Raw genomic sequence first — 461,373 nt, 5'->3', positions numbered from 1 at the left:
CCGCTGCTGCTTCGGGATGGGCCGACGGCATACGGGGCGCGCGGAGGGGGAGAGCGTGCCGGGCCCGGTTCCGCGAGCGACAGCGGCCGCCCCTACGGGCGACTCACCGCCGAGTTCGACCGAGTGTCTGCATGAGAACCGAGTGTCTCCATGAGACGAGTGTCCCCATGAGAGAAGACCGGCGCCGCGCCCGTGGACGCGGTCCCGCCGAAGCCCTAGACCATGTAGACGGGTGCGAGGTCGATGAATATGCGGTAGTCCGAGATCAGACCGTCGTCGCGGGTGCGCCAGATCGATACGGCCACGACGCTGACATCTTTGCCGTCAAGCCGGTGGTAGGTCACCTCGGTCTCGGCGATGATGTCGGCATCCACCTGCCAGTTCCTGACGATCCGGTGCCGCAGGCCGCCGATGGTGGAGAAGAACGCCCGCAATCCGGCGGTGATGGCCTCACGTCCCGCCATCGGCTCGGCATTGCCGAACACCAACGTGGCGTCTTCGGCCAGCAACCGCACGAACTCGTCGGGGTCGAACGAGTCGACTGCCTGGAAAACGCGTCGCACCACATCGTCGGCCATGCCGATCCTTCCTCGCACGGTCATGATCACTGGTGGGAACGATACGGGACGAAGGATGACGCGCAACTATCGCAAAAGTGGGTGTCTCATCACCGCGCGCAGCGCCGTTTCGGACGCCTGCCCCCTCCAGCGCTCACGGAGCGAAAGGCCCCGGAACATCTGTCCAGGCCGGATCCCGGCCGATGACGCCGAGCAGGCGGTCGAACTGCGGGGCGTCGTCCGGCACCGCCACCGGTGGCCCGAAGACGCCGCGCTGCCTGCCCATTTCCACCATCCGGTCAGTGAAGTGCAGCGCCCGCGAGACGGCATCGGGGTCCGGCTCGTACTCCTGACCGGTGGCTCTGGCCAGATCCCAGCCGTGCACGAGCATGTCGACGAGATACATGTGGGCCAGCGCGGTCATCGGCAGGCCCATGGCGGGGCTGGTCCCCTCCCACGCCTCAGGCCGCGACCAGGCGGCCAGGATGCGCTCCGCCCGCTCGGGGAAGTCGCCCGCGTAAGGTCCCTGCTCGACGCTCGGCCCCTTGCGGGCCTGCGACTCGAACAGCTCCGCCACCCACTCGAGGTGGTTGATCAGGCCCTTGACGTCGAATTCCGCGCATGGCGTCGAGAACCCGAGCTGCTCCTGCCGCACCGCGCGCACCAATCCCGCGGTCTGTTCGGTGGCGTGCTTCATCAGCGGCATCATGTCTTCCATGGCGGCCATCGTGCCTCGTCTTCCTGAGACGCGGCTTGTAGAAACGCGACAGCGCGGTTGGGTCAACCCGTACGCGGGACTCAACGCCTTCGATTTCGCCCGTCAGGCGCCATCACCCGAAATTTCGGCGTATGTGGATCACTTCTGGGTCGTCTCGTGGACCGACCTCGCCGAGCCGTACGAACAGCGCATCGTCTCGCACCCCACCGTGAACATGACGATCACCCGGAACTTCCACCGGATCGCGGGAGTGATCAAGGGCGGGTTCTCCTACACGATGCGGGGCAGCGGCCGCGTGCTCGGCACGCGCTTTCGCCCCGGCGGCTTCCGGCCGTTCCTCGGCGGCCCGGTGTCCCAGCTGACCGGCCGCTTCGTGGGGATCGGCGAGATGTACGGCGCGGCGGGCACGACCCTGGTCGAGCAGGTCCTGGCCGAGCCCGACGCCCGGGCCGCCATCGCGCTCACCGAGAAGTTCCTGCTGAGTCTGGCGCCGGATCAGGATCCGCTGGCGGAAGAGGTCGCGACACTGGTGGCGATGGTGGAGCGCGACGTGTCCGTGACCAGGGTCGACGAGCTGGCCACCAGATCGGGGCGGTCGGTGCGCTCGCTGCAGCGGCTGTTTCGGGACTACGTCGGTATCAGCCCCAAGTGGGTGATCCGCCGCTTTCGGCTGCACGAGGCCGCGGAGCGGGTCCACCAGGGCCTCGACCTCGCCACACTGGCCGCCGAGCTTGGCTACACCGACCAGGCTCACCTGACCCGCGACTTCACCGCGGCGGTCGGCATGCCACCCGCGGCCTACGCCCGGCTCGCAAGCCAGGCCTGATCCCGGCGCCCACCCTGAGCGGGGAGCTCCCGGCGGCGTTTCGGCGGGTTTCGCAGCCGGCCGGTCGTGAGGAAGGCCCGGGAGCTAGAAGCACCAGTAGGCCCGCTGGGGCCTACCTGGAATCGAACCAGGTGAGAAGGAAGCCCTCGGATGGCCTCACGACCGGAATGCGAGGAGAGCGGGAAGACTAGAGTCAAGGAGTTTGAGAAGGAAGCCCTCCCATGGCCTCGCGGTCCCAACCGTATCAGGCAGGGATCAGTTCGTGCAGCGTCCCAGGTGTGTACACCCGAGATCCCGGCGGGAGGCCGGCCGGAGCCTCCAGCCCGATGTAGGTGGTGTGTCCGGCCGGGGAGCCCTTCGTACGCAGCAGGTCGGCCAGGTAGCGCACTCGTAGGTAGTCGCGTTCCACGATCGAGCGCACCAGCAGGGAGGCGGTGACTCGATTGCCCTCCACCTGGTTGAAGCGGGGGTGCCCCTTCAGGTAGAGATGCAGCCATTTCACCCGCCATGCGCCGTCGTCGCCGCGGAGGAAGACGAGTGGCAGGGCGGTCCGGTCGGAGCCGCGCAGGTCGGACTTCATACGTACGGTGCGCGGCTCGAACGGCCTGCCTTCCTGCTCGGCGTCCCTGGTCATGTACCCGAAGAACGCCTCGGCGGCCTCGTCGAACCGCTCCCCGTCGTAGACGTCGACCTGGGGAATGATGATCGGCCGGGTCGCGTCGGCGAGACGGATGTCGATGAACTCCGACGCGCCGTCGGGCGCCTCGGTGAGGTCGCCGGAGTACTGGGCGAACCCGTTGGCGTAGTTCGTCCACGAGACGTGCGTCGCATCGCCGTAGGAGGCGTCGAGCATGAGCGCCGACAGGTCGTAGTCGGTGCGCCGCTCGGCCTGGCGCCAGTGGACGAAGAACCTGAGCAGTTCGCCGTCCACCGCCGAAAGCGAGCCGCGGGGCAGCACGCCGAGCCCGGGAGAGACGGCCTTGCCCGACAGCGGCAGGGCGACGTCGAGCACGTCGGGATCGACGATCAGCTCGCCGGCGTCGGGGAGGCGGCGGGTGATCTCCTCGTCCAGGATGGCCACCGCCCGCCACAGGATCTTCTCCTCAAGCGGCGAGCGGGAGTCGGGTGTCGTCCACGCCCGGCCGTACCGGTTGGTGAAGACGCGCCCGGCGGCGGGGGCGAGCCGGTTCTGCAGGTGTTCGCGCAAGGACAGCAGGACGCGGCCGGAGGCGCCCGCCACGGCTTTTTCCGCGGCGTCCAGTACGGCCGACGCGGACAGGCCGGTCCGCAGCAGGTGGTCGAGGCGGCGCAGCAGTGCGCCGGGGGCGTTCTCCAGCAGTTCGACGGCGTCGGCGGTACGGTTCGCCGACAGGGCGGCCTCGACGCGGCTGTCGAGGCCGGCGGCCCCGCGCACGCCTCTGGCCACCTCGAAGACGCGGGCGGCATGGGGGAAGCGCGGGTACTCATGGGGATGCAGCCGCTCGCCGAGCCGCTTCCACTGCTCCCGGTGGCGCGGCACGTCGCCGAGCTTGGCCGGGGTGGCGACGGCGTTCAGGGCCTGTAGGAGGGCACGGCGCTCGGCGCGGCGGAACGAGCGGAACCTGGTGGAGGTGGCCAGCGTGACGTCGCCGCCGGAGCAGCCGCAGGCGAGCCGGAGCACGTCGGTCACCGTGTCGACGAGCAGTGGCCGGCCGGCGGCCAGCCGTACCTCGTTGACGACGGCGCGGTTCTCGCGAACGGGGATGCGCTCCGGCTGGTCGGCGCAGAACGAGGCCAGGGAACGCAGGGCCGCCAGATCCTCGGCGGCCGGCGGCGTCTCGGAGCCCGCCAGCGAGAAGTAGAGATCGCGCGCCTCGGACTCCAGGCTTCCGCCCAGCCCCAGCACGGTCACCCGGTCCCCGGCCAGCGAGATCAGCTCGGCGTGCGCGGCCAGCAGGTCGGTGTAGGTGTGCTGGTAGCGGCCGTAGCCCGGCAGGGTCAGCAGGTCGAGCGTCGGCGGCTGGACGCGCGCGGCGGCGACCGGGTCGAGCAGGGCCTCGCGCAGCAGGCCGGCCCAGAACTCCAGGGTGTCGGGCACGTTCTTGGGGAAGTCGATGAAGTAGGAGTTGTGCTGGACGTGATCGCCCACCAGGCTGCGGACGGCGGCCAGGACCCGTACGCCGAGATCCACCACGGTCTCACCGCGCAGCTCCGTCAGGCGTTCGAGCAGGGCCGTCGAGCACGTGAAACCGACACTCAGCAGCGCGGCGTCGAGCTGGCGGGCGGCGATCTCTCCCCGGCCCGACGCGGAGCCGGCGGGGGCGTCGACGGGAACTCGTAGCCGCCTGGCGATGATGAGGCTTTCAAGATTGTCCACGAGCGCACCTTATAGTCGAAACACGCCCGTACTCCGGGGGTTTTCCGGGCGTGTGATCATCAGCCGATGGGCCGGTCCGGGCGCGGGCGACGGTCCTTGAGGATGGGGAGTCCGGGATCGGGAACGAGACCGCGACCTGCGGGCGGCCCGCCGGACCGCCCGCGGGCGATCACCCGGTCACCACGGTGAGGTCCGCGGCGAAGTCACGGTCCAGCGGGAACACCGGCCGCAGGAGGCGCTCGTACGGCAGCCGCTGGAGGTCCTGGTCGACGCCGCCCGGCGTCAGCGCGAGCAGCCAGTCGCCCGCCGCCTCGAACAGCTCGGGTTCGAGGTAACCGATCTTCACGACGACGAGATCCATCGCCCCCACCTCGATGCCCAGCCGGGTGTAGGAGGCCAGCTCGCTGTACTGCATCCGGCGGGAGGTGACGAACACGCTGAGCCCGCCCACGCGCACGCTCACGCACCGCCCGCCGGCGGGGTCGGCGGCGACCGCCTCCAGGACGCCGTCGAGCTGGAGCGGGCCCGGGTCCCGTGCGTCGATCCGGCCTCCGACGCGCACGCTGACCGGCGAACCGAGTGGCCGGTCGGCGACCTGGGCCACGGCCTGCGGGTCGACCAGCGAGGCGTACACCGCCCGGAGCGAGCCGTCGCGGATCTCCTGGCGCGCCAGCATCCGCCCGAGGGCGAAGGTGACGTCGTCGGCGCCGCCGGCACCCGGGTTGTCGCCGGAGTCGCTGATGAAGAACGGGCGCCGGGCGGGGTCCGCGAACGCGGCCAGCGCCGCGTCGAGGCACTCGTCCATGGAGCCGGTGGGCGCGACGAACGAGAAGTCGTCGCGCGCCGCCCAGAAGTGCTCGCCGAGCTCGCGCGCCGCCTCGGCCGTGGCGGCGGCGTCGGTGCCCGTGGCGACGACCGCGCCGCGGCAGCGGGGCTGGTCGGCCCAGGCGAAACCGATCCAGATCGCGGCGTCGATGACCCCCTCGCGGGCTTCGACCTCGTCGATCCTGGCGTACAGCCCCCGAGCCGGATCGAGCCGGGTGCTGGTCATCTCACCGGGCAGCAGGATCGGCACGTGCACGAGGGCCTTGTGCGGGCGTTGCCCGCGGCGCAGCGCGTCGACCAGGTTGCGCGCCGCGCGCTCGCGGGTCTCCCACACGTCGACGTGCGGTGCGGTGCGATAGCAGGTGAGCAGATCGCAGCCGTCGAACAGGACGGGGGAGACGTTGCCGTGCAGGTCCATGGCAGCGGAGACGAACGGCTCGGGCCCGATCACCGATCGGATGGCGGTGATGAGATCGCCCTCGGCGTCGTCCCGCCCGGCGACGCTCATCGCGCCGTGGATGTCGAGCAGGACGCCGTCGACGGGGGCGGCCTGGGCCAGCCCGCCGAGGATCTCGGCGGACCAGGCGTCGTAGGCGGCGGGATCGACCGCGCCGCCGGGAAGGGCCCGGGCGTGCACGAGGGGCACCCACTCGACGTCGGCGGCCCACGGCTCGACGGGTGACAGCCAGCCGTAGCGTGCCAGGAGCGCGTCACCACGGGTGACCTCGAAGTCGTCGGCGGTGCTCAGGTGGGGCGAGAAGGTGCTGGACTCGATGTGCACGCCGCCGATGGCGATGCGAAGGGAACGGGGCATGGGCGGGAGCTCCTCACAAGGGACGGGCGAGGGAGAGAGGAAAAGGGAGCGGGCGGTGCCCGCACAGCGGGCGGTGCCTCACAAGGGTCGGGCGAGGGAACGGGGCACGGGCGACGCCCTCAGGAGGGGCGGACGTCGGCCGCCGCGCGTACCAGATGCCCGAGGCCGACCAGAGCCGCGTCCGGGCCCGCGATGCTGGCCTCGATGGACAGGGACTGGGTCATGGACGGCAGGCAACGCTCGTAGAGCAGCCCCCGGGCGGCCGCCACGTAAACGTCGAGGCTGGACAGCGCTCCACCGATGACGACGGCGTCGGGGTTGAGGAAGTTGACCAGGCCGGACAGGGCCACCCCGAGCAGTCCACCGGCGTGGCGCACCATCGTCACGACGGTCGGCTCGGCGTCGACGGCCGCCGCGATGACGTCGCGGGTCGTGGTCACCGGCAGGCCTCGCTCCTCCAGCTGGTGGGCCAGGGCGGCGCCGCTGGCGACGGTCTCCAGGCAGCCGCGGCTGCCGCAGGAGCAGTGGCGTTCGCCGCTGTCGGCCACGCGTACGTGGGTGACGTCCCCGCTGAGCCCGCGGCCTCCGCGGTAGACCTGGCCGCCGGTGACCAGGCAACCGCCTATGCCGGTGCCGGCCTTGACGTAGATCATGTCCCCGGTGTCCCGGCCACGAACGGTGTACTCACCGATCGCGGCCGCCTTGGCGTCGTTGTCGACGACCACGGGCACGTTGAAGCGTTCCGCCAGAGCGACCTGTGCGTCGACGCCGCTCCAGCCGGGCATCCGGGCAGGGCCGACCAGCCGGCCGCGCGGGAACTCGACCGGGCCCGGGAGGGCCATGCCGACCCCGAGCAGCGCCTGGCCGGGAGCGGTCGCCGTCCGGGCCCGCGCGAACGCCAGGGCGACCACGTCGAAGACCTCCCCGGAACCGGCGGCGATGTCGATGGCCACCTCCTCGGTGGCGAGCAGCCGTCCGTCGGGTGAGCACAGGCCGATGCGGGCGTGCTGAGCACCCAGCTCGGACACGGCGAAGACGCCCTCGACCTCGCGCAGGCGCAGGATCCGCGGCCGCCGCCCCCCGGTGGAACGGCCCACTCCCTCCTCCAGGACGGTGCCCTCCTCCAGCAGGCGGCGCACCACCGCGGAGACGGTCGAGGGCGCGACCTGCAACGTCTCGACGAGGTCGGCGCGGGAGACGGCCCCACCACTGGCCAGCAGCTTGAGGGTCTGGTCGCGCAAGTTGTCGGGAATCGATGGGTCCGACATACCTCTCCTCCTCGCGGCCGGTCTTCCGGCGCTGCCTCAACCTGCCGAGTGCGGTGCACAGGGATCCATCATGGACCACTACGAGATCATCGAAGGATGTCCCGCTACTTAGACTCTAATCCGAAAGAAGTGATCGAAACAAAGTGAAGTAACTTCGTTGACTTCCAACATCACCGTCTATACATTCTCCGCATTGAGCACACCCCCAGCCCTTGAGAGCGCAGGGCACGTGCACGTCAATCGAGGAGACCCATGCGGAGCAGATTCCACAGGCGCGCACTCCGCGGCACTACGGCCGTAACCGGCGCGATCGTCATCGGGCTGGGCCTGGCCGCCTGCAGCGGCGGCGGCAGTTCGCCGAAGGGCGCCCAGGGCGCCCAGGGCGGCGGCCAGGGCAAGGACACCGTGACCGTCGCCTTCCGGCCGCCCAACTGGATCCTGCCCATCTCGGCACCCGGCTTCACCCAGGGCGAGAACGCCATCTTCGGCACGGCGCAGTATCGCCACCTGTACGAATACCGGCTGGACGGCTCGGCGAAGTACAACATCGACGCCGAGCGCTCGATGGCCGAGCCACCCGAGGTGAGCAACGGCGGCAAGACCCTGACGATCACGCTGAAGGACAACACGTGGTCGGACGGCAAGCCCGTCACCACCCGCGACGTGCGGTTCTGGTACAACCTCGTCACCGCCAACAAGGACAAGTGGGCCTCCTACCGGGCCGGCGGCTTCCCCGACAACATCGCCGACTTCACGGTCAAGGACGGCAAGACCTTCTCGTTCACGACGACGAAGGTCTACAACACCGCGTGGTTCGTCGGTAACCAGCTCAACCGCGTCGTGCCTCTTCCGCAGCACGTCTGGGACAAGGACTCCGCGACGGGTCAGGTGAGCGACCTCGACACCACCCCCGCCGGCGCCAAGAAGGTCTTCGACTTCCTCCTCGCGGCGTCGAAGGACCCCAAAACCTATGCGACGAACGACCTGTGGCAGGTCAACAGCGGTGCGTGGAAGCTGGAGAAGTACGTGCCGAACGGAGAGGTCGTCCTCACCGCGCGCGAGAACTACTCCGGCAGCGACAAGCCGAAGCTGTCCAAGGTGGTACTGCGGCCGTTCACCGGTGACGACGCCGAGTTCAACGTGCTGCGCGCCGGTGACATCGACTACGGGTACGTCCCCGCGGCCAACCTGTCCCAGCAGAAGTACCTCGAGTCCAAGGGCTACACGGTCTCACCCTGGTACGGCTGGTCCATCACCTACCTGCAGCTGAACTACAACAACCCCGAGTCCGGGCCCCTGTTCAAGCAGCTGTACCTGCGCCAGGCGATGCAGATGCTCATCGACCAGCCGACGATCAGCAAGGTCATCTGGTCCGGTACGGCCTCGCCGACGTGCGGTCCCGTGCCTCTCAAGCCGGGCACCAACGGGTCGAGTGACGGGTGCGCCTACTCGTTCGACCCCGCCAAGGCCAAGGAACTGCTGGAGAGCCACGGGTGGAAGGTGACCCCGGACGGGCAGACCACCTGCCAGAAGCCGGGCACCGGTCAGGACCAGTGCGGCGAGGGCATCGCCGCCGGCGCGCCGCTGGCCTTCACGGTCACCAGCCAGACCGGTTTCGCCGCCACGACGAAGATGTTCGCCGAGATCAAGTCGCAGATGGCGAAGGTCGGCGTCGACCTGACCATCAAGGAGGTGCCCGACTCGGTCGCGGTCACCCCGGCCTGCAAGGCGTCGGAGGCGAGCTGCTCGTGGGACATGTCCTTCTTCGGCTCCCAGGGCAGCTGGTACTACCCGGCCTTCGCCAGCGGAGAGCGGCTCTTCGCCACCGACGCCCCGGTCAACCTGGGTAGCTACAGCAACGCCGAGGCAGACAAGCTCATCGAGGCGACGCAGTTCTCCGGCGACGACGCCGCGCTCAAGGCCTACAACGACCACCTGGCCAAGGACCTGCCGGTGTTGTGGATGCCCAACCCCGTGTACCAGATCTCGGCGTACAAGTCGGGCCTGCAGGGCGTGGATCCGCAGGACCCGATGAACAGCATGTTCTTCCAGGACTGGTCCTGGAAGAACTGAAGACACCGACCGTCCCGGACTCCGGTGGCGCCTGACCGGGCCACCGGAGCCCCCCGAACAAGGAGGGGCCCCAGTGGCCCGGTACCTCATCATGCGCCTGGGCCAGGCCCTCGTCATCGTCGTGCTCGTCACGATGATCACGTTCGTCATCCTGCACCTCCTGCCGGGAGGTGCGGCGCGGGCCACCCTGGGCAAGGAGGCGACATTGCAGCAACTGGCGGCCTTCGACCACGAAATGGGCTACGACCGCCCCTGGGTCCAGCAGTACGTGATGTATCTACAGCGCCTGCTGCACGGAGACCTCGGCTACTCCTTCCAGCTCAACCAGTCGGTCACCGAGGCCATCGGCCAGCGGCTGCCCAAGACCATGGTGTTGTCGCTGCTGTCGACACTGCTGGCCATCGTCGTGGCCATCCCGCTCGGGGTCGTCCAGGCGGTGCGGCGCAACCGGTGGCCCGACTACACCATCACCGCGCTGTCACTGCTGGCCTACGCCACGCCGATCTTCTTCATGGGCCTAATGATGATCATCCTTTTCTCGCAGGTCTGGCCGGTCCTGCCGCCTGAGGCGCCCCAGGGGTTCACCCTGGGGGAGGTGCTCGCCGACCCGGCCGGGCTCGTCCTGCCCACCGTCACGCTCGCCGTCGTGACCATCGCGGTCTACTCGCGCTACGTGCGCTCCTCGATGGTCGACAACCTCAACGAGAACTACGTGCGCACCGCACGCAGCAAGGGACTGTCGGAGCGGCGTGTGGTCGGCCTGCACACCCTGCGCAACGGGTTGTTCCCCGTCATCACGCTGCTCGGGATGTACCTGCCGGCGCTGTTCAGTGGTGCCCTGGTCGTGGAGTCGCTGTTCAACTTCCCGGGCATGGGGCAGCTGTTCTGGCAGGCGGCGCTGAAGCGTGACTTCCCGATCCTGTTCGGAGTCACCTTGATCGTCTCGGTCGCGACCGTGTTCGGCGCGCTGCTCGCCGATCTGCTCTACGCCGCCGTCGATCCCAGGGTCCGACTCCGGGCGAGCCGATCATGACCGCGTCGGACGAGGCGACCGGCGTGCCGGACGGGCCCTCGTGGCAGCCGGGTGAGGAGGACGACGCACCCGTCCGGAGCCTGTGGCGCCAGGGGGCGGAGGTCTTCGGCGAGAACCGTCTGGCCCTGGTGGGCCTGGTGCTGTTCATCCTGCTGGCCGGGGTCTGCTTCCTCGGGCCGCTGTTCCACCACACCGACCAGGTGCACACCGATCTCGCGGCGGTGTACCTGCCCCCCGGTACGGCCGGACACCCGCTGGGGACCGACGGGGTCGGCTACGACCAGCTGGGGCGGCTCATGCTCGGCGGGCAGACCTCCATCGTCGTCGGGCTCGCGGCGGGCGTCCTCGCGACCGTCGTGGGCACGGTGTGGGGAGCCGTCGCCGGATTCGCCGGCGGCTGGGTGGACGCCGCGATGATGAGGGTCGTCGACGCGATGATGTCGATCCCCTCGCTGTTCCTCTTCATGCTCATGGCCGCCATCGTCACCCCGAGCGTGCCGATGCTCATCTTCATCATCGGCGCCTTCGCCTGGCTGGGCCCGGCCCGCCTGGTGCGGGGCGAGGCGCTGACCCTGCGCTCTCGCGAGTACATCCAGGCCATGCGCTCGATGGGTGGCACCGGCGGACGCGCGGTGCGACGGCACATCGTGCCGAACGCCATCGGGACCGTGATCGTCAACGCGACCTTCCAGGTCGCCGACGCCATCCTCTACGTCGCCTACCTGTCGTTCCTCGGTCTCGGCGTCCCCCCGCCGGCGGCCAACTGGGGCGGGATGCTCTCCGACGGTCTCGCCGACACCTTCAGCGGCCACTGGTGGCTGCTCTACCCGCCCGGAATCGCCATCATTCTCATCGTCCTCGCCTTCAACTTCATGGGTGACGGGCTGAGGGACGTCTTCGAGGTCCGCCTCCGGCGGCGCTAGCAGGAGCAGGAACATGAGCGCACCGATCGACCCGGCCTCCCGGCACCACGAGGCGTCCGGTGACACCGGAAATCCCCAGCCCCTGTTGCGGCTGCGTCACCTCAGCACCGACATCGCGCTGCGCAGGGGCACCGTCCACGCTCTGGACGATGTCAACCTGGAGGTAGGGGCGGGGCAGACCCTCGGCATCGTGGGCGAGTCGGGCAGCGGCAAGACGATGACCGCGCTGTCGGTCATGGGCCTGCTCCCTTCTGGCGGCGGCGTCGTCGGTGGGCAGATCCTCTTCGAGGGCCGTGACCTGCGATCCCTGCCGCCCGAGGAGGTACGCCGGATCCGCGGCGTCCGGATGGGCATGGTGTTCCAGGACCCGCTCACCTCGCTCAACCCGACGATGCGCATCGGGGCGCAGGTCGCCGAGCCGCTGCGCGTCCACGAGGGGGTCGGTAAGGCGCAGGCGCGGGAGCGGGCCGTCGAGATCCTGCGCCGGGTCGGGATGCCGCGCGCGGAAAAGATCGTCGACGACTACCCGCATCAGCTCTCCGGGGGGATGCGCCAGCGGGTCGTCATCGCCATGGCACTCATCTGCTCCCCGCGCCTGCTCATCGCCGACGAGCCGACGACGGCGCTCGACGTGACCACGCAGCGTCAGATCCTCGAGCTCATCGACGATCTCCGCGAGGAGTTCGGGATGGCCGTCATCCTCGTCACCCACGACCTGGGGGTGATCGCCAGTCGCGCCGACCGGGTCGCGGTCATGTACGCCGGCAGGGTGGTGGAGTCGGCGACGACGGCGGAGCTGTTCCGGTCGCCTCGGCACCGTTACACGGAGGCTCTCATGGAGGCGCTTCCGGAGTCGGTGACGCGCGAGGCCGGCGCGCGCGGGCGGCTCTACAGCATCCCGGGCCTGCCGCCGGACCTGTCCCGGCCGTCGGCCGGATGCCGGTTCGCTCCCCGCTGCCGGTTCGCCTCGTCGCAGTGCCGTACCACCGAGCCGGCCCTGTCGGCCGGCGAGCACCGGCACGCGTGCCTGCACCCGGTCACCCTGACCGCCGCCCCGGTCATTCGGACGGTCGCCGCCCCGGACGGCCGGACGGCCCCGGCACCCCCGCCGACGATGGAAACGTCCAAGCCGGAGCCGGAGGCGATCCTGTCGGTCCGCGGGCTGGTCAAGAACTACGAGGCGACGGTCGGCGGGGGACTGCGGCGGGTGTCCGGGCAGGTGAGCGCCGTGGCCGGGGTGTCGTTCGACGTCCGTCCGGGCGAGACCTTCGGGCTTGTGGGCGAATCCGGATGCGGCAAGTCCACGGTGGGCCGGCTGGTCGTCGGGCTGGAGGAGCCGACCGGCGGGCAGATCGTCCTCGACGGCACCGACATCGCCACCCTGGGCCGGCGCGAACGCCGCCGGATGCACCGGCAGGTCCAGCTGATGTTCCAGGACAGCTACGCGGCGATGAACCCGCGGATGCGGATCGACGCCATCCTCGCCGAGCCGCTGGAGATCCAGCAGGTGGGTGATCCCTCCACGCACCGGGCCCGCATCGCGACACTGCTGGACCAGGTGGGCCTGTCGCGACGAGTTCTGGAGCGTTACCCCCACGAGTTCTCCGGCGGCCAGCTGCAGCGCATCGGGCTGGCCCGGTCGCTGGCCCTGCAGCCCCGCCTCATCGTCGGTGACGAGCCGGTGAGCGCACTCGACGTGTCGATCCAGGCGCAGGTGCTCAATCTCATGCGGGATCTGCAACGCGAGCTGGGACTGGCGTATGTGTTCATCAGCCACGACCTGTCCGTCGTCGACTACATGTCGGACCGGATCGGCGTCATGTACCTGGGCAAGCTCGTCGAGGTCGGCCCCGCCCACGACGTGGTCAGGGCCGCCCGGCACCCCTATACCCAGGCTCTGATCGACGCCGTCCCCTCCGCCGACCCCGACTTCGCGCCACGCGAGAGCATCACCATTCGTGGCGAACTGCCCAGCGCGCTGAACCCGCCCACGGGGTGCCGGTTCCGGACGCGGTGTCCTCTCGCCGAGCAGATCTGCGAGACCGAGCCGCCGCTGGCGGGTGATGTGCATCAGGTGGCCTGTCACTTCCCCCTGCGCCCGGAGTCGAGCGCGGCCGGACAGGTGAAGGCCTCCCGATGAGCCTGCCCTGACCAGGACGGCTCATGTCGATATGGCGGGCACTTACCCCAAAAGATGCGGTCGATTGGTTTTCCGATCGTTCGCCAGCGGAGATGAGCGGTTTGCGACATTGTGGTGAGTGAATTGCGGTGAACCGCCCCGATGCGCGATCGGCATTTCTTCGGCGGGCATGCGGATGCCATGGCCAGGTGAATCGGGGAGAAAATGGGCGATTCGTCGCTGGTTTACGACGGTGTGCTTTCTCACGAATACGACGAGGCGGAGGGGCTGGCCGACGACCCGTATTTCGATGAGATAGACCGGGCGCGACGTGACCACGAGGAGATGACCCTGCCGGGCGTACAACCGGAGGTGCTGCCCCGGGGCGAGGTCATCGAAGCCGAGAAGCGGCTGACGGAGGCCGTCGCGGGAAAGCTCGGCATCGACCGGGAGTACAAGGAGTGGCTGCACGCCCGCGGCGTGCAGGCGGAGAAGTTCTCCGCCGTACGCCCCGAGCGGGAGGAAAGGGTCAGCTACACCTTCGGGCCGCTGCAACCGCTGGGCCCGGCCGCCGCCGGCATCGGCGAGATGTGGTGGGGCAGGACCGACATCCGCTTTCCCGGTGGCATGGGCGCGGACTTCAGACCGGACGGCGCGCACCTGTTCGGGGAGCTCACCCGCAACGACGGCGACCTGTGGAAGGGAAGCCTGCAAGCCCTCGGGCTGTTCGTCCTGTCACCGAACCGCATGCCCCCGGTGGCCCCGGGCGTTTCACCTCCCAGCCGTCGTGCGAGCTGATCGGCCAGATCTCCGGATTCACGCGTAACCACTGGGGCGACAACTGGTCCAAATGCTGGCTGCGCACCTCACAGGTCGTGCGCGGCGGGCCGAACGGAGCCATCATCGGAGAAGGGCACGACCACCGGAACCTGTTCTTCCTTTCTCAGGATTTCGAGGAGACCATTCGCGACCTTCCGGGATTCCTGCCATTTCCGCGGGTCGATTTCAACCTGGACCCCGCCCACACCGTGACGAGCACCCTGGAGGTTCGTTTCGACTTCCAGCTGGAAGGCATCGCGGGCACCAAATTCGGCACCCACCTCGTGTCCCGGGACGCGCTTCTCCGACTGTCCCAGTGGACGATCGGGCGTTTGTGATCCGCCGGCCGATCGGCCGGTGAGGGAGTCCGCGCGGCCGCCGGCGCCGTGGTCGAGGCCGCCGCGGACGACCCGGGGGTGATGCCGGGCATCCCGCGCCACGGCGCGGGGGGAGCGCGGGACGGTCACGGCCTCGGCTCAGCCGCCCTGGGACCAGACGCCTTCCCACTGGGAGCACTTGCCGGTGATCCTGGCGGAGGTGCCCCGGCAGACCTTGGCCTGGGCGGACAACATGTGTCCGGCGTTCACCCGGAAGGCGAGGGTCCGCGACTGCGAGCAGTTCTTGAACGTCGCGGTGCGGTACCGGCCATGGTCGGTGAGCCACTTGACCTTCAGCCATGAGCAGGTGCGCGAGCCCCCGCCGTCGTACAGGTCACCCTGGATTCGCAGGCCGGAGCCGCCGGTGCGGACGGTGCCGCCGGCCCAGCCCTTCGTGTCCGAAGAGGCGGTCGGCCCCCAGTGCCAGGTTTCGGTCGCGGCCGTTCCGGCCGTGGCGGCGGAGGTCGCGGTCGCGGTGGACGCCGTCGCGGTGGACGGCAGGCCGACCGCCACGACGATGGCGGTGGTCAGTCCGAGGGAAAAGCGCAGGGCGCCACGCATGGGTTCGTCTCCTGAAGCCTGAGGGCGGTGGACTTCTCTACCCCTCAAGAGATACGGCAGCGGGCTTGCAGGTGACTTGACTCTTCTTGCAACGGCTCAGCCGCCGTGAGCGTCCCTCGCCGGGACGCCGTCCGGGAACCGGTCACTACACGGGCATGGCCGAGGATGACGCGTCGTCCGGGTCCGGGGGGTTGGCGTGTTCGCCGCCGACCTGCTCCGGCGGCGCCGCGAACGCCTGACGCAACGCGTCATCGCGGCTGGGGAAGACCTCGAAGGCCTTGCGGAGACCGGTGATGGTCAGCACACGTGCCAGGGGCCCGTGGACGCCGCTGAGCACGAACCGGATGCCCGCGTTCTCGCTGCGCTGCAGGGCGGTGACCAGCTCGCTCAGCCCCAGCGAATCGCAGAAGGTGACATCGGCCAGGTCCACGATGAGCAAGGGCCGATCGAGCCCCTCCTCGGCGCGGCGCAGCTGCTCCCGTAACAGCGGGGCCGAATGAAAGCCGAGCTCCCCGCCGACGCGGATGACGATCGCGTTCTCGTGCAGCTCGCACGAGACGCTGAATGCCGAACCATGTTCGGCCCCGAACAACATGATGAGCTCCTCACGCCTGCAGTTTTCAGGGCAGGCGTCTCTCTTCTTACCAGTGCTGGAGATCTCCCGTGCACGCCGGAGCGTCGGCGGGTGCTTCACCGGCCCGTTCCGCTGAACGGGGCAGACGGTCACCGATGAACGCGATGACCGGGGTCCGTCGCGCGTGACCGCTAAGATGAGCGTTACCCTACCGACAGTGATCATCCGCCTGCCGCGCGATCCGGTGAGCCAACCGTGAACGATGCGAGAAAGCGGGTGAGCGATGTGGACATCTCGCAGGTCACCATGCCCGGTGGCCGGCATCGGCTTGACGTTCCCGACACCCCGCCCACCCGATAGGAGAGGTATCCCGGTGACCGCCGCCGTCCGATTCACCCTTGGAGACGGCGCGCAGCAGGCTGTGGCGTCGGTGCCCGTAGTGGCCCTGTCCGGTGATCTCGATTTCACCAACGCCGAGCAGTTGCGCGACGACATCCACACCATCCTCGCTCCGGACCACCATGACCTGGTGCTGGACCTGACGGACCTGGACTTCTGCGACTCCACCGGAATCAGGATCTTCCTGGCCATCCGAAAACTCCTGCAGGAGCGCGGCGGCACCGTCGCCCTGACCGGCCTCAACTCCCGCCTCACCAGGATCTTCCGGCTGACCGGGCTCGTCCAGGCCTTCATCATCCAGCCCACCGTCGCCGACGCCCTCGCCCTCCTGCGTTCTCGTTCCTGACGGCCCGCGGCACCCCGGGCGAGCTCCGGGTCCGTCCGCGGTCAGCCGACCGCCAGCGACCGCAGCGCCTCGTCCAACGTGTCGAAGACCGGCAGGTTGGCGGCCAGGCCGGTGATACGCAGCAGCCGCGCGGGCTGCGGGGTGGGATCGGCGTAGACGACGACCGCGCCGTCATCGGCCAGCCGCCGGCGCATCGTCAGCAGCGCGGCCAAGCCGGGGGAATCGACGAAGGTGAGCCCGGACAGGTCCACCAGCGTCGTCCGCCGGGGACCCTCGGCGAGATAGCCGTCCAGCCATGCCTGTAACTGCACCGCGGTGTTCACGTCCAGCTCCCCCTCGGGCCGCAGAACCAGCGTCGTGTCCTCGGTCCTCACCGGCAGGCGCAGAGCATCGGTCATGACGGAGCCCCTTCTCTTTTCACCCTCCGCTTCCCCGCCGCGAGCGGGCCAATCGTCTTCGCCGGGAAAATCGGCCCTCGCGTCGGGAGAGGACCGCCCACTCTCGGGTCTCGGGCCTGCCCGGCTCGCCGGATTCCAGCCCGGCCGGCGTCTCGGGGCCGACGCCGTGCGAAACTCAGCCGATGTCCCAGGACAGGGCGAGCGTGGTGTGCCGTTTACGGATCACCGGGCCGTCGCCGGGCGCGGTGGTGAGATGGGCGTCGATGTGAAGCCCGGTCGTCATCGGACGTCCCGCCGCGTCCCACGTCTCGATGTGGGCGACGAGATCACCGGCGAGCCTCGCCCCGCCGGGCCCGAAGCCGCGCGCCACCAGGGTGTCGTACGCCTCCGACTCCAGCACGCAGAGGCTGCCGCCTTCGACGATGCCGACGACCGTCTTGAACCCGCGCGAGTCGAGCGGACCCGACGCCAGCCATCCCGGTTGTGCTTCGGACAGGGCGCACCAGCGGGACTCGTGCACCGCCAGCCACAGGCTCAGCCCGTCGACGAGCTGTGCGCGGCCCGTGCTCACCCCGGTGAACAGTTCGGTGACCGGCCCGCCGAGCGCCGCCAGAACGTCGCCGACCTCACCTCCCTCCGGGAGCGAGATCGTGAGGTCGGAGCCGCGATCCAGCACCCAGGTCCTCTCCGGCCCGGCGAAAGGTCCTCGCATTCGCATGAACCCACAGGGCAGCACCGACCGGCTCGTCCAGTGCCCGTCCGCCTGTTCCAGAGCGACCGAGCGCTGTACTCCGCGCAGATCCAGCGGGAGGACGATGCGCCCCGCCGGGCTGAGCTGATCCAGCCAGGCAGGGGCGAGATCCCACACCCCGACGGTGGCGATCACCCGGTCGTAGGGCGCCCGCGGCGCGAACCCCTGAGCACCGTCCCCGCACACCACGATCACCTCGGGATGCCCCGCCTCGCTCAGGTGGCCCCGGGCTCGTGTGGCCAGATCGGCGTCGATGTCGACACTCACCACCTGGCCTTCCGCCCCCACCAGGTGTGACAGCAGAGCGGCGTTGTAGCCCGTCCCCGTCCCGATCTCCAGCACCCGCTGCCCCGGCTCCACGCCGAGCTGGTCGAGCATCAAAGCCATGATCGCCGGCTGCGAGGAGGAGCTGATCGGCCGGCCCCACGCGTCGCGCTTGGTGACGATGGCCTCGTCCTGGTACACGGCGTGCACGGGGACCTGCGGCAGGAACACGTGTCGCGGCACCGTCAGCAGCGCGTCGGCCACGGCCCGGCTGATTCCGCGCTCGCGCACCTGCGCGACCAGGTCCTCGCGCAGTTCGTGCCATTCCGCCATCGCCCACCTCCGCGTCGGCCGCCCTTTTCGTGTCCCGCCGAACTCCGTGCCTGGCAAGGTCAGGAACTCTTATGCCCTGATAGGTCGAGGAGATTGGGAAATAAGGGGAAATCAGGTTAAGACGCCCGCTCTGACCACTCGGTCAGGATTCTGGTCTCCTTCTCCGGGTCGATGCCGTGCCTGCCGAAGGAGCGTTTCTCCACGGGGATATCGCGCAGCCACGCCCACGTGTCCCGGACGGTCTCGGCGACGGGACGGCAGCGCAGCCCGGCCGCGTGGGCCTTCGCGGACGACGGCAGCCAGACCCCGGCGAAGTCGGCGGTGTCCGGGGCCCAGATCGGCAGATCCAGCCACGGTTCGACCTTCCGGTCGAGCAGGAAACGGTCCTCCACCCAGACGAACTCCGCGTCCGAGCCCGTCACCGCGCGGCACTCGGCCAGCCAGTCGCCGTAGGTGGTGTTGCCCTGGATCTCGCTGGTGAGGAAGCGGTCGTTCACCCCCGCTTCGGCCCGGTCCAACGTGAAGGCGGCGATGTCCCGGGCGTCGATGACCTGCATCGCCACGTCGGGGTCGCCCGGGGCGAGCACCTGTCCGCCCCGGGCGATCCGGGTGAGCCACCAGGTCAGGCGGCCGACGTCCTCGTGCGGGCCGAGGATGAGACCGGGCTCGACGATCAGGGCGTTGCCGTCGAAGCCCTGCTCCACCGCGCGCTCGCACCCCGCCTTGAGGGTGCCGTAATCTCCGTCCTCGGGACCGGCGTCCGGGGCGCATTCGAATGGGGAGAGCTCTCGTCGACCGTCCCCGGCTCCGGCCACCCGCTTTCACCCTTGGCGCAAGCCATCTGCTCACAGCGGACTGGTCGTGAGCGGCGGTTGCTCCAGGAGGTGGACCCGGGCGGTGCCGATGTCGAAGTAGAGGCCCACCAGTTGCAGACGCCCCGCGCGGACGAGCCGGTCCACCTGCGGATAGGTCCGCAGGTTGTCCAGTTGCTGGATCACGTTGAGCCTGCACAGGCGATCTAGCGGTCCGTCGTCGGCGCCGTCGCTCTCGGTGGCGACGAACCGGGCCAGGCTGTGGTTGCCATGGCGTAGCCAGCGACCCAGCGTGGGCAGGCTCGACGTCTTCTCGCCGCCGCTCAGCAACGCGGCCATGGCTCCGCAGCCGGAGTGGCCGCAGACCGTGATGGTGCGGATGTTGAGCGCGCCCGTCGCGTACTCGATCGCCGCCGCCACCGAGTCGTCCGCCGGAGCCGAGCCCAGGCGCGGCACCAGGTTGCCGATGTTGCGGAGGGTGAACAGGTCGCCGGGGCCGCTCGCGGTGATCAGGTTCGGCACGACCCTGGAGTCCGCGCAGGTGATGAAGAGGTGGGAGGGCTCCTGCTTGCGGGCCATCGCGTGCAGGAACGGACGGACCAACGGAGCCGTACGGCGGTGGAACTCCCGCGCTCCGGCGAGCAGGTCCGGCACGGCGGGGCTGCTCTCGGCGGGCGTGTGCTGGGTCGGGACCAGAGGGGGCGTGGGCGCGGGCCGCCCCCGGCGCCGGTGTGCCCAGGGCAGCCACCAGCGCTCCGGGGCGCGCGGTGGGGTCTTGGCCGGAAACATCCGGTGGCCGCTGGCGGCCATCGAATACCACTCGTCGTGGATCTCGTCGATGTCCACGGTGCCGCCACCGCGTTCGTGATCGTGCCGCCAGGCGTGAATGGCCTCGAAGGCCGCGTTGTCCATGAAGTCGATGTTCAGGTCCAGCTCCACCGCGGCCCCGGCCGGGACGGCACGCAGCTCCGAGGTGAGCCTCGGCACGCCCAGGAAGGTCAGCGAGCCGCCGATCAGCACGTGCCAGCGGCCGTCAGGCTCGGGCCTGGCCCGTACGGTGACCCAGGTGAGACGGCGCAGCGCCGACAGGGCGGCGAGGCCGAGGCCGATCAGCACGCCCTCGGCGAGGCCGATCAGCACGACCCCCGCCATGGTGGTGAGATAGACCGGCACCTCGCCGTGGCCCCGCAGGTTGCGCAGATGCCCCATGTTGATCATCTGAACGCCGATGAAGACCAGCAGGGCGGCCAGCGCCTCCATCGGAACCAGCCTGACCGTCCAGCCCAGCAGGAGCGCGAGCACCAGGATCCACACGCCGTGCAGGACCGCCGACCAGCGGCTGCGCGCCCCGGCCCGGACGTTCGTGGTGCTGCGGACGATGACCCCGGCGACGGGCAGGCCGCCCAGCGCGCCGGTCACCATGTTGGCCACGCCCTGCGCGGTGAGCTCCCTGTCGAGGTCGGACCGCCTGCCGTCGTGGAGCTTGTCGGTGGCCACCGCGCACAGGAGCGACTCCACCCCGGCCAGCAGGGCCACCAGCATCACCGCCGCGGCGATCCCGTGCCAGTCACCTCGCGGCCAGACCGGCATCGCCCACTGGCCCAGGCTCTTGGAGAGGTCGACCCGGGTGATGTCCCAGCCGAGCACTCCGGCGGTCACCGAGGCGACGAGCAGGGCGGCCAGCGGCGCCGGTACGATCCGCAGACCCCGCAGACCTCGCGGCAGCCGGGTCCAGCTGACCAGGACCGCGATGGTGAGCAGGCCGACGAAGACCGCGTGACTGTGGTTGTCGGCGATCTGCTGGGGCAGTTCGATCAGGTTCTCGATCGCGGAGCCCTGCGGGCTGCCGCCGAGCACCACGTGCAACTGGGAGAGCGCGATCACCGCGCCGACCCCGGCGAGCATGCCGTGCACCACGGCGGGGGAGACCGCCAGCGCCGCGCGGGCGACTCGGAACAGTCCCAGGAGGAGCTGCAGGGCGCCCGCGAGAAAGACGATCATGCAGGTGGCCCGCCAGCCGTACGTCGCGACCAGCTCGGCGACCACCAGAGACAGGCCGGCGGCGGGGCCGCTCACCTGGACGGCCGAGCCGCCCAGGGAACCCGCCACCACACCGCCCACCACGGCGGAGATCAGCCCCGCCGCCAGCGGGGCTCCCGAGGCCACCGCGATGCCCAGTGAGAGGGGCACGGCGACCAGGAAGACCACCAAGGAGGCGGGCAGGTCGTGCCTCAGCACGGACGCGACGCGACTCCAGGTGGTCGTGACATCACTCAACGTGTCTGCCCTCATGAGGCAGACCTTATGCTGTGGCGCCCTCTTCGGTTAAGCGCTTATCGGAGCGCTTTGCAGAGCGCGGGAAAAATCAACGGTAATAGTCGGGATAGTCCGGCTCCTGTGCCCGATGGTTGCCCCGGGATCCGGGGCCGCCCTGCCGGTCGGGCGCGGCGGTGGCTCCAGTGGAACCGGTGCCGTAGAGGTCGTCGTAGCTCGGCCAGTTCGCACCGGAGCCGTCGGTGCCACCGGGAGTGGGCTCCGGCCAGGCGGCGGGCGACGCCGGGGTGGCGCGCGGGTGGGGCTCGTAGCCGTAGCCGCCGCCCTGCCCGGATCCCTGCCGCGGATCGACCGCGCGGTCGTCGTAGGAGGAGATGCTGCGGGAGGGGCCAGTCGGGGCCGAGGCCGCCGGGCTCGGGCCGGTGAGCGCGTCGTCGTCGATGGTGGCCCAGCCGGAGCTGACCTCGTAGGAGGCCGCGGGAGGGGCGCTGTAGACCGGCGTCTGATACGAGTTGTAGGACGGCGCCGGGTCATCGAGGATGTCGGCGGTGTCGGCGGCCGGCCAGCCTCCGGAGCCGGGGGCGGTGGCCTGGGCCCACGGATTGTCGGAGACGGGCTTGGGCGGTTCGGGCGCGGCGCCGTAGGGGGCGGCCGGCTGGCCGGCGTTGGGCGCGGCGGGGAAGCCGCCACTGGTCGTGGGGCCCATCGGAGGCATCGGGGGGAGCGGACCGGTGCCGTTGTCCGGGCCGAGCGGCCCGCCGGTCGCCCCGAGGACGGGCATCGAGCCGCTGGAGGTCGCCGCGCCCCTGCCGCGCGAGTAAGGGCCGCCCAGTGGATCGCTCAACGGGTCGGGCCGGGAAGGGCCGCTGTTTCCCGGAGTCGGACCGCCCGGCGCGCCACTGCCGGACGCGCCGCTTCCCGAGGTGGAGTTGCGGCTGCTCCTGCGGGAGCTGGAGCGCGGGGTACGGCTCTCGCCGAAGGCGCCGGGCGCGGGGGCCGCGAAGGTGACGGTCTTCTGCTCGGCGAGCGCGGCGCTCGTGGGAGCGGGGTTCGGCTGCACGGGCCCGACCAGGTCGGCGAGACCCGACGGCAGTGAGGCCGAAGCGGCCGGGGAGGCGGCGGTGGGGGAGGGCGCGGGCCGGGGCGCGGGAGTCCTGTTGGGCAGCGGCGCCTGCATGGTCACCGCGTCGGCGTCGACCCGAGGGGACGGAGCTCTGCCGGGCAGCGGCGCCTGCACGGTCATCGCGTCGGCGTCGACCCGGGGTGCGTCGTCGACGGGACGGCTGGCGCCCATCCGAGCTGCCAAGGACCCTCCGAAACCGCCCTCGTCAGCCTGGAGCCGCGTCCAGTAGTCATCGTCGTAGTCGTCGGCCTGGCCGAACTCGTTCACGCCCCGCTTGCCGCGCGAGCTCGCCGGGCGCGGCTGGCGCGGTGGCTTGGGCTCGTCGAACGGGGTGAGATCAGGGGAGAAATGGTTCATCTTCGGCTCGCGCGTGGCGAAGTCGTCGATGGACGTGGCAGGCGTCTGCGCCTCCTTCTCCGCCATCTCCCGCAGACGCTCCGCGGGGAGCGCGCTCTCCCTGCGGTTCATCGACCGCATTCCCAGTGCCACGACGACGAGCACGAGGAGCACGACGGCGACCAGGCTTACTACGACCGCGATCATTGCACCACCCTCAAGGCCATGGCCTTCCAGCGGCGCCGGTGAGGTCGCGCGGCCATCGACGCGACCTGCCCCCTTGCATCACCTGCGCTCGGACATTGGATCTGATTGTGTCGGACCACTATGAGCGTTGTCACACCCTAAGTGAAGAATCGGTAACCATTACTACCTCCGGTGTTTGACCTATCACTCGATGTGCGCCGTGGTGAGGCGTCCCCAGGCGATCGTCTTCTCCGCGATGCTCTTCAAGGTCTTGTCGAGGGAGGCGCCCTTTTTGAGATCGACCTTGCCGTTGAGTGCGTAGACGGTGAAACGATAGTTCTCCTGGGCGCGGCACGGAGGGGCGTAGCCCACCTTGCCGCCTGTCGCGCTCCCCTCAACGGCTCCCACCGGGACGCTGCTCTCGGCCACTTCGTTGGTGCGAGGGTCGATGTCGAACACGACCCAGTTCACCTCTCCACCGGTGCGCGCGTTGTTGTCGGCCACGATGGCAACGGATTTCGTGCTGTCCGGAACCCGTGACCAGCGCAACGGCGGGTTGCCGGCCGAACCGTTGCAGGAGTAGTCCGACGGCAGGGCGGCACCGTCCCTCAGCCGGGGGCTGGAGACGCTGATCTGCTCCAGTTGCAGTCTGTCGGCCGATGCGGAGCTGCCCACCATCCCGCAGCCGGAGGATACGACGACGAACGCCGCGGCGAGTGCCGTTCCGACGGCTTGCCGCGGGCGGCGCGTAGACGTGTGCGGCTGCCCCATGCCCGATGATGCTACGCGGGTCTAGAAGATGCGCAGACCGGATCGCGAGGTTCCATGGCGCGGAAATGCTCGGGAATCGGACAGAATCGAAGGATGGAGGGGGTGAGGTTGGACACGGAAATGACCTTCGCCATCCTCGGCCCTCTGGAGGTTCACCGCGGCGGTGAGCCGATGGAGATCGCCGGGCACCGCCTGCGGACCCTCCTCGGCCTGCTGCTTCTCGACGCGGGCCGGGTCGTGCCGGTCGACCGGTTGGTCGCGGGGGTGTGGGAGGACCGTCCGCCGAACGCGGTGGGAAACGCGTTGCAGGCCCTGATCTCCCGGCTGCGCGGCGCGCTGGCCGATCGTCGTGGATTGGTGGAGGCCGGCGCGGCCGGTTACCGGCTGGCCGTCGACCCGGACCTGGTGGACGCCCACCGGTTCGCCCGGCTGACCGCCGAAGGCCGCGCGGCCCTCGCGGCGGGCGCCCTGGGCGACGCCGCGGCCACGCTCCGCTCCGCGCTCGCCCTGTGGCGCGGGCCGGCCCTGGCCGACCTGGCGGGCAACGACGCCGTCGCCGCCGCGATCACCAGGTTCGACACCCTCCGCCTGGCGGCCGTCGAGGACCGCGTCGAGGCCGACCTGCTGCTCGGCCGGCGGGCCGAAGCACTCGCCGAGTTGCCCGCGCTGATCACCGCCCATCCGCTGCGCGAGCGGTTGCGCGGCCAGCTCATGCGGGCTCTGTACGCCTCGGGCCGCCAGGTCGAGGCCCTGGCCTGTTACGAGGAGGCCCGCCAGGTCTTCGCCGACGAGCTCGGCGCGAACCCCTCACCCGAGCTGGCCGGTCTCCACCTGTCCATGCTGCGCCGCGAATGGGTCGAGAACGGTCCGCTGATTCCGCCGCCCGCCGCCGGCGCCCCGCGGCGCCCCTGGCCGGCCGTAAGCCGTACAAAGCCCGTGGAGCCCGTGGAGCCCGTAGAGCCCGTGGGGTCCGCCGCGGACGGCACGGGGCTCCTGGGGTCCGCCGCGGACGGCACAGGGCCCCTGGGGCCCGGGCAGGCCTCGCCGCGGGGCAACCTGCCGGCCCGACTCACCAGCTTCGTCGGCAGGGAACACGATGTGGCGCGCACGGCCGAGCTCCTCGCCGGTCACCGGCTGGTCACCCTGCTCGGCCCCGGAGGCGCGGGTAAGACCAGGTTGTCGATCGAGTCGGCCGAGGCGGTCGCCGGCCGGATGCCCGACGGGGTGTGGCTGGTCGAGCTCGCCTCGGTCGCCGAGCCGTCCGAGGTGCCGCAGACCGTGTTCTCGGCCCTGGAGCTGCGCGACCCCTCCCCGTCCGTCCCGCCGGCCGCTCCCGGCGCGATCCCCGTGCTCGCCGCCCGTGACCCGCTGGACCGCCTCGTCTCGAGCCTGGCCGGCAAACGGCTCCTGATCATTCTGGACAACTGCGAGCACGTGGTCGAGGCGGCGGCGGCGCTCGCCGACCGGGTGCTGGCGGGCTGTCCCGGGGTGCGCATCCTGGCCACCAGCCGCGAACCGCTCGGCATCACCGGTGAGATGACCTGGCCGGTGCCGCCGCTGGATCTTCCGCCGAGAGGCGAAGACCCGGACGAGGCCCTCGGCTACCCGGCCGTACGCCTGTTCGCCGAGCGTGCCGCGGCCGTCCGCCCCGGCTACCGTCCCGGCGGCGAGGCCGCCGCGGTGGTGCGGATCTGCCGCGAGCTCGACGGCATGCCACTCGCCATCGAGCTCGCGGCCGCCCGGCTCCGCTCGCTGTCCGCCGAGCAGATCGCGCACCGGCTCGACGACCGCTTCCGCCTGCTGACCGGCGGCAGCCGTACGGCACTGCCGCGCCACCAGACGCTTCGCGCGGTGGTGGAGTGGAGCTGGGAGCTGCTGGATGAGCAGGAGCGGCTGCTGGCCCGGCGTCTGTCCGTCTTCGCCGGAGGCGCCGCCCTCGACTGCGCCGAGGTGGTCTGCTCGGGGCACGGCCTGGAGCGGGCCGACGTGCTCGACGTCCTGGCCCGGCTGGTGGACAAATCCCTGGTGGAGGCCCACACCCACGACACCGCCGTCCGCTACCGGATGCTGGAGACCATCCGTGCCTACGCCGCCGAGCGGCTGGCGGAGTCGGGCGAGCAGGGCCGCGTGCGGCTGGCCCACGCGGTGTTCTTCACCGAGCTGGCCGAGAGATCCGACCCCGGCCTCCGCGGCGCCGGGCAGCTCACCGTCGTCGCCGAGATGGCCGCCGAGCACGACAACCTGTCGGCCGCGCTGCGCTGGAGCGCCGAGACGGCCCGGTCCGACCTGGCGTTGCGACTGGCCGGCGCCCTGGGATGGTACTGGTGGTTGCGCGGCTACCGGGCCGAGGGCGCCCACCGCGCGCGCGAGGCGCTCAGGCTGGCGGGCGACGACGCCGACCCCGCCTTGCTCGTGCTGGCCCGAGCCTCCTACGGAACCAACGCGGTCAGCGCCGGGATCGAGCCCGACACGGCGCGGGCCGAGCTCGCCGCGGTGGTACGGCTGGCAGATGAGGAGCTGACCCGGCCCTGGCACCCCCTGGTCGTGATGGCGGGTCCGGTCATCGCGCTGTTCACGGGTCCGCCGTCCATGGACGACGAGCGGTATCTCGACGAGATGTTCGCCCACCCCGACCCGTGGGTGGTCGCCTCGGCGCGGCTGTTTCGGGGGTTCTGGCACCTGTTCGTGGGCCGTGTCCCCCAGGGCAGGGCCGAGATGTCGGCCGCCCTGCGTGATTTCCGGGAGGTCGGGGACCGCTGGGGCATCGCCACCGTGCTCGCCTCCCTCGCGGACCTGGACTTCCTCCACGGCGAGCCCGAACGAGCGCTGAAGAAGGTCCGCGAGGCCCTCGCCCTGATGGAGGAGCTCGGCGCGGTCGAGGAGGTCGCCTACGTGCGCAGCCGTCTGGCGTTGGGGCTCAACCTCGCGGGAGACCGGGCGGCGGCCGAGCGGATCCTGGAGGAGACCCTGCACGGTGTCATCCGGAGCGGGGACCGGGGCGCTGCGGCGAGCATGTTCAGCGCCCGGGGAGACTTCGCCCGCGAGGGCGGCAAGCTCGACGAGGCCAGGCACTACTACGCCGAGGCCATACGCGTGATCGACGAGATGCCCAGCGCCCCGCTGCAGATCCGGGCCTCCGTCAACGCGGCGCTGGGGCTGCTGGCGGAGCAGGAGGGCGATCTGGTCCGCTGCCGGCGGCTGCTCGGCACCGCGCTGGAGCAGGTGGCCGAGACTGCGGAGGTGGGCGTGCTCGGCCTCGTACTGATCGGTTCCGCCGGGCTGGTGCTGGCCGAGGGCGCCCCGGCCGCCGCGGCCATGCTCCTCGGCGGGGCCGCGACGGTCCGGGGCATCGAGGCGGTGGTCGACTTCGATCATGTGCGGATCACCGAGCGCACGATGGCCGCGCTCGGCGGGGAGGAATACTCCCGATGCTACGAGCGCGGCCGTCTGCTGTCCCGTGAGGAGGTCATCGCCCTCGCGGGTTAGGGAAGACCGGCCCTACTCGCCGTTCAGCTCCCGATAGGGCTTGCGCAGGACGTCGACGAGGGGGATGTGCCGCACCTTGACCGGCGGCGGCTCCAGGAGCCGCAGCAGCAGGTCCGCCGGGGCCACCGCGACGTCCGGCCGCGGCCGGAGCCGGTTGAGCGAGACGGCGGGGGAGTAGAAGGTGGCCGGACGCTCGCCGAACGGCACGTCCGCCGCGGCGCTCGCGGCCGTGTCCCCTCCACCGGGTGGCACGTCCGCCGGGTCTTCTGTCATGTGCTCTCCTTCACCGGCCGGCGAGGTCCTGTCGTCGTCGCGGGCCATGTCAGCTCACCGCCCCGGGGCCGAGCCGGAACAGCTCCCGTAGTCGCTCGGTGGACAGGTTCGCGATCCAGTCCTCGCCGGTGCCCACCACTCTCTCGGCGAGCGCCTTTTTCCGCTCGATCATCTCGTCGATCCGCTCCTCCAGGGTGTCCACGCAGATGAACTTCCTGACCTGGACGTTCTTCGTCTGGCCGATCCGAAAGGCCCGGTCGGTCGCCTGGTTCTCCACCGCGGGGTTCCACCACCGGTCCACATGGATCACGTGGTTGGCGGCGGTGAGGTTGAGACCGGTCCCGGCCGCCTTCAGCGACAGCAGGAACAGCATCGGCTCGTCATCGCCCTGGAACCGCTCCACCAGCTCCTCGCGCCTGTTCTTGGACAGCCCGCCGTGCAACCACAGCACCGGCCGGTCGAGATGGGCCGCCAGGTAGGGCTGGAGGATGGAGCCGAACTCGGCGTACTGGGTGAACACCAGGGCTTTGTCACCCTCTTCGACGATCTCCTCGGCCAGCTCCTCCAGACGGGCCAGCTTTCCCGAGCGGCCGGCCAGTTGCGAGCCGTCCTTGAGCAGGTGCGCGGGGTGGTTGCAGATCTGTTTCAGCCGGGTCATGGTGGCCAGCACGTTGCCCCGCCGCTCGATGCCCTCAGAACTGTCGATCTTGTCGAGCATGTCGTTCGCCACGGCCTTGTACAGCTCCGCCTGCTCCCGGGTGAGCGTGCACCAGACCTTCATCTCCAGCTTCTCCGGCAGGTCGGAGATGATCGACCGGTCGGTCTTGAGCCGCCGCAGCACGAACGGGCCGGTGGCCCGCTTCAGCGCTCCGGTGGCGTTCTCGTCGCCTCGTGCCTCGATCGGCTCCTGGTAGCGCTTGCGGAAACGCATGGCCGGGCCGAGCAGCCCGGGATTGCAGAACTCCATGATCGACCAGAGCTCGGCGAGGTGGTTCTCCACCGGGGTGCCGGTCAGCGCCAGCCGGGTGCGAGCCGGAATCGACCGCACCGCCCGGGACTGCTGCGCCGCGCTGTTCTTGATCGCCTGCGCCTCGTCGCAGACCACCCTGCCCCACTCCAGCGCCGCCAGCGCCCCCAGGTCCCGCAGCGCCGTGCCGTAGGTGGTCAGGACCAGGTCGGCCTCTCGCACGGCCGTGGCCAGATCCTCGTCCCGCCGGCGCGCACCGCCGTGGTGGACGTAGACCCGCAGCGAGGGGGCGAACTTGGCCGCCTCCTTCTGCCAGTTGCCGACCAGCGACATCGGGCACACCAGCAGCGTCGGCCGGCGCGTGCCGCTCTCGCGCTCCCGCAGCAGCAGGGAGAGGGTGGAGACGGTCTTGCCCAGCCCCATGTCGTCGGCGAGGATGCCGCCCAGACCCAGTTCCGACAGCAGGCTCAGCCAGGACAGGCCGCGTTCCTGGTAGGGGCGGAGCGTCCCCTGCAGAGCCCGCGGCGCGCCGACGGGGGCCAGCCGGTGCTCGGCCTCTCCGGAGAGAAGGTCGCCGAGGGGCCCGTCGGCGTCCACCGCGACCAGCGGCAGCTCCTCGTCGCCACCGTCGGCGACGAGGCGGATCACCTCGCCCACGGTCATCTCGCCGGCGCCCCGCTGCTCGACGACCTTCAGCGCGGCCTTGACCTGCTGGTCGTCCAGCTCGATCCACTGTCCCTTGACCTGGACCAGGGGGATCTTGAGCCCGGCCAGCCCGGCCAGCTCCTCCCCGCTGATCGCGTGGTCGCCGACGGCCACGTCCAGCCGGAAGCCCACCCGCCGGTCGAGGTCGAAGCCCTCGCCGCCGTCGGCCGTACGCGTCGTCAGCTTCAGGCCCAGTCCCTGGCGTCCCGCCCAGGCCGGCAGCCGCACGCCGTAACCTGCGGCCCTGAGCATGGGCGCGCCGTTGCGCAGGAAGGAGTAGGCCCAGGCCGTCTCCACCGTCATGCCGGACGGTTCGGGGTCGCGCAGCGCACTGTAGAGGTCGGGGTGGAGGCGGACGGCCCGGCCCAGGTCGGCGCGGAGAACCTCCAGCGGCCGTTCCGGCAGCCAGGGGGCCGTCGCCCCGGCCCTGATCCGGTCGGCGGACAGGTATCCGGCCGGGTCGCCGATCTCGGCGCCGGACGCGGCGGAGGAGCCCCCGGGGCCGTTCGAGGCATCACCGGGGGCGAGCCCGAACTCCACCTTCCAGGACGCGTCCTGCCCGGCGGGCTCGATGAGCCGAAAGCAGGCCCGGACCGGCCCGTCCAGCTCGTGCGCCGAGGCGAACCATCCGTCGAGGGCGCCGGACAGGGCCGCCACCTCGGCGGGCCTGGCACCGGGAATCCCGGCGTCCTGACCGGTCAGCGCGTACAGCCAGTGGTCCGGCAGGGGCGCCTTCGGGCCCGGTCGTGCGCCGAGGAGGAGGCGGTCGGGCAGCGACAGCCGTGCCGCGCCGTCCACCAGTCCGTTCAACGCCTCGCGCAGCACCTCCGCCGACGGGCGTTCTTCCGGTACGGCCCTGCAGACCGGAGGCATCGCGGCGGCGAGATCGTGGAGCGTCGCCGGGTCGGCACCGGTGAGCACGGGCCGCCATCGAGCCGCGTGGCCCGCCGGCGGCCCGGCCTCGACGACGAGCAGGGGCAGGATCCGGCCGCGCCGCACCAGGGCGCGCGCGTGCTCGGCGACCACGGCGAAATAGCGGAGGGAGAGGCCGGGACTCCACTCCCGCTCCGCCTCGCCCGCCCGCCCGTCCCCGCCGTCGAGGCCGGACAGGCCCGCCGCCGTGTCCGGTCCGGGCAGGCAGGCGAGCAGGCGGAGCGCGGCGGCCGGGGGGAGCAGCAGCGCGGGGACGCGCCAGGCGGAGATCTTCGGGCTCCGCGCCGAGCTCGTCAGCCCGGATTCGGGGGAGGGCAGCGGACCCCGGGCCGAACCGGGGAGCAGGATGGTCAGCTCGCGCTCCTCGGCTCCTGCCGGGGCTCCCGTCGCGGACGCCGCGAGGACGGTCCCGTCCGGGGTGCGGCCGTCGGCCCGGGCCTGCGCGGAGGTGGTCCCGTCCTGGGCGTCGCCCGACGCGAAGGCCCCCGGGGAAGCCATCCCGTTCGAGGCCTGGACCGAGGCCAGGGCCGCGCCCAGAACGGCCGCGGAGGCCGCGAACGGATGGGGACGGGACACGGCACGAGAGGCGGGGACGGGGGGCCGGGCGGTGTCCTCCGCCCAGACCCCCAGCCGCCCGTCCACCCATGCTCCATGGACCACCAGCACGCAACCACCTCACCTTTCGTCAGCACGTTCTCGCGACGGACCGGCCGCCGCCTTGGATCTTCGAGTCCCGGACCCGTCAGGTCCGGCCGCGGAAGGCGCGGATCGCCAGCGGGGCGAAGACCACCGCCAGCGCGACCGCCCAGAGCAACGAGGCGATCGTAGGTCCGGCGACCTCGCCGCCGATCAGCAGCCCCCGGACGGCGTCGGCCAGCTGCGTCACCGGGTTGACGTCCACCCACACCTGCAGCCAGCCGGGCATCGTGTCGGTCGGCACGAACGCGTTGCTGGTGAACGTCAGCGGCATCATCAGCGAGAACGCGAAGATCTGTACCTTCTCCGGATCCTTCGCCTTCAGCCCGATGAGCACCGACATCCAGGACATCGCCAGTGCGAAGGCCAGCAGCAGGGCCACCGCACCAAGCACGCCGGTCACCCCGGTCTGGATCCGGAAGCCCAGGATCGTACCGATCCCGAGGAACAGCAACAGCGCCCAGAGCTGCTTGACGGTGTCGGCGACGATCCGGCCCGCCAACGGCGCGGTGCGGGCGATCGGCAGGCTGCGCAGCCGGTCGAAGACACCCTTGGTGATGTCGGTGTTGAGGCCGATCGCCGTGGTCAGCGTGGCGAACAATGCGTTCTGCACGACCAGCCCGGGCAGCGCGAACTGCAGGTATTCCTCCGTGCTCCCGGCGATGGCGCCGCCGAACACGTAGGTGAACAGCAGCAGGAACATCACCGGCTGCACGCTCAGGTCGAGCAGCTCCATCGGATTGTGCTTGATCTGCACCAGGCTGCGCCAGGTGAGCGTCATCGTCTGGCGGAACCCGGCGGACAGGCCGGCCCGCCGGGCGGGAGCCGGGACGGTCATCGTGGTCACGCGAACACCTCTTCCTTGCTGTCGGTCGGCCGGTCTTCCGCCGGGTGGCCGGTCAGGGCCAGGAACACCTCGTCGAGGCTGGACTTGCGCAGGGAGAACTCGGAGGCGACGATCCCGAGGTCGTCCAGCCGCCGCACGATCGCCGGCACCACCGCGGGATCGTGCACGGCCGCCATGACCTTCCCGCCGGACACGTCGGGATCGCCGACGACGTCGGCGACCACCTGGGAGACCAGGGTGAGATGTTCCGGCCGCAGCGGCCGGACCTCCAGGACCTGCGCCCCCGTGGTCGCCTTCAGCTCGTCGGAGGTGCCCGAAGCGATCACCCTGCCGTGGTCGAACACCACGATGTCGTCGGCCAGCTGGTCGGCCTCCTCCAGGTACTGGGTGGTCAGCAGCACCGTCACCCCGTCGGCCATCAGGTCGCGCACCACGCTCCACAGTTCCGTACGGCTACGCGGGTCGAGACCGGTGGTCGGCTCGTCGAGGAACAGCACCTGCGGCCGCCCGACCAGGCTGGCCGCCAGGTCGAGACGGCGTCGCATGCCACCCGAGTAGGTCTTGGCCGCCCGGCTCCCGGCGTGGGTCAGCTCGAAGCGCTCCAGCAGCTCGGCGGCCCTGGACCTGGCGTCGGAGCGGGAGAGATCCAGCAGACGGCCGATCATCACCAGGTTCTCCACCCCGGTGAGGGTCTCGTCGACCCCGGCGTACTGCCCGGTGAGACCGATCAGCGAGCGCACCTGGTGGGCCTGCCCCACCACGTCGAACCCGCCGACCGAGGCCGTGCCGCCGTCGGGCCGCAGCAGTGTCGCCAGGATCCGCACCGCGGTGGTCTTGCCCGCGCCGTTGGGCCCCAGCACGCCGAGCAGGCGCCCCTGCGGCACGAGAAGGTCGACCCCGTCGAGCGCGCGGGTCTCCCCGTAACGCTTCACCAGGCCTTCCGCCTGAATGGCGTATCGCATGATGTGCACCTCTCCCTAGTGATCGCGATACCAAGGGTGCCGGGTCCCGCTGACATCCCCCTGAGCGCGGGCTGAGGCCACGGGAGGCGGGCTGACAGATCGCTGACACGGCGGACCGCCCGCCGGGACCGGACCCTTTAGGCTGGCAGCGTGAGCGACGGAGCCGATGAGCACGCCGATGAGCGCAGGGACGTCACGAGCGGTGTCACGGCGGTGGACCCGGCCGGTGGGCATGGTGGCCGGCACTTCGGGCGCGACCGTGTCCGGCTGCGCGCCCCCACCAACCCCGTGTCCCGCAAGGCCGTCACGCTGTGGCTGCTGGAGCAGGCGTTCTGGGCCGTCCTCCTGGTCGGGGGATCGTTCTTCCTGGCCCGGTGGATCGACGGCGACCGATGGTCCTGGCTACCCGGCTGGGTGGTGGACGGCATCTGGTGGCTGCCGGTCCTCGTGGCGATCCTCGTCGTGCCGGCCGCGATCGTGGAGCCGTTCTGGCGCTACGCCGTGCACCGGTGGGAGCTCAGCGGCGACGTGGTCTACGCCCGCTCCGGATGGATCAGCAGGGAGTGGGCGTTCGTCCCGGTCAGCCGGATCCAGACGGTGGACAAGACCCAGGGCACGCTGGAGCGGGCGCTGGGGCTGGCCACGGTCGAGATCCGCACCGCCTCCCACGCCGGGTCGTCCACGATCAAGGGTCTCGACTACGGGGTCGCCGCCGCCCTGGCCGAGGAGCTCGCCCGGCGGGCCGAAGAGCTGAGGGACGACGCGACGTGACCGAACCTTCCGACCACCGGCGATTCGGCGGGCCACCGGACCTTCACGGAGAGGCCTCCGCCGCGGCACCCGAGGTCGCAGGGCCGGAAGAGCAGGCCGTATCACCGGCTTCGCAGGTCGGGTCAGCGGCTCCGCAGGCCGCGCCGGGGGAGACGCGGGCGCCGGACGCCGCGCCCGGCGGTCAGGCGTACGGCCCGCCGCCGGCCGGCCCACCGCTGCGGCTCAGCCCCAAGGTGCTGCTGACGGATCCGATCCGGATGCTGCCCTCGCTTCTCCTGCCGCTGGCCGGCGTCCTGTTCATCGGCGGGTTCTCGCCGGGCTCGTTCGGGTGGGCGGCGTTCGGCGTCGTCGGCTCGGTCGTCTACGCCGCCGTCCGCTGGGCCACCTTCACCTACCAGGTCGTCGGCGACCGGCTGGAGCTCACCCGGGCGCTGGTCAGCAGGTCGGTTCGGACGATCCCGCTGGAGCGGATCCGCGGCGTCGACGTCAGCAACCCGCCGCTGCACCGCATGCTGGGCATCGCCGTGCTCAGGATCGACACCGGGGCGGGCGGCGACAAGCAGGAGGGCGAGCTCGACGGGGTGACCGTCGAGGAGGCGGAACGGCTCAAGGCCGTGCTGCTCTGGCACGCTCGCGCCCGGATGGCGCGGCGCGCCCAGCCACAGGCCGCCCAGGCGGCCGGGGATCCGGGTCCGGCGGCGCCGCCGGTGTCCGGCCCGTCCGCCGAGCCCGTCACGGGCTCTGGAGCGCCTCCGGTGGCCGAGGGGCACCCGGTGGCCCGTCACGAGATCGGTGAGACGACTCCGGAGCGGGTGTTCTTCGTGGTGCCGCGCAAGTGGCTCGCCTACGGCCCCCTCTCGGGGGCCTACCTGCTGACCCCGTTCGCGCTGGTGGCCGGTGCCGCGGGTCTGCTGTTCCAATGGGGTTCTGAGCTCAAGATCGACGGACGGGTCGTGGTGAGCGCGGGGGAGTGGGTCTGGGGGCACCCCGTTTTCCTCATCGCCGCCCTGGTGCTGCTGGTGCTCGCCATGCCGGTGGTCGGCACGGTGATGTACGCCGTGTTCAACTGGGACTTCACCGTGCGAGCCAGGGAGGGTTACCTCATCGCCGAACGAGGCCTGATCACCCGCCGGAGCGTGTCGCTGGAGCGGCGCAGGGTGCGCGGGTTCGAGTTGGTCGAGGGGCCGGCCGAGCGCTGGGCGGGGTTCGCCCGGGCCTGGGCGATCGTGACCGGTCTCGGTGACTCCGAGACCCGCGGGCAGCTGATGCCCGTGGCGCCGCGCGCCGCGGTGCTCGGCGTGGTGGGCGAGGCGATCGGCCCGATCACCACCGGGCTGCGGGCCCATCCGCCGGCGGCGCGCCGCCGGCGGCTGTTCCGGGCGATCTTCCCCTGGCTGGTGGTCGCCGCCTGCGCGGCGGTGGCCGCCGTGACGTGGTCCTCGCTGTGGTGGGGACTCGCGGTCCTCGCCGCGGTCCTCGCGGTGCTGGGCGTCCCGCTCGGCCTCGACCGCTACCGCTCCCTCGGTCACGCCTACGATGGGACCCGCCTGTCGGTCCGGTCGGGATCGCTGCGCCGTTCCCAGGCCGTGGTGGAGGAGCGGGCCGTGGTCGGCTGGACCCTGCGGCAGACGTGGTTCCAACGGCGCGCCGGGCTGCTGACCGTGATCGCCGGAGTGGGCGCGGGCAGCGGCGGATACGAGGCGGTCGACGTCGGCGAGGACGAAGGCGTGGCCTTCGCGGCGGAGGTCACGCCGAGATGGCTCGCCCCGTTCGTCTCGGCCGAGCCCGCCGAACGACGATGACCTCGTCATAGACCCGTACGGCGAAGCGGGGGTGACCGGTGCTCCGGTCACCCCCGCCTGTCGCGGTGCGGTCAGTCCTGGCGGCGGGCGCCGAACATGATCTCGTCCCAGGTCGGCACCGAGGCGCGCCGCCCTCGGGCCTTCTTGGCGGGCCGTGCCGGAGCCGGAGCCGGCTTCGGCGGCTCGGCGGCGGGCTTGTCCACCACGGGCTTGTCCGCCACGGGCTTGTCGGCCTGACCGTCTCGCGTCGCCCTGTCCGCCGGCTTGTCCGCCTGCCGAGCCGTCTCCTGGACCGGCTCTGCCGGTGCGGGCCGCTCGTCCGTGCTGACGCGTGCCGCGGGCACGGCTATCGAGGACTCCTGGGCCGCCTCCGGTCCGGCCGCGGGCTCGACGGCGGCGGGCTTCCTCACCTCGGGTGCGGCCGTCGCCGCCGCGGGCTCGGCCTGCTCGGCGGGCGGGGAGAACCGTTCCCGGACGGGCTCGGGGCCGGCCTTGTCGGGCGTGGCCTCGGCCGCCGGAACGGCCTCGGCTGCAGGCAGGGTCTCGGCGACCGTCACGACGACCGGTTCGAGCACCGGCTCAGATCCGGACACCGGTCCGGACATGATCTCCGCGGCCGTGGGTTCGAGGACGGACGGCTCGGGGGCGGGCGCGCTTTCCGGCTCCGCCTCCGGCCTCGGTGCCGCGACCGGCGCGACCGGTGCGGCGGGCTCGGCAGGCCAGACCGTCTCGCGCGCGGTGGCGGGCGCCGGCGCGAGGCCGGGCGCCCTGATCGGCTCCGGAGCCCTGATCGGCGCGTAGCCGGGCGCGTCCGGGGCGCGCAGCGGCGGCACCGTGGACCGCGGTGCTTCGTATCCGGCCGGGATCGGCGGCATCGGTGGCTGCTCGTAGGCGGCCGGAGGCTCGGGCCGGGCGGAGGCCGCCGGAACCTCGGGCTCGGCGTGGGAGGGCGGGGACGGCTTCGCCGGGGCCGGCGGCTCGTTGCGCACCACCGAGGGGAACGACACCGGCGGCTGGTTCAGCGGTTCGGGTGCCAACGGCGGCACGGGCGTGAGCTTGGCCACACGCGGCACGAACGGGGTGACGATGGAGTCCTCGGCCGGCTCGACGTACTCGCCGGCGGACAGGCGCATCGCCTCGTCGTCGTGTGGCGTGATGTGACGCCGCCGCGGATCGAAGATCCACTCCGCGTTGCGGTTGTGACCGTTCCAAACGAAACCGAGCTTGATCCGCCACAGGTTGTCGTCCCTTTTGGCGGAGTCCCAGTCGATCTCGTCGGCGGGCACGCCGCGACGGGTCAGCCGCTCGGCGACCAGGTCACCGAGGGTGGGACCGGGAGCGGAGTCGCCCGGCAGCCGCACGGCGCAGCGCTGCGCCTGCTGAGCCATGTACTCACGTTCCTGGAGCACGGGGCCCTCGAACCATCGCACGCGCTCGACCGGGATGCCCGCCGTGGCGGCGATCTCCTCCGCGGTCTCGCCGGCACGGATCCGGGCCTGGATCTCCTTGGGGCGCAACGGACTCTCCACTTCGATCTCGTACTGGCCGAGACGGGAGAAGTTGCCGCGGACGGCAGCACGGAGCCGGTCGTCGACGGGCAGCGTGAACCGGGTTCCCCGGCCGGCTGTCGCCAGCACGAGATAGGTCCCGTCCTCACTCACCGCGACGAGTCGGAGCTCCTGCATGCGAGTCCCTTCGTCGTCGTGCTCAATCTTCCCCCGGACCCTTGAGTCTCTCGCGTGTGCCGGTTGCCTGCCAGCACCGTACCCGGCATGTCCGAACATCGCCTTCCTGGATGGGGCTCGCAGCGATGTGACGCCGGTCACATTTGCTCCATTCATCTACTTAACGGGCACCGGTGTGGAGCAGCACGTTCGGAGTCCTCGACGGATTCTCCCGAATAACCACGGGTGCCGTCGCGGACTTGGAGCAAGAGCCGCCAGATGACGTCGGGGCCCGTCCGCCGGCCTCCGGGCGGCGTGCTCCGGCTGTGGGGAGGTGCGGCGGCGAGCCCATGCGGTCCGCGCAGGTGAAGACGCCGGTGCCGGCACAGGTGATTGCGGCGACCGGTGTGGCGTGCAGCGGCGGTCGGTCTGAACGGCGGGAGAATGTCATCTCCGGCGTACTCCCTCGGGGTTGGGCGGCGCGGGCGTCTGCGAATCTGCCTGTCGCACAGGTCACAGGAACAACAGGACACGCGGATGCGTCATTCTTCGAGGGAGCCTTTACGCACCCCTTTACCGAAAGCTCGTGAGAAGGGACTGATTCGGGGAATGGGCGGCCGGCAGAGGTTCGAGCTGAGCATGCCGCAGATCGTGGGGGGCGCCCTGGCCACGATGACGGCGGCGGTGGCCGCATCGTATCTGGGCGTCGCCGGCACGGTGATCGGCGCGGCCGTGATGAGCGTGGGCAGCACGGTCGGCGGGGCCGTCTACACCCACTACCTCAAACGCACCGGTGACCAGCTCACCCTCCTTGTGGGTCACGAGGCGGGAGGGCAGGCCGATGACGACCCGCCTAGGAAGGTGGAGGGCAAGGGCGAGCTCGCGACGGCCGTGCAGGCCACCATACGGGACGAGGCCCCGGCGAGAAGGGTCGCCGGGGGCGCTCCGGTGGATCCGGACGCCCCGACCTCGGTCTTCCCCGTCGTCGGCGCCGCCGGGCAGGGCCTCGACGGCCTGGACGACCTCGTCCTGGTGGACGTCGACCCGGCCACGGCCGAGCTGCCCCGGATCACCGGGGGGCCGCGGGTCAAGGTCTGGTCGCCGGCGGTGACGGCGGTGACGGCGGTGGTGACGTTCGCGCTCGGCATGGGGGTCATCCTGGGGTTCGAGGGGCTCACCGGACAGCCCGTGTCGAGCACGATCAAGGGCGAACAGGGCTCGGGCACCAGCCTCAACCCCGGTGCCGACAAACGGGACAGGAGGCCCGAGCGGGTCAAGCAGTCCAGGCCGGCCGCTCCGTCCTCCCCGGCGGCGACCCCTGACGAGACCGCCGGGCCGGCCGCGACCACCGATCCAGGGCGGACCGGATCGCCGTCGGCGGAGCCCACCGCGGAGCCCACCGGCTCTCCCACGCCCCCGGCCCGCACGCCGACCCCGGCTCCGACGGCCACTCTCGCCCCGGTCGACCCGGAGCCGGAGCCCACCGCGGATCCGACCGGCCCGCAGCCCCCGGGCGAGACGGACCTCCCCGCTCAGGAGGAGGTCCAGGGGGACGGCACGCCGGACCGGCAGAGCCCGTCCGAAGGTCAGTGAGAGGACGCCGGGCCGTGCGGCCGGTTCATCCCAGGACGGCGTTCAGATAGTCGTTGGCGAACACCCGCCCCGGGTCGAGCCGGTCCCGTAGCGTCCGGAAGTCGCCGAACCGGGGATAGACCGTCGCCAGGTAGGCCGCGTCGCGTGTGTGGAGCTTTCCCCAGTGCGGCCGGCCGCCCAACCCGGTCATGATCTCTTCGACACCCTCGAAGTAGGCCGGGTTCGGCGTCGGCCGGTAGATGTGGCAGGCGACATAGGCCGACTCCCTGCCATAGGCGGTGGACAGCCACGCGTCGCTGGCCGGGGTGACCCGCACCTCGATCGGAAAGGTGATCTTCCAGTTCCGCCGTTCCACCAGGTCGCGGGTCTCGCGCAGGGCCTGGCCGAGGTGCTCACGCGGGATCGCGTACTCCATCTCCAGGAACCGCACCTCCCGCACGCTCGTGAAGATCTTGTATGAGGTGTCGGTGTGGGTCGAGGCCGACAGTGCCGCCGCCGAGATCGCGTTGAGCCGGGGAATCGCGCCCGGGAAGCGCGCGCCGACCCCGCACAGCGCGCCGAACAGGGTGTTCTCCAGGAAGGTGTTGTCGAGCCAGTGCCGGAACGCGCCGGGCGGGTCGGCCGGCCCCGCGCTGCGGTTGTTCCGCTTGGTCAGGCAGGTGTCGGTGTGGGGCAGCCAGAAGAAGTCCAGGTGCTCGTTGCCCGAGGTGATCTCGTCGAGCGAGTCGAGGATCTCGGTCAGCCTCATCGGCTGCCGGGTGCTGCGCAGCAGGAACGACGGCTCCACCCGGAAGGTCACCGCGGTCACCACGCCCAGCGCGCCCAGACCGACCCGGGCGGCGTCGAACAGGTCACGCTCGCTCACTCCGTCGCGGATCTTGCCGGTGCCGTCGCGGGAGACCGTGACGACCTCGCCGTCGGCGAGCACCAGTTCCAGTCCGAGCACCTGGTCGGCCAGTCCGCCGACCGCCCTGCCGGTGCCGTGGGTGCCGGTCTGGATGGCTCCGGCCAGGGTCTGGGCCGTGATGTCGCCCATGTTCGCCAGGGCCAGGCCCATCCGGTCGAGCTCCTCGTTGAGCACGTTGAGCGGCGTGCCGGCCGCCGCCGTCACCCAGCCGTCACCCGTCTCGCGGATCCCCGTCAGCGCGTCCGGCCGCAGCAGCAGGCCGTCGGTCAGCGCGACCCCGGTGAAGGAGTGCCCGGTGCCGACCATGCGCACCCGGCGTCCGGCGCCGGCGGCGTCCCGTACGGCCCGCGCCACCTCCTCCGTCGAGGAGGGCGTGCGGACCTCGGCCGCGGTGGCGGACTGGTTGCCGGCCCAGTTGCGGAAGACCTCGCTCATGCATGCTCCTTGCCTGTCGGCGTCACGGAGCGCGCATGGTCGATCCCGTGGTCATCGGTTCACATCCGCTCCGCTCGCGAATGTGAACGATACTCATGATTGCTGCTGAGGAACAGGGGTTCGCAGCCAGGCGGAGCCCCCGACACCGATGACCATGGCGAGGATGGCGCAGGCGAAGGAGAAACCGTAGGCGTTGGAGGCGCCGAAGGCGTCGGTGAGGCGGCCGCCCGCCCAGGCGCCGAGCGCCACGCCGAAGCCGACCGCCGTGGAGACCCATGACATGCCCTCGGTGAGCAGGTGGGCCGGGACCAGCCGTTCGATCAGCGTGTAACCGGTGATGATCGTCGGGGAGATGGCCAGCCCGGCGAGGAACAGCGCCGGGATCATGATCTTGACGTCGCCGATCAGCGCGATCGGGGTCAGCCCGAGCGCGAACACCGCCAGGGCGCGGACGAACCGGCTGCGCAGCGAGATCTTCCACTGCCGCGCGCCGTACCAGAGCCCGGAGACCAGGCTCCCGCCCGCGACCGAGGCGAGCAGCAGCCCGGCGGCGGCCTTGGCCCCGTGCTCCTCGGCGAACGCCACCGTGATCAGGTCCACCGAACCGAAGACCGCCCCCATCGCCAGGAAGACGCACGACAGCAGGGCCACTCCGGGGATGGTGATCGGGGTGCCCGAATGCCGGTCGCCACGGCGGACCGGCGGCTCGGTGCCGCGCTGCATCGCGAAGGCCAGGGTGCCCGCGATCGTGCAGACCACCGCGACGATCAGGCCGGCATAGGGGCTGGCCATGGTGGCCAGCGCGGTGACCAGCGCGGGCCCGGCGACGAAGATGACCTCGTCGGCGACCGACTCGAAGGAGAACGCCGCGTGCAGCTTGGCCGACCCGGCCAGCAGGTGCGACCAGCGGGCCCGCACGAGCGAGCCGAGCGACACCGCGCTCGCGCCGGCCACGACGCCGGTGCCGAACAGGGTCCACGCGGGCGCCCCGAACTCCGCGCAGAGCATCAGGCCGGTCAGCGCGGTGCCGTGTGCCAGGGTGAGCGGGACGATTACCCTGGCCTGGCCGAACCTGTCCACCAGGCGTCCCGTCAGGGGTGCGGCGACGGCGTAGGAGACGTTGACGGTGGCCGCGACCGCGCCCGCCATGGCGTAGGAGTCGGTGAGGGCCTCGATGAGCAGGATGATGCCGATGCCGAGCATCGACATCGGCATCCGCCCGACGAATCCCGCGATGACGAAACCCTTGACGCCGGGCGTGCTGAACAGCCCCCGGTACGGCCCGACCACTGACACTTCCCCCTCGCGCGCCTCAGGCGTAGATCGTACCGACGATTTCGCATCAAACCGCTGCCCAGCAAACCATTTTCCGTGCAATGGCACACATCATGGCTTATCCGGGCTAACGTGAGCGCGGTGTCGCATCTTCCCCGGTTGCGGGCGTTCGTCACGATGCTGGTCGTCGTGACCGCGTTCGCGGTCGTCGGCGGCGCGGTGTTCATCGCCACCCGCCCCGCCGACTCCCTTACGGCCACCACCACCGAGTCAGAGGTTCGGGACCTGGCCGGGATCATCCCCCAGGCCGGTCCCTCGGCGACCGCGCCGACCCCGGTGCCCCGCGGCACCGGCGGTGGTCCCGCGATCACACTGACTCCGCCCAGGCTGCTGGTGATCGCCCAGTCGACGCTGTCGCAGCAGACCAAGGAAGACATCTCCCGGCTCAGGCACGTCCAGAAGATCGACTCTTTCGACGGCGGAGCGGTCAAGGTGTCCGGGACGGGGCTCAATCTGCTCGCGGTCGATCCGGCCAGGTTTCGCGCATGGGCGCCGAAGGCCATGGCCGGGCAGCCCGAGGTCTGGAACGCGCTGGAGCGAGGGGAGTTCGTCGCCGACAGCGCGGCCGTGCGCCGGCTAGGACTGGTGCTCGGCTCGCAGTACCAGGTGGACGGCGGTCCCCGGCTGCGGGTCGCGGCGTCCGCCGCGCTGGGCCTGCCCGGCGTGGACGGCCTGGTGGGCGCGGAGACCGGGCGGCGGCTCGGACTGCTACCGGGCGTGGCGCTGCTGGTACACGGCCCGGAGAAGGCGGCCGCCGCCCTGAACGCCGGGGTGCGCAAGCTGCTGAGCTCGGGCGCGCAGGTGGTCACGGTGGGGGCGAGCCGTACGGTGCGCACCGCCGTCAAGGCGACCGTCCCGGCCAAGGGCGCCGACACCGGCAAAGCCGTCTCGACGGCCGCCGCGAGGAAGCCCGGCACCGGCGAGAGCGCCGGGCGGTCCCGGGCGGTCCGGCAGGTGACGGTCGGGCGGCCCGGCAGCTACCTGGAGCTGTATCGCAGGGCGGCCGGTGTCTGCCCGGGCCTGTCCTGGACGGTGCTGGCGGCGATCGGCCAGGTGGAGAGCTCGCACGGGCGCAACAACGGGCCGTCCTCGGCGGGAGCCCAGGGGCCGATGCAGTTCATGCCGGCCACCTGGAAGGTCTACGGCGTGGACGGCGACGGCGACGGCGTCGCGGACATCTGGAGCCCCTACGACGCCGTCCCATCGACGGCCAACTACCTGTGCGCCAACGGCGCCGGGCAGGGCGGCAAGAAGCTGGAGAAGGCCGTCTGGTTCTATAACCACTCTTGGTCGTATGTCGGCAAGGTCCTGTCCATCGCCCAGGGCTACGCCCGCGCCTACCCGTGACGGCTCGCCCCGGCTACTGGTGGAGCGGGCGGCGCGGCGGGGCGGGGCAGCAGGTGGCCGCGCAGGCGATCGGCTCGGGCTCGGCCAGCAGCTCGCCGATCATCGAGACGAACCGGGGGTGGGTGCCCGCGGTGGCGGCCCTGGCCAGGGGGAGGCCGATCTCCCCGGCCAGCTCCGCGGCCTCCACGTCGAGGTCGTAGACGACCTCCATGTGGTCGGAGACGAACCCGATCGGCACCAGCACGACCGCCGGGGCGTCGATCTCCCGCAGGTGGTCGCAGACGTCGGGCTCCAGCCACGGGACGTGCGGGGCGCCGCTGCGGCTCTGCCAGACCAGATCCCACCGCCGGTCGCCGCCCAGCTCGGCGGCGACGAGCGAGGCCGCCCGGCGCAGCTGCGCCTCGTACGCCCCGCCGCGCGGCCCGGCCGTGTCGGCCATCGAGGTCGGGATGCTGTGCGCGGTGAAGACCAGGCGTGCGGCGTCCCGGTGCTCGGCCGGCAGCTCCTCCAGGGCCTCGCGGGTGTGGTCCACCATGGCCGCGATGAAGCCGGGATGGTCGAAGTAGTGCCTGAGCTTGACGACTTCCGGAGCGTTCTCGACCGCCGCCCTGGCCAGCGCGATGTCGTCGATGTACTGCCGGCAGGCGGAGTAGGAGCTGTAGGCGGCGGTGACGAGGGCCGCCGACCTGCGCACGCCGTCGGCGGCCATCTGCCGGAGCGTGTCCTCCAGATAGGGGTGCCAGTTGCGGTTTCCCCAGTACACCGGCAGGTCGATGGTCGGCTCGACCGCGGCGATGAGGTCACGGCACTGCTGGTTGATCGGGCTCGTCCCGCCGAAGCGCTGGTAGTGCGCCTCGACCTCCAGCAGACGCTCGCGCGGGATCCCCCGGCCCCGCACCACGTTCTCCAGAAACGGCATCACGTCGTCGGGCTTCTCCGGCCCCCCGAACGAGACGACGAGCAGCGCGTCGTAAGTCCCCATGGCATTCATCAAACCGCATGCCGGGGCGTCCTCTTGCATAGTCACCCCCGAATGTTCGCGACCGGTGTCCTTTTCGGGTGCGCGACCGGCGACGGGGTCCGGGGTAGGTTCGGATGGTGACCCCTTTCAACGACATTCGCGACTATGTCGGCCTACCGCGGGTGACGTCCCTGCGGCTCTCCCCTGACGGGACCCGCCTGGTCGGCGTGGTCCAGGCACTGAACCCCGACGGCAGGTCCTACGGGACGTCCCTGTGGGAGATCCCCCTCGACGGCCGCGCGCCGTACCGGCTGACCCGGTCCGTCAAGGGCGAGGCCGGGGCGGAGTTCACCGCCGCCGGAGATCTGCTGTTCGGTTCGCGCCGTCCCGACCCGACGGTCAAGGACGCCGACGAGGAGGTCCCGGCGCTCTGGTTGCTGCCCGCGGCCGGTGGCGAGGCCAGGCAGATCGCCTCCAGGCCCGGCGGCGTGGCCGGATTCGCGACCGGCGGCCGGAGCGTGATCTTCGGCTCCGACGTCCTGCCCGGCGACGAGGCGACCGAGGACGAGCGGCGCAAGAGCCGCAAGGAAGCCGGGATCGGCGCGATCCTGCACGAGAGCGCCCTGGTGCGTTACTGGGATCACGACCTCGGGCCGGGCGAGCCCAGGCTGTTCGCCGGCGTTCTCGGCGACGACCGGCTGACCGAGGTCAAGGACCTCACCCCGCAGCCGGGCAAGGCACTGGTCAACGCCTCCTACGACGTGACCCCTGACGGCGCGACGGTCGTGACGACCTGGACGGTGCCGCTGCCGCTGGGCGAGCAGCGCTCCCGGCTGGTGGCGATCGACGCGGCCGACGCCGGAGCCCAGCGGGTCCTGGCCGAGCAGGACGGTCATGACTTCGAAGGCCCGGTCCGGGTCTCGCCCGACGGGCGCCTGGTGGCGTGCGTGCGCGCCAACCACGCCGACACCGGCACGATCCCCGAGCCCACCCTGTGGATCGTCGATCTGGCCACCGGCGAGGGGCACGCCGTCGGCGCCGGGCTGTGGCCTGCGGACGTCGCCTGGGCGCCCGACTCCCGCGCCCTGTACGTGGCCGCCGACCACCAGGGCCGCCGTCCGATCTTCCGGGTCCCTGCCGACGGCGCCGAGCCCGTGCGGCTCACCGCCGACGACGCCGCCTACCTGTCGCTGGGCGTCGCGCCCGACGGCGCCGTCTACGCGCTGCGCAGCGCCGTGGACCACGCCCCGGGGCCGGTCCGCGTCGCGGCCGACGGCACGATCGAGGAACTGGCCTCGCCGGCGCCCGACCTGGAACTGCCCGGCACCCTGACCGAGGTCGCCACGACCGCCGACGACGGCACGACGGTGCGGGGCTGGCTGGTGCTGCCAGAGGGCGCCTCGGCGGAGAACCCGGCGCCGTTCCTGCTGTGGATCCACGGTGGCCCGCTGGGGAGCTGGAACGACTGGTCCTGGCGGTGGAACCCGTGGATCATGGCCCAGCACGGCTACGCCGTGCTCATGCCCGACCCGTGCCTGTCCACCGGCTACGGGCCCGAGATGATCCGGCGCGGCTGGGCCGACTGGGGCCCGCGCACCCACGCCGACCTGATGGCGATCACCGACGCCGCGCTGGAGCTGCCGGAGGTCGACGCCACCCGGACCGCCGCCATGGGCGGTTCGTTCGGCGGTTACATGGCCAACTGGGTCGCCGGGCACACCGACCGCTTCAAGGCGATCGTCACCCATGCCTCCCTTTGGCACCTGGACCAGTTCGCCGGAACCACCGACGCCCCCATGTACTGGCAGCGGGAGTTCGGCGCGGTCGGCGGCGAACTGTACGGCAAGCTCTCCCCGCACCGGTCGCTGGCACGGATCTCGACGCCGATGCTGGTCGTCCACGGCGACAAGGACTACCGGGTGCCCATCGGCGAGGGCCTGCGCCTGTGGTGGGATCTGCAGCGTTCGGGGGTGGAGTCGAAGTTCCTCTACTTCCCCGACGAGAACCACTGGGTGCTCAAGCCGGGCAACGCCGTGGTCTGGTACGAAACCGTCCTCGCCTTCCTCGCCCAGCATGTTCTCGGCCTGGAATGGAAGCGGCCGGAGTCGCTTTCATGAGTCCGCCGGGCAGCGGAGCCGACCGTGAAGTGACGAGGAGGGAGCGGCTGTGGAAACCGTAGGGACCTTCGCCCACCTGGCCGAGGAGATCGCCAGGGAGGCCGGGGAGATGCTGCTGGCCAAACGGCCGGCCCGGCCCGAGGTGCTGGCCACCAAGTCCAGCCCCACCGACGTGGTGACCGCGCTGGACAAGGCCTCCGAGGAGCTGATCCGCTCCAGGATCAGGGCGGTCAGGCCGGACGACGCGATCCTCGGCGAGGAGGGCGGCTCGACCGGCGGCGGCCGGGTCCGCTGGATCGTGGATCCGATCGACGGGACGGTCAACTTCCTGTACGGCCTGCCCGACTGGGCGGTCAGCATCGCCGTCGAGGTCGACGGCGAGGTCGTGGCGGGCGTGGTCAACGTCGTGCCCCGGGGCGAGGTCTTCACCGCGGCCAGAGGGGAGGGCGCGTGGCTGGCGGGGGAGCGGCTGCGCTGCAACACCGATGTGCCGCTGGAGCGGGCCCTGATCGCCACCGGGTTCGGCTACGAGGTCGGACGGCGCAAGGTCCAGGCGGAGGTGTTGGCCGAGGTGGTGCCGCGCGTGCGTGACATCCGCCGGGCCGGGTCGGCGGCGGCGGACCTGTGCTCGGTGGCGGCCGGTCGGGTGGACGGCTACTACGAGCGGGGCCCGCAGATCTGGGACTACTCGGCCGGGGGCCTGGTCGCCACCGAGGCCGGGGCCGTGATCGGCGGGTTGAACGGCCGGCCGGCCAACCCGGACCTCACGCTCTGCGCGGCGCCCGGCCTGTTCGAGGAGCTGCACGACCTGCTGGTGCCGCTGAACCCCGAGCGCGACGCCTGAGGCGGAGCGCGACGTCCGAGGCGCGCCCGGAACGCCTCGTGGGAACGCCTCGCGCCCGGAACGCCTCGCGCGTGAGGCGGAGGTCATGGGCGCGCGGTGAAACGTCCGCGCACGAGAGAGCCCCCCGGCGCGTCGCCGGGGGGCTCTCTCCACATCAGCGCTGAACGGGGACGCCGTTGTCCGTGGCCAGACGGCGGAGATCCTCGATCTCGGCGGTGAAGGTGTCGGCGAGGTAGTCGTCACCGGCGGATCTGGCCTCTTGCAGGTTCTTGTAGGCCTGGTCGAGGCGGTTTTCGATCGTGGTCGTGAACTCGCCCATCTCACCTTCTTTCTCAACGGGGGCTGAAGGGTAGGGCTGATTTGGGGGTTGGCTCCGGCTGTACCCACCATCAGGCATGGACTAAACCTGTATGTGTCACACATCACGGACAGTGCCGTCGTGGCCCCGGCTTACCGCCGACTTACGGGGGGTGTGGCGACAATGAGTAGCCGCTCCAGCGGCTTTTTTCCCTACTTCGCGGGAGGTACCAGAGGCCGTGCGGGTGCTTGTGGTTGAGGACGAGCGGGTGCTCGCCGATGCGATCGCGACCGGGCTGCGGCGCGAGGCCATGGCCGTGGACGTGGCCTACGACGGCGCCGGTGCGCTGGAACGGACCGGCTACATCGACTACGACGTGATCGTCCTGGATCGTGACCTGCCCAAGGTCCACGGGGACGAGGTCTGCCGTCGCCTGGTGGCCGAGCGGACCGCGTCGCGGATCCTGATGCTGACCGCGTCCGGTGACGTCGACGACAAGGTCGAGGGACTGGGGCTGGGCGCCGACGACTACCTGGCCAAGCCCTTCGTGTTCATCGAGCTCGTGGCGCGGGTGCGGGCACTGGGCCGCCGCTCGGCCCCGGCGCTGCCGCCGGTGCTGGAGCGCTCCGGGGTGCGCCTGGACCCGGGCAAGCGGCTGGTCACCAGGAACGGGGAGGAGATCGCGCTCACCAAGAAGGAGTTCGCGGTCCTTGAGGAGCTGATGCGCGCCGAGGGCGCCGTCGTCAGCCAGGAGGACCTGCTGGACAAGGCGTGGGACGAGAACATCGATCCGTTCACCAACGTGGTGCGCGTCACCATGATGACCCTGAGGAAGAAGCTGGGCGAGCCTCAGGTGATCGAGACGGTGCCCGGGGTCGGATACAAGTTGTGAGTTTTCCAGCAGGCGGGGGAGAGGAACGGCCGGCGGCCGGCGAGCCGCAGGGTTCCGTGCCCACTCACCCGATGATCAGCCCGCATTCCGGGAGGAGGGCCGGCAAGGGCGAGCGGCCGGTCCCCGCTCCCACGACGCCCGCGGTCGTCTCTTCGGCGCGGCTTCAGCCTCCGCCGCCGACCGGTCCGCCGGTGTGGGACGGCCCGCCTCCGGTGGACGCCTCCGCCGCGCGGCCGACGTTCCTCGACCGGGTGCGGGCGGTCGTCGACCGGGTCAGCATCCGGTGGCGGCTCACCATCACCTACGGCGTGCTGTTCTTCGTGGCCGGGATGCTGCTGCTGTTCGTGATCTACATGATGGTGGGCTGGGCCATCAACGAGGCCTGGCCGGGCGTCACGTTGCCGGACGCGCCGCTCGCCTACGAGCAGAAGTTCCAGCAGCAGTGGACCTGGTACCAGCACGCCGCGATCGACGAGGCGCGCAAGGCCCTGCTCAGCCGATCGCTGCTGGCCCTGGCCGGCGTGGGCATCCTGGCGATCATCATCGGCTACCTCGTCGCCGACCGGGCGCTCAAGCCGATCCAGCAGATGACCGCGACGGCCCGAAAGCTCTCCGGCACCACGCTCGCCCACGAGCGGATCGGCCTCAAGGGCCCGGACGACGAGCTCAAGGAGCTGGCCGACACCTTCGACGCCATGCTGACCAGGCTCAATGTGGCGTTCGACACACAGCGGAGGTTCGTGGCCAACGCCTCGCACGAGCTGCGCACCCCGTTGACGATCAATCGGACGGTCCTGGAGATCGCTCTGGGGGACCCCGAGGCCTCGGGCGACCTCAAGGCGCTGGGCCGTACCCTCCTGGAGGTCAACGCCCGCAACGAGCAGCTCATCGAGGGGTTGCTGCTGCTGGCCCGCAGCGAGCGCGAGCTGAGCGTGCGCAAGCCGGTGGACATGAAGGACGTCGCCGAGACCGTCGTCGACCAGCTGGCCTCGCGTGCCGAGGAGGCCGGGGTCACCATGACCGCCGAGCTGCAGAGCGCCGGGACCGAAGGCGATCCGGTCCTGCTGGAGCGTTGCATGGCCAACCTGGTGGAGAACGCGATAAAGCACAACCTCTCGGAATCCGGACGTCTTTGGGTGCGGACGGGAATGGTGGAGGGGGCCCTGGTTGTTCAGGTGGCCAACACGGGGCCGCATGTCCCCGCATACGAGGTGAACAGCCTGTTCGAGCCGTTTCGGCGGCTCAACGCCGACCGGGTCGAATCGGCGCGGGGGGCGGGTCTCGGGTTGTCCATCGTCCGTGCGGTCGTGCGGGCTCACGGGGGCAACGTGGCCGCCGTCCCCAGGGACGGAGGAGGCCTCGTGGTGACCGTGAGACTCCAATCACGTTGATCCGGCGGGGGGCGTCTCGTTCACGCCGTACATGTGGTTGGATGTGCCGTCGAACACGGTGGTTCATGCCGCCAATGATGTGGTTTACGCCATATTTGGCTAACCACGCCTATTGGCGGTGTGTCTCACGCGTGTAGGGAGGTTCAGTGACCATTCCGGCGGGGTACCGAAGCAGAATCTCTCTGTCGGATCGGGCACAAGTTGGGCCTCTCAGACGTTACACACGCGCGAGCCGGCGCAGACGGATCGACGAGCGCAAACAGGATAGATGAGGGGGATGGAGCAGACCGATGGCTACCGATTACGACAGCCCACGCAAGACTGACGACGACCTCAACGAGGACAGTCTTCAGGAACTGCAGGCACGCCGTACCGACAAGTCCTCGGGCAGCATCGACATCGACGAGACGGATCTCGCCGAGTCGCTCGAACTGCCAGGTGCGGATTTGTCCAACGAGGAGCTTTCGCTCCGGGTGATTCCTCGTCAGGCCGACGAGTTCACCTGTGCGCGCTGTTTCCTCGTGCACCACCGCAGCCAGCTCGCCGTTGAGAGGAACGGCCAGCAGATCTGCCGGGAGTGCGCGGCCTGACGATGATTCCGATGGCCTGTCCGATGTGTGCCCTCCAATGGAAGGGTAGGGCCCCAGGACAGCCTTGAGGAGGTTCCGAGACATGACGTCAGAGAACAAACAGACCGGTGCCGAGCCGGGCGACTCCACGGCCGCGGAGTCGGCCGGCACGCCGGAGCACGAAGCGGCCGAGCTCGTCGGCAGGCTCACGGAGCCTGGTGAGATGGATGGCGCCGAGCGGCGACGGCTGCTCGGCCGCCTGACGATGACGCTGGCCGACGGGGCGAAGAAGGCCAAGGCCTCCGGGACGGGCCGTGGCCGGTGGCTGGCCGAGGTGTTCATGGCCGTGGCCCCCCGCATCCCCATCCGCGACCTCGCCACCCTCTCCGAGCACCACCACGGGCTCACCGCCGAAGCCCTCGCCGACGATCTGTCGCGCACCGCGTCCAAGGCCACCATGACGGTCGGCGCGATCGGCGGAGCCCTCGCCGCGGCCGAGTTCGCCGCCCCGCCCCTCCTGCTGTCCGCCCCCGCCCAGCTTGTGGCCGAGACCCTCGTGGTCGCCGCGATCGAGGTCAAACTCATCGCCGAGTTGCACGAGGTCTACGGCATACCGGTGCCCGGCACGGGCTCCCAGCGGGCGGTGGCCTTCGTGACCGCCTGGTCCAAGCAGCGCGGGGTCGATCCCATGGCTCCCGGCTCGGTCACCATCGCCCTGGGCGCCGCCACCAAGACCGCGCTGCGCAACCGGCTGATGCGCACCCTCGGGCGCCACCTGACCACCCTTGGTCCCTTCCTCACCGGAGCCGTGGCCGGCGGAGTGCTCAACCGCGCGGCGACCAGGAAGCTGGCCGACGTCGTCCGGGCCGATCTGAGGACTCATCGGGCACTTCCACGTGGAAAGTCATAGAATCGCCCGAAATGGGTAGTCGTTATAGGTAAGACGACTATCTGGAGGAATCTGTGCAGGGCCGCAGCTCATTTCTGATCGTGGCTAACCGCCTTCCCGTCGACCGGGTGGGTGAGAGCATGTGGCGGCGCAGTCCCGGCGGCCTGGTCACCGCGATCGCCCCCGTCCTCCAGCGCCGGGAAGGCGCCTGGATCGGCTGGCACGGCGCTCCCGAAGAACATCTCGACCCCTTCGACCACGACGGCATGCACCTCATCCCCGTGCCGCTGTCGGAGTCGGAGGTCGAGCTCTACTACGAGGGTTTCTCCAACGCCACGCTCTGGCCGCTCTACCACGACGTGGTCGCCACCCCGATCTACTCGCGCGTCACCTGGGAGGCCTACCGGACGATCAACGAGCGTTTCGCCCGGGCCACCGCCGCGGAGGCCGCCGACAACGCCGTCGTGTGGATCCAGGACTACCAGCTCCAACTGGTCCCGGCCATGCTGCGCGAACTCCGCCCCGACCTGCGCATCGGCTTCTTCCTGCACATCCCCTTCCCGCCGGTCGAGCTGTTCTCGCAGCTACCGTGGCGGCGGGAGATCGTCGAGGGCCTCCTCGGTGCCGACCTCGTCGGATTCCAGCGCCCCGGCGGCGCGTCCAACTTCATCCGGCTCTGCCGCCGCCTGCTCGGGCTCCAGCACCAGAAGAACGAGATCCAGGTGGGGGACCGGGTCGTGCGGGCCGCGGCGTTCCCGATCTCGGTGGACTTCGGCGAGCTCGACACCCTGGTCCGCCAGCCCCACATCATCGAGCGGGCCAAGGAGATCCGCGCCGAACTGGGCGACCCCGAATGCATGCTGCTCGGCGTCGACCGGCTCGACTACACCAAGGGCATCGGTCAGCGCCTGAAGGCGTTCGAGGAGCTGTTGTGCGAGGGCTCGATCAAGCCCGGGGAGGCGGCGTTCGTGCAGATCGCGACGCCGAGCCGGGAGCGGGTCGAGGAGTACATGCGGCTGCGCGACTCGATCGAGCTACAGGTCGGCCGGATCAACGGAGAGCAGGGGGAGCTCGGCCTGCAGCCGGTGCAGTACATGCACCAGTCCTACGGCCGTGACGAGCTGGCCTCGCTCTACCTGGCCGCGGACGTGATGGTGGTGACGCCGCTGCGCGACGGGATGAACCTCGTCGCCAAGGAGTACATCGCCTGCCACAACGACCTGCGCGGCGCGCTGGTGCTCAGCGAGTTCGCCGGGGCGGCCGACGAACTGCGCCAGGCGTTCATGGTCAACCCCTACGACATCGACGGGCTCAAGCGGATGATGCTGACCGCGATGCGGGCCACGCCGCACGATCTGTCCCGCCGGATGCGCTCGCTGCGCAGACGGGTGGCGACCTACGACGTGGACCGCTGGGCGAAGGAGTTTCTGGCCGCCCTCGAATTCTGACCCTCGGGGTACGGCGGCGCGCCCCTTCCGTCAGGAAGCGACTTCCCTGGCCGTGTCCTTCAGGGACTTCCAGGCGTTGTAACGCCTCCTGGCGGTGCGGGCGACCACGATCTGGGCGACCTGCATGCCCACTCCCATCACCACGGCGTAGCCGATCGCCTCAGCGAGGCTGATGTCCAGCGACTCGTTGTCCGCCGGCGGCTTCCTGCCGGTCGTCTTCTCCCAGGCGAAACCGATGACCTTCCTGGCGCCCCAGGCCGTGGCCAGCCCCACCAGGCCGCCGATGGCCCGCCAGGCCATGTCCTGCTTCTCGGTCTTGTCGGCCATATGGGTTCCTCCCCTTATTCCACTCTGCACAAGAACACTAGTCTCCCCCAGCACGACATCGCGTGAAGCCATACCATAGGGAGGCATGACACAACAGCGACTGCGCCATGCGCCCATGCCCGAGAAACCTGCTCTCGACGGGCTGGAAGCGGTATGGGTAGCCCGCTGGGAGGCCGAAGGCACCTACCGCTTCGACAGGTCGCGCACGCGGGACGAGATCTACTCGATCGACACCCCGCCGCCGACCGTCTCCGGGTCCCTGCACGTCGGCCACGTCTTCTCCTACACCCACACCGACACCATCGCCCGTTTCCAGCGCATGCGCGGCCGTGCGGTCTTCTACCCCATGGGCTGGGACGACAACGGCCTGCCCACCGAACGCCGGGTGCAAAACCACTTCGGCGTGCGCTGCGACCCCTCCCTCCCCTACGATCCGCAATTCGAGCCGCCCGCGCAGGGTCCCCGCGGCCGCGGGGGTGATCCGCGGCAGATCCCCATCTCGCGCCGCAACTTCATCGAGCTGTGCGAGCGGCTCACCCTCAAGGACGAGAAGGCCTTCGAGGAGCTGTGGCGCCGCCTGGGCCTGTCGGTGGACTGGTCGCTGACCTACGCCACCATCGACGGCGGCGCGCGGGCCGCCTCCCAGCGGGCGTTCCTGCGCAACCTCGCCCGGGGCGAGGCCTACATGGCCGAGGCGCCCACCCTGTGGGACGTCACCTTCCGCACGGCCGTCGCCCAGGCGGAGCTGGAGGACCGGGAGTGGCCCGGAGCCTTCCACCGGGTCGGCTTCACGCTGCCGCGGGAGCGGCGGGCCGAGGGGTTCGGCGACCGGGTCTGGATCGAGACGACCCGTCCCGAGCTGATGCCCGCCTGCGTGGCGCTGGTCGCCCACCCGGACGACGAGCGCTACCGGCCGCTGTTCGGGACCACGGTGCGGACGCCGCTGTTCGGCGTCGAGGTGCCGGTGCTGGCCCGCCACCTGGCCGAGCCCGACAAGGGCTCCGGCATCGCGATGATCTGCACCTTCGGCGACGTCACCGACGTCACCTGGTGGCGCGAGCTGAACCTGCCCACCCGGGCGGTCGTCGGCTGGGACGGCCGGATGCTCCCGGAGGCGCCCGAGGGCGTCCCCGCCGAGCCGTACGCCGAGCTGGCGGGCAAGACCATGCACGGCGCCCGCGAGCGGATCGTGGAGCTGCTGCGCGAGTGCGGCGACATGGAGGGCGAGCCACGGCCGGTGAAGCGCGCGGTGAAGTTCTACGAGAAGGGGGACCGGCCCCTGGAGATCGTCACCACCCGCCAGTGGTACATCCGCAACGGCGGGCGCGACCGCGAGCTCAGGGACGCGCTCCTGGCGCGGGGAGAGGAGCTGGCCTGGCATCCGCCCCACATGAAGGTCCGCTACGACAACTGGGTGGAGGGCCTGGCGGGCGACTGGCTGATCTCCCGGCAACGGTTCTTCGGCGTCCCGATCCCGGTGTGGTATCCGCTGGACGGCGCGGGCGAGCCCGACCGCTCCTCGCCGATCCTGCCGCAGGAGTCCACGCTTCCCATGGACCCCTCCACCGACGTGCCGCCCGGCTACACCGAGGACCAGCGCGGCAAGCCGGGAGGTTTCGCCGGTGACCCCGACGTCATGGACACCTGGGCCACCTCCTCGCTGAGCCCGCAGATCGCCGGCGGCTGGGAGCGGGACGAGGATCTGTTCGAGCGGGTCTTCCCGATGGACCTGCGTCCGCAGGCCCACGAGATCATCCGCACCTGGCTGTTCTCGACCGTGGTCCGGGCGCACCTGGAGCGGGGCACCCTGCCCTGGCGCAACGCCGCCATCTCCGGCTGGATCCTCGACCCGGACCGCAAGAAGATGTCCAAGTCCGTGGGAAACGTGGTCACCCCGCTGGGCCTGCTGGAGCAGTACGGCTCCGACGCGGTCCGCTACTGGGCGGCCAACGGCCGGCCGGGCACCGACACCGCGTTCGACACCGGCCAGATCAAGATCGGTCGCCGCCTGGCGATCAAAATCCTGAACGCCTCCCGGTTCGTCCTGAGCCTGGGAGAGGACGGCGGCGAGGTCACCGAGCCCATCGACCTGTCGATGCTGGCCCGGCTGGCGCAGGTGGTCGCCGAGGCCACCGAGGCCTTCGAGGCCTACGACTACACCCGCGCGCTGGAGCGGACCGAGCGGTTCTTCTGGGAGTTCTGCGACGACTATCTGGAGCTGGTCAAGTCCAGAGCCTACGACACCGGCCCGGCCGCGCGCTCGGCCCACGCGGCGCTGCGCGAGGCGCTGGACGTCATGCTCCGGCTGTTCGCGCCGTTCCTGCCGTTCGTCACAGAGGAGGTCTGGTCCTGGTGGCGAGAGGGCTCGGTCCACCGGGCGCCCTGGCCCACGGCCTCCGGCCGGACCGGCGAGGCGGAGCTGCTCCCGGTGGTCGCCGCGGTCCTCGGCCGGGTGCGCAAGGCCAAGTCCGACGCCAGGCTCTCCATGCGCGGCGAGGTCTCCCGGCTGACCGTCACCGGCGCCCAGGCCGATCTCGTACGGCAGGCGCAGGACGACCTGTGCGGCGCGGGCGTCATCGAGGAGTTCGTGCTCCAGCCTGGAGAGGGGGACCTGCTGGTGGAGGTCGCCCTCGCCTGATCCCGCTGATCCCGCACACAAGTCTGTCCTTTCGGTCGGACGCTCCTGCCGTACGGTCGAGACACGACAGGTGAGGGGAGGACAGGGCATGACTCCAGGGTGTGGAAACTGCAGCTGCTACCTCGACGACAGGGTGATCTCCCGGCCGCCGCAGGAGCGCTGACCCGGACCGCACGCGAGATGAGACAGAAGGAGGGCCCGGCCGCCCGCCGGGCCCTCCTTTTTCGTGTCCGGGAGATAACCATGCGCATTCCAGGCCGCGGCGTGACAGTCTGGAATGCGTGATCGTCGATCGGGAACGCCTGACACAGTTGGTGCCGCGCACGTTGATTCGGCTGGCCGCGTGGAGTCTGTGCCTGATCATCATCGGCTGGGCCGTCTTCTACTTCGCGCAGTTCATCGCCACGCTGCACATCGTGGTCCTGCCGGTGGCCATCGCGCTGCTGCTGACCGCGCTGCTGTTCCCCATCACCCGCAGGCTCCGGGCGATGGGCATCCGGCCGATCTACGCCACGTGGATCACCATGCTGATCGCGCTCGCGGTGCTGGGCGGCACCGGCTGGATCATCGGGACGCGGGCCAACGCCGAGTTCCCCGGGCTGGTCAACCAGGTGAAGGCGACCTCCAAGACCGTGGAGGAGTGGCTCTACACCGGACCGCTGCACCTGCAGCCCAACCAGCTCAGCAAATGGATCGACGAGATCGCCACACAGGTCACCAGGCAGCAGGAGCGCATCACCCAGACCGTGCTCACCGGCGCCACGGTGGCGCTGGAGGTGCTGGCCTCCATCGTGCTGCTGCTGTTCGTCACCTTCTTCCTGCTCAAGGACGGCGACCGGATCTGGGCGTGGTTCCTGAGGGCGTTCGGTTCGGCCGCCCCCCGTGTCGACCGGGCCGGGCGGACCGCCTGGGTGACGCTCTCGCACTACGTGCAGGGCACGGTGGCGGTGGCCGCCGTGCACGGTGTGATCATGGGCATCGTGTTGGCCGGGATGGGCGTGCCGCTCTGGGCGCCGCTCGCCGTGCTGATCTTCCTGGCCAGCTTCATCCCCATCGTCGGCATCTTCTTCGCCGGCGCGGTCGCGACCCTGGTCACCCTCGGCGCCAAGGGGCCGATCTACGCCCTGATCTTCCTCGGCGTCCTGGTCGTGGAGCAGCAGCTGGAAAACCACGTGCTCCAGCCGCTGATCGTGGGCAGGGCCCTGAACTTCCACCCGCTGGCCATCATCCTGGTCCTGGCCGTGGGCGGCATCCTGGCGGGCATCGCGGGGGCCGCGGTGGCGGTGCCGGTGGCCGCCGTGATCTACCGGGCGCTGCCCGAGCTCAGAAGCGAGCAACCCGCGCTTCCACCGGTGCCCGAACCGGGGCCCGGACCAGGACCTGAGCCAGGGCCTGAAGCCGGACCTGGAGCAGGATCGGAGCCCGAGCCCGAGCCCGAACCGGGTTCAGAACCGGCCTGAGCCGGCGCCCTGGCCGGTCCGGGCGGGTGAGGCGGTCAGCACCGGTGAGTCCCGCGAGCCCGGCGAATCCGGGGAATGAGGAATCCCCGCAGTCCAGGGGGTAACGTTCTGCTCCGTGACTCGTTCCACCCTGACGACCCCCCCTCCGGGAGCGGCCCCGCCGCAGGCGTCTCCCGGCGCGCCCGCCCCCGGCACCCCGCTCGGCCCGCACTACAGCCGCTGCTTCGGCTGCGGAGGCCGGCATCCGACCGGCCTGCACCTGACCGCCACCACGCCTGACGGGATCACGGTGGTCGCCGAGTTCACCGTGGGAGAGGCGCACCAGGGGGCGCCCGGCCTGGCGCACGGCGGCGTGCTGGCCGCGGCGATGGACGAGGTCATCGGCATGTCCATCTGGCTCTTCCAGCGGCCTTACGTCACCGGCCGCCTGGAGACCGACTATCTGGCGCCGGTTCCGGTCGGCACCACGCTTCACCTACGTGCCTGGTGCACCGGCGTGTCGGGCCGCAAGGCGTACCTTGAGGCTGAGGGACGGATCGGCTCCCCGGACGGCCCGGTCGCCGTGCGGGCCGCCGCCCTCTTCATCGAGGTGGGCATGGAGCACTTCACCAAGCACGGCGACGCCCAGGCCATCATCGACGAGCACCACGAGTACGAGGTGAATCCGTGACCAACAACGTCGAGGTGCTGATCCACAGGCTCGACGCCGACCTGCCGCTGCCCTCCTACGCCCACCCGGGCGACGCGGGCGCGGACCTCTACGCCGCCGAGGACGTCGAACTGCTCCCCGGGGAGCGGGTCATGGTGGGCACCGGTGTGGCGATCGCCCTGCCCGATGGGTACGCGGCGTTCGTCCACCCCCGTTCCGGTCTGGCCACCAAGCACGGCGTGACGATCGTGAACGCGCCCGGCACCGTGGACGCGGGTTACCGAGGTGAGATCAGAGTGACGCTGCTCAACACCGACACCAAGGAAGCGATACGGCTGCGCAGGGGGGACCGCATCGCGCAGCTGGTGATCCAGCGGGTGGAGCGGGCGGCGTTCTACGAGGTGGACCGGCTGCCCGGATCGGCGCGAGGCGCCAACGGGTTCGGCTCCACCGGCCGTTGAAGTGAGCAGCGGTGAGCTGCCAGCGAATCTTCGAGGAGTGTGAGGAAAGTGTTCGGACGTCGCCGTCGCGAAGAGTCCCCGGCCGTGGCCGAGGAGGTCGAGCGGGCAGAGCAGGTCCAGGCGCGTGAGTCCGGCCCATGGGACTCCGGCGACCCCTACCCCGACCGCGAGCGGGTCGACCTCGGCGGCATGCGCCTGCCGGTCGACCCCGGGTTCGAGGTGCAGCTGAACCTGGCCGGCGACCACATCGTCGGCGCGGTCGTCATGGTCGACGAGAGTGCCCTGCAGGTGCACGCGTTCGCGGCGCCCAAGCGCAACGGCATCTGGGACGAGGTGCGCAACGAGCTCGCCGAGGGGGTCAAGGGCGCCGGAGGCACCGCCGAGGAGCGGGAGGGGCCGTTCGGCGTGGAGCTGGCCGCCAAGGTTCCGGCGGACGGGGTCGCCCAGCCGGTCCGCTACATCGGTGTCGACGGCCCGCGCTGGTTCCTCCGCGCGGTGATCAGCGGTCGTGCGGCGCTGGACGACGGGGCCGCCGCGCCGCTGGAGGGCGTGATCCGCGACATCGTCGTGGTCCGCGGGGACGAGCCGATGGCGCCGAAGGAGGCGATCGAGCTGCGGCTGCCGCCGGAGGCCAGGCACGCGATGGAGCACCAGGCGGCCGGAGCGGATGTTCCCGACCTCAACCCGTTCGGGCGAGGTCCGGAGATAGCCGAGATCCGCTGACGTGGGGAATCGCGTACGCTGATTCAACACGTATGTGAAGGAGAGGTCGTGGGTTCTCAGGAACCGCATAAACAGGGCGGATTTCGGGGCTTTTTCCGGCGGCTGACGACGAGTCAGGCAGAGCTGGAGGCCACCGAGCTCCAGCAGGACCTCGATCGCCACGGCGCCACTCCCATCGTCTCGTGCGGAGGGCGCCGTCGGTTCTGCGTCATCGGTACGCTACGAACCGTGACCTTGAGGCCTCGCGGGGGTGCGCCCGCGCTCGAAGCGGAACTCTATGACGGGTCGGACGTGATCGAGCTGATCTGGCTGGGCCGCCGGAAGATCGCCGGGATCGAGCCGGGCCGGATGGTGCTGGCCGAGGGGCTCGTCAGCGTGCAGGATGGGCGCAAGGTGATGTTCAACCCCAGATACGAGCTACGGCCGGCTGGCGGTGTGTGAGCGATCGACGACCACGGAGCGGTGAGCGAGAAGATGACCACCACCGATGAGACCGCCGCGCACGACACGGTGGAGGCGGCGATGCGCGTGCAGCTCGCCAAGGCCTTCGGCGGAGTGCGCGGCATCGTCGAGGCCGCCGTGCCCACGATCGCCTTCACCGGGATGTGGATCGGCACCTCGGACCTGAAGATGTCCCTGATCGTCAGCATCTCGGCGGCGATGGTCCTGCTGGTCGTGCGGGTGCTGCAACGCTCGTCGCCGCAGTTCGTGATCAACAGCCTGGTCGGCATCGGGATCGGCGCGTTCTTCGCCTCCCGCACCGGTGACGCCCGCGACGTCTACCTGCCGGGCATCCTCTACAACGCCGGATACTCGGTGGCGATGCTGCTGTCGATCATCACCCGGTGGCCGGTGGTGGGCTTCCTGATCGGGTCCGTCACCGGCGACCCGACGGGCTGGCGCAAGGACCCGGCCGTCGTGAGGCTGTGCACCAAGCTCACCTGGATGCTGATGATCCCGTGCGTGGTCCGGGTGGCCGTGCAGCTGCCGGTCTACCTGATCGGGGGCAACGACGCGGTCGCCGAACTGGGCATCCTCAAGATCGTGATGGGCTGGCCGCTGCAGGTGGCGGGCCTCGCCGCGATGGTGTGGCTGCTGACCAGAGGCCGCACCCCGATCCGGCCGGCCGCCATGCCCTGAGCGACCGTGTCCCGGGACGCCGCGCCCCGCGCCGGAGTGCTCTGAGTCGCCGTGTCCCAGGCCGTTGTGTCTGGGCCGCCGTGTCCCGAACCGCTGCTGTGTCTGGGCCGCTGCGTCCCGAACCGCTGCGTCCCGGGCCGTCGTGTCCCGGACCCGCGGCGGCCCGCAACGGCGCCTGCGGTACGGCATGCCGTACCGCAGGCGCCGTCATCGACGGGCGGACCGCCGTCAGTGGATGGAACGATGCGCGGACAGCAGCTGGGCCAGCTCCTCCTCGACCTCCTGGCTGGCCACGAACATCAGCTCGTCCCCGGCCTCCAACGGGTCATCGGCGGTGGGCACCAGCACCCGGCCCTCACGCAGGATCGCGACCAGCGCGGTGTCGGTCGGCCAGGGCACCGAACCGGCGCGCTGGCCGACGACCGGCGCGTCCTCGGGCAGGGTGAGCTCGACCAGGTTGGCCTGCCCTTGGCGGAAGGTCATCAGCCGGACCAGATCGCCGACGCTCACCGCCTCCTCGACCAGCGCGCTCAGCAGGCGGGGGGTCGAGACGGCCACGTCGACGCCCCACGACTCGTTGAAAAGCCACTCGTTCTTGGGGTGGTTGATCCTGGCCACCACGCGCGGCACGCCGTACTCCGTCTTGGCCAGCAGCGACACCACGAGGTTGACCTTGTCGTCGCCACTGGCGGCGACGACCACGTGGCAGTCGGCCAGGCCCGCCTCGTCCAGCGAGGAGATCTCGCAGGCGTCGGCGAGCAGCCACTCCGCCCGCGGCACCGTATCGATCTTGATGGCCTTGGGGTCGATGTCGATGAGCAGGACCTCGTGACCGTTCTCCAGGAGCTCGGCGGCGATGGACCGGCCGACGGCTCCGGCACCCGCGATGGTGACGCGCATCAGTGCCCCTCCTCCGGTGCCGACGACAGCACCTTGTTGATGCGGTCCATGTCGCTTCCGACCGCCATGACATGCAGGATGTCGCCTTCTTGCACGACGGAGTCGCTTCTGGGCAGCAGGGTCTCGCCCATCCGGTTGACGAACGCCATTCGCGTGCCCGCGGCCTCCTCCAGATCCTTGGTCCTGGTGCCGATCCACCCGGGGTGGTAGGCCACCTCGGCCAGCACCACCGACCCGGTCGGGTCGCGCCACAGCGGCTCGGCGCCCTCGGGCAGCACCCGGCGCAGGATCTGGTCGGCGGTCCAGCGGACCGTGGCCACGGTCGGGATGCCCAGCCGCTGGTAGACCTCGGCGCGCCGGGAGTCGTAGATGCGGGCCACCACGTTGTCGACGCCGAACGTCTCGCGGGCGACCCGGGCGGAGATGATGTTGGAATTGTCGCCGCTGCTCACCGCCACGTAGGCGCCGGCCGACTCTATGCCGGCCTCTTCCAGGACGTCCCGGTCGAAGCCGATCCCGGTCACCCGGCGACCTCGGAACCCGGCCCGCAGGCGGCGGAACGCCTGCGGGTCACGGTCGATGATCGCGACCGAGTGGCCGCTGTCCTCCAGGATGTGCGCCAGGGTCGAACCCACTCGGCCACATCCCATGATCACGATATGCATGCTCCCCCGCCGGTCGCGTTGAGGCGGATCTTGCTCCCGATGTACTTAGTCAGTATGGCCCGCTCAGGGAGTGCCGCGTCAGCGGGGAGCACGGATGGGGACTAGCATCGGCAGACGTGTCAAAGGTGACGGACCTTGTCAAGCGCCTGTTCATCGGGCGTGCGCTGCGTAGTACGCAGTTGCACGAACAACTGCTGCCCAAACGGATCGCACTGCCCGTCTTCGCGAGCGACGCGCTCTCCTCGGTCGCCTACGCGCCGCAGGAGATCCTCGTCATCCTCTCCATCGCCGGGGTCTCCTTCTACGGCTTCGCCCCGTGGGTCGCGGTCGCCGTCGTGCTGGTGATGCTCACGGTCGTGGCGTCCTACCGGCAGAACGTGCACGCCTATCCCAGCGGCGGCGGCGACTACGAGGTGGCCACCGTCAACCTGGGGCGTAACGCCGGGCTCACCGTCGCCAGCGCGCTCATGGTCGACTACGTCCTCACCGTCGCGGTGTCGGTGGCCAACGGCGTCGACTACGTGGGCGCGACGATCCCCTATGTCGCCGAGCACAAGCCGCAGGTCGCCATCGCCATCGTCGTCCTGCTGACGATCGTCAACCTCCGGGGCATCCGCGAGTCCGGCGCGGCCTTCGCGATCCCTACCTACGCGTTCATGTTCGCGGTCATCGGCCTGGTCGCGTGGGGCGGCTTCAGGCTGCTCGTCCTGGGTGACGAGCTGCGCGCCCCCACCGCCGGCTACGAGATCGTCGCCCAGCAGACCAATCTGACCTCCTTCGCGGCGGCCTTCCTGATCCTGCGGGCGTTCTCCTCAGGCTGCGCCGCGCTCACCGGCGTCGAGGCGATCAGCAACGGCGTGCCCGCCTTCCGCAAGCCCAAGAGCAAGAACGCCGCGACCACGCTGCTGATGATGGGCCTGGTCTCGGTGACGATGTTCGTCGGCATCATCACCCTCGGCCTGGCCTCCGGCGTCAAGCTCGCCGACCCCGCCTCCGCCGCCCGCGACGTGCTCATCAACGGCAAGCCCGCCGGGGCCGGCTACTACCAGCCACCGATCATCGCCCAGGTCTCCGAGGCGGTCTTCGGCAACGGGTCCCTGTTCTTCTTCGTCATCGCCGCGGTCACCGCGCTCATCCTGTTCCTGGCGGCCAACACCGCGTTCAACGGCTTCCCGGTGCTCGGCTCCATCCTGGCGCAGGACCGCTATCTGCCCCGCCAGCTGCACACCCGGGGCGACCGGCTGGCCTTCTCCAACGGCATCGTCATCCTGGCCGCCGGCGCCTGCCTGCTGCTGTGGGGCTTCCAGGCCGACGTCAGCCGCCTGCTCAACCTCTACATCGTGGGCGTCTTCGTGTCGTTCACGCTCAGCCAGATCGGCATGGTCCGGCACTGGACCCGGCACCTGAAGACCGAGACCGACCCCGCGACCCGGTCTCAGATGAAGCGTTCGCGGGTCATCAACTTCTTCGGCGGCATCATGACCGGCGTGGTGCTGGTGGTCGTCCTGCTCACCAAGTTCACCCACGGCGCGTGGATCGTCTGCGTGGCCATGCCGGTGCTGTTCCTGATGATGAAGGCCATCCACCGCCACTACGAGAACGTGGCGCGCGAGCTCGCCGTGCCCGAGGACTCCCAGGTGGACGAATCGATGCTGCCCGCGCGAAACCACGCCGTCGTCCTGGTGTCAAAGATCCACAAGCCGACCCTGCGTGCCCTCGCCTACGCCCGGGCCACCCGGCCCTCCACGCTGGAGGCGATCACCGTGGGCGTGGAGGGGGAGGAGGCCCGGGCGCTGCAGGAGGAATGGGAGCAGCGGGGCATCCCGGTGCCGCTGAAGATGCTCGACTCGCCCTACCGCGAGATCACCCGGCCGATCCTGGAGTACGTCAAGTCGCTGCGCCGCCGCTCGCCCCGCGACGTGGTGACGGTCTACATCCCCGAGTACGTCGTCGGTCACTGGTGGGAGCACCTGCTGCACAACCAGAGCGCGCTGCGGCTGAAGGGCCGCCTGCTCTTCCAGCCCGGCGTGATGGTCACCAGCGTGCCCTGGCAGCTGCACTCCTCCGACCGCCTCAAGGGGCGGCCCGAGCGCTACGCCCCCGACGCCGTCCGCCGGCGGCTGCGCGAGGCGCCCGGTGACGAGGCCCGCTACGACGGGGTGGCTCCGGACGGGTTCGCCGTGGAGCCCGGTCGCGACGCCGTGGCCCGCGACGAGGACGGCAAGGCATAACCTTTCGTATGTACTCCTGACGGTAGGGAGGCTTGACGGGCGACGGACTCTAGGAGCATGGCATGGCGATTGAACTGACGGTGGGACCGGTCGCGCACGGTGGCTGGTGCGTCGCTCGCCATGACGGCCGAGTCGTCTTCGTACGGCACGCGCTCCCGGGCGAGCGCGTCCTGGCGGAGATCACCGAGGAGACCAGCCGGTTCCTGCGAGCCGACGCGGTCGAGATCCTGGAGGCCTCCGCCGACCGGGTGACCCCGCCGTGCCCGTTCGCCGGGCCCGGCCGCTGCGGAGGCTGCGACTGGCAGCACGCCTCCCTCGACGCCCAGCGCCTGCTGAAGACCGACGTGGTCGCCGAGCAGCTCAAACGGCTGGCCGGCATCGACTGGAAGGGCGTCGTCGAGGAGGTGCCCGGTGCCCCCGACGGTCTCGGCTGGCGCACCCGCGTCCAGTTCGCGGTCGACCGCGAGGGCGTCCCCGGCCTGCGCCGTCACCGCTCCCACGACATCGAGCCGGTGGACTTCTGCCTGATCGCCCACCCCGAGGTGGAGAACGTCGGCGCCGAGGTCATGAACTGGCGCAACGCCTCCTCGGTCGAGGTCATCGCCTCCAGCGCCGGGGACCAGGCCGTCGTGGTCGCCCCCAAGCCCCGCCGTACGGTGGCCATCCCGGACCTCGACACGAGCGTGGCCGTCTTCGTGGACGAGGGCAAGGGCCGCACCCGCGTGGTCCACGGCCGCAACCACCTCACCGAACGCGTCGGAGACCGTGAGTTCCAGGTCACCGGGAGCGGTTTCTGGCAGATTCACCCCGGTGCGGCCGCCACGTTGCTCGCCACGGTCCTGGAGTTCGCCGCTCCCCAGCCGGGGGAGTGGGCCCTCGACCTCTACTGCGGCGTCGGGCTGTTCGCCGCCGGTCTGGCCGAGGCCGTCGGCCCCGAGGGCGCCGTGTTCGGCATCGAGTCCGAGGCCGTGGCCGTGCGCGACGCCGAACGCAACCTCCGGGACCTGCCCCAGGCGCGCTTCGCCCGGGGCCGGGTCGAGAACGCCCTCGACCGCTTCGGCATCGAACGGGCCGACCTGGTCGTCGTCGACCCGCCCCGAGCCGGCCTGGGCCGCGACGTGGTCGACAGCGTCGCCGCCCTCCAGGCCACCCGCATCGTCTACGTCTCCTGCGACCCGGCCACCCTGGCCCGCGACCTCGCCTGGCTGGGCGAGCGCGGCTACCGCCTGGCCGACCTGCGCGCCTTCGACGCCTTCCCGATGACCCACCACATGGAGTGCGTGGCCCTGCTGGTCAGCGATCCGATCCAGGCCTGACCGGTGGTGACGCGACACCTCACCCGTGCCCCGGCGACAGCCTCATTCGCGGACCTCCATGTCGGTGTGCGCCGGCGGGGACCGAGCCCCTACGGTCCGGTCGTGATGGGCGCGGGCGGCAGACCGAGGACGCCGCGTACCGCCCTGTCGGCGAACTCGACGTCGAAGGGGGCGTGCCCGGCGAGCGGGACCACGACCCCCTCAAGGGGCGCCGAGATAGGCGCGTGCCGTCTCCTGGGGCGGCGGCCCGGGCGGGATCGCGCCGCTGTCGCGTCCGGCGGCGATCCGGCCGGCGCAGTCGGTGACGAGCCGGTCGAAGATCTCCATGATCGCCCGGCCGACCGGATGGTCCTGCCCGGTGAACTCGATCCTCAGCGCCATCAGGGCGCGGGCCACGTCGCGGCGGCAGTAGACGGCGTGGCCCCGTGCGATCGCCAGCAGCGCTTCGACGGGGTCGGCCTCATCGGCGGCGAGCCGGCCGACCTCGGCGTTCCAGGTCTCCTCGACCCGCTTCACCACCGCCAGCGCCAGATCTTCCTTGTTGGCGAACAGGTGGTACAGGGCGCCACGTGTGTAGCCCGCCTCGCCGGCCACGCGCTCCAGCACCAGGTTGGCGTAGCCGTAGGTGGACAGCCCCCGCGCCGCGGCCTCCAGCAGGGCGCTCCTGGTCCGGGCACGCCGATCCGCCTGTGTCCGGCGGGCACGGTCCGGCCTTGCCGCCGCCGTCATCGTCGTCCCTCGTGCAGCCCTGTTCAACGTACATACGTGTACGGATTTTATCTTGCGGTGGACGGTGCCGACACTCGGCACGCGCCCGAGAGGAGATGGGGACACGAAGGTCGAGCCAGGGGCCGGTCGTGGCGCGCGCCCCCATGTTCGGCACCACGCCGGTCGGTCACGGCTGAGTCGTCCCCAAGCTCGCGGGACCTACCTCGGGTCCGGGCCGAGCCGTTCCTCCAGCCGTTCCAGCCTCCGGACGATCGGCTGCAGTTCCCGGTGGACGGCCGCTGACAGGGCCGCGGCCGGGTCGGCCGCCGAAGCGGTGGCCTGGCTCTGCGCCCGCAGGTGGACGTAGCCCGCCAGGGCGGCGGTGACCGCGCGGCGGGTCAGCCGTGGTTCGGCGCCGAGACCTCGCAGGACGTGGCCGGCGCCTCCGTCGGGTTCGGCGATCAGTCCGAGGAGGAGATGCTCGCAGCCGATGTAGTTGTGGCCCATGCCGGTCGCGTCGGTGACGGTCAGCTCCAAGGCGGCGGCGGCCGACGCGCTGAACCTCAGCGGGGAGCCGGCCGGTGTGCCGGACGCCTCGGCGGGAGTCAGCCGGTCCAGCTCACGCCGCACCTCGTCGGGATCGATCTCCATGGCGCGCAGGACCTGCAGGGCCAGGTTGCCGCCCTCGGCCAGCATGCCGCCCAGCAGGTGTTCGGTGCCGACCTCGGCCGCCCCTTCGGCGCCCGCCAGCTCCACCGCGAGCTTCACCACGCTGCGGGCCCGTTCGGTGAAATTGGTGAAACGGGCCGTCGGGTCGTCGAGGTCGGGAGTGCCCAGCGCCGTCTCCCGTACGGCGGTGACCCGCCGTACGGCCTGCTCCAGAGCGCGCTGGCAGACGGCGGAGACCGGGATGCCCGCCTCCTTGACCGCCTCGGCCAGCTCGTCCGGCAGATAGACGTTGATCTTCGGCATCGTGCCTCCATTGTGGGGTTATTGAAGGGTTATAGTTGACTTATAACCCCGTCAGGAGCACTTGTCTAGCGGGGAATCGCCGCGAGAATCCGGGCGACACCGGGGGCCGGGGTGGCTCCCCGCGTGGAGAGCCAGGCCAGTTCGTTACCGGCGGTGAAGGCGACGAGCTTGCGGGCGTCGGCCTCGGTGAGGTCCCACGGGCCGGTCAGCAGGGGCGTGAGGGCGATCCTGTGCCAGGCGGCAGGCTCGCCCAGGGAGCGGGCGATCTGGGGCTGGGCGGCGCGGACGGCGGAGGCGATGGAATGCAGGTCGGCCTGTCCGGTGGAGGTGCGCTCGATCGGGGCGAGCAGGTTGACGGCGGTGATCTCGGCGCCCGCCTCCCGGGTGGATCGGAGCATCGTCTGGTCGTGGAGGGACAGGCCCGTCCGGGTCACCGGCAGGGTGAAGCTCACGGTGAGCGGGCGCCCCTTCGCGACGGCCTCACGCTGCAGCGTCGCGATCGCGTCCGCGCGGCGCAGGACGGTCTCCTCGTCGCCCGCCTCCGAAACCTCGAAGTCTATGTAGGTGGCGCCGAAGGCGCCCATCGCCTGGCGGTAGGCGGCGATGAGACGGTCGAGGTCGGTGCAGGCGGTGGCCAGTTCGGCGCCGGCCGGGCCGCCGAAGGCCAGACCGGCGTCGCCGCCGGCCGCGCGCAGGCGGCCCAGGCGACCGGCGACCGGAGCGCCCTCCCGCTCCTGTCGGCCACCCCATGCCGGGGTGCAGCCGTTCTGCCCGGCGGTCAGGTGGCCGAGGGTGAACCAGCGGAGGTCGTCCTGTCTGGCGGCCCTGGTCAGGTTGAACAGGGGGTCGCGGACGGTGTCGACGAACGGCACGAAACCCGCCGGGCGGGCGGGGGCCGGAGGGGAGAGAGCCGGCCGGGGAGCCTGGTCGGCCGCGGGCCGGGTGGTCAGAAGGGGAGAACCGGCCCTGGCGTGGGGCGCCTGGCCGAGCGGCGCCCCGCTCTCGACGATCCTGCCGGGCAGCAGCCAGAGCGCGAAGCCGGTCACGGCGACGAGCGTGGCCGACGCGAGCGCGACCAGGGACCGGGGCGGGGTGCCCGGTTCACGGGCCGGACGGGCGGCGGAGCGGTCTATCGCCACCGACATGGGATTCACCTTCTCCACGACGACGAGCGGTCGCTTTCGGTGCCGGAGTCGTTACCGAGCGAACCGAAAGCCTGAACGCTAGCAAGCGGCCTCACCACCGCGCGGGCTTTCTGCGGATGCCGTCCGTACTGCCCGGATAATGGTGTTCATGAAGTTGAGGATCTTCACCGAACCGCAGCAGGGCACCACCTACGACGAGCTGCTGATGGTCGCGCAGACCGCCGAGCGTCTGGGGTTCGACGCCTTCTTCCGTTCCGACCACTACATGCGAATCACGCCGGGCGACCCCGGCTTCGGCTCCAGCGACGCCTGGGTGACCCTCGCCGGTCTGGCCAGGGAGACCACCACGATCAGGCTCGGCACCCTGGTCACCCCGGTCACCTTCCGGCTGCCCGGCCCGCTGGCGATCAGCGTGGCCCAGGTGGACCAGATGAGCGGGGGCCGGGTCGAGCTGGGTCTGGGCACCGGCTGGTTCGACGCCGAGCACACCGCCTACGGGATCCCGTTCCCGCCGATGGGCGAGCGCTTCGGCCGGTTCGAGGAACAGCTGGAGATCCTGACCGGCCTGTGGACCACGCCCCGGGGGAAGACGTTCTCGTTCGAGGGCGCCCACTACCGGCTGGCCGACTCGCCGGCGTTGCCCAAGCCCGTGCAGAGTCCCAGGCCGCCGATCATCATCGGCGGGTTCGGCGCCAAGCGCACCCCGCGGCTGGCCGCGCGATTCGCCGACGAGTACAACCTGCCGTTCCACACCCTGGACGACACCGGGCTCGCCTTCGGCCGGGTCCGGGAGGCGTGCGAGGCGGAGGGACGCTCGGAGATCGTGTTCTCGGTCGCCCAGACCGTCGCCGTCGGTTCCGACGAGGCCGAGGTGGCACGTCGGGCCGAGGCCGCCGGGCAGGACCTCGCCACGCTGCGCACGAGCGGCCTGGCGGGCACCCCGGCCGAGGTGGTCGACAAGCTCGGCGAATTCGCCGAGCTGGGCGCCGAGCGGGTCTACCTCCAGATGATGGACCTGTCGGATCTGGAGCAGCTGGAGCTCATCGCCGCCGAAGTCCTGCCTCACGTGTAGGCCGAGGACGCCCACGCCCACGCCGGCGACGCGAACGCCCGCCGGTACTCCGGCGTCCCACCGCCCGGGGTTCCGGCGGCCTGTTCGGGCTCGTGTCCGGTTCGTTAACCGATAGCCCGCTTGATCGGGTATCGGGCAGACTGGCCGTGTGTTGCTCACGATCTCCACGACCGTACGGCCCGCCACGGATCTCGGCTTCCTGCTGCACAAGCATCCGGACCGGATCCAGGAGTTCGGCCAGTCGTACGGCGTGGCCCGCGTCTTCTATCCGGAGGCGGACGAGGAGCGCTGCACGGTGGCGCTGATGCTCGACGTCGACCCGATCCGCCTGGTGCGCTCGCGCGGCCACGCCACGCCCGACTACGCGTTGGGCCAGTACGTCAACGACCGGCCCTACGCCGCGTCGTCCCTGCTGGCCGTGGCGCTGGCGGACGTGTTCCGCACGGCTCGCTCGGGCCGTTGCGACAGCCGCCCGGAGCTGGCCGCCGGGCCCATCCCGCTGGAGATCGTGCTGCCCGTGCTGCCCTGCCGGGGCGGGCCCGAGATGGCGCACCGACTGTTCGAACCGCTGGGCTGGACGGTCGAGGCGCAGGCCGTACCGCTGGACGAGGGCTTTCCCGAATGGGGCGACTCCCGCTACGTGCGGCTGGCGCTGCGCGGCGAGGTGCGGTTGGCGGACGCGCTCAACCAGCTCTACGTGCTGCTTCCGGTGCTCGACGACTCCAAGCACTACTGGGTCGCCTCCGACGAGGTGGACAAGCTCATCCGGGCGGGGGAGTCCTGGCTGGCCGCCCACCCCGACAGGAGCCTGATCACCCGTCGTTACCTCGGCCGTCGCTGGGCGCTCGCCCGCGTCGCCTTCGCCCGCCTGGCCGAGCTCGGCGACGACGTGGAGGAGGATCTGGAGCCCCCCGTCGAGGAGGATCCCGCCGACTCCTTCCCCTCCCTTCCCGAGGACTCCTTCCCCGAGGACTCCTGCGCACCGGCGCAGGACGCGTCGCCCGCCCGGGACCCGGGGGATACGCGGCATTCGCGGAACGCGCCGCCCGCGCAGGACGGGGACGCCGCGGCCAGACGGCCCCTGAACGTCCTGCGCAGGGAGGCGGTGCTGGACGCGCTGGAGGAACTGGGCGCGCGCACGGTCATCGACCTGGGATGCGGATCCGGCCAGCTCGTCGGGGCGCTGCTGGGCAGAGCGGGGTTCACCAAGGTCGCCGGGACCGACGTCTCGGCACAGGCGCTGGCACTGGCGGCCAGGCGGCTGAAGCTCGACCGGATGTCCGAGCGGCAGCGGGAGCGCCTGGAGCTGTTCCAGGGGGCGTTGACCTACACCGACGAGCGGTTCGCCGGATACGACGCCGCCGTGCTCATGGAGGTCGTCGAGCACGTCGACCCGCCGCGCCTGGAAGCGCTGGAGCGGGTCGTCTTCGGCGCCGCCCGGCCCGGACACGTGGTGGTGACGACTCCCAACGCCGAGTACAACGTGCGCTACGACTTCCTGCAGGGCATGCGCCACCCCGACCACCGCTTCGAGTGGACCCGGGCCGAGTTCCGGGCGTGGGCGGCGGGGATCTGCGACGAGTACGGCTACCACGTCACCTTCCGGCCGGTAGGTGACGACGATTCCGAGGTGGGCCCGCCCACCCAGATGGCTCTGTTCGCCGAGGCGGGCGCCGTGCGTGCGGGAGGTGGAGATGACTGAGATCGCCGTTCCGGAGATGTCGCTGGTCGTGCTCGTCGGAGTGTCGGGAAGCGGCAAGTCGACCTTCGCCCGCAAGCACTTCGCGCCCACCCAGGTGATCTCCTCGGACTTCTGCCGGGGGCTGGTGGCCGACGACGAGAACGACCAGAGCGCCACACCCGACGCCTTCGACGTGCTCGACTACATCGTCGGCACCCGGCTGCGGCGGGGTCTGCTCACGGTCGTGGACGCCACCAACGTCCAGTGGGAGGCACGCAAGAAGCTGATCGAGCTGGCCAAGTCCCACGACGTGCTGGTCGACGCGATCGTCCTGGACGTGCCGGAGGAGGTGGCGGCCGAGCGCAACGCGGCTCGGCCCGACCGGGACTTCGGACCCCACGTGATCCGGCGGCAGTGCAAGGACCTGCGGAGGTCCATGGCGAAGATCTCCCGGGACGGCTTCCGCAGGGTCCACGTGCTGCGCGGGACCGAGGAGATCGAGGCCGCCACGGTCGTCCGTGAGAAGGCCTGGAGCGACAGGCGTGAGCTGACCGGGCCGTTCGACATCATCGGCGACGTGCACGGCTGCCGCGCCGAGCTGGAGACGCTGCTGCGCACCCTGGGCTGGGAGATCGAGCCCGGCGGCACGGGCGCGGTCCATCCGGAGGGTAGGACGGCGGTGTTCGTCGGCGACCTGGTGGATCGGGGACCGGACTCGCCGGGAGTGCTCCGACTGGTCATGGGCATGGTGGCGGCCGGGACCGCGCTGTGCGTGTCGGGCAACCACGAGCAGAAGCTGGCCCGCGCGCTCAACGGCCGCAAGGTCAGGGTCGCGCACGGGCTGCAGGAGTCGCTGGACCAGCTCGCCGCCCAGCCGGAGGAGTTCCGCGCGGCCGCGCTGGCCTTCATGGACGGGCTGATCAGTCACTACCGGCTCGACGGCGGCAGGCTCGTCGTGGCGCACGCCGGGCTGAAGGAGGCCTACCACGGCCGGGCCTCGGGCCGGGTGCGCTCCTTCGCGCTGTACGGCGACACCACCGGTGAGACCGACGAGTACGGCCTGCCGGTGCGCTACCCCTGGGCGCGGGAGTACCGGGGCCGGGCCATGGTCGTCTACGGCCACACGCCGGTCCCCGAAACCGAGTGGATCAACAACACGATCTGCCTGGACACCGGTGTCGTGTTCGGCGGGAGGCTGACCGCGCTGCGCTACCCGACCAAGGAGATCGTCTCGGTGCCCGCCGAGCGGATCTGGTACGAGTCGGTCAGGCCGCTCACGGCCCCCGGGCGCCGCGACCCCGAAACGCTGTCGATCGAGGACGTCCGGGGCGCCAAGCACATCGAGGTACGTCACGGTGGCGGACGCATCAAGGTCCGGGAGGAGAACTCGGCCGCGGCCTTGGAGATCATGAGCCGGTTCGCGGTCGATCCGCGCTGGCTGGTCTACCTTCCCCCGACGATGGCCCCGCCGGAGACCTCCGGGCTCGACGGTTACCTGGAGCACCCGGCCGAGGCGTTCGCGGAGTTCGCGGCGGCGGGCGTCACCCGGGTCGTGTGCGAGGAGAAGCACATGGGCTCGCGGGCGGTCGCCGTACTGGCCAGGAGCCCGGAGGCGGCGGCGCGGTTCGGGGTCACGGACGGGACGGCGGGGGCGGTCTACACCCGCACCGGCAGGCCGTTCTTCGACGACACCGCCGAGCTGGTGGATCGGCTCAGGCAGGCGTGCGCGCCTGTCATGGACGAGCTGGGCTCGGACTGGCTCGCGCTCGACTGCGAGCTGCTGCCCTGGTCGGCCAAGGCGGAGGGGCTGATCCGCAGCCAGTACGCGTCGGTGGGGGCCGCGGCCCGTACGGCGCTGCCCGAGGCGATCACCGTGCTCGAGGCGGCGGTCGGGCGCGGACTGGATGTGGGCGATCTGTTGGACCGCACCCGCCGCCGCTGGGCCAACGCTGCCCGATTCCGGGACGCCTATGCGCGTTACTGCTGGCCGGTGTCCGGTCTGGACGGGGTACGGCTGGCGCCGTTCCAGATCCTCGCCTGCGAGGGCCGGGCGACCGCCGCGCAGGAGCCGCACTCCTGGCACCTGGACATGCTCTCCCGGCTCGTCGATCCGCTCATCGCGCCGACCCGGCACGTGTTCGTCGACCTGGCCTCGCAGGAGTCCAAGGACGCGGCGACCGCCTGGTGGCTGGAGCTGACCGCCGACGGCGGGGAGGGCATGGTCGTCAAACCGCTGGAGTGGCCGGCCACGGCGGGAGCGGGGGGACGGCAGGACACGCCGGGTCCGGATGATCCGGCGGCGTCACCCGGCCGGCCGGGCGCGGGCTCGGGTGCGGCCGTGCCCCCGGGACGGGTGCAGCCGGGGATCAAGGTGCGCGGGCGGGAGTATCTGCGGATCATCTACGGTCCCGACTACACCGAGAGCCTGGAGGTCCTGCGCCGCCGCTTCCTCGGCCGCAAGCGCTCGCTCGCCCTGCGCGAGCACGCCCTCGGCCTGGAGGCGCTGTCCAGGCTGGCCGAGGGCGAGCCGCTGTGGCGCGTGCACGAGGCGGTCTTCGCCGTCCTGGCACTGGAGTCCGAGCCGGTCGACCCGCGTCTGTGATCTCCGGGTAAAGACAGGTGAAGAAGGAAGGCATTTTCCCGATCGGAACGATGGCTCCTCCCATACAGGTCCATATCGTTGGAGGCCGGACCATCAGGGAGGACCGTCGTGAGATTCGATCGTGCGGCTCTGCGGGAAGTCGTCGCCATCCACGACGACCGGGGAGTGCTGTCGTTCTACGTGACCGCCGACCCCCGGGAGGAGTCGGCGGTCCGGCCCGCGTGGCGGATCCGGTTCGGCAACCAGCTCGCCGAGCTGCGTGAGCAGGTCACCGCGGACGGGGACCGGGCGCGGCGGACGGCCGTTCTCAAACGGCTGGACGAGCTCGAACCCGAGTTGCGGACGCTGCTCAATCCCACCGAGTCCGGACTCGGCCGGGCGTTGTTCGCCCCGGTCGGCGACGACCGGGTCTGGTCCTTCTCCTTCCAACTGCCGGTCGCCGGCCAGATCGTCCTGGAATCGACCGCCTATGTGCGCCCGCTGGTCAACACGGTCGAGACCGCACCGCCCGCCGGACTCGTGCTCGTCTCCCGGGACGGGCTGCGTGTGATCGACTACCGCTACGGCCAGGCCGAGGACGCCGACAGGAAGCCCTTCGACCTCGACTCCGAGGACTGGCGGGTCAAGGGCGCCCCCGCGCCCACGGACTTCGCCCCGCACGGCGGGTCGCACCGCGACAGGCTCGAGCGCCGGATCGGGGAGAACGTCGCCAGGCTCCTGCGCGGGGCGGCGCCGGACATCGCCGAGCGGGCCGCGGCCCGCGACTGGACCACGACCGTGCTGATCGGCGACGTCCAGCTGACCGAGGTCCTGGCCGGAGAGCTGACCGGCGACGTCATCCAGGTCGACGCCGTAGTGGACTCGCTGTCCGCAGCCAAGATCGCCGAGTACGCGGAGCCGCAGCTGCTGGCCGCCCGGACCCGCTTCGCCACCGAGCTGGTGAACCGGGCCAGGGACGCGGCCCTGTCCGGCGGACGCGGTGCCCTCGGCCTGGAGGCCACGCTCGGGGCGCTGAACGACAGCCGGGTGGCGCAGCTGCTGCTGGCCGAATCCGGCGAGTGGAGCGGCGGCCGTGCGGCCGACGGGCGGCTCTACCCGTCCGTCGAGACCCCGCAGGGGGAGCCGGCGCAGACACTCGTCCGGGAGCCCAGGATGGGGGAGCGCATGATCGAGCGAGCCCTGGACATCGACGCCGAAGTGATCGTTCTGGACCAGAAGGCGTCCGAGGCCCTCGCCGATTCGGATGGTCTGGCCGCGATCCTGCGCTGGTGACGCCCCGGCCGCGGGCGGCAGCCGGATGGCCGCGCTGATCACGGCGAGACCCTGTGAGACACTTTCCCTTAGGTCGGATTTGTGTTTTCGCAGCTCATGACATGAATAAACCCCTCGATCTGGATCGGCCCCGATCTTCACCGGCTGAGCCACGGATACCTACGTCTTTCGGGGGAAAGGACTGTCATGGTCGGTACCACCCCTTCCGGCACCTCCAGCGAGAACCTGGGGCATGTCGTCTTCATCACCGCCGCCGCAGCGATCGGCGGATTCCTCTTCGGCTATGACAGCGCCGTCATCAACGGCGCCGTGACCGGGATCCAGAAGCACTTCGGCGTCGGCCCGGTCCAGATCGGATTCGTGGTCGCGATCGCGCTGCTGGGCTCGGCCGTCGGCGCGTGGATCGCCGGAGGCATAGCCGACCACTGGGGGCGCACCAGGACGATGCAGGTGGCCGCGATCCTGTTCGCGATCAGCTCCGTCGGCCAGGCACTGCCGTTCGCGATCTGGGACCTCGCCTTCTGGCGGGTGCTGGCGGGCGTCGGGATCGGCATGGCCTCGGTGATCGGTCCCGCCTACATCGCCGAGGTCGCGCCGCCCGCCTATCGAGGGCGCCTGGGATCCTTCCAGCAGCTCGCGATCGTGCTGGGCATCGCGGTGTCCCAGCTCGTCAACTACGCCATCGCCCAGCTGGCCGGCGGCAACGTCAACAACAAGCTGCTCAGCCTGGAGGCCTGGCAGTGGATGCTCGGCGCCTGCCTGGTCCCGGCCCTGCTCTATCTGCTCTTCTCGACGATCATTCCCGAGTCGCCGCGCTTCCTGATCGCGGTGGGCAGGACGGAGATGGCCCGGCGGGTGCTCGCCGAGGTCGAGGGCGACCGCGTCGACCTCGACGAGAGGGTGGCGGAGATCCAGAACTCGCTGCGCAGCGAACGCCGGCCACGGCTGCGCGACCTTCGCGGCCCGTCGCTCGGGTTGCTGCCGATCGTCTGGATCGGCATCCTGCTGTCGGTCTTCCAGCAGTTCGTCGGCATCAACGTCATCTTCTACTACTCGTCGTCGCTGTGGCAGTCGGTCGGCATCAACCAGAGCAACTCGCTGCTGATCAGCTTCTCCACCTCGATCATCAACATCGTCGGCACGTTCATCGCCATCGCGCTGGTCGACCGGATCGGCCGCAAACCGCTGCTCCTGATCGGCTCGGCCGGCATGGCGGTCGCGCTCGCGGTGGCCGCGTGGGCGTTCAGCGCGGGCATTCCCAGCGGGGCCACCGTCAGGCTGCCGGCGACGCAGGGTGTGGTGGCGCTGGTCGCCGCGCACGTCTTCGTGCTGTTCTTCGCGCTGTCGTGGGGCGTCGTCGTCTGGGTGCTGCTGGGCGAGATGTTCCCCAACCGGATCAGGGCCGCCGCGCTCTCGGTGGCCGCCTCCGCCCAGTGGGTGGCCAACTGGCTGATCACCGTCTCCTTCCCGTCCCTGGCCGCCTGGAGCCTGGCCGGCGCGTACGTGGGGTACGCCTGCTTCGCCGTGCTGTCCTTCCTCTTCGTGTGGTGGAAGGTGCGGGAGACCAAGGGCCGCAAGCTGGAGGAGATGGGTTAGGTTCGTGGTCGTGCCCCCGGTGAACCCCGCACCCCCGGCCGGACCCTCCGGGTCCTCCGGGTCCTCCGGACCCACGCCTCCGGCCGCCGCGTCCGTGAAGGCCGCCGCGTCCGACAGGGCCGCGCCGCCGACGAAGGCCGAGCTCGACGCGGCCAGGGGGCGGACGCTCGACGACGTGCTCGGCCCGTCGCTGGAGGTGCTGTTCTGCGGCATCAACCCGGGCCTCTACTCGGCGGCCGCCGGCCACCATTTCGCCCGGCCGGGCAACCGCTTCTGGCCGGCGCTGCACCGCTCCGGCTTCACGCCCCGGTTGCTGGCCCCCTCGGAGCAGTGGATGCTGCCCTCCTACGGATTGGGCATCACCAACGTGGTGGCACGGGCCACCGCGCAGGCGGCCGAGCTGTCGGCGGAGGAGTTCCGCGAGGGCGGGGCGCGTCTGGTGAGGCTGGTCACCGAGGCCCGCCCCCGGGTGCTGGCGGTGGCGGGGGTGACCGCCTATCGGACGGCCTTCGGCCATCCGAAGGCGACCGTCGGACCGCAGGAGGAGAAGGTCGGCGACACGACGGTCTGGGTGCTGCCCAACCCCAGCGGGCTGAACGCCCACTGGCCGCTGGACCGGATCGCCGGGGAGATGCGACGGCTGCGGGAGTCCCTGCGCTGACCGGCCGGTGCCGGTGACGGGTCTCCGGCGGCCGGGCCCGTGACGGGGCGCCGGCCCTCGCGGCGATCGGCGCCGGTTCAGCGGCGCAGCGCGCCCCCGGCCCGGGGATGCCATCGCCTGCGGTGGAGCATGCCCAGCACGCCCATCGCCAGCCAGGCGACGAAGAAGAACTTGAGCGTCCAGAACCCGGCGCTCGCCACCCCGATGACCAGCATCAGGAACAGGAACGGGGCGACCGGCGGCCTGCCTCGGCGACCCGCCCGGTGCTCCCAGGCGGGGTGACGGTGGCCGGCCCGGCGCGAAGCGTGTCCGCGCCGCCCGTGCCACGGCCCGACACCCCCCGGGCCGGCCCAGCCGTTGCCCCCGTGCCACGGCTCGACGCCGGTCGGCACGGCCCAGCCGGGACCCCGATGTCCCCGCTCCCGCCCTTCCGCGGAGCCGTCACGGCCTCCGGAGCGGGAGCCGTACAGGTCGGGCAGGTCGGCGTGGGCCAGGGCCAGTTCCCGGCCGGTGCGCGCGGACAGGGCCAGCTCGATGCGCTCTTCGAGCTCCTCGTGGGTCAGGCGGCCCTGCGCGTAGTGCTCACGCAGGGCCGCCATGGCCGCCTCGCGCTCGGCGTCTCCGATGCGGAGATCGTCTGGGGACGTCATCGGTGGCTCACTCCTCGCCGGGGTCGCCGTCGGCCAGAATCTGATACAGCTTGCGACGCGTCTCGGTCAGGATCTGCTTGGCCTGGCGGATCTGCGCGTCGCTGCCGGTCTGCAGGATCTGGAGCATGGCGAAGCCCGACTGGCGAGCCAGGTTCATCAGCTCCCAGGTGCTGTCGTCGACGTCGGGGGTCATCTCCTCCCATGGGGCCCGCACCTCGTCGGCGTGCTCGGCCACGTAGGCCTCGCCCGCCTCGGTGAGCCGGAAGGACTTGCGGCCGTCGTTCTCCTCCGACAGCACCAGGCCCTCGTCGGTGAGCTGCTGCAACGCCGGGTAGACCGCGCCGGGGCTGGGCTTCCAGCCGCCTTCGCTGCGCTGGGCGATCTCCTGGATGATCTGGTAGCCGTTGCGCGGCTCCTCGGAGAGCAGCGCGAGGATCGCGGCGCGGACGTCGCCCCGCTTCGCCTTACGTCCCCGGCCGAACGGCGGCCGGCCGCCGAACGGGCCGCCGCGCCCCGGACCGCCCCTGCCGAACTCCCTGCCGAAGTCCCAGGGGAAGGCGCCACCGGGGAAAGGACCGCGGTGCCCGCGGTGCCGGCGCTCGCGGGGACCCCGGCCGTGCGGGCCGGATCCCTCGTCGTGGGGCTCGTCCTCGTGCCAGCCGGCGGCCATGTGCCGCCAGGCCTCCCGGGCGGCGCGCTTCATCTCGTGCCGCATCTCCTGCGGGATGGCGCCGGCCCACCGGCCTCCCATCGTGTGTGCGGAAGTCATGGTTCCTCCTCATTCGCGATCGTCTTTAGACCGCTCTCGATGCTTCAAAGATATATCGATAACATTCTAACGACAACCCTATGTGGTGATATCTGGAGTTTTAGCTGGTCCTGGGGCTACGTCGCCTTTGTTGGACTCTTCCGTCTTCCGTCCGGCCCGCCTTCGCGATTATGGTGTAACCACTAAAATGCTTTTGGAGGTTGCATATGGCCGTCCGGGTGGAAGGGCGAACGGTGCGGTGGAACGAGGCGGTGCTCGTCGGGTTCACCGTGGCGACCAACCTCGCCGACGGGGTCGCCAAGATCGTGCTTCCCCTGCTCGCGGTCGGCCTGACCGACTCGCCCGGCCTGGTCGCCGGGGTGGGGCTCACCCTGACGCTGCCGTGGCTGCTGGCCTCGCTTCACGTCGGGGTGCTCGTCGACCGTGGTGACCGCAGGCGGCTGGCCGCCGCGGCCAACCTGGTCAGGCTCGCCGTCGTCCTGGGCCTGCTGGTGGCCGTCGCGGCCGGTGCGCTGTCGCTGCCGCTGCTCTACCTCGCGGGCGCCTCGATCGGCCTGGCCGAGGTGGTGGCGAACTCGGCGGTCGGCGCCCTGGTCCCGGCCGCCGTGCCGCGGGAGCGGCTGGGCCGGGTCAACGCCTGGATCGCCGGCGCCGAGACCGTCGCCAACGAGTTCGCCGGCCCGGCCCTCGGGGGCCTGCTGGTCGGCGTCGGCGCCGCCGTGGCCCTGGGCTCGTCGGCCATGGCCTTCGCCCTGGGGGCGGTGCTGCTCGTGCTGCTCGCCGGCCGGTTCCGCGCCGGCGCCCCCGGCCCCGGGGGGCGCGAATCCGGGCGGGAACGCGAGCCGGGGAGGGTCAGGGCGGAGATGGTCGAGGGCCTGGCCTTTCTCTGGCGCCAGCGCCTGCTGCGTACGATGTCGCTGACCATCGCGGCGCTGGTGGCCTGCTGGAGCGCGTGGCTGGCGCTACTGCCCTCCTACGCCATCCGGGTGCTCGACCTCGATCCGGCCGGATACGGCCTGCTGCTCGGCTCGATCGGCGTGGGAGGGCTGCTCGGCGCCGTGCTCGTCACCGCGGTCAACCGCCTGCTGGGCGTGCGCTGGGCGCTTTTCGCCGACCTCGTCGGCACGATCGTCATGATGATCGTGCCGGCGGTGTTCCCCGACGCCTGGGCGGTCGGCGCGGCCGCGCTCCTCGGCGGAATGGGCGGCACGCTCTGGACGGTGAACAGCCGCACCCTGGCCCAGCTGGTCGTGCCGGACCGGCTGCTCGGCCGGTACGGCGCGGCGGCCCGCCTGCTGAGCTGGGGAACGCTTCCGGTCGGCGCGGGACTGGCCGGGGGACTGGCCGAGGTGACGGGGCTGACGGGTGCTTTCGCGATCTTCGCCGTGGTGGCCGCCGTGCCCGTCGTGCCGTTCCTGATGACCGTCACCGACCGTGAGATCGCGCTCGCTCAACGAGGAAGTGAGCTAGATCACGAAATTCTCGGCGGATTTCGGAACAAGCACTGAGACCTGCACGTTACAAAGGACATAGACGGGATTCGTTCCGTGCCGGAAGGGCTGGGGGGTGCTTTCGGTGCGGAACGGTCCCGTCTGTCGTTTCTACGACACCAGGGCGATCCGCCGGAGAGTTCTCCGGCGGATCGCTCGTCTTTCAGTAGATGTCAGCGGTCAGGAACTTCCACGGATCGGGCGTACGGCTCGCACCGGCGCTCCACCGCTGTCCCGCGGCCCGCTGGAGCACGACCGCCGAGTCGTTGGCGGTACCGGACGGGGCGATCGCCCAGTCGGTGTCCTTGCGGGACAGGAACGTTCCGTCGGCCAGGCTCCAGCGCATCGACGCGGAGTACGGGCCGGTCGCCGAGGAGCAGTTCGCCACCTGGATCGGCTGCCCGGCCGCGATCGTGCCGGCCTCCAGGTCCGCGCACATGCCCGAGTCGGCGAGGTTGTGCAGCTGCCCGGAGACCGGGTTGTGGGCCCAGAACTGGTCGGCGTTGCCGTCGCAGGTGTAGAGCACCAGGTTCGTCCCGCCGGTGGGGGAGGAGCCCGGCACGTCCAGGCACTTCTCGCCGGACTTCAGTTCGGTGTAGATCAGAGGTTTCCTGGCCTCCCAGGTGAGCACCTGCCGGGGATCGCCGGAGTCGCAGGGAGCGAGCGTGAGCCTGTCGCCGGGGGCGCCGCCGGGAAGCGTGGCGCACAGCCCGGGCGCGTCCGCGGTGTGCAGACGAGTGCCGGCGTGGGTCCAGCGCTGGGCGGTGCTTGCGTTGCAGTCCCACACCTGGATCGCGGCGCCCGCCACCGGCTTGCCGCCGCTGACGTCCGCGCAGCGGTCGTGTGAGAGCTCGGTGTGCAGGGTCCTGCGGGCCGGGTCGTACCAGAAGGCCTGGTTGCGCGTGCCCTCGCAGGCCCAGCCGATCAGCTTGCGGCCGTTGCGGGTGGAGTTGCCGTCCACGTCGAGGCAGTCGCCGGTGGCGCCGCTCCTGAGCTGCCTGAACTCGGGCAGGCCGGGGTAGAGCGCCGGGGTGAGCGTGCCCGCGGGAAGCATGCAGGCGGCCTGGGTGAGGTCGGCCGCGTAGAACCGCCCCAGGCAGGCGCCGAACGCGGCGTGCCCGGCGGAGTTCGGGTGAAAGGACTGCTGGGTCGCCCGGGGGTTGAAGATGTCGCCGTTGACGGCGTGCAACCCGGTCACCCAGGGGCCGTCCATGCAGACCTCGCGGCCGTGGAAGAGCCTGCTCGCGTCCAGGTAACGCGCACCCGCCAGGCCCGCCGCCCTGCGGATGCCCTGCTCGAAGATCGGCACCGCCTTGTTACGGGCGAAGGCGAGGTCGGACAGGTAGCCGAGGCAGCCGCCGTTGTACCAGCCGGGGAAGTTCGGGTTGTCCTCCACGTCGGGGCTGGCGGGGCTGGGGTAGCTCATGGCGACGAGTTGGTAGTCCGCGGCCGTGTAGCCCGCGTCGGTCATGATCTGCCGGACGTCGCGCAGGGCCTTCTCCACCCGGGGGACGATGAAGTCGATCCGGCCCGCCCAGGCGGGGGAGTGCTTGGGCCAGCAGTTCCCTTTGAACAGGACCCGGTTCTCCACGCACTCGGTCATGGTCGGACCGAACTCGGGGCCGCCGGAGTCGTTGGCCCCGGCCACCACGGCGATCATCTTGATCCGCGTGTTGCGGGCCTTGATCGCCAGATTGTCGCCCTGGTTGAGCTCGTCGTACTGGTGGGTCCCGCCGATGGTGATGTCGTTGGTCTGCGCCCCGGAGCAGGCGAGGTTGAAGGTCACATCGGCCGGGATGCCGGTGACGTGGATCGCGGCCTTCTTCGATCGATGGCACCAATTGTCGGGCCCGTCGGTTCCCGGTTCGTAGAGAGAACGATCGAAGGCGCCCTCACCGGAGATCTCGCTGTCGCCCAGCGAGGCGAGTGCGGTCTTGCGCTGGTCCATGGGCCGGACGGCCTCGTCGCCGTAGAGCTTGACGGCCTCGGCCCGGCGGATGGTCTCAAGCGCCGCGGGGAGCGGTTTGGCACCGTTCTGCGCGGCGTGCGCCGCTGGGCCGGCGAGGCCGGACGCGGTGACCGCGACCAGCGCGGCCGTGAGGAGTCTGGGCAGGCGGAGGGGCATGGGGGGTTACCTCTCACGAAGGGATGGGAGATCGGGTCACGAAGGGATGGGAGATCGAGACAAGCGCTTGTTACGCTCAGGTAACCTCAAAAACCAAGAAAGATGAACATGGCTCATGTATCGGATCGGTCTCGCCGCCCCGACGCGCCGGTGATGCAAAATGGCGCGGTCCTCTCCTTGAAGCGAGCTTTGCCGTACAGTCGCTTAGCGTGATCTTGATGGGAGTGTTCGGCCGATGATGGGGCATACGCACGCGCTGACCGGGGCCATCGCCTGGCTGGGGGTGGCGCCGACGCTGGCGGCCCTTCCGCTGCTCACCGAGTCCTCCCGGTTCATGGAGACCGGCGTCATGGCGAACGCGCTCACCCCCGCCGAGTTCGTCGCCGGAGCGCTGATCTGCTCCGGGGCCGCGATGCTGCCGGACCTGGACCATCCCAGCGCGACCATCGCCCAGACCTTCGGCCCGGTCACCTGGGCGCTGAGCAAGGCCATCGCCTGGCTGAGCGGCGGACACCGCCACGCCACCCATTCGCTGCTGTTCGCGGTCGCCACCGGATTCGGCGCCCACTACCTGGCCAACACCTATCCGATCGGCCGCGACATCCTGGTCGTCCTGCTCATCGGCCTGGCGTTGCGAGCGATCGGGATCGGTGTCCCGGGCAAGAAGCTGGCCTCGGCGATGGTGAACGTCGGCCTGACGATAGGGCTGTTCGCGGTGTTCCGCAGCGACAACGTGGGCTATGCCTGGCTCGGGCCGGCGGTCGCGGTCGGGTGCCTGGCGCACGTCGTGGGGGACTGTTGTACGGAGAAGGGCTGTCCGGTGTTGTGGCCGATGCGGCAGCGCTGGCTGCTGCCGTGGAAGATCGGGATCAAGACCGGCCGTGCCTTCGAGCAGAAGTTCCTCGCCCCGCTGCTGTCCGTGGTCGTCATCGGCCTGCTGTACTTCCGCCTTGTCCTGCTCTGAGCGTACCGGTCGGTAACTTGATGTCGAGATATCTGTAGGGATATCTTGATATCGAGACATCCGCTGCAACCCGTGGGCGCCTGGTTAGGCATACCTGACTGACATGGGCACTCCGATGGTGCGGCAGGATTCAGTTGCGCCTTTTATGGTGGGCGCGCCGGACAATTGGGTGATGAGGGAGGCGAACCGTGTCCGCGAACAGCTTCGGCAGCCGTGACACGCTCCGCGTCGGTGACGCGGGATACGAGATCTACCGGCTGGACGCCGTCGAGGGGTCGGGACGCCTCCCGTACAGCCTGAAGATCCTTCTGGAGAACCTGCTCCGTACCGAGGACGGCGCGAACATCACCGCCGACCACATCCGCGCGCTCGGCCAGTGGGACCCCACCGTCGCGCCGAGCGTGGAGATCCAGTTCACCCCGGCCCGCGTGATCATGCAGGACTTCACCGGTGTCCCCTGCGTCGTGGACCTGGCCACCATGCGCGAGGCCGTCCGTGACCTCGGCGGCGACCCCGCCAGGATCAACCCGCTCGCGCCGGCCGAGATGGTCATCGACCACTCCGTCATCGTCGACTTCTTCGGCGGGCCGGACTCCTTCCAGCGCAACGTCGAGCGCGAGTACGAGCGCAACCGCGAGCGCTACCAGTTCCTGCGCTGGGGCCAGACCGCCTTCGACGAGTTCAAGGTCGTCCCGCCGGGCACCGGCATCGTGCACCAGGTGAACATCGAGCACCTGGCCCGCGTGGTGATGACGCGAAGCGCCGAAAAGGACGGCAAGGCGGTGCTCACCGCCTACCCCGACACCTGCGTCGGCACCGACTCCCACACCACGATGGAGAACGGCATCGGCGTCCTCGGCTGGGGCGTCGGCGGCATCGAGGCCGAGGCCGCGATGCTCGGCCAGCCGATCTCCATGCTGATCCCCCGCGTGGTCGGCTTCAAGCTGACCGGCAAGCTCCCCGCCGGGGCCACCGCCACCGACCTGGTGCTCACGATCACCGAGATGCTGCGCAAGCACGGCGTCGTCGGCAAGTTCGTCGAGTTCTACGGCGAGGGCGTCTCCAGCGTGCCGCTGGCCAACCGGGCCACGATCGGCAACATGAGCCCCGAGTTCGGCTCCACCTGCGCGATCTTCCCGATCGACGGCGAGACGGTCAACTACCTGCGCCTCACCGGCCGCTCCGAGGAGCAGGTCGCGCTGGTCGAGGCCTACGCCAAGACCCAGGGCCTGTGGCTGGACCCATCGGCCGAGGAGCCGGTCTTCTCCGAGTACATCGAGCTGGACCTGTCCACGGTCGTCCCGTCCATCGCCGGTCCCAAGCGCCCGCAGGACCGCATCGCGCTGTCCGACGCCAAGAGCGCCTGGCGCGCGGCCGTCAAGGACTACGCCCCGAGCATCCAGGGTCCGGTCGACGAGGCGTCCGCCGAGTCGTTCCCCGCCTCCGACTCCCCGGCGATCTCCCACGACGGCAACGGCGACAAGCCGCACGCCCCCGGCCTCAACGGCGACCGCCCCCGCAAGCCGGTCCAGGTCACGCTGGCCGACGGCACCAGCTTCGAGATCGACCACGGCGTGGTGACGATCGCGGCCATCACGAGCTGCACGAACACCTCCAACCCGTTCGTCATGATGGGCGCCGCGCTGCTGGCCAGGAACGCGGTGGAGAAGGGCCTGACCCGCAAGCCGTGGGTCAAGACCTCCCTGGCCCCGGGCTCGCAGGTCGTCACCGGCTACTTCGAGCGCTCCGGCCTCCAGCCGTACCTCGACAAGATCGGCTTCAACCTGGTCGGCTACGGCTGCACCACCTGCATCGGCAACTCCGGCCCGCTGCAGGAGGAGATCTCCGCCGCCATCCAGGACAACGACCTCGCGGTCACCGCGGTGCTGTCCGGCAACCGTAACTTCGAGGGCCGGATCAACCCCGACGTCAAGATGAACTACCTGGCCTCGCCGCCGCTGGTCGTCGCCTACGCCCTCGCGGGCACCATGGACCTCGACCTGAACACCGAGCCGCTGGGCACCGGAACCGACGGCGAGCCGGTGTTCCTCGCCGACATCTGGCCCTCGCCGGAGGAGATCTCGGCGGTCGTCGCCTCCTCCATCGACCAGGAGATGTTCCTGCACGACTACGCCGACGTGTTCAAGGGCGACGAGGCCTGGCGCTCGCTGCCGATCCCGACCGGCGACACCTTCGAGTGGGACCCGAACTCCACCTATGTCCGCAAGGCCCCCTACTTCGACGGGATGCCCGCCTCCCCGGAGCCGGTGACGGACATCTCCGGCGCCCGGGTGCTGGCCAAGCTGGGCGACTCGGTCACCACCGACCACATCTCCCCGGCGGGCTCCATCAAGCCCGGCACCCCGGCCGCGGAATACCTTCGCGAGAACGGCGTCGCCGTCAAGGACTTCAACTCCTACGGCTCCCGCCGCGGCAACCACGAGGTGATGATCCGCGGCACCTTCGCCAACATCCGGCTGAAGAACCTGCTGCTCGACGGGGTGGAAGGCGGCTACACCCGTGACTTCACCCTTGAGGGCGGCCCGCAGTCCTTCATCTACGACGCCTCCGCCAACTACCAGGCCGCGGGCGTCCCGCTCGTCGTCCTGGCGGGCAAGGAGTACGGTTCCGGCTCCTCTCGTGACTGGGCGGCCAAGGGCACCGCGCTGCTCGGTGTCCGCGCGGTGATCGCCGAGTCCTACGAGCGCATCCACCGCTCCAACCTGATCGGCATGGGCGTGCTGCCGCTGCAGTTCCCCGAGGGCGAGACGGCGCAGTCGCTGGGCCTGACCGGTGAGGAGACCTTCGACATCTCCGGCGTCGAGGAGCTCAACGAGGGCGGCATCCCGCAGACCGTGACGGTCAGGGCGGGCGACAAGGAATTCCAGGCGGTCGTGCGCATCGACACCCCCGGAGAGGCGGACTACTACCGCCACGGCGGCATCATGCAGTACGTCCTGCGCTCCCTGCTCGCCAAGAGCTGAGCCAGGGAGGGCGAGGCCGCACGTAAGCCTCGCCCACGAAACGGGGGAACACCCCGGACCAGAGCCGCCCGGCGGGACATCATCCCGCCGGGCGGCTTTTCGCGTTTCACACCGGTGCGAGCGGTGTCCGATCCGTTCGTCCCGCTCCGCCGTTCCCGGAGGGCGGTCCGGGCGAGGTGACGCCCGCTCCGGCCGCGATAGGGGACATCTCGTTGATCACGCGGCGCGCGATCGGTTGAGTCCGTGTTTTTGGATTGTTACTAGCCACAACAAACTTTACCTCTAGAGGGTCTAGCGCTCCTGGACAACGGGGAATACGTTGCCGCAAACAACATTCAACGGAACGGTGATCCGGAGCCCGGACGGCCGCGCCGGTGAAGTCGGCATGCTCCACCCATACCCCCCACTTTTCAAGAAAGGACCCGTGCACCATGCGCAAGGGGATCCTCAGCCTGACCGCCGCCGCCGCGGCGATGACTCTCGGTCTCACCGCCTGCGGGAGCGAGAGCGGCGACACCGCCCAGAACAGCAGCGCCGCCCCTGCAGAGACCAAGGCCGCGGCCGCCGGCAAGGTCGGCGTCATCCTGCCGGACAGCAAGTCCTCCGCCCGCTGGGAGACCGCGGACCGCAAATACCTGGAGGAGGCGTTCAAGGCCGCGGGCGTCGCCTACGACATCCAGAACGCCCAGGGTGACAAGACCCAGTTCCAGACCATCGCCGACCAGATGATCACCAACGGCGCGACCGTGCTGATGATCGTCAACCTCGACAGTGGCACCGGCAAGGCCGTGCTCGACAAGGCCAAGTCCCAGGGTGTGGCCACGATCGACTACGACCGGCTGACCCTGAACGGCGGCGCCTCCTACTACGTCAGCTTCGACAACACCAAGGTCGGCACCCTGCAGGGTGAGGGCCTGGTGAAGTGCCTGACCGAAAAGAAGGCCGACAAGCCGATCGTGGCCGAGCTCAACGGCTCGCCCACCGACAACAACGCCACGCTGTTCAAGAACGGCTACGACGGCGTGCTCAAGCCCAAGTACGACGCCAAGGAGTACGTCAAGGGCCCGGACCAGTCGGTGCCGGACTGGGACAACGCCCAGGCGGGCACGATCTTCGAGCAGATGCTCACCGAGCAGCCGAAGATCGCCGGCGTGTTGGCCGCCAACGACGGTCTCGGCAACGCCGCCATCACCGTTCTGAAGAAGAACAACCTCAACGGCAAGGTCCCGGTCACCGGCCAGGACGCCACCGTGCAGGGCCTGCAGAACATCCTCGCCGGCGACCAGTGCATGACGGTCTACAAGGCGATCAAGAAGGAGGCCGACGCCGGCGCCAAGCTCGCCATCGCGCTGGCCCAGGGCGAGAAGCCCACGGCGAGCGGCTCGGTGAAGGACACCGAGAGCGGCGCCGACGTGCCCGCGGTCCTGCTCGATCCGCAGGCCATCTTTCTCGACAACGTCAAGGACGTCGTCGCCGACGGATACGTGACCAAGGACGAGCTGTGCACCGGCGAGTTCGCCGCCAAGTGCACCGAGGCCGGAATCCAGTAACGCGCCGGTGGCGCGGCCGGCGGCCTTCCGCCGGCCGCGCCCCGTATCCGAGGAGCCACACATGACCCCCGTTCTGGAACTCCGCGGGATCGACAAGAGCTTCGGTCCCGTACAGGTCCTGCACGACGTCGCCTTCTCCGTCTACCCCGGGGAGGTGACCGCCCTGGTCGGCGACAACGGCGCGGGCAAGTCCACCCTCGTCAAGTGCGTCGGCGGCATCCACCCGATCGACTCGGGCGACTACCTCTTCGACGGCAAGCCCGTCCAGATCCACAGCCCGCGGGACGCCGCCGATCTGGGCATCGAGATCGTCTACCAGGACCTCGCGCTCTGCGACAACCTCGACATCGTCCAGAACATGTTCCTCGGCCGCGAGCACAAGCGCGGCATCGTGCTCGACGAGGACACGATGGAGGAGATGGCGGCCAGGACGCTGAAGAGCCTGTCGGTCAGGACCGTCAAGTCCATCCGCCAGCACGTCGCCAGCCTCTCCGGCGGCCAGCGGCAGACCGTCGCCATCGCCAAGGCCGTGCTCTGGAACAGCAAGGTCGTCATCCTCGACGAGCCCACCGCCGCACTCGGCGTGGCCCAGACGGCGCAGGTGCTGGAGCTGGTCCGCCGCCTCGCCGACCAAGGCCTGGCCGTCGTGCTGATCTCGCACAACATGAACGACGTGTTCGCCGTGTCCGACCGGATCGCGGCCCTCTACCTCGGCCGGATGGCGGCCCAGGTGAAGACCGCCGACGTCACCCACGCGCAGGTCGTCGAACTGATCACCTCTGGCCGGAGCGGGGACCTCGGCCTCACCAACGGAGTCACGGCATGAGCGCCACCATTTCCCCCGAGCGCAGGGCCGAGGCGCCCTCGATCAGTGCCAACGTCCGCGGCTACGCCGAGCGGGTGCGCGGCGGGGACATGGGCGCGCTGCCCGCCGTGTTCGGCCTGGTGGTGCTCTGCACGGTCTTCGCCGTCCTGAGGCCCTCCTTCCTCACCGCGGGCAACTTCGCCAACCTCCTCACCCAGGGCGCCGCGGTCACGGTGATCGCCATGGGTCTGGTCTTCGTGCTGCTCCTCGGCGAGATCGACCTGTCGGCGGGATTCGCCAGCGGCGTCTGCGCCTCGATCCTGGCGATCATGCTGACCAGCCAGGGCCTGCCCTGGTACGTCGCGGTGGGTGCCGCCATCCTGGTCGGCGTGGTGATCGGCGCCACGCTCGGCTCCATCGTCACCAAACTCGGCATTCCCTCCTTCGTGGTGACCCTCGCCGCCTTCCTGGCCTTCCAGGGGCTCGTCCTGCTGCTGATCAAGGGTGGCACCATCATCGCCATCCGCGACGAGACGATCCTCGCGATCGCCAACAAGAACCTTCCGCCCGCCCTGGGCTGGGGGCTGCTGGCCGCCGGAGTCATCGCCTACGCCGCTCTGCAGTTGCTCCGGGCCCGCAAGCGGGCCGCCCGCGACCTGGTGGCCGACCCGATCTCGCTGATCGCGCTTCGGGTCGTCGCCCTCGCGCTGCTCGGCGGGGTCGCCGTCTACTTCCTCAACGTGGAACGCAGCCGCAACGCGGCGGTCGTCTCGCTCGCGGGCGTGCCGATCGTGGTGCCGGTCATCGTCGTGCTCCTGCTGATCTGGACGTTCGTGCTCCGCCGTACCGCGTTCGGACGCCATCTCTACGCCGTCGGTGGCAACGCCGAGGCCGCGCGCCGGGCGGGCATCAACGTCGACCGGATGAAGATCAGCGCGTTCGTGATCTGCTCCGCCATGGCCGCCGTCGGCGGCATCATCGCGGCCTCCCGGGCCAGCTCGGTCGACCCCAACACCGGCGGCAGCAACGTGCTGCTGTACGCGGTGGGCGCCGCCGTCATCGGCGGCACCAGCCTGTTCGGCGGCAAGGGGCGCGTGCTGGACGCGATCCTCGGCGGCACCGTGGTCGCGGTCATCGAGAACGGCATGGGTCTGATGGGCTACAGCTCCGGCGTGAAGTTCATGGTCACCGGCTCCGTTCTGCTGCTGGCCGCCGGGGTCGACGCTCTGTCTCGCAAGCGGGCGGCCGCCACTGGTCTAAGGTGATCAGCGACCCCGACCCCCCGAAGGAAACCCACGCGATGCGGGCTGGACCCTCCCAAGAGGAGATCAGGCGCCACAATCTCGGCGCGCTGCTCCGCCATGTGCACCTTGGCGGCCCGACCTCGCGAGCGGAGCTCACCAACCGGATGGGGCTCAACCGCAGCACCATCATGGCCCTCACCGCCGACCTGACCGCCGCCGGTCTGGTCAGGGAGGAGCTCCCCAGAGAGACCGGCAGGGCGGGGCGGCCCTCCCTCGTGGTCCGTCCGGAATCGGCGCGGGTCTATGTGTTCGCCCTCGATGTGGGCGTCGACCGGCTGGTCGCCGCCCGCGTGGGCCTGGGCGGCACGATCCTGGACCGGCGCGAGGCGGTACGGCGCCGCGGCCCGTTCGTCCTGGACGAAGTCGTCGGCCCGCTCGCCGGATTCGCCCGGCAGATGCACCGCAAGACCCGTCCGGACACGGTGTGCGTCGGGGTGGCAGCGGCCTTCTCCGGCGGGGTGAGCCGCAGCGACGGGGTCGTCAGGTTCGGGCCGAACATGGGATCGGTGGACGTCCCCTTCGCCGAGGAGATGACCCGCAAGCTGGCTCTCGGCCTGCCGGTGGCGGTGGGCAACGACGCCAACCTCGCCGCCCTCGCCGAGCACACCCGGGGGGTCGGCGTCGGCTGCCGGGACCTCATCTACCTCCACGGAGACGTGGGCATCGGCGGCGGTGTGATCGTCAACGGTCAGCTCCTCGGCGGCCACCAGGGATTCGGCGGCGAGGTCGGGCACATGATCGTCAATCCTAAGGGCCGCCTGTGCGGCTGTGGCTCGCTCGGTTGCCTGGAGGCCGAGGCGGGCGAGCGGGCCGTGCTGGAGGCCGCCGGCCGCTTCGGCGCGCGAATAGGCCGGGACGCGGTCCGAGCCGTGGTCGACGCCGCCGACCGCGGCGACATCGTCGCGCAGGCGGCTCTGAGCCGCGTCGGCGACTGGCTCGGCCTGGGCGTCGCCAACCTCGTCAACGTCTTCAACCCCGAGATGGTCGTCTTCGGCGGAATGCTTCGCGAGGTCTACCTCGGCTCCGCCGCTCAGGTCCGCAGCCGCCTCGCCGTCGACGCTCTGTCCTCCTCACGCGACGGCCTGCGCCTGCGCACCTCGGCCCTCGGCGACGACGCCACCCTTGTCGGCGCCGCCGAGCTGGCGTTCGCCCAGGTCCTCGCCGACCCTCTCGAAGTACTCGCCCGCGCCGGCTCCTGAGGTCCCCTACGGCCCCGCGGCGGGCGCCGGAGACGGAAAAACCGCCGGCACCCCTCCTCGGAAGGAGTGCCGACGGCCGTGGCGCGTTACTTGATCAGGCCCGCCACCAGATGGCGTAGCTCGATATGACCGGACTTGAGCTCGGCCACATCACCCTCGACCCGCTTCATCGAGGTCTCCAGGTTGCCCACGGACCGCTTGACCGAGGCCACGTCGGCTCGGAGTTCCTGTTGTCCGGCCTTGAGTTCGTTCACGTCGGCTCGGAGTTCCTGTTGTCCGGCCTTGAGTTCGTTCACGTCCGTGCGGAGTCCGCTCACATCGGTGCGGAGTTCGTTCATGTCCGTGCGGAGTTCGTTCATGTCCGTGCGGAGCCCGATCATGTCCGTGCGGAGATCGGTCGTGACGGTGTGCAGATCTTTGAGAACCCCGAACATCGCCGACTTCATCACTCTGTCCTCCTCGGAACGTGCCTTGAGCACGGCCACGTCGGTCTCCAGGACCTGCAGGCGTACGGCTGTCGTGTTCAATGCGTTCTTCTCCTCGCCTTTCAACAACGGGGGGACCAGACCTGGTGTTATGGCGCGGAGGGCACTCAGGCGGTGCGACCTAGATTACGCAGAGTCGATGTGCGGTCGCCACTCGTGCCCGGCATGGCGTTACGAACATCCTCCGGCGGAGAGAAGGGGCCATCCCCGGGGTGAAAAACAGCCGCCCGTCGCGCGGCTGTGGGGCGGCGGCGGGCGGCTGGGGAAAGCGGGGACGGGGTCAGGCGACCTTGGACTTGGGGGCGGAGAAGGTGTCGCAGGCGCCGGGGCCCTCCTGGTCGAAGCCGCGCTTGAGCCAGTAGGCGATGTTGGCGGCCTTGCCGTGGGAGGCGGTGTCATAGGCGGCGTTCAGCACGTAGGTGAAGTCGGACTGGCGGCGGCCCAGGGACTGCCAGACGCTGCCGATGAAGGCGCCGCTGAGGCACTCGGCCTGCAGTTCGATCTTGCGGAGTTCCGGCAGGAAGGCCTTGACGTTCTTGTACTTCCTGCCGTCGACGGTGCCCATGATCCCGGAGAGCTGCTGCACGTGGTGGCCGTACTCGTGGGCCATCACCTGGAACAGGAACAGCTCGGTCGACTGGGAGAGGATCGCCGGGCTGAGGAGGAAGGTGATCTTCTTGTTGGCCGGGCAGTAGAGCGCCTGGGCACCCTCGGGGAACTTGCCGCAGCCGGTGGAACGGCCGATCCGGGAGATCGTCTCCAGTCTGGGCTTGGAGAACGGCAGCTTCGCCTTGGTGAACTGGTCCTGCCAGCTCCTGTCGAGACAGTCCATCAGGAACTCGAGGTATACCCGTGAGGAGTCGAGGTCGTCAGGCTTGACGGGCTGCTCCGCGCACTGCTTGAACTCCAACTTCCCGGTCTTGTAGATCGGGTTGTCGGTCAGGGCCCTATTGCCCGTGGGCACCGGCCCGGACTGCTCCGTGACGCCTGCGACCGCCGTACCGGCGAACAACATGCTCGCGAGCACGCCGGACAGCAGGGCGATGAGGGGGATGCGCATGATCCCGAACCCTAATGGAGCAGTAGGTACGGGTAAAGCCGAAATGCGGCCGTACCGGGAGGGTAGGGCCGCATTTCGTTTGCTGTGATCGGCCGAGGGTCAGGCAACCGTACGCGGGGAGGCGGTCCAGGTGTTGCACGCGGACGGCGAACCGGCGTTGAAGCCGCGCTCGAGCCAATAGGCCTGGCTGGGGCCCTTGCCGTGGTCGTTGGTCGGCCAGGTCTTGTGGCCGTTCTGGGTGGTCCACCGGATCATCGCGTCCCAGTGCTCCTGCTCGACCGGCAGGTCGTCGGCGATCTGCCGCAGGAAGGCCGAGCCCAGGCAGTCGGCCTGCAGTTCGAGACGGCGGGAGAAGGCGAGCTTGGCGGAGGTTCTGGCGCGCCAGATGCTCTGGCTGTAGTAGCTCATGACGCCGTCGAGAGTCTGCACGTGGTGGGCGTACTCGTGCGCCATGAACTGGGCGTGGTTGGGGGCGTACGGGTTCTTGAGAACCTCACGGAAGACGCCGATGTAGATGGTCCGGTTGCTGGAGCAGTAGTAACCGCCCGCGCCCTTGGGCCAGCGGCCGCACGGGCTGCTGACCTTGGCGGTGGTGAAACGCAGCCTGGGCTGGGCGAAGGACAGCTTGGCCTTCCTGAACTGGGTCTTCCAGGCGAGGTTGAGGCAGCGGTTGATACGGGACATGAAGGTGCGGTAGGAGGCCGCGCTTCCCGCGCGGATCTGCCCGGCCGCGCAGCGCACGGAGGGCAGCGTGCCGGTCCGGTAGATGGGGTTGGCCGTCGCGGCGGTGCGGCCGCGCGGGGGCGCCTGCTGCTCGGTGGCCGAGCCGGCGGCGGCGGGGACCTTGGCGGTTGACGGAGTGGCGGCGTTCGCAGCACCGACGCCCATGACCAGGGAAAAAGCCAAGGAAGCGACGATGAGTGACGATAGTTGCCTAAAGGGGAGAGTGCTCATGGTGAGGCAAAGGTTATTGCAAGTGTGAATAAAACGTGCAGAATCCCCTTCCCTGGAGGGGGCGCCCGCCGCGCGAACTAGACTCGGTCTGATGCTGACTGGAACAGAGGGGATGATTCCGTGAGCGAGCGGACCGGACGGCCTGGCAGTCTTCTGGAGTCGGTCAAGGGACCACGGGATCTCAAACTGCTGGGGGCGGAGGAGCTGCCGAGGCTCGCCGCCGAGATTCGGGACCTGCTGGTCAGCTCCACGGCTCGGATCGGGGGCCACCTCGGACCCAACCTCGGCGTCGTCGAGCTGACGATCGCCCTGCACCGGGTCTTCGACTCACCGCGCGACCGCCTCCTGTGGGACACCGGCCACCAGGCCTACGTCCACAAGATGCTCACCGGCCGCGCCGGGCAGTTCGACACGCTCCGCCAGGAGGGCGGCCTGTCGGGTTACCCGAGCCAGGCCGAGTCCGAGCACGACATCATCGAGAACTCCCACGCCTCCACCGCGCTGTCCTACGCCGACGGCCTGGCCAAGGCCTACAAACTGCGCGGCGAGGCCGACCGCACGGTCGTCGCGGTGATCGGCGACGGAGCGCTCACCGGCGGCATGGCCTGGGAGGCGCTCAACAACATCGCCGCGCACAAGGACCTACCGCTGATCATCGTGGTCAACGACAACGGTCGTTCCTACTCGCCGACCATCGGCGGCCTCGCCTCCCACCTGGCCTCGCTGCGGGCCACCCAGCGCTACGAGGACGTCCTGGAGTTCGTCAAGGACAACCTGACGAAGGTCCCGCTGGTGGGCCCGCCGATCTACGACGCGCTGCACGGAGTCAAGAAGGGCCTCAAGGACGTCCTGGCTCCTCAGGTCATGTTCGAAGACCTCGGCCTGAAATACATCGGGTTGGTCGACGGCCACGACGAGCAGGCCGTGGAGACCGCGTTGCGCAAGGCCCGCGGCTTCCGCCGCCCGGTCATCGTGCACGTGCTGACCAAGAAGGGCTTCGGCTATTCCTTCGCCGAGAACCACGACGAGGACTGCTTCCACTCGCCGGGCGTCTTCGACCCGCTGACCGGCGAGGAGAAGCCCAAGCCGCACGGCTGGACCAACGTCTTCAGCCAGGAGATCGTACGGCTGGGCGCCGAGCGGCAGGACATTGTGGCGATCACCGCCGCGATGCTCGGCCCGACCGGCCTGATCCCGTTCTCCGAGGCCTACCCCGACCGTCTCTACGACGTCGGCATCGCCGAGCAGCACGCGCTGACCAGCGCCGCGGGCCTGGCGCTCGGCGGCCTCCACCCGGTCGTGGCGCTGTATGCGACCTTCCTCAACCGGGCCTTCGACCAGCTCCTCATGGACGTCGCCCTGCACCGGCTGCCGGTCACGGTCGTGCTCGACCGGGCGGGTGTCACCGGTGACGACGGCGCGAGCCACAACGGCATGTGGGACCTGTCCATCCTCCAGGTCGTCCCGGGCCTGGCGATCGCGGTCCCGCGCGATGAGCCGCGCCTGCGCGAGCTGCTGGCCGAGGCGGTGGAGGTCGACGACGGCCCCACCGTCGTCCGCTACCCCAAGGGGCCGGTCTCGGCCGAGGTCGAGGCGGTCGGGCAGCTCGGCGGGATGGACGTGCTGCGCGCGGGCGATCCCGACGTGCTGATCGTGTCCGTCGGCCCGATGGCCGAGCTGTGCCTGGAGGCCGCCGCCCTGCTCGACGCCCAGGGGATCTCCACGACCGTGGTGGACCCGCGCTGGGTCAAGCCGCTGGATGAGGCACTGGTGCTGGCCGCCGGTGCGCACAAGCTGGTCGTGGTGGTCGAGGACAACGGCCGGGTGGGCGGCGTCGGCGACGCGGTCGCCCGGATGCTGCGCGATGCCGACGTGGACGTCCCGGTGCGCACCTACGGCATCCCGCAGCGCTTCCTGGATCACGCCAAGCGGGCGAAGATCCTCGGTGAGATCGGCCTGAACTCGCAGGACATCGCCCGCGAGATCACCGAGGCGGTGGCGAAACGCTCTGCGGTGCTGGAGAACCATCCGGCTCGCTGACCCTCGCCGTCCTGCTCGCGCGGGCCCGCCGGCCGATCACGGCGAGGCCCGCGACCAGGATGGCGACGCATCCGGCGATCGGCACCGTCAGGTGCTCGTTCTCCCGGACGAACTCGCCGGCCAGGGAGCCGAGCACCAGATAGGTGGTCACCCACGCCGCGCTGCCTGCCAGCGCCCAGCGGATGAACCGGGCATACGGCATGCCGAGGGTCCCGGCGAGGATCGGGGTCAGCGAGTTGACCACGGGCAGGAAGTAGGCGGCCGCGAGAGCGGGGCCGCTGCCCGTGCCGGTGGCCAGCCGCTCGGCCCGGGCCCAGCGGTGCTCGCCGATCCACCGCCCCACCCTGCTGTGACGGACGCGTGAGCCGTACCGGCGGCCGATCAGCCAGCCGCCGGTGGCGCCCAGGTAACACCCGGCCATCCCGGCGACGGCCGCCACCGCGATCTCGGCGGGGCCGGTCAACGCGGTGCCCGCCACGACGATCGCCGCGTCTCCGGGGAGCACGGCTCCGATCAGCAGGGAGCCGTCCAGCGCCAGCACCGCCAGCAGCACCGCGCCGACCAGATATGGGTCCAATTGGCCAAGCATGTCCAAGAGCATAACTCGATGGTGTCGTGCCGGGGAGGCGAGGGCATCGGGACTTTCCCCTAAAGAACCCCGAGTTCACCGTTCAGCCATTGATCAGATGGGCATGACTCGATCTGTGGGGGATAGAGACTCCGGATGGTCAAGGGGGATCCATGGAGGTTTTCCGCGTCAAGTCGATAGAGCAGTCGATCCTGGACACCGAAGAGCCCGAGCATCGGCTGCGTAAGGATCTCTCCGCACTGGACCTGACCGTCTTCGGCATCGGCGTCATCGTGGGCACCGGCATCTTCGTGCTCACCGGTCGGGTCGCGCGCGACCTGGCGGGACCCGCGGTCGCCCTGTCGTTCGTGGCCGCCGGGATCGTCTGCGCGCTGGCCGCGCTCTGCTACGCCGAGTTCGCCTCCACCGTGCCGGTGGCCGGATCGGCCTACACCTTCTCCTTCGCCACGCTCGGCGAGTTCCCCGCCTGGATCATCGGCTGGGACCTGACGCTTGAGATGGCGCTCGGCGCCGCGGTCGTCGCGGTCGGCTGGTCGGGCTATCTGACCTCACTGCTGCTGTCCATGGGGATCGTCCTGCCCAAGTCGATCGCCGGGGAGGGGGCGACCTTCAACCTGCCCGCGGCGCTGGTCGTGCTGGCGCTCACCGCCATCCTGGTCGCCGGGGTCAAGCTCTCCTCCCGCTTCAACCTCGTCGTCGTCACGATCAAGATCGCGGTGGTCCTGCTCGTCATCGTGGCGGGACTGTTCTTCATCAACACGGCCAACTACAGCCCGTTCATCCCGCCGTCCAAGCCCACCCCCGCGGTGGGGGGCCTGGCCGCGCCACTGATCCAGGTGCTGTTCGGGATCACGCCGGTCGCCTTCGGTGTGCTGGGCATCTTCAGTGCCGCGGCGATCGTGTTCTTCGCCTACATCGGCTTCGACGTGGTCGCCACCGCCGCCGAGGAGACCCGCAACCCGCGGCGCGACCTGCCGATCGGCATCATCGCCTCGCTGGTCATCTGCACGCTGCTGTACGTCGCGGTCTCCCTGGTCGTCGTCGGCATGCAGCCCTACTCGCAGCTCAGCGAGGCCGCGCCGCTGGCCGACGCGTTCAAGGCGGTAGGCCAGACCTGGGCGGCGACGCTCATCAGCATCGGCGCCCTGGCCGGCCTCACCACCGTCGTGATGATCCTCATGCTCGGCCAGTCGCGGGTGCTGTTCGCGATGTCACGGGACAACCTGCTGCCGCGCGGGCTGTCGAAGGTCCACCCGAGGTTCGGCACGCCGTACCGGATCACCATCCTGATGGGCGTCATCGTCGCGATCCTGGCGGGGCTGGTGCCGCTGTCGACGATCGCCGAACTGGTCAACATCGGCACGCTGTTCGCGTTCGTGGTCGTCTCGATAGCGGTGGTCATCCTCCGGCGCACCCGGCCCGACCTCCCGCGTTCCTTCCGCACCCCGCTGGTCCCGCTGGTGCCGATCCTGTCGGTGCTGGCCTGCCTCTACCTGATGCTCAACCTGCCGGTGGAGACCTGGCTCAGGTTCGCCATATGGATGGTCATCGGCATCGTCGTCTACGCCACCTACGGCTATCGCCACAGCCGGGTGGCGCGCTTCTCACCGGTCCGCAGGTAGTCCGCGGCCCGCCTCCCGCGCGCCGCGGCCCGGCGGGCACGGCCCGAGGAGCCGCCCGGTGTGGCTTCGTCGGGCCGGGCGGTCAGGTGGGCCGGCGCTCAGATGTGGAAGAGGGGACCGGTGAGGGCGGTCATCTCGCAGCGGTTGTCGTAGGTCCTGCCGAACCATACAGGCCTGCCCTCCCAGGTGCCGGAGGCCTGTACGGTGTGCGGAACGTACTCGTCGGGACAGATCATGTCGATGTCATAGGTGAGTTTCGACAGGTCGCCGCCGACCTTGCCGACCAGGCCGCAGGCCGTGGTGGGGTCGGGATGGCCGCCGGCCTGTCCGTCGCACGCGAGCCGGACGCTCCTGGCCGGGCCGCCGGCGACGGAGAGGGTGAGCGTCAGGGACGATACGGGCCCGGGGAGAGGCGAGGCGTTCGAGGGAAGCCCACCGGTGGGCGGCGCGGTCGCGGGAAGCGCGTTGGTGGGCGGCGCGGTCGTGGGCAGCGCGGTCCCGAAGGCGAACGCCGCCGCCACAGAGACGATCTTGACGATTCTCACATGAGGGGTGATTCCCCGTCCGGGCAACGGCCCGACCCTCTTTCGGCAAAGGATCGGCCGGTTCTCCGGTCGTAGGTCCGGACGCCTCCCCCCGCCCCGTTACCGTTCCCGGTTCCCGGAGCGGGGGAGGGCCGACGCCCGCGAGAGCGGGGCCGCGGACGCTAGGCGGGGACGGAGGCCACGCCCGGGGGCAGGAAGCGCGGCTCGGCGATCCCGGCGCGGTCCAGGTAGGGGGTGATGCCGCCCAGGTGGAACGGCCAGCCGGCGCCGAGGATCATGCACAGGTCGATGTCCTGGGCCGCCGCGACCACGCCCTCGTCGAGCATGATGCGGATCTCCTCCGAAAGCGCCCGCAGCGCGCGCAGCCGTACCTCCTCGGCGCTCGACGGGGAGGTGCCGCCGGAGAAGAAGGCCACCGCCTCGGCGTCCAGCGAGAAGTCCGGCGCGTAGACGCCCGGCTTGCCCGCCGCCACCAGCCTGGCGAGGTTGTCCGACACGCCGTAGCGGGACGGGAAGGCGGCGTGCATGGTCTCGGCGACGTGCAGCGCGACGGCCGGGCCGACGAGTTGCAGCAACGCGAACGGGGTCATCGGCAGGCCGAGCCCGTCCAGCGCGTGGTCGGCGACCTCCAGGGGGGTGCCCTCGTCGACGGCGCCGATGACCTCGCCCATGAACCGGGTCAGGATCCGGTTGACCACGAACGCGGGCGCGTCCTTGACCAGTACGGACGACTTCTTCAGGGACTTGCCGACCGCGAAGGCCGTGGCCAGCGTCGCGTCGTCGGTCTCGGCGCCTCGGATGATCTCCAGCAGCGGCATCACGGCGACCGGGTTGAAGAAGTGGAAGCCCACCACCCGCTCGGGGTGCCGCAGCGAGGAGGCCATCTCGGTGAGCGAGAGCGAGGAGGTGTTGGTGGCCAGCACGCATTCGGCGGAGACGACCTCCTCCACCTCGGCGAACACCTTCTGCTTGACCTTCAGGTCCTCGAAGACGGCCTCGATGACGAAGTCGGCGTCGGCGAACGCGTCCTTGGTAAGCGAGCCGGTCACCAGGGCCTTGAGCCGGTTGGCCTGGTCGCCGGAGATGCGGCCCTTGCCCAGCAGCTTGTCGACCTCGGCATGGACGTAGCCGACACCCTTGTCCAGCCGGGCCTGGTCCAGGTCGGTCAGCACGACCGGGACCTCCAGGCGGCGGGCGAACAGCAGCGCCATCTGGGAGGCCATCAGGCCCGCGCCGACGACGCCGACCTTGGTGACCTTGCGGGCCAGCGCCTTGTCCGGGGCTCCGGCGGGCTTCTTGGCCCGGCGTTGCACCAGGTCGAAGGAGTAGAGGCCGGCGCGCAGCTCGTCGCCCATGAGGAGGTCGGCCAGGGCCTGGTCCTCGGCGTCGAAGCCCTCGTCGCGTGAGGCGGTGCGGGCCAGCTCGATCAGCTCCAGCGCCCGGTAGGGAGCGGGGGAGGCGCCGTGCAACTTCATGTCGAGCAGGAAGCGGGCATCGGCGACGGTCTTGGACCAGTCCTCGGCGGTGTGGTCGGTGCGGGAGACGGTCACCTCGCCGCGCAACACCCGGGCCGCCCAGCGCAGCGACTCCTCCAGGAAGTCGGCGGGCTCGAACATCGCGTCGGCGACGCCGGCCGTGAAGGCGTCCCGACCCTTGATCATGCGGTTCTGCGAGAGCGGGTTCTCGATGATCAGCTTGATGGCGGCGGCCGGGCCGATCAGGCGGGGCAGGAGCTGGGTGCCGCCCCAGCCGGGCACCAGGCCGAGGAAGCACTCGGGCAGGGCCACCGCGGGCACGCCGGAGGAGATGGTCCGGTAGGTGCAGTGGAGGGCGACCTCCAGGCCGCCGCCCATCGCCGCGCCGTTCACGAAGGCGAACGACGGCACCTCCAGTTCGCCGAGGCGGCGGAACACCGCGTGACCCAGGCTGCCGATCTGCAGCGCCTGCTCCCGCTCGGCGACCGTGGCGGCACCCTTGAGGTCGGCGCCCACGGCGAAGATGAACGGCTTGCCGATGACGCCCACGGCCGCCAGGTCCGCGCGGCCCGCGATCGAGTCGAGGGCCTCGTCCAGACAGGTGAGGCCCCCGGGGCCGAACGTGGACGGCTTGGTGTGGTCGAAGCCGTTGTCCAGCGTGATCAGCGCCATGGTGCCCGCGCCGTACGGCAGCTCCACGTCGCGGACGAACGCCCGGGTGACGACCTCGTCGGCGAAGAGTTCCTTGATGTCCGTCACTTCTTACCTTCCCAGCCCAGGTTCTCCCAGATGACCGTTCCGCCCATGCCCATGCCGACGCACATCGTGGTCACGCCGTACCGGACGTCGGGGCGCTCGCCGAACTCGCGCGCGAGCTGCGTCATCAGCCGCACGCCCGAGGAGGCCAGCGGGTGGCCGAAGGCGATCGCACCGCCGTAGGGGTTCACGCGGGCGTCGTCGTCGGCGATGCCGAAGTGCTCCAGGAAGGCCAGCACCTGCACGGCGAAGGCCTCGTTGATCTCGAACAGGCCGATGTCGGAGATGGAGAGCCCGGCCAGGCGCAGCGCCCGCTCGGTGGACGGGATCGGGCCGACGCCCATGACCTCGGGATCCACGCCGGCGAAGGCGTAGGAGACCAGGCGCATCTTGGGCGCCAGGCCGAGCTCCTCGGCGACGTCGGAGGCGGCCACGATGCAGCCGGTCGCACCGTCGTTGATTCCGGAGGCGTTGCCCGCGGTGACCCGGCCGTGCGGCCGGAAGGGGGTCTTCAGCGTGGCGAGCCCCTCCAGGGTGGTGCCGGGGCGGGGGGCCTCGTCGGCGGTGGCCAGGCCCCAGCCCTTCTCCGCCGACCGCGTGGCCATCGTGACCAGATCGGGCTGGATCCTGCCGTCGGCGTAGGCCTTGGCGACCTTCTCCTGAGAGGCGAGGGCGAAGGCGTCCGCGCGCTTCTTGGTGATGGTCGGGTAGCGGTCGTGCAGGTTCTCCGCGGTCATGCCCATGACCAGGGCGGAGCCGTCCACGAGCTGCTCGGCCAGGAAGCGGGGGTTGGGGTCCACTCCCTCGCCCATCGGGTGGCGGCCCATGTGCTCGACGCCGCCGGCGATGGCGACGTCGTAGGCGCCGAAGGCGATGCCCCCGGCGACCGAGGTCACGGCGGTCATGGCGCCGGCGCACATGCGGTCGATCGAGTAGCCGGGCACGCTCTTGGGCAGTCCGGCCAGCACCGCGGCCGAGCGGCCGATGGTCAGGCCCTGGTCGCCGATCTGCGTGGTGGCCGCGATGGCCACCTCGTCGACGCGATCGGGCGGCAGGTTCGGATTACGCCGAATCAGCTCGCGGATGACGCGGATCACCAGGTCGTCGGCGCGCGTCTCGGCGTACAGGCCCTTGGGGCCCGACTTGCCGAAGGGCGTGCGCACACCGTCGACGAATACGACGTCACGAGAGGAAGGCACGGGGTTCGCTCCTCGTTGCTGGGTGGCTTCCCGCCTATGCTACTGGTCGGTAACAACCTCTCGCGCGGTCAGGGTGTCGGGTCCGTCGAGAGTGAACGCGCGCCGGCCGGACGCCCGCTCCCGTCGTTGACGGGGAGATGGCGGGGAGAGGTGCGGAGGATTGCCGCGGAGGGGCGGGAACGGCGGCGCCCGCCCGGTGAAGGCGGTTATGATGCGGCCCGCCGGACCCGATCGTGGGGCCGGAATGCCCGAGGCGCGCAGGGGGCATCTCTGGCAGACTGGGAAATCGCTTTCCTGGAGGTCGTCGGTGGTCACGCTTGAGGATGTCGCCCGGCAGGCGGGTGTCTCGCTCGCCACGGCGTCGAGAGTGCTCAACGGAAGCGCCCGGCAGGTGGGGGCATCGCTGCGCGCCAAAGTGGAGCTGGCCGCCGCCCAGCTGGGCTACCGGACCAACGTGGCCGCGCAGACACTGGCCCGGGGAGCCAGCAACGTGATCGGGCTCGTGGTCCACGACCTCACCGACCCCTACTTCGCCACGCTCGCCGACGGGGCCATGCGGGTGGCCGAGGGCCAGGGGCTCGTGGTCATGGTCGGCACCACGCACCGGGATCCGGAACGGGAGATCGCCTACGTCTCGACCCTGAACGCGCAACGGGTCCGAGCCGTGCTGCTCGCCGGCTCCCGGATCGCCGACCCCCGGCTGACCCGCAGGCTCCGCGAGGAGCTCGACCGCTACCGGGAGACCGGCGGCCGGGTGGCGTGCGTCGGCCAGAGCCTGCTCGGAACGGACACGGTGGTGCCGGGCAATCGCGAGGGCGCCGCCGCGCTGGCCCGGGCCCTCGCCGGACTGGGGCATCGGCGCTTCGCCGTGCTCGCGGGTCCCGCCGGTCTGATCACGGCTCGTGACAGGACGGCAGGGTTCACCGAGGCGCTCACCGGGCTCGGCCTGTCCGCGCCGCAGATCGTGCACGGCTCCTTCGACCGTGACGGCGGTTACGCGGCGGCGGCCGAGGTCTCCGGCACCACATGCGTGTTCGCGGTCAACGACGTGATGGCGGTGGGCGCGCTGGCGTCCTTCCGCGATCGGGGGGTCCGGGTGCCGGACGACGTCTCGGTGGCCGGATTCGACGACATCGCCACCCTGCGGGACCTGGTTCCGGCCCTGTCCACGGTACGGCTGCCGCTGGCCGACATGGGCGCCCGCGCGCTGGAGCTGGCGCTCGACACGACCCAGGAGGTACGGATCGAGCCCGTGGCGGGCGAGGTGGTCCTGCGGGAGAGCACCCGAGGGCCGGCCTGAGACGCCGCCCGGGCGCTCCGGTCCGACGCTCCGCCCGGGCGCTCCGGTCCGACGCTCCGCCCCGGCGCTCCGGTCCGATGCTCCGGCTCACCCTCCGGTCCGATGCTCCGGCTCACCCTCCGGTCCGATGCTCCGGCTCACCCTCCGGTCCGATGCTCCGGCTCACCCTCCGGTCCGATGCTCCGGCTCCGCCCCGAGGCTAGGCGAACATGAGCTCGAACCTGGCCTTGATCCTCGACAGCACCTCGTCGGGGTCGGCGGCCCACACGTCGGCGTTGAAGATCTCCACCTCGATGTCCCCGGTGTAGCCCGCTTCGGCCACCGCCTCGTTCAGGGGTGCGAAGTCGATCACGCCGTCACCCATCACGCCCCGGCCGAGCAGCACGTCGGCCGGCAGCGGGGACAGGAAGTCGCACACCTGGTAGCCGGCGATCCGCTCTGCGGCCCTGGCGATCTGCGCCAGGACCTGCGGGTCCCACCAGATGTGGAAGGTGTCGACGACGACGCCGACCTGCTCCACCGGGTACGGCTCGGCCAGGTCCAGGGCCTGGCCGAGGGTGGACAGCACGGCCCGGTCGGCGCAGTACATGGGGTGCAGCGGCTCCAGGGCCAGCCTGACCCCGCGCTCACCGGCGTAGGGAGCCAGGACGGCCAGCGCCTCGGCGACCCGCTCCCGGGCGCCTGCCAGGTCGCGGGAGATCGTGCCGACGGGCTCGCCGGGAACCACGCCCGGCAGACCCCCGACCACCATGACCAGGCACGCGGCGCCCAGCACCGCGGCCTCGTCGATCGCCCTGCGGTTGTCGTCCAGCGCGTCCCCCGAGGTCAGGAAGCCGCCCCGGCACAGCGACGACACCCGCAGCCCGGCGTCCGCGACCAGCTTCACGGTCTCCTCCAGCCCCTGCTCGGCGACGTTCTGCCGCCACAGGCCGATGGCCTCGACGCCATGCCGTACGCATCCGTCGACGGCCTCGGCCACCGACCAGCGCCTGGTCGTCCACTGGTTCAGCGCGAAACGGCTCACGGCCCGCCCTCTCCCGTCTCGTCCGCTCATCGTCCGTGCACCGCCAGCAGCGACCTCATCCGGGAGACCGCCAGGTCCGGGTCGGCCAGCAGCCCGGCCCGGTCGGCCAGGCGGAACACCTCGGCCAGGTGGGGCAGCGACCGGGCCGCCTGGGCGCCGTTGACCATGCTGAAGGCGTCCTGGTGGCCGTTGAGCCAGGCGAGGAAGACGATGCCGGTCTTGTAGTTGTAGGTCGGAGCCTCGAAGATCTTCCGCGAGAGGGCGACCGTCGGGTTCATGATCTCGTCGTACCCTTCGAGGTCGCCCGCGTCGAGCGACTGCAGCGCCGCCGCGGCGGCCGGGGCGATCGCGTCGAAGATGCCCAGCAACGCGTGACTGCCCGACTTGATCAGCGAGGGATAGTTGAAGTCGTCGCCGGTGTACAGCCTGACGCCTTCGGGCAGCGCCGCGCGCAACCCGATCTCGTGGTCGGCGTCCAGTAGTGAGACCTTGACGCCGTCCACCATCGGCGCGTGCTCGGCGATCAGGGCCAGGAACGACGCGGTCGCCTCGGCCACGTCCCCCGAACCCCAGTAGCCGGCGAGGTGAGGGTCGAACATCTCGCCCAGCCAGTGCAGGATCACCGGCCGGTCGACCTGGGAGAGCAGCCTGCCGTAGACCGCGTGGTAGTCCTCGGGGCCGCGCGCGATCCGGGCGAGCTGGCGGCTGGCCATGATGATGACGCCGGCGCCCGCGTTCCGCACGGTCTCGATCTGCTCGGTGTAGGCGGCCACGACCTCGTCCGGCGTCCCGGCCCCGGGTGCGTGGTCGGTGCCCGCGCCGCAGGCCACCAGCGTGGCCGGGTCGCCGAAGGCCTTCGCCTCGGCGGCGCTGCGCTCGATGAGCTCCCGGGTGGCCGCCCAGTCCAGGCCCATGTTTCGTTGCGCGGTGTCCATGGCGTCGGCGACCCGCAGGCCGTAGGACCACAGATGGCGACGGAATCGCAGCGTGGCGTCCCAGTCGACGGCGGCGGGGGAGCCGGGGGTGTTGTCGCCGAGCGGGTCGGCCACGACGTGGGCGGCGGCGTAGACGACGCGGCCGCGGGCGGGGCCGGCGGGCCTGGCCCAGGTCACCGGCTCACGCAGGGCGTGCTCCCCGCCGGGCAGTGTGATCCTCATCACGGCTCCACCGGCAGGCGGCGGCCCTCGGCCGAGGAGCGCAGGCCCAGCTCGGCCAGGCGGACACCCCGCGCGCCGGAGGCGAAGTCGTGGGGGAACGGGGCGTCCTCGATCACGTGCCGGACGAACATCTCCCACTGGACCTTGAAGCCGTTGTCGAACTCGGCGTTGTCGGGCACCTCCTGCCAGTCGTCGCGGAAGCGCGCGGTGACGGGGAGGTCGGGGTTCCAGACCGGCTTGGGGGTGGTGGCGCGGTGCTGGACGCGGCAGTTGCGCAGGCCGGCGACCGCGCTGCCGTGCGTGCCGTCCACCTGGAACTCCACCAGTTCCTCCCGGTTCACCCGGACGCTCCAGGAGGAGTTGATCTGGGCCACGATGCCGTTGTCGAGCTCGAAGACGCCGTAGGCGGCGTCGTCGGCGGTGGCCGGGTAGGTCCGGCCCTCCTCGTCCACCCGCTCCGGGATGTGGGTGACGGCCTGGGCGTAGACCGACCGGACCCGGCCGAACAGGTTCTCCAGCACGTAGGCCCAGTGCGGGAACATGTCCAGCACGATGCCGCCGCCGTCCTCGGCCCGGTAGTTCCACGAGGGGCGCTGCGCATCCTGCCAGTCACCCTCGAAGACCCAGTAGCCGAACTCGCCGCGCACCGACAGGATCCGGCCGAAGAAGCCGCCGTCGATCAGGCGCTTGAGCTTGAGCAGGCCCGGCAGGAAGAGCTTGTCCTGCACGACGCCGTTCTTCACGCCCCTGACGGTCGCGGCCTCGGCCAGCGCCAGCGCGTCCTCGACGGTCTCGGCGGTCGGCTTCTCGGCGTAGACGTGCTTGCCGGCGTCGATGGCCTTCAGCACGGCCTTCACCCTGGCCTGGGTGACCTGGGCGTCGAAATAGATGAGGTTGTCGTCGTCGGCCAGGGCCGCGTCGAGGTCGGTGGTCCAGTCGGTGATGCCGTGGTCGGCGGCCAGCTTCGCGAGCTTGCCGGGGCTGCGGCCCACCAGCACCGGCCTGAGCGTGACCCGGCCGCCGTCGGACAGCGTCACGCCGCCCTGCTCGTTGATGGCCAGAACCGATCGGACCAGGTGCTGGCGGTAGCCCATGCGACCGGTGACACCGTTCATCACGATGCCGATGCTTTGCGGGGACATCTTCGTGAGCCTCCTATGGAAAGCGCTTTCCCAGTTACCGTACGGCAGGCCATGGAAACTGGGCAAGCGTTTACCGGACGGTCGGGCAGGGCCGGGTCATGGCGTCGTCACGGCGTCGGTGGGGCCGAACGGGCCGACGTCCTCGTTGCGGGGCGTGCCGGACCGGACGCGCCGCATGGTCTCCGGCCGGTCGTCCGACCGGCGCCCGCGATCACGGATGCCGGTTTCGGCGGTGAGGTGGTCGTCCTGGCCGACGCCGACGCGACCCGGCGACGAGCCGACCCCAGCGTCGACCCCGCCGCCGCCGCCGCCGCCGCCGCCGACGCGACCCGACCCCGCCGCCGAGGCTGAGGCTGAAGCGGCCGCCGGACGGCCGGCCGAGGATCGTCGTCCGCTCGGTCGGCAGCGCCGTTTCGCGTAGGGGGCGATCATTCAGCCGGATCGGGATGCATGGTCGCCAAAAAGGCATGAGCCTGCATGCCATACACAAAATGCGAAAATCGGCGAATATCACCGAATCCATGGTGGAAAAGGCCGTGAGGGCGGCCCTGCTTGACGTATTCCGAAGGTGTCAGCGCGGCGTCCCGGCACGCGGTCGCGCGAACCACGACCCGCCGACGAATCGACCCGGACGAACCCGCGTCGCATTGCACCCGAGACGTATCGGGGAGGGCTTTCGGCACCGCCGAATCACACATCGCACCCGAGACGTACCGGGAGGACTTTCGGCGTCGCCGAATCAGATCTCGCCCTTGGTCTCCAGCCGGATCAGCGCTTTGGCCATCGGGTGGGCGGTCAGGCCGATCTGCCAGGGGCGGGCTCCCAGCTCACGCAGCCGCGCCGCGACGGACTCCTCGTCGATGACCGAGGGCGGCTCCCAGGTCAGGCGCCGCACGGCGTCGGGCTGGACCAGGTTCTCCGTCGGCATGTGGTGCTCGTCGGCGAGCGCGGCCACCACGGCTCTGGCGGCGGCCAGCCGCCGGGCGGCGATCGGGTCACGGTCCATCCACCGGTTGGCGGGCGGCGGCCCATCACCCGGTGTGCTGGGCTGCGGGAGCTCCGACTCCGGCAGCGCGCGCGCCTTGCCGATCGCGGCCAGCCAGTCGCGCAGGTGGCGGCGGGCGCTGCGGCCGGTGAACGGCGGGATCTCGGTGAGCGCCTTGGTGGTGCGGGGTAGCTCCAGGGCGGCGGTGACGATCGCCGAGTCGGGGAGGACCCGACCGGGCGCCAGATCCGACTCGCGGGCGAACTCGTCGCGGAGCGTCCACAGCTCCCGGACCACGGCCAGCCCGCGCAGTGAGCGGACCTTGTGGATTCCGGAGGTGCGCCGCCACGGATCCGAGCGCGGCGCGGGGCTCTTGTGGGCCAGCACAGCGGCGAACTCCTCCCGCGCCCACGGCAGCTTCCCGCTGGACTCCAGCTCCTCGTGGAGGGCGTCCCGCAGCTCGATCAGGACCTCGACGTCGAGCGCCGCGTAGCGCAGCCAGTCTTCCGGCAGGGGGCGGGTGGACCAGTCGGCGGCCGAGTGCCCCTTCTCCAGCTTGAGCCCGAGGACGTTCTCCACCATCATGCCGAGCCCGACCCGTTCGTAGCCGAGCAGCCGCCCGGCCAGCTCGGTGTCGAACAGCTTCCGCGGGTGAAAACCCAGCTCGGCCAGGCAGGGAAGGTCCTGGGAGGCCGCGTGCAGCACCACCTCCGTGTCGGTCAGCGCCGCGTCGAGCTCCGACAGGTCGGGGCAGCGGGTCGGATCGATCAGCGCGCTGCCCGCGCCCTCCCGGCGCAGCTGCACCAGATAGGCGCGGCCGCTGTAGCGGTAGCCGGAGGCTCGCTCGGCGTCCACGGCGACCGGGCCGGCGCCCTCGGCGAAGGCGCGCACGACATGCGCGAGGTCGGCCGGATCCTCGACGACGGGCGGAATTCCCTCCCGCGGCTCCAGCAGCGGAACGATGGTTGTCTCGTCGGTCACGTTCGGAAGGACTCCGGATCTTCGCGACGGCGTGGCGGCAGGGTCGCCACGTCGGGTGGCAGGGGTGGTATACCCGCCGCGAGGCACATCAGATCGCACCAGGCGGCGACATGGCCGGAAAGGTCTTCCTCCAGCGGAGACCAGGAGGCGCGCAGCTCCAGCTCCGTGGTCACCGGGTCCTCGGCCTTGTTGCCGAAGCCTTCGGAGACCGCCCGGGTGACCGTCCCGCCGGCGGCGGTGTAACCGGCGCCGTGTGCGTCGAGCGACTCGGTGAGCCAGCTCCACGCGACGGGGCCGAGCAGCGGATCCTCGGTGATCTCCAGCTCCATGTCCGCCCGGACATAGGCGACCAGGCGGAACGGCCCGTCCCAGCCGCGTTGGCCGTCCGGGTCGAAGAGCATGATGAGGCGGCCGACCGCCAGCTCGTCGTCGTCGCGATAGACCGACGCGCCGATGGCAGCCGAGTAGGGGGCCAGGCGCTGGGGCGCCGGGATGTCCTCCAGCTCGATCTCCGGTCTGACCTCGGTGGGGCGCAGGGTAGCCGCCGCGCGCCGGAAAGCGGCGGGTGCGGGCGGTGCGTCACCGAGGGTCATATCGGAAGCGTAGGTCGGAACTGAGCGCATTGGGACCACTGGGGTGTGTGTAGGAGCCATTGGAGCCAATCAAGCCACTGCCATCGATCGGCGCAGAACGGACGCGCCCTCATCGCCGGGGACCCCGAGGAACAGCGTGTGACCGCACTCGACGCAGGCCCACTCGGGGCATCGGTCCGGTTCGTGGCCGTCGGAACAGGGCGGCTGCTCGAAAACCCGCTCGGCGGCACAGGTAGCACAGTGCTCACCGCGGCGTTCGGGTGAACTCCACATCGTGGACATCGCACGGGCCTTTCGTCGGGTCGTGGTCCGACGTTGGCACGTCGCGCCGACAATTCCGCGCAACGTGCTCGGCGTGTCCCGAAAGTGGTGCCGGAATCGATGCCGCGCGGTGACTTGACGAACATTTGGACCAGCCGGGGGCCGTGCCAGGTTCATCAATGGGAGGAACTGTACCCGTAAACATGATCGCTTCGTGCCTCCGGCGTCGCCGGAGGCGTGCCGACATCGGTTTCTGGCGGACGAAGCACTCGAAACCGGCAGAACCTGATCCTCGTCATGACTTGAAACTGTCTGGGCGTTCTTACCGGTGATCTCATTGAATAACCGGTGATTTCATACCGAGAAACCCGGCTAATGGCCTTGGTGAGCGGACCGCGCCCCCGACGTGGCACCCTGGGAGGGTGACTCCCGAGCCAGCCGACTCTCCGTTCCTGCGCGCCTGCCGCCGCCTGCCCGTCTCCCACACGCCCGTGTGGTTCATGCGCCAGGCCGGCCGCTCGCTGCCCGAATACCGGGCCGTTCGCGGAGGCGTGCCGATGCTCACCGCGTGCGCCACCCCCGACCTGATCGTGGAGATCACGCTGCAGCCGATCCGGCGCTACGGCGTGGACGCCGCCATCTTCTTCAGCGACATCGTGGTGCCGCTGAAGGCGATCGGGATCGATCTCGACATCAAGCCCGGCGTCGGCCCCGTGGTGGCCGAGCCGATCAGGGACGCCGCCGCGATCGAGAAGCTGCGCCCGCTCGAGCCCGATGACGTCTCCTACGTCACCGAGGCCGTCCGGGCGCTGACCGGCGAGCTGGGCCCGACCCCGCTCATCGGTTTCGCGGGCGCGCCGTTCACCCTGGCCTCCTATCTCATCGAGGGCGGCCCCTCCAAGAACCACGACCACACCAAGGCGATGATGTACGGCGAGCCGCACCTGTGGCACGCCATGATGGAACGGCTGACCGAGATCACCCTCGGCTTCCTGCGCGTCCAGGTCGCCGCCGGAGCCTCGGCCGTCCAGCTCTTCGACTCCTGGGTCGGCGCCGTCGCCCCCGACGACTACCGCGAGTTCGTCCTCCCCTACACCAGCCGTATCTTCGCCGGCCTGGCCGGCCTGGAGGTCCCGCGCATCCACTTCGGCGTCGGCACCGGAGAGCTGCTCGGTCTGCTCGGTGAGGCCGGGGCCGACGTGGTCGGCGTCGACTGGCGGGTCCCGCTCGACGAGGCGGCTCGGCGGGTCGGGCCGGGCAAGGCGCTGCAGGGCAACCTCGACCCGGCGACGCTGTTCGCCCCATGGGAGGTCGTCGAGCGCCGCGCCGGTGAGATCCTCGCCCGCGGGGCCAAGGCCGAGGGCCACATCTTCAACCTGGGCCACGGCGTGCCGCCCGGCGCCGACCCCGACCAGCTCGCCCGCCTGACGGACTTCGTGCACCAGACCTCCGCCCGCTAGCTGTATTGACCACGAACGTTGTGGACAGCATGGCTTGATCAATAGCGAAGACCTCCGATGCGGTGGAGGCGCCCGAGCTCCGTACCGCACACGGAGGCCTTCGAGTCCCGGCCCCTTGACCAGCCGCTCGCCGGCGGTTCAGCGAGCCCGGTAGACGGCGCTGAGCTTGGCGGTCGCCTTCCTGGCGGCGCGGAGCGTGGTGGCCCAGTCGCCGGTGCCGGAGACGTCGGTGTGCTGGATCACGGTCACCGCCGACTTCACCCGGATCACGGCGATGTCGTTGGTCACGCCGTAGCCGGACATCCGGAAGGCATGGGCCGCCTCACCCAGCCGGCCCAGCGACCTGCGGGTGATCGCGGTCCCGGCCGACAGCACGATCCCGCGCGAGCCGTCGCAGCGCGCGGCCACGGCCCCGGCCGCGGCGGTCATCCGGGCGAGCCCGGCGCCGCCTCCCGTGGCGATGCCCTGGGTGAGGGTCCTGCCGCCGATGCCCACCAGTAGCGCGCTCGGTCGGCGGCCGGCGAACGCCTCGTCGAAGCGGCGCAGCGCGGCGCGGCAGGTCGCCCTCTCCAGAGGGATGGCGCCGATCGCCGACAGGCTCGCGGGAGCGTGGCCGCCGTGGAAGCCCCGGCCGAGGTCACCCGCGGTCAGCAGGGCCGACTCGACCTCCGAGGGGCTCAGCGGCGCGATGGGCGCCGCGAGGGACGCCGTGGCGGCGGTCGCCGGACCGGAGACCGGAGCGGTGGGCGCCGCCCTCGGGGTCACGGCGGTCGCCGGGCCGGCTGCCAGGACGGTGACCAGGGCAGTGACCAAGGCCGTGACCAAGGCCGTGACCAAGGCAGTGACCGGGACGGCGGAGGCCTGGACGGGAGCCAGGGCGGCGGTCAGGGGCTCGGTCACCGTCACGGCGGCCGGACGGGCGCCCGTGGCCCGGAGCGATCGCTTCATGGCGGTCAACCGTAGGCAGGCCCCGGGACGGGGTCTATGGCCGTCCGGACGGATTCGCCCCCGCCTCTTGCTCAGGTTCGCCGGAAGCGTGCCCGGATCCGTCCGCGCCGGAAGCGTGCCCGGATCCGTCCGCATCGGAGGCGCGCCCGGATCCGTCGGCGACGGCAGGCTCCTCGGGGCCGCCGGGACGGGCCGGGAGCGGGGGCGGCGCCGTCCTGGAGCGGGTCCTTCCGGCGCGGCGCAGAAGGAAGGCCACCAGCAGCCAGAGCGGCACGATCACGATCAACCAGGGGAGCAGCGCGCCCACGACCGTCAGCGTGACCTTGACGGTCGTGACGAAGCCCCTCCAGCCCGTCCGCAGCCCGCCGAGGAAGCCGGACGGCTCGTCCTCGGGCTCTGCGACCACGGTCGCCGGGCCCACCAGATTCAGCGTCAGCGTCGCCACGCTGGTCTGCGAGGCGAGCGTCTTCTGCCTGGCCTGGAGCGACTCCAGGTCGGACTCGCGGCCGGAGATCTCCCGCTCGACCTCCAGCACCTCACCGATCGTGTCGGCCTTCTTGAGCAGGGTGCGCAGCGAGTCGAGCGCCGATCGCGCCGACTTCAGTCTGCTGTCCACGTCGGCCACCTGCTCGGTGACGTCCTCGGTGTTCTGCTGGAGCGACTCGCGGCTGCCGAGTTCCCTGCCCAGGCGGCTCAGCAGGCCGGGATAACCAGCCGGAGGGATCTTGAAGACCAGTTGCGCGGAGCCCTCGCCGCCGGAGTAGGCGTCCGACTTCTCCATGGCCAGGTAACCCCCGGCGGCGGTGACGATCTGCCGGGCCCGGTCGGCCGCCGCGGTGACGTCCTTGGCCCGGACCGTCATCTCCGCCGTGTAGATGATCGCCCGATCCTGCGGGACCACCTTCACCTGTGCCGTCCGCCCCTGCTCGCCGGGGTCGGCGGCGCGCCCGCTCCCGGCCTGGTCGGAGGAGCTCTCGCCCCCGGCCGCCGGGTTCTGCCTCGGGGCCGCCGGAGCGGAGGCGTTCTGCACCTCCGTCCCGCCGCCCGTGCCGCCGCAGGCCGACACCATCAGCGCCGTCGCCGCCAGCGCAACCGCCAGGCGGGAGCCGTACCGGAATCTGTTCATGACCTTGATGACGGCCGTCGCGCCGGCGGGGTTTGACGGGGGGAGTCACGATGGAATCACGTTCTGCACGCCCGCAGGTCACGGGGGTGGCGGACGCGCGGGCGCGCGTGGGGGACGGTACGGTCAGGAGTCATGGAAGGCAACCGATGCCATGTGGTGGTCGTCGGCGGCGGGATCGCGGGGCTGTCCGCCGCGTGGTACCTGCGGCAGGGCGGCGAAGGCGTCCGGGTGACCGTGCTCGACGGCGCCCGGCGGATCGGCGGCAAGCTGTACGCCACCGAGGTCGCGGGAATCCCGGCGGACGCCGGGGCCGAGGCCATGCTCGCGCGGCGGCCCGAGGGCAAGGACCTGGCCCGGACGGTCGGCTTGGGCGAGGAGTTACGGCATCCCGGCACCACCCAGGCGGCGATCCTGAGCCGGGGCGCGCTCCGGGCCCTGCCCAAGGGGCATGTCATGGGCGTTCCGTCCGACCTCGCCGCGCTGGCCAGGTCCGGCGTCCTCAGCCCCGGGGGCCTCGCCCGCGTGCCGCTGGACCAGATCCTCCCTGCCACGCTCGTCGGCACCGACGTGTCGGTGGCCGCCTACATCCGTGCCCGGATGGGCGGCGAGGTGGTCGAGCGCCTGATCGAGCCGCTGCTCGGCGGCGTCTACGCGGGTCAGGCCGACAGGCTCTCGCTGGACGCGACGATGCCGAAGATCGCCATCGCGGCCCGGTCGGAGCGGTCGTTGCTGGCCGCCGCCCGGGGAATCGCGGCCGAGACGCCCAAGGACGCCGGTCCCGTCTTCACCTCCCTGCGGCGGGGGATGGGTGCCCTGCCCGAGGCCGTGGCAGCCGCCTCCGGCGCCGAGATCAGGACCGGGGTCATGGTCCGTGAGATGCGCCGCACCGAGACCGGCTGGCAGCTGGTGGCCGGGCCGGTGCCCGAGCCCGAGGTGATCGAGGCCGACGCGGTGATCGTCGCCACCCCGGCACCCTCGGCGAGCCGCCTGCTCGCCGTCGAGGTGCCCCAGGCCGCCGCCGAGCTGGCCCGGATCGACTACGCCAGCATGGCCATCGTCACCCTCGCCTACCCGCGCGAGGCCTTCCCCCAGCCGCCGACCGGCAGCGGCTACCTCGTTCCGCCCGTCGACGGGCGCCCGGTCAAGGCCGTCACGTTCAGCTCGGTCAAGTGGCCGCACCTGACCGAGGCCGACCCCAACGTGATCCTGCTGCGGTGCTCGATCGGCCGCCTCGGTGAGGAAGCGGTGCTCCAGCGCGACGACGCCGAGCTGGTCGCCCTGGCGATGGCCGAGATGGTCGAGGTCATGGGGGTGCGCGGACTGCCGCGCGACTCCCGGGTGACCCGCTGGGGCGGCGCCCTGCCGCAGTACGACGTGGGCCACCTCGACCGGGTCGCCCGCATCCGCGCGGCCGTCGCGGGCCATCCCGGCCTGGCCCTGTGCGGCGCCGCCTACGACGGCATCGGCATCCCGGCCTGCGTCTCCACCGCCCGCACCGCCGCGGCCCGGATTCTGGACCACCTGGATCCCGCGGGAGAATGGCAGGGAAAAGTCGATTCGCTGACGAGCTGATCCACCGGCGAAGCCGACAGAGCTGACAAAGACGACAGAGACGACGAAGGGGTGAGGACGACGGACGGGAACCCGCGGCCCAAGGCGCGCGACCTTAACCAGGTGATCCGCTACACGATGTGGTCGGTCTTCAGGCTGACCGAGCGCTGCCCGGGCAACCGCGAGGGAATGGCCGACGAGGTCGAAGACCTGCTGGCCCAGATGGCGGAGAAGGACGTGGTCACTCGCGGCCTCTACGACGTGACCGGGTTCCGTGCCGACGCCGACTTCATGTTCTGGTGGCACGCGCCGACCGCCGAAGACCTGCAGGAGACCTACGCCCGCTTCCGCCGTACCGACCTCGGGTCGCTGACCGACCCGGTCTGGTCGTCGATGGCGCTGCACCGTCCGGCCGAGTTCAACAAGTCGCACATCCCGGCCTTCCTGGCCGAGGAGGAGCCGCGCCGTTACGTCAGCGTCTACCCGTTCGTCCGCTCCCTCGAGTGGTACCTCCTGGACGACGCCGACCGCCGCCGGATGCTCGCCGAGCACGGCAGGATGGCCCGCGACTACCCGGACGTGCGGGCCAACACGGTCGCCTGCTTCTCGCTGAACGACTACGAGTGGATGCTCGCCTTCGAGGCCGACGACCTGCATCGCATCGTCGATCTGATGCGCACCCTGCGCGCGGCCGAGGCCCGGCGGCACACCCGGGAGGAGACCCCCTTCTACACCGGGATCCGCAAGCCGGTCAGCGAGCTGATCGCCGCGCTGCCCTAGGCGGACGCCGGCCGTACGGCGGGCCCGTCGCGGTCCTGCCGCGCGTCCCGGGGGCGGTGACCTCCGACGGCTCCCGGTGATTCCCGGTGGCCCCCGGTGCTCCAGTGTCCCCGCCCGTCGCTTTCCCGGGATGGCGCCCGGACGGATTCCGTGAGACGGTCGATGTCGTTCGGTGGTTCGTCATGCTCAGAGAAGATCACCTGTCTATGTGAGGCCATGGGTGAAAAGGGGCGAAGACCTGGCACGGTCCACACGGCGCGAGGACGGGTCTCGCGGGAAGGACCGCTCACGCGTTCTCGCGGTCTCGGTGGGGGCGACCGCGCTGGTGGTCGCGGCCCTGGCGCTGGGCGGGTCCCTGCTACGGGCCCCGCAGGCTCCGTCGCAGCGGCAGGAGGCGATGTCGGCGGTCCCGGCGGCGCCGCCGGACGCCGCCGCCGGGGCGGGCCCGATGACGCTCGCCGCGCCCGACGACAAGAAGCGGGCGGCGGACGATGCCAAGGCCGCCGGGCGGTCCAAGCACAGTGACAGCAAGGCGTTCGCCTACTTCGAGGCTCACAAGGCGACCAAGCGCGTCAAAGACATCCGCATCGTCGGCGGCTATCTCCGGATATATACGGATCTTCCTGAGTCGGCGAGCAACTCCAAGCGAGCACTCAACCTGTGCGAGACGGGCGTGAACTATCTCGTCGGAGAGCTCGGCGTGCCCAGCCCGGTGGTCTTCGTCCAGGCCAAGTTCGGTGAGAACGGCAATCCCGTGCTCGCCAACATCCTCGGGCCCGACGACTCCGACTGCCGTGTCACCCATCCCCGGCCGGCGGGATGAGAGGCGTTTAGGCCTTTCAGATCACCCGGACCCGGGTCTTGCCGCAGATCTTGCAGCGCTGGGTGACCACTCGGCCGATGCTTTCGATGACCTCCCACTTATGCCGGATGTGCACGGCAGCTCCTTGAGGAAGATCACGTTGCGGAGACGTTCGCATACTCTGCGTTACTTTGCTTTACCCCGCCTGTACGCGCCCTTACCTTCCAGGAGTGCGTGAGTGTGGTGACCCGGCCGGACGGTCGTGGGAGGGGGAACCGTCCGGCCGCGACCGAGGGCGCGTGGGAGGGATGGCGCCGTCTCGCCGCGACCGGGGCGTGACCTCGCGATCGGCGCGACCTCGCTGTGGCCGGTCGGCGACCTCGCCGGGCGTCCGGGGCTCCCGGCCCGGATGGAGGGCGGCCGGAGGCCCCGTGTGAGGCCGGTGATCAGCCGGTGGGCTCCATCCGGAGTGACACGGAGTTGATGCAGTAGCGGTCGTCGGTGGGCGTGGCGTAGCCCTCGCCGTGGAAGACGTGTCCCAGGTGGGAGTCGCAGGTCGCGCAGCGGACCTCGACGCGGGCCATGCCCAGGGAGCGGTCCTCGATCAGGGTCACCGCCTCCGACTTCGACGGCTCGTAGAAGCTCGGCCAGCCGCAGTGGCTGTCGAACTTGGTGTCGGAGCGGAACAGTTCGGCGCCGCAGGCCCGGCAGCTGTAGACGCCTTCGGTCTTGGTGTCGACGTATTCTCCGGTGAAGGGGCGCTCGGTGCCCGCCTGGCGGAGAACGTGAAACTCCTCGGGAGAGAGCTGGACGCGCCATTCGGCGTCGCTCTTGACCACCTTGTCCATGCTGTCAGCCTATGCGGTCGCGGTGGCGTCCCAGGGTTGGCAGATCCAGGGGTAGGTGGGCATATGACCGATATGTCCGAAAAAATCTTTAAGTGTGAAGCATCCATTTATGCCTGGTTTGGCGTCTTTAACACTGTGGGGGGTTTTCGCCTTCCCGTTAGAGGGTGAGACCATCTGTCCGGCGTCCAAGGATCAACTGGGCGGCCGAATGCCACCGGCCGGGTGGCGCGCCAGCGCCCGGAACCGGGGAGCGAGATGGATGGTCCTGTGGTCCGCTCCGTCGAGAGCCCGGTCCCGCCGCCGTGGCGACTCCGGGGCGGACCCGCCCGCTATGGAGTACGGTTCGATTCATGGCGTCGCCGTATATCGAACTCGCGGTCGGAGACAGGGTCGTCAAGGTCACCAACCCCGACAAGGTCTATTTCCCGGAGATCGGCGCGACCAAGCGCGAGCTGGTCGAGTATTACGTGAGTGTGGGTGAGGGGGCGCTGCGCGCCCTGTACGACCGCCCCACCTATCTCAAGCGCCATCCCGACGGGGTCGAGACCGAGGGCATCTACCAGAAGCGGATGCCCCCCAAGCACCCCGAGTGGCTGGAGACGGTCACGGTCCGTTTCCCCAGCGATCGCACCGCCGAGGCGCTCCGGGTGACCGAGGTCGCCGCCATCGCCTACTGCGCGAACCTGGGGACCATCGACTTCCATCCCTGGCCGGTCCGCTCCACCGACGTCGACCACCCCGACGAGCTGCGCATCGACATCGACCCTCAGCCCGGCACGGGCTTCGAGGGGGCGCGCAAGGTGGCTCTCGCGGCCGGCGAGATCCTCGGCGAGCTCGGCATGGTCGGCTTTCCCAAGACCTCCGGTAGCCGTGGCGTCCACATCGCCGTGCGGATCGAGCCGCACTGGGACTTCATCCAGGTGCGTCACGCCGGCATCGCCTTCGCCCGCGAGGTGGAGCGCCGCGTGCCCGACCTGGCCACCACCGCGTGGTGGAAGGAGGAGCGGGGGGAGCGGATCTTCATCGACTACAACCAGAACGCCCGCGACCGGACCGTGGCCGCCGCCTACTCGGTGCGGGCCAAGCCGCACGCCCCGGTCTCGACCCCGCTCACCTGGGACGAGCTGGTGGACGCCGACCCGCGCGACTTCGACATCCGGACGGTCCCGGCCCGGTTCGCCAAGCTGGGCGACGTGCACGCCGCCATCGACGAACGGGCCTTCTCGATCGAGACCCTGCTGGAGTGGTTCGAGCGCGACGACCGCGGGGACATGCCCTACCCGCCGAACTATCCGAAGATGCCCGGCGAGCCGAAGCGGGTGCAGCCCAGCAAGGCGCGCGACGATTCCGGCGGCTGACCGCTCCGGCGCCGGTCGCCTCGCCCGGCGCGGGGTCCGGTCACCGTCAGGGTCGGCGGCGGGGTCGCCGGCGGGTCATCGTCAGGGGCCCCGCCGTGGTCGATCAGGGGTCGCGAGGCAGGCCCAGGGCGCGTTCGGCGATGATGTTGAGCTGGACCTCGGTGGTGCCGCCGCCGATGGTGAAGGCCCGGGTGGTGAGGATCATCCGGTTCCAGTACGGCGAGGCGGGCGCGAGCGACCAGCAGAATTCGGAGATCGCCTGTGAGTGGCGCATGCCGAGGAGCTTGCGGACGCTGGAGGCGGTCGCGGAGTCACCGCCGGACAGCTGGGAGAGGATGACGCGCAGGCCGAGGGCGGACAGGGCCTGACCTGAGGCCCACAGGCGTCCGGCCTCTTCCAGGGCGGCCGGACGCAGGGCGTCGGGGCCGCCGAGCTCACCGATCAGCCTGACCATGTCGGTGTGCCGGGAGCCGGGCCCCCAGGAGTCTCCGAGGGCGACACGCTCGTGGGAGAGGGTGTCGCGGGCGACCCGCCAGCCCCGGTCGACCTCCCCGACGACAAGGTCGTCGGGGACGAAGACGTCGTCGAGGAAGACCTCGTTGAAGATCTCCTCGCCGTTGATCTCCTTCAGGGGGCGGACGGTCACGCCGGGGGAGGACATGTCGACCAGGAAATAGGTGATCCCCTCGTGCTTGGGGGCGGCGGGGTCGGTCCTGGCCAGGCAGATGGCCCAGTGGGCCCACTGGGCCAGGGAGTTCCAGATCTTCTGGCCGCTCAGTGACCAGCCCCCCTCGACCCGGACGGCCTTGGTGGACAGGGAGGCGAGGTCGGAGCCGGCGCCGGGCTCGCTGAAGAGCTGGCACCACATGATCTCGCCGGTCAAGGTTTTCGGCAGGAAACGCTCCTGCTGCTCGGCGGTGCCGTAGCGGACGATCGAGGGAACGGCCCAGGCGGCGATGCCGAGGTTGGGCCGCTTGAGGTCCCGGAACTCCTGGTGGATGACGACCTGCTCCAGCGGAGAGGCCGCGCGACCCCAGGGCCTGGGCAGGTACGGCATGATCCAGCCCTCGCCGGCGAAGCGGGCGAGCCTTTCCAGCGGTTGCGCCTCGGCCAGCGAGGCCGCCGAGGCCCTGATCCTCTCCCGGAGCGCCTCGGCCTCCTCGGGCAGGTCGGGCTCCATCGGCCGCCGGACCCCGGCGGCGGCCAGCCGGGTCACGCGCTCGGCCCACTCGCCCGGGTCACCGCTCAGCGCCCGCAGGGACAGCGCGCGGCGGTAGTAGAGGTGGGCGTCGTGCTCGTAGGTGTAGCCGATGCCGCCCAGGACCTGGATCGCGTCCGCCGTGCACCGTACGGCGGCGTCGGCGGCGAGCACCCCGGCCGAGCCGGTCGCGAGCGCCGCCTCGTCGGCGGGACCGGTGCCGTCGAGCGCCCGGGCGGCGTCCCACACCGCGGCGCGGGCGTGTTCGAGGGCGACGAGCATCGCGGCACACCTGTGCTTGACGCCCTGGAACTGGCCGATCGGGCGGCCGAACTGCTCGCGGACCCTGGCGTGTCCGGCGGCGGTGGCCACCGCCCAGGCCGCCACCCCGCAGGCGTCGGCGCCGAGCAGGACGGCCGCCAGGTCCGCCACGAGGCCGGAGGTCACTCCCGCCAGCACCCGGTCGTCCGGTACGGCATGCGCGGTCACGGCCGTCAGCGGCCGCGACAGGTCGAGGCCGTCGACGCCCCAGGTCTCGCAGTCGGCCCGGTCGAGGGCGGCCCAACGGCCGTCGGGAAGCGGCAGGACGAACAGGTCGGCACCGGGGGAGCCGAGCGCGGTCGCGGCCGGGTCCGCCGCGGCCGCGCGCACCCCGCCGGGCAGGGCGACGGCGGCGGTCAGGGTGCCGTCGGCCAGGGCGGCGAGCAGGCCGCGCACCGCGGGGGACGCCGTCATGGCACGGATGACGATCGCGGACGCCAGGCCCGTGGGGAGGTGGGAGCCCGGAGCGCAGTGCTCACCGAGGGCCTCCAGGGCGACGGCCAGCTCCAGCAGTCCGCCGCCCTGCCCGCCGTACTCCTCGGGCAGGTGGAGCCCGAGGAGCCCCTGAGCGGCCAGGGCGGCGCGGAAGGGCTCGTGGTCCATGCCCCGCGCCCTGATGTTCCGCCCGGCGAAGCCGTGAACCGAGGCCGCGAGCGCCTGATGTTCTCCGGTGAGTCCGATGCCCATGCGCAGACTCTAGAACGATATTCGGTTCACCGTAAGGGGGAGTCACCGTGGGCCCCGCGCCGTCTCGCCCCCGTCCCGTCCCGCGTGCCACCCCGTGTCACTCCCCGCGCCACCCCCTGTCAGTCCGCGCGCTCGCCGGCCCGCGCGTCCGCGGGGCGGCTCACGACTGGATGATCGCGGCCTTCTCCCGGGTGTACTCCAGCACGGCGTCGTGTCCGTACCCGGAGTCCTTGACGCCGCCGAAGGGCAGGCCGGGTGGCATCTGGCGGAAGGTGTTCACCCAGACCGTGCCGCTCTGCAGATCGCGGATGAAGCGCTGGGCGCGGCCGAGGTCGCGGGTCCACACGCCCGCCGCGAGCCCGTAGGCGGAGTCGTTGGCGATGGCCAGGGCCTCGTCGTCGGTGTCGAACGGCAGGGCCACGGCCACCGGGCCGAAGATCTCCTCCTGGCAGACGCGCAGCGTGTTGTCGGAGGTGGTGAACAGCGTCGGGGCCACCCAGTAACCACCGGGCAGGGAGGGGACGACATCGGCTCCGGTCTGGCCGCCGAACACCAGCTCGGCCCCCTCCTTCTCGGCGATGTCGAGGTAGGAGGTGACCCGTTCGTACTGGCCCTCGGACACGATCGGGCCCATCGTGGTGGCCATGTCGAGGGGATCGGCCAGCTTGACGTGCGCCGCGATCGTGGTGATCCGTTCGATCATCTCGTCCCAGACCGAGCGGTGGATCAAGATGCGGGACCCGGCCACGCATACCTGCCCGGCGTTGCCGGTGTAGATCGAGTTCACCGTCACGCCCTGGGCGGCGGCGTCCAGGTCGGCGTCGGGGAAGACGATGTTCGGGGACTTGCCGCCGAGCTCGAACGTCAGCGGCTTCAGATGGTCGGCCGACGCCCGGGTGATGGCCTGGCCGGTCTGGGTGGAGCCGGTGAGGCTGATCTTGTTGACCCCCCGGTGCCGGACCAGTGGATCCCCGACGTCCTCACCGAGGCCGCTGACGATGTTGAGCACGCCGGGCGGGAGCACCTCGGCCAGCAGCTCGCCCAGTCGCAGCACGGAGGCGCAGGCCTGCTCGGCGGGCTTGACGATCACCGTGTTGCCCGCTGCCAGCGCGTAGGCCGCCTTGGCGGAGAACGTCGAGACGGGGGAGTTCCACGGGATGATGCACAATGCCACGCCGTACGGCTCGCGCCGGGTGAGGCCCATGCTGCCGGGGCCGAGGATCACGGTCTCGCCCTTGACCGCGTCGAGCACCTGGCCGGCGGCGATCTGCCACAGGTGGGTCATGCCGGGCAGGTCCTTCTTCAGCGTGTCCCGCAGGATTCGGCCGTTGTCGGTGGTCTCGATCCTGGCCAGCTCCTCGGCGTGCCGGGCGAAGACTCCGGCCACCTCGCGCAGGAAGTGCGCCCGGCCGAGCGCGGGCATGCCCGACCACGCCGGGAACGCCTTGCGCGCCGCCGCGACGGCGGCCTCGGCGTCGGCCCTGCCGCCGGCCGGGACGCGAGCCCACACCTCGCCGGTGGCCGGGTTGACCGAGTCCAGGGTGCGGCCGTCGGCCGCGGCCACCAGCCGCCCGCCGATCAGGTTGCGGTACTCGTTCACTGCTCACTCCCGCGTCAGCCGTACAGAAACGTGACCAAGCGTACGCTTGCTTGACTAGGTGGGAAAGCGGAATCCATGATCAGAGGTTCTAGGGTCAGCCGCATTGATCCGATTAGGTCATGGGGAGACCGAATGCCGGTGATACATCCGTTGCGTGCAGACGACCCCGGTTATCTGGGCGCCTCTCGCCTGCTGGGACGCATCGGGGCGGGTGGGCAGGGGGTCGTCCATCTCGCCGAGTCGCCCTCCGGGGAACGGGCGGCGGCCTCTGGAGCCGTCCAAGGAGAATCTCTGGAGCCGTCCAAGGGGAAGGATCGCGTGCTGGACTGCTCGCTGACCCCCGGCGCCGACGGCGGTCCCGTCATCGTCGACTATGACTCCGCGAACCGGTCGGGATACGTGACCGGCGTCATCTCGGGCTTCGAGGGGAGCGGCCGCTCCCCTCGTGTGCGCTCGCCCTACTTCAACGACGAGATCCTGGAGGTCTACCACCGCGTGTCGGACGCGCGCACCGAGGTCCTCTGAGGCCGGGACGGAAACGAAGGACGCCGGCATCCTCGCCGTTGCCATCGGGTCGTGTGATCACCTCGAGCATGCCCCCGCCGGTCCGATCCGGTCAGCTCGTTCCCGGCCGGGTGAAGCCCAGGCGGTGGCTTGGGTAGCCGTTGTAGCTCTCGATGCGGACTACCGAGTGCGAATTGGGGGCATGGATCATCGTTTTCTGCTCGGGATCGAGCACGATACCGACGTGGTCGGCCACTCCGTCTCCGTCGTTGTCGAAGAAAATGAGGTCTCCGGCCTGTTCCTTACCATCGGGGATGCGCGGGCCATGTAGCCATTGGTCGTTGGCGACCCGGGGGATGCCGATGCCGGCCGCCTCGTACGCACGCAGCGTCAGCCCGGAGCAGTCGAAGGTGTCCGGCCCGGTCGCGCCCCAGACGTAGCGATCGCCGCGCTGATTGAGCGCATAGTCGACGACTGCCTGGGCACGGGGGTTTGGGGCCAGGCTGCGGGCGTTCGGCGGAACTTCGAGGCCCGGGGACGGGGAGCCGCCGCCTGATCCGCCCGAGCCGTATCCGCTGCCGCCGGTCTGCGGACCGGAACCGTACCCGCTGCCGCCGGTCTGCTGCTCCGGGCCATTGCCGCCCCTGTAGGCCGCCAGTTGGGTGCCACCTAGAGGGTGGAAGTCCGGGTCGGGCGTCCAGCGCATCGACGGGCTGTTCTCCGGATAGAAATCCTGGCCGGTGGGGGCGGGGATGGAGGAGAAGAACTTGACGTCTTCGCCGAGAAGTTTGCTGATCTCGTCGGTCGCGTCCTCTACGGCCTTGATCGCTCGCTGTTTCGGCCCGTCGGGCTTCTCCAGCTCCCCCACGGCCTGGGTCACTTTGGATCTGATGCTCGTCATCGAGATCGTGTCGCTGTCGGAGTCCTTGCGCTGTTCGTCCAGCCAGGCGCGGGTTCTGTTGTAGATCGCCTGGGCCTCGCCCTTGGCGGTTTCCAGCGCGGTTCCCGCGGTGTCCAGCTTGCCGGCACAGCTCGTCAGCGCGCTGTTGAGATCTGTGCCTTCCCGGGGATACCTGGCCATGTAGGTGGCGAAGCTATCGGCGGCGTCGCCGTTCCAGGCGTCGTTCACGGTGCTGACCGCGCGTTTGAGGGCACCGGTGTGCGTGGTGACATCGGTGGTCAGCGTCCGCCAGCGCGCCGAGATCTTGGAGATCTCGGACTGGTCACCGGTCAGCTCGTTGATGACGTGCTGAATGGGCCCGAGATAGCTGTCCCACATGTCCGTCACGCCTGCTCCGCTCCGGAGTCCGGGTGGTCGATCCTGCGGATGTTCTCAACGACCTTGTGCAGGGCCGCCTCGACCTTGTTCAAGTTCTGCTGGACATGCCGGGTCTCAGAGTTGATCTTTTTCTCAAGCGTGTTGACGGCCTGGACGAGCTTGCCGGACTTGCCGTCGAGCGCCCCGAAGCAGGAACCGGCGCTCGCCGGACCCTCGTCGGCCAGGCTCTTGAACTGGTTCGCGACAGAGTTGACCGCGGTCGCGCAGTCCTCCAGCGCGTCGAAGTAGATATCGAGCCCTGCCATGACAGCCCCACCCGTATGCCCCATAGACACCATTCGCCCCAGAAATCTATCACTTTTGATCATCAATGCGGAGTAGCCGTGATCCGGGCGGGCGCGATGCGGCTAAGGGGCGGGCGATGGCCAAGGTGGGTGGCCGATCGTGAAAGAAAACGGCCTATATGGGCATTTGCCTCCGTTTCAGGGGAAGTCGAACCGCGCGAGTGCGGAGAACGCGAGGCCCGCAGGGCGCGAACCGCGCTCAGCGGTCGATGACCCACGAAACGGAACCTAGCGCCGCCGACCGAGGGCGAAGGCGGCGTTCACCCCCACGATGCCGAGCCACAGGATCAGTATCACCACCACGGGGATGTTTTCGCCGCTGGTGACGGCGATGCCGGCCGTCGCCGACACGCCGAACACCAGGGAGACGATGGACAGCGCCAGCCGCTGGCCGGCGTCCACGGACGGGCGGACCGCCGGGGCCTCCTTGCGGGAGCGGGCGGTGATCCGGTCTTCGACCCGCCGGTCGATCTCCTGGTCCATCTTGTCCAGGAAGCCCTCGACCAGGGAGTCTTCGTAGTCGGGGCCGAGGTCGCGGCGGGCCGCGACGGCGGCTCGCAGCTCGTCGTCAGAGGAGGATGATCTCGCCATGGTCGAGATATATCGTTTCTCGACGCCCGTGTCTACGCGAATGCCGCTTACCCGGCCAGGATGTCGTCCAGATCATAGGAGAGCGGCCGCTCGAGCTGCTCGTAGGTGCACGACCGGGGGGTGCGGTCCGGGCGCCAGCGGCGGAACTGGGCGGTGTGCCGGAAACGGCGACCCTCCATGTGGTCGTAGGCGACCTCCACCACCAACTCCGACCGCAGGGGCACGAAGGACAGGTCCTTGGTGGCGCTCCACTTGGAGATCGCGCCGGGCAGCGATTCGGCGCTCCAGGGATGGCCGTCCTGGCTCACGTAGGGGGCGAGCTCCTCGACCAGCTCGGCCCGGCGCTTCATCGGGAAGGACGCCGCGACACCGACGTGGTGGAGCGCGCCCTCGGAGTCGTAGAGCCCCAGAAGCAGGGAGCCGACCACCGGGCCCGACTTGTGCCACCGATATCCGGCCACCACCGCGTCGGCCGTCCGCTCGTGCTTGACCTTCGTCATCACCCTCTTGTCCGGCTGGTACGGCAGGCCGCCCGGCTTGACCACGATGCCGTCCAGCCCGGCGCCCTCGAACGTGTCGAACCACTCGGCCGCCCGCTCCTCGGACGTGGTGACCGGCGTCAGCCGCACGGCATGCCCCGCGGCGTGTCCCGCACTGCCGAAGATCTCCTCCAGCCTCGCGCGGCGGGTGGCGAACGGGGCCTCCATCAGGGACTCCTCACCCAGGGCGAGCAGGTCGAAGGCGACGAACGACGCCGGGGTCTCCTCGGCCAGCAGCTTCACCCGGGAGGCGGCCGGGTGGATGCGCTGCTGCAGGGCCTCGAAGTCGAGGATCTGGCCGCCGCGGACGACGATCTCCCCGTCCACCACCACCCGGTCGGGCAGCTCCGCCCGCACCGCCTCGACCAGCTCGGGGAAGTAACGGGTGAACGGACGCTCGTTGCGGCTGCCGAGGTAGACCTCGTCCCCGTCACGGAAGACGATGCAGCGGAAACCGTCCCACTTGGGCTCGTAGAACAGGGTGCCGTCCTGCGGCGGCAGGCTCTTGACGGGCTTGGCCAGCATCGGCGCGAGCGGCGGTGCTATCGGCAGGTTCATGCGATCGTCCCGTCCGGCCGTCCGGCGACGCGAACCCGATCGCGGTACCCGGCCGAACCCCGGTCGCGACGTCCGACGGCGAACTCACCTTGCTCGTCCACTACGGCTCCGAACATGTGTCGTCGTGCTCGACGGTGAACTCACCTCGCCGGTTCACCAGGGCTCCGAATATATCGGGTGAACAGGAAACCCTCCTCTTCCAAAATGTGCACCAGGCGAAGGCGGGTGAGCGAGGCCGGGCCGTCGAGGACCCGCGCGGCGTCCCCGCCGACCAGCATCGGACTGAGCGTGAGGCAGAGCTCGTCCACCAGGCCGGCCGCGGCGAGCTGAGCGTTGATCTTCGGTCCGCCCTCGCACAGCACCCGCTCCAGGCCGCGCCGGCCGAGCTCCTCGACCGCCGCCGCCAGGTCCACCCGCTCGTGCCCGGCCACGATCACCTCGGCGTGCCTGGCCGCCTCCGCCCGCCGCTCCCGGGGCGCGGCCTCGCAGGTGACGACGATCGTCCGCGCGTCCGGCTCGGCCTCGGTGAACAGCGGGGCCGCCAGATCCAGGTCGAGGCGCCGGGTCACCACGGCCACCGGCGGGGCGGCCGAGCGGCCCTCGCGCAGCGGGCGCCACGACTCCCTCGGCCGGGCCGGGCCGTACCCCTCGGCCCGCACGGTCGCCGCTCCCGCCATGACCACGTCGGCCAGCCCGCGCAACACCCCGAAGACCCGCCGGTCGCCCTTGCCGGACAGCCCGCCGGACAACCCCTCCAGCCAGGTTCCGCCGTCGGCGCTGGCCACCATGTTGACCCGGACGCACCGGCCGTCCGGGTAGGCGTAGGCCCGCGCGAGATCGACGTCGCCGGAGGCCGTGGGATGGATGAGGCGCATCCTCCTACCCTGGCACAGTGGCCGCCCCGGAGGTTCCCGGCACTCTCGATAACGGATTCGACGCACCGCGTGACTTCGGTTGACCGTCGTTACATGATTCGTTCAGGGAGATCCGGGAGGGTTCGTGGGGCTGATCGCGATCGTGACATGGCTGATCACCGCGATGGTCGGGATATACCTGCTGTATCTGTGGCTGTCGGGCGGAGGACTGCGCCAGCAACGGACGAAGGTCACCCGTTTCCCCGCCGTGCTGGTCTTCGCCCATCCGAGCCTGGCGATCTCCGCCTTGGCCTGCTGGACCCTCTACGTGCTCACCTCGGAACCGGCCCTGGCGTGGCTGTCGTTCGGGGTGCTCGCGGCCTCCGCGCTGCTGGGCTTCACCATGTTCACCCGCTGGCTGGGCGGTGGCCGTCACGCGCGCGGCGCCGAGCAGCGCTTCCCCGTCCTCGCCGTCCTGCTGCACGGCGTGGCCGGGGTCACCACGTTCGTCCTGGTGCTGCTCACCGCCGCGATCGCGACCGGTCTCTAGGTTCGGGGGCAGCGCAGGATCTGCATGGAGCGCGAGGTCACCGGGACCGCGGCCTCCGGCGGCCAGAACCTCCCGGCGGAGTGCCCGGCCCCGGGCCCGTCGTCGGCGGTGTCCAGAACGGTCTGCCATCCCGTTCCGTACTTGGCGTCGGGCACGGCGAAGTCCATGTCCTCGTGATGGCCGTTGATCAGCAGCAGGAACGAGTCGTCCAGGATCGGCTCACCGCGCGGGCCCGGCTCGGTGATGGCGTCGCCGTTCAGGAAGACGGCCAGCGACTTGGCGTATCCGGTGTGCCAGTCGGAGGCCGACATCTCCTCCCCGGACGGAGTGAGCCAGACGATGTCGCGGGTGCCGTCCTCGGCCTTTCGGCCGTGGAAGAACCTGCGCCGCTGGAAGACGGGGTGCTCGCGCCGCAGCCCGGACAGCGCCCTGACGAAGGACAGCAGCTCCTTCTCGTCCCCGACCAGGGACCAGTCGACCCAGGAGATCTCGTTGTCCTGGCAGTAGGCGTTGTTGTTGCCGCCCTGGGTCCGCCCGAACTCGTCGCCCGCCAGGAGCATCGGCACGCCCTGGGAGATGAACAGGGTGGCCAGGTAGTTACGGCGCTGACGACGGCGCAGCCGCATGATCTCCGGATCGTCCACCGGCCCCTCGGCCCCGCAGTTCCACGACCGGTTGTCGTCGGTGCCGTCGCGGTTGTTCTCCTCGTTGGCCTCGTTGTGCTTGCGGTCGTAGGAGACCAGATCGGTCAGGGTGAACCCGTCGTGGCAGGTGACGAAGTTGATGGAGGCCACCGGGCGGCGGCCCGAGGTGGCGTAGAGGTCGGCGGAGCCGGTCAGCCGGGAGGCGAACTCGGGCAGGGCGGAGCCGCTCCCGCGCCAGAAGTCGCGCACGCTGTCGCGGTATTTGCCGTTCCACTCCGTCCACAGGGGCGGGAAGTTGCCGACCTGGTAGCCGCCGGGGCCGACGTCCCACGGCTCGGCGATCAGCTTCACCTGGGAGATCACCGGGTCCTGCTGGATCAGGTCGAAGAAGGCGCTCAGCCGGTCCACGTCGTGCAGCTCGCGGGCGAGCGCGGCGGCCAGGTCGAAGCGGAACCCGTCCACGTGCATCTCCATGACCCAGTAGCGCAGCGAGTCCATGATGAGCTGCAGGGCGTGCGGGGAGCGGACGTTGAGGGAGTTGCCGCAGCCGGTGTAGTCGAGGTAGTAGCGCCGGTCGCCGTCGTGCAGCCGGTAGTAGGCCGTGTTGTCGATGCCCCGGAAACCGAGCGTGGGCCCCATGTGGTCGCCCTCGGCCGTGTGGTTGTAGACCACGTCGAGAATGACCTCGATGCCGGCCTCGTGCAGGGCCCGCACCATCGCCTTGAACTCCAGCACCTGCTCGCCACGCTGCCCCGAGCTGGAGTAGGCGTTGTGCGGCGCCAGATAGGCGATCGTGTTGTAGCCCCAGTAGTTGGTCAGCCCCCGGGCGACCATGGCGTGCTCGGGCACGAACTGGTGCACCGGCATCAGCTCGACCGCGGTGACGCCCAGGCTCAGCAGGTGCTCGATGACCGCCGGATGCCCCAGGGCCGCGTAGGTGCCGCGCTGCTCCTCGGGAACCGCCGGATGGCGCATGGTGAGCCCGCGCACGTGCGCCTCGTAGATGACGGTCTGGTGGTACGGCGTGCGGGGCAGCCGGTCGTCTCCCCACTCGAAGAACGGGTTGACCACCACGTTCTTCGGCATGAAGGGGGCGCTGTCGGCGTCGTTGCGCAGGGTCGGGTCGGTGAACGGATAGGAGAACAGCGCCTCGTTCCACGCCAGGTCACCCTCGACGGCCTTGGCGTAGGGATCCAGGAGCAGTTTGGCGGGGTTGCACCGGTGACCGCTGGAAGGCTCGTGGGCGCCGTGGACGCGGTAGCCGTACCGCTGCCCGGGCGTGACTCCCGGGAAGTAGCCGTGCCAGACGAACCCGTCGACCTCGGGCAGGTCGACGCGTTCCTCACGGCCGTCGTCTCCGAAAAGGCACAGCTCGACTCGCTCGGCCACCTCGGAGAACACCGAAAAGTTGGTGCCCACGCCATCCCAGGTGCCGCCGAGTGGATACGGCTCTCCAGGCCAGACTTCGCGCATGCGGCCCTATTCTCCTCCAGTTAGGCCCTCGTGCGCAGGGTGTTGTCGTTCTTGTCACCCTGATGCGCCGGGGGAATGCGAGTGGCCGGACCGGCCCGGCCCGCCTTTCGGAGCATCGGGGGAGCTCACGAGGTGCTCAGGTCTTCTTCGGCTGCCTGCCCTCCGGTCAGATCGGGGTCGGATCGAACCTGGCGGTCCTCAGCCAGGTGACCGCGACCGGGGCACGACGCCATCGGGTGCCCCGGATTCCCCATGGGGTGCCCGGCAGGGCGGGGATGCCTGAGTGTATGTGCCCCCGGGCAGTGTGCGGGACACCCGGCAAGGCCGGGACCTGCGCGTTCACCGCGTTCACCGCGTTCGGCCCGGAAGGTGACGGGCGGGGCCGCCCGGTGGCCACGCCCGCCCGCCGGGGCGGGAGCGGCCATCGGGTGGGGCGATCAGCTCAGCAGCTCGGCGTTGAGGCTGATCGTCGTGCCGGCGAGGGCCTTGCTCACCGGGCAGTTGGCCTTGGCGGTCTCGGCCGCCTGCTGGAACTCCTCGGCGGACAGGCCGGGAACCTGGGCGCGAACCGAGATGACGATCCCGGTGATGCCCTCGCCCGGCTGGAAGGTCACATCCGCCTTGGTCTCCACCGTCTGCGGAGGGGTGCCGGCCTGCGCCAGCCCGTGCGACAGGGCCATTGAGAAGCAGGAGGAGTGGGCGGCCGCGATGAGCTCCTCCGGCGAGGTCTTGCCGTTGGCCTGCTCGGCGCGCGAGGGCCAGGACACGTCGAACGTGCCCACCCCGGAGGAGTCGAGCGAAACGGTGCCCGAACCGTCGAGCAGCGCACCCTTCCACTGAGTCGTCGCGGTACGTGTCGTCGCCATGGCGATGTCCTTTCGATCACGAAGCGTTAGCCATCAACGACCCTACTCGCCGGGATCATGGTGATCGTCCCCGGAGCGCTCGTTGCCCCGGCCGGCCCCCGTCCGCCGCCCGGCCCGCGCGGCCGGCCGTGACTTTCCGTTGCCGTTCGTGTGGAATCTGTAATCGAACCCTTGGTGTCGGACGTAAGAACGGTGACGGCATGTGGGGAAGGGGCGGCCGTGTCGGAGGACGACGAGGAGAAATGGTTCGATTGGATGTTCCGCACCTTCTATGAACCCGTGTGGGCGTACGCGGCACGTCGTGTCGGCCTCGTGGCTGCCGACGACATCGCCTCCTGCACCTTCCACACCGCCTGGCGCAAGAGGGAAGGCGTCCCCAGGGACGACGACCGGGCCGTCATCGCCTGGCTGTACCGCGTGGCGTGGGGACACGTGAGAAACGCCACCCGCGGCGAGCGCCGCAGACAGCGCCTGGCGGCACTGATGAGGCAGCTGCCGCCAGGCTCGCCCGAGGGCGGTAGCGGTGGCGGGGTGGAGATCCGGACCGCGATGGAGACGGCCATGGCGCGGCTGCGTCCCAAGGACGGCGAGATCCTCCGCCTGCACTACTGGGAGGACCTCGCGATCGACGAGATCGGCGGGATTCTCGGCCTGACCCCCAACGCGGTCCGGGTGCGACTGTGCCGGGCCCGGCTGAGGCTGGGCGAGCTCCTGCGCGCGCCGCGCCCGCAGCCCGGGAAGGGAGAGCGATGAAGAAGGAGGACCACGACGAGATCCGCGAGCTGATGATCCGGCACAACCCGGTCCCGCCGCACAAGGCGGCCGGCAGATTCGGCGCCGACGAGGAGGAGGAGATCATCCGGCGGATCCTGCGCGAGCGCGCCCACCGGCGGCTGCGGGGCAGGGGGCCGGCCCTCGCCGTCACGGCCCTCGGGATCGTCGTGGCGATGGCGATCCCCTTCCGGATCCCGGCCGAGCCCCGGCGTGCACCCCTGCCCGCCGGCGACGCGCCGGCGCCCGGCCTCGCCGGTCGCGTCGGTCCGGAGGTCACGCAGGACCTGGCGAGGATCACGCACATCTCGGCCGCCGAACCCCTGCGCGAACCGTCGCCGCGCCCGATGGCGTCCTTTCCGCAGGCCTCCACAAGGCTGTTGGAACTGGCCGCCCTCGCCGAAGGCCGGTCGCGCCCCGAGGCGGGCCCGTGGAGCTATGTCAGGACCGAGGAATGGCTGCTGGCCACCACCGTGGGGCCGGACAGCACGACCTCGCAGATCACGCCGTGGGTGGTCCGGCGGTGGACGCCGGTGCGCGGGCGGGGGACCTACCACACGACGAGAACGGCGGGCAGGCCCTTCGGAGACGGCGGCTGGGCCGGGATCACGCCCGAGGCCCGGCACTCGGCGCCCGGACCGGCCCAGGACACGGGTCGGACGGCGGATCTGCGACCGCGGGCGGCCGAGCTGTCCCGATCCGGACCACGGCTTCGGGCGCAGCTCCTCGACGCCGAGCCGCAGACCACGATGACGCGGACGCGCCGCCTCGTTCGGGCGATGGAGAACCTGTACTCCTACGACGTCGTCGAGCCGGCGCTGGCGGCGGAGCTGTGGCGGGTCTTCGCGGCTCAGGACGACCTGAGGTCGCTCGGGCGGCTCAGGGACCGGGCGGGAAGGCCGGGACAGGCGTTCGGGTTCGAGGACGGGCCGTTGCTGGGGGTGTTCGTGGTCAGCGCGGCGACCGGAGGCCTGCTCGCGACCGAGCTCATCCGGCTCCCGGGCGGAAACGACCCCGGGAGCCGGCGTCCCGCCGTCGAGGAATACCGGACGTATGCCGTCAGCACCTGGGTCGACGGCGAAGGGAAGACGTCGTGACCGGCGTGGCGGGCGCGGCTGTTCAGAGGGCGTGACATTCGCGCTGGGTGGGGTGGGCGTTCACCCAGCGCTGCTCGCCGACGTGGCTCGCGTCGCCGTATCCCTCACCCGGGGCGAAACAGGTCCCGCGTTCGCCGGGGTCTCTCTTCACGAAGAAAACGAAAGACCGATCGTTCTTTATGGACATGATAATGCCCGTCCCGTTCAGCTTTCTCGTTCCCGTCGCCTTGATGGCCTGGCGCGATCCCTCGAACGCCCGGCGATCATAAAGACACACCGCGTTGTCGAGGATTCCGTCCTCGTCGCAGTCGCGTTCCATGTTCCGGCGGGCGGCGCCGCATGAGGAGGGCCGGAATGTGATCACTTCCGCGCCGTCGTCGTAGGAGAGTGCGTTCGGTGGGACGAACCGGCCGTTCGGAGCCCTCTCCAGCTGGGCCGCGACCGCTCGGGCGGTGTCGATCTCACAGTGGGACGGCGGCCTCCCCTCGGCGGCACGGGCCGTGGCCGGGCCGGGAGTCGCGGTGAGGAAACCCGAGAGAAGGACGGCGCACGCAGCGCCCGAACCCTTGATGTCGATTCTCATGATTAATCCTTTTTCGAGGGGAACCGGTCATGGCTGCGATATCCGATCGGCTTTCGAGGGCCGAGGATAGACCGGTGAACGGGACGCGCGCCGGTAAAGGATCGCGCTCTTTCCGCAACGAACATCCGCGCATCTGCCGGTAATGAACGGCTCCCCGGCGGACGTTTACCACCGGAACGTTTCCCCGGCGGAATGGAGCGCCCGGATGAGGATCACCCCTTCTGGCCAGAGCGGTCCCACGATCCCCGCGGGTCACCGTGAGCCGCTGCCGCGGGACGGCAGCCGTGACTGCGGGGTGCTGGAGCGGGTGATCCGCCGGCACTGGTCGGGGACGCCCCGGCGGGAGCTGGTGGTCGCGGTGGACGAGCTGGCCGGACTCCCGGTCCACCTGGCGACCCGGCTGGCTGAGGAGCTCGACGGGATCTGGCTCGGCGTCGACATGCTCCCCGAGCCGCCGAAGCCGGACGACTCCTGCGACGCCCGGGTGGCGGCGGACTCCGGCGGGGTCTACACGGGACGCACGGTCGTCATCGCGGGCGGCCCGCACTCGTCCGGAGCGCTGGTGCACCACATGATCGGGCACGCGCTGTGCGACCTGGACGAGATGGACGAGACCCCGGAGTGGCGGTGGATCATGAGCTTCTGCCGTCCGCTGCTGGCCCTGGACCGCTACCGGGACGGTCCGTCCGAGTGGTGGGCCGAGACCTACGCGCTCTGCGCGAGCCGCAGGCTCGACCGCCTCACCCGGTTGCTGGCCGACGACGGCCAGGCCGCCGCGGTCGTGGCGGCCTACCACCAGAGGCGTCAGGGATGGGTCAGATGACGGCCCGCTCGATGAGGGCGTCCAGGTCCAGGCGCGGAGGCAGGGTGCCGAAGCCGCGCCCCGCCTCACCGGCCAGGCGGGAGACGCAGAAGGCGTCGGCGACGGCCGCGGGCGCCAGCCGTACGAGCAGGGAGGCCTGCAGCACCAGGGCCATGTCCTCGGCGACGCGGCGGGCACGGGCCTCGATGTCGGTCAGGTCGCCGAGAGACTTGCGCAGGCGGTCGACGGCGTCGTCCAGACGCCGGTCGGCTCCGGCGGCGAGCGAGACCTCGGCGAAGAAGGCCTCCAGTGCCTCCGGCTCGCGCCCCAGGGCGCGCAGCACGTCCAGCGCGGCCACGTTTCCCGAGCCCTCCCAGATGCCGTTGAGCGGCGACTCGCGAAACAGCCGGGGCATCTGCGACTCCTCGACGTAGCCGTTGCCGCCCAGGCACTCCAGCGCCTCGGCCGCGTGGACGGGGCCGCGCTTGCACACCCAGTATTTGCCCACGGCCAGGGCCGTACGGCGCAGCGCGCTCTCGGCCCGGTCCCCGGCGACGGCCCGGTCGGTGGCGCCGGCGAGCCGTGTCATCAGGGTGGTCGCGGCCTCCGACTCCAGAGCCAGGTCGGCCAGGACGTTGCGCATCAGCGGCTGGTCGATCAGCTTCCTGCCGAACGCGCCGCGGTGCGTGGCGTGGTGGACGGCCCGCGTCACGCCGTACCGCATGCCGGCCGCCGAGCCGATCACGCAGTCCAGCCGGGTCATGTTGACCATCTCCAGAATGGTCCGCACCCCCCGGCCCTCCTCGCCCACCGGCCAGGCCAGCGCGCCGTGATACTCCACCTCGGCGCTGGCGTTGGACCTGTTGCCCAGCTTGTCCTTCAGCCGCATCAGGTGCATGGCGTTGCGGGTCCCGTCGGGCAGCACCCGGGGCAGCAGGAAACACGACAGGCCGCCGGGGGCGTGGGCGAGAACCAGGAACACATCGCACATCGGGGCGGAGTTGAACCACTTGTGCCCGGTCAGGGCGTAACTTCCGTCGTCCAGGGGCTCGGCGCGGGTGGTGCCGGCGCGGACGTCGGAGCCGCCCTGCTTCTCGGTCATCGCCATCCCGGCGAGCACCCCGCGCTTGCCGAGCGGCGGGCGCAGCCCGAAGTCGTAGTCGCGGGAGGCCAGCAGGGGCTCCCACCGGGCGGCCAGCGCCGGATCGTGGCGCAGCGCGGCGACCGCGGCGTAGGTCATGGAGATCGGGCATCCGTGTCCCGCCTCGACCTGGCTCCAGAGGTAGAACTTGGCCGCCCGGGCCACGTGCGCGCCCGGCCGGGCGTCGGCCCACGGGGCGGCGTGCAGACCGTTCTCGACCGCCACGGTCATCAGCTCGTGCCAGGCGGGGTGGAACTCGACCTCGTCGACGCGGTGGCCGTAGCGGTCATGGGTGCGCAGGACCGGTGGATGCTCGTTGGCCAGCCGTCCCCACTCCGCCGCCTGCTCGGAACCGGCGAGCGCGCCGAGCCGGCGCAGTTCCTCGGTGGCCCATCCGGCGTTCTCTCGGACCGTCCCGGCCAGGAGCGCGGCGTCGGCCGACACGTCGTGACCGGTGAGCGGGGGAGCCTGGTTGAAGACGTCATGGGTCACGTTCGGCCTCCGATGAACTCAGCTGGACCCGTCGCCGGGCGTCGCCCCCATCTCAGCATCTCCCCGTGACCGGGGCACCCCCTCGGCGGCCCCCTCCGCGCCCCGGTGGGCCGGGGCGCGGGAGGTCTCCCGCGCCCCGGGCCGGGCGTCTAGGGGTTGCCGACCAGGTCACGGACGTAGTCGTCGTCCTCGTCGCTCTCGGCCAGCACGCGCTCCACGCCCTTGCGGGCGCGCTCGTCACCCCGGGCGGCCAGACCCCGTGTGGCCTCGGCCACCGTGGTCAGGTCATCGTCGTCGAGCCGCGCGGCCAGCGCGTCGCGGATCTGCTCGGTGTCCTCCCGCAGCCCCGCCAGGCCCATGGTCGCCCAGTCGCGCACCTCCTCGTCCGGGTCCCGCGTCATCGAGATGAGCAGGGCCAGTCCCTCGGCGTGGCCCTGCGGCAGGACGGCGGCCAGCGCGGCCGGGTCGGCCTGGGTGCGGACCCAGCCGTCGGCGGTGATGATCTCCAGCACTTCGGGCAGGGAACGCGGGTCGGCGTGGTGGCCGAGCGCGCCCAGCACCGAACGCAGCACCCGCTCGTCGCCCTCGGTGGCGGCCATCCGCTGCAGGATCGGCAGCGTCCGGTCGAGGAAGGGCTTGTCGTCCTCGGTGAAGCCGAACTCCGCGAGCACGTCGACGGCGAACTCCCGCTTGCGCGGGTCGTCGCTGACGCACAGTCGCGCCGCGGCCTCGAAGGTCTCCTCGTCGCCGCGCCGGCCCAGCGAGCTCGCCACCGCCCACCAGGTCTCGGCCTCCTCATCGACGTCCCGGTACGGCAGCGCCCGCTCGACCAGCTCGTCGAAGGGCAGCCGCTCCGAGGACGCGTCCTCCAGGAGGGTGGCGATGGCCGCGTGGCCACGCTGGCACCGCAACTCGATCGAGGGCCGGCCGTCCGGATCCACGGCCGTGACGGTCACCAGGTCGGTGCCGTCCGCGGCGCGGCTGCGGCCCACGACGAACTGGGAGCCCTCGGAGGCCTTCTCGGTGAGCTGCTCCAGCAGCGCGCTCTCCAGCTGCGTGCCCAGCCAGTCGTAGGCGATGGTCAGCGGGGTGTCGCCCTCCCCGTCCGAACGGGTGGGGTCGGCCCCGGCCTCCAGCAGCGCGCGCACGGCGCCCAGCGCCCCGCGCCGGGTGGCCAGGGTGAGGGCGGTCTCGCCGCTGTCGTTGGCGTCCTCGGCGTCGGCCCCGGCGGAAAGGAGGATCGTGAGCGTGTCGGCGTGACCGTTGGCGGCGGCCCAGAGCAGGGCGCTCCATCCGCCGCTCTCCCGCCCGGACGGCTCGGCCCCGGCCGAGAGCAGCGTCTTCACGACCTCCGTGTGGTTCCAGGCCGCCGCCCCGCACAGGGGCAGGCCCTCGTCCTCGCCGCCGCTGATCCGGTTGGGGTCGGCTCCGGCGGCCAGCAACGTCCGCACGATCGTCGCCTGGCCGCCGGCCGACGCCCGGTACAGGGCCGTCGGCTCCCCGGCGCCGTCCGGATCAGCGGCCGCACCGCTCTGGAGCAGGCGCTCGACCCGCTCGGCGTCTTTCCCGGCCACCGCGTCCAGAAGTTCTTCATACATGCCTCCGGATCATAGGCGGCCGGGAGAGCCGCCCGCCGCCGCCGGAGGGGCGAGCCCCAGGCCCGGGGTTCGGCGAGGCCTGAGCCGCCCCACGCCCGCCCGCCGTTCGGGACGACACCCGCCGTGCCGGGACGGCCCACGCGGTCCGGGACGGCCCACACGTGCCGGAACGGCTCACGCGGTCCGGAACGGCACGCGCGCCGTCCCGGATGTAGGCCCGCTCTCCTCCTTGCGAAGGATTCGTCGGAAGGACAACTCGCGATATGTTGTGAGTCATGAACGATTCCGGCGGGATACGGGCCTCGGACGCCGAGCGGGAGGCCGCCGTCGAGCGGCTGCGCGTCGCCTCCGTCGAGGGACGTCTGACCCTCGGCGAGCTGACCGAGCGCACGGAGGCGGCCTACACCGCCGTCACCCAGGCCGAGCTGGTCGTCATCACCGCGGATCTGCCGTCCGCGGGGCAGGCGCCGGCACCCGCCCCGGCTGCGGCGGTGCAGGGCGGTCGTGCGCGGCGCTGGTTCGTGGCCGTCATGGGCGACTCCAAGCGCCGGGGCAAGTGGCGGATCGACCAGGGGCTCGGGGCGGTCGCCGTCATGGGCGACGTCGTGCTCGACCTGCGCGAGGCCGAGGTCCGCACCGGGGTGGTGGACATCGTGGCCACCGCGGTCATGGGCGACGTGAAGATCATCGTTCCGGACGGCGTGGACGTCGACCTCGAGGGCGTCGCGATCATGGGCGACAAGAAGGTCCAGGTCCTGGAGGCTCCTTCCGGCACGAACGTGCCGCTCATCCGGGTGAAGGCCTACGCGGTCATGGGCGACGTCAAGGTGGTCGGCGACTCACGGGCCGAGCCCGTCAAGAAGACCTGGGCCGCCTGGCGGGACCAGTGGCGCGAGCTGCGCGGTGAGCGGGCCGACGAGCCGTGGGCACCCCTGCCGCCCGCCTCTCCTCAGAGGGCGCCTCTGCCGCCCGTCCCTCCCCAGGAGTACGGCCTGTCCGCGCCGCAGTCGCCCCACCAGGAGTACGACCTCCATCGGCGGCCCGGCCCGCAGCCTCCCCGGCCGCCTCGCCCGCCGCAGCCGCCGGGCCACTGACGGCGACTCGGACGGCGGCTCACTGACGGCGGGTTCCTCCTGCGGTATTTCGTCGACCTGCCCGACCCGCAGATCGCCGAGGCGGAGGCCTTTCCCCTCCAGCGGTCCGTGACGGTGAAGGAACTGGTCTATCCGGTCTGCCGGGACAACGTCCGCCAGGTCGATCCGGCCACCGGCCGGATCGTCGTGCTCCGGTGCGCCGAGAACGGCAAGGACGGACAGGGGCGCGGAACGACCGGCTGAGTGCCGCTCAGGCGGTGGCGAGGGCCATCTCCCGCCGTACGGCCTGCTCGTAGCGTTCGATCAGCACGGCCGCCAGCTCCGGGGCGGCGCCGAGCACGCCGGCGACGACCTCGGCGCCCGCGGCCAGGGCGTCGCGGTGGATCTTGTCGGCGAAGTGGCCCGGGGCCAGCAGGTAGGGGGCCACCACCACACGGGGGGCTCCGGCCGAAAGGAGCCGCCGGACCTCCTCCTCGGGGCTGGGCCGAGCGGCCGAGGCGTAGGCGACGGTCACCGACCACCAGCCGCGAAGCGAGGCCCAGTCCTCGGCGATCCCGGAGACCGTCGCGTTGGCCCGGTGATCGCTGGAGCCGGCCGAGACCAGCACCACGGCGGTCTCCGGGTCCCCGGCCGCCACCCCCGCCTCGGACAGGCGCCGTTCCAGGGCGGCGAGCAGCAGGGGATGCGGGCCCAGGGTGGCGCCCCGGTGCACGCGCAGCAGTGGCCTGCGGGCGGCCACCTCGGCGAGCGCGCCGGGAATGTCCACGCGGCTGTGGTAGGCCTCGGTGAGCAGCAGCGGCACGACCGCCGCCTCGGCCAGCCCGGACAGCGCCCCGGCGAGCGTCGGGGGAGCGTGGTCGAGGTAGGCGGTGCGCACGGGAATCTCCGGGCGTGCCCGCCGTACCAGATCGAGGAGATCCTCCACCGTCGCGGTGGCGCGCGGGTCACGGGACCCGTGCGCCACCGCGACCAGCGGGACGGTGGACGACGTGCCGCGGGCGCGCCACGTCATAGGTGCAGCCCGCATTCCGTCTTGGCCATTCCGGCCCAGCGACCGCTGCGCGGGTCCTCTCCCGGGGCGACCTGACGGGTGCAGGGGGCGCAGCCGATCGAGGGGTAGTTGTCGTAGTGCAACGGGTTGATGAGCACGCCGTTGTCGGCCATGTAGTTGTCGACGTCGTCCTGCGTCCACCGGGCGATCGGGTTGATCTTGACCATCTGGCGCTTGGCGTCCCACTCCACGACCTTGACGCCGGCGCGGGTGGCGGCCTCGTCACGGCGGATGCCGGAGACCCAGGCGAGGTACGGCTCCAGCGCCCGGTTGAGCGGCTCCACCTTGCGCAGGTAGCAGCACAGGTCGGGGTTGCGCCCGAACAGGCGCGGACCGAGGTCGCGCTCCTGCTCGGCCACCGTCCGCGACGGCTTCACGTCGATCACGTTGACGTCATAGACCTGCCGCACGGCGTCACGGGTGCCGATCGTCTCGGCGAAGTGGTAGCCGGTGTCGATGAACAGCACGTCCACGCCGGGCTTGACCCTGCTGACCAGGTCGATCAACAGGGCGTCGCTCATCGAGGAGGTCAGGCACAGCCGGTCGCCGAAAGTGGCCGCCGCCCAGCGAATGATCTCAAGGGCGGAGGCGTCCTCCAGGAACCGCGCCGCCGACTCCACGATGTCCTGCAGGTCGAGCGCGCCGCGCTGCTCCCGTAATCCGACTTCGATATCCACCAGTGTCATCGGTCGCTCACCTCTCCTCATTCGCTACGCGGGCCGTTCGTGCCTCGCGGACCACTGCGCTCACTGCGTCGGGCTCGCTCCCTGCCAAGGTCGCTCGCCCCTCCTCATTCGCTACGCGGGCCGTTCGTGCCTCGCGGACCACTGCGCTCACTGCGTCGGGCTCGCTCCGCGTCATGACCGCACTCCGATTCCCAGGAACTTCAGCTTGAAGGCGCGGACGCACGAGCGGCAGTACCAGCCGCCGTCGCCCTCGTAGGGTTCGAGATCCTCTTCACCGCAGTAGGGGCAGTGGAAGGGGACCGCTCGCTCGCTCATCGGCCCCTCCCTTCCTCGCGGGCCGCCGGGCGGCTCACTTGAGGTCCGCCTCGTCGGCGCGCTGGACCCAGCCGGAGAAGGTCTCGCCGTCGTTCTTCTGCTTCTCGAAGTTCCTGACGACGCGCTCCACGTAGTCGGGAAGCTCCTCGGCGGTGGCCTTCAGCCCGCGGACCTTGCGGCCGAAGCCCGGGTTGACGCCGAGGGAGCCGCCCAGGTGGATCTGGAAGCCCTCGACCTGCTCGCCCTTGTCGTTGACGACGAGCTGGCCCTTGAGGCCGATGTCGGCGACCTGGATGCGCGCACAGGAGTTCGGGCAGCCGTTGACGTTGATGGTCAGCGGTTCCTTGAAGTCCGGCAGGCGCTGCTCCAACTCGTCGATCAGGTCGGACGCGGTGGCCTTGGTCTCGACGATCGCCAGCTTGCAGAACTCGATGCCGGTGCAGGCCATGGTCTGGCGGCGGAAGGTGGAAGGGTTGACCCGCAGGTCGTTGGCCTCCAGCTCGGCGACAAGGCTGTCGACCCGGTCGGGCGCCACGTCGAGGACGACCATCTTCTGCTCGACCGTGGTGTGCACCCGGTCCGAGCCGTGCCGCTCGGCGATGTCGGCGATGAGGTGCAGCTTGTCGCCGTCGAGGCGGCCGACCCTGGGGGCGAAGCCGACGTAGAAGTTGCCGTCCTTCTGCGGGAAGACGCCCACGTGGTCCCGGCGCCCGCCGCGCGGCTGCTCGGGTGCGGGGCCGTCGGGAAGGGTGTGGCCGAGGTATTCCTTCTCAAGGACGTCGCGGAACTTCTCGGCTCCCCAGTCGTTGACCAGGAACTTGATCCGGGCCCGGTGCCGCAGGCGGCGGTAGCCGTAGTCGCGGAAGATGCCGATCACGCCGGCCCAGACCGCGCCGACCTGCTCAGGGGTGACGAAGACGCCCAGGCGCTTGGCCAGCATCGGGTTGGTCGACAGGCCTCCGCCCACCCACAGGTCGAACCCCTTCTCGCCCCGCTCGTTGACCACGCCGACGAAGGCGATGTCGTTGATCTCGTGCACGGTGCAGTGCGAGGGGCAGCCGCTCACGGCGGTCTTGAACTTGCGCGGCAGGTTGGAGTAGGCGGGGTCGCCGATGTAGGTGTCGTAGATCTCGTCGATCTGCGCGGTGCCGTCGACGACCTCGTCGGTGTCGATCCCGGCCAGCGGGCAGCCCAGGATGACGCGCGGGGTGTCGCCACAGGCCTCGGTGGTCGACAGGCCCACCGCCTCGAGGCGCTTCCAGATGTCGGGAACGGCCTCGATCTCGATCCAGTGCAGCTGGATGTTCTGGCGGTCGGTGACGTCGGCGGTGCCCCGGCCGTAGATGTTGGAGATGTCGGCGATGGTGCGCAGCTGCTCCAGGTTGAGCCGGCCGCCGTCGATGCGGACCCGGAGCATGAAATAGCGGTCGTCGAGCTCCTCGGGCTCCAGGATCGCGGTCTTGCCGCCGTCGATCCCGGGCTTGCGCTGGGTGTAGAGGCCGTACCAGCGCATCCGGCCCCGCAGGTCGGCCGGGTCGATGGAGTCGAAACCGTTCTTGGCGTAGATGTCGATGATCCGCTGGCGGACGTTGAGCCCGTCGTCGTTCTTCTTGTTCTCTTCGTTCTTGTTCAGCGGTTCGCGGTAACCGAGAGCCCACTGACCTTCGCCGCGCGGGCGCTTGTGGTGGCGGTTAGCCGGCTTGGCCGGGGTCGTCATGTGCGCGTCCTTTGGATCGATGGAGTGATTTCCGGACGCGCACAGGCAGAACCTCCCGCCTCACCGTTGAGTGCGGGGGTCGCTTACTCGCAAGGAGGACGCCTGTCGCGCGCCCGAGCTGGATGAAATCAGCGGAGGGCGACGGTCAACGGACGTCACAACAGATGGCACTGCGGACACGCAAGAGGTCGACGTGGCGTCGCACGACGAGCAATGGGTCCGCTGGCATGTCTCAGACGATACCTTGGCCGCCCGAGATGTCCAATGTCCGGTCCACACTCTGGACTGTCCCCAGGCCCAACCTTGGCTTCGGGCTCATCCCTGGCGCGGCCAGTCCAGTGGAGACTCGCGAGGCCGCTCGGCTTCCTGGTGCTGGCAGTCGCACCACGAGCCGCCCCGGCACTCCTCGTGACGGCGGTCCTTGCACTGTTGGCAGATCACCCTTCCATTGTGGGGGTGTCCCCTAGAACATCGCTCGGTTACCCTTGCCTGAGCCGGGACGAGGAGGCGCCGTGGGTCTGATGGACGAGTTGCTGGCCGATCTACGCGCGGAGACCGCCGAGCTCAACGCCATGATCCGCGAGCTCGGTCCGGCGGACTGGGAGCTGCCCACCCCCGCCGAAGGCTGGGCGGTGCGCGACCAGATCAGCCATCTCGCCTGGTTCGACGACGCCGCCACCGCCGCCGCGACCGACCCGGACGGCTTCCGCGCCACACTGCCGGCCTTCCTGGGCCGCGGGGACTCCGCGGTGGACGAGCTGGCGGCCGCCTCGCGCGGCCTCGCCCCCGACCGGCTTCACGGCTGGTTCCGCGCCGCCAGGTCCCGCAGCCTGGAGGCGTTCGCCCGGCTCGCCCCCGGGGCCAGGCTGCCCTGGTACGGGCCCGACATGTCGGCCGCGTCCTTCGTCACCGCGCGGTTGATGGAGACCTGGGCCCACGGGCAGGACGTCGCGGACGCGCTCGGTCTGGCACGCGTCCCGACGGCCCGGCTCAGGCACGTGGCGACGCTCGGGGTGCGGGCCATGCCGTACGGCTTCGCGATGCGCGGCCTGACGCCGCCCGCCGAGCCGATCCGGGTGGAGCTGGCGATGCCCGACGGGACGACGTGGACGGCGGGGCCGGCCGGAGCCCCTGACACGGTCAGGGGGACGGCGCTCGACTTCTGCCTCCTGGTGGTCCAGCGCCGCCACCTCGACGACACCTTCCTGGAGGTGCGGGGGGAGGGCGCACGGGCGTGGGTCCGGGTCGCACAGGCGTTCGCCGGACCGCCGGGCAAGGGACGCGCCCCGCTCGGATCAGGGGTTTCTCAGGGGCACACCCGATAGAGGCGGTCAGATCCGCCCTGACATGCTCAGATCATGCGAACTCTGTTGAATGTCATCTGGCTGGTGTTCGCGGGGATCTGGCTGGCCATCGGCTACGTCGTCGCGGGCGTCGTCTGCTGCATCCTGATCGTCACGATCCCGTTCGGCATCGCGTCGTTCCGGATCGCGGCCTACGCGCTGTGGCCCTTCGGCCGGACCGTGGTGCGCGATCCCGACGCGGGCTGCCTGTCCACCGTGGGAAACGTGATCTGGTGCCTCGTGGCCGGGATCTGGCTGGCCATCGGGCATCTGCTGACCTCGATCCCGCTCTTCCTGTCGATCATCGGCATCCCGCTGGGGATCGCCAACATCAAGCTGATCCCGGTGTCGCTGCTGCCGCTCGGCGCCCGGATCGTGGACGCGGACGATCCCATGGCGTTTTACCGCAGGTAGGACGGGCGAAGGACACGAGATTCGATCGTTGCCGGACGGACTCGTGATCAAGCACCCCTAGGAAATACCGTTGTGTGCCATGACGTCCACTGATGCTCCTGCGCACCGCCCCGGGCCCGACAGGCGCTCGTCGCGCGGGCGCAGGGCCAGGCTGCGCGCAGGGCTCTCCTGGGTGCGCGGGACGGACACCTGGGCCCTGGCCAGCGCCACGACGAACGCGGGCGTCGCCTATCGCGTCACCGGTCTGGCCGGTGAGGCCGCCTTCTTCGCGCTGCTGTCGCTGCCGCCGTTCATGCTCGGTCTGATCGGCGTGCTCGGCCAGCTCACCCGGGTCTTCGGCCCGGAGACGGTGCAGAACGTCAGGGACTGGATCGACGTCCAGGCCCACCTGCTGTTCACCGACAACGCCGTGAACACCGTCGTCACCCCGCTCATCGACGACGTCCTGAAACCCGAGAACCAGGTCTCGCTGATCTCGCTGGGTTTCGTGCTGGCGCTCTGGTCGGGCTCACGGGCGCTGTTCGTCTATGTGGACCTGATCTCGGTCGCCTACGGGCTCGGCGAGGAGCGCGGCATCATCCGCACCCGCCTGATGTCCTTCGGGTTCTACCTGGCGGGCCTGCTGATCGGGCTGCTCGTCATGCCGGTCCTCGTCCTCGGACCCGTGGCGCTGCGCGGCGCCCTGCCCCCCGACTACGCCGTGCTGGTCGACAGCCTCTACTGGCCGGTGGTGATCGTCGGCTCGGTGTTCTTCCTCAGCCTGCTCTACCACGTGAGCGTGCCGGTGCGCACGCGCTGGTGGCGCGAGCTGCCCGGGGCCGTGCTCGCGCTCATCATCTGGATCGCCTGCGCGGCGGTCCTGCGCGCCGTGCTCGCCGCCTGGTTCTCCCCGGTCTCCATCTACGGCTCGCTCGCCGCCCCGATCGCGGTGCTGCTGTGGCTCTACATCACCGCGCTCGCCGTGCTCATCGGGGCCACGCTCAACGCCGAGGTGGACCGTCTCTGGCCGGTGAACGGCTACGGCCGCGTCGGTCGCGCCGGACAGTCCGCTATCGTCTAAGGCGCGACTGGCGCATTGGGTGGGAGAGACCACCGGGGAGCGGAAACAGCGGAGGCCGTGCGCCTGGGTCTTCGCGCGATGTCAACGATGACAGGGAGTGAAGGCGCCATGAGTTCTCTTTCCAGCGTAGATCCACAGATCGCCGAGCTCATCAAGGCGGAGGAGCGCCGTCAGGCCGACACCGTCAAGCTGATCGCCTCCGAGAACTACGTCTCCAAGGCGGTTCTGGAGGCTACGGGCACCGTTCTCACCAACAAATACTCCGAGGGTTACGCCGGCAAGCGTTACTACGAGGGCCAGCAGGTCATCGACCAGGTCGAGACCCTCGCCATCGAGCGGGCCAAGTCCCTGTTCGGCGTCAACCACGCCAATGTCCAGCCCTACTCGGGCTCGCCCGCCAACCTGGCCATCTACATGGCCTTCCTGCAGCCGGGCGACACCGTGATGGGGATGGGCCTGCCGTTCGGCGGTCACCTCACCCACGGCTGGTCGGTCTCGGCCACCGGCAAGTGGTTCAACCCGGTCCGTTACGGCGTGCGCCAGGACACCGGCCGCGTCGACATGGACGAGGTCCGTGAGATCGCCCTCCGCGAGCGGCCCAAGCTGATCTTCTGCGGTGGCACCGCGATCCCGCGCACGATCGACTTCCCGGCCTTCGCCGAGATCGCCCGCGAGGTCGGCGCCGTGCTCGCCGCCGACATCGCGCACATCGCCGGCCTGGTGGCCGGTGGCGCCCACCCGTCGCCGGTCGGCCACGCGGACGTCATCTCCACCACCACCCACAAGACCCTGCGCGGCCCCCGTGGCGCGATGCTGATGGCCACCTCCGACGAGCACGCCGCCGCGCTCAACAAGGCCGTCTTCCCCGGCCTGCAGGGCGGCCCGCACAACCACACCACCGCGGCCATCGCGGTGGCGCTGAAGGAAGCGGCGAGCGACGACTTCAAGGACTACGCCCGCCAGGTCGTCCTGAACGCCCAGGCGCTGGCCGAGGAGCTCAAGGGCCGCGGGTTCGACCTGGTCTCCGGCGGCACCGACAACCACCTCATCCTGTTCGACCTGACCCCGAAGGGCATCGGCGGCAAGCCCGCCGCCCAGGCGCTGGACAGGGCCGGTCTGGAGACCAACTACAACACCGTGCCCTTCGACACGCGCAAGCCGTTCGACCCGTCGGGCATCCGCATCGGCACCGCCGGTGTGACCAGCCGGGGCATGGGCGTGGCCGAGATGCGGCAGATCGGCGCCTGGATCGACCAGGTCGTCACCGCCCTGGCCAAGGACGAGGACGAGGCCAAGCACGTCATCACCCGGGTCCACGGCGAAGTCAGGGAGCTGACCTCGCACTTCCCCGCTCCGGGTCTGTGAGCTGATCGGCGAAGGCCCCGGGACCCGCCATGGTCCCGGGGCCTTTCGGCGTGCGCCCGTCACGGTGTGCCGTGGCCGGTGTGCCGTGACGGGCGGCTCGGGAGGTTATATGGCTTGCGGCATAAGGGTGGGTCTGCGCTAGTGTTCTACCGCGGCGCCATTCGACAAGACGAGTGGCTGCGAGCCAAAGGGAGGTGAGGACTATGCGGGTTGTCGTGTCGACCCTGCCGTCCATCAACCTCCGGGTGCCCGCCTGACCGTCTCGCACAGGTGCACCCGGCTTCCACAAAGGGTGTACCCACGTTGTCTTCACCAGTGATCTCTGGTTTTTCCGCTCTTTCCCCGCTCGGCTGGAACGACTCTCTCGCCGCCGAGCTCCCCGCCGGCCTGGTCCCCGCCCGGGTGGCCCGCGTCGATCGCGGCGCCGCCGAGGTGCTGTCCGCCGACGGGCACGTACAAGCCCACTACAGCGCCCACATACGGCGGGCCGCCGCCGCCGATCCCGTCGCCCTGCCCTGCGTGGGAGACTGGGCCGCACTCCGCAGGCTGCCCGAGGGCCGCTTCGAGTTGGAGGCGATCCTGCCCCGCCGTACCGCGTTCGTGCGCGGCGGCGTCGGCAGGGACTCCCGGGGCGGTCTGTCCGGCGACTCCCAGGGGCAGGTGCTCGCGGCCAACGTCGACGTCGTGTTCGTCGCCGAACCCGCTCTGCACGCCACCGACACCGCCGACCTGGGCCGGATCGAGCGCCTGCTCGCGCTGGCCTGGGAGAGCGGTGGACAGCCGGTGGTGCTCGTCACCAAGTCCGACCTCGTCGGCGAGGCGCTGGACTTCCTGATGCGGGAGGTCGCCACGGCGGCGCCCGGGGTGGACGTGCACGCGGTCTGCTCTCTCACCGGTGAGGGGGTCGAGATCGTGCGGGGCTACCTGGAGGGAACCCGCACCGCCGTGTTGCTCGGTGCTTCGGGCGCGGGCAAGTCCACGCTGGTCAACGCCCTGGCCGGAGCGGCGGTGATGGAGACCCAGCAGGTCAGGGCCGGTGACGGCCGAGGCAGGCACACCACCGTGCACCGCGAGCTGATCCCGCTCGACGGCGGCGGCCTCATCATCGACACGCCCGGCATCCGCCGCATCGGCCTCTACGACATGGGGGAGGGCGTGGACATGGTCTTCTCCGACATCGAAGGCCTCGCGGAGCGGTGCCGGTTCGCCGACTGCGGGCACGACAGCGAACCCGGCTGCGCCGTGATCGCCGCCATCGAGGACGGCACGCTGCCCGAACGCCGGTTGGAGAGCTGGAACAAGCTCCAGCGCGAGGCCGCCTGGATGGCCTCCAGAGGCGATGCTCGGCTCCGCAAGGAGCTGCAGAACAAATGGAAGATCATCCACAAGGAGATGCGGAAGTCCGGCCGCAACCGTCCGTGACCTCCGGGGTCTGACCCGGAGATGACCTCACCGGGACCGGCTCCCACGGGAGCCGGTCCCGGTCCGCCGTACCTCTCCGTATTTCGCCGGCTCAGAGACTTTCGCGTTGCCGGACGCTCGAGTGATCTTACGCTGAGTGGGGTTTTGACCACGCAGAGTAGGCAAACCTTTAGGTGTGATCGCTGCCTCGCGCGAACGCGCGTCGTCCCGGTGCCGCCGAGCGGCGCCGTGGATCGCGATCCTCATCTGCCTCGGGCTCTGCCTGGGCTGGCACTCGGGCGTCGCGGGCCTGTTCGAAGGGACGGTCGCCGAGAGCGTCGCAAGCGACACCCAGCCCGTCGACGAGGTGCCCGCCGTGCCCGCCACCCGTCATGTCCAGGGGCAGCGTGACCTGCGTACGCAGGTCAGGGGGCCGGCGATACCGGGCGCCTCGGGGGCGGTGCCGTCCGTGAGCGGGCGGCCGGACCGGAGGGCGGCTGCCAGGGGCTTCCAGATCACCCCGCATGCCGGCCTCGATCGGCTGATCCTGCTGAGCGTCTCTCGCATATAGGCCGACGGCTCGCCGTCGGACCAGCACAGCATTCATGCGAGGAGAGAGCTCATGCGAGAGATTCACGCGTTCACCGAGGCCTGGGATTTCCAGTGCCTGCGTTGCCTTCATGTCTGGGAGGACATCTACGAGGCCTGTCACGCCGACGACGGGCGTCCGGTCGTGTGGCGCAGGCAGGGGCTTGTCACCACCGCGCCGTGGGCGGACCAGAACTGCCCCAGCTGCTCGGCTCCTCAGGTCAAACCGCTACCGTCACGCGGCAGGCGGGATGTGCCGAGGATTCCACCGCAGGGCTGAGCCGTCTGCGGATGGTCGGGGATGGGCTTACAGTGAGAGGGGATGGTGAGCGGTCGCCGGACTGGCGGCCGCCGCTGCGGGTGCGGCGGTGCCGGCGGCGACCTTCCCACCGGATGTTCCCTGGCGCGTCAGCGCCCGAGACACCCTGACCGTACACAACGACGTGTGATCTCGCAGGGGAATCGGCGAGATCACACGCGAGGGGAGAGCCGGGTGGAGGTGCTGCTCAGGCGACGGCGCTGATGCCGGCGCTGGCGGCGCGGCGCATGCGACGGCGGCGCTCGGAGGCGCGCTCGTCCTCGTTCAGGCCGCCCCAGGTGCCGTACTTCTCCGGACGGGACAGCGCGTAGTCGAGGCACTCGGCGCGTACGGGGCACTGGGCGCAGATGGCCTTGGCCTTACGCTCGCGAATGTCACGCTCAGGCTGACGCTCGCCGTCGGGACCGAAGAAGAGCACGAGGTCCTCACCCCGGCACGCGGCGTCATCCTGCCAGCCCCAGCTGGGCCGAGGCCGGGCGGTCTGCCGACGTACCTGAGACATGAGAAAACCACCTTTTAGTGAGGGTATTTCGGGTTGATGCCGCATTGGACGTTTACGACGTCCCTGGATCCAACGCCTGGATAGGCCGTGATGTTCCCTCAGGTCAGGTGAGGGCGGACGTGGCGTACCGCACAGGCGTGAGCCTGTCCAGCGTGACCAGCCGGTAGGTAGCGATCGTGTCAGCGCAAGCCGTACCACATGGCGTTGTTACCGTCATGGGTTCAACCACTACCCGAAAACGAGCGTCACTACCGCGCACGAACGCCTCGGTAATGTCGCCGTCCGACCTGGAGGATTCCACGGCCACTCCGCCGACCGAGAGTTCGCCCGTGTGGGAGCGGACGAAATGCTCAGCGGCTTGCAATGGCTCAGGGATGCCCGCGCGTCCCCGGAAACGGTCGAGGATGACCTCGCCGGACCGGTACGCGTCGGCTGCCGCGATCGCAGCAGCCTGAGACATGCTGCCGTAGTAAAGCCCGTGTGGCAAGCACACGAGGTTGGCGGCGTAACGATCGCCGCCAACATGTGATGTTTCCCATACTCTGTCCGGCAACATTTTTGCCAGAGCGCGAGCGAGGGGTAGTCCAATGCGGGCGCAGCACGCGTTGCGCTTGGCATGCGTGCAGACCAGAAAAACCGGCTCACTCACAAGTATGCAGGACTCCGGGACCACTCCGGCCACCAGAGCGTCCATGTCAAGATCGTCTGGACCTGCGATGACGCCTTCGGCGAGCCACGGTTCGGCGGCGGTGGAGTCGGCGACCATGACGTGAATGCCGCTTCCGCCGGGGTTGCGGCGCCCCGGGCGGCGGATCAGCTGGGGCCGGACTCCGAGGCGCGTGGCCCGTTTGATAAGGGTGTGCACGTCCTCGGGGAGGTGGCAGTCCTCCAGGTGGGAGGCCCAGGGGCCGGAGTGCTCGATGAGCAGCCAGAATCGGGCGCCGACCGTCGCGCTGGCGAGCACCGGCAGGTCGCCGCCGTGGCATCCCCGGGGGTGGTCGCACCCCTTGACCGCCGCGCCTCGAACGCTTCCCGTGGTCACGCGCACTCCCTCTCCCGTTACTTAGGTAAGACTAACCTAATGGATGAGCGGGTGCGGCGTGGGAGGTGTCGGAAGCACTAGGCCCTATGAGGGGTCGGCGTCAATAGGTTGATTGTCAACTGATGTCAACGTCCACCTGTCAACGACCGGCCGTTGTCAAGAGCCGGACGGAACGAGATCAGGTCAATATTCCAGCGCCGCCAGCGCCGCGGGCAGGGCCGCCGCCCTGTCCTCGGGGACCAGGCCGATCCGGGTCCGGCGGTCGAGCAGGTCGTCGGCGTCCAGTGCGCCTTCGTGTCTGACCGCCCACACCAGTTCGGCGCGGGTGACGCCGGTGGGCAACGGCTCGGCCAGGGCGGGGTCGCGGGTCATCAGCGCCCGCACCGCCTCCGCCTCCTGCCCGTAGCGCTCCCACAGCCGGTCCGGGGCCGCGCCTCCTCCCCGGGGGACTCCGGCGGTCCCGGGAGCCCCGACCAGGGGCAGCCGCGCCGTACGGCTCCGGCCCGCCGCCAGGCCGCGTAGCGTCACCACCCGGTCCACGGCGTCCTGGGCCATCCGCCGGTAGGTGGTCAGCTTGCCGCCCACGACGGTGACGACCCCGTCCGGGGAGGTCAGCAGCGCGTGCCGCCTGGACAGGTCGGCGGTGCGCCCCTCGGCGGCCAGCAGCGGCCGTAGGCCGGCGTAGGCTCCGGCCACCTCCTGCCGCCCGAGTGGTACGCCCAGTACGGAGTTGAGCACGTCGAGCAGGAACGTCACGTCCTCCTCCGGCGCCTGCGGGACGTCCGGGACCGGTCCCTCGACCGGCTCGTCGGTCAGGCCGACGTGGATTCGGCCGTCGAGCTGGGGGAGCACCAGTGCGAACCTGTTGCTCTCGCCCGGGATCGGCACGTGCAGCCCGGCTCTGAGGCCGGGAAGGGTCTGCGGGCGCAGCACCAGGTGGGTGCCGCGTGAGGGCCTCAGCCGGATGGCCGGGTCGAGCTGGGCGGCCCAGACTCCGGCGGCGTTGATCACCGCTCTGGCCCGGATCGTGAAGGTCTCCCCGGTGAGCTCGTCGCGGACCTGCGCTCCGTCCCCGGCCAGCTCCAGAGCTCGGCAGCGGGTCAGGATCCCGGCCCCGTGCGCGGCGGCCGTCCTGGCCAGGGCGACCACCAGCCGGGCGTCGTCGACCAGGCGCCCGTCCCACGACAGCAGGGCGCCGCGCAGGCCGTGCGGGTTCAGCGGCGCGGCCAGGTCCAGGGCCTGCCGCGCGGGGATCCGCGACGGGCCGGGCAGGAGGCGGCGGGGCGTGCGGGCGGCCATCCGCAGCCCGTCGCCCAGCCGGTATCCGGCCATCACCGTCGCGGCCTGGGCGCCGGAGACCGCGGGGGTCAGCGGCAGCAGGTACGGCTGCGCCCTGACCAGGTGCGGGGCGGTGCGCCGGAGCAGCGTGCCGCGTTCCACCGCGCTCTCGTGCGCCACCCCCACCTGGCCCTTGGCCAGGTAGCGAAGCCCCCCGTGGATCATCTTGGAGCTCCATCGGGAGGTGCCGAACGCCAGGTCGTGAGCGTCGATCGCGATCGTCGACAGGCCCCGGGAGGCGGCGTCGAGCGCTGCCCCGGCACCGGTGGCGCCCAGCCCGACGACCAGCACGTCCACCACGAGATCTCGGGCACGGGCGAGTTCGCGCGTGCGGCGGGCGGCGTTGAGGGAGGAAGTCACGGCTGCAGGTACCTCTCCAGAAGCGTGGTGAGCTCGGCGTCCAGGTCGTCCTGGGTGAGGGGGTCGAGCATGGTCGTGCCGGACAGCAGGAACGACTGGGCGGTCAGCAACACGGCCCGGGCCAGCGTCCCGGGGTCGCCGGGCCGTACGGTGCCCCGCTCCTGGCCTCGCGTGAGCGCGGACTCGACGAGCGCGAGCATGGCCTCGTGACTGGCCCCCCGGCGCTGGAGCAGGTACGGCAGGAGCAGCTCGGGATCCACTTCGACGATCTTGCGCCAGAGGGGGTGGCCGCGCAGCTCCCGCACCACCCCGACCGCCGCGGTGACCGGGTCCCCGGTGGCGAATCTGTTGGCGACGAGCACCCACTCGCGGGTCATCAGGTCGGCGACGAGGGCGCGCACGTCGGGCCAGCGGCGGTAGATCGTCATCCGGGACAGCCCCGCCCGGCGGGCCACGTCGGTGAGCGTGGTCCGCCGCACCCCGACCGCGAGCACCATGTCGCGGGCGGCGTCGAGGACGGGGTCTCCGGCGGCCACGTCCGTATTGTGACGGATATACGTCATGTGTAACAGTGTAGAGGTGGAAACTCCGACAACCGCCGCCGAACCCATGCTCTGGTCCGGCTGGGGTGATCCCGCCAAGGCCTCCGAGCTGCCCGAGCCGATCCGCCGGCTGCTGCGCGACATGCTGGGCGTGCACGCGCCACAGGTTCCGGCCGCGAGCTTCGGCGAGGTGCGCCTGCCCGCCGTGGCGCTCTCCCCGCTCGTCCTCACCCGGCTGCGCGGCGTCGTCGGCGCCGACCACGTCCGCTTCGACGACGACGCACGCATCCGGCACACCCGGGGCAAGTCCACCCCCGACCTGATGCGCATGCGCGCGGGAGACGGCTCCGACGCACCCGACGCCGTGGTGCTGCCCGGCTCGCACGCCGAGGTCCTGGCTCTGCTGCGGATCTGTGCCGAGCACCGGGTCGCGGTGGTCCCGTTCGGCGGGGGCACCTCCGTCGTCGGCGGGCTGGTGGCCGCCCGGCGGGGCTTCGCCGGGGTCGTCGCCCTCGACCTGGCCCGGCTGAACCGGCTGGTCTCGGTGGACGCCGAGTCGATGGTGGCCGAGATCGAGCCGGGGCTGCGCGCGCCGCAGGCCGAGCAGCTCCTGGCCGGGCACGGGCTCACCCTGGGGCACTTCCCCCAGTCGTTCGAGTACGCCACGCTGGGCGGCTTCGCCGCGGCCCGCTCCAGCGGCCAGGCCTCGGCGGGATACGGCCGGTTCGACGACATGGTCGTCGGCATGACCGTGGCCACCCCGCGCGGCACCCTCGACCTCGGCCGGGCGCCCAAGTCCGCCGCCGGACCCGACCTGCGCCAGGTGATCCTCGGTTCCGAAGGCTCGTTCGGAGTGATCACCTCCCTGCGGCTGCGCGTACGGCGGGCCCCCGCCGAGCGGGTCTACGAGGGCTGGCGGTTCGAGTCGTTCGCCGCGGGTTCGGCCGCGCTGCGCCGGCTCGCCCAGGACGGTCCGCTGCCGACCGTGCTCCGGCTGTCCGACGAGACCGAGACGATGGTCGGGCTGGCCAGGCCGGGGGAGCTCGGCGGTCTGGCGGCCGACGCGGGCTGCCTGGTCATCGCGGGCCACGAAGGCTTCTCGGAGGTGGCCGCCCGGCGGGAGCGCGCCGCGGCGGTGCTGTCGGAGTGCGGCGGCGTCCACCTCGGGCCCGGCCCCGGGGAGTCCTGGGCGCACGGCCGCTACTCGGCGCCTTACCTGCGCGACTCGCTGCTCGCGGCGGGCGCCACCGTGGAGACGCTGGAGACGGCCGGATTCTGGTCCAACCTTCCCCGGCTCTACGACGCCGTACGGCTCTCGCTGCACGCCTCGCTCGGCTCGCCGCTGGTGATGTGCCACGTCTCCCACGTGTACGGCACGGGCGCCTCGCTCTACTTCACGGTCGTCACGGCCCAGAGCGACGATCCCCTCGCGCAGTGGGAGGCGGCCAAGCGGTCGGTCAACGAGGCGATCGTCGCGGCCGGGGGCACGATCTCGCACCACCACGGCGTCGGCCGTGACCATCGGGAGGCCTACGCCGCCGAGATCGGCGACCTGGGCGTGGAGATCCTGCGCGGGGTCAAGGACAGGCTCGACCCAGAAGGCATCCTCAACCCCGGCGTGCTGATCGCCGAGTCGGCCTCCGGGGAGGATCGGTCCGGGCTCTGACGCCAGAAGCGCGATCTTGACGACGATCGGCGACCACGGCTGTTCGCCCTGGCCGGGAACGACAGGCGTTCATGATCCACTTGTCCGTTGTGCTTCGCGAATGTTCGAAACGGGCGTTCGCCACGCTGGTAGGGTTCCCGGCGTGGGGGTTCCGGAGGATTTGCTGGCCGCGGCCAAGCAGTGTCTGGCCGAGCGGGGATACGCGCGTACGACGGTGCGGGACATCGTCGCCGTGTCCGGGAGCAACCTGGCCGCGATCAACTATCACTTCCGCTCGAAGGACGCGCTGCTCAACCGGGCGATGATCGAGGCGACGGGCGAGGCCGTCCAGGAGGTCGTCAAGGCGCTTGCGGAGAACTCCCGGGGTGATCAGGGCGAGCGTCTGGAAGCGTTCTGGGCCGAGCTGATCGAGTCCTTCCGTGACAAGCGGGCGTTGTGGCTGACCAACGTCGACACCCTGGCGCAGGCGCCGCACTCGCCGGAGGTGCGGGCGCAACTGGCGGACGGCCAGACGCGGGCGCGGGCGGAGCTGGGCAGGTTGCTCCAGCAGAACGGCGATGAGGCGTCGGCGGTGCTGGTCACCCTGCTCATCGGCATGCTGGTGCAGTGGGCCGTCGATCCGGACAGCGCCCCGACCGCGCAGGACCTCTCCCGGGGGATTCGGGCCATCGCGACGGCCACGGCGACCGGCACCTGAGTCAGGGCCGGTCACCGCGAGATGATCACCTCATCGGCTGGTCGTCGCGGGCGTGCTTTCCGTTCGGCCGCACGGCACGCAGCAGGATCGGCGCCAGGACCGCCATTAGGCACAGACCGGCGGCGGCTGTGATCATGGCGTAGTGCTGGCCCTGGGTGAAGGCCTCGCGCGCCGCCGCGGCGAGTGCCCGCCCGGTCGGTTCGGGCGTGTGCCGCGCGACTTCCAGGGCTGCGCCGAGGGTTTCGCGGGCAGCCGCGGCGGCCTGCGGCGACACGCCCTCAGCCGGCTGCCCGGCGAGCTGGTCGCGGTAGACGGCCGTGCCGATGCTCCCCAGGATCGCGATGCCGAGCGCGCCGCCGAACTCCGTGGCGACCTGCGACAGTCCCGCCACCGAACCCGCCCGCTCGGGTGGCGCGGTGGCGATGATCAGGTCCGAGGAGACGGTCAGCACGAGCGTGACGCCGCCGGCCATCAGCATGATCCCGGCGACCAGCGGCAGGGCTTGACCGCTCGTGTCGAGCTGGGACAGGAGCGTGAAGCCGCCGGCGCCGACGAGCAGTCCCAGGCAGACCACCAGGCCGGGACGGATCTTCCGTAGCAGGACGGGAGCCAGCGCCGCGCTGAGCATCGCCATGCCGGCCGAGGGCAGAGCGTACAGGCCCGCGACGAACGGCCGCGCGCCCATGACCATCTGCAGGTACTGCGTGGTGAACAGGCTGGAGCCGACCATGGCGAAGACGCCGAGGGTGTTGGTCCCGATCGCGGCGGTGAAGGCGCTGCTGCCGAACACCCGCACGTCCAGCATCGGGTCAGGCGTCGTGCGCTGACGGAGGATGAAGGCGGCCCCCAGGGACAGGCCGGCCACGATGGCCAGGACCGGCGGCCAGCCGAGGCCGTCCTGGGCGATGTGCTGCACGCCGTAGATCGTCGGCAGGATCGCGGCCAGTGACAGCGCCACGCTGAGCGGGTCGAAGCGGCCCGGCCGCGGGTCACGCGACTCCGGCAGCAGCAGCGGGGCCATGATCAACAGAATGGCCATCACCGGCAGGTTGACCAGGAACACCGAACCCCACCAGAAGTGCTCCAGCAGCGCTCCGCCCATCAGCGGGCCCAGCATGGCGCCGCCGGCGAACGCGGCGGTCCAGACCGCGATGGCGACGCGGCGCTGACCATCGTCGTGGAACATGTTCCGGATCAGTGACAGCGTGGACGGCATCAGTGTCGCCCCGCCGACGCCGAGCAGGGCACGGGTGGCGATGAGCATGCCGGAGTCGGCGGAGAAGGCGGCGATCGTGGAGGCGGCCCCGAACGCCACCGCACCGATCATCAGGAGCCGGCGTCGGCCGATCCTGTCACCCAGCGTGCCCATCGGCAGGAGCAGGCCGGCCAGCATGAACGGGTAGATGTCGATGATCCACAGCAGTTGGGAACCGCTCGGGGCCAGGCCGGCGCTGATGAACGGCAGCGCGTACGACAGCACGTGCAGGTCCACGGAGATCAGCAGCACCGGCAGTATCAGCACGGCCAGCCCGATCCACTGCCTGCGTCCGGCCCTGGCCGGGGCGGTCATGGTCATGGTCATGAGTTCTCCTGTCGGATGGGGGCGCCGGCGCGGTGCAGGTGCCGCAGGGCCTCGGCGTGCGAGGCCATGAAGCCGGTCTCGTGGTACGGCAGGCCGAGTTCGCGGCAGTAGGCGCGCACGATCGGCTGGGCCAGGCGGAGGTTGGGGGTGGGCATGTTCGGGAAGAGGTGGTGTTCGATCTGGTAGTTGAGCCCGCCCATCGCGAGGTCGATGAACCGGCCGCCGCGCACGTTGCGGGTGGTGAGGACCTGCCTGCGTAGAAAGTCCAGCCGCCTCTCACCGGTCATCATCGGCATCCCCTTGTGGCCGGGGGCGAAGACGCAGCCCATGTAGACGCCGAACAGTCCCTGGTGCACCGCGAAGAAGACGAACGCCTTGCCCGGTGAGAGAACCCAGGACAGCGCGGCCAGGTAGAGCGTGAAGTGGGCGACCAGCAGACCGCCCTCCAGCAGACGGTGCTTCAGCCACGGTCGCCGCAGCGCTCGTACGCCGCTCAGGTGCAGGTTGAGGCCCTCCAGGAGGAGCAGCGGGTAGAGCAGGAACGCCTGCCGCCGGCCGATGAAGCGCGCCAGCCCTCGGCTGTTTCTGGCCTGTTCCTGCGACCACACCAGGATGTCCGGCGCGACGTCGGGGTCGAGGTCCTCGTGGTTGGGGTTGGCGTGGTGGCGGGTGTGCTTGTTCATCCACCAGCCGTAACCGAGGCCGATTCCGAGGTTGCCGGCCAGCCGCCCGAAGATCTCGCTGGGCCGCCGAAGGCGGAAGATCTGCCGATGAGCCAGATCGTGCAGCACGAGGGCGACGTGGGCGAAGACGATCGCGAAGTAGGCGGCCAGCGGCACCTGCAGCCATGAGTCGCCCAGCGCGAAGAACGCCGCCAGGCCGGCGACGAACAGACCGGCGACCACGCCGAGCCGTACGACGTAGTAGAGCGGCCGCCGGTCGAACAAGCCCGCCACGGCGATGCGTTCGGAGAGCCGGCTGAAGTCGCTTGCCGAGGGTGGTCTGGATGGAGACGGTGCCGTCGCGGTTGCTTGCGTCATGGCGCCGACCATACACACGTTTTGCACACATGTACAAAACATCTGTTTGTGACATTTGTTTTGCTCAAGCGTTCAGGCCCGGGTAGGGTCGGCGTATGGGAGAGCGAGACAAGCTGATCGAAGGCGCCAAGCGTTGCCTGCAGGAACGCGGCTATGCCCACAGCACGGCACGCGACATCGCCAGGGCGTCCGGGGCCAACCTGGCCTCCATCGGCTACCACTTCGGCTCCAAAGACGCGCTGCTCCTCGAGGCCATGCTCGAGGCGACCATGGAGTGGGCCGAGAAGCTGCAGCACGCCTTGACCGACGACGCGCGGGTCGCCGAGCCGCCGCAGGACCGATTCGAATCCCTATGGCGACGGGTGATCGAGATGCTCGACCTGTATCGCCCCGTGTTCGTGGCGAACATCGAGGTGTTCGCCCAAGCCGAGCGCCAGCCACGGCTTCGCCGGGAATTGGCCGACGCCCAGGAATCGGCCCGTCTGGAGTGGGCCGGCTGGCTCGGCCCCCAGGCGCACCCGGTTCCCGAAGAGACGCGGCGAGCGGTCGGCTCGTTCTACCTGACCATGCTGACCGGCCTGGTGATGCAGCGCCTCATCGACCCGGAGCGCGCGCCGACCTCCGAAGAACTGTCCAGGGCGCTGCGCGCGATCGCGGTGTGCGACGACGAGCCGGTCCCACCTGCTCGCGGCTGACTCCACGCCCTGCGGTGCGGCGGGCCGTTGTCCGGCCGGCTCTGCGCGCCCGCTCGCGTTCCCGTTGCGACCACCGATGTCCGGTCCGAATCCCCCTCGGAGGCCGGTCCCTGCCGCCGTGCTGACGCCCAAATAAATCTACAACGTAAAGCCGCCGGGAACGTGCGCCACGAACGCCATCCAGAAAACGATCACCTGGCGGACCGCCTCAACGGGTTCGGGAAGGACGCTGTCGCCCTGTAGGCGCAGCGGGACTCCGCGCACAGGCCGATGGCGTCGCCGTCGTGGATGTCGAGGCCCGCGGTCCTGACGAGCCAGGCGTTGATCACAATGTCCATCGGCGAGTAGTGGGCGGCGTTGTCGACGTGCCCGTAGACGTCGTCGTCCTTCCACCTGGTCGCGACGGTCTCCCGGTAGGCGTACACGGTAGAACTGGATTCCAGAGATGATCTGAAGCGTTCCCCGCTACGATGATCAAGCTTTGAAGGAACAAAGAGGGCGCGGGGGTATGAACCAGCAGGATTCCATCAGCCATCCGGCGTCTTTGGGGCCTTACCGGATCGTTGAGCGACTGGGCCGGGGCGGGATGGGCACCGTCTACCTGGCTGAGGACCCCGCGGGAGCGAGGGTCGCGATCAAAGTGATCAACGCAGAGCTGGCCGATGATCCCGCGTTCGCCGACCGGTTCCGGGACGAGGTGACCGCGGCCCGCCGGGTGCGCCAGTTCTGCACGGCGCCGGTTCTGGACGCCGACCTGGAGGGTGACCCGCTCTATCTGGTCACCGAGTTCGTCCCGGGCCCCACGTTGGCCCAGGTCGGGCGGCTGTCGGGCGCCAACCTGGAGGCGCTGGCCGTCGGAGTGGCGACCGCGCTCACCGCGATCCACGGTGCCGGGGTCATCCACCGCGACCTCAAGCCGGCCAATGTGCTGCTGTCGCCGTTCGGCCCGCGTGTGATCGACTTCGGCATCGCCCGCGCGCTCGACACGCTCTTCGAGCGGACCGCCACCGGCCGGATCGTCGGCACTCCCGACTACATGGCTCCCGAGGCGCTCAGAGGCGAGCCGGTGACCCAGGCGTTCGACGTCTTCTCCTGGGGATGCGTGGTGGCGTTCGCCGCCACCGGGCGCGCCCCGTTCGGAGGCAAGACGCTCACCGAGGTGCTCTACAAGGTCGCGCACGAACCCCCGGTGCTCGACGGCCTGGCCCCGGGCCTGCGGGAGGCCGTCGAGACGGCTCTGCACAAGGATCCCGCGCGGCGGCCGACCGCCCAGCAGCTCCTGGACCACCTGGTCGGCCGGAGCAACGTGGACACCGGGAGGATCGCCGGGACCCTCCGGCTGACCCTCCTGGACTCCGCGCCGGTCGCGCCGGCCGGCCCCGTCGCGCCCGCGCGGGAGCGTTCCGGCGGACGCGGGCCGAAGGCCACGGCCGGGGGCCGTCGCCGCGCGCCGTCACCGAAGCCGCGGTCCAGATGGCTCGTCTTCGGTGGAGCGGCCCTGGTCCTGGCCCTTGCCGCGGGGGGAGCGTACCTCTGGCTGGATGACGGCCCGCCCGACCAGGCCGAGCTGGTGTTCGCCGATGACTTCTCCCGGGACAGGGGCTGGCCGCGTGACTACGGAGGTCTCTACGGCCAAGGCCAGGGCTATTACCAGCTCACCACCTCCCAGGACAACGTTGATCACTTCGCGAGCGCGTCGGTCGGCATCGTGCCGCCGAAGGAGACCCTGCTGAGCGTCAAGATGCGCATGCCGAACGGCGAACCGGACGGTCAGGCGGGTCTTTACTGTCACGGCCGCCTGGGTGGGGGCGCCGACGACGGCTATGAGTTCCGCATCCGCCGGGACGGGCGGGCTTCGATCGCCAAGAAGGTCAAAGGCGATATACGCGACCTGACGCTCGCCGAGCGGATCCCCGGATACCGCGCCGACAGGCTCGCCACGCTGCAGGCGGCCTGCCTGCAGGAACCGCACCGGGTCCGGTTGACGCTCTGGGTGAACGGCGAGCGGGTCGTCGGGGCGGTCGACGACGAGTCGCCGCTCAAGGCGGGCGCGGTGGGTCTCATGGCACGGCAGTCGCCGGGGTACCGGAGGAACACCGTGGCGCACTTCGACGACTTCCGCTGGGGTCGTCTCTAGCCGCTTCCCAAGAGCGTCGTCGGGTTGTCGAAGGCGTCGTCGCCGTGCGGTCCAGGGCCGGGTCCGGCAGGGCTCGGCAGGGCTCGCGGCGATGCTCCCAGGGTGCTCCGACGGCTCCTGGACGGGCCTATCTCCAGGAATGGGTGCGTCTTCGTAAGATCATTGCCAATATACGGTCATGGCTGATGTCGGGCAGGCCGCGGAACGCGGGCGTGAGGTCTCCTCCCGGGTCTCGGAGGAGGGGGCGGGCTGGGACTGCGTCCAGATCGGTTCCTTCAAGGATCTGCGGCCCAACGACGGGTCCTTCACCTGGCTCAGCCCCCGCACCGTCTGGAAGTCGAGGAACGAGGTCCTCGCCGGCCTGTTCGGCGATCCCTCGGGACAGGTCCGGGCGCGCTGGACGGCCTCCCAGCGGGACCGGGGCGTCGATCCCTCCTTCCGGATCCCGATGGACGTCGGGCCGGAGTTCTCCTTCCTCGTCCTGGGCGACACCGGGGAGGGCGACGCCTCCCAGTACGCGGTGATCCCCGGCCTGCTCAAGCTCGGCGCGAAGACGGCCTTCGCGGTCATCGCCAGCGACGTGATCTACCCCACCGGGTCCGGGAACGAGTACGACGACAAGTTCTTCCGCCCCTACAAGGACTACCCGGCGCCGATCTACGCCGTCCCCGGCAACCATGACTGGTACGACGGGCTCGGCGGCTTCATGCGCGTCTTCTGCGACGCGCCCGCGCTGAAGGCCGAACGGCAGGGGTTCGGGCTGTCGCCCGCCGGGTTGCGCGGGCTGCTCTGGCGCAGGCCGGAGAGGATCGACGAGGCGGCTCTGGCCAGGGCGCGCGAGCGCCGGGCACTGCCCCGGCAGCGGGCCGTGCAGCCCGCGCCGTACTGGGCGATGGAGACGCCCGGACTGCTCATCGTGGGGGTGGACACCGGCATCCACGGCACGATCGACCGGGAGCAGGCCGAATGGCTGCGCGAGGTCTCGCGGGACCCGCGGCCCAAGATGCTGATCACCGGCAAGCCCGTCTACACCCGCAACGACTACAAGCCGTCCAGACTTGAAGGCGGCGGCACGATCGACGACATCGTCGCCGACCCCGCGCACAACTACGTCGCGGCGATAGGCGGGGACGTGCACAACTACCAGCGCTTCCCGGTCAAGACGGGCGGCCGGACGATCCAGTACATCGTGGCGGGCGGCTCCGGGGCCTTCATGCACGCCACCCACACCACCCCCAGGGTCACGGTCGGCGGCGTGCACGAGGACGACTACCGGTGTTACCCGCTCCGCGGCGACTCGCTGTCGTTCTACAGCAAGCTCTACAGCGAACGGCTGCGCATGCGCTGGCTCTACCTCACCCCCGCCGAGAGCGCGACGCTGATGTCCCGGCAGATCGGCAACACCCCGGTCCGCGACGTCCCGCCGGTCCCCATCACCCGGCGGATGCGGTGGGCGGCGCGGATTCTCGGCGGCTGGCCGATGCCGCTGCGACTGCCCGTGGGCAGGGTCTTCCACCGCTACCTGTCGGAGCTGTCGGACTGGGACACCCCGCCGTTCTTCAAGAGTTTCCTGCATGTCTCGGTGACGCCGAGGACGCTGACGATCCGCTGCTTCGCCGCCACCGGCTGCCTGCCGCAGGAGATCGAACCCCCGCTCGAAGACGAGGTCGTGATCTCGCTCGTCTGATCGGGAATGTCGGCGCCACATGGCAGGCTGGACGTATGAACGTGGCAGTCGCGGCGAGTCCCGGCGGGGGCGGCGTCCTGCGCCCGGACGGGCAGGCCGTGCGGGCCGTCGCCGACCTGGCGGAGGCCGCTCGGGAGCTGGAGGCCGGCAGGCCTCGCTGGGTCTGGGCGGACACCAAGGAGGTCTACCCGGCACTGCTCGGCGTCGGCGTGCGGCTGACTCGCTGCCACGATCTGACCCTGACGGAGAGCCTGCTGCTGGGATACGAGGGGCGTTACGGCGAGCCCCGCTCGGCTCTGGCCGCGCACGCGCGGCTGCACGGGCTGCCGGTGCCGCAGGACCATCACGAGCCGCAGGCGCGGCAGGCCACGCTGTTCGAGGAGGAGCCGCCCCCGCCCGATGCCGACCTGGTCGCCGAGGTCCACGCCGACCAGCTCAGGCGGATCGAGGCCATCGCCGATCCGCAGCGGTTTCGGTTGCTGGTCGCCGCCGAGTCCGCCGGAGCGCTGATCGCGGAGGAGATGAGACATGAGGGCATGCCCTGGCGGGAGGACGTCCACGACGCGCTCCTGACCGGCCTGCTCGGCCCGCGTCCGGTGCACGGCATGCGACCGGCCAAGCTTCAGGCCCTGGCCGACCAGGTGACGGCGGCGTTCGGCACGTCGTTCAACCCCGACTCCCCGCAGCAGATCCTCAAGGCGTTCAAGTCGGCGGGCGTGCCCATCGCCTCCACCCGGGCCCATGAGATCAAGAAGGTCGACCACCCGGGGGTGGCGCCCCTGCTCGCCTACAAGGAGATGGCCAGGATCTACAGCTTCCACGGCTGGGTCTGGGCCGACCAGTGGGTTCGCGACCACCGGTTCCGGCCCGAATACGTGGTGGGCGGCGTCGTGTCGGGCCGGTGGGCCACCAGTGGCGGCGGAGCGCTGCAGATCCCCAAGGTGATGCGCAAGGTCGTGGTGGCCGACGAGGGCTGGACGCTGGTCGTCGCCGACGCGGCGCAGCTCGAACCCCGGGTGCTGGCCGCGATGGCCGGAGACGGCGGCCTGGCCAGGGCGGCCGGGCAGATCGATCTCTACCAGGCGCTGGCCCAGGCGTTCGGGGGCGAGCGCGACCACGCCAAGATCGCTATGTTGTCGGCGATGTACGGCGGGACCAGCGGGGACGCGCCCAAGCTGCTGGCCGTGATGCGGCAGCGCTTCCCCAAGGCCTACCAGTTCGTGGAGGACGCCGCGCGCAGCGGGGAGGACGGCCGGCTGGTCCGTTCCTGGCTCGGCCGTACCTGCCCGCAGCCTTCGGCCCGCTGGCGCGAGCTGGTCTCCGGCCCCGACGGGAAGCGGGCGGCCCGCGACCGGGGCCGGTTCACCCGCAACTTCGTGGTGCAGGCGACCGCGGCGGAGTGGGCGCTGACGCTGATGGCCGTGTTGCGCGGGCTGCTGCCCGATCCCGCCAAGCTGGTGTTCTTCCAGCACGACGAGGTGATGGTGCACTGCCCGGCGGAGCTGGCCGAGGAGGTCGTCGTGGCGGTCGGCCGGGCCGCCGAGGAGGCGACCCGGCTGCTGTTCGGCTCCACCCCGGTGCGCTTCCCGATGCAGGCCCTGGCGGTGCGGTGTTACGCCGACGCCAAATGAGCCGGCGGGCGCGTAGCGGGTGAGTCGGCGGGCGGCGAGTGCGCGGTGGGTGAAGCCGGTGGGCGCGCGGTGGGCGAGTCGGTGGGTGAGCCGGTGGGTGAGCCGCCCTTATGCGCGGCTCAGGGCCAGCCGCGCACCGGTGATCGTCACCATCACGGCCACGACGGCGCCGAGCACGCCGTAGGACAGGGCGCCGACGATCACGCCCGCCACCACCGTGCCGGTCGCGCCGCAGACGTTCATCAGCAGGTCGGAAAGGCCCTGTACGGTGGGGCGGTGCTCCAGCGGCACGGCTTCGCTGAGCATCGCGGAGCCGGAGATCAGCCCGCACGACCAGCCGACGCCGAGCAGGGCCAGGCCGGCCGACACCTGCATGACGTCGTGCGGTTGCGCCGTGCCGGTCAGAACGGCGGCGGCCAGCAGCAGGCCCATGCCGAGGGTCAGCACCCGGACCCGGCCGATCCGGTCGGCCAGCCAGCCGACCACCGGCGACAGGACGTACATGCCCGCGATGTGCAGGCTGAGCACGATGCCGATGACCGAGTAGGTCGCGCCGCCGTGGTCGAGGTGGAGGGGCGTCATGGACATGACCGACACCATCGCCGTGTGACTGACCGCGATCGCGGTGAGAGCGCGCAGCGCGACCGGCGACTGGCGCAGGATCCGCCACGCGGTGCGCAGCGTGCCCCCGGACCGCGTGACGGTGGCGGGTGTCGTGGGGGCGGGCGCCGCGGGGGCGACCGAGCGGGCCAGCCGCAGCGGGTCGGGGCGCAGGCCGATCACGATGACGCCCAGTGCGAGCGCGAAGGCCAGCAGGGAGAGCGCGAAGGGGCCGGCGGCCGGGGCCAGGCCGAGTCGGCGGCCGAGGTGGTCGGCCGGTTCGGCGAGGTTGGGACCGGTGACCGAGCCGATCGTGGCGGCCCACACCACCCAGGACAGATGCCGGGCCGAGTGCCCCGGCGGGGACAGGTCGGTCGCGGAGTAGCGGGAGGCGAGGTTGCCCGCGCTCGCGCCGCCGAACAGCACCAGCCCGGCCAGCAGTAGCGGCCACGAGCCGATGGTGATGGCGATCACCGTGATCAGGCAGCCGAGCAGGGCGAAGCCGTAGGCCAGGGCCAGCCCGGCTCTGCGCCCGCTCCTGGCCGCTGCCTTCGCGGTGGGCAGCGCCAGCAGCGCGGCCCCGAGCACGGTCGAGGTTCCGGCCAGCCCGCTGATCGAGACGGAGCCGGAGAGCTGGGCGACCACCAGCGAGCTGAAGGCGAATCCCACCGCGACCCCAACGCCCCCGGTGATCTGCGCGATGGACAGGACGGCGAGGGTCCGCCGCTGTACGGCGGCTATTTTCCCGCTATCCATGAGGGAAATGTCGGCATTTGTGGTGGTTTCGGTCACGAGTGAAGTCTGTCATCACGCGTGACGCGACCCGCGGCGGCGTCCCCGATCCCTTCCTCTCCGGGCCCCCGGGGATCGACGGCCGCCGCCGTCGATCCCCAGTGGCAAGGCCGGCGAAGGCTCAGTCGACCTGGGCGGAAGGCTCAGTCGACCTGGGCGAAGGTGCCGAAGAAGGTCTGCCGGAGCGGAGCGCTCCTCTCCCACTCCAGATCCTGCACCGCGAAGGTGATCTGGTAGGCGGTCTGACCGTCGAGCGCGACGTAACGGGTCAGCCCGTGCATGGGCACGACGCCGCCGGGCTGGACATAGGTGTACTCCCAGTCGGCGGCCTTCCACGTACCGTACGGCACGGGTGCCACCGCCACCTCGATGTATTCGTCCAGGCCCTTCTTGCTCGCCCGCCTGAGCGCGGTCACCGGATCGGCGACCGGCACCTCGGTGACGACGATGCTGCGCCTGCTGTTCTTCGGGCCGGAGAAGGTGACGGAGCCGTTCTTCTCCGTCTTCACCGTCCAACCCCTGGCCACCGCGGCGGAGACGCCGCCTCCGCTCAGTGTCCTGAACCCCTCCGGAATCTCGCCGCGCGCCCGCAGCGGCGACACCGGCTCGCCGGGCGTGGAGACCGCCGGAGACGGGGCCGGGCTCGTGGACGTGCCGGAGGCGGTGTCAGAGGTGGTGTCGGAGGCACTGCCGGACAGCAGGACGAACAGCACGGCGGCCAGCACGGCCAGTGCCCCGCCGCCGACCAGCAGCAGACGCGGTGTCGGGCGGCCGTCTCGCATCCAGCCGTCCTCGCCCCCCGCCCGGCGGCGGCGCGAGATCCTACGCCCCCCGGCCCGGCCGGGGACGGTCACCGCCCGGGAGTCGTGCGCGCCGTCGCCGGAGGTCCGGGTGCCCGGGGCGGGCAGTGGCCACGGCGTTGCCCCTGCCGCCGGGACGCCGGCACCGGAGGGGCCCTGCGGCGGGGCGTCCGCGAGATCCCCGGGGGCGTCGGCCGGAGTGGGGCGCCCGAGGTCGGCCGAGGGGCTGCGCAACGCTTCGTAGCCGCGCCGATGCCCGTCGGACGAGCCGAACGGGTCGGCGGCCCCGACCGGGGCCCGGCCCGGCGCGGAGGGCGAGCCGACGCGGCGCGCGCCCGGGGAGCCCGACGGCGCGTCGGAGTGCGCAGGCTGGCCGGCCGGCTGATCGTAGGGCACCCGCACCGGACCGGAGGGGGTCTCGATGATCCGTGAGGGCATCGGTCCGGAAGGCGGATCCAGCGGCGGCAGGAGGTGCATCGGGGTGGAGTCGCCCAGGAGCGGCACCGGGGGGATCGTGACGGGCCCGCGGTTCGGGGGAGTGGAGCCGTGGCTGCGCAGCACCCGGTCCAGCAGGTCCGACGCCTGGGCGGCGGTCATCCGGTCGGCCGGGTCCTTGCGCAGGAGACCCTCGATGACGGCGACCAGCGCCCCGGCGCGCTGCGGCCGGGTGGGCTCCTGAGTGAGGATCGCGCCCAGCACGGCCACCGCGTCGGGGCCCTCGTACGGCGGCCGGCCCTCCACCGCCGCGTACAGCGTGGCGCCGAAGGACCATAGGTCCGCGGCGTGCGTGATCGGCCGGCCGGACAGCCGCTCCGGCGGGATGTAGGCGGGCGAGCCCATCAGCAGGCCGGTCTGGGTGATCGTGACGTCGCCCTCTATCGCGGCGATGCCGAAGTCGGTCAGCACCACCCGATCGGAGGTGAGCAACACGTTGCCGGGCTTGACGTCGCGGTGCAGGATTCCGGCGGCGTGGGCGTGGCGGAGCGCGTCGAGCACCCGGGCACCGATCTCGGCCGCCTGCACGACCGGCAGCGGCCCGCTCTGCCGTACGGCCTGCTCCAGGGACCAGGCGCGGACCAGCTCCATCACGATCCAGGGACGGTCGTCCTCCTCGACGACGTCGTGGACGGTGACGATCCCGGGGTGACTGAGCCGCGCCGCCGAACGGGCCTCGCGCAGCATGCGCCGGTGCGCCACCTGCTTGCCGGCGTGGTCCAGGCCGTAGGGGAGGATCAGCTCCTTGACCGCGACGTCTCGATCGAGCAGGACGTCATGGGCGTGCCACACCACCCCCATGCCGCCGCGGCCGACCGGAGAGACCAGGCGGTATCGCCTGCCCACCAGTTTGCCCTGCGCCGCCGGTGCGGTCCTGCCGGCGCTCCCGTCCTCCGGCCCGGCCGGGGCCTTGCCGAGCAAGCGATCGGTCATCCTACCCCGTCCCCCCAAAACCAACCCGATTTCCAAGGTTGGACACGATATCGGGCTCACATTCGGTAATGGAAGTTAGCGGATGAGAAAGCGCTTCGTGGTAATTGTCCAAAGTGTCACACTTGGCACGGCTGACCTGCCGCCCAAATCCCGATGCCGGAAGCCGTGATTCACCGCCGCGTTCTCCACGGTCCGATCATGGATTGTGGATCACGCTCAATGGAAAACGATTACTTACCCGATTCGCCGCCGGGGTCGGCCGCCTCGGCCAGCGCGGCCAGAGCGGCGGTGAAGGCCGAGGCGGGCGGGCTCACCAGCCCCGCACCGACCTGGCCGGTTCCCGCGACCCGCCCCGCGATGCCGGTGTTGACGGTGGGCAGCAGACCTGTCCTGGCGACCAGCGTGACGTCGACACCGACCGGCGTGCCCCGGAAGTCGAGGCTCGGGATCTGGTAGGCGGGATGTTCGGCGAGGGTGATCTCGTACATCGACCGGGTGGCCGCCATCGCGTCCGACACGTCGCCGCCGACGAACCTGACGATCGCCGGGGCCGCGGCCATCGCGAAACCGCCCAGTCCCGCGGTCTCGGTGATCGTGGAGTCGCCGATGTCGGGGTTGGCGTCCGCGGGACCGTACGCGCCGAGATAGAGACCGTCCGGCACGCCCGCCGGGCCGGTGAACCAGCGCTCGCCCAGCCCCGAGACCTGGACGCCGAAGTCGGTGCCGTTGCGCGCCATCGCGACGACCATGGTGGAGCCCGGGATGCCCCTGGCCGCGTCCGTGCTCACCTTGCACGCCGCCATGCCCGCGTTGAGGAAGAAGTGGTCGTTGCCGTTGACGAAGCGCAGCACCTCGGCCGCGTGGCCGGGAGCGGCCTCCACGATCCCCGGGGCCAGCTCCCGCGCCAACAGCGAGGTGGCGGCGCGGTTGCGGTTGTGCAGCTCGTCGCCCATCTGCAGGGCCTGGGCGATCAACGCCCGCAGGTCCAGCGGCCCGGTCACCTCCAGGGTGGCCCGCAGGACCGGGCCGAGCACCTCGCCCATCCAGCGCAGCCGCTCCAGCACCTCCGGGCCGTAGGCGCCGTACCGCAGCACCTTGCCCAGGCCCTCGTTGAGCGAGCAGTAGGCGGTGCCGCCGTGTTCGGCGTCACGCACCTCGAACATCCACATCGACCGGCTGACCACGCCCGCCATCGGACCCACCGTCCGGTGATGGTGGCAGGGCTCCAGCCGGGCCCGCCCCGCGGCCAGCCGCTCGCCCGCCTCCTCGGCGTCGGCGGCCAGACCCTCCAGCAGCATCGCCCCGATGAGCGCGCCACGCATCGGACCGGACGCCCGATGCCAGTCGATCGGCGGTCCGGCGTGCAGGAACGTGCCCCCGGGCAGGTCGAGCACCTCGTGGGCGGGCCGCACGCCGACGAGCTGGGGCCGTGCGGACGTCAGACGCGCCACGGCCCTGTCGTTGGCGCCGCTCCTGCGCGGGTCGGCCAGCACCCGGGCCAGGTCGCCGGCGGTGCCGGGCATCGGCGGGCGCCAGTCCACCCCCACCCTGGGCACGGCCTGGGCGTCCAGGGCCTCACCGAGCAGCTCGGTCCCGACCGTGATCACCTGAGGCTCTCCGGAGAGCATGGGCAGCGTCATCGACCACTCCTGAGCGGGAAACGGCGGCTTGCGGCCGGGCGATCACCGATCCCGCACGACCAGCGGATCATCGGGCGCCCGCCAGCAGAGCGGCCGCGTGCCCGGCGGCCTGCGCGTTGGAGACGAATACCGCGGCTCCCGCCGCGCGCAGCGCCTCCGCCTGGGCCCGCAGCCCCTGAGGGTCGCCCTCGGCGCCGACCAGCGCGACGACCACCGGCACGCCCCTGGCGACGGCCGCGGCGATCCCGGGCGCGAGCCGCGCCGAGGGGTCGGGATCGGCGCCGTGCCCCAGGATCACGTCCAGCAGCGCGACGTCGCCCGGCGGCACCTCGGCCAGGGCCTCCAGCCGGAGCGCGGGGTCGATCATCGGATGGGCCCGGCCACGCGTGTAGGCGTCGTCGCCGAAGTCGGTGAACTCCCCGGTCCCGGCCACCAGCCGGGCCTCCACGCACAGCGTCCCGCCGGAGTAGACGCCGCGCAGCCTCCCCGCGCGGGCCTCCGCCCCGGCGGCGCCCCCGCCCGGCCGGCTCTGCTCCGGAGCGGGTGCGGGCCAGGAACGCCACGCGGGGACCTTCGCCCCGAGCGCGCGCAGGGCGGTCTCGGTCGCCGTGGTCAGATCGTCCTGGCCGGGGCCGAGCAGCGCGGTGACCACCGGTGTCCCGAGTTTCGCCACGGCCTCCCGCACGGCGTGCGCGACCTCGGCGGCCGGGGGCTTGGAGACCAGGACGATCAGCTCGGTCGCCGGGTCGGCGTCGAGCGCCCGCAGGGCACGGAGGGTGGAGCGCCCGCCCACCTCCTCCGACAGGTCCCTGCCGCCCACGCCCAGCACATGGCTGACCCCCACGCCCGCCAGATCCAGCAGGCAGGTGACCTGCTGGGCGCCGGTCCCCGAGGCGGCCACCACCCCGACCGGACCCGGACGGAGCACGTTCGCGAAGCCGAGGCCCACCCCGCCGATCACGGCCGTGCCGCAGTCGGGTCCCATGACCAGCACGTCCAGCTCGTCGGCGCGCTTTTTGAGCAGCACCTCCTGCTCGACCGGCACGTTGTCGCTGAAGATCATCACGGACAGGCCGGCCTCGATCGCGTCCAGCGCCTCGGCGAACGCGTGCGGCCCCGGCACCGAGACCAGGGCCAGCGTGGCGGCCCCATCGCGGGCGGCGGCGCGAACCGTGCGCGGCGGGTGCTCGACGGCCGTTCCGCCCGCCGTACGGCCGGCAAGACCGGACAGGAGCCGGTCCAGCTCGGCGGCGGCGGCCTCCAGCTCGGCCGGGGCGCCGCTCCGCAGCGCGATCAGCAGGTCGGACGGACCGGCCCCGGGAAGGTCGAAGCCCAGGTCGGCGGCGATGCCGAGATTGAGCTCCGTGGCCATGGCCACCACCGCGACCTCGACGCCGGGCAGCGCGGTGATCGCCTGGCTGACCCGCATCAGGCTCACCGAGTCGTGATACACCCCCGTGCGTATCCGGACCAGATCAGTGCTCACGTGCCCCGCCCTCCGATCCGCCCTCCGACCCGCCTCCCAGATCGACGACCGCGGCCAGGCCGATGCGCAGTCCCCAGGCCAGATCGGCCCCCGAGGTGTGGCCGAGCCGGAGCAGCCGGTGCAGCGCCGGCTCCAGCGCCTGCCGTCCGGCCAGGCCGCGCAGCACGGCCAGCACCTCGCCGCTGGCCTCGCCTCGGGCCGCGCAGTGCAGCAGCGTCGCCGAGATCGGGGTGGTCCTGCCGCGGGCGTCGAAGGTGACCGCGGCGGCCAGCCAGTCGGCCAGCCAGACGGCCCGCTCCACTCCGGCCGCCGCGCCCAGGTGACGCAGGGCCACCAGCGTCCCGGCCAACATGTCGTCACCGCTGGGGGTGAGCCCCGGGCCGAGTCCGACGAGCTGCTCGGCGGCCGTGACGCCCTTCACCAGGGAGGCCTGGGCGCATCCCTCGGCCAGCAGGCCGGCGGCGCCGTTGCCCTCCAGCCCCGGACGTCTGGCCGATCGGCCGCACAGTCCGGCCATCACGGGCAGCGACGCCGCCAGCCGTGCCGGATCCACCGGGCCGAGCGGCGGGGCCGGATCCCACCAGCGGTGCGGCCGAAGGCTGAGCCGTCCGACCTCGATCGAGCCGTCGCCGACACAGGCCTCGTCCCCCACGGTGACCTGCGGCATCGAGCCGGCGACCACCATCGCGTTGGGCAACCTGGTGGCGTCGCCCGTCACCACCGCGATCACATGTGGTTCGAGCTCGGTGCGGACCTCCAGATAGATCCCGGTGGGGAAGGCGGCAAGCACCCGCGCGGGGCGGCGGGGCGACTCCAGCATCCGGCGCAGGGCCGTGCTGGCCGCGCCGGTCGCGTCCGTCCGCACGCGGGCCCGCCGGATCCTCGGGCGCGTGCCGACGGTCATCGGACCCTCTCCGGCGGCCTCGTGCCCGCGCCGTGCCCGCCGGCTCCCTCGCTGCACCCCATCGCGACTTCCCCCGTCCGTTGAGCCGACCGTAGAACGGTCCCGCGGCCCGTCCGTACGGAGAAAGGTGACAACAGTCAGCCCAAAGGTTGGCTCTTCCTGACAGACGGCTCCATCAGTCACAATCGCTGCATGGAACCTCCCGTGCGCCTGGCAAGCACCGGCACGATCATCCACGGCGTCGCCGTCGGCGAGGTCCTCGGCGTCTCGACCCTGGCCGGGGCGCGGCTGATCGCGGGGGAACGGGGCCTGGACCGAATCGTGCAGCGGCTCAACGTGATGGAGGTTCCGGACGTCCTGGCCTGGGTGAAGCCGCACGAGCTGCTGCTCACCACCGGCTACCCGCTCCGCAACACCCCCCAGTCGCTCGACCGGCTGGTGGCCGACCTGGACGAACGCGGTCTGGCCGCGCTGGCCATCAAGCTGGGCCGCTACCTGGACCGGCTGCCCGAGGAGATGGTGGAGCAGGCCGACCGGCTGGGCTTCCCGCTGATCCAGCTTCCCGACGACGTCGGCTTCGACGACATCCTCAACCAGGTGCTCACCGACATCCTCAACCGCCAGGCCGCCGTGCTGGCCCGGGCGGAGGAAGCGCATCGGGCGCTGGTCCAGGTCGTGCTCGCCGGGGGCGGGCTGCGCGAGGTGACGGCCGAGGTGGCCGGACTGCTCGACGTCGCCGTGGCGGTGCTGGACGGGGCCGGCCAGGTGCTGGCCGCCGCAGGCCCCGCCGAACACCTGTCGGCGCTGCGCGGCGCCCCCGAAGGCCGCCACACCTCGGTCCCGGTCGTCGCGGGCGGCCACCACCACGGCCGGATCGTCGCCTGCGGCCCCGTCGGCTCGATCGGCGACAGCGACATCGGCATCTTGGAACGTGCCGCCACCGTCGCCGCGCTCGTGGTGACCCGGCAGGAGGCGGTCAACGCGGTCGAGAGCAAATACCGCGCCGACTTCCTGCGCGACGTGCTCACCGGCCGGGCCGGCGGCTCCGAACGGGTCGCCGCGCGGGCCAAGGCCTTCGGCTGGGACCTGGAACGCCCGGTGACCGTGCTGGTGGCCGAGCTCGACCCGGAGGGGGACGAGCGCATCGCCCAGGACCGCCTGGTGACCTGCTGGACCGCCGCGCTGCGCCGTCACGACCCGCGTGGCGCGGTGGCCGGTTTCTCCCACGAGGTCGTCGCCATCGTGGACGCGACCGTCGACACCGCCCGCCTGGCGAAAGACGCCGCGGTGGCCTTCGCCGAATCTCTGTCCGCCACCTTCTCCACCGGCGCCAGCCGCGTCGCCGCCGGAGCCGAAGCCCTTCCCGAGGCGTACGGCCAGGCACTCAAGGCGGCCAGGGTCGGCCGCCAGCTGCACGGCCCCGCCGCGGTCGCCCACTTCGACCAGCTCGGCGTCTACCGCCTGCTGTCCCTGGTCAACGACACCGCCGAACTGCACGCCTTCGTCCGCGAGACGCTCGGCCCGCTCGCCTCCGACGAGGATGCCGAGAACGCCGACCTCCGCCGGACCCTGCAGGTGCTGCTGGACACCAACCTCAACGTCGCCGAGACGGCCCGCAGACTGCACTTCCACTACAACACGCTGCGCTACCGCATCGGCAAGCTGGAACGGATGCTCGGCGGCTTCACCGAGGACGCCCACCTGCGCCTGAACCTCACGCTCGCGCTGCACGTCCTGCGGATGCGCGGAATCTGAGCCCGTGGCCTCTAAACTCTGGGGCGTGAACGAGACCTTTGAGCTGGAGACCGACTACATCCCGCTGTGCGACCTGCTGAAATACTGCGCCGTCACCGACACCGGCGGCCAGGCCAAGCATTTCATCGCTGAGGGGAACGTCATGGTGGACGGCGAGGTCGAGCTCCGCAAGACCTGCAAGATCCGCGCCGGGCAGGTCGTCACCGGCGACGGCTTCGAGATCCACGTCGTCGGTGCGGGGAGCTGACGTCCGCCGCCGGAAGCGGCCCGCACAGCGCCCGCACGATGCCCGTACGATGCCCGCGCCGTGGCCCGTACAGTGCCGCACGATGCCTGCACAGTGGCCCGCATGATGCCCGCGCCGTGGCCCGCACCGGGTTTCGGCGGCCTCGCGCCCGGGAACCCTCCGTAGTCCCTCATCTCCCAACAGGACGCTGTCGTCGCCGGTGCGCAAGGTGATCACTGGTCGGCGACTCAGATTTGGCAGATCATGACGATGTACGGGTGCGACGGCGGGCCTAATGTGCCCGCAACGACAGCATGGGGATTCGCCGGAGGGATGCCTGCGGGGCGGCCACCGACCGACGGCCCGGTGAGAGGTGGGGCTTGATGGTTGCAGGTTGGACCAAACACGGCGACGGCAAGACCCTGGCGCCCGGAGAAGTCGTCAGGCCGGACGAAAGACTGTCCTGGCCGCGCATGATCGGGTTCGGAGCGCAGCACGTCATCGCGATGTTCGGCGCGACATTCGTCTTCCCGCTGGTCATGGGGCTGAGCCCGAACGTCGCCATCATGTTCTCCGGCGTCGCCACGATCATGTTCCTGCTCATCGTGCAGGGGAGGATCCCCAGCTATCTCGGCACGAGCGCCTCGTTCGTGGGCGGGGTGCTGGCCATCCGGGCGTCCTTCGGCGGTGACACGCCCGCCGTGGACGCGATCGTCACCGGGGCGATCCTCGTCGTCGGCCTGGTGCTCGCGCTCGCGGGCGTGGCGATCCACTTCCTCGGCGTGCAGATCATCAATCGGATCTTCCCCCCGGTCGTCACCGGCGCGGTCGTCATGCTGATCGGGTTCGGGCTGGCCTACGTGGTCGCCGACGTCTACTGGCCGCAGGACCAGTGGATCGCCCTGATCACCATGGTCGTCACCTTCGTGATCATCGTGGCCTTCAAGGGGTTCGTCGGCCGGATCGGCATCCTGCTCGGTCTGATCATCGGTTTCGTGCTGTCCTGGGCGGCCGACCGGCTGTTCGGTGACATCACCGCCTACAACGCCGCCACCGCCGCCGTCGACACGCATCCGCGGGTGAGCTTCGCCTCGGTGGCCCAGGCTCCGTGGATCGGCTGGCCCGACACGTTCCTGCCCGACGTCAGGTTCTCCGCCGTGTTGCTGGTGCTCCCGGCCGTGATCGCGCTGATCGCGGAGAACATCGGTCATGTCAAGGCCGTCGGTGAGATGACCGGCGTCGACGTCAACCCCTACATGGGCCGGGCGATCATCGGCGACGGCGCCGCCACCGCGGTCGCCAGCGCCTTCGGCGGCTCCCCGACCACCACCTACGCCGAGAACATCGGGGTCATGGCCGCGACGAGGGTCTATTCGACGGCCGCCTACTACATCGCCGCCGTGGTCGCGATCCTGTTCGGCCTCTGCCCCAAGTTCGGCGCGCTGGTCGCGGCGACCCCCGGCGGTGTGCTCGGCGGCATCACGGTGATCCTCTACGGCATGATCGGCCTACTCGGCGCCAAGATCTGGATCGAGAACCAGGTCGACTTCTCCAACCCGGTCAACATGGTCCCGATCGGGGCCGGCGTCATCCTCGCCATCGGCCCGGTCAGGCAGATGATCGGCTCGCACTTCGTCCTGGAGGGCATCGCCCTGGGCACCATCGTGGTGGTGGGCGGCTACCACCTGCTGAGGGCGATCTCCGGCGGGACGAGAGACGAACCCGGCCGGACCGGCACCGAGACCGGTGGGGCCGTGCCCGGCGGAGGGGCGTCCGGGTGAAACCGCCCCCCTTCGACTACCATGCCCCCCGATCGGTCGGCGAGGCCCTCGACATGCTCGCCGGCGCCGGAGAGCACGGCAAGGTCCTCGCCGGCGGCCAGAGCCTGATCCCGATGCTCAACATGCGGCTGGCCGCCCCCGCGCACCTCGTCGACATCAACCGCCTGGCGGGCCTGGCCACCCTCGACGTGGAGCCCGGTGGTGTCCGGGTCGGCGCGCTGACCAGGCACGCCCAGGTGGAACGCGCCGCGCCGGTCGCCGCCGCCCAGCCGCTGCTGCGCCAGGCGCTGCGGCTGGTCGCCCACCCCGTCATCCGCAACCGGGGCACGGTGGTCGGCAGCCTGGTGCACGCCGACCCCGCCGCCGAGTTGCCCGCCGTGCTCGCCCTCCTCGGCGGTTCGGTACGGCTCGCCCGTCGCGACGCCACCCGGGACGTCCCCGCCGGCGGGTTCTTCACCGGTCCGATGGAATCGGCGGTCGAGCCCGGGGAGCTGGCGGTGTCGGCGTTCTTCCCGCTGCTCGCCCCGCGCGCGGGCACCGCGTTCCGCGAGGTGGCCAGGCGGCACGGCGACTACGCGCTGGCGGGGGTCGCGGCGCTGGTCGAGCTGGACGAGGACCTGCATGTCGGCACGGCCAGGGTGGCGTGCGTGAGCGCGGGCCCCGTCCCGGTGCTCGTCGACGTCACCGAGGCCTGCGGACACCGCCCGCCCGCCTCGACCGACTGGGCCGCGGCGGCGCGGGCCGTACAGGACCGGATCGAACCGGAGACCGACATCCACGCGACCGCCGACTATCGGCGCCATCTCACCGGGGTCCTCGCCCGGCAGGCCCTGCGGGACGCGGCGAGGGAGGCCCTCGATGCCTGAGCCGACGGCGAACATCGCGATCACGCTGACCGTGAACGGCGTGGTCCGCCAGGCCGAGGTGCCGGGACGGCGATTGCTGTCGGATTGCCTGCGGCACGATCTCGGCCTGACCGGCACCCACGTCGGATGCGAGCACGGAGTGTGCGGATGCTGCACGGTGCTGCTGGACGGTGAGCCGATCCGCTCCTGCCTGACGTTCGCGGTCACGGTGGACGGCCATGACATCACCACGGTCGAGGGGCTCGCCGCCCCGGACGGCGCGATGTCGCCGGTGCAGCGGGCCTTCGCCGAGTGCCACGGCCTGCAGTGCGGTTTCTGCACCCCGGGCTTCCTGTGCACCGTCACCGCGCTGCTGCGGGACAACCCGGCGCCGACCGAGGAGGAGGTGCTGGAGGGCATCTCCGGCAACCTGTGCCGGTGCACGGGTTACCAGAACATCGTCAAGTCCGTCCATCGCGCGGCCGAGATCATGGCGGAGGAGTCGTGAGCGGGGAGATGAGCGAGCTGGGGAAGGCGGACGGTCCGAGGGGGCGGATCGAGACAGGGCGTCCGCTCAGGACAGGGCGTCCGCGAACGCGGGCTGCCCGCTCCGGGCGGGGATGCCGGATGAGCGGGCCGGGGGCCGGGGGCCGGGGCGCGGCGGGCCGCCGGACGCGGACGAGATGACGACGAAGCTGTTCGGAGAGCCGGTGCGGCGGCGGGAGGACCCCCGGCTGCTCACCGGACAGGGACGCTACCTGGACGACCTCGGCGAGAACGCGCTGGCGGCGGCGTTCGTCCGGTCCCCGCACGCGCACGCCCGCATCCGCGACATCGACGTGTCGGCGGCGATCGACGTCGAGGGGCTGGTGGCGATCTACACCTGGGAGGACCTGCCCGCCCTGCTGGCCCAGCCGCTGCCGCTGCTCATCCCGCACCCGGCGCTGACCCACGGCCGCACCGCCCACCCGCTCGCCCGTGACCTGGTCAGGCACGTCGGTGAGCCCGTCGTGATGGTCGTCGCGCGTGACCGCTACCTCGCCGAGGACGCCTGCGCGCTCATCCGGGTGGACTACGAGATCCTCAAGCCGGTGGTCGGGGTGGAGGAGGCGGTGCAGTCGGCGCAGCTCGTCCACGACGACGTGCCGGGCAACGTCGGAGCGCACCTGGTGCAGGAGGTGCCCTCGGCGGCCGGGCTCGGCGCGCGGGAGGCGATCGAGGCCGCGCCGCACACGCTGGCCTTCCGGCTCGACATCGAGCGCAGCGCGTCCATGCCGCTCGAAGGGCGGGGCGTCTACGCCCGCTGGGACGCCGACGACCGGTCCCTGCGCGTGTACACGAGCACCCAGACCTCCACCAGCGTCCGCATGGCCGTCGCGGCCAAGCTCGGACTGCCGCTGCCCAAGGTCGAGGTGATCGCCCCCGACGTGGGCGGCGGGTTCGGGGTCAAGATCGTGCACCCGTGGCCGGAGGAGGTGCTGGTGCCGTGGGCGGCCATCCTGCTCGACCGCGAGGTCAAGTGGACCGAGGACCGGCGCGAGCACTTCATCTCCTCCGCGCACGAGCGGGCCCAGGCGCAGTTCGTCCGGGTCGGCTTCGACGACGACGGCCGGGTGCTCGGCCTGGAGGTGAACATCCTGCACGACCACGGCGCCTACACGCCCTACGGGATCATCGTGCCGATCATCACCTCCACCCAGCTCCTCGGTCCCTACAAGATCGGGGCCTACCGGGTCGAGTTCTCCTCGATCTACACCAACACCGTGCAGGTCACGCCGTACCGGGGGGCGGGCCGTCCGCAGGCCGTCTTCTGCATGGAGCGGACGATGGACCACATCGCCGCCCACCTGGGAGCCGACCGTACGGCGGTGCGCGCGATCAACTTCATCCAGCCCGACGAGTTCCCCTACGACCAGGGCCTGATCTTCCAGGACGGCCGCCCGCTCATCTACGACAGCGGCGACTACCCCGAGTCGCTGCGGATGCTCAAGGAGCTCATCGGCTGGGACTCCTTCCCCGAGCTGAAGGCCCGGGCGGCGGCCGAGGGACGCAGCCTCGGCATCGGCATCGGCTGTTACGTCGAGGGCACCGGCGTCGGGCCGTACGAGGGCGGTCACGTCCAGGTCACCTCCGACGGCCGGGTGCACGTCTCCACCGGGCTCACCTCCCAGGGACAGGGGCACGAGACCGTGTTCGCCCAGATCGCCGCCGCCGAGCTCGGCGTGCCGCTGGAGCGGGTCTCGGTGGTCACCGGTGACACCCGCAGGTTCGGTTACGCGGTCGGCACGTTCGCCTCGCGTGCCGCGGTGATGAGCGGCAACGCGATCGCGCTGGCCTGCCGGAAGGTCAGGGAGAAGGCGCTGCGGATCGCGGCGGACGCGCTGGAGGCCGATCCCGGCGATCTGGAGATCACCGACGGGGAGGTGAGGGTGGTGGGCGCGCCCGGCGTCTCCATCCCGCTGGCGACCGTGGCGGTGCTGTCGAACCCGCTGCGGTACGCCTTCGACGAGGAGACGGCCAGGGCGACCCAGTTCGCGGGGACCACGTCCTTCGACAGGCCACCGGTGGAGGAGGGCGAGGAGCCGGGGCTCGAGGGGCGCGACTACTACTCGCCGCTCCGCTCGACCTTCGCCTCCGGCATGCATGCGGCGATCGTCGAGACCGACCCGCTGACGGCCGAGATCCGCATTCTGCGCTACGCCGTCGTCCACGACTGCGGCAACCTGATCAATCCGATGATCGTCGAGGGGCAGATCCACGGGGGCGTCGCCCAGGGCGTCGGCGGCGCGCTGTACGAGCGAATGGTCTACGACGAGCACGGCCAGTTGCTGAACGCCTCGTTCATGGACTTCCTGATGCCCTACGCGACGGAGGTCCCGCGGGTGGAGGCCGCGCACCTGCAGACGCCGTCCCCACTGAACCCGCTGGGCATCAAGGGGGCGGGGGAGGCGGGGGTCATCCCGGTGTCGGCGGTGATCGCCTCGGCCATCGAGGACGCCGAGGGCATCGGGATCGACAAGATGCCGATCTCCCCGTCGGAGCTGTTCGACCTGCGTCGTTCCGCGGCGTCCCCGCGCCCGGCCCGGTCGTGACGCGGCGGGCGCCCGCCGGGGCGGTGCCGGGACCCGTGCCCGCCGTTCCGATCCGGCGGGTCAGACGCCGGCCTCGTGCGGCTGCGGCAGGTCGCGCATCGTGCGCAGGGAAGACATGGGCGTGCGGTCCTCTTCGGAGACCGGATCAGGCGATCCTGTAGCGGGTGTCGTCGACGGTGGCGACGATTTCGAGCTGCCCGCCGAGTGCCCGGACGTAGGCGATCAGCGTGCTCAGCGTCGCCGAGGTCAGGTCTCCGCGTTCGATTGCGGAGACTCTCTCCTGCCGGACGTGCATCCGCTCGGCGACATCCGCCTGACGCAGGCCGAGCTGCTTGCGCATGGCGGCGAGCCTGATCGCGGTGACCGTCTCGGCGGCGCCATCGTTGATGGCGACGATGTCCTCTTCGTCGAAGACTTCACGCTTGACGTCGTCCCACCGGTGGAATGTGGTCATCGATCGTGCCCTTTCGGTGATGCTTCCAGCCGTGCGACCCATTCGGCGAACCGCTCCTCCGCCAGTGGTATCGCCTTGTCATACCAGGATTTCCACTGGCCGGCCTTGTCTCCTGCAACGAGGAGCACGGCATCGCGCCGAGGGTCGAAGGCGAACAGGATCCTGATCTCACTCTGCCCCGATGAGCCTGGCCGCAGCTCCTTCATGTTCTGTACGGCGGAGCCTCTGATCCTGTCGGCCAGCGGTCGCCCCAGATCGGGACCTATCTCCACGAGAGCCTGGATCGCCTGGCCGATCAATCGGGAGGTCGCTCGATCGCTCGCTCTCATCGCGTGCAACCACTCTCGGACTTCTCCCGTCATCTCCACGTTCCATGTCACCAGAGCCTCCTCCATAGTATTCAGGCATACTAGAAGGAGCAAGATCGTCGCGTACCGTGTTCAGATGAATGCGGAGAGATTTCGATGAGATGGTGCCGGGACCCGTGCCCGCCGTTCCGATCCGGCGGGTCAGACGCCGGCCTCGTGCGGCCGCGGCAGGTCGCGCATCGTGCGCAGCGGCGACAGCAGCAGTGGCACCGCGGCCAGCATGGTCAGCACGACGCTGATCCACAGTGTGGTGCGGGCGCCGAAGAGCTCGCCCAGCACCCCTCCGGCCAGGCCGCCCAGGGGGAGCGTGCCCCACACGACGAAGCGCATGGTGGCGTTCATCCGGCCGAGCATGTGCTCGGGGGTGACGCCCTGGCGGAAGCTGACCTGGCTGACGTTGTAGAGCACCACGCCGATGCCGTTCACGAACAGCCCGGCGGCGAACAGCGCCATCCCCCAGCCGGGCCCGGACAGCGGCACCAGGAGCATGAACGGTCCGGTGGCGACGATGGACAGCCAGATGATCCTGGCGGTGCCGACCCGGCGGCTGACCGTTCCCACGACCGCCGCGCCGACGAGCCCGCCGACGGCCGCCGTGGAGAACAGCAGACCGATGGCGCCGGGGGAGAGGTGCAGCACCCGGGTCAGGAAGATCATCTCGACGGACGCCATCATGCCGCCGGCGAAGTTGGCGGTGGCGGTGGAGGTGGCGATCATCCGCAGGATCCGGTGCGTGGCCACGAACCGGAGCCCTTCGCCGATCTCCTTGAGCAGCCCCCGCCGCCCGGCCGGGTCCGGGGCCTGTTCGGCGACGTCGATCCGCCACAGGAACAGTGCCGAGCCGAGGAAGCTCACGGCGTCCACGAGCACCGCGACCGGCGCGGTGAGCACCTGGATCAACCCGCCGCCCGCACCCGGCCCGGCCACGCCCGCCGCCGAGCGCACGATCTCCAGTTTGGCGTTGCCGTCCACCAGCTGGTCCCGGCCGACCAGGGCCGGCAGGTGGCTCTGGTAGGCGATGTCGAAGAAGACCGTGGCCAGGCCCATGCCGAGCGCCACGCCGTACAGTTGGGGCAGGGTCAGCGCGCCGAGCGACCAGGCGATCGGCACCGAGGCCAGCAGGGCGCCGCGGACCAGGTCCGTGGTGATCAGGATCCGCCGCCTGCGCATCCGGTCCACCCAGACCCCGGCGGGCAGTCCCACCAGCAGGAAAGCGGCGGTCTCGGCGGCGACCAGCAGCCCGGTCTCGAACTCGCTCGCCCCGAGCGCGAGCACCGCGACCAGGGGAAGCGCGAGGAGACTGATCTGCGTGCCGAACTGGCTGATGGTGTCGGCGCCGAACAGCAGCATGAAGTTGCGGTGGCGGAACAGGCTGGGGGGCGTCACCAAAGGGATGTTTCAGAGAAGCGCCCGGAAAATCAAATCGTTTTCGTACGGCGCCGCGCGACGGCGTCCGCCGTGGCCGGGGCCGGCGGGGCGGATGCCGTCGCGGGGGTCTCGGGCCGGCGCGTCAGGCCACTTCGGCGACCAGCCGCTTGCGGAACACCCAGTAGGACCAGGCCTGGTAGCCGAGCACGAACGGCAGCGCGATCAGGCCGATCCAGGTCAGCATGCCCAGCGTGTAGGGGCCGGAGGCGGCCTCGGCGACGGTCAGGCCGGGCAGGGGGGCCGGCCAGAGGGCGCCGAACAGGGCGACGGAGCCCAGCGCGATGGCCGAGGCGGTGGCGGTGAACGCCCAGCCGTCCCGGCCGCGCCAGGTCAGCGCGACCCCGGCGGCCAGGGCCGCCATCGCGGTCAGCGCGCAGACCCACAGCCACGGGGTCGCCGCCCAGTCGGCGACGGCGGTGCCGGCGGCGGGGATGTCGGACAGCGCCACCACCGCGGCGGGCAGCGCCACCGCGGAGGTGGCCATCGCGGTGCGGCGGGCGCGGGCGCGTACCGGGCCGGACGTCTTGAGGGCGACGAAGACCGCGCCGTGCAGCACGCACAGCGACAGCGAGAACACCCCGCCGATCAGGGCGGCCGTCGCGCTGTTGTGCAGCAGGTCGGCGAAGACGGCGCCCCACAGGAACGCCGGGAGCGCGCTGCCGACCAGGATGCCCAGGTCGCACCAGGCGCGGTCGGAGGCGTGCTGGACCTTGCCTCGCCACTCCAGGCCGATGCCGCGCACGATCAGGCCGACCAGGATCAGCGTGATCGGCAGGTAGAACTCGCTGAGCAGCCCGGCGTACCAGGCGGGGAAGGCGGCGAACATCGCGCCGACCGCGGTGATCAGCCAGACCTCGTTGCCGTCCCAGACCGGGCCGATCGTGCCGAGGACCTGCTTGCGCTCGGCCTCGTTCCTGGACAGTGCCGGGGCCAGCAGTCCCACGCCGAAGTCGAAGCCCTCCAGGACGAAGTATCCGGTCCACAGGAAGGCGATGACCACGAACCAGAAGGTGGTGAGTTCCATCGTTTCCGCCTCAGTACATCAGGGTCGGCTGGAGCCGCGCGGCCGCGTCCTCGTCGTCGCGGGAGGGCGGCGCGAGGGGAGTGGGGGAGACGGGCTCGGGACCCGTCTTGACGTGGCGGACGATCAGTACGGCCTCGGCCAGCGCGAGCGCGCCGTACAGGGCGGTGAAGACCGCCAGCGATACGGCCACCTCGGTGAGGCTGACGCCGGGTGAGACGCTCGCGGCGGTGAGCAGTTCGCCCTGGACGGTCCACGGCTGGCGGCCGATCTCGCTGAGCAGCCAGCCCGCGATCATCGCCATGGTCGGCAACGGCAACGCCAGCACGCAGACCCGGGCGAACCACGCGGGCGTCTCACGCTGCGGGCCCGGGTGGCGGCGGCGCTTGCGGGTCAGCCAGAGGCCGAGGACCGACAGGCCGACCGTGGCCATACCGAAGATGATCATCACGCGGAAGGACCAGAAGACCACGGGCAGGTTGGGCCGGTAGTCGGCCGGGCCGAACTCCTTGGTGAACCGGGCCTGCAGGTCCTCGGTGCCCTGGACGACCGCGTTCGGGTCGTTGGTGGCCAGGAAACTGAGCAGCATGGGCACCTCCAACCCCGGCACGGGAGAGAACGGCGCGCCCGCCGTGTCGTGCCTGAGCCCCTCGGCGGCGGCGAGCTTCATCGGCTGCTGCTCGTACAGCAGCTTGGCGGAGGTGTCGCCGCTGCCGGCGACCACGACTCCGGCGATCGCCGTCATGACCAGCGCGGCTCGCATCGGCGTCCGCCACATGCTCACCGGGTCCCGCCGCATCGGCCTGGTGCGGTCGGGGTCGGCGCGCCGCTCCCGCATGAGCCGGTAGCCGCAGATCGCCAGCACGAACCCGCCGGCGACCACGAACGCCGCGCCCACCACGTGGGGCACCTGCGCGAGCGCGCTGGAGTTGGTGAGCACCGCCCACAGGTCCGTCATGCGCGCCTTGCCGTCGACCACCTCGTAGCCGACCGGGTGCTTCATCCAGGCGTTGGCGGCGAGGATGAAGTAGGCCGACAGGTTGGAGCCGATGACCGCGGCCCAGATCGTGGCCAGGTGAACGCGCTTGGGCAGTTTGTCCCAGCCGAAGATCCACAATCCGAGGAACGTCGACTCCAGGAAGAAGGCCAGCAGCGCCTCCAGAGCCAGCGGGGCGCCGAAGACGTCGCCGACGAAGATCGAGTAGTCGCTCCAGTTCATGCCGAACTGGAACTCCTGCACGATGCCGGTGACCACGCCCATCGCGAAGTTGATCAGGAAGATCTTCCCGAAGAACTTCGTGAGCCGGAGGTAGTGCTCCTTGCCTGTGCGGTGCCAGGCGGTCTGCAGTCCGGCGACGAAGACGCCGAGGCCGATCGTCAGGGGTACGAACAGAAAGTGGTAAACGGTGGTGACCCCGAACTGCCACCGCGCCAGGTCCAGTGCGTCCATCTTCCCCTCGCGGGTCTTGAGCTCTACAAGCTGTAGTGCTACTAAAAGTAGTACTACAAGCTGTAGAGCAATGGGGGAGGTTGGCGTCGCGAGCTGCTGCGATCTTCGTCACATGGCCCGGCGTGGGACCGCACTTCCCCGCCGGGCCGAGATCGTCCCCTCCGGCTCGCGACGCCGGCTCTCCCCCTCGTCGCCGGGATGATCCCCCGGCCACCCGGCGCCGGGGGCGTGCACTCCGTCGGCCGGGCGCGCCTGCGAGGCCGTCCGGCCCCGCAGGCGCATGGCTCCATGGTGGGGCCGGCGGCGTCGGCCGGGCATCAGCCGCCGGGGTGATCCCGGGGTACGCCGGGCGGCGGACCCCGGGACGACCCGGTCGGGTCCGTCGCAAGCCCGGTCACCGGTCAGGCCCGCTGCAAGTCCGGCCAAGGGGGTTGCAAGCACCGCTAAGGAGAGCTGCAAGCACCTGCCCCTACCAATGTCCCAAGCCCAGGGGGGATCCGGCAGAGAGCCGGTCCGGGGGTCGAGGAGAGATCATGATGAAGCGACTGTCCACCGCACTGCTGGCCACGGCCGCCACCGCCGGCGCGTTCGCACTCGCCCTGCCGGCCACCGCGAACGCCGCGACGCGGACCACCGCGACACAGGCCACCACCGCGAGCTCGTCGGACTACGACTACGACGACTACTGGGGCGCCTACCTCTCCTCCAACGGCAGGGCCAAGGCGAGCGGCTGGATCGGCGTCGAATGGGACCGGCGCCAGGAGTCCAACGAGGTGCACGTCAGGGGCAAGCTCTACGATCTCGACCACCGCACCTACCGGCAGGGCGGTAAGTGCGGTTACGTGAAGTTCGCGGTGCACCACTTCGGTGACGACGACGGCGACTGGTTCGACGGCAGGACCTACAAGTACTGCGGGGCCGGCGGCTTCAAGTCCTTCTCCTTCGCCAAGGAGGACGTGCAGAGCATCCGCGTCAAGGTGTGCCAGATCGGCCTCAGCGGCTCCTACCCCACCAGGTGCGGCGGCTGGGAGTACCTCTACACCTCCGAGAGCGAGTGACCTGAGCTCCCCGGACGGCCCGTCTCCCGTCGGAGGCGGGCCGTCCGGGCTCTCAGCGTGAACCGCCGGTCGCGGCCTTCAGGTAGGCGTCCAGGTTGCCGATCTCGAAACCCCGGCGCTTGATCTTGTCGACCAGGATGCGGAAGTCCCTCGACAGGTTCGGGCGAAAGTGCAGCAGCAGCACGTCACCGGGGCGGAGCTTCTTGTCGGGCACCTGGTAGGCGATCTTCCCGCCCGGCTGCACGGTCGCGGTCCAGAGCAGGAGCGCGTCGATGCCGCAGGCCTTGGCGGCCCTGCGGGTCAGGGCGTTGTGGTTGCCGAACGGAGGCCGGAAAAGGGCGGGCGCGCTGCCGATGTGCTTGCGGATCAGCCTGGAGGTGCCGCAGATTTCGGCCTTCTGCCTCTCGTAGCCGAGCGTCGGCAGGTTCGGATGGGTCAGCGTGTGGTTTTCGATCGTCGCTCCCGCCTCGCGCAGGTCGCGCATGTAGTTCCACTTGCCCGCGCCGAGGAACCTGCCGCCCTGGGCGGTCGGGTCGGCCGCGCCCCTGGCTTCCACGGCATCGCGGGTGACGAAGGCCGCGATGGAGATCCTCCGCTCCCGCACCTGGGCGAGGAAGCCCGGATCCTGCTCCCATCCGTCGTCGATGGTGAGGAAGACCACCTTCCTCCGGGTGGGGATGGAGCTGATCACCGGCGGCAGCCCGTCGGAGGCCGGAGGAATCCGGCTCACCTCGCCCGGTCTGGGCAGCGCCCCAGGCGGCCCCTGAGGCCGGACAGGGGAGGCGCTGGCGGCCGGAGAGGAGGTGCGTCCGGTGCCGGACTCCGGATCACCGTCGCCGCCCGCGACGCATCCGGCGCTCGCCGCCAGGACCGTCAATACGGCCGCCGATCTGGCCGCCCATGATTTCCCCGATGCCATGGGCCACCATCCTGCCAGCAGCCGGAGCTCCAGCTGACCCGTGGAAGGCGCGGAACGGAAGGCATAGGCGGGTCCGCCGGGGGGAGGCTGCCGATAGCGAAAGGAGGACCGATGTCACAACCAGATGAGAACCGGCCGCTCGCCGACCGCCGGGAGAACCCGGAGGAGCACGACGCGCCGGACTTCGCCGAGGAGTTCGCCCCTTCTGCCACCGACCCGGCCAACCAGCCCGAGGGAGACCCCGATGACCGCGTCTACGGAGAGGACGAGGGATATGAGGAGCAGACCCGGGCGTGACGCCTGCCGCGGAGGTCTCCCGCGCCTGTCCGGGAGGCCGGGTGGCGCATGGAGGTGCTGAGCAGTCGTATCCTGCTCCACCCCTCCGACCCGGCGCTCAGCCGCCGGTTCTACCGCGACGTCCTGGGGCTGGCGGTCTACCGCGAGTTCGGCCCCGCCGAGAACCCGGGCCTGGTCTTCTTCCTCGGTCAAGGGTTCCTGGAGGTGTCCGGCCGCTCCGACGGGCCACCGGGACGGACGTCCGCGATCTGGCTTCAGGTCCGCGACCTGGCCGCCGAGCACGAGCGGCTGCGCGCGGCGGGGGTCGAGGTGACCCGCCCTCCCCGCCTTGAGCCGTGGGGACTGATCGAGATGTGGATCGAGGACCCGGACGGCGTGCCCATCGTCCTCGTCGAGATCCCCGCCGACCACCCCTTGAGACGCGACCAACGGTGACGGCGCCCATCGCGCCGGCCGGGCCTCGCCGGCGGCCGGTGTCGCCGGCGAGGCCCGGCCGGCGGGGGAGGCCTGCCCGCCGCGGCCCGACGCCGGGCGCCCGGGTTCCGCGGCCCGTCGCGGAGCGCCGGGGTAGGGCCAGCACTACCACGAGCCGGGGTGGTCGCGGGGGTCCGCGACGGCGCCGGCCGCGAAATCCTGAGGAGGCTATTTTCGCCGGCCTCCCTCCCGCCGATACGCGGTGCTGACGGCTGTCGACCAGAATCGGTGTTCCCTCCCCCGAGGACCTGAGGAGAAGCGTGCCCAACTCACTTGCGATCGACGCCGCGGACCAGGCGGCCGGCCCGGCCATGGGAGACGGAGGGCGGGGCAGCGACTTCGCCCGTCTGTCACGCCGGATCACGCAGGCGGGGCTGCTGGAGCGGCGCCCCGGCTACTACGTCCTGCGACTCGGGCTTGTCGCGCTCGCCTACGTGGGCGGCTGGGCCGCCTTCTTCGCGGTGGGCGATTCCTGGTATCAATTGCTCGTCGCGGTCTTTCTCGCGCTGGTCTTCGCCCAGGTCGCGCTGGTCGCCCATGACCTGGCCCACCGGCAGGTCCTGCGTTCCCGGCGCTCCAGCTCGGTCGCCGGTCTGGTGGCGGGCAACCTCGGCATCGGCATGAGTTACGGCTGGTGGATGGACAAGCACACCCGTCACCATGCCAACCCCAACCACGAGGACCATGATCCCGACGTCGCCCCCGACGTCCTCATCTGGTCGGTCGAACAGGCCGTCGCCAGCCGGGGGCTGTCCAGGTTCCTGGGCCGCCGGCAGGCGTTCCTGTTCTTCCCCCTGCTCACGCTTGAGGGCTTCAACCTGCACGTGGCGAGTTTCCGGGCCCTTGCGCGCCCGTCGCTGAGGAATCGCGGGCTGGAGGCCGCACTGCTGACCGCGCACGTGCTCGTCTACCTCGCCGTGCTGTTCGCGACGCTGTCGCCGGGCAGGGCCGTGGTGTTCCTCCTGCTGCACCAGGCGGTCTTCGGCGTCTACCTGGGCTGCACGTTCGCGCCCAACCACAAGGGGATGCCGATGCTGAGGGGCGAGGATCGGCTCGACTTCCTCCGCCGCCAGGTGCTGACCTCGCGCAACGTGCGCGGAGGGTGGCTGGTCGATGTGGTGCTGGGCGGGCTCAACTACCAGATCGAACACCACCTCTTTCCGAGCATGCCGACACCGAACCTGCGCCGTGCCCAGCCGATCGTGCGGGAGTACTGCCGGGAACTGGGCATCGCCTATCTGGAGACCGGGCTCGTCAGTTCCTACGCGCAGGCACTGCGGCACCTGCACGAGGTGGGGGCGCCGCTGCGGGCCCGGCCCGTCGCGACCGACGGTTGTGAAAAGTAACCCAAGGCACTGACAAGTGCCTTGTATGATCTTGGAATCTGGTTCCTCTTCGACGGGTCGTGCCCGGTGAGGGGGTCGAGCGACCCCGGGGAGAGGAACCGGAGACATGTCCGACCGTGACGAGATCTTCGAGCTGTTCAACCTCTAAGCCGACTCCCTGTCCAGCGAACTGTCCACCGAGCCCTGCCCGCCTGCCAATCAAACGCCACGCCGGCGGGCAGATGTTGCTGTTATCGCTACGGCGGGCGATTGCCTAGGGTGCTTCTTGTGAAGCTCGCAGGCAGCGCCGTGCTCGGCATCGGCAGAGATCGTGTGTGGTCAGCGCTCCAGGACCCGGCCGTGCTCGTGCGCACGATCCCGGGCTGCGAACGCCTGGAGGAGACCGGCCCCGACACCTACCGGATGACGGTCACCGCGGGGGTGGCCTCGATCAGGGGCGTCTACCAGGGGGAGGTCGCCCTGTCCGAGCCCGACGCCCCGCAGCGCTTCGTGCTCAAGGCCCGGGGCCAGGGCGCGCCCGGCACCGTGGACGCCACCGTGGAGGTCCGCCTCAGCGAGGTCGAGGGCGGCACCCGGATCGACTACGACGCCGAGGCGGTGATCGGCGGCATGATCGGTGGCGTCGGCCAGCGCATGCTCGGCTCGGTCGCCAAGAAGACCGCCGGAGAGTTCTTCTCCGCCGTCGAGAGCCATCTCCGCGCCGGTACGGCCCCCGCCGAAGCGGTCGCGGCGGGAGCCGTACCGGTGAACGGCGCCGCGAACGCCACCGGGTCCGCCGCCACCGGGACCGCCACCGGGATCGCCACCGGCACGAGCGCCGCCGGCCCGCCCGGGGCCCCGCAGGTGTTCGAGCGTCCCGCCGGGCAGCGTGGGGCGGGCGCCACGGTGTGGCCGGTCCTGGCCGCGTTCGGCATGGGCGCGGGCATCGCGCTCGGCAGCGCGGTGATCGGCTGGCTGCTCGGCCGTACCGGCAGAAAGAGCTGATCCCGCGCCGGTGAAGAACCGGCAGAAAGAGCTGATCACGCGCCGGTGAAGAACCGGCGGTGTTCCGGTCAAGCGGCTGGTGCGCTCAGGCAGCGAAACGTGCGACTCCTGGCAGTTTGGGATACGTCGACCACGACGGTTGCCGGGGGACCATGGAGCCGCTGCTGATCCTGCACGCCGTCGCGGCGGTGTGCGCCCCGGCGCTGGCGCGTCGAATGGGTCGCGACGTCTTCTTCGTGCTCGCCGTGCCACCCGTGTGCGGGCTCGGCTACGCCCTGTGGGTGGCGGCGAGCGGGGGCACGGCCGGATCGCACCACGACTGGGCTCCCGCGCTGGGACTCGAATTGTCCTTCCGCGTCGACGCCCTGGCCCTCCTCATGACGTTCCTGGTCACGGGCGTGGGCATGGTGATCCTGCTCTACTGCTCCCGCTACTTCGCCGCGGGGGAGGAGGGACTCGGCCGGTTCGGCGGGGTGCTGGTGGCCTTCGCCGGGGCGATGCTCGGGCTGGTGGTCGCCGACGACCTGCTCCTGCTGTACGTCTTCTGGGAGCTGACCACGGTCTTCTCCTACCTGCTGATCGGTCACGACCCCGCGAGCAGGACCAGCCGCAGGGCGGCGCTGCAGGCGCTGACCGTCACCACGTTCGGAGGCCTGACCATGCTGGCCGGCATGGTCGTGCTCGGCGAGGCGGCCGGGACCTACCGGATCTCACGGATCGTGGCGGACCCGCCGGCCGGCGGCGCGGTCGCGGTGGCGACGGCGCTGATCCTGGTCGGGGCGCTGGCGAAGTCGGCGATCTTCCCGTTCAGCATGTGGCTGCCCGCCGCGATGGCCGCGCCGACGCCGGTCTCCGCCTACCTGCACGCCGCCGCCATGGTGAAGGCGGGGATCTATCTGATCGCCAGGCTCGGCCCGGCCTTCGGCGAACTGCCCGTCTGGCAGGCCGTCACCGTGCCGCTCGGCCTGCTCACGATGATCCTGGGCGGCTGGCGGGCCCTGCGCGAGGACGACCTCAAGAGGTTGCTGGCCTACGGCACGGTGAGCCAGCTCGGCTTCCTGACCGTGCTGTTCGGCGCGGCCACCGGCGACACCGCGGTCGCGGGCGTCGCCATGCTGCTGGCGCACGCGTTGTTCAAAGCCTCGCTGTTCCTGGTCGTCGGCATCATCGACCACTCCACCGGCACCCGCGACCTGCGCGAGCTGAGCGGTCTGCGGCGTTCGGCGCCCTGGCTCTGCGCGACGTCCACGGTGGCCTCCGCGTCGATGGCGGGCCTCCCGCCCTTCCTGGGATTCGTCGGCAAGGAGGCCGCGTTCGAGTCGCTGCTGACCGGGCGGCCGGCCGACGCCGTGACGCTGACAGGGGTGGTCGTCGGCTCGGTGCTCACGGTCGGCTACAGCGCGCGGTTTCTGTGGGGGGCCTTCGGCGACCGGCCCGGCCGGGAGCCGACCCCGGTGCACCGCCCCGCCGCCGCGATGTTCCTGCCGTCGGCGCTGCTCGCCGTGCTCGGCCTGGTCGCCGCCCCCTTCTCCGCGCGCTACGGCCACGCGATGGAGGGCTACACCGGCACCTTCGCGGGCCCCGGCCACGGCACCCACCTCGCGCTGTGGACCGGCGCGCCCGTGCCGCTGCTGCTGTCGGCCGTCGCCCTGGCCGGGGGCCTGCTGCTGTTCGCGGCCCGGCACGCGGTGGCACGGATCGGGCGGATCCTGCATCTGACCGACTCCGGCCACGCCTACTGGGCCGTCGTCCGGGCCCTGGACCGGTTCGCCCTCCAGCTGACCGGTGTCACCCAGCGCGGCTCGCTCCCCGACTACCTCATGATCGCTCTTGTCTCCCTGGCCGGGGTCGCGGGGTTCTCGCTGGCGTACGGGCCCGTCCGCGAGGTCCGGCCGGTCGTGGTGCCCTGGGAACGCGTCGAGCAGCCCGTCGTCGGGGTCCTTCTCATCGCCACCGCGCTCATCGCGCCGCGGGTGCGCTCGCACATCGTGCTGGCGCTGCTGGCGGGGCTGACCGGATACGGCGTGGCCCTGCTGTTCCTGGTCCACGGCTCACCGGACCTGGCGCTGACCCAGTTCCTCACCGAGACGCTGAGCCTGGTGGTGTTCGTGCTGGTGCTCCGCAGGCTCCCGGTGGGGCCGAGGGAGGAACAGCCCAGGGTGCCCTTCGGCGTGCGACTCGCCCTCGGCGTGGTGATCGGCGTCGTGGTGGCCGGGGCCGGCCTGCTGGCGGTGGGCGCCCGCACGACGGAGCCGGTGGGCGGGCTGATGGCCGCCGCCGCCCAGAGGGCCGGGGCCGCGAACATCGTCAGCGCGCTGCTGGTGGACATCCGGGCCTGGGACACCATGGGGGAGAGCTCCGTGCTCGTCGTCCTCACCCTCGGGGTGACCAGCCTGATCTTCCTGCGCCGTCGTACGTACGCGCTGGAGCGCCCGCGGGGCAGGGCGAGGAGAGGAGATCGGACACACTGGCTGGCCGCCACCCTGCCCGCCGGGCAGCAGGCGGTCGTCCTGGAGATCGTGGCCCGGCTGATCTTCCACACGGTGGTGCTCATCTCGATCTTCCTGCTGTTCACCGGGCACAGCTCGGTGGGCGGCGGGTTCGCGGGGGGCATCCTGGCCGGGCTCGCGCTCGTCGTGCGATACCTCGCCGGCGGACGCTACGAGCTGGCCGCCGCGGCGCCGGTGGACGCCGGGGTGCTGATCGGCCTGGGACTCCTGCTGTCCATGGTCACCGCGTTCTGGGGGCTGCTGGTCGGCCGCGCGCCGCTGGACATGCTCTCCGCGGACCTGACGGTCCCGCTGGTCGGCGACGTCCACCTGTCCACCGTGCTGCTGTTCGACGTCGGGGTCTACGTCACGGTGATCGGCATGGCGCAGGACATTCTGCGCAGCCTGGGCGCGGAGCTGGACCGGCAGATCGACGAGGAGGAGGCCCGGTGACCGTCGCGCTGCTGCCCCTCGCGGCGTCGGGGGTCCTGGTGGCCGCCGGGGTGACGCTCCTGCTGGAACGGAGCCTGGTCCGGCTGCTGGTCGGCGTCATCCTGCTCGGCAACGGGGTGAACCTGCTGATCCTCACCGTCGGCGGCCCGGCCGGGGAGCCGCCGATCCTCGGCCGGGCCGACCCGGCACGGATGGCCGACCCGTTGCCGCAGGCGATGGTGCTCACCTCCATCGTGATCACGCTGGGCGTCACCGCGTTCCTGCTCGCCGTCGTTCACCGGTCCTGGCAGCTCACCGGCGGCGACGACGTCCAGGACGACACCGAGGACCGCAGGGTGCGGCTGCGCGCCCGGCGAGGGGAGCTCACCGAGGCCGTGCTCGCCAAGCAGGAGGCGTACCGGCGCCTGGTCCGGGAGCAGCGCGCGGAACTCGCCCGGCTGGCCGCCGCGCGGCGCGAGAGGGAACGCCGGGAGGCGCAGGAACTGGAGCGGCAGATCCTCGATGTCAACGTGGACCTGGGCCGCTGGCTGCAGGCGCACAAGGACGCCGGCCTGTCCAGCGAGCAGATCGAGGAGCGGCTCGCCGAGGCCCGACGCGCCGAGGAGGCGTCCAAGGAGAGCAGGCAGGAACGGGTCGACAAGCTCCACGCGGACTTCGCCCGGCGAGAGCGGGAGCAGGTCGAACGGGAGCGGGAGATCCGCAGACGGTTTCGGCTCCGCCAGCGCGAGGCCCGCAAACAGATGCGGGCGACCATCCGGGCCGACCGGGAACGGCAGGCCAGGGCGCAGGATCCGGACCTGGAGGGGGACGACTGATGAGGGTGACGCGCGCGGGGGGAGGCGCGGACGGGCGACCGCGAAAGGCACACGCCGTGGGGAGGCCGGGGATGTGCGCGGTGTCCCGGGCGCGGGCGGACGGGGAGGGCCGGTGGAGGCGCTGATCGCGGTTCCGGTGCTGTTGCCGCTGCTGGGCGCCGGGCTCAAGCTGGCCATCGGCGGGCGGTTACGCCGGCTCCAGGCGCTCATCAGCGTGGCCGCGCTCACGACGGTGCTGGTGGTCTCCTCCGCCCTGCTGGTGGCGGCCGACGCCGGGGGGCCGCTGGTGACCGACGCCGGGGGCTGGGCCGCACCGGTCGGCATCACCCTGGTCGCCGACCGGCTCTCCGCCCTGATGCTGGTCGTCTCCTCGGCGGTGACGCTGTGCGTGATGATCTACTCCATCTCGCAGGCCTACGCCGACCAGGAGCGCACCGCACCCCTGTCGATCTTCCACCCGGCCTACCTCGTCATGGTCGCCGGCGTGTCGGACGCCTTCCTCGCCGGCGACCTGTTCAACCTCTTCGTCGCATTCGAGATGCTGCTCAGCGGCTCCTACGTGCTGCTCACCTTCGGCGGCACCGAATCCCGCATCCGGGCGGGCGCCACCTACGTGGTGATGGGACTGGCCTCCTCGATGCTCTTCCTGGTGGGGATCGCGGTGACCTACGGCGCGACGGGCACCGTGTCGATGGCCCAGCTCGCCGAACGCTTCTCCGCGCTGCCCGGGCACATGAAGCTGCTGGTCGAGCTGGTGCTGCTGCTGGTCTTCGTGGTCAAGGCGGCGATCTTCCCGATGTCGGCGTGGCTGCCCGACTCCTACCCGACCGCGCCCGCCCCCGCGACGGCGCTCTTCGCCGGCCTGCTCACCAAGGTCGGCATCTACGCCATCATCCGCCTGGAGGCGCTGCTGTTCCCCGGTGGGCCGGTGAGCGGCCTGCTGATGTGGGCGGCGCTGCTGACCATGCTGGTCGGGGTGCTCGGCGCGGTGGCCCAGACCGACATCAAGCGGATGCTCTCCTTCACGCTGGTCAGCCACATCGGCTACATGGTGTTCGGGGTCGCGCTCTCCTCGGTCCTGGGCCTGGCCGGCGCGGTGTTCTACGTCGTCCACCACATCACCGTGCAGACCAGTCTGTTCCTGGTGACAGGGCTGATCGAGCGCCGCACCGGCACGACCGCCCTGGACCGGCTGGGAGGCCTGATGAGGCTGGCGCCCCTGATCGCGGTGCTCTTCTTCGTCCCCGCGATGAATCTGGCGGGCATCCCGCCGATGTCCGGTTTCCTCGGCAAGCTGACGCTGATCCAGGCGGGGGTGGCGGACGGCGGCCCGATGGCGCTCGTCCTGGTGGCGGCGGGACTGGTGACCAGCCTGCTGACCCTGTACGCCGTGGCCACGACGTGGAACAAGGCCTTCTGGCGGACACCGCCCCCCGGCATGATCAAAAAGGTGGGGACCGTGCTGGAGGGGGAGGAGGCCCCCGTCATCCGGGCCTCCGGCACCGAGGGGATCACCGGTCGCGAGATCGTCACCAGCGCGAGCATCCCGCTCCCGATGCTCGGCTCCGCGATGGCCCTGGTGGCGCTGGCCCTGTCGTACACCGTGCTGGCCGGGCCGCTGTCGGCCCTCGCCCAGCGGACCGCCGGCGAGCTGATGGCCCGCCGGCCGTACATCTCCGCGGTGCTGGGGGGCGGACGGTGAGCGGCCGGGGCGCCCCGCGGCTGCTGGGCCGGCCCGTCCCGCTGTCGCAGGTGGCCTGGCTCACGGTCGTCTGGCTGCTGCTGTGGGGCGACCTCAGCGTGGGCAACGTGCTCGGCGGCCTGCTGGCCGGGCTGATCGTCGTCTGGCTGCTGCCGTTGCCGGTGGTGGACACCGGCCTGCGGATCCACCCCGTCGCGGCCCTCATCTTCCTGATCCGGTTCGCCAGGGACCTGGTGGTCTCCAGCTTCCGCGTCGCGTTCTGGGCCCTGCGCCTGGACAGGCCGCCGCCGGTCCAGATCGTCGAGGTGCGGCTGCGCTCGTCGTCGGAGGTCATGACCGTGCTGCTGACGGTGGCCCTGTCGGCGCTGCCGGGCAGCCTGGTGCTGGAGGTCCACCTCGGGGAGCGTGAGCTGGTGCTGCACGTGCTCGGCCTCACCGGGGACGTGCAGGCCCTCACCCAACAGGACGTGACACGGCTGGAGAGCCGCATCGTGGCGGCCTTCGGCACCCATGCGGACCAGGAGGAGCTGCGGTGACGGCGGTGTATCTGACGGCGCTGGCCCTGCTCGGCTGCGCGGCGGCGCTGACACTCCAGCGGCTGGTGCGCGGTCCGTCGATGCTGGACCGGGCGGTCGCGCTGGACGTGCTCACCGCGGTGGTCATGTGCGGGATCGGGACGGGAGCGGCGGCGCTCGGCCGGTATTCGGCGCTGCCGGTGCTCCTGGTGCTGTCCATGGTGGGGTTCGTCGGCTCGGTCTCGCTGGCCAGGTTCTTCTCCGGGAGGTCCCGTTGACGGCGCCCACGCGGGTGACAGCCGGGCCGGTCGCGCCGTCCGGATGCCCGGGGAGGTCCCGTTGACCGTGCTGGATGTGGCCGTTTCGGCGTGCCTGCTGCTGGGCGCCGGGTTCGCGTTCACAGCGGGGGTGGGGATGGTCAGGTTCCCCGGCACCCTGGCGCGCATGCACCCGGCGACCAAACCCCAGGTGCTCGGCCTGCACCTGATCCTGCTGGCCATGTGGCTGCGCGAGCCCACCTGGGCGACCGCCGGGGCGCTGCTGCTGGTCGGCGTCTTCCAGGTGGTCACGGCCGCGGTGGCCGCCTACATGGTGGGACGGGCGGCCTACCGGGGGCGGTCGCCGGACGATGACGGCACGGCCGTCCCGCCTCTCGGCCGCGGCCGGGACACGTCATGATCTCGTCTCTCGCGCGTGAGGGACGCCCGGCGTAACGTGGCCCGTATGCGCGAGGCACGTGCGGAGGACGCCCGAACCGAGGCCAGACGACTGATCCGTGACCTGTTGGGCGAGGAACGGCCCGACGCAGCCGTCCTGCTCCGCGAGGCGAGGGGCGCGCTCGGCGCCGACCGTCTCGCACGCTGCGCCGAACTCGTCCGCGGCGCCCCGCTGACCCGCAGGTCCACCGAGCTCGCGGCACTGGCCGGGCTGCTGGTCGGCACCCGGGACATGGGTGAGCAATGGTGGCGGCGGGCTCGCGGCGGCAAGCTGCCCGCACCTGAGGAGGTGCTTCGCACCGCGACCGCGATCGACCCGTGGACCGATCTGACCGTGCTGGAGATGCTCGCCGCCTGGATCGCCGACGATGTCGCCGACGAGGTCTGGGGCCGGCCGGCCGCCGTGACCGACCTCAACTCCTGGCAGGCCGAAGACCGGGTCGAACTGCCCGAGGACGCCGCCCCCGGCCGGCGGATCGTGGTCTCCTTCGACGCCGGCGGCCGGCTCGACGCGGTGGTGGTCAGGCGCCCGGACGGCGACCTCGGCTCCGACCTGGACTTCGACTCGCTGCGCTACTCCCGCCCCGCCGAAGCCCAGTGGAGCTGGGGTGTCGCGGCCGGCCTCGGCCCCCACCGGCTGGGGGAGGACCCCGACCCCTACGCGCAACCGGTGGACGGCGCCGCCGCCGCGATCCTGCGCGACTGGGCGCTGCGCCACGGCGCCTCCGCCGAACAGGCCGGAGCACCCTGGCGGTTCACGGGCGACGTCATCGCCGCGATCGAGCGCGTCGACTGGATGTGGCGCAGCGGCGAGTGGTTCGGCTGGTGGCGCGCGGTGGTCGCGCTGGCCGACGGCGAGCCCGACCGGCTCGCGGCCCGCCTGGAAGAGATCACCGCCTCCTGACCCGGCGCCGGCCGCGCCTTCACCGATGGTCTCGACGTCGGCCCGCGCGAGGTCCTCGCCGAGCCGGTCGACGAGATCGGCGTCCGGGCCGCCCTCGACGGCGACGGCGGCTACGGCGCCGTCTGAGCCGTTCCCGCCCCCAGATCGCCCGCGCGGTAGTGGCGGCGGCAGAGGACCTGGTAGCGGATCGGGTCGGCGCCGGTGTCCCCGATGACCACCTGCTCGCCGGTGCGCACCAGCTTGTCGCCGACCACGCGGGCGTTCAGGCGGCCGGGGCGGCCGCACCAGCACAGGACCTCCACCTGAAGGCGGCTGATCTCGTCGGCCAGCTCGAACAGGCGCTGGGCGGCGGGAAACATCTGCGACCGGAAGTCGGAGGCCAGACCGAAGGCGTAGACGTCGATGCCGAAGTCGTCGGTGAGGTCGGCGAGCTGTTCGATCTGGGCGACCGTGTAGAAGCACGCCTCGTCGCAGATCACGTAGTCGATGCGCTGGTGGCGCCGTACCAGCGCCACCAGGTCCAGATCGTCGACGACCTCGATGGCCTCGCTGCCCAGGCCTATCCGGCTGGTGACCTGGGGGCCGCCGGAGCGGTCGTGCTTGGTCAGCACCAGACCGCGCCTGCCCTGGCGTCCGTGGTTGTAGTTCATCTGCAGGGCCAGCGTGGACTTGCCGCAGTCCATCGGGCCGAAGTAGAAGCGCAGCACCCCGTCACGGGACCCGACGGGGACGGCGGAGAGCGCGGACGATTCGGTCACGGGGGGTCAGCCTAGTGGTTCCGCCAGGAGTGTTTGGGCAGGCGATGCACTGGTAGGAATGTTGGGCCCCGCTGTGACATAGCCTGACTTGGCTTGGTCGCGAAAAGCGTGGGAGATTCATTTTGGCCTATCAGGAAACGGGAGAATCTGTGACGACCACCAAAAACTCTGCTCCGCCCCTCAACAAGATCCCCGCGGCCACGTCCCCGGCCATGCCGTCATCCCCGTCCTCGGCCGAGACCGCCGAGATCCCCGTGGCGCTCGCGGCGATGATGAGCGAGGACGAGGCCGTCGCCGCCCAGGCCGAGGCGGCCCGCTGGCGCTACGGGTTCTACGTGGTCGTCACGGGCCTGATCGTCCTGCTGGTCGCCTTCGTGGTGATCGCCATGCGCAACGGTGAGTCCGCCGCCCCCTTCGCCGGCCTGGTCGGCGTCTCCGGCGCGATCATCGGCGCCTACTTCGGGGTCCAGGTCGGTCAGTCGGGCAAGGACCGGGTCGAGGCCGAGCTGCGCCGTACCAACGAGATGGCCATCCGGCTGGCCGCGAAGGTGCACGCGCACGACGCCGACGCGGTGATCGGCTCCACCATGGGACCCCGCCGCCGCTAACAGTGACCAAGGACGGGGCCCAGCTTCGGCAGGGTCCGCCGATTTGCCGGCTCCGCAGGACTGGGTAGACACGGGGGCATGCGTAGCGTCCGTATCGGGGTCGACACCGGAGGCACGTTCACCGACGTGGTCGCGGTGGACGAACAGACCGGTGAGATCACCACCACCAAGACTCCCTCCACGCCCGCCAATCCCGCCGACGGGTTCATGGAGGGGGTGCGAAAGGTCCTGCGGAAGGCCGGCGTGCCGGCGGGCGCGCAGGCCGTGTCGGCGGTCGTGCACGGCACCACCGTCGCCACCAACCAGCTCCTCGAGGATCGCATCGCCGATCTGGGCTTCGTCACCACCGAGGGCTTCGAGTTCGTCCTGGAGATCGCCAGGCAGAGCGTCCCCGACGGTTACGGCAACTCCTACTTCTGGGTGAAACCGCCCCGGATCGTGCCCGTGCACCGGGTCAGGACCGTCGGCGGGCGTCTCGACCACACCGGCGCCGAGGTCCGGCCGTTCGACGAGGCGCAGGCCGTGGCGGCGGCCAGGTGGTTCCGGGAGCGGGGGATCACCGCGATCGGCGTGTGCTTCCTGCACTCCTACGCCGATCCCGGACACGAGCTCCGCATGCGCGAGGTCCTCGAACGGGAGCATCCCGAGGCGGTCGTGTCGATCTCCAGCGACGTGCTGCGCGAATACCGCGAGTACGAGCGGTCGGTGACGACCCTGGTGGACGCCGCCGTCAAGCCGACCATGCGCCGCTACATCGCCAACCTCGCCGACCGTCTCGGCATGCCGTTCTCGGTGATGAAGAGCAACGGCGGCGTGCTGTCCGCCGCCGAGGTCGTGCACCAGCCGATCACCACCGTGCTCTCCGGCCCGGCCGCCGGCGCGCTCGGCGCCGCGCTGATCGCCTCCACCGCCGGGCACCCGTCGGTGATCACCCTTGACGGCGGCGGCACCTCCACCGACGTCGCGGTGGTGATCGACGGGGAGCCGTCGCTGACCACCGAGGGAAGTGTCGGCCGTTACCCGTGCAAGATCCCGATGATCGACATCGTGACCGTGGGGGCGGGCGGCGGGTCCGTCGCGTGGATATCCCCCGAGGGCACGCTGAAGGTGGGACCCAGGTCCGCCGGCGCGGATCCCGGCCCCCTGTGCTACGGCCGCGGCGGTACCGAGGTCACCGTCACCGACGCGCACGTCTTCCTCGGACGGGTCCCCCCGCACCTGCTCGGCGGGGAGATCCCGCTCGACGCGGACGCCGCCCGGCAGGGGGTCGAGGCGCTGGCGGGCAAGCTCGGGCTGAGTCCCGAGCGGACCGCGTCCGGCATCCTGGAGATCAGCGCGTTCAACCAGTCCAACGCGATCCGCCAGATCACGGTCAAGCGCGGGCTGGACGTGCGCGACTTCCCGATGGTCGCCTTCGGCGGCTCGGGGCCGCTGCTGGTCTGCCGGTTGATCGACATCCTCGGCCTGCCGTCGGTGATCGTCCCGCCCGACCCGGGCAACGTCTCGGCGTTCGGCCTGCTCACCGTGGACGTCAAGAACGACTACGTGCGCACCTTCGTCACGCGCGAGCTCTCCCTCGACTCCGCCGCCGAGATCTTCCGTGCCCTGGAGGAGCAGGCGGCCGGGGCCCTGGACCGCGAGGGGTTCCCCGCCGACCGGCACGTTTACGCGCGCAGCGCCGACCTGCGCTACTACGGCCAGGCCTACGAGGTGCGGGTGCCGGCCCCCGCCGGGCCGCTGGACGATGCCTGGCGCGCCGAGGTGCTCGACCGCTTCCACCGGGCGCACCACAAGCTCTACGGCTACGGCTACCGTGACGACCCCCGCCACGTCGTCGAGTGGGTCAACCTCCGCGTCTCCGGCATCGGCCCCATCACCCGGCCCGCCATCGGGCGCCGGCCGTACGGCACCGCCGAACCCCGGCCGGTGACGACCCGCGAGGTCTTCTACGACGAATGGGGCCCGGCGCCGATCCACCGCCGCGCCGACCTGACCGCCGGGTCGGTGGTGGCCGGCCCGGCCGTCATCGAGGAGTACGGCTCCACGCTGCCGGTGCATCCCGGCTTCGCCGCCACCATGGACGAGTTCGGAAATCTGGAGGTGCACCGTGCGCGGTGAGTCGACGAGCGCCGACCCGGTGCTGGTGGAGATCGTGGAGGGCACGCTCTCATCGGTGGAGAAGGAGGTCGAGACCGCCATCGCGCGCACGGCCCGCTCACCGATGATCCGCGACGCGCACGACTTCCGGGCGGGCATCCACGACGTACGGCTGCGCAAGCTGACCGGCAGGTCCTACTCGGCGCTGGTCCAGCCCGTGGTCAGGGATTTCCCCGTGGCCGAGATGAACCCCGGCGACGTTTTCTTCCACAACGACGTCTACCTGTCCGAGGGCGGCATCGGGCATCTGCCCGACCTGTGCGTGACGGTTCCGGTCTTCCACGACGGAGCCGTGGTCGCCTTCGTGCAGGCGTTCGGGCACCACGACGACATCGGCGGGGCGGTCCCGGGGTCGATGCCCTCGCACGCGCGCAGCGTGTTCGAGGAGGGGCTCATGGTCCCGCCGATCAAGCTGTGGGACCGGGGCGTGCCCAACCGGGCGGCGCTCACGATCATGACGCGCAACTCGCGGATGCCCGACTCGCTCGCCGGCGACCTCGACGCCGAGTGCTCGGCCTGCCTGATGGGCGCCCGGCGGCTGGGAGAGTTGTTCGGCCGTTACGGACGCGAGGCGGTCGAGGCGTGCTTCGACGCGATCATCTCCAAGACCGCCGAGACGTTCCGCAGGGAGCTGCTGACCAGGATCCCCGAGGGGACGCACGTGTGGGAGGACTACGCCGAGCACGACGGCGTGGACGAGCCCCGCCTGCACACCCAGCGGATCACCCTCACCGTCGACCACCGCGCGCCCGCGCCGCTGGTCATCGACTTCACGGGCACCTCACCGCAGGCCAAGGGGCCGATCAACCACGCGGGCGACTACGCCGACGGGGTGTTTTTGAAGAAATGGCTCGCGCCGATCCTGCGCAACCTGGCCGAGAGCCCGGAACGGATGGCGGAGCTGGACGTCAACGAGGGCGTCGTCCCGCTCATCGAGATGAGGTTCCCGGAGAAGGGGACGCTGCTCACCCCGATCTTCCCGGCGCCCACGAACGCCCGGACGTTCGTGATCCTGCGGCTGCTCGGCGTCCTGGCGGGGGTGCTGGCCAAGGCCACCGGCGGCCGGATGCCCGCCGACCAGGAGACCATCCGCTACACCGGCGTCTACGGCGACGACGCCGACGGCGTGCCGTACCTGATGAGAGAGGTTCTGGGCGGGGGCTCCGGCGGCCGGTGGTACGCCGACGGCGAGGACACCATCCACGTCGTCCCCGACTCGCGCAACATCCCCGTCGAGTTCGCCGAGTCCCGCTGGCCGTTCCGTGTCGAACGGCTCGGCCTGGCCCGTGACTCCGGCGGTCCCGGCCTCTACCGCGGCGGCCTCGGCTACGACAAGCATCTGCGGATGCTGCGCGACGCCTCGTTCATGTCCATCGCCGACCGCTCGATCCTGTCCTGCTGGGGCGTGAACGGCGGCAGGGCCGGGCGGCCGTTCGTCGTGGAGATCGAGGGCCGGGAGATGGAGGGCCTGGTGGACGACTCGCCGGTCCGGGCCGGCGAGGTCATCCGGGTGCGCACCACCGGTGGCGGCGGCTGGGGCTCGCCGCTGGAACGCGACCCGGCTCTGGTGGCCGCCGACGTCCGCGACGGCAAGGTCTCGGCGGAGGGAGCCCACGACGACTACGGAGTCGTCCTGTGCGGCCCCCGCGACGATCTCCAGGTCGACGCCGAGGCCACCGCCCTGCGTCGCGCCGAACTCCGGGCGCCCCTCCCGGAGCGGGCGCCCTTCTTCGACCGGGGCCCCGGGTTCCCGTCGCTGTCGGGCGGCTCGCCGTACGCCGAGGTGGATCTCATCTGACGCGAACGGTCGCGTGAGGCGACCGCACGGCGCGCGGCGGCCGCCCCGGCCGTCGCCCCGGTCACACCGACCACCTCCGGTCGCTAACCTTCCGCACCCGGCGGGCACTTGAGAGGCATCAGCCACGTTTGTCAGTGTTGTTTGGCTTCCTATAGCTTTCGGTGCTTATGAGGTATGAGTGACTTCGGGGCAGAACCATCCGCAGCATCCGCAGCAGTTGCCGCAGTATCCGCAATACCCGCAGCAACTGCCGCAGTACAGCCAGTACCCGCAGCAACTGCCGCAGTACCAGCAGCAGCCGCAGCAGGTGCCGCAGTACCAGCAGCAGCCGCCGCCACAACAGCCACTGCCACAACAGCCACCGCAGCCGCCGCCACCGCGTCGCAGGACGGGATTATGGGTGGCGCTGGGCGTCGCCGCCGTGGTGCTGACGGTCGGGGGCGGGGCCGTGGTCGGGCTGATGCTCAAGTCCGACGAGCAGACCGGCCCGTCGGCCGCGGAGACGGCCGCGGCCGATCCGCAGACGGTGATCGTCACGGAGAAAGCCCTGAAGGCGCTCCTGGAGGAGGAGACCAAGGCGCTGAACTCCGGTGACGTCAAGGCGTACACCAAGATCTTCGACCAGAAGAACACGACTCTGGTGCGGCAGCAGGCCAGAACCTTCGAGAACCTGCGCAAGCTGCCGCTCACCCGGATGTCCTACCAGACCCGGCAGCAGCAGGGGCGCGCGCAGGACAGCTTCGGCCGAGGGGTGACGTTCACCCTCGACGTCGCCTTCGTCCACCAGTTCAAGGGGATCGACCTTGCGCCGGTCTCGGAGTGGTACCGCTGGACGGTCAACAAAGCCGCCGCGAACGCTCCGATCGTGGTCACCAAGGTCGCCGGGGCTCCCGCGCCCTACGGCGAGTCCAAGACCATCTACTATCCCGGGCCGTGGGACATCTGGCCGGACATCTCGGCCGTCACGACCAAGCACACGGTCGTGCTCTCCCACCCGGACCTGGCGGGCCAGGCGGCCCGGTTCGCCCCGGTCGCGGAGCGGGCGGCAGTCAACGACCTGACGTTCTGGAAGAACAGCGGCGGGCGCAGTGACGCGATACCCGACGGCTTCGTGGTGGCGCTGGTCAAGGGCCAGTCCCAGCTCGGAAACCTGTTCCGCAAGTCGAAGGCCAACGAGGCCGGCGTCTCCATCCCGATACCCGCCGTGCCCTCGCTCACCGAGCCCATGCCGAAGGACGTGACGATCGGCGGCACCCGGGTCGTGATGGACACCACCTCCGCGTTCTTCCAGACCACCGAGGGCACCGCGGAGATCTTCCGGCACGAGTTCGCGCACTCGACGGTCGCCAGCCTCGACGAGAACAAGGCCAACCTGTTCGGCCTGGACAACTGGCTCGTCGAGGGCTTCGCCGAGTACGTCGCCAACCGTGGCCGGCCGATCAGCACCAACGTGCGCTACGAGCAGGGCCGCGCCTACATCGAGGGACGGTACCCGCAGCGCTTCGAGGGCACGCTGCCGGACAACCTGCATTGGGACGGCAGCATGAGGAGCTTCAACTACCTGCTCGGCCACCTGGCCAACCGTTACATCGCGGAGAAGTACGGCGAACGGAAGCTGGTCGAGTTCGTCGCCGCCGCTTACGCCGCAGGCAAGACCGAAGGTCCGATGCACGAGGTCCTCGGCGTCGACATGGCGCAGTTCCAGCGGCAGTGGGCCGGCTACGTCCGGCAGCAGCTCGGTTGACCAGGAAGAGATGAGATGACCGACCAGCATCCCGGTGGACCCCACGGGCAGCAGCCGTATCCATACCCCCAGCGACCGCCCGTGCCCTACGGCGGGCAGCCGCATCCTCAGCAGGGCCATCCGGCTCCTCCCACGGGCGGGCAGACCTACCCGCCGCAGCAGGGGTATCCCGTGCCGGGCGGGCAGTCGCACGCGCCGCAGGGGCCTCCCGCTCCGGCCGCGCCGCCCTACCCACCGCAGGGGTATCCCCCGCAGGGCTCGCCGTACGAGCAGGGGCCGCTCCACCAGCCGTCCGTGCCGTACGGCGGGCAACCGGGCGGGCCGCAGGCCCCGCCTCCGCACCCCGGCGGGCAACACGGGAACCAGCACGGCCGGCCGCCGGCGAAGAAGAACACCGGCAGGACCGTGCTCTTCGCGGCACTCGGCCTGGTGCTGCTGCTGGGACTCGGCGGAGGTACTGCCTGGATCGTCTCCGGTGGGTTCGGGACCGAAACCGGCAGCGGCGGGGGAGCGGCCGACGCGGGGAGCGGTGAGTGGACGGTGCCGTTCCCCGACGCCGACAGCTCCAACTACGACGGCTCCATCGCGTACGGCGCCTGGCTCGGTGACTCCGTGGCCATCCGGGCGCAGAAGGACGGCGTGCTGGCCTACGACCTGAAGACCGGCAAGCGGGTCTGGGGCACGCCGTCGCCCGGCGAGCAACTCTGCGGGGCGACGCCGGAGACCAAGGACGGCCGGGGCGCGATCGCCTACGGCACCGTCTCCTCCTGCGACCATCTGGCGGGCATCGACGTCAAGACCGGCAAGCTGGCCTGGAAGACCAAGATCCCGGTGGGGGAGAGTCTGGGCTCGTCGGTGGCGGTGCCCACCCTCGTGCTCGCGGGCGACGTGGTGGTCGCGAAGACCGACAGGGGTCTCAACGCCTACGGGCTGGCCGACGGCAAGCAGGTGTGGGTCGGCGACCCCGGCAGCAGTTGTCGCGCCGACGGGCTCGGCGGCTCGGCCGGGCAGGTGGTCGTCACCACGTCATGCGGCCTGAGCGACTACGTCTCCGGGCTGGACCCGAGGACCGGCAAGCAGAAGTGGTCCTTCAAGATCACCTCTAAGGGGCTGGGCCATCCGGTGCTGCTGGCCGATCCCGCCGTGGTGGCCACGAGCACGGGCGACAGCACCACCGTGAACGTGGTGGGACGGGACGGCAAGGCCTCGGAGTTCGTCGTCGACGCCCGGATCGACCTGCTGGCGCTCAACAAGGAGACCCGCGTCCTGGGAGGCTACGAGCAGTATCGGGTGGCGGCGCACGGCAACACGCTCTACCTGGCCAGCTTCCCCGAGAACGTGCCGGGCAAGCTGCGCTCGCGTGACTTCGCGCTGGCCTACGACCTGGCGACCGGAAAGCAGCTGTGGAAGTCGACGGGCACCAACGACACCATGCTCAACTACATCCGCGCCGACGAGCACGGCCTGCTGGCCCTGGAGGTGGGTGACAAGCGCGACCTGGAGCCCCGCCTGGTCAGGATCGACGCCGCGACGGGGAAGGCGGCACCCGTCGCGACGCTCCCCCGGAAGTACGGTCACGAAAGCGAGAGGGCGCGGGTGTACGAGAAGAACGGCACCGTGGTGATCATTCCGGCGAAGTCGGTCACGGCGGACTACGCGGTGAGCGCGGTGCGGGCCACGACGCAGTAGACCGGGACGCGGCCGGTTCCGAGCCTTCCGGGCCCGGCCCGTTCCGGACCTTCGGGGCCCGGCCCGTTCCGGGTATCCCGGGGCGGGCCGGTTCCGTTATCGCGGGCCCAGCCCGCCGGCCGTCGCGGGGCCGGCCGCGGCCCCGCGATAACGGTCATCTGAAAAACATGACGTTTTACGACATGTTCCCACTCCTCCATTGACGGGTGCGCCGTCCTGGGGTCTCCTGCGGCTAGATCCAAATCGGGTCGGAGGAGGGAGGCGCATGCGCCTGCGCAGGGTGACGGCGGCTTTCGTGCTGGCCGTGACATCGATGGCGGCCGCACCCGCGGGAGCCGATCCCGGTCCGGTCGTCGTACCTGTCACCGGCCCGGCCACCGGTCCTGTCACCGGTCCGGCCACCGGCACCGCGGAGCCGGTTGCGCCGCCCGCGGACGGGTGCGATCCGATCGCGGGCGCCGAATGCCTGCTGCCGTTCCCCAACGACTGGTTCACCACGGCGGCGCGCACCCGCACCGGACTGCGGCTGAACATCTCCGCCGGAGCCATGCCCCGCAACGCGGCGGGCGCCCCGATCGATCCGACCCGATGGAACGCCTCCGACGGCTTCTCCCCGGGCTCCATGCTGCTGGCTCACATGCCCGGCCTCGACCTGGTCAAGTCCGGTGCCGCACCCGTCACCGACGTCGGCTGGTCCCTGCGCCGCGACGCCCCCATCGTGATCGTCGACACCGGAACCGGGGAGCGCTGGCCGTACTGGGCGGAGCTCGACGCGGGGGTCACGGATCTCACCCGGCAGGCCCTGATCATCAGGCCGGCGAAGAACTTCCGTGAGGGCCACCACTACGCCGTCGCCCTGCGCGGGCTGAAGGACGCCGCGGGCGAGGATCTGCCGGTCCCGGAGACCTTCGCCAGGATCCTCGGCGACGAGCTCCCCTCCGGCGATCCGCTGGCCGGCCGGCAGCGCGCGCTCCACCGGACGCTGGAGGACCTCGCCCGGACCGGGGTGGACGCCAGGGGACTCCAGCTGGCCTGGGACTTCACCGTGGCCAGCGAGCAGGGCATCGCCGGTCCCGTGCTGGCGATGCGCGACCAGGCGCTGCGCGCGCTCAAGGGCCGGTCACCGAAGTTCACCGTCGCCTCCGTCACCGACCTCACTCCCGAGCAGGACCCCGGCATCGCGCGTGAGGTCACCGGCGAGATCCTGGTCCCGAACTACCTCGACAAGCCCGGCGGCCCGCCGGGCTCGAACCTCAACCGGGGCCCCGACGGGCTGCCGCGCCCGCTCGGGGACACCGTGAAGGCGCAGTACCAGTGCGAGATCCCGCGCTCGGCCTTCACCCGGCCCGCGCACCCCGCCCTGTACGGCCACGGCCTGCTCGGCAGGGCGACCGAGGTGCGCGCCCGCAACGTGCGGGCGATGGCGGGCGAGCACGGCTTCATGTTCTGCGCCACCAAGTGGATCGGCATGTCCGACGAGGACGTCCAGCATGTGGCGAGCGTGTTCGGAGACTTCTCTCGGTTCGGCACGGTCACCGACCGGCTCCAGCAGAGCCTGCTGAACTTCCTCTTCCTCGGCCGGACGATGATCACCCGGGACGGGTTCGCGGGCGCCGCGGCCTTCCAGGACGAGCGGGGCAGGCCGCTCGTCGACCGGCACGCCGATCTCGCCTACGACGGCAACAGCCAGGGCGCCATCGCGGGCGGCGCGCTGGTCGCGGTCTCGCCCGACGTGCGCAACGCCGTGCTCGGCGTACCGGGGATGAACTACAGCACGCTGCTCAACCGCAGCGTGGACTTCCAACCGTTCCAACAGATCCTGGACAGGTCCTATCCCGACCGGCTGACCCAGCAGATCTGCTTCGCCCTGATCCAGATGCTGTGGGACCGCGCCGAGACCGCCGGCTACGCCCAGCATCTGACGAACGACCCGCTGCCCGGCTCACCCCGCCACCGCCTGCTGCTGCACGTGGCCTTCGGCGACCACCAGGTCTCCACGGTGACCGCCGAGGTGGAGGCCCGCACGCTCGGGGCGCGGATCCACCAGCCCACCCTCGAAACCGGACGCAGCCCCGACCTGGCGCCATATTGGGGGATCAGATCCGTGCCCCGCAGGCCGTACGCCGGATCGGCCCTGGTGGTCTGGGACAGCGGGGCTCCCGCGCCCCCGGTGACCAACACCCCCGCGACCGGCCCCCAGTACGGTCACGACCCCCACGAGGACCCTCGCCACGACCCCGAGGCCCGCGTGCAGAAGGCCCACTTCCTCCGGGACGGCCTGGTCGTCGACGTCTGCGGCGACGCCCCCTGCGCGGCGGACCCGGTGGCACGGTAGCGACCCCGCCCCGCTCGCCGGCTCCCGCCTGGGCCGTCCGGACCCGTTCGTGGCCATCAGAGCCTGACGAACTCCCCCGGGACCGCGGCGCCGTCGAGCAGGAGGTCGGCGCGCGAGCGGGTGCCGTCGGAGGCGAACCACTCCTGCTCGGCCCGCATCCACTCCCGCCACTGTGGCGCGTAGGAGGCGCCGTCCCTGGCCAGGGCGCGCGCCAGCCGGAGCTCGTCGGGCGCCTCCACCCAGACGGCGAGGGCGGCCGGGGTCGTGCGGCGGGCCGTGCTCACTCCCTCCAGGAGCAGCACCGGCGCGACCGGTACGTCCACCCAGTCGGTGAACGCGCCGCGGGCCCAGTCGTAGCGCCGGTAGCGTCCTGCCCTCCCCGCCGCCAGCGGGACGAGCACCTGCTCCTCCACCTGGGTGAACCATGCCACGGGCGGCTCGTCCCACGGCACGGGGAAGTCGTCACTGTGGATCACCTGTGCGTCCAGCACCCGTGCCAGCCGGTCGGCGAAGGTCGTCTTGCCCGACCCGCCCGGCCCGTCCACCACGACGAGACGGACCGGCCCGCACGACGGCGGCAGTTCCCGGATCACCTCGGCGAGATCTTCGAAGGAGACGACGGCGGACACCCGTCCATGGTGACAGTATCCGGAGGGTGGGTGACGTCCGGGCGCGTTCCGCCCGGGTGGAGACCCGACGGAACCCGGCGGGAATCCGGTGGAGACCCGACGGAACCCGGCGGGAATTCGGTGGAGACCCGACGGAACCCGGTGGGGACCAGGCCGGGCCACGGCGGGGATCCGGCGGGGTCGCGGCCCGGTCGCCGGCCGGATGGGCTGGAGATGGAAGGCCTCCGCCTGGGAGGATCTTCATGTGCCGGACCTGGATGCGGAAGGGCCCAGACCGCCTGACAGGCTGGCCGACATCGGAGGGAATGCTTTTCTCCCTCCGGTTCGACTAGGCTCGGCGACCACCACAGGAGGTTGATCTTGCACGGAGCCCTCGGCGACATCGTCGTTCTCGACCTCTCGCGCGCGCTGGCGGGACCGCACGCCGCGCAGATGCTCGGCGACCTGGGCGCCCGAGTGATCAAGGTGGAACACCCCGAAGGAGGCGACGAGTCCCGGGGCTGGGGACCCCCGTTCGTCGGCCCCGACGGCGACATCTCCACCTACTTCCTCGCCGCCAACCGCAACAAGCGGTCGATCACCGTGGACCTGAAGTCCGTCGAGGGCAAGGCCCTGATCGAGCGTCTGGTCCGGCAGAGCGACGTGCTGATCGAGAACTTCCGCACCGGCGTCCTCGACCGGCTGGGGTTCCCCGTCGAGCGGCTGCACGAGCTCAACCCGCGACTGGTCATTCTGTCGATCACCGGCTTCGGCCACGACGGCCCCGAAGGCGGCCGGCCGGGTTACGACCAGATCGCCCAGGGTGAGGCCGGGTTGATGAGCCTCACCGGGCCGTCCGCCGACGAGCCCTACCGGGTCGGCGCCTCGATCGCCGACCTGCTCGGCGGCATCCATGGCGCCTACGGCGTGCTCGCCGCCCTCTACGAGCGGGAGCGGACCGGCCGGGGCAAGGTCGTGCGCACCTCGCTGCTGGCGGCCGTGACCGGCGTGCACTCCTATCACGGCACCGCCTGGACGGTCGGCGGTCAGGTGCCCAGGGCCAACGGCAACCACCACGCCTCCATCGCCCCCTATGGTGCGTTCCACTGCGCCGACGGCATGATCCAGATCGCCGTGGCCAACGACACGCAGTGGCGGAAGGTGGCCGTCCTGCTGAACATCGATCCAGACATCCCTAAATATGCGATAAACAGGGAAAGATTCGCGCATCGGGATGAGCTGATCGCCGACATGGAACAGGCGCTGGTCAAGCACGACCGGGCCCACTGGCTGGCCGCGCTCGGCGAGGCCGGCGTGCCCGCCGGGGCGATCCGGTCCATCGACGAGGTCTACGCCTGGGAGCAGACCCGTTCCCAGGGCCTGCTCGTCGAGGTGGACCACCCCGTGCTCGGCACCATCGAACTGCCCGGCCCGCCACTGCGTTTCGACGGCGAACCCGCCGTCCGCCACGAGGCTCCGCCCGCCCTGGGCCAGCACAACGACGAGATCCTCGCGTGGCTGGAGGAACGTGAAGGATGACAGCCTGCCCCACACGGACCCTGCGGCGCGGAGCCGGGCGGTGAGCCCCGCCCGGCCCGACGCCCGCACCCTGATCGACACCGTTCTCGACCCGGGGACGTGGCGGTCGTGGGACGAGCCGCCCGTGGACCCGGCCGCGCCGGGGTCGGGCTACGCCGAGGAGCTGGCCAAGGCTCGCGCCAGGACCGGATACGACGAGTCGGTGATCTCCGGCGAGGGCCTGCTCGACGGCCGCCGGGTCGCGGTCGTCGCCTGCGAGTTCTCCTTCCTGGCCGGTTCGATCGGAGTGGCCGCCGCCGAGCGGCTCACCGCCGCGATCGAGCGGGCCACGGCCGAGCGGCTTCCGCTGCTGGCCGCCCCGGCCTCCGGAGGCACCCGGATGCAGGAGGGCGCGCTGGCCTTCACCCAGATGGTGAAGATCACCGCCGCGGTGATCGCGCACCGCGCCGCCGGCCTGCCGTACGTCGTCTACCTCCGCCACCCCACCACCGGTGGGGTCTTCGCCTCCTGGGGCTCGCTGGGACACGTCACCGCCGCCGAACCGGGCGCGCTGATCGGGTTCCTCGGGCCCAGGGTGTTCGAGTCGCTGCACGGTTACCCCTTCCCGGAGGGCGTGCAGGTCGCGGAGAACCTCTTCGCGCACGGCCTGGTCGACGGGGTCGTCTCCGCCGAAGACGCGCGGCGTGTCGCGATCCGGGCGCTGGCCGTGTTGTGCGCCGCGCGCCAGGAGCTGCGGAGCGGGCCGGAGCCGGACGAGCACATCCGGCCGATCGAGGCCTGGGACGCGATCAGCCGCTCTCGCAGGGACGACCGCCCCGGCGTGCGGGCGCTGCTCAAACTCGGCGCCTCCGACGTCACCCCCCTCAGCGGCACCGGTGAGGGCGAGAACGATCCCGGCATGCTGCTGGCTCTGGCCCGCTTCGGCACGGCTCCCGCCGTCGTGCTCGGCCAGGACCGCAGCCGTCAGCGGGTCGTGGCCCCGCTCGGCCCGGCGGGGCTCCGGGTCGCGCGGCGAGGCATGCGCCTGGCCTCCGAGCTGGGCCTGCCGCTGGTCACCGTGATCGACACCTCCGGGGCCGCGCTGTCCAAGGCGGCAGAGGAGGGCGGCCTGGCCGCGGAGATCGCCCGATCCCTGGCCGACCTGGTGGTGCTCGACGCGCCGACCGTCTGCCTGCTGCTCGGTGAGGGAGCGGGCGGCGCCGCGCTGGCGCTGCTCCCGGCCGACCGGGTGCTGTGCGCCCAACACGCCTGGTTGTCCCCGCTGCCCCCGGAGGGGGCCTCGGCGCTGCTGTACCGGAGTGTGGACTTCGCCTCGGAGATCGCCGCCGCGCAGGGCGTGAAATCGACCGACCTGCGGCGCGACGGCGTGGTGGACCGGATCATTCCGGAGCACCCCGACGCCGCCTACGAGCCGGAGGCCTTCTGCCGCCGGGTGGCCGGCACCCTCGAATACGAGATCGCCGGCCTGCTGAGGCAGGCCCCCACCGACCGCCTCACCGCCCGCCTGGCCCGCTACCGGCGGCTCGGCGTGGGGTGACCCGGAGCGGGGCTCCCGGTGTTTCCCGGCGAACTGAGGGGGCGCTGCTGTGGAGAACCGAGGGGGCGCTGCTGTGGAAAGGTCGATCACCCTGTCGAGACATCCGCACGGCCCGCCGGTTGACAGGCGCCGCCCGTCGGCGGCTCTACGGTTCGGACTCCGACGGGCTGAGGGAGACCGGCAGGCGCTCGATCCGGATGGAGAAGACCTCGTCGCGGGGCACGACGACCTCGTAGGCGCCGTGGTCGACCATCCAGTAGCCCAGTGCCTCGGCCTTCATCCCGCTGTGCCCGGTGTAGGCGATGTGCAGGCTCTCCTCGCCGTTCTCCTGGGAGACGTCGAGGACGAGGCACGGCTCGCCGCCGAACGCGCCGACCGTGCGGACCAGCACCAGCCAGTCGAGGTCCGCACGGGAGACCACCGTGCGCCAGTAGCCGGAGGCGGCCTCGAACCCCTCCTCCGCCTCCTCGTTGAACAGCACGACCTCGTCGGCGCCCGGGCCGAGGGCGGCCGCGTAGGTCCGGTCGCCGTAGTGGGCGACGAAACCCGACGCCACCGGCTCGATCTCGGGGCTCATGAGGCCGGCCTCCAGCTGAGTCCGTCGTAGAGGCCGAAGAGACGCTCCTCGTCGGCGGTCACATGGATGATCTCCGCGCCCGCGGGGATCGGCATCGGCATGGTGTGGAACTGCGGCACGACGTGCTCGCGCGAGGTCGTGAAGCCGTTTCCGGCGAACGGCGGTGAATCGTTCCAGTCGCCGCCCATGTGCGGGCCGTACGGCACGACGTAGCTGTCCATGTCGCGGGCGAACCAGCGCATGAGATAGATCTCCGGGACCGTGACGGTCAGCTCCGAGCCGTCGAACCCCAGATCGAGGCCGACGAAGAGCTGGGCGGGGGTGGTCAGGCGGGCGCAGTCCTGCACCCGGTAGACATATCCCGAGATCACGGTCCGCCTGCCGGCCAGATAGGGCACGAGCAGCCGGGGCGGGATGACCTTCTGCATCTGCGTTCTACGCCCAGGTGGCTCACTCACGGTCGCATTTTACGATCGCCGAGCTGGAGCCGCCGGTGTTCCAGGCTTGGTAGGGCATTCCGGGTGGCAATCGTGATCTGCGGGTCCAGCTCGCACGTCTGGACGGCGGGCGCGGGGCCCAGGTCGCAGCGGACCACGCCCATCGGGTCGACCAGCATGCTCCGGCCGATCCCGAAGCCGTCGCGGGCCTCCGGATTCGGCGCCTGGCCCACGGCGGCCACCCAGGTGGTGTTCTCGATCGCACGCGCCCGGACCAGGGTCGTCCAGTGCTCCTCCTTCATCGGCCCCGACCCCCACGCGGCGATCACCGCGAACAGGTCGGCCCCCTGATCCACCAGCACCCGGGCCAGCTCGGGGAAGCGGACGTCGTAGCAGGTGACCAGGCCGATCCGGAGCCCGGCCAGCTCCACCACGACGGGGACGTCGCCGGGTTCGACGAGCTCGGATTCGCGGGCCCCGAAGGAATCGAACAGGTGGATCTTCCGGTAGGCGGCCTTGATCTCGCCTTCCGGGCCGATGGCCACCGCGGTGTTGCGGACCCGGCCCTCGCCCGTCTCGAACACCCCCGCGATCACGGCCAGGCCGTGCGCCTTGGCCGCCTCGGCCAGTTCGGTGACGAAGGGGCCGTCCAGCGGCTCGGCCAGCTCGGTGATCCGCCGGCCGTACCGGGTGAGCGTGGCCTCGGGGAAGATCGCCAGGTCGGCGCCGTCGGTGGCGGCCCGCTCCAGCGCCTCGCGGGCGCGGCGCAGGTTGGCGGCGGGATCTTCGGCGACCGGGATCTGGCACAGGGCGATACGTGTCACGCACTCGACCCTATCCGGCGGTTGGGCACCGGTTCCATCCACGTGAGGCGGCGCCACACCCATTCCAGCGGGCCGTACCTGAACCTGGCCAGCCACATCCGGCTGGCCACGATCTGCAGGGCCAGCACGCCGGCGGCCAGCAGCAGCACGGTCACCCGGGTCGGGTCCGCGGTGAGCAGCGGCAACGCCGACAGGATGACCGCGGTGCTGACCAGGTAATTGGTCAGCGCCATCCGGCCGAGCGGGGTAAGCGTCGCCAGCAGCGGCCCGCGCCACCGGCTTCGCAGCAGCAGCATCAGCCCGGTGCAGTAGGCCGTCGCGGCGGCCAGCCCGGCCGCCGGATAGGTGCCCCGGTAGAAGAGGCCGGGGTCGGCGAGGGTGCGGATCCACAGGTAGCCGAGCGCCACCGCCAGCATGGCGCCGACCGCGAAGGCGGGGGCCAGCAACCGTTCGGGCGGCCGGTGATCCATCATCGCGACGCCGAGCAGGAACAGTCCCGGAATGAGTTTCACCCCGCCCCCTTCGTGCACCGCCCAGGCCGTGACGGCCACCCCGAGCCCCAGCGCCGCCGGAGGCGGGAGAAAGGAGACGACGGGCAGCAGGACCAGCGTCCCGAAGATCGCGTACGGCAGGAGCACCTCGCCCGGGTTCACGACCTGGTGGAGCACACCGAAACACGCCAGCACCGCCAGCCTGCGCAGCAGCACCGTCCGGGGGTGAGCCGTCCGCTCGGCCGCGGATCGGAGGAACAGCACGAAGCTCAGCCCGAACAGGAACGAGAAGATCGGGTAGAACCTGTTCTGCAGGAGGTTGTCGATCAACCAGTCGACCGTGTTCCCTTCCGGGGACCCCAGACGCTCACGGGTGTGCTGCCAGGTGTTGACGACCATGATCCCGCACACCGCGAAGCCGCGGAGCGCGTCCAGCTCATGAAGCCTTCGGGTCACAGGAAATAGACGTACCACCACACAAGGAACCCCGCATAGACGACCCCCGCCAAAAGGGTCGTTATCGGCCAGGCGCGGGTGCTCTTTCCCGCGGGCTCGCCGGCTCCCGTGCGCCGGTGCCGGGCAACCGCCGTGACGGTGGCGGCCAGGCAGGCCCAGGGCAGCAGGCCGTACCACAGCAGGATCGAGGGGACCCCCACTCCCAGCACGGTCTCGTTCTCCGCGACCACGCCGTACAGCGCGTCGGCCGTCAACCCCGTGAAGGCCAGCCCGCACAGTCCCGCGACCAGCACGGGCAGGCGGCGTCGCGGCCGCAGCAGGCCCGCGACGAGCTGGACCAGCGCCGTGATCGCGAGCAGCGCGAACGGCAGCAGCGGCCACCACGTCAGCTGCGCACGGTAGGGGGCGGCGGTGAGGTGGAGCTCTCCCGGCCGCACGACCCGGTAGGCGGCCTCCGCGGGATCGCAGGGCGGAGCGGCGGCCGGGTCGGAGAGGAAGGCGGCGATGGTCTCCCGGCCGCACCGGCTCGACAGGAAGACCGCGTGCCCGACGCCGGCGAACTCGACGAACCGGCCCTTCGGCAGTGCCTCGGCGGCGGGCCTGGCCGTACGGCTCGGCGTCGTCGGGTCGTACTGGCCGCCGACCACCAGGACGGGCGCCCGGGTGACGGCCGCCGAGGCGGGGGAGCGGGGCAGCTTCCAGGCCTCGCACACCGCCCGGTCGTGGACCGCGGTGAACAGCCGGGGCCGTGCCTGCGCGAAGGCGTTGTAGGGCACCTCGTCCTGGCACTGAACCGCGTGATAGAGGCCGAACTCGTGACTGGCCAGCCCCGGGCCCGCCGCGTCGGCCAGGGGCTGCAGCAACTCGTGGTGACCCGCCGCCAGCCCGTCGACGAGGGCGGGCACGATCGGGATCACCTCCACCGAGTGCATCGCCTCACCGATGACCGTCGCCACGTCGTCACCGTTGAGCCGGACGGTGAGCGGCGCGTCCGTCAGCGGGTCGCGGGTCGTGACCTCGGCCGGCCTCTCGTTCAGCGCGGCGACCATGGCGGTGAAGCGCGCAGGCAGGTCCGGCCAGCCCTGGCCCGCCAGTTTCGCCACCGAGTCGGTCAGGTCACGGGTGGCGTCGTCGTACCAGTTCACCTGGGCGGGAAGGAAGGAGTCCAGCACCACCGAGCGGGTGCCTCCGGGGTCGGCGGCGGCCGCCGCGAGCATCGACCGGGTCGAGTAACTCACCCCGAACAGGTTCCACCGGGGGTAGCCCAGCGCCCGTCGCAGGTCCACCACGTCGGCGGCGATCTCCCCGGTCCGGTATCCCCGCAGGTCAACGCCGAGCCGGGCTCGGCAGGCCGTGGCGCCGGCGGCGATCACGCCCGTCTCCTCCGCGGCCTGGCCGGGGCTTTCGAGCGTGTCCAGCATCGCGCGTACCGTCTCCGGGCAGTCCAGCCGGGGTTTCGACCACCTGCCGCCGCGCTGCTCCAGCACGACCACGTCGCGCTCCCGGAACATCTGGGTCAGGTAACCGGTGAGCTGGATCGACGCCGATCCCGGACCTCCGCTGGTGTAGACGACGGGGTCCGGCTCGCGGTCCGCGGCCGACGACCGGTGCACGGCGAAGCCCACCCGGGTCACCGGGCCGTCCGGCGCGTCACGCCGTTCGGGGACCACCAGGTAGCCGCACCGGGTGCCCTCCGGCACCGTCACGGGACAGGGGTGATATTCCAGCGCGGGTGCGCCCTCCGCGAGGGCCGATGCGGGCAGGGCGAGCGCCACCAGGGCCGTGGCGACGGCGAGGATGATCCGGGGGGTGATCACCCTCACAGGCTAACCGCGAGCCGTGCCCAGGTGCGGCACCCGTTACGCTGAACCGCGTGAACGATCCTCTGGTGGCGCGGATGCGCGAGTTCGGCACGACGATCTTCGCTGAGATGTCGGCGCTCGCCCTACGGACCGGATCGATCAACCTGGGACAGGGCTTCCCCGACACCGACGGGCCCGCCGCGATGCTGGAGCGCGCGGCGTCGGCGATCCGCGACGGCTTCAACCAGTACCCGCCCGGCCCCGGCGTCCCCGAGCTGCGCCAGGCCGTCTCCGGACATCGCAAGGCCCGCTACGGCCTCGACTACGACCCCGACGGCGAGGTCCTCGTCACCGTCGGGGCCACCGAGGCGATCGCGGCCACCATTCTGGCGCTGTGCGAACCGGGTGACGAGGTGATCGCTTTCGAGCCGTACTACGACTCCTACGCCGCCTCCATCGCCCTGGCCGGAGCCGTGCTGCGCCCGGTCACCCTGCGCCCGGCCGGGGGGCGCTTCGCCTTCGATCCCGCGGAGCTGCGCGCCGCCGTCGGCCCGCGCACCCGGGCGATCCTGGTCAACTCCCCGCACAACCCGACCGGCACGGTCTTCACCCGGACCGAGCTGGAGGAGATCGCGCTGCTGTGCCAGGAGCGCGATCTGATCGCCATCACCGACGAGGTCTACGAGCACCTGACTTTCGACGGTGTGGAGCACATTCCCCTGGCCACCCTGCCCGGCATGCGCGACCGCACCGTGATGATCTCCTCGGCGGGCAAGACCTTCTCGGTCACCGGCTGGAAGACCGGGTGGGTCTGCGCTCCGTCCCGGCTCATCCGCGCCGTCCAGACGGTCAAGCAGTTCCTCACCTTCACCGCCGCCGCGCCCTGGCAGCTCGCCGTCGCCTACGGCCTGAGCCACGAGCTCGACTGGGTCGCCCGCCTCCAGGCCGATCTGCAGGCCAAACGCGACCGCCTGACGGCGGGGCTGGCGGCGGCGGGGTTCGACGTCTACCGCCCCGCCGGCACCTACTTCGTCCAGACCGACATTCGCCCGCTGGGCTTCGCCGACGGCCTCGCCTTCAGCCGCGAGCTGCCCTCCCTGGCGGGCGTGGTCGCCATCCCCACCCAGGTCTTCTACGCCCACCCCGAACGGGGCAGCCACTTCGTCCGCTTCGCCTTCTGCAAGAAGGACGAGGTCATCGACGAGGCGGTGAGCCGCCTGATCCGGCTAGGTGAGGCGACCGGCACCCCCGCCTGACCGGGCGCGTCCCGCTCACGGCCCGGACGTCCAGGCGAGCACGACCCGGGCCGCCCCGCACACCGTCGTCACGATCTTCGGCCGCTCGCCGACGGGTCGTCGCTCCCACGGGCGCTGACGGTGATCGGTCGGTGATCGGCCGGTGTTCGGCGAATCACCACCCGTCGTGTCATACCCGAAATCGATCTCCATGCGTGTAATTTCAGCTACGGAGAGTGATCATAAGGTGCGTTCGTGAGCCGCGTGACCCGGGTTGCCGTGGTGGGGTGGGCTCCCCCCGATGACGCGCACCGCTCTCCGTTGCCTGCCTCACATGAAGGAGAGCGAGAATGATGCGACGGAAGCTCGGAATCCTGGCGCCGATGGTGGCGATCGCCCTCGGTTGCACGGCGTTCGTCTCCGGCCCGGCGGACGCCTCGGCCACGGCGGCCGCCTGGGGGCCCATCCACAGCCACTACAACTGGCGCTGCCTTGACGCCGATCTCAACACCATCGGGCCGAACGGTACGAAGGTGCAGTTGTGGGACTGCAACGGCTGGTCCAACCAGAGGTGGACCTATGACGTGGCCAGCCACACCATTCGCAGCGGGAGGAACGGCCGCTGCCTTGACGCCGATCTCAACACCATCGGATCGAACGGTACGAAGGTGCAGTTGTGGGACTGCAACGGCTGGTCCAACCAGAAATGGATCTACGACGCGGTCAGCCACACGATCTACAGCATGTACAACGGCCGCTGTCTTGACGCCGATCTCAACACCATCGGGCCGAACGGTACGAAGGTGCAGTTGTGGGACTGCAACGGCTGGTCCAACCAGAAATGGACGATCTGACCGTTCACCCGAGGCGGTCCCCGAGGGGTTCGGGGGCCGCCCGGTCCGGCCTCGCCGGGTAAAGCGGAGGACAACGCAGGGTGGTGGAGTGTATTCTCTCCGTTGTGGTATCGCGGTGATACCACCTCTGTCCTACGATGGAGACATGGCTATGACTCTCCGCTTGAGCGACGAACAGACCGAGGCCCTGCGTAAGCGCGCCGATGAAGAGGGCCGCAGTATGCAACAGGTCGTGCTCTCGGCCGTGGACGAATACCTCGCCCGGCGCAGTGAGGACGAGGAAGTCCGCCGTCTGGGGGCGAAGTCCGTCGAGCGCTGGCGAACAGTCCTTGATCGGTTGGGGCAATGACGAGATATCTGACGCTGGAGCAGGTTCTCGACCTGGCGGAGCTCGTCATCGGTGACAAGCTCGTGATTCGCGACCTCGGGCTGCTCGACTCGGCGGTGCATCGGCCCAGGGCGTCCATGTTCGGGCAGGAGGCCTACGCCGACCTGTTCACCAAAGCCGCGGCGCTCCTGCAGTCCCTCGCCATCAATCATGCCCTTGTCGACGGCAACAAACGGCTGGCCTGGCTGGCGACGGATACATTTCTCCGTTTCAACGGCGTCGAGGTGGACGCTGAAGACGATGAGGTCTACGACCTGGTCGTGGGGGTGGCGGCTGGAGAGATCGACGATCTCAAAGTGATCGCGGCGGCGCTCGACTCGTGGTCGTGAACCGTATGGATCATGAGATGACCCGGACCGGGAGGCGTCTGGCGCGGATCGCGCCGCGGACGGCCTTGGCCAGCTGGACGTATTCGGGAGCTCGGGCGGAGCTCGCACGGTAGGCCAGGCCGATGGTGCGGCCGGGGGCCGGGTGCTGGAAACGGCGCAGCGCCAGCCGTACGCGCTTGCCCGTCTCCACCGGGACGGCCGACTCCGGCAGCAGGGTCACGCCCAGGCCGCCGGCGACGAGCTGGACCAAGGTGGGGAGGCTGGTGGCGTAGGTCGCGGCGGTGGCGCGGGCGCCGACCTCGCGGCAGACGTCGATGGCCTGCTCGCGCAGGCAGTGGCCCTGGTTGAGCAGCACGATCTCCAGCCCCTTGAGCACGTCCCGCTCCAGCGGCCCGTCCGCGTCCGCCAGGGGATGGTCGGCGGGGAAGGCGAGAAGGAAGTCCTCGTCGTAGAGGGGCTCCTCGACCAGTCCGGCGGTGTCCGTGGGCAGCGCCAGCAGCACCAGGTCCAGGCGGCCCTCGCGCACTTCCTCGAGGATGGTCTCGGTCTTCGCCTCGTGCACGGTCAGCTTGAGCCGGGGAAACCTCTTCGCGAACATCGGCAGCAGCGCGGGCAGCACGTAGGGGGCCACGGTGGGGATCACTCCCAGGTGCACCGGGCCATGAAAGGGCTCCCGGTTGTGGGCCACCTCGCCCATCAGGTCGTCGACCGCTCTGAGCACCCGCTCGGCGTGCACCGCCACCCGGTGGCCCGCCGGGGTCAGCAGGACCTTCCTGGTGGTGCGCTCCAGTAACTGAGTGTGCAAAGTCTCCTCCAGCGCCGACACCGCGCTCGACAAAGCGGGCTGGCTCATCCGCAGCGAGGTGGCCGCCTCCCTGAAGTGCAGGTGATCGGCGACCGCGAGGAATGCTCGCAGCTGGGAGAGGGTGGGAGCGGGCTGACTGATAGGAAACACCTCTCAGATTGGTCTGACTGCTCGATTTCTCGGATCAATGCTAGATGCGGCAAGGTGGGCCCCGACAACGACGTCCTTCACAAAGGAGATCCGGACTTGCTCACCATCGGTGACCACTTCCCTGAGTTCGAGCTGACCGCCTGCGTCTCCCTGGACGCGGACGACGCGTTCGCCCAGATCGACCACAAGTCCTACGAGGGCAAGTGGAAGGTTTACTTCGCGTGGCCGAAGGACTTCACCTTCGTCTGCCCGACCGAGATCGCCGAGTTCGGCCGCCTGGAGGGTGAGTTCGCCGACCGCGACGCTCAGGTCCTGGGTTTCTCCGTCGACTCCGAGTACGTCCACCACGCCTGGCGCAAGGACCACCCGGACCTGCGTGACCTGCCCTTCCCGATGCTGTCGGACATCAAGCGCGAGCTCTGCGCCGACCTGGGCATCCTCGGTGCCGACGGTGTCGCCCAGCGCGCCACCTTCATCGTCGACCCCAACAACGAGATCCAGTTCGTCATGGTGACCGCGGGCTCGGTCGGCCGCAACGTCAAGGAGGTCCTGCGGGTCCTCGACGCGCTCCAGTCGGACGAGCTCTGCCCGTGTAACTGGAACAGGGGCGAGGCGGGCCTCGACGCTCAGAAGCTGATGGCCGGATGAGCGTCGACGCGCTGAAGAACGCCCTCCCGGCTTACGCCAAGGACATCAAGCTCAACCTGGGCTCGGCCGTGACGACGTCGTCGCTGACCGACCAGCAGCTGTGGGGCGCGGTCCTGGCCTGCGCGCTGGCCACCAGGTCGGCCCGGGTGATCGCCGAGATCTCCGCCGAGGCCGTCGGCAACCTGTCGGCCGAGGCCTTCCAGGCCGCCAAGGGCGCCAACGCCGTCATGGCGATGAACAACGTCTACTATCGGTCGGTTCACCTGATCGGCGACGAGACGTACGCCACCATGCCGGCCAGGCTGCGGATGACGATCATCGGCAATCCGGGCGTCGACAAGACGGATTTCGAGCTCTGGTGCCTCGCGGTGTCGGCGATCAACGGCTGTGGCCGTTGCCTGGAGTCCCACGAGCAGGTGCTGCGCCAGTCGGGCATGCCTCGCGAGCAGATCCAGGAGGCTCTGCGGATCGCGGCGGTCGTCAACGCCACCGCCGCCGTCCTGGAGTCCGAGGACGCCCTGGCCGCGGTCTGATCCTTCGGGGGTGCACGAGGCCCCGGCGCCCGGGCGCCCGGCAGGCGGACGCCCGGGACCGGCGGAGAGACGGGCCGGTCCCGGGCGAGATGAGGCGGGAGGAGGACGGTGTCAGCCGGCGTCGGCGGAGACCGGGGGAGCGGTCGGGTCGGCGGGAGCGGCCGGGGCGCTCCGGGCCGAGCGGAGCGGGACCTCCTTCTGCAGCAGGACGGCCACCGAGGCCAGGACGGCGATGGGCACGCCCACCAGGAAGACCATGTGGATGGCCCGGGTGAAGGCCTCCAGGATCACCTCCAGCACCGGGGCGGGCAGGTGCCGGATGGCGGCGGGGGAGCCGAGGCTCGGGGTCGTGCCGCCGGTCAGGGGCAGGTGGGCGGCCCTGGCCAGGGAGATCAGCTCCGCGCTGAGCCGGTTGGACAGGATGGCGCCGAAGGCCGCCACGCCGACCGCGCCGCCGAGGGAGCGGAAGAAGGTCACGTTCGAGGTGGTGGAGGCCAGGTCGGCGCGGGTCACGGCGTTCTGCGCGGCCAGGATCAGGATCTGCATGGAGGCGCCGAGGCCGATGCCCAGCACCGCGATGTCGAGGCCGACGATCACCAGCGAGCTGTCCACGTGCAGGCGGGACAGCAGGAACAGCCCGACCGCGACCAGCAGCATGCCCACGACGGGGAAGATCTTCCAGCGGCCGGTCCTGGTGACGATCCGGCCGACCAGGATCGAGGAGACCAGCAGGCCGAGCACCATGGGCAGGGTCATCAGGCCGGAGCCGGTCGGGCTCATGCCCTTGACGATCTGCAGGTACTGCGGCAGGAACATCAGCGCGCCGAACATCGCGGCGCCGACCAGCAAGGACGCGACACTGCTGAGCACGACGGTGCGGTTGCCGAACAGGCGTGGCGGCAGGATCGGGTCGGCGGCGCGGCGCTCGGCGACGACGGCGAGGCCGAACAGCACCAGGCTCAGCGCGCCCAGCCCGTAGGTCCACGAGGAGTTCCAGTCGAACTCCTTGCCGCCGAGGGACAGCAGCAGCATCAGCGCGGTCGTGCCGCCGGTGATGAAGGTGGCGCCCCACCAGTCGACCTTGGTGTCGCGGCGGATGAGCGGGAGCTTGAGCACCTTCTGGATGACGACGAACGCGACCACGGCCAGCGGCACACAGATCCAGAACGTCCAGCGCCAGGACATGTTGTCCACGATGAAGCCGCCGAGCAGCGGTCCGGCCACGGTGGAGACGCCGAAGACCGCGCCGATGTAGCCGGAATAGCGGCCACGCTCGCGGGGCTCGACCACGTCGCCCAGGATGATCTGCGGCAGCGCGGCGAGACCGCCGGCGCCGATGCCCTGTACGGCCCTGGCCGCGATGAGCTGACCCATGTCCTGGGAGAAGCCCGCGGCGACGGAGGAGACCAGGAACAGGACCAGGGAGGCCTGGAACATGAGCTTGCGGCCGTAGAGGTCCGACAGCTTGCCCCACAGCGGTGTGGAGGCCGTCATGGTCAGCAGGGTCGCGCTGGCGACCCAGGCGAGTTGGTCCTGACCGCCGAGCGTGCCCACGATCGTCGGCAGCGCGGTTCCCACCACGGACGTCGAGATCATCGACGTCAGCATGGCGAGCATCAGGCCGGCCAAGACTTCCAGCACCTGCTTGTGCGTCAGGCGTGGTGCGGCCTCGGCCTGGACCTGTTGTTCGGTCAGCATGAACCATCCCCCAATGCATGTACGATACATATGAAGTTAGTAGACGCTTGTTTACTGGTCAAATCTGGAAGGATCGGACAGGTGGACGAGGTACGGCAGCGCGATCGGGAAGGCACCCGGCAGCGCATTCTCGAAGCCGCCCGCCGGCTGTTCACCGAACTCGGCTACGACGAGGTGACGATGCGCCTGATCGCCGCGGAGGCGGGCGCCAACGTCGCGCTGATCAACCGCTATTTCGGTGCCAAGCGGGAGCTGTTCGCCGAGGTGCTCGCGATGCAGGGGCGCTTTCCCGGCGTACTGGAGGTCTCCGAGGAGGAGCTTCCCCGGCGCCTGGCGGAATACGTCGCCGAGCGGCTCCGCTCGGATCAGGGAAGCTCGGTCATGGCGGCGCTCATCCGGTCGTCGTCCTGCTCGGAGATCCACGGGATCATCCGTGACCGGGTCGACTCGGCGATTTTGGAGCCGCTGGCCGCGCGACTGCCCGGCCCGGACGCGATCTTCCGGGCGACCGTCGCCACCGCGCTCATCACCGGCGCCGGCACGCTGAGTCAGCTCTACGGCCCCGACGCGGTCGACTCGCCCGACCAGGAGGCGATGATCGGGCGGCTCACGAGGGTCTTCGAGGCCTGCCTCAGGGCGTGATGCGGGTCGAGGGTCTTTCGGCTGCCTTGGCGATCCGGCAGGCCGTACCCGGAACGTGATCGACCTGCAGGGTGGTGTGGTCGATGTGGAAGCGCTCGTGCAGAAGCTCGGCGAGCTCCCGGCGGATCCGGTGGCAGTCACCGCCGGTCTTGACGATCACATGTGCGGACAGGGCGGGGAAGCCGCTGGTCACGGTCCACACGTGCAGGTCCTCCACGCCGGTGACGTCGGCGTGGTCGGTGATCGCGGCGCTGACCTCGGCCGGGTGCACGCCCGGGGGGGCGGCCTCGAACAGGATGCGCCCGGCGTCGCGCAGCAGGCCGTAGGCGGACCTGGCCATCAGCGCCGCGACGACCAGTGCGGCGATCGCGTCGGCCCGGCCCCAGCCGGTGAACCAGACCACCGCGCCCGCGATCGCGGTGGCGACGAAGGCGTACATGTCGTTGAGGATGTGCTGGAAGGCGCCCTCCACGTTGAGGCTGCTGCGGTCGGCCCTGGCGATGAGCCAGGCGGCGACCGCGTTGATCGCGATCCCGGCCAGCGCCGTGCCGAGGACCAGGACCCCCTTGACCTCCGGCGGCTCGATGAGCCGCCGCACGCCCTCGTAGACGAAGTAGGCGACGAGCAGCACGAATGTCAGCCCGTTGATCGCGGCGGACAGGATCTCGGCACGCTTCCAGCCGAAGGTGTAGGCCCCGCGGGCGGGGCGGGCCGCCATGTTCATCGCGATCAGGGCGAGCGCGATGGAGGCGGCGTCGGTGAGCATGTGCCCGGCGTCGGAGATCAGCGCGATGGAGTTGGCGACGACGCCGATGACGACCTCGGCCGCCATGAAGGCGACCAGCAGGACGAGCGCCGCCGCCAGGTATCGGCGGTCGGAGTCGGCGCCGTGGCCGTGGCCGTGTCCGTGACCCATCGCAAGATCCGTCCCATCAACACTTGAACAGTTGCTCAGATGTTAAGCAAGGTAAGCCTAACAGGGCAACATCGCACTCTGTTCTGGTGGCGTTGAAGGGGAAATGCGCTGGCGGCAAAATACTAACTTTCCGCATAAAACCCGTCGGTAGCTTGTGCGACGCAGGCCTGGGACCCGCTGATCTTTCCTCCTATGTTGGGTGGTCCTGCCGTCACGGGAGATGACCAGATGTCCTTTGTGCAGCGAGTGCGCGCGCAGGCCGACCGGTACGGGCACGAACGGTCGTACACCTTCGTGGAGGACCGCAGGGGCGAGTTCGGCGAGACGCGCATGACCTTCGCCGAGCTGGACGCGCGGGCCAGGTCCATGGGGGCGTGGCTCACCGGGCGGCGGATGACGGACCAGACGGCGTTACTGCTCTACCCCGCCGGTCTGGAGTTCCTGGGGACCTTCCTCGGCTGCCTGTACTCCCGCGTGATCGCGGTGCCCTCGCCCCTGCCGCAGACCGATCCCCGCGCGCTGGAACGCGCCGAGGGGATCATCAAGGACGCCGACGTGCGGATGGTGCTCACCGACTCGGCCAACCAGGGCATGCTCACCCGATGGCTGCGCGACGTCGGCCTGGACGGGGCGGTCGAATGCGTGGCCACGGACACCCTGTGCCCGCCCGGTCCCGATGCCTGGACGATGCCGGAGATCGGGCCGGACACGCTCGCCTACATGCAGTACACCTCCGGCTCCACCAGCGAGCCGCGCGGCGTCATGCTCACCCACGCCAACCTGCTCCACAACGAGGAGGAGATCTGGCGGGCGATCGGCTCTCCGGAGGAGGGCGTGGGAGTCGGCTGGCTGCCGCACTACCACGACATGGGGCTGATCGGCATGTTGCTGCAGCCGATCTACGCGGGCGGCGACCTGTACTTCGCCTCACCGATCGCGTTCGTCATGCGTCCCGCGCTCTGGATGGAGATGATCGGCCGCTATCGGGCCGGATACACCGTGGCGCCGAATTTCGCCTACGAGTGGTGCGCGACCCGGGTCACCGACGGGCAGGCGGCCGGCCTCGATCTGTCCAGCCTGCGGTTCGCGCTCAACGGGGCCGAACCGGTCCGCCCCGGCACGCTGCGCGCCATGGCCGCCCGATTCGGGGCGGCCGGCTTCGAGGAGAAGGCGTGGGCTCCGGCGTACGGCATGGCGGAGGCCACCCTGGTGATCACCGCCACCCCGCTGGGGCACGGGCCGCTGGTCCGCCGGTTCGACCCCGGCGCGCTGGAGCGGCATCGGGCGGTTCCCGCGGAAGACGGCGTGGAACTGGTCGGCTGCGGGCGGCCCATCAGCATGACCGTGCGCGTCGTCGACCCCGACACCCGGGAGGTCCGGCCGGACGGGAGGGTCGCCGAGATCTGGGTGCGCGGAGGCAGTGTCGCGCGGGGTTACTGGCAGCGTGCGGAGGCCAGCCGTGACGCCTTCGACGGGTACGCCGCCGACGGTGACGGGCCGTTCCTGCGGACCGGAGACCTCGGCTTCCTGCTGGACGGCGAGCTCTATGTCACGGGACGGATCAAGGACGTGGTCATCGTCAACGGGCGCAACCTCTACCCGCAGGACCTGGAGGAGGCGGCCAGGCAGGTGCACCCGTCGCTGGGCGCCGCGGCGGCCTTCGGGGTCGAGGCGGGAGGGGAGCACGTGGTGCTCGTCCAGGAGGTCCGCGAGCAGCGGCTCGCCGGCGCCGGCGCGGGCGAGGTCGCCCGCGCGATCCAGGCCGCGCTCGGCCGCGCGTTCGGGCTGCCGTCGATGAGCGTCGTGCTGGTCGAACGCGGCGGGGTGGGCAAGACGACCAGCGGCAAGATCCAGCGCTCCCGCACCCGGGATCTGCTGCTGGGCGGGTCGCTGCCCGTCGTCCACGCGGAGCTGACGGCGGCCCTCGCCGCCCTCGCGGTACCGGGACCGGAAGCCGCCGGACCCGCCGCGCACGCCGTAACGGAAACCGCCGCGCACGCCGTAACGGAAACCGCCACGCCGGAAGCAGCGGTGACAACACGAGCAGCAGTGACAGAGGGAGCGTGAACATGTCCGCCGATGCCGGGATCGCCACCGACCTGGACACCATCCGGGACTGGCTACGGGCCCAGGTGGCCTCGTACCTGACACGCTCGCCTGAGGAGATCGACCCGCTGGTGCCGGTCGCCCAGTACGGCATGGACTCGGTCTACTCGCTCAGCCTGTGCGGTGACATCGAGGCGGAGTACGGGCTGGAGATCGAGCCGACCCTCGTCTGGGAGCATCCGACGGTCGCGGCCATGGCGGACCACCTCCGGGGACGGCTGAGCGCGGGCTGATGACCGCTCTGCTGTGCGGCCGGCGCACCAAATGGGTGGTGCTGGTCATCTGGCTGGGGGTCATCGGGATCGCCGGGTCCTTCGCCGGGCGGCTGGAGTCGGTGCAGAAGGACGACATCGCCGCCTATCTTCCGGAGAACGCCGACTCCGCGCGGGCGGTCAAGCGCATCCTCGGCATGCAGGGGGAGAACCTCTCTCCGGCGACGATCGTCTACGAGCGGCGCGACGGCGTCACCGGGGCGGATCAGGCCGAGATCGCCCGGGACATGAAGGCCTTCGCCGGGATCGCCGGGGTGGTCGCGGAGCTGCCCACGCCGACCGGGGGCAGGACCTTCGGCCGGGAGGAGTTCGACCGGGAGCTCGAACCGTACCGGGACGCGCGGGGGAGGCTGCCCGCGAAGCTGCAGGCGGTCGAGCGGAAGCTCCAGATGCCCAAGCTGACCAGGACGATCAAACTGATCGCCGCGCAGCGGTCCAAGGACGGCCAGGCGGTCCAGGTCGTGGTCATCGTCCGGGACCGGGGCGGCAGGGAGACGGCCCAGGTCGTCGACCGGGTGCGCCAGGTCGTCGACACGGGCCGTCCCGCCGGGCTGGCCGCGCACATCACGGGCATGGTGGGATTCCAGGCCGACGCGCTGGCCGTGTTCTCGACCGTGGACACCAACCTGCTGCTGGCCGCGATGGGCGTGGCGGTGGTGGTGCTGCTGATCACCTACCGCAGCGTGATCCTCTGGCTGTTTCCCGTGGGCATCGTGCTGGTGGGGCTGGTCGTCGCCATGGGGGCGAACTACCTGCTCGCCGCGGCGGAGATGATCACGGTCAGCAGCGTGGCGGTCTCGCTGCTCATGGTCCTGGTGATCGGCGCGGGCACCGACTACGCGCTGCTGATCATCGCCCGCTACCGGGAGGAACTGGGCAGGCACGCCGACCGGCACGAGGCGATGGCGGTCGCGCTGCGCCGGGCCGGGCCGGCGGTGGCAGCGAGCGCGGCGACCGTGGTGGCCGGACTGCTCTGCCTGCTGGTGGCCGACCTCAACTCCACCAAGGGACTCGGCCCGGTCTCGGCGATCGGCGTGACCAGCGTGATGCTCGCCATGATGACGCTGCTGCCGGCCGTAATGGTCATCTTCGGGCGATGGGTGTTCTGGCCGCTCGTCCCGCACTGCCGGCCCCCGCGGCGACCGGACCCCGTCCCGGGGGGCGAGTGGGACGGCGGCGCGGGCCGGTGGCGGCCGGCGCGACCGGCCGAGACGTCCGGCGGACCCGTCGCCGACGCCGGCGTCTGGGCCGCCCTGGGAAGAAGGATCGCGAGGAACCCGCGGCTGGTGTGGGTCGTCACCGTCATCGGGTTGGGCGTGTGCGCCTGCGGGCTGGCCTCCTACCAGGCGGGCGGGCTGAGCAACGCCGACCTCTTCCTCGGCAGGCCGGACTCGGTCGTCGGGCAGGAGGTCGCCGCCAGGCACTTCCCGGCGGGCGGAGCCGACCCGGTCCAGGTGGTCACCACCGAGCAGTACGTCAGGGATGTGATCGTGGACACGGCCCAGCGGCCCGAGGTCACCGCGATCTCGCTGGGCGCGGCCGGGAACGGCGACATCCTGCTCAACGTGAGCGTGCGCGCCGGTGACGGGCGGGAGTCGGAGCAGCAGGAGGTCCTGGCCCTGCGCGACCGGTTGCGGGCGGTGGCCGCCCCGGACGTCAACGTGGGGGGCAACGCGGCGCTCGTCGCCGACCTGGAGCAGGGCGCGCGGCGGGACCGCGCGCTGATCATCCCGCTGGTGCTGCTGGTGGTCTTCGTGGTGCTGGCCCTGCTGCTGCGCTCGCTCGTCGCGCCGCTGCTGCTGCTGGCCACCGTCGTGGTGTCCTTCCTGGCGACGTTGGGGATCAGCTCCCTGGCCTTCGCCCACCTGTTCGGCTTCGCCGGGGTCGACCAGGGGTTCGTCCTGCTGGTCTTCGTGTTCCTGGTTGCGCTCGGGGTGGACTACAACATCTTCCTGATGCACCGGGTGCGGGAGGAGGCGCACCGGCACAGCACGACGCACAGCGCGGTCCTCGGGCTCGGCGCGACCGGCGGAGTGATCACCTCGGCCGGGGTCGTGCTCGCGGGCACCTTCGCGGTGCTGGTGGTGCTGCCGCTGTCACAGACCGTGCAGATCGCCTTCGCGGTGGCCGTGGGCGTGCTGCTGGACACGATGATCGTCCGTTCGGTGCTCGTGACCGCGCTGACCCTGGACGTCGGTGACGCCATCTGGTGGCCGAGCAGGCTGGCCAGGGGGCTGTCGTGGTGGCACCGTGCGGGGCGCCCGGCCCGGCGGCGGGGCCTGAGGGTGCGCCCGCAGGTGCTGCTCCGGCCCCGCGGGCTGGTACGGCCCCGCGTCATGCTCAGATCCAGCCGGATCGTCTTGATGAAAGGCGAAAAAGTGAAGGGAGACTTTAGCGGTAAATGACAATTTGAATTATTGCGATATAGATCACACCTGTGATTTACTGCCAGGTAACAAATGTGGGGCAGATCGTCGCACACAATGCGTTTCTGGCCCTCTGAGGTGCTGATACGCACCCATCAGGCATTCTCCGGCCAAGATGGAAAGCGTGACGATGGTGCTTATTCCGCGTTCCTTACTGCCATTGTCCGCGGCGCAGAGTGGAATTTGGCACGCCCAGCGGATCACTCCCGAAGACCCGATCTACATAGCCCAGTACATCGAGATGTCAGGGCCGGTCGATCCGGCGCTCTTCGCCTCGGCCGTCGGCCTGGTGGCCGGTGAGGTGGACGCGATCCACGTCCGGATCGTCGAGGGCGGCCAGGTCGTCGAGCGGCGGGAGCCGCACTGTCGCTTCCTCGACCTCGCAGACGAGCGGGCCGCGCTGGACTGGATGCGGGCCGAGCTCCGGTCGCCGCTGGACGAGGACGCCCTGCTGGCCACCGCCCTGCTGCGCGTCGCCGACGACCGCCACCTGTGGTATCTCCGCTGCCATCACGTGCTCATGGACGGCTACAGCGGCCCGATGGTCGCCCAGCGCCTGGCGGAGACCTACACCGCCCTCGCCGAAGGGCGCGACCCCGATCCGGGCGGCCTCGGATCGCTGGCCACGCTGCTGGAGGAGGACGCCGCCTACCGCGCCTCCGGTCGTTTCGAGGCCGACCGCCGCTACTGGCTGGGCAAACTCGCCGGCCTGCCCGCCGTGCCCACCCTCTCCTCCGGTACGGCCGTCCCCACCTCGCGCTTCCACCGATGGAGCGCGACGCTGGACGAGAGCGACGCCGCCGCGTTGACGCAGGCGGCGCTCTCCCACGGCACGGCCGTGTCCGGGCTCATGATCGCGGCCACCGCGGCCTTCGTCGGGCGCCTGACCGGAGCCCACGAGGTGGTCCTCGGCCTGGCGGTCACGGCCCGCACCACACCGGCGGCCCGGCGCACCCCCGGCATGCTCTCCAACGTCCTCCCGCTGCGCCTGGCCGTACGGCCGCAGGCGACCTTCGGGGAGCTGGTCGGGCAGGTCACCCGGGAGGTCGGGCGGCTGCTGGTGCACCAGCGCTACCGGTACGAGGACCTGCGCGGGCAGGTGCGCGGGCGCCTGTTCGGGCCGGTGATCAACATCATGCGGTTCGACTACGACCTGAAGTTCGCCGGGCACGCCGCCACCGCGCACGCGCTGTCCACCGGGCCGATCGAGGACCTGTCGATCAACCTCTACGACGGCTCCGACGGGCGCGGCGTCCGCATCGACTTCGACGGCCATCCCGAGCTGTACGGCGAGGCCGAGCTGGCCGGCCACCACGACCGCTTCCTGCGCCTGCTGGCCCGGATCGCCCAGGCCGGGCCGGACCTGCGCATCGGCGCGATCGACCTGCTCGACGAGGCCGAACGGGCGCTCCTCGCCCGCTGGGGCACCGCACCGCGCGAGGCGACGGCCGGTATCGCACCGCGCGAGGCGACGGCCGGTATCGCACCGCGCGAAGTGACGGCCGGTATCGCACCGCGCGAGGCGACGGCCGGCACCGCCGTCACCCTGTTCGAGGAGCAGGCACGGCGGCGCCCCGAGGCCGTCGCGGTCGTGGCCGCGGGCGCCGAGATCACCTACGCCGAGCTGAACGCCCGGGCCAACCGGCTGGCACACCATCTCATCGCCCGGGGCGCCGGGCCGGACCGCCACGTCGGGCTGTCGGTGCCCCGCTCGCTCGACATGGTCGTCGCGTTCCTGGCTATCCTGAAATCCGGGGCCGCTTACCTGCCGCTGGACCCGGATTATCCGCCGGAACGTCTCGCGGTGATGCTCGCCGACGCCGCGCCGCCCATCGTGGTCACCTGCGCGACGGCCGGACTCCGCCCGCCGCCCGGCGCCGAGGTCGTCATGATGGACGACTGGACCGGAGACGGCCTGCCCGGCACCGATCCGGTGACCGCGCTGCTGCCCGGACACCCCGCCTACGTCATCTACACCTCCGGCTCGACCGGCCTGCCCAAGGGCGTGATGGTCACCCATGCCGGCCTGCCGGGATACGCGCGGACCGAGATCGACCGCTACGGCGTGACCGAGGACAGCCGGGTGCTCCAGTTCGCCTCGATCGGGTTCGACGGGGCGGTGCTGGAATGGCTGATGGCCTTCTCCTGTGGCGCCGCGCTCGTGCTGGCGCCCGCCGGGGTCTACGGCGGCGAGCCGCTCGGCCGCTTCCTCGCCGAGGCGCGGATCACCCACGCCTTCATCACCCCGGCCGCGCTGGCGACGGTCCCGCAGACGCCGCTGCCCGACCTGCGGACGCTGCTGGTCGGCGGTGAGGCCTGCCGTCCCGAGCTGGTCCGCCGCTGGTCCGCCGGCCGCCGGATGATCAATGTGTACGGACCGACCGAGACCACCGTCGTGGTCACCGGCAGCGACCCGCTGACCTCTCCCGACGACCCCCCGATCGGCCGGCCGGTCTACGGCGCCCGCCTGTACGTCCTGGACCCCGCGCTGCACCCGGTCCCGCCCGGCGCATCCGGAGAGCTCTACGTCGCCGGCCCGAGCGTGGCCCGGGGTTACCTCAACCGGCCGGGCCTGACGTCCGAGCGGTTCGTCGCCGACCCGTTCCAGGCCGGCGGCCGGATGTACCGTACCGGTGACCTCGTCCGGTGGGGCGCCGACGGCCAGCTCCGCTACCTGGGCCGGGCCGACCGGCAGGTCAAGGTCCGGGGCTTCCGGATCGAGCCGGGCGAGATCGAGAGCGTCCTCGCCGCTCACCCGGGCGTCGAGCAGGCGGTCGTCCTGACCCGCGACGACCAGCCTGGAGACCGGCGGCTGGTCGCCTACGTGGTCGGTACGGCGGGCGCCGACGAGCTCCGGCGTCACGCCCGGCTGTCCCTGCCCGACTACATGATCCCCGCCGCGATCGTGCCGCTGGACGCGATGCCGCTGACCGCCAACGGCAAGCTGGACTGGCGCGCCCTGCCCGTGCCGGAGCGGCGGACCTTGGGCCGGGAGCCCGCCACGGAACGCGAGCGGCTGCTGTGCGGGCTGTTCGCCGAGGTGCTCGGCCTGCCCCGGGCCGGAGCCGACGACGGCTTCTTCGACCTGGGCGGGGACAGCATCCTGGCGATCCAGCTCGTCGCCCGCGCCCGTGAGGCCGGGCTGCGGCTCACCCCCAAGCACGTCTTCCGGCATCAGAGCCCGGAGACCCTCGCGCTCGTCGCCGAGGAGGCGGCGGACACCGCGGTCGGTGGCACCGAGGAGGACGACGGCACGGGGACCGTCCCCACCACTCCGATCATCGCCTGGCTCGCCGAGGGCGACGGGCCGATCGCGGGATTCAGCCAGAACGTGGTGCTCCACGTCCCCCCGGGACTCGGCCTCGACCACCTCACCGCCGCCGTGCAGGCCGTACTGGACCATCACGACGCGCTGCGGCTGACACTGCGGCCGACAGGAACAGGCTCGCAGGGGCTGGAGGTGGCCCCGCGCGGGGCGGTCCCGGCGGCCGGGTGCGTACGGCGGGTCGAGGTGAGCGGCGACCTCGGCGAGGCGGTCGCCGAACACACCGAGCGGGCACGTGCCGAGCTGGACCCGGCGGCGGGCAGGACGGTCCGCGTCGTCTGGCTCGACGCCGGCCCCGGACGTAGGGGGCGGCTGCTGCTGGTCCTGCACCACCTGGTCGTCGACGGAGTCTCCTGGCGGATCCTGCTGCCCGACCTGTTCACCGCCTGGGCCGCCGCCGCCGAAGGCACCCCTCCGCGTCTCCCCGCGCCCACCACCTCCTTCCGTGCCTGGTCGCATCGCCTTCGGGAAGAGGCCGTCACCCCCGCCCGCCTGGCCGAGCTACCCACCTGGACCGCGCTCCTGACCCCCGGCCCCGGTGAGGGCCACGATGAGGCGCCCCGGCCGCGGGCGACGTGGGGCGAGCGGCGAGAGAGGGTCGTGGAGCTTCCCCCCGAGGTGACGAGGCCATTGCTGGGCGAGATACCCGCGGCCTTCCACGGGCGCGCCGACGACGTGCTGCTCGCCGGGCTCGCGGCGGCGGTCGCCAGGTGGAGCGGGGAGCGGTCGGTGCTGCTCGACCTGGAGGGACACGGCCGGGAGGACCTCTTCCCCGGCGTCGACCTGTCCAGGACCGTCGGCTGGTTCACCGCCGTGCACCCGGTGCGGATCGACGCCGGCCCCCTCGACTGGAGCGACCTCCGCGACGGAGGACAGGCCGCCGCCCAGGCCGTCAAACGGGTCAAGGAGCAGCTCCGCGCCCTTCCCGACCCCCTGAGCCACGGCCTGCTGCGCTACCTCAACCCCGACACGGCGCCCGTCCTCGCCGCCCTGCCCCACCCCGAGATCGCCTTCAACTACCTCGGCCGGATCGCCACCTCCGGGCAGGACTGGGAACCGGCGACGGACGACCCCTCCGGCGGCCTGACCGGCGGCCAGGACGCCGCCACCCCGCTCAGGCACGGCATGGAGATCAACGCGATCGCCCTCGGCGACACGCTGCGCGTCACCTGGACCTGGGACCCGGGCCGGCACACGGAGGAACGCGTCACCGAACTGGTCGCCGCCTGGTCGCAAGCCCTGACCGGCATCTCGCGGCACACCGGCGGCGGCCTCACCCCCTCCGACGTCACCGCCCGGCTCACCCAGGGCGACCTCGACACCCTCGGCCCAGACCTCCAGGACGCCTGGCCCCTGGCACCCCTCCAGCGAGGTCTGTTCTTCCACTCCCTGCTGGCGGTGGACGTCTACACCGCCCAGCTCGTGCTGGACCTCACCGGCCCCCTCGACGCGGCCAGGCTCAGAACGGCCGCCGAACGCCTGGTCGCCAGGCACCCCAACCTGCGCGCCTCCTTCCAACTCCGAGAGGAGCCCGTCCAGCTCGTGCACCGCCGGGTCGAGGTCCCCTGGCGGGAGGTCGTCACCGCCGACCCCGACGGTGTGGCCGCCGAGGAGCGGGCCCGCCGCTTCGACCTGGCCGCGCCCCCGCTCCTGCGGTTCGCCCTGGTGAGGCTCGCCCCCGACCGGCACCGGCTGATCCTCACCAACCATCACATCCTGCTCGACGGCTGGTCCACCCCGCTGCTGGCCGCCGAACTGTTCGCCCTCTACGAGGGGGCCGAGCCGCCGGCGGCTCCGCCGTACAAGGGCTATCTGGCCTGGCTGGCCCGCCAGGACCGCGCGGCGGCGGCCGAGGCCTGGGACCGGGCGCTGGACGGCCTGGACGATCCCACGCTGCTCGCCCCGCACGCCCCCGCCGACCCGGTGCAGCCCGCCCGCGTCACCGCCGAGCTCGACGACGGCCCGAGCCGGGCGCTCACCACCCTCGCCCGCGCGCACTCCACCACGCTGAACACGGTCATGCAGGCCGCCTTCGGGCTGCTGCTCGCCCAGCTCACCGGTCGCGACGACGTCGTCTTCGGCGGCACCGTCTCCGGCCGGCCGGCCGAGCTGCCCGGCGTCGAACGCATGGTCGGCCTGTTCATCAACACCCTGCCGGTCCGAGTCCGGCTCCGCCCCGACGAATCCGCCGGTGACCTGCTGCGCAGGCTCCGCGACGAGCAGGCCGAGCTGCTGGCCCACCACCACCTGGGACTGACCGAGATCGGGCACGGCGCGCTGTTCGACACGCTGCTGGTGATGGAGAACTACCCCCTGGACGCCCGCACCGCGATCGGGGACCTCCGGCTGACCTCGGCGGACGTGGCCGACGCGACCCACTACCCGATCACGCTGCTGGTCATCCCGGGGGAACGGCTCCGCCTCCGGCTGCAGTACCGGCCCGACGTATTCACCGAGGCGGACGCGCGGGAGATCCTGAAGCGGTTCCAGCGCCTGCTCGCCGCGCTGGCCGCCGCACCGGACGCTCCCGTCCGTGAACTCGACGGACTCTCCCGCGACGAACGGGAACTGCTGCTGCGCGGATGGAACGACACCGCGACAGCGGTTCCCGGCACGACGCTGGCCGGGCTGTTCGAGGCCCAGGTCGCGCGGACCCCGGACGCGACGGCGCTGGTGTTCGAGGGCGCCGAGCTCAGCTATGCCGCGTTCAACGCGCGAGCCAACCGGCTGGCGCGGCTGCTGGCCGAGCGCGGCGTCGGCCCGGAGCGCGTGGTCGCGCTGGCGCTGCCCCGGTCACCTGACCTGCTGGTCGCCATGTACGCCGTGGTCAAGGCGGGCGGCGCCTACCTGCCGGTCGACCCGGACCTGCCGGCCGAACGGATCGCCTCGATGCTCGCGGACGCGCGTCCGGTGCTGGTCGTCGACCCCGACTGGCTGGCCGGCGCGGACGCGTCCACCTATCCGGCGGACGATCTCGGGGTACGGCTCGCACCGGAGAACCCGGCCTACGTGATCTACACCTCGGGATCGACCGGGCGTCCCAAGGGCGTCGTGGTCTCCCACGGCTCGATCGTCAACCGCCTGCTGTGGGCGCAGTCCGAGTACGGCCTGCGCGCCGACGACCGGGTCCTGCAGAAGACCCCGGCCGGGTTCGACGTGTCGGTATGGGAATTCTTCTGGCCGCTCCAGACCGGCGCCACCCTCGTCCTCGCCCGGCCCGGCGGCCACCGGGACCCGGCCTATCTCGCCGAGCTGATCGATGCCGAACGCGTGACGACCGTCCACTTCGTCCCGTCCATGCTCGCCGCCTTCCTCGCCGGCGACCCGGCGCCCGCCTCCATCCGCCGGATCATCTGCAGCGGCGAGGCGCTCCCGTCAGAGCTCGCCGACCAGGCCGTCGCCCGGCTGGGCGTGCCGGTGCACAACCTCTACGGCCCGACCGAAGCCGCGGTGGACGTCACCTTCTGGGAGCACCGCCCGCAGTCGGACGCCGCCTCCGTCCCGATCGGCCGCCCGGTCTGGAACACCCGCCTCCACGTGCTGGATGGGTTTTTGCGGCCGGTGCCGGTGGGGGTGGCGGGGGAGTTGTATGTGGCCGGGGTGCAGCTGGCGCGGGGGTATGCGGGGCGGGCGGCCTTGACGGCGGAGCGGTTCGTGGCCGATCCGTTCGGGGGGGTGGGTGGGCGGATGTATCGCACGGGGGATGTGGCGCGGTGGCGTGCGGATGGGGTTGTGGAGTTTTTGGGTCGGGTGGATGCGCAGGTGAAGGTGCGGGGGTTTCGGATCGAGCCGGGGGAGGTGGAGGGGGTGTTGGTCCGGTGTCCGGGGGTGGGGGCGGTGGCTGTGGTGGTGCGGGAGGACCGGCCGGGGGATCGGCGCCTGGTGGCGTATGCGGTGCCGGCCGCGGGGGCGGGCGGTGCTGATGCGATAGATCCGGGGGAGGTGCGGCGGTTCGCGGCGGAGCGGTTGCCGGAGTACATGGTGCCGTCGGCGGTGGTGGTGCTGGACGCGTTGCCGGTGACGCGCAACGGGAAACTCGACCGGGCGGCGTTGCCGGTGCCGGAGGTGGTGACATCGGGACGGGCGCCGCGCACGCCGGTGGAGGAGATCCTGTGCGGGGCGTTCGCCGAGGTGCTGGGGGCGGATCGGGTCGGGATCGATGAGGGGTTCTTCGATCTCGGCGGGGATTCGTTGCTGGCCACGCGGTTGGTGAGCCGGGTCCGGTCGGTGTTGTCGGTGGAGTTGCCGGTCCGTGCGGTGTTCGAGGCGCCGTCGGTCGCGGCGCTGGCGGTGCGGGTGGGACAGGCGGCGGCGGGGGTGCGGCCGGCGGTGAGGCGACGTGACCGTTCCGCGAGGGTGCCGTTGTCGTTCGGGCAGCGGCGGTTGTGGTTTTTGAATCGGTTGGAGCCGTTGTCGGCGGTGTACAACATGCCGTTGGCGTTGCGGTTGTCCGGTGGGGTGGACGTGGCGGCGTTGCGGGCGGCGCTGGGTGATGTGGTGGTGCGGCACGAGAGTCTGCGGACGGTGTTTCCCGAGGTGGACGGGGTGGCGTGCCAGCGGGTGCTGGACACCGCCGAACCAGCCTTCGAGCACACGATCCTTGAGGAGGCCGGCCTCGCGGACGCGCTGCTCGCATTCGCGAGCCGGGGATTCGACCTCGCCACGGAGGCGCCGTTGCGCGCCGAGCTGTTCACCCTGGGGTCCGACGAGCACGTGCTCGCCATGGTGCTGCATCACATCGCGGCGGATGGTTGGTCGTTGGCGCCGTTGGCGCGGGATGTGATCACGGCGTATGCGGCGCGTTCGCGGGGGCGGGCGGCGTCGTGGGCGGCGTTGCCGGTGCAGTACGCCGATTACGCGTTGTGGCAGCGGGAGTTGTTGGGGCGGGAGTCGGATCCGGACAGTTTGATCAGTCGTCAGGTCGGGTTTTGGCGGGCGGCGTTGGCGGGGTTGCCCGAGCAGATCGTGTTGCCGGTCGATCGTCCTCGTCCTGCGGTGGCCTCTTATCGGGGTGGTTCGGTTGCGGTGACCGTCGGCGCTGAGGTGGCTCGGGGTCTGACCGTGTTGGCGCGGGAGGTGAACGCGAGTGTGTTCATGGTGGTGCAGGCGGCGTTGGCGGGGTTGTTGACCCGGTTGGGGGCGGGGTGTGATGTGCCGATCGGTACGCCGGTGGCGGGGCGGACCGATGAGGCGTTGGACGATCTGGTGGGGATGTTCGTCAATACGTTGGTGTTGCGGACCGATACCGGTGGGGATCCGAGTTTTCGTGAGCTGGTGGGTCGGGTGCGGGAGGGGGATCTGGCGGCTTACGCGCATCAGGATGTGCCGTTCGAGCGGTTGGTGGAGATCGTTAATCCGGTGCGTTCGATGGCGCGTCATCCTTTGGTCCAGGTGATGTTGACCTTTCAGAACAATCCGTCGGCGGTTCTCGAACTCGACGGCCTGACCGCCACCGTGGAACCGTTGGAGGTCGGTGTCGCCAAGTTCGACCTGCTGATGTCCCTGACCGAGACGGCCGACGGCCTGACCGGCACCCTCGAATACGCCGTCGACCTGTTCGACCGCCAGAGCGCCGAGGACATCGTCGCCCGCTTCCACCGGCTCCTGGAATCGGTGGTCGCCGACCCCGATGTCACCCTCGGCCAGATCGAGATCCTCGACGCCCGCGAGCGTCGCACCATCCTCGACGACTGGGCCGGAACCGGCTCCTCCCCAGGGGTCCCCTCGACGATCGTGGAGGAGTTCGAGGCGCAGGTGGCGCGGTCGCCGCACGCGGTGGCGGTGACGGGGGCGGGGGTGGAGCTGACCTACGGGGAGTTGGACGCGCGGGCCGGGGTGCTGGCCGGGGTGTTGGCGGGGTTGGGGGTGGGGCCGGAGCGGTTGGTGGCGTTGGTGGTGCCGCGTTCGGTGGAGTTGGTGGTGGCGATAGTGGCGGTGGTGAAGGCGGGGGGCGGGTATGTGCCGATCGATCCGGGTTATCCGGCCGATCGGGTGGGTTACATCCTCCAGGACGCCGCTCCGATGCTGGCCGTCACCGTCCCGGGATCAGAGGGGGCGCTCACCGCTCAGGGCCACCGTGTACCACTGCCGGGCACGGCGTCGCCGTTCTCGGTGTTCGCGCTCCATGGATCTCATCCCCGCGCCGGCTCCTCGCCGGGCGGAGACTCTGGCGGGGACTCGCGGCAGGAGGACGGGACGCCGGCGCGGGCGGTGCTGGCCGTGGGTGCTCCGGCGCAGACTCCCCGTGGTGGGGTGGGGCGGGTGCTGGCCGCTCATCCGGCGTATGTGATCTTCACGTCGGGGTCGACGGGGCGGCCGAAGGGGGTGGTGGTCTCGCATGGTGCGGTGACGCGGTTGCTGGCTTCGACGGAGGGGTGGTTCTCCTTCGACGAGACGGATGTGTGGGTGTTGTTCCACTCCTATGCGTTTGATTTTTCGGTGTGGGAGTTGTGGGGGGCGTTGTTGTACGGCGGGCGGTTGGTGGTGGTGCCGTTCGAGGTGAGCCGGTCGCCGGGGGAGTTCGTGGAGTTGGTGCGGCGGGAGCGGGTGACGGTGCTCAATCAGACGCCGTCGGCGTTCTATCAGTTCATGCGGGCCGAGCGGGCGGTTTCGGGTGCGGGGTCGTCGCTGCGGTATGTGATCTTCGGGGGTGAGGCGCTGGATCCCGGGCGGTTGGAGGAGTGGTACGACCGTCATCCGGAGACCGCGCCGGTGTTGGTGAACATGTACGGGATCACCGAGACCACGGTGCACGTCACCTATGCCCCGCTGGATCGGCGGATGGCCGTGAGCGGGGCGGGAAGCGCCATTGGGGTGGGCATTCCTGATCTTCGGGTGTATGTGCTGGATGGGTTTTTGCGGCCGGTGCCGGTGGGGGTGGCGGGGGAGTTGTATGTGGCCGGTCCCGGGCTGGCGCGGGGGTATGCGGGGCGGGCGGCCTTGACGGCGGAGCGGTTCGTGGCCGATCCGTTCGGGGGGGCGGGTGGGCGGATGTATCGGTCGGGGGATGTGGCGCGGTGGGATCGTGCGGGTCGGTTGGAGTTCGTGGGTCGGGCGGATGCGCAGGTGAAGGTGCGGGGGTTTCGGATCGAGCCGGGGGAGGTGGAGGCGGTGTTGGCGCGGCATGCGGGGGTGGCCGATGTCGCGGTGGTGGTGCGGGAGGATCGGCCCGGCGACCGGCGCCTGGTCGCCTACACGGTCGGTACGGCCACTCCTGGTGAGCTTCGCTCCTGGGCCGCGCGGACGTTGCCGGATTACATGGTGCCGGCGGCGGTGGTGGTGCTGGCGGCGTTGCCGTTGACGGTCAACGGCAAGCTGGATCGGCGGGCGTTGCCGGCTCCGGAGGTCACCGGGTCGGCGTCCGGGTCGGCGGTCGGGCCGTCCACGCCGCGTGAGGTGGTGCTGTGCGCGTTGTTCGCCGAGGTGTTGGGGGTGGAGCGGGTCGGGGTCGAGGACGGGTTCTTCGATCTGGGCGGCGACAGCATCATCGCGATCCAGTTGGTGGCTCGGGCGCGGGCGGCGGGTGTGGTGTTCGGTCCCAAGGACGTCTTTCGGCATCAGAGCGTGCGGGAGCTGGCCGCGGTGGCCACCGACGAGCAGCGGGTGGTGGGGGAGGCGGAGGGTGCGGGGGTCGGCTCGCTGCCTCCCACCCCCATCATGTCCTGGCTGGCGGAGCGGGGCGGTCCCGTCAACGGGTTCAACCAGACGGTGGTGCTCCGGGTGCCGGCGGGGTTGGGCCTGGATCGTCTCGTCGTCGCGGTGCAGGCCGTAGTGGATCGGCATGACGCGTTGCGGCTGAAGGCGCCGAGCCTGCACGAGTTGGAGGTGCTCGCGCCCGGGGCGGTGCGGGCGGCCGAGTGCGTGCGGCGGATCGAGGTGAACGGCGACCCCGATGAGATGCTCGCCGAGCAGGCGGCGTGTTCTCGTGCCGGGTTGGATCCCGCGGCGGGGCGGATGGTCGCGGTCGCCTGGCTGGATGCCGGGGCGCGGGTGTCGGGGCGGCTGGTGGTGACCGTCCATCACCTGGCGGTGGACGCGGTGTCGTGGCGGATCGTGCTGCCCGACCTGTTCACCGCCTGGCAGGCGGCCGTGCGGGGCGCGGCGCCCGCGCTGGCGCCGGTGCCGACCTCCCTGCGCACCTGGGCCCACCGCCTCCAGGGTGAGGCCCGTGACAGAACCGCCGAGCTCGACCTCTGGACCGAGATCCTCGACGGACCCGACCCGCGCATCGGCCGCAGAGCACTCGACCCGGCCATCGACACGGTCGCGACACTGCGTACCCTCACCCTCACCCTGCCTCCCGAGCAGGCCGAACCCCTGCTGACCACCGTTCCCGCCGCGTTCCACGGCAGGGTCGGAGACGTGCTGCTGACCGGGCTCGCGCTGGCCGTGGCGCACTGGCGCAGGAAGCACGGCGGGCGGGGCACCTCTGTCCTGCTCGACCTGGAGGGACACGGCCGGGAGGAGATCTTCCCCGACGTCGACCTGTCCAGGACCGTCGGCTGGTTCACGACCATGTACCCGGTCCGGCTCGATGCGGGCGTCACCGGCTGGGCCGACGAGCGAGCCGTGACCCAGGCGATCAAGAAGGTCAAGGAGCAGCTCAGGGCGGTGCCCGACCCCCTGGGATATGGCCTGCTGCGTCACCTCAACCCCGCGACCGCTCCCGAACTGGCCGAGCTGCCCAGGCCGCAGATCGTGTTCAACTACCTCGGCCGGGTCACCGTCGCCGAAGGGGACTGGAACCTCGTCCCGGCCGAACTCGGCGGTCACGACCCCGGCATGCCGGTGGCCCATCCCCTGGAGATCAACGTGACCACCCATGACCGGCCGGACGGCCCGCACCTGGAGGCCGTCTGGTCATGGCCGGAAGGGGTGCTCGCCGAAGCGGAGGTCAGGGAGCTGGCCGAAACCTGGTTCGGGGCACTCGCCGGGCTGGCCAGGCACGGTTCGGGCGGCTACACGCCGAGCGACCTCCTGGTCGATCTGGATCAGGGGGAGATCGACCGCATCCAGGCCGCATGGGAGAAGCGATGACGCAGGTCCAGGACATCCTCCCGCTCTCGCCCCTGCAGCAGGGACTGTTCTTCCACGCTCTCCACGACGAGCACGACGTCTACACCGCGCAGGTCACCCTCGACCTCGACGGCCCGCTGGACGTGCCCGCCCTGAAAGGCGCCGCCGCCGCACTGCTCGAACGCCATCCCAACCTGCGCGCCGCCTTCTGGCACGAGGATCTCAGCCGACCGGTCCAGGTCGTCCCGCACAGAGTGGAGCCGTCCTGGCGCGAGGTCGTCTCCGCCGACCCCGACGCGGTGGCCGCCGAGGAGCGGGCCCGCCGTTTCGACCTGGCCGCACCGCCCCTGATCCGCTTCGTCCTGGTGAGGCTCGCCCCCGACCGGCACCGGCTGATCCTCACCAACCATCACATCCTGCTCGACGGCTGGTCCACCCCACTCCTCATCGCCGAGCTCTTCGCCCTCTACCTGGGAGTGGAGGCGCCGGCGGCTCCGCCGTACAAGGGCTATCTGGCCTGGCTGGCCCGCCAGGACCGCGCCGCCGCCCGGCAGGCGTGGGACCACGCGCTGGACGGGATCGAGGAGCCGACGCTGGTCGCGCCCGCCGCGGTCGTACCCGTCCCACCGGACAAGGCGAGCATCGAGCTGGACGCCACCCTCACCGCCGCGCTGACCAAGCTGACCCGCCGGCGCGGGATCACCGTCAACACCGTGCTGCAGGGACTGTGGGGTGTGCTGCTGTCCCGGCTGACCGGCCGTGACGACGTCGTCTTCGGCGCGGTCGTGTCGGGCCGGCCGCCCGAGCTGCCCGGTGTGGAGCGCATGGTCGGCCTGTTCATCAACACGGTGCCGGTCCGGGTACGGCTCCGCCCGCAGGAGGCGGTCGGGGAACTGCTGGAACGCCTCCAGGACGAGCAGGCCGAGCTGCTGCCCCACCACCACCTGGGGCTGACCGAGATCCACCGCGGCGTCCTGTTCGACACCGTCACCGTGTTGGAGAACTACCCGTTCGATCCCGCCGCCGCCGACACCGCCCTCGGCGACGTGCGGCTGACCGGCTTCGGCTCGGTTGACGCCCACCACTATCCCCTCGCCCTCGCGGCCGTTCCCGGCGAACGTCTCATCCTGCGTCTGGACCACCGTCCCGACCTGTTCACCGGCGCCCAGGCCCGGCAACTGCTGGATCGCATGCGGCTGCTGCTCACCACGCTGGTCACCGCCCCGGACACCCCTGTCGGCCGGCTCGGCGTCCTGGACGCCGAGCATCGCCGCATCGTCGAGGAGTGGAACGACACCGGCGCCGCGGTGCCCGGCCGTACACTGCCCGAGATCTTCGAGGCACAGGTCGCGCGTAATCCGGACGCCATCGCTCTCGTGGACGGCGAGCGGGTCCTGACCTACGGCCGGCTCAACGGTCGGGCCAACCGGCTGGCGCGGCTGCTGGCCGAGCGCGGCGTCGGCCCGGAGCGCGTGGTCGCGCTGGCGCTGCCCCGCTCCGCCGACCTCGTCGTCGCGGCACTGGCCGTCGTCAAGGCGGGCGGCGCCTACCTGCCGGTCGACCCCGGCTATCCGGTCGAACGGATCGCCTACATGCTCGCCGACGCCGCCCCGCGGGTGGTGATCGACGAGGCGTTCCTGGCCGCGGCGGACGCGTCGCCGTACCCGGCGGACGATCTCGGGGTAGGGCTCCCGCTGGAGAGCCCGGCCTATGTGATCTACACCTCGGGGTCGACCGGGCGTCCCAAGGGCGTCGTCGTGACCCACGCCGGCATCGCCGCGTTCGCGGCCGCCCAGGTCGCCCGGCTCCGGGTCGGCCCGGACAGCCGGGTTCTCCAGTTCGCCTCGCCGAGCTTCGACGCCTCGGTCATGGAGACGCTCATGGCCTTCGCCGCGGGGGCCACGCTGGTCATCCCCCCTTCCGGCGTGTACGGCGGGGCGGAGCTGGCCGAGGTGTTGGAGAGCGAACGGATAACGCACGCCCTGATCCCTCCCGCGGCCCTGGCGAGCGTGCCCGGCACGGCGCTGCCGCACCTGCGGACACTCGTGGTCGGCGGGGATGCCTGCGGGGCCGACCTGGTGGACCGCTGGGCCCCCGGCCGCCTGATGATCAACGCTTACGGTCCCACCGAGACCACCGTCGCCGTGACCATGAGCGGCCCCCTGACCCCCGGTGAGATCCCGCCGATCGGGTCCCCGCTGCCGGACGTCCAGGTGTACGTGCTGGATCGGTGGCTGCGTCCGGTGCCGGTGGGGGTGGCGGGGGAGTTGTATGTGGCCGGGGTGCAGCTGGCGCGGGGGTATGCGGGGCGGGCGGCCTTGACGGCGGAGCGGTTCGTGGCCGATCCGTTCGGGGGGCGGGTGGGCGGATGTATCGGTCGGGGGATGTGGCGCGGTGGGATCGTGCGGGCCGGTTGGAGTTCGTGGGTCGGGTGGATGCGCAGGTGAAGGTGCGGGGGTTTCGGATCGAGCCGGGGGAGGTGGAGGCGGTGTTGGTCCGGTGTCCGGGGGTGGGGGCGGTGGCTGTGGTGGTGCGGGAGGACCGGCCGGGGGATCGGCGCCTGGTGGCGTATGCGGTGCCGGCCGGGGATGGTTCCGCCGCGGGCCGGGAGGGGGCCGGTCGGGGTGGGGAGAGCGTTGTGGAACCCGATCGTGCGGCTTTCGCCGCCGTGGATCCGGGGGAGGTGCGGCGGTTCGCGGCGGAGCGGTTGCCGGAGTACATGGTGCCGTCGGCGGTGGTGGTGCTGGACGCGTTGCCGGTGACGCGCAACGGGAAACTCGACCGGGCGGCGTTGCCCGCGCCTGGTCCGGGGGGAGGAGACGCCGGTCGGAGCCCGCGCACGGCGGTGGAGGAGATCCTGTGCGGGGTGTTCGCCGAGGTGCTCGGTGCCGTCTCGGTGGGGGTGGACGACTCGTTCTTCGCACTGGGCGGGGATTCGTTGCTGGCCACGCGGTTGGTGAGCCGGGTCCGGTCGGTGTTGTCGGTGGAGTTGCCGGTCCGTGCGGTGTTCGAGGCGCCGTCGCCGGCGGCGCTGGCCGCGCGCGTGGACGAGGCGGCCGGAAGCGGGCCGGCGGGTTCCGGAGCGAGGCGGCCACCGGTGAAACCGGTCGACAGGCCCGCGAGGGTGCCGTTGTCGTTCGGGCAGCGGCGGTTGTGGTTTTTGAATCGGTTGGAGCCGTTGTCGGCGGTGTACAACATGCCGTTGGCGTTGCGGTTGTCCGGTGGGGTGGACGTGGCGGCGTTGCGGGCGGCGCTGGGTGATGTGGTGGTGCGGCACGAGAGTCTGCGGACGGTGTTTCCCGAGGTGGACGGGGTGGCGTGCCAGCGGGTGCTGGACACCGCCGACCCCGCGCTGGACATGATCTGGGCCGGCGCCGGCCGGGGTGGGGCGGACCGGATCGACGCGGACCGGATCGGATCGGTGCTGGCGGCCGAGGCGGGGCGGGGGTTCGACCTGGCGGCCGAGCCGCCGCTGCGCGCCCGCCTGTTCGAGCTCGACTCCTCGACCCATGTCCTGTTGCTGGTGCTGCATCACATCGCGGCGGATGGTTGGTCGTTGGCGCCGTTGGCGCGGGATGTGATCACGGCGTATGCGGCGCGTTCGCGGGGGCGGGTGGCGTCGTGGGCGGCGTTGCCGGTGCAGTACGCCGATTACGCGTTGTGGCAGCGGGAGTTGTTGGGGCGGGAGTCGGATCCGGACAGTTTGATCAGTCGTCAGGTCGGGTTTTGGCGGGCGGCGTTGGCGGGGTTGCCCGAGCAGATCGTGTTGCCGGTCGATCGTCCTCGTCCTGCGGTGGCCTCTTATCGGGGTGGTTCGGTTGCGGTGACCGTCGGCGCTGAGGTGGCTCGGGGTCTGACCGTGTTGGCGCGGGAGGTGAACGCGAGTGTGTTCATGGTGGTGCAGGCGGCGTTGGCGGGGTTGTTGACCCGGTTGGGGGCGGGGTGTGATGTGCCGATCGGTACGCCGGTGGCGGGGCGGACCGATGAGGCGTTGGACGATCTGGTGGGGATGTTCGTCAATACGTTGGTGTTGCGGACCGATACCGGTGGGGATCCGAGTTTTCGTGAGTTGGTGGGTCGGGTGCGGGAGGGGGATCTGGCGGCTTACGCGCATCAGGATGTGCCGTTCGAGCGGTTGGTGGAGATCGTTAATCCGGTGCGTTCGATGGCGCGTCATCCTTTGGTCCAGGTGATGTTGACCTTTCAGAACAATCCGTCGGCGGTTCTCGAACTCGACGGCCTGACCGCCACCGTGGAACCCTTCACCCCGGCCACCGCCAAGTTCGACCTGCAGCTCACCCTCGCCGAGCGCCCCGGCGGAGGCCTCGAAGGCGGTCTGGAGTTCAGCCTCGACCTGTTCGACCGCCAGAGCGCCGAGGACATCGTCGCCCGCTTCCACCGGCTCCTGGAATCGGTGGTCGCCGACCCCGATGTCACCCTCGGCCAGATCGAGATCCTCGACGCCCGCGAGCGTCGCACCATCCTCGACGACTGGGCCGGAACCGGCGCGGCACCCGACCCCACCACGATCGTGGAGGAGTTCGAGGCGCAGGTGGCGCGGTCGCCGCACGCGGTGGCGGTGACGGGGGCGGGGGTGGAGCTGACCTACGGGGAGTTGGACGCGCGGGCCGGGGTGCTGGCCGGGGTGTTGGCGGGGTTGGGGGTGGGGCCGGAGCGGTTGGTGGCGTTGGTGGTGCCGCGTTCGGTGGAGTTGGTGGTGGCGATAGTGGCGGTGGTGAAGGCGGGGGGCGGGTATGTGCCGATCGATCCGGGTTATCCGGCCGATCGGGTGGGTTACATCCTCCAGGACGCCGCTCCGATGCTGGCCGTCACCGTCCCGGGATCAGAGGGGGCGCTCACCGCTCAGGGCCACCGTGTACCACTGCCGGGCACGGCGTCGCCGTTCTCGGTGTTCGCGCTCCATGGATCTCATCCCCGCGCCGGCTCCTCGCCGGGCGGAGACTCTGGCGGGGACTCGCGGCAGGAGGACGGGACGCCGGCGCGGGCGGTGCTGGCCGTGGGTGCTCCGGCGCAGACTCCCCGTGGTGGGGTGGGGCGGGTGCTGGCCGCTCATCCGGCGTATGTGATCTTCACGTCGGGGTCGACGGGGCGGCCGAAGGGGGTGGTGGTCTCGCATGGTGCGGTGACGCGGTTGCTGGCTTCGACGGAGGGGTGGTTCTCCTTCGACGAGACGGATGTGTGGGTGTTGTTCCACTCCTATGCGTTTGATTTTTCGGTGTGGGAGTTGTGGGGGGCGTTGTTGTACGGCGGGCGGTTGGTGGTGGTGCCGTTCGAGGTGAGCCGGTCGCCGGGGGAGTTCGTGGAGTTGGTGCGGCGGGAGCGGGTGACGGTGCTCAATCAGACGCCGTCGGCGTTCTATCAGTTCATGCGGGCCGAGCGGGCGGTTTCGGGTGCGGGGTCGTCGCTGCGGTATGTGATCTTCGGGGGTGAGGCGCTGGATCCCGGGCGGTTGGAGGAGTGGTACGACCGTCATCCGGAGACCGCGCCGGTGTTGGTGAACATGTACGGGATCACCGAGACCACGGTGCACGTCACCTATGCCCCGCTGGATCGGCGGATGGCCGTGAGCGGGGCGGGAAGCGCCATTGGGGTGGGCATTCCTGATCTTCGGGTGTATGTGCTGGATGGGTTTTTGCGGCCGGTGCCGGTGGGGGTGGCGGGGGAGTTGTATGTGGCCGGTCCCGGGCTGGCGCGGGGGTATGCGGGGCGGGCGGCCTTGACGGCGGAGCGGTTCGTGGCCGATCCGTTCGGGGGGGCGGGTGGGCGGATGTATCGGTCGGGGGATGTGGCGCGGTGGGATCGTGCGGGTCGGTTGGAGTTCGTGGGTCGGGTGGATGCGCAGGTGAAGGTGCGGGGGTTTCGGATCGAGCCGGGGGAGGTGGAGGCGGTGTTGGCGCGGCATGCGGGGGTGGCCGATGTCGCGGTGGTGGTGCGGGAGGATCGGCCCGGCGACCGGCGCCTGGTCGCGTACGTGGTGGCCGGTGAGCGCGCTGAGCCGGGTACGGCGGCCGGGCACGGTCAGGCGACGCCGGCCGTGGCGGGCGGGGGCGACCCGGTGGCGCGGCGCGCGGTGACGGCCGGGGACGTCGAGGAGCCTGTCGCGCTGGACGTCGCGGAGGTGCGGCGGTTCGCGGCGCGGACGTTGCCGGATTACATGGTGCCGGCGGCGGTGGTGGTGCTGGCGGCGTTGCCGTTGACGGTCAACGGCAAGCTGGACCGGCGGGCGTTGCCGGCCCCGGAGGTCACCGGGTCGGCGTCCGGGTCGGCGGCCGCGCCGTCCACGCCGCGTGAGGTGCTGCTGTGCGCGTTGTTCGCCGAGGTTTTGGGGGTGGAGCGGGTCGGGGTCGAGGACGGGTTCTTCGATCTGGGCGGCGACAGCATCATCGCGATCCAGTTGGTGGCTCGGGCGCGGGCGGCGGGTGTGGTGTTCGGTCCCAAGGACGTCTTTCGGCATCAGAGCGTGCGGGAGCTGGCCGCGGTGGCCACCGACGAGCAGCGGGTGGTGGGGGAGGCGGAGGGTGCGGGGGTCGGCTCGCTGCCTCCCACCCCGATCATGTCCTGGCTGGACGGCCTCCCCGGGCCGACCGATGACTTCAGCCAAACGGTGGTGCTCCGAGTGCCGGCCGGGCTGGGCCTGGATCGTCTCGTCGTCGCGGTGCAGGCCGTACTGGACCGGCATGACGCGTTGCGGTTGAAGGCGCCGAGCCTGCACGAGTTGGAGGTGCTCGCGCCCGGGGCGGTGCGGGCGGCCGAGTGCGTGCGGCGGATCGAGGTGAACGACGCCCCCCGTGGCGGCGGCGACGTCAGCGGCGGCGACCTCGGCACCAGCGACAACGACCTCGGCGATGACGATCTCGGCGGGGATCTCGGCAGGGTGGTCGCCGAGCAGGCGGCGTGCTCTCGTGCCGGGTTGGATCCCGCGGCGGGGCGGATGGTCGCGGTCGCCTGGCTGGATGCCGGGGCGCGGGTGTCGGGGCGGCTGGTGGTGACCGTCCATCACCTGGCGGTGGACGCGGTGTCGTGGCGGATCGTGCTGCCCGACCTGTTCACCGCCTGGCAGGCGGCCGTGCGGGGCGCGGCGCCCGCGCTGGCGCCGGTGCCGACCTCCCTGCGCACCTGGGCCCACCGCCTCCAGGGTGAGGCCCGTGACAGAACCGCCGAGCTCGACCTCTGGACCGAGATCCTCGACGGACCCGACCCGCGCATCGGCCGCAGAGCACTCGACCCGGCCACCGACACCTTCGGCACCCAGGGCCACCTGACGCTCGAACTGCCCCCGGAGGTCACCGAACCGCTGCTCACCCGGCTCCCGGCGGCGTTCCACGCCCGGGTCGGCGACGTGCTGCTGGCCGGGCTCGCGCTGGCCGTGCGCCGGTGGACCGGCCAGGACTCGGTCCTGCTCGACCTGGAGGGACACGGCCGGGAGGAGATCTTCCCCGACGTCGACCTGTCCAGGACCGTCGGCTGGTTCACGACGATCTACCCGGTCCGGCTCGACCCCGGCGAGGCGGACTGGGCCGACCTGCGGGGGCCCACGGCGGCACGGGCGATCAAGCGGGTAAAGGAGCAGCTTCGCGCCGTTCCCGACAACGGGATCGGATACGGCCTGCTTCGCCACCTCAACCCCGACACGGCCGCCGAACTGAGCCGCCGTCCCGCTCCCGAACTGGCCTTCAACTACCTGGGCCGGATCGAGGCCGCCACCGGCGCGGACTGGTCACCGGCCCTCGAATCCGACGTGGTGGGCGGCGGTCACTCCGCGGACCTGGCGCTCCCGCACGCGCTGGAGGTCAACGCCGTCACCCGCGACCTGCCGGACGGCCCGCGGCTGCGGGCCACCTGGTCGTGGGCGGGACGTCTGTACGACGAGGAACGCGTCAGGGAGCTGGCCGAAGCGTGGTTCGCCGCCCTCACCGGCCTGTCCCGGCACACCGGCAGCGGTCTCACCCCCTCGGACCTGCTGGTTTCCATCAGTCAGGAAGAGATCGACGCGTTCGCGGCGGAACTCGACGCGGAGTGGAGCGCCCGTGAGTCAGCTTGAGGACATCCTGCCGTTGTCGCCGCTGCAGCAGGGGCTGTTCTTCCACGCCCTGTTCGACGAGGCCGCGCCCGACGTCTACACCGCCCAGCTCGTGCTCGAGCTGGAGGGCCCCCTCGACGTTCCCGCCCTGCGCCACGCCACGGCGGCGCTGCTGCGCCGGCACGCCAACCTGCGCGTCTCGTTCCGGCAGCGAACCAACGGCGAGCCCGTCCAGCTCGTGCACCGCCGGGTCGAGGTCCCTTGGCGGGAGGTCGTCACCGCCGACCCCGACGGCGTGGCCGCCGAGGAGCGGGCCCGCCGCTTCGACCTGGCCGCGCCGCCCCTGATGCGTTTCGTCCTCCTGCGGCTCGCCCCCGATCGGCACCGGCTGGTCTTCACCAACCATCACATCCTGCTGGACGGCTGGTCCACCCCGCTGCTGGCCGCCGAGCTCCTCACCCGGTACGGCGGAGCCGAGCCCGCGACGGCTCCGCCGTACCGCGACTACCTGGCCTGGCTCGTCCGGCAGGACCGCGCGGCGGCGATGGAGGCCTGGCGCCGGGCCCTTGCCGGGGTCGCCGGCCCGACCCTCGTCGTCCCCGACCTCGCGGGGCGCCCGCCGGTCGATCCCGGCCGCGTCCGCGCGCACCTCAGCGAAGACCTGACCGGCCGCCTCACCGCCGTCCTGCGCGCCCGCTCGCTCACCCTCAACACGGCGATCCAGGGAGTCTGGGCGCTGCTGCTCGCCCTGCTCACCGGCCGCGACGACGTCGTCTTCGGCGGCACCGTCTCCGGCCGGCCGCCCGAACTGCCCGGCGTCGAACGCATGGTCGGCCTGTTCATCAACACCCTGCCGGTCCGGGTGCGGGTCGATCCGGCCGAGACCCTGGCCGGCCTGCTCGAACGCGTCCAGTCCGAACAGGCGGACCTGTTCGCTCACCACCACCTCGGGCTCGCCGAGATCCAGCGCCTGGCCGGTACAGGCCAGCTGTTCGACACCATGACGGTCCTGGAGAACTACCCCCTCGACACCGCCGCCCTGAACGCCGCCGAGTCCGGCCCCGAGGGAGGCCTGCGCCTGGCCGGCGCCTCCGGTACCGACGCCACCCACTACCCGCTCGCCCTGGCCGTCGTCCCCGGCAGGCGGTTGTCCCTGCGCCTGGACCACCGTCCCGACGTCGTCTCCCGCGCCGACGCCATCCGGCTCCTCAACCGGCTGACGCGCCTGCTCAAGGCCATCGCCGCCGACCCCGGCCGGCCGCTCGCCCGTCTCGACCTGCTGTCCGACGCCGAGCGCGGGCAGGTCCTGCACGAGTGGAACGACGCCACCGAGATCCCCGCCGCGCCGGCTCGGGCCTCCTCGGCGGCCGGCGCCCCCACTGCGGAGGGCACGCCGTCGCCGTCCACGGCGACGATCGCGAGGGCCTTCGCCGCGCAGGTGGAACGGACCCCGGACGCCGAGGCCGTCGTCTGCGGCGGGGCCCGCCTCACCTACGCCGAGCTGAACGGGCGGGCCAACCGGTTGGCGCACCGGCTGATCGAGCGGGGCGTCAGGGCCGAGACGCCCGTCGCGGTGCTGCTCGAACGGTCGGCCGACGTGGTCGTGGCGACCCTGGCCATCGTCAAGGCGGGTGGCGCTTACGTGCCGGTGCACCACAGCCACCCGCCCGAGCGGATGAGCTGGGTGATGGCCGACACCGCGGCCCCCGTCCTGGTCACCGACCGCGCTCCCGCCTTCGAGCACGCCGCCGCGGTGGTCCGGCTGGACGAGTGGCCGCCGGAGGGGAGCGCGCCGGAGTCCTTCCGGGAGCCTGCCTTCGTGCCGCAGTACGACCCGCCCGTGACGGCCCACCCCGACCAGCTCGCCTACGTGATCTACACTTCGGGCTCGACGGGCAGGCCCAAGGGCGTCGCCGTACGGCATCGAGACGTTCTCGACCTGGCCTTCGACCGTCGATGGGCCGACAGTCACCGGCGCCTGCTGATGCATTCGCCGCACGCCTTCGACGCCTCCACCTACGAAATCTGGGTGCCGCTGCTGAACGGCGGCACGGTCGTCGTCGCGCCGCCCGGCGAGCTCGACCCCGCCGCGATCGGCGACCTCGTCGCCGAACAGCGGCTGACCGCGCTGTTCATCACGACGGCCCTGTTCAATCTCGTCGCCGAGGAGGCGCCGGGCACGTTCGCGGCGCTCGGCGAAGTCCTCACCGGCGGGGAGGCGGCCTCGCCCGAAGCCATGCGCCGGGTCCGGGAGGCCTGCCCGGACACCGTGCTCGGCCACGTCTACGGGCCCACCGAGACCACCACCTACGCCACCTACCACCGGGTCTCCCGCGTCGGCGCGACCGCTCCCCCCATCGGCCGGGCCATGGACGGCATGCGGGCCTACGTGCTGGACGGTCTTCTGCGGCCGGTTCCCCCGGGTGTCCCGGGCGAGCTGTATCTCGCGGGCTCCGGCCTGGCCCGCGGCTACCGGGGCCGTCCCGGGCTGACCGCCGAACGGTTCGTCGCCTGCCCGTACGGCGGGCGGATGTACCGGACTGGGGACCTGGTCAGATGGTCGCCCGACGGTGAGCTGGAGTATCTGGGCCGGGTCGACCAGCAGGTCAAGGTCCGCGGATTCCGGATCGAGCCGGGCGAGATCGAGGCGGCGCTGTCGCGGCATCCCGGGGTCGCCCAGGTGGCGGTGATCGCCCGGGACCACCGTCTGGTCGCCTACGTGGTCGGCACGGCCACGGCCGAGGAACTGCGGCGCCTGGCGGCACGGACCCTGCCCGACTACATGGTGCCCTCCTCGGTGGTGTCGCTGGACGCGCTGCCGCTCACCCCCAACGGGAAGGTGGATCGGGCGGCCCTGCCCGACCCGGACGTCGTGGTCTCCTCGCGCGGCCCCCGCACCCCCGCCGAGGAACTGCTGTGCCGGCTGTTCGCCCAGGTGCTCGGCCTGGAACGGGTCGGTGTCGACGACGGCTTCTTCGATCTGGGCGGCGACAGCATCGGCGTGATCCGGCTGGTGTCCCGAGCCAGGCGGGAAGGACTGACGATCACTCCGCGCGAGGTGTTCGCCCGCCAGACGGTCGAGGCGCTGGCCGCCGGTGGCGGCACGGGCGCGGGGCCGGATACCGGAGGCCTGGAGGTGCTGCTGCCGCTGCGGGCCACGGGCTCCCTGCCGCCGCTGTTCTGCGTCCATCCCGGCGCAGGGCTCGGCTGGCCGTATTCCGGCCTGCTTCGCCACCTCGGCCCCGAACAGCCGCTCTACACCTTCCAGTCCCGGGCCCTGTCCGAGCCGGACTACACGGCCCCGTCGATCGAGGCCATCGCCCTGGACTATCTCGACCGCCTCCACGAGGTCCAGCCCCGAGGGCCGTACCGGCTGGCGGGCTGGTCCATGGGCGGCCTGATCGCCCACGCGATGGCCGTCGAGCTGCGCGCGCGGGGCGAGGAGGTCGCGCTGCTGGCCCTGCTCGACGCCTACCCCGGGGAGAAGATCGCCCCTGACGCGCGCGAGGTGCTGCCGGGGCTGCTCGCCGCCGCCGGCTACGAGGGGTCAGGGGAGACGGGCCCGGAGGAAATGGGCAAGATCGTGGAGTTCGTACGCGCCCGGGGCGGGCGGTACGCCACCCTCGACGAACAGACATTGCTCGCGGTCTACCGTAACTACCGCAACGGTGTGAAGATCTCCCAAGAGCATGTGCCACGGCGGTTCGACGGGGACGTGCTCCTCGTCATCGCCGCCCACGGCCACGAGGCCGACAGCCTCACGGCCGACGACTGGAAACCCTACGTCACCGGCACGATCGAAGACCACGTGGTCGCCTGCGACCACGAGAGCATGTTGAACCCCGGGCCGATCGCGGAGATCGCCGCACTGCTCCGAAAGGAACTGGCATGAGCAACCCGTTCGAGAACCCCGACGGCACCTACCTGGCGCTGATCAACGACGAGGGCCAGTACTCCCTGTGGCCCTCCTGGGCCGAGGTCCCGGCGGGCTGGACGGTCGCCTTCGGCGAGGACACCCGGCAGGCCTGCCTCGACCACATCGAGGCCAACTGGACCGACATGCGGCCCAACAGCCTGATCAGAGCGATGGGCCAATGAACAACCGCGCGATCTCCGGTGAGCGCGGGCCCCGGTGCGGGGGCGAGGCGGGCGCGTGACCTGGTTGCGCTCCTTCCACCCCCGGCCGAGGGCGACCACGCGGTTGATCTGCTTCGCGCACGCGGGCGGATCGGCCACGGCCTACCGCGACTGGTCGGCGCCGCTGCCCGAGTCGGCCGAGCTGTACGGCGTGCAGCTGCCCGGCCGGGCCGACCGGTTCGGCGAGCCGATGCCGGAAAGCCTGGCCGCCCTGGTCGTCGCGATCACCGAGGCGATGCTCCCGCTGCTGGACCGGCGCTTCGCGCTGTTCGGCCACAGCATGGGCGCGGTGGTCGCCTACGAGGTCACGCGCATGCTCGAGGCGCGGGGGATCGGCCCGGTGAGACTGTTCGTGTCGGGAACCGTACCGCCGCACGAGGCCGGGGAGCGACGCAAGGTCTCGCAGTACGACGACGACCGCCTCCTGGCCGAGCTGACCCGGCTGGGCGGCACAGAGTTGGAGATCTTCAGCCACCACGCGATGCGCGAGCTCATCTTCCCCTACGTCCGCGGTGACTTCCGGCTGCTGGAGAACCACCGCCACCGCCCCGGCCCTCCGCTGCGTACTCCTGTCTCCGCCTTCGTCGGCGACGCCGACCCGGTGGTCACCCCGGCCCAGGCCAAATCCTGGGAGACGCTCACCGCCTCGGACTTCTCCCTGACGATCTTCCCCGGCGACCACTTCTACCTGCAGCCGCAGCGGGAACGGGTGGTCGCCGAGATCGTCCGGAGGTTGAGCGCCCTGGGGTGACGGTGACGACCCCGGCCGTGCCGGAGCCGAACTCTGTTCGTTCGGGCCGGGACCCTCGCGGTGGCGGCGCTTCCGCTCACAGCGTCGAACGGATTCGGGCCGCTCGGGGAACGACCGTTCAGAGGATCAGCGCGAAGCAGTCCGGACGGTAGCCCTCGGGCAATGGTCCGGGGCGCTCCAGCGCCTTGTTGACGTAGGAGAGCATCACCGGGTCCAGCGTCTCCAGATTGTGCCCGAGCGCCCCCTCGACGAGCCCCTTGAGCGGGCAGTCGTCCTGGAGCATCCGGTTGGTGACCTGCTCCCGTGGCCCGTCGACGAAGGTCGAGGCCGCCTCCTGCTCGGCCTTCAACCCCAGGGCTGTGTAGTCGACCCCGGGTTCCACCATGGAGGGGGAGCCGAGCCTCTTCATCAGCGGCGAGTCGGCGCGGAGCTCGTCACAGACCGTCTCCCACCCGCAGCTCTTGCGCAGTTCCTCGGTCAGGTCCTGGTGCGGGGCGCCCAGGGTGATCAGCTCGGCGACCCTGTCCGCGCCGCCTTCCAGCCGCATGTAGGCCCGGGGCACGATCCCGCCCAGGCTGTGCCCGACGATCGCCGCCTTCTTCGCCCCGGTGGCCTGGAGCACCCCCTCGACGAAGATTCCCAGTGTCCGGGCCGAGTCCTCGATCGAGTTGCTCCAGCCGTAGTCGAGCGCGAAGACGCAGTATCCCTGTTTGCTCAGGTACGGCGCCGCCACCGGCCAGGTCACCGCCCCGGTGCTCTTGGCGCCGTGCACCAGGATCACCGGGTACGGCGAGCCCTCGCGGGGCCGGCAGCCGAAGTCGTTGGCGTCCTCCAGCCCGTCGGAGGCCATCCTTCTGGCCTGGGCGACCATGTCCGCCTTCGGCGCCGTGGGTGCTGTGGGCGCCGTCTCCCGGGTCGTCCGCATGCCGGCCGCGAGCACGAGAACCGCGAGCCCGGCCGCGACGCACAGGACGATCACGACGATGTGGCCAAGACGGAGCCGACCCACTCGATCTCTCCTGACGGAAACGACGTGGAAGCCGAGCCTTTCCCGTCATCCCGGCCGGGGTCTATGACCTGCCCGCGCCGGTTCCCACCCCGAAGTTGGCACCGCGGGACAACTCCCGCCGTGGAACCGGAAGGAGTCCTTCCGGCCGGGCCCCGGGCACCCGGCCGGAAGGACGATCACGGGGTCCTCACAGGACCGTGGGGATCAGGTCGAGGTCTTCGAGGTCCTGCTCGATCCGGGGGGCGAGCCGTACCGCGAGGGTGTCGGTGATGTGCACCCCGTCGCGGTAGAGCACGATGCCGTCGAGCGCCGCGGGGCAGGTCCCGGCCGTGCCCGGGCACAGCAGGGGCGTGAGGTCCAGCAGGCGGACGCCGGGGCGCTCGCCCGCGGCGATCTGCTCGGCCAGCGGGTCGGGGCGCAGGCCGCGGCGGCGGGGGAACGCGCAGTCACCGGCGGGTCTGCCCGACAGGCAGACGGGCACGTCCTCGCCGGGCAGCGGAGTGTCGCGCAGGTAGACCAGCGGGGCGCCGAGCCGGGTCAGCCGGTCGAGGGTGGAGTCCCAGGCGCGGGTCAGCGCGGCCCGGTCGGTCGCGTAGGCGTTGAGGGAGGCGATCAGGATCAGCCGGGGCGGCGGTCCGGCTGCGAGCCGATCGAGCGCGTACTCGCGCCAGGTGTCGCACTCGCGGTACTCCCGTCCCAGCCGCTGGTCGACGACCGTGAGCCGGGGCAGCGGGCAGCCGGGTTTGGTCAGCACCTCCAGGGCCCACCCTCGTCGTACGGCGATGCGCTCCGCGGCGGCGAACCACTGGCCCGCGTGCGAGTCGCCGATGAGGACGATCCTGTCCTCGGCCGCCGGGACGCCGAACCGGCACGGGGGGCTGGTCGTCGCGGTCAGCGCGATCTCACAGCCGTTCGACCGGGGAAAGTCGGTCCGGGCCTGGGCGGGTGGGGGCTGGAGCCCGGCGACCGGCGCGGCGGCGGGTCCGGTGGCGGGGGCGTCGGCCACGGTGGCCCGGGTGACGGCCGCGCCCTGCACGGCTCCGCCGTTGAGCAGCAGCGCGGCGGCGACGGGGACGGTCATCGCGGTGGTGCCCAGGGCCAGGCCGCGCCTGGGCAGCGCGGTCACCACCGCCGACAGGCGCAGCGGGTTCTCCACCAGCGTCGTCGTCAGCGCCGCGGGAGCGGCCGAGGCCAGGACCAGCGCCAGCCGTACCGGCCAGGTCTGGGGGCCGAGCGCGGCCTCGGCGAGGACCAGGACCGGCCAGTGCCACAGGTACCAGGAGAAGGAAAGGCGCCCGAGCACCCGGATCGGGGGCAGCGACAGAGCCGCCGAGACGGGCGAGCGGAACAGGATGACCGCGACCGCGCCGAGTGTGGGGACCAGGGCCGCGGTGCCGGGGTAGCGGGTCTCCGAGTCGAACGCCGCGACCGCCCAGACGATCGCCGCCGCTCCCGCCAGGCCGAGCGCCGCCAGGAGCGCCCTGGTGACGAGGCGGGGGCGCCGTCCGTCCCGGCGCGCGTCGCGGCCGGGATCGGAGGGGGACGGCGAGTGCGGGCGCGAGGCGTACGGCATGAGCAGCGCGGCCAGGGCCCCGGCGCCGAACTGCCAGGCCCGTGAGGGGGAGGCGAGGTAGGCGAGAGGCTGGCTGAGGTCGGTCCACCACCGGGAAAGGCCGAAGGAGGCGCAGGTCAGCACCACGACGGCGACCGCGATGGCGGGGACGGCGCTACGGCCCAGACGCCGGGCGAGCAGGGCCAGCACCAGCAGCAGGGGCGCCCACAGGAGGTAGAACTGCTCCTCGACCGCCAGCGACCAGTAGTGCAGCAGGGGACTGGGGTCGTGTTCGGCGGCCAGGTAATCGGTCTGTCCGGCGACGAAGCGCCAGTTGGCGATGGACAGGGCCGCGGCGATCACGTCGCCGGCGATGTCGCCGCCGCGCAGGGGCGGCAGGAGCGCCCAGGCTCCCGTGATCGTGGCCAGCAGCACGACTCCGGCGGCCGGCAGCAGGCGCCTGGCCCGCCGTGCGTAGAACTCGGCGAGGGAGAAGCGCCCGGCGGCGGTGATGTCGCGCAGCAGCAGGCCGGTGATCAGGAAGCCGGAGATGACGAAGAACACGTCCACCCCGACGAACCCTCCGGCCATGCCGGGAACGGTGGCGTGGAAGCCCAGCACGGCCAGGACGGCCGCCGCTCGCAGGCCTTCGATGTCCGGCCGGAAGCCGGGGTGGTACCGCGGGGTCACAGCGGTCGCTCCTTGGGAGTCAGGAGAGGACGGGGGAAGCCGGCGGGGATCAGGGGAGGAGCGGCGGGAGTACGGCGAGGCCGGAGGCGAGCAGGACGCCCAGCAGGAGCAGGACGGTGATGGCCAGGGCCTCGGGCCAGCGGAGCCGGTGGTTCAACGGAGGGTCCTCCACAGGTCGCGGATGAGGGGAAGGACGATGTAGGTGGTGCCGCACGCGAAGAGGGTCAGCGCCCAGTAGTCGTCCCAGCCGTGGACGGGTGCGCGCAGGGCGATGCCGATCCAGGTGGCGGCGGTGGTGAGGCTCAGCCATACCAGGGCCGTCCGGCTGATTGAGGAGACCAGCCTGCTCCGGCCGGCGGCGGCGCCGCTCGGCACCCAGGCCGCCGCCTGGTCGCGCACCGCGTGCACGATGGAGACCAGGTGACAGTAGGAGTAGAGGGTCTGCGCCCGGATCACCTCGAAGCGCCAGCGGCTCACCGACACCGCCGGGAGCAGCACCAGCGCCACCCAGAGCGGCCCCACGAAGGGGATCATGTGCCAGGCCCGGACGTCCTCGGGGTAGAAGGTGAGCATGATCAGGCCGGGCAACGGCACCGCCGCGATGTTGACGGCCGAGACGAAGTAGCTCAGGAAGCCGCTGTAGTAGGACACGCGCACCCGCCATGGCATCGGCGTGCGGTGGAAGCGCCGGTCGAACAGCAGGGTCATGCAGCCCATCGCCCACCGGTACTGCTGGGCGATGTAGGAGGCGACGTTGTCCGGGGACAGGCCCTTGGCCAGCAGCACCGGCACGTACTTGGTGCGGTAGCCGTACTTCATCAGCTCGACGCTGGTGTGGATGTCCTCGCTGTGGTCGATCTTCGGGAAGCCGCCGATCTCCTCCAGCGTGGCGCGGCGGTAGACCACGTTCGTGCCCACGCAGATCGCGCCGCCGTCGGCGTCCCTGGAGGGTTGCAGCCACCGGTAGAACATCTCCTGCGCGGCTCCGGCGGCCCGCTGCAGCCAGGGCATGTCCGGCGCGGTGTCGAAGTACTGCGGGGACTGGGCCACGGCGATCCGGGGATCTTCGAGATAGGGGACCAGGTGGGCCAGGAAGTCCGGGCGCGGGCAGAAGTCGGCGTCGAAGACCGCGACGACGTCACCGGAGCTGATCGACAGGCCGTGGTTGAGGTTTCCGGCTTTCTTCAGCCGACCCAGGTCGGGGCGGGAGCTGTAGCGGAAGCCGTGACGTCCCGCCAGGTCTTCGACCTCCGCGCGCGCGGCGTCGTCGAGCACCCACACGACGACGGGACCGTTCCAGCGCAGGGCGGCCAGGTGGCGGAAGGTGTTGTCCAGGATCGCCAGGGGTTCGCCGCGCGTCGGCAGGAACACGTCCACGGCCGGGACTCGCGCCGGCCGCCAGGACCGCACCAGCAGTTCGTGCGACTCCCAGGTGGTGAGGCGCTGCCGCTGGCCGTCGATGAACGACATCGTCCAGCCGGCCAGGTTGAGCACCAGGGCGGCGAAAAACGGCCACAGTGCGGGATGGCGCATCGAGAAAAGGAAAATCGTCCCTGCGGTGAATGTCAATGAAAGGGGGGCGGAGAGTAATACCCAACGCCTTTGCGGGCCGAAATAGAGCTTCAGCTCCTCGTCCGAAGGCGGCTGTGGAAGGTGGTGCACAGCCTCGTCGGAAGGTGCTTCCAGTAATGATTTCATGCGGAGGACCTCGATTTCCCGGCCGCGCGGATCGATTCACTGCCAATTGCGCCTCCAACTGTAAACAAACTTATCAGTGCCGTGCGCGGCGAGGGGTGAGGGGAAATGAAACACCGCGTTAACTGAACGAGATTCTATACTGTGAAATGTTCATCGCCGTTACTGTAAATAGCCTTTTGTCCAATTCATCCGACCTTCGGATGTGTCACAGATCACAGTGATCATCGATGATCGACTCAGGGATTTCTGCCGAACAACAGCTCTTCCTTGGGCGAAGAGTGCCCATGAGTGAGGCGGGGCCGGCCGTTAGCGTCGCCATGTGGGTGAACGAGTACTGATCGCGCTCGGCGGCAACGCGATGACGGCCCCCGACGGAAGCGCCTCGCCCGGTGACCAGCGCCGGGCGGTCGAAGCGGCGATGCGCCACGTCACCGCCCTGATCGCGGCCGGTCACCAGGTGACCCTCACCCACGGCAACGGCCCCCAGGTCGGCAACCTGATCCTGAAGAACCAGATCGCCGCAGACGTCGTGCCCCCGGTGCCGCTCGACTGGTGCGGCGCGCAGACCCAGGCCACGATCGGCACACTGGTGCTGAACGCCCTCGACGGCCGTGCCGTGGCCGTGGTGACCCGCACGCTCGTCGACCCCGACGACCCTGCCTTCCACGACCCGGTCAAGCCGATCGGCCGCTATTTCACCGAGGCCGAGGCCCGGCGTTTCGAGGGACTCGGCCAGACCTGGCGCCGGTTCGACCGGGGCTGGCGCAGGGTGGTGGCCTCCCCGGAGCCGCTGGAGATCCTCGACGCGCCCGCGGTGGCCGCACTCGTGGCCGCCGGATTCACCGTCGTGGCGGCGGGCGGCGGGGGAGTGCCCGTGACCCGCGACGCCGTCGGGCGGCTGACCGGGGTCGAAGCCGTGATCGACAAGGACCTGGCCGCCGCGGTGCTGGCGCGCGCCGTGCGGGCCACCGTTCTGGTGATCGCCACCGACGTGCCCGGGGCCGTGGTGGAGTTCGGTACGGCCCGCGCCCGGCCCCTCGGCCCCGTCACGGTTGCCGAGTTGCGCGTGTTGCACGCGGCCGGCCACTTCGCCGGAGGGAGCATGGGACCGAAGGTCGAGGCCGCGCTCCGCTTCGTCGAGCAGGGTGGGGAGCGAGCGGTGATCACCTCTCTCCAGGACATCGGAGCGGCGGTCACCGGGCAGACCGGCACCGTGGTGCGAAAGTGAACATGACCGATTGGAAGGTGGCGGCAATGCCGGAACCCATTGAAGTGCGCAAAGTGGCCATCGAGAGCGTGACCGACGCCTCCGGGCTGACCAGGCTCATCGACGACGGGGTGATCGAGGCTCACCGGGTGCTCGCGGTGATCGGCAAGACCGAGGGCAACGGCGGGGTGAACGACTACACCCGCATCCTGGCCGACCGCGCCTTCCGCGAGGTGCTCGCCGCCAAGGGGCACCCGTCTCCCGAGAGCGTCCCGCTGGTGTGGTCCGGCGGCACCGACGGCGTGCTGAGCCCGCACGCGACGATCTTCGCCACCACGGCGAACGCCGAGCCGAGCGACGAGCCACGCGTCAGCGTCGGCATCGCGATGAGCGACGTCATCCTCCCGGAGGACATCGGTCGTCCCGCCATGGTGGAGAAGGTCGCGGCCGGGGTGCACGAGGCCATGAAGATCGCCGGGATCGACGATCCCGCCGACGTCCACTACGTCCAGACCAAGACGCCCCTGCTGACCCTGGCCACCATCAACGACGCCAAGTCCCGGGGCAAGGACGTGGTCATCGAGGACACCGGCCCGTCCATGGACATCTCCAACTCCACCACCGCGCTCGGCGTCGCGGTCGCCCTCGGCGAGATCGAGACGCCCACGGCCGAGCAGATCCACCGCGACCTGTCGCTGTATTCCTCCGTGGCGTCCTGCTCCTCGGGCGTCGAGCTGGACCGTGCGCAGATCGTGGTCGTCGGCAACGTGCGCGGCATCGGCGGACGTTACCGGATCGGCCACTCTGTCATGAAGGACGCCCTGGACGCCGACGGCATCTGGGAGGCGATCCGCGCGAGCGGCATCGACCTGCCCGACCGGCCCCACCCGTCCGACCTGGGCGACAGGCTGGTCAACGTCTTCATGAAGTGCGAGGCCGATCCGTCGGGCAGCGTCCGCGGCCGGCGCAACATCATGCTCGACGACTCCGACGTGCACTGGCACCGCCAGATCAAGGCCACCGTCGGCGGCGTCGCGGCCAGCGTCACCGGCGACCCGGCCGTCTTCGTCTCGGTCGCCGCGGTCCACCAGGGCCCCAGCGGCGGCGGCCCGGTGGCCGCCATCGCCGACCTCGGCTGATCCGCTCCGCGCACCACGGCCGGCCCGCGCGGGCCGTACCGTCCGACGGCGAGGGGGCCTCCGGCCGGTCTCGCCAGGTCGCCCCACGGGGGCGTACCGTCCGGGCCGGAGAGGGTGCGCGGCCCGGTCGCCGGACCGCCCGGCGCGGCCACACCGCGCCGGGAGGTCAGCCCCACAGCGCGTAGACGACCCCGAGGGTCGCGGCGAAGAACAGCGCTTCGACCGCGTAACGGGCCGCGCGCGCCATCCGGAGCTCAGCGGGCTCACGGGGCTCAGCGGGCTCACGGGGTTCACGGGGTTCACGGGGTTCAGCGAGTTCACGGGGCTCAGTGGGCTCACACATCCGATGCGGCTCTGCGGGCTGCCCGGGGCGCCGTCCACGCTCGACCGTCTCCGGCATGAGGTGCTCCTTTCGTCCGGACTCCTTGGCGAGAGCATCGTGCCCCGGCTCCGGGCCCGCGGGCATGGGCCTGGTGTCCCGGTTTCTCTGGGACTCCCATCCCGGAGTTCCTCCTCGCCCGCCGGTCGCGGGTAGGCTCCGGAATCGTGCCGAGCATTCCTCAGCCCCTGGTCCCCGACGATGACGGCAGCGCCGACGCCTCCGTCGCCTCCGCGCTCGCGGCCTTCTCCGCCGGTACGGCCGACGCCGGCGCGGTGATAACCGCGCTGGGCGGGGCCCGCCTGCTCGTCCCGGTGGTGGCTCTGTTGACGGAGTCCGAGGTGGGGACGCACGGGTTGCGGCAGGAGAAGGAGAGCGAGATGGCTCTGCCGAAGCTCGTCGGCAAGGACGGGCGCGAGGCGGTGCTCGCCTTCACCGGCGCCGAGTCGCTGCGGCTCTGGCGCCCCGACGCCCGGCCCATCCAGGCGACCACCCTCCAGGTCTGCCAGGCGGCGGTGCACGAGGACGCGGCCGCGGTGGTGGTCGATGTGGCGGGCCCGGTGCCTTTCGTGATCGAGGGGGGAGTCCTGCGGGCGTTCGCCGCGGTCGAGTCCGACACCGTCGACCAGCTGGGGCCGGAGGTGACCGTGGCGCGGATGGAACAGGCCGCTCCGGCCTCCCCGCGACGGCGGTTCGGCTGGCCGTTCCGCAGGCGGGGCTGACCGCCGGGCGGCACCGGGCTCCACCCGGCTTCCCGGAGACGTTGATCTCCGCCCGCCTCTCAAGGCCCGTGCGGTTTCCCGAGGGCCCCGGGATCCACCCCGGGATCCACAGGGCCTTACGCGGCGCCCGGGACGCCATGCGCTCCCCAGGAGGGAGGCTCTCCGTACCCGGCTTCCCCGGGACAGTGGGGCCCCGCACGGATTATGGTCGGCCCGTGGACGAGCACGACGAGCACGAGCACGACGAGCACGAGCACGACGAGCACGAGCACGACGAGCACGAGCACGACGAGCACGAGCACGAGCACGACGAGCACGAGCACGACGAGCACGAGCGCGACGAGCACGGCGGATGGGCGGGTGGGGACGGCGTCTCATGGGCGCCGCCGGTCGAGGAGGCGCGGTGAGCCTTCTGCCGATCGTGGCCGCCGCCGCCGGAGCGGTGGCCGGATTCTGGACGCGGCCCCTGGTCGTCAGGCACTCCACGATCGGGTCCGAGCCGCCCCGGCGGGACTGCCCGCGCTGCGGCGCATCGCCGTCCGCGGTGCCACCTGCCTCGCCGCCCGCAGCGCCGCCCGCGGTGCCGTTCATCTCGCTGTCCGCCGGGCTGTCCGCCGCACGCTGCCCCCGGTGTTCCGGGCGGATCGGCCGGATCGGTCCGCCGCCGCTGGCGGTGGAACTCCTCACCGCACTGGCGCTGGCCGCCCTCGCCCTGCGCGCCGTCTCTCCCGCCCGTCCCGGCGTCGCACCGGCCGGCTCGGTGGGCGAGTTCGCCGCCTACGCCTGGTTGGCGGTGATCGCCGTCGTGCTGGTCTTCGTCGACGCGGCCGTTCACCGGCTGCCCGACCGGCTCACCCTCGCCTCCTATCTCGGGACCGTCGTCCTGCTCGCGGTGACCGCCCTGCTGGAGGGCCGGTTCGACGACCTGCTCAGGGCCGGGCTGGGCGGTCTCGCCCTGGCGGCCTTCTACCTGGTGCTGTTCCTGATCAATCCGGCGGGCATGGGGCTGGGCGACGTCAAGCTCGCGGCGAGCCTCGGCACCGCGCTCGGCTGGCTGGGCTGGGACGCCGTGGTCGCCGGAGCCTTCCTGGGCTTCGTGGCCGGCGGCCTCTACGGGGTCGCCCTGATGGTCCTGCGCCGCGCGGGCCGCAAGAGCGAGATCCCCTTCGGCCCCTTCATGGTCGCGGGAGCCTTCGCGGTCATTCTCACCGGTCTCTGACCGATGATCTCCAGGCCTCGACCCCCGACCGGCGTCTCGCGGGTTCCGGTCCCGGTTACGGTTCCGGTCTCGGTCTCGGTCTCGGTGAGCGGGCTGATCGACCGGCCGGAGCGTAAGGGCTTCGTCCGGCGCACGCGCGACACCCGGGATCGACACCGGGTCATCGTGGAGATCGGACACGACGGCATCGCCGGGTTCGGCGCGCTGTCCGACGACTTCGTCCAGCGCCTGGGGGAGCTCCACGCCACCCACACCGACGAGCAGCTCCACGTCATACTCGACTTCCTGCGCAAATCGGCCGAAGCGTATCGCGAGGCCACCGCCGGACTCGCCGAGTGACGTCTCACCTGGTGAGCTGAGGCCATTCCAGTGGGCGGCACATGGAAGACTTGTCACCATGTTGCGCTGGTTGACCGCCGGAGAGTCCCACGGCCCCGAGCTCGTCGCGATCCTGGAAGGCCTGCCCGCAGGGGTGGAGGTGACCACGGCCGATATCGATGAAGCCCTGGCGAGGCGTCGCCTGGGCTATGGCCGGGGTGCCCGGATGAAGTTCGAGCAGGACGTGGTGAACGTCGTGGGCGGCGTGCGGCACGGCCGCACGCTCGGCAGCCCCGTCGCCGTTCGCGTGGGCAACACCGAGTGGCCCAAATGGGAGACCGTCATGGCGGCCGATCCGGTGGATCCGGCGCTGCTGGAAGGACAGGCCCGTAACGCGCCGCGTTCCCGCCCCCGCCCAGGCCACGCCGACCTCGCCGGCATGCAGAAGTACGGCTTCGACGACGCCCGGCCGGTGCTCGATCGGGCCAGTGCCCGCGAGACGGCCGCCCGTGTCGCGCTCGGCCAGGTCGCCAAGAACTTCCTCAAGCAGGCGCTCGGCGTCGACATCGTCAGCCACGTCGTCTCGATCGGCGAGGCACGCAGCACGCAGGGCGTCGTCCCGGGCCCCAACGACATGGCCGCGGTCGACGCCGACCCGGTGCGCTGCGCGGATCCGGCCGGCAGCGCCGCGATGGTCGCCGAGATCGACAAGGCGCACAAGGAGGGCGACACCCTCGGCGGCGTCGTCGAGGTGCTCGCCTATGGCCTGCCGCCGGGGCTGGGCAGCTACACCCACTGGGACCGTCGCCTCGACGCCCGCCTCGCCGCCGCCCTGATGGGCATCCAGGCCATCAAGGGCGTCGCCGTCGGCGACGGGTTCGAGACCGCCCGCCGTCCCGGCTCCCAGGCCCACGACGAGATCGAGAACACCGCCGACGGCGTGCGCCGCATGACCAACCGGGCGGGTGGCGTCGAGGGCGGTATGACCAACGGCGAGCCGTTGCGCGTCAGCGCGGCGATGAAGCCGATCTCCACCGTGCCGCGGGCGCTGGCCACCATCGACGTGCTGACCGGTGAGGCGGCCAAGGCCCACCACGAGCGCTCCGACGTGTGCGCTGTCCCGGCCGCCGCGATCGTCGCCGAGGCGATGGTCGCGCTGGTCCTCGCCGACGCCGCGATCGAGAAGTTCGGTGGCGACTCCGTCGAGGAAGTCGCCCGCAACCTGTCCGGCTACCTTTCGTCGATGGTGATCAAATGAGCGGGCGGAGCGGATTCGGCTCCCGGACCGGCGAGCCGCTAGAGGAGGCACAGTGAGTCCCCGCGCAGTTCTGATCGGTCCTCCCGGCTCGGGCAAGACGACCGTCGGCCGGCTGCTGGCCGACCGCCTGGGAGCCTCCTTCCGCGACACCGACGCCGATGTGGAGGCCACGGTCGGCAAGCCCGTGGGCGACATCTTCGTCGAGGACGGAGAGGAGCGCTTCCGGGCGCTGGAGGCGCAGGCCGTACGGCTGGCACTGGCCGAGCACGACGGCGTGCTCTCCCTCGGCGGTGGCGCGATCCTGGACGAGGCCACCCGGGCGCTGCTGGCCGGTCACGCGGTGGTCTATCTGGAGGTCGGCCTGTCGCAGGCCGTGCAGCGGGTGGGCCTGGCCTCGGCGCGGCCCCTGCTCGTGCTCAACCCGCGCAGCCAGCTCAAGAAGCTCATGGACGCCCGCCGTCCGATCTACGAGGGGCTGGCCGCCGTCGTCGTGGCGACCGACGAGCGCAAGCCCGACGAGGTCGTCGACGAGATCGTGAAGGGGTTGCAGCCATGACGGTCTCCAGGATCAAGGTCGACGGGGAAACCCCCTACGACGTGGTGATCGGTGCCGGTGTGCTCGGTGAGCTTCCCGGCCTGCTCGGCTCCGGGGCTCGCACCGTGGCCGTCGTCCACCCGGCGAGCCTGCCGGAGATCGCGCGGCCGGTCTTCGGCGCCATCGAGGCCGCCGGATACGAGGTCGTCCCGCTGCCGGTGCCCGACGCCGAGCAGGCCAAGACGATCGACGTGGCCGCCGGGCTCTGGTCGGCCTTCGGCCGTTACGGCATCACCCGTTCCGACGCCGTGGTCGGCGTCGGTGGAGGGGCCACCACCGACCTGGCCGGGTTCGCCGCCGCCACCTGGCTGCGCGGCGTCAAGGTCGTTCAGGTGCCGACCACCCTGCTCGGCATGGTCGACGCCGCGGTCGGCGGCAAGACCGGGATCAACACCCCGGAGGGCAAGAACCTGGTCGGTTCCTTCCATCCTCCAGCCGGTGTCCTGTGCGACCTGGCCACGCTGGTCTCGGTGCCTCGCGACGACTACGTCGGCGGGCTGGCGGAGATCATCAAGGGCGGTTTCATCGCCGACCCGGAGATCCTGACGCTCATCGAGGACGACCCCGAGGGCGCCCGCCGTCCCGAGGGACGGCACACCCGCGAGCTGATCGAGCGGAAGGTCCGGATCAAGGCCGCCGTCGTCGGCGCCGACCTGCGCGAGGGCGGCCTGCGGGAGATCCTCAACTACGGGCACACCCTGGCCCACGCCATCGAACGGGTCGAGGACTACCGGATGCGCCACGGCGAGGCCGTGGCCATCGGCATGGTCTACGCCGCGGAGCTGTCGCGCCTTGACGGCCGGATCGGCGCCGACGTCGTGGACCGGACCCGGTCCATCCTGACCTCGGTCGGGCTGCCCACCTCCTACCGCCGCGACGCCTGGCCCCAGCTCCGTGACCACATGCGCCTGGACAAGAAGAGCCGCGGTGCCAAGCTGCGCTTCGTCGTCCTGGACGGCCTGGCGCAGGTGTCCCCGCTGGAGGACCCGCCGGAGGCCCTGCTCGAAGCCGCCTACGAGGAGGTCGCCCGATGAGGCCGCCGAGCGGTCCCGGCGCGGCGGTCCCGGTACGGCGGACCCGGCGACGGGAGGCGAACACCGGTGCTGTGACGGACACGCCGGCCGGCACGGCCACGCGGCCGGTGGAGAGCGGTGAGTGACCCCATGAGACCCGTTTACGTGCTCAACGGCCCCAACCTGTCGCGGCTCGGCACTCGCGAGCCCGACGTCTACGGCGCGGAGACCTTCTCCGATCTGGCCGCGCTCTGCCGGGAGACCGGCCGGGAGCTGGGCCTGTCGGTGGACGTCCGGCAGACCGACGACGAGGCCGAGATGGTGGCCTGGTTGCACGAGGCCGCCGACGGCCGGGTGCCGGTGGTCCTGAACCCGGCCGCCTTCACCCATTACTCCTACGCGCTGCGCGACGCCATCGCCCAGCGCACCGCGCCCCTGGTCGAGGTGCACATCTCCAACCCGGCCGCGCGCGAGGAGTTCCGGCATACCTCCGTGGTCGCGGCGGTGGCCACCGGCACCATCGCGGGCTTCGGCCTGAGGTCCTACGTGCTCGCGCTGCACGCCATCGCCGAGAGTGTCCGGTGAGCAGTTACCGTTCTTTCGTCGCCCTCGGCGACAGCTTCACCGAAGGACTGAACGACCCCGCGACGGACGAGCCCGGCACCGACCCGCTGCACGTCACGCGTTACCGGGGCTGGGCCGACCGGGTCGCCGAGCGGCTGGCCGATCTCGACCCGGAGTTCCGCTACGCCAACCTCGCCGTGCGAGGCAGGCTCATCGACCAGATCGTCGAGCAGCAGGTCCCGCGCGCGATCGAGATGAGGCCCGACCTGGTCAGCCTCTGCGCCGGGGGCAACGACCTGCTCCGCCCGGGCAGCGACCCCGATCGGATGGCCAAGAAGCTGGCCGGAGCCGTACGCGATCTGCGGACCACCGGTGCGCAGGTGCTGCTGTTCACCGGGGTGGACCCGCGTGACACCCCGATCATGCGGCGTGCCCGCGGCACGTTCGCGATCTTCTACATGCACGTCAGGTCCATCTCCGAGCTGTACGGCTGCCGCCTGGTGGACCAGTGGTCGATGCAGGGCCTGCGTGACTGGCGCGCCTGGAGCGACGACCGCCTGCACATGAACGAGGAGGGCCACCGGATGGTGGCCGCCAAGGTCTGCGAAGTGCTCGAGGTCGACTGCGACGACGACTGGCGCAAGGCCTGGCCGCCCCGCGACCGGGTGGATCCCGGGCTCAAGCGCAGGGAGGACGTGCGGTGGGTGCGCGAGCACTTCGGCCCATGGGTCGTCCGCCGCCTGCGGGGCCGCTCATCCGGTGACGTCCTCGACCCCAAGCGCCCGGATCTGCTGACCTTCCCCTGATCCGCCGCCCGCGGGGCCGCTCATCCGGTGACGTCCTCGACCCCAAGCGCCCGGATCTGCTGACCCTCCGCCCGCGGCTCGGCGGCCGCGGGCGAGGGGGCTACGACGTGGTGAGGCGTTTGAGGGCGTCGCGGACCTTCGCCGGGTCGTTGGTGGGCCAGAAGGGCGGCAGGGAGTCGCGCAGGAAACCCGCGTAGCGCGCCGTGGCCAGGCGGGGATCCAGGACCGCGACCACCCCCTTGTCATGCTGGCTGCGCAGCAGCCGCCCCGCGCCCTGGGCGAGCAGCAGGGCGGCGTGGGTCGCGGCGACCGTCATGAAGCCGTTGCCGCCCTTGGCGGCGACGTGCCGCTGGCGGGCGGAGCTCAGCGGGTCGTCCGGGCGGGGGAACGGGATGCGGTCGATGATGACCAGCCGCAGGGACGGCCCCGGCACGTCCACGCCCTGCCAGAGGGACAGGGTGCCGAACAGGCACGTCGGCTCGTCCTCGGCGAACTGCTTGACCAGCAGCATCGTGGAGTCGTCGCCCTGGCACAGCAACGGCACGCTCAGGCGTTCCCGCAGGGCCTCGGTGGCCGCCTTGGCGGCGCGCATCGAGGAGAACAGGCCCAGGGTCCGGCCCCCGGCGGCCTCGATCAGCTCGGTCATCTCCTCCAGGTAGGCCTCGGGCAGGCCGTCCCGGCCGGGCTGGGGCAGATGCTTGGCGACGTAGAGGATGCCGCTGCGCGGGTGGTCGAACGGCGAGCCGACGTCCAGCCCGGTCCAGCCGGACCGCTCCTTGCCCCCCTCTTTGGCGCCCAGGCCCCACTGGCGGGCCAGCCCGTCGAAGGCGCCGCCCAGGGCGAGGGTGGCGGAGGTCAGGATCACCGTGCGGTCGCCGAAGAGCTTGTCGCGGAGCATGCCCGCCACGGTCAGCGGCGCGACCCGCAGCAGGGGCGGGCGGCGCTCGGTGCCCGCCTCCAGCCAGACCACCTCGGCCCGGTCGACCTCCTCCGCGTGGCCGAACGCGTCGAGCATCCGCTGCGCGGTGTCGTGGACCTCGTCCAGGGCGGTGAAGGCCGCCTTGCGCAGGCCCGCGCCCTCGGGGTCGTCCTTGTCGGCGCTCATCCGAGGGCCGAGCGCGGTGATGCAGGCCCACGCCGCGTCGCGGATCAGGGCCAGCGTCAGCCCGAGCACCTCGGGGAGATCGTCGAGGCGCCCGGGGGGCGCGACGGCCAGCAGCGCCTTCAGGTCCTCCCCGGCCTCGGTGAGCCGGTCGCCGAGGTGGGGTTCGATCAGCTTGCCGACCCGGCGCGCCGCCAGGGAGACCATGGGCTCCGACAGCTCGCCGCTCACCACCGAGGTGACCCGGTCGACAAGCTCGTGAGCCTCGTCCACCACGACCACGTCGTGCTCGGGCAGCAGGGGGAAGTCCTCCATCGCGTCGATCGCCAGCAGCGCGTGGTTGGTGACGACGACGTCGGACTCACCGGCCCGGGCCCGGGCCAGCTCGGCGAAGCACTCCATCCCGCTCGGACACCGCGTGGCGCCCAGGCACTCCCGGGCGCTCACCGAGAACTGCCGCCAGGCCTGCTCGTTGACGCCGGGCACGAGCTCGTCGCGGTCGCCGGTCTCGGTCTCCTGGGCCCACTCCTGGATGCGCTGGACCATGCGCCCGGTCAGGCTCACCTCGCGCGGGTCGAAGAGCTGGTCCTGCTCGTCGTCGGGCCACCCCGCGCTGGCCTTGTAACGGCACAGGTAGTTGCGGCGGCCCTTGAGGATCGCGAACGTGGGCGCGTGCGGGAGCTGCGGGGCGAGCGCCTCGGCGAGCCGGGGCAGGTCGCGATCGACGAGCTGGCGCTGGAGCGCGATGGTGGCGGTGGAGACGACCACGGCGCCCTTGGAGGTCATCGCGTGGCGGATCGAGGGGATCAGGTAGGCCAGGGATTTGCCGGTGCCCGTGCCGGCCTGGACGGCCAGGTGGTCACCCGACTGGATGGCGTGCTGCACCGCCTGCACCATCGTGATCTGGCCGGAGCGCTCCACACCGCCGACGGCCTCGACGGCGGTGCTCAGCAACTCCTCCACCGGCGGCAGATCCGCCTTCGGGGAAACGTCTTCGGCTGGGGCGATGGACTCGGTCGGCACGACAGCCAACCGTACCCGCTCCGCCCGACAGGCGCGGCTGGCTCCGCCGAGTCACCGGCCGAACGCATCCCGGAATTCGGGAACCCGGAGCTTGACTCCCATGGCAAACTGGCTGGATCATCCGGCTCACCGACCCCGTGAGATCAAAGAAGATCTCCCCGTCTGGTGTCATAGTGACGGAAGATGGGGACGGAAAGACCGGTTCGGTAGAGTTTCCCGAGGTCGAGTGGACGAATAAAGGCTGGTTAAAGCACTATGTCCTCCATGTCGGAAGTTGTCCCGTTGCCGTCGTTTGGCGAGGTGTTCTTTGACGAGCGTGGCCAGGAGCGGGTGCTCCGGGTCACCTGGCACGAAGGCACGCTGGTGCTGAGCTTGTGGCGCGGCGAGATGTGCAGCGCCAGTTTCCGCATGCCCATGCAGGACGTGGGCCGCCTGGTGGACACCCTCGACGAGGGTTTCGTCGAGGCCGGCGGCCAGTATCCCGACGAGGTCGGCGAGCAGCACCTCCACGTGGCCGACCACCAGGAGCACGGGGAGTTCCCCGGCACCGGGCAGTACGCCCGGCCGCGCCCCGAGGACTACGCCCAGCAGCAGTACGCCGACCCGGCCGCGCCCCAGATCCAGCAGCAGTACGCCGACCCGGCGGCGACCCAGATCTCGCCTGTGCCCGAGGAGCCGCGCCAGGTTCCCGCCCTCGGCCCCAACGACGTGCTCGTCGCGCGGGGCGCGGTGCCACCCCTGGACCGACCCCAGGACCGCGCCGCCACCGGGTACGGCCCCGCCGACGTGGTGCCGCGGGAGAACATGATCGTGGGCGACTCCCTGCCCTACGGGCAGCCCTCGCCGGCCGAACCGCTCGGGTCCGGTTCCGGGGAGCCGCTGTACCAGATGCCCGGCGCCCCCTACGCGTCCCCGCAGCCGGTGGACCCCTTCGCCGCGCAGGCGCAGCAGCCCGATCCGTACGCCGTGCCGTCCTCGCAGCCGGCGGACCCGTTCGCCGCCGCGCAGGCGCAGCAGCCGGATCCGTACGCCGTGCCGTCCTCGCAGTCGGTGGACCCGTTCGCCGTCCCGGTCACCCGGCAGCAGCCGGTGGACCCCTTCGCGCCGCACGTCGAGCAGTTCCCGTCCTCCGCCCACCAGCCGCACCCCGACCCCTACGCGACCCAGGGGCAGCACTCCACCGACCCCTTCGGGTTCGCGGCCCAGCAGCAGCAGTCCTCCTACGGGGCCCCACGGTCGGACGCCTACGGCTATCCCGCCCCCGCCCAGCCCGACCCTTACGCGTTCGGGACCCAGCAGGCCGCCCCGCAGCCTTCCCACCAGGCCGGTCACCCGGCCGACCTGCGTGATCTGTACGGCTCCCCGCCCGCCTACGATCAGAACGTGGACCCCTCCGACCCGCTGGGCCTGCGCGGTCAGCAGGCCGAGCAGCCGATGCCGCGCCCCTATCTCCAGGACCCGCCGCACTCCACCGGCGAGCGGCTCCGTCCCGAGCCGCGCTACGACGAGCAGCGCTACGACGAGCGGCGGCACGAGGATCGGGGCGAGCGCCGCGACTGGTGATCGGAGGAGCGGCGCCCGAGGCGATGAGCACAGCACTGTGAGGGGTCCCATACGCTGATCACTCGTAATCGGGTGGGAGTGGGATGAACCAAGCGTCAGTGCTGCAGATGCTGGTGGTGCCGGTCATCGCGATCGCGGTGGCCGCGGTGGCCAGGCGCAAGAGATGGCCGGTACCCCTGCTGCTGGTGCTGGCCGGCCTGGTGCTGTCGCCGCTGGTGCCGCAGTACGAGCTGGATCCCGAGCTGGTCCTGCTGGTGTTCCTGCCGCCGTTGCTCTACTCCGCCGCGATCGACAGCTCCTACCTGCGGCTCAAGGCGGTGCGCAGGCCGGTCGCGCTGCTGTCGGTCGGCCTGGTGCTGTTCACCACCCTGGTCATCGGCTGGGTCACCCATCTGCTCATCCCGAGCCTGCCGCTGGCCGCCGCGTTCGCGCTCGGCGCGATCGTGGCGCCGCCGGACGCGGTCGCCGCGGTCGCGGTGGCCCGCCGGCTCGGGTTGCCCCGCAAGGTGGTCACGATCCTGGTGGGGGAGAGCCTGTTCAACGACGCCACCGCCCTCACCGCCTACCGGGTGGCCATCGCCGCCGCGATGGGAGCCGGGATCACCTGGCCGGACGCGGCGGGCAGGTTCCTCTACTCGGCGCTGGGCGGCGTCGTGGTCGGCGTCGTGCTCGCGTGGGTCCTCGCCCGGGGGCTGGCGCTCCTGCGGGACGCGCTCGTCGAGAACACCGTCATGCTGCTCATCCCGTTCGCCGTCTATCTGGCGGCCGAGAGCGTGCACGTCTCCGGTGTGATCGCCGTGGTGATCGTCGGCCTCTACATCGGCCACCGGATGCCCAGCGCGGGCTTCGGCACCCGGATCCTGTCCGACGCCGTCTGGCGGGTGGTGGACTTCTTCCTGGAGTCGGTGGTGTTCGTGCTGATCGGCCTGCAGCTCTGGCCGATCATGAAGGCGCTGGAAGGGGCGGACCCGTGGAAACTGGCGGGAATGGCCCTGGCCGTTTTCGCCGCCGCGGTGCTCGCCAGGGTCGTCTGGGTCGTGCCCAGCATCTACCTGCCCAGAGTCCTGTCCAGGAAGGTCCGCGACCGCGAGCCCCACGCGCCGTCCTGGCAGAACGTGGTCATCGTGAGCTGGGCGGGCATGCGCGGCGTCGTCTCTCTCGCCGCCGCCTTCGCCCTCCCGGCGGGGTTCCCCGGCCGCGACACGTTGCTCTTCCTCACCTTCGTGGTGGTGATCGGCACCCTGCTGATCCAGGGGATGTCCTTCCCGGCGCTCATCCGCCGGTTGAAGATCTCCAACGAGCAGGAGATCTACACCGACAACCTCGCCGAGGCCGCCGCCCAGCAGGCGGCCGCCGCCGCCGGGCTGGCCCGCCTGGAGGAACTGGTGGCCGAGGGCGTCGCCGACGTCCACGAAGAGGTGGTGCAGCAGCTCATGTCACGCTCCGAACGCCGGGCGCTCACCGCGTGGGAACGCCTCGGCGGCGGTACGGGTCCGGAGGGGGAGGAGACGCCGAGCACCGTCTACCGGCGGCTGCGCAGGGAGATGCTGGCGGCCGAGCGCGTGGTGTTCGTACGGCTCCGCGACGAGGGACGCGTCGACGACGAGGTGCTCCGAAGGGTCATGCAGGAGCTCGACTTCGAAGAGGCGACCCTCGAACGGGTCTAGCCGATGATGTTGTCGACGTAGCACCACCGCCAGTCCTCGCCCGGTTCGAACGAGGCCACGACCGGGTGGTCGATCTCCTTGGCGTGGGCGGTGGCGTGCTTGCCGGGCGAGGAGTCGCAGCAGCCGACGTGCCCGCAGGACAGGCACTTGCGCAGGTGGACCCAGCGCGTGCCGGCGCTGAGGCATTCCTCGCATCCCTCGGGGGTGCGAGGGAGCGGGTCCTGGGCCTGAGCGAGATGCTCGCAGGTAGACATGTTCTCCCCTTGTATGGATGTCGCGTGGCGATCGTACGAGCAGGGCCGCGGTCAACGAGATCGTCCACGACGGCGACGCCGCTGCGCGGTGTCCGGCCGCCGGTGTCCGGCCGGCCCCGACATGACGCGATCCCGCGAACGCGGCGGGCAGAACCACCTTACTCGGCGCGCCTCGGGCCGATCGGACGCGTGCGAGGGCGCCTGCCGTACCGGCTCGTTGGGTAGGGTCGGGGCATGCGACCCCTTCCGCGACGAATCCCCGCTCTCGCCGCCTCCGCGCTGGCCGCTGTCCTCATCACCACCGGATGCTCGGAGATCCAGCAGGTGAGCGAGGGCGTCGACAAGGCGCAGCAGTGCCTGCAGGCCGCCGGCATCGTCACCGACACCGTGCAGAAGATCACCGGTCTGATGGACGATCCCGCGGCCATGGAGAAGGCGCTGAACGACGGCGCCGCCAAGCTGGGCGACCTGGCCGACAAGGCGGCCAACACCACGCTCAAGGAGGCCGCCGACTCCGTGGCCAAGGACCTGGAGAAGCTGAACGTCAGCAACGCCAACGAGGCCGTCGACGCGGGGCAGAAGGTCGCGACCGACTCGGTCAAGTGGGTCGAGCGGCTCACCGGCGCCTGCAGTTGAGGCCCTGCTCAACCCAGCTTCTCTAGGGGAAATGTGGTTGAAATAGCGTCGTTTCCATGGACAGCCCCGGCAACGAACCGGACCCTCGGTTCACGCTCGCGAACGAACGCACCTTTCTGACCTGGCTGAGCACGTCGCTCGCGCTGAGCGCGGGCGGCGTCGCCATGGCCGCGGTCTCCGAAGACGTCTTCGTGCCCTGGATGCGAACCGTGCTCGCGCTCGGCCTGGTGTCCCTGTCGGCCCTGTCGGCCGCGATGGCCTATCCCCGCTGGCGCCGCGTCCAGCGCGCCCTGCGCAGCGCCGCCCCGCTCCCGCCCCCGGCCATCGCCCCGCTGCTGGGATACGGCGTGGCGGCCGTGGCCGTGCTCGCCATGGTCCTCATCCTGCTGGGCCGATGAAGCCGCCGTGGGATGAGGGCCTGCAGAGCGAGCGGACCCGGCTGGCCTGGGCTCGCACCGCCGCCGTGCTGGCCGTCAGCGGGCTGGGCGCCGCGGGTCTCGGGCTGCGCACCGGCATTCCCCTGATCGCCGTCGTCCCCTTCGCCCTGGCGGCCCTGTGCGGCGCGCTCCTGCTGGCCCGTTCGGGCGTCCGTTACCAGCGCGTTCAGCACGCCCTGCACGAGGGCAGCCCCCTCGACGAGCAGGCCGACGTCGTCATCGCCTGGATGGGCACGCTGGCCGCCGCCGCCGGAGCGGCCGGGTTCGTGCTCACCCGCTAGTCTCCGCATCGGAGGAGCCGGTGGGCGAACGGCTCAGTTTCGTACACATGTTTCCCCGGTTGACCGCTGCTCGATGGGATAACTTCTCCGAATTAGATAAAAATGCGGCAGGATATCGCAGCATGTCCCGCTTCGATGATCTGCCCGGTTACGCGGCGTCGATCGCTCCTCTGATCGACGCCGTTCACCTCGGTGTCCACGTCGCGAGCCGGCCGCTCGGCCGGGAGCTCATCGAGCGGTCCGGGCTGCATGTGGATCTGCTGATCGATCTGCGTTACGTGCTCCCCGTCCGGCCGCTCACCCCCGAGGGGCTGGCCGCCCTCTACCGCTACAACCCCTTCGACGACGCCGAGATCGGCCTGCAACTCGCCCAGGGCGCCCTCGTCCTCGACGACGGCGGCCTGCTGCACGCCACGGACAGGGCGCTGGCGTTCGTCAAGGACCTGTACGAGGTGCACGCGGCGGTGACCGGCCGGATGTGGGCGGCCCACACCGACCGGCTGCCGGAGCTCGCCGACTTCGCCGGGCGGCTCCTGACGGCCGGCGCCGGCAGCGGTGGCACGGCCTTCGCCCAGGCCTCGCCGCCCCACGAGCCGGAGGGGACGCCGGCGGGGGTGCTGCTGTTCAACCGGCTGGCCGCGCTGCGCTACCACCGCGCCGACGTGCACGCCGCCGCCTGGCGGGACGCCGGTCTCACCGCCGCCCAGATCGTCACCCTGACCTCGGGACCCGTCCGCAACAGGATCGAGGCCGAGACCAACCGGCGGGCGGCCCTGCCGTACGAGACCCTGAGCACGCGGGAGCGGCAGGCGCTCCTGGTGGGCCTGAGCATCCTGGACCAGGCCTGAGGACGGCCGGAGCCCGTCCTCGTGGTCCGGGCCGCCCTAGGACTCGGCGCCCAGGGCCACGGTCTCGGCGACCTCGGCGTGGCGTTCGGTCTCTTCGGCGGCGAAGCGCTCGGCGTCGAGCTTGTCGGCGATCTCCTCGTCCTGCCTCATCAGCGTGTCCAGGCTCTGACCCGCCATGTCCAGGACGCCCATGTCGGCGTAGGCCTGCTGGAGGCGGGGGCTCCACAGGCCGATGTCCTTGACGCACGGGACGATGCGGCTGAACAGCAGGGAGCGGAACAGCTTGAGGTATTCGGAGTGGTCGACGGCCTCCATGGCCTCCGCGACCTCGGATTTGTTCAGGCCGATGGTCTCCCACGTCTCCCGCCCGCGCAGCCGGTCGCGCATCAGGTAGCAGCCCTCGATGACGAAGTCCTCGCGCTCGCGCAGTTCGGCCTCGCTGAGCTGCCGGTAGTAGTCGCGCAGCGCCATCCGGCCGAAGGCCACGTGCCGGGCCTCGTCCTGCATCACGTAGGCGAGGATCTGCTTGGGCAGCGGCCTGGTGGTGATGTCGCGCATCACCCCGAAGGCGGCCAGGGCCAGGCCTTCGATGAGCACCTGCATGCCGAGATAGGGCATGTCCCAGCGGGAGTCGCTCAGCGTGCTGTCCAACAGCGCCTTGAGGTGTTCGTTGATGGGGTAGGCGAGGCCGACCTTCTCCTGCAGGAAGCGTGCGTAGGTCTCGGCGTGCCGGGCCTCGTCCATGGTCTGTGTGGCGGCGTAGAACTTGGAGTCGAGGTCGGGAACCGACTCCACGATCCGGGCCGAGCAGATCATCGCGCCCTGCTCGCCGTGCAGGAACTGGGAGAACTGCCAGGCCGCGCCGTGCAGCCGGACGTCCTGCCGCTGCTTTTCCCCCATCCGGTCCCACAGCGGAGTGCCGTGGATCGCGATGGTGTCGTCGGGGATGCCGAGCACGTTGTACGGATCGACCTCAAGGCTCCAGTCGATGCGTTTGACGGAGTCCCACTGCTTGTCCTTGCCCTTCTGGTAGAGGGCGAGCATGCGGTCCCTGCCGTCGTCGTACTCCCACGTGAAGCGAGCGGCTCCGGCCGCCTCGACATCCCACGTGGAAAGCTCGGCCGGGATCGTGTAGAGATCATGGGTCGACATGCGGCCTCCAGAGACGTACACCGTACGTACACCAGCGAGCGTCGCACGTACGGTGTACGTGCGTCAAGGTGGGGACACAATGGCGGTATGCCTGCTGAGCCACTGTCCCGTCCGCGAATCGTCGCCGCGGCCATCGACCTGATCGAGCGTGAGGGCGCCGACGCTGTCTCCATGCGCAGGATCGCGGCCGGTCTGGGCGTGGGCGTGATGTCGTTGTACAACCATGTGCCCAACAAGTCCGCCCTGCTCGACGGGGTGGCCGAGACCGTGCTGGCGCAGATCGAGTTCGCCGACGACCCGGACGCCCACTGGACCGACCGCGTGCGGATGCAGGCGCTCGCGTTCCGGCAGATCGCGCACCACTATCCCCGCTGCACGATGGTGGTGGTCAGCCGCCAGCTGCAGTCGACCGCGGGACTGTTGCCGGTGGAGCGGGCGCTCGCCACGCTGCGCAGCGCCGGGTTCGACGGGCGCGACGCGGTCCGCATCCTGCGCGTGTTCATCGCCTACATCGTGGGCTCGCTGCTGCGGGAGGTGGGGGTGACCCCGACCTTCGCCCCGGTGCACCGGCCCGACGTGGCGGTGGAGAACGTCGATCCTCTACTGTTCCCGCAGGTGAGCGGGCTGGCTCCGGAGCTGGTCGACTGCGACCCCGAGGCGGAGTTCGAGTTCGGCCTGGAGATGTTCATCCAGGCGATAGCCGTGCAGCTGAAGAGGTGACGTCCGGGACTCGCGAGTCCCGGACGTCTGAGGAGTGTTCCCTTCCCCTGGACACTCCTCCGGAGATCAGTACCAGTTACTCGACTGGAAATGACCCCATGCGCCGCACGGTGACCCGTAGCGGCTCTTGATGTAGCGAAGACCCCAGCTGATCTGGGTGATCGGATTCGAGCGCCAGTCCCCGCCGCTGCCGCTCATCTTCGAGCCCGGCAGTGCCTGGGGGATGCCATAGGCCCCCGAGGAGGCGTTTTGCGCCTGGTGGTTCCAGTTGCTCTCCCTGGTCCAGAGACTGTCCAGGCAGCGAAACTGGCTGTGGGACCACATGCGGCGGGAGACGAGGCGAAACGCGATCGCCTTGTTCCTGCTCTTGGTGGTCGCGGCGGTCGATACGACCTTCTTGGGCCGGGCCTGGGTGAACCAGGTGCCCCGGTGCACGATCATCTTCGCCAGCCCTTTCCCGGCCGGCTCCGCGATCCGCTCGGCTCGCCCGATCGCCGCGGGTCCGACCACGGTCGAGGCGGCGATCATGGTGGCAACTGTGTTCCGCAGGACGCGGTAGCTGTTCATGTTGATCCTTGTCCGCTGGCCGCGTGCGGGAGGTGCGTGAGGGGCGCAGACCCCTTACGCACCGGACGATCCGGCGCCCGTGGCTCGGACGTGGAATGCCCGCGCGGTCCCGCCGGCCCGTTTCCGGCATGGGACACCGCGACGTTTTCTCTAGGGCGCTTTCTAGTACGCGAGGCGAGCGCCGGGCGGTGGCTGTGACACGCCGTGGAAAGGTGTTTGCCCGATCTTCGTGGCCTACGGGTGGTTCGGCGGGTTCCGGCTTACCACGAGCGGGACGCCTATGCGGGGGGAGGAGGCGAAAATCACCCCGGCATGGGGTTTGGATCTAATACCAGCCGCGTGAGCGGAAGTGCGCCCATGCTCCGCACGGCGAGCCGTAGCGCGTTTTGATGTAGGACAGGCCCCATTTGATCTGGGTTCTGGGGTTGGTGCGCCAGTCGCGTCCGGCGCTGGCCATCTTGCCGCCGGGCAGCGCCTGGGGGATGCCGTAGGCGCCGGAGTAGCGGTTGTGCGCTCGGTGGTTCCAGTTGCTCTCCCGGGTCCAGAGCAGGCTGAGGCAGCCGAACTGGCTCTTGGTCCAACCTCGCGCGGACACCATGGGCGCCGCGATGGCCTTGTTGCCCTGCCGCGCGGAGGAGGCGTGGGCGGCCGTGGCGGTGGTGCTGACGGCGAGCGCCGAGGTGACCAGCAACACGCTGGTACGGCGTAGCGTCGGCATAGGGGATTGCCTTTCGCTGGGATCGAGGGACGGCCGCCACGATGCCGCAGCGATTCCCCGACGGGCCAGTCGACAGCGCTTGTCGAGGTCTCTGTCAAAGATCGGTTAGAAAAGGATCACGTGCCTGGTGAGGGGTTCGGCGTCTCACCTATGGCGTCCATCACATTTCACTTCTTGGACCGCATAACTCTCAAACGTGACAAGCCGATTAGGGTGCAGGCCATGAACATTCGTGATATCCCTGTCCGCACCCTCGCCGACGCGCCCACCACTTTGGCCGAGCTGGCCGGCGACAAGGCCCTGCTGATCGTCAACGTGGCCTCCCGGTGCGGTCTCACCCCGCAGTACGCGGGCCTGGTCCGGCTTCAGCAGACCTACGCCGACAGGGGGTTCACCGTCGTCGGCGTCCCCTGCAACCAGTTCATGGGCCAGGAGCCGGGCAGCGCGCAGGAGATCCAGGAGTTCTGCTCCACCACCTATGGCGTGGACTTCCCGCTGCTGGCCAAGGCCGACGTCAACGGCGAAGACCGGCACCCGCTCTACGCCTCGCTCACCCCGGTCCCCGACGCCGACGGCGAGGCCGGGGACGTCCGGTGGAATTTCGAGAAGTTCCTCGTCTCGCGGGAGGGGGAGGTGTCGGCCCGCTTCCGCCCGGCCACCGAGCCCGGCGACCCGGCCGTCATCGCGGCGATCGAGAAGTCCCTCTAGGGGCGCAGCTGCCCCTGACGATCAGTTCGGTGGGCAGCAGCACGCTGCGCGGACGCCGGCCTCCGGCGCGCAGCACCAGCTCGGCCGCGCGGTAGCCGATGTCCTGGGCGGGCTGGGCGATCACGGTCAGCGGCGGGGAGCACAGCTCGGCCCACGGCACGTCATCGAACATGATCAGCGACAGGTCCCTGGGCACCCGCAGGTCCAGCTCCCGTGCGGCGAGCACGGCCGCCTCGCCCAGCAGGTTGCCCCCGGCCAGCACGGCGGTCAGGTCGGGGCGGCGCTGGAAGAGCCCGGCGGCGGCCGCGTAGGCGGAGTCACGGCTGCCGCGCGCGGAGACGATCAGCTCCTCGTCCACGAGCGCGCCCAGCGCCTGGCGGAAGACCGACAGGCGCTGCTGCTGCCCCGGGCCGCCGAGATAGGCGATGCGGCGGTGGCCCAGTCCCGTCAGGTAGTCCACCGCGGTCCGCACCCCCGCGCGGTCGTCGGCCAGGACCGCGGGCACGTCGTCGCGCCCGGCCGCGAGCCGGTGCGCGAAAACCGTGGTGAGCCCGGCCCGCAGGGTCGGCGCCCAGGTCTCCCCGTCACCGGTGGGGACCGCGATCGCCCGGTCCACGCCCTGCTCCAGCAGCATGCCGATCAACTCGGCCTCGCGCTCCGCGTCGTCGCCGGTCGCCCCCAGGATCACCGGCTCGCCCGCCGAACGCGCGCAGGCGAGCACGCCGTCGGCCAGGCGGCCGTAGAAGGTGTCGGTGATGTCGGGCAGCAGCAGCCCGATCCCGCCGGAACGCTGCTGGCGCAGGTTGCGCCCGAGGGCGCTGGGCCGGTAGTCGAGCTGGGCGGCGACGGTCAGCACCCGCTCCCGGGTCCCGGGGCTCGCCGAGCCGCCGGACAGAACCCGCGACACCGTGGCGACCCCCACCCCCGCCGCCTCGGCGACATCCTTGATGGTCGTACGACGCATGTTCATGGAAACGATTCCATCATGTTTTCCGTGACCGTTCCAGCGCGAAGCGATAACGGCGGCCCTGCTGACAAGGAAGAATCAAACCAACCCTTGACACGGATGTCCGTTTCCGGTGAGATGCATGAAAACGTATCCACATCGGGTGAACGCGGGGTTGGCCCGAGGCGCTAAGGACATCCATGGCATCCATCGTTCTCAGCAACGTCGACAAGATCTACGCAGGTGGCGTAAAGGCCGTGAACAGCCTCAACCTTGAGATCAGGGACGGGGAGTTCATGGTGCTGGTCGGCCCGTCCGGCTGTGGCAAGTCCACCGCCCTGCGCATGATCGCCGGCCTTGAGGACATCAGCGGCGGCGAGATCGCCATCGGCGACCGGGTGGTCAACCACCTGCCTCCGAAGGACCGCGACATCGCCATGGTCTTCCAGAACTACGCGCTCTACCCGCACATGACGGTCGAGGAGAACCTCGCCTTCGGCCTGAAGCTCCGCAAGATGCCCAAGGCCGAGATCTCCAAGCGGGTCAACGAGGCCGCCAAGATGCTCGGCCTGGAGCAGTACCTCAAGCGCAAGCCGGCCGCCCTGTCCGGTGGTCAGCGCCAGCGTGTCGCCATGGGTCGCGCCATCGTGCGTGAGCCGCAGGCCTTCCTCATGGACGAGCCGCTGTCCAACCTGGACGCCAAGCTCCGCGTCTCCATGCGCGCCTCCCTCAACACCCTGCACGAGCGCCTGGGCGTGACCACGGTCTACGTCACCCACGACCAGGTCGAGGCGATGACCCTCGGCGACCGCGTCTGCGTCCTGCGCGACGGCCTGCTCCAGCAGGTCGACACCCCGCAGAACCTCTTCGACAGCCCGGTCAACCTCTTCGTCGCCGGTTTCATGGGCTCCCCGTCGATGAACTTCGTCAACGCCGAGCTGGTGCGCGGTGACGGCGGCGCGTCCGTAGCCTTCGCCGGCTTCAATCTGCCGGTGCCGGCCGAGACCTTCACCGAGAAGCCCGGCCTCGACCAGTGGTTCGGCAAGAAGATCATCCTGGGTATCCGTCCCTCCGACTTCGACGACGCCGTCGCCGCCAACGGCTCCGCCGGTGGCTGGACCCGCCTGCAGGTCCGCGCGGAGGTCACCGAGGAGCTCGGCTCCGAGATCAACGTCCTGTTCCTGATCGACGCCCCGCCGGTCCAGCACCAGGACACCGTCGCCGCGGCCGACGCCGGCGACGACGAGGAGGCGACGCTCCCGCTGGTGGGCGACAAGTCCCTGTGGACCGCCCGGGTCAACTCCCGCAGCCACGTCCGCCCGGGCCAGAACATCGAGCTGGTCGTCGACACCCACAACCTGCACTTCTTCGACCCGGTCTCGGGTCTGGCGATCGGCCACCACGCCAACGTCCGCGTCTGACCAACCCCGTAACACGAACGGGCCCGCGCCACGACCCCTCCCGTGGCGCGGGCCTTTTCGTGTGCGCTCCTTCGGAGTGGCTCGGTAAGCAATGACCGGTTTTGTCGTTATTAATGATGCCTAACGTTGAAGATCCAGTCTAAATGGACAATTTGCCTCTAAATTCAGCGGTTTCCGATTTACGGTGATGGTCGTTACCGTTTACTGAATTCATCGGCGTGTAGCCGTTCCGGGCGGCGGGGTATCTGATGAATGCCTCTGCCATAGCGGGGTGAAAGTAGAATCCGGTCCCCCGGACTCGCGAACGACACGGGAATCAGATGAACTCACACATCGGAAAATTCGCCTCCGGCCTTCGCGCGGGAAAGCGCATCCTGAACATCGCCGCCGCCACGACACTGGTCGGAGCGGGCCTGGCCCTTTCCTACCAGGCGTCGGCCGGCGCCGTCACGGTTAAACCGGCGGCCGTCCAGTCCTACGGGCATCTCACCGGAGTGGGATTCCGGAGCTTCCTGCTCTGTGGAGGCGGGGGGCACTGCGGGCACAACTGGTGGGGCGCCTGCGCCCACAACTGCGGCGGCGGCTGCCACTGCCATGACGGCCATGACGGCAGGCGCGGCAGGCGCGGCCGCCAGGGCGTGCAGGGAGTGCAGGGACGGCAGGGGCCGCGCGGACCGCAGGGCGTACAGGGCCCTCAGGGACCCCAGGGGCCGGCGGGACGCAACAACGGCATCGACACGGCGTTCCAGGGTAACAACAAGTTCATCGGCCGGGTGGTGAACGGGACGGCGCTCATCCGCGACCCGCGGACGACGCCTCCCTGGAACAACATCTCGACGCTGGCCGGCTTCCCCAGCGGGGCGACCGACATCTCCCTGGCGGTCATGGGCAACACCCTCCACGTCACGGTGCTGGGGGCCGGTGGCGAGGTCAGGCAGACGCAGTGCACGCTGAACCCCACACCGGGAACCGGCAACAACCCGGCGTGGCCCGGTAACTGCACCGCCTTCGAGAACCTCACGCCGCCGCTCTGAGCTCAGACGACGAGCCGTTGAGCTGACACAGACGCGCCGTGCCCGGGATCTCCCGGGCACGGCGCCGCCGTCTCCGGCGGCCCTTCGGGGCCTGTTCGATGTCTCTTCGGTGGGGCGGCTCCTCCTACCGGCGGCGGCCGAGGCGGCGGGAGACCTCGCCGGCCAGGCCCCTGGGCACCAGCCTGCCGGCCGCCACGATGACCTTGTAACGAATGTCCGGGATGCTCACCCGCCGGCCGAGGGCCAGATCCCGCATCGCCTCGTTCACCACGTCATCGGCCGACAACCACAGGAAACCGGGGATGCCGGAGACGTCCATCGAGGCGCGGTCGTGGAACTCGGTCCGGACGAACCCCGGGCACAGGGCCATCACCCGCACGCGGGTGCCGGTCAGCTCGGCGGCGGTGGACTCGCTGAAATTGACCACCCACGCCTTGGAGGCGCTGTAGGTGCCCCGGGTGAAGAACGCCGCCACCGACGCCACGTTGACGACCGCGCCCCGGTCGCGCTTCTTCATCCCCGGCAGCGCCGCCAGCGTCAGCCGCAACACCGCCTCGCAGTGCACTTTCAGCATCCGCAGCTCGTCGGCGACCGGAACCTCGAGGAAGGCGCCGGGGTGGCCGAAGCCGGCGTTGTTGACCAGCAGGTCGATCCCCTCGCGCAGCCGTCCCTCGACCGCCGTCAGACCTTCCTCGGCGGCCAGGTCGGCGGGGAGCACCTCGGCCTTCACCCCGTAGCGCAGGCGCAGCTCCTCGGTGAAGGCGGACAGGCGGCTCTCGTCGCGGGCGACCAGGACGAGGGAGAATCCGTCGGCGGCCAGGCGGCGGGCGAACGCGGCGCCGATGCCGGCGGTCGCTCCAGTGATCAGTGCGGAAGGCACGCCTGAAGTCTAGGGAGCGCCTCGCCCGGCCGGGTAACCTCCCGCCGGTTTTCCCGTTTCACCATTTGTCCTACTTTCGGGGAAGCAGTGCTGGAATGTTCTGCTGGCGGCGATTGTCAATCGTCAACATATGGAGAACAGTCCGTGATCCTTCGGTAAGAGCGGTGCGCTGAACGGGGCGTCCCAGGCTGAGAAGGATATAACGGGTTCCGTGGACATGTCGCTCGTATTCCGGGCGTCATTTCCCATGGCCTGAATCATCGCCACGGGGGAGAGTTTGGAATGGCTGGAAAAAGAACGACGTCTATTCTTCTGGCGGCGGCGATCGGGGGTGGATTCATGCTCGCGACCGCTACGGCGGCGACCGCCGAAACGGGGCTGTCGGCATCCGGGTTCGTCGTCGCGCCGCCCTACCCGCCGCATCCGATCAACAACAATAACAACAACAACGGCGCCGACCCGTTCGATCCGTCCGACCCGGACGATTTCGACTGCGGCGACGAGTGCTGCGACGACGGGTGCGGACCGATCGCCGAAGAGGTGACCGAGGAACTGCCGTTCACCGGAGCGCCGGTGGCGACCGTCGCCGCGCTGGGCGGTGGTCTGCTGGCCGCGGGAGCCGCCACGCTGATCTCCGTACGGCGTCGCCGATCTTCCAGTGGCGCCTAGAAAACATCGCCGAGTCGCCATGATCGGCCTGCTGGCCCCCGTCGCCGTGGTGACACTGGCCGGGGGCTGGTCGGCCCATCTGGGCCTGAGCGTACGGGACCATCTGGAGGCGACCAGGGACGCGCTGCTCCGGTTGCGCGCGGCGACGAGCACGCGCGATCCCGCCCTGATGGCCGGCGCGCTCGCCGACGCCCAGCGGCACGCGGCCGAGGCGCGACGGCTCACCGGCGGTCCGGACTGGTCGGTGATCGCCTATGCCCCGGTGGTGGGAGACGGCGCGACGACCGTGCGGGGGCTGGCCGAGAGCGCCGCGGAGTTGACGGACGTGCTGGCCGCCGTGCAGCGAGTCGGCGCGCCGTTCATCACCGCGACGACACACTCCCTGAACAGGCTGCCGCGGACGCTGGCCGACCTCGACGCGGCGGCGCCGGTCCTGGACGACGCCGCGACCCGGCTCGCACGGGTGAGCTCACGGCTGGCGGACACTCCGGCGGACACCGGTGTCGGTCCGCTGGACCAGGCGCGCGGTACGGCGCTGCAGGAGGTCGACCGGCTGCGGGGCTGGCTCGGCGACGCGGCGAACGCCGCCGCCCTGCTGCCCCCGATGCTGGGCCGCGACGGCCCGCGCCACTACTTCCTGGCGTTCCAGACCAACGCCGAGGCCCGGGGGACCGGCGGCCTGGTCGGCGCGTTCGGCATCCTGCAGGCCGACCACGGCCAGGTCGACATCAGACGGCTGTCCTCCGACAGCGGGCTCGGCGCGAGCTCCGTTCCCATCGTCGACCACGGTCCCGGCTACCGCGCGCGTTACGGGCCGAGCGCGGCCAAGCTGCTCTCCATCTCCAACCTCTCCCCGCACTTCCCGTACGCCGCGGCCACCTGGACCGGGTTGTGGGAACAGCAGACGCGCCGGCGGCTGGACGGTGCCCTGGCGACCGACCCGGTCGGCCTGTCCTACCTGCTGCAGGTGATCGGCCCGGTCACCCTGCCCGGCGGTGAGGTGGTGACCGCGGAGAACGTCGTCGACCTCACCGAGCGCACCGCCTATGCCCGGTACACCGACCCCGTGGCGCGCAAGCGGTTCCTCATCAAGGTCGCCGGAACCGTCAGCGAGGCGCTGCCCACGGCCTTCGCCAAGCCTTCCGAACTGCTGCCCGTCCTGCTCCGCATGGTGGACGAGCGCAGAATCCAGGTTTGGAGCCGCAGGGAGAACGAGCAGGCGCGCCTGTCGACGACCCCCGTCGGCGGCGTGCTGCCGCAGCGGCCGGGACCGTTCGCCGGGCTGGTGGTCAACAATTCGGCCGGCGGGAAGCTCGACTACTACCTGAAGCGCTCCGTCGACTACGAACTGGGCCCGTGCCGGGGGGCGTTGCGCCCCACGACGGTGCGCGTGCGGCTCACCAACGACGTGCCCGGGGAGAGGCTGCCCACCTATGTCACCCAGAGGCTCGACTCTCCCAAGCGTCCCCACGCGGTCGGCTCCAACCTGCTGTGGGTGTCGCTGTACGCCGGGGTCGGCACGAAGATACGGGAGGCGCGGGTCGACGGCGACCTGTTCCCGGTCATCAAGGAGGCCGAACGGTCCCACCCCGTCTACTCCGCCCTGCTGGAGTTCGCCCCCCGGCAGTCGAGGACGCTGGAGTTCCAGCTGATGGAGCCCTCCTCCGGTGAGTCGCCGCTGGTTCCGATACAGCCGCTGGTCCGTCCCCAGCACACCCGGATCACTCAGGATTCGCGAGGCTGCGACTCCTGAGGGGCTCGGCCCCGGCCACGCGACGCCACCTCGATGAAGCCGTCCCGGCCCCGAGCGGTCGGGACGGCGTCGGGGCGGTGTCGGGGCGGATGGACGGGCTGCCCCGCCTCCGTCACCGGCGGCAGGCGAGCCTGCCGTGCCCCCGCCACCGGCAGCAAAGGGTAAAGAGCGGCGTGCCGTGAGCGGGCGCCCAGCGGGGGAGCTCTACCGTCGCGGCCATGGAGGGTTCACCCGAGGCCGCGCAGGCCGGCGTAAGCGTCGAGCCCGTGCCGCCATCCGGGCACGAGAGCTGTGGGCGGAGATGCTGGAGGGACGCGCGAGCGGTTCCCGCGTCGGGTGACGAGACCGGGTTCCGCATCCTGTACGTCTGCACGGGAAACCTCTGCCGCTCCCCCCTGGCGGAGCGGTTGACCCGGTCGGTCCTCGGGCCGTGTCCGTCGATTCAGGTGATCAGCGCGGGCACCCGCGCCGAGCCGGGGATGCCGATGGCCGAGCGCGCGCAGCGCGCGCTGATCAGGCTGGGAGGCGACCCAGGCGGCTTCATCTCACGCCGGTTGACCGCAGAACTGGTGGCCGCCGCCGATCTCGTGTTGACGGCCACCGCCGAGCACCGCGCCGAATCGGTGACCAAGCATCTCCCCGCGGCCACACGGGTCTTCACGATCGTCGAGTTCGGCGCGCTGGCCCGGGCCGTGTCGCCCGCCGCGGTCGCCTGTCACGACGATCCCGTACGGCGGGCTCACGCACTGATGGCCGAGGTGAGAGCGTTGCGGGGGCTGGTCCACGTGGACCAGCCCGACATCCCCGACCCTTACGGACGCTCCTGGTGGGCCCACCGGGCGGCGGGACGGGCGCTCGCGGAGGCGCTCGCCGTCCCGCTCCGGCTGCTCACACACCCGCCGGTGTCGTTTCCTTGACCTCGGTGACCTCGGCGTCGGACTCGTAGCCGTAGCCGTAGTACTGGCTGTTCCTGGTCGGCGCGAAGTTCAGGACGGCGCCCACCACGCGGGCGTTGATCGATGACAGCATCTCCGTGGCGCGCGCGATGTGCTCCCGCCGGGTCTTGCCGTACCGCGCGATGAGCAGCGTGCCGTCACAGATCGCCGCGAGCGTTGCCGCGTCGGTGATGGGCAGCAGCGGTGGCGCGTCGATGATCACCATGTCGTAGTCCTCGGTGAGCTGGGCGAGCACGGTGCGCATCCCACGCGAGCCGAGCAGTTCGCTCGGGTTCGGCGGTATCTGACCGCTCGGCAGGACCGACAGGTTCGCCTCGCCCCAGGTCTGGATGGTGTCCTGCAGCCGCGCCCTTTCGATCAGCACATCGGTCAGGCCCGTCGCGCCCTCGATGCCCAGATAGCGCGGAATGCTCGGACGGCGGAGGTCGCCGTCCACCAGGATCACCCGCCACCCGGCCTGCGCGAGCGTGATCGCCAGGTTGGCGGCCGTCGAGGACTTCCCCTCACCCGGCAGGCAACTGGTGAGCACCAGCGACTTCGGGTGCTGGTCGACGCCGACGAACTGCAGGTTGGTTCGGAGCGAGCGGAACGCCTCGGCCCTGGACGATCGGCCGCGGTTGCGGATGATCAGGGGCAGGCGCCGCGCGTCCCGCTCGTAGCCGATGGTTCCGAGGATCGAGGTGTTCGACGCCTGCTGCAGCACCTCCTCCGATTTGACGGTCGTGTCCAGACGGTCCCGCAGGAGGATCGAGCCGGTGACGACGAACAGCGCGATCATCAGGGCGAGCCCGAGGTTGACCAGTGGCCGGGGACTGACCGGCGACGTCGGGAGATCCGCCCGGTCCACCATCGTCACCTTGACGGTGGGGCGGCTGTTGGGAGTGGGCCGCTCGATCTCGTCGATCAGATTGGAGAACTCGACGCCCAGGGCGTTGGCCAGCCGCGTGGCGCGTGCGGGATCGGTGTCGGCGACGGTGGCCCGGATGAGCACGGTGGAGGGGATGGATTCCGCAGTGATGTTCCCCTGGAGGCGCTGGATGTCACTGTCCTCGGCGATCTTTTCGATCACGCGGCGGCTGGTCAGCAGTTCGGCGTAGGACTGCACGCGCTGCTGGGACAGCATCCCCGCCTGGTAGGCGGTGGAGAGGCTGCCCTCCCTGTCGTGACCGGAGACCAGCAGGGTGATCGTCGCGACGTATTTGGGCGGCGTGTTGGAGGTCACGACGAGTGACGCGGCCACCGCCAGGATCAGAGAGAAGAAGATGAGCAGCCAATTCCTGCGTGCGAGCCTTGTGTAGTAGAGCAGATCCACTGGATCATCGCCGCCCTTCGCGGATGTTCGTCGCATGGGCCTGGGATCGGCCTGACGGATAGACGTGCACTTTCTGTGGAAGGCCGATCAGCATGAGCGCCATCCCGATCGCGGCGATCGTCGCGAGGATCGGGGAGACCCAGCCCAGGGCCATCATCAGGCCGAGCGCGCCGCTGGCGGCCGCGACGGCGGCGAGCGTGAGGACCGTGAGCCTCGTGCTGAGGCCGAGCCGCCGCAGGCGGTGTGAAATGTGGTCGTTGCCGCCCTGGAGCAGCGGCCGGCCGGCCCGTTTGCGCGACAGGAACACGACCCCGGTGTCGACGGTCGCGATGAAGGTCGGCAGGAGCAGCCCCGCGACCATCGTGCCCGTGCTCCGCCCGGTCATCAGCAGGGCCGCTGAGCAGGCGAGGACGAATCCGATGAACAGCGATCCGGTGTCCCCCATGAATATCTTCGCGGGCGCCCAGTTGTGCACCAGGAAGCCCAGACTGGAGAGGGCCAGGGTCAGCAGGACCAGTCCGGTCGCCGGGTGGGCGTGCACGAAGGCCGTCCCCGCGAGGAAGGCGGCACTGACCGTCGCGATGGCCCCCAGGGCGCCGTCCATGTTGTCGAGCAGGTTGAACGAGTTCGTGATCACGACGATCCACAGGACGGTGAACGGAGCGTCCAGCCAGCTCCCGGTCAGCGGTGCCTGGACCCCGCCCAGCACGACCCCGCCGGCCGCCACCGCCTCGACCGCCAGCCGGGTGAACGGGGACAGTGACGAGAGATCGTCGACCAGCCCGAGCAGGGCCACCGCCATGGAGGCGATCATGATCGAGGTGGTCCGGAGATCGGTCAGGCCCAGGACGACGGCCGACGGAATGATCGTTCCCAGCATGACCGCGACGCCGCCCAGATAGGGGATGGGCCGGTCATGCGCCTTGTAGCCGCCCGGCCGATCGGTGAAACCCCAGCGCAGTGCGAGGCGCCCCAGCACCGGGGTGGCTCCGGCGGTCAGCAGGCAGCCGGTCGCGCTCGCGACGACAACGGTGGCGCCGTTCACCGCTGTGACGCCGCCAGATCGACGCGGGCCTCCGCGATGGTCTCGGTGAGGACGTCGTCGAGCGAGCGGCTCGGCACCCATCCGGTGAGCTCGCGGAGCTTCCTGGTGTTGGGGACCCGGCGAGTCATGTCCTCGAAGCCCTCCTCGTAGGCCTCGGCATAGGGGATCATGTCGATCCCGGCCGTGGTCCCGGTGAGGTCGATGATCAGCTTGGCGAGCTCCAGGATGCTGACCTCTTCGCTTGAGCCGACGTTGAAGGTCTGGCCGACCGCGTCGTCATGATCGAGAAGCTGGAGCAGCGCGTCGATCACGTCCCTGACATGGGCGAAACACCGGGTCTGTGTGCCGTCGCCGAAGACGGTGAGCGGGACGCCGGTGATCGCCTGCCGGATGAGACGCGGGATGACCATGCCGTAGGCCGGGCTCTGGCGCGGCCCCACCGTGTTGAACAGCCTGACGACGATCGTCGGCAGGCCGCGCTCCTTGTGGTAGGCGTTGGCCAGGATCTCATCCACGGCCTTGGCCGTGCTGTAGGCCCATCGCACCACCGCCGGACTGCCCAGAATGCGGTCGGACATCTCGGTGAGCGGTCCACCGGAGTTCTTGCCGTAGATCTCGCTCGTGCTGGTGAGAAGGATCTTCCGCCGGTAGCGGTGCGCCGCCTCGATGACGATCTCGGAGCCGCGGATGTTCGTCGTCAGGGAGCGCAGCGGCTGTTCGACGATCAGTTTGACCCCGACCGCGGCCGCGAGATGGACGACTACGTCACACTGGTGGACCAGCTCGTCGACCATGAGTTCGTCAAGGACTGAGCCGTGGACGACGTGCAGCCGGGGATGCCCGGCGGCATGGGCGAGGTTGGCCGTACGCCCGGTCGACAGATTGTCCAGGATCACGACGGAGTCACCGCGCGCGAGCAGCGCGTCGGTCAGATGAGACCCGACGAAGCCGCTCCCCCCGGTTATCAGGTAGGTGCTCCCTGCTGAGTTGCTCATCGGTCTCTCCCGATCTCATATGTGACAGGTGCTTGTGACGGCGCGGGCGCGACATCAGGCGCGCACGCCGGGCTTTCAGAGCGGCCGGGGTCCGAACTCATGGCCTTCTCGAACCAGGCGACGGTCATACCGAGCCCGTCGGCCAGCGATACGGGACGCACGCCGGGAAACAGGTCGGCGAGCAACCGGGGGGACGCCTGCGACTGGCGGATATCGCCTGTGCGGGGCGGGAGAAAGGCCGTCTCGACCGGCCGGCCGAGGATCGAGGCGAGGGCGTCTTTCAGGGTGAGCAGGGAGACACATGTGCCGAATGCCAGGTTCACCGGTTTCCTGCTCGTCACCCGGCGGACGATCGCGTCGACCAGGACGCCGACCACCGACCCCACGTAGGTGAAGTCACGGGCCTGGGCTCCGTCGCCGTAGATCGGCACTGGACGGCCCTGCAAGGCGGCGGACACGAAGGCCGGGATCACGGCCGCGTAGGCGTGGCCGGCGGCCTGCATGGGGCCGTAGACGTTGAAGAAGCGGAAAGGCAGAATCGGCAGGCCGAAGCTCTCCGCGTAGGCCAGGCCGTACGCCTCGGTCGCGAGCTTGCTGGCGCCGTACGGGCTGAGCGGCCGGGTGGCGAGGTCCTCGTGCTTGTGCTGCTCCGAGCAGTCGCCGTACACCGAGGACGACGACGCGAGGATCACGTGCGGCGCGGTCCGGCGGCAGGCCTCCAGGACGTGGAGGGTGCCCGTGGCGTTGACGGCGTGCGAGGCCAGCGGGTCCTTCAGGGACCGGGGCACGGAAGGCCGCGCGGCGAGGTGGACGACGTGGGTGGCGCCGGCGACGGCTTCGGCCAGGAGATCCCGCTCCAGGATGCTGCCCGTCACGAAGTCCACCCCGACGTCGTGGAGGTTGGCGGGATCGCCGCTGCTCAGGTCGTCCAACACCGTGATGTTCTCGACTTCGGGCCGGACTGCGAGCGCGCGGCACAGATTCGCGCCGATGAACCCCGCTCCACCGGTCACCAGGACTCTCATCTGTTCATCTCCCTATGATTTCTGTGGTGCCGAGGCGATCGCGGTGCCCTCTGCCCAGCGATCGGTAAAGGGCTTCGGTATCTGCGACGAGGCGTTCCACGTTGAACGAGGACCTGGTCCACTGGCGGGCCGCCTCGCCCATCCGGTGGGCGAGTGCGGAGTCGGAGAGCAGTTTGACGACGTGCTCGGCCAGTTCGTCGGCGGCGGTGCCGGCCAGCAGGCCGGTCTCCCCGTCCCGGACGATCTCGGCGACGCTTCCGACCCGGGTGGAGACGGCCGGGGTGCCGGCCATCCCCGCCTCGATGAGCGTGAGAGGAGTGCCTTCGTTGTCGGAGGTCAGCAGGATCACGTCGGCGGCGGAGTACACCGTCTCCACGTCCTTCCTCCAGCCGAGCAGGTGGAAGGCGTTCCGAAGCGGCCCGATGTCCCGCTCGACCTGCTCGTGCAGCTCGCCGCCGCCGCAGACGACGAAGTGGCAGCCGGGCACCTGCCTCAGCACGACACCGGCCGTGGCGATGAACCGGTCGGGCCGCTTCACCTGGGTGAGCCGGCCCACATATGCCACGACGGGCGCGTCGGGAGGGAGGCCCAGCGCGGTTCGGGCGGCCTCGCGGTCGGGGACCGGACCGAGCCGCACGCCGGGGGCGATCACGACGTACTGCTCCGGCCGGCCGATGCCGGCTTCGAGGAGTTCGTCGCGGACCCGAGAGCCGACGGTCACCAGCCGGTCGGCCATGGAGGCGAGGACCCGTTCCGACCGGACGTAGAGCGCGCGCTTCGGCCGTGAGAAGTATCCGTTGAGAAGGTGACCGTGGAAGACGTGGATGCGGGCTGCGCCGACGCCGGACAGGCGGGCCGCCACGCGCCCGAGAGCACCGGCCTTCGCCGTCCGGGTGTGGACGATGTGCGGCCGGAAGTCACGCATCGCGCTTATCAGCCGGATGAGGGCGAGGTAGTCGCTGGAAGGCTTGATCGACCGGCCGAGGCCGGGGATCAGGTGAACGCGCACCGCCGAACCTTTCAGGTCGAGGTGATCGCCTTCGGCGGCACCGACATGGCCTGTGTAGAGGCGGTGGTCGAACTCTTCCGGGTTCAGCCGTTCGGACAGTCCCATCACCTGGGTGGCGGGGCCGCCCACGTTCATCCGAGCGATGATTTCCATGACGCGAATCCGGCCATCTGGCTTCATGTGGGCTCCTCGACACTGGGCCAGGTACGTCGGAGAAGCTAGCCCGGGATTCGCCCTGCTTCATCGGTGCCGTCACGGTGGCGGCGAAATGTTTCCATATTCCGTACCAGCTCATGATCGAGTCAGCTCATTTGGGGCACTTGGTAAGCCGTGGGTCGTCTCGGCGATTCAGCGTGTCGCCCTTGATAGGACATGCCGGTTGGTGGACCGTGACGCCTGTGAATTTCAACCAGGTCAGTGTGACCGACCTGATAAGCGGCAAGGTCGGACCGGACCGGGTATTCCATACGAATATCTGGTTCAAAAGCGTTAATAACGCCCGCTATGAGAGTTTGTTGCCCTATCTCCACCGGGTGGACAGCCTGCTGTTGGTCTGTTCGGACAGGCGGATCATGCGCGGCCTCCAGTTCCGCGCGCTGGACTCCACGATCGGCCTTCACGGCCGTGCCCTGTTCGGCATGGCCTCCCGGTCCTATCGATATGGATTCATCACTAACGCCAAGCACCTCCCGTTCATTGATTTTCCGGTCGTGGTCGACATGGACGATCCGTTCTTCACCGAGTGGGAGGTCTCGGCGCTGCGGTCGTCCAGGCATGTCGCGGCTCTGGTGGTCACCAACGAGGCGGCCGCCGGCCGCTACCGGGAGCTCGGGCTCACCTGCCCGATCCATGTCATCGGTCACGGGCTGCGGCCGTCCGAGGCCGATCCCGCCCTCGCTCGGAAGATGCGTGAACGGAAGCGGCCGGACGAGCTGACCGTGGGCTACGTCGCCGCCTGGCATCTGACCGAGACGGACAGGGGCTCCGACGCCCTCTACAACGTGGACCACCTCATCGACGAGCTGTGGCCCACGGTGGTGACGGCCTGCCCCCGGGCACGTCTCTGGCTCGTCGGTGGTGTCGGGAGAGCCCTCGAACGCAAGCTTGAGCACAGGCCGGACATCGAACTCGTCGGGCATGTGCCGGCCGAGGAGGTGCCCGCCTGCATGGCCGCTTTCGACGTCGGGATATACCCCCGCCGGATCGCGCACGAGCGTTCGTCGGTCAAGGTGGCCCAGTTCGTCGGCTGCGCCGTGCCCGTCGTCGGATACCGCGGGGTCCCGACAGAGCTGATCAGCCGGCTGGAATGCGGCCTGACCGTGGACTCGGCCGACGATTTCACCGCGGCGCTGGTGCGCCTGCTCGACGACGAACCGCTGCGGTCAAGGCTGTCGGCGAAAGCCCGGGCGGCGGCAGGTCAGGTCGACTGGAACGTCCTGGGCGGCGCATACGCGCGACTCCTGGACGATGTGCTTCCGATCTGAGAGGGAAGGCCCGGTCGCGCCTCCCGGGCATGGTGCGGAACGGCGTGCCAAGGACCCTCCCGGGTCGTGGTGCGCCGTTCCCGCCGACCTGGCCCCGGCCGCCGGGCGGCCCTCCCGATCCGCTCCGGCGGCGTCTCCCCGCCGAGAGGCTTACTCGTCGGCGGCCGCCAGCCTCCGTAGCAGGACGACCCAGCAGCCTGATCCGAGAACGGCGAGGGCCAGCGCCCCCCACCCGAAGGCGAGTGAGATCTGGACGGCGCCCGTGGCCGTCCAGCAGGCGACGGACAACAGGCCGAGCAGGAGAACGCCTTCGACCGCGAGGTAGGTGAGTCGCCAGCCTGGCCGGCCAAGTGCCAGGGGCAGCACCTTGGACCACGACATGCTGCCCTTCACGCACGCGACGCCCAGCAGCAGCACGGCCGTACCGCCGGCCCCGACATACTGGGCGCCGTAGGCCAGGCCGAGCACGTCGCCGGTTATCGGGGCCGCGGCGGAGAGCGCGACCGCTCCCACCGCGGCGAGCAGCAGTGTCGCGCGCACCACGTCCCGCCTTATGAGCCCCCTGTCGCCCGATGCGGCGGCCTGGGCCAGCCGTGGATAGAGCATCGAGGCGACCGGGCTGATCAGGGTCGTGTAGAGACGGCTGGGAGCCGAAGCGATCTTGAGAATGGCCACGAGGGCGGGGTCTCCTAAGAAACCCGCCAGCGCCAGGACACCCGACTCGGAGGCTGCCGCCACCGATGTTCCCGCGGATGCCTTCGCCGTGAAGGCGACGAGACCGGCCGGTAGCCGGACCCGTGTCACGACCGGCCCGACATGGGTGAGGACCGTCCGCAGGGACAGCGTGCCGAGAACCACGGCCGTCACGACGGCGCCCACGGCCTGACCGGCCAGATAGGTCGGCGGGCCGCCGGCGAACAGGCCGCCCAGTGACAACGCGAACGTCAGGATCGCGCACCGCAGGCGCACGAGCCCAAGGTCGCGCAGGCGGTCCGCGAGGGCGAAGGCCGCCCCCGCCGCGCCGGTCGACGCCGCGGCCCCACCGGAGACGGTGGCGAGGGCGAGCATGAGCGCGAGGTCGTCGGTGGCCAGGCCCAGCAGCCACGCCGCCAGCACCGCCAGCAGGCCGAGGCAGCCCGCCGCCGCGCCGATCACGACATCCCACCACAGCAGGCGGGTGAACAGCGCCGAGCCCTGCCCGCTGCGCTGCTGCTCGATGGGGACGAACCTTTGCGCGGCGTCCTCAAGGCGGGGGTCCAGCAGCAGGAACCAGACGCCCGACAGGGCTTGGGCGAAGATGACCTGGCCGGACTGCTCGGTTCCCGCCATCCGGATCAGAACGGCCAGGCTGGCCATGGACAGGACCGCCTCGCCCTGGCCCGCGGCGGTGAGCGAGGTGAACGTCCGCAGGTGCCGGGTGCCGGGCGAGCGCATGTGGTGGATCACTCGTTCGAGCAGAGCTGTCATGGCCGGGGACAGACCTCGTCGTACAACCGGTCGAACCACTCCGCGGTCCGGCTGATGTCGACACGCTCGGCGCTGCCGGCCGCTCCTTGCCGGAGAGACGCGTGGATCTCGGGGCGCATCGCCCGCAGGATGCCCTCGGCGAGGGCGCCGGAATCCCCCGGCACGGTGAGAAGGCCGTTCCAGCCGGTGGTGACGAGATCGGACACCCCGCCGACGTCGGTGGAAACGACCGGCACGCCTGCGGCGAAGGCTTCCATGATGACGACCGGCAACCCCTCGTGGGACGAACCGAGCACGAGGAGATCGGCGGCGGCGATCAGACGCCCGGCGCTCGGCACGTGCCCGAGAAAACGCAGGCGGTCCAGTCCCGCGTCGGCGACGCGCCCGGCCACCTGCTCGCGCAGCGGGCCGGACCCCGACAGAAGGAACAGGGCGCGCGGGTCCTTGGCGATCACCTTGGCCGCGGCCTCGATGAGCATGCCGTGGTTCTTGGCCGGGCGGAGGTTTGCGACGTGCACGATGAGGAAGGCGTGTTCGGGAACGTTCCACTCCTGCCTGATCCGCACCGACTCCAGGGCCCAGTGGCGCTGTCTCTCGATGCTGACACCGTGGATCCGGGTGCACAGGGCGCGTGCGCCCCAGCTCGTGGCGGCGCGGGCGACCTGAGGGGAGACGGCGACGGTCCGCGCGTCCAGCCACCCCGTCGCCCGGTCGAGCAGCATTGTCGATGTGCGGTAGCGGACGTTGTGCACGGTCGAGATCAGGACGGGGCGGGGCCTCCAGAAGCGGGACGCCGTTCGCAGCAGCGCCGCGGGGAAGGGGGAGTGGAGGTTGAGCACATCGGGCGCCAGCCGCCTGACCGTCGCAACGAGTGGGGACGGGCGCGGGCCCCTCCCGAGGTCGACCACGTTCACGCCGGCCGACCGCAGCCGCTCCGCGAGCTCCTGGGTGGACGTCCGCTGGCACACGACGGTGTAGCGCTTGCCGGTGGGCGGCGCGGCGAGCAGCCGTTCGGCGAGCAGGACCTCGGCGCCGCCCACGTCCAAGGTCTTGATCACTTCGCAGATGTGCAGGCCTTTCATAGCGCGACCTCGAGAGGCCGTGGGCTCCGTCCGGTCATGAGCTCCCCGTACCATTCCTCGACGCGCGCCGCCACCAGTGGCCAGTCGAGTGCCGTGACCGCCTGCCTGCCGGCTCCGGACAGCCGGAGCCGGAGCCCCTCGTCCTGGAGGACCGAGCGTAAACGCGCCACCAGCTCCGGCGCGGAGCCGCTGGGGAAGGTGAGATAGGCGCCGCTGCCGGCGATGACCGGTTCCAGCGAGGCGTCGGACGACACGATGACCGGGGTGCCCAGCGCCAGTGCCTCCAGGGCCGCGGTGGGTATCCCCTCCCCGAGTGTGGGAAGCCGGCGGGAGGCCAGTACGAAGGCCTGGGCGCGGCTCACCAGTGAGTAGGTCTGGTCGGTGGAGATGGGCCCGGTGAACTCGATCCCGGAGCCGGTCCCCGCGAGCTGGTGGAGCCGGGCGCGTTCGGCTCCGTCTCCCGCGATGACGAGGCGGGCGTCGGGGAGGACCGCGCGCAGCGCGTGGAACGCCTCGATCAGGAGCGAGTGGTTCTTCACCTTCGCCAGGGAGCCGACGCTCACGACCAGCCCCGGCTCGACGGGGTGCCGTCCCCGGAACCTGTCCAGATGGGCGATGTCCAGGCCGCTTGACATCGTGCGGATCCGCCGGGCCGGTATCCCGGCGGCGAGCAGATCGTCCCTCGGACGGGCGCCCAGGGCGATGAAACCGTCGACGTGGCGGAACGCCCAGGGCATGGCGCGCCGGTGGCGCGCCGTGAGGGCGCCGTGGACGGTGACCACGAAGGGCACCCCGAGGCGTCGTACGGCGGGCCCGAGGACGAGCGCTTCGCGGTGGTCGCCGTGCAAGTGGACGAGGTCGATCCGCTGCGCGCGCCGGAGTGCCCGCGCGCACTCGGCGGCGAAGGCCAGCACGTCGGACTTCCTGGACGCCAGCCGGCCGGCGAAGCACGGGGTCAGTGGCAGTCGCTCCACTCCTCGTGGCGCCTCGCCCCGCCGGTGGGCGATGATCACCTGGTGCCCGTTGACGGTCTGTTCCCGCGTCAGGCGCTCGATATGGCGTTCCTTCCCGCCGGGCTCGGGCGGTAGCCGGTATCCGATACGGAGAATCCTCATGTCATCTTCTCCTGAAGGAATCTTCGACGGCGACGCCCTGGATGAAATCGGCGAAGCGGTCGATCATGAGCTGGAAGTCGTGGTGCTCACTGACGTAGCGGCGCGCGTCGTTCCCCATCTGCCGGGCGCGCTCGGGGTTCGTCAGCAGTGTGGTGATCGCCTCCGCCCAGTCGCGGGCCTGTGCCGGAGCCAGCAGCCTGCCGGCCTCGGAGCGGACGATCTCGCGGTGCGCCGGTATGTCGGAGCAGAGCGTCGGCAGGCCGCAGGCCATCGCCTCCAGTACCGCTCGGGGCTGGCCCTCGGACCAGGAAGGATGGGCGAAGACACGCGCGTGCTGGAGCGTTGTGACGACCTCCGCCTGCTGTACGGCGCCGCGGAGTTCGACATGGTGCTCGATGCGGAGGTCGCGTATCAGTTCGAGCAGATGGGAGCGGGCCGGTCCGTCGCCGAGAACGACCAGTCGCGCGTCGGGAACGGTCTCCAGGACGTGGGGCCACGCCCGCAGCACGGTCGCGTGGTTCTTGAGGTGGAGCAGGCTGCCGACCATGACGGTGTGAACCGGCTTAAGACAGGGGGCCGGAGCGGGGGAGAACATCCGGGTGTCCACGCGGCTGGCCACGTAGACGACGGGGCTCCGCGTCAGCCGTTGCGCCCGGTCTCGCAGGCCCTGGCGTACCACGCGTACGGCGGAGGCGCGGCGCACGGCCGTTCGCGAGGCCACGGCGAGCGCCGCGCGTTTGAGCGGCCCGCCGTACTCGCGCCCCGGGTCCAGCACGTCTCCCTGGATCTGCACGATGTGCGGTGTGGTCCGCCTGGTGCGCGACAGCTCCGCCACGACGGCGGCGAGTGGATCGCTCGACATCAGGACGTCGCCGCGGGCGCGCAGGCCGTGGTCGACCACGTGGCGTGCCTCCCGGAGGAACACCGGCCGCGAGCTGTCCGGGACGCGGTACAGGCGCACGGGATCGAGGTCGACGAAGCCGGGAGCGGCTCCTCCGGAGGGGACGATCACGTTGTACGGGGCGCCGAGGCGCTCGGCCAGCGCCAGCGCCGGGCGGAGATTGACGTCGTCCGCGTGCAGGTCGCGGGCCCAGGGACTGGATCCGATCAGGGTGACGGAGATCGGTTTCACAGTAGGTCCTCCAGCATCCGGGCGACTCGCTGAGGGGAGAACCTGTCTCGGGCCCTGTCCCGGAGGCGGTCTCCGACGGCGGCACGCTCGGCCTGGGGCAAGGAGGCGAGTTCGACCACGCTCCGGGACAGGCCGGAGAGGTCTCCGATGTCACAGACGAAGGGGTAGTCCCGGCCCACCACGTCCACCGAGCCGCCCGCCCTGGTGGTCACGATCGGCAGCGCCGAGCTCATCGCCTCCAGAAGCACGCGGGGGAAGCCCTCCTCGTAGCTCGGCATCAGGAAGCAGTCCGCGGCGCCGTACAGGACGGGCAGGTCGGCGTTGGGCACACCACCGAGGACGTGCAGGTTCTGGTATTCGGCGGCCAGCCGGTCGAGGTGATGGCGGTCGGGGCCGTCCCCCACCACGACCAGCCGGACCCGGCACGGCAGCGCGGCGTCGACGGATTCGAGGAGCCGGGCCAGAAGCCGGGTTCCGCGCCGGAAGGAAAGCCGATGGACGAAGAGGATGACGAAGTCACCCTCGTCCCACCCGTTCAGGCGGCGGATCTCGGAGCGCCGCACGGGGTCCAGGGGAACGAATCGATCACTGTCGATGTCGTTGTACAGCAGGCGCATCCTGCCGGGGGGCACCCGCCATCGCCTGCGCATGCGGGGGACCATCGTCTCCGGGCCCGTGACGAAGGCGTGGACGCATCGCGCGAGGACGTAGTTGAGCGCGTTGTCCAGCCGCTGCCGGACGGTCTTCCGGTGTCCTGGTTCGATCAGATCGGCCGTACCGCTCCGCCAGAGAAATATGCGGGGCCGGAAGAGCGGATAGGTCAGTACGAGCACGAGGAGGAGCATGCGCGAATAGCGGAGAAAATAGGTCCGATAGCCGGAACGGTGGCACGCGCGTATCGCGCGGACGCAGTTGAGCAGACGGGCGCCTCGGGTGCGGCCCACCACGGAGACGACCGTGCGCACGCCCGGCAGCTCTCCGGGAGGCGTGCCCCGCTCGACCAGCGCGACCAGGTCGGTCCGTTCCCCGAGAGCCTCGAGAAAGGCGGGAAGATGTGCGAAGTGTTCGGTCGCGTCCGCCGAGAGGTGGGGAATTGCGTAGACAATTTTCGGCCGGGCACCGGAGCGCACGGTATCTCTCGTGATCACGGACGTCATCATCGCAATCGGGAATGCTCATAGCGCCACGGCGCTCCGTCCGCCATGGATATTGCGCGATCATTACGCTGGCATTGATCAGGTTGGTGCGGACCTGGTCCGGCGAGCGTGGGTCGATGCCAGTAATAAGTGGTGTGCAGGCATATGTCCGGCCAGTGGCTCAGGCGATTATTCCGAATTCATACCTGCGATGCCTCTATGTGGTCTGCCCTAACTGTCTCTTCCGTGGCGACACGCGAAAGAAACAGAGAGTACATGGCCACTGCTCTCTGTACAGTCGCTGAGATGCTTATTAGGCGACATGCGCCGCTGAGGAGGGGGGTCTCGTGACAGCGCCCGATGGGAGTCGTTCACGGCCGGTCCATGCCATCGCGGCGCGGCCGGCAGCCGTCGAGGCGGTCGCGGGGGTACGCGGGCCGGTGGTGCGACGGTGACCGCGCATCGATGGCCGATCCCGGCGGGATGGAAGGATTTCTGCTTCGCCGTCGCGATACCCGGATCGGCGGCCCTTCTCGGCGCCATGGTCGTCTGGGCCAAGGCGGACGTCCTCGCCTGGGCCGTGCTGCTCGTCGGCGTCCCGCTGTTCGTCTTCGCCGCGCCGGCACGGCTTGTCGTGTGGGGCATGGCCTTCTGCGTCCTGACCGTGACCGCGGTATGGCCCAAGCTGACCTCCGTGGGAGGTGTGGACATCTATGTCGGAGACGCCATTCTGCTTCTCACCGCGGTGACAGCACTCATTCGGGCAAAAGCCGTTATGTGGCACAGACTCATCACCGTCGTCATCGTTTTTGCCGTTTTTGGAGTAATGCGGAGTGATTCCACGGGAGCGGCGGCCTTTCTTCGAATGATCGAGCCGCTGATCGCGGGTGTCGCGGTGGGCATGTTCCTGCGGCCTGGCGCGGACCTCTGGCGGGACGTGCGCTGGATCTTCGTGATTATGATCGCGACGGTCCCCCTGGTCAGCGATCTCAGCGGCCGGTGGGCGGGCTTTCCCGGCGGTCCCAACGAGATCGGGCTCGTCTCGGTCGTTGTGATGGTGCTCGGGACGGTGGAGCGGAACAGGCCCACCAAGCTGCTCTTGATCGGGGCTGGGCTGGTAGGACTCGTCGGTAGCAAGGGGATCTCCGCGACGGTCGCGTTGATCGCCGGACTCGCCATGCTCGCCCGGATGTCGGAGTCCGGCTGGTTCGCGAGAACGCGGATGCGGCGGGTGAACCCGCTCATGATCGCTCTGGCCGGCATGCTCGCTGTCGCGTTCGTCCCGGTCGTCCGTCCGGACCTGGCGACCACCGTGGACATCCATGTGACCCAGGCGGGGGTCTTCGGGCAGCTCTTCGCCAAGACCGACCCGCTGGTGGGCTCGGGATGGGCCAACGCGGATCAGGGCGTCTTCGTCTACACGCCGTACCAGGACCTTCATGACGTCTACCTGGACATCACGGTCTATCTTGGCATCGCGGGGATCGCACTGTTCGCTCTGCTGCTGTGGCTCGCCCTGCGCGCGGCCGATCCGCTCAGCCGCGCCCTCCTCGTCAGCGTCGCGGTGTGGTTCAACACCACCGGCGCCTTTCCCGGGCCGGGCTGGGGCGTACTCGGAATGGTGATCGCGGCCGCGCTCTGTCACGCACGGCTTCGCGCGACGGCCCCCACCGGCCCGGCCGACGTTCCGGTGCCGATGCTCCCGCACGACGGGACACGGCTGTCCCGTGACCTTTTTGAAGGACTGGCAAGGACATCGGAAAACGCGGGTGTCCGATCCTGCTGAAGTTTCTCGTGTCGGCAGACTTGCGTGTATGGCCAAGTTTCCGCAGTTCCAAGGTTCTTTGCCGGGTTCCCTTGAACGGGGGGAGGAGGCACGGGCCGATGGGCCCCCGGATGGGGGAGGGCGTTGCGGGCGGCGTCGGGGGCTGGGGCGTTTCCTGAGGTGGCGATGGTTGCCGGCGGTGTCGGTGGCCGTTTTCGTGGTGGCGGTACTGGGTTTTTATGGTGTTTCGCCGTTGGATATGGCGTTGTTCGGGATTTATGTGGCGTTCGGGCTGGTTTTGCCGGGCCTGCTGTTGATTCGTGTGCTGTATCGCCGCAGGCGGACGCTGGTCGAGGAACTGGCCTTGGGGTTGGCGCTGGGGTACGCGCTGGAGGTGTTGGTCTACATCGTCGCCCGGGCGGTCGGGCTGCCGTTGCTCGTGCTGGTCTGGCCGGTGGCGACGTATGTGCTCTTCGCCGCTGTTCCCCGGTTGCGCAGGCGTTGGCGGGGCGGGGACCGGCCCGGCACGCCCCGGTGGTGGTCATGGTCCCTCGCCCTGATCATCGGCTACCTGATCGCACGAAGCGGGATCAAATTCTTCAAAGGCGCGGCCCTCACCTGGCCGGCCCTCGGGACGGCCGGTCCCGATCCGTCGTTTCACCTGGCGATGATCGGCGAGCTGAAGCACCACATGCCGCCCACGATGCCGATGGTCGCCGGTGAGCCCCTGTTCTACCACTGGTTCGTCTACGCTCATCTGGCCGCGGCGAGTTGGGTCACCGGCATCGAACCGCTCGTGCTGCTGTTCCGGCTGGGCATGCTCCCCATGGTGATCGCGTTCGTCGTTCTCGTGGGAACGACCGGGCGGCGCGTCATGGGCTCGTGGGCGGGGGCGCTGCTGGCCCTCCTGGGCACGATCTTCGTGGCGATCCCGAACCTCTACATCGGCGCGAACGACTCCTTCACCTGGGGCGGCGTTCCGGACCTCGCGTGGACGAGCCCCACCCAGACCTTCGGAGCTCTCCTTTTCGCGGCGGTCGTCCTGCTCCTGATCGACCTGCTCGATCGCCGGCGGCCGACCGCCGGCCGGTGGCTCCTGCTGGGAATCCTCCTCATAGCGGTGACGGGCGCCAAAGCCTCCTACCTGCCTCTGCTGATCGCCGGACTCGTGATGCTGATCGCGGTCGAGACGATCCGGCGGCGACCTCCGTGGCTCGCGCTCATCGTGCTCGGGATGACCGTCGCGTGTTTCCTCTACGCGCAGTTCGTGCTGTTCGGCCGCGTGCGGCAGGGGCTGGTGGTCGCTCCTTTCTTCTTCATGCGTACGGCCTGGCAGGAGCTGACAGGTCTGGGCAGCGAGGTCGACCCTCCGATGGCCTCGGTGCTCGGCATGGCACTGGTGTGCCTGTTGTGCTGGGCCGTCATGTGGTCCGGAGCCCTCGGGCTGCTCAGCCGGCCGAGGCTGCTCATGCGGCCCGCGGTGGTCCTGATGCTCGGTTTCGGCGCGACGGGAATCGGCGCGGCGTTGTTGCTCGGCCACCCCGGCCGAAGCCAGCTCTTCTTCCTCTGGGGCGCCTACCCCTATCTGGCGATCGTCGCGATCTACGGGATCCTCGTCCTCCTGCGGCGCGCCCGGCTGTCACTCCGGGGGGTACTGCCGGTCGCCTGCGCCGGAGCGCTCGCCGCCTACCTGATCCCCATCCTCTGCGGCGTCGAGATCCCCCTGAGCCCAGGCCAGGCGGACGACATCCTGTACCGGCCCTACATCGTGCTGCTGATCGTCGGCATACTGGTGACCGCCGTCCTGATCGCCACGGTCGGACGCCTCCGGACCGCAGCCTTCGTGGCCGTCATGTGCGCGGCCATCGGCCTGCTCGCCGACGGGCATGCGTTCGTCCTGCTGCCCGGGCAGATACTGGCCAAGCGGGGACTCCACGAAGTGATCCAGCCGGGGACGGCGCCGGAGGTCCCGCAGGGCGCCCTGACCGTCGCGCGCTGGCTGCGTGCCCACTCGGAGCCGGACGACCTCGTCGCCACGAACGCGCACTGCCTCTGGGGTCACGAGAATCCATGCGACAGCCGGGAGTTCTGGGTGGCCGCTCTGTCCGAGCGGCGCGTGCTGGTCGAGGGGTGGGCGTTCGCTCCGACGAGCGTGGACCGCTGGAGTCCAGGTCAGTCGACCCAGTCGGCCGTGTATCTCCCGTTCTGGGATGACGAGCGGATCACGTTGAACGAGGCGGCCTTCCACGCGCCCTCGGCGGCTTCGATCCAACGCCTGCGGGAACGCTATGGGGTCCGCTGGCTCTTCGTCGACGAACGCCGCACCAGCCAGGGCGCAAAGATCGGGGAGTTCGCGAATCTCCGCCTCCGCTCCGGCGACTATGCCCTTTACCAGGTGCCGGAGGGGCAGGTGGGGATGGCGTGAGCACCGCCGCCCCGCTGAAACCACCCTGATGGCCCGCCTTTTTGAAGGACTGGCAAGGACATCGGAAAACGCGGGTGTCCGATCCTGTTGAAGTTTCTCGTGTCGGCAGACTTGCGTGTATGGCCAAGTTTCCGCAGTTCCAAGGTTCTTTGCCGGGTTCCCTTGAACGGGGGGAGGAGGCACGGGCCGATGGGCCCCCGGATGGGGGAGGGCGTTGCGGGCGGCGTCGGGGGCTGGGGCGTTTCCTGAGGTGGCGGTGGTTGCCGGCGGTGTCGGTGGCCGTTTTCGTGGTGGCGGTACTGGGTTTTTATGGTGTTTCGCCGTTGGATATGGCGTTGTTCGGGATTTATGTGGCGTTCGGGCTGGTTTTGCCGGGCCTGTTGTTGATTCGTGTGCTGTATCGCCGCAGGCGGACGCTGGTCGAGGAACTGGCCTTGGGGTTGGCGCTGGGGTACGCGCTGGAGGTGTTGGTCTACATCGTCGCCCGGGCGGTCGGGCTGCCGTTGCTCGTGCTGGTCTGGCCGGTGGCGACGTATGTGCTCTTCGCCGCTGTTCCCCGGTTGCGCAGGCGTTGGCGGGGCGGGGACCGGCCCGGCACGCCCCGGTGGTGGTCATGGTCCCTCGCCCTGATCATCGGCTACCTGATCGCCTGGAGCGCCGTCAACTTCTTCAGGAAGAACGCGCTCACCTGGCCGGCCCTCGGGACGTCCTACGTCGACATGCCGTTTCACCTGGCGTTGATCGGCGAGCTGAAGCACCACATGCCGCCCACGGTGCCGATGGTCGCCGGTGAGCCCCTGTTCTACCACTGGTTCGTCTACGCTCATCTGGCCGCGGCGAGTTGGGTCACCGGCATCGAACCGCTCGTGCTGCTGTTCCGGCTGGGCATGCTCCCCATGCTGGGAGCCCTGACCGTCATTCTCGGCATGATCGCGCGGCGGGTGACGGGCTCCTGGACGGCCGCCCTGCTGGCCCTCCTGGGAATCGTCTTCATCGCCGCCCCGAACCTCTACCAAGGCATAAACGTCGGGATCTTCACCTGGAGAGCCGCCATCTCGTGGCTGAGCCCCACCCAGACCTTCGGGACTCTCCTTTTCGCGGCGGTCGTCCTGCTTCTGATCGACCTGCTCGATCGCCGGCGGCCGACCGCCGGCCGGTGGCTCCTGCTGGGAATCCTCCTCATAGCGGTGACCGGCGCCAAGGCCACCTATCTTCCCCTGCTCGCCGCCGGGCTCGCGGCGGTGGCCACGGTCGAGCTGGTCAGGTACCGCCGACCGCCCTGGCTCGCGCTCGCCGCGCTGGGGCTCACCACGGGCTGCCTCCTCTACGCGCAGTTCGTGCTGTTCAGCCAGGCGAACCAGGGGATGGTCATCGATGGCCTCTCCCTTTTCCGGAGAATCTGGGGAGGGCTGACCGGACTGGGGGAGCACGCCCAGCCGTCGCTCGTCTCGGTGCTGGGCATCGCGCTGCTCTACCTGCTGAGCTGGGCAATAGAGTGGTGCGGGATCATCGGGCTGCTCAGCCGGCCGCGACTGCTCATGCGGCCCGCGGTGGTCCTGATGCTCGGCATGGGCGCGGTGGGCGTCGGCGCGGTCCTCTTCCTCGGGCATCCGCACACGGGCCAGATCTACTTTTTTGACGCGTCCTATCCCTACCTGATGATCGCCGCGGCCTACGGGCTCTCCGTCGCCATACGGCAGGCGAAGCTGCCACCGCGTAAGATCGCGTGCGCGGTCGCCGCCGGAATATCGGCCGCCTATCTGATCCGCGCGCTCTGCGGGGTCGAGGTCCCGCTGAAAGCGGGCCAGTCCGACATCGCTCTGTACCGGCCCTACATCGTCCTGGTGGTTTTCGCGATTCTGATGGCGGGCGTCCTCGTCGTCGTCCACCGGCGGCGCGTCGTCGCCGGGGCCCTCATGATCTCCATGGTCACGGCGGTCGGCTTTCCCGCCGCCTGGTGCACGCGCGTGCTGTCGGTGGCCTCCCACGCCCCGGCAAGCGCCGAGCCCGGCGTGGAATCCGCCACGGCGGCTCCGGTGGTCTCCGACGGTGCGCTGGCCGCCGGGCGATGGTTGCGTGATCACTCGGACACGGACGACATCGTCGCCACGAACACCCGCTGCCTGGCGGGTTCGGAGAATCCGTGCGACAGCCGCGAATTCTGGGCGGCGGCTCTGACGGAGCGGCGCGTACTGGTCGAGGGATGGGCGTACACCGCCACCAACATGAGCCGCTGGCGTCCCGGAGAGCGGGCAGAGATCCTCCCGTTCTGGGACGGGGCGCGGATCCGGGCGAACGACGAGGTCTTCGACTCGCCCTCGGCGGCTTCGGTCCGGCGGCTGCGCGTCCGCTATGGCGTGCGCTGGCTGTTCGCCGACGAGCGGTATGTCAGCCCGGGCTCCACGATCGGGGACTTCGCGCGCCTCCGGTTCCGCTCCGGCGACTACGCCGTTTACGAGCTGCCGGAGGATGTGACGTGACCGTATCCGCCGGTCGGCCTACCGGTCGTCCGAGCCGGAGCCCGCGCGGGGCGCGGCGCTGACGGCGTCTGTGGGGCGGGAGGGGCCGGACGCGCCGGATGATCCGACGCGCTCCCGGATCAGATAGGCCGGCCGGCCCATCCCGCTGCCGTGAATGCGGCCGATGTACTCTCCGAGTACCCCGATGGCGATCAGTTGCGCGGACGAGAAGAGCGCCACCATCGAGGCGATCGTGGTGAAGCCGGCCACTGTGGTGTCACCTGTGGCGAACCGCCACAGGACGGACCCGCCCAGCAGCAGCCCGAAGACCCCGGCGAGGAAACCCAGGTAACTCGCCGCCCTGAGGGGGGCCGTGCTGTAGCCGAGGAACATGTTCGCCGCGTGCCGGGCCAGCAGGCGGGGCGTGTAGTTGGATCGTCCGTGGCGGCGCTCGTTCATGTGCACGTGAACCGAGCCCACCTGCGTGGTGGCCCAGGAAAGGGCCACGTCGACGGAGAAGTGCGGCCCGGACAGCTCTGCGAAGCCGTCCCGCAGACGGGTCCGGAAGGCGCGGAAGGCGCTGAGCGCCCGGGCGCCGCGGACTCCCAGGGCGCCGGCCATGCAGGCCTTCACCGCCCGTGAGGCGAGGCTGCGGACGACCCCGTGTTCCTCGTCGTGCGCGATGCCGTACACCAGGTCGAGGCGGTCGCCTTCGAGAGTGGCCAGCAGCAGTGGGATCTGCTCGGGCAGGTGCTGTAGATCATCGTCCATCGTGACGACCACGTCGAACTTCGCGTCCCGGATGCCGGCGACCAGCGCGTTGTGCTGGCCGTAGTTGCGGGAGAGGCGGATCGCGCGGACGGCCTCGAACTCGCGGGCCAGGCCGGAGGCCACCGCCCAGGTGTCGTCGGGGCTTCCGTCGACGACGAGGAGCACCTCGTGCGGTACGGAGAGGTCCCGCAGAACCGGGATGAGTCTCGCCATCAGCAGGGGGAGAGTTCCCGCTGAGCGGTAACACGGAATAACCACCGACACTGACATTAATCCCCCGATTTCTTCGCGCAGCCGACTAGGATCTCCCTGTATTGCCAGCCGAATTGCCAGAGACCACGATCCGGAGTCATCGCCGTATGGTTGAAGTGGAGGGCCGAAGCGCTGGTGGCGATAATCTGCATTTCGGGCGAAGGGTCCTGCTCTCGGCTTTCGGGAGTCATCGCATCACATATCTGATGGGAAGCGCCATGACGGCCGCGGTCCATTGCACTCTCCTTGGCCTGGGATTGCTGGCGGCAGGAGCTTCGGTGCCCTATCTTTTCTTGGTCGTGGTCAGTCATTGCGCCACCGTGGTCATCGTCTACCCCTGGTACAGGCTGGTGGTCTTCCGGGTCTCCGGAGACTCGTGGCTGAGAGGCTACGTACGGTTCTACGCGGTCGGGCTGAGCTTCCTCGGGGCGTCCGTCGCGGGAATCCCGTTTTTAGTGGAGTTCGCCGGAATTCCGATTATGGCGGCGCAGGGCGTGGTGATATTCCTGAGCCCTCCGCTCAGTTACGTGGTTCACCGGGCATGGACTTTCCGCCATGGTCGAAACCTATAGTTCCGGCAACATGTCACCCGTTCTTCTGTAAAAGCAGGAGGCGGCATACGGCCACTAATCCGGGTTCCGCATAAATTCAAGCGGACAGATGGTCGCTGCGGCCATGCGTTCTTCACGGAAAGGCTCAAAGAGCGGTGAAGGCACTCGTTCTGGCGGGCGGCAAGGGTACGAGGTTGCGCCCGCTGACCCATACATCGGCGAAGCAACTGGTCCCCATCGCCAACAAGCCGGTGCTCTACTACGGACTCGACGCGATCCGGGACGCGGGCATCACCAGCGTGGGGATCATCGTCGGCGACACGGCCCGCGAGATCCGGGAGGCGGTGGGCGACGGCTCCAGATTCGGCCTTGAGGTGACCTACATACCTCAGGAGGAACCCCTTGGGCTGGCGCACTGCGTGCTGATCGCCCGAGAGTTCCTCGCCGACGAACCGTTCGTGATGTACCTCGGAGACAACTTTTTGGTGGACGGCATCACCGACCTGGTGGACGCCTTCCACGAGACCGGCTACGACGCCCAGATCCTGCTCACGAAGGTCGCCGAACCGCAGTTCTATGGAGTCGCCGAGCTCGGACCGGACGGCGAGATCATCGGGCTGGAGGAGAAGCCGGAGCATCCCCGTAGTGATCTCGCGATCGTGGGCGTGTACACCTTCTCTCCGGCCATCCACGAGGCGGTCCGGGCGATCAGGCCCTCCGCACGCGGCGAGCTGGAGATCACAGATGCGATCAAGTGGCTCATCGGCAACGGTCGACGCGTCCATTCGCACTTCGTCAACGGCTACTGGAAGGACACCGGACGCCTGCAGGACATGCTGGAGTGCAACCGCATCGTCCTGGAGGGAATCGAACGCGCCGTCCGGGGGACCGTGGACGGGCTCTCCGAGATAACGGGCCGGGTCGTCATCGAGGAGGGAGCGATCATCGAGAACTCGGTGATCCGGGGCCCCGCGGTGGTCGGCGCCGATACCAAGATCAACGGCTCGTACGTCGGCCCCTACACCTCGATCGGGGGGGACTGCGTCCTGGAGAACGCCGAAGTGGAATACAGCATCATCCTGGGCGAGTCGGCCATCAGAGGGGTCTCCGGGCTCACATACTCTCTGATCGGCCGGAACGTCGAGGTCACGCGCGCGGTAGGGGTGCCCAACATGAACCAGCTCATGGTCGGTGACCACAGCAAGATCCAGGTGAGGGCATGAGGATCCTGGTCCCAGGCGGTGCCGGATTCATCGGCTCGTGCTACGTGCGATCGCTGCTGTCCGGTGACCACCCCGGTTACGAGGACGCCCGCGTGACCGTGCTGGACAAGCTCACCTATGCCGGAAACCTGGAGAATCTGCGCCCGGTCGCCGGGCATCCCCGCTACGCCTTCGTCCGGGGGGACATCACGGACGCCCGGCTGCTCGCCGAGGTCGTGCCGGGCCACGACGTCATCGTGAACTTCGCGGCGGAGACACACGTCGACCGGTCGATAACGGGGGCCGGGGACTTCGTCGTCACCAACGTGTACGGCACGCAACGGCTTCTGCAGGCGGCGCTCGAATCCGGCGTGCGCACCGTCGTCCAGGTCTCGACGGACGAGGTGTACGGGTCCATCGCCACAGGCTCCTGGACCGAGGAGGAGCCGTTGCTGCCCAACTCCCCCTACTCGGCGGCCAAGGCGGGATCCGACCTTCTGTGCAGGGCCTACCACCGGACCTACGGTCTTGACGTACGGGTGACCCGCTGCTCCAACAACTACGGTCCGTATCAGTATCCCGAGAAGGTCGTCCCGCTGTTCGTCACCAACCTGATCGACGGGTTCCCCGTGCCCCTCTACGGTGACGGTGAGAACGTTCGCGAGTGGCTGCATGTCGACGACCATTGCCGGGGCATCCAGCTCGTGCTGGACAAGGGCGCGGCCGGCGAGGTCTACAACATCGGCGGCGGTGTCGAGCTGACCAACCGGGAGCTGACGGAACGGCTGTTGGCCGCCTTCGGCGTGGGCTGGGAGATGGTCGCGCACAGACCGGACAGACTCGGCCACGACCGGCGCTACGCCGTCGACAGCGGCAAGATCCGGTCGATCGGCTACCGGCCGCGGGTGGACTTCGACGAGGGACTCGCCCAGGTCGTGCGCTGGTATCGGGACAACCAGCCATGGTGGCGCCCGCTGAAGGAGAAGACGCGATGAGGACGGCGAAGGCGATGAGCTGCCCGGTCGATCGGGTCGCGACCGCCCTGGTGTGCCCCTCCTGCCGCGTCTCGCTCGATGAGTCGTACACATGCGCGCTCTGCGGCGCCGGTGGCCACCGGGTGGGGAGCCAGCTGCGTTTCGCCGGCTTCGCGGACGCCGAGCTGCGGGACGATCCGCTCAACCGAATCAAGGAGAGCGTGAAGCGTCGCTTCGGGCCGGTGTATCCGTTCGCGATCCAGCTGGTCTCACCGGTTCTGCTGAGGCGCTTCATCCGGCCCTTCCTCGCGAGCTTCGATCTCGACCGCGACCTGGTCGCGGATCTCGGGTCGGGCACCAACCGCTACGACCCGCAGGTCGTCTGCGTGGACGGTGGTGCCTACGCCAACGTCGACATAGTGGGCGACCTGCGGGCACTGCCGATCGGTGACGGGGCCCTCGCCGGCATCGTCAGCGTCGCGGTGCTCGAGCACGTGCCGGATCCACAGGCTCACATCCAGGAGATGTGGCGGGTGCTCAGACCGGGTGGCCGGGTGCTGTGCTACGTGCCTTTCATGCAGCCGTTCCACGCGTCGCCGTATGACTACCAGCGATACACCCAGGCGGGCATGAGAACTCTCTTCGGGCGTTTTGACGTGCTGAACGTGCGGGTGGGCGCCGGCCCCACCTCGGCCATGCTCTGGATGCTCCAAGAATGGCTGGCCCTGCTGCTCTCGTTCGGCAGCAGGCGCTTGTACCGGGCGCTGGTCCCCCTGATGTGGCTGCTCTCGCCGGTCAAGTTCCTGGACGTCCTGCTCGCGCGACATCCCAACGCCGCGGTGGCGGCCAGCGGGTTCGTGGTCGAGGCGCGCAAGCCACTGGAAGCCCGGCCGGAGTAGCCGCCGGGCTTTTGCGCGGGACCCTTGAGGATGTACCGGGTCATCACAAAGGAGAGAGGGACGTTGACGGCTATCACGGCCGGCATCGCGAGCCGGCCGTCGAGCCCCGCCCGGGTCAACAGCGTCACGATGGCCAGGCCGACGAGGTAGGAGACCAGGTACGCGCCCGGGAAACGCGCGGCGGATCCGATCGACGCGCGGGTCCGGAACACGAAAGCCGTGTTGACGACGTAGGCGAGGACGATACCCGACACATAGGCTGCCGAGTAGGCGGCCTGCGGCGGCATCGACCGTGACAGGGCCACGAAAAGCGCGTAGGTGGCGGCGGTATTGGCGGCGCCGCCCACCAGGAAACGGCCGAACTGGACCTGTAAGCCGATCACGCCCGCGCCGGTTCGCCGGAGACGACTCTCTGGAATTCGTCGTACGAACGGATGTAGTCGTCCGAGTCGTAGTACTGCGAGGCGAACACCAGGAGCACGGCGTCGGGTGAATACCGATACTGCGTCCCCCAGATCATGGCCGGCATGTAGACGCCGCGGCTGGGGCGGTCCAGGGTGACTTCGCGCCGGTTGCGGCCGTCATCCAGGAGGACGCCGCAGGAGCCGCGCACGCAGATCAGGAACTGGTCGCAGTGCCGGTGGGCGTGCTCGCCACGGACCTCTCGGCTCGGCACGTTGAAGACGAGGAAGTACCGCTTGGGAGCGAACGGCAGTTCGCGCTCGAATTCGCCGACCGAAAGCTCGCCGCGCAGGTCCTTCGCGACGCGCAGCTCGTGCAGGCTCGCGGTCCCGACGCCGAGCCCCACCCTGCCCGGCGGCCGTGTGTCGCCGGCCGGCAGTGGAGAGCCGGGCTGCTCCGCGTCGGTGACGTAGCCCTTGATGCGGGCGGGATTGCCGACCACGATCGCGTTCGGGGGAACCGAGCGCGTGACGACCGCGCCCGCGCCCACCATCGCGCCGGTCCCCACCTCCACTCCCGGCAGGATCGTGCTGTTGGCGCCGATGGAGGCGCCGGAGCGGATGACCGTGCGCGCGAACGCCTCGGGGCGGATCTTGCTGCGCGGGAACGGATCGTTCGTGAACGTCACGTTGGGGCCGACGAAGACGTCGTCCTCGATCATGATCCCGTCCCAGATCTGGACGCCGCACTTGATGGTCACGCGGTCTCCCAGGACGACGTCGTTCTCGATGAACACTCCGTCGCAGATGTTGCACTCGGCCCCGATCCGGGCTCCGGGAAGCACGTGTGCGAACGCCCAGACCCGGGTTCCGGCGCCGATCGCCGTGCTTTCGCAGAGAGCCCGTGGATGGATGAAGATCTGTTTCATGCACGCCTGCCGATGTGGAGAAGGGCTGGGACGGATTCGGGCACGCCGTCGAAGGCGTGGACCGTGTGCACCAGGGCCAGGGGGCGCTTCTTGGTGTTTTCGTAGCTTCGCCATGCGTAGGACCCGATGAAGCCAAGCCCCAGGGTGTTGAGCGCTCCGAAGAACGTGATGACCAGGATCGTGGTCGTGTAGCCCGCCGCCGCTATTTCGCCGGTCAGGCGCATGACGACGACGAAGATCGCAAGGCACGCGGCGATGGCGAACCCGAGCACTCCGAGGACCGTGAGGATGCGGATGGGCAGGTCCGTGAAGGCGAAAACGCTGTCCAGGAGATAGTTGACCTTCTTGCTGAGCGTCCAGGTGCTCTTCCCGTACGCTCGGGCGCGCCGCTCGTACGGCACCTCACTGCGGCGGAAGCCGAGCCAGTACACCAGGCCCACGAGGGAGCTGTTGGCTTCTTCCAGCCGCAGGAGCTCATCCCGGATGCGCCGGTTGCAGCTGAAGACGTCGACACCGCCGGGAGGGATGTCACGTACGACGAAGCGACGGTAGAACGCCCAGAAGAGGTTGGCGGACAGGCGCGACATCCCCGGGTCCTCGCGGCCTTCGCGGACTCCCACCGCGATGTCCATGTCGTCGTTGACGAGGCTGCTGAGGAACCTGAGCAGGAGTTCCGGAGGCTCCTGGAGGTCGGCGGCCATTACCGCGAAATAGTCGCCCTGGGCGGCTCGCAGGCCCGTGCGGATGGCCGCGAACGATCCGAAATTGCGTGTGTGCAGGAGCAGTTGCGATCGGAACGGCGCCAGCGGCAGGGCCGCCTTGAGGAGATCGAAGCTGTCGTCCGGGCTGGCGTCGACCACGAAGACGAACTCCATGGGCATTCCGTAGCGCTCGGCGACGATCGCGCTGATGCCGCTGAACTCCGCGATCAGCTGTGGCACGAATTCCGCATTCCGATAGACAGGGATGATCACGGAAAACATGAGGTCACCAGGTTGTGATACAGGAGATCACTCGTGTGACCTCCTCGTTGGAGAGTTCCGGATAACAGGGGAGCGTCAGGATGGAGGCCGCCAGATCGTCTGTCACCGGAAGCCCGGCCCGGTCTCCGAGATCGGCCAGAGCGGGTTGACGGTAATCCGGAACGGGATAGTGCACATCGGTCAGAATGGACGACGCGGCGAGATGGGCGCGGAGTGCTTCCCGGTCGTCGCACACGACGACGTATAGATGGCTGACGAATTCCTCGCCGTAGACCGGAGGGCACTGAACCCGCGGGTGGATGATCTCTCGCGAGTAGCGCGTCGCGATGTCACGGCGTCGCCCGTTCCAGCCGTCGAGCAGGGGCAGTTTGGCCCGTAATATCGCCGCCTGTATCTCGTCGAGGCGGCTGTTGCGCCCTCCGCGGAGGCTGGCGTGATACTTCGAGTCCCACCCGTACTGCCGCAACCGCCTGACCCGCTGGGCGACCTGGGGGTCATCGGTGACCACGGCACCGCCGTCGCCGAGCGCTCCCAGATTCTTCGTCGGATAGAAGCTGAAACTCGCCGCGGTCCCGAAGCTGCCAGCGCGTCGTCCGCCCCGACGGGCGCCGTGGGACTGGGCACAGTCCTCGAACGCCGGGACACCTGCCCGGGCCGTGATCTCCAGAACCGCCTCCATGTCGTGAAGCAGTCCGAAGAGGTGCGTCACCACGACCGCGTCGAGGCCGCCCTCACTGACGATCCGTTCGAGATGGGCGAGGTCCATCAGCTTCGTGCCGTGGTCCACGTCGACAAACACGGGCTCCGCGCCGAGGGCCATCAGGGCGGTCGTCGTGTAAAGGCCTGCGTTGGCGACCGTGGCGACCCGGCTTCCGGCGCCGATGCCGAGGGCGCGGAGGCCAAGCTCGATGGCGTCAGTTCCGTTTGCGACGCCTATGCAATGGTTCGTGCCGCAATATTGAGCGAAGTCCTGTTCAAAGGCTTCGCCATCTTTGCCTAGAATGTACCAGCCACTTCTCAGTACGCGCTCGACAGAACTCCGAACAGCCGTTTCCGTCGAGGAAGCGTGCCGGCCGAGGTCATTGATCGAAATTTCTTCCGCCATGTCTTCCTCGCTTTCTTAAAGGATTTCCAGGGAAAGGCAAGCGTCGATCAAAAAGGTGCATCGCCGGTTCCTCTTGTATTTGGCAGTGAGTTCGCCCGGGCGGGGTGGTTGCACTCAATGTCGCAGTGAACAACGGATGGGCCAGTCGACACGCATTGTGCCATCGCCTCTTATCGAGCCATTGCGAAGAACTTGCCGATCTTTAATGATCAAGGTCTCGTGGCCGCGGATGGCCGGACGGGTCGGGCATCGCGGGCTGAAGGGCTCGGCTCGTCCGGCCGGCGGCCGCTTCCGGCCCATCCGGCCCATCCGGCCCGGAACTCCGCGGACAGGTCACATCCTGCGAACGGCGCCTCCCGCGCCCGGAAAGATGGTCCGGTCGATGAGCGTTCCTCGTGGAGAACGAGACCGGAAAACGGCCGATGGATAACGGCCGATGGATCCAGGGCCGGTGCGGGAGGATTATTAATCCGAGAATCGCTCTCGTATCGGAAAGTCCGGATAGCGAGAGGAATCACTTTTCCGGTGATTGTATTTTTGCCGGACGCCGGACGGCCCGATGCGATGTAAGGCTCATGTAACGGATCGCCAAGAAACGAGAGCGCAATGCGTGTCGGCCGGCCTGTTCGCTGTTCGATGTGATCGTGAGTGAAACCGGGCTTAAAGTGGCCCCTCCTGATCGAACGCATATCCCGGAAGAGGTGACCGTGGCGTCGTTCACTTTCATGCCGGCGACCGACACCCATGCTCCGTGCGGAGCGGTCCCGGTGCCCGTTGGCCGCGGGCCTGACATGCTCGGCGTGGATGAGCGGCCGAGCGGAGCCGCGATCGCCGATCGCTTGGTGAGGCCACCGCTCTCCATCGATCTGGACGGACCTGACACGGCGTGCCTGATCGGCATCGTCCAGAGCCGCGGGGGGAGCTGATGGCGTGGTACGAGATGATGGAGGCGGGCGTCGTACGGGCGGAGAAATCTCCGCTTGAGTCCACCCGGTTCGGCTATTCCGTTGAGCGAGTCTCTGTCCCCGCCGGGACGGCGGTTCCGCTTTCCGCTGTCCGCCAGGTGGTTCTGGAGTCGTCCGCGGACGTCGTCGTGCTGCGATATCCGGCTGAACATGTGGGCTGGTTCGCGGAACTGACCGCGCTTGGCCGGACCGCTGTGCTCGCGGACTCTCTGGTGTATTGGCAACTGCGCGTGGGAGAAGGCCGTGCGCCGGAGCCGTCACGAGATCTACGGACCACAGCGGCGCCCGGTCCGGACGCGGTCCGGGCACTGGTCTCGGACATCTTCGCCGCGTACGGAAATCACTATCTGGCCAATCCTCTGTTCGACATCGGCAGGGCGCTGACGGGTTACCAGGAGTGGGCGATGAAGTCCGCCGCGGACGGGGGATGCCTCGCGCTGCGGGGGCTGGACACGGAGAACCTCCTCGGGCTGGCCACGCTGGACCAGGAAGGGCCTCGTACGGAGATCCTGCTTGCGGGTGTCGTTTCACAGGCGCAGGGACGCGGCCTCTACTCTCACCTGCTCAAGGCCGTTGAGGATCGCACCCTGGCCCGCGGCGGGACGGGAGTCGTCATCTCCACCCAGGGGCACAACACGCGGGTGCAGCGAGCATGGGCGAGGTACGGATTCGAGCCTGTGCAGACCTTTCTCACAGTTCACCTGATCCAGAGCCGGCTCCTGGACGGGTGAGAGGCGACGCCCGTGATGGAACCGCGCACCTGGAGTGGGAACTCAGGCGGTGCGGAATGGCGCGGGCACCGTCGCGAGCGAGGCGTCAGCTCACCCGGTAGGTCTGGACGGCGTCGATCACGCGCGCCATGTCGGTCTCGTTCAGATCGGGGTACAGCGGTATTCGTACGAGTCGGTCCGCGATCTCCTCGGTGACCGGGCAGCCGCCCGGGGCCACCCGCCCGTACCGTACGCCGGCGGGTGCGGAATGCAACGGCTGGTAGTGGAACGCCGCCTGCACGCCTCTCTCCGAGAGGTGGCCGATGAACGCCTGGCGGTTGCCCAAGTCCGGGAGCAGCAGGTAGTACAGATGCGCCGGATGCGCGCAGCCGTCAGGGACCATCGGCTGGGAGACCCCGTTCTCGGCCGCCCAGTCGGCGAGCCTCTCGTGATACTCCTGCCACACGGCATGACGCAGGAACTGGATCTTGTCGAACGACTCCAGTTGGGCGGTCAGCTGAGCGGCGAGGATGTCCGACGGCAGGTAGCTCGAACCGATGTCGATCCACCGGTACCTGTCGACCTGGCCGCGGAAGAAACGGCCGCGGTCGGTGCCCTTCTCACGGATGATCTCAGCGCGTCCGATCAGGTCGGCGTCGTTCAGGAGCAGCGCCCCTCCCTCCCCGCACTGCGCGTTCTTCGTCGCGTGGAAGCTCTGCGCGGCGATGCGACCGAACGAGCCGAGAGGCCTGCCGCGATAGGAGCCGCCCAGGCCATGAGCGTTGTCCTCGACAAGAGCGAGGGCGTACCGCGCACAGAGCTCGCTGATCGGCTCCATCGTGCAGGCGACCCCCGCATAGTGGACGACCACGATGGCCCGGGTGCGATCGGTGATCGCTGCCTCGACCAGTTGCTCGTCGATGTTCAGGGTGTCGGGCCTGCAGTCGACGAACACGGGCACCGCTCCGCGCAGTGCGTAGGCGTTGGCCGTCGACATGAAGGTGAACGACGGCATGATCACCTCGTCGCCGGGCTGCAGGTCGAGCAGGATCGCCGACATCTCCAGCGCGTGCGTGCAGGAGGTGGTCAGCAGCGCGTGGTCCGACCCGGTCATCTCCGTGAGGAGCGTGGAGGCCCGGCGGGTGAACGGTCCGTCTCCGCAAGTCGATCCTTCGCGTACGGCCTCCGCGAGGTATCCGAGCTCGTTGTCGGAGATATGCGTCCGGTTGAAGGGGATCGTGTTCAGGCAGGTTGTACTCACGGCCGAAGTGAACAACGAACGGTTTTGCGACACACGTCACGGGCTCGTTTCATTGGTGACCCGTTGCGCAAGCCTTACATTCGGCGGAACGACCCGGGGCGCGGAGGATCCGGGCATGACCGTGTCGGAGCGCCGGCCGGCGGACGTTCGAGGGCTCCGGAACTCCGCAGCGGGTCCGGTGCCCGACGCCGCTCACCTGGGCCGCTTCTCAGCGGACCAGGTGAGCAGGTGCCGGATCCGTTTCGGCCGGCAAATCGTGATCTATGCCTCGATTGCTAAGACGAAACGAATATGATGTCGACCCAGTAGTTGGCGGCTTGGAATGTTTTGTTGGGGAATCCGTTCGTCGTGCCGTATCGGTATACGCCGTTGCCGCCCGAGGTGCTGCTAGCGGGAGCGGTGAGCGCGCCGTTGGTGTAATCAGTGGTGAAATAGGAGCTGTTTACCGAATAGTTTCCCGATGAGGTGAAGTAGGAGGCGACGTAGGTGGTGCCGGCGTCGATCACGACGGGCGTCGAGAAGTTCACCTGTTGCCAGCCGCTGGCCGTCTCGTTGGTGAAGGTGGCGCTGGCGAGTTGCTGGCCGCCGCTGGTCCACAGGCTTCCGATGTGGGTTCCGGTGTTCTGCGGGCCCTTGTAGAAGCGGATGCTCTGGATGGTTCCGCTCGTGGTCGCCTTGAACTTCACACCGACCGTGACGGCGTTGGGGTCGGCGGCGGACTGGGCCGGGGTCGTTGCGGTTTCCCAGAGGCTACTCGACGGTGCGAACACGACGTCGACCCAGTAGTTGGCGGCTTGGAATGTTTTGTTGGGGAAGCCGTTCGTCGCGCCGTATCGGTATACGCCGTTGCCGCCTGAGGTGCTGCTTGCGAGAGCGGTGAGCGGGCCGTTGGTGTAATCAGTGGTGAAATAGGAGCTGTTTACCGAATAGTTTCCCGATGAGGTGAAGTAGGAGGCGACGTAGGTGGTGCCGGCGTTGATCACGACGGGTATCGAGAAGTTCACCTGTTGCCAGCCGCTGGCCGTCTCGTTGGTGAAGGTGGCGCTGGCGAGTTGCTGGCCGCCGCTGGTCCACAGGCTTCCGATGTGGGTTCCGGTGTTCTGCGGGCCCTTGTAGAAGCGGATGCCCTGGATGGTCCCGCTCGTGGTCGCTTTGAACTTCACACCGACCGTGACGGCGTTGGGGTCGGCGCCGGACTGGGCCGGGGTCGTCGTATTGCCCCAGAGACTGTTCAACGGTGCGAACACGACGTCGACCCAGTAGTTGGCGGCTTGGAATGTTTTGTTGGGGAAGCCGCTCGTCGCGCCGTATCGGTATACGCCGTTGCCGCCTGAGGTGCTGCTAGCGGGAGCGGTGAGCGCGCCGTTGGTGAAATCTGCGGTGAAATAGGAGCTGTTTACTGCATAGTTTCCGCTTGGAGTGAAATAGGAGGCGACATAGGTGGTGTTGGCGGAGATGGCCACAGGCACCGCGAAATCCACCTGTTGCCAGCCGCTCGCCGTCTCACTGGTGAAGGTCGCACTCGCCAGCAGCTGGCCGCTGGTGGTCCACAGATTACCGGTGTGGGTCCCGGTGTTCTGCGTCCCTTTGTAGAACCTGATCCCTGTGATGAAGCCCGTTTTCGCGACCCGGAACTTCACTCCGACCTCGACCGAACTGGGATCGTTGGCCGAGGTGACGGCGGGCACGGTCGTCGGCGACCACAGGGTGCAGGTGGGGCATCCGGTGACGACGGTGACGGTCGTCACCGTCGGGGTCCCCTGAACGTTGCCGATGTCGTCGACCGCCCGGGTCCTGATCGTTACCGTCCCGGTGGTGGCGGGTGTCGTCCAGTTGTACTGCCAGTTGGTGCGGCCCGTCGCCTGGAACCACCTCGTGCCGCCGTCGACCGAGACCTCGACGGCGGCCACGACGCCGCCTCCCGTGTCACTGGCCGTCCCCTGGATGGGGACGACCGCCCCCCCGCTGGGCACGGTCCCGTTGTTCGCCGGAGAGACGATCGTCGATGTGGGCGGGGAGGTGTCCGTCGACGCGGTCGTCGGCACCAGTCCCGGCTGAATGCTGGCCGGCTGGGATCCCATGTCGGCCAGGAGATTGACCGTCGCCTGCTGCATTCGGATGTCCGTGGGAGGGGGAGCGCCCAGCCGCCCGCCGCCCGCGGGGACCAGGTCGTGCTCGGAGTCGAGTCCCCAGGCCCATTGGATGGTTCCCGCGCCGAAGACGATCGAGCCGCTCGGGTTCTTGTAGAGCGTCAGGCTGTGTGTCGCGGTTCCGGCGCCGTAGGTGCTACCGAAGTCGAGCATGTATTTCGCCGTGGTGCTCAAAGTCGTTCTGGAGAACTTCACCAGCCCCGCCGGCGCGAACCCGTTGTCGGGCGCCTCGTCCCATTCGTATCCGAGGGTCCCGGGCGGGAAGGTGGCCGACTGGCCCGGCTGCAGGCTCGCGATGGACGTGTTGCGCCATAGCCGCATGTTGCCGTACTCGGCGGGTACGACGATGGAGTCGGTTTGGAAGCTGTTCATCATGAACAACGTCCCGGTCACGGAGTTCTCGGGTCTCCCGCCATTCGACGGAGGAGAGAAACGAGGATCGCGCCACGTCCCCGTCCACTGTGGACTTGGGTCGATCTTGGCGTTCGCGAAGGTCTCCTTGTAGCAGACAAGCGTCCGGAAAGGGACATCGGACCCGTCTATGCTGTTCTCCCACCTGGTTTTCCAGAAAACCTCGTTTCCTGAGAAGAACATCAGGTCGACCCCGTTGTCACGGGCGTTCTCGATGTTGCTGCGCATCTCGTTGGACCAGTACTCGTCATGTCCCGAGGACATGAACGACTCGTGCTTGAGCAGCTCCGCACCGTGGCTGGCCGTATCGACGTTGCTGGTGTAGCTGACGTCGTACCCGTTGGACTCGAGCCATCTGATCATGGGGTATTCGGCCTGGAAGAAGCCGGTGCGCGTGATGAACGGGCGGTTGTAGCTCACCTTGTAGGCGCGTCCTACCGGCAAGCCCTCATAGAGGCTGTTACCGCCATAGGTGTTGTAGGCCTGCCAGGTGGCGTCGGACGTCTGGACCAGGATTTCCGAATTCCGGACGTCGTCCCGGATGACGAAAATCATCTGGGCGATGCCGCTCGTGCCGTCCTCCCGTACCAGATTCCCGAGGTAGACCCCGGAGACGGCGTCGTTCGGCACCGCCCAGGAGGCCGACACCCCCCAGTTGCCGCAGTCGATCAGGCCGGTTGACTCGTCGGTCAGGCAGGCCGGTTGTGTCTGGGGCAGGGGGGCGGAAGGATCGATCGTCGTTATCAGCCGTGCGCCCATGCCTCCGTAATATCCGACGCGGTAGATGTCCACCCGATAGTCGGTCGCGTCGGTGATCACCTTGAACTGGACGGTCTCTCCCTTGTTCACGCTCATCTGGGTGGCGTATCCCCGGATGTTCCCGGTTGGGGTCTGCACGTTCCACTGGCTGGGGGGAGTGCCGGGCAGGCTGTTCTCGATGCAGATGACAGATGTGGGCGGGCACGCGGCCCGGTGCTTCCGGGTATTCACCTTCGGGGGCGAGTGCCCGATGCGCGCCTCACGGGTCTTTCCGCCCTGTCCCGGAGATCGCTGTATGGATGGTTTCTGCTCGGACGGTTCCTGCGCGGATTGTTTCTGTGCGGGAGATATCGCCTCGGGATTTTTCTGCGTTGCGCGCACCGGTGACGTTGTCGACGGAATTACCGAAGGGATTGTCGACGGAATTACCGATGGTAATGTGACGCTGTGCGTGATGTCGGGAGTCGGGGGCGTTGTCGGGGAGGGTCCCGAAAAGCTGGCCATGGTTACTATGCCACTCCCGAAGGAGGACAGCATGATTCGGAGCGCCCGCCGCATCATTGGATTAAAAATATGTTTGCCGTATGGCACCTACAACCTCCCGGTTGCATCCTTGGCGAACCGTCAGTCGGACGGCCGAAAGTCTGACGACGCGGGTGCTGGAACCAGGTATTGGGCACACGTATCCAACGATGTTCTTACCAGATTTTTATATAGGTTCCCGGCTGAATGAGAGTGCTCCTGCCGATGCCACCAAAAGGGCTATTGGGCGGTATGTGAACACGCTCGGGTTAATGCGGGGAGCGGCGGCGGGACGTATCTGGGCCAAAGGCGGACCGGCGCCGTCCGAAGTCGGTCGTACACCGCTGTGCCGGTGGCTGTTCCGGCCGAGGTCTGTCCGTGACGACGATGCTCTCCGCGGGTCAGTCCGATGATCACTGTGATCATGGCTGCGGGGCCGCCGGCTGTCCGGCGGCCCCGCATTCATTGATCACACACGACGGCCGGAAAGACCTCCTCCGGACTGTCCACGGCTATGGGATGTCGAACACGACGTCGACCCAGTAGTTGGTGGCCTGGAAGGTGCTGTTGGGGAAGGCGTTCGTCCCGGCGTATCGGTATACGCCGTTGCCGCCTTCGGCGCCGTTGGCGAGGGCGATGAGCGGGCCGTTGGCGTACTGCGAGCCGAAGTAGGGCCTGTTCATCGAGTAGTTTCCGGTGGGGGTGAAGTAGGAGGCGACGTAGGTGGTGTCGGCGTCGATCGTGACGGGCGTCGAGAAGTTCACCTGTTGCCAGCCGCTGGCCGACTCGCCGGTGAAGGTGGCGCTGGCGAGCTGCTGGCCGCCGCCGGTCCACAGGCTTCCGATGTGGGTTCCGGTGTTCTGGGAGCCCTTGTAGAAGCGAATGCCTCTGATGGCGCCATCCGTCGTGGCCCTGAACTTCACGCCGACCGTGATGGCGTTGGGGTCGGACTGGGTGGTGACGGCCGGGATCGTCGAAGCGTCCCAGAGACTGTTGGCCGGCGTGAACACGACGTCGACCCAGTAGTTGGTGGCCTGGAAGGTGCTGTTGGGGAAGGCGTTCGTCCCGGCGTATCGGTATACGCCGTTGCCGCCTTCGGCGCCGTTGGCGAGGGCGATGAGCGGGCCGTTGGCGTACTGCGAGCCGAAGTAGGGCCTGTTCATCGAGTAGTTTCCGGTGGGGGTGAAGTAGGAGGCGACGTAGGTGGTGTCGGCGTCGATCGTGACGGGCGTCGAGAAGTTCACCTGTTGCCAGCCGCTGGCCGACTCGCCGGTGAAGGTGGCGCTGGCGAGCTGCTGGCCGCCGCCGGTCCACAGGCTTCCGATGTGGGTTCCGGTGTTCTGGGAGCCCTTGTAGAAGCGAATGCCTCTGATGGCGCCATCCGTCGTGGCCCTGAACTTCACGCCGACCGTGATGGCGTTGGGATCGGAGTGGGCGGTGACGGCCGGGATCGTCGAAGCGTCCCAGAGGCTGGTCACCACGGTCTGGATCAGTTCGGGTGACGTGCTCGGGGCGAAATGGACGATGCCCTCACCGCTGGGGGTGTCGCCGCCGAGATAGACGGCGGTGATCGGGTGCTGCCCCTCTTCGAGGCCGGAGGTCGTAAGCGTCGCTGGGCCCGAGCTGTTGTGCAGGTCCGAGCCGATGACCACCGCGCCGTCCTTGAAGAGCACCTGACCCTGCGGGACGAGCGAGCCGCTGGTCGCGCTCACCGTCGCCGTGAACGTGACCGAGCTCCCTCTCCGGGAGGGGTTGGCGGAGGAGGTCAGGGCCGTGGTGGTCGCCGGGTCGTTCGGCACGTTGATGCGGGTTTTCGGCGGATCGGTGGGACCCTGGAGGGTGATCCCGTTGTTGATGGCGAAGACGCGGCCGGAGACGGCGGCGCCGGTGCTGACCGTCACCGACGTCAGCGCCAGCACGTTTCCCCGGAAGGTGGAGTAGGTTCCCAGCGTCGCGGTGCCGCTGACCTGCCAGAAGACGTTCTTCGCCTGGGCGCCGTTGGTGAGGTTGACGTTGCTGACGTTCGCCGTGGAGAAGGTGGACGCCTTGAAGATGAAGATCGCGTCCGGTTCGCCCTGGGCGTCGAGGGTGAGCGTGCCGGTTATCCCGAAGATGCCGTTGGCGGAGTTGTACACGCCCGGAACCTTGGTCGTGCCGCCGAGCTCCGTCGCCACGGTGGTGACGGGGGTTCGCCCGGCGACGTCGTTGTAGGCGGCGACCAGGTCGGCCTTGGCCGCCGCCGCGGCGGAGTCGCCCGCGTGTGTCGCCCCGCTCACCGTGCCGGGCGGGAAACCGGTCACGGAGCTTCCCGGGCTTACGCCGAGGTCCCCGGTGATCGCGGTGAGGTTCGTGTTGCCCACCGCGGTCCCGGCGAGAACCGCGTATGACGCGGCGTCGCCGAGGCTCACCGGAGCCTGGTCCGCGTCCGCGGCCTGCGGTGCCACGACGATCACGCCCGCCGATAGGAGGGCTGTCAGCACCGTTACGAGCCAGGCGCGGCCGGCGCTCCGTGACAGGAGACGGTGACGGCCTGCTTCACGCGCCGGTCGTGCCGGCGCGGTCGTGCCGGTCGGCCGACGGGGTGCACTGCGAAGGGGTCTTGGCAGCCGGAGTCTGGACATTGGGCTCACCTTTTCGAGGGTCTCGCGGGGATCGAACGCCGGGCTTCGCGTGCAGCCAACGCGTCAAGGATCACCTTCGCGATTTCCACTGCACATCTGCCCGATTGGCCGCATCTGTCATGAAAGGCACGGAAATTCTCTAAGAAAAGAGAAATCGGCCGAATGCCATGACACCCAAGAAAGATGCCGCGGCATGTGCGGACAGACAGGGCCTTAGGGGGATCGGCGATGTGCAAACGATCGATCATGGGGAGCCTCTGTTGAACGTGTTATTTGAAAAGACTTTACCTCTCGATATCGCTGGTGACCAGCATTGATGTGCGGGTTCACCATTCGCTGAACGCGTTTCTGTAAATGTTGGAATATTTTATGATTTGTATTTCGCCGAAGGCGGCTCGGCGCACGCTCCAGGCCCCGAATCGGCGATGTTCGGGACCGAGGCCCGGCGATGCCGGGGCTCCGCCTCTAGTGCGGTGACCGCACGCCTCCGCCGTGTCCGAGGTCGCTCACGGTGCCGGTACGGCGCGGGACGACACCGGCTCGATCGGCGCCGGTGTGCGATGCGTGACCCGGTGAACGTTCGTGGTCACCGCTAGCCGGATGGCGGGGTGATGACGGTGAACCTGTCGCAGTAGGTCTCACCCCAGGCGGGACCTGGCGGCGGGGGAGGCGGGGTGAGGATGCACTTGGCCTGGGAAAGTGTGCCGCCGGAGGTCAGCACGGTGACCAGCAGGCTGCTGAGAGGGGTGGCCGCCTCGGCCAGCGAGACGCCGATCACGCCCGCCGGGTAGCCCGGCACGGACGTGAGGCTGTGCCATGCTCCCGGCGGATCTGTCCGGGGGTCCCGGATCCACGTGACGCCGTCTGCGGCATAGGCGGTGAAGTTCGTGTCGAATGGCGGGAAGGTAAGTGAGACGAGCGCCGTAGCGGTGCCCGAAGTCGATTCGGTCGTGCCCGCCGGCCCGGGGACGCCCTGTGGCCCGCGAGCGCCCGCCGGCCCGGGGACGCCCTGTGGCCCGCGAGTGCCCTGCGGACCGTGGGCGCCCTGTGGCCCGCGCGGCCCGCTTTTTCCGCGCGAGCCCCGGCATCGCGTGATGCGGAGCTCCTCGTCGCAGAAACCGGGCCGGCAGCACCGGTGCGCGGCGCAGAAGCGGTGCCGGCAGCACCGGTGTCCCCCGTGGCAGCTCCAGTGGGAGCCGGGGACGGCGCCGACCTCGCTCGACCGGCGGGCGGCGGATCCGCCGCCCGCCGGCCCGGCCGTCGCCGTATCCGGAAACCCCAGAACCCCGCAGGCCATGGTCAGCGCGATCGCCTTGGTCAGCAGACGATGAAAAATCACTTATATCCCCCTGTGCCAAAAAATTGGCTTTTTCTGGTCACCGTCCTGTGAACGGTGCGAGCGGGAGATACCCCTTCAGAGAAGTGGAGATTCCGGGGCGGAGTTGCGATAGAGGCAAATATATGACACTACGGAACAAAGCCCGTCCATTTGGCCCTGATCTTTCAGGGCGTCGATGCATTTGACGATTATGCACCGTTACGATCTCATTTGGTGGCGTTGAAGGGTGTCGCCACGAAAGGCGGGAGCCATGCTGAAAAGCGCGTTTCCCTACGGTTGAGCACCTGCTGGACTAGCACGGGGGATTTGCTCGGGGCGAAGTGAACCCACCCCTCGCCGACCGCGGTGCCACCGTTCACGTAGACGGCGGTGATCTCATGCGCCCCTCTGGTCAGCTCCGAGGTCGTGAAAACGGCATGGCCCGAGCGGTCGAGCATCGCCGATCCGATGACGGTGGGGCCGTCCTTGAAGAGGACCTTGTTGGTGGGGGAGACGCCGTCCTCGTTCCCCGTCACCGTGGCGATGAAGTCGACCGGTTCCCCTCTGCGGGAGGGATTCGGCGAGGAGGTCAGCGTCGTTTCGGTGGGCGGGTCCATCGACGCGTCGACGCGGGTGGCCGGCAGGACGGGGGTGCCGTCGACGGAGACCGTGCCGTTGATGGCCATCGCGCGGCCGTACATGGCCGTGCCCGTGCTCACGTCGACGGAGTTCAGCGCCAGGACGTTCCCCCGGAAGGTGGAGTAATTCCCCAGGGTGGCGTCGGTGTCGACCTGCCAGATGACGTTGTCGGCCTGGGCTCCGTTATTGAAGTCGATGTTGCTGACCCTCGCCGTGTCCAAGGAGGTGGCCTGGAAGATGAAGGTCGCCTCCGGGTCTCCCTCGGCGTCGAGGGTCAGCGTCCCGGACAGCTCGAACTCGCCTCCGGGGGTGTCGTAGACGCCGGGGGGCAGGGTCGTCCCGCCGAGCTGTGCGGGCAGGGTGGCGGTGGGTGTGCGCCCGGCGGCGTCGTTGTACGCGGCGGCCGCGGCGGCCATCTCCCTCCTCGCCTCGGCGTTGTCCACCTCGATGGACCCGCTCACCGAACCGGGGGGGAATCCGACCACGGAGCTCCCCGGGCTCACCGCGAGATCGCCGGTGACGGAGGTGATGTTGGTGCCGATTATCGAGGTTCCCGCCATGACCGCGCACTCCTCGGACTCGCCGAGTCTCACCGGCGGCACGATCGCGCTCTTAACGCGGGGGGCGCTCGCGCCGGGAGGAGCGCTCGCGCCGAGAGAAGGAGTGGAGGGCGCGCCCATGGCGAAGATTATTGAGAGAGTCGCGGCGAATCGGAGAATGTGAGAGTAGCGGGTATATATCATATATATATCCTCCTGTTCGCAATGAATAACAATGGTGCGCGTTAATAATCGTCACCTTACTGGGGGGTCGTGAATGCCTTGCGGAACGACACGCCCATGTCGCTGTCGAATCGGTGCTGCGAAACGCCCGACTCATACAGTCGGGTCATATCTCATTTCGAAGTGACGGGGGTCCTGATATGAGAGAGAAGCTGGTCGTTGTCGGCCAGGGTTACGTCGGCCTGCCTTTGGCGATGCGAGCGGTGAACGCGGGATTCGACGTCGTGGGAATAGACCTGGACGAGTGGCGGGTCAAGCGTCTCAATGCCGCCGAGTCCTACGTGGAGGACGTCGGTGACGAGCAGCTGTCCGCGGCCCACCGCTCCGCCCGTTACCGGGCGAGCACCGACTACGCCGACGCCGCGGGCTTCGACGTCTGCGTGATAACCGTGCCCACGCCTCTCCGCGAGGGAGCCCCCGACCTGCGCTACATCGGCTCGGCCGGGGAGTCCCTGGCTCCGCTGCTGCGGCCGGGCGCGACGGTGATCCTGGAATCCACCACCTATCCCGGAACCACCGAGGAGTACCTCCTGCCCTTGTTGGAGGAAGGCTCCGGGTTGCGTGCTCCCGAGGACTTCTTCCTGGGCTACAGCCCCGAACGAATCGATCCGGGCAACTCCCGGTGGCGTCTGGAGAACACGCCCAAGGTCGTGTCCGGAATCGACGAGGCCTCCTTGGAGAAGATCCGGACGTTCTACGGACGGATCGTGGAGGAGGTCGTCGCCGTCTCCTCGCTGCAGGTCGCCGAGCTGTGCAAGCTTCTCGAGAACACCTTCAGGCACGTCAACATCGCCCTGGTGAACGAGCTTTCGATCTTCGCGCAGCAGCTCGGGATCGACGTCTGGGAGGCGATCGACGCCGCCTCCACCAAGCCGTTCGGCTACATGCGCTTCACCCCCGGGCCCGGTGTCGGCGGCCACTGCCTGCCGATCGACCCGTCCTACCTTTCATGGAAGGTCAAGCGCAGCCTGGGACACAACTTCCGGTTCGTGGAGCTGGCCAACGACATCAACGACCACATGCCCGACCACGTCGTCCACCGGCTGATCCTCGGGCTGAACCGGCAGTGCAAGCCGATCAGGGGCAGCCGGGTGCTCCTGCTCGGGCTCGCCTACAAGAAGAACGCGGGGGACTGCCGCGAGTCGCCGGCGATCGAGGTGGCCAGGGCCCTGAGCAAACTGGGCGCGGACGTGGGGGCCGCCGACCCGCACGTAGACGACTTCCTGCTGCCCCCGGGGATCGAGCTCGTCGAACCGACGAACAAGGAGCTGGCCCGGGCGGACGCGGTCGTGGTCCTCACCGACCACGACTGCTTCGACTACGAGTTGATCGAGCGGGAGAGCACCTTCGTCTTCGACACGCGCAACCGCTGCCGGGGTCCCAACGTCGAGCGGCTCTGAGCCGGCCGTCAGCCGGTCCCGCCGCCGGCCTGCGGGCGGCCCGGCGGCGGGACCGGCGCCGGGCCGGACCCGGTGGATCACGACCCGGTGGGTCACGTGCCGGTGGATCACGACCCCATGACGCGGGCGATCAACTCCTCGACCTGAGTGTTGAGTTTGGCGCCGCGCGGCCAGCCCGCGTAGTGGGTCAGGAAGATCACGATCTCGCGGAGCTCGTCCGGGGTGAGCCCCCCGGTGCGCAGCGCCGCGTCCAGTTGGAGCCCGATCGCCTCGTCCATACCTTGCCCGAGGAGGAGGCCCAGCAGGAGCAGCCGCCGGTCCCGCACGCTCAGCCCGTCCCTGGACCACACCTCGGCGAACAGATGCTCCACGGTCATGCCGAAGAAGTCACCGGGGCCGTCACCGACCTGGTCCCAGCCATAGACCCGCTTCATGATCTCCAATCCGCGGGCTCGGCGGTCGGGAGTGGCGTCGTTCGCGTCATCGTTCATGAGGGCACTCCGAGTCCGTCGGCCAGCCGGTCCAGGGCGAGCGCGGCGGGAGGCGTCCCGACACCCCTATCCCTGGCCGTTGCGGTGACAGGGATAGTTCCTTCTGGCCAGTAGTCCTGACATGTATCAATATGTCGTGCTAGAGATCATTAGACGTTACAGATTCTGTCATCCTCCCTGACATGACGGTCCCCGGCGCGGCCGAGCCGCTCCAGCCTTCGTCGCATATCTCTCGCCGATTCGAAAGTCACAGGTTCGAAAGTCACACGAAAGGGGTTGCGTCCGGGTTGCGCCTCTCTCCGGGCGCGTCATCCGCGTCCACCCCCTCGCCTGCGTCCACCGACCGGCCTCTCCACGCGCAGGGGCGCCTCCGGCTCGACCTCCAGCAGGGTGATGTGCGCGCCGCGTGGCATGGAGATCACGGCCAGCACGGCCGCCGCCACGTCGCGAGGTTCGAGGAAGCGGTCATGCCTGGCCAGCCCGAACCTGACCCAGTCGTCCAGTACGGCCTGCAGGACCTCCGCCGGCCAGGTGGACCCCATCCCTGACAGCGTCGGCCCCGGCCGCAGAATCGACGCGCGGACCCCGGTGCCCTCCAGCTCCATCTGCATCGCCCGTGCCAGGCCCTCGACGCCGTTCTTGGCGGCGACGTAGGCCCCCATCCGGGGGCGCGGCAGCCGTACGACATCGGAGCTGACGAACACGATGTCGCCGCGCCGCCGCGTCGCCATCGCCGGCGCCACCTTGGCCACGAACCGCTGGGTGCCCACCAGGTTGAGCTGGAGCTGTGCCTCGAAGTCAGGGGCGGCGGTCTCGTAGGCGTTCTCCGGCGTCACCTCACCCGCGCACGTCACCACCACCTCCGTCGTGCCCAGAGCCTGCTCGGCCTTGGCGACGAACAGGGAGACGGACTCATCGGAGGTGACATCCAGTGCCAGTGCCACCGCCTCGCCGCCGTCGGCGCGGATCTTCGCCGCCAGTTCCTCGCAGAGCGCGGTACGGCGTGCTCCCAGCGCCACCGGATAGCCGGCCGCCGCCAGCCCGACGGCCACGGCCGAACCGATGCCCGAAGAGGCCCCTGTCACCAGCACCGGCCGCCGGTCGAGATGGGGGACGGCTTCGGGCATGGATGACCTCCAAGGCGAGGCGGCCCGTCCCCGCCCGCGCGAACGCGCCGCAGAAGGCCGGTCCGAGGGTGTGCGGGGCGGAGCGGGGGAGAGCGGCGATCTCGCGTACGGTCTCGGCCCGCCGTCGCGGCGGCCGGCTCCCAGGCGCCTGCGTGGTCGTGCGCATCGATGCTCCCCGTAGCCGGATGCCTTTCCGGAAGCTAATTCAACCGGCGGCGCTTGCCTAGACCCAAGTTCCGCGCGGTCCGCAAGGCCCCGGACCGTAAACGGTGCCTTCGCATGAAGGCACGATACGGGCGGGACGCCGTTCAGGCGATCACCCGAGTGTTTCCGCAGCTTCACCGCTTTCCTCTGTAACAAGTGAAGACAACTTACCGCCAAGATTTGGTCAAGATTTCCAATATGGCTGAGCCCTGAGAGGAGAGGGATACTCGAAAAACGGGCACGACTAACTTGTCGGTCCGTAAAGCGGAGGTACAGCCCTGGTGAAAAGATCAAGGGCCAGGTTCGCCGTGGTCTCGGCGGGGGTGACCCTCGCCCTGGTCGGCGGGCTGACCGGTTGCGCAGGTACGGAGTTCACCTACGTCCGCCACGACGACGGGCGGACATATTTCAAAGTTCCGGCGACCTGGCGACAGGTCGACCAGAAAGCACTGGAGAAGGCGACCACCGGAGAAGATCCCGAATCGGCCACCGCTCAGCTGCGCAGACAACTCGTCTGGTCGATCGCCTACGACGCCCACACCGAACCCTCCGCCGAACACCTCCTCGGTTACGGCACCGGGGACGAGCCGTTCGTCTTCGCCCGGGTCACCAAACTGCTGCCGCAGGAGCGGGACGCGGTCTCCCTGAACGGCATGCGCAACTCCGTCATCCCCGTGACCGAGTCGCTCCGCAAGGAGTACACGCAGGTTCCCGGTTACCCGTTGACCGATTTCGAACTGCTCGCCGACGACGTGCTCCAGCCCGAGGACGGCCTGCGCGGGGTGCACGTGCGGTTCAACTACACCGTTCAGGGCGCCGGCGTGCAGACCTTCGACCTCACCTCCTACCTGGCCGGGGACGGCAAGCAGGTCTCCACCCTGCTCATCCGCTGCTCGGCGGCCTGTTACCGCAAGCGCGCCGCCGAGCTCGACGGGATCGCGCACTCCTTCAAGGTCAAGCGACTCACCGGGTGAGGAGAAGCCCGCACATGACGCCACCCCCACCGTCCCCGAGTTTCGAAGGCCTGCGCGCGCCCGGCTCCGGTCCGACCGATCCGCACCCCCACACCCGTAAGCGGATGCCGTTCTGGGACCGGGCCAAGTTCGTCCTCGTCCTGGTGGTCATCTACTTCGTCCTGGTGTGGAATGAGATGGCCTCCTACGAGGGCATCATCAGCGTCCGGGACGCGACGATCAGGGTCGCGGCCGCCGCGCCGTGGATTTTCTGGCTGCTGGGCGCCGAGGCGCTGCGGCAGCTCCACTTCTTCGTCAGCGAGCGCTCCGCCGGATACCACCGTTTCTGGACACGCGGTGTGTTCGGCGGCTTCGAGCGCTGGACCCACCGCCGCTTCTCCGACTGGAACCGCTTCAGGATGGCCCGGGCCGTCAAATGGCTGTTCTGGGTCGCGGTGCTCGCCCTGGTCCTCGGCGAGGTGCTGGAAACCTCCCCTGCCCTGGCGCTGTTCCAGGCCCCGGCGCTGCTGTGGCAGGCGCTGCCGTACGTGGCGCAGCTCGCCTTCGCGTTCTTCTTCGTCGCCTTCCAGTTCATCGGCCTGTTCTGGCTGCTGTCGCGGGGCGGCGTGGAGACCTACTTCCCCGACGACATCAAGACCCGTTTCACCGATGTCTGGGGACAGGACCACGTGGTGGAGCGGGTCAAGGAGAACATCGTCTTCCTGGAGAAACCCGACGAGATCGAGGAGCGCGGCGGGTACGTGCCCAGCGGGCTGCTGCTGTGGGGACCGCCCGGCACCGGCAAGACCCTGATGGCCGAAGCCGTGGCGGGGGAGACGGGCAAGCCGTACGTCTTCGTGGACCCCGGCGCGTTCGTCAACATGTTCATGGGCGTGGGCATCCTGAAGGTGAAGGCGCTGTTCCGCAAGCTCCGCAAGCTCTCCCTGCGCTACGGGGGTGTGATCGTCTTCTTCGACGAGGCCGACTCCCTCGGACGCCGCGGCTCGCTGGCGCAACAGGGGCCCAGAGGCGGCCCCGGCTTCTCCGCGCACGCGGGCGGCTGCCACGGCTTCACCTATCTGGCCGAGGAGAGCCAGTGGTTGCTGACCCGCAGGGGCGCGCGGGAGCGGCAGGAACCCGTCGCGGGCCGCAGCCGCTTCTTCATGGGCGGCAACATGGGCGGCGGAGGCGGCGACCCGGGGACGTTGCAGGCACTGCTCACCGAGCTGTCGGGTCTGAAGAAGCCCCGCGGCATCGTCAACCGCCACGTCCGAAGGCTGCTCGGCATGCGGCCCAAGCCGCCGCCCAGATACCGGATCCTGGTCATGATGGCGACCAACATGCCCAACTCGCTGGACGAGGCGCTGCTGCGGCCCGGCCGCATCGACCGCATCTACAAGGTGGGCTACCCGTCCAAGGCGGGGCGGGTCCGCACCTACCGGGGCTACTTCGACAAGGTCGACCACGACCTGACCGACGAGCAGCTCGACAAGCTGGCCACGATCACCCCCTACGCCACCGGCGCCACGATCAAAGACCTGGTGAACGAGTCGTTGATCACCGCGATCCGCGACGGCCGCGAGGTCATCACCTGGTCGGACGTGACCAGGGCCAAGCGGCTCAAGCAGCTCGGCCCACCGGAGGACGTGGAGTACATCGAGCGTGAGCGGCACGCGGTCGCCGTGCACGAGGCGTGCCACGCCGTGGCCGCCTACCGCACCCGCTACCACCTCGAAATCGACATCGCCACGATCGAGAAGGGCGCCGACTATCTCGGCATGGTCGCGAGCATCAAGCCCGAGGACCAGTTCACCCGGTGGAAGTCCGAGCACGAGGCCGACATCATGGTCTCGCTCGCCTCGTTGGCCGGGGAGCGGATGTTCTTCGCCGAGGACAACTCCTCCGGCGTCTCGGGTGACCTTTTCTCGGCCACCTACCTCACCGCGCTGATGGAGGCGCACTGGGGCATGGGGCGCGGGGTGACCTCGGTGCCCGCGCTACAGGAGCTGGAGATCATGGGCGGCAAGTCGATGCCCAAGCCCGGCGGCACCGGGGGGATCGGCTTCACCAGGGCTCCGGGCGGCGGGCAGGCACTGGCCCCCGACGTGCTGGGCGAGCGCATCGAGTACAACCTGGTCCGCCTGCTCGAGGCGACCGAAGGGCTGCTGAGGGAGCATCGGCGAGAGGTGCTCTGCCTGGCGCACGCGCTGGAGACGCACAAGACGCTCAACGGCGACGACGTGATCGCCGTCCTGGAGCATCGGCGGGGACCACTGGTGGACGGCTCGATCTACGCCTCCGACGAGTTCTACGCCGAGATCGAGGAGTATCACCTGGAGGCGGCCCGGGCGCATCGCGAGCACAGCCACGTGGCGCGGGACCTGCCCGTGCCGCCGGCCCTGCCTCGTCTCGAACCCGCCGCTGCGGTCGTCCAGGGTTCCGTCCAGAGGCCCGTCCAGGGGCATGTCCAGGGGTCGGTCGTGGCGGGCAACGGTCACGCCTCCTCGCTGCCGGCCACCACGGGGCCGACGGGCGCGGCCGAACCGGCCTTCGTACCGTGGGAGGACGGGGGAGCGGGTGAGGACGGGAACGGTGAGATCCGGGCACCCTGGTCGTCGGCTCCGCCGTCTTCGTCTCGACCCGATGTCCTGTCTCCGCCCGGTGTCTTATCTCCGGCTGATGTCCTGTCTCCGCCTGATGTCCTGTCTCCGCCCGGCGTCCCGGCTCCGCCGCGGAGACGGCGGCTGCGGACGACACCGCTGGTCGTGGTCAGCCTGGCCGCGCTGGCGGCGTTCACGCTGCTCGGCGTCTACGTGCTCAACGGCGGGACGATGATGGCGGGCCGGGCCGGGGACGCACTGGGCTCCGCCACGCTCCTGGTGGTGTTCGTCGCCGTGGTGGCGGTCATCGTGGGGGTCGGTGTCGCCTTCGCGGTGATCCGCGGCGGTCAGGCCGCTCGGACCAGAGCCGAGGCGCAGCGGGATCGTGCCGTGGAGCGGGCCCAGCTCCTGGCTGCGGCGATGGATCCCGAGATCGCGATGCGGATCCTCGGCTACCGTGGCACCGACGACCCGAAGGCCCGCTGAGGGGCGCCCCGCCGGTGTCTCCGGCGCGGACGTCTCCGGGGGAACCGGTGGCCCGGTTCCCCCGGGAGACGTCTCAGCCGAACTCGCCGTCCTTCACTCCGCCGACGAAGGCGTCCCACTCGCGCTGGGTGAACGCCAGCGCCGGACCGTCCGGGTTCTTGGAGTCACGGACGAGGTAGAGCTCGTCGGCGTCGGCCTTGTGTCCGGCCAGGGCCGGGTCACCGGGCACGATCGCCACTTCGACGCAGTCGCCTCCGTTGGTGCTGCGACTGCTCTTGCGCCACACGACGCTGGACAGATCCATTGTGGATCCCCGCACTCTTTTCTCCTTCCCCTGCTTCCTACGGTTGGTTGGAACAACTCTTCGCCATTTGGGCGATGAAGGCGGTCGATGCCTCCGCGCCGAGAGCCAGTGCCGTCAGGCTCCCGAACATGAGGGTGTATCGGCGCACCTCCTCCGGGTCTTCCGGCACAAGCCCGCTGGCGGCCTGTTCCAGGTAGACGAGGTCGGGATCTTCGGGCTCGGGGAAGCTGAGCAGGCAGAACTTGCCGTCCATCGCGGCGTGCGCGCCGGCGGAGAACGGGATGACCCGGATCTCCACATTCGGCAGCCTGCCGAGATCGAGCAGGTGTTCCAGCTGCTCCCGCATCACATCCGGACCGCCGACCTGACGCCGGAGCACTGCCTCGTCGAGAACCGCGACGAGTTGGATCGGATCACCGGGGCCGTGCAGCAACTGCTGGCGCGAGATGCGCACGGAGACCTTCTCATCCACCGCTGAGGGGGCGTGCGTGAGGGCGGTCGCCTCGATGACGGCGCGTGCGTACGATTCGGTCTGCATCAGGCCGGGGACGACCAGCGGCTCGTACGAGCGCACCACCGACGCCTCCGCCTCCAGCCCGATGTAGGAATCGAAGCCGGGTTTCAGCGCCTGCCGGTGGCGGTGCCACCAGCCGCGCTTGCGAGCTTCCCTGGCCATCTGGATCAGGGACTCCCGGGCCTCCCCGGTCACGCCGTACACATCGGTGAGGGCCGCCACATCGGAGGGTTTGGGACGGGTCAGTCCCGTCTCGTATCTCCAGACGGTGGTGTCGGTGGAGCCGATGCGCTCGGCCACCTCCATTCGCGTCAGCCCGCTGTTCTCCCGAAGGCGACTCAGTTCCGCCATCAGACGGCGATGCCGGGCCGTGGGACTGCGCCGGGAAGCCATGCACCTACCTCCGTCCTGGGAAGGAAACTGTGGAATTTCAATATGAGCTATTGAAGTCCCTGATAGAACAGTTCACCGTGAGTGAGTGTGCCATCTCGGAGCGCGATGTGCATGTGAATGTGCATGTCGGGGAGTGAGGCCAATCATGACGCTCGAGCAGCCGACGGCTCCGCCTCGATCGACGGTCACCCTGCGGGGCGTGCCGGAGTCGGTGTCGGCGGCCCGCCGCCGGGTCAGGGAGCTCCTGGGGGAGGGGCATCCCGCCTCCGAGGACGTCGTCCTGCTGGTGAGCGAGGTGGTGACGAACTCGGTGGTCCACTCGTGCTCGGGCCGCGGCGGCAGGGTGGCGATGACCGTGGCGGTGGGCTCCGGCACGGTGCTCGTGGAGGTGTCCGACGCGGGGTCGGGGGTGTCGGCGCCACACGTGCGCAACGACCCCGACGCGGAGAACGGGCGCGGGATGTTCCTGGTGGACCTGCTCGCCGCCCGGTGGGGAGTCCGGGATGACTCCGGCGGGCTCAGGACCCTCTGGTTCGAGGTCTCTTTCTGAGCCGAGGTGACTTTCGCCTCTCCGAGGATGAAAGCCATACAAGCCCGAATTTTTGGGCCTGGGCGAATCGACATCCTTGCCTGACTCTCAGTGCAGGCGCGCGACAAACCCCCTAGCGCGCGCGTCCGAGGAGGGCACAGGTGAGACGCCGTCTGATCGTGATGGTGGCGGTCCTGGCATTGTTGTGCGTCGGCATCACCGGGGCGGCGGCCTCGGCCGAACCGCCGCCGAACGGCCAGTACAAGGTGCAGGGCCCGAGCAACTCCCAGCAGCGAAGCGCGGTGGCGGCCACCGGAGCGGCCATCGACCAGGTCGACTCCGCCTCGATCGTGGTCACCGCGACCGCGGCCGAGGTCGCCGCGATCAGGAGACTGGGCTACACCGTCACGAAGCTTCCCGCGTCCTTATCCCGCAACGCGCAGGCCTTCGACTTCCCCCCGGCCGACTCCGGCTACCACAACTACGCCGAGATGACCGCCGCGATCGACCAGATCGTCGCCGACCATCCCGCGATCGCCCGCAAGACCAGTTACGGCACCTCCTACGAGGGCCGCGACCTGATCGCCGTCAAGATCAGTGACAACGTCGGCACGGACGAGAACGAACCCGAGGTGCTGTTCACCCACCACCAGCACGCCCGGGAGCACCTGACCGTCGAGATGGCGCTCTACATCCTCAATCTCCTCACCGACGGCTATGGCACCGACAGCAGGATCACCTCCCTGGTGAACTCGCGCGAGGTCTGGATCATGCCGGATCTCAACCCCGACGGCGGCGAGTACGACATCGCCAGCGGTTCCTACCGCTCCTGGCGCAAGAACCGGCAGCCCAACTCCGGCTCGTCCTACGCGGGCACCGATCTGAACCGTAACTGGGGCTACCGGTGGGGCTGCTGCGGCGGCTCCTCCGGCTCCACCTCCAGTGAGACCTACCGAGGCTCGGCCGCCGAGTCGGCGCCCGAGGTCAAGGCGGTCGCCGACTGGGTGCGCGGCCGGGTGGTCGGCGGTGTTCAGCAGGTCAAGGCGAACATCGACTGGCACACCTACGGCGAGCTGGTCCTGTGGCCCTACGGCTTCACCAACGCCGACACCGCCCCCGGCCTCACCCAGGACGACCACGACGCCTTCGCGGCCCTCGGCCGGAACATGGCCTCCACCAACGGCTACACCCCCGAGCAGTCCAGCGACCTCTACATCACCGACGGTTCGATCGACGACTGGATGTGGGGCGCTCACAAGATCTTCAGCTACACCTTCGAGATGTATCCGACCGGCGCGTCCCCCGGTTTCTACCCGCCCGACGAGCAGATCGTCCCGCAGACGACCCGAAACAAGGAGGCCGTGCTCCGCTTCCTGGAGTACTCCGACTGCGTCTATCGGATCATCGGCAAGGAGTCGCAGTACTGCGGCACCGGCACCCCGCCGGTGACGGTCTACTCCGACACCTTCGAGACGGCGACCGGCTGGACCGCCAACCCCGCCGGCACCGACACCGCCACCCTCGGCCAATGGGAACGCGGCGTCCCCCAGGCCACCACCTCCAGCGGCGCCAAGCAGCTCGCCACCCCCGTCAGCGGCAGCAACGACCTGGTCACCGGCCGCCTGGCCGGCACCTCCGCCGGCGACCACGACATCGACGGCGGCACCACCACCATCCAGTCCCCGGCCATCACCCTGCCGTCGGGCGGCCCGCTCAAGCTCGGCTTCTCCTGGTACCTCGCCCACGGCTCCAACGCCTCCAGCGCCGACTACCTGCGCGTGAAGGTCGTCGGCTCCACCACCACCCAGGTCTTCCAGCAGCTCGGCGCGGCCACCAACCGCAACGGCGCCTGGGCCACCGCCGAGGCCGACGTCTCCGCCTTCGCCGGCCAGAGCGTCCGCATCCTCGTCGAGGCCGCCGACGCCTCCACCGCCTCCCTCGTCGAGGCCGCGATCGACGACGTCAAGATCACGCAGCAGCCGTGACCGTGCCGGGCGCCCCGTACCGCGCGGGGCGCCCGGTGGGTCAGGCCCGGCAGATCAGCTCGCCGTGGAGCAACGACAGCCAGCCGTCCGGCTCCGCGGCCCAGGCCTGCCATCCGCGGGAGATGCGGCGCAGGTCGTCGTCGGTGGCCACGCCCGAGGCCAGCGCCTGGCGGGCCATGTCGGATTTCAGGATCCGCTCCGCCCACATGCCGCCCCACCAGGCGCGATCCTCCGGCGTCGCGAAACACCAGGTCGAGGAGGTGGCGGAGACGTCGGTGAAACCGGCCGTGCGGGCCCACGACAGCAGGCGCCGTCCGGCGTCCGGCTCGCCGCCGTTGGCTCTGGCGACCCGCTGGTAGAGGGCCATCCACTCCTCCAGCTCGGGCGGCTCGGGAAACCAGGTGAAGGCGGCGTAGTCGCTGTCGCGGACCGCGACGACCCCGCCGGGCTTGCAGACCCGGCGCATCTCCCGCAGGGCCTGGACCGGATCGCCGACGTGCTGCAGCACCTGGTGGGCGTGCACGACGTCGAAGGTGTCGTCGGGGAACTCCAGGGCGTGCACGTCGGCGACGAAGAACTCGATGTTGGTACGGCCGCGCCGCTCCGCCTCCGCGCGGGCCAGCGCGACCGCCTCCTCGGTGATCTCGATCGCGGTGACCACTCCCGGGGCGAGCCGCTCGGCCAGCTCGGCGGTGATGGTGCCGGGTCCGCAGCCGACGTCCAGCAGCGCCGCCCCCGGCCGCAGGTGCGGCAGGAGGTAGGCGGCCGAATTCTCCACGGTGCGCCATCGGTGGGATCGCAGCACGGAGTCGTGGTGCCCGTGGGTGTATACGGCGTTCTTCGCTGCCATGGAAGACCACTCCTTCGGTCGGGTGGGGCAACCGTAACATTCATCTCATATAGTAAGAGAAAATGTCTCACTATGTGATCTGACAAATTCCCGCGGTCCCGCTTATTGCCGTCATACGTAACCGCGCTCACACTCAGGTCGGGTATCGGTGTCACGATGGGAGGGGTCCTCGTGCACGAAGAGTTCAGCACTCGCGAGATCTGGCCGCTGGAATGCCTGCACTGCCGGCACGTCTGGCAGGAGGAATATCTCGTCCGCCGGTCGACCGACGGGCACGGCCACGACGTCGTGCTCTGGACGCGGTCCGGCATTCTGGTCCAGCCGCCCTGGTCGGGGCTGAGCTGTCCCGGCTGCGGTGACAGCAGCGTGAAGGCCTTCCCGGCGGGGGACCGCTCGCACCGCGGCGTCGCGACGGGCGCCCCCGTCCCGCTCGCGGTCGCCGAGCCCGGTTCCGCGCCGCCCCCGGTCGCCGATCCGGGCTCCGATCCGAACGCCGCGCCGGAGGCGACTCCGGAGCCCACGCGGGTCCCGGTGTCCTCGACGGTCGGCGTTGCGGCGCGCAGGGTCCGCGTGCGTGCGGGAAAGGTGCGCGTGCGGGTGAAGATCCCGGCCCGGGGCCGTCACGCGCCGCCCATCCTGTTCTACGCCCTGGCGGGGATCGCGTTCCTGCTTCTGGCGGGCTTCGAACTCGTCGGGCACGTCGTCACACATCACTGAACCCGCCGGACCCGGCGCACCCGTCGGATCAACCGGATTCGACGAGTCCGTGGGGGATCGCGCCGCAGCACGCGACCCCCCACGAGTCCCGGCCGGCCTGATGGCCTTCCAGGCGGGTGACGGTCTCACACGAGCCGTGGGGATCCCCCGGGTACGGCGTGCGGACCGGTGGACAGGGCGGCGTGGCCGGGATCCCGTCACGGCCGGCCCCGGCCGTGACGGGATCCCGGCCACGGCCGGGACGGTCCGGCCCCCTCCGCCGGGACCGTGCCGGCCGTTGCGCCGCCTTCTCCAAGAAGGGGCATGCCGCGATCATGATGGGGAGAACCCCCCGCTATGGCAAAGTCAGAGCCGGAAGTCCATGTCCGGGATGATTTCTGCGACGTCCATCTGGGCCTTCTGGAGCTTGCCGGAGTAGTCCCAGTTCATCGCCTGCCAGCGGGTGAACTGATCGAGCACCCACATCCCCGACTGGCGGCTGCCGTTGCCGGACTTGCCGTTCCCGCCGAAGGGCAGATGGGCCTCCGCGCCGGAGGTGGAGTTGTTGACGCTGACCATGCCCGCGCCGATGCCCGCGCGGAACCGGAAGGCGGAGGCGGGGTCGGTGGTGTAGATGGAGGAGGAGAGCCCGTAACCCGGCCGGTTGGCCAGCTCGACGGCCTCCTCCAATGTGGAGAAGGTGGTCACGCCCACGATCGGGCCGAAGGTCTCCTCCAGGAACAGCCGGTCGCCGGGGCGCACGCCGTCCACGACCACCGGGTGGTAGTAAAGCCCGCCATCGCCGGAGAAGTCCGCGCGCGGGTTCTCCGCGGTGATCTGGCCGGTCGGGCCGGAGACGACCGTGTGGTGCGGCTGTATCCAGTCCAGATACTCCTCATATCGTGAGGCGAACCTGCGGTCGAGGAGCGGCCCGCACAGCACGTCCCCCGCGGGGTCGCCGATCGCCGCGTCCGCCACGGCGCGCGTGTAACGCCGGAGGAACTCGTCGTGGACGCTCTCGTGCACGATCACCGTGCCGAGCGAGGTGCAACGCTGTCCCGCCGTGCCGAATCCGGCGAACAGCGCGCCCTCCACGGCCAGGTCCAGGTCGGCGTCGGGCATGACCACCATCGGGTTCTTGCCGCCGAGTTCCAGGCAGGGCGACTGCAGGTGCCGCCCGCACAGCTCGCCGATCCGCCGGCCGACCTCGGACGAGCCGGTGAAGCCGACCTTGTGCACCGTGCCTTCGGCCAGCGCCGCCCCAAGGCCCTCGAACGTCGCCGAACCATCGGCGAGCACGAGGTTCAGCACGCCGTCGGGCAGCCCGGCCGCGGCGAACAGCCGGTAGAGCGCGTGCGCCGAGGCCGCGGCGTACTCGGCGGGCTTCCAGACGACCACGTTGCCACACAGCAGCGCCGGGACGAGATACCAGGACGGCACCGCGACCGGGAAGTTGCCGGCCGTGATCACCGCGGCCACGCCCACCGGGACCCGGAAGGTGAACAGGCTCTTGTCCGGCATCTCCGAGGGCACCGTCTGCCCGTAGAGCCGCCGCCCCTCTCCGAGGAAGAAGTCACAGGTGTCGACGATCTCCCGGACCTCGCCCAGGGCCTCGGCGTACGGCTTGCCGATCTCGCGGGTGACCAGGCGGGCCAGCGACTCGGCGTTGGCCTCCACCAGCCGCCCGATCGAGGCGATCACCCGCCCCCGGACGGGCGCGGGCACCCGCGCCCACTCCTGCTGCGCCTCGAAGGCGGTACGGCAGGCGGAGGAGAACGTCTCCGCGTCGGCCAGCCCGACCCGCGCGACCACCTCGTCCACGCGCGCCGGATTGATCGAGTCGTAGGCCCTGCCGTTGGGCGCCTGCTTTCCGCCGATGACGGAGACGATCTCGTGGGTCACCGTTGACCTCCTCGTATGGCTTGTAACCGTATTCTCTCCGCAGATGAGGAGATCGTCACGTCATGCGGAAGTCGGCGAAGTCGAAGCCGGGGGAGACGACACAGCTCACGAGCACCCCTTCGTCCCCGGCGGGGCGGGCGGCCTGCCAGATTCCGCCGGGCACCAAGGCCTGCGGGAGCTGTCCCTCCTCGACCAGCGGGCCAAGGATCACCGTGCTCACCGGCTGGCCGTCGTGCCCGCCCAGGGTCAGGATCAGCGGACCGCCCCGATGCCAGAGCCACACCTCGTCGGAGCGGACCACGTGCGGGCGCGACTCCTCACCCGGTTCCAGCAGGAAGTAGATCCCGGTGGCGGTGGCCCTCGTCCCGCCGTAGCCGGCAGGGGCGACGTCGACCGAGGTCTTCCAGGTCTCCCGGTACCAGCCGCCCTCGGGGTGGGGCAGCAGGTCGAGGGTCTCGGCGAGCGGGGGACGGGCGGGTGCGGTCATCGGATCTCCTTCGGCGATACTCCGCCTTCAGCCCGGACGCTGAAGCGGGAGAGCTCACGGACGAGCGTGGCACCCCTGCCGCCGAGGAGGGGAGGGGCGCCACCGCACCGAATACTAGGGAAGGATCACCCCTTGAGCGCTCCGCCGAGAAGACCGGAGACGAACTGGCGCTGGAACAGCAGGAAGACCAGCGCCAGCGGCAGCGTGGCCAGGAACGCGCCCAGCATCAGCCCCGCGTAGTCCACATGGGACAGGCCGATCAGATGGTTCAGCGCCACCGGGACGGTGAACCGCTCCTCGGAGTTGAGCATCAGCAGCGGCCAGATGAAGGCGTTCCACTGGCCCATGAAGGTGAAGATGACCAGCGCGCCGAGCTGGGGCCGTACGCACGGCAGCACGATCCGATAGAAGATTCGCAGATCGCCCGCACCGTCCAGGCGGCCGCTCTCCAGCAGCTCGTCGGGAAAGTCCAGGAACGCCTGGCGCATCAGGAAGATGCCGAAGGAGTTGGCCAGGAACGGCACGATGACCGCCTGGTAGCTGTCCACCCAGCCGATGCTCGCCATCATCTGGAACAGCGGGACCAGCAGCACCTGGAACGGGATCATCATCGTCGCCAGCACCACGCCGAGCAGCACTCCCCGCCCTCTGAACCGGTATTTCGCCAGGCCGTAGCCGCACATCGCCGACACCAGCGCGCTGAGCACCGTGTAGACGAGCGCCGTCCAGACGCTGGTGGCCATGACCCTGGAGAAGTGGATCGTCTCCTCCAGGCGGGCGAGGTTGGCCATCAGCTCGGCACCCGGCAGGAAGGGCGGGGGAGAGGCGAACAGCTCGCCGCCGTCATGGGTGGCCGCCACGACCATCCAGTAGAACGGGACCACGCTGACCACCGCGCCCGCCGTGGCCAGGAGCCACACCAGGACCCGCTTCACGAGCGCTCCCTTCCGAAGTAGCGGAACTGCAGGTAGGACAGCCCGCCGATGATCAGCACCACGACCCAGGCGATGGCCGCCGCGTAGCCGAAGTCGAACTGCCGGAAACCGACCTGGTAGAGGTAGAGGATCGGGGTGAGCGTGGCGTCGGCGGGGCCGCCGCCGGTCAGCACCAGCGGCTCGTCGAAGAGCTGCAGTGTGCCGATCGTCGAGGTGATCGAGCAGAACAGCACCACCGGGCGCAGCTGCGGCAGGATCACCAGCCGGAACGCGGTCAGCGGCCCGGCGCCGTCGATCGCCGCCGCCTCGTACTGCTCGCGGCCGACGGCCTGCAGCCCGGCCAGCAGGATGATCGCGTTGTAGCCCGCCCACCGCCAGGTGATCGACGCGATCAGCGCGACCCTGGCCCAGAAAGGGTCGTTGAGCCAGTCCACCTGCACGCCCAGGACCTGGTTGACCGCACCGCCCTCCGTCTTGAGCAGCACGCGGAAGACCACGGCGTAGGCGACCAGAGTCGTCACGGCGGGCAGGAAGTAGGCGGTGCGGAGCGTGGCGCGAAAACGCAGCCACGACTGGTTGAGGACGTAGGCCAGCACCAGGGCGAGGCCGATCATGACGGGGACCTGGACGACGAGGATCAGCGCGACGTTGGCGAGCGAGCGCAGGAAGGACGGGTCGTCCAGCATGCGGATGTACTGGTCCGCCCCGGCCCACTCGACGACCCCGCCGTCCGTCGTCTGCAGGCTCTGCACGAACGACGCGGCCAGCGGGTAGGCGAAGAAGACCAGCAACAGCGCGGCCGCGGGGCCCGCGAAGACCCATGGGATCGTACGGCTGCGCCGGGCCGCCGGAGGCGTCGCCCGGCGAGCCGGTGAGCCGGGCGTGGTGCCGGACGCTGCGCCGGCCGTGGTTCCGGTCGTGATGCCCGGGGTGGGGGGTGCCATCGGGGACGTCACTGCGCGAGAGGCCGCTTGGTGGCGGACGCGATCCGCGCGGCGGCCTCGTCGAGCACGGCCTTGGGGTCGTCGCCGTCCAGCAGCGAGCCGGAGACGGCCTTCTTCAGCACCTCCTGAGCCTGGGCGTCGTCCCCGGTCAGCTCGACCGGAGGGATGTTCCGCACCTCGTCGGCGAACAGGCGGTTGACCCGCTGCCCGCCGAAGTACGGCTGCGCCTCGTCGAACAGCGGGTTGCTCAGCGCGGGCAGGTACGCGGGGAACAGGGCCTCTGTCCTCATCATGGAGACCTGGTTGTCCTTGTCGGTGAGCAGCCACTGGACGAACGCCCAGGCCGCTTCCCGGTTCTTCGTCTGTGAGGTGACGGCCAGCGCCGAGCCGCCGTTGGCGGAGGTGCGGACGCCGTTGGCGTCGAAGGCGGGCAGCGGGATGACCCCGAACTTGCCCGACAGCTCGGGCATCTCCCCGGTCAGCGTCCCGCTCCACCAGGCGGCGGTCGGCTGGGTGGCGGCCTTGCCCTGCTTGGTCGCGGTGACCCGGCCGTCCCAGCCCTTCTCGTTCTGCAGCAGGTCTTTGTCCTTGAGGGTCTTGAGCAGGGTGAGCGCCTTGACCGCCGCGGGGCTGTTCACCGCGACCTTGCCGTCCTTGAAGTAGCCCTGGCCGAGCTGCTGGAGCAGGGTCGTGAACATGTCGGCGGTCGTGAGGTCGGAGACGAACAGCCGTTTTCCGGTGACCTGCTTGACCTTCTCGCCCGCCTTGACCGCGTCGTCCCAGGTGACGACGGACTCGGGATCGACACCCGCCTGCTTGAAGTAGTCGCGGCGGTAGAACAGCCCCACCGGGGCGGAGTCCCACGGCAGCGCGAACAGGGCCTTGCCGGAGGTGGCCGCGGCCCACTTGGCCTGGTCGAAGTCGGCCTTGTACTTGCCCGCCACGCCGCTCAGGTCCACCAGGCCGCCGGGGAAGTTCTCGACGTACCCGGGAATGCGGGCGTCCTCCAGGGTGATCACGTCGGGCAGCCCGGAACCGGACTTCAGGCCGACCGTGATCTTGTCGTAGGCGTTGTCGTAGCCGATGTCCACCACCTGGACCTTCACCCCGGGGTGGGCCTTCTCGAACGCGGGGGCCATGCGCTGCAGCGCCTTCGCCGCGACGTCCCATGACCAGATCTTGATCTCTCCGGACAGCTTGCCGCCCGAGCTCTGTGCGATTTTCGGAGCGTCCTTCGCGGGGACGTCCCCGGTGGCGCAGCCGCTCATCGTGAGGCCGCCGGCGATCACGATTCCGGCGATGACGTGGGTTCTTTTCACCGTGCTGCTCCTCGACGAACAGTGCTATGTCACGTGGTGAATACTGAGTTTTGAATACAGTAGACGCTTTATGGGGTTATGTGCCAGACCGATTCCTCACGGCTTTTGTCGGGGGGGTTGGCTAGCGTTCCGATCGTGATCGAACGGTGGAACCGGGATCAGGTGCTTGCGCTCGCGCCCGACGCCTCATCCCAGAAAGCGGCCCAAGGGGTCTCCTCGCCCGGCAAGTGGTCGGGCGTCGGGGTCACGGCGGATGCGCTGTGGGGTGAGTGCAGAGGCAGCGGGTCCAAGCCCTACCGGGCATGTGTGGACCTGTCCGAGCCTGCCTACCGATGCAGTTGTCCGAGCCGGAAATTCCCGTGCAAACACGCCCTCGGCCTGCTGCTGCTGTGGTCGGCCGACGGCGTCCCGGTCGCCGACGAGCCCGCCGACTGGGTGACCGAGTGGCTCGACCAGCGACGCGACCGCGCCGTCAGGGCGGCGGTCCGCCCGGCCCGCACGGCGGCCGAGGCGGAACGGGGCCCCGCCATCGACACTAGCCGGGCCGCGCAGCGCGAGCAACGCGTGGCCGCGGGCCTGGCGGAGCTGGAGCGCTGGCTCGCCGACCAGATCAGGCAGGGCATCGCCGGATCCCGGCGGCACGACCACTGGGACGATCTCGCCAAACGTCTGATCGACGCCCAGGCCCCGGGGGTCGCGGGCGGCGTCTCCCGCCTGAACGCCGTCCTGGCGGCCGAGGACTGGCCCGCCCGCCTGCTCGGCGAATACTCCCTCCTGCACCTGCTGTGCGTGGCCCACCGCCGCCTCCCCGAGGTCGTGCGGGCGGCCGGAGACGGTCCGGACGCCCGAGCCGGTGCCGGGACGCCGCACCCGCCGGGCGCCGCGCTCCTGCGACGGGTCCGCGAGCGCATCGGCTTCCCGGTCACGAAGGAGGAGGTCCTCGCGGGAGAGACGGTCAGGGACGTGTGGGACGTGCTCGGCCGCCGCGACGAGGAGCAGGACCGGCTGGTCGCGCGCCGGGTCTGGCTGCGCGGCAGGAACACCGGCCGGCCGGCGCTCGTGCTCTCCTTCGCCCCCGTCGGCCAGGCCCTCGACGCCTCGCTCGTCACCGGCACCGCCCTCGACGCCGACCTGGCGTTCTATCCGGGCTCCTCGCCGCTGCGGGCCCTGGTCGCCGTCCGTCACGACGGCGCCGCCGCGGCCCCCGCGCCCGGCTCCACCCCGCAGGAGGCACTGGAGGAGGTGGCCGGGGCCCTGGCCGGAGACCCCTGGGTGGACTCCTGGCCCGTCGTCCTCGATTCGGTGGTCCCCGTCGAGAACGGTTCCTGGTCGCTCTGCGACGCCTCCGGAGGCCTCGCGCTGCACCCGTCCGCCGGCACCCCCTGGCGGCTGATAGCGACCTCCGGCGGCCACCCGCTGACCGTCGCCGCCGAATGGACCCCCAGCGGCCTGCGACCCCTTACGACATGGGACGAGAAGGGCCGGGTGATCGTGCTGTGAACACCACGACCGAATGGCAGGACCTGGTCTCGGCGGCCCTCGTCGGCACCGACCGCCGTCCCCTCACCGGTGACTCCGCCGCCGAGGTCGAACTGCTCGAACGCGCCGCCATGCACACCCTGCGGACGCGGGCCGGCCGCCGGCTGGGCCAGGGCGGGCCGCTGAGCGTCGCCCCGCCCGAGGAGCAGCCCGCCGTCTCGTCCGCCGCGGCCGACCGGCTGGCTCGGATCCTCGGTGGAGAACGGCCGAGGCTGCTGGCCGAATGGCTGGAGACCGCCGCCGGGCACGGTTACCGGATCCCACCGCACCTGCTGCCCGAGCTCCTCGACCAGGGTGCCAGGGACCGGTCGATCCGCTCGCACCTCGGCGTCCTCGCCGGAAACCGGGGCCGCTGGCTGGCCGGTCTCAACCCGGCGTGGAGCTTCCTGCTGGAGGAGGTCACCACGATCGCCGCGACCGGCTCCGGCGACGCCCCGGCGGTCTGGGAGTTCGGCACCTCCGGTGACCGCCGCGCCTATCTGGGCACGCTGCGGGCGACCGACCCGGCCGGCGCCAGACAACTGCTCACGACGACGTGGGAGCGGGAGACCCCCGACGACCGGGCGGCTTTCCTGGAGGTTCTCGCCGACCGGCTCTCGCCCGACGACGAGCCGTTCCTGGAGGCCGCCCTCGACGACCGCCGCCGCGAGGTCCGCCACCAGGCCGCCGACCTGCTCACCCGCCTGCCGGACTCACGGCTGGGCCTGCGAATGGCCGAACGGGTCGCCCGCTATGTCACCGTCGAAGCCGGGAAGATCCAGGTCACCCTGCCCGTCGCCTGCGACGGCACGATGGAGCGCGACGGCATCCGGGCCAAGCCGCCCCAGGGAACCGGGGAGCGGAGCTGGTGGCTGCAGCAGGCCGTGGCACGCACCCCGCTCGGTGTCTGGCCCCGCCTGCTCGGCCACCCGCCCGGCGAGCTCGTCCGCATGAAGATCGTCGACTGGGGGCGTGAGGTCATGGCGGGCTGGGTCCGGGCCACCGTGCTCCAGAGCGATCCCGAATGGGCCAGGGAGCTGTTCGCCTGGGATCCGCTCGCCGACCTGCTGGCCGCGCTGCCCCCGGCCGAGCAGGAGAGCGTCGCGGCCGGTTTCGTCCGGCGGCACGGACTGGACGGCCAGCTCATCATGGTCCTCGGCGGAGCCGCGGCACCCTGGGGACCGGGCCTGGCCGGGGCCGTGCTGCAGAAGATCCTGGAGGTCTCCGGCACCCAACCGTGGAATCTCGGCGAGCTGACCAAGCTCGCCGGCGAGCGCATCGACCCCGCCCTGTACGGCGTGGCCGAGCGACTCTCCCTCGAACCGCCCATCCAGGAGGTCGCCGCCCTCCTGCGTTTCCGCAACGACATGGTGAAGGAGCTTTCGTGACAACGGTCCTGCGGGCCCACGCCGAAGACCAGTACGCCGAAGAACTGGCGATCCTGGCCAAGAACGACGACCGGACCCGGCCGCCGGGATGGAAACTGTCCCCCTGGGCGGTGACCGGCTACATCCTGGGCGACGGCGACCAGATCACCCCGAAGTACATCGGGCCCCGCCGCATCGTGGAGGTGGCCGTGGCGACCCTGGCCACCGACCGCGCGCTGCTGCTGCTCGGCGTGCCCGGCACCGCCAAGACCTGGCTGTCGGAGCATCTGGCCGCCGCGATCAGCGGCGACTCCACCCTGCTCGTGCAGGGAACGGCGGGTACGGCCGAAGAGGCCATCCGCTACGGCTGGAACTACGCCCGGCTGCTGTCGGAGGGCCCCTCCAGGCAGGCTCTCACCCCCAGCCCGGTGATGCGCGCGATGGCCGAGGGACGCATCGCCCGGGTGGAGGAGCTGACCCGCATGCCCTCCGACGTCCAGGACGCGCTGATCACGGTGCTGTCGGAGAAGACGTTGCCGATCCCCGAGCTCAACGAGGAGGTCCAGGCCACGCGCGGCTTCAACGTCATCGCCACCGCCAACGACCGCGACCGCGGGGTCAACGACCTGTCCAGCGCGCTGCGCCGCAGGTTCAACACCGTCGTGCTGCCGGTCCCGGCCACCGCCGAGGAGGAGGTGGACATCGTCTCCCGCCGCGTCGACCAGCTCGGCCGCTCCCTGGAACTGCCCCGGACCACGACGGGCCTGGAGGAGATCCGCCGTGTCGTCACGGTCTTCCGCGAGCTGCGCACCGGTGTCACCGAGGACGGCCGCACCAAGGTCAAGTCTCCCAGTGGCACCCTCAGCACGGCCGAGGCCATCTCCGTGCTCACCAGCGGCATCGCCCTGGCCGCCCACTTCGGCGACGGCGTGCTGCGCCCCTCCGACGTGGCCGCCGGTATCGTCGGCGCCGTGGTCCAGGACCCGGTCTCCGACCGTGTCGTCTGGCGGGAATACCTCGAGACCGTCGTCCGTGAGCGCCAGGACTGGCGTGACTTCTACCGGGCCTGCCGTGACGCGGGCTGAGGCGCGGTTCGAGGCGTCGGCCGGTGTGCGATCTGAGGCGTGCTCTGGGGCGTCGTCCAGGGCACGGCCTGGGAAACGGACCGCCGAGGCGACGCCGTCCCGTCTCACGGTGATCGCACCGCGCGCCGTCCGGCGCGGCTCGTCTACGGCCGCGCGGACGGGCGCCCCGGTGACCGGAGGGCGCCCATGAGCGTCTCCGTGCTGGGAGTCCGGCACCACGGGCCTGGTTCGGCGCGGTCCCTGAGAGACGAGCTCGAACGGCTCAAGCCGGACATCGTGCTCATCGAGGGGCCGCCGGAGGCCGACGAGCTGGTCGCGCTGGCCAAGGACCCCGGCCTCGAACCCCCGGTCGCGTTGCTGGCCCACGTGCCGGGGGAGCCGTCCAAGGCCGCCTTCTGGCCGTTCGCGGTCTTCTCCCCCGAATGGCAGGCGATCGGCCACGCGGTGGAGGCGGGCGTCCCGGTCCGGTTCTGCGACCTGCCCGCCGCCCACAGCCTCGCCTCCCGGCCGGACGAGCCGCGGCAGGAATCGGCGGACGGCCGGGCGCCGGACTCCGAGGCGGGTGCCGTACGGGTCGATCCGATCGGGACGCTCGCTCACGCCGCCGGATACGACGATCCGGAGCGCTGGTGGGAGGACGTGGTCGAGCACCGGGGGGACACGCCGTTCCAGGTGATCGCCGAAGCGATGGCGGCGGTCCGCGACGGGCATGTGGCCGACGAGCACGAAGCCAGGCGTGAGGCCTTCATGCGGCGCACGATCCGCAAGGCGGTCAAGGACGGGTTCGAACGGATCGCCGTCGTCTGCGGCGCCTGGCACGTGCCCGCACTGGCCGGGACGTCGCGTGAGGGCGCCGTCTGGGGGGCCGGGCTGCCCACGGTGAAGGCCGACGACGCGCTGCTGCGGGGACTGCCGAAGGTCAAGACCGAGACGACCTGGGTGCCGTGGACGTACGGGCGGCTGGCCGCCTGGAGCGGATACGGCGCGGGGGTGACCTCGCCGGGCTGGTACCACCACCTGTTCGCCGCCGCCGACCGCCCGGTGGAGCGGTGGCTGACCGCGGCCGCCGGGGTGTTGCGTGAGGAGGACCTGCCGGCCTCCTCCGCGCACGTCATCGAGGCGGTACGGCTCACGCAGAGCCTGGCCGTGCTCCGGGGACGGCCGCTGGCGGGGCTGGCGGAGGTCACCGAGGCGGTCAGGGCCGTGTTGTGCGAGGGCGACGACCTGCCGGTGGAGCTGATCCAGCGGCGCATGGTCGTGGGGGAACGGCTCGGCCGTGTTCCCGACGCGACCCCGATGGTCCCCCTGCAACGTCACCTCCGCGAGGAGCATCGGCGGCTGAAGCTCAAGCCCGAGGCCCTGGACCGCGAGCACGACCTCGACCTGCGCAAGCCCCTCGACCTGGAGCGCAGCCGCCTGCTGCACCGGCTGCGGCTGCTCGGCGTGGAGTGGGGCACGCCCCAGGAGAGCCGGAGCAAGGGCACCTTCCGCGAGTCGTGGTCACTTGCCTGGCGTCCCGAGTTCGACATCGACCTGATCGAGGCGAGCGCCTGGGGCACCACGGTTCCCGCCGCCGCCACCGCCCGGGTCCGCGACCTCGCCGACGGAGGGCGGGCGCCCGGTCCGGCCACGCGGCGTGCGGGTTCCGGGGGAGGCGCCCCGCCGGGCTCCGGGACATCCGGCGGCGGGCAGGGCGGCGCGCCGGACGTCTCGCTGGCGAGCCTCACCGGGCTGGTGGAGCGCTGCCTGCTCGCGGACCTGCCGGACGCGCTGCCGTACGTGCTCGACTCGCTGTCGGCGCGGGCCGCGCTCGACAGCGACGTCACGCACCTGATGGCCGCGCTTCCCGCGATGGTCCGCGCCCAGCGCTACGGCGACGTGCGCGGCACCCCCGCCGCCGGCCTGGCCACCATCGTCGACGCCCTGCTCACCAGGGTCTGCGTCGGGCTGGGCGGCGCCGTCACCGGCCTCGACGACGACGCCGCCCGCGACCTGCTGCGCCACATCGACGGAGTGCACGCCGCCGTGGCCCTGCTCGACGGCGCCGCGGGTGAGGAGGCGCCCCAGCGGCGGTGGCTGGCCACGCTGCGCGGCGCGTCGGGCCGCTCCGACCTGCACGGGCTGATCGAGGGGCGGCTCACCAGGATCCTGCTGGACGCCGGGGACCTCGACGCCGCCGAGGTGGGGTCGCGGATGTCGCGGGCGATGTCGGCGGGGCACCCGCCGGCCCGGGCGGCGGCCTGGATCGAGGGGTTCCTGTCGGGCGGAGGCCTGCTGCTCGTCCATGACGCCCGGCTGCTGGCGCTGGTCGACGACTGGCTCACCGGGCTCGCCCCGGAGACGTTCGTCGACGTGCTGCCCCTGCTGCGCAGGACGTTCGGCGCCTTCGCCGCGCCCGAGCGGCGCTCGATCGGCTCGCGGGTCCGCTCGCTCGGCGCGGCCGAGAGCGCCGCCGTCGTGGAGGACATCGACGACGCGCGCGCGGCGGCGGCCGTACGGACCGTGCTGATGATTCTGGGGAAGACGGAGGGCGAGTGATGGACGAGAGGCTGCGCCGCTGGCGGCTGGTGCTCGGCGGCGACGCCGACGGCACCGGATGCGCGCTCGGCGGGACCGACGCGCAGATGGACGGCGCCCTGGCCGCGCTCTACAACGGCGGTGGCGGCGAGGGCGCATCCGAGCGGAGCGGGGGCCTGGGGGCCTCCGCCCCTCGGGTGGCGCGCTGGCTGGGCGACATCCGCTCCTATTTCCCCTCGACCGTCGTGCAGGTCATGCAGAAGGACGCCGTCGAGCGACTGAACCTGACCCGGCTGCTGCTGGAGCCGGAGATGCTGGAGGCGGTCGAGCCCGACGTCCACATGGTCGGCACGCTGCTGTCGCTCAACCGGGTGATGCCGGAGAAGGCGCGCGAGTCGGCCCGCGCGCTGGTCCGCAAGGTCGTCGCGGAGCTGGAGCGACGGCTGGTGCACAAGACGAAGGCGGCCGTGACCGGGGCGCTGGACCGGTCGGCGCGGACCCACCGGCCCAAGCGGGTCGCCGACATCGACTGGGACCGCACGATCCGGGCCAACCTGAAAAACTACCTGCCCGAGCGCAACACCGTGGTGCCGTCACGGCTGGTCGGGTACGGCAGGCGGCAGCGGGCCGTCCAGCGCGAGGTCGTGCTCTGCATCGACCAGAGCGGGTCGATGGCCGCCTCCGTCGTCTATTCGAGCGTCTTCGGCGCGGTGCTGGCCTCGATGCGCTCACTCAAGACGTCGCTGGTGGTCTTCGACACCTCGGTCGTCGACCTCACCGACCAGCTCCACGATCCGGTGGAGCTGCTGTTCGGCACCCAGCTCGGCGGCGGCACCGACATCAACCGGGCCATCGCCTACGGCCAGGGCCTCATCACCCGACCCACCGACTCCATCTTCATCCTGATCAGCGACCTCTACGAGGGCGGCGTCCGGGAGGAGATGCTGCGCAGGGTCGCCCAGATGACCGCGGCCGGGGTCCAGGTCATCGTGCTGCTGGCGCTGTCGGACGAGGGCGCGCCCTTCTACGACCGAGACAACGCCGCCGCCCTTGCCGCGCTGGGTGTGCCCGCCTTCGCCTGCACTCCCGACGCCTTCCCCGACCTGATGGCCGCCGCGATCGAACGCCGCGACATCGGCCGGTGGGCCGAGAAGGAGCTGGAGCGCACGGCCACCTGAACCCGCTCTGACGGGGACGGCACGGCGGCCCGTCCCCGTCAGAGCGCCGTGGCCGACAGGAACGTGGCCGCCGAACGGGCCGACCCGGCGAACGTCGTGCCGATCGGCGAAGGCCGGGCCCAGGCATGAACACCCTGATGGGCGCCCCGGACGTCGCCGCCGGTTGACCCCTCCTATGGAAGACGCCGCTTCGAAAGTGCACGATAAGCGGCTCGAACGGAACCCGTGGGCTCCCGCCGATCAGCGGCTGCCGTACGGACAGTTGTCGGAGGTGGAGAAGGAAAAGGACAGGGCGGGCGTCACGTTCCACGCCGTGCCCGTGGCCACCGCGCGATCTTCGGTCCTTCTCATGGACTCCGAACGATCGCGCGATGGCCGGTGTCGCCTGACCGCGATCAGCAAGCTCGCGAAGGCACGGTGTATCAGGCTGTGTAGCAGTACGGGGTGTTGTAGGTGTTGAGCGTGCAGATGACCCGGTCGGTGTCGTGGAAACGCGTCCACATGAAAGCGGAGGGGCTCTGCGCCCAGCTGGTGTCGTGGTAGACGTAGCTGGACTCGATCATGATTCCGTCGGCGTCGTAGAACCAGCCGAACTCGTTGTCGCTGGACTTACCGGAGGGCAGCCAGCGGACGTTGCAGCTCCAGGTCGCCCTGACGACATTGGCCGACCCGTCGTTTCCCCCGCTGGGATTCCAGATGTTGCAGCTGCTCGTGCCGCCGCTGAGAAACCGGGCCACCTTCAACGTGTAGTTGGAGGGAAGGCGGTTCTCGACCGTGCCGAAGGCGCCTGCCAGGGCCGCCGGCGGGGCGATGGCGTTGGTGGCCACGAAAACGCCGGCCAGCATCATCACGGCGGCCAGGAGGCGAGCGGTCCTGTTCCGTAATCTCATCTTCACGGATCTCCTTTGTTGCGGCGACCACCCGGGACCGGGTGAAATGCCGCCTCGACCGGGGGGTGACCTCGACCGTGTCCTGACTTCCAGACGCCGCGATCCACGCGATACCGGAATCCGGTCCTGATCGCGGCGAAGCCCGGAAGACGACGGCGGACGGGGAGGCGAAAAGCGCATCGCGGGGTCTCACCTTGACGCCGGTGTCACCCCGCTGGCGGGAAACACTGGCACGCCCGCGAACCTGTGAACAAGGGTTCGGAGCCGCCTGGGACGCTGGGATGACGAGAGGGTGCTGAGCTGCGGCGAAGCCGAGGCCTTGGGACGCGTGCGGGCTGGTCCCACGGTCGTCGGGTCCCGGCGAACCCCCGCCCTGGACGCCGCCGGTGACCTCCGGCGCGCGGCCGGACGGTTTCGCCGGAGAGCGCCGGGCATCGCCGGGCCTGCCGGCCGCCAGGCTCCCCACGATGGAACCGTCCACCGACCATGCGATCGATGGGGCGAGCGATACGATCGATCGGTCGGTCTTGTTTTTGGTCCGAGGCGTGATCCCTTCTTCGCGGCGGTCGGGAAGAGCGCCGTGGCGATCGGAAACGATCACGCCTTTGCCGTGAGATGTTCACCCCGTACTGGGATACTCCGGCCATCTCTGCTTCACGGGAGAAGGGCGCCGGTGTGTCTGCGCGAGAGCTGGCAGAGTTGTTGTCCGAGCTGAAACTGCGCAGCGGCCGCAGCTACGAAGCGCTGGCGCGCCGCACCGGCATGAGCCGCTCCGCGGTGCACCGCTACTGCCGGGGCGAGATCGTGCCGGACACCTATGGAATGGTCGAGCGCATCGCCCTGGCGTGCGGGGCGAGCAAGGGCGAGCTCACCGAACTGTATCGGCTCTGGGCGCGCGCCGACGCGCGATCCGGCCGGGGGAGCGCGGCGGGGCCGGCCGTACAGGCGCACGGACAGGCGCACGGACAGGCGTACGGGACCGCGGGGCCGGCCGTGCGGATGCCTGAGGAGGCGTACGGGACCGCAGGGGCGGCCGTGCGGACGGAGGGGAGCGGAGGCCCGGAGGCGACCGCCGGCGGTGACGGGAAGGACGGGAGGGAGCCGGGTCCGGCGGTGCCGGACCCGGCGCGGGGGGCGGTCCGTCCGTGGACGAGACGAAGAGGCACCCTCCTGGGCCTTGTCGCCGCGGTCATCGCCCTCATCGTGAGCGTGCCGTCCGCCTCGGAGCCCTCCTCCCGGGCTCCCCGGGCCGTCCCGCGGCCCCCTCTCCCGGCGCAGTGGGTGACCGGTCCCGCTTGGAGCCTGCCGGAGGCTCCAGTGCCGCGTACCTTGTTCGGGGTCACCCTCAACAGCGCCACCGGCGCCATGCCCGCCTTTCCGGTCGGCGCGGTACGCCTGTGGGACAGCGAGACCCGCTGGGCGCAGATCCAGCCGCGGCGCGGCGAGTTCAACTGGTCGACCCTCGACCGCCAGGTCGCGGGAGCCGAGGGCGCCGGGCTCCCGGTGCTGTTCGTCATGGGTGGCACGCCCGGATGGGCCAGCCCCGCGGGCACGCGGGCTCCCTACCCGGACGACTCGCGCGCCGCGCCGCCGGACGCCCTCGCCGACTGGGACACGTTCGTGCGCGCCCTCGCCAGGCGTTACCGGGGACGGATCGAGGCCTACGAGCTGTGGGTGCTCGGCAACGACCGTCGGTTCTACACGGGCAGCGCCGAGACGCTGGTCGACATGACGCGGCGGGCGAGCCGGATCATCCGTACGGTGGACCGGAAGGCGGTCGTGGTGTGTCCGGGGATGGGGCGGCTGTGGACGCCGGAAGGCCAGGCCGTGCTGCGGCGATTCGCCGAGCTGGGCGGCTACGACCACTGTGACGTCGCAAGCGTCAAGCTGCACCAGCGCGTCGCCTCCGACCCTCCGGAGACCATGCTGGAGCTGGCGACCACCGTCGACCGGGTGCTGCACCAGGCGGGCGTCCAGCCACGGCTGTGGAGCACCGGTACCACCTACTCGATCCCGCTGCAGGGCTCGTTGGACGAGACCCGGGCCCGTGACTACGCGGTGCGTTTCTTCCTCGTCGGGCTTTACGCACGCAACGTCAACCTCGAACGTATGTACTTCTACAACTGGGGCGGCACCAAGATCCCGATCGTCCTGCAGGCGGAAGAGGGCGTGCCCACCCGGGCGGCGCTGGCGGTGGCGCAGCTGCAGCGCTGGCTCCTCCACGCGCGAAGCCGGTCCTGCGGTCACGGGGTGGCGATCAACCTGCCGGAGAACGTCTGGCAGTGCCGCTTCACCATCGCCGAGCCCCACCGGCGTCACCACGAGGCGACGGTCCGCTGGGCGGCCACCGGCACCGCCGACACCTCGGTCACGCCCGGCGCGCGCAGTATCCGGCGGCTGGACGGCAGCACCGTTCCCGTACGGCCCGGGGACGTCGTCACCGTCACCGGGGAGCCGATCCTCATGGAATGATCCCGCCTCGGGCGGCCTGGCCGTACGGGCCGGTGATCCGTGCGGCCAGGCCGCGCGTCAGGTGCGGAACGGGCCGGTCACGCAGTAGGTGATCCCGCCGGAGGAGGAGCCGGAGGTGCCGCGCTGTGAGGAGAAGTACAGGCGGTCGCCCGCGGGGCTGAAGGCAGGGTCGGTGATCTCCGAGGAGGACTGGCCGTTGATCCGCAGGAACGGCGAGATCTTGTCGTCCGGGGTGATCAGGCAGATCTCCATGTCGCCGCCGTCCTCGGCGACGTAGAGGTCTCCGAAGGACGAGCCGGTGACGTTGTCCACGCCGGTCAGCGGCGCCGTGCCGGGGCTGACGAGGTTGTCGTCGTAGGCGAGCTCGTAGGTGCCGGCGGCGAGGTTGACCTGCCATACCCGGTTGTCGCCCTTGGTGGTGAACCACACGGTGTCGTTGGCGTAGTGGCAGCCCTCGCCGCCGTTGAAGGACTTGGAACCGGAGACCTGGCCGCGGGTCGCGGTCGGGGAGCCGTCCGGGTCGGGAACGTCGGCCCAGGTGAAGGAGCCGGAGGTGGCCGTCCCCGCGCGAAGCACCTGCAGCGTGCCGGACGACAGGTCGCCCCAGGTCGTCGGGATGAACCGGTAGAACCGGCCGTCGGTCTCGTCCTCGGTCAGGTAGATCACCTTGCGGACCGGGTCGGCCGCCGCCGCCTCGTGCTTGAACTGGCCCAGAGCCGGGCGCCGCACCGCGGAACCCCCGAAGGGGTAGGTCTCGTAGACGTAGCCGCGGCTCACCTCCTCGCACGACAGCCAGGTGTTCCACGGCGTCGCGCCACCGGCGCAGTTCTGCCGGGTGCCCGACAGGATCGAGTTCGCCGAGACGACGCCGCCGCCGGAGTTGAAACGGATCGCCGAGGCGCCCCCGCCGGGATTGATCTCGGAGTTGGACACGTAGATCCAGCCGCTGCCGTCGGCGAAGCAGGCGCCGCCGTCGGGTGCGCTGTGCCAGGTGTAGGAGGTGCCGGGGACCACCTGCCCGGAGCGGGCGATCACCTGGCTGGTGAATCCCGCCGGAAGCCGGATGCCGTTGCCGTCGGCGGCCAGCAGGGCCCCGTAGGGGCCGGGGGCGTTCTGGGCCGGAGCCGCGAGGGCGTCCTGCCAGAGGCTTCCGGGGAAGGCCAGGGTGCTCGCACCGAGCACCGAGGCGCGAAGGAATGTACGGCGTTCCACGACGAACCTCCCGCATGAGGATCAACAGGACCGTTCCCCCGATGGCCTCCGACACTAGAAGCGCCGGTGAACGTCCGCCCGTGCGCGCGGTTAACGGAGCGTGGCCTGCCCGCGCCGATTGCGCGCCATGCCGGCTCCAGGCGGTGGCGGGTCCTACGACCAAGGGCTGAGCCGCCAGGCCGATGCTCCGCGCGGGGCATCGGCCGTACTGTCCGACCATGACTGCTACGACGCTTATCGCCCCACCCGAGGGGATATTTGCCCCGCGTTTCCGTGCGCTGACGGTCGGCATGGTCGCGCTGATCGTCCTGGTGGCCTTCGAGGCGCTCGCCGTGGCGACCGCCATGCCGGTCGTGGGGCGTGAGCTGGACGGGCTCGCGTTGTACGCCCTGGCCTTCAGCGGATCGCTCGCCGCCGCGATGATCGCCACCGTGCTGGGCGGGCGCTGGGCCGACGTCCGGGGGCCGGTCGCCCCGCTCTGGGCGGGTGTGGCCGCCTTCGCGGCGGGACTGGTGATCGCCGGTGCGGCGCCGACCATGGACGTGTTCATCCTGGGCCGGTTCGTGCAGGGATTCGGCGGCGGGATGTTCCAGGTCTCCATGTACGTGCTGGTGTCCCGGGTCTACCCGTCGGCCATGCACCCCAAGGTCTTCTCCGTCTTCGCCGGAGCCTGGGTGGTGCCGTCCATGGTCGGGCCGGCGATCACCGGTGTCGTGGTGCAGCAGCTCAACTGGCGCTGGGTATTCCTGGGCGTGCCGCTGCTGATCATCCCTTCGGCGCTGCTGCTGTGGCGCGGCCTGTCGTCCACACCGGCCGAGGACCGCTCCGAGGTGAGCGAGCGCACCCCCATCGCACGCAGGCTGGGCTGGGCGGTGCTGACGGCCGTGGGCGCCGCGCTCATGCAGTACGGCGGGGCGGCTCGCGGCGCCGGGCTGATCCTGCTGGTCGCCGGCCTGCTCGTGCTGGTCTTCACGCTGCCCCGCCTGCTGCCGCCCGGCACCCTGCGCGCCGCGCGCGGCCTTCCCTCGGTGATCACCCTGCGCGGGATCGTCGCGGGCACGGTCTTCGGCGGCGAGGTGTTCCTGCCCCTCATGCTCACCGGAGAGCGCGGCCTGTCGCCCACCCAGGCCGGGATGGTGCTCACCGGCGGCGCGCTCGCCTGGTCGACCGGCTCGTGGATCGTCGGACGCAAGCGCTACGACCGCACCCTGATCCTGCGGATCGGCCCCGCCCTGGTCACCTCGGGCATCGTGCTGGCGGCCCTGACCGTCTTCCCGGCCGTCCCCGTCGCACTGGCCTATCTCGGCCAGATCGTGCTCGGACTCGGCATCGGGATCGTCTACCCGACGCTGTCGGTGCTCGTGCTGGAGCTGTCGCGTCCCGGTGAGGAGGGCGACAACAGCGCCTCGATGGGGATCGGGGAGTCGGTCTTCACCGTGGTGACGGTCGCCGTCACCGGCGCGATCGTCGCCGCTTTCGGCGCCGTCGGCCCCGTCTACCTGGTGTGCTTCGCGCTGACCGCGCTCCTGGCGAGCACGGGAGTGCTGGTCGCCGGCCGGTTCAGGGCCTGACCTCGTGGCACTATGGGAAGAACGCCGCCCTTCTCCGTGTTGAGGGGTGAGTCCCGCCTCCGGGCGGGATTTGCGTTTTTCTGAGCAAAGATCGAGGAGGGTTCATGCCGCGCGTGCGCGAGCTTGAGATGTTCCGCCTTGTCCTGCCCTACGGCAGGCGGCCGGAGAGCATCCTCGTACGGCTCACCGACTATGGAGGCATGACCGGGTGGGGAGAGGTCGTCGACCCCGATCCCAAGACCTGGACCTCCCTTGAGGAGCGGCTCGGACAGGCGCTGATCGGCGTCGACTGGGAGCACCCCGACGAGCTGGGCGTCATCCCCGGCGGCGCCGCCGCCGACATGGCCTGCTGGGACCTGTGGACCAGGATGAGCGGTGTGCCGCTCTCCCACGCGCTGGGCGGCAGCCGCACCTCGTTGATGGCCACCGTACGGATCGGCGGTGAGCGCAACCTGGAGAGCCTGGTCGACCGGGTGAACCGCCACGTCTGCGCCGGCTACGCCCACATCACCCTGGACGTCCACCCCGGCTGGGACATCGAGCCGCTGCGCGCCGTCCGGCAGGCCTATCCGGCGCTGAGCATCGGCGTGGACGCCCGCGGCGCCTACACCGATATCGCCGCCCTCGAGGCGCTGGACGCCTACACGCTCTCATCCATCGAGCGCCCGTTCGCCGGCCCGGCCGGCTTCACCGACCACGCGGACCTGCAGGAGCGCGTCGCCGCCCCGGTCCTGCTGGAGGTGTCCTCGCTGGCCGAGCTCGACGAGGCGATCCTCCTGAAGGCGGGCCGGGCGCTGCTGATGCACCCGGCCTCCCTGGGCTCCCTGAGCGAGGTGCGGCGGGTGCACGACCGGGCGGTGACGGCCGGATGGGAGATCGCCTGCGCCGGGGGCCGGGGCACCGGCCTGGCGCGGGCGGCCACGGTCGCCGCGGCCAGCATGCCCGGCTGCGTGCTGCCCTGCGACGTGGCCGAGCCGCCGCGCAGCGCACAGATCGTCATCCCGCCGGTCGGCGCCTCCGGCGGCGTCGTGGCCGTGCCGCTCACCCAGCCGGGCCTGGGCCACACCGTCGACGTGGCCCGCGTCCGCCGTCTCGCCAAGGATTCCTACGCCGTCTGAGTGCCTCCGGTGACGTTCTCCGCCAGCGAGCCGCCGGCCGGCCCGGCCATCCGAGGGGGAGCGTTCGCCTGAGCTCTCCTACCGGCCTTACTTCTGGGTGTAGAGTGCGGTGTCGAGGGCGGCGCCGACCTGCTTGACGCCGGCTTCCGTGGTGGGCAGCGCGGTCACGGTGATCGTGGCCGTCCGGCCGTCCTCGGTGACGCCGTTACGGGTCTCATAGCCCGCGATGTCGCCGCCGTGGCCCCATGCGTGGCCGCCGCAGCTCAGCTTGATCTTCACCAGACCGAGCCCGTACGACCATCCGGCCGGGAGTCCGGGCGCCTCGACCGTCTGCTTCATCTGCTCAAGCTGGGCCGGCTTGAGGAGCTTGCCGCCCAGCAACGCGCTCAGGAAGCGGTTGACGTCGCGCGGGGTGCTGACCAGCTGCCCGGCCGCCCATCCCCAGGCGGGGTCCATCTCGGTGACGTCCACCAGCTCGCCGCCCGGCTCACCGGTCTTGGAGTGGTATCCGTTGGGGTGGGCGCCGCGGATCGTCTGCTCGCCGACGCCGGGCCAGTAGGTGTCGCGCAGCCCGAGCGGCGTGATGATCCGGTTGGTGACCTCCTCGCTGACCGGCCGGCCCGTGACCTTCTGCACCAGCATGCCGAGCAGGGCGTAACCGGTGTTGCTGTAGCTCCAGCCCTTGCCGGGGGCGAACACCGGCTTCTGCGCCAGCCCCATGTCGAGTAGTTCCCGGGGCTCGAAGTACCGGTGCTGGCTCTCGAAGAACGACGATGTGATGGCCTTCGAGTACTCCGGCAGGCCGGCGGTGTGCTGGATCATCTGGCGGGTGGTGATCTTCCGGCCGTCGTTGCCGTTGCCGCGTACCAGGCCGGGCAGATACTTCTCGACCGGCGCGTCAAGGTCGATCCTGCCTTCGCCGGCCAGTTGCAGCACGACCACGGCGGTGAACGTCTTGGTGGTGCTGCCGATGCGCACCCGCCCGTTGACCGGGACCTTCGCCCGCGTCTCCAGGTCTGCCACGCCGGCGGTGTAGTCGCGCACCCGCCCGTCGCGGCCCCGCACCGCGGCCAGGACGCCGGGGAAACCGCCGGTGCGGACCAGGTCGTTCATGCTCGTCTGCAGGGCGTCGGCGGGGCCGCTCGGCGGAGCGGCATCGGCGCCGGCCGGGGCGGGGTTCAGGCCGAGGGCACCCAGCGCAAGGGCGGCGGCGGTGGCCAGGGCCAGCAGGCCACGGCGCCTGGCGGAGCCGGGCCTGGTCGACGGGGACGTGACGGTGAAATATGACATCAGGGGCTCCCTGCTTGATGGCGCGGTTGTGCTGCCAGCAAGCATGTCGGCGCGAGCAGGTCACGAACGATCCCGCCGACCCGAGTCATGAGGTACGGCCAGCACTACCGCCGTGCCGGGGGCCGGCTCCGCTGCCTACGTCTCCGCTGGGACGGCGCGCCCGGCCGCGGACCGCCACGTGCTCGTCGGACGGCATGCGCTCCGGGTCGAGCCGGCCCTCCCGGAGTGCCAGCCGTACGGTCCCCGAATCGGGCACCCTGCTCCACACCCGTCCGCCCGCCGTGTCCTCGCCGCCCTCGACACGCTTGTAACGAGCTCAGTGGCCGACCACCCTCAGCTCGGCCGTGTCGCCGTCCACGAAGACCGTGCACCCCAGGGCGGAGGGCATCAGGCTGGCGGCGGTCAGGGCGGACGGCTCGGCCTCGTCCTCGCCCACGTCGGCGCCGTCGGTGTCGGCGGCGTCGTCCATCAGATCCGGCTCGATCACCTCGCCATCCGGAGTGAGCCTGCCCAGGATGTAACGATCGGTCGGGCGCTCCTTGAACTCCTCCTCGTCCCCGAAAGGGCCGTGGAGATCACGGACGACCAGTTTCTCCAACTCACGCCGGATTCGGGTCTCGTCGGGACGTTGGAGCACCGTCTCACCGCTCATGGCGATCACTGTAGGGGCAGACCACGACATTCCACGGCGTGATCGCACAAAGGAATGCTCGCCGGGCGGCACGGCTCTGACGCTGCCACCGGGGGTCTCATGCCGGAGAGGACATCAGGTGTTGAACCGGCCACCTCGCAGCGCGGCGACCGACTCCACGAGTCCGGCGTTCTCTAAAGCGTGGAGCACATCCTCGATCGTTTCCGGCGGATTCACTCGGGAGTCCACGATCTGCTGGACGCAGGCCCACACGATCCGGTCGTCCATGTCGATCTGATCGAGCACGAAGTCATCCGGTGACCTGGCCTCCAGGTTCCAGACGGTCAGTTCCTCCGCCGGGAAGTCCTTGAGGTTGGATGTGACGATGACCCGCGCACCCGCCTTGATCGCGGCTGCGAGCACGTGCCGGTCATCTGGATCGGGAAGCTTCAGCCCTTCCATCAGCGGTTCGTATCCCTCGACCAGGCAGTCTCGCACAGCGGCGTTCATGAGATCGCGCAGTCGTGACAGCTTGTCCGCCGGGATGTCGGGACGGTCGGACGCGAGGTTTCCGAGCGTCTCGTCCAGGATTCTGTTCGTCCATCTGGCCTGCACCGAGCCTGCCTGGGCGATGCGGATGAGCAGATCTCGGAGTGTGTTGCCGTAAAGGGCATTGGCGTCGTAAACCACAACGAAGGTCACGGTCAAAGCCCCAGCTCTTGGCCGAGCGCGGCGAGATCGTCAGCGGCGGTCCGCCGCTTCAGATCATCGCGTCGCTTGTACTCCATGAGATCCTCAGCGGTGATGCGACGGTGCTTTCCCACCATCCGGTAGGGGATCGTTCCGGACTCCAACAATCCGATCAGGTAGGGACGGGACACGTTGAGCATGTCCGCCGCCTGCTGGGTGGTCAGTTCGGCGTGGGAAGGAATGACCGAGACGCCGCGCCCTTCCGCGGCCTGGGCCAGGATGTAGGCGAGCAGGCTCACAGCCTCCCGCGGGAGGATCAGGGCGTCGTCCTCGTCGCCGAGCTCACCGGCTACCGGGATGGGCTCCCTACCCGGATGCCGCATGAGATAGTCCTTGATCCGCCTGACGGCACGGGCCGCGATCTGGGCGTCTATAGCTCCTGGCTCGATCGAGCGCCTGACTTGAATACCAGCCATGTCTACCTCCCTCTCTTAATCGCATTATGTGAAACAAACGAAGTAATCGCAACGAGTGTGGCTGATCGCGACGGGAGCTTGTACCGGAACTCAGTCCCTGCCTGATCCGTCTGTTCTGACAGTCGCGGCGAGGGGTGCGGTGTTGGTGGCCGGTCCGCTCGGCCGGCAGTCGTAGATGTACTCCGCCGACATGCCCGATCTGCTTGAGATGCCCCAGAGATTCCAGGCGGCGGCGTTCATGGGATCGCGCGGTCGCGGAACGCATTCGGCCGTGGGCGGATGGGATGATCGGGGCGGCGGCGCGCGGCTGACGCTTCCGGCTACCGCGGCAGGTGGTTCCCGCGGTGCAGCTCACGCTCACGGTCCGCCCACAGCCGCTCAAGCCGTAGCTCTGCCTCTACTGCGGTCGGGTCGTCCTGGTATGCCCAGGTGCTCGCGACGGTGTTCAGCATGAATACGGACACGAAGGTGACGGCCAACACGATGGCCATGAACAGGCCTGTACGGCCTTCGAAGAAGAGCAGGAAAGCGATCGCTAGGCTCCCCCAGAACATGATTTTCGCGGCGACCTCTATGGCGTCGATATTTCTGGCGAAAAACGACATGCATTGCCTCGCTGCTCGTGGGCGGAACGGCCGGTGCTGCGGGTGGCGGAATGGCGCTGACGTCAGCCTATTCGGTTGGGTGCGACCGCGGCGGCGGAGGAGGCGTCCTGTTCTGACACCGGTCTTACCGCTTCATACCGGTTCCGCCACGCGGACCGAGGCGTTTCCGGCAGGGGCTTGCTGAGAGTCGGCGGGGTAAGACCTGGACATTCCATGGTTTGGTTTCCCAAAGCATGAAGAACGGGAAAGCGGTATGGGTGGAGCCCGGGATCGGTAGATGTAGCCGATCAATACCCGCTGTGGTATTCAATGGTATTCGACGTTCTTTCTCATCACGGGGCACAGCGGAGGACGGGGGCGGCGTGGCCGAACGGATGGTGTCCAATCCCCGGCACGCGGAGCTGCAGCGCCTCCTCGCGGAGGCTGAGAGCAGGGCTCAGGAGGTACGGCAGGCATACCAGCGGGCCGTTGGCGCGATGCGGTCCGGAAAGGTGTGGACGGGGCCGACGGCCGACAAATGGACCGCCGAGCTGGAGGACCGGCATCAGCGGCTGGGGCGGCTCGCGCAGCGCGTGGTGGACGCGATCGAGGAGGAGCTGCGCCGGCTTCCTCCGCTGGTGACCGAGACCGAGGCGAACGCCATGCGCCGGGAGATGGCCGGACGTACGTGACCGCCGTGACCGTTGAGGAGGCTCCATGGCGCCTGCCGATGGGTTCTGTGGCATCGATCCCGACGGGATGGGACAGCTCGCCACCTCCCTGCGCGGCGCGGCCGACCGGCTGACCGCGTTCAGCAAGGAGTTCGACGGAAAGCTCCGCCGGCACGGGATCGCCACCCCCGCGCTGCGGGAGATCGCCGACATCGCCGACTGGGGCGGCACGCAGGTCTCCATGCTCCACGGCCGGATCGACCTGATCAACGCCCTGGGCAAGGGAGCTCCGGAGCTGGACGGCGGAGGCGACAGATCGTCGCTCGTCCACCTGCCCGACGAGCTGGAGGGCTTCGAGACGGCCCGAGGCCTGGCGAGCATGTACGGCAACGACATCCTCGTCAACCACGGCGGCGAGCTCCAGGCCGCGCTCATCCACGAGCACGCCGACGAGGTAGCCAAGCTCGCGAAGAACCCCCAGGCCGCCGCCGCTTTCTTCGCCCTGCTGTCCCCGCAGATCCGCGACAGCCTGGCAAGCCTCATTGCGAGCACCGGCAGCAAGACCGCCAGGAAGGACCTGGCCGCCTTCAGCGCGGCCCTCGGCGCCGCCCTGCGTGCCCCCGCCCTTGTCCCGGCGTTCGCCAAGGTCAGAGCCGACCTGGTGAAACCGGCCGGCAGTAAGGTCACCGCCTGGAACCGCCTCGCGCTGCTCAAGAGTGCGAACGCCCCCTCCAACGTCCGCAGCGCGGCGGCCCGCGCCCTGGTCCTGGACGACTTCGCGAAGAAGCCCCGACAGGACTGGCGCGCGGCCGGACCCACCGAGACGAAGGTGTACGGCCTGCCCTCCGACGTGGTCGCGCTGGGGCTGGAGGTGCTCGCCGAGGACGGCACGGCCGCGCGGGACGCGTTCGCCAGGATGGGCGGGGCCGACGTCAAGCTGAGCCAGGCCGACAAGATGAAACGGTTCCTCGACTACGCCAAAGGGGCGGGCACCGGAGACGAGGTGGCCGACGCCTTCGGCCGGGTGCTGGAGGCGGGCACCGAGTCCACGACCGAGAAGGCAGGGCGGCACAGCCCTGCCGCAGCCGCCTTCGCCCTGGACGCGATGCGGGCTGCGGGGTCCTTCGGTGACGACCTGCCGACGGTCGCCAAAGACTCCATGGTCATCATCGCGAAGTCCTACATTCACGAGCTTGCCTCAGGTACTCGCTTCGACAAAGCTGTGGACCGGGCATCCGGGATAGGGGTCCCGGAGAACTGGGTCGCCCTTCCCGGTGTGACACCGGCGTTCTATCTCAGCCCAGGGGATGCTCATCGTTTTCTGAAGACCTTCGTCGGGGACAAGCGGCTCACCGACGACTTCGACAAGACCGCAGCGCAATTCCGCCACGACACGCTGACGGCGGCGGCCCGCCTGGACGCACGGGACGGGACAAGATACTTCGAGGACACGGCGAGGGTGTTCGGCGATCTCGCCGGTGTGGAGTTCAAAGCGACACTAGATGTGCGCGGCGAGCGGGACGCCACCGACGATCTGATCCTCGACATCACCAAGAACACCCTGGCCCTCGGGGTCGATCAGATTCCCCTCGTGGGCCCCCTCGCAGACGAGGGCATAAAAGCGGGCTGGGAACTGGCGAAGGCATACGGAATCAGCACCGCCCTCGACGGCTGGGCCGACGGTTTCGAGACACGAGTCGAGGAGGTCACCGGGGCTCGGTCGGACTTCGTCCTGCGCCAGAAGTACGACATGGCTCACATCCTTCATGAGTCCGGATACCCGGCGAGCGATCTGCCTGCCGAGCTCATCAGCAAAAGCACTGGCAATCTCAAGACCTATGACGAGCTCTTGGCAGAGGCGAAGCGGGAAGCCGGAGAGGACAAGGGATGGGAGCAGGCGCTGCGGGAGAAACTGACGCCCTACGAACACTGGATGGACAGTAACAATAATTTGGATACCAAGATCGAAGATGCCTCACATTTTCAGACCAGTGATCAAGCCAAAGAGCAGCTAAGAGTCTGGAACTGATTCGTTTTTCTTACCTCGGCAGGCACGGAGTCATCGCATCCAGTCGCCAGGTGGGAGCCTCGGGAGCCACATACACGGTCACTGTGATACCCAGGTCCTTCTTCGCGCCTTGGATGAATCGTCCTTCGTCTGTATCCATCTGGCTGAAGTCATACTCCAATTTATACCCGAAGTCCTGGACGAGGACGTTCTCCATCAGTGCTTGGGCTCGGCCTAGGTGAGAGTCCAATGGTTCGTTGATACGTTCATAATCGGCGGTGGCTCGTAGTACTCGCCTGAACTTGTCCTTGTCGCAGCGGATGTCCTTGTCTGGATGCTGCAGGATGCGCAGTTTCTTGAGTGGATTTTTGAAGACGTCGTTGGTCTCCAGTCGCTGGGCGTCTTTCTGCAGCTCCGCCGCCGCCTCCTTCAACGAAGGCTCGGAAGCGCACCCCGATGCCACCATCACCAGGGCTGAACCGGCGGCCAGTAGGCGGGCGACGCGCATTCATTACCTCCGGGGATGATGGATTCCGGGACGTACCAATCTTCACCTAATCGGCCCGTCTTCGCTACACCCTTCGCATGCCCGTCTGCCACTGCCGGCCGTTTTTGAGTCCATCGGTAGGGTCTGACCACCATCATCGACCTCGGAGTGGACGTATCGTCGTGGGCAGGAGTGGCGATCCATCCGGCCAGCAGTCCGCCTGTCGTCACGGTCTTCCCTTTCGGGTGATTTCCGATGTTTATGATCGGGACGTTAAAAGCGAGACTGCATTCATGTGTGACCCCATCCGTCCCCCATCAAAAAGACGATGGACTGTTTTCTGTCCCGTGCTGTCTCGAAGGGAATTCCTGTGCTTAGAATGCCTTGCAGATGCTTGGTCGGCTATCGGCCTGGAAATTCAGATTGGAGCAGATGATGACAGCCGTTGGTCTACCTGGACCGGGCTCGGTATCGACAGCCGGTTATTAAGTCCGTTTTTTCTAATTCGATAGGAAATGTGATGGATGGTGCGCCGTCTCTCGACCCCGGATCCCCTCGCGTGCGGTTCGGCGCGGAGATGCGCCGCCTGCGGGAGGCCGCGCAGCTCTCGCAGACTGCCGTGGCCTCCCGCCTCGGTTGCACCCAGACCCAGGTATGCCGCCTGGAGAAGGCCACCCGAACCCCGTCGAAGTCCGACGCCGAGAGGCTGGACCGGCTCTTCGGGACGGCCGACGGCGCCTCCTTCATGCGGCTCTATCAGCGCATCATCGCCCAGCCCGGCGGCCCGGTCTGGTTCCGGAGCTGGGCCGAGGAGATCGAACCCACCGCCCTAGTCCTGCGCTCCTGGGACCCCCTCCTGGTGCCGGGCCTCCTGCAGACGGAGTCCTACGCCCGGCAAATCTTCAACCGGGAGCCCCGAGCAACCCCCGAGGAGGTGGAGGAACGAGTCAGGGCCCGGATACGGCGGCAGCAGATCCTCGACCGGGACGCCCCTCCCTTCATCCTTGTGCTCATCGACGCGGGCGTGTTGCGCCGGAAGGTCGGCGGAGCCGAGGTGATGCGCGAACAACTCGATCATCTGCTGGAAGCTTCTGAGCGCCCCTCTGTCTCTGTTCAAGTCGTCGACCCGGAATGTCTCCCCGGCCTGGCGGGCGCTTTCATGATCGCCGAGCTTCCGAACGGGCAGCCGATCACCATCCACGCAGACTCACCTGCCCAGGGGCATGTCACGAACGACTGCGAATTCGTAGCTTCCATTCAGGAACGATATGAGGCGATACGGCTGTGGGCCTATCCTGAGCGCATATCCCTCAAGATGATCGAGGAAGCGAGACGCGAATGGACCTGAGTGCCGCCGTCTGGCGGAAGTCGTCGCGATCTTCGGGAAATGGTGGCCAGTGCGTCGAGGTCGCCGCCAATCTGCCCGGGGTGGTAGCGGTCCGCGACAGCAAGAACCCCGACGGTCCCAAGCTGCTCTTCACCCCCGCCGAGTGGGGAGCGTTCATCAGCGGCGTCAAGATCGGCGAGTTCGACCGCTGATCTGGTCACGGTTGGGAAGACCGGCCATCCGGGACTGGATGGCCGGCTTCTCTGGCCAAAGGCTGAGCGACGCGATGCCGTTCGTCGGCCTCGGCTGATCAGAAAAGGGTCCCCTCCGGCGGGAACAGGCCGTCCTCGAAGGAGTCCGTCCCTGTAGCGCCGATTCGGGTCTTGCGTACGGTCTGCGGTAGGTGCGACGGGAAAGGTCCCCGCATGGTGGAGCGGGTCAGCCGCAGCCCTCGGTGATGCTCTTGGGCGCGGTCGTGTCCGCTTTCCCGGAATCAGATCGGGAAGTGGGGGCCGGTGTGGCGGCGGGCTTCGGGCGGGGCGTGGTCGTCGGGGTGACGGCTGTGGTTGCCGAAGTGGTGGGTGAGGCGGTGGCGGTGAGCCGCTGGCGAGGGGCGGCCGAGGAGCGGACGGCCTTGGCGGTGACCGCGCGGATCCTGTCCCAATCGGGGTAGCCGGTGTTGATCAGCGGCGGGACGAACTGCACGCTGGTCACCTTGGCGCCCTTCACCTTCAGGGCCAGCGGAACCAGGTGCTCCAGCATTGGGCGCGGGATGTCGGTCCGGAGCAGCTCCTTGGTGGCCAGCGCGACCCGGTTGAACCGGGAGAGCACGGTCGCCGGGTCGGCCTGGGTGAGCAGTGCGCCCAGCACGCAGCGCTGGCGTGCCATCCGGGAGAAGTCATCGCTGTTGGTGCGCGAGCGGGCGAACCACATCGCGTCCGCTCCGCGAAGCCTGCGGGTGCCCGCCTTGACCAGGCCCTCGTTGTACTTGCCGAAGACCACGTCCTGCGGCACGGTCAGCCGCACGCCCCCGATCGCGTCGATCAGCCGGGCGAATCCCCACATGTTCACCAGGGCGTACCAGTCGATCTTCAGGCCGAGGGTGTAGCCGACCGTTTCCATGAGCGTCCGGGTGCCCTGCCCCCGGCGACCGCCGAAGATCTCCGGATGGGCGTCGGAATACTCCCAGACCGCGAACAGCAGGTCCTCGCGCGAGCCGTCCGGGTTGGCGGGCAGCCGGAAGCCGTCGGGGAACCGCCTGGCCATCGGCGAGCCCGGGACGAAGCGGACGTTCTCCAGGTTGCGCGGCAGGCTCAGCAGCACGGTGCTGCCGGTCCTGACGTCGATGCTGGCCACGTTGATGCTGTCGGTCCGTACGCCCACCCGGTGGGTGTCGGCGTCGCCGCCGAGCAGCAGGATGTTCACCCGGTCCCGGCCGGCCCACGGGTCCTGCGTGCCGGCCGGGCCGGTCGAGCCGGGTGAGGGCGGCGGCGTGGCCGGGGCGCTGAAGACCTCTTCCAGGGTCGACTGCGAGACCGCGGCGTACTGCCCGACAAGACCGAACGGCAGCACCACGACCACCGCGAGCACGCCCGCGACCGCTCCGGCGACCGCCTGACCCGCTCGGGGGAGCGTGCTGGGCCTCAGCACCATGAACGAGTGGACGATCAGAGCGAACCAGGCGAGGCCGAGCGCTATGGAGACAGCGGTGACGACGGTCAGCCAGGACGAGGCGGCCAGCCGTCCGGCGAGGTCGACGAAGTCGACGGTGAGCGCCGCCCACAGCAGGCCCAGCAGCAGCGCGGCGTAGACGCTCAGCAGCGTCAGCCCGGTCCTGCGCCATCCGGCCCGCAGGTGCGCGGCCCCCGGCGCGACGGCGGACAGGGCCATCCACCCGATGACCGGGCCGACTCCGGAGGGCCTTGATCTGTCCCGCACCTGCTCCCCAATTCCTCCGTGCTTCAGTGCCGCAGGGAGATGGACTCCAGTGCCGCAGGGAGATGGTAGGGCGACGATCCGAGCCCGCGGGCGACGTGTGAGTGAACAGCGTGAGAAGCAATCCGCCTTTATCGTCACATTTCTACTGGAATAAGGTTCGGTCATGTCTTTCACCGAGATCGAGTACGGCGTGGCCGACGGGGTGGCCACCATCACGCTGAACCGCCCCCACCGCCTCAACGCCTTCACCTACGTCATGCGCGGCGAGCTGATCGAGGCCTTCGATCGGGCCGACACCGACGACGAGGTGCGCGCGGTGGTGGTCACCGGCCAGGGCCGTGCCTTCTGCGCAGGGGCGGATCTCGGCGGCGGCGGCGACACCTTCGACCACCGCAAGAGCGCGGAGATGTACGGAGGCGAGGACACCGTCGACGGCTCGCCTCGCGACGGCGGCGGAACGGTCGCCCTTCGCATCGTCCGGTCACTCAAACCGGTCATCGGCGCCATCAACGGTCCCGCCGTGGGGGTGGGGGTGACGATGACGCTTCCGATGGACATCAGGCTCGCCTCCGACACGGCCAGGTTCGGCTTCGTCTTCGCCCGGCGCGGCATCGTGACCGAGGCCGCCTCCAGCTGGTTCCTGCCGCGCATCGTCGGCATCTCCCAGGCCATGGAATGGGCCGCCACCGGACGGGTCTTCTCCGCCGCCGAAGCCTTCGAAGGCCGTCTGGTGTCGAAGGTCCACACTCCCGGCGAACTGCTCCCGGCCGCCTACGCGCTGGCCCGCGAGATCGCCGGCAACACCTCGGCGGTCTCGGTCGCCGCGATCCGCAGGCTCATGTGGTCCGGGCTGTCGGCCACGTCCCCCTGGGAGGCCCACCGCGCCGACTCCCTCCTGATGAACGCGCTCGGCGCCGCCCCGGACGCCGCCGAGGGCGTCACCGCCTTCCTGGAGAAGCGTCCGGCGAAATTCCCGATGAAGGTCAATACGGATCTTCCCGACGCGGTGCCCTCATGGCCCGCGAACCCCTACGAACTACCCTGACCGCATGCCTGACGTTCTCGGACCCGACTACGAGCTCACGGTCCTGCCCATGGCCGACGACTACGAGGGGGCGGTGGTCGCCTCGCTGGTGCGCCGGCGCGCCCCCGAGCCCACCGGCAGGGCCGTGCTCTACGTCCACGGCTTCACCGACTACTTCTTCCAAACCCACCTGGCCGACCACTTCGTCGCCCAGGGCATCGACTTCTACGGCCTGGACCTGCGCAAGTACGGTCGCTCACTGCTGCCGCACCAGACCAGGGGATTCGTGCGCAGCGTCACCGAGTACTTCCCCGAGATCGACGAGGCGATCCGCGTCATCCGCGAGGAGGACGGCCACGACGAGGTGATCCTCAACGGCCACTCCACAGGCGGTCTGGTCGCCGCCCTGTGGGCCGACCGGGTGCGGGGCCGGGGGCTGATCCAGGCGCTGGTGCTCAACAGCCCCTTCCTCGACCTCAACGTCCCCTCCCCCCTGCGAGCCGCCGCCGACCTGCTCAAGGGGCCGATGTCCCGGATGTCCGTGCGCACCGTCCTGCCGGTCGGCATCGCCACCGCCTACGGCACGAGCCTGCACCGCGACCATCACGGTGAGTGGGACTTCGACCTGGAGTGGAAGCCGATCGGCGGATTCGCGGTGCACGCGGTATGGCTGGCGGCGATCCGCCGGGCCCAGCGGCGGCTGCACGCCGGCCTCCGGGCGGACGTCCCGGTCTTGGTGCTCTGCGCGGAGAAGGGGCTGCGGCTGCGTGACTTCGCGCCGGAGGCGCAAGGGGCGGACCTCGTGCTCGACCCCGAGCACATCGCGCACTGGGCGACCAGGATCGGCCCTCACGTGACATGCGTCCGGGTGCCGGGCGGCATGCACGATCTGGTGCTGTCGCCCGAACCCGCGCGCGAGCAGACCTTCGCCGAGATGGACCGCTGGCTCAACTACTACCAGGGGAAGGCGAAGAGGCTGTAGTAGGCGCCGGCGACCAGCAGCAGGCCGGTGCCGCCCAGAACCCCGGCGACGGCGGCGCGCTGCGGGCGGCTGGGCTGCCAGCCCTCCCGCATCCCCGAGACGACGGCCGCCACGGCGGTGACCTCCTGCAGCAGCATGAGCACCGCCAGGATCCTGATGATCAGCCACCCGGCGAGCACCGCGGGCCAGGCCCCGGCCTGGTTGACCGAGAACAGCACCAGCAGCGTGATGAACGCCAGCACCGAGACCAGCAGTCCGAGCCCGGTCCAGGCCATCCGGCGCAGCCGGCGCCGGATGGGCGGCCAGACCAGGGCGTTGGTCTCGGCGGGCAACTGCCGCCCGCGCAGCCGCAGCACCATCTCGGCCACCGGGCCGACCACGTATCCGACGGCCGCGAGGCAGAGCGCGAGTCCGAGCACCGTGCCCCCGGCGTACCAGGGAGCGGTGGGCACCTCGCTGGCCTCGTAGCGCTGGACCGGGGTGGCGCCCGCGATGTGCACCGCCGGCCTGGCCGTACCCGGCAGTCCCTTGACCCAGTTGGCCAGCGTCTCCAGGTAACCGGGCGCGAACGGGCCGCCGTGGATGCGCATCCCGTGGTCGGCGCCGGCGAGGTAGCGGATCGTGTAGTCGGCGTTGCCGCCCGCGGTGAGCGCGCCGGTGAGCGCCCGGCTGCTCTCGACGAACGGGATCGACGGGTCGCGCGTGCCGTACAGGGCCAGGACCGGCTGGTGGACCCCGCGCAACGCGGGCAGGCCGTCGTAGCGCAGGAAGTTCATGTGGACCGCGCTCATCGCCCGGATGATCAGCTCCCGCACCCCGCTGGGCGCGTGCAGCCGGTCGAGTTGCTCGCCCATCGCCCAGGTGACCTGTCGCATGGGCGAGACGTTGGGCGCCGAGACCAGCACGGTGAAACCGACGTCGCCGCTCTTGGCGGCCGCGATCGGGACCACCCAGCTTCCCTCGCTCACCCCCCAGAGACCGGCGCGGGCCGGGTCGACGTCGGCACGCTGGCGAAGGCGGGCCAGGACGCGCAGCGCGTCGTCGGCCAGCAGCCCGAAGTCGCGGTTGCGGAAGTCGTAGCGCACGGTCCGCTTGTCGTATACGAGCGTGACGATGCCCGCCCTGGCCAGCGCCTCGGCCTGCGTGGTGAACTCGCCCCGCACACCGGCCCCGGCCCCCTGCACGAAGATCAGGGCGGGGTGCCTGCCGGGAGTGAGCGGCGCGCGGACCGTGGCCTCCAGGGTGGTGTCCCCGACGTCGACCGTGATGTCCTGGGTGACGATCTGCCCGGTCGTGGAGACACGCCTGACCTCGGCCGGAGGTTGGGCGGGGATGGTCTGGAAGATCGGGTCCGCGGTCAGCGGCGGCGGATCGAACGGGGGCGGCAGGGTGTAACCCACCGTCGCGAGAGCCACCAGGATCAAGCCCGCGGCCACGCTCAACATGCCCCGGCCAACCTGCATGCCGATCCGCTCCCCGATCGTCGCCCGCCTTCGTGAGGACCGTATGCCGGTATCGTTCCCTCTGATCAACAAGCCTACTCACCCCTGACATCTCAGGACAGGGGGTGGGATCGGTGCGGTCAGAGTGGACGCATTGGTGGCTGAGGCCTGTTAGCTTCAAGCGACATGCGGGTGTTGCACACATCGGACTGGCATCTGGGCCGTTCGTTTCATCGCGAGAGCCTCCTGGCCGCCCAGGAGGCCTTCGTCGACCACCTGATCGAGACCGTCAGGGCGGAGCGGGTCGACGTGGTCGTCGTCTCCGGTGACGTCTACGACCGGGCGCTGCCCTCGGTCGACGCCGTCGAGCTGTGCAACCAGACCCTGCGGCGGCTGGTCGCCGAGCGCGTGCGCACCGTGCTGATCAGCGGCAACCACGACTCGGCGCGCCGGCTCGGCTTCGGTGCCGACCTGATCGACGCCGCGGGCGTCCACCTGCGCACCGACGCGGCGCGCGTCGGCGAGCCCGTGGTGATCGGCGACGTGGCCTTCTACGGCATCCCTTATCTGGAGCCCGAGCTGGTGCGCGGACCATGGGAGCTGTCCGAGCGCACCCACACCGCCGCGATCGACCACGCCATGTCCCTGATCCGCGCCGACCTCGGCCGCCGGGGCCCCCGGTCGGTGGTCCTGGCCCACGCGTTCGTGACGGGAGGACAGGCCAGCGACAGCGAGCGTGACATCAGCGTCGGCGGGGTCGCCCACGTCCCGGTCTCGGCCTTCGACGGCGTCGACTACGTTGCGCTGGGCCATCTCCACGGACGCCAGAGGATGAGCGAGACCGTGCGTTACTCCGGTTCCCCCATCGCCTACTCCTTCTCCGAGGCGGACCAGGTGAAGGGCTCCTGGCTGGTGGAGCTCGGCCCCGGCGGCCAGGTGAGCGCGGACTTCGTCGAGGCGCCGGTGCCCCGGCCGGTCGGCCGCCTGCGCGGCCGTCTCGACGACCTGCTGACCTCGACCGAGCACACCCGGTACGAGGACCACTGGCTCCAGGTGACCCTCACCGACCCGATCCGGCCGAAGAGCGCCATGGAGCGGATCAGGTCCCGTTTCGAGCACGCCCTCACGCTTTCCTTCGAACCCGAAGGCGGCGTCCGGGAGGCCGTGGTCCGGCCGAGGCTGGCCGGGCGTCCCGAGATCGAGGTCGCTCTCGACTTCGTCCGCGAGGTGCGCGGCGAGGCCGCCGACGCCGACGAGACCCGGTTGATCCAGGAAGCCGTCGAGGCCTGCCGTACCAAGGAGGCGATGGCGTAGATGCGCCCGCACCGTCTGTGGATCAGCGCGTTCGGCTCCTTCCCGGGCGATGAGGAGGTCGACTTCGACGCCCTCGCCGAGGCCGGGTTGTTCCTCATCCACGGCCCCACCGGCGCCGGCAAGACCACCGTGCTCGACGCGCTCTGCTACGCCCTCTACGGCAGGGTGCCCGGCAAGCGCGACAGCGCCAAGAGCCTGCGCTGCGACCACGCGCCCCCCGGCCGGGGGCCCAGCGTGGCGCTGGAGGTCACGGTCCGGGGACGGCGGCTGAAGATCACCCGATCGCCCGCCTGGCAGCGTCCCAAGCTCAGGGGGACCGGCACCACGAGAGAGAACGAGAAGGCACTCCTGCAGGAGCTCACCCCGTCGGGGGAGTGGATCGGGCTGACCACCCGGGTCGACGAGGCAGGGGAGCTCATCGGCACCCTGCTGGGCATGAACGCTGATCAGTTCTTCCAGGTCGCGATGCTGCCCCAGGGGGATTTCGCCAGGTTCCTGCGTGCCGACGGCGAAGAGCGCCGCAAGGTCCTGGAGCGTCTGTTCTCCGTCAGGATCTACGCCGCCGCCGAGACCTGGCTGGCGGAGCGGCGGACCGAGGCCCACCGCGAGCAGCAGGCCCTCCGCAAGGAGGTGGACTTCGTCGTCAAGCGGCTGGAGGAGGCCGCGGGCCCCGACCTTCTCGCCGCGCTGGCCGCGGGTGACTCTCCCGAGGCCTCCGCTTCGGAAGGTCTGTTCGAGCTCCGCGAGCTCCGCGAGCTCCCCGGGGCCGCCCGGCTCGCCGAGGAGGGTGCGGAGTCGCCCGCGCCGGCGGCCTGCGCGGAGGACGACCCGCTGACCTGGGCCCAGGCGCTGGAGGAGCTGGCCGCCGGGGCAGTGGCCCGTATGAGCCAGGACCATGGCGAGGGCGAGACGGCGGTACGGCAGGCGCGCGCGAGGCTGGAGCACGGCTCCGCCCTGGCCGAGCGGCGCCGCCGGCACGCCGACGCGCAGGCGCGAAGCCGGACGCTGGAGGAGAGCGCCGAGGAGCAGGCCGACCTGGAGGCCATCCTGGCGGAGGCGGCCCGCGCCGACCGGGTGCTGCCGCTGATCCAGGGCGCCGAGCAACGGGCCGAGGCGGCGACCAAGGCCCGCCGGATCGCCGCCGACGCCGTCGCCCGCGCGCTTCCCCTGGTCCCCGGCGGTCCGGCCCACGGCGTTTCGGATCACGGCGTTTCGGTCCACGCTGACCTGGTTCACGGCGTTCCGGTTCACGGCGATCGGGTCCACGGCGATCGGGTCCACGCTGACCCGGTCCACGCTGACCTGGTTCACGGCGTTCCGGATCACGGCGATCGGGTCCACGCTGACCCGGTCTCCGGTGACCGGGCTCGCGGTGATCAGGACACCGCCCTGGACGGTCCGGTCACCCCGGACCGTCTGGCCGCGCTGGAGCGCGAGCGCCAGCGCGAGATCACCCGGCTGGGCGAGCTGCGTGACGAGGAGTCACGCCTGGCGAAGATCGTCCAAGACCGGGAGGAGGCCGGCAGGGAGATCGCCTCGCTGGCCACCGCGCAGGCCGAGACCGACGCCCGCCTGGCGCTTCTCCCCGGCCTCCGGCACGACGTGGACGCCCGCCTCGCGGCCGCCCGCCTGGACGCCGCCCGGATCCCGGCGGCCGAGTCGGCCAGGGAGGCCGCGGTCACCCGCCTGCGGGCGGCCGAGCAGCGCGACACCCTGGCCGCCGCGCTGGAGAGCGCCCGCAACGACCTGGCGGCCAGGCTCTCCGCCCTGCCCGCAGCCGACGGGACCGGCGTGCCCGCCGTCCCCGGCGAGGCCGGGTCTGTGCCCGCCGAAGCCGAGCCCGTGTCCGGCGAGCCGGCGTCCCACGAGTCGCTGACGTCCCGGGAACGCGCACGCAGGGAGGAGCTGGCCGGGCTGGAGGGGCTGCGCGCCGACGAGGACCGGCTCACCGAGCTGGCCGGGTTGCTCGCCGCGCTCGACACCGAACTCCACGACGCGGCAGGGCAGGAGTCCGCGCTCGGCGAGGCACGGCGGACGCTGCCCGCCGCGCTGGCGGACGCCACGGCGCAGCTGGCCGCCGCCAGAGCCCAGGCGGCCAGGATCCCCGCCGCGCAGGCGGGCGCGGACACCGCCGCCGCCCTGCTCGACGCCGCTCGGCGGCGCGACGCCCTCCGCGTCGAACTGGGGACCGCGCGCTCGACGCAGACCGAGGCCACCGACCGGGCTCAGCGGCTCCGCGACCGCCACCTGGACCTGCGCCAGGCGCGGATCGACGGGATGGCCGCCGAGCTCGCGCTCAAGCTCATCCCGGGCGAACCCTGCTCGGTCTGCGGCTCACCCGACCACCCGGCCCCGGCCGCCCCGGCCGCCGAAGCCCCCACCGCCGAAGACGAACGCGCCGCCCAGAGCGCCTACGACGCGGCCATGGAGCGCCGCCGGGCCACCGAGAACACCGTCACAGCCCTGGCCTCACGTCTGGAGGAGGCCGTCGCCGTCGCGGGTGAGCTGAGCGCCCCCCAGGCGGAGGAGACTCTCGCCGCGGCCCGGCGGGAGCTGGAGGCCCTGACCGCCGCCGCCGAAGCGGAGGCGGTGCTCAGCGCGCAGGCCGACCGCGTCACGGCCGAGCTGGAGAGCGTGACGGCCCGGGCCGCGGAGCTCACCCGGCTGCTGGCCGAGGGCCGCGTCCGCCACGCCGGCTGGCAGGCCGAGCACGCGCGGCTGGTTGTCCGCCTGGACGAGGCCCGTGGTGCCGACTCCACCGTCCAGGCACGCCGTGACCGTCTCGCCCGGGAGGTGACCCTCCTCGGCGCCGCCCTCGCCGCGGCCGTCCGCACCGCCGACCTCGCGGCCGAGCACCGTGCGGCAAGCGAGAAGACCGACCTCTCGGCCGAGCATGCGGAGCAGGAGCTGGCGCAGGCAGAGCTGGCGCTGGCCCGGCTACGGGAGTCGGCCGCGACCGAGCCGGCGCTGTCGGCGGAGGCCGACCGGATCGCGGGAGAGTTCGACGAGCTGCAGAAGCGTTCGCGCGAGCTCGCGGTCACGCTGGCCGCCCGCCGTACGAACGCGGACAAGCTCGCCGACGAGGCCGGGCAACTGGCCGCGCGCATCGACGAGGCCCGGGGCGACGACCCGACCCTGGTCGCCAGGCTGGATCGGCTGGCCGATGAGGCCGAGCTGCTCAAGGAGGCGGTCGAGGCCACCCGGGAGGAGCGGACCACCGCCGTCGAGCTCGCGGCGGCCCGGACCAGAGCCCAGGCGGCCGCCGTCGAGGCGGGGTTCCCCAGTCTCGACGACGCCCGCGCGGCGGTCCGCTCCCCGGCCGAGCAGGAGCAGAAGTCCGAACGGCTGCGCGCGCTCGACAAGGAGCGCGCCGCCGTCACGGCCGTGCTGGCCGATCCGGAGCTGATCGCCGCCATCGCCGAGCCCGAGCCCGACCTCGACGAGCTGCGACGCGCCCAGGAGGCCGCCGACGCGGCCCACGCCGGTCTGCTCTCCGCCCGGCACCAGGCCGAGGCCCGCCGGACCCGGCTGGCCGCGCTCCGCACCGAGCTGGCCGCGTGCCTGGAACGCTGGCGGCCCGCCGCCGAGCAGCACCGCCTCGCCGAGCGGCTCGCGGCCCTGACCGGCGGCAACTCCGGCGACAACCAGTGGAACATGCGGTTGTCGTCCTACGTGCTCGGCGAGCGCCTGCGCCAGGTGGTCGAGTCGGCCAACGAGCGGCTCGACCACATGTCAGGCGGCCGTTACCTGCTGGAACACAACCTCAGCCGCTCGGCGGGAGACCGGAGCAGGTCCGGGGGCGGGCTCGGCCTGCGGATCCTGGACGGCTGGACCGGAGCGGACCGCGACCCGGCCACCCTGTCCGGGGGCGAGAGTTTCATCACCTCGCTGGCCCTGGCCCTCGGCCTCGCCGACGTGGTCACCGCCGAGGCCGGGGGAGTGGAGCTCGGCACCCTCTTCGTCGACGAGGGCTTCGGCACTCTGGACGAGGACACCCTCGACGGGGTGCTCGACATCCTCGACGGCCTGCGGGACGGCGGCCGGGCCGTCGGCATCGTCAGCCACGTCGCCGAGTTGCGCACCCGCGTCCCCGCACAGCTACGGGTCCGCAAGGACCGCCACGGCTCCACCCTGTCCGTGGCCGTCTAGAAGATCACTGGAAATCTTGTGTTCTGGCCTCGTCTGGGATGATGCGGGGCCGGACTTCGTTGGTATGCGGGGCGAGTGGGCCGGGAAGCCGGTCGGGCCGGACGTGTGGATCGCCTGCCGGGAGTTGATCCCGGCCGGGAGCGTGTTCGCGTTCTTGGCAGAACACCGTCAGGCGCTGTTTTCGCCCGAGATGTTCACCGACATGTATCCCTCGGCCAACGGGCGGCCGAGCATGCCGCCGCCGGGCCGCCACCGATCAGGTCTGGCAGGCCGACTACCGCCGGCGGCCGCCGGTCGAACGCGGAGTGGCCTGGCCGGTCGCCCACGGCAACCGCCGCCTGCGTTACCTGGGCACCATCAAGAACAACGCCTGGCTCCACACCCGCGCCGCCGCCCTGAACCTCCGCACGCTGATCCAGCTTGGACTCACCTACACCGATGGCGCCTGGTCTCTCGAACCGGCCACCGCCTGACGACCCAATCCCCCCTTTTCCTGGCAGGCCGTATCAAGATTTTCAGTGATCTTCTAGGCGCTGCTGGGCTCGCCGATCAGGGAAAGGTCGCGTGTCAGGCCGGGGATCAGCCGGCCGGAGCGGACGGCTTCTACCAGCAGCAGCCGGGCCTCGTCCTCCTTGGTCGCGGCGCTGAGGAGCAGGACGAGTGCCATGGCGGCGAGGGCGAAGCCGAGGCCGGGGGTTGTGGCGGCTCCGAGGGGCCCGCAGATGGCGGCGAGCGGGACCGTCACGCCTCGGCGGAATTCCGCTTCGGCCCTGAGCCGGTCGTGAGCGTTGTAGAGGTCGGGTTCCGTACCGACGAGGCGGGGCGGGATCAGCCGGAGCTCGGCCGTGATCGAGGAGGCCAGTTGATCGACGGCGGTTTCGAAGGGACCTGTCGGCGGTGGCATGTTGACGAGGTCCGCCTCCTCGTCGAAGGACGCCAGGTAGAGGCGGCGGGCGGTCTCGAGTAGTTGTTCCGTCACCGTCCGGTCCTCGGCGGCCGGTTTCGTGGTGTCCGGGACAGGTCGCGGCCTGGCGTGCACCAACGCGAACACGAGGCGCCTCAATGCCTTCTCGCTGCGGCTCGTCGGGACGAACTTCAGCGGGCCCGGGTTGGTCATGGATCGGTCGGACCGCATCCACCGCAGCAGGGCGGTCAGCGGTGTCGCCAGCGGGAGGGACAACACGCCGATCAGATACGCGGCGAAGCTCACCGCGATGCCGACGCCCGCGGTGCCTACCAGGGCGGCGAGCTCGTAGACGTCAGCGAGCAGACCGGTGGCTGACGCGGCGTCGGGCAGGTGGCGTGCCCACACCAACCAGCTGAAGAACAGCCACAGATAGCCTGTGGCGAGCGGCCCGCGAATCTCACGAATCCCCGGAAGCAGATTGGCGAGCACAGGCCGATCATGCAGGACCGCTGTTGCTCCGGCAACCCGGTCTAGGCGATTTGCGAAGAGGGTGGGCCCGTCAGACCCAGAGGTGTCCTCCAAGGCTGGAATAGCCGCCGCCGAGGAGGTCGATCTCTCTGCCGTGCCCGAAAACTGGTTGTGTGGTCTCACGGCTTTGACCGAATGCTCTCGGGACCTCCTTGACGAATTTGCCTGGTGGGGCGGCGGTGAAGGTCACGGGACATGTTGGGCGGAGATCGAGTTCATTCGATACGGCCTCTACAGCTCGACCAGCTCGTGCACGTCACGCGCGGGGGCTACGCCCGGCCGCGGCCCCTTTCCGGCGTATTCGATTGCCACCCCCTGTAAGCGCAGGTCAGGCCCTACTTCGTTGGATTCACGGCCGAAACTACGAGGATCCCAGTTCGTCACCGCCGTGCTCGAGGCTTCCGGCGGGAACCTGCTGGTGGCCAGGGACGCCGGTGGGTGGGCGTCCCGGCAGTAGCGATGAGATCTACGCTCATGTCGACATTCACGACCCGGTGTTCGACGGCGCGCTGCGCAAGGTCTGGGCCTCACGTGACCGCGGCCGACCGGCTCCTGCCGGTCGTCAGCCGACCGGACCAAAGGAGTGGCGACAGGCTGGAGCTGCTCTCCGCTCTCATCAACGGCCCGAGCTTTGACCCGGTGTTCAGGGACGAGATCGTGCGGATCCCCGCAGATCATCCAACCTACCGGTGGATCTGCGCCGTGGATCAATGCGAGCGAGCGCCGGGGCTGGGCGAGGAGCTGTGTCATGCCCACCGCGCCGAGGTGTCACGCTATCGAGACCCGGTCCATGATCCGTCGCGCGGGCAGGTAGTCGGCCACCGCGTAGTGTTGGAGAGAGCGGTTGTCCCACAGGACCACGGTCCGCTCCGCCCACCGCACTCGGCACTGGATCTCCGGAACGGACGCCATCCGGAACAGCCGGTTGAGCAGGGCGGCGCCTTCGGCTTCCGGAACGCCGACCACCCGTGTGGTGTAGGCGGGGTTGGCGAACAGGATCTCCTCCCCGGTTTCGGGATGCGTTCGCATCAGGGGGTGAACGACAGGAGGAAACCCAGCGAAACGGCCGCGATCTCCGGCGGGCGCGCACTTGGCGATGTCATGCTCGGCGGAGAGCTCCCGGACGATCTCTTTGAGTCTGTCCGGCAGCCGCCGCCACGCCGTCCTCATATCGGCGAACAGCGTGTCGCCACCGACCGGCGGGAGGACCACCGCCCGCAGCAAGGCGCCCATCGGGGGATGGCTGAGGAAGCTCATGTCGCTGTGCCAGACGTTCTCCGTGGGCGGCGCGTCCACTCCGTGATCGATACGCGCGATCTCGGGGTGCCCGGGCAGCCCGGAGGGCAGGGCCGTGACGTGGCCGAAGCATCGCGCCAGCGCGATCTGGGCCTCCGGGGTGAGTGTGGCCTGCTCGTGGAAGACGAGGACTCCGTGGCGCAGCAGCAGGGGGCGCAGGCTCCGGGCGACGGCGGCAGGCGGCCCCGCCAGGTCGGCACCGAAGACCTCGGCCCCGCAGGCCGGGGTCATCGGTTTCACGCGAAGGTCCATGAGACTCCTCCGAGCCGCGCGCGGATGGACAGGAGCCGCCGCGCCGCCTGGTCGACGACGCTGGATCCGGCCACGTCGCGCATGCCCAGGAGCGAGAGAACGCCGGCGGTGTCCTGGCGGGAGGCGGCGTCGAGGAGATAGGCGTCGATCACGGTACGGAGAAGGTCCAGGTCGCCTCCGCGCGCCGCCACGATCTCCTCCCACACCTCACAGGTGTGTACCACCTGCCTGCCCAGTTCGGTGATCCCGGCGCGTCCGCCGTGCCACTCGCCTGGGAACGTCGTGGCGGGGGCCTGCGACATGAGGCGGGCGAGCGTCCCCTCGCGCGCGCCCGATGTGATCAGGACCGTGCAGAGCAGGCCGTAGACGAAGGTGCTGTGGTAGCTGTGGAAGAAGAGATATCCGGACGGGTCCTCCGAGGCGTCGTGCTCCCGCGAGCGGAACGTCGGAGCGGGCACGAACCCGAGCTGATCGAAGACCGTGCTCAGCGTCGCGGCCGCGGTCAGGGTCCCGGCTCCCGGCGGTTCACAGGTGAGCACGTCGGCGACGGCCAGCTCCCCGGCCAGGTCGAAGTCGCCCAGTAGCAGCCGTGCCGCGGCGAGCGCGCCGATCCAGCCCGGGGCGGTCGGCACCCGGCCGGCGTTCCCGAAGTCGGTGAGGTACATGGCCGCGTGAGTGATCGCATAGAGGTCGTTCCTGCCCATGAGCAGCGCGCCGTCGAGGTTCCACAGGGAGGTGGACGACCGCAGACCCGTCGAGGTGAGGCGAGGGTCGGTCCGCTCCTGCGCGATCATCCGGGTCCACGCCTGGTCCAGCAGCCGGTACGGCACGCGTTCCCGGGGCTCCACGACCGGGGCGTCCCACAACGCGCGCAGCCGCTCCCGCTTCACCGTGTCCCCGGCGGACAGCCGGTCGAGGAAGACCCAGACGGCTCCGGCCGACGTCCACAGGTAGGGGCGCCAGCGCACGATCTCGTACATGCGGTCGAGGGACTCGTGGCAGTCCGCGATCGTGTCGACGAGTTCGGTGATCGCGGGATGGGCACCGATGGCGCGCCGGGCGAGCAGCGCCAGCAGGGCCGCCTCGGCCAGCATCTTGTCGAACGGCTGGACGACGGCGGTGTCACCGTGCTTCCAGGGCGGCCGTGCGGGGTCCGCGGTTCGGATGGTGCCGGTGCCCCACCTGAGGGTGGCGACGAGGCGGTCTTCGAGCTCATGTGTCACGACGAGTCCTTCCAGAGGTCCTACCGGTGATGAGGCGTTCCAGTTCCGCGGGCTCGTCGACGGTCCGTTCGGCGGGAGGCCCCTCGGTGACGACGACGAGGTGCGACGGGGTCAGCACGGCCCCGTCCAGGAGGACCGACACCTCCAGCACGCCCCGGGACCCGAGGAGCATGTCGCACATGACGGGCACGCCCGGCCGGGCCGGATGCAGCCCGAACTCGTAGGAACGCAGGAATGCCCCGGCCAGAGCGCGGCAGCGCAGCGTGAGCGTGCCCTCCGCGGTGACCCGCACCGCCCTGGTCAGCAGGTACGCGGCCCTGTCGGGGACCTGGACATGCGTCGCCGGCGCGTCCCACTCGACCAGTCCGCGGGACGACTCCGGCGCGTAGGCGAAGATGGTCGAATCGGCCGTGGGGATACGGGCCGCGGCCACGGCCCCCGCGATCGGATACCGCACGGCGAGGATGGAACGGCACCGTCCGAGCGCGAGGAGGGCGTGACCGAGGCGCTGGTTCAGGGCCCCGCCCAGATACAGGTAGGCGAGGTCTTCGGCCATGCCGGCATGGTCGAGAACGTCACCCTCGATGAGGGTGACGTTCCCGGCCGATGCCCGCACGCGTGCGTACTCAAGGGCGTGCGCGTCGATGTCGACGCCGACGCACGGAAGGTCCGGGAACTTTCGTGCGACGCTCAGCAGCACCTCGCCCCGGCCGCAGCCGAAGTCCACGAACTGGGTCGGCCGGTCGACCTCGATCAGGTCGAGGAGCGTCCGGATGACGACAGCGGGCGAGTCGACGACGACGGAGCGCACGGCGACCTACTCCTTCGGACCTGAGAGCCGCCGCAGCTCCTCCAGCCCGGTCGCCTCGCCCTTGTAGATGAGCAGGTAGCCGTCCCAGACGAGGGCGCCGCTCTCGGTCGGGTTCTCCGGGTCGAGCTCGGCCGCCCCGACGACCGTGAGCAGGTCCTGGATCGTCCCGCCGAAGTTCACGATGCCGGCCTCTTGCAGGGCGTCCGCGATGCTTTTGACGTTCTTGTTGCGCATTGGGTTTCCTTTCTTGTCCACAGTGCCGGTGGTCACCAGCACATGACCGCCGTCTGGCCCGGCCCCCATGAGGAGTGCAGGCGCACACGGACGATGTAGTGGCGTCCTTTGACCAGATGGGCCGTCAGGAACGCGTTGTCCGGCCGCCCGCCGTCGTCCTCGCCGGTCAGGTAGCGCGGCTCTCCGTCGATCTCCTCGAACAGCACGAGCACCGTGTCGCTCTCGCCGAACGTGGCGACGGTGTAGTCGCGGGTCGCCTCAGGCGCGATCACGAAGTCGGCCTGGGCCCCCGCCTTCAGGCCGAGCGGGACCGAGCGGAAGGGGACGAGCCGGAGTGGCTCGGCGTCTTTGGGGGACGGATACCAGCGGCGGGCGAACACGGCGTCGGCCTCGGAGATCGTTCCCGGCGGGAAGAGCCCTGCCCGGTACTTCTCCGGCTCCAGGATGAGACCCGGATTGAAGGGGTACTCCATGATGGACTGCGGGTCCCAGGCCGAGCCGTTCACCTCGCTGGGGTCATGCTTGCGGATGATGTTGTGGAAGGTCTTCTCCGGGGGCCAGAAGTTCGGCGGGCCGGCCAGATCCGCGTAGACCGCCTCCTCGTCCCAGACGATGCCCGCGAACGGGCTCTGGTGCTCGTGGACCATTCCGAGGGCGTGGCCGATCTCGTGCAGGGCGGTGGACCGCTGGTCCGGGGGCGTGAGGTCCCACCCGAAGTTCATGGTGCGCTGGTCGGTCCCGACCGCGAGCGCGCTGCGTCCCACCTTGGAGTACGATCCGCCGCCACGCTGGAAGCCGATCCGCAGCTCGGCCTCGACCCGATCGGTCACCTCGGCGAACTCCAGGCCGATGCCCAGGTCTTTCCACGCCTGGAAGCTCTCGCGGACGACGTCCTGCTGATCCTTGCCGCCGACCCAGGACACCCAGCGCTCGGTGCCGTCCTCCGGGATCGTGATGACGGACCCGTCGCTCTCCCGGTCGAAGAAGTAGTAGTGCAGGACCGTGCCGTTCAGCCACGTGAAGCGCGTGGCGATGATCGCGTTGAGCCGGTCGGCTTCAAGACCCGCCGGAAGCGGCGGCGGGGGCTGCGGAGGGATCGCGCAGTAGCGAATGTTCATAGAAGCAGACTGCGGGCGGCCACCCGGCGGGCGCCTGAGCCGGGACCTGCTCAACCGCCCCTGTATCAGATGTGAGTAGCCCGGCTCCCACTGTCATGGAAAATCTCCGGCGCCCCTGGCCGTTCGTCGGCCGGAGCGAAGAACTCGATCTCGTACGGCAGAGCCTTTCCGCGGGTCACCGGGGAATCGTGGTGACCGGGTCGTCCGGAAGCGGCAAGACTCGCCTCGCCGCGGAGGCCATACGCGGCATGGAGCATGTCATGATCACCGGGACGCCGGGGACGAGGCCGATGCCCCTCGCCGCGTTCGCCCACCTGCTGCCCGACACGGTCTCCCTCCACCGGGCGGCGCAGGCGCTGCGGGCGGTGCGGGTGCTCGTCGTGGACGACGCCCACCTGCTCGACGACGCCTCCGCGGCGCTCGTGCACCATCTGGTGGTGCACGGGCGGACCCGCCTGCTCGTCATGACCCGGCCGGACGGCGGCGCGCCGGATGCCGTGTCACGCCTCCTGGTGGGTGACCTCCTGCCAAGCCTGGTCCTGGACCCCCTTCCGCCGGAGGCGACGGCCCGGCTCCTGGAGGTGGTGCTGAGCGGCCGGGTGGACGCCCTGACCGCCCGCCGGTTGCACCGGGCGTGCCAGGGCGACCTGTGGCTGCTACGCGAGGTGGTCATCGCCCTCCACTCGACCGGGCGGTTGAGTGGGGGCACCGGCCCGTGGATCTGGCGCGGTCCGATGCCGATCACCTCACGGGTCGGGGAGCTGGCGGCGGCTGCCATCGGCGACGTCGGCGCAGGGGAGAGAGAGGCGATGGAGTTGCTCGCCTTCGGCGAGCCGATGGAGGCCGCGGCCCTGCCGGGGGCCGTGCTCGAAAGCCTGGAAGCCAAGAGGCTCGTCACCGTCGACGACCGGTCGGCGGTCCGCCTCGCCCACCCCCTGCACGGCCCGGTGCTGCGTGCCAGGGCCGGGCGGCTGCGGGCCGGGAGGCTCCGCCGCGCCGGCCGGGACTGCGCCGCGGCGTTGGCCACCGAATGCGAGGACCTGCTGGAACGCGTCAACGCCGGTGACCTGCGGGAGATCTCCGGCGGAGTCGGCGAGTGGCTGGTCGAGGAGGACGCCGGCTGGGACGAGCCCGCGATGCCGGAGTTCTGCGCCCGCCGCGCCCGGTTCGCCAGGCTGCGGGGCGAGATCCGCGAGGCCCTTTCCTGGAGCCGCGAAGGACTGCGCCGTTGTGATGATCACCCCGCCTGCCTGGCCGAACTCGCCCACGCCGCCGTCTATCTCGGTGACCTGCAGACGGCGCGGCATGCTCTTTCCGGCGGTGGGCCCGTGCCGGCCCGCACGTGGCTGCTCGCGGCGGAGGGAGACATCGACGGGGCGCTCCGATACCTCACTGGAAGCTGTGTGTTCGCCCTGCACGACGCCGTACGGCTGGGCGCTCCCGGCCTGGTCGCGGACCGGCTGGGACAGCGGCCCGGCGGCATCGCCTCATTGCTGGCGGACCACGCCATCGCGCTGATCTCGCGTGACGGGGCGGCCCTGGACCGGGTGGCGGGGCGGCTCGAACAGCGCGGCCTGCTGCTCCACGCGGCCGAGGCGTCCGCGCAGGCGGCCGTGACCCACCGCGACCACCGGGCCGCTCGCGTGTCGCGGAACAGGGCCTCGGCTCTGGCCAGACGCTGTCAGGGGGCACGCACCCCGGCCCTGGTCGACGTCACACTGGGAGAGCTCACCCCCCGGCAACGGCAGATCGTGAGCCTGGCCGCCGGGGGCCTGAGCAACCGGCAGATCGCCGAGCAGCTCACGCTGTCCATCCGCACCGTGGCCAACCACCTGTACGGCGCCTACAGCCGTCTGGGCAGCGGTGACCGGGCCGGACTGAGGAGCCTATTTTAGTATCCCGGCAAAACAGACCCCTAGGCCGCTCCGATCGCGGAAAAGGCCCACCCGGTCGCCTGGTGGGCGGCGTCGTGCGGCATCGTCCGCCGTGCGTCGAGAAGGGCCCCGGCCATCGTCCGGCCGGCCCGCATCCTCTCGTGGAGAGCCAACATCAGCGGCACCACGGCCTCGTCGTTGACGGGGACACAGCTCGCCACGATCCCCGCGGTGCCCAGCGGCAGCAGCGCCGTGGCGAGGCCGAGCAGTTCGTCCGCCCCGACCGAGGCCAGACGGCCGGAGTCACAGCTCGACAGGATGATCTGATGGGGGCTTCTGCGCAGGCGCTCGAAGTCGTGCACGGTGAGCGGGCCGTCGTCCATACGGAGCGAGGAGAACATCGGGTTGTCTGCGCGGAAGGTCCCGTGCGCGGCGATATGGGCGAGAAGGCCGCCGTCGATCGCCTCCAGTACGGCGGGCACCGACGCCGCGCCGTTCTCCAGCACGGTCGCCTTGCCGTACTGGCCTGCGAGCCGGGGCACCTCCGCGCCGCCCGTCGCCAGGCCTGGGCCGCGGACGAGCACGAACCGGCCCCCCAGGGGTGGTTCGATCTCGCGGGCGCGAAGCCAGCTACTCGCAGACGGGGACACGCTGAACGCGCGTTCCCGCAGCGCGGGCAGGAGCGCCCACGGCACGCCGTGCAGCCTGCCCGGCGGGACCACCACGACCGGGCCCGTTCCCAGCTGCCGCACGGCCGGGCCCAGCAGGATCTCTTCGAGACGGCGGCCACCGGCTTCGAGGATGGCGAGCCGGTCGGTGGCTTCCGGATGAGCGAGCCGCCGGAGCCCGGCGCGCACGTGATCGGCCTCGGTCACCGCGTCGGCGAGCCGCCCTGCCGGAAACCGGCGTACCCGCCCGCCGCCGCAGAGCAGGACATGCAGGTCGCCGTCGACCGCCACGATCTCCACCAGCCGTCCGTTCCCGAGCAGGTCCAACAGCCGCCGCACGTCGAGGCGGCGGTTGTCGCTCCTCTCTTGGCCGCGGATGTGGAGCGTCCTGGCACGGATCTCCCGTTCGAGGCGGCGCCGCTCGCGTTCCAGCGCGGGGACCGGCGCGCCCGCCGACCGTGCGGCCTCCGCCCGGCTGGTGATCTCCCGGAAGGCGGTGATGTCCCTCAGCAGCACGGGATCCGCGGGCGGGCGCGTGGGAGGAGCGGCCAGCACGGTGGCCCGCCACCGCTCGCTCCAGACCAGCAGCCGCCGCGGGGAGCCCGACCGCAGGCTTGCCCGCTGGGCCAGCGCGGCCAGCTCCGCCCCCTGGGCGGTCGCCCGCGCCCGCAGCTCGGAGGCGCCCAGCGTCATCTGGTGCTCGTCGAGCAGATCCAGGCCGCGTCGGCAGGCGTCCAGCACTTTCCTGGTGGACCCCGCGGTCTCGGCCCGGAGCGCCTGCGCCACCCATCCTCCGGCCCGGGCGAACGCCGGCCCCCTGAAGCGCCCGCGTGCGGCGGCGACCAGGTGGCGCTCGGCGTCGGTCGCCCATCCGAGGGCGAGAGCCGCACGGCCCGCGAGCAGCGATGCTTCGACGGCGCTCGGAGAACCCAGCTCTGATAGCCGTGCCGCCACCGCGGCGGCTTCCCCCACCAGCCGCCGCGAGAGCCGCCCCCCGGCGAGGCGGGCTTCGACGAGCACCAGCCGGGCGTGCGCCCCCCACCATTCCCGGCGTTGGCTGGAGAACAGGCGGGTGGCCGCCGTCGCCCGCGCGACCGCCGTCTCCGCGTCACCCGCCGCGTTCGCCGCCCGTGCGGCGGCGAGGAGGAGTTCGGCCTTGCGGGTGCTCTGCCCGCCGATGCTCTCCAGCATGTCCGTCGCAGCGTCGGCCTCGTCGAGTGCCTCGCGCGCGAGCCCTACCGCCATGAGGACCTCGCAGCGCCGGATGTTCAGCATGAACATCGGCGTGCCGAGCGCCGCGTAACGCCGGGCGGCCTCGTCGAGCAGGCGCAACGCCGCGGGGATGTCCCCGGAGCGGAAGGCGGCCAGGCCCCGGCTCTCGACGGCGTCGGCCTTGTCGTGCTCCTGGTCGGTGGTGGCCCACAGACGCTCCGCGCCGCCGAAGTCGGTCTCGGCCCGCTCGGCCGAGCCCATCGCCAGGTGGACCGTGGCGCGAAGGGTGAGCGCGCGGGCCGTCCAGATCACGTCGCCGGCCTGCCGCAGGACGGGGACGGCACGCCTGAGATCGTCCAGCGCCTCCCGGTGGCGTCCGAGGACCCACCAGACGTAGCCGCGTCTGAACAGCACGCGGGCGAGAGTGGTGCCGGTTCCCCTCGTGACCGCCCGGTTCAGCGCTTCCACCCCGCGTTGTGTCCTTCCCGCGTGCACGAGGGCCGCGCCGAGGGTCGCGAGCACATCGGCCTCCCGGTCAGAGGAGCCGGAGCGGGCCGCGAGGTCGCGGGCCCGCCGCAGATGGCCGAGCGCGGTGTGCAGATCGCCGAAGTCCCGCTCCCAGATTCCGAGGACCTGCTGGGCGACAGAGGCGTCGTGGGCCGTGGGCTCGGCCGCCAGCACGGCCCGCGCTCTCGACAGCGCGTCCTCCGGACGCGCGAAGACGAGGGGGAGCAGGTCGAGGATCGGCGGGCTTCCCCCAGTCACGAATCGATGTTAGGTGTGAGGGGCTGTATCAGCCAGAGATCGGAGGGCTCTTGCTGATGACCTGTCCACTGAGAAGGACCGTGACATGGCACCTGACAGATTCCGGGAACAGTTCGATCAGATCCAGAGGGCGATGCCGGACATCCCCCTCGCCGCCGGTCCGGACGACGCCCCCGAGTTCCTCTACGAGAAGGGCTACGTCCTGGCTCGCGACGGGGAGGATGCCCGCCTCGTCGTCGACGCCGTCATCGACAGGTTCCGGGAGATCCCCGGCAGGGAGCAACTGGTGCGCCGGATCGAGTCCGAGGACGACCGGAGCGGCGTCTCCCGGATCCAGGTCGGAGACCCGGCCGAGGGCGACGGGTGGAGCGACCGGAACGTATCGGACGCCCTGCGCGCCCTGCGCGATCTGGAGCACCGGGCGGGGCGCCGGCTGGTGAGCCGCAACCACATGGTGTCGATCGCCGTGAACTGCTGTCCGGGTGACGAGCCGGTGCCGGTGCCGCCCATGCTGCCGCCCAATCCGGGGGTGGTCCAGGGGGCCTACTCCGAGGACGGCGCGGTGTCCGTTCTGGTGGTCGACACCGGGCTCGTGCACGACTACGAGACTTACGGATGGGAAGAGCGCGTCAGGGGCGACCTGAGGGAGGTGGAGATCGATCAGAAAGGCGTTCTCAGGCAGTACGTCGGCCATGGCACGTTCATCGCCGGGCTGATCGCCGCGGTGGCACCCAACACGACGATCAGAGTCCGGAACACGCTCCGCAACGCCGGCGCCATCCGTGAACACGAGCTCGGGAAGAAGCTGTTCGAAGCGGTTGACGGGGGATGGCCCGACATCATCAGCCTCTCCGCCGGGACTCCGAACGGGTGCCCCCGCACCCTCAAGGGGCTGGAGCCGTTCATGGAGGCACTGCGCGCGCAGCCCCGGACGCTGCTGGTGGCCGCCGCCGGGAACAACGCGAGCGCCTCGCCGTTCTGGCCGGCCGCCTACGCGGCGCTGCCGGAGTATGAGGACGCGGTGGTGTCGGTGGGCGCGCTGCGGAGTGACGGCGAGTTCGGAGCCTGCTTCAGCAACTACGGGCCATGGGTCACGGTGTACGCGCCCGGAGAGCGGCTGACCGGCTCCTTCACCGGGATGGGTGACCCCGTGCCCTACAAATATCAGCACTCGACCTTCGACCGGTGCCGGTACGGCTTCTCCTACACCTGCACCTGCCAGTCCCCCGAGCACGTCGGTGAGCTCAGTGAGGAGCGCAGTCCGACACCGGCCCCGGTGGAGACGGTCCTGTTCGACGGCCTGGCGCAGTGGAGCGGCACCTCTTTCGCCACCCCTCTGGCGGCCGCCATGATCGCCAGCTACATGACGGCGAACAAGGAGACCGATCCCCGGCTGGCCGCGAGAGAGCTCTTCGCGGCCAACACCGGACGCGCCGAAGTCCGCGGCGCCTGCGTACCCGCGCTCCGGCCACCCACCTGGAGCCCCACCCCGGTGGTGAAGCTGCCCCGTTCCTGACGCTCCTACGCGTTGATCCACGGCGTACGATGACATCCCGGACACGAGGGGACGGCGCCGTGGATCGCGACTCGATCGGCAAACTCTTCCAGTCCGCCGCCGGTGGAGACGAGGTGGCGTGGAAAGCGCTCGTGGAAGGCCTGAGCCCGCTGGTCTGGTCTGTCATCCGCGCGCACGGGCTGACGGACGCCGACGGGCACGAGGTCTACCAGACCACCTGGTTCCGGCTGGCGCAGCACCTGCGGCGCATCCGTGAGCCCGACAAGGTGGGATCCTGGCTGGCCAGTACGGCCCGGCACGAGTGCCTGAAGGTGATCAAAGCGGCGCGTCGCCTCGCGCCCACCGACGATCCGGAGACCCTTGACCGGGCCGACGACGATCAGACGCCGGAGCAGGCGGTGATCGACTCGGAGGAGGCGGCGGCTGAGGCCGAGCGGGTCCGGCAGGTCTGGCAGGCGTTCCAGGAGCTCGGTGAGAACTGCAGGCGGCTGCTGCGCGTGCTGATAGCGTCGCCGCCGCCCAGCTACCAGGAGGTGTCGGCCGCGCTGGGCATCGCCGTCGGGAGCATCGGCCCGATCAGGGGGCGCTGTCTGCGGCGGCTGCGCGCCCGCCTGGCTGAGAGGGAGGTCCGATGAACGACGACGCGATCCACGACGCCCTCGATGCCGCGATCGAGGACGAGCTCCGCCATGCCGCCGCGATCATCGACCCGGTGCCCGCGAATCTGCTCCAGGCGGCGGTCGAGGCCTACTCGCTGAACGCGCTCGACGTCGAACTCGCCGAGCTGGTCTTCGATTCCCTGATACAGTCGGCACCCGTTCGCGGGACGGACCAGCCGCGGCTGCTCACGTTCCGAGGGCACGGGCTCACGCTCGATATGGAGATCACGGCCGGCCGGCTCGTGGGCCAGCTGATCCCGCCCCAGACCGCGGAGATCGAGGTTCTGGGGCGCCGCTCGACCACGGTCACGGCCGACGCCGCCGGTCGCTTCACCTGTGATCACGTGACCCCCGGCCCGCTCAGTCTTCACTGCCGGACCGGTGAGGCCGCGATCGCCACCGAATGGCTCACCGTGTGATCGAGGCGTGTGCCGCTCCATATCGCCTCCGGCCTACCCCGGCCGGCTGATCCCCGGCCTGACACGCGACCTTTCCCTGATCGGCGAGCCCAGCCGTCCGGCCCGACCGGCTTCCCGGCCCACTCGCCCTGCATGCCAACGAAGTCTGGCCCCGCATCATCCCCGACGAGGCCAGAACACAAGATTTCCAGTGATCTTCTAGACGAATGAGTCCGATGTGATCAGTGATCAAAGGCGACCGGTGAGCGCGTGATCGGTGCGCCGATCTTGTTGTTGTGCCAGATGCCGGCGGCCATCGCGAGGATGCGTTGGACGACGCGTACGGCGACGCCCTCGAAGCTCCGTCCGCCGTGTTGTTCTAGGTCGAGCTGCCCTTTGAGGGTGTCGTTGACGGACTCGATGAGCCGGCGGACCTTCTTCAGCATCGGCTCATCGTGCCGCCGCTTCTCCCACTTGCGCGGGGGACGCAGCAGCTCGATGCCCTGCTTGACGAGGGCCTTCTCGAAGGGTTCGGACGTGAAGCCCTCGTCCGAGATCAGCAGGATGCCGTCGCGGTCGGCAACCGGCTTGGCGTCGACATCGAGCATCGCCGCCAGAACCTCGCGCTCGCCGAACTTCGGGTTGGCCAACGCCCACATGATCGGCATTCCGGTGGAAGTGCACACCAGGTACAGGCGCAGGCCCCAGAAGAAGAGGGAATGGGAGGCGCAGTACCCGTAGCGGACCGGCCCGCCAGGTTGGAGCGCTGCACGGCCGGGCGCGACGTCCCGCAGGGCACGGGAGTGGGGCCGGTGATCCAGTGGTTGTCGAACCAGAGGTCGCTGTCCATGGCCGGCTCTCGGATTATGCGCTTGACCAGCGGAAGCGCCGAGCGGAGCCGCTTGTCATATCCCGACTGCTGCGGCAGGTAGGGGAACGTGTCGGCCAGGCGCTTGCGGGCGAAGCGCAGCCACCGAGTCTCCGAGTGGTAGTCCAGCAGGGCCTGGGCCACCACCAGGCAGATGAGTTCAGAATCGCTGAGCCGGGGAGGCCGGCCCGTCCACCGCGTTCCTGTGATCTCATCGTCGATCTTCACGTACAGCGTGGTCAAGAAGGTCTCGAGGTCTGTCGTCACAAACGGATCATCGAGGCCCTCGCTCCTTTCGTGGGGCCGGATATGGAACAGCGCGCATGAGGCGACTCGCGAGCGCTCCTGCTGTTGGTCAGTCGGCGGCGGGCACGGGCCTTGGCTCTGCGGGCCGTCGCGCGTACACCTCGATCTCGAACTTCATGCGGGGATCGGCGAGACCGCACACGAGCATCGTCGCGGCTGGGCGGATGTCGCCGAAGCAGCGGCGCAGGGTGGGCCAGCACGGCTGGAAGTCCTCACGGTCGGGCAGCAGGTATCTGACCCGGACGACGTCGGCGAACGAGCAGCCGGCTTCGGCCAGTGCCGATTCGACGTTGCGCAGGCACTGCTCGGCCTGCTCGATCACGTCGGCGGAGATGGTCATGGTCGTGTAGTCGAACCCGGTGGTCCCGGACACGTGCACCCAGTCGCCGTCGATCACCGCCCGTGCGTACCCGATCTCTTCTTCGAAGGTGGAACCGCTCAAGATCGTGCGTCGCTCTGTCATGCGGTGAAAGGTAAGCAGCCAGCGGTGATATGTCCAATACTCCAAGAGGCATGACGTGATATCTCTATAGGTATGGACCGCCCCGAGCTCGGGCTCCAGCAGCTTCATGCCTTCGCGGTGCTCGCCGAGGAACTCCACTTCGGACGCGCAGCGGAGCGGCTGGGTATCGCGCAACCGCCGCTCAGCCAGCAGATCCGCCGCCTGGAGGCGAAAGTCGGGCACCCACTGTTCACCCGAGGACCTGGCCTGGTCACCCTCACCCCTGTAGGACACGAACTCCTGCCCGCCGCTCGGCGCGCGCTCGATGAGATCGCCATCGGCCTGGACGCAGCGCGGCGCACCGGCAACGGTGAGGCCGGTCGCCTCCGAATCGGCTTCTCCGCATCGCTCGCACTGACCCTCCTGCCGGGCCTGTTGCGCGGCTACCGCAACCGGTATCCAGGAGTGGACATGGAGATCCGCGAGATGACCACGGCACCGCAGGTAACTGCCCTGCGCGAACACATGATCGACATCGGCTTCCTGCGGGAACCGCCGGACGAGCCGGGGTTGGCGACCGAGACGATCCTGTCCGAGGAGTTCGTCGCGGTCCTGCCGACCGCTCATCCCCTCGCAGGCCAACGCGTCGTCTCCATCAAGGCGCTGGCGGACGAGCCGTTCGTGCTGCTGCCCCGCAGCGCCGGGCCGACAGTCCACGACCAGATCCTCGACTTGTGCCGCAGCGCGGGATTCGAGCCCCACCTCGGACAACATGCGGTGGAATGGCAGACGGTCTCCGCGCTCGTCGAGGCGGGGCTTGGAGTGTCACTCGCCCCGGCGAGCATCCGCCGGATCCGCCTCAAGGGCATCGCATACCGCCGGATCGAGCCGAACATCGCGCGCACCACTGTTGCGATGACCTGGCGCCGCGACGACCAGAACCCCCTGGTCTCACGATTCCTCGCGGCCGCCCGCAACGAACGCTGAAGCCTTCATCCGCCCCCGTACCTCGACCGACACGTCGGACTCATTCGTCTAGCCGCTGTTTCGTGGATCGTTCGAGCCGGAGCAGCAGGCAGGCGATGGTCACGGCTGAGCGGTGGCGGGCGGCGAGTTCGTCGTAGTTCACGGCGTGGGCCGCCAGATTCGTTCGGGCTGAGCGGAGCGGGCGCTCGGCGAACCCCGGAGCACGCCGGGGCCGAACTCGGCCTCACTCATCGCGAGGATTTCGACCGGTCCACGAAACAGAACGCAGAACCACGCCGGCCGAGACAGGTCCGCCTGTTTTTCGGCGATCCCTATCGCTATGAAAGATGGATCCATTTCGTATCACCTTTGCAGACGCCCAGGCTCGGGAGCACCGCAAGTCGCTGGGGTGTTTCCTGTCTCATTTGATATCGGATCGTCCATCCATTCCCAGAGTCCCCAGAAATGCCGCCGGCAACTTTTCGGCGGGGACTTCGGTGGGATCTTGCGTGTTTACTCCGCAACTCCTATTCTCGGTGGTGCACCTCGTTAGAGGGAGAGGCCAGTGCGGGAAATCCTGACCGAACTCGATGATTTCTTTCGCTATTACAAGGCCACGGTGATCGGAGTTCGGGGAATTCATCGCGACAACTTCGAAAGGTTTCCCGCTCCCGGAAACGGTGAGCTGCGCGCGCTTTCATTTCACGTCGTCTTCCACGATGTCCTGGTCTTCGGCGACGGCGGAGACTTCCTGACGGATATTCACCCCCGGATCGCCGCACTCGGTGAGCGGCTTGCCGAGCGCCTGCGCGGAGCCGGCATCGAGATCACCGGCCCCGGTGCGGAGGACGCGGTCGCGATCGTTCCGTATCCGGATCCACGCGGTACGGGCGGGCTGGAACCCGTGCCGCCGTCCCAGCGCCGGAGCCGAGGTTTCAGCGTCATCCCGCCACGGGAACTCCGAGCGCACAGTCCGTACTACGCTCGCCTGCTCGACACGTACGGGCCGGTGTTCGGCGTCCTGACCACCAACGGCACGGTGGTCGGCCCCGACGGCGGGTTGCTGGGTGCCGCGGCGGCGGCCGCGGAGGCCTTTCCCGACCCCCTGCGCGTCGTCGAGTTGGGGATGGGCGCCGGCTCGACCCCGCTCGCACTCGCCCAGCGCGGGAAGCTCGCCGCTTACACGGGCAACGACTTCAGCGCGGAGATGATCGAGCATTTTCGCCGGTCGGTGGCCCCGGAGCTCGACGCGCTGGGTGTGCGCGCGGAGGCGGTCCTCGGCTCCTGTCTCGACGCCCCGCTGCCACCGGCGGATCTGCTCTGTGTAGGTGTCTACTACCAGGCGCAGCCGTCACTGGTCGCGGCCCGCGGTGCAGAACTCGCCGCTGCTCTGGGGGAATCGGGGGTCGCGGTCTTCCAGTCCGGCATGCTGGAGGATCCGTTGGTCACTCGGCTGCTCTACGGCGACGCGGCCGAGCACTCGGCCTGGCCCTGGTACGACCCGGCGTTCCGACTGCAGAACTACTTCCGATGGATCGGACGGCACGTCGTGGAGCAGGAGACGATCCTGATCGCCACCAACAGCCTCAACTCTTTCCGCGCCGTCAGCCGAACGCTTGACCGCGCGTCCGGCTTCCGGGACCTCAGCCTGTCGTAATCATGAAATTCGGACGGAGAGTCGGATGTCCCCGGTTCGAGACCTCATCACCGTCAACGTCAACATGTTCTCCGGCGATATCCTGCTCACTTGTACTTATGCGCCGGACGTCAATCCCGAGGCCTATTCTCGACTCTCGGCCGGCCGTTCAATTTATTCCTACTGCCCGGAACTGCACCATCTCGACAAGCTCGGATTCAAGATGTGCACGATCTTCCGGCTGGACAGGGTCAGCTCGGTCACCGTTCTCACCAAAGACGGATCGCCGCACTCGATGCAGATCCCGCTGATGGTTCAGGAGGCGGCCGAGGACGTGGGTTTCGAGAAGTCCTGCATAAGCTACTTCTGCCTGGAGGGCGGTGAGTTACATGAGATCTCCGATCTCACGGTCCGCAAGGCGCGTCACTACTCGGAGATCGAAGCGCTTCTCCCGTTCGCCCAGATCGATCGGGTCGCTGAGGTCCTGCGCGGAGAGGACGGGTGCCCCAACGACCGCGCGGAGACGTTCGAGACGGTCGTCGACCACCTGCGGGAAGAAGTGGAGGAGATCGCGGCCGCCATCGAGAGCGGGGACGGTGCCAACCTCATCGAGGAAATCGGCGATGTGATGTTCAACCTCGTTCTGCTCGGGCGGATTCTCAAGGAACAGGGGCAGGGCAGCCTGTCGGACGTCGCCAGGCTCGCAGCCCGGAAGATGGTGGATCGGCACCCGAAAGTGTTCGAGTCCCGCACCCTGAAGTACTGAGCCGCTGAGTAGCGCACGAGATGACAGATCGCCATGAGCTCGCTGTGATCATCGGATCGGACAGTGACAGGGACCGCCTTCGGGAGGCCGGGATGGCCGACCTGCTGGCGGCGCTCGGCCTGCCGCATGAGTTCGCGGTCATCTCCTCCGACCGGCGGCCCGACGATCTGCGGCGCTTCTGCCTGGATCGACGGCACATCCTTCGGGTGGTGATCGCAGCCGCCGGCGGCGTCCCCAACCTGCCGGTCACGGTGAAGAGCTGGCTGCCGCACGTGGTCGTCGTCGGCGTGCCGCTCGACCCCGACCCGGCACTGGCCCTCGCCTCGCTCACCACACCGAGCGACCGGCCGGTGCTCGTGGTCGGCTGGGGAGCGGCAGGACTCAGGAAGGCCGCCCACACCGCTCGCGACATCCTGCGGCCTGCTCCGGCACAGAATCCTGCTCCGGCACAGAACGTTGACGCGGTCCCGTACCCTCCGAGCGGCCACTGACGGAGCCTTGCCATGAAACGACTGATCCGCCTGGTCGCCTTCGACCTGGACGGCACTCTCACCCGGGAACGCAGCTGTCTTCAGGCCGTCTGCGGGGCGTTCGGGCTCACCGTCGAGCAGGCCGTGCTGGAGAACGCGCACAGCGACGACGAACTGGCCCGCGGCCGCCGCCTGCTGTGGCGCCGGCTCAAGGACCGCCGCCCTGCGGAGATCGCTGACGCGCTGGCCCGCATTCCGCTCGCTCCGGGAGCGGCCACGGGGATCGCCGCATTGAGCGCGGCCGGAATACGAACGGTGATCGTGTCCCTGGCGTTGGCCCCCAACGTCGCCTATTTCGCCCGCAGGCTCGGCATCGACGCCTACATCGCGACCGAGCCCGACGACTCGGACGGCTTCCGGCACGTCTTCCCCGCCACCAAACCGCTGCTGCTCGCCGAGCACGCCCGCGGCCTCGGCCTTGACATGGCGGACCTGGCCGCCGTCGGAGACTCCTCCGCCGACCTCCCCATGCTGTGCGCTGCCGGCACCTCTCTCTACGTGGGGAGACGGCTACCTGACGGATTCACCCCGACCTGGCACTTGCCCGACGCCCGTATCGACGACGTAGCCCAGGCCATCATCAACCCGCCTGAAGATTCGCGACGGGAGAGCGTCGAGGGCTGAGCGGCAACCGTAGGAGCGCTCGACGCGGGTGATCTCGACGTCGTAGGCGGTGGCTCGAATCCGTTCCGAGATGATGTTCGCGGCGCGATAGCCTTTTCGGAGGCCAGCTCCGCTGGGTTCGCGGGTACGGCCTCCGACCAGCGAGGAGCCGTGGTGACGACCACTCAGCGCCCTATGCGCGCCGACGCACGCCGTAACTACGAACGGTTGCTCGCCGCCGCCCGGGACGCCTTCGCCGGACACGGCACCGAAGCGTCCCTGGAAGACATCGCCCGCTCGGCGGAAGTGGGCATCGGCACCCTCTACCGGCATTTCCCCACCCGCCGGGCGCTGCTCGAGGCGGTCCTGCACGACAGCATGGTCACCCTGAACGCCCGGGCTCACGACCTGCTGGACTCCCCGTCTCCGGAAGAGGCGCTCCTGACATGGCTGCGCCTGCTGGTCACCCACGCGACCACCTACCGCGGCCTGGCCGCGACGCTGATGGGCAGCATCTGTGACCCCGACTCCGAGCTGTACGGTTCCTGCGCGACGGTGCAGGGCAATGGTGCCAAGCTGCTGGCCGGCGCCCAGCGCGCGGGCGCGATCCGACCGGACGTCACCGGCGCCGACCTCGTCAAGCTGGTCAACGCGATCGCCTGGGCGAGCGAGCACGGCGAGGACGACGCCGGCCGCCTCTTCGACCTGGTGGTGAACGGTCTGCGGACACGCGCCCGGTAGCCGCGGGTGGCAGGCGGCACGGGAGACGCGGACCCCCGCCGTCGCCTGACGGGTGACCGATCCGACGGCGGGCGTGACGTGGGGTCGGCGGCCTTGGGCGCCGCGGGTGGCCGCGGGTGCCACAGGCGGTCCGCGGGGTCAGTAGCCGCGGGTGCGACGGGCGGCCGGGCGGGTGATGAACGGCCTGCGGGGGCGACGGGCGGCCGGGCGGCGCACCCGCCTGGCCAGGTCGGAACCGGTCACCGCGCGCAGGATCTCCGCGCCGAGGATGACCCCGGCGCCCAGGGCGAGAGCGGTCGACAGGGCCTGCAGAAGGCTGGCCAGGCCCTCGTTCGCGTGGCCGAGGGTGGCTTCGAGCATGCCCCGGTAGAGCGCGGTGCCGGGCAGCAGCGAGCCGATCGCCGGGATCGTGACCACCATCGAGGGCACCTGGGCGCGCCTGGCGTAGGCGTTGCCGAACAGGCCGACGAACGCCGCCGAGACGGCCGTGGCGAGGATGACCGGGACCTGCCAGCTGTAGAGCTGCACGAAGACCACCCAGACCATCCCGCCGCCGAGCGCCGCGGGAAGCAGGTGGCGGGGCGGCACGAGCAGGGCGACGGCGAACGACAGCGTCAGCCCGATGGCGCCCAGAAGCTGCTCGGGCCTGATCACCAGGGGCGCGGCCGGCACGTTCTCCACGCTCAGCGGAACGCCGAGGCGGAACGCCGCATAGAGCGTGACGCCGATCCCGGAGATGACGGCGGTCAGGATGAAGAAGACCTCGAAGAGCCGGGCGGTCGCCGTGACGTACTCGCCGGCGATGCCGTCCTGCACGCAGGCCACCATCGGACGGCCCGGCAGCAGCGCGACGACCGCGCCGACCACCACCGCCGAGGCCTGCACCGGCGCGTCGATCCAGATCATCAGCACCGCGACCAGTGAGCCCAGCATCGCCGCCACCGCGAGCTGGAAGAACTCCGCCACCCCCCGCCGGGCCAGCCAGGCGCTGGCCCGGTCGCCCAGCACGGTGGCGACGAACGCGGCCACGGCGACGACCACGCCACCGCCGACCAGGATGCTCGCCGACGAGGCGATCAGCGCCAGCGCCGTGATCAGGACCCAATTGGGGTAGACCGGCACCCGCCGGGTGATCTCCCGCAGCCGGACCTCGGCGGCGTCGAGCGGGATCGATCCGCCCGAGGACTCCTTGACCATGCCGTGGACGGCGATCAGCCGATCGTAGTCGGGCAGGCGCCGGCGAACCCGCCGCTCGGCGGTGACCGGAACGCCGCCGTCCACCGGGACGTGCGACAGCGTGATGACCGACAGGTTGACGTCGGCCTCACAGTGCGGCACGCCGTAGGCGTTGGTGATCCTGCGCATGGCTCCGGTGACCGTCTCGGTACCCTCTCCGCTGCCGAGCAACAGCTCTCCCACACGCAGGGCCAGCGCCATGGCCCGATAGAAGTCGCGTTGAGGAGGGGCCTGCTCCAGCGGCGATGCCGACACCGATCCCCCTCAACCCTTCTTCGAAGCCGATCCCTGCCGAGGTTATCTGCTCACCGCGGAGGCCAGAGCACGCACGCGTTCAGCGTGCCGATCATGACCGATGATCACCGGCGGCTCGTTGTACGGCATGGCGTCGGAGGAACGGCGCAGCTTGATGTACTGCCCGCAGGCGTCGACCGCGTAGGGCTCCATGTCGTCCTGGAGCGCGCCGATCACCGTGATGCCGTAGGTCTCGCCGATCCGGCGGAACAGCGCCACCGCCTCCCTGCGGTGCTCCTTGCCGAGGTTGCGGCCCAGCTCGTCCAGGACCAGGCACAGGTTGCCGCCGCCGGAGGACGCGATCGCCGCCGCGCAGACCAGCTTCACCGCCTTCTCATCCATCAGCGCCGTGTTGGCCCGCCGGTTGTACGGTACGAAACCCTGCCCTTCGCCCCGGCGCCACTTGGGCGTGACCCGCCACGCCCAGCGCTGCTCCGGGTCGGCGGGTGCGGCGGGCACCGGGAACTCCAGCGTCGCGCCGTAGCCGCCGTAGGAGGTGTCGAGCTTCTCGAACTCCTCGGCCACCCGGGTCAACCGCGCCTTGATCGCCGCGGTCAGCGCGGCCCGGTGCACGGCGGTGGACTGGGCGGCCTCCTCGGCGCCCTTGGCCGCGGCGGTCAGGTCCCACTGCCGGGTGGCGATCTGGGTCTCGATCTGGCGGCGCTGGTGCCGTTCGTACTCCTCCTGGCCACGCAGGTAGGACGAGAGCGCCGCGCACACGCCGGGGAACGTCGCCTGCTCACGCGCGGTGCGTCCGGCACCGGGCTCGGATCGCTCCCGCACCAGGAAGCGCAGCTCCTCGGGCATCTCCTCGTCCTCGCCCGGGAAGGTGTCGCGCAGCGCCTCGTCCAGACGGCGCTCGGCGGCCCGCCACCACTCCTCGGCCGTCAGCGGGCGCTCCTGCTCGCTCAGCGCCTCCAACCACTCGCGGGCCCCGTCGACGGTGCCGCCCCACTCCCCGGCCAGCGCGTCCAGGCCGAGCGCGTCGCGATCCGTCGCGACCTTCGCCGCCTGGTCCCTGGCCTGGTCCCGGTCGGCCTCGTGCCGGGCCCGGCGTCCCTCCAGCCGCTCGATCTCCATGTTCCTCGTCCGGGCGCGGAAGTCCAGGGTGCCCGCCCGGCGTTCGGCCTCGCCCACCTTCGGCCCGATCTCGGCCAGGGCCTCCGACAACTCGGTGAGCGTTCCCCGGCGCTCGACCAGCCGACGTTCGACGTCTGCCAGCTGCACGGCGGCCTTGGCGCCCTCCAGCCGCCGACCGGCCTCGGCCACCCCGTCCTCGGCGACCCGAACGGCTCCGGCGGCCGTCTCCTGCACGTCGCGTGCCCGGTGCAGCCGCTGCTCGGCGGCCTTGATGCGGGCCTCCCTGCCGGTGGCCACCGCCTCGAAGGAGCCCACGACGGTGACGCCGGCGGCGCTGACCAGCACCGATCCGGGCAACGCGGCCAGCGCCCGCGCCGCGGCCGCCAGATCGGTCGCATCCACGATCACCGCGTGCTCCTGCGGCCACCCGCGGGCCCCCAGGGCCGCCGCCCGCCCCGTGCGGCCGGACGCCGTCTCGTCCTCACGCGCGTGCTCGGCCACGTCGATCGCGTCGAGCAGGCCGGTCGCCCCGACCCCGGCCTCGGCGAGCGCGTTGAGCTGGGCCGCGGCCGGACCGCCCTCGGCGTCGTCCAGCGCGGCCCCGGCCCCCTCGACCTCCCTGTCGGCCACGCCCAGCGCCTTCAGCGCCTCGTTGAGCCGGCCCCTGGCCTGGGCCAGCTCTGTCTCGGCGGTCCGCACGTCGCGGCCGTCGGCCAGCCGCCGCTGCTCTTCCAGCCCGGGAATCCGGCCGCGCAGCTCGTCGACCGAGTTCTCCGCCACGGCCCGGTCGGCCTCCAGCTTGGCCGCGCGGGACTGCAGGGCCGTCAACTCCCTGCGGGCCTCGGCCAGGGCGCGTTCCAGGGTGTCGTCCTTGAGCGTGGCGATCTCCGCCTTGACCATGTCGATCGCCTCCGCCGCGCGCCCGTCCGCCGTGCGGAAGCGCTCCAGATCGGCGGCGAGCGACTCGTCACGCTGGGCCGCGTCGGAAAGCCTGCGCGCCAGCCGCCCCCGCCAGCAGCGCAGGGCGTCGGCCAGGCGCACCCGGGCCCGGTCACGCCGGTCGAAGGTCTCCAGCAGCGTCCGCGACTCCTCCTCGAACTCCCCGAGCAGCTCCACGGCCCGCGCCGCCCGCACCCGCTTGTCGTGCTCGTCGCGCCGAGCCTCCCGCTCCTGGTCAAGCTCGGCGTCCAGGCCGGTCAGCGCGGCGATCGCCTCGAAGACCCGCTCCGGGGAGATCTCGTTGAGCGGCTGGGAGAGCAGGTTCGTGGCGACCTTGCTCCGTACCGAGGTCGACAGGAACGACACGCACCTGACCCGGTCGCCGTACAGGAATCTGGTCAGGTCCCGCGCCACCACGTCGCGGCGCCCCGCCGAACGCGGCAGCGTCGCCCAGACCTCGTCGGCCCGCGCCACCCGCTCCGCCTCGGAGGCGGCCGCCGCCACGCGCACCCCCTGGATCCACCTGATCTCCAGGTGCGGCGCCTCCTGGTTGACCCGCAGCCACACGGTCACCGCGTCGTCCACGGAGTCGGCTCCGGCGAAGACGCCGACGATGTAGCCGTGATCGGCGCTGGCCCACGACCTGCCGCCACCGCCCGCGGCGAGCTCGGCGTTGAACAGCAGCTCGGAGACCGATTTGGCGCCGGAGGCGAAGCGCCACTGCTCGTCACCGAGCAACGCCGTGATCATCGCGATGAACGAGGACTTGCCCGCGCCGTTGGAGTCCTTGGGACCCGCGCCCGCGACCACGATCAGCGTGCCCGGCACGGTGGGCACCGGGTGGGTCGACAGGCGGGAGATGTTGACCGCCTGCACGGCGATCAGCACGCGGTCCCCGACCACGTTCTCGGTGGGGGCGGTCCGCGTCTCCACCGGCACCAGGCTGGCCTGGCTCCCGTGGGCCCGCGTCGCGCTCTCGGTGTCCCGGGCCGCTCCGGAAGCGTTCTTCCGCGAGCTCTTCGCGGCCCGTTCCGGCTGGGCGGCCTGGCTCGGCTGTTCGGTCAACCCCGTCTTTCCCTTCATCGGCGATTCGCCCTCACGGCCGCCGCCAGCGGGGTGTGCGGCCCCGCGGCGAGGATCAGCTCTTCCTGCAGGCGGCGTCTGGCCTGCGGGGTCAGTCGGTGAAACTGCGGGCCCGGAACGTATCCCCCGGCCTCCTCGCCCGCCTTGACCTGGGCCACCAGGCCCGCGTGGCGCAGGGTGCGCAGCGCGGCCTCCAGCTCGCCGATCGGCAGCCGGGTGTGCCGCCGCAGCTCCTCCGGCTGGGCGGGGAACGGCGACAGCCAGCTGTCGGCGGCCAGCAGGCCGTCGGCCCGGGGGATCGCCACCGAGTGGATCAACACCAGCGTCAGCACCGCCCGCTCGGACTCGCCCACCGTCGTGCCCGCCTGGGCTGCCACCTCGGGAGCGTAACCCGAGGTCCACGCCTCACGATCCTGGAGCAGCACCCGGCCGCGGCGCTGCAGCATCTCCGCCAGGGCACGGCGGAGCACCGGGTCGCGCAGCGCGGTGAACCGGGCCTCGTGAACCGGCTCCGCGGCGTGCTCGACCGCCATGAACGCCGCGACGATCTCGGCGCGGCGTCGCTCGTCGAACGAGCCCAGCAGGTCCTCGTCGACGCCCTCCGGGACCGCGACGCTCGCGGTGGCCTCGTCGGCCTCGTCGGCCACCGGGAGGACGTCCAGCCCGGTGAGCTCCTCCTCGCCGCCGGGCAGGCGGCGGACCAGCTCCCTGAGCTGGGCGTGCGAGGCGGGGGGCCAGCAGGCGCAGCGGGGGCCGAGCCGTACGACGCCCCCGTCCACCTCCAGCCAGGCCGAGTCGTGCAGGCGGCGCAGCGCGCCGATCGCCCAGTTGCGCATGAGGTCGTCGCCGCGTCCGATCAGCGCCCGGTAGGCCGACAGCACGTCGTCCACCGGCGCGGAGACCCCCGGCCAGGGGTCGGCGGTCAGGTCGCTCCAGCAGCACTTCAGCGCCGCGGCCAGCACCCGCCGGGTCTCCCCGGATCGTTCCACGTTGACCGGGGCGACCTGGTATTCCTCCAGGAGCGACGGGGTCGCCGCGTCGGGCCACACCGGCAGCGCCAGCCCCGTCCCGTCGCCGTACGCCAGTCGTGTCATGCCCGGGGGAGTCGGCTCCCCCGGGCCGAGCGGGAGCGGGCCGGTCGCCCTGGCCCGCACATGTGCCAGCTCAGGCGTCATGGCCGGTCCTCTCCAGGTGGCCGTGGGACAGCCAGGCCGGCTCGGCGCCGGGGGTGGCGGTGAGGGAGTCGGACCAGCGCAGGCGGTAGGGGGACTCGGGGCGCAGGTCGGCCGAGACGAGGTCGGCCAGCAGGCGGCGGGCGGAGACCCACTCGCCGTCGGCGGTGAGCAGCTCCTCCAGCCGGGCCGAGGAACGTCCGCCGAGCGCGGCCTCGGCGACCGAGGCCAGGTGGTCGAGGCCCGCGGTGCCGGAGTCGTGGGAGTCGGCGGGGCCGGGGTCGGGCAGCGCCGAGCGCGGGGGAGTGGGCTGGGCGGGCGCCGGCCGGGGGCTCTCGTCCACCGCCCGGACGATCGCGGCCGGGTCGTGCCAGGGCGCGGGGGCGTCGAAGACGAACCCGTCGAGCACGGCGGCGAGGCGCTCCTTGGTGGCGGTCTGCGCGAAGGTGCGCCAGGTCTCCGCCGGCAGCAGCGTCAGATTCCTGGTCGTGCCGGCGGAGTCGGCCAGGCGTCCGGCGGCGCGGCGGGAGGCGTCGCTGTAGGAGTAGATGGCGGCGCGCAGCTCGGTGCAGGTGCGGTCGAGGTCCGGCCAGCGGGTGAGGATCGTGCCGTGCAGGCTCTGCGCCCTGCGGGCGATCTCCTCGGTGCCCCAGAGCTTGGGGGCCTGCTCGCGCAGTTCCTCGATGGTGCCGCTGGTCAGCGTGATCAGCTCCAGCGCCCAGAGCCGGAAGGCCCGCGACAGGTTCTGCGCGCTGAGGCGCGCCTCCTCCATGGTCGTGCGGGGATCGGCGACGTTGAGGTCTTCGAGCGCGAGCAGCCGGTGCATCTCCGACTGGCCGCCGTCGTCCATCATCCGCCGGATGAACATCAACCCCACCACGCTGGTGAACGACGCGCGATAGCGGAGCTGGTTGGGCTTGGGGAACACCTCACGGATCGCGCCGAGTCCCTTGAGCACCCGCAGCCGGTTCTCGAACTGGTCAAGCGGATAGGCCCGGCAGATGTGACGCATCTGCTCGTGGGTCAGCCACTCCTCACCGGCCTCGGCGAACGCCGCGAAGAGCGTTTCGGCGATGTCGACCAGGGCGGGCTCGTCGACCACCGCGCCGCTGTCGCGCGCGAGCGCGGCGAACATCCGGCGGTAGGTCGCGAGCACGGCCTCCTCGGTGAGGGCCGAGTCCAGCGTGATCTCGTGGTTCGTCTCTGGCACGCGCCCTACCGTAAGGCTTGTGGCCGACAATCCAGGCCCGCACGGCCGTCGGCACCGCGTGGGCACCGCATCGGCGCCGAGTGGGCGCTGCGTGGACGCTGCGTTGATACCGAGTCGGCGCCGTGTGGATACCGCATGGGCACTGCGTCGGCCCTCGCCGGCACGCTAGGGTAACCCCGGAAACAGGGCAGGACCACGTTGATTTCGGCATACGAGGTGAGCCGCGGGTGAGGATCCCCGCGCCGCGCGGAGCCTTCCCGGTCGCTCCGCTGTTCCAGTGCGACGACTGAGAAGGGCCCTCCAGTGAGCCAGTACGGATACGAGCAGACCCCCGAAGGGTACGGCGAGCCGCCGGTGCGCTCGTCCCAGCACGCCTACCCGGCCCAGGATCCCGCCGGCGCCCCACCGGCTTACCCGGTCTACGAGGAGTCCCCCACGCAGGTGACCTCGCCGCCCGCCTATGGCGGCAGGCACTCTCCGGGAGCCGAGCAGGCCCTGGCCGGCCAGCACCACCAGGCCGGCCCCGGCCACGCCGACCAGCGGTCCCACGCCTCCTCAATCGCCACGGCCGGCCAGCCCTCCTACGGTGCCGGTCCGGCTTACGAGACGCAGCCGTCCTACGGCGCCTCCTTGACCGTCCCCGCCGGCCAGCCCTCCTACGGTGCCGGTCCGGCTTACGAGGCGCAGCCGTCCCACGGTGCCGGTCCGGCTTACGAGGCGCAGCCGTCCCACGGCGCCGAGCAGGCCGCCGTGCGGCAGCCGTACCCGGTGGAGGCACAGTCCCCGGGTGGCGAGGTCGTGGCGCTGGCGGGGCAGTTCGCCCAACGGTTCGGGCTGCTCGCCGGGAACATAGAGAAGATCATCCGAGGCAAGAGGGAGGTGGTCGAGCTCGCGCTGGTCTGTCTGCTGTCCGAAGGCCACCTGCTGATCGAGGATGTCCCCGGAACCGGCAAGTCGACCCTGGCCAGGGCGATCGCGGGCAGCGTGGACGCGCAGTGGCGCCGCATCCGGTTCACCCCCGACCTGCTGCCGTCCGACATCACCGGTGCGCCGGTCTTCGACCAGACGCTCCAGCGCCCGGAGTTCCGCCGGGGGCCGGTCTTCGCCAACATCGTGCTGGCCGACGAGATCGATCAGGCCTCGCCCAAGACCCGCTCCGCGCTGCTGGAGGTCATGGAGGAGCGCAGGGTCACCGTGGACGCCGAAGAGCATCCCCTCCTCCGGCCGTTCCTGGTCGTCGCCACCCATAACCCGGTCGACACCGACGGCCCCCGCCCCCTGCCCACAGCCCAGCTCGACCGGTTCCTGATGCGGATCTCCGTCGGCTACCCCGACCACGCCTGCGAGGTCGAGGTGCTCAAAGGCATGCCGGCCGGACCGCAGGTCGAGCGGCTGCCGGTGGTCGCCCGCGCCTCCGACGTGGCGGGGATGATCGACTTCGCCACCCGGATCCACGTGGCCGACCCCATCTACGAATACGTGGTCGCGATCGTCGCCGCCACCCGCGTCTCTCCGGAGGTACGGCTCGGCGCGAGCCCCCGGGCGAGCCTGGCGCTGATCCGGGCGGCAAAGGTCAGGGCCGCCGCCACCGGGCGGCACTACGTGGTGCCCGAGGACGTCGACGCGCTGGCCGTCCCGGTGCTCGCGCACCGTCTGATCATGACTGCGGAGGCCGGGCTGCGCGGGCGCACCGGCGCCGCCCTGGTCGGTGACATCGTGGTCGGGACACGCGTCCCGCAGGCGCTCGCGGGGATGTGACGAGAGCGTCCGCCCTCTTTCGGAGGCGGCACCCCACCTTTCCGGAGGCGGCATCCCGTCGCCTGTTTTTCCCGGCGGTGTCCCATCACCTGTTTTTCCCGGTGGTGTCCCGCCGAGCCCGTGTCCTCCCGGACCGAACCCCGATACCGATGTTCTCGGCGGGCTGCTGACCGGATTGGGGCTGTTAACTATCGGTTAACGCGCGTATTCTGAGCTTCTCGCGTCGTCTACACGGCCATTCCCGGACAGGAGGTATGTGTGGCGAGTCTCGCCGACCGGCTGGGGGAGGCGCTGCGTCATCGCGGCTACTCCACTCGGCGGGCAGCGAGAGCCGTCACCGACGCGGGACTGCAGACCACTCACGTCTACATCCACCAGCTGAGCAAGGGCCAGCGGACCAATCCGACCCTGGAGCAGCTCACGGCGCTCGCCGCGCTGCTCAAGGTGCCTGTGGGATGGCTTGTGGGGGATGACATCCCTAGCCCTTTCTCTTCCGGCGAGAGCGGTTCGGTCCTCCTCGACATCGAGGAGAACCCGCCGCGCCTCGTCGGAAAGCTCGACGCCGGCCAGCGCGCTGTTCTGGGCGAGCGGCTGCGGCTCCTACGGGAGGCGCGCGGGCTGTCTCCGGCGCAAGCCGGGGACATGGTCGACGTCGATGAGCGGGTGGTCACGTCCGTGGAGAACGGCGTCGTCGGGACTGAGACCCCACTCGACGATGTCGAAGCGCTGCTCACCCTCTACGGCGTGACCGCCCGCTTCCAGCGCGAGGCGGTCCTGTCCATCGCCCGCGGCGAGCGTGAGCCGGGATGGTGGGACATGCCCGCCATCCCGCTGTGGGTGTCGGCGACGTTCGGGCTGGAGCAGCGCGCGGAGTTGGTCCGCACCTACCAGATCCAGTTCGTCCCCCCGCTGCTGCAGACCGTCGAGTACGCCGCGGCGGCGGTCCGCGCGTCCCAGAATCCCTTCCCGACGCCGGAACTCGTCGAAGGAGCGGTGGAGACGACGATGCGCAGACAGGACGCGCTGGCGGGGGAGGCGGGCCCGACGCTGTGGGCGGTCGTCGACGAGACGGTGCTGATGCGGTGCATCGCCGGTCCCCAGGCGCAGGCCGACCAGCTGAGCCATCTGATCGACATGTCGAAGCAGCCCCACGTCACGCTGCAGGTGACGAGGCTGACGTCGCCATATGTGCCGCGATCGGCGCCCTTCAGCATGTTCCGCTTCCCCGACATGGATCCGGTGGTCTCGGTCCACCAGTTCAACAACGACTTCGTGCTGGACGGCGCGGACGTGGACGGCTACCACGAGGCGTTCGCCAGGTTGACGGTGGCGGCGTGCATGCCGGAGGAGACGGTCGACGTGCTCACGGAGGTCCGCGACAGGCTTCGCGAGCTGATCTGACCGGCGCTCCGGGCCGGGCGGCAGGCACCGGGGAACCACCGAGGACCATCGGGGGACTACTGTGGCGGCGCGCACCGCCCCCCCGACAGTGAAGGTGATCACGCGTGAACTTCGACACCGCCAAACCGCACCCGGCGCGCGTCTACGACTGGATGATCGGCGGCAGGGAGAACTTCCCCGCCGACCGCGCGGCCGCACAGCGGATCCTGGAGCTCAACCCGGACGCGCGCAGGTCGTTCGTGGAGAACCGCCGGTTTCTCGGCAGGGTGGTCGGCCACCTCGTGGACCAGGGGATCCGCCAGTTCCTCGACATCGGGGCGGGCCTGCCGGCCAGCGGCAACGTCCACGAGATCGCCCACGCCGTCGCGCCCGACACCCGCGTCGTCTACGTCGACCACGACGAGATCGTCCTGGCGCACGCCCGCGCGCTCATGACGGGTTCGGACCGGGTGCGCATCGTCGGCGGCGACGCCACGAGGCCGCAGCAGATCCTGGACGACCCGGTGGTGCGGGACTTCATCGACTGGTCCCAGCCGGTCGGCCTGCTGATGGTGGCGCTGTTGCACTTCGTCTCCGACGAGGACGACCCCGCGAGGATCGTGCGCACGTTCCGCGACGCCCTCCCCGCCGGGAGCTTCCTGGCGATCTCCCACGGCGTGGTGGAGGGCTGGGAGGACCGTAAGGAGCAGATCCGCAAGGCGTCGCAGGCCTACGTGCGCACCCGTGACGAGATCGCCGCCCTGTTCGCCGGGTTCGAGCTGCTGGAGCCGGGCATGGTGGACCTGGCGTTCTGGCGTCCCACCGGTCCCGACCTCGCTCCCACGGGTCTGTACGGCGGAGTCGGCCGCCTGCCTACCGGCGCTTGACCGTGGTCGGCAGCGCGCGGAAGCCGCGCAGGTTCGGCGAGTGCACGAACGCGATGCCCGTCTCGTCGATGTCGTAGTCGTCCACCACGGCGACGAGTTCCTCCAGGACGACCCTGAGCTGCAGGCGGGCGAGGGCCGCGCCGAGGCAGAAGTGCGGCCCGGACCCGAACGCGAGGGCCTGGGCGGTGTCGCGGCCCAGATCGTAGCGGTCCGCGTGCGGGAAGACGCGCGGGTCGCGGTTGGCGGAGGCGCCCAGCAACACCATGCGGGCGCCGGCCGGAACCGCAGTGCCGTGCAGAACGGTGTCGCGGGTGAGCCGCCGGGCGACCATCTGCGCGGACCCGTCATAGCGGAGCGTCTCCTCCACCCACGCCGCGATCGCCCCCCGCCAGGCGATCGCACGCTGGTCCGGATGGAGCCAGGCCTGGTACCAGGCGTTCGCCGCCAGCTTGGTCACCGACTCGTTGCCCGCGACGCCGATCAGCGACAGCACCGCGACGATCTCCTCGTCGCTGAGCCGGTCGCCGTCGATGTCGGCCAGGACGAGCGCGCTGACGAGGTCGTCCCGCGGCCGGGCCCGCCGTCCGGCGATCAGCTCCGTGTACGCCGCGGTCAGCGTGACGGCGGCGTCCCAGAACGCCTGGGGTATCCCGGTGTCTCCGTCGTAGCGGGTGATGATGATCTCCGACAGGCGCAGCATCTCCGCCCGGTCCTCCCGCGGGACGCCGAGCAGTTCGGAGACGACGTGGACCGGGATCGCCGACACCACCTCGGCGAAGTCGAACGTCCCCGCCTCCAGGGCCGGGGCGAGGACCTGCCGGGCGACGGCGCGTACGGCGGGCTCCAGGCCGGCCACCCTGGTGGGCGTGAACCCTCGGGAGACCAGCGCCCGCATCCGGGTGTGGCGGGGAGGGTCCATCGCGAGGAACCCCACCAGAGCGGACGCGTTCGGGTCCCACATCTCCAGGGTGACCCCGTGGGCGCTGGAGAAAAGAGCGGGGTCGCGAAACGCCGCGTTGACGTCGGCGTGCCGTGACAGCGCCCAGAAGTCGAGGTCCTCGTTGTGGTGGAGCGGAGCCTCGTCGCGCAACCGCGCGTAGGTGGGGTAGGGGTTCTCCTGCAGCGCGTGGTCGAACGGGTTGTAGAGCAACGGGCCCTCATTCCGGCACGGCGGACACGACCCTCATCATCAGCGAACCGGACGATCAGGGCAATACGCTTCCGGTCGGATGTCCGTCCGGTGCGCCGGCCGTGTCCCGAGGCCGGCAGGGCCCCGCCGCGCCCGAGCCGTCGGTACGGTCACGGGCCGTTTCCGTGAGGGCCGTTCCCGCGAGGGATGATTTCCGTGAGGGTCGTGATTTTCATCCGAATTTGGGGAACTGATGCTTAACTCGACTATCTAGGGTAGTCGTCTGACTTCCCGGGGTAGCAGCCATGGTCCGGGAGCTCGCGAATGGGTCACCGAACAGGGGAGACAACCGGTGATAAGCGTCCTGATCGCCGAGGACATGCATCTCGTCCGTGGAGCCATGGTCGCCCTGCTCTCCGTAGAACACGACATCAAGGTGGTCGAAGAGGTAGGACACGGTGACGACGTGGTGACCGCCTGCCTGTCCCACAGACCCGACATCGCGCTCGTCGACATCGGCCTGCCGGGCACCGACGGTCTGACCGCCACGGCGGAACTGCACCGCAGGCTTCCCGAGTGCAGGGCGGTGATCCTGACCGGCCTGGCGACGCCGGCGGCGCTGCGCCGGGCGCTGGAGGCCGGCGCGCGGGGGTTCGTCGTCAAGGACGCCCCGGCCGGACAGCTCGCCCAGACCGTGCGCCGGGTGGCCGCCGGGGAGCGGGTCATCGATCCCGAGCTCGCGGTCGCGGCGCTGAACGCCAGGCAGAATCCCCTCACCACGCGCGAGCTGGAAGTCCTCAAGGCCGCGGCCGAGGGAGCACCGGTCAGTGAGATCGCCGACCGCCTCTTCCTGTCCGGTGGCACGGTCCGCAACTACCTGTCGCGGATCCTTTCCAAGATCGGCGCCCGGACACGGGTGGAGGCGGTCACCATCGCCCGGGAGGCCGGGTGGCTGTGGCCGGACGACGTGCGGGGGATCGGGCTGATCCGCTACCGGGACGTGAACTGACGCTCGACGCCCGGAGCGGAGTGGAGCGCGCCCCGGCGGCGGCCAGGCGCCGGGCCTTCGAGCCGCCGGTCCTGAGCTCCGCCGAGCCTTCGGCGCATTCAAGGGACCGGCGGGGCGCAGGTCAGCGGCCCTCAGGTCGTCCCCTCAGGCCGGTGTGCGCGGCGAGGAAGGCGAGCATGTCGGCGGCCAGCCCGGCCGCCCGGCCGGCCGCCCGAGCCCCGTGCCCGACGTCGCTTTCATGACGCAGCAGGACCGGCCGGGAGCCCGAGGTCGCCCATTGCAGCGCCGCGCACATCTTCCGGGCATGGCAGGGATCCACGCGGGAGTCGCCGCCGAACGCGGTCAACAGTATCGCCGGGTAGTCCACCCCGTCCCTGACCCGGTGGTAGGGGGAGTAGCCCAGCAGCCAGCCCAGCTGCTCGGGGTCGGCGGCCGAACCGTACTCCGGTCGCCAGGAGGGGCCGAGGCCGGAGCGCTCGTAACGGACCATGTCGAGCAGCGGGGCCGAGCAGACCGCGGCGGCGAACAGGTCCGGCCGCTGCGTCACCGCCGCGCCGACCAGCAGCCCGCCGTTCGACTCGCCGCAGGCGGCCAGTTGCGCGGCGGTGGTCCAGCCGTCGGCGATGAGACGTTCGGCCGCCGCGATGAAGTCGTCGAAGACGTTCTGCTTGCGGTCGAGCATGCCGGCGCGGTGCCACTGCGCGCCCTCCTCGCCGCCGCCGCGCAGCTGGGCGAGCGCGAAGACCCCGCCCGCCTCGACCCAGGGCAGGATGTAGCTGGAGTAGGAGGGGGTGAGCGAGAGCCCGAACCCGCCGTAGCCGTACAGGATCGTCGGCCGAGGGCCGGATCCGGGCCGGGCCAGCACGACCATCCGCACCGCGGTGCCGTCCGCCGAGGTGTAGACGAGCCTGCGGGCCGACAGCTCCGGCACCTCGACGCTGCCGGGGGCGGGGTCCCACAGGGAGCTGCGGCCGGTGCGCGCGTCATAGCGGTGCACGCCCGCGGGGGTGACGCTGTCGGTATAGGTGAACCAGACCTCGTGGCCGCCCTCGGGCCGGGTGGACATCCGTCCGGCCGAGCCGAGACCGGGCAGCGGCACCCGGCCGAGCGGTTCGCCGGTGGCCAGGTCGTGGACGCTGAGCTCGCTGATCGCGTGCCTGGTCCGGGCGACCACGAGCACCGAGTCGTCGAGGACGGCGAAATCGGCGATCACCGCCTCCGGGTCCGGGCCGACCAGCTCGCGCCAGTGCTCGGGCCCGGGGTGGGCCGGATCGGCGACGCACAGGCGGCCCCGGGGCGCGCCCAGGGTGGTCAGGAGGTACATGCGCCCGTCGCGGCCGACGGCGGGCACCGTCACCACGTCCGTGCTCTCCTGGACCACGCGCAGTGAGGGAGAGTCGGGGCAGGACGCCGACAGGTCGGCCAGCCACAGGTCGTTGCCGCCGCCGGCCGCCGCCGACACCGTCAGCCAGCGGCCGTCGTGGCTGATTCCCAGGCCGTAGGACCGCTCGGCCGCACAGATCACCGTGTCTTGCCCCGCCGGGGTGCCGAGCCGGTGCAGGCAGACCTGGCGGGAGCGGACGTAGAAGAACGCCTTGCCGTCCGGGAGCCAGACCACGGGCGCGTAGCGGCATCGGTCGATGGGGCCGTCGACGACCTGCCGGGTGCCGACGTCCATGACGTACAGCTCCGATCGCTCGTCGCCGCTTCTGGACAGCTGGTAGGCCAGCAACCGGCCGTGCGGGTCGGGCTGCCAGTGGTCGAGCGTGGTCAGGCCGCTGGGATCGAGCTCCATCGGATCGACGAGGGCCTGCTCCACGCGCCCCGGCCCGGCGACGTAGAGCACCGCGTGCTCCTGCCGGGCCGTACGACGCAGGAAGAATCGGCGTTCCCCGCGCCAGGCGGGCGGGCCGACCGTCCCGACGCCGGTGAGCTCCGACACCCGGGCGTGCCACCCGTCGCGCCCGGGGAGCGCGGCGGCGTGGTCTCGCCACAGCTTCTCCTGGGCGGCCAGCCAGTCGCGCGTCGCCTGACTCGCCGGATCCTCCAGCCACCGATAGGGGTCGGGTACGGCGCGGCCGTGCAGATGGTCGACGATCGGCTGCCGCTCGGCGGGAGGATAGATCATGGCACCAGCTCCTGGGTGTTCGACTGGGCGTTCGACGGGTTCCAGTGGCCGACCAGGTCCGCGTAGAGCGGCGAGGCGGTGAGCATCTCCCCGTGCCCGCCCAGCCGGACGCTGGTGCCGTCCATGACGAGGATCCGCCGGGCGCGCAGCGCCGAGGTCAGCCGATGGGCGATGACGAGGAGGGTGCCTCCGCGCCGGGCGAACGCCTCTTCCGCGCGCGCCTCGGCCGCCGGGTCCAGATGGCAGGTCGCCTCGTCGAGGATCACCAGGCGGGCCGGGGCCAGGTAGGCCCGGGTCAGGGCGATCAGCTGGCGCTCGGCCGGCGACAGCATGCCGGAACGGACCTCGGCGAAGTAGCCGCCCAGCCGCGTGACCACCGGGGTCAGGCCGACCGCCGCCGCGGCCTCCGCCACGGCCTCCGGCGACGCCTGGGCCAGGTAGGTCAGGTTCTCCATGAGCGAGCCCCGGAAGACGTAGGCCTCCTGGGGGATGAGCACCCGGTGGGCCGGGTCGAGCCGGTCGGCGTGGACACCGCCGACCAGGACCTGGCCGGTGTCCGGCCGGAGCGTCCCCGTGACGAGCGCGGCGAGGGTGGACTTGCCGATGCCGCTGGGCCCCACCACGGCGATGTGGTCCCCCTCGGGGACGGACAGGTCGAGATCGGCGATCACCGGTTCGGCGTGCGGTCCGTAGGCGAACGTCACCTCGCGCAGCCGGACCCCCGCGTCCCGGGGCGTCTGCCGCCCGCTCACCGGGCGAACGGGGGCGCCGTCCGAGCCGCTGTCCGAGCCGCTGTCCGAGCCGTCGTCCGCGCGCAGGATGCGCTCCAGCGACACGCGCAGCCGTACTCCGCTGATGCCCAGGCCCTCCACGAGGTTGCCGAGAGCCGGGGCCAGGGACTGCGTGATGTAGGCCAGGGCGCCGAGGACCACCCCGGCCCCGGCTCCCTGGCGCAGCAGCCAGGGAGTGCCGGCGAGCACGAGCAGAACCGGCAGCCAGCCCCCCACCGCCAGCGACAGCGTGCGCAGCGCGGTCACCCGGGCCAGCGCGCGCCCCGCGTCGGCCTGCTCGGTCACCTGCCGGCCGATCCTGGCGGCCACTTTGTCGTGCGCCACGCAGGCGGCGATGTCACGCAGCCCACCGGCCATGCCGGTGACCGACTCGGCGGTGCGCTCGTCGGCCAGGAGGAACGCCCGCTGCCTGCGGGCCATGGCCGGCAGCGACAGCAGGAAAAGGCCGAGACCGGCGACGAACGGCGGCAGGACCAGTACGAGTACCTGGGGGATCAGCGTCGTCAGGCCGAGCACCACGCTCACCGTGGTGAAGACGAAGGACCTGACGACCGTGATGACCGAGGCGAGGGCGTCGCGGGCCAGTTCGACCTGCAGGCTCGACCGGGCCACCGCCGCCGTGCCCGGCCCCCGGCCGGACGCGGCCGAGCGGTCCAGCGCGCTCTCGACGACGTGGCCGAGCAGGTCCTCCCGGAACGGTTCGACGATCGAGGCGACGGCCAGCACGACCTGCCGCGCGCCGACCGCGGCCACCAGCCAGGCACAGGCGAGCACGGCCAGCCACGCGAAGCCGGCGCCCGGCCGGCCGGCGGCGAAGCCCCCGTCGATCGCCCGCGCGATGGCCACCCCGATGACGAGCGCGGGGGCGGTCTCCGCGACCGACCAGACGCCGAGCATCACCAGCCGGCGTGGATCCCGCCGCAGCGCCCGGCGGATCGGACGGTTCACGAGTTTCGCTGGACCGAAGGCCCGGTGGCGGCTGTTCATGGGGCATCCACCTGGGAGGGGAGCGGGCGGTCGCGGTTGACGGGGATCGGGCGCGAGCGGACCCGACGGACGCGGTTCACGAGGCGTCCGCCCGGAAGACGGCGCGGTAGGCGGGGTCGTCCCACAGCACGTGGTGCCTGTCGTAGGCGCGTATCCGGCCGCCGTCCAGCCAGATCACCCGGTCGGCCGCCGCCGCGGTCGCCACCCGGTGGGCCACGATCAGGCGCGTACGGCCGCGCAGCTCGCCGGCCAGCGCCCTGCCGACCTGGCGTTCGGTGACGGTGTCCAGGCTGGAGGTGGCGTCGTCCAGGACGAGCAGGCGTCGCCCGTGCGCGAAGGCGCGGGCCAGACCGATCCGCTGTCTCTCTCCGCCGGACATCGGCGCCCGCGCGAGCGGGGTGTCGTATCCCAGCGGTAGGCGCCGGACGAAGGCGTCGGCGCACGCCGCGCGGGCGGCCGCGCGCACGGTCTCCGGGTCGGGATCGTCGAGTCCGAGGCCGATGGCGTCGGTGACGGTGTCACCGACCAGGACGGGACGTTCGAAGGCGTAACCGACGGCCTGGCGCAGCGCCTCGGCGGACAGGTCGGGCAGCGGCACGCCGTCCAGGCGGACCGTCCCGCGGGAGGGGTCCAGCAGACGGCCGGCGAGGGCGGCGAGCAGGGACTTGCCCGCACCGGAACGGCCGACCACGGCCACCGCGCACCCGCCGGGAACGACGAGGTCGACGCCGCCGGGACCGCCGAGGCCGTCCGCGCCGACGCCGCGCAGCTCCAGGGTGCCGGGACCGTCGGGCAGCGGTCGCCCGCCGTAGGCCCGCGGTTTCTCGGCGATCAGCTCGACGACCCGGCCGGCGGCCGCGCGCGCCCGGGCCAGGCGGTTGATGTGGCCGAGCGCGGCGCCGAGACCGGCCCCGAGCACGACGTAGCGGGCGGCGGAGTACAGCTCGCCGACCGTGAGGTCGCCACTCGCCAGGCGCAGTCCGCCCACCCCCAGCACGGCCACCTCCAGCAGCGGCACCACGGCGCCCGCCTGGACACCGGCCCGGGCGTTGGCCCGCCACATGTCCATGGCGTGCGTGCGCAACCGCGGAAGCGCGGCCAGCACCCGCGATCTCTCCCGTGCGGCGGTGCCGGCCGCGGCGATCGTGCGGGCTCCGGCGAGGGCGTCGACCAGGCGGGCGGCGATGTCGCCCTGCGCCTCCTGGTAGCCGCCGGCGATCGAGGTGGTCGTGTGGAAGAACGCCCGCAGCGTCAGGGCGATGAGGACGAGGCCGGCCACCAGGGTGAGGGTCAGCCGAAAGTCGATGAGGGTGAGCGCCACGATGCCGCCCGCCGTGGGGATGATCAGCGCCGCTCCGGTGATGATCGCCTCCGGCGCACGTCCCGCCTCTTCGGCGTTCATCCCCGTCCGGGTGACCAGATCCCCTTCGGGGAAGCGGCGGGTCATCGCGGGGCCGACCCCGAGGACGTGCCGCAGGATCCGCCGGCGCAGCCATCCCGAGACCTGGGCGCTGCCGGCTCCGGCGCCCCAGGCACCGAGGGTGTCACAGAGCACCGCCGTGACCACGATCGCGGCGCAGACGCCGAGCCAGGCCCGGCTCGCGGGCTCGGCGGCCACCAGGCTGTCGACGGTCCTGCCCAGCACCAGCGGGAGGGCCAGCTCGGCGAAGGCGCCGACGACGGAGGTGACGGCGAGGACACCCAGCCAGATGCCGCCGCGCCGTACGGTCTCGGCCACCAGGCGATCCGCAGTGCGCACCTGTCCTCCCTCGTCGGCGGCGTGGTGGAGCGGTGGAAAGGGCGGTGGCCCGGGACGGCCGCCGTCGCTGGCCGTCCCGGGCAACCGGTCGTCCGTCAGTGGCAGAGGACGAGGCTGAGGTTGCTGGGGGTGTGGGACTCGCACCCGAGTACGGTCAGGGTGCTGCCGCCACCGCCGCCGCCACCGCCGGTGGGGGCTTCCAGGCTCTGCAGGTCGAGAAGAACCATTTTCCTTACCTCATTTCGGTTGAGAAGGTGACTGTCAGTGGCACAGGACGAGGCTGAGGTTGCTGGGGGTGTGGGACTCGCACCCGAGCACGGTCAGGGTGCTGCCACCGCCGCCGCCGTGGCCGCCGCCCGGGGTCTCCAGGGTCTGCAGGTCGAGAAGAACCATGGTGTTACTCCGCTTCTGGTGAGCTGGAAGGACTAGTGGCACAGCACGAGGCTGAGGTTGCTCGGGGTGTGGGACTCGCACCCGAGCACGGTGAGCGTGCTGCCGCCACCGCCGCCGCCACCGCCGGTGGGGGCTTCCAGGCTCTGCAGGTCGAGAAGTACCATGTAGTTACACCTCCTTCGGTGACTCGTGAGAGTGAAGCCGCTCGGCGGATCCATGCACAGGCAATGCCATGGACAGGGCGCCTGTGCCGCCGGGCGGCTCGGTAAAGGGGAGGAACACCGGCCGCTCGCGCAGCGCGGCGCTCATCGCGAACAGGACTCCGGCCGTGCCGGTCGCGAAGTCCATGGAGAGCCTGAGCAGTTGGTCGCCGGGGAAGGCCAGGCCGCCGCCGTAGGGCAGCGCGTGCCAGCCCAGCCCGCGGATCTGCTCGGCCAGGTCGATGTCGGGATCGTGCGGCGCCGGTCCGAGACCCGTGGCCAGGGCCATGATCATGCCGCTCCGGCCGGTGAACAGCCCGGACTGGACGAAGTAGCGTCCCCGGGTGACGAGCCGGCAGCCGCCGAGCGCGGTCCGGAACTCCTCGTCGTCACGATGGGCCAGATAGCGGGCCAGCACCAGGCCGATGCCCACGGAGCCCTCGTCCAGGTAGGGCAGAATGCGCCAGCCCTGGGTGACCTGAAGCGTGCCGTCCTCGCCTGAGACGCACCGCCGCAGGTCCTGGCGCAGCGCCACGGCCGCCCGGTCGAGCAGCGAGGTGTCTCCGGTCCGCTCGTAGGCGTGCAGGAAGAGCAGGGCGGGCCCGGCGGAGCCGTACATCAGCCCGGCGCGGGGGTTGGTCCCGCCGCTGATCTCCGGCACGTCGTCGGGGCCGCCGAGTCTGTCGGCGCAGACGCCGGTGATGTGCAGTCCCAGATCGGTAAGTGCCCGCTCGCCGGTCGTCTCGCCAAGGTGGAGCAGGTTCAGCCCGGCTCCGGCGAGACCGCCGAACAGGCCGAGCTCCAGGGACTCCCATCTCTCCCGAAGGCACGACTCCACCGTGTCGAGCGCGTCCTGACGGTGCCCGAGCAGGTCGAGGACGTAGGCCACACCGTGGAGCCCGTCGTAGAAGCCGATGCCCGTCCCCGGCGCGGGGGCCAGTGCCCTGCGGCGCAACCAGTCCTCGTGCTCGGGGAAGCGGCCCATCCCGGCCGCCTCCAGCGCGTAGAGCACTCCCGCCGCGCCGTAGGCGAGGTTGATGCCCCCGCCGGGCTGGAACTGCGCCACGTCGCCGGGGAAGAGCCGGTCCTCACGCTCGGGGGTGGCGCTGGCCAGGATGGCCTGCCGCATCGCCTCCCCGGTCCGGGGCCAGCCGTCCCTGCCCGGCCGGGGCACCGGCCGCGCCTTCGCCGGATCGGTTCCCATGATGGTCCGGACAGCCTCGTCGATCACCGCGGCCGGCACGGGGAAGGTCTCCGCGACGAGCTCGCCGATCTGGACCGCCTTGGCCCGGTCGAGCGGAAGCATGATCGTCAACTGGGGGGCGAACAGCCCGAGGCACAGGCAGGCGAGGGCGTAGACGTCGATGTCGACACCCTGCCGGTCGGGTGGCGCGCCGAAGGCCGGGTGGCCGAGGGCGGCGCGACCGCGGTCCTCGGCGAGGGTCGCGACCTCGTAGTCGATCAGGACCAGTCGTCCCTCCTCGGTGAGGAGGATGTTGTTGGGGTGCAGGTCGCCGAAGACCACTCCCCGCCCGTGCAGGGACTCCACCGCCCGCCGGACCCCGGCGAGCATCTCCAGCACCCACGAGGTGTATTCGGCGACGGTCGTCTCGTCGCAGTTCGCGCGGGTCAGCGGGTATCTCTGCACGAGCTGCCGCTGCAGCGGGTTGCCGTCGACGAATTCCTGGACCAGGAAGTGGTGGTCGCCGAGCGTGAAGTAGTCGACCAGCGCGGGCACCGATTCCAGCCCGGACAGACGCTCCAGCATGTCGCGCTCGTGCGCCAGCCGTGTCACGGCGTCCCGGCCGGCGGCGTCGAGCCCGGCGTGCGGGCGCGCCTCCTTCAGCACCACCCGCTCGTCGGTGCGCAGATCCCGCCCGAGGTAGACGCCTCCGCCGTTGGAGAACTGCATGACGCTCTCGATCGTGTACGGCAGGCCGTTGGTGGTGACCGCGTTACGGGCCGCCAGGTGGGGCTGGAGGAACTCGGGCAGCGTCACCCAGGCGGGCAGGCTGAAGGCCGGCTCCCGCACGTCGGGGACCAGCTGTCCGTCGCCGTCCTCGATGGCGAGCACCAGCTCGCCGTTCTCACTCAGGCAGCGCCGTGCCGTGAAGCCGCCGTAGCGCACGAACAGGGGGCCTTCGCCGTAGCGGAGATCGCTGAGGATGTAGGGGCCCTTGACGCCGTGAAGCAGCTCGTGGAGTTCCTTCAGCGTGAGTTCGAGCTGGCCCTCGTCCACGGGGTAGATCGTCACCAGCTTGCCGCTGGACCCCCGGGGGGCGGCCTTGGAGTTCAGCATCGCCACGACGGGCCGGTTGCGCAGGAACTTGAAGGCGATGCCGCGTGGCACGCAGTAGTCCCAGACCGCTTCCATGGCGCGTTCGGCGTCGTCCAGGCAGGCCGACACGTGGATCTTCCAGCCCTGGGACGGCCGCCGCGTGCCGCGGGGGGCGTAGTGCATCCAGGTGTCGGTCGCGTGGTGCTCCCACCCGTCCGGGACATCCCGGGCGACGAGCGGAAAATCGGGGTGGTCGCCCCGGCGGCCGTCAAGGGTGTCGTAAAAGATCCGGTCCGCGAGGCAATAAAGCTCATACTGGTCATTCACGGCAATCTCCCTGCTGTCTTCCAGAAGAGAGAATTACGGATAACCCGAGGAATGACTAGTTACAAGCTCAACCAGTCATGCGTGCGAAATTCACAGGTTTGAACATGAAGTTGTGCGCCACCTGCACTTTCGCATTAGAAGTGAAAATTATTCGGAAAACTTCCACGGCACTTCGGCGGTCAGGTTGAACCAGCCGTCCTCGCTCGCGGCGGCGTGCATCGTGCCGCCGAGCCGGGCCACGCGATCGTGCAGATTGCCCAGGCCGTCGCCGGCGGAGGAGTGGGGGGCGCGCCGGGAGGCGCCGTCGTTGGCGACGGTCAGCCGCAGCAGGCCGCCGTGCCCGGCCAGCTCGATCACGCATGTCTTGACCGCGCTGTGCCGCAGCATGTTCGTGACGCCCTCGCGGACCACGGTGCCCAGGGCGGCGCTGATGTCCCTGGGTAGTCCGCCGGCGTCCACCCGGACCGTGCACTCGGCCCCGAAGCTCGCCAGGAGAGCTTGGGCCCGCATGCTCTCGCCCTGCAGGGACAGGTGCCGGTGGACCTTGGAGACGTTGCGTACGGCGTGCGCGGCGTGCCGTACGGCCTGCAGCGCCTCGCCCAGATCCCCGCGCAGGCGCGCGTCGCCGGCCGCCTGCCGGTAGGCGAGCTCGCTTTTGATGGAGGCCAGCCACAGCCAGTGCCCCACGAGGTCGTGCATGTCCCGTGCGAGCTCCTCGTGTGCCTGGGTGACGGCTCTCTCCTGCTCGGCGCGCAGCCGCCTGATCCGGACCGCCAGGACGACCGTGACGCTCAGTAAAAACATGACAATTCCGGCTATGGACGCTATGGCAACGTATAACAGGGGCGGCATCGACCGGCTCTCACCAGGGGGGACGGCATACCTGACATAAACTCAAGAAATCGTTTAACTGTCAATAAATGAGAACAATACCCTGCGGTAGTCGCGTGATCCCCGGAATGGCGATAGCCGGTGCCCATAACGCACTGTTATAACCCGCTTAGCCGGGCGGGATTACCGGAGCCGACGCTCGCGGCGAACGCTCGGCGGGGCAGGCGGGGCAGGCGGGGCAGGCGGGCAAGCGGGCAAGCGGGACCGGTCGGCCCAGGCCCGCCGGCAACGGGACCGGTCAGCCCAAGCCCGCCGGCAACGGGACCAGCAGGTAGGCGCCGCCGACCAGGCAGGCACCCGCCACCAGCAGGAACAGCAGCACCCAGAACCCGCCGGGCAGGAAGGTCAGCCGGGCGAGCTGGTCGGCGTCGGAGTCCGGGGCGCGGCCGTGCCGCCGCTTGCGCTGCAGCTCCACGATCGGCCGGACCCCGCCGAACAGCAGGAACCAGACGGCCAGGTAGGCGATGACGGCGTCCATGTCGGGGGGGAAGTACCAGGTGAAGGCGCATATCGCCCCACCGGTGGCCAGCAGGCTCACCACGCCGAACAGATTGCGGATCAGCAACAGCATGCAGAAGAGCAGGGCGATCACGATCGTGATCAGGATCGTGATGTGGCCGGAGGAGGTCAGCCACGCTCCGCCCAGCCCCAGCAGGGACGGAGCGACGTATCCGGCGGCCGCCGTCAGGACCATTCCGGGCCCGGTCGGCCTGCCCCGGGTCAGCGTGACACCCGAGGTGTCGGAGTGCAGCCGGACGCCCTGCAGCTTGCGCCGGCTCAGCAGCGCCACCAGCGCGTGCCCGCCCTCGTGGGCGATCGTGACCAGGCCCCGGGAAAGCTGCCAGGAGGCGGACCACGCCACCACGGCCAGGGCGGCCAGCGCGGCCAGCAGCACGACCCACACGGGCGGGGCCGCCTGAGCCCTGGTAAGGGTCACCCAGACCTCGGACAACGATCACTTCTCCTTCACGACGCCGAAGCAAAGCGTCCCACGACATCCGGTGTGGTGGCGATAAAGTCGGAAGGTGCAGAGCATGATTCCGGAACCGGCGGACGCCGAGGTCCCCGCCTGGTGGGAGCGGCTGGGCCTGCCCGGTCTGGCCGACGTGCATGTGCACTTCCTGCCCGAGCGCATGCAACGCCGGGTCTGGCACCACTTCGAGAACGGCGGCCCGCTGATGGGCGCCGGATGGCCGATCCGCTACCGTCTGCCGGTCGAGGAGCGGGTCGCCCGTCTGGGAGAGCTCGGCGTGCGGGCGTTCTCCGCGCTGGCGTACGCGCACCGGCCCGGCATGGCGGCCGACCTCAACGCCTGGACGCTCGACTTCGCGCGCCGCACCCCCGGATGCCTTCCCTCGGCCACCTTCTTCCCCGAGCCCGGCGTTCTCGGTCACGTGCGGGACGCGCTCGCCCTGGGCGCGCGCGTCTTCAAGGTCCATCTGCAGGTGGGCGACTTCGACCCCAGACTCGGGGAGCTCGACCAGGTGTGGGGGTTGCTGGCCGAGCGGGGTGTGCCCGTCGTGGTCCACGCCAGCTCGATCCCGCTTCCCGGCCGCTGCACCGGTCCGGTGCCGATCGCCGGAGTGCTGGCCGCGCATCCCCGCCTGGCCGTGGTCATCGCGCATCTCGGCATGCCGGAGTACGCGGAGTTCTTCGAACTGGCCGAGACCTTCGCGAACGTGCGGCTCGACACCACGATGACCTTCACCGACTTCGCCGAGCGCCGCATGCCCTTTCCCGCCCGTCTCGGGCCGCGTCTGCGCGAGCTCGGCATGGCCGGCAAGGTTCTGCTCGGCAGCGACTTCCCGAACATCCCCCACCCCTACGCGCACCAGCTCCACGCGCTGGATCGCCTCGGCCTCGGCGACGACTGGCTACGGGCGGTGTGCTGGGACAACGCAGCCGAACTGTTCGGCCTGACCGCTGAATACACTCGCTCTTCGTGACATCGATTCGGGAGACTCGCGTGAACGACCGGAACGCCGCGCTCATCAGGGCCTTCTACGAGGCTTTCGAGCGTCGCGACCCCGATGCCATGGAGCGCTGCTACCACCCCGACGTCACGTTCGGCGATCCCGTATTCCAGGACCTGGAGGGCCGCGGCAGGGTCATGGGCATGTGGCGGATGCTGCTCGGTCGCAACGGCGACATCGGCGTGACCGTCCGGGACGTCACCGCGCGCGACCACGACGGCGCTGCGCACTGGACCGCCCGCTACACCTTCGGCAGGACGGGCAGGGAGGTCGTCAACGAGATCGACGCCCTGTTCAGGTTCGAGGACGGATTGATCGTCCGGCACCATGACGACTTCGACTTCAAGCACTGGTCCAAGATGGCCCTGGGCAGGCCGGCGGGATTCTTCGGCTGGACCCCCATGTTCCGGGCGGCGATTCGGGGTAGGGCGATCCGATCGCTGGAGGAGTTCATGAACGCCGGATGACCGGACGAGGAGACAGACGTGGCTGATCGGCGGGTGCGGAGCATGCGGAGCCTGATGCGCGGACGTCCCGGGACCGTACGGGACTCTCCCGAACGGTCGATGGATCCTCGCTCGGCGAGCGGCGAGCCGCCCGCCGAGCGCTCGCACGTCGTCGACAACGCGATCTACGTGAACGGGCGGCGGACCGCCACCCCCCGATCGCTGCCCGACGCCTTCGAGTGTCTGAAGAACACCCCGGACAGCATGGCGTGGATCGGCTTCTACCGGCCGGAAGAGGCGGTGATCTTCAACGTCGCGGAGGAGTTCGACCTGCACGAACTGGCCGTCGAGGACGCCATCGTCGCCCACCAGCGGCCCAAGGCCGACCGTTACGGGGACACCCTGTTCGTGGTGCTGCGTCCGGCCAGATACCTCGACGAGATCGAGGAGGTCGACTTCGGCGAGCTGCACCTCTTCGTCGGCCGGAACTTCGTGATCAGCGTACGGCACAGCGAGGCCCCCGACCTGTCACAGGTCCGCCGCCGCATGGAGAGCGACCCCGAACTGCTCGGCCAGGGTCCCCAGGCGGTGCTCTACGCCATCATGGACGCGGTCGTGGACGGCTACGCCCCTGTGGTCGCCGGACTGCAGAACGACATCGACGAGATCGAGGTCCAGGTCTTCGGCAACGAGCCCGGTGTCTCCCGCCGTATCTACGAGCTCTCGCGCGAGGTGATCGAGTTCCAGCGGGCGACCCGGCCGCTGCTTGGCATGATCGAGGGCTTCATCGCGGGGTCGGCCAAATACGGGGTGGACCAGGAACTGCAGAGATACCTGCGCGACGTCGCCGACCACGCGATCACCGTGGCGGAGCGGGTCAGCGGCTTCCGCCAGATGCTCCACGACATCCTCGTGGTCAACTCGACCATGGTCGCCCAGGCCCAGAACGAGCACATGACCAACCTCACCGAGGCCAGCAACGCCCAGAACGAGGAGGTCAAGAAGATCTCCGCCTGGGCCGCGATCCTGTTCGCGCCCACCCTCGTCGGCACCATCTACGGCATGAACTTCGACGTCATGCCCGAGATCCACTGGGCGATGGGTTATCCGTTCGCCGTGCTGCTGATGGCGGGCGTCTGCCTGACCCTGTATCTGGTCTTCAAGCGCCGTGACTGGCTGTGAGACCCGGGCCCGGCGAGCCGGGGCGCCGGGAGCTCCTGGCGGGCCGGGAGGTTCCGGGAAGGTGACCGCCCGACACGCCGGAACGCGAAGGAGCCCCGGACCAGGGCCCAGGGCTCCTTCGTGAAAGATCAGCCGAGCTTGGCCAGGATGAGGTCGAGCTTGCCGTCCATGGAGCCCATCCGGTCCTCCATGGAGGTCATCCGGCCGGCCAGGGCGTCGACCTTGGTGTCCAGGATGTCGACTCTGGTCTCCAGACCGCCCACTTTGACGGCGAGCGCGGAGAGGTCCTCCTTGGTGGCCATCCGGTTCATGACCTCTTCGAACATCGGCGAGGCATATGCCGTGACCTCCTCCCGGATGATCGCGGGGAGGTCGTCCAGCGTCTCCTTGATGTCGGCCAGATCCGAGCCCGTCCTGAAGGCCCAGGACTCGAGGTCCGTCACGCGCTGACCGGTGCTCTTCATCGCCACGTCGGGCATGGTATCTCCTGGTCGGGGGTCGATGGAGGGCTGCTCACCGGTGAGCCGGGCCACGGGCTCGCCACGGTGTGTGATCGATTAAACACCGTGCGGCGGGGATGCGGGCGTGTTTCTGGCCACCTGATCTGGGTTGCGGCGAAGATGGTAGCGCCAAATTTGCACACCTCTGAGCAATTTGATTAACTGCACATCAGTGTGCAAATGCTGATATATCAGCAGATCAGGGGAGTGGTCGCATGGGTGTCTCGGACACGGTCGCCACGGGCGGTGCGCGGGCGCGGTCGAACAGACAGCGCATCCTGGCGGTCGCCGCCACCGAGCTGAGCCGCAATCCGCAGGCGAGCATGGACGACGTCGCCCGCGCGGCGGGGGTCGTCCGGCGTACGCTCTACGGGCACTTTCCCAGCCGGGACGCCCTCATCGAAGGCATCACCGAACAGGCGGCACGTGAGATCGCCGAGGCCTTCCACCGCGGTCAGACCGACACCGACTCGCCGGTCGAGGCCATGGCCCGTTTCACGCTGGCGGTGTGGGAGGTCGGCGACCGCTACCGGTTGCTGATCGCGCTGGCCCAGCGGAACCTGACCGGCGCCGGGATCCACGACCTGCTGCGGCCCGTGCGGGAGAAGGCCGCCGAGCTGCTGGAGAGCGGGCAGCGGCTCGGCGTGTTCAGCGATCACCTGCCGGCGCCGGTGCTCTCCTACGCCGTGGAGTCGATGACGATGGGGCTGCTCCAGGCCGTGAACGACGGGGCCTGGAAGAACGGCGACCCGGAAGCGGCGGCGACGGCGTGCCTCATCGCGGTGGGAGTGCCGGCAGGCGGGGCGGCCTCGGCGGTCGAGCGGATCGCCGCGACCCGAACGTGAGCGCGACCGGCGCCCTTCCGGCGCCGCCGTACCGACCACGACCGGCACCTTCCCATGCGGTGCCCGCCGATCACGCCCATGCCTTCTCGGCCGCGCCGCGCTGATCACGACCGTTTCTTTTCCGGGGGAGAGAACCAGAGATGACCGACCACGCCGAATCCACCGCGATTCCCCAGCCGCCAACACGTCCCATCGTCGGCAACGCGCCCGAGATCGACGCCGACGCGCCGGTGCAGAGCATGATGAGACTCGCGGCCGAACTCGGGCCGATCTTCCGGCTGAGCGTTCCCGGACGGGAGATGCTCATCCTGAGCTCGCGGGAGCTGGTGGCGGAGGCCTGCGACGAGTCGCGCTTCGAGAAGCACGTGCACGGGCCGCTGGAGCACATCCGCGACTTCGCCGGCGACGGGCTGTTCACCGCCTACGGCGACGAGCCCAATTGGGCGAAGGCCCACCGGATCCTGATGCCGGCGTTCGGTCCCGCCGCGATGCGCGGTTACTTCGACGACATGATCGACATCGCCGACCAGATGCTGACCAAATGGGAGCGCCTGGGCGCCGACCAGGACATCGACGTCGCCGACAACATGACCCGCCTGACGCTGGACACGATCGCGCTCAGCGGATTCGGATACCGCTTCAACTCCTTCTACCAGCGGGAGATGCACCCCTTCGTCGACGCGATGGTCCGCGCGCTCGGTGAGGCGGGCAGCCGGTCCCGGCGCGTGCCGCTGCAGAACAAGCTGATGTTCGTCAGCCGGCGGCAGTACGAGGCCGACGCCGGGCTCATGCACGACGTCTGCGACGAGCTCATCGCCCGCCGCAGGCAGGCCGGTCCCGGCGAGGCCCCGCGTGACCTGCTCGGCCTGATGCTCAGCGCCGGCGATCCGAAGACCGGGGAGCGGCTCGACGACGCCAACATCAGGAACCAACTCGTCACCTTCCTGATCGCCGGGCATGAGACGACGAGCGGGCTGCTGTCGTTCGCCGTCCACCTGCTGCTGAAGAACCCCGACGTCCTGCGGCGCGCGCGGGAGGAGGCCGACCGCGTGCTCGGCGCGGAGATGCCGCGTTTCGACCACCTCTCCCAGCTCGGCTACATCGACCAGGTCCTGCGTGAGGCGCTGCGGCTGTATCCGACGGCGCCGGCGTTCGCCGTGCACGCCAAGCACGAGACCATGCTTGCGGGGCGATACCCGGTCAAGAAGGGCGAGGTGCTGTTCGTGCTCACGCCCTCCCTGCACCGCGACCCCTCCGTCTGGGCCGACCCCGAGCGGTTCGACCCCGAGCGGTTCGACCCCGACCGGTTCGCGCCGGGCGCCCGCGAGAACCTTCCCGACAAGGCCTGGCTGCCGTTCGGCAACGGCAGCCGCTCCTGCATCGGGCGGGCGTTCGCGCTCCAGGAGGCGGCACTGGTCCTGTCGATGATGCTGCAGCGGTTCGAGTTCTGGTCGCCGGAACCGTACGATCTCGCGATCAAGGAGACGCTGACGCTGAAGCCCGAAGGGCTACTCGTCCGCGCACGCGTCCGGCGAACCGTCGAACGGACGGCCGCCGCGCCCGAGCCGTCGGTCCCGCTACCCGAGCCGGCCGTCACCGCGCACGGCACCCCGCTGCTGCTGCTGTACGGTTCCAACTCCGGCGCGTCCGAGGCGTTCGCCCGGCGCATCGCGGGCGACGGCACCGCGCGGGGCTACACCGTCCGGGTGGCTCCCCTCGACGAGCACGCGGGCAGGCTTCCCACCGAGGGAGCGGTCGTCATCGTGACCGCCTCCTACAACGGCCGGCCGCCGGACAACGCGCACGGCTTCGTCACCTGGCTCTCCGCCGTCCCGCAGGGCGCGCTGACGGGCGTAAGGCACGCCGTCTTCGGATGCGGCAGCCGCGACTGGCTGTCCACCTACCAGGCCGTCCCCATCATGATCGATGAGAGGCTACGCGCCGCGGGCGCCCAGGAGGTCGTCGCCCGGGGCGAGGCCGACGCCGGCGGTGACTTCTTCGGCGACTTCGAGCGCTGGTACGCCCCGTTCTGGGAGACGCTCGGACAGAGCCTCGGCGTCACCGGTGAGGCGGCCGACACCGGCCCGCTGTACGACGTCGAGGTGCTCGCCTCGGCGAGCGCCGAGCTCGTGGCCCAGAACCGGCTCGGCCTGGCCACCGTCGTGGAGAATCGGGAACTCGTCGACCTGGGGTCCCCTCTCGGGCGCTCCAAGCGGCACATCGAGCTCGCCCTTCCCGAGGGCACGACCTACCGGGCCGGCGACTACCTCACCGTCCTTCCCGAAAACCATCCCGAACTGGTGGACAGAGCGGCCCGGCGGTTCGGGATCCGGGCCGACGCCGCCGTCGTCCTGCACTCCAGCCGGGGCGCGATGGCCGCGTCGCTGCCGACCGGGCAGCCCGTCTCCGTACGGGAACTCCTCGGCCGGCACGTGGAGCTGACCGCCCCCGCGACGCGCAGGGATCTCGAACGGCTCGCGGGCCACGCCCAGTGCCCGCCCGACCGCGAGCGCCTGTCGGCCCTCGCCGGTGATCCCGAACGCCACCGGCAGGAGATCCTCGATCGGCGGGTGAGCCTGCTCGACCTGCTCGACACCTACCCGTCGATCGACATGCCCTTCGGGGAGTTTCTGGACATGCTGCCCGCGATGCGGGTCCGGCAGTATTCCATCTCGTCGTCCCCGCGCTGGAACCCGACCCACTGCACCCTGACCGTGGGCGTGGTGGACGCCCCCGCCCTGTCCGGCGTGGGCAGGTTCCGTGGCATCTCCTCCACCTACCTCGCCCGGCTGCGTCCGGGTGACCGGGTTCCCGTCGCCGTCCGCCGGCCGAACATCCCGTTCCAGCCGCCGGCGGCGAACGACACGCCGGCCATCATGATCGGCGCCGGTACGGGGGTCGCGCCCTTCCGCGGCTTCATCCAGGAGCGGGCCCTGCGAAAGGAGGCCGGTGATCCGGCCGGAGAGGCGCTGCTGTTCTTCGGCTGCGACCACCCCCATGTCGACTTCCTCTACCGCGAGGAACTGGCGCGGTGGGAAGCCGACGGCGTGGTGCGCGTGCTGCCGGCCTTCACCCACCGGCCGGAGGGGGAGGTGCGGTTCGTCCAGCACCGCCTCTGGCAGGAGCGTGATCGCGTCCGTGACCTCTTCCGGCAGGGTGCCACGGTCTACGTCTGCGGCGACGGCCGCCACATGGCGCCCGCCGTACGGGAGAACCTCGTCAGGATCTACCGGGACGCGACGGGCAGCACCGCCGAGGAGGCGGCCGCGTGGGCGGCCGAGGTCGAGCGGAACGGCAGGTACGTCGCCGACGTCTTCGCCTGACCCCGCCGGCGGCCTCAGCCCAGCAGCTTGCGGGCGGCCTCTTCGATGTCACTCTCCGAAAGCAGCACGTGCCTGGAGGCCTCGCCCAGCGGGATGAAGCTGTCGGCGGAGGTCACCCGGGCGATCCTGCCGATGAAACCGGCGTCGACCAGCTCGGCGACGATGCTCTCCGAGACGCCGCCGGTGCGCCGGGTCTCGTCGGCGATCAGCACCTTGCCGGTCAGCTCCGCCGCGCGCAGCAGGTCGTCGACCGGGAGCGGCGACAGCCAGCGCAGGTCGAGAACCCGGCAGCTGTAGCCCTCCGCGGTGAGCCTGACCGCGGCGCGCAGGCTCATCCGCACCCCGTTGCCGAAGGTCACGATGGTCAGGTCGCGGCCGTCGCCGTAGCTGCGGGCGCGGCCGACCGGCACGTGCGTCTCCGCCCAGCGGGCCGGCGGCGCGTACGGCGCGAGCCAGCCGTTGTCACCGTCGTCGAACAGGTCGCGGGTGTTGTAGAGGGCGATCGGTTCGAGGAAGACGCAGACGCTGCCGTCGGTGCGGGCGGCGGCCAGGCAGGTGCGCAGCATCGAGGCCGCGTCGTCGGGCCGTGCGGGAGAGGCCACGATGAGGCCGGGGATGTCGCGCAGCGCGGCGACGGAGTTGTCGTTGTGGAAGTGGCCGCCGAACCCCTTCTGGTAGGCGTAGGAGGCGACGCGGACCACCATCGGGTTGCGGAAGGCGCCGCGGGAGAAGAACGACAGCGTCGCGGCCTCGCCCCGGATCTGGTCCAGCGCGTTGTGCAGGTAGGCCAGATACTGGATCTCCGGCACCGGGATCAACCCGGAGACGCCCGACCCGAGCGCCAGGCCGAGCACGGCCTGCTCGTCGAGGAGCGTGTCGAACACCCGGCCCGCGCCGAAGCGCCTCTGCAGCCCGCGGGTGACGCCGTAGACGCCGCCCTTGCGGGCCACGTCCTCGCCGAAGACCAGCACGTCGGGATGGGCGGCCAGGGTGTCGGCCAGGGTCCTGTTGATCGCCTGGGACAGGGTCAGCGGCCCTTCCTGCTCGGGCGGCCTGCCGCCGAAGGCCTTCTCCCTGGACGGTCCGGCCACCGCGCTGGCCGGGGCGACGGCCTCGGGCGTGCGGGGGGCCAGCGGCTCCATGATGTCGGCCGCCGAGGTCAGCCGGGGACGCCGGGAGCTCTCCATGGCCATCTTGAACAGGTGCTCTCGCGCCGTCTCGTAGTGGAGCAGCAGCTCGTCGGGGGTGGCCAGCCCCGCCTCGACGAGCAGCCGGGCGGTGGCGACGAGCGGGTCGCGCTCCAGGTCGGCGTTGATCTCCCGCTTGGTCCGGTAGGACAGCTCCACGTCGGAGCCGGCGTGGCCCATCAGCCGGACGGTGCCGATGTGCAGCAGGGCGGGGGAGCGGTGGACGCGGACGTGGTCGACGGCGGCCCTCGCCACGTCGTGCACGTCGGCCAGGTCGCAGCCGTCGGCCTTGAAGTATTCCAGCAGCGGGTGACGGGCGCCCTCCACCCAGCCGCTCGGGGTCCGCACGCTGATGCCCAGGCCGTTGTCCTCGCAGACGAACAGCAGCGGCATCGCCAGCCCCTGGTAGGAGCCGTAGGCGGCGGTGTTGAGCCCGGACAGGGCACTGGCGTGGTTGACGGAGGCGTCGCCGAAACCGCACACCGCGATCGCGTCGGCGGGCCAGGGACCCGGCACGCCGAGCTGGCGGGCGCGCTCGATGGCGAACGCCACGCCCACCGCGCGCGGCAGGTGGCTGGCGATCGTCGAGGTCTGCGGGATCACCGCCAGGTCGGGGTGGCCGAAGACCTTGTGACGGCCGCCCGCGATCGGCTCCTCGGCCGAGGCGGTCAGGCCGAGCAGCACATCGCGCACTCCCTCCTCGGGCAGGCGCCCGGCCATCGCGGACCGGGCGAGGTAGAAGGCGCCCGAGCGGTAGTGCAGCAGCGCGGGATCGGTGGCGCGCATCGCCGCCGCGACCGCGGCGTTGCCCTCGTGCCCGGCCGAGCCGATGGTGTAGAAGCCCTCGTCACGCTCGCGCAGCCGGCGCGCGGTGACGTCCAGGAGCCTGCTGCCGAGCTGGAACTCGAACAGCTCGCGGCAACGGGCCCCGGTCAGGCTCGTTCCCTCACGCACGGGCAGGCCGGGATCACGCGGGGCCCCGGGGGAGAGGGCGGTCACCGCCTCGGCGAAATGGGTCTCAACAGAGTCGCGCGCCACAGCTTGATTATGTCCCCATCGCCGGGTCCCGTCCCCAACCTTGGCGTCTTTGGGCCCGCAGAGGCGTTGGAACGGTCCTATTCGACAGTTATTAATGACAACTTGTCAGATCTATCAACCAATTACCGTTTCTGTACGTCTACTTGAGAGAAGCAACGTGGCACCCTCATGCCGCGTTCAGCCAACGGGGAGGATGGACAACCCGAATGTTGCAACGCACCCGAGCCGTCATCGTCGCGGTGGCCATGGGAGCCGGAGCCCTCACTCTGGCGCCTTCCGCGATGGCAGCGGCCGGAACCTCAGCGGATCCCGTCGTTTCCAATGTGGAGATCGACCCCAGCCCGGTCGTCGTTACCGGATCACCGGTCACGGCGAAGTTCAGCTTCACCACGACCGCGGCCGGCAAGGCCGAGCTCCAGATCAAGGCGCCGGGCATCGGCGCGTGGACCTCGCTCGACGTCAAGCCCAGCCCGAGCGGCGTCGAGACCAAGTGGACCGCGTCCAAGACGTTCGACGCCAAGAGCACCACCGGGCAGTGGAGCTTCCTCGCGATCGCCCACAGCGGCGACGGCAAGGAGGACTCGACGCGCGGCAAGTTCACCGTAGACGTCAGGAAGGCCCTCGACACCAAGATCGCTGACTTCGACGCCTCTCCCGACAGCGTCACCAAGGGCGAGAGCATCGAGGTCTCCGGTCAGCTGCTGCGTGACAGCGACGGCTGGAAGGGGTACGGCGACCAGGCCGTGACGATCACCTTCCGGGAGAAGGGCACCGACGCCTACCAGCACATCACCAAGGTCGGGACCGGCCGCAACGGCTGGTTCAAGACCAGGGTCAAGGCCGGAGCCACCGGCTGGTGGCGCGCCGAGTACGCCGCCAACAGCGGCGCCGGCTCGTCGGTGAGCGACACCGACCGCGTCGACGTCAAGGACGTCACCAGGGCCGTCGACAGTCGGATCGTCGACTTCGGCGCCCGGCCCGACCCGGTCGACGAGGGTGACAGGCTGAGCGTCCGCGGACGCCTGCAGCTCGACACCCGGCACGGCTGGGACGGCTACGCGGGCAAGAAGGTCGTCATCCTGTTCCGTCCCGACGGCTCGTCCCGGTGGGACGACGTGGCCAGCGACTGGACCGACCGCGACGGCCGCTTCGGCGCCGACGTGACCGCCAAGCGCTCCGGCCACTGGCGCGCGGTGTTCGCCGGTTCCCGCGGAGTCAAGGGCAGCGGCAGCTACGCCGACCATGTGTCGGTCCGCGTGTCCCAGCCGGAGCCGGACCGCTCGGCCAGCCGCGTCATCAAGTTCAACGCCTCGCCGGAGCCCGGCCGCTACGGTCGCTACCTGAAGTTCACCGGCAAGCTCCAGGTGGACGACGCCTCGGGCTGGGAGGGTTACCGCGCGAAGGTCGCGCTGTACTTCAAGGCCGGCGGCTCGCACAAGTGGAGCTACGTCAAGACCACGCGGTCCAACGGCAGCGGCAACCTCTACACCAAGGCCAGGGGCTACAAGTCCGGCTACTGGAAGTTCGTCTTCAAGGGTGACGGCGACTTCTACGGTGACTCCAGCGGGAGTGACTACGTCAGGGTCGTCAGGCACTGACGGTGAGATCGAGACCCGCTCCTGAGTGAGCGGGACTGACAGGCGGCGGCCCGGGTGCTCTGGCACCCGGGCCGCTTTCGCGTTCCGCGTACCGTCTCGAACGCTTTCGTGTCCAGGATGCTCTCCCGATCCCCGAACGCTTTCGTGTCTCGGGTGCTCTTCCCCGTCCCCGCCGGTCATGTCGGCTTCCGCAAGCCATCCGGCTTGCGGAGAGTCGCTTTGCCACCAGCAGACGCGGCCGGTGCGAGCATCGTCTGAGAGTCGGAGCCGATCATGACAACCGGGGGAGAGATGCTTCGAAGAGTGATCCTGGTCGTGGCCGCCGCGGCCGTCCTGCCCGCCACCATGTCCGCCACCACGCCCGCCGCCTGGGCCGCCGGGCCGCCGGACGTCCGGGTCACCGTGACCGTGCAAGGCGCCGTACCGGCCTTCCGGAACGTCGCGCCGGCCGCTCGGGACACCGCGGCGACCACCCCGGGCGCCGCGCCGGCCGCCTCGGCGAACGGCGCGTGCCCGCCCACGTCGCCGTGTGAGACGGTCGGCTGCGGTCCGGGCCGGATCTGCGTCTACGCGCCCAAGCAGTGCTTCACCACGCCGTGCCCCCAGTACGAATGCGTGTCGGTGATCCCGCTGCCCATGGAGCCCGCACCGGACCCCCGGCCGATGGAGCCCGCACCGGGTCCCCGGCCGGTGGGGGCGGGCTCCCCGCCGGGCGTCTCCGCGCCGGTCGGCGCGGCCCTTCCCTCCACGGCCTCCCCCGTGACCCTCGTCGTCTCGCGCGATCGCCCGGCGGGGTGAGGCGCACGGCCGATGGCGTGCGCTCGGGGCGCGCCGGACCGACGGGGCCCGGGGCGCGCCGGGCCGACGGCGCGCGGTCAGAGCGCCGGGCCGACGGCGTGCGGCGCGAGCGCGCAGATGTGACGGGCGGGAAACGCCGTCCATCGGGTTAAGTGCCTTTTCACCGACGCCGGGCTATCGTCGAGACGATGAGGGAACCGCGGTGGGTCACACCCAGGCCCACTGCCGCAGCGGCCGTGGTGGGCCCTGTCCGCGTGCTCGTACTCACATTCGTCCTCACGCTCGGCCTGTCCGCGATCGCCCCCTCGGCGTGGTCGGGCGACTGGCGTCCCGCCGACGCCGACACCAGCCTCTGGGTTCCCCAGAGCACCGGCGCGCACCGGTCGACCGCTCCGCGGCTCGTCCCCGGCTGGACGGAGCATCCGCCCACGCCGGGACAGCTCCGCCACCTCGCGGCCGTGAGCGCCGTGGTGACGACCCTCGTCCTGGTGCTGCTCGCCTGGCTCAACGTGCGCCCGGCGGCGGCTCCACGGCGCGGCGTCCAGCGCGTCGTCACCCCGCGTGGTCCTCCGCTCCCGTAGCTCCTTTCCCTTTTTCCACCTCCGCCGGGCTGTGAGCCCGGTGAGAGGTTTCCCGTCGCGCGACGCCGCGCCGGACGCGTCCGTACGCCGGTGACCCGGCGCCCGGCGGCGGGTCGTGCCCCGGCCCGTGCCCCGGTCCGCGCCGCGGTGAGCCGTCCGAGAGGCCGATCGCACCGGTTCCGCTCGTCCTGCAGACGCGCGAAGCGTGCCGGAGGGCCGGCCGGAAGGACCATCGGCCACGGCGCCGACGCGGCACGCATGTCTTCGTCCACCCTTCGAAAGGACTGACGCACCATGTCCGTCGACACCCACCTCAGCGGCGTCCAGCTCGACGCCATCCGCGAGGAGCTGGAAGAGCAGCTGTTCCGCTGGACCAGGCAGCTGGCCGAACTGGAGGCCGTGGTGAACGACGCGGTGGAGGTCTCGGCCAAGCCCGAGATCCTCGCCGACATCGCCTCCGCCGAGCGAAGCACCGCCGTCGTGCGCCACGCCCTCCGGGACATCACCGAGCTGACCTACGGCCGCTGTGGCGACTGCGGCCTGGGAATCCCCTTCGAACGGCTGAAGGCCCGTCCCCTGGCTCGCTTCTGCATGCGGTGCCAGCGACGCCACGAGCACCGCTGACCCCCGACCGATCGGTGGCCGCCTGCCCGGCGGCCACCGGCCGGATGCCCCGGGCGTCGTGCGAGGCCACGACGACGCTCCCGCAGACAGGCCGAAGGACCCGGAGAAACCGGAGGGGCGTGCGCGCGCCCGCGGCGGCTCAAGCCGTCACGGCGGCCGCCCGATCGGTGGTGCCGGGCAGTCAGAGTTAGCGATCCTTAACTTTGGACGGTGGCAAGCGCCGCGCGCGCCATGCTCCGCAGCAGTTCGGCCATCGCCTCGGGAGGCTGCTCGCCCGCGCTGTGCGGGGTGGAGTTCAGCAGGCCGAACACGGCGTGCGTTGCGGCGCGCAGGCGGGGTGGAGGGCAGGCCGGGTAGAGCTCGCTCAGCACGGTGACCCACTCCTCCACGTAGAGCCGCTGCAGGCGGCGGATCTGGCGGCGGGCGGGCTCGGGGACGTTGCCGAGCTCGCGGTCGTGCACGGTGATCAGCGCGGGGTGGCTGAGGGCGAACTCGATCTGGCCGGTGAGCAGCGCGTCCAGGGCGTGCTCCGCGTCGGGGGCCTCGGTCACGCGGTTCGCCGCCGAGGTGTGCAGGCGCTCGCTGATGTCCAGCAGCATCTCCGCCAGCAGTGCCTCCTTGCCGCTGAAGTGACGGTAGAGGGCCGGGCCCGAGGTGCCGACCGCGCCGCCGATGTCCTCGATGGAGGTGCCGTGGAAGCCGCGCGCCGCGAAGAGTCCGGCGGCGGCGTCCAGAATCTCCATGCGCCGGGACCCGCGGTTGCGGGTAGAGGTCTGGGCAGTCGTCACATCTCGCATGGTAGACGGTGGCGTTAATGATGACTAACATCGGGAGTGGAGTTAGTGACCATTAACCCGGCGATGACGAAGCCGGGCAAAGGGAGGCTCGCATGAGTGGCTGGCCGGTGCTGCGAAGCGCCTGCGACCCGGGCGGTGAGGGCTTCAAGGCCAATGCCGAGGTCAACGAGCGGCTCGTCGCCGACCTGCGGGAACGGCTGGCGTCCGCCGGGCTGGGCGGACCGGAGAAGTCGCGGGCCAGGCACGTGTCCCGGGGCAAGCTGCTGCCCCGCGACCGGGTCGACACCCTGCTCGACCCCGGTTCCCGGTTCCTGGAGCTCTCCCAGCTCGCCGCCACCGGACTGTACGGCGACGAGGCCCCCGCCGCCGGGATCATCACCGGCGTGGGCAGGATCTCCGGCCGCGAGTGCGTGGTCGTCGCCAACGACGCCACGGTCAAGGGCGGCACCTACTATCCGATCACGGTCAAGAAGCACCTGCGGGCCCAGGAGGTCGCCCTCCACAACAACCTGCCGTGCGTCTACCTCGTCGACTCCGGCGGTGCGTTCCTTCCCAAACAGGACGAGGTCTTCCCCGACCGCGAGCACTTCGGCCGGATCTTCTACAACCAGGCCACCATGTCGGCGCGGGGCATCCCGCAGATCGCCGCGGTTCTGGGCTCCTGCACGGCCGGCGGTGCCTACGTCCCAGCGATGAGCGACGAGGCGGTGATCGTCCGCAACCAGGGCACGATCTTCCTGGGCGGCCCACCGCTGGTGAAGGCCGCGACCGGCGAGGAGGTCACCGCCGAGGAACTGGGCGGCGGCGACCTGCACGCCCGCGTCAGCGGCGTCACCGACCACCTCGCCGAGGACGACCGCCACGCGCTGCGGATCGTCCGCGACATCGTCGCCACCCTCGCCCCGCGCGACCCCTTCCCCTGGGAGCGCGTCCCCGCCGAGGAGCCGGCGCACGACCCCCGCGACCTGTACGGCATCGTCCCCGCCGACACCCGCACGCCGTACGACGTGCGTGAGATCGTCGCTCGTGTCGTGGACGGCAGCCGGTTCCTGGAGTTCAAGGCCGAGTACGGCTCCACGCTCGTCACCGGTTTCGCCCACATTCACGGTCATCCCGTCGGGATCATCGCCAACAACGGCATCCTGTTCGGCGAGTCCGCGCTCAAGGGCGCGCACTTCATCGAGCTGTGCGACCGCCGCGCCATCCCCCTGGTGTTCCTGCAGAACATCAGCGGGTTCATGGTCGGCAAGGCGTACGAAGCGGCAGGCATCGCCAAGCACGGCGCCAAGATGGTCACCGCCGTCGCCTGCGCGCGGGTGCCCAAGTTCACCGTGGTCGTCGGCGGCTCCTTCGGAGCGGGCAACTACGCGATGGCCGGGCGCGCCTACTCGCCCCGGTTCCTGTGGATGTGGCCGAACGCGCGCATCTCGGTGATGGGCGGCGAGCAGGCCGCGAACGTGCTCTCCACGGTCGGCAACGCCGATCCCGACACCATCCGCAAGCAGTACGAGGACCAGGGCAACCCCTACTACTCCACCGCCCGCCTCTGGGACGACGGCGTCATCGACCCCCTCGACACCCGCACCGTCCTGGGCCTTGCCCTGTCCGCCGCGGCCAACGCCCCCCTCGACCCCGTCGGCTACGGCGTCTTCCGGATGTGACCGCACTCATGACCTGCCCACTCGCTCCCCATCCGCCTCGCGGGGTTCATCCATGACGTTCGACACCGTTCTCATCGCCAACCGGGGCGAGATCGCCCTGCGGATCATCCGCACGCTCAGGAAACTGGGCATCCGCTCCGTCGCCGTGCACAGCGACGCCGATTCCGGCGCGCGGCACGTCCGCGAGGCCGACATCGCGGTCCGGCTCGGCGGCGGCTATCTCGACATCGACCGGATCCTGGAGGCCGCCACGGCGACCGGGGCCCAGGCCGTACATCCCGGATACGGGTTCCTGGCCGAGAACACGGCTTTCGCCCGGCGCTGCGCCGAGGCCGGGCTGGTGTTCATCGGCCCGCCGCCCGAGGCCGTCGAGGCCATGGGCGACAAGATCCGCGCCAAGGCCACCGTCTCGGCGGCCGGTGTGCCGGTCGTCCCCGGCATCGCCGAACCGGCCGACGACCTGGCCGAGACCGCCGAACGGGTCGGCTTCCCCGCACTGATCAAGCCTTCGGCGGGCGGCGGCGGCAAGGGCATGGTGCTGGTGCGCTCGGCCGGGGAGTTGCCGGAGGCGCTGGAGTCCGCCCGTCGTACGGCGGCCGCCGCGTTCGGTGACGCGACCCTGCTGATCGAGCGGTTCGTCGAGAACCCCCGGCACATCGAGATCCAGGTGATGGCCGACGCCCACGGCAACGTCGTCCATCTGGGCGAGCGCGAATGCAGCCTTCAGCGCCGCCACCAGAAGATCGTCGAGGAGGCTCCGTCCCCGCTGCTCGACGCCGAGACCCGGGCGAGCATGGGCGCGGCCGCCGTCGAGGCCGCCAAGTCCGTCGGCTATGTCGGTGCCGGGACGGTGGAGTTCATCGTCCAGGGCGCGACCGGCGACTACTACTTCATGGAGATGAACACCCGCCTCCAGGTCGAGCATCCGGTCACCGAACTGGTCACCGGCCTTGACCTGGTCGAGCTCCAGCTCAGGGTCGCGGCCGGCGAACCCCTCCCGTTCACCCAGGAGGAGGTACGGCTGCGCGGCCACGCCGTCGAGGCCCGCGTCTACGCCGAAGACCCCTCCCGCGGCTTCCTGCCGACCGGCGGACGGGTCCTCGCGCTGCACGAGCCCGCCGACGTCCGGGTGGACTCCAGCCTGATGGTCGGCGGCACGATCGGCAGCGACTACGACCCGATGCTGTCCAAGGTCATCGCCTGGGGTCCTGACCGGGCGAGCGCGCTGCGACGATTGGACGGGGCCCTCGCCGCGACGACCGTGCTGGGCGTGCCGACCAACATCGCCTTCCTGCGCGCGCTGATCACCCATCCGGAGGTGACGGCCGGAGACCTCGACACCGGTCTGGTCGAGCGGCACCTCGACGCGCTGGTCTCCCACCGGGCCGTTCCCGCCGACGTCCTGGCCGCCGCGGCCCTGGTCCTGCACCACGACCGCGTGCCGGCCACGCCGGCCGACCCGTGGGAGGTGCCCGACGGCTGGCGGCTGGGCGAGAGCGCGTGGACCACCTGGCGGCTGGAGGGCCGCGACGGAGTGGCCGAGGTGCTGGTGCGGGGGCTGCCCGGCACCGGGGCCGAGGTCCGCCTGCCCGTGGACGGCGTCCGGGAGCTCGCGCCGGGCCCGGTGGCACCGGCCAGGCTGGCCCGGGACGGTGACGACCTGCTGGTCACCCTGGACGGGGTCCGGCGGCGCTACGCCGTCGCCCGGGACGGCGACACGGTCTGGCTCGGCAGGGACGGCGACGCCTGGGCGCTCACCCGGCACCATCTCGGCGACCCCGGTGACCGCGCGGGCGCGGGCGGCGCCGGCGACGGGACGGTCCGCAGCCCGATGCCCGGCACGGTCCTCGTGGTCAAGGTGGCGGCGGGGGAGAAGGTCGACGAGGGGCAGCCGCTGCTCATCGTGGAGGCGATGAAGATGGAGCACACCGTGACCGCGCCGGTCGCCGGAGTGGTGGCCGAGCTGCCGGTCCGGGCCGGCCAGGCGGTCGACATGGACGCCGTGCTGGCGGTCGTCCGCCGGGACGAGGAGTCGTGACGGCCGGGCCGTACGCGATCGCCGCGGGGGGATACGGCCATCGTGGCGGGGCCGGAGGAGTCGTCGTCCGCGAGCCGTACGTGACGGCCGTGGCGGGACCGGAGGAGACATGATGCGCGAGCCGTACCGGATCGCGGCGGCGGGGCTGCCAGAGCGGGTCACGATCTATGAGGTCGGGCCCAGGGACGGATTGCAGAACGAGTCGGCGATCGTCCCCGTCGAGGTCAAGGCGGAGTTCGTCGCCCGGCTGGCCGCCGCCGGGCACCGGGTGATCGAGGCGACCAGCTTCGTGCACCCCAAGTGGGTGCCCCAGCTGGCCGACGCCGCCGAGCTGCTGACCCGCATGGAGCGCGTCCCCGGCGTGCGCTACCCGGTGCTCGTGCCGAACGAGCGGGGTCTCGACCGGGCGCTGGAGCACGGCGTCGAGGAGATCGCGGTCTTCGCCAGCGCCACCGAGACCTTCGCCCGCAAGAACCTCAACCGGTCGCTGGAGTCGCAGTTCGAGATGTTCGAGCCGGTGGTGGCCAGGGCGCTGGAGCACGGGCTCAGGGTCAGGGCGTACGTCTCGATGTGCTTCGGCGATCCGTGGGAGGGGCCGACGCCGATCGACCAGGTGGTCGCCGTGGGCCGCAGGCTGCTGGATCTGGGCTGCTTCGAGCTGTCGCTCGGTGACACCGTCGGCGTCGGCACCCCGGGCCACGTGAGCGCGCTGATCGACGCCTTCGGCGGTCCTTTTCAGCTCGCCGTGCACTTCCACGACACCTACGGCCAGGCGCTGGCCAACACCCTCGCCGCCCTCCGGCAGGGCGTGACCGTGGTGGACGCCTCCACCGGAGGCATCGGAGGCTGCCCGTACGCCGAGAGCGCCACCGGCAACCTCGCCACCGAGGACCTGGTGTGGATGCTGCACGGTCTCGGAGTCGAGACCGGCCTGGATCTCGAATCGCTGGTGGAGACCAGCACCTGGCTGGCCGCCGAGCTCGGCCGCCCCAGCCCCTCGCGGGTCGTTCAGGCACTGGGAACGAGCCCGGCGACCGATCAAGACGTCAAGGAGTGACGATGCCCAAGCTCGACGAGGAGTACGAGGACCTGCGCAAGACCGTCGAGGCGTTCGCCCGCGACGTGGTGGCTCCGGTGATCGGGGACTTCTACGAACGCGAGGAGTTCCCCTACGACATCGTGCGGCAGATGGGCGCGATGGGACTGTTCGGGCTGCCGATCCCTGAGGAGCACGGTGGCATGGGCGGCGACTACTTCGCGCTCTGCCTGGCGCTGGAGGAGCTGGCCAGGGTCGACTCCAGCGTGTCCATCACCCTGGAGGCGGCGGTCTCGCTGGGCGCGATGCCGATCTACCGGTTCGGTACGGCCGAGCAGCGCGCCGAATGGCTGCCCCGGCTGGCGTCGGGCGAGATGCTGGGCGCGTTCGGCCTGACCGAGCCCGGCGGCGGCTCCGACGTGCCGGGCGGCATGCGGACCACGGCCGTGCTGGACGGGGACGAGTGGGTGATCAACGGCTCTAAGGCGTTCATCACCAACTCCGGCACCGACATCACCGGCGTCGTGGGCGTGGCCGCGATCACCGGTTATCGTGAAGGCCTCGATGAGGCCTCTCCCCAGGGCCGTGGGGGTAAGCCGGAGATCTCCACGATCCTGGTCCCGGCCGGGACGCCGGGCTTCACCGTCTCCAAGAAATACTCCAAGGTCGGCTGGAACTGCTCCGACACCCGCGAGCTGTCCTTCTCCGACTGCCGGGTTCCGGCGGCCAACCTGCTCGGCGAGCGGGGCCGAGGTTACGCGCAGTTCCTGCAGACCCTCGACGAGGGCCGTATCGCGATCGCCGCCCTCTCGGTCGGCCTCGCCCAGGGCTGCGTGGACGAGTGCCTGCGCTATGTGCGCGAGCGCCAGGCGTTCGGCCACCCGATCGGCCACTACCAGGCCATCCAGTTCAAGATCGCCGACATGGAGGTCCGCACCCACACCGCCCGGCTGGCCTACTACCACGCGGCGGACAAGATGCTGGCCGGTGAGCCGTTCAAGAAGGAGGCGGCCATCGCCAAGCTCGTCGCGAGCGACGCCGCCATGGACAACGCCCGCGACGCCACCCAGATCTTCGGCGGCTACGGGTTCATGAACGAGTATCCCGTGGGCCGCTTCTACCGCGACGCCAAGATCCTGGAGATCGGAGAGGGCACGAGCGAGGTCCAGCGGATGCTGATCGCCCGGGAGCTGGGCCTGTCCGGCCTGTGATCTGGAGGTAGGCGCGCTCGGTCTTCGCCGCATCCGGGGTGGCGGGGCGGGCGCGCCCCGGCTCCTCCCCCCGGGCGATCTCTCAGGGGACGTCCGGCACCGGGGACCCAGGCGCGGCCTGATGGCAGGGGCCCCGGTGGTGATCGCCTCTACGACGCGTCCGTGGTCCGGCTCAGCAGCCGCCCGGTGACCGCCGCGATGACGGCGAGGACGGCCACGGCGAAGCCGAGCAGCGCGACCCTGGCCGTGACGAGTCGCGTGGCGACGCCGAGCCCGGCGTAGCCGGCGAGGAACTGGTCACGATCTCCTTGGTGCTCGTCGTACGGGCCGACCACCGGCTGGCCGGGCGGGGGAGCGTGCCCCTCGCGGATCTCGCCGACGAGCAGTTCATCGACTTCCCGGTCGGCTACGGCAACCGGGGAGTCGTCGACCAGGCGTTCGCCGCGGCCGGCCTGGAACGGCAGGTCGCCCTCGAGGTCGTGGACATCGGGGTCGGCGCGCAGTTCGTACGGCACGGCTCCGGCGTGGCCTTCCTTCCGGAGTTCGCCGCTCCGAAGGGCCCGGATCTGCGCGTACTGCACGTCTCCGATCATGTCCTGCGCTGGACCCTGGCCGTCGCGACCTCCTCCACGCGCCGTCCCAGCGCCGCCGTCCGTGCCCTGCTCGCCCTGGTGGAGGAGCATCTGCGCCTGCCGACCACCCGGTGACCCGGTGATTCCCGCGCGGCCGGTCGAACCCCGCGACGCGGTCTCGTCCCTCTCTTCCGTACGGCCTGCTTGTCTTCCGTACGGCCTGCGGTCGCGCACCGGGCCCGCTGTCAGCCGAACGCGGCACGGTGCCGGGCACCCGGCCGCCGGTCACCGGCCGCCGCCTCGGCCGAGGGGCCGGGCGTCGAGGTCATGACCGCCGCGGCCTTCGACATGATCCGCGCCATGGCCTGGAGCTCCTCGGGGGTGAGCTGGTCGATCAGGAAGGCGCGGACGACGGCCACATGGCCCGGGGCCGTCCGCTCCAGGCAGTGCATCCCCTCGTCGGTGAGCACGGCGAGGACGCCCCGCTCATCGGAGGGACAGGTCGTCCGCTCGACCAGGCCGTTCTTCTCCAGCTGGCCGATCTGGTAGGTGAGCCCGCTCTTGGACACGACCACCTTGCGTGCGAGCTCGGTCATCCGCATCCGCCGCTCCGGGGCGGCCGAGAGCTTGGCGAGGATCTCGTACTGGGCATGGGTGAGCCCGGAGTCGGCCTTCAGCTGCTCTTCGACGCGCCGCTCCAGAAGGTGGGTCGCGGTGACGTAGGCCATCCAGGCGTTCAGCTCGATCTCACTGAGCCATCTCGTGTCCTTCACCTCGCCATTCTATGGCTTGTTCAAATTTGAACTAACGGTTAGGGTGTGGTTCAAATTCGAACGATTAGAGGGAGTTGCCATGCTTGAGCGGGTACGGCCCATCGCTCTGCTGGTGGGACGGGTCGTCATCGGGGTGGTCTTCTTCGCCCATGGCTGGCAGAAGTTCACGGCGACGGGCCTGAGCGGGGTGACGGCGTTCTTCGACTCGCTGGGAATCCCGCTGGCGGGCGTGGCGGCGCCGGCGGTGGCCGTGCTGGAGGTCGTCGGCGGAATCGCCTTCATCCTGGGCGCGGGGCTGCCGGTCTTCGGCCCCCTGCTCGCCCTGGACATGCTCGGCGCGATCGTGTTCCTGCACGCCGGAAACGGGTTCTTCGTGGAGAAGGGCGGCTTCGAGTTCGTCCTCACTCTGGCCGCGACCAGCCTGGCCATCGCCTTCAGCGGCGGCGGGCCCCTCGCCGTCGACAGCCTGTGGCAGCGCCGGCGCACCGCCTCCTCCGAAGCCGCGCCCGTCGCGTAGCCGCGATCCGGCGCCGACCGGCGTCCTTCGCGTGATCACGCCCTCGTCGCCGGCCCCGCGGCGCCGGCCCAGCGGTGTCGGGGGCGTGGCGTCGGGGGCCTGCCGGGTTCGGTCCTGCGCGGACCTTCCGGTCCGACACCGAGGGCGTGACCTGCGGCGCCTCCCGAGTTCGGTGTTCTCGCGGGCCCCGGACCGGTCGATCGGGGCGCGCGCGCATTCGCGGTCTCCTGTTTCCGGCAGGTCAGCTGGGCAGCTGGGCGTCCAGGCGATAGCCGTCCACGGTGACGTACACCTGGTCGCCCGGACGCGCGTTCAGGCGCATCAGCACCGGCTGGAGGGAGTCGAAGACCGGGTGGTCCCGCCAGACCAGCACCACCGCGTTGTCGCCGGGGCCGGTCACCGACAGCAGCGTGCCGGGACGCATGCCGAGCTGGGTGGCATACCCCTCCGGAACGGCGACCGGGCCGCCTCGCAGGTGCTCGCTGGTCACTTCGATCCGCTGCCAGCGGCTCGGATCGGTGGCCGGGGTGGTCGGTGGGGGGAGCGGGGCACGCTGGCTGGTGATCAGGTGGGGGCGGGTGTTGCCGCCGGACAGCGCCGACAGCGCGGCCAGGGCGGCGCGCGGGTCGATGGAGTTGGCGTTCACCTGCGGGATCGGCTGGCCGCCGCGGTGGTGGTGACCGTTGGCCCCGGGCGTGCGGCGGGGAAGCTGCTTGCCGCCTTCGGAGCCGGGGTCGCCGGCCGAGACCTCGTCGCGCGTGGCGGTGGTGGCGAGCGCGTCCAGCCAGGCCTGCGCGGAGTGGGTGCGGATGCCGAGCTGGTGCTCCATGAGCGCGACCACGTCGGCGTCGGCGGGCTTGCCCGCCAGCAGCTGTTGGGTGCGCTCGCGCAGGCCTCCCAGATCGCCGACGACGAGCCAGCCGTCCTGGAGCCGCCGGTCGGGCATGAGCGTGACCAGCACTCGCCAGAGCGGAGTACGAAGCGCGGGGACCTCGACGGGGTGGGCGGGGTCGGCGCCGATCAGCTGCTCCTGCGTCGCGGCGGCGCCCAGCCATTCGGTGAGCCCGAACATGTGGCCGGTGAGCGGCGCGGACTCCGAGGAACGCAACCACAGCAGGATGCGTTCCTCGGCGGCGCGCTGGGCCATGGAGAGCGCGTCACGGCCGGCGTTCAGCTTGTGCGCCAGCGCGCGCAGGCTGATCGGGTCGACGGCGAACAGCCGTTCCACGGCGACCGCCCGCTCCAGCGGACCCCAGTCGCGGAACATGTTGTCCACCAGGCGGACCAGCGGATAGTCGGTGAGATTGGGCTGGGGCTGGGGCTGGGGGACGGCGGGCTCGGCCACCGGCGCCTGCTGCGGTGCGGGCGGCGTCTGCTGTGGCACCGGTGGTGGCGCCTGCTGTGGCACCGGTGGTGGCGCCTGCTGCGGAACCGGCGGTGGCGTCTGCTGCTCCGGTCGCCGTACCTGCTGCTCCGGCTGCGCGGGAGCCTCCGCGGCGACCGGGACGGGCTGCTCGCCGGCCACCGGGATCCGGCTGAGTACCTCGCGGAACATGGCGGTCACCACGACCTCGGGAGAGGCGGGAGCCGAAGGGCCGCTCAGGTCGCCGGTGGTCAGGCGACGCAGCCGGGACCAGCCGCCCAGCCCGGCGATGGCCGAACGGGCGGGCTCGGACCAGCCGGGCAGGGTGGGATCGACCGTGTGCACGTGCAGCGCGGGCAGCACGTCGCTCAGCGGCAGATGATCCCAGCGGGACACCGAGAGCCGGGCCAGCCGGTCGCAGACCCAGTCGAGCCCGGCGGCGCCGAGGGCCTTGGGCAGGGTGACCGAGGACCACCAGCCCGCAGGCAGGCGGGGGTCGGCCAGGGCTTCGGCGATCTGCTGTGGCCGGCTCCAGCGCAGGGCCGGAACCAGATCACTCAGGCAGATCGATGACTCGGCATCCATCGGCGGACCGCAACCTCCCCAAAGTGACGCATGTGGCTAATGGTGCAGCCTACGCCGCAAGCTATCAATTGGTGTTAAGAGGGTAAAGCTGGTTCGTACCCATTTCGGACGCGAGGATGCGGGGCCGGCCGCCTACGGCTGTGACGGCCTCGGCTCCGGCCCGGCGGCCCGCGTCCAGCGCGGCCTCGTCGTCGGCCCCCCTCAGCAGGGCGGTCAACAGGCCGGCGGCGAACGCGTCCCCCGCTCCGGTCGAGTCAACCACTTCCGTGGTGATTCCGGGAACCCGAGCGGTCAACTTTCCGTCCTTCGCCATCAGGGCGCCCCGGGAGCCGAGCTTCACGACCGCCGCGCCGTACCGGAGGCTCAGCCGTTCGGCGGCCCGCTCCGCGGAGCTCTCGCCGGTGAGCACCAGCGCCTCGTCCAGGTTGGGGATGATCAGCTGGGCGGCTAGAGTCTCCTGGATGAACCGCTCCGGGCCGAAGGACCGTAGTGGACCGGTCGAGGCCGGGTCGACGCTGATCGTGACGCCCCGCAGGGCCGCTTCGGCCATGGCCAGCCGAGCCAGCTGCAGGCCCGGTTCGGCGAACAGGGTGTATCCCGACAGGTGCAGGTGGCGCACCCCGTCGAGCACGCTCTCGTCCCAGTCGTCGATGCCGATGTGCCCGCCCGCGCCCCGGTTGGTGAGCATGGAACGCTCCCCGGTCGCGTCGACCATGGCGATCACCACCGCGGTCGGGCGGTCGGGGTCCATCCGCAGGTGCGGCCGGACCCCGACGCGTCGCAGTTCGGCGGCGTGCCACTCGCCGGTGTCGAAGCCGACCCGGGTCAGGATCCGGACGTCGGCGCCCAGATGGGCGGCCCAGGAGGCCGTGTTGGCCCCCGAGCCGCCCGGGCGCAGCACGATGTCGGCGGCGGTGTCGGTGCCGAGGGCCAGCCCGGCCAGGGCCGGTCCCCCGTGAAGTGCGACGACATCGGTGACCACGTCACCGATGACCAGCAGGCCCGTTCCGGTCACGACGTCCTCAGTTTCCCCGGCTCCACGACGCCGCGATCTGCCCGGCGACGCGGACGTTGCCTCGTACGGCGGCCAGGTTCGCCTCGAGCGAGGCGCCGTCGGTGCCCCTCACCAGATACTCCAGGAGGAACGGGGTGATGGCCTGACCGGTGATCTTCTGCTGGTCGGCCGCGGCCAGGGCCTCGGCGAGGACCCGGTCGTGCAGGGCGGGGTCGAGCTGGTCGGCCGTCGGCACCGGGTTGGCCACGATCAGCGCGGTCTCCGGGCCGCCCAGCGCGTCCTGGGCCCGCATGATCCCCGCGGCCTCGGCCGGGGTCTCGATCCGCCAGTCGACCGGCTCGCCCGAGGTGTGCAGGTAGAAGCCGGGGAACTCGTCGGTGCGGAAGCCGGCGACGCTGACGCCGCGGGTCTCCAGCCGCTGCAGCGTGGCGGGGACGTCCAGGATCGACTTCACGCCCGCGCAGACGACGGTGATGCGGGTACGGCTCAGCATGTCGAGGTCGGCCGACTCGTCCTGGCTTTCGGTCCATCCGCGGTGCACACCGCCGAGACCACCGGTCGCGAAGATCCGGATGCCCGCTCGGGCGGCCAGGAACGAGGTCGCCGAGACCGTGGTCGCCCCGCTGGCCTTCAGCGCGGCGGCCGCGGGCAGGTCACGAAAGCCCAGCTTGCGCAGGCCCGGCTCGGTGGCGATTCGCTTGAGCTCGTCCGGGGTCAGACCGACGTGCGCAACGCCGTCCAGCACCGCGATCGTCGCGGGCACGGCCCCCGCCTCGCGGACGATCTCCTCCAGTTCGACCGCGACCTCCAGGTTGCGGGGCTGGGGCAGGCCGTGCGAGATGATCGTGGATTCGAGTGCCACGATCGGGGCGCCCTGCGCCAATGCTTCGGCCACCTCGTCGGAGGGGCGGAGCACGCTGTCGATGGGCTGCTGGGTGGTACGCATGAGCGGGTTCTGTCTCCTCGTCCGGGCCGTCGGTCGCCCTTATGGAACGATGTAAATGGGATCGCCTGTTCCAAAGGTGCACGTTACGGGGGTTGTCAGGAGACGTCCACTTGAAGATCAGCCGACGATGACCACCCCGAGCAGTGAGATCACGCCGATGACCGCCGTGGCCATCCCACCCAGCAGCAGTGATCGGCCGCCGCGTGCCAGCTCCCTGATGTTGACGCCCGTCCCCAGCCCGAAGAGTGCCGCGGCGAGTAACAATCCCGTCACCTGCGGCAGCACCTGGGTGACCCCCGCGGGCACGACGCCCGCGCTCCGCACGATCACCATCGTGATGAATCCCGCCACGAACAGGGGCATCACCGGTGGACGCCGTCCCGCTTCCACCGCCGGGGAGCCCGGCGCGGACGGCACGGACGGGCGAGCGACCTCCGCGCGGCGGAGGGCGGCGGAGGTCAGTGCCACGATCGGGGCCAGCAGGATGACCCGGGCCAGCTTGACCACCACCGCGCTCGCCAGCACTCCGGCGCCGGCCGCCGCGCCGATGGCCGCCACCTGGGCGACCTCATGGACCGAGGCGCCGGTCCACATGCCGAACTGGTGCTCGGTCAGGCCGAGCAGCCGCGCGAGCGGGGGCAGCGCGACGATAGAGGCGCTGCCGTACAGGACCACCACGCTGACCGCGCTCGCCACGTCGTCGTCGTCGCTGCCGGCCACCTCGTGCATGGCGGCCACGGCCGCGGCCCCGCACACCGACACCCCGGTCGCGATGAGCAGCGACCTGCGGGGGTTGACCCCGAGGCGTCCTCCGAGCCACCGCGTGACCAGGAACGTGCCCCCGGTGGCGACGGCGATCACCGTGAGCGCCCGCCAGCCCAGGGCGAGCACCTCCGGCAGAGCGATCTGCAGTCCGAGCAGCACGATCGCCAGCCGGAGCAGCCGGCGACTCACGAACCGCAGGCCCGGGCGCAGTGATCGGTGCAGCCCCCCGAGGTTGGTGAGTGCCACGCCGCAGACCACCGCGACGACGGCGGGGCTCACTCCCGGCATGATCCGGCTCAGTGACGTCGACAGGATCACCACGGCCACCGCCGCGCCCAGGCCGGGTGCGAGGGCGCCGATCGCCGCCGCCGCGCGCTCCGGCGTCCCCGGCGGCGGACCGGGCGGCGGATCGGGAGGCGTGGCGTCGCCGGAGGATGGGCCCGCGCCCGGCTCACGGGCCCCGGCTGAGACATGCCTTTTCGCGATATGTCCGGTAAAAGCGGAGCGCGGGGTTATGGCCATAAGCTGAGTGTTCGCCAGGACGGGCGCGGCCAGTAGCCGTCATCTCCCTGTGAGGTCATAGCCTAGGGCTATGAGCGAGTTGCCCGATCTCGGGTCCCTGCGGTTGCTCGTCGACGTCGATCGGCTGGGAAGCCTCGGCCAGGCGGCCCGGGCGGCGGGAATCGCCCAGCCGTCGGCGAGCAAGCGGATCGCACTGCTGGAACGCCGCCTCGGGCTGCCCCTGCTGGAGCGCACCCCGCGCGGCTCCACGCTCACCCCGCAGGGCGTGATGGTCTCGGCCTGGGCGACACAGGTGCTGGCGGCGGCCGAGGAGCTGATGCGCGGCGCGGAGGCGGTACGGCACGGCCGGGCGGCCCACCTGCACATCGCGGCCAGCATGACCGTGGCCGAATACCTGCTGCCGCGCTGGCTGGGGGAGTTGCAGAACCGCGAGCCCCAGATCCAGGTCGGGCTGGACGTGCAGAACTCCGCCGAGGTGGCGAGGCTGGTCAGCGGTGGAATCGAGCTCGGTTTCGTGGAGGGGCCCTCGGTCCCGCCGGGGCTGACCTCCCGGGTGGTGGCCACCGACCGGCTCGTCGTGGTGGTCGCTCCGAACCATCCCTGGGCGCGTCGCCGCACCGCGCTGCTGGCCGCCGAGCTCGCCGCCACCCCGCTGGTCGTCCGAGAGCGGGGCTCCGGCACCCGCGAGACCCTGGACCGCGCGCTGACCGGTCACGCCGCCGCCGCGCCCCGGCTGGAGCTCGGTTCCAACACCGCCGTCAAGGGAGCCGCGCGCGAAGGCGCCGCCCCCGCCGTGCTCAGCGGTTACGCCGTGGAGGCCGAACTGGCCACCGGCCGCCTGGCCGAGGTGCCCACCCGGGGCATCGACCTCGAACGCCGCCTGCGGGCGGTCTGGCGGCGGGGCCGTACTCCCACCGGTCCCGCCGCCACCCTCCTGAAGATCACCCTGTCCGGGGCGCGGGAGTGAACGGGAGACACCGGCGTGCGGGGCCGCACCATAGACCGATTTATCGGCTTCGCTATATGGTGCGTGACATGGTGTTGATTGACGCGTCAAGTGTGCTCTGTCCGGAGCCGCACTGGCAGACCGGTCTATGACCTGCGGGGTCCCCCTCACTCTGTCACGTCCTCACCTCGTCCCCGGGATGTCCCGTGTTTCGTTCTCGCTATGACGTCGTGATCGCCGGAGGCGGTCACAACGGCCTGGTCGCCGCCGCCTATCTCGCCCGCGCCGGCCGCAGGGTGCTCGTCCTGGAACGCCTCGACCACGTGGGCGGCCTCGCCGTGTCGGCGCAGGCCTTCCCCGGGGTCGAGGCCCGGCTGTCGCGTTACTCGTACCTGGTCAGCCTGCTGCCCGCCAAGGTCGTGGCCGATCTCGGGCTCAAGGTCGAGCTGCGCCGGCGCCGATACGCCTCCTACACGCCCGCCGGGGACACCGGCCTGCTGGTGGACAACGAGGACGCCGGCCGCACCGCCGCCTCCTTCGCCCGGGTCACCGGCGGAACGGCCGATCTGGAGGCCTGGCGTCGCTTCTACGCGATGACCGCCGAGGTGGCCGAGCGGATCGCGCCGACCCTGCTGGAGCCGCTCATGGACCGGGCGGCGATGCGGGACCTCGTCGGCGGACACGCATGGCGGGAGCTGTTCGAGCGCCCGATCGGCGAGGTCGTGGACGAGTGGTTCGCCAACGACACCGTGCGCGGCGTGGTGCTCACCGACGCTCTGATCGGCACCTTCGCCGACCCCTCCGACCGGAGTCTGCTGGCCAACCGCTGCCTGCTCTACCACGTGATCGGGGACGGGACCGGCGACTGGAACGTCCCCGTCGGCGGCATGGGCGCCGTCTCCGGCGGTCTCGCCGACGCCGCGCGCGCGGCCGGAGCCGAGATCCTGACCGGGGCCGAGGTCGTCGTCGTCGATCCCTCGGGCGAGGTCACCTTCCGCGACGAGGGCGGAGAGCACACGGTCCGGGGAGAGCGGATCCTGGCCAACGTGCCGCCCGCCGTGCTCACCCGCCTGCTGGGGGCGGGCGATCTCACGCCCGAGGGCGCCCAGCTCAAGGTGAACATGGTGCTGTCCAGGCTGCCCCGGCTCAGGGACGCCGAGGTGGACCCGGTGGCGGCCTTCAGCGGCACCTTCCACATCAACGAGGGCCGTGACCAGCTCGCCGAGGCCTACGCGCAGGCCTCGGCCGGCCGTATCCCGCACCTGCCCCCGGCCGAGGTCTACTGCCACTCGCTCACCGACCCGTCCATCCTCGGCGCCGACCTGCGCGCCGCCGGGGTCCAGACGATGACGCTGTTCGGCCTGCACATGCCCGCCCGGCTGTTCCGCGAGGACCCGGCCGGGGCGCGTGAGGCCGCGTTGCGGGCCACGCTGGCCTCGGTCGACCGGGTGCTCGCCGAACCGATCGAGGACTGCCTGCTGCGCGCCCCCGACGGAAGCCTCTGCCTGGAGGTCAAGACCCCGATCGACCTGGAGAAGGAGGCGGGCCTGCCCGGCGGCCACATCTTCCACCGCGACCTGTCCTGGCCGTACGGCGAGCCGGGCAAGTGGGGTGTGGAGACCGCCTTCGAGCGCATCCTGCTCTGCGGCGCGGGCGCCCGGCGCGGCGGTGGCGTCAGCGGCATCCCCGGTCACAACGCCGCGATGGCCCTGCTGACCTGAGCCGCGCCGACCCGAGTTCGGCCGCGACGGCCCTACCGGCCTGAGCCGCGCCGCGACGGCCCTGCCGGCCTGAGCCGCGCCGCGATGGCCCCGCGCCACGGCCCGGCCTGGCCGGACGGTCCTACCGGTCAGAGGCCCCGCGCCGCGGCCCGGCCCGGCCTGGCCTGGCCTGATGGTCCTACCGGTCCGAGATCAGCCGGGTCGCCACGGTCATCGCCGTCGTGGCCCGTTCCTCGTCGGTCAGGTCCAGCCCGACCAGGAACGGGCCGCTGCCCAGGATGAGCGCGATCACCGCGAGCCGGGCCTCGAACTGCTGCACGGCCCCGTCCTCGGGCGAGCTCAGCACCGACACCATCGTCAGCATGCGTTCCTGCATCTGCGCCCCGGCCGGCAGATCGGACATGGCGGCCTGATTGACCTGGGCGAAACGGATGAGCGGCCGCCACTGGTCGTTCAGCAGCGCCGCGATCCTGTCCAGGACCTCCGCACGGGCCCGGCGAGTGCGGGGCTGGGCGGCGGCCCACTCGACGAGCTCGTCGATCGAGGCGTTCAGGTCCTCGATGACGCTGGAGAGGATCCATCCGATGGCCGCGCTGTCGCCCGCGCCCGTCTCCGAGGAGGAACGGCAGGCGCGGGCGAGGTTCCAGCAGGGCCAGTTCATCGACATGGACCCGCCCCTGCACGACGTCTACCGGCGGATGCTCATCCCCGAGTTCAGCGTCCGGCGGATCAGGGAGATGCGTCCGGCCATCCAGGAGATCGTCGACCGGCTCCTCGACGACATGCTCGAACAGGGCACCTCCGCCGATCTCGTCGAGACGTTCGGGCTGGCCGTGCCGTCGCTGGTGATCTGCCGTCTGCTCGGCGTGCCGTACGCCGACCGCGACTTCTTCCAGTCCAGGACCCGCAGGATGGTCGGCGCCGCCCCGGAAGCCCCGCAGGACTCCATGAACGCGGCCATGGAGATCTGGCACTACCTCGACGGCCTGATCACCGAGGCCGAACGCGAGCCCGGTGACAACCTCGTCGGGCGGCTGGTGACCGCGCGGCGGGAAAGCGGCGAACTCTCCCACGACGCCCTGGTCGGCATGACGTTCCTGCTGCTGGTGGCCGGGCACGAGACCACCGCGAACATGATCCCGCTGGGCGTCCTGTCGCTGCTGCGCGACCCCGGGCAGCTGGCCGGGCTGCGCGCCGACCCCGGCGGCTGGCCTCTCGCGGTGGAGGAGCTGCTGCGCTTCCACTCGATCGTGGACTGGATCGCCTTCGACCGGGTCGCGACCGAGGACATGAAGATCGGCGGCCAGGCCGTACGGGCGGGGGAGGGCCTCTTCGTGCTCGGCGCCTCGGCCAACCGCGACCCGCGGGCCTTCGAGCGTCCCGACGAGCTCGACCTGCGGCGCGGCGCCCGCAACCACGTGGCGTTCGGGTACGGCGTGCACCAGTGCCTCGGGCAGAACCTGGCCCGTGCCGAGCTGGAGATCGCCTACCGGACCCTCTTCGAGCGGATCCCCGGCATGCGCGTCGTGGGGGAGGTCGAGGAGCTCCCGTTCAAGTACGGCGGCCCGATCTTCGGCCTGCACGCGCTCCCGGTGGCCTGGTAGGGCGTGCGGTGCGCCGCGCCCGCCCCGGGCCCTCACCTCGGACGAACTCCGCCGAGGACGTTCATGGGGTTCTCATCATGAGCCTCTAGCGTTGGGGGCATGGGTGACGGTGAGGCGGCGCGGGTGCTGGTCGTTGACGACGAACCCGCGCTCAGGGAGGCGCTGCAGAGCAGCCTGGAGTTCGAGGGCTACCGGGTCGGCCTGGCCTGCGACGGCCAGGCCGCACTGGAGGTCCTGGAGCGCAAGCCGTACGACCTGGTCCTGCTCGACGTGATGATGCCCCGGCTCGACGGCCTGACGGCCTGCCGCAGGCTCCGGACGGCCGGCAACCACGTGCCGGTGCTCATGCTCACCGCCCGCGACGCCGTGGGCGACCGGGTGTCCGGGCTGGACGCGGGGGCCGACGACTACCTGGTCAAGCCGTTCGAGCTGGACGAGCTGCTGGCCCGGGTCAGGGCGCTGCTACGGCGTGGCGCCCTGAACAGGCCCGCCGCCGGCGACGACGGCGTGCTCGTCCACGGGGATCTGCGGATGGACACCGCCAGTCGCGAGGTCACCCGCGCCGGTGAGCCGCTGGAGCTGACCAGGACCGAATACCTGCTGCTGGAGCTGTTCATGGCCCACCCCCGCCAGGTGCTCACGCGTGAACAGATCCTCAGCGAGGTGTGGGGCTTCGACTTCGAGCCGTCCTCCAACTCCCTCGACGTCTACGTCATGTATCTGCGCCGCAAGACCGAGACCGCCGGGCGCCCTCGGCTGATCCACACCGTCCGGGGCGTCGGCTACGTGCTGCGGACCTCCCCTTGAGGCGCCGCCGCTCCCTGCGCTCCCGGCTCACCGCCCTGATCACGGTGGCCGTGACCCTGGCCATCGCCGCCTGCGCCGGAACGTGCTGGCTCATCGTCCGTGACCAGCTCTACGCCCAGGTGGAGCGGACCCTCCAGGGACCCCCGAGGGGAGGACCGCCCGGACAGGGCCCGAAGGACCGGGACGCGTCCAGGATTCTCGAGATGTGCGCCTCCGGGCGGACCTCCCCCGCCGGGGGCGACGGGCTGCGGTCTTTCGTGCCCCTGGTGCAGCTGGTCTACCCCGACGGCCGGCGGTGCGTGCTGGGCCAGACGGCGGTCGCGGTGACCGAGGCCGACAGGGCGGTGGCCGCCGGCGGACCGGGGCGGGCCGGACTGCGCGACGGCGTCACCGACACCGGCGACCCGGTGCTGGTGCGCACCGAGAACATCGCGCCCGGCGTCGCGATGATGGAGGCGCGGTCGCTGACCCAGATCGAGTCGACGCTGACCTGGCTGGCCGCGATCCTGGCGGTGGTCGCCGCGCTCGGCGTGCTGGGCGCGGCCCTGGCGGGCCTGCTCATCTCCCGTACGGCGCTGCGCCCGGTCGGCCGTCTGACCGAGGCCGTCGAGCACGTCGCCAGGACCGAGGACCTCGACACCAGGATCCCGGTCGAGGGCACCGACGAGATCGCCAGGCTCGGCGCCTCGTTCAACGCGATGACCACCGCGCTGGCCGGATCCCGCGAGCGCCAGCGGCGGCTGATCGCCGACGCCGGGCACGAACTGCGCACCCCGCTCACCAGCCTGCGCACCAACATCGACCTGCTGCTGCGCAGCGAGAACGCCGGCCGCCCGCTCGACCCGGAGCCCAAACGCAGGCTGCTGGGCAACCTCAAGGCCCAGTTCGAGGAGATGTCCACGCTCGTCGGGGACCTGCTCCAGCTCTCGCGCTCGGAGGACGAGCACGAGCCGCACGTCGAGTTCGCCTTTCACGACGTGGTCGAGTCGGCCGTGCGCAGAGCCCGGCTCCGCGCCCCCGAAACCCCCATGGAGGTCGGTCTCGACCCCTGGCACGTCCACGGCGACCAGGCCGCCCTGGAAAGGGCCGTGGTGAACCTGCTGGACAACGCGGTGAAGTTCTCCCAGGGGCCGGTGACCGTACGGCTGCGCGGGGGCGAGCTGACGGTCCGGGACCGCGGCCCGGGCATCCCGCGGGACGAGCTGCCGTACGTGTTCGACCGGTTCTGGCGGTCGTCCTCGGCCCGCAGCATGCCCGGCTCGGGGCTGGGGCTGGCCATCGTGGCGCAGGCCGTACGAGACGCCGGGGGACAGATCGCTCTGGAGAACGCCGCCGGCGGCGGGACCCTCGCCCGGATGCGCCTGCCCGGCTCTCCCGATCGACGCTGACCTCGCCGCCCGCAAATCCCCATATACAGCCATTTACAAGAGGTCTCGGCCATCCTGGGAGCCCTCCGGTTTTCTCACCGGGTGTTAATGATCGCCTCAGGTTCACTCAAGGTCGCCTGGCGAGCCTGGGGTCATGAGAGATCCGAGTCCTCACCCATGGGGGGAAGCGTGAAGCAGTTGACGGCACCGCCACGCACCCGACTGGTCGAGATCGTCGTTCCGGTGCACAACGAGCAGCCGGTGCTCGCCGAGAGCGTCCGCCGCCTGCACGCCTACCTCACGGGCACCTTCCCGTACGGCTTCCGCATCACGATCGCCGACAACGCCAGCACCGACGCGACCTGGCAGGTCGCCACCGGCCTCGGCCGCGAGCTGCCGCACGTGCGTGCCGTCCACCTCGACGCCAAGGGCCGGGGACGGGCGCTGCGCCGGGTCTGGTCCGAAAGCGACGCCGACGTGGTCAGCTACATGGACGTGGATCTGTCCACCGACCTGGACGCCTTCCTGCCGCTGGTGGCCCCGCTGCTGTCGGGCCATAGCGACCTGGCCATCGGCACCCGGCTGTCCAAGGGCGCGAACGTGGTGCGCGGCCCGAAACGGGAGCTCATCTCGCGGACCTACAACCTGCTGCTGCGCTCGACGATGGGCGCCGGATTCTCCGACGCCCAGTGCGGGTTCAAGGCCGCCCGCACCGAGATCGCCCAGGCGCTGCTGCCCGCGGTCGAGGACGAGGAGTGGTTCTTCGACACCGAGCTACTGCTCCTCGCCGAGCGGCACGGCCTGCGCATCCACGAGGTGCCGGTCGACTGGGTGGACGACCCCGACAGCCGGGTGGACATCGTCAGGACGGCCCTGGACGATCTGCGGGGGATGGCCAGAGTGGCGCGCAAGACCCTGGCGGGCGCGGCCCGGATCCCGGTGCCGCCGCGTGTCCAGAAGGCCAGGCTGCCCGCAGGCATGGCCCGCCAGCTGCCCAGCTTCGCCGTCATCGGCGTGATCAGCACCCTGGCGCATCTGGTCCTGTTCGTGGCCCTGCGGCTGGTGGTGCCCGCCGTGGCCGCCAACGCCCTGGCCCTGCTCGTCACCGCCGTCGCCAACACCGCCGCCAACCGCCGCTTCACCTTCGGCGTCACCGGCCGCGCCGGAGCCCTCCGCCACCAGCTCGAAGGCGGCCTGGCCTTCCTCATCGGCCTCCTGCTGAGCACCGGTGGCCTGGCGCTGCTCGACCACCTCGTCCCCGAAGCCTCCGCCACCGCCGAGTCGGCCGCGGTCATCGCCACCAACGCCCTGGCCACCCTGGTCCGCTTCCTGCTGCTGCGCGTGTGGGTCTTCCACCCCCGCCGCACGAAGGAGACCACCCGATGACCTCCCACCCGATGACCTCCCACACCATGACCTCCCACACCCCCGGCCCGTCCGTTTCCCCGGCCGCCGGCGCGCCCGGCGCCCCGTGCTGGGCACGGCCCGGCCTGTGGGGCGTACTCGCGCTGGCGGCCGTCCTCTACCTGTGGGCCCTCGGGCGCAACGGCTACGCCAACGGCTACTACTCCGCCGCGATCCTGTCCGGCACCCAGAGCTGGAAGGCGTTCTTCTTCGGCGCCCTGGACTCCGGGTCCTTCATCACCGTGGACAAGCCGCCGTTCGCGCTGTGGGTGATGGGGGTGTCCGCGCGGGTCTTCGGGTTCGGGACGTGGAGCATGCTCCTGCCCCAGGCCGTCGCGGGCGTCGCCGCCGTCGGCGTGGTCCACTCGGCCGTACGGCGGGCGCTGCCCGGCACGCCCGGCCACGCCGCGGGGCTGCTCGCCGCGCTGGTGATGACGCTGACCCCGATCACGGTCGCCATCAACCGGGACAACAACCCCGACACCGTCCTCGTCCTGCTCCTGGTGCTGGCCGCCTGGTTCTGCCAGGAGGCGATCCGCACCGGCCGCACGCGCACCCTCGTCCTGTCGGCCGCCCTCGTCGGGCTGGCCTTCAACACCAAGATGCTCCAGGCCTACCTGGTGCTTCCGGCTTTCGCCCCGGTCTACCTGGCCATGGCCCCCGGCACGATGCCACGCCGCCTCGGCCGGCTGCTCGTCGCGGGCGCCGCGCTGGCGCTCTCCAGCGCCTGGTGGATGGTGATCGTGGACCTGTGGCCCGCCTCCAGCCGCCCCTACATCGGAGGCAGCACCGACAACTCCGTCCGGGACCTGGTCATCGGCTACAACGGCCTCGGCCGGATCTTCGGCGGCGAACGCGGCGGCTTCGGCGGGGGAGGCGGCGGCTTCGGCGGTGAGTCGGGGGCCGGACGCCTGTTCAACGAGGTCATGGCCGGGCAGATCTCCTGGCTGCTGCCCTTCGCCGCGATCGCCCTGGTCTCGGGACTGCTGCCGGCCGCTCGCCGCTTCCCGCGCGGCACCCGCGTGGCCCTGCTGCTGTGGGGCGGCTGGCTGGCGGTCCACTACGTGGTGTTCAGCTTCTCCAGCGGCACCTTCCACCCCTACTACTCCACCGCCATGGCGCCGGCCGTCGCCGCCCTGACCGGGCTCGGCGGGGTGTTGATGTGGCAGGCCTACCGGGAGTCCCGGGCGTGGTCGTGGGCGCTGCCGGCGGCCATCGCGATCACCGGCGCCTGGGCCTTCACGGTGCTCTGCCGTACTCCGGACTTCGCGCCCTGGCTGGCCTGGACGGTGGCCGCGGTGACGGTGGTCGCGGCGGCAGGGCTGGTCGCGGCCCGGCTCGGCCGGCGTCCACGGCGGCGGATCGCCGTGATCGCCCTGCTCGCCGGACTGGCCGGGGGACTGGCCGGTCCCACCGCCTACGCCCTGACCCCGCTGGGCTCGTCGGTCAACGGGACCAACCCCACCGCGGGGCCTGAGGCAGGCGGCGGCTTCGGCGGCATGCGAGGTCCCGGCGGCATGCCGGGCAGGCTTCCCGAAGGCTTCCCCGCCGGCCGGGGCGCTCTGCCCGAAGGCTTCCCGGCGAGCCCTCCCGAAGGCCTCCCCGGTGGAACCCGGCCCAACGGACCCGATGGCATGCCGGGCGGGGTGCGCGGCGGCCCGGGCGAAGCCGTGGACCAGAAGATGATCGACTACCTGAGGAAGAACCAGGGGGGCGCGAGCTGGCTGGTGGCGGTGAGCAGCGCGCAGAGCGCTTCGTCGATCATCCTGTCCACCCGTCTGCCGGTCATCGCCATGGGCGGCTTCACCGGCGGCGACCCGGCGATGACCGTGGACCGGCTCAAGGAGCTCATCTCCTCGGGACGGCTCAGGTATCTGCTGCCGGGCGGTGGCCGGGGCGGTCCCAGCGGCGGCTTCGCCGGCGGCTCCGAGGTGAGCGCGTGGGTGCAGGCCAACTGCACCGTGGTCGCCCCCTCGGAGTACGGCGGCAGCGATGGCGACAGTGGTGGCGGCAGTGGTGGCGACAGCGGCCGGTCCCTCTACCGCTGCGGATGACCCGCGCCGGTACGGTCTCACCGCTGTAGTCTTGCGCCGTGCAAAGCGGAGGGGCGCGCGGCAGCCGCGCAGACCAGGCGGACCACCGGCGCGCGGAACTGCTCGAAGCCGCCCGGCGGGTCGTGCTCGAACGCGGGCTCGCCAGCACCCGCGTCGCCGACATCGCCAGGGCGACCAACGTGAGCGGGGGCCTGATCCACTACCACTTCGCCACCAAGGACGATCTCATCACCGAGATGCTCCGCAGCACCAGCGAGTCGGAGGTCCAGCGGCTGAGGGAGATCGCCTCGGAGCCGGGGACCGCCGTCGAGCGGCTGGATCGCGTCCTGCGCTTCTACATCCCGGCCTCTCGGTCCGACCAGAGCTGGATCCTCTGGCTCGACGCCTGGGCCGTCGGGGTGCGCGAGGCGCACGTCCGGACCATCCTGCTGGAGCTGGAGGGCGCCTGGATCGAGATCCTGGCCGAGGTGATCGCCGGTGGTGTGACCGGGGGAGAGTTCGTCTGCGACGACCCCCAGGGGGCAGCCGAGCGGATCGACGGCATGCTCGACGGCCTGGTCGTCCGCTACACTCTGCACGCCGGAAACATGTCCCGCGCCCGGCTCCTGCACCACGCCCGGGTCGCCGCCGCCCGGGAGGTCGGCCTCGACGCGGCGGTCTTCCCCGCCTGAGTCTCCGCGGAGGGCTCCGCCCCTCGGGCGGCGGACCCGGAGCTCAGGCCGGCAGTGCCGCGAGCAGGAAGGCCAGCCGCGCGGCGGCGTCCTCGATGTTGTCGGTGCTGCCCAGCCGGTAACCCCACGAGGTGATGAAACCGCCGTCCTGGGAACAGGTCACGGTCTCGACCAGTGTGCTGCTGAAGCGATTGCGGACGCACACGTAAGCAGGGTCTCCGAACGACATCCTCTGCACCGACAGGTCGGCGTGTCGCCGCGTCTCAGTGGCGAACCTCTCCAGACAAGACAGCGTGTCCAGCATCGTGCGTCACCTCCGTCTCGACAGAGAATTGCACGATCTTGGGAGGTTAATCAAGCAATTGCGGGGATTAATCCGCGGATTGTTTCGCGAAGTCCTCCAGCACCCGGACGATCACCGATCTGGCCTCGTCCCGGAAGGCCGCGACCTCACAGAACTCCTCGAATGCGCGCTCGTAGAAGGTGACGTCCTCCGGGTCGCGCAGAACCAGGTCGCGGGTCCTCGTCGGCACCGCGACCTGGTCGCTGTCATAGATCCAGAAGCCGTTGAGCAGGGCGGAGGGGAGCGGAGCCTCGAAGGGGACCACCCCGAACTCCACGTTCGGCAGCGCGGTCACGGCGAGCAGCCGGTCGAGCTGGCCGCGCATGACGTCCAGCGGGGCCAGGCGGTAACGCAGCACGGCCTCGGGCAGGATGAAGCGGAACCGCTTGCTCTGGTCGTAGAGGATCTCCTGGCGCTGCATGCGCACCCGGATGGCGGCGTCGATCTCGTCGGGCGCGTTGTAGAGGCGTTTGATCCGGGTGAAGATGCTGCGGGCGTACTCGGTGGTCTGCAGCAGGCCGATGACCACTCCCGGCTCGAACACCCGAAACAGCGAGGTCCGCATCTCCAGGTCGCGGATGTCCTCCTGGAGCGCGGCCAGCCCGCTGCGGTGCCGCTGCCGCCAGGAGTCCTGGCGCTCCAGCAGCCCCGAGGCCTGCTCGATCAGCTCCTCGACGACCTCGGGGGCGGCCTGGACGGCCCGCCCCCACTGGGTGATGTCGTCCTCCGTGGCGGTCTGGCGGGCGTTCTCGATCCGGGAGACCTTGGAAGCCTGCCACTTCAGCCGTTCGGCCAGCTCCTTGCCGGACAGGTGGGCCGCCTCGCGCAACTGCCTGAGCTGCACGCCCAGATCGGCCCTGACCTGCTGGAACCCGCTCACCCGATCTCCTTCACCAGCCGTGTGGGCGCCGGCTTCGCCGTTCTTGCCGGCTCGTCCGTTCCGCGCGCTCACGCGCCTTCCCGCACGGTGCGCATGAGGTTAGACCGGGTGGGCCGGTCATGCCATAGGGGTCTCCCCAATCGTGATCAATATTTACAGGAGAACCCGACGGGCGATGTCCACAAGAAGCTCTCTGGGGACCTCGATTGCGGTTTCACCATCCAGAACGTGGCGGAGATCGGACAGCGCCTCGGCGTCGGTGACATGCAGACCCTGCACGACGATGGTGCCGCGGTCGGTCTCGTAGAGGGAGGGACAGGCGCCCGCCTCCGAAGTGGAGCCAAGAAACCGCAAACGCATGATTGATTCCTTCCCCGATCCAACCTCATGTTGCAATTGCGAGCAATCCTAGAGTTCGGAAGGTTGCAGGAAGGTTTCGACATCCTAAATACGCATATTTCGCCCATCAAGAAGGGGGCGGCGGGAGGATCGCGTGTCGGGGCGACGCACGCGGAGCGCCCTCACATGAAGCTCCGGGCGCGGGCGAACAGGCTCAGCGCGGTCGCGTGGAGAAGGTCTCCGATGTCCTTGGGGGCCATGCCCGCGCACGCGCGGGCATGGGTGCCCTCCAGAATGATGCCGAGCTTGAAACAGGCCAGCACCGTGTACCAGTCGATGGCCGAGGTGTCCCGGTCGGACAGGGCCGTGTAGCACTCGACGATCTCCTTGACGGCGGGCAGTCCGGCGATCCCGGGAGTGCCGCCGACGAGCGTGCCCCCGCCGTCCGGGGCGGGCCAGGTGGCCAGCAGCCATCCGAGGTCCAGCAGGGGGTCTCCGACCGTGCACATCTCCCAGTCGACGATCGCGGCGACCCTGGGCCCGTCGTAGGCGAACATCAGGTTGGCCAGGTGGTAGTCCCCGTGCATGACCCCGGGGGAGAAGACCCGCGGCCTGTTGCGCTCCAGCCAGCCGGCCGTCTGGGTCAGGCCGGGGATCTCGGGCCCC

At 70.6% G+C, this 461,373-nt stretch carries 384 protein-coding genes, 2 pseudogenes and 1 riboswitch (1 of these 387 running past the window's edge); of the genes and pseudogenes, 206 read left to right on the top strand and 180 right to left on the bottom strand.

The features are described 5' to 3' along the window. Positions 1-215: 215 nt before the first annotated feature. Positions 216-578, bottom strand: a complete 363-nt coding sequence (locus ACQPYK_RS35155) for a nuclear transport factor 2 family protein (protein ID WP_433240818.1) — start codon at positions 576-578, stop codon at positions 216-218. A gap of 133 nt (positions 579-711) precedes the next feature. Continuing rightward, entirely contained in the window at positions 712-1,275 is a 564-nt protein-coding gene (locus ACQPYK_RS35150; protein WP_433240815.1) for a TIGR03086 family metal-binding protein, read from the bottom strand. Between ACQPYK_RS35150 and ACQPYK_RS35145 the strand changes: the two genes are divergently transcribed. After that, positions 1,265-2,101, top strand: a complete 837-nt coding sequence (locus tag ACQPYK_RS35145) for an AraC family transcriptional regulator (RefSeq protein ID WP_433240812.1) — start codon at positions 1,265-1,267, stop codon at positions 2,099-2,101. The genes ACQPYK_RS35150 and ACQPYK_RS35145 overlap by 11 nt on opposite strands. Before the next feature lie 244 nt (positions 2,102-2,345). Here the strand turns inward: ACQPYK_RS35145 and ACQPYK_RS35140 are convergent, their stop codons facing one another. The 3 genes from ACQPYK_RS35140 to ACQPYK_RS35130 form a co-directional block, all read right to left on the bottom strand. Further along, entirely contained in the window at positions 2,346-4,457 is a 2,112-nt protein-coding gene (locus ACQPYK_RS35140; protein WP_433240809.1) for a hypothetical protein, read from the bottom strand. Positions 4,458-4,626: 169 nt separating this feature from the next. Continuing rightward, on the bottom strand, positions 4,627-6,096 hold the full coding sequence (locus tag ACQPYK_RS35135) for a M81 family metallopeptidase (protein ID WP_433240806.1): 1,470 nt from the start codon (positions 6,094-6,096) through the stop codon (positions 4,627-4,629). Positions 6,097-6,215: 119 nt separating this feature from the next. Further along, entirely contained in the window at positions 6,216-7,364 is a 1,149-nt protein-coding gene (locus ACQPYK_RS35130) for an ROK family transcriptional regulator (protein WP_433240803.1), read from the bottom strand. A 252-nt stretch (positions 7,365-7,616) separates the two neighbouring features. On the opposite strand from ACQPYK_RS35130, the gene ACQPYK_RS35125 reads away from it, so the two are divergent. The 6 genes from ACQPYK_RS35125 (at position 7,617) to ACQPYK_RS35100 (ending at position 14,669) form a co-directional block, all read left to right on the top strand. Then, positions 7,617-9,437 (top strand): peptide ABC transporter substrate-binding protein, encoded by a 1,821-nt coding sequence (locus ACQPYK_RS35125; RefSeq protein ID WP_433240800.1) that lies wholly within the window; start codon positions 7,617-7,619, stop codon positions 9,435-9,437. A gap of 73 nt (positions 9,438-9,510) precedes the next feature. Continuing rightward, positions 9,511-10,470 carry an ABC transporter permease gene (locus tag ACQPYK_RS35120; RefSeq protein WP_433240797.1) on the top strand — a complete coding sequence of 320 codons (960 nt, stop codon included), beginning with the start codon at positions 9,511-9,513 and terminating at the stop codon, positions 10,468-10,470. After that, entirely contained in the window at positions 10,467-11,393 is a 927-nt protein-coding gene (locus ACQPYK_RS35115; protein WP_433240794.1) for an ABC transporter permease, read from the top strand. The genes ACQPYK_RS35120 and ACQPYK_RS35115 overlap by 4 nt, the downstream gene beginning before the upstream one ends. Positions 11,394-11,406: 13 nt before the next feature. Then, entirely contained in the window at positions 11,407-13,533 is a 2,127-nt protein-coding gene (locus ACQPYK_RS35110; RefSeq protein ID WP_433240791.1) for an ABC transporter ATP-binding protein, read from the top strand. 204 nt (positions 13,534-13,737) lie between these two features. Further along, positions 13,738-14,310 (top strand): hypothetical protein, encoded by a 573-nt coding sequence (locus tag ACQPYK_RS35105; protein ID WP_433240788.1) that lies wholly within the window; start codon positions 13,738-13,740, stop codon positions 14,308-14,310. 77 nt (positions 14,311-14,387) lie between these two features. Further along, positions 14,388-14,669 carry a hypothetical protein gene (locus ACQPYK_RS35100; protein WP_433240786.1) on the top strand — a complete coding sequence of 94 codons (282 nt, stop codon included), beginning with the start codon at positions 14,388-14,390 and terminating at the stop codon, positions 14,667-14,669. A 138-nt stretch (positions 14,670-14,807) separates the two neighbouring features. Here ACQPYK_RS35100 and ACQPYK_RS35095 read toward each other — a convergent pair whose 3' ends face one another. Together ACQPYK_RS35095 and ACQPYK_RS35090 are read right to left on the bottom strand one after the other, a co-directional pair. Then, complete coding sequence (locus ACQPYK_RS35095; protein ID WP_433240783.1) at positions 14,808-15,269, bottom strand: hypothetical protein; 462 nt, start codon at positions 15,267-15,269, stop codon at positions 14,808-14,810. 145 nt (positions 15,270-15,414) lie between these two features. After that, complete coding sequence (locus tag ACQPYK_RS35090; protein WP_433240781.1) at positions 15,415-15,864, bottom strand: STAS domain-containing protein; 450 nt, start codon at positions 15,862-15,864, stop codon at positions 15,415-15,417. 352 nt (positions 15,865-16,216) lie between these two features. On the opposite strand from ACQPYK_RS35090, the gene ACQPYK_RS35085 reads away from it, so the two are divergent. After that, positions 16,217-16,588: an STAS domain-containing protein gene (locus ACQPYK_RS35085; RefSeq protein ID WP_433240778.1), complete on the top strand. Its 372-nt coding sequence runs from the start codon at positions 16,217-16,219 to the stop codon at positions 16,586-16,588. Between the two features lie 41 nt (positions 16,589-16,629). Here ACQPYK_RS35085 and ACQPYK_RS35080 read toward each other — a convergent pair whose 3' ends face one another. The 6 genes from ACQPYK_RS35080 to ACQPYK_RS35055 all read right to left on the bottom strand — a co-directional run bounded on the left by ACQPYK_RS35080 (position 16,630) and on the right by ACQPYK_RS35055 (position 23,836). Next, complete coding sequence (locus ACQPYK_RS35080; RefSeq protein WP_433240775.1) at positions 16,630-16,986, bottom strand: STAS domain-containing protein; 357 nt, start codon at positions 16,984-16,986, stop codon at positions 16,630-16,632. Between the two features lie 175 nt (positions 16,987-17,161). Then, positions 17,162-18,334: a methyltransferase, FxLD system gene (fxlM, locus tag ACQPYK_RS35075; protein WP_433240772.1), complete on the bottom strand. Its 1,173-nt coding sequence runs from the start codon at positions 18,332-18,334 to the stop codon at positions 17,162-17,164. 116 nt (positions 18,335-18,450) lie between these two features. Beyond that, positions 18,451-19,149, bottom strand: a complete 699-nt coding sequence (locus tag ACQPYK_RS35070) for an NAD-dependent epimerase (RefSeq protein WP_433240769.1) — start codon at positions 19,147-19,149, stop codon at positions 18,451-18,453. 30 nt (positions 19,150-19,179) lie between these two features. Continuing rightward, the gene (locus ACQPYK_RS35065) at positions 19,180-21,438 is read right to left on the bottom strand and encodes a SulP family inorganic anion transporter (RefSeq protein WP_433240766.1); all 2,259 of its coding nucleotides are present in this window, start codon (positions 21,436-21,438) and stop codon (positions 19,180-19,182) included. Between the two features lie 73 nt (positions 21,439-21,511). Continuing rightward, positions 21,512-23,086, bottom strand: coding sequence for a hypothetical protein (locus tag ACQPYK_RS35060; RefSeq protein ID WP_433240763.1), 1,575 nt, complete (start codon positions 23,084-23,086; stop codon positions 21,512-21,514). Positions 23,087-23,269: 183 nt separating this feature from the next. Continuing rightward, a complete protein-coding gene (locus tag ACQPYK_RS35055) occupies positions 23,270-23,836 on the bottom strand; it encodes a YbhB/YbcL family Raf kinase inhibitor-like protein (RefSeq protein ID WP_433240761.1) in 567 nt (188 codons plus the stop codon). Between the two features lie 102 nt (positions 23,837-23,938). On the opposite strand from ACQPYK_RS35055, the gene ACQPYK_RS35050 reads away from it, so the two are divergent. Continuing rightward, complete coding sequence (locus ACQPYK_RS35050; protein ID WP_433240758.1) at positions 23,939-27,322, top strand: AfsR/SARP family transcriptional regulator; 3,384 nt, start codon at positions 23,939-23,941, stop codon at positions 27,320-27,322. Positions 27,323-27,334: 12 nt separating this feature from the next. Here ACQPYK_RS35050 and ACQPYK_RS35045 read toward each other — a convergent pair whose 3' ends face one another. The 4 genes from ACQPYK_RS35045 to ACQPYK_RS35030 all read right to left on the bottom strand — a co-directional run bounded on the left by ACQPYK_RS35045 (position 27,335) and on the right by ACQPYK_RS35030 (position 32,705). Continuing rightward, complete coding sequence (locus tag ACQPYK_RS35045) at positions 27,335-27,595, bottom strand: hypothetical protein (RefSeq protein ID WP_433240755.1); 261 nt, start codon at positions 27,593-27,595, stop codon at positions 27,335-27,337. A 49-nt stretch (positions 27,596-27,644) separates the two neighbouring features. Next, positions 27,645-30,866 carry an SNF2-related protein gene (locus tag ACQPYK_RS35040; RefSeq protein WP_433240752.1) on the bottom strand — a complete coding sequence of 1,074 codons (3,222 nt, stop codon included), beginning with the start codon at positions 30,864-30,866 and terminating at the stop codon, positions 27,645-27,647. 76 nt (positions 30,867-30,942) lie between these two features. Continuing rightward, entirely contained in the window at positions 30,943-31,734 is a 792-nt protein-coding gene (locus ACQPYK_RS35035) for an ABC transporter permease (protein ID WP_433259016.1), read from the bottom strand. A 5-nt stretch (positions 31,735-31,739) separates the two neighbouring features. Further along, on the bottom strand, positions 31,740-32,705 hold the full coding sequence (locus ACQPYK_RS35030; RefSeq protein WP_433240749.1) for an ATP-binding cassette domain-containing protein: 966 nt from the start codon (positions 32,703-32,705) through the stop codon (positions 31,740-31,742). Positions 32,706-32,855: 150 nt separating this feature from the next. On the opposite strand from ACQPYK_RS35030, the gene ACQPYK_RS35025 reads away from it, so the two are divergent. Together ACQPYK_RS35025 and ACQPYK_RS35020 are read left to right on the top strand one after the other, a co-directional pair. Then, a complete protein-coding gene (locus ACQPYK_RS35025; RefSeq protein ID WP_433240746.1) occupies positions 32,856-33,476 on the top strand; it encodes a PH domain-containing protein in 621 nt (206 codons plus the stop codon). Next, positions 33,473-35,278, top strand: coding sequence for a PH domain-containing protein (locus ACQPYK_RS35020; RefSeq protein WP_433240743.1), 1,806 nt, complete (start codon positions 33,473-33,475; stop codon positions 35,276-35,278). Before ACQPYK_RS35025 ends, ACQPYK_RS35020 begins: the two co-directional genes overlap by 4 nt. A gap of 71 nt (positions 35,279-35,349) precedes the next feature. Here ACQPYK_RS35020 and sepH read toward each other — a convergent pair whose 3' ends face one another. Beyond that, on the bottom strand, positions 35,350-36,963 hold the full coding sequence (gene sepH, locus ACQPYK_RS35015) for a septation protein SepH (RefSeq protein WP_433240740.1): 1,614 nt from the start codon (positions 36,961-36,963) through the stop codon (positions 35,350-35,352). Between the two features lie 588 nt (positions 36,964-37,551). On the opposite strand from sepH, the gene ACQPYK_RS35010 reads away from it, so the two are divergent. Continuing rightward, on the top strand, positions 37,552-38,535 hold the full coding sequence (locus ACQPYK_RS35010) for a hypothetical protein (RefSeq protein ID WP_433240737.1): 984 nt from the start codon (positions 37,552-37,554) through the stop codon (positions 38,533-38,535). 25 nt (positions 38,536-38,560) lie between these two features. On the opposite strand, the gene ACQPYK_RS35005 is transcribed toward ACQPYK_RS35010, so the two are convergent. Then, positions 38,561-39,877 carry a D-arabinono-1,4-lactone oxidase gene (locus ACQPYK_RS35005; RefSeq protein WP_433240734.1) on the bottom strand — a complete coding sequence of 439 codons (1,317 nt, stop codon included), beginning with the start codon at positions 39,875-39,877 and terminating at the stop codon, positions 38,561-38,563. A gap of 93 nt (positions 39,878-39,970) precedes the next feature. Then, the gene (locus tag ACQPYK_RS35000) at positions 39,971-41,173 is read right to left on the bottom strand and encodes an MFS transporter (protein ID WP_433240731.1); all 1,203 of its coding nucleotides are present in this window, start codon (positions 41,171-41,173) and stop codon (positions 39,971-39,973) included. Positions 41,174-41,293: 120 nt separating this feature from the next. On the opposite strand from ACQPYK_RS35000, the gene ACQPYK_RS34995 reads away from it, so the two are divergent. Then, positions 41,294-42,559, top strand: a complete 1,266-nt coding sequence (locus ACQPYK_RS34995; RefSeq protein ID WP_433240728.1) for a lytic murein transglycosylase — start codon at positions 41,294-41,296, stop codon at positions 42,557-42,559. Positions 42,560-42,572: 13 nt separating this feature from the next. On the opposite strand, the gene ACQPYK_RS34990 is transcribed toward ACQPYK_RS34995, so the two are convergent. Continuing rightward, complete coding sequence (locus ACQPYK_RS34990) at positions 42,573-43,541, bottom strand: ferrochelatase (protein ID WP_433240725.1); 969 nt, start codon at positions 43,539-43,541, stop codon at positions 42,573-42,575. A 113-nt stretch (positions 43,542-43,654) separates the two neighbouring features. On the opposite strand from ACQPYK_RS34990, the gene ACQPYK_RS34985 reads away from it, so the two are divergent. Together ACQPYK_RS34985 and ACQPYK_RS34980 are read left to right on the top strand one after the other, a co-directional pair. Beyond that, on the top strand, positions 43,655-45,637 hold the full coding sequence (locus ACQPYK_RS34985) for a S9 family peptidase (RefSeq protein ID WP_433240722.1): 1,983 nt from the start codon (positions 43,655-43,657) through the stop codon (positions 45,635-45,637). 49 nt (positions 45,638-45,686) lie between these two features. After that, positions 45,687-46,481 carry an inositol monophosphatase family protein gene (locus ACQPYK_RS34980; RefSeq protein ID WP_433240720.1) on the top strand — a complete coding sequence of 265 codons (795 nt, stop codon included), beginning with the start codon at positions 45,687-45,689 and terminating at the stop codon, positions 46,479-46,481. A gap of 154 nt (positions 46,482-46,635) precedes the next feature. On the opposite strand, the gene ACQPYK_RS34975 is transcribed toward ACQPYK_RS34980, so the two are convergent. Continuing rightward, entirely contained in the window at positions 46,636-46,800 is a 165-nt protein-coding gene (locus ACQPYK_RS34975) for a hypothetical protein (RefSeq protein ID WP_433240717.1), read from the bottom strand. A gap of 217 nt (positions 46,801-47,017) precedes the next feature. Between ACQPYK_RS34975 and ACQPYK_RS34970 the strand changes: the two genes are divergently transcribed. The 5 genes from ACQPYK_RS34970 to ACQPYK_RS34950 all read left to right on the top strand — a co-directional run bounded on the left by ACQPYK_RS34970 (position 47,018) and on the right by ACQPYK_RS34950 (position 51,968). Continuing rightward, positions 47,018-47,671 carry a response regulator transcription factor gene (locus ACQPYK_RS34970; protein WP_433240714.1) on the top strand — a complete coding sequence of 218 codons (654 nt, stop codon included), beginning with the start codon at positions 47,018-47,020 and terminating at the stop codon, positions 47,669-47,671. Positions 47,672-47,742: 71 nt separating this feature from the next. After that, positions 47,743-49,062, top strand: coding sequence for a sensor histidine kinase (locus tag ACQPYK_RS34965; RefSeq protein ID WP_433259014.1), 1,320 nt, complete (start codon positions 47,743-47,745; stop codon positions 49,060-49,062). A gap of 290 nt (positions 49,063-49,352) precedes the next feature. Continuing rightward, entirely contained in the window at positions 49,353-49,652 is a 300-nt protein-coding gene (locus tag ACQPYK_RS34960) for a DUF4193 domain-containing protein (protein WP_012893211.1), read from the top strand. An 82-nt stretch (positions 49,653-49,734) separates the two neighbouring features. Next, a complete protein-coding gene (locus ACQPYK_RS34955; protein ID WP_433240710.1) occupies positions 49,735-50,541 on the top strand; it encodes a hypothetical protein in 807 nt (268 codons plus the stop codon). 53 nt (positions 50,542-50,594) lie between these two features. Next, entirely contained in the window at positions 50,595-51,968 is a 1,374-nt protein-coding gene (locus ACQPYK_RS34950; protein WP_433240707.1) for an alpha,alpha-trehalose-phosphate synthase (UDP-forming), read from the top strand. A 30-nt stretch (positions 51,969-51,998) separates the two neighbouring features. Here the strand turns inward: ACQPYK_RS34950 and ACQPYK_RS34945 are convergent, their stop codons facing one another. Beyond that, on the bottom strand, positions 51,999-52,295 hold the full coding sequence (locus tag ACQPYK_RS34945; protein ID WP_433240704.1) for a DUF4235 domain-containing protein: 297 nt from the start codon (positions 52,293-52,295) through the stop codon (positions 51,999-52,001). Between the two features lie 85 nt (positions 52,296-52,380). Here ACQPYK_RS34945 and valS point away from each other — a divergent pair, with 85 nt between their 5' ends. From valS to ACQPYK_RS34910, 7 genes are all read left to right on the top strand, one after another. Further along, positions 52,381-54,933 (top strand): valine--tRNA ligase, encoded by a 2,553-nt coding sequence (gene valS, locus ACQPYK_RS34940; protein ID WP_433240701.1) that lies wholly within the window; start codon positions 52,381-52,383, stop codon positions 54,931-54,933. Between the two features lie 281 nt (positions 54,934-55,214). Next, complete coding sequence (locus ACQPYK_RS34935; protein WP_433240698.1) at positions 55,215-56,393, top strand: AI-2E family transporter; 1,179 nt, start codon at positions 55,215-55,217, stop codon at positions 56,391-56,393. 115 nt (positions 56,394-56,508) lie between these two features. Further along, positions 56,509-57,063 (top strand): PaaI family thioesterase, encoded by a 555-nt coding sequence (locus tag ACQPYK_RS34930; protein ID WP_433240696.1) that lies wholly within the window; start codon positions 56,509-56,511, stop codon positions 57,061-57,063. Then, positions 57,060-57,503, top strand: a complete 444-nt coding sequence (gene dut / locus ACQPYK_RS34925; protein ID WP_433240693.1) for a dUTP diphosphatase — start codon at positions 57,060-57,062, stop codon at positions 57,501-57,503. The genes ACQPYK_RS34930 and dut overlap by 4 nt, the downstream gene beginning before the upstream one ends. Positions 57,504-57,551: 48 nt before the next feature. Continuing rightward, entirely contained in the window at positions 57,552-58,226 is a 675-nt protein-coding gene (locus tag ACQPYK_RS34920; RefSeq protein ID WP_433240690.1) for a DUF3710 domain-containing protein, read from the top strand. Positions 58,227-58,274: 48 nt separating this feature from the next. After that, positions 58,275-58,667 carry an OB-fold nucleic acid binding domain-containing protein gene (locus ACQPYK_RS34915; RefSeq protein ID WP_433240687.1) on the top strand — a complete coding sequence of 131 codons (393 nt, stop codon included), beginning with the start codon at positions 58,275-58,277 and terminating at the stop codon, positions 58,665-58,667. A 33-nt stretch (positions 58,668-58,700) separates the two neighbouring features. After that, positions 58,701-59,366 (top strand): DUF3159 domain-containing protein, encoded by a 666-nt coding sequence (locus tag ACQPYK_RS34910; RefSeq protein WP_433259012.1) that lies wholly within the window; start codon positions 58,701-58,703, stop codon positions 59,364-59,366. A gap of 228 nt (positions 59,367-59,594) precedes the next feature. On the opposite strand, the gene ACQPYK_RS34905 is transcribed toward ACQPYK_RS34910, so the two are convergent. Both ACQPYK_RS34905 and ACQPYK_RS34900 read right to left on the bottom strand, forming a co-directional pair. Beyond that, entirely contained in the window at positions 59,595-60,266 is a 672-nt protein-coding gene (locus tag ACQPYK_RS34905; protein WP_433240684.1) for a potassium channel family protein, read from the bottom strand. Further along, positions 60,266-60,931 carry a potassium channel family protein gene (locus tag ACQPYK_RS34900; protein WP_433240681.1) on the bottom strand — a complete coding sequence of 222 codons (666 nt, stop codon included), beginning with the start codon at positions 60,929-60,931 and terminating at the stop codon, positions 60,266-60,268. The genes ACQPYK_RS34905 and ACQPYK_RS34900 overlap by 1 nt, the downstream gene beginning before the upstream one ends. A 116-nt stretch (positions 60,932-61,047) precedes the next feature. Here ACQPYK_RS34900 and ACQPYK_RS34895 point away from each other — a divergent pair, with 116 nt between their 5' ends. Together ACQPYK_RS34895 and ACQPYK_RS34890 are read left to right on the top strand one after the other, a co-directional pair. Then, positions 61,048-63,162 carry an APC family permease gene (locus ACQPYK_RS34895; protein ID WP_433240678.1) on the top strand — a complete coding sequence of 705 codons (2,115 nt, stop codon included), beginning with the start codon at positions 61,048-61,050 and terminating at the stop codon, positions 63,160-63,162. 62 nt (positions 63,163-63,224) lie between these two features. Beyond that, positions 63,225-64,478, top strand: coding sequence for a class I SAM-dependent RNA methyltransferase (locus ACQPYK_RS34890; protein WP_433240675.1), 1,254 nt, complete (start codon positions 63,225-63,227; stop codon positions 64,476-64,478). A 201-nt stretch (positions 64,479-64,679) separates the two neighbouring features. On the opposite strand, the gene ACQPYK_RS34885 is transcribed toward ACQPYK_RS34890, so the two are convergent. The 3 genes from ACQPYK_RS34885 to ACQPYK_RS34875 all read right to left on the bottom strand — a co-directional run bounded on the left by ACQPYK_RS34885 (position 64,680) and on the right by ACQPYK_RS34875 (position 67,303). Next, positions 64,680-65,207, bottom strand: a complete 528-nt coding sequence (locus tag ACQPYK_RS34885) for a TetR family transcriptional regulator (protein ID WP_433240672.1) — start codon at positions 65,205-65,207, stop codon at positions 64,680-64,682. Positions 65,208-65,405: 198 nt separating this feature from the next. After that, positions 65,406-66,158: a Clp protease N-terminal domain-containing protein gene (locus ACQPYK_RS34880; protein ID WP_433240669.1), complete on the bottom strand. Its 753-nt coding sequence runs from the start codon at positions 66,156-66,158 to the stop codon at positions 65,406-65,408. Positions 66,159-66,223: 65 nt separating this feature from the next. Continuing rightward, a complete protein-coding gene (locus tag ACQPYK_RS34875) occupies positions 66,224-67,303 on the bottom strand; it encodes a hypothetical protein (protein ID WP_433240666.1) in 1,080 nt (359 codons plus the stop codon). A 148-nt stretch (positions 67,304-67,451) separates the two neighbouring features. Here ACQPYK_RS34875 and ACQPYK_RS34870 point away from each other — a divergent pair, with 148 nt between their 5' ends. The 6 genes from ACQPYK_RS34870 to mug all read left to right on the top strand — a co-directional run bounded on the left by ACQPYK_RS34870 (position 67,452) and on the right by mug (position 76,187). Continuing rightward, a complete protein-coding gene (locus tag ACQPYK_RS34870) occupies positions 67,452-68,375 on the top strand; it encodes an LLM class F420-dependent oxidoreductase (protein ID WP_433240663.1) in 924 nt (307 codons plus the stop codon). 148 nt (positions 68,376-68,523) lie between these two features. Beyond that, positions 68,524-70,077, top strand: a complete 1,554-nt coding sequence (locus tag ACQPYK_RS34865; protein WP_433240660.1) for a 3' terminal RNA ribose 2'-O-methyltransferase Hen1 — start codon at positions 68,524-68,526, stop codon at positions 70,075-70,077. Further along, a complete protein-coding gene (locus tag ACQPYK_RS34860) occupies positions 70,070-72,658 on the top strand; it encodes a polynucleotide kinase-phosphatase (RefSeq protein ID WP_433240657.1) in 2,589 nt (862 codons plus the stop codon). The genes ACQPYK_RS34865 and ACQPYK_RS34860 overlap by 8 nt, the downstream gene beginning before the upstream one ends. Before the next feature lie 108 nt (positions 72,659-72,766). Further along, positions 72,767-73,930 (top strand): VLRF1 family aeRF1-type release factor, encoded by a 1,164-nt coding sequence (locus ACQPYK_RS34855; protein WP_433240654.1) that lies wholly within the window; start codon positions 72,767-72,769, stop codon positions 73,928-73,930. Between the two features lie 186 nt (positions 73,931-74,116). Next, positions 74,117-75,526 carry a sugar porter family MFS transporter gene (locus ACQPYK_RS34850; protein WP_433240651.1) on the top strand — a complete coding sequence of 470 codons (1,410 nt, stop codon included), beginning with the start codon at positions 74,117-74,119 and terminating at the stop codon, positions 75,524-75,526. A gap of 94 nt (positions 75,527-75,620) precedes the next feature. Beyond that, complete coding sequence (gene mug / locus ACQPYK_RS34845; RefSeq protein WP_433259010.1) at positions 75,621-76,187, top strand: G/U mismatch-specific DNA glycosylase; 567 nt, start codon at positions 75,621-75,623, stop codon at positions 76,185-76,187. 77 nt (positions 76,188-76,264) lie between these two features. Here mug and ACQPYK_RS34840 read toward each other — a convergent pair whose 3' ends face one another. Both ACQPYK_RS34840 and ACQPYK_RS34835 read right to left on the bottom strand, forming a co-directional pair. Further along, the gene (locus ACQPYK_RS34840; protein ID WP_433240648.1) at positions 76,265-76,837 is read right to left on the bottom strand and encodes a DUF1707 SHOCT-like domain-containing protein; all 573 of its coding nucleotides are present in this window, start codon (positions 76,835-76,837) and stop codon (positions 76,265-76,267) included. 7 nt (positions 76,838-76,844) lie between these two features. Then, positions 76,845-77,606 (bottom strand): PadR family transcriptional regulator, encoded by a 762-nt coding sequence (locus ACQPYK_RS34835; protein ID WP_433240645.1) that lies wholly within the window; start codon positions 77,604-77,606, stop codon positions 76,845-76,847. Between the two features lie 218 nt (positions 77,607-77,824). Here ACQPYK_RS34835 and ACQPYK_RS34830 point away from each other — a divergent pair, with 218 nt between their 5' ends. Continuing rightward, positions 77,825-79,114, top strand: a complete 1,290-nt coding sequence (locus tag ACQPYK_RS34830) for an MFS transporter (RefSeq protein ID WP_433240642.1) — start codon at positions 77,825-77,827, stop codon at positions 79,112-79,114. A gap of 145 nt (positions 79,115-79,259) precedes the next feature. Here ACQPYK_RS34830 and ACQPYK_RS34825 read toward each other — a convergent pair whose 3' ends face one another. Then, positions 79,260-81,221 (bottom strand): ricin-type beta-trefoil lectin domain protein, encoded by a 1,962-nt coding sequence (locus ACQPYK_RS34825; RefSeq protein WP_433240639.1) that lies wholly within the window; start codon positions 81,219-81,221, stop codon positions 79,260-79,262. Positions 81,222-81,456: 235 nt separating this feature from the next. Here ACQPYK_RS34825 and ACQPYK_RS34820 point away from each other — a divergent pair, with 235 nt between their 5' ends. The 6 genes from ACQPYK_RS34820 to ACQPYK_RS34795 all read left to right on the top strand — a co-directional run bounded on the left by ACQPYK_RS34820 (position 81,457) and on the right by ACQPYK_RS34795 (position 90,027). Further along, positions 81,457-82,185 carry a metal-dependent hydrolase gene (locus ACQPYK_RS34820; RefSeq protein ID WP_433240636.1) on the top strand — a complete coding sequence of 243 codons (729 nt, stop codon included), beginning with the start codon at positions 81,457-81,459 and terminating at the stop codon, positions 82,183-82,185. Between the two features lie 188 nt (positions 82,186-82,373). After that, the gene (gene acnA / locus ACQPYK_RS34815) at positions 82,374-85,169 is read left to right on the top strand and encodes an aconitate hydratase AcnA (protein ID WP_433240633.1); all 2,796 of its coding nucleotides are present in this window, start codon (positions 82,374-82,376) and stop codon (positions 85,167-85,169) included. A gap of 431 nt (positions 85,170-85,600) precedes the next feature. Continuing rightward, positions 85,601-86,719 carry a sugar ABC transporter substrate-binding protein gene (locus ACQPYK_RS34810; protein ID WP_433240630.1) on the top strand — a complete coding sequence of 373 codons (1,119 nt, stop codon included), beginning with the start codon at positions 85,601-85,603 and terminating at the stop codon, positions 86,717-86,719. A 61-nt stretch (positions 86,720-86,780) separates the two neighbouring features. Next, positions 86,781-87,545, top strand: a complete 765-nt coding sequence (locus tag ACQPYK_RS34805; protein WP_433240627.1) for an ATP-binding cassette domain-containing protein — start codon at positions 86,781-86,783, stop codon at positions 87,543-87,545. Beyond that, positions 87,542-88,789: a sugar ABC transporter permease gene (locus ACQPYK_RS34800; RefSeq protein ID WP_433240624.1), complete on the top strand. Its 1,248-nt coding sequence runs from the start codon at positions 87,542-87,544 to the stop codon at positions 88,787-88,789. Before ACQPYK_RS34805 ends, ACQPYK_RS34800 begins: the two co-directional genes overlap by 4 nt. A 35-nt stretch (positions 88,790-88,824) precedes the next feature. Continuing rightward, the gene (locus tag ACQPYK_RS34795; RefSeq protein WP_433240621.1) at positions 88,825-90,027 is read left to right on the top strand and encodes an ROK family transcriptional regulator; all 1,203 of its coding nucleotides are present in this window, start codon (positions 88,825-88,827) and stop codon (positions 90,025-90,027) included. 86 nt (positions 90,028-90,113) lie between these two features. Here the strand turns inward: ACQPYK_RS34795 and ACQPYK_RS34790 are convergent, their stop codons facing one another. From ACQPYK_RS34790 to ACQPYK_RS34780, 3 genes are all read right to left on the bottom strand, one after another. Continuing rightward, complete coding sequence (locus ACQPYK_RS34790) at positions 90,114-90,554, bottom strand: hypothetical protein (RefSeq protein ID WP_433240618.1); 441 nt, start codon at positions 90,552-90,554, stop codon at positions 90,114-90,116. Positions 90,555-90,792: 238 nt separating this feature from the next. Further along, a complete protein-coding gene (locus tag ACQPYK_RS34785; protein ID WP_433240615.1) occupies positions 90,793-91,572 on the bottom strand; it encodes a neutral zinc metallopeptidase in 780 nt (259 codons plus the stop codon). A 99-nt stretch (positions 91,573-91,671) separates the two neighbouring features. Beyond that, a complete protein-coding gene (locus tag ACQPYK_RS34780) occupies positions 91,672-92,478 on the bottom strand; it encodes a neutral zinc metallopeptidase (protein ID WP_433240612.1) in 807 nt (268 codons plus the stop codon). Positions 92,479-92,646: 168 nt separating this feature from the next. Here ACQPYK_RS34780 and dxs point away from each other — a divergent pair, with 168 nt between their 5' ends. Next, entirely contained in the window at positions 92,647-94,566 is a 1,920-nt protein-coding gene (dxs, locus tag ACQPYK_RS34775) for a 1-deoxy-D-xylulose-5-phosphate synthase (RefSeq protein ID WP_433240609.1), read from the top strand. Here the strand turns inward: dxs and ACQPYK_RS34770 are convergent. Next, positions 94,511-95,155 (bottom strand): DedA family protein, encoded by a 645-nt coding sequence (locus ACQPYK_RS34770; RefSeq protein WP_433240606.1) that lies wholly within the window; start codon positions 95,153-95,155, stop codon positions 94,511-94,513. The genes dxs and ACQPYK_RS34770 overlap by 56 nt on opposite strands. A gap of 152 nt (positions 95,156-95,307) precedes the next feature. Between ACQPYK_RS34770 and ACQPYK_RS34765 the strand changes: the two genes are divergently transcribed. Further along, positions 95,308-96,777 (top strand): amino acid permease, encoded by a 1,470-nt coding sequence (locus ACQPYK_RS34765; protein WP_433240603.1) that lies wholly within the window; start codon positions 95,308-95,310, stop codon positions 96,775-96,777. Positions 96,778-96,875: 98 nt separating this feature from the next. Here ACQPYK_RS34765 and ACQPYK_RS34760 read toward each other — a convergent pair whose 3' ends face one another. The 3 genes from ACQPYK_RS34760 to ACQPYK_RS34750 all read right to left on the bottom strand — a co-directional run bounded on the left by ACQPYK_RS34760 (position 96,876) and on the right by ACQPYK_RS34750 (position 100,752). Next, positions 96,876-97,322, bottom strand: a complete 447-nt coding sequence (locus tag ACQPYK_RS34760) for an SSI family serine proteinase inhibitor (protein WP_433240600.1) — start codon at positions 97,320-97,322, stop codon at positions 96,876-96,878. 161 nt (positions 97,323-97,483) lie between these two features. Further along, the gene (locus ACQPYK_RS34755) at positions 97,484-99,556 is read right to left on the bottom strand and encodes a 3-hydroxyacyl-CoA dehydrogenase NAD-binding domain-containing protein (RefSeq protein ID WP_433240597.1); all 2,073 of its coding nucleotides are present in this window, start codon (positions 99,554-99,556) and stop codon (positions 97,484-97,486) included. Next, positions 99,553-100,752: a thiolase family protein gene (locus ACQPYK_RS34750; protein WP_433240594.1), complete on the bottom strand. Its 1,200-nt coding sequence runs from the start codon at positions 100,750-100,752 to the stop codon at positions 99,553-99,555. The genes ACQPYK_RS34755 and ACQPYK_RS34750 overlap by 4 nt, the downstream gene beginning before the upstream one ends. Before the next feature lie 307 nt (positions 100,753-101,059). Between ACQPYK_RS34750 and ACQPYK_RS34745 the strand changes: the two genes are divergently transcribed. Then, positions 101,060-102,052, top strand: a complete 993-nt coding sequence (locus tag ACQPYK_RS34745) for a LacI family DNA-binding transcriptional regulator (RefSeq protein ID WP_433240591.1) — start codon at positions 101,060-101,062, stop codon at positions 102,050-102,052. A 199-nt stretch (positions 102,053-102,251) separates the two neighbouring features. Here ACQPYK_RS34745 and ACQPYK_RS34740 read toward each other — a convergent pair whose 3' ends face one another. The 3 genes from ACQPYK_RS34740 to ACQPYK_RS34730 are packed head-to-tail and all read right to left on the bottom strand — an operon-like array spanning position 102,252 to position 105,375. Beyond that, complete coding sequence (locus ACQPYK_RS34740) at positions 102,252-103,106, bottom strand: sugar phosphate isomerase/epimerase family protein (protein WP_433240588.1); 855 nt, start codon at positions 103,104-103,106, stop codon at positions 102,252-102,254. Further along, positions 103,103-104,233: a dihydrodipicolinate synthase family protein gene (locus ACQPYK_RS34735; protein ID WP_433240585.1), complete on the bottom strand. Its 1,131-nt coding sequence runs from the start codon at positions 104,231-104,233 to the stop codon at positions 103,103-103,105. The genes ACQPYK_RS34740 and ACQPYK_RS34735 overlap by 4 nt, the downstream gene beginning before the upstream one ends. Continuing rightward, complete coding sequence (locus ACQPYK_RS34730; RefSeq protein ID WP_433240582.1) at positions 104,233-105,375, bottom strand: Gfo/Idh/MocA family protein; 1,143 nt, start codon at positions 105,373-105,375, stop codon at positions 104,233-104,235. The genes ACQPYK_RS34735 and ACQPYK_RS34730 overlap by 1 nt, the downstream gene beginning before the upstream one ends. Positions 105,376-105,426: 51 nt before the next feature. Between ACQPYK_RS34730 and ACQPYK_RS34725 the strand changes: the two genes are divergently transcribed. After that, positions 105,427-105,726 (top strand): hypothetical protein, encoded by a 300-nt coding sequence (locus ACQPYK_RS34725; RefSeq protein ID WP_433240579.1) that lies wholly within the window; start codon positions 105,427-105,429, stop codon positions 105,724-105,726. Between the two features lie 388 nt (positions 105,727-106,114). Here the strand turns inward: ACQPYK_RS34725 and ACQPYK_RS34720 are convergent, their stop codons facing one another. Together ACQPYK_RS34720 and ACQPYK_RS34715 are read right to left on the bottom strand one after the other, a co-directional pair. After that, on the bottom strand, positions 106,115-107,341 hold the full coding sequence (locus ACQPYK_RS34720) for an HRDC domain-containing protein (protein WP_433240576.1): 1,227 nt from the start codon (positions 107,339-107,341) through the stop codon (positions 106,115-106,117). Next, a complete protein-coding gene (locus ACQPYK_RS34715; RefSeq protein WP_433240573.1) occupies positions 107,338-107,934 on the bottom strand; it encodes a DUF3000 domain-containing protein in 597 nt (198 codons plus the stop codon). The genes ACQPYK_RS34720 and ACQPYK_RS34715 overlap by 4 nt, the downstream gene beginning before the upstream one ends. Positions 107,935-108,617: 683 nt before the next feature. On the opposite strand from ACQPYK_RS34715, the gene hemE reads away from it, so the two are divergent. Continuing rightward, positions 108,618-109,655 (top strand): uroporphyrinogen decarboxylase, encoded by a 1,038-nt coding sequence (gene hemE, locus ACQPYK_RS34710; RefSeq protein ID WP_433240570.1) that lies wholly within the window; start codon positions 108,618-108,620, stop codon positions 109,653-109,655. A gap of 138 nt (positions 109,656-109,793) precedes the next feature. On the opposite strand, the gene ACQPYK_RS34705 is transcribed toward hemE, so the two are convergent. Together ACQPYK_RS34705 and ACQPYK_RS34700 are read right to left on the bottom strand one after the other, a co-directional pair. Next, a complete protein-coding gene (locus ACQPYK_RS34705) occupies positions 109,794-110,603 on the bottom strand; it encodes a hypothetical protein (RefSeq protein WP_433240567.1) in 810 nt (269 codons plus the stop codon). 34 nt (positions 110,604-110,637) lie between these two features. Beyond that, entirely contained in the window at positions 110,638-111,729 is a 1,092-nt protein-coding gene (locus ACQPYK_RS34700; RefSeq protein WP_433240564.1) for a DUF4349 domain-containing protein, read from the bottom strand. Positions 111,730-111,861: 132 nt separating this feature from the next. Between ACQPYK_RS34700 and hemG the strand changes: the two genes are divergently transcribed. The 3 genes from hemG (at position 111,862) to ACQPYK_RS34685 (ending at position 114,883) form a co-directional block, all read left to right on the top strand. Next, positions 111,862-113,301 carry a protoporphyrinogen oxidase gene (gene hemG / locus ACQPYK_RS34695; protein WP_433240561.1) on the top strand — a complete coding sequence of 480 codons (1,440 nt, stop codon included), beginning with the start codon at positions 111,862-111,864 and terminating at the stop codon, positions 113,299-113,301. A gap of 51 nt (positions 113,302-113,352) precedes the next feature. Continuing rightward, on the top strand, positions 113,353-114,060 hold the full coding sequence (hemQ, locus tag ACQPYK_RS34690; RefSeq protein ID WP_433240558.1) for a hydrogen peroxide-dependent heme synthase: 708 nt from the start codon (positions 113,353-113,355) through the stop codon (positions 114,058-114,060). Between the two features lie 220 nt (positions 114,061-114,280). Then, positions 114,281-114,883, top strand: a complete 603-nt coding sequence (locus ACQPYK_RS34685; protein WP_433240555.1) for a hypothetical protein — start codon at positions 114,281-114,283, stop codon at positions 114,881-114,883. A gap of 425 nt (positions 114,884-115,308) precedes the next feature. On the opposite strand, the gene msrB is transcribed toward ACQPYK_RS34685, so the two are convergent. Further along, complete coding sequence (gene msrB, locus ACQPYK_RS34680; RefSeq protein WP_433240552.1) at positions 115,309-115,710, bottom strand: peptide-methionine (R)-S-oxide reductase MsrB; 402 nt, start codon at positions 115,708-115,710, stop codon at positions 115,309-115,311. A gap of 350 nt (positions 115,711-116,060) precedes the next feature. Here msrB and ligD point away from each other — a divergent pair, with 350 nt between their 5' ends. Then, positions 116,061-117,068: a non-homologous end-joining DNA ligase gene (ligD, locus tag ACQPYK_RS34675; RefSeq protein WP_433240549.1), complete on the top strand. Its 1,008-nt coding sequence runs from the start codon at positions 116,061-116,063 to the stop codon at positions 117,066-117,068. 103 nt (positions 117,069-117,171) lie between these two features. On the opposite strand, the gene ACQPYK_RS34670 is transcribed toward ligD, so the two are convergent. Then, positions 117,172-119,274 (bottom strand): acyl-CoA dehydrogenase family protein, encoded by a 2,103-nt coding sequence (locus ACQPYK_RS34670; RefSeq protein WP_433240546.1) that lies wholly within the window; start codon positions 119,272-119,274, stop codon positions 117,172-117,174. Between the two features lie 160 nt (positions 119,275-119,434). Next, positions 119,435-120,874, bottom strand: a complete 1,440-nt coding sequence (locus tag ACQPYK_RS34665; RefSeq protein WP_433240543.1) for an aldehyde dehydrogenase family protein — start codon at positions 120,872-120,874, stop codon at positions 119,435-119,437. 132 nt (positions 120,875-121,006) lie between these two features. Here ACQPYK_RS34665 and ACQPYK_RS34660 point away from each other — a divergent pair, with 132 nt between their 5' ends. Further along, positions 121,007-121,399 carry a hypothetical protein gene (locus ACQPYK_RS34660; protein ID WP_433240540.1) on the top strand — a complete coding sequence of 131 codons (393 nt, stop codon included), beginning with the start codon at positions 121,007-121,009 and terminating at the stop codon, positions 121,397-121,399. A gap of 91 nt (positions 121,400-121,490) precedes the next feature. On the opposite strand, the gene ACQPYK_RS34655 is transcribed toward ACQPYK_RS34660, so the two are convergent. The 5 genes from ACQPYK_RS34655 to ACQPYK_RS34635 all read right to left on the bottom strand — a co-directional run bounded on the left by ACQPYK_RS34655 (position 121,491) and on the right by ACQPYK_RS34635 (position 125,564). Continuing rightward, positions 121,491-122,657 (bottom strand): NlpC/P60 family protein, encoded by a 1,167-nt coding sequence (locus ACQPYK_RS34655; protein WP_433259008.1) that lies wholly within the window; start codon positions 122,655-122,657, stop codon positions 121,491-121,493. A gap of 5 nt (positions 122,658-122,662) precedes the next feature. Then, positions 122,663-122,962, bottom strand: coding sequence for a hypothetical protein (locus tag ACQPYK_RS34650; RefSeq protein WP_433240537.1), 300 nt, complete (start codon positions 122,960-122,962; stop codon positions 122,663-122,665). A gap of 267 nt (positions 122,963-123,229) precedes the next feature. After that, complete coding sequence (locus ACQPYK_RS34645) at positions 123,230-123,592, bottom strand: hypothetical protein (protein ID WP_433240534.1); 363 nt, start codon at positions 123,590-123,592, stop codon at positions 123,230-123,232. A gap of 47 nt (positions 123,593-123,639) precedes the next feature. Next, positions 123,640-124,689 (bottom strand): ATP-dependent DNA ligase, encoded by a 1,050-nt coding sequence (locus tag ACQPYK_RS34640; RefSeq protein ID WP_433240531.1) that lies wholly within the window; start codon positions 124,687-124,689, stop codon positions 123,640-123,642. A 140-nt stretch (positions 124,690-124,829) separates the two neighbouring features. Then, on the bottom strand, positions 124,830-125,564 hold the full coding sequence (locus ACQPYK_RS34635; protein ID WP_433240528.1) for a pyrimidine reductase family protein: 735 nt from the start codon (positions 125,562-125,564) through the stop codon (positions 124,830-124,832). Between the two features lie 124 nt (positions 125,565-125,688). On the opposite strand from ACQPYK_RS34635, the gene ACQPYK_RS34630 reads away from it, so the two are divergent. Further along, the gene (locus tag ACQPYK_RS34630; protein WP_433240525.1) at positions 125,689-126,093 is read left to right on the top strand and encodes a hypothetical protein; all 405 of its coding nucleotides are present in this window, start codon (positions 125,689-125,691) and stop codon (positions 126,091-126,093) included. On the opposite strand, the gene glgX is transcribed toward ACQPYK_RS34630, so the two are convergent. Together glgX and ACQPYK_RS34620 are read right to left on the bottom strand one after the other, a co-directional pair. Further along, complete coding sequence (glgX, locus tag ACQPYK_RS34625; protein WP_433240522.1) at positions 126,090-128,210, bottom strand: glycogen debranching protein GlgX; 2,121 nt, start codon at positions 128,208-128,210, stop codon at positions 126,090-126,092. The two genes, ACQPYK_RS34630 and glgX, sit on opposite strands and share 4 nt — an antisense overlap. Before the next feature lie 437 nt (positions 128,211-128,647). Beyond that, positions 128,648-129,076 (bottom strand): OsmC family protein, encoded by a 429-nt coding sequence (locus ACQPYK_RS34620; RefSeq protein ID WP_433240519.1) that lies wholly within the window; start codon positions 129,074-129,076, stop codon positions 128,648-128,650. Between the two features lie 219 nt (positions 129,077-129,295). Between ACQPYK_RS34620 and ACQPYK_RS34615 the strand changes: the two genes are divergently transcribed. Then, complete coding sequence (locus ACQPYK_RS34615) at positions 129,296-129,829, top strand: RNA polymerase sigma factor (RefSeq protein ID WP_433240516.1); 534 nt, start codon at positions 129,296-129,298, stop codon at positions 129,827-129,829. Beyond that, positions 129,826-130,944, top strand: coding sequence for a hypothetical protein (locus ACQPYK_RS34610; protein ID WP_433240513.1), 1,119 nt, complete (start codon positions 129,826-129,828; stop codon positions 130,942-130,944). Before ACQPYK_RS34615 ends, ACQPYK_RS34610 begins: the two co-directional genes overlap by 4 nt. 22 nt (positions 130,945-130,966) lie before the next feature. Here ACQPYK_RS34610 and ACQPYK_RS34605 read toward each other — a convergent pair whose 3' ends face one another. Next, on the bottom strand, positions 130,967-131,527 hold the full coding sequence (locus tag ACQPYK_RS34605; protein ID WP_433240511.1) for a hypothetical protein: 561 nt from the start codon (positions 131,525-131,527) through the stop codon (positions 130,967-130,969). Positions 131,528-131,732: 205 nt separating this feature from the next. Here ACQPYK_RS34605 and ACQPYK_RS34600 point away from each other — a divergent pair, with 205 nt between their 5' ends. Next, the gene (locus ACQPYK_RS34600; RefSeq protein ID WP_433240508.1) at positions 131,733-132,350 is read left to right on the top strand and encodes a hypothetical protein; all 618 of its coding nucleotides are present in this window, start codon (positions 131,733-131,735) and stop codon (positions 132,348-132,350) included. Here the strand turns inward: ACQPYK_RS34600 and ACQPYK_RS34595 are convergent. Both ACQPYK_RS34595 and ACQPYK_RS34590 read right to left on the bottom strand, forming a co-directional pair. Further along, positions 132,343-133,962 carry an isovaleryl-CoA dehydrogenase gene (locus ACQPYK_RS34595; protein WP_433240505.1) on the bottom strand — a complete coding sequence of 540 codons (1,620 nt, stop codon included), beginning with the start codon at positions 133,960-133,962 and terminating at the stop codon, positions 132,343-132,345. The two genes, ACQPYK_RS34600 and ACQPYK_RS34595, sit on opposite strands and share 8 nt — an antisense overlap. 149 nt (positions 133,963-134,111) lie before the next feature. Next, complete coding sequence (locus ACQPYK_RS34590; RefSeq protein ID WP_433240502.1) at positions 134,112-135,560, bottom strand: ankyrin repeat domain-containing protein; 1,449 nt, start codon at positions 135,558-135,560, stop codon at positions 134,112-134,114. 275 nt (positions 135,561-135,835) lie between these two features. On the opposite strand from ACQPYK_RS34590, the gene ACQPYK_RS34585 reads away from it, so the two are divergent. Both ACQPYK_RS34585 and ACQPYK_RS34580 read left to right on the top strand, forming a co-directional pair. Further along, complete coding sequence (locus ACQPYK_RS34585; RefSeq protein ID WP_433240499.1) at positions 135,836-136,654, top strand: DUF1707 SHOCT-like domain-containing protein; 819 nt, start codon at positions 135,836-135,838, stop codon at positions 136,652-136,654. A 108-nt stretch (positions 136,655-136,762) separates the two neighbouring features. Beyond that, positions 136,763-136,897, top strand: a complete 135-nt coding sequence (locus ACQPYK_RS34580) for a hypothetical protein (RefSeq protein ID WP_433240496.1) — start codon at positions 136,763-136,765, stop codon at positions 136,895-136,897. A gap of 7 nt (positions 136,898-136,904) precedes the next feature. Here the strand turns inward: ACQPYK_RS34580 and ACQPYK_RS34575 are convergent, their stop codons facing one another. From ACQPYK_RS34575 to ACQPYK_RS34555, 5 genes are all read right to left on the bottom strand, one after another. Further along, entirely contained in the window at positions 136,905-137,666 is a 762-nt protein-coding gene (locus ACQPYK_RS34575; protein ID WP_433240493.1) for a sirohydrochlorin chelatase, read from the bottom strand. Next, positions 137,663-138,391 (bottom strand): phosphoadenylyl-sulfate reductase, encoded by a 729-nt coding sequence (locus tag ACQPYK_RS34570; protein ID WP_433240490.1) that lies wholly within the window; start codon positions 138,389-138,391, stop codon positions 137,663-137,665. Before ACQPYK_RS34570 ends, ACQPYK_RS34575 begins: the two co-directional genes overlap by 4 nt. A gap of 171 nt (positions 138,392-138,562) precedes the next feature. Continuing rightward, positions 138,563-138,706 (bottom strand): hypothetical protein, encoded by a 144-nt coding sequence (locus tag ACQPYK_RS34565; protein WP_012893136.1) that lies wholly within the window; start codon positions 138,704-138,706, stop codon positions 138,563-138,565. A 34-nt stretch (positions 138,707-138,740) separates the two neighbouring features. Further along, on the bottom strand, positions 138,741-140,423 hold the full coding sequence (locus tag ACQPYK_RS34560; RefSeq protein ID WP_433240486.1) for a nitrite/sulfite reductase: 1,683 nt from the start codon (positions 140,421-140,423) through the stop codon (positions 138,741-138,743). Positions 140,424-140,568: 145 nt separating this feature from the next. Continuing rightward, complete coding sequence (locus ACQPYK_RS34555) at positions 140,569-140,652, bottom strand: putative leader peptide (protein WP_350917820.1); 84 nt, start codon at positions 140,650-140,652, stop codon at positions 140,569-140,571. Between the two features lie 292 nt (positions 140,653-140,944). On the opposite strand from ACQPYK_RS34555, the gene ACQPYK_RS34550 reads away from it, so the two are divergent. The 7 genes from ACQPYK_RS34550 (at position 140,945) to ACQPYK_RS34520 (ending at position 146,874) form a co-directional block, all read left to right on the top strand. Beyond that, positions 140,945-141,748 carry a TIGR03084 family metal-binding protein gene (locus tag ACQPYK_RS34550; RefSeq protein ID WP_433259005.1) on the top strand — a complete coding sequence of 268 codons (804 nt, stop codon included), beginning with the start codon at positions 140,945-140,947 and terminating at the stop codon, positions 141,746-141,748. Positions 141,749-141,781: 33 nt separating this feature from the next. Further along, positions 141,782-142,180 carry a YccF domain-containing protein gene (locus tag ACQPYK_RS34545; protein WP_433240483.1) on the top strand — a complete coding sequence of 133 codons (399 nt, stop codon included), beginning with the start codon at positions 141,782-141,784 and terminating at the stop codon, positions 142,178-142,180. A gap of 79 nt (positions 142,181-142,259) precedes the next feature. Next, a complete protein-coding gene (locus tag ACQPYK_RS34540; protein WP_433240480.1) occupies positions 142,260-143,240 on the top strand; it encodes a YihY/virulence factor BrkB family protein in 981 nt (326 codons plus the stop codon). Continuing rightward, positions 143,234-143,316: riboswitch (ZMP/ZTP riboswitch) on the top strand. It overlaps the preceding gene by 7 nt. A 32-nt stretch (positions 143,317-143,348) precedes the next feature. After that, a complete protein-coding gene (gene glyA, locus ACQPYK_RS34535; RefSeq protein ID WP_433240477.1) occupies positions 143,349-144,605 on the top strand; it encodes a serine hydroxymethyltransferase in 1,257 nt (418 codons plus the stop codon). 315 nt (positions 144,606-144,920) lie between these two features. After that, entirely contained in the window at positions 144,921-146,027 is a 1,107-nt protein-coding gene (gene rsgA, locus ACQPYK_RS34530; RefSeq protein WP_433240474.1) for a ribosome small subunit-dependent GTPase A, read from the top strand. Between the two features lie 175 nt (positions 146,028-146,202). Further along, positions 146,203-146,577: a hypothetical protein gene (locus ACQPYK_RS34525; RefSeq protein ID WP_433240471.1), complete on the top strand. Its 375-nt coding sequence runs from the start codon at positions 146,203-146,205 to the stop codon at positions 146,575-146,577. 51 nt (positions 146,578-146,628) lie between these two features. Next, positions 146,629-146,874: a hypothetical protein gene (locus tag ACQPYK_RS34520; RefSeq protein ID WP_433240468.1), complete on the top strand. Its 246-nt coding sequence runs from the start codon at positions 146,629-146,631 to the stop codon at positions 146,872-146,874. Positions 146,875-147,100: 226 nt separating this feature from the next. On the opposite strand, the gene ACQPYK_RS34515 is transcribed toward ACQPYK_RS34520, so the two are convergent. The 4 genes from ACQPYK_RS34515 to ACQPYK_RS34500 all read right to left on the bottom strand — a co-directional run bounded on the left by ACQPYK_RS34515 (position 147,101) and on the right by ACQPYK_RS34500 (position 150,718). Then, complete coding sequence (locus ACQPYK_RS34515) at positions 147,101-147,415, bottom strand: WhiB family transcriptional regulator (protein ID WP_012893126.1); 315 nt, start codon at positions 147,413-147,415, stop codon at positions 147,101-147,103. Between the two features lie 103 nt (positions 147,416-147,518). Next, positions 147,519-148,457 (bottom strand): sucrase ferredoxin, encoded by a 939-nt coding sequence (locus ACQPYK_RS34510; RefSeq protein WP_433240463.1) that lies wholly within the window; start codon positions 148,455-148,457, stop codon positions 147,519-147,521. A 183-nt stretch (positions 148,458-148,640) separates the two neighbouring features. Then, positions 148,641-150,155 (bottom strand): glycerol-3-phosphate dehydrogenase/oxidase, encoded by a 1,515-nt coding sequence (locus tag ACQPYK_RS34505; RefSeq protein WP_433240460.1) that lies wholly within the window; start codon positions 150,153-150,155, stop codon positions 148,641-148,643. Beyond that, a complete protein-coding gene (locus tag ACQPYK_RS34500) occupies positions 150,152-150,718 on the bottom strand; it encodes a TetR/AcrR family transcriptional regulator (RefSeq protein WP_433240457.1) in 567 nt (188 codons plus the stop codon). The genes ACQPYK_RS34505 and ACQPYK_RS34500 overlap by 4 nt, the downstream gene beginning before the upstream one ends. Before the next feature lie 46 nt (positions 150,719-150,764). On the opposite strand from ACQPYK_RS34500, the gene ACQPYK_RS34495 reads away from it, so the two are divergent. After that, positions 150,765-152,363 (top strand): FAD-binding oxidoreductase, encoded by a 1,599-nt coding sequence (locus tag ACQPYK_RS34495; RefSeq protein ID WP_433259003.1) that lies wholly within the window; start codon positions 150,765-150,767, stop codon positions 152,361-152,363. A 142-nt stretch (positions 152,364-152,505) separates the two neighbouring features. Next, entirely contained in the window at positions 152,506-153,060 is a 555-nt protein-coding gene (locus ACQPYK_RS34490) for a TetR/AcrR family transcriptional regulator (RefSeq protein ID WP_433240454.1), read from the top strand. A gap of 25 nt (positions 153,061-153,085) precedes the next feature. Here ACQPYK_RS34490 and ACQPYK_RS34485 read toward each other — a convergent pair whose 3' ends face one another. Further along, on the bottom strand, positions 153,086-154,642 hold the full coding sequence (locus ACQPYK_RS34485; RefSeq protein WP_433240452.1) for an MFS transporter: 1,557 nt from the start codon (positions 154,640-154,642) through the stop codon (positions 153,086-153,088). Then, positions 154,639-155,682, bottom strand: coding sequence for a fatty acid desaturase family protein (locus tag ACQPYK_RS34480; protein ID WP_433240449.1), 1,044 nt, complete (start codon positions 155,680-155,682; stop codon positions 154,639-154,641). The genes ACQPYK_RS34485 and ACQPYK_RS34480 overlap by 4 nt, the downstream gene beginning before the upstream one ends. A gap of 95 nt (positions 155,683-155,777) precedes the next feature. Here ACQPYK_RS34480 and ACQPYK_RS34475 point away from each other — a divergent pair, with 95 nt between their 5' ends. Continuing rightward, positions 155,778-156,377 (top strand): TetR/AcrR family transcriptional regulator, encoded by a 600-nt coding sequence (locus ACQPYK_RS34475; protein WP_433240446.1) that lies wholly within the window; start codon positions 155,778-155,780, stop codon positions 156,375-156,377. Between the two features lie 191 nt (positions 156,378-156,568). On the opposite strand, the gene ACQPYK_RS34470 is transcribed toward ACQPYK_RS34475, so the two are convergent. Beyond that, on the bottom strand, positions 156,569-156,802 hold the full coding sequence (locus ACQPYK_RS34470; RefSeq protein WP_433240443.1) for a hypothetical protein: 234 nt from the start codon (positions 156,800-156,802) through the stop codon (positions 156,569-156,571). Positions 156,803-156,885: 83 nt separating this feature from the next. Between ACQPYK_RS34470 and ACQPYK_RS34465 the strand changes: the two genes are divergently transcribed. The 3 genes from ACQPYK_RS34465 to ACQPYK_RS34455 all read left to right on the top strand — a co-directional run bounded on the left by ACQPYK_RS34465 (position 156,886) and on the right by ACQPYK_RS34455 (position 161,832). Next, the gene (locus tag ACQPYK_RS34465; RefSeq protein ID WP_433240440.1) at positions 156,886-158,514 is read left to right on the top strand and encodes a serine/threonine-protein kinase; all 1,629 of its coding nucleotides are present in this window, start codon (positions 156,886-156,888) and stop codon (positions 158,512-158,514) included. 178 nt (positions 158,515-158,692) lie between these two features. After that, positions 158,693-160,201 carry a metallophosphoesterase family protein gene (locus ACQPYK_RS34460; RefSeq protein WP_433240437.1) on the top strand — a complete coding sequence of 503 codons (1,509 nt, stop codon included), beginning with the start codon at positions 158,693-158,695 and terminating at the stop codon, positions 160,199-160,201. Positions 160,202-160,236: 35 nt separating this feature from the next. Then, positions 160,237-161,832: a bifunctional 3'-5' exonuclease/DNA polymerase gene (locus ACQPYK_RS34455; protein WP_433240434.1), complete on the top strand. Its 1,596-nt coding sequence runs from the start codon at positions 160,237-160,239 to the stop codon at positions 161,830-161,832. Between the two features lie 108 nt (positions 161,833-161,940). On the opposite strand, the gene ACQPYK_RS34450 is transcribed toward ACQPYK_RS34455, so the two are convergent. The 5 genes from ACQPYK_RS34450 to ACQPYK_RS34430 all read right to left on the bottom strand — a co-directional run bounded on the left by ACQPYK_RS34450 (position 161,941) and on the right by ACQPYK_RS34430 (position 169,482). After that, positions 161,941-163,188 (bottom strand): MFS transporter, encoded by a 1,248-nt coding sequence (locus ACQPYK_RS34450; protein WP_433240431.1) that lies wholly within the window; start codon positions 163,186-163,188, stop codon positions 161,941-161,943. Between the two features lie 179 nt (positions 163,189-163,367). Further along, entirely contained in the window at positions 163,368-165,452 is a 2,085-nt protein-coding gene (locus tag ACQPYK_RS34445; RefSeq protein ID WP_433240428.1) for a protein kinase domain-containing protein, read from the bottom strand. A gap of 230 nt (positions 165,453-165,682) precedes the next feature. Beyond that, positions 165,683-167,092, bottom strand: a complete 1,410-nt coding sequence (locus tag ACQPYK_RS34440) for a DUF1116 domain-containing protein (RefSeq protein WP_433240425.1) — start codon at positions 167,090-167,092, stop codon at positions 165,683-165,685. Positions 167,093-167,159: 67 nt separating this feature from the next. Further along, the gene (locus ACQPYK_RS34435) at positions 167,160-168,578 is read right to left on the bottom strand and encodes an FdrA family protein (protein WP_433240422.1); all 1,419 of its coding nucleotides are present in this window, start codon (positions 168,576-168,578) and stop codon (positions 167,160-167,162) included. Further along, a complete protein-coding gene (locus ACQPYK_RS34430) occupies positions 168,568-169,482 on the bottom strand; it encodes a DUF2877 domain-containing protein (protein WP_433240419.1) in 915 nt (304 codons plus the stop codon). Before ACQPYK_RS34430 ends, ACQPYK_RS34435 begins: the two co-directional genes overlap by 11 nt. Before the next feature lie 192 nt (positions 169,483-169,674). On the opposite strand from ACQPYK_RS34430, the gene ACQPYK_RS34425 reads away from it, so the two are divergent. The 6 genes from ACQPYK_RS34425 to cutA all read left to right on the top strand — a co-directional run bounded on the left by ACQPYK_RS34425 (position 169,675) and on the right by cutA (position 177,181). Beyond that, a complete protein-coding gene (locus ACQPYK_RS34425) occupies positions 169,675-171,237 on the top strand; it encodes a PucR family transcriptional regulator (protein WP_433240416.1) in 1,563 nt (520 codons plus the stop codon). Positions 171,238-171,262: 25 nt separating this feature from the next. Next, positions 171,263-171,484 (top strand): RNA-binding S4 domain-containing protein, encoded by a 222-nt coding sequence (locus ACQPYK_RS34420; RefSeq protein ID WP_433240413.1) that lies wholly within the window; start codon positions 171,263-171,265, stop codon positions 171,482-171,484. Positions 171,485-171,846: 362 nt separating this feature from the next. Next, positions 171,847-173,244, top strand: a complete 1,398-nt coding sequence (locus tag ACQPYK_RS34415) for a uracil-xanthine permease family protein (RefSeq protein WP_433240410.1) — start codon at positions 171,847-171,849, stop codon at positions 173,242-173,244. Next, positions 173,241-174,110, top strand: a complete 870-nt coding sequence (locus ACQPYK_RS34410) for an FAD binding domain-containing protein (protein WP_433240407.1) — start codon at positions 173,241-173,243, stop codon at positions 174,108-174,110. Before ACQPYK_RS34415 ends, ACQPYK_RS34410 begins: the two co-directional genes overlap by 4 nt. Continuing rightward, complete coding sequence (locus tag ACQPYK_RS34405; RefSeq protein WP_433240404.1) at positions 174,103-174,597, top strand: (2Fe-2S)-binding protein; 495 nt, start codon at positions 174,103-174,105, stop codon at positions 174,595-174,597. Before ACQPYK_RS34410 ends, ACQPYK_RS34405 begins: the two co-directional genes overlap by 8 nt. A gap of 175 nt (positions 174,598-174,772) precedes the next feature. After that, positions 174,773-177,181, top strand: coding sequence for an aerobic carbon-monoxide dehydrogenase large subunit (cutA, locus tag ACQPYK_RS34400; RefSeq protein ID WP_433240401.1), 2,409 nt, complete (start codon positions 174,773-174,775; stop codon positions 177,179-177,181). A 145-nt stretch (positions 177,182-177,326) separates the two neighbouring features. Here cutA and ACQPYK_RS34395 read toward each other — a convergent pair whose 3' ends face one another. From ACQPYK_RS34395 to ACQPYK_RS34375, 5 genes are all read right to left on the bottom strand, one after another. Next, positions 177,327-177,635, bottom strand: a complete 309-nt coding sequence (locus tag ACQPYK_RS34395) for a helix-turn-helix domain-containing protein (RefSeq protein WP_433240398.1) — start codon at positions 177,633-177,635, stop codon at positions 177,327-177,329. Continuing rightward, complete coding sequence (locus tag ACQPYK_RS34390) at positions 177,632-178,015, bottom strand: type II toxin-antitoxin system RelE/ParE family toxin (protein WP_433240395.1); 384 nt, start codon at positions 178,013-178,015, stop codon at positions 177,632-177,634. Before ACQPYK_RS34390 ends, ACQPYK_RS34395 begins: the two co-directional genes overlap by 4 nt. 129 nt (positions 178,016-178,144) lie before the next feature. After that, positions 178,145-179,389 carry an MFS transporter gene (locus ACQPYK_RS34385; protein ID WP_433240392.1) on the bottom strand — a complete coding sequence of 415 codons (1,245 nt, stop codon included), beginning with the start codon at positions 179,387-179,389 and terminating at the stop codon, positions 178,145-178,147. 124 nt (positions 179,390-179,513) lie between these two features. Then, positions 179,514-180,455 (bottom strand): cytochrome d ubiquinol oxidase subunit II, encoded by a 942-nt coding sequence (gene cydB / locus ACQPYK_RS34380; RefSeq protein WP_433240389.1) that lies wholly within the window; start codon positions 180,453-180,455, stop codon positions 179,514-179,516. A 10-nt stretch (positions 180,456-180,465) separates the two neighbouring features. Then, positions 180,466-181,902 carry a cytochrome ubiquinol oxidase subunit I gene (locus ACQPYK_RS34375; RefSeq protein ID WP_433240386.1) on the bottom strand — a complete coding sequence of 479 codons (1,437 nt, stop codon included), beginning with the start codon at positions 181,900-181,902 and terminating at the stop codon, positions 180,466-180,468. Between the two features lie 533 nt (positions 181,903-182,435). On the opposite strand from ACQPYK_RS34375, the gene ACQPYK_RS34370 reads away from it, so the two are divergent. Further along, positions 182,436-182,960 (top strand): hypothetical protein, encoded by a 525-nt coding sequence (locus tag ACQPYK_RS34370; RefSeq protein WP_433240383.1) that lies wholly within the window; start codon positions 182,436-182,438, stop codon positions 182,958-182,960. 52 nt (positions 182,961-183,012) lie between these two features. Here ACQPYK_RS34370 and ACQPYK_RS34365 read toward each other — a convergent pair whose 3' ends face one another. Further along, complete coding sequence (locus ACQPYK_RS34365) at positions 183,013-183,879, bottom strand: polysaccharide deacetylase family protein (protein WP_433240380.1); 867 nt, start codon at positions 183,877-183,879, stop codon at positions 183,013-183,015. A 111-nt stretch (positions 183,880-183,990) separates the two neighbouring features. On the opposite strand from ACQPYK_RS34365, the gene ACQPYK_RS34360 reads away from it, so the two are divergent. The 11 genes from ACQPYK_RS34360 (at position 183,991) to ACQPYK_RS34310 (ending at position 194,574) form a co-directional block, all read left to right on the top strand. Beyond that, positions 183,991-184,176: a hypothetical protein gene (locus tag ACQPYK_RS34360; protein ID WP_433240377.1), complete on the top strand. Its 186-nt coding sequence runs from the start codon at positions 183,991-183,993 to the stop codon at positions 184,174-184,176. 48 nt (positions 184,177-184,224) lie between these two features. Then, a complete protein-coding gene (locus tag ACQPYK_RS34355; protein ID WP_433240374.1) occupies positions 184,225-184,611 on the top strand; it encodes a VOC family protein in 387 nt (128 codons plus the stop codon). Between the two features lie 350 nt (positions 184,612-184,961). After that, on the top strand, positions 184,962-185,996 hold the full coding sequence (locus tag ACQPYK_RS34350; RefSeq protein ID WP_433259001.1) for a fatty acid desaturase family protein: 1,035 nt from the start codon (positions 184,962-184,964) through the stop codon (positions 185,994-185,996). Positions 185,997-186,263: 267 nt separating this feature from the next. Then, complete coding sequence (locus tag ACQPYK_RS34345; protein ID WP_433240371.1) at positions 186,264-186,980, top strand: SRPBCC family protein; 717 nt, start codon at positions 186,264-186,266, stop codon at positions 186,978-186,980. A 152-nt stretch (positions 186,981-187,132) separates the two neighbouring features. After that, a complete protein-coding gene (locus tag ACQPYK_RS34340; RefSeq protein WP_433240368.1) occupies positions 187,133-189,922 on the top strand; it encodes a Na+/H+ antiporter subunit A in 2,790 nt (929 codons plus the stop codon). Next, positions 189,919-190,737, top strand: a complete 819-nt coding sequence (locus ACQPYK_RS34335) for a Na(+)/H(+) antiporter subunit C (protein WP_433240365.1) — start codon at positions 189,919-189,921, stop codon at positions 190,735-190,737. Before ACQPYK_RS34340 ends, ACQPYK_RS34335 begins: the two co-directional genes overlap by 4 nt. 112 nt (positions 190,738-190,849) lie before the next feature. Next, positions 190,850-192,439: a Na+/H+ antiporter subunit D gene (locus tag ACQPYK_RS34330; protein WP_433240362.1), complete on the top strand. Its 1,590-nt coding sequence runs from the start codon at positions 190,850-190,852 to the stop codon at positions 192,437-192,439. Then, the gene (locus ACQPYK_RS34325) at positions 192,436-192,975 is read left to right on the top strand and encodes a Na+/H+ antiporter subunit E (protein WP_433240359.1); all 540 of its coding nucleotides are present in this window, start codon (positions 192,436-192,438) and stop codon (positions 192,973-192,975) included. Before ACQPYK_RS34330 ends, ACQPYK_RS34325 begins: the two co-directional genes overlap by 4 nt. After that, a complete protein-coding gene (locus ACQPYK_RS34320; protein ID WP_433240356.1) occupies positions 192,972-193,232 on the top strand; it encodes a monovalent cation/H+ antiporter complex subunit F in 261 nt (86 codons plus the stop codon). The genes ACQPYK_RS34325 and ACQPYK_RS34320 overlap by 4 nt, the downstream gene beginning before the upstream one ends. 67 nt (positions 193,233-193,299) lie before the next feature. Then, complete coding sequence (mnhG, locus tag ACQPYK_RS34315; protein WP_433258999.1) at positions 193,300-193,632, top strand: monovalent cation/H(+) antiporter subunit G; 333 nt, start codon at positions 193,300-193,302, stop codon at positions 193,630-193,632. A gap of 45 nt (positions 193,633-193,677) precedes the next feature. Continuing rightward, positions 193,678-194,574, top strand: coding sequence for a hypothetical protein (locus ACQPYK_RS34310; RefSeq protein ID WP_433240353.1), 897 nt, complete (start codon positions 193,678-193,680; stop codon positions 194,572-194,574). A gap of 110 nt (positions 194,575-194,684) precedes the next feature. Here the strand turns inward: ACQPYK_RS34310 and ACQPYK_RS34305 are convergent, their stop codons facing one another. Next, on the bottom strand, positions 194,685-195,332 hold the full coding sequence (locus ACQPYK_RS34305; protein WP_433240350.1) for a thymidine kinase: 648 nt from the start codon (positions 195,330-195,332) through the stop codon (positions 194,685-194,687). A gap of 149 nt (positions 195,333-195,481) precedes the next feature. On the opposite strand from ACQPYK_RS34305, the gene ACQPYK_RS34300 reads away from it, so the two are divergent. From ACQPYK_RS34300 to ACQPYK_RS34275, 6 genes are all read left to right on the top strand, one after another. Then, positions 195,482-195,940, top strand: a complete 459-nt coding sequence (locus ACQPYK_RS34300) for a hypothetical protein (RefSeq protein WP_433240347.1) — start codon at positions 195,482-195,484, stop codon at positions 195,938-195,940. A 78-nt stretch (positions 195,941-196,018) separates the two neighbouring features. Beyond that, the gene (locus ACQPYK_RS34295) at positions 196,019-198,058 is read left to right on the top strand and encodes a hydantoinase/oxoprolinase family protein (RefSeq protein WP_433240344.1); all 2,040 of its coding nucleotides are present in this window, start codon (positions 196,019-196,021) and stop codon (positions 198,056-198,058) included. Further along, the gene (locus ACQPYK_RS34290; protein WP_433240341.1) at positions 198,048-199,895 is read left to right on the top strand and encodes a hydantoinase B/oxoprolinase family protein; all 1,848 of its coding nucleotides are present in this window, start codon (positions 198,048-198,050) and stop codon (positions 199,893-199,895) included. Before ACQPYK_RS34295 ends, ACQPYK_RS34290 begins: the two co-directional genes overlap by 11 nt. Before the next feature lie 178 nt (positions 199,896-200,073). Beyond that, entirely contained in the window at positions 200,074-201,639 is a 1,566-nt protein-coding gene (locus tag ACQPYK_RS34285) for a hypothetical protein (RefSeq protein WP_433240338.1), read from the top strand. A 15-nt stretch (positions 201,640-201,654) separates the two neighbouring features. Continuing rightward, entirely contained in the window at positions 201,655-203,328 is a 1,674-nt protein-coding gene (locus ACQPYK_RS34280) for a PQQ-binding-like beta-propeller repeat protein (RefSeq protein WP_433240335.1), read from the top strand. Positions 203,329-203,593: 265 nt separating this feature from the next. Further along, on the top strand, positions 203,594-205,663 hold the full coding sequence (locus ACQPYK_RS34275) for a hypothetical protein (protein WP_433240332.1): 2,070 nt from the start codon (positions 203,594-203,596) through the stop codon (positions 205,661-205,663). 56 nt (positions 205,664-205,719) lie between these two features. On the opposite strand, the gene ACQPYK_RS34270 is transcribed toward ACQPYK_RS34275, so the two are convergent. Then, the gene (locus tag ACQPYK_RS34270) at positions 205,720-206,292 is read right to left on the bottom strand and encodes a uridine kinase family protein (protein ID WP_433240329.1); all 573 of its coding nucleotides are present in this window, start codon (positions 206,290-206,292) and stop codon (positions 205,720-205,722) included. Between the two features lie 360 nt (positions 206,293-206,652). On the opposite strand from ACQPYK_RS34270, the gene ACQPYK_RS34265 reads away from it, so the two are divergent. Together ACQPYK_RS34265 and ACQPYK_RS34260 are read left to right on the top strand one after the other, a co-directional pair. Then, a complete protein-coding gene (locus ACQPYK_RS34265) occupies positions 206,653-207,810 on the top strand; it encodes a CaiB/BaiF CoA transferase family protein (protein WP_433240326.1) in 1,158 nt (385 codons plus the stop codon). 40 nt (positions 207,811-207,850) lie between these two features. After that, complete coding sequence (locus ACQPYK_RS34260; protein ID WP_433258997.1) at positions 207,851-209,347, top strand: carboxyl transferase domain-containing protein; 1,497 nt, start codon at positions 207,851-207,853, stop codon at positions 209,345-209,347. Between the two features lie 145 nt (positions 209,348-209,492). On the opposite strand, the gene ACQPYK_RS34255 is transcribed toward ACQPYK_RS34260, so the two are convergent. From ACQPYK_RS34255 to ACQPYK_RS34235, 5 genes are read right to left on the bottom strand one after another with little or no spacing between them, the layout of a single operon-like run. Beyond that, entirely contained in the window at positions 209,493-209,924 is a 432-nt protein-coding gene (locus ACQPYK_RS34255) for a hypothetical protein (RefSeq protein ID WP_433240323.1), read from the bottom strand. Next, a complete protein-coding gene (locus ACQPYK_RS34250) occupies positions 209,921-210,382 on the bottom strand; it encodes a hypothetical protein (protein WP_433240320.1) in 462 nt (153 codons plus the stop codon). The genes ACQPYK_RS34255 and ACQPYK_RS34250 overlap by 4 nt, the downstream gene beginning before the upstream one ends. After that, positions 210,379-211,185: a carbon-nitrogen hydrolase family protein gene (locus tag ACQPYK_RS34245; protein ID WP_433240317.1), complete on the bottom strand. Its 807-nt coding sequence runs from the start codon at positions 211,183-211,185 to the stop codon at positions 210,379-210,381. Before ACQPYK_RS34245 ends, ACQPYK_RS34250 begins: the two co-directional genes overlap by 4 nt. Beyond that, positions 211,182-212,132 carry a DUF418 domain-containing protein gene (locus ACQPYK_RS34240; RefSeq protein WP_433240314.1) on the bottom strand — a complete coding sequence of 317 codons (951 nt, stop codon included), beginning with the start codon at positions 212,130-212,132 and terminating at the stop codon, positions 211,182-211,184. Before ACQPYK_RS34240 ends, ACQPYK_RS34245 begins: the two co-directional genes overlap by 4 nt. Then, complete coding sequence (locus tag ACQPYK_RS34235) at positions 212,129-213,949, bottom strand: alpha/beta fold hydrolase (protein WP_433240311.1); 1,821 nt, start codon at positions 213,947-213,949, stop codon at positions 212,129-212,131. Before ACQPYK_RS34235 ends, ACQPYK_RS34240 begins: the two co-directional genes overlap by 4 nt. 56 nt (positions 213,950-214,005) lie before the next feature. Between ACQPYK_RS34235 and ACQPYK_RS34230 the strand changes: the two genes are divergently transcribed. From ACQPYK_RS34230 to ACQPYK_RS34215, 4 genes are all read left to right on the top strand, one after another. Further along, positions 214,006-215,190 carry a pyridoxal phosphate-dependent aminotransferase gene (locus ACQPYK_RS34230; RefSeq protein ID WP_433240308.1) on the top strand — a complete coding sequence of 395 codons (1,185 nt, stop codon included), beginning with the start codon at positions 214,006-214,008 and terminating at the stop codon, positions 215,188-215,190. Between the two features lie 329 nt (positions 215,191-215,519). Further along, the gene (locus ACQPYK_RS34225; protein WP_433240305.1) at positions 215,520-216,023 is read left to right on the top strand and encodes an RICIN domain-containing protein; all 504 of its coding nucleotides are present in this window, start codon (positions 215,520-215,522) and stop codon (positions 216,021-216,023) included. 163 nt (positions 216,024-216,186) lie between these two features. Next, complete coding sequence (locus ACQPYK_RS34220; RefSeq protein WP_433240302.1) at positions 216,187-216,372, top strand: CopG family transcriptional regulator; 186 nt, start codon at positions 216,187-216,189, stop codon at positions 216,370-216,372. Further along, a complete protein-coding gene (locus ACQPYK_RS34215; protein ID WP_433240299.1) occupies positions 216,369-216,740 on the top strand; it encodes a type II toxin-antitoxin system death-on-curing family toxin in 372 nt (123 codons plus the stop codon). Before ACQPYK_RS34220 ends, ACQPYK_RS34215 begins: the two co-directional genes overlap by 4 nt. 10 nt (positions 216,741-216,750) lie before the next feature. Here ACQPYK_RS34215 and ACQPYK_RS34210 read toward each other — a convergent pair whose 3' ends face one another. Continuing rightward, positions 216,751-217,695: a LysR substrate-binding domain-containing protein gene (locus ACQPYK_RS34210; protein WP_433240296.1), complete on the bottom strand. Its 945-nt coding sequence runs from the start codon at positions 217,693-217,695 to the stop codon at positions 216,751-216,753. A gap of 96 nt (positions 217,696-217,791) precedes the next feature. Here ACQPYK_RS34210 and ACQPYK_RS34205 point away from each other — a divergent pair, with 96 nt between their 5' ends. Then, positions 217,792-218,343, top strand: coding sequence for a peroxiredoxin (locus tag ACQPYK_RS34205; protein ID WP_433240293.1), 552 nt, complete (start codon positions 217,792-217,794; stop codon positions 218,341-218,343). Beyond that, entirely contained in the window at positions 218,340-218,876 is a 537-nt protein-coding gene (locus ACQPYK_RS34200; RefSeq protein WP_433240290.1) for a carboxymuconolactone decarboxylase family protein, read from the top strand. Before ACQPYK_RS34205 ends, ACQPYK_RS34200 begins: the two co-directional genes overlap by 4 nt. A 111-nt stretch (positions 218,877-218,987) precedes the next feature. Here the strand turns inward: ACQPYK_RS34200 and ACQPYK_RS34195 are convergent, their stop codons facing one another. Further along, positions 218,988-220,574 carry an MDR family MFS transporter gene (locus tag ACQPYK_RS34195; protein ID WP_433240287.1) on the bottom strand — a complete coding sequence of 529 codons (1,587 nt, stop codon included), beginning with the start codon at positions 220,572-220,574 and terminating at the stop codon, positions 218,988-218,990. 81 nt (positions 220,575-220,655) lie between these two features. Here ACQPYK_RS34195 and ACQPYK_RS34190 point away from each other — a divergent pair, with 81 nt between their 5' ends. Then, positions 220,656-221,216 carry a TetR family transcriptional regulator gene (locus ACQPYK_RS34190; RefSeq protein WP_433240284.1) on the top strand — a complete coding sequence of 187 codons (561 nt, stop codon included), beginning with the start codon at positions 220,656-220,658 and terminating at the stop codon, positions 221,214-221,216. Here the strand turns inward: ACQPYK_RS34190 and ACQPYK_RS34185 are convergent. Further along, positions 221,206-222,132 (bottom strand): cation diffusion facilitator family transporter, encoded by a 927-nt coding sequence (locus tag ACQPYK_RS34185; RefSeq protein WP_433240281.1) that lies wholly within the window; start codon positions 222,130-222,132, stop codon positions 221,206-221,208. The two genes, ACQPYK_RS34190 and ACQPYK_RS34185, sit on opposite strands and share 11 nt — an antisense overlap. Before the next feature lie 228 nt (positions 222,133-222,360). Between ACQPYK_RS34185 and ACQPYK_RS34180 the strand changes: the two genes are divergently transcribed. The 9 genes from ACQPYK_RS34180 (at position 222,361) to ACQPYK_RS34140 (ending at position 252,205) form a co-directional block, all read left to right on the top strand. Continuing rightward, entirely contained in the window at positions 222,361-224,199 is a 1,839-nt protein-coding gene (locus ACQPYK_RS34180; protein WP_433240278.1) for a fatty acyl-AMP ligase, read from the top strand. A gap of 2 nt (positions 224,200-224,201) precedes the next feature. Further along, the gene (locus tag ACQPYK_RS34175) at positions 224,202-224,471 is read left to right on the top strand and encodes an acyl carrier protein (RefSeq protein WP_433240275.1); all 270 of its coding nucleotides are present in this window, start codon (positions 224,202-224,204) and stop codon (positions 224,469-224,471) included. Further along, positions 224,471-226,915 (top strand): MMPL family transporter, encoded by a 2,445-nt coding sequence (locus ACQPYK_RS34170; protein ID WP_433240272.1) that lies wholly within the window; start codon positions 224,471-224,473, stop codon positions 226,913-226,915. The genes ACQPYK_RS34175 and ACQPYK_RS34170 overlap by 1 nt, the downstream gene beginning before the upstream one ends. A 151-nt stretch (positions 226,916-227,066) precedes the next feature. Then, the gene (locus ACQPYK_RS34165; protein WP_433258995.1) at positions 227,067-239,297 is read left to right on the top strand and encodes an amino acid adenylation domain-containing protein; all 12,231 of its coding nucleotides are present in this window, start codon (positions 227,067-227,069) and stop codon (positions 239,295-239,297) included. Beyond that, positions 239,294-241,723, top strand: coding sequence for a non-ribosomal peptide synthetase (locus tag ACQPYK_RS34160; protein WP_433240269.1), 2,430 nt, complete (start codon positions 239,294-239,296; stop codon positions 241,721-241,723). The genes ACQPYK_RS34165 and ACQPYK_RS34160 overlap by 4 nt, the downstream gene beginning before the upstream one ends. Further along, on the top strand, positions 241,645-247,338 hold the full coding sequence (locus tag ACQPYK_RS34155) for an amino acid adenylation domain-containing protein (protein WP_433240266.1): 5,694 nt from the start codon (positions 241,645-241,647) through the stop codon (positions 247,336-247,338). Before ACQPYK_RS34160 ends, ACQPYK_RS34155 begins: the two co-directional genes overlap by 79 nt. Next, positions 247,325-251,209, top strand: a complete 3,885-nt coding sequence (locus ACQPYK_RS34150; protein ID WP_433240263.1) for an amino acid adenylation domain-containing protein — start codon at positions 247,325-247,327, stop codon at positions 251,207-251,209. The genes ACQPYK_RS34155 and ACQPYK_RS34150 overlap by 14 nt, the downstream gene beginning before the upstream one ends. Next, entirely contained in the window at positions 251,206-251,415 is a 210-nt protein-coding gene (locus tag ACQPYK_RS34145) for an MbtH family protein (protein ID WP_433240260.1), read from the top strand. Before ACQPYK_RS34150 ends, ACQPYK_RS34145 begins: the two co-directional genes overlap by 4 nt. Positions 251,416-251,470: 55 nt before the next feature. Then, positions 251,471-252,205 (top strand): thioesterase II family protein, encoded by a 735-nt coding sequence (locus ACQPYK_RS34140; protein ID WP_433240257.1) that lies wholly within the window; start codon positions 251,471-251,473, stop codon positions 252,203-252,205. 118 nt (positions 252,206-252,323) lie between these two features. Here ACQPYK_RS34140 and ACQPYK_RS34135 read toward each other — a convergent pair whose 3' ends face one another. From ACQPYK_RS34135 to ACQPYK_RS34125, 3 genes are all read right to left on the bottom strand, one after another. Next, positions 252,324-253,214, bottom strand: coding sequence for an esterase/lipase family protein (locus tag ACQPYK_RS34135; protein ID WP_433240254.1), 891 nt, complete (start codon positions 253,212-253,214; stop codon positions 252,324-252,326). 187 nt (positions 253,215-253,401) lie between these two features. After that, complete coding sequence (locus ACQPYK_RS34130) at positions 253,402-255,456, bottom strand: acyltransferase family protein (RefSeq protein WP_433240251.1); 2,055 nt, start codon at positions 255,454-255,456, stop codon at positions 253,402-253,404. A gap of 153 nt (positions 255,457-255,609) precedes the next feature. Next, the gene (locus ACQPYK_RS34125; protein WP_433240248.1) at positions 255,610-256,989 is read right to left on the bottom strand and encodes a glycosyltransferase family 2 protein; all 1,380 of its coding nucleotides are present in this window, start codon (positions 256,987-256,989) and stop codon (positions 255,610-255,612) included. A gap of 484 nt (positions 256,990-257,473) precedes the next feature. Between ACQPYK_RS34125 and ACQPYK_RS34120 the strand changes: the two genes are divergently transcribed. Next, positions 257,474-258,382 (top strand): carbamate kinase, encoded by a 909-nt coding sequence (locus tag ACQPYK_RS34120; RefSeq protein WP_433240245.1) that lies wholly within the window; start codon positions 257,474-257,476, stop codon positions 258,380-258,382. 26 nt (positions 258,383-258,408) lie between these two features. Continuing rightward, positions 258,409-259,500: a ring-opening amidohydrolase gene (locus ACQPYK_RS34115; RefSeq protein WP_433240242.1), complete on the top strand. Its 1,092-nt coding sequence runs from the start codon at positions 258,409-258,411 to the stop codon at positions 259,498-259,500. A gap of 166 nt (positions 259,501-259,666) precedes the next feature. Here the strand turns inward: ACQPYK_RS34115 and ACQPYK_RS34110 are convergent, their stop codons facing one another. After that, positions 259,667-259,900: a hypothetical protein gene (locus tag ACQPYK_RS34110; protein WP_433240239.1), complete on the bottom strand. Its 234-nt coding sequence runs from the start codon at positions 259,898-259,900 to the stop codon at positions 259,667-259,669. 146 nt (positions 259,901-260,046) lie between these two features. Here ACQPYK_RS34110 and ACQPYK_RS34105 point away from each other — a divergent pair, with 146 nt between their 5' ends. The 9 genes from ACQPYK_RS34105 to ACQPYK_RS34065 all read left to right on the top strand — a co-directional run bounded on the left by ACQPYK_RS34105 (position 260,047) and on the right by ACQPYK_RS34065 (position 266,374). Continuing rightward, a complete protein-coding gene (locus tag ACQPYK_RS34105) occupies positions 260,047-260,601 on the top strand; it encodes an SseB family protein (protein WP_433240236.1) in 555 nt (184 codons plus the stop codon). Positions 260,602-260,816: 215 nt separating this feature from the next. Continuing rightward, a complete protein-coding gene (locus ACQPYK_RS34100) occupies positions 260,817-261,008 on the top strand; it encodes a hypothetical protein (protein WP_433240233.1) in 192 nt (63 codons plus the stop codon). Beyond that, on the top strand, positions 261,005-261,820 hold the full coding sequence (locus ACQPYK_RS34095) for a prepilin peptidase (protein ID WP_433240230.1): 816 nt from the start codon (positions 261,005-261,007) through the stop codon (positions 261,818-261,820). Before ACQPYK_RS34100 ends, ACQPYK_RS34095 begins: the two co-directional genes overlap by 4 nt. Before the next feature lie 84 nt (positions 261,821-261,904). After that, positions 261,905-262,159: a hypothetical protein gene (locus ACQPYK_RS34090; RefSeq protein ID WP_433240227.1), complete on the top strand. Its 255-nt coding sequence runs from the start codon at positions 261,905-261,907 to the stop codon at positions 262,157-262,159. A gap of 58 nt (positions 262,160-262,217) precedes the next feature. After that, positions 262,218-263,396 carry a chorismate synthase gene (aroC, locus tag ACQPYK_RS34085; protein WP_433240224.1) on the top strand — a complete coding sequence of 393 codons (1,179 nt, stop codon included), beginning with the start codon at positions 262,218-262,220 and terminating at the stop codon, positions 263,394-263,396. 52 nt (positions 263,397-263,448) lie between these two features. After that, a complete protein-coding gene (locus tag ACQPYK_RS34080) occupies positions 263,449-263,952 on the top strand; it encodes a shikimate kinase (protein WP_433240221.1) in 504 nt (167 codons plus the stop codon). After that, the gene (gene aroB, locus ACQPYK_RS34075) at positions 263,949-265,025 is read left to right on the top strand and encodes a 3-dehydroquinate synthase (RefSeq protein WP_433240218.1); all 1,077 of its coding nucleotides are present in this window, start codon (positions 263,949-263,951) and stop codon (positions 265,023-265,025) included. Before ACQPYK_RS34080 ends, aroB begins: the two co-directional genes overlap by 4 nt. A 129-nt stretch (positions 265,026-265,154) precedes the next feature. Further along, the gene (aroQ, locus tag ACQPYK_RS34070) at positions 265,155-265,589 is read left to right on the top strand and encodes a type II 3-dehydroquinate dehydratase (protein WP_433240215.1); all 435 of its coding nucleotides are present in this window, start codon (positions 265,155-265,157) and stop codon (positions 265,587-265,589) included. After that, positions 265,586-266,374, top strand: coding sequence for an SGNH/GDSL hydrolase family protein (locus tag ACQPYK_RS34065; protein WP_433240212.1), 789 nt, complete (start codon positions 265,586-265,588; stop codon positions 266,372-266,374). Before aroQ ends, ACQPYK_RS34065 begins: the two co-directional genes overlap by 4 nt. Before the next feature lie 100 nt (positions 266,375-266,474). Here ACQPYK_RS34065 and ACQPYK_RS34060 read toward each other — a convergent pair whose 3' ends face one another. Beyond that, entirely contained in the window at positions 266,475-268,499 is a 2,025-nt protein-coding gene (locus tag ACQPYK_RS34060) for an ATP-dependent DNA helicase (RefSeq protein WP_433240209.1), read from the bottom strand. A gap of 264 nt (positions 268,500-268,763) precedes the next feature. Between ACQPYK_RS34060 and ACQPYK_RS34055 the strand changes: the two genes are divergently transcribed. Next, entirely contained in the window at positions 268,764-270,062 is a 1,299-nt protein-coding gene (locus ACQPYK_RS34055) for a hypothetical protein (protein WP_433240206.1), read from the top strand. 83 nt (positions 270,063-270,145) lie between these two features. Further along, positions 270,146-271,729 (top strand): Na+/H+ antiporter, encoded by a 1,584-nt coding sequence (locus tag ACQPYK_RS34050; RefSeq protein WP_433240203.1) that lies wholly within the window; start codon positions 270,146-270,148, stop codon positions 271,727-271,729. On the opposite strand, the gene ACQPYK_RS34045 is transcribed toward ACQPYK_RS34050, so the two are convergent. After that, positions 271,726-271,983, bottom strand: coding sequence for a ubiquitin carboxyl-terminal hydrolase 14 (locus tag ACQPYK_RS34045; RefSeq protein WP_433240200.1), 258 nt, complete (start codon positions 271,981-271,983; stop codon positions 271,726-271,728). The two genes, ACQPYK_RS34050 and ACQPYK_RS34045, sit on opposite strands and share 4 nt — an antisense overlap. Positions 271,984-272,217: 234 nt before the next feature. On the opposite strand from ACQPYK_RS34045, the gene ACQPYK_RS34040 reads away from it, so the two are divergent. From ACQPYK_RS34040 to ACQPYK_RS34025, 4 genes are all read left to right on the top strand, one after another. Continuing rightward, complete coding sequence (locus tag ACQPYK_RS34040; protein WP_433240197.1) at positions 272,218-272,619, top strand: hypothetical protein; 402 nt, start codon at positions 272,218-272,220, stop codon at positions 272,617-272,619. 56 nt (positions 272,620-272,675) lie between these two features. Further along, the gene (locus ACQPYK_RS34035) at positions 272,676-273,017 is read left to right on the top strand and encodes a YidH family protein (protein WP_433240194.1); all 342 of its coding nucleotides are present in this window, start codon (positions 272,676-272,678) and stop codon (positions 273,015-273,017) included. Then, on the top strand, positions 273,014-273,337 hold the full coding sequence (locus ACQPYK_RS34030) for a DUF202 domain-containing protein (protein WP_433240191.1): 324 nt from the start codon (positions 273,014-273,016) through the stop codon (positions 273,335-273,337). The genes ACQPYK_RS34035 and ACQPYK_RS34030 overlap by 4 nt, the downstream gene beginning before the upstream one ends. Before the next feature lie 122 nt (positions 273,338-273,459). Next, complete coding sequence (locus ACQPYK_RS34025) at positions 273,460-274,185, top strand: hypothetical protein (protein ID WP_433240188.1); 726 nt, start codon at positions 273,460-273,462, stop codon at positions 274,183-274,185. Between the two features lie 36 nt (positions 274,186-274,221). On the opposite strand, the gene ACQPYK_RS34020 is transcribed toward ACQPYK_RS34025, so the two are convergent. Continuing rightward, positions 274,222-275,337, bottom strand: a complete 1,116-nt coding sequence (locus ACQPYK_RS34020; protein WP_433240185.1) for a ferritin-like domain-containing protein — start codon at positions 275,335-275,337, stop codon at positions 274,222-274,224. Positions 275,338-275,424: 87 nt separating this feature from the next. On the opposite strand from ACQPYK_RS34020, the gene ACQPYK_RS34015 reads away from it, so the two are divergent. Continuing rightward, complete coding sequence (locus ACQPYK_RS34015; protein WP_433240182.1) at positions 275,425-276,057, top strand: TetR/AcrR family transcriptional regulator C-terminal domain-containing protein; 633 nt, start codon at positions 275,425-275,427, stop codon at positions 276,055-276,057. 66 nt (positions 276,058-276,123) lie between these two features. On the opposite strand, the gene ACQPYK_RS34010 is transcribed toward ACQPYK_RS34015, so the two are convergent. Then, positions 276,124-276,624: a lytic transglycosylase domain-containing protein gene (locus ACQPYK_RS34010; RefSeq protein WP_433240179.1), complete on the bottom strand. Its 501-nt coding sequence runs from the start codon at positions 276,622-276,624 to the stop codon at positions 276,124-276,126. Between the two features lie 325 nt (positions 276,625-276,949). Then, entirely contained in the window at positions 276,950-277,342 is a 393-nt protein-coding gene (locus tag ACQPYK_RS34005; protein WP_433240176.1) for a transglycosylase SLT domain-containing protein, read from the bottom strand. Positions 277,343-277,564: 222 nt separating this feature from the next. On the opposite strand from ACQPYK_RS34005, the gene ACQPYK_RS34000 reads away from it, so the two are divergent. Then, the gene (locus ACQPYK_RS34000) at positions 277,565-278,050 is read left to right on the top strand and encodes a glutathione peroxidase (RefSeq protein ID WP_433240173.1); all 486 of its coding nucleotides are present in this window, start codon (positions 277,565-277,567) and stop codon (positions 278,048-278,050) included. Here ACQPYK_RS34000 and ACQPYK_RS33995 read toward each other — a convergent pair. Next, on the bottom strand, positions 278,022-279,020 hold the full coding sequence (locus ACQPYK_RS33995) for a LacI family DNA-binding transcriptional regulator (protein ID WP_433240170.1): 999 nt from the start codon (positions 279,018-279,020) through the stop codon (positions 278,022-278,024). The genes ACQPYK_RS34000 and ACQPYK_RS33995 overlap by 29 nt on opposite strands. A 176-nt stretch (positions 279,021-279,196) precedes the next feature. Here ACQPYK_RS33995 and ACQPYK_RS33990 point away from each other — a divergent pair, with 176 nt between their 5' ends. Together ACQPYK_RS33990 and ACQPYK_RS33985 are read left to right on the top strand one after the other, a co-directional pair. Then, positions 279,197-280,417 carry an ABC transporter ATP-binding protein gene (locus tag ACQPYK_RS33990; RefSeq protein ID WP_433240167.1) on the top strand — a complete coding sequence of 407 codons (1,221 nt, stop codon included), beginning with the start codon at positions 279,197-279,199 and terminating at the stop codon, positions 280,415-280,417. Between the two features lie 320 nt (positions 280,418-280,737). Continuing rightward, on the top strand, positions 280,738-281,451 hold the full coding sequence (locus tag ACQPYK_RS33985) for a hypothetical protein (protein ID WP_433240164.1): 714 nt from the start codon (positions 280,738-280,740) through the stop codon (positions 281,449-281,451). Between the two features lie 124 nt (positions 281,452-281,575). On the opposite strand, the gene ACQPYK_RS33980 is transcribed toward ACQPYK_RS33985, so the two are convergent. Next, on the bottom strand, positions 281,576-282,331 hold the full coding sequence (locus ACQPYK_RS33980) for an SDR family NAD(P)-dependent oxidoreductase (protein ID WP_433240161.1): 756 nt from the start codon (positions 282,329-282,331) through the stop codon (positions 281,576-281,578). Positions 282,332-282,670: 339 nt separating this feature from the next. On the opposite strand from ACQPYK_RS33980, the gene ACQPYK_RS33975 reads away from it, so the two are divergent. The 3 genes from ACQPYK_RS33975 (at position 282,671) to ACQPYK_RS33965 (ending at position 285,670) form a co-directional block, all read left to right on the top strand. Next, entirely contained in the window at positions 282,671-283,000 is a 330-nt protein-coding gene (locus tag ACQPYK_RS33975; RefSeq protein WP_433240158.1) for a hypothetical protein, read from the top strand. Positions 283,001-283,019: 19 nt separating this feature from the next. Continuing rightward, positions 283,020-284,753, top strand: coding sequence for a DUF4012 domain-containing protein (locus ACQPYK_RS33970; protein WP_433240155.1), 1,734 nt, complete (start codon positions 283,020-283,022; stop codon positions 284,751-284,753). Positions 284,754-284,971: 218 nt separating this feature from the next. Beyond that, positions 284,972-285,670 (top strand): hypothetical protein, encoded by a 699-nt coding sequence (locus ACQPYK_RS33965; RefSeq protein ID WP_433240152.1) that lies wholly within the window; start codon positions 284,972-284,974, stop codon positions 285,668-285,670. Here the strand turns inward: ACQPYK_RS33965 and ACQPYK_RS33960 are convergent. From ACQPYK_RS33960 to ACQPYK_RS33940, 5 genes are read right to left on the bottom strand one after another with little or no spacing between them, the layout of a single operon-like run. Then, the gene (locus tag ACQPYK_RS33960) at positions 285,642-287,057 is read right to left on the bottom strand and encodes a polysaccharide biosynthesis tyrosine autokinase (protein ID WP_433240149.1); all 1,416 of its coding nucleotides are present in this window, start codon (positions 287,055-287,057) and stop codon (positions 285,642-285,644) included. The two genes, ACQPYK_RS33965 and ACQPYK_RS33960, sit on opposite strands and share 29 nt — an antisense overlap. Then, on the bottom strand, positions 287,026-288,066 hold the full coding sequence (locus ACQPYK_RS33955) for an MraY family glycosyltransferase (protein WP_433240146.1): 1,041 nt from the start codon (positions 288,064-288,066) through the stop codon (positions 287,026-287,028). Before ACQPYK_RS33955 ends, ACQPYK_RS33960 begins: the two co-directional genes overlap by 32 nt. Beyond that, positions 288,063-289,061, bottom strand: a complete 999-nt coding sequence (locus ACQPYK_RS33950; RefSeq protein WP_433240143.1) for an NAD-dependent epimerase/dehydratase family protein — start codon at positions 289,059-289,061, stop codon at positions 288,063-288,065. The genes ACQPYK_RS33955 and ACQPYK_RS33950 overlap by 4 nt, the downstream gene beginning before the upstream one ends. Beyond that, positions 289,058-290,086 (bottom strand): NAD-dependent epimerase/dehydratase family protein, encoded by a 1,029-nt coding sequence (locus tag ACQPYK_RS33945; protein WP_433240140.1) that lies wholly within the window; start codon positions 290,084-290,086, stop codon positions 289,058-289,060. Before ACQPYK_RS33945 ends, ACQPYK_RS33950 begins: the two co-directional genes overlap by 4 nt. Positions 290,087-290,090: 4 nt before the next feature. Then, positions 290,091-291,248 (bottom strand): glycosyltransferase, encoded by a 1,158-nt coding sequence (locus ACQPYK_RS33940; protein WP_433240137.1) that lies wholly within the window; start codon positions 291,246-291,248, stop codon positions 290,091-290,093. A 362-nt stretch (positions 291,249-291,610) separates the two neighbouring features. On the opposite strand from ACQPYK_RS33940, the gene ACQPYK_RS33935 reads away from it, so the two are divergent. Then, the gene (locus tag ACQPYK_RS33935; protein WP_433240134.1) at positions 291,611-292,579 is read left to right on the top strand and encodes a glycosyltransferase family 4 protein; all 969 of its coding nucleotides are present in this window, start codon (positions 291,611-291,613) and stop codon (positions 292,577-292,579) included. 150 nt (positions 292,580-292,729) lie between these two features. On the opposite strand, the gene ACQPYK_RS33930 is transcribed toward ACQPYK_RS33935, so the two are convergent. The 5 genes from ACQPYK_RS33930 to ACQPYK_RS33910 are packed head-to-tail and all read right to left on the bottom strand — an operon-like array spanning position 292,730 to position 298,523. Then, positions 292,730-294,046, bottom strand: coding sequence for a lipopolysaccharide biosynthesis protein (locus tag ACQPYK_RS33930; protein WP_433240131.1), 1,317 nt, complete (start codon positions 294,044-294,046; stop codon positions 292,730-292,732). Next, positions 294,043-295,128, bottom strand: a complete 1,086-nt coding sequence (locus tag ACQPYK_RS33925) for a glycosyltransferase (RefSeq protein WP_433240128.1) — start codon at positions 295,126-295,128, stop codon at positions 294,043-294,045. The genes ACQPYK_RS33930 and ACQPYK_RS33925 overlap by 4 nt, the downstream gene beginning before the upstream one ends. Then, a complete protein-coding gene (locus ACQPYK_RS33920) occupies positions 295,125-296,243 on the bottom strand; it encodes a glycosyltransferase family 4 protein (protein ID WP_433240125.1) in 1,119 nt (372 codons plus the stop codon). Before ACQPYK_RS33920 ends, ACQPYK_RS33925 begins: the two co-directional genes overlap by 4 nt. A gap of 1 nt (position 296,244) precedes the next feature. Continuing rightward, positions 296,245-297,375 (bottom strand): glycosyltransferase family 4 protein, encoded by a 1,131-nt coding sequence (locus ACQPYK_RS33915; protein ID WP_433240122.1) that lies wholly within the window; start codon positions 297,373-297,375, stop codon positions 296,245-296,247. Then, a complete protein-coding gene (locus ACQPYK_RS33910) occupies positions 297,372-298,523 on the bottom strand; it encodes a glycosyltransferase family 4 protein (RefSeq protein ID WP_433240119.1) in 1,152 nt (383 codons plus the stop codon). Before ACQPYK_RS33910 ends, ACQPYK_RS33915 begins: the two co-directional genes overlap by 4 nt. 439 nt (positions 298,524-298,962) lie before the next feature. Here ACQPYK_RS33910 and ACQPYK_RS33905 point away from each other — a divergent pair, with 439 nt between their 5' ends. From ACQPYK_RS33905 to ACQPYK_RS33895, 3 genes are all read left to right on the top strand, one after another. Next, a complete protein-coding gene (locus ACQPYK_RS33905) occupies positions 298,963-300,297 on the top strand; it encodes a hypothetical protein (protein WP_433240116.1) in 1,335 nt (444 codons plus the stop codon). A 244-nt stretch (positions 300,298-300,541) separates the two neighbouring features. Continuing rightward, positions 300,542-302,701 (top strand): hypothetical protein, encoded by a 2,160-nt coding sequence (locus ACQPYK_RS33900; RefSeq protein ID WP_433240113.1) that lies wholly within the window; start codon positions 300,542-300,544, stop codon positions 302,699-302,701. A gap of 335 nt (positions 302,702-303,036) precedes the next feature. Next, entirely contained in the window at positions 303,037-305,181 is a 2,145-nt protein-coding gene (locus ACQPYK_RS33895) for a hypothetical protein (protein WP_433240110.1), read from the top strand. Between the two features lie 18 nt (positions 305,182-305,199). Here ACQPYK_RS33895 and ACQPYK_RS33890 read toward each other — a convergent pair whose 3' ends face one another. Beyond that, positions 305,200-306,201, bottom strand: coding sequence for a glycosyltransferase family 2 protein (locus ACQPYK_RS33890; protein ID WP_433240107.1), 1,002 nt, complete (start codon positions 306,199-306,201; stop codon positions 305,200-305,202). After that, on the bottom strand, positions 306,201-306,494 hold the full coding sequence (locus tag ACQPYK_RS33885) for a hypothetical protein (RefSeq protein ID WP_433259146.1): 294 nt from the start codon (positions 306,492-306,494) through the stop codon (positions 306,201-306,203). Before ACQPYK_RS33885 ends, ACQPYK_RS33890 begins: the two co-directional genes overlap by 1 nt. Between ACQPYK_RS33885 and ACQPYK_RS33880 the strand changes: the two genes are divergently transcribed. The 4 genes from ACQPYK_RS33880 to ACQPYK_RS33865 all read left to right on the top strand — a co-directional run bounded on the left by ACQPYK_RS33880 (position 306,390) and on the right by ACQPYK_RS33865 (position 309,809). Beyond that, entirely contained in the window at positions 306,390-306,755 is a 366-nt protein-coding gene (locus ACQPYK_RS33880) for a GtrA family protein (protein ID WP_433258993.1), read from the top strand. The genes ACQPYK_RS33885 and ACQPYK_RS33880 overlap by 105 nt on opposite strands. A 134-nt stretch (positions 306,756-306,889) precedes the next feature. After that, positions 306,890-307,957 (top strand): glucose-1-phosphate thymidylyltransferase, encoded by a 1,068-nt coding sequence (locus ACQPYK_RS33875; RefSeq protein WP_433240104.1) that lies wholly within the window; start codon positions 306,890-306,892, stop codon positions 307,955-307,957. Then, positions 307,954-308,931 (top strand): dTDP-glucose 4,6-dehydratase, encoded by a 978-nt coding sequence (rfbB, locus tag ACQPYK_RS33870; protein ID WP_433240101.1) that lies wholly within the window; start codon positions 307,954-307,956, stop codon positions 308,929-308,931. Before ACQPYK_RS33875 ends, rfbB begins: the two co-directional genes overlap by 4 nt. Then, positions 308,928-309,809: a methyltransferase domain-containing protein gene (locus ACQPYK_RS33865; protein ID WP_433240098.1), complete on the top strand. Its 882-nt coding sequence runs from the start codon at positions 308,928-308,930 to the stop codon at positions 309,807-309,809. The genes rfbB and ACQPYK_RS33865 overlap by 4 nt, the downstream gene beginning before the upstream one ends. Before the next feature lie 41 nt (positions 309,810-309,850). Here ACQPYK_RS33865 and ACQPYK_RS33860 read toward each other — a convergent pair. From ACQPYK_RS33860 to ACQPYK_RS33845, 4 genes and pseudogenes are all read right to left on the bottom strand, one after another. Then, positions 309,851-310,156, bottom strand: a pseudogene (locus ACQPYK_RS33860) (GtrA family protein); the annotation flags it as partial. A gap of 32 nt (positions 310,157-310,188) precedes the next feature. After that, positions 310,189-311,139 (bottom strand): WxcM-like domain-containing protein, encoded by a 951-nt coding sequence (locus ACQPYK_RS33855; RefSeq protein WP_433240095.1) that lies wholly within the window; start codon positions 311,137-311,139, stop codon positions 310,189-310,191. Then, complete coding sequence (locus ACQPYK_RS33850) at positions 311,136-312,122, bottom strand: glycosyltransferase family 2 protein (protein ID WP_433240092.1); 987 nt, start codon at positions 312,120-312,122, stop codon at positions 311,136-311,138. The genes ACQPYK_RS33855 and ACQPYK_RS33850 overlap by 4 nt, the downstream gene beginning before the upstream one ends. Positions 312,123-312,126: 4 nt before the next feature. After that, on the bottom strand, positions 312,127-313,227 hold the full coding sequence (locus ACQPYK_RS33845; RefSeq protein WP_433240089.1) for a DegT/DnrJ/EryC1/StrS family aminotransferase: 1,101 nt from the start codon (positions 313,225-313,227) through the stop codon (positions 312,127-312,129). 1,063 nt (positions 313,228-314,290) lie between these two features. Here ACQPYK_RS33845 and ACQPYK_RS33840 point away from each other — a divergent pair. Next, positions 314,291-314,923: a GNAT family N-acetyltransferase gene (locus ACQPYK_RS33840; RefSeq protein ID WP_433240086.1), complete on the top strand. Its 633-nt coding sequence runs from the start codon at positions 314,291-314,293 to the stop codon at positions 314,921-314,923. 85 nt (positions 314,924-315,008) lie between these two features. Here ACQPYK_RS33840 and rffA read toward each other — a convergent pair whose 3' ends face one another. The 5 genes from rffA to ACQPYK_RS33815 all read right to left on the bottom strand — a co-directional run bounded on the left by rffA (position 315,009) and on the right by ACQPYK_RS33815 (position 325,263). Then, positions 315,009-316,163, bottom strand: coding sequence for a dTDP-4-amino-4,6-dideoxygalactose transaminase (gene rffA / locus ACQPYK_RS33835; protein WP_433240083.1), 1,155 nt, complete (start codon positions 316,161-316,163; stop codon positions 315,009-315,011). A gap of 275 nt (positions 316,164-316,438) precedes the next feature. Further along, positions 316,439-319,987 carry a DUF4082 domain-containing protein gene (locus ACQPYK_RS33830; protein ID WP_433240080.1) on the bottom strand — a complete coding sequence of 1,183 codons (3,549 nt, stop codon included), beginning with the start codon at positions 319,985-319,987 and terminating at the stop codon, positions 316,439-316,441. Between the two features lie 530 nt (positions 319,988-320,517). Continuing rightward, positions 320,518-322,458: a DUF4082 domain-containing protein gene (locus ACQPYK_RS33825; RefSeq protein ID WP_433240078.1), complete on the bottom strand. Its 1,941-nt coding sequence runs from the start codon at positions 322,456-322,458 to the stop codon at positions 320,518-320,520. 760 nt (positions 322,459-323,218) lie between these two features. After that, a complete protein-coding gene (locus tag ACQPYK_RS33820; RefSeq protein WP_433240075.1) occupies positions 323,219-323,425 on the bottom strand; it encodes a hypothetical protein in 207 nt (68 codons plus the stop codon). 746 nt (positions 323,426-324,171) lie between these two features. Further along, complete coding sequence (locus ACQPYK_RS33815) at positions 324,172-325,263, bottom strand: ice-binding family protein (protein ID WP_433240072.1); 1,092 nt, start codon at positions 325,261-325,263, stop codon at positions 324,172-324,174. Between the two features lie 242 nt (positions 325,264-325,505). Here ACQPYK_RS33815 and ACQPYK_RS33810 point away from each other — a divergent pair, with 242 nt between their 5' ends. Next, a complete protein-coding gene (locus tag ACQPYK_RS33810; protein WP_433240069.1) occupies positions 325,506-326,765 on the top strand; it encodes a nucleotide sugar dehydrogenase in 1,260 nt (419 codons plus the stop codon). Between the two features lie 107 nt (positions 326,766-326,872). Here the strand turns inward: ACQPYK_RS33810 and ACQPYK_RS33805 are convergent, their stop codons facing one another. After that, entirely contained in the window at positions 326,873-327,256 is a 384-nt protein-coding gene (locus tag ACQPYK_RS33805; protein ID WP_433240066.1) for a carboxymuconolactone decarboxylase family protein, read from the bottom strand. A gap of 308 nt (positions 327,257-327,564) precedes the next feature. Beyond that, a complete protein-coding gene (locus ACQPYK_RS33800) occupies positions 327,565-328,383 on the bottom strand; it encodes an SDR family oxidoreductase (RefSeq protein ID WP_433240063.1) in 819 nt (272 codons plus the stop codon). A gap of 485 nt (positions 328,384-328,868) precedes the next feature. Here ACQPYK_RS33800 and ACQPYK_RS33795 point away from each other — a divergent pair, with 485 nt between their 5' ends. Both ACQPYK_RS33795 and ACQPYK_RS33790 read left to right on the top strand, forming a co-directional pair. Beyond that, positions 328,869-329,561, top strand: coding sequence for a hypothetical protein (locus ACQPYK_RS33795; protein ID WP_433240060.1), 693 nt, complete (start codon positions 328,869-328,871; stop codon positions 329,559-329,561). A gap of 14 nt (positions 329,562-329,575) precedes the next feature. Next, complete coding sequence (locus ACQPYK_RS33790; protein ID WP_433240057.1) at positions 329,576-332,626, top strand: AAA family ATPase; 3,051 nt, start codon at positions 329,576-329,578, stop codon at positions 332,624-332,626. A gap of 73 nt (positions 332,627-332,699) precedes the next feature. Here the strand turns inward: ACQPYK_RS33790 and ACQPYK_RS33785 are convergent, their stop codons facing one another. Together ACQPYK_RS33785 and ACQPYK_RS33780 are read right to left on the bottom strand one after the other, a co-directional pair. Continuing rightward, on the bottom strand, positions 332,700-332,930 hold the full coding sequence (locus tag ACQPYK_RS33785; RefSeq protein ID WP_433258991.1) for a DUF397 domain-containing protein: 231 nt from the start codon (positions 332,928-332,930) through the stop codon (positions 332,700-332,702). Positions 332,931-332,967: 37 nt separating this feature from the next. Continuing rightward, complete coding sequence (locus ACQPYK_RS33780; protein ID WP_433240054.1) at positions 332,968-333,795, bottom strand: helix-turn-helix domain-containing protein; 828 nt, start codon at positions 333,793-333,795, stop codon at positions 332,968-332,970. A gap of 187 nt (positions 333,796-333,982) precedes the next feature. Here ACQPYK_RS33780 and ACQPYK_RS33775 point away from each other — a divergent pair, with 187 nt between their 5' ends. Both ACQPYK_RS33775 and ACQPYK_RS33770 read left to right on the top strand, forming a co-directional pair. Next, the gene (locus tag ACQPYK_RS33775; RefSeq protein ID WP_433240051.1) at positions 333,983-334,387 is read left to right on the top strand and encodes an ATP-binding protein; all 405 of its coding nucleotides are present in this window, start codon (positions 333,983-333,985) and stop codon (positions 334,385-334,387) included. A gap of 140 nt (positions 334,388-334,527) precedes the next feature. Continuing rightward, positions 334,528-336,351: a M14 family zinc carboxypeptidase gene (locus tag ACQPYK_RS33770; protein ID WP_433240048.1), complete on the top strand. Its 1,824-nt coding sequence runs from the start codon at positions 334,528-334,530 to the stop codon at positions 336,349-336,351. Between the two features lie 40 nt (positions 336,352-336,391). On the opposite strand, the gene ACQPYK_RS33765 is transcribed toward ACQPYK_RS33770, so the two are convergent. Beyond that, on the bottom strand, positions 336,392-337,201 hold the full coding sequence (locus ACQPYK_RS33765; RefSeq protein ID WP_433240045.1) for a class I SAM-dependent methyltransferase: 810 nt from the start codon (positions 337,199-337,201) through the stop codon (positions 336,392-336,394). A gap of 171 nt (positions 337,202-337,372) precedes the next feature. Between ACQPYK_RS33765 and ACQPYK_RS33760 the strand changes: the two genes are divergently transcribed. Continuing rightward, positions 337,373-337,918 (top strand): hypothetical protein, encoded by a 546-nt coding sequence (locus tag ACQPYK_RS33760; protein WP_433240042.1) that lies wholly within the window; start codon positions 337,373-337,375, stop codon positions 337,916-337,918. A 345-nt stretch (positions 337,919-338,263) separates the two neighbouring features. Here the strand turns inward: ACQPYK_RS33760 and ACQPYK_RS33755 are convergent, their stop codons facing one another. From ACQPYK_RS33755 to ACQPYK_RS33735, 5 genes are all read right to left on the bottom strand, one after another. Further along, positions 338,264-339,799: an aldehyde dehydrogenase family protein gene (locus tag ACQPYK_RS33755; RefSeq protein ID WP_433240039.1), complete on the bottom strand. Its 1,536-nt coding sequence runs from the start codon at positions 339,797-339,799 to the stop codon at positions 338,264-338,266. Between the two features lie 55 nt (positions 339,800-339,854). After that, positions 339,855-340,286, bottom strand: coding sequence for a cupin domain-containing protein (locus ACQPYK_RS33750; RefSeq protein WP_433240036.1), 432 nt, complete (start codon positions 340,284-340,286; stop codon positions 339,855-339,857). Between the two features lie 125 nt (positions 340,287-340,411). Continuing rightward, positions 340,412-341,221, bottom strand: coding sequence for a carbohydrate ABC transporter permease (locus tag ACQPYK_RS33745; RefSeq protein WP_433240033.1), 810 nt, complete (start codon positions 341,219-341,221; stop codon positions 340,412-340,414). Next, positions 341,218-342,165: a carbohydrate ABC transporter permease gene (locus tag ACQPYK_RS33740; protein ID WP_433240030.1), complete on the bottom strand. Its 948-nt coding sequence runs from the start codon at positions 342,163-342,165 to the stop codon at positions 341,218-341,220. Before ACQPYK_RS33740 ends, ACQPYK_RS33745 begins: the two co-directional genes overlap by 4 nt. A gap of 8 nt (positions 342,166-342,173) precedes the next feature. Next, positions 342,174-343,484, bottom strand: coding sequence for an ABC transporter substrate-binding protein (locus ACQPYK_RS33735; RefSeq protein ID WP_433240027.1), 1,311 nt, complete (start codon positions 343,482-343,484; stop codon positions 342,174-342,176). 135 nt (positions 343,485-343,619) lie between these two features. Between ACQPYK_RS33735 and ACQPYK_RS33730 the strand changes: the two genes are divergently transcribed. From ACQPYK_RS33730 to ACQPYK_RS33710, 5 genes are all read left to right on the top strand, one after another. Beyond that, entirely contained in the window at positions 343,620-344,984 is a 1,365-nt protein-coding gene (locus ACQPYK_RS33730; protein ID WP_433240024.1) for an SWIM zinc finger family protein, read from the top strand. Beyond that, the gene (locus ACQPYK_RS33725) at positions 344,981-346,390 is read left to right on the top strand and encodes a DUF5691 domain-containing protein (protein ID WP_433240021.1); all 1,410 of its coding nucleotides are present in this window, start codon (positions 344,981-344,983) and stop codon (positions 346,388-346,390) included. The genes ACQPYK_RS33730 and ACQPYK_RS33725 overlap by 4 nt, the downstream gene beginning before the upstream one ends. Further along, the gene (locus ACQPYK_RS33720) at positions 346,387-347,454 is read left to right on the top strand and encodes an ATP-binding protein (RefSeq protein ID WP_433240018.1); all 1,068 of its coding nucleotides are present in this window, start codon (positions 346,387-346,389) and stop codon (positions 347,452-347,454) included. Before ACQPYK_RS33725 ends, ACQPYK_RS33720 begins: the two co-directional genes overlap by 4 nt. 186 nt (positions 347,455-347,640) lie before the next feature. Then, the gene (locus tag ACQPYK_RS33715; RefSeq protein ID WP_433240015.1) at positions 347,641-349,992 is read left to right on the top strand and encodes a DUF5682 family protein; all 2,352 of its coding nucleotides are present in this window, start codon (positions 347,641-347,643) and stop codon (positions 349,990-349,992) included. After that, positions 349,992-351,149: a VWA domain-containing protein gene (locus ACQPYK_RS33710; protein WP_433240012.1), complete on the top strand. Its 1,158-nt coding sequence runs from the start codon at positions 349,992-349,994 to the stop codon at positions 351,147-351,149. Before ACQPYK_RS33715 ends, ACQPYK_RS33710 begins: the two co-directional genes overlap by 1 nt. Positions 351,150-351,571: 422 nt before the next feature. Here the strand turns inward: ACQPYK_RS33710 and ACQPYK_RS33705 are convergent, their stop codons facing one another. Continuing rightward, entirely contained in the window at positions 351,572-352,039 is a 468-nt protein-coding gene (locus ACQPYK_RS33705) for a hypothetical protein (RefSeq protein WP_433240009.1), read from the bottom strand. Positions 352,040-352,714: 675 nt separating this feature from the next. Between ACQPYK_RS33705 and ACQPYK_RS33700 the strand changes: the two genes are divergently transcribed. After that, a complete protein-coding gene (locus ACQPYK_RS33700) occupies positions 352,715-354,511 on the top strand; it encodes a helix-turn-helix domain-containing protein (RefSeq protein WP_433240006.1) in 1,797 nt (598 codons plus the stop codon). 57 nt (positions 354,512-354,568) lie between these two features. Here the strand turns inward: ACQPYK_RS33700 and ACQPYK_RS33695 are convergent, their stop codons facing one another. After that, positions 354,569-355,723 carry an alkaline phosphatase PhoX gene (locus ACQPYK_RS33695; protein WP_433240003.1) on the bottom strand — a complete coding sequence of 385 codons (1,155 nt, stop codon included), beginning with the start codon at positions 355,721-355,723 and terminating at the stop codon, positions 354,569-354,571. Between the two features lie 218 nt (positions 355,724-355,941). Between ACQPYK_RS33695 and ACQPYK_RS33690 the strand changes: the two genes are divergently transcribed. Together ACQPYK_RS33690 and ACQPYK_RS33685 are read left to right on the top strand one after the other, a co-directional pair. After that, a complete protein-coding gene (locus ACQPYK_RS33690) occupies positions 355,942-357,294 on the top strand; it encodes an MFS transporter (RefSeq protein WP_433240000.1) in 1,353 nt (450 codons plus the stop codon). 104 nt (positions 357,295-357,398) lie between these two features. Beyond that, entirely contained in the window at positions 357,399-358,412 is a 1,014-nt protein-coding gene (locus ACQPYK_RS33685) for an enolase C-terminal domain-like protein (RefSeq protein ID WP_433239997.1), read from the top strand. Between the two features lie 87 nt (positions 358,413-358,499). Here ACQPYK_RS33685 and ACQPYK_RS33680 read toward each other — a convergent pair whose 3' ends face one another. The 5 genes from ACQPYK_RS33680 to ACQPYK_RS33660 all read right to left on the bottom strand — a co-directional run bounded on the left by ACQPYK_RS33680 (position 358,500) and on the right by ACQPYK_RS33660 (position 362,104). Next, positions 358,500-359,702 (bottom strand): serine hydrolase domain-containing protein, encoded by a 1,203-nt coding sequence (locus ACQPYK_RS33680; RefSeq protein WP_433239994.1) that lies wholly within the window; start codon positions 359,700-359,702, stop codon positions 358,500-358,502. A gap of 316 nt (positions 359,703-360,018) precedes the next feature. Next, complete coding sequence (locus tag ACQPYK_RS33675) at positions 360,019-360,354, bottom strand: hypothetical protein (protein WP_433239991.1); 336 nt, start codon at positions 360,352-360,354, stop codon at positions 360,019-360,021. A gap of 114 nt (positions 360,355-360,468) precedes the next feature. Beyond that, positions 360,469-361,035 (bottom strand): PIN domain-containing protein, encoded by a 567-nt coding sequence (locus tag ACQPYK_RS33670; RefSeq protein WP_433239988.1) that lies wholly within the window; start codon positions 361,033-361,035, stop codon positions 360,469-360,471. Positions 361,036-361,037: 2 nt separating this feature from the next. Then, on the bottom strand, positions 361,038-361,499 hold the full coding sequence (locus ACQPYK_RS33665) for an excisionase family DNA-binding protein (protein ID WP_433239985.1): 462 nt from the start codon (positions 361,497-361,499) through the stop codon (positions 361,038-361,040). Between the two features lie 320 nt (positions 361,500-361,819). Further along, positions 361,820-362,104 carry a hypothetical protein gene (locus tag ACQPYK_RS33660; RefSeq protein ID WP_433239982.1) on the bottom strand — a complete coding sequence of 95 codons (285 nt, stop codon included), beginning with the start codon at positions 362,102-362,104 and terminating at the stop codon, positions 361,820-361,822. Positions 362,105-362,466: 362 nt separating this feature from the next. On the opposite strand from ACQPYK_RS33660, the gene ACQPYK_RS33655 reads away from it, so the two are divergent. Next, entirely contained in the window at positions 362,467-362,775 is a 309-nt protein-coding gene (locus ACQPYK_RS33655; RefSeq protein WP_433239979.1) for a hypothetical protein, read from the top strand. Positions 362,776-362,800: 25 nt separating this feature from the next. Then, a complete protein-coding gene (locus tag ACQPYK_RS33650) occupies positions 362,801-364,783 on the top strand; it encodes a hypothetical protein (protein ID WP_433239976.1) in 1,983 nt (660 codons plus the stop codon). A gap of 10 nt (positions 364,784-364,793) precedes the next feature. Here the strand turns inward: ACQPYK_RS33650 and ACQPYK_RS33645 are convergent, their stop codons facing one another. Further along, entirely contained in the window at positions 364,794-365,270 is a 477-nt protein-coding gene (locus tag ACQPYK_RS33645) for a hypothetical protein (RefSeq protein WP_433239973.1), read from the bottom strand. 424 nt (positions 365,271-365,694) lie between these two features. On the opposite strand from ACQPYK_RS33645, the gene ACQPYK_RS33640 reads away from it, so the two are divergent. Together ACQPYK_RS33640 and ACQPYK_RS33635 are read left to right on the top strand one after the other, a co-directional pair. Further along, on the top strand, positions 365,695-366,597 hold the full coding sequence (locus tag ACQPYK_RS33640; RefSeq protein WP_433239970.1) for a helix-turn-helix domain-containing protein: 903 nt from the start codon (positions 365,695-365,697) through the stop codon (positions 366,595-366,597). After that, the gene (locus tag ACQPYK_RS33635; protein ID WP_433239967.1) at positions 366,588-366,788 is read left to right on the top strand and encodes a DUF397 domain-containing protein; all 201 of its coding nucleotides are present in this window, start codon (positions 366,588-366,590) and stop codon (positions 366,786-366,788) included. Before ACQPYK_RS33640 ends, ACQPYK_RS33635 begins: the two co-directional genes overlap by 10 nt. Positions 366,789-367,014: 226 nt before the next feature. Here the strand turns inward: ACQPYK_RS33635 and ACQPYK_RS33630 are convergent, their stop codons facing one another. Then, positions 367,015-368,466 carry an LCP family protein gene (locus tag ACQPYK_RS33630; RefSeq protein WP_433239964.1) on the bottom strand — a complete coding sequence of 484 codons (1,452 nt, stop codon included), beginning with the start codon at positions 368,464-368,466 and terminating at the stop codon, positions 367,015-367,017. Positions 368,467-368,677: 211 nt separating this feature from the next. Here ACQPYK_RS33630 and ACQPYK_RS33625 point away from each other — a divergent pair, with 211 nt between their 5' ends. Together ACQPYK_RS33625 and ACQPYK_RS33620 are read left to right on the top strand one after the other, a co-directional pair. Beyond that, positions 368,678-369,559, top strand: coding sequence for a crotonase/enoyl-CoA hydratase family protein (locus ACQPYK_RS33625; protein ID WP_433239961.1), 882 nt, complete (start codon positions 368,678-368,680; stop codon positions 369,557-369,559). 4 nt (positions 369,560-369,563) lie between these two features. Beyond that, positions 369,564-370,520 carry an alpha/beta hydrolase gene (locus tag ACQPYK_RS33620; protein WP_433239958.1) on the top strand — a complete coding sequence of 319 codons (957 nt, stop codon included), beginning with the start codon at positions 369,564-369,566 and terminating at the stop codon, positions 370,518-370,520. Here the strand turns inward: ACQPYK_RS33620 and ACQPYK_RS33615 are convergent. After that, complete coding sequence (locus ACQPYK_RS33615) at positions 370,493-371,983, bottom strand: alpha/beta hydrolase family protein (protein WP_433239955.1); 1,491 nt, start codon at positions 371,981-371,983, stop codon at positions 370,493-370,495. The genes ACQPYK_RS33620 and ACQPYK_RS33615 overlap by 28 nt on opposite strands. A 165-nt stretch (positions 371,984-372,148) precedes the next feature. On the opposite strand from ACQPYK_RS33615, the gene ACQPYK_RS33610 reads away from it, so the two are divergent. The 3 genes from ACQPYK_RS33610 to ACQPYK_RS33600 all read left to right on the top strand — a co-directional run bounded on the left by ACQPYK_RS33610 (position 372,149) and on the right by ACQPYK_RS33600 (position 377,898). Then, the gene (locus ACQPYK_RS33610) at positions 372,149-373,276 is read left to right on the top strand and encodes an exonuclease SbcCD subunit D (protein WP_433239952.1); all 1,128 of its coding nucleotides are present in this window, start codon (positions 372,149-372,151) and stop codon (positions 373,274-373,276) included. Further along, positions 373,277-377,425, top strand: coding sequence for an AAA family ATPase (locus ACQPYK_RS33605; protein WP_433239949.1), 4,149 nt, complete (start codon positions 373,277-373,279; stop codon positions 377,423-377,425). It begins immediately after the preceding gene. Between the two features lie 206 nt (positions 377,426-377,631). Continuing rightward, entirely contained in the window at positions 377,632-377,898 is a 267-nt protein-coding gene (locus ACQPYK_RS33600; protein WP_433258989.1) for a transposase, read from the top strand. 53 nt (positions 377,899-377,951) lie between these two features. Here the strand turns inward: ACQPYK_RS33600 and ACQPYK_RS33595 are convergent, their stop codons facing one another. The 6 genes from ACQPYK_RS33595 to absR1 all read right to left on the bottom strand — a co-directional run bounded on the left by ACQPYK_RS33595 (position 377,952) and on the right by absR1 (position 383,794). Continuing rightward, complete coding sequence (locus tag ACQPYK_RS33595; RefSeq protein ID WP_433259144.1) at positions 377,952-378,821, bottom strand: hypothetical protein; 870 nt, start codon at positions 378,819-378,821, stop codon at positions 377,952-377,954. Positions 378,822-379,628: 807 nt separating this feature from the next. Next, positions 379,629-380,408, bottom strand: a complete 780-nt coding sequence (locus ACQPYK_RS33590; protein ID WP_433239946.1) for a TauD/TfdA dioxygenase family protein — start codon at positions 380,406-380,408, stop codon at positions 379,629-379,631. Continuing rightward, entirely contained in the window at positions 380,393-381,631 is a 1,239-nt protein-coding gene (locus tag ACQPYK_RS33585; RefSeq protein WP_433239943.1) for a DUF6895 family protein, read from the bottom strand. Before ACQPYK_RS33585 ends, ACQPYK_RS33590 begins: the two co-directional genes overlap by 16 nt. Then, complete coding sequence (locus tag ACQPYK_RS33580) at positions 381,621-382,442, bottom strand: class I SAM-dependent methyltransferase (RefSeq protein WP_433239940.1); 822 nt, start codon at positions 382,440-382,442, stop codon at positions 381,621-381,623. Before ACQPYK_RS33580 ends, ACQPYK_RS33585 begins: the two co-directional genes overlap by 11 nt. A gap of 6 nt (positions 382,443-382,448) precedes the next feature. Next, complete coding sequence (locus ACQPYK_RS33575; RefSeq protein WP_433239937.1) at positions 382,449-382,676, bottom strand: hypothetical protein; 228 nt, start codon at positions 382,674-382,676, stop codon at positions 382,449-382,451. Positions 382,677-382,708: 32 nt separating this feature from the next. Then, complete coding sequence (gene absR1 / locus ACQPYK_RS33570) at positions 382,709-383,794, bottom strand: beta-glucuronidase AbsR1 (RefSeq protein WP_433239934.1); 1,086 nt, start codon at positions 383,792-383,794, stop codon at positions 382,709-382,711. 95 nt (positions 383,795-383,889) lie between these two features. Here absR1 and ACQPYK_RS33565 point away from each other — a divergent pair, with 95 nt between their 5' ends. Next, on the top strand, positions 383,890-385,689 hold the full coding sequence (locus ACQPYK_RS33565) for a LuxR C-terminal-related transcriptional regulator (protein ID WP_433239931.1): 1,800 nt from the start codon (positions 383,890-383,892) through the stop codon (positions 385,687-385,689). A 20-nt stretch (positions 385,690-385,709) separates the two neighbouring features. On the opposite strand, the gene ACQPYK_RS33560 is transcribed toward ACQPYK_RS33565, so the two are convergent. After that, entirely contained in the window at positions 385,710-388,313 is a 2,604-nt protein-coding gene (locus ACQPYK_RS33560) for a CHAT domain-containing protein (protein ID WP_433239928.1), read from the bottom strand. A gap of 85 nt (positions 388,314-388,398) precedes the next feature. Here ACQPYK_RS33560 and ACQPYK_RS33555 point away from each other — a divergent pair, with 85 nt between their 5' ends. The 3 genes from ACQPYK_RS33555 to ACQPYK_RS33545 are packed head-to-tail and all read left to right on the top strand — an operon-like array spanning position 388,399 to position 390,907. Further along, entirely contained in the window at positions 388,399-389,829 is a 1,431-nt protein-coding gene (locus ACQPYK_RS33555) for a S8/S53 family peptidase (RefSeq protein ID WP_433239925.1), read from the top strand. Between the two features lie 59 nt (positions 389,830-389,888). Next, complete coding sequence (locus ACQPYK_RS33550) at positions 389,889-390,464, top strand: RNA polymerase sigma factor (protein ID WP_433239922.1); 576 nt, start codon at positions 389,889-389,891, stop codon at positions 390,462-390,464. Next, positions 390,461-390,907, top strand: a complete 447-nt coding sequence (locus ACQPYK_RS33545; protein WP_433239919.1) for a hypothetical protein — start codon at positions 390,461-390,463, stop codon at positions 390,905-390,907. The genes ACQPYK_RS33550 and ACQPYK_RS33545 overlap by 4 nt, the downstream gene beginning before the upstream one ends. Positions 390,908-391,128: 221 nt before the next feature. Here the strand turns inward: ACQPYK_RS33545 and ACQPYK_RS33540 are convergent. After that, a pseudogene (locus tag ACQPYK_RS33540) lies at positions 391,129-392,021 on the bottom strand (IS982 family transposase). Between the two features lie 88 nt (positions 392,022-392,109). Then, positions 392,110-392,523: a RidA family protein gene (locus tag ACQPYK_RS33535; RefSeq protein ID WP_433239916.1), complete on the bottom strand. Its 414-nt coding sequence runs from the start codon at positions 392,521-392,523 to the stop codon at positions 392,110-392,112. Between the two features lie 72 nt (positions 392,524-392,595). Between ACQPYK_RS33535 and ACQPYK_RS33530 the strand changes: the two genes are divergently transcribed. From ACQPYK_RS33530 to ACQPYK_RS33505, 6 genes are all read left to right on the top strand, one after another. Next, entirely contained in the window at positions 392,596-393,489 is an 894-nt protein-coding gene (locus ACQPYK_RS33530) for a LysR family transcriptional regulator (RefSeq protein WP_433239913.1), read from the top strand. Between the two features lie 544 nt (positions 393,490-394,033). Further along, positions 394,034-395,125, top strand: coding sequence for a methyltransferase domain-containing protein (locus ACQPYK_RS33525; protein ID WP_433239910.1), 1,092 nt, complete (start codon positions 394,034-394,036; stop codon positions 395,123-395,125). Positions 395,126-395,150: 25 nt separating this feature from the next. Beyond that, positions 395,151-395,870 (top strand): MazG nucleotide pyrophosphohydrolase domain-containing protein, encoded by a 720-nt coding sequence (locus tag ACQPYK_RS33520; protein WP_433239907.1) that lies wholly within the window; start codon positions 395,151-395,153, stop codon positions 395,868-395,870. Between the two features lie 44 nt (positions 395,871-395,914). Continuing rightward, on the top strand, positions 395,915-396,361 hold the full coding sequence (locus ACQPYK_RS33515) for an AIR carboxylase family protein (protein ID WP_433239904.1): 447 nt from the start codon (positions 395,915-395,917) through the stop codon (positions 396,359-396,361). A 12-nt stretch (positions 396,362-396,373) separates the two neighbouring features. Continuing rightward, complete coding sequence (locus ACQPYK_RS33510) at positions 396,374-397,024, top strand: HAD family hydrolase (RefSeq protein WP_433239901.1); 651 nt, start codon at positions 396,374-396,376, stop codon at positions 397,022-397,024. 153 nt (positions 397,025-397,177) lie between these two features. Next, complete coding sequence (locus tag ACQPYK_RS33505) at positions 397,178-397,744, top strand: TetR/AcrR family transcriptional regulator (protein WP_433239898.1); 567 nt, start codon at positions 397,178-397,180, stop codon at positions 397,742-397,744. Positions 397,745-397,882: 138 nt separating this feature from the next. On the opposite strand, the gene ACQPYK_RS33500 is transcribed toward ACQPYK_RS33505, so the two are convergent. The 4 genes from ACQPYK_RS33500 to ACQPYK_RS33485 are packed head-to-tail and all read right to left on the bottom strand — an operon-like array spanning position 397,883 to position 404,758. Next, a complete protein-coding gene (locus ACQPYK_RS33500) occupies positions 397,883-399,235 on the bottom strand; it encodes a threonine/serine ThrE exporter family protein (protein ID WP_433239895.1) in 1,353 nt (450 codons plus the stop codon). A 42-nt stretch (positions 399,236-399,277) separates the two neighbouring features. Further along, the gene (locus ACQPYK_RS33495; protein WP_433239892.1) at positions 399,278-402,376 is read right to left on the bottom strand and encodes a chromosome partitioning protein ParA; all 3,099 of its coding nucleotides are present in this window, start codon (positions 402,374-402,376) and stop codon (positions 399,278-399,280) included. Further along, on the bottom strand, positions 402,373-403,551 hold the full coding sequence (locus ACQPYK_RS33490; RefSeq protein ID WP_433239889.1) for a hypothetical protein: 1,179 nt from the start codon (positions 403,549-403,551) through the stop codon (positions 402,373-402,375). The genes ACQPYK_RS33495 and ACQPYK_RS33490 overlap by 4 nt, the downstream gene beginning before the upstream one ends. Beyond that, a complete protein-coding gene (locus ACQPYK_RS33485) occupies positions 403,541-404,758 on the bottom strand; it encodes a hypothetical protein (RefSeq protein ID WP_433239886.1) in 1,218 nt (405 codons plus the stop codon). The genes ACQPYK_RS33490 and ACQPYK_RS33485 overlap by 11 nt, the downstream gene beginning before the upstream one ends. A 303-nt stretch (positions 404,759-405,061) precedes the next feature. On the opposite strand from ACQPYK_RS33485, the gene ACQPYK_RS33480 reads away from it, so the two are divergent. The 3 genes from ACQPYK_RS33480 (at position 405,062) to ACQPYK_RS33470 (ending at position 408,783) form a co-directional block, all read left to right on the top strand. Beyond that, positions 405,062-406,516, top strand: a complete 1,455-nt coding sequence (locus tag ACQPYK_RS33480) for an AAA family ATPase (protein WP_433239883.1) — start codon at positions 405,062-405,064, stop codon at positions 406,514-406,516. A 258-nt stretch (positions 406,517-406,774) separates the two neighbouring features. Next, positions 406,775-407,917, top strand: coding sequence for a Scr1 family TA system antitoxin-like transcriptional regulator (locus ACQPYK_RS33475; RefSeq protein ID WP_433239880.1), 1,143 nt, complete (start codon positions 406,775-406,777; stop codon positions 407,915-407,917). 104 nt (positions 407,918-408,021) lie between these two features. Beyond that, on the top strand, positions 408,022-408,783 hold the full coding sequence (locus tag ACQPYK_RS33470) for an SAM-dependent methyltransferase (RefSeq protein ID WP_433239877.1): 762 nt from the start codon (positions 408,022-408,024) through the stop codon (positions 408,781-408,783). On the opposite strand, the gene ACQPYK_RS33465 is transcribed toward ACQPYK_RS33470, so the two are convergent. After that, positions 408,770-409,933, bottom strand: coding sequence for a cytochrome P450 (locus tag ACQPYK_RS33465; RefSeq protein ID WP_433239874.1), 1,164 nt, complete (start codon positions 409,931-409,933; stop codon positions 408,770-408,772). The two genes, ACQPYK_RS33470 and ACQPYK_RS33465, sit on opposite strands and share 14 nt — an antisense overlap. Positions 409,934-410,264: 331 nt before the next feature. Here ACQPYK_RS33465 and ACQPYK_RS33460 point away from each other — a divergent pair, with 331 nt between their 5' ends. Continuing rightward, positions 410,265-410,921, top strand: coding sequence for a response regulator (locus tag ACQPYK_RS33460; protein WP_433239871.1), 657 nt, complete (start codon positions 410,265-410,267; stop codon positions 410,919-410,921). Positions 410,922-411,042: 121 nt separating this feature from the next. Here the strand turns inward: ACQPYK_RS33460 and ACQPYK_RS33455 are convergent, their stop codons facing one another. From ACQPYK_RS33455 to ACQPYK_RS33415, 9 genes are all read right to left on the bottom strand, one after another. Next, complete coding sequence (locus tag ACQPYK_RS33455) at positions 411,043-413,049, bottom strand: prolyl oligopeptidase family serine peptidase (RefSeq protein ID WP_433239868.1); 2,007 nt, start codon at positions 413,047-413,049, stop codon at positions 411,043-411,045. After that, positions 413,046-414,788 carry an ATP-binding cassette domain-containing protein gene (locus ACQPYK_RS33450; RefSeq protein WP_433239865.1) on the bottom strand — a complete coding sequence of 581 codons (1,743 nt, stop codon included), beginning with the start codon at positions 414,786-414,788 and terminating at the stop codon, positions 413,046-413,048. The genes ACQPYK_RS33455 and ACQPYK_RS33450 overlap by 4 nt, the downstream gene beginning before the upstream one ends. Positions 414,789-414,903: 115 nt before the next feature. Continuing rightward, positions 414,904-416,586: an ABC transporter ATP-binding protein gene (locus tag ACQPYK_RS33445; protein ID WP_433239861.1), complete on the bottom strand. Its 1,683-nt coding sequence runs from the start codon at positions 416,584-416,586 to the stop codon at positions 414,904-414,906. 95 nt (positions 416,587-416,681) lie between these two features. Further along, positions 416,682-416,813 (bottom strand): SapB/AmfS family lanthipeptide, encoded by a 132-nt coding sequence (locus tag ACQPYK_RS33440; protein WP_433239857.1) that lies wholly within the window; start codon positions 416,811-416,813, stop codon positions 416,682-416,684. Positions 416,814-416,847: 34 nt separating this feature from the next. Continuing rightward, entirely contained in the window at positions 416,848-416,979 is a 132-nt protein-coding gene (locus ACQPYK_RS33435; RefSeq protein ID WP_352007209.1) for a SapB/AmfS family lanthipeptide, read from the bottom strand. Between the two features lie 32 nt (positions 416,980-417,011). Further along, positions 417,012-417,143, bottom strand: coding sequence for a SapB/AmfS family lanthipeptide (locus tag ACQPYK_RS33430; RefSeq protein ID WP_433239857.1), 132 nt, complete (start codon positions 417,141-417,143; stop codon positions 417,012-417,014). Between the two features lie 4 nt (positions 417,144-417,147). Further along, on the bottom strand, positions 417,148-419,784 hold the full coding sequence (gene lanKC / locus ACQPYK_RS33425; RefSeq protein WP_433239854.1) for a class III lanthionine synthetase LanKC: 2,637 nt from the start codon (positions 419,782-419,784) through the stop codon (positions 417,148-417,150). A 147-nt stretch (positions 419,785-419,931) separates the two neighbouring features. After that, positions 419,932-420,588 carry a sensor histidine kinase gene (locus tag ACQPYK_RS33420; RefSeq protein ID WP_433239852.1) on the bottom strand — a complete coding sequence of 219 codons (657 nt, stop codon included), beginning with the start codon at positions 420,586-420,588 and terminating at the stop codon, positions 419,932-419,934. 325 nt (positions 420,589-420,913) lie between these two features. Next, a complete protein-coding gene (locus ACQPYK_RS33415) occupies positions 420,914-421,627 on the bottom strand; it encodes a M50 family metallopeptidase (protein WP_433239849.1) in 714 nt (237 codons plus the stop codon). 82 nt (positions 421,628-421,709) lie between these two features. On the opposite strand from ACQPYK_RS33415, the gene ACQPYK_RS33410 reads away from it, so the two are divergent. The 3 genes from ACQPYK_RS33410 to ACQPYK_RS33400 are packed head-to-tail and all read left to right on the top strand — an operon-like array spanning position 421,710 to position 424,276. Then, a complete protein-coding gene (locus ACQPYK_RS33410; protein WP_433239846.1) occupies positions 421,710-422,621 on the top strand; it encodes an amidohydrolase family protein in 912 nt (303 codons plus the stop codon). 20 nt (positions 422,622-422,641) lie between these two features. Then, positions 422,642-423,115, top strand: a complete 474-nt coding sequence (locus ACQPYK_RS33405) for a nuclear transport factor 2 family protein (protein ID WP_433239843.1) — start codon at positions 422,642-422,644, stop codon at positions 423,113-423,115. Positions 423,116-423,133: 18 nt separating this feature from the next. Next, positions 423,134-424,276 carry a magnesium and cobalt transport protein CorA gene (locus ACQPYK_RS33400; RefSeq protein WP_433239840.1) on the top strand — a complete coding sequence of 381 codons (1,143 nt, stop codon included), beginning with the start codon at positions 423,134-423,136 and terminating at the stop codon, positions 424,274-424,276. Positions 424,277-424,404: 128 nt separating this feature from the next. On the opposite strand, the gene ACQPYK_RS33395 is transcribed toward ACQPYK_RS33400, so the two are convergent. Beyond that, the gene (locus ACQPYK_RS33395) at positions 424,405-424,755 is read right to left on the bottom strand and encodes a hypothetical protein (RefSeq protein WP_433239837.1); all 351 of its coding nucleotides are present in this window, start codon (positions 424,753-424,755) and stop codon (positions 424,405-424,407) included. A gap of 236 nt (positions 424,756-424,991) precedes the next feature. On the opposite strand from ACQPYK_RS33395, the gene ACQPYK_RS33390 reads away from it, so the two are divergent. Both ACQPYK_RS33390 and ACQPYK_RS33385 read left to right on the top strand, forming a co-directional pair. Then, positions 424,992-425,621 (top strand): TetR/AcrR family transcriptional regulator, encoded by a 630-nt coding sequence (locus ACQPYK_RS33390; RefSeq protein ID WP_433239834.1) that lies wholly within the window; start codon positions 424,992-424,994, stop codon positions 425,619-425,621. A gap of 140 nt (positions 425,622-425,761) precedes the next feature. Next, positions 425,762-428,944, top strand: coding sequence for a bifunctional cytochrome P450/NADPH--P450 reductase (locus tag ACQPYK_RS33385; RefSeq protein ID WP_433239831.1), 3,183 nt, complete (start codon positions 425,762-425,764; stop codon positions 428,942-428,944). Positions 428,945-428,958: 14 nt separating this feature from the next. On the opposite strand, the gene ACQPYK_RS33380 is transcribed toward ACQPYK_RS33385, so the two are convergent. Then, positions 428,959-431,169 carry a thiamine pyrophosphate-dependent enzyme gene (locus tag ACQPYK_RS33380; RefSeq protein ID WP_433239828.1) on the bottom strand — a complete coding sequence of 737 codons (2,211 nt, stop codon included), beginning with the start codon at positions 431,167-431,169 and terminating at the stop codon, positions 428,959-428,961. Positions 431,170-431,375: 206 nt separating this feature from the next. Between ACQPYK_RS33380 and ACQPYK_RS33375 the strand changes: the two genes are divergently transcribed. The 4 genes from ACQPYK_RS33375 to ACQPYK_RS33360 all read left to right on the top strand — a co-directional run bounded on the left by ACQPYK_RS33375 (position 431,376) and on the right by ACQPYK_RS33360 (position 434,770). Next, the gene (locus ACQPYK_RS33375) at positions 431,376-432,767 is read left to right on the top strand and encodes a hypothetical protein (protein WP_433239825.1); all 1,392 of its coding nucleotides are present in this window, start codon (positions 431,376-431,378) and stop codon (positions 432,765-432,767) included. 273 nt (positions 432,768-433,040) lie between these two features. Beyond that, positions 433,041-433,565, top strand: a complete 525-nt coding sequence (locus tag ACQPYK_RS33370) for a hypothetical protein (protein WP_433239822.1) — start codon at positions 433,041-433,043, stop codon at positions 433,563-433,565. 254 nt (positions 433,566-433,819) lie between these two features. Then, the gene (locus ACQPYK_RS33365; RefSeq protein WP_433239819.1) at positions 433,820-434,146 is read left to right on the top strand and encodes a hypothetical protein; all 327 of its coding nucleotides are present in this window, start codon (positions 433,820-433,822) and stop codon (positions 434,144-434,146) included. A 294-nt stretch (positions 434,147-434,440) separates the two neighbouring features. Next, positions 434,441-434,770: a TraR/DksA family transcriptional regulator gene (locus ACQPYK_RS33360; protein ID WP_433239816.1), complete on the top strand. Its 330-nt coding sequence runs from the start codon at positions 434,441-434,443 to the stop codon at positions 434,768-434,770. 197 nt (positions 434,771-434,967) lie between these two features. Here ACQPYK_RS33360 and ACQPYK_RS33355 read toward each other — a convergent pair whose 3' ends face one another. Then, positions 434,968-435,567: an SACE_7040 family transcriptional regulator gene (locus ACQPYK_RS33355; protein WP_433239813.1), complete on the bottom strand. Its 600-nt coding sequence runs from the start codon at positions 435,565-435,567 to the stop codon at positions 434,968-434,970. Between the two features lie 92 nt (positions 435,568-435,659). Here ACQPYK_RS33355 and ACQPYK_RS33350 point away from each other — a divergent pair, with 92 nt between their 5' ends. From ACQPYK_RS33350 to ACQPYK_RS33335, 4 genes are all read left to right on the top strand, one after another. Continuing rightward, a complete protein-coding gene (locus tag ACQPYK_RS33350) occupies positions 435,660-437,228 on the top strand; it encodes a carboxyl transferase domain-containing protein (protein ID WP_433239810.1) in 1,569 nt (522 codons plus the stop codon). A gap of 52 nt (positions 437,229-437,280) precedes the next feature. Further along, a complete protein-coding gene (locus ACQPYK_RS33345) occupies positions 437,281-439,266 on the top strand; it encodes an acetyl/propionyl/methylcrotonyl-CoA carboxylase subunit alpha (protein ID WP_433239807.1) in 1,986 nt (661 codons plus the stop codon). 109 nt (positions 439,267-439,375) lie between these two features. After that, positions 439,376-440,323 carry a hydroxymethylglutaryl-CoA lyase gene (locus ACQPYK_RS33340; protein ID WP_433239804.1) on the top strand — a complete coding sequence of 316 codons (948 nt, stop codon included), beginning with the start codon at positions 439,376-439,378 and terminating at the stop codon, positions 440,321-440,323. A gap of 2 nt (positions 440,324-440,325) precedes the next feature. Further along, the gene (locus tag ACQPYK_RS33335) at positions 440,326-441,513 is read left to right on the top strand and encodes an acyl-CoA dehydrogenase family protein (RefSeq protein ID WP_433239801.1); all 1,188 of its coding nucleotides are present in this window, start codon (positions 440,326-440,328) and stop codon (positions 441,511-441,513) included. 149 nt (positions 441,514-441,662) lie between these two features. Here ACQPYK_RS33335 and ACQPYK_RS33330 read toward each other — a convergent pair whose 3' ends face one another. After that, positions 441,663-441,848 (bottom strand): hypothetical protein, encoded by a 186-nt coding sequence (locus tag ACQPYK_RS33330; protein WP_433239798.1) that lies wholly within the window; start codon positions 441,846-441,848, stop codon positions 441,663-441,665. Between ACQPYK_RS33330 and ACQPYK_RS33325 the strand changes: the two genes are divergently transcribed. Beyond that, positions 441,825-442,220: a LysR substrate-binding domain-containing protein gene (locus ACQPYK_RS33325; RefSeq protein WP_433239795.1), complete on the top strand. Its 396-nt coding sequence runs from the start codon at positions 441,825-441,827 to the stop codon at positions 442,218-442,220. The two genes, ACQPYK_RS33330 and ACQPYK_RS33325, sit on opposite strands and share 24 nt — an antisense overlap. A 110-nt stretch (positions 442,221-442,330) precedes the next feature. Here ACQPYK_RS33325 and ACQPYK_RS33320 read toward each other — a convergent pair whose 3' ends face one another. Continuing rightward, entirely contained in the window at positions 442,331-442,858 is a 528-nt protein-coding gene (locus ACQPYK_RS33320; RefSeq protein WP_433239792.1) for a MarR family winged helix-turn-helix transcriptional regulator, read from the bottom strand. Between the two features lie 79 nt (positions 442,859-442,937). On the opposite strand from ACQPYK_RS33320, the gene ACQPYK_RS33315 reads away from it, so the two are divergent. Further along, positions 442,938-443,375, top strand: coding sequence for a DoxX family protein (locus ACQPYK_RS33315; RefSeq protein WP_433239789.1), 438 nt, complete (start codon positions 442,938-442,940; stop codon positions 443,373-443,375). 241 nt (positions 443,376-443,616) lie between these two features. On the opposite strand, the gene ACQPYK_RS33310 is transcribed toward ACQPYK_RS33315, so the two are convergent. From ACQPYK_RS33310 to ACQPYK_RS33295, 4 genes are all read right to left on the bottom strand, one after another. Beyond that, positions 443,617-445,323 carry a hypothetical protein gene (locus ACQPYK_RS33310; protein ID WP_433239786.1) on the bottom strand — a complete coding sequence of 569 codons (1,707 nt, stop codon included), beginning with the start codon at positions 445,321-445,323 and terminating at the stop codon, positions 443,617-443,619. Positions 445,324-445,387: 64 nt separating this feature from the next. Continuing rightward, positions 445,388-446,338 carry a carbohydrate kinase family protein gene (locus ACQPYK_RS33305; protein ID WP_433239783.1) on the bottom strand — a complete coding sequence of 317 codons (951 nt, stop codon included), beginning with the start codon at positions 446,336-446,338 and terminating at the stop codon, positions 445,388-445,390. Between the two features lie 7 nt (positions 446,339-446,345). Then, on the bottom strand, positions 446,346-447,284 hold the full coding sequence (locus ACQPYK_RS33300) for a pseudouridine-5'-phosphate glycosidase (protein ID WP_433239780.1): 939 nt from the start codon (positions 447,282-447,284) through the stop codon (positions 446,346-446,348). A gap of 117 nt (positions 447,285-447,401) precedes the next feature. Then, positions 447,402-448,571: a YeiH family protein gene (locus ACQPYK_RS33295; protein WP_433239777.1), complete on the bottom strand. Its 1,170-nt coding sequence runs from the start codon at positions 448,569-448,571 to the stop codon at positions 447,402-447,404. 70 nt (positions 448,572-448,641) lie between these two features. Here ACQPYK_RS33295 and ACQPYK_RS33290 point away from each other — a divergent pair, with 70 nt between their 5' ends. Continuing rightward, entirely contained in the window at positions 448,642-449,538 is an 897-nt protein-coding gene (locus ACQPYK_RS33290; RefSeq protein WP_433239774.1) for a LysR family transcriptional regulator, read from the top strand. Between the two features lie 185 nt (positions 449,539-449,723). Continuing rightward, positions 449,724-451,238 carry a phytoene desaturase family protein gene (locus ACQPYK_RS33285; protein ID WP_433239771.1) on the top strand — a complete coding sequence of 505 codons (1,515 nt, stop codon included), beginning with the start codon at positions 449,724-449,726 and terminating at the stop codon, positions 451,236-451,238. A gap of 178 nt (positions 451,239-451,416) precedes the next feature. Here the strand turns inward: ACQPYK_RS33285 and ACQPYK_RS33280 are convergent, their stop codons facing one another. Then, positions 451,417-451,905 carry a hypothetical protein gene (locus ACQPYK_RS33280; protein ID WP_433239768.1) on the bottom strand — a complete coding sequence of 163 codons (489 nt, stop codon included), beginning with the start codon at positions 451,903-451,905 and terminating at the stop codon, positions 451,417-451,419. Here ACQPYK_RS33280 and ACQPYK_RS33275 point away from each other — a divergent pair. The 6 genes from ACQPYK_RS33275 (at position 451,904) to ACQPYK_RS33250 (ending at position 459,145) form a co-directional block, all read left to right on the top strand. Further along, positions 451,904-452,842 carry a cytochrome P450 gene (locus ACQPYK_RS33275; protein WP_433239765.1) on the top strand — a complete coding sequence of 313 codons (939 nt, stop codon included), beginning with the start codon at positions 451,904-451,906 and terminating at the stop codon, positions 452,840-452,842. The two genes, ACQPYK_RS33280 and ACQPYK_RS33275, sit on opposite strands and share 2 nt — an antisense overlap. A 99-nt stretch (positions 452,843-452,941) precedes the next feature. After that, positions 452,942-453,649 carry a response regulator transcription factor gene (locus tag ACQPYK_RS33270; RefSeq protein WP_433239762.1) on the top strand — a complete coding sequence of 236 codons (708 nt, stop codon included), beginning with the start codon at positions 452,942-452,944 and terminating at the stop codon, positions 453,647-453,649. Next, on the top strand, positions 453,646-455,037 hold the full coding sequence (locus ACQPYK_RS33265; protein ID WP_433239759.1) for a sensor histidine kinase: 1,392 nt from the start codon (positions 453,646-453,648) through the stop codon (positions 455,035-455,037). Before ACQPYK_RS33270 ends, ACQPYK_RS33265 begins: the two co-directional genes overlap by 4 nt. A 156-nt stretch (positions 455,038-455,193) precedes the next feature. Continuing rightward, positions 455,194-456,402 carry a glycosyltransferase gene (locus ACQPYK_RS33260; RefSeq protein ID WP_433239756.1) on the top strand — a complete coding sequence of 403 codons (1,209 nt, stop codon included), beginning with the start codon at positions 455,194-455,196 and terminating at the stop codon, positions 456,400-456,402. Next, positions 456,399-458,474 carry a glycosyltransferase family 39 protein gene (locus ACQPYK_RS33255; RefSeq protein WP_433239753.1) on the top strand — a complete coding sequence of 692 codons (2,076 nt, stop codon included), beginning with the start codon at positions 456,399-456,401 and terminating at the stop codon, positions 458,472-458,474. The genes ACQPYK_RS33260 and ACQPYK_RS33255 overlap by 4 nt, the downstream gene beginning before the upstream one ends. A gap of 38 nt (positions 458,475-458,512) precedes the next feature. Next, on the top strand, positions 458,513-459,145 hold the full coding sequence (locus tag ACQPYK_RS33250; RefSeq protein ID WP_433239750.1) for a TetR/AcrR family transcriptional regulator: 633 nt from the start codon (positions 458,513-458,515) through the stop codon (positions 459,143-459,145). A 43-nt stretch (positions 459,146-459,188) separates the two neighbouring features. On the opposite strand, the gene ACQPYK_RS33245 is transcribed toward ACQPYK_RS33250, so the two are convergent. The 4 genes from ACQPYK_RS33245 to ACQPYK_RS33230 all read right to left on the bottom strand — a co-directional run. Beyond that, entirely contained in the window at positions 459,189-459,449 is a 261-nt protein-coding gene (locus ACQPYK_RS33245; protein WP_433239747.1) for a hypothetical protein, read from the bottom strand. 67 nt (positions 459,450-459,516) lie between these two features. Then, complete coding sequence (locus tag ACQPYK_RS33240) at positions 459,517-460,368, bottom strand: helix-turn-helix domain-containing protein (RefSeq protein WP_433239745.1); 852 nt, start codon at positions 460,366-460,368, stop codon at positions 459,517-459,519. 153 nt (positions 460,369-460,521) lie between these two features. Next, complete coding sequence (locus tag ACQPYK_RS33235) at positions 460,522-460,728, bottom strand: hypothetical protein (protein ID WP_433239742.1); 207 nt, start codon at positions 460,726-460,728, stop codon at positions 460,522-460,524. Positions 460,729-460,889: 161 nt separating this feature from the next. After that, on the bottom strand, positions 460,890-461,373 hold the 3' end of the coding sequence (locus tag ACQPYK_RS33230; protein WP_433239739.1) for a phosphotransferase family protein. The gene runs 554 nt beyond the window's last position; the window shows 484 of its 1,038 coding nt (coding positions 555-1,038); its start codon lies beyond the right edge, outside the window; its stop codon occupies positions 460,890-460,892.

The organism is Streptosporangium sp. CA-135522, from assembly GCF_050949235.1.
In the GTDB taxonomy this organism is placed as follows: Bacteria; Actinomycetota; Actinomycetes; order Streptosporangiales; family Streptosporangiaceae; genus Streptosporangium.
Note: the sequence above shows the minus strand (reverse complement) of the source record. Positions and strands in the feature narration are given on the sequence as shown.

Excerpts from the sequence above, each read along its gene's own strand:
- ACQPYK_RS35155 (WP_433240818.1), bottom strand. The coding sequence starts at position 578 with ATGGCCGACGATGTGGTGCGACGCGTTTTCCAGGCAGTCGACTCGTTC.
- ACQPYK_RS35145 (WP_433240812.1), top strand. The coding sequence starts at position 1,265 with ATGTCTTCCATGGCGGCCATCGTGCCTCGTCTTCCTGAGACGCGGCTT.
- ACQPYK_RS35150 (WP_433240815.1), bottom strand. The coding sequence starts at position 1,275 with ATGGAAGACATGATGCCGCTGATGAAGCACGCCACCGAACAGACCGCG.
- ACQPYK_RS35135 (WP_433240806.1), bottom strand. The coding sequence starts at position 6,096 with ATGCCCCGTTCCCTTCGCATCGCCATCGGCGGCGTGCACATCGAGTCC.
- ACQPYK_RS35130 (WP_433240803.1), bottom strand. The coding sequence starts at position 7,364 with ATGTCGGACCCATCGATTCCCGACAACTTGCGCGACCAGACCCTCAAG.
- ACQPYK_RS35125 (WP_433240800.1), top strand. The coding sequence starts at position 7,617 with ATGCGGAGCAGATTCCACAGGCGCGCACTCCGCGGCACTACGGCCGTA.
- ACQPYK_RS35115 (WP_433240794.1), top strand. The coding sequence starts at position 10,467 with ATGACCGCGTCGGACGAGGCGACCGGCGTGCCGGACGGGCCCTCGTGG.
- ACQPYK_RS35110 (WP_433240791.1), top strand. The coding sequence starts at position 11,407 with ATGAGCGCACCGATCGACCCGGCCTCCCGGCACCACGAGGCGTCCGGT.
- ACQPYK_RS35105 (WP_433240788.1), top strand. The coding sequence starts at position 13,738 with ATGGGCGATTCGTCGCTGGTTTACGACGGTGTGCTTTCTCACGAATAC.
- ACQPYK_RS35095 (WP_433240783.1), bottom strand. The coding sequence starts at position 15,269 with ATGCGTGGCGCCCTGCGCTTTTCCCTCGGACTGACCACCGCCATCGTC.
- ACQPYK_RS35090 (WP_433240781.1), bottom strand. The coding sequence starts at position 15,864 with ATGTTGTTCGGGGCCGAACATGGTTCGGCATTCAGCGTCTCGTGCGAG.
- ACQPYK_RS35080 (WP_433240775.1), bottom strand. The coding sequence starts at position 16,986 with ATGACCGATGCTCTGCGCCTGCCGGTGAGGACCGAGGACACGACGCTG.
- fxlM (WP_433240772.1), bottom strand. The coding sequence starts at position 18,334 with ATGGCGGAATGGCACGAACTGCGCGAGGACCTGGTCGCGCAGGTGCGC.
- ACQPYK_RS35065 (WP_433240766.1), bottom strand. The coding sequence starts at position 21,438 with ATGAGGGCAGACACGTTGAGTGATGTCACGACCACCTGGAGTCGCGTC.
- ACQPYK_RS35060 (WP_433240763.1), bottom strand. The coding sequence starts at position 23,086 with ATGATCGCGGTCGTAGTAAGCCTGGTCGCCGTCGTGCTCCTCGTGCTC.
- ACQPYK_RS35055 (WP_433240761.1), bottom strand. The coding sequence starts at position 23,836 with ATGGGGCAGCCGCACACGTCTACGCGCCGCCCGCGGCAAGCCGTCGGA.
- ACQPYK_RS35045 (WP_433240755.1), bottom strand. The coding sequence starts at position 27,595 with ATGACAGAAGACCCGGCGGACGTGCCACCCGGTGGAGGGGACACGGCC.
- ACQPYK_RS35035 (WP_433259016.1), bottom strand. The coding sequence starts at position 31,734 with ATGACCGTCCCGGCTCCCGCCCGGCGGGCCGGCCTGTCCGCCGGGTTC.
- ACQPYK_RS35030 (WP_433240749.1), bottom strand. The coding sequence starts at position 32,705 with ATGCGATACGCCATTCAGGCGGAAGGCCTGGTGAAGCGTTACGGGGAG.
- sepH (WP_433240740.1), bottom strand. The coding sequence starts at position 36,963 with ATGCAGGAGCTCCGACTCGTCGCGGTGAGTGAGGACGGGACCTATCTC.
- ACQPYK_RS35010 (WP_433240737.1), top strand. The coding sequence starts at position 37,552 with ATGGGCGGCCGGCAGAGGTTCGAGCTGAGCATGCCGCAGATCGTGGGG.
- ACQPYK_RS35005 (WP_433240734.1), bottom strand. The coding sequence starts at position 39,877 with ATGAGCGAGGTCTTCCGCAACTGGGCCGGCAACCAGTCCGCCACCGCG.
- ACQPYK_RS34990 (WP_433240725.1), bottom strand. The coding sequence starts at position 43,541 with ATGGGGACTTACGACGCGCTGCTCGTCGTCTCGTTCGGGGGGCCGGAG.
- ACQPYK_RS34985 (WP_433240722.1), top strand. The coding sequence starts at position 43,655 with ATGGTGACCCCTTTCAACGACATTCGCGACTATGTCGGCCTACCGCGG.
- ACQPYK_RS34975 (WP_433240717.1), bottom strand. The coding sequence starts at position 46,800 with ATGGGCGAGTTCACGACCACGATCGAAAACCGCCTCGACCAGGCCTAC.
- ACQPYK_RS34965 (WP_433259014.1), top strand. The coding sequence starts at position 47,743 with ATGATCAGCCCGCATTCCGGGAGGAGGGCCGGCAAGGGCGAGCGGCCG.
- ACQPYK_RS34960 (WP_012893211.1), top strand. The coding sequence starts at position 49,353 with ATGGCTACCGATTACGACAGCCCACGCAAGACTGACGACGACCTCAAC.
- ACQPYK_RS34955 (WP_433240710.1), top strand. The coding sequence starts at position 49,735 with ATGACGTCAGAGAACAAACAGACCGGTGCCGAGCCGGGCGACTCCACG.
- ACQPYK_RS34945 (WP_433240704.1), bottom strand. The coding sequence starts at position 52,295 with ATGGCCGACAAGACCGAGAAGCAGGACATGGCCTGGCGGGCCATCGGC.
- valS (WP_433240701.1), top strand. The coding sequence starts at position 52,381 with ATGACACAACAGCGACTGCGCCATGCGCCCATGCCCGAGAAACCTGCT.
- ACQPYK_RS34910 (WP_433259012.1), top strand. The coding sequence starts at position 58,701 with ATGACCACCACCGATGAGACCGCCGCGCACGACACGGTGGAGGCGGCG.
- ACQPYK_RS34905 (WP_433240684.1), bottom strand. The coding sequence starts at position 60,266 with ATGCGCGTCACCATCGCGGGTGCCGGAGCCGTCGGCCGGTCCATCGCC.
- ACQPYK_RS34900 (WP_433240681.1), bottom strand. The coding sequence starts at position 60,931 with ATGCATATCGTGATCATGGGATGTGGCCGAGTGGGTTCGACCCTGGCG.
- ACQPYK_RS34890 (WP_433240675.1), top strand. The coding sequence starts at position 63,225 with ATGGCGATTGAACTGACGGTGGGACCGGTCGCGCACGGTGGCTGGTGC.
- ACQPYK_RS34885 (WP_433240672.1), bottom strand. The coding sequence starts at position 65,207 with ATGACGGCGGCGGCAAGGCCGGACCGTGCCCGCCGGACACAGGCGGAT.
- ACQPYK_RS34880 (WP_433240669.1), bottom strand. The coding sequence starts at position 66,158 with ATGCCGAAGATCAACGTCTATCTGCCGGACGAGCTGGCCGAGGCGGTC.
- ACQPYK_RS34875 (WP_433240666.1), bottom strand. The coding sequence starts at position 67,303 with ATGTCGGTGGCGATAGACCGCTCCGCCGCCCGTCCGGCCCGTGAACCG.
- ACQPYK_RS34870 (WP_433240663.1), top strand. The coding sequence starts at position 67,452 with ATGAAGTTGAGGATCTTCACCGAACCGCAGCAGGGCACCACCTACGAC.
- ACQPYK_RS34860 (WP_433240657.1), top strand. The coding sequence starts at position 70,070 with ATGACTGAGATCGCCGTTCCGGAGATGTCGCTGGTCGTGCTCGTCGGA.
- ACQPYK_RS34850 (WP_433240651.1), top strand. The coding sequence starts at position 74,117 with ATGGTCGGTACCACCCCTTCCGGCACCTCCAGCGAGAACCTGGGGCAT.
- ACQPYK_RS34840 (WP_433240648.1), bottom strand. The coding sequence starts at position 76,837 with ATGACGTCCCCAGACGATCTCCGCATCGGAGACGCCGAGCGCGAGGCG.
- ACQPYK_RS34835 (WP_433240645.1), bottom strand. The coding sequence starts at position 77,606 with ATGACTTCCGCACACACGATGGGAGGCCGGTGGGCCGGCGCCATCCCG.
- ACQPYK_RS34825 (WP_433240639.1), bottom strand. The coding sequence starts at position 81,221 with ATGCCCCTCCGCCTGCCCAGACTCCTCACGGCCGCGCTGGTCGCGGTC.
- ACQPYK_RS34820 (WP_433240636.1), top strand. The coding sequence starts at position 81,457 with ATGATGGGGCATACGCACGCGCTGACCGGGGCCATCGCCTGGCTGGGG.
- ACQPYK_RS34810 (WP_433240630.1), top strand. The coding sequence starts at position 85,601 with ATGCGCAAGGGGATCCTCAGCCTGACCGCCGCCGCCGCGGCGATGACT.
- ACQPYK_RS34805 (WP_433240627.1), top strand. The coding sequence starts at position 86,781 with ATGACCCCCGTTCTGGAACTCCGCGGGATCGACAAGAGCTTCGGTCCC.
- ACQPYK_RS34800 (WP_433240624.1), top strand. The coding sequence starts at position 87,542 with ATGAGCGCCACCATTTCCCCCGAGCGCAGGGCCGAGGCGCCCTCGATC.
- ACQPYK_RS34795 (WP_433240621.1), top strand. The coding sequence starts at position 88,825 with ATGCGGGCTGGACCCTCCCAAGAGGAGATCAGGCGCCACAATCTCGGC.
- ACQPYK_RS34785 (WP_433240615.1), bottom strand. The coding sequence starts at position 91,572 with ATGCGCATCCCCCTCATCGCCCTGCTGTCCGGCGTGCTCGCGAGCATG.
- ACQPYK_RS34770 (WP_433240606.1), bottom strand. The coding sequence starts at position 95,155 with ATGCTTGGCCAATTGGACCCATATCTGGTCGGCGCGGTGCTGCTGGCG.
- ACQPYK_RS34765 (WP_433240603.1), top strand. The coding sequence starts at position 95,308 with ATGGAGGTTTTCCGCGTCAAGTCGATAGAGCAGTCGATCCTGGACACC.
- ACQPYK_RS34740 (WP_433240588.1), bottom strand. The coding sequence starts at position 103,106 with ATGAGCGGACGAGACGGGAGAGGGCGGGCCGTGAGCCGTTTCGCGCTG.
- ACQPYK_RS34735 (WP_433240585.1), bottom strand. The coding sequence starts at position 104,233 with ATGAGGATCACACTGCCCGGCGGGGAGCACGCCCTGCGTGAGCCGGTG.
- ACQPYK_RS34730 (WP_433240582.1), bottom strand. The coding sequence starts at position 105,375 with ATGTCCCCGCAAAGCATCGGCATCGTGATGAACGGTGTCACCGGTCGC.
- ACQPYK_RS34725 (WP_433240579.1), top strand. The coding sequence starts at position 105,427 with ATGGAAACTGGGCAAGCGTTTACCGGACGGTCGGGCAGGGCCGGGTCA.
- ACQPYK_RS34715 (WP_433240573.1), bottom strand. The coding sequence starts at position 107,934 with ATGACCCTCGGTGACGCACCGCCCGCACCCGCCGCTTTCCGGCGCGCG.
- ACQPYK_RS34705 (WP_433240567.1), bottom strand. The coding sequence starts at position 110,603 with ATGAAGCGATCGCTCCGGGCCACGGGCGCCCGTCCGGCCGCCGTGACG.
- ACQPYK_RS34700 (WP_433240564.1), bottom strand. The coding sequence starts at position 111,729 with ATGAACAGATTCCGGTACGGCTCCCGCCTGGCGGTTGCGCTGGCGGCG.
- hemG (WP_433240561.1), top strand. The coding sequence starts at position 111,862 with ATGGAAGGCAACCGATGCCATGTGGTGGTCGTCGGCGGCGGGATCGCG.
- msrB (WP_433240552.1), bottom strand. The coding sequence starts at position 115,710 with ATGGACAAGGTGGTCAAGAGCGACGCCGAATGGCGCGTCCAGCTCTCT.
- ligD (WP_433240549.1), top strand. The coding sequence starts at position 116,061 with ATGGCGTCGCCGTATATCGAACTCGCGGTCGGAGACAGGGTCGTCAAG.
- ACQPYK_RS34670 (WP_433240546.1), bottom strand. The coding sequence starts at position 119,274 with ATGGGCATCGGACTCACCGGAGAACATCAGGCGCTCGCGGCCTCGGTT.
- ACQPYK_RS34660 (WP_433240540.1), top strand. The coding sequence starts at position 121,007 with ATGCCGGTGATACATCCGTTGCGTGCAGACGACCCCGGTTATCTGGGC.
- ACQPYK_RS34655 (WP_433259008.1), bottom strand. The coding sequence starts at position 122,657 with ATGTGGGACAGCTATCTCGGGCCCATTCAGCACGTCATCAACGAGCTG.
- ACQPYK_RS34650 (WP_433240537.1), bottom strand. The coding sequence starts at position 122,962 with ATGGCAGGGCTCGATATCTACTTCGACGCGCTGGAGGACTGCGCGACC.
- ACQPYK_RS34645 (WP_433240534.1), bottom strand. The coding sequence starts at position 123,592 with ATGGCGAGATCATCCTCCTCTGACGACGAGCTGCGAGCCGCCGTCGCG.
- ACQPYK_RS34640 (WP_433240531.1), bottom strand. The coding sequence starts at position 124,689 with ATGAACCTGCCGATAGCACCGCCGCTCGCGCCGATGCTGGCCAAGCCC.
- ACQPYK_RS34635 (WP_433240528.1), bottom strand. The coding sequence starts at position 125,564 with ATGCGCCTCATCCATCCCACGGCCTCCGGCGACGTCGATCTCGCGCGG.
- glgX (WP_433240522.1), bottom strand. The coding sequence starts at position 128,210 with ATGCGCGAAGTCTGGCCTGGAGAGCCGTATCCACTCGGCGGCACCTGG.
- ACQPYK_RS34620 (WP_433240519.1), bottom strand. The coding sequence starts at position 129,076 with ATGGCGACGACACGTACCGCGACGACTCAGTGGAAGGGTGCGCTGCTC.
- ACQPYK_RS34610 (WP_433240513.1), top strand. The coding sequence starts at position 129,826 with ATGAAGAAGGAGGACCACGACGAGATCCGCGAGCTGATGATCCGGCAC.
- ACQPYK_RS34605 (WP_433240511.1), bottom strand. The coding sequence starts at position 131,527 with ATGAGAATCGACATCAAGGGTTCGGGCGCTGCGTGCGCCGTCCTTCTC.
- ACQPYK_RS34600 (WP_433240508.1), top strand. The coding sequence starts at position 131,733 with ATGAGGATCACCCCTTCTGGCCAGAGCGGTCCCACGATCCCCGCGGGT.
- ACQPYK_RS34590 (WP_433240502.1), bottom strand. The coding sequence starts at position 135,560 with ATGTATGAAGAACTTCTGGACGCGGTGGCCGGGAAAGACGCCGAGCGG.
- ACQPYK_RS34585 (WP_433240499.1), top strand. The coding sequence starts at position 135,836 with ATGAACGATTCCGGCGGGATACGGGCCTCGGACGCCGAGCGGGAGGCC.
- ACQPYK_RS34575 (WP_433240493.1), bottom strand. The coding sequence starts at position 137,666 with ATGACGTGGCGCGCCCGCGGCACGTCGTCCACCGTCCCGCTGGTCGCG.
- ACQPYK_RS34570 (WP_433240490.1), bottom strand. The coding sequence starts at position 138,391 with ATGACACTGGTGGATATCGAAGTCGGATTACGGGAGCAGCGCGGCGCG.
- ACQPYK_RS34565 (WP_012893136.1), bottom strand. The coding sequence starts at position 138,706 with ATGAGCGAGCGAGCGGTCCCCTTCCACTGCCCCTACTGCGGTGAAGAG.
- ACQPYK_RS34560 (WP_433240486.1), bottom strand. The coding sequence starts at position 140,423 with ATGACGACCCCGGCCAAGCCGGCTAACCGCCACCACAAGCGCCCGCGC.
- ACQPYK_RS34555 (WP_350917820.1), bottom strand. The coding sequence starts at position 140,652 with ATGCCAGCGGACCCATTGCTCGTCGTGCGACGCCACGTCGACCTCTTG.
- ACQPYK_RS34550 (WP_433259005.1), top strand. The coding sequence starts at position 140,945 with ATGGACGAGTTGCTGGCCGATCTACGCGCGGAGACCGCCGAGCTCAAC.
- ACQPYK_RS34545 (WP_433240483.1), top strand. The coding sequence starts at position 141,782 with ATGCGAACTCTGTTGAATGTCATCTGGCTGGTGTTCGCGGGGATCTGG.
- ACQPYK_RS34540 (WP_433240480.1), top strand. The coding sequence starts at position 142,260 with ATGACGTCCACTGATGCTCCTGCGCACCGCCCCGGGCCCGACAGGCGC.
- glyA (WP_433240477.1), top strand. The coding sequence starts at position 143,349 with ATGAGTTCTCTTTCCAGCGTAGATCCACAGATCGCCGAGCTCATCAAG.
- ACQPYK_RS34520 (WP_433240468.1), top strand. The coding sequence starts at position 146,629 with ATGCGAGAGATTCACGCGTTCACCGAGGCCTGGGATTTCCAGTGCCTG.
- ACQPYK_RS34515 (WP_012893126.1), bottom strand. The coding sequence starts at position 147,415 with ATGTCTCAGGTACGTCGGCAGACCGCCCGGCCTCGGCCCAGCTGGGGC.
- ACQPYK_RS34500 (WP_433240457.1), bottom strand. The coding sequence starts at position 150,718 with ATGACGTATATCCGTCACAATACGGACGTGGCCGCCGGAGACCCCGTC.
- ACQPYK_RS34495 (WP_433259003.1), top strand. The coding sequence starts at position 150,765 with ATGCTCTGGTCCGGCTGGGGTGATCCCGCCAAGGCCTCCGAGCTGCCC.
- ACQPYK_RS34485 (WP_433240452.1), bottom strand. The coding sequence starts at position 154,642 with ATGACCATGACCATGACCGCCCCGGCCAGGGCCGGACGCAGGCAGTGG.
- ACQPYK_RS34480 (WP_433240449.1), bottom strand. The coding sequence starts at position 155,682 with ATGACGCAAGCAACCGCGACGGCACCGTCTCCATCCAGACCACCCTCG.
- ACQPYK_RS34475 (WP_433240446.1), top strand. The coding sequence starts at position 155,778 with ATGGGAGAGCGAGACAAGCTGATCGAAGGCGCCAAGCGTTGCCTGCAG.
- ACQPYK_RS34465 (WP_433240440.1), top strand. The coding sequence starts at position 156,886 with ATGAACCAGCAGGATTCCATCAGCCATCCGGCGTCTTTGGGGCCTTAC.
- ACQPYK_RS34460 (WP_433240437.1), top strand. The coding sequence starts at position 158,693 with ATGGCTGATGTCGGGCAGGCCGCGGAACGCGGGCGTGAGGTCTCCTCC.
- ACQPYK_RS34455 (WP_433240434.1), top strand. The coding sequence starts at position 160,237 with ATGAACGTGGCAGTCGCGGCGAGTCCCGGCGGGGGCGGCGTCCTGCGC.
- ACQPYK_RS34450 (WP_433240431.1), bottom strand. The coding sequence starts at position 163,188 with ATGGATAGCGGGAAAATAGCCGCCGTACAGCGGCGGACCCTCGCCGTC.
- ACQPYK_RS34445 (WP_433240428.1), bottom strand. The coding sequence starts at position 165,452 with ATGACCGATCGCTTGCTCGGCAAGGCCCCGGCCGGGCCGGAGGACGGG.
- ACQPYK_RS34440 (WP_433240425.1), bottom strand. The coding sequence starts at position 167,092 with ATGACGCTGCCCATGCTCTCCGGAGAGCCTCAGGTGATCACGGTCGGG.
- ACQPYK_RS34430 (WP_433240419.1), bottom strand. The coding sequence starts at position 169,482 with ATGACCGTCGGCACGCGCCCGAGGATCCGGCGGGCCCGCGTGCGGACG.
- ACQPYK_RS34425 (WP_433240416.1), top strand. The coding sequence starts at position 169,675 with ATGGAACCTCCCGTGCGCCTGGCAAGCACCGGCACGATCATCCACGGC.
- ACQPYK_RS34415 (WP_433240410.1), top strand. The coding sequence starts at position 171,847 with ATGGTTGCAGGTTGGACCAAACACGGCGACGGCAAGACCCTGGCGCCC.
- ACQPYK_RS34405 (WP_433240404.1), top strand. The coding sequence starts at position 174,103 with ATGCCTGAGCCGACGGCGAACATCGCGATCACGCTGACCGTGAACGGC.
- cutA (WP_433240401.1), top strand. The coding sequence starts at position 174,773 with ATGACGACGAAGCTGTTCGGAGAGCCGGTGCGGCGGCGGGAGGACCCC.
- ACQPYK_RS34395 (WP_433240398.1), bottom strand. The coding sequence starts at position 177,635 with ATGACCACATTCCACCGGTGGGACGACGTCAAGCGTGAAGTCTTCGAC.
- cydB (WP_433240389.1), bottom strand. The coding sequence starts at position 180,455 with ATGGAACTCACCACCTTCTGGTTCGTGGTCATCGCCTTCCTGTGGACC.
- ACQPYK_RS34375 (WP_433240386.1), bottom strand. The coding sequence starts at position 181,902 with ATGGACGCACTGGACCTGGCGCGGTGGCAGTTCGGGGTCACCACCGTT.
- ACQPYK_RS34370 (WP_433240383.1), top strand. The coding sequence starts at position 182,436 with ATGATGAAGCGACTGTCCACCGCACTGCTGGCCACGGCCGCCACCGCC.
- ACQPYK_RS34365 (WP_433240380.1), bottom strand. The coding sequence starts at position 183,879 with ATGGCATCGGGGAAATCATGGGCGGCCAGATCGGCGGCCGTATTGACG.
- ACQPYK_RS34360 (WP_433240377.1), top strand. The coding sequence starts at position 183,991 with ATGTCACAACCAGATGAGAACCGGCCGCTCGCCGACCGCCGGGAGAAC.
- ACQPYK_RS34355 (WP_433240374.1), top strand. The coding sequence starts at position 184,225 with ATGGAGGTGCTGAGCAGTCGTATCCTGCTCCACCCCTCCGACCCGGCG.
- ACQPYK_RS34350 (WP_433259001.1), top strand. The coding sequence starts at position 184,962 with ATGGGAGACGGAGGGCGGGGCAGCGACTTCGCCCGTCTGTCACGCCGG.
- ACQPYK_RS34340 (WP_433240368.1), top strand. The coding sequence starts at position 187,133 with ATGGAGCCGCTGCTGATCCTGCACGCCGTCGCGGCGGTGTGCGCCCCG.
- ACQPYK_RS34310 (WP_433240353.1), top strand. The coding sequence starts at position 193,678 with ATGCGCGAGGCACGTGCGGAGGACGCCCGAACCGAGGCCAGACGACTG.
- ACQPYK_RS34295 (WP_433240344.1), top strand. The coding sequence starts at position 196,019 with ATGCGTAGCGTCCGTATCGGGGTCGACACCGGAGGCACGTTCACCGAC.
- ACQPYK_RS34280 (WP_433240335.1), top strand. The coding sequence starts at position 201,655 with ATGACCGACCAGCATCCCGGTGGACCCCACGGGCAGCAGCCGTATCCA.
- ACQPYK_RS34275 (WP_433240332.1), top strand. The coding sequence starts at position 203,594 with ATGCGCCTGCGCAGGGTGACGGCGGCTTTCGTGCTGGCCGTGACATCG.
- ACQPYK_RS34255 (WP_433240323.1), bottom strand. The coding sequence starts at position 209,924 with ATGAGCCCCGAGATCGAGCCGGTGGCGTCGGGTTTCGTCGCCCACTAC.
- ACQPYK_RS34225 (WP_433240305.1), top strand. The coding sequence starts at position 215,520 with ATGATGCGACGGAAGCTCGGAATCCTGGCGCCGATGGTGGCGATCGCC.
- ACQPYK_RS34215 (WP_433240299.1), top strand. The coding sequence starts at position 216,369 with ATGACGAGATATCTGACGCTGGAGCAGGTTCTCGACCTGGCGGAGCTC.
- ACQPYK_RS34200 (WP_433240290.1), top strand. The coding sequence starts at position 218,340 with ATGAGCGTCGACGCGCTGAAGAACGCCCTCCCGGCTTACGCCAAGGAC.
- ACQPYK_RS34195 (WP_433240287.1), bottom strand. The coding sequence starts at position 220,574 with ATGCTGACCGAACAACAGGTCCAGGCCGAGGCCGCACCACGCCTGACG.
- ACQPYK_RS34185 (WP_433240281.1), bottom strand. The coding sequence starts at position 222,132 with ATGGGTCACGGACACGGCCACGGCCACGGCGCCGACTCCGACCGCCGA.
- ACQPYK_RS34180 (WP_433240278.1), top strand. The coding sequence starts at position 222,361 with ATGTCCTTTGTGCAGCGAGTGCGCGCGCAGGCCGACCGGTACGGGCAC.
- ACQPYK_RS34175 (WP_433240275.1), top strand. The coding sequence starts at position 224,202 with ATGTCCGCCGATGCCGGGATCGCCACCGACCTGGACACCATCCGGGAC.
- ACQPYK_RS34170 (WP_433240272.1), top strand. The coding sequence starts at position 224,471 with ATGACCGCTCTGCTGTGCGGCCGGCGCACCAAATGGGTGGTGCTGGTC.
- ACQPYK_RS34165 (WP_433258995.1), top strand. The coding sequence starts at position 227,067 with ATGGTGCTTATTCCGCGTTCCTTACTGCCATTGTCCGCGGCGCAGAGT.
- ACQPYK_RS34160 (WP_433240269.1), top strand. The coding sequence starts at position 239,294 with ATGACGCAGGTCCAGGACATCCTCCCGCTCTCGCCCCTGCAGCAGGGA.
- ACQPYK_RS34155 (WP_433240266.1), top strand. The coding sequence starts at position 241,645 with ATGTATCGGTCGGGGGATGTGGCGCGGTGGGATCGTGCGGGCCGGTTG.
- ACQPYK_RS34145 (WP_433240260.1), top strand. The coding sequence starts at position 251,206 with ATGAGCAACCCGTTCGAGAACCCCGACGGCACCTACCTGGCGCTGATC.
- ACQPYK_RS34125 (WP_433240248.1), bottom strand. The coding sequence starts at position 256,989 with ATGCGCCATCCCGCACTGTGGCCGTTTTTCGCCGCCCTGGTGCTCAAC.
- ACQPYK_RS34115 (WP_433240242.1), top strand. The coding sequence starts at position 258,409 with ATGCCGGAACCCATTGAAGTGCGCAAAGTGGCCATCGAGAGCGTGACC.
- ACQPYK_RS34110 (WP_433240239.1), bottom strand. The coding sequence starts at position 259,900 with ATGCCGGAGACGGTCGAGCGTGGACGGCGCCCCGGGCAGCCCGCAGAG.
- aroC (WP_433240224.1), top strand. The coding sequence starts at position 262,218 with ATGTTGCGCTGGTTGACCGCCGGAGAGTCCCACGGCCCCGAGCTCGTC.
- aroB (WP_433240218.1), top strand. The coding sequence starts at position 263,949 with ATGACGGTCTCCAGGATCAAGGTCGACGGGGAAACCCCCTACGACGTG.
- aroQ (WP_433240215.1), top strand. The coding sequence starts at position 265,155 with ATGAGACCCGTTTACGTGCTCAACGGCCCCAACCTGTCGCGGCTCGGC.
- ACQPYK_RS34055 (WP_433240206.1), top strand. The coding sequence starts at position 268,764 with ATGTCGGAAGTTGTCCCGTTGCCGTCGTTTGGCGAGGTGTTCTTTGAC.
- ACQPYK_RS34050 (WP_433240203.1), top strand. The coding sequence starts at position 270,146 with ATGAACCAAGCGTCAGTGCTGCAGATGCTGGTGGTGCCGGTCATCGCG.
- ACQPYK_RS34045 (WP_433240200.1), bottom strand. The coding sequence starts at position 271,983 with ATGTCTACCTGCGAGCATCTCGCTCAGGCCCAGGACCCGCTCCCTCGC.
- ACQPYK_RS34040 (WP_433240197.1), top strand. The coding sequence starts at position 272,218 with ATGCGACCCCTTCCGCGACGAATCCCCGCTCTCGCCGCCTCCGCGCTG.
- ACQPYK_RS34035 (WP_433240194.1), top strand. The coding sequence starts at position 272,676 with ATGGACAGCCCCGGCAACGAACCGGACCCTCGGTTCACGCTCGCGAAC.
- ACQPYK_RS34030 (WP_433240191.1), top strand. The coding sequence starts at position 273,014 with ATGAAGCCGCCGTGGGATGAGGGCCTGCAGAGCGAGCGGACCCGGCTG.
- ACQPYK_RS34025 (WP_433240188.1), top strand. The coding sequence starts at position 273,460 with ATGTCCCGCTTCGATGATCTGCCCGGTTACGCGGCGTCGATCGCTCCT.
- ACQPYK_RS34020 (WP_433240185.1), bottom strand. The coding sequence starts at position 275,337 with ATGTCGACCCATGATCTCTACACGATCCCGGCCGAGCTTTCCACGTGG.
- ACQPYK_RS34015 (WP_433240182.1), top strand. The coding sequence starts at position 275,425 with ATGCCTGCTGAGCCACTGTCCCGTCCGCGAATCGTCGCCGCGGCCATC.
- ACQPYK_RS34010 (WP_433240179.1), bottom strand. The coding sequence starts at position 276,624 with ATGAACAGCTACCGCGTCCTGCGGAACACAGTTGCCACCATGATCGCC.
- ACQPYK_RS34005 (WP_433240176.1), bottom strand. The coding sequence starts at position 277,342 with ATGCCGACGCTACGCCGTACCAGCGTGTTGCTGGTCACCTCGGCGCTC.
- ACQPYK_RS34000 (WP_433240173.1), top strand. The coding sequence starts at position 277,565 with ATGAACATTCGTGATATCCCTGTCCGCACCCTCGCCGACGCGCCCACC.
- ACQPYK_RS33995 (WP_433240170.1), bottom strand. The coding sequence starts at position 279,020 with ATGAACATGCGTCGTACGACCATCAAGGATGTCGCCGAGGCGGCGGGG.
- ACQPYK_RS33990 (WP_433240167.1), top strand. The coding sequence starts at position 279,197 with ATGGCATCCATCGTTCTCAGCAACGTCGACAAGATCTACGCAGGTGGC.
- ACQPYK_RS33985 (WP_433240164.1), top strand. The coding sequence starts at position 280,738 with ATGAACTCACACATCGGAAAATTCGCCTCCGGCCTTCGCGCGGGAAAG.
- ACQPYK_RS33975 (WP_433240158.1), top strand. The coding sequence starts at position 282,671 with ATGCTCGCGACCGCTACGGCGGCGACCGCCGAAACGGGGCTGTCGGCA.
- ACQPYK_RS33970 (WP_433240155.1), top strand. The coding sequence starts at position 283,020 with ATGATCGGCCTGCTGGCCCCCGTCGCCGTGGTGACACTGGCCGGGGGC.
- ACQPYK_RS33965 (WP_433240152.1), top strand. The coding sequence starts at position 284,972 with ATGGAGGGTTCACCCGAGGCCGCGCAGGCCGGCGTAAGCGTCGAGCCC.
- ACQPYK_RS33960 (WP_433240149.1), bottom strand. The coding sequence starts at position 287,057 with ATGCGACGAACATCCGCGAAGGGCGGCGATGATCCAGTGGATCTGCTC.
- ACQPYK_RS33950 (WP_433240143.1), bottom strand. The coding sequence starts at position 289,061 with ATGAGCAACTCAGCAGGGAGCACCTACCTGATAACCGGGGGGAGCGGC.
- ACQPYK_RS33945 (WP_433240140.1), bottom strand. The coding sequence starts at position 290,086 with ATGAGAGTCCTGGTGACCGGTGGAGCGGGGTTCATCGGCGCGAATCTG.
- ACQPYK_RS33940 (WP_433240137.1), bottom strand. The coding sequence starts at position 291,248 with ATGGAAATCATCGCTCGGATGAACGTGGGCGGCCCCGCCACCCAGGTG.
- ACQPYK_RS33930 (WP_433240131.1), bottom strand. The coding sequence starts at position 294,046 with ATGACAGCTCTGCTCGAACGAGTGATCCACCACATGCGCTCGCCCGGC.
- ACQPYK_RS33925 (WP_433240128.1), bottom strand. The coding sequence starts at position 295,128 with ATGAAAGGCCTGCACATCTGCGAAGTGATCAAGACCTTGGACGTGGGC.
- ACQPYK_RS33920 (WP_433240125.1), bottom strand. The coding sequence starts at position 296,243 with ATGAGGATTCTCCGTATCGGATACCGGCTACCGCCCGAGCCCGGCGGG.
- ACQPYK_RS33890 (WP_433240107.1), bottom strand. The coding sequence starts at position 306,201 with ATGTCAGTGTCGGTGGTTATTCCGTGTTACCGCTCAGCGGGAACTCTC.
- ACQPYK_RS33880 (WP_433258993.1), top strand. The coding sequence starts at position 306,390 with ATGGGAAGCGCCATGACGGCCGCGGTCCATTGCACTCTCCTTGGCCTG.
- ACQPYK_RS33885 (WP_433259146.1), bottom strand. The coding sequence starts at position 306,494 with ATGACTGACCACGACCAAGAAAAGATAGGGCACCGAAGCTCCTGCCGC.
- rfbB (WP_433240101.1), top strand. The coding sequence starts at position 307,954 with ATGAGGATCCTGGTCCCAGGCGGTGCCGGATTCATCGGCTCGTGCTAC.
- ACQPYK_RS33865 (WP_433240098.1), top strand. The coding sequence starts at position 308,928 with ATGAGGACGGCGAAGGCGATGAGCTGCCCGGTCGATCGGGTCGCGACC.
- ACQPYK_RS33855 (WP_433240095.1), bottom strand. The coding sequence starts at position 311,139 with ATGAAACAGATCTTCATCCATCCACGGGCTCTCTGCGAAAGCACGGCG.
- ACQPYK_RS33850 (WP_433240092.1), bottom strand. The coding sequence starts at position 312,122 with ATGTTTTCCGTGATCATCCCTGTCTATCGGAATGCGGAATTCGTGCCA.
- ACQPYK_RS33845 (WP_433240089.1), bottom strand. The coding sequence starts at position 313,227 with ATGGCGGAAGAAATTTCGATCAATGACCTCGGCCGGCACGCTTCCTCG.
- ACQPYK_RS33830 (WP_433240080.1), bottom strand. The coding sequence starts at position 319,987 with ATGGCCAGCTTTTCGGGACCCTCCCCGACAACGCCCCCGACTCCCGAC.
- ACQPYK_RS33815 (WP_433240072.1), bottom strand. The coding sequence starts at position 325,263 with ATGGGCGCGCCCTCCACTCCTTCTCTCGGCGCGAGCGCTCCTCCCGGC.
- ACQPYK_RS33810 (WP_433240069.1), top strand. The coding sequence starts at position 325,506 with ATGAGAGAGAAGCTGGTCGTTGTCGGCCAGGGTTACGTCGGCCTGCCT.
- ACQPYK_RS33805 (WP_433240066.1), bottom strand. The coding sequence starts at position 327,256 with ATGAACGATGACGCGAACGACGCCACTCCCGACCGCCGAGCCCGCGGA.
- ACQPYK_RS33800 (WP_433240063.1), bottom strand. The coding sequence starts at position 328,383 with ATGCCCGAAGCCGTCCCCCATCTCGACCGGCGGCCGGTGCTGGTGACA.
- ACQPYK_RS33790 (WP_433240057.1), top strand. The coding sequence starts at position 329,576 with ATGACGCCACCCCCACCGTCCCCGAGTTTCGAAGGCCTGCGCGCGCCC.
- ACQPYK_RS33785 (WP_433258991.1), bottom strand. The coding sequence starts at position 332,930 with ATGGATCTGTCCAGCGTCGTGTGGCGCAAGAGCAGTCGCAGCACCAAC.
- ACQPYK_RS33780 (WP_433240054.1), bottom strand. The coding sequence starts at position 333,795 with ATGGCGGAACTGAGTCGCCTTCGGGAGAACAGCGGGCTGACGCGAATG.
- ACQPYK_RS33775 (WP_433240051.1), top strand. The coding sequence starts at position 333,983 with ATGACGCTCGAGCAGCCGACGGCTCCGCCTCGATCGACGGTCACCCTG.
- ACQPYK_RS33765 (WP_433240045.1), bottom strand. The coding sequence starts at position 337,201 with ATGGCAGCGAAGAACGCCGTATACACCCACGGGCACCACGACTCCGTG.
- ACQPYK_RS33750 (WP_433240036.1), bottom strand. The coding sequence starts at position 340,286 with ATGACCGCACCCGCCCGTCCCCCGCTCGCCGAGACCCTCGACCTGCTG.
- ACQPYK_RS33740 (WP_433240030.1), bottom strand. The coding sequence starts at position 342,165 with ATGGCACCCCCCACCCCGGGCATCACGACCGGAACCACGGCCGGCGCA.
- ACQPYK_RS33715 (WP_433240015.1), top strand. The coding sequence starts at position 347,641 with ATGAGCGTCTCCGTGCTGGGAGTCCGGCACCACGGGCCTGGTTCGGCG.
- ACQPYK_RS33710 (WP_433240012.1), top strand. The coding sequence starts at position 349,992 with ATGGACGAGAGGCTGCGCCGCTGGCGGCTGGTGCTCGGCGGCGACGCC.
- ACQPYK_RS33705 (WP_433240009.1), bottom strand. The coding sequence starts at position 352,039 with ATGAGATTACGGAACAGGACCGCTCGCCTCCTGGCCGCCGTGATGATG.
- ACQPYK_RS33690 (WP_433240000.1), top strand. The coding sequence starts at position 355,942 with ATGACTGCTACGACGCTTATCGCCCCACCCGAGGGGATATTTGCCCCG.
- ACQPYK_RS33685 (WP_433239997.1), top strand. The coding sequence starts at position 357,399 with ATGCCGCGCGTGCGCGAGCTTGAGATGTTCCGCCTTGTCCTGCCCTAC.
- ACQPYK_RS33680 (WP_433239994.1), bottom strand. The coding sequence starts at position 359,702 with ATGTCATATTTCACCGTCACGTCCCCGTCGACCAGGCCCGGCTCCGCC.
- ACQPYK_RS33675 (WP_433239991.1), bottom strand. The coding sequence starts at position 360,354 with ATGAGCGGTGAGACGGTGCTCCAACGTCCCGACGAGACCCGAATCCGG.
- ACQPYK_RS33665 (WP_433239985.1), bottom strand. The coding sequence starts at position 361,499 with ATGGCTGGTATTCAAGTCAGGCGCTCGATCGAGCCAGGAGCTATAGAC.
- ACQPYK_RS33660 (WP_433239982.1), bottom strand. The coding sequence starts at position 362,104 with ATGTCGTTTTTCGCCAGAAATATCGACGCCATAGAGGTCGCCGCGAAA.
- ACQPYK_RS33650 (WP_433239976.1), top strand. The coding sequence starts at position 362,801 with ATGGCGCCTGCCGATGGGTTCTGTGGCATCGATCCCGACGGGATGGGA.
- ACQPYK_RS33645 (WP_433239973.1), bottom strand. The coding sequence starts at position 365,270 with ATGCGCGTCGCCCGCCTACTGGCCGCCGGTTCAGCCCTGGTGATGGTG.
- ACQPYK_RS33635 (WP_433239967.1), top strand. The coding sequence starts at position 366,588 with ATGGACCTGAGTGCCGCCGTCTGGCGGAAGTCGTCGCGATCTTCGGGA.
- ACQPYK_RS33630 (WP_433239964.1), bottom strand. The coding sequence starts at position 368,466 with ATGGCCCTGTCCGCCGTCGCGCCGGGGGCCGCGCACCTGCGGGCCGGA.
- ACQPYK_RS33625 (WP_433239961.1), top strand. The coding sequence starts at position 368,678 with ATGTCTTTCACCGAGATCGAGTACGGCGTGGCCGACGGGGTGGCCACC.
- ACQPYK_RS33620 (WP_433239958.1), top strand. The coding sequence starts at position 369,564 with ATGCCTGACGTTCTCGGACCCGACTACGAGCTCACGGTCCTGCCCATG.
- ACQPYK_RS33615 (WP_433239955.1), bottom strand. The coding sequence starts at position 371,983 with ATGCAGGTTGGCCGGGGCATGTTGAGCGTGGCCGCGGGCTTGATCCTG.
- ACQPYK_RS33610 (WP_433239952.1), top strand. The coding sequence starts at position 372,149 with ATGCGGGTGTTGCACACATCGGACTGGCATCTGGGCCGTTCGTTTCAT.
- ACQPYK_RS33605 (WP_433239949.1), top strand. The coding sequence starts at position 373,277 with ATGCGCCCGCACCGTCTGTGGATCAGCGCGTTCGGCTCCTTCCCGGGC.
- ACQPYK_RS33590 (WP_433239946.1), bottom strand. The coding sequence starts at position 380,408 with ATGGACCTTCGCGTGAAACCGATGACCCCGGCCTGCGGGGCCGAGGTC.
- ACQPYK_RS33575 (WP_433239937.1), bottom strand. The coding sequence starts at position 382,676 with ATGCGCAACAAGAACGTCAAAAGCATCGCGGACGCCCTGCAAGAGGCC.
- absR1 (WP_433239934.1), bottom strand. The coding sequence starts at position 383,794 with ATGAACATTCGCTACTGCGCGATCCCTCCGCAGCCCCCGCCGCCGCTT.
- ACQPYK_RS33565 (WP_433239931.1), top strand. The coding sequence starts at position 383,890 with ATGGAAAATCTCCGGCGCCCCTGGCCGTTCGTCGGCCGGAGCGAAGAA.
- ACQPYK_RS33555 (WP_433239925.1), top strand. The coding sequence starts at position 388,399 with ATGGCACCTGACAGATTCCGGGAACAGTTCGATCAGATCCAGAGGGCG.
- ACQPYK_RS33545 (WP_433239919.1), top strand. The coding sequence starts at position 390,461 with ATGAACGACGACGCGATCCACGACGCCCTCGATGCCGCGATCGAGGAC.
- ACQPYK_RS33535 (WP_433239916.1), bottom strand. The coding sequence starts at position 392,523 with ATGACAGAGCGACGCACGATCTTGAGCGGTTCCACCTTCGAAGAAGAG.
- ACQPYK_RS33530 (WP_433239913.1), top strand. The coding sequence starts at position 392,596 with ATGGACCGCCCCGAGCTCGGGCTCCAGCAGCTTCATGCCTTCGCGGTG.
- ACQPYK_RS33520 (WP_433239907.1), top strand. The coding sequence starts at position 395,151 with ATGTCCCCGGTTCGAGACCTCATCACCGTCAACGTCAACATGTTCTCC.
- ACQPYK_RS33510 (WP_433239901.1), top strand. The coding sequence starts at position 396,374 with ATGAAACGACTGATCCGCCTGGTCGCCTTCGACCTGGACGGCACTCTC.
- ACQPYK_RS33495 (WP_433239892.1), bottom strand. The coding sequence starts at position 402,376 with ATGAAGGGAAAGACGGGGTTGACCGAACAGCCGAGCCAGGCCGCCCAG.
- ACQPYK_RS33490 (WP_433239889.1), bottom strand. The coding sequence starts at position 403,551 with ATGACGCCTGAGCTGGCACATGTGCGGGCCAGGGCGACCGGCCCGCTC.
- ACQPYK_RS33455 (WP_433239868.1), bottom strand. The coding sequence starts at position 413,049 with ATGATCTATCCTCCCGCCGAGCGGCAGCCGATCGTCGACCATCTGCAC.
- ACQPYK_RS33440 (WP_433239857.1), bottom strand. The coding sequence starts at position 416,813 with ATGGTTCTTCTCGACCTGCAGAGCCTGGAAGCCCCCACCGGCGGTGGC.
- ACQPYK_RS33435 (WP_352007209.1), bottom strand. The coding sequence starts at position 416,979 with ATGGTTCTTCTCGACCTGCAGACCCTGGAGACCCCGGGCGGCGGCCAC.
- ACQPYK_RS33430 (WP_433239857.1), bottom strand. The coding sequence starts at position 417,143 with ATGGTACTTCTCGACCTGCAGAGCCTGGAAGCCCCCACCGGCGGTGGC.
- ACQPYK_RS33420 (WP_433239852.1), bottom strand. The coding sequence starts at position 420,588 with ATGTTTTTACTGAGCGTCACGGTCGTCCTGGCGGTCCGGATCAGGCGG.
- ACQPYK_RS33410 (WP_433239846.1), top strand. The coding sequence starts at position 421,710 with ATGATTCCGGAACCGGCGGACGCCGAGGTCCCCGCCTGGTGGGAGCGG.
- ACQPYK_RS33395 (WP_433239837.1), bottom strand. The coding sequence starts at position 424,755 with ATGCCCGACGTGGCGATGAAGAGCACCGGTCAGCGCGTGACGGACCTC.
- ACQPYK_RS33390 (WP_433239834.1), top strand. The coding sequence starts at position 424,992 with ATGGGTGTCTCGGACACGGTCGCCACGGGCGGTGCGCGGGCGCGGTCG.
- ACQPYK_RS33385 (WP_433239831.1), top strand. The coding sequence starts at position 425,762 with ATGACCGACCACGCCGAATCCACCGCGATTCCCCAGCCGCCAACACGT.
- ACQPYK_RS33375 (WP_433239825.1), top strand. The coding sequence starts at position 431,376 with ATGTTGCAACGCACCCGAGCCGTCATCGTCGCGGTGGCCATGGGAGCC.
- ACQPYK_RS33370 (WP_433239822.1), top strand. The coding sequence starts at position 433,041 with ATGACAACCGGGGGAGAGATGCTTCGAAGAGTGATCCTGGTCGTGGCC.
- ACQPYK_RS33360 (WP_433239816.1), top strand. The coding sequence starts at position 434,441 with ATGTCCGTCGACACCCACCTCAGCGGCGTCCAGCTCGACGCCATCCGC.
- ACQPYK_RS33355 (WP_433239813.1), bottom strand. The coding sequence starts at position 435,567 with ATGCGAGATGTGACGACTGCCCAGACCTCTACCCGCAACCGCGGGTCC.
- ACQPYK_RS33350 (WP_433239810.1), top strand. The coding sequence starts at position 435,660 with ATGAGTGGCTGGCCGGTGCTGCGAAGCGCCTGCGACCCGGGCGGTGAG.
- ACQPYK_RS33345 (WP_433239807.1), top strand. The coding sequence starts at position 437,281 with ATGACGTTCGACACCGTTCTCATCGCCAACCGGGGCGAGATCGCCCTG.
- ACQPYK_RS33340 (WP_433239804.1), top strand. The coding sequence starts at position 439,376 with ATGATGCGCGAGCCGTACCGGATCGCGGCGGCGGGGCTGCCAGAGCGG.
- ACQPYK_RS33335 (WP_433239801.1), top strand. The coding sequence starts at position 440,326 with ATGCCCAAGCTCGACGAGGAGTACGAGGACCTGCGCAAGACCGTCGAG.
- ACQPYK_RS33315 (WP_433239789.1), top strand. The coding sequence starts at position 442,938 with ATGCTTGAGCGGGTACGGCCCATCGCTCTGCTGGTGGGACGGGTCGTC.
- ACQPYK_RS33310 (WP_433239786.1), bottom strand. The coding sequence starts at position 445,323 with ATGGATGCCGAGTCATCGATCTGCCTGAGTGATCTGGTTCCGGCCCTG.
- ACQPYK_RS33300 (WP_433239780.1), bottom strand. The coding sequence starts at position 447,284 with ATGCGTACCACCCAGCAGCCCATCGACAGCGTGCTCCGCCCCTCCGAC.
- ACQPYK_RS33295 (WP_433239777.1), bottom strand. The coding sequence starts at position 448,571 with ATGGCCATAACCCCGCGCTCCGCTTTTACCGGACATATCGCGAAAAGG.
- ACQPYK_RS33290 (WP_433239774.1), top strand. The coding sequence starts at position 448,642 with ATGAGCGAGTTGCCCGATCTCGGGTCCCTGCGGTTGCTCGTCGACGTC.
- ACQPYK_RS33275 (WP_433239765.1), top strand. The coding sequence starts at position 451,904 with ATGGACCCGCCCCTGCACGACGTCTACCGGCGGATGCTCATCCCCGAG.
- ACQPYK_RS33280 (WP_433239768.1), bottom strand. The coding sequence starts at position 451,905 with ATGTCGATGAACTGGCCCTGCTGGAACCTCGCCCGCGCCTGCCGTTCC.
- ACQPYK_RS33270 (WP_433239762.1), top strand. The coding sequence starts at position 452,942 with ATGGGTGACGGTGAGGCGGCGCGGGTGCTGGTCGTTGACGACGAACCC.
- ACQPYK_RS33260 (WP_433239756.1), top strand. The coding sequence starts at position 455,194 with ATGGGGGGAAGCGTGAAGCAGTTGACGGCACCGCCACGCACCCGACTG.
- ACQPYK_RS33255 (WP_433239753.1), top strand. The coding sequence starts at position 456,399 with ATGACCTCCCACCCGATGACCTCCCACACCATGACCTCCCACACCCCC.
- ACQPYK_RS33245 (WP_433239747.1), bottom strand. The coding sequence starts at position 459,449 with ATGCTGGACACGCTGTCTTGTCTGGAGAGGTTCGCCACTGAGACGCGG.
- ACQPYK_RS33235 (WP_433239742.1), bottom strand. The coding sequence starts at position 460,728 with ATGCGTTTGCGGTTTCTTGGCTCCACTTCGGAGGCGGGCGCCTGTCCC.